General features: G+C 70.2%; 416 protein-coding genes, 5 tRNA genes, 2 pseudogenes and 1 riboswitch (1 of these 424 running past the window's edge). Of the genes and pseudogenes, 207 read left to right on the forward strand and 216 right to left on the reverse strand.

Annotation, left to right across the window (positions count from 1 at the left end):
* Positions 1-356 precede the first annotated feature (356 nt).
* Together DEFCA_RS0112530 and DEFCA_RS0112535 are read left to right on the forward strand one after the other, a co-directional pair.
* Positions 357-587, forward strand: coding sequence for an AbrB/MazE/SpoVT family DNA-binding domain-containing protein (locus tag DEFCA_RS0112530; RefSeq protein ID WP_025323367.1), 231 nt, complete (start codon positions 357-359; stop codon positions 585-587).
* Positions 575-1,069, forward strand: a complete 495-nt coding sequence (locus tag DEFCA_RS0112535) for a type II toxin-antitoxin system VapC family toxin (protein ID WP_025323368.1) — start codon at positions 575-577, stop codon at positions 1,067-1,069. The genes DEFCA_RS0112530 and DEFCA_RS0112535 overlap by 13 nt, the downstream gene beginning before the upstream one ends.
* Before the next feature lie 99 nt (positions 1,070-1,168).
* Here DEFCA_RS0112535 and DEFCA_RS0112540 read toward each other — a convergent pair whose 3' ends face one another.
* The 9 genes and pseudogenes from DEFCA_RS0112540 to DEFCA_RS0112585 form a co-directional block, all read right to left on the reverse strand.
* On the reverse strand, positions 1,169-1,588 hold the full coding sequence (locus DEFCA_RS0112540) for a type II toxin-antitoxin system VapC family toxin (protein ID WP_025323369.1): 420 nt from the start codon (positions 1,586-1,588) through the stop codon (positions 1,169-1,171).
* Positions 1,585-1,821 carry a type II toxin-antitoxin system Phd/YefM family antitoxin gene (locus DEFCA_RS0112545; RefSeq protein ID WP_025323370.1) on the reverse strand — a complete coding sequence of 79 codons (237 nt, stop codon included), beginning with the start codon at positions 1,819-1,821 and terminating at the stop codon, positions 1,585-1,587. Before DEFCA_RS0112545 ends, DEFCA_RS0112540 begins: the two co-directional genes overlap by 4 nt.
* 778 nt (positions 1,822-2,599) lie before the next feature.
* Positions 2,600-4,246: a hypothetical protein gene (locus DEFCA_RS0112555; protein ID WP_025323372.1), complete on the reverse strand. Its 1,647-nt coding sequence runs from the start codon at positions 4,244-4,246 to the stop codon at positions 2,600-2,602.
* A 91-nt stretch (positions 4,247-4,337) separates the two neighbouring features.
* A pseudogene (locus DEFCA_RS24550) lies at positions 4,338-4,550 on the reverse strand (serine dehydratase subunit alpha family protein); the annotation flags it as partial.
* A gap of 367 nt (positions 4,551-4,917) precedes the next feature.
* Complete coding sequence (locus tag DEFCA_RS0112565; RefSeq protein WP_025323373.1) at positions 4,918-5,334, reverse strand: DNA polymerase III subunit chi; 417 nt, start codon at positions 5,332-5,334, stop codon at positions 4,918-4,920.
* A 239-nt stretch (positions 5,335-5,573) separates the two neighbouring features.
* A complete protein-coding gene (locus DEFCA_RS0112570; protein ID WP_025323374.1) occupies positions 5,574-6,710 on the reverse strand; it encodes a radical SAM protein in 1,137 nt (378 codons plus the stop codon).
* Positions 6,707-7,486, reverse strand: coding sequence for an acyl-CoA dehydratase activase (locus DEFCA_RS0112575; protein ID WP_025323375.1), 780 nt, complete (start codon positions 7,484-7,486; stop codon positions 6,707-6,709). The genes DEFCA_RS0112570 and DEFCA_RS0112575 overlap by 4 nt, the downstream gene beginning before the upstream one ends.
* A gap of 4 nt (positions 7,487-7,490) precedes the next feature.
* Positions 7,491-8,735 (reverse strand): 2-hydroxyacyl-CoA dehydratase subunit D, encoded by a 1,245-nt coding sequence (locus DEFCA_RS0112580; protein WP_025323376.1) that lies wholly within the window; start codon positions 8,733-8,735, stop codon positions 7,491-7,493.
* Between the two features lie 108 nt (positions 8,736-8,843).
* The gene (locus tag DEFCA_RS0112585) at positions 8,844-9,788 is read right to left on the reverse strand and encodes an enoyl-CoA hydratase/isomerase family protein (RefSeq protein ID WP_025323377.1); all 945 of its coding nucleotides are present in this window, start codon (positions 9,786-9,788) and stop codon (positions 8,844-8,846) included.
* A gap of 145 nt (positions 9,789-9,933) precedes the next feature.
* Between DEFCA_RS0112585 and DEFCA_RS0112590 the strand changes: the two genes are divergently transcribed.
* Entirely contained in the window at positions 9,934-10,494 is a 561-nt protein-coding gene (locus tag DEFCA_RS0112590; protein WP_025323378.1) for a chalcone isomerase family protein, read from the forward strand.
* On the opposite strand, the gene DEFCA_RS0112595 is transcribed toward DEFCA_RS0112590, so the two are convergent.
* The 26 genes from DEFCA_RS0112595 to DEFCA_RS0112725 form a co-directional block, all read right to left on the reverse strand.
* Complete coding sequence (locus DEFCA_RS0112595; RefSeq protein WP_025323379.1) at positions 10,469-11,110, reverse strand: phosphoribosylanthranilate isomerase; 642 nt, start codon at positions 11,108-11,110, stop codon at positions 10,469-10,471. The two genes, DEFCA_RS0112590 and DEFCA_RS0112595, sit on opposite strands and share 26 nt — an antisense overlap.
* Positions 11,111-11,249: 139 nt before the next feature.
* Positions 11,250-12,038, reverse strand: coding sequence for an indole-3-glycerol phosphate synthase TrpC (trpC, locus tag DEFCA_RS0112600; RefSeq protein WP_025323380.1), 789 nt, complete (start codon positions 12,036-12,038; stop codon positions 11,250-11,252).
* Complete coding sequence (gene trpD, locus DEFCA_RS0112605; RefSeq protein ID WP_025323381.1) at positions 12,035-13,093, reverse strand: anthranilate phosphoribosyltransferase; 1,059 nt, start codon at positions 13,091-13,093, stop codon at positions 12,035-12,037. The genes trpC and trpD overlap by 4 nt, the downstream gene beginning before the upstream one ends.
* A 414-nt stretch (positions 13,094-13,507) precedes the next feature.
* Complete coding sequence (locus DEFCA_RS0112610) at positions 13,508-14,077, reverse strand: aminodeoxychorismate/anthranilate synthase component II (RefSeq protein WP_025323382.1); 570 nt, start codon at positions 14,075-14,077, stop codon at positions 13,508-13,510.
* 57 nt (positions 14,078-14,134) lie between these two features.
* Positions 14,135-15,610: an anthranilate synthase component I family protein gene (locus tag DEFCA_RS0112615; RefSeq protein WP_025323383.1), complete on the reverse strand. Its 1,476-nt coding sequence runs from the start codon at positions 15,608-15,610 to the stop codon at positions 14,135-14,137.
* A 706-nt stretch (positions 15,611-16,316) separates the two neighbouring features.
* Positions 16,317-17,771, reverse strand: a complete 1,455-nt coding sequence (locus DEFCA_RS0112620) for an NADH-quinone oxidoreductase subunit N (protein ID WP_025323384.1) — start codon at positions 17,769-17,771, stop codon at positions 16,317-16,319.
* 27 nt (positions 17,772-17,798) lie between these two features.
* Positions 17,799-19,373, reverse strand: a complete 1,575-nt coding sequence (locus DEFCA_RS0112625; protein ID WP_025323385.1) for an NADH-quinone oxidoreductase subunit M — start codon at positions 19,371-19,373, stop codon at positions 17,799-17,801.
* Positions 19,374-19,395: 22 nt separating this feature from the next.
* On the reverse strand, positions 19,396-21,399 hold the full coding sequence (gene nuoL / locus DEFCA_RS0112630) for an NADH-quinone oxidoreductase subunit L (protein WP_025323386.1): 2,004 nt from the start codon (positions 21,397-21,399) through the stop codon (positions 19,396-19,398).
* 25 nt (positions 21,400-21,424) lie between these two features.
* Positions 21,425-21,727: an NADH-quinone oxidoreductase subunit NuoK gene (nuoK, locus tag DEFCA_RS0112635; protein ID WP_025323387.1), complete on the reverse strand. Its 303-nt coding sequence runs from the start codon at positions 21,725-21,727 to the stop codon at positions 21,425-21,427.
* Positions 21,728-21,775: 48 nt separating this feature from the next.
* Entirely contained in the window at positions 21,776-22,282 is a 507-nt protein-coding gene (locus DEFCA_RS0112640; RefSeq protein WP_025323388.1) for an NADH-quinone oxidoreductase subunit J family protein, read from the reverse strand.
* 13 nt (positions 22,283-22,295) lie between these two features.
* A complete protein-coding gene (gene nuoI, locus DEFCA_RS0112645; RefSeq protein WP_025323389.1) occupies positions 22,296-22,697 on the reverse strand; it encodes an NADH-quinone oxidoreductase subunit NuoI in 402 nt (133 codons plus the stop codon).
* A 22-nt stretch (positions 22,698-22,719) separates the two neighbouring features.
* A complete protein-coding gene (nuoH, locus tag DEFCA_RS0112650) occupies positions 22,720-23,721 on the reverse strand; it encodes an NADH-quinone oxidoreductase subunit NuoH (protein ID WP_025323390.1) in 1,002 nt (333 codons plus the stop codon).
* Positions 23,722-23,772: 51 nt separating this feature from the next.
* Positions 23,773-26,445 carry a formate dehydrogenase subunit alpha gene (gene fdhF / locus DEFCA_RS21585; protein ID WP_084319174.1) on the reverse strand — a complete coding sequence of 891 codons (2,673 nt, stop codon included), beginning with the start codon at positions 26,443-26,445 and terminating at the stop codon, positions 23,773-23,775.
* 389 nt (positions 26,446-26,834) lie between these two features.
* Entirely contained in the window at positions 26,835-28,820 is a 1,986-nt protein-coding gene (locus DEFCA_RS0112665) for an FAD-dependent oxidoreductase (protein WP_025323393.1), read from the reverse strand.
* Positions 28,821-28,841: 21 nt separating this feature from the next.
* On the reverse strand, positions 28,842-30,020 hold the full coding sequence (gene nuoD / locus DEFCA_RS0112670) for an NADH dehydrogenase (quinone) subunit D (protein WP_025323394.1): 1,179 nt from the start codon (positions 30,018-30,020) through the stop codon (positions 28,842-28,844).
* A 46-nt stretch (positions 30,021-30,066) separates the two neighbouring features.
* On the reverse strand, positions 30,067-30,546 hold the full coding sequence (locus DEFCA_RS0112675) for an NADH-quinone oxidoreductase subunit C (RefSeq protein WP_029734028.1): 480 nt from the start codon (positions 30,544-30,546) through the stop codon (positions 30,067-30,069).
* A gap of 30 nt (positions 30,547-30,576) precedes the next feature.
* Positions 30,577-31,074 (reverse strand): NADH-quinone oxidoreductase subunit B, encoded by a 498-nt coding sequence (locus tag DEFCA_RS0112680; RefSeq protein ID WP_025323395.1) that lies wholly within the window; start codon positions 31,072-31,074, stop codon positions 30,577-30,579.
* Positions 31,065-31,421: an NADH-quinone oxidoreductase subunit A gene (locus DEFCA_RS0112685; protein ID WP_025323396.1), complete on the reverse strand. Its 357-nt coding sequence runs from the start codon at positions 31,419-31,421 to the stop codon at positions 31,065-31,067. The genes DEFCA_RS0112680 and DEFCA_RS0112685 overlap by 10 nt, the downstream gene beginning before the upstream one ends.
* A gap of 164 nt (positions 31,422-31,585) precedes the next feature.
* On the reverse strand, positions 31,586-32,206 hold the full coding sequence (rsxE, locus tag DEFCA_RS0112690) for an electron transport complex subunit RsxE (RefSeq protein WP_029734029.1): 621 nt from the start codon (positions 32,204-32,206) through the stop codon (positions 31,586-31,588).
* A 26-nt stretch (positions 32,207-32,232) separates the two neighbouring features.
* Positions 32,233-32,805, reverse strand: coding sequence for an RnfABCDGE type electron transport complex subunit G (locus DEFCA_RS0112695; RefSeq protein WP_025323398.1), 573 nt, complete (start codon positions 32,803-32,805; stop codon positions 32,233-32,235).
* The gene (locus DEFCA_RS0112700) at positions 32,802-33,812 is read right to left on the reverse strand and encodes an RnfABCDGE type electron transport complex subunit D (protein WP_245693477.1); all 1,011 of its coding nucleotides are present in this window, start codon (positions 33,810-33,812) and stop codon (positions 32,802-32,804) included. The genes DEFCA_RS0112695 and DEFCA_RS0112700 overlap by 4 nt, the downstream gene beginning before the upstream one ends.
* 149 nt (positions 33,813-33,961) lie before the next feature.
* The gene (gene rsxC, locus DEFCA_RS0112705; RefSeq protein ID WP_025323400.1) at positions 33,962-35,290 is read right to left on the reverse strand and encodes an electron transport complex subunit RsxC; all 1,329 of its coding nucleotides are present in this window, start codon (positions 35,288-35,290) and stop codon (positions 33,962-33,964) included.
* Positions 35,290-36,291: an RnfABCDGE type electron transport complex subunit B gene (locus DEFCA_RS0112710; protein WP_025323401.1), complete on the reverse strand. Its 1,002-nt coding sequence runs from the start codon at positions 36,289-36,291 to the stop codon at positions 35,290-35,292. Before DEFCA_RS0112710 ends, rsxC begins: the two co-directional genes overlap by 1 nt.
* A 7-nt stretch (positions 36,292-36,298) precedes the next feature.
* On the reverse strand, positions 36,299-36,880 hold the full coding sequence (gene rsxA, locus DEFCA_RS0112715) for an electron transport complex subunit RsxA (protein ID WP_025323402.1): 582 nt from the start codon (positions 36,878-36,880) through the stop codon (positions 36,299-36,301).
* Positions 36,881-36,990: 110 nt separating this feature from the next.
* A complete protein-coding gene (locus DEFCA_RS22310) occupies positions 36,991-37,668 on the reverse strand; it encodes a hypothetical protein (protein WP_025323403.1) in 678 nt (225 codons plus the stop codon).
* Complete coding sequence (locus DEFCA_RS0112725; protein WP_025323404.1) at positions 37,665-38,282, reverse strand: hypothetical protein; 618 nt, start codon at positions 38,280-38,282, stop codon at positions 37,665-37,667. The genes DEFCA_RS22310 and DEFCA_RS0112725 overlap by 4 nt, the downstream gene beginning before the upstream one ends.
* A 609-nt stretch (positions 38,283-38,891) precedes the next feature.
* Here DEFCA_RS0112725 and DEFCA_RS0112730 point away from each other — a divergent pair.
* The 21 genes from DEFCA_RS0112730 to oah all read left to right on the forward strand — a co-directional run bounded on the left by DEFCA_RS0112730 (position 38,892) and on the right by oah (position 61,217).
* On the forward strand, positions 38,892-39,266 hold the full coding sequence (locus tag DEFCA_RS0112730) for a metallopeptidase family protein (protein WP_025323405.1): 375 nt from the start codon (positions 38,892-38,894) through the stop codon (positions 39,264-39,266).
* Positions 39,267-39,284: 18 nt separating this feature from the next.
* Positions 39,285-40,058, forward strand: a complete 774-nt coding sequence (gene speD, locus DEFCA_RS0112735) for an adenosylmethionine decarboxylase (protein WP_025323406.1) — start codon at positions 39,285-39,287, stop codon at positions 40,056-40,058.
* A 245-nt stretch (positions 40,059-40,303) separates the two neighbouring features.
* A complete protein-coding gene (locus DEFCA_RS0112740; protein ID WP_025323407.1) occupies positions 40,304-41,101 on the forward strand; it encodes an acyl-CoA dehydratase activase in 798 nt (265 codons plus the stop codon).
* A complete protein-coding gene (gene bzdQ, locus DEFCA_RS0112745) occupies positions 41,098-41,991 on the forward strand; it encodes a benzoyl-CoA reductase, bzd-type, subunit Q (protein WP_025323408.1) in 894 nt (297 codons plus the stop codon). Before DEFCA_RS0112740 ends, bzdQ begins: the two co-directional genes overlap by 4 nt.
* Positions 41,992-42,019: 28 nt before the next feature.
* Positions 42,020-42,301, forward strand: a complete 282-nt coding sequence (locus DEFCA_RS0112750; RefSeq protein ID WP_025323409.1) for a 4Fe-4S dicluster domain-containing protein — start codon at positions 42,020-42,022, stop codon at positions 42,299-42,301.
* Between the two features lie 26 nt (positions 42,302-42,327).
* Positions 42,328-42,600, forward strand: coding sequence for a hypothetical protein (locus DEFCA_RS0112755; RefSeq protein ID WP_025323410.1), 273 nt, complete (start codon positions 42,328-42,330; stop codon positions 42,598-42,600).
* 307 nt (positions 42,601-42,907) lie between these two features.
* The gene (locus DEFCA_RS0112760; protein WP_025323411.1) at positions 42,908-43,360 is read left to right on the forward strand and encodes a GNAT family N-acetyltransferase; all 453 of its coding nucleotides are present in this window, start codon (positions 42,908-42,910) and stop codon (positions 43,358-43,360) included.
* Between the two features lie 34 nt (positions 43,361-43,394).
* Positions 43,395-44,222, forward strand: a complete 828-nt coding sequence (gene fdhD, locus DEFCA_RS0112765) for a formate dehydrogenase accessory sulfurtransferase FdhD (protein WP_025323412.1) — start codon at positions 43,395-43,397, stop codon at positions 44,220-44,222.
* 206 nt (positions 44,223-44,428) lie between these two features.
* Positions 44,429-44,881, forward strand: coding sequence for a GNAT family N-acetyltransferase (locus tag DEFCA_RS0112770; RefSeq protein WP_025323413.1), 453 nt, complete (start codon positions 44,429-44,431; stop codon positions 44,879-44,881).
* A 574-nt stretch (positions 44,882-45,455) separates the two neighbouring features.
* Positions 45,456-47,399: an aldehyde ferredoxin oxidoreductase N-terminal domain-containing protein gene (locus DEFCA_RS0112775; RefSeq protein ID WP_025323414.1), complete on the forward strand. Its 1,944-nt coding sequence runs from the start codon at positions 45,456-45,458 to the stop codon at positions 47,397-47,399.
* Positions 47,400-47,481: 82 nt separating this feature from the next.
* On the forward strand, positions 47,482-48,021 hold the full coding sequence (locus tag DEFCA_RS0112780; protein WP_025323415.1) for a 4Fe-4S binding protein: 540 nt from the start codon (positions 47,482-47,484) through the stop codon (positions 48,019-48,021).
* A 340-nt stretch (positions 48,022-48,361) separates the two neighbouring features.
* Entirely contained in the window at positions 48,362-49,513 is a 1,152-nt protein-coding gene (locus DEFCA_RS0112785) for a (Fe-S)-binding protein (RefSeq protein ID WP_025323416.1), read from the forward strand.
* 142 nt (positions 49,514-49,655) lie between these two features.
* A complete protein-coding gene (locus DEFCA_RS0112790; RefSeq protein ID WP_084319604.1) occupies positions 49,656-52,718 on the forward strand; it encodes an FAD-dependent oxidoreductase in 3,063 nt (1,020 codons plus the stop codon).
* A gap of 339 nt (positions 52,719-53,057) precedes the next feature.
* Positions 53,058-53,891: a hydrogenase iron-sulfur subunit gene (locus DEFCA_RS24555; protein ID WP_084319181.1), complete on the forward strand. Its 834-nt coding sequence runs from the start codon at positions 53,058-53,060 to the stop codon at positions 53,889-53,891.
* 385 nt (positions 53,892-54,276) lie between these two features.
* On the forward strand, positions 54,277-55,470 hold the full coding sequence (locus tag DEFCA_RS0112800) for a thiolase family protein (protein WP_025323419.1): 1,194 nt from the start codon (positions 54,277-54,279) through the stop codon (positions 55,468-55,470).
* A gap of 149 nt (positions 55,471-55,619) precedes the next feature.
* Positions 55,620-56,366 carry an SDR family NAD(P)-dependent oxidoreductase gene (locus DEFCA_RS0112805; protein WP_029734037.1) on the forward strand — a complete coding sequence of 249 codons (747 nt, stop codon included), beginning with the start codon at positions 55,620-55,622 and terminating at the stop codon, positions 56,364-56,366.
* A 99-nt stretch (positions 56,367-56,465) separates the two neighbouring features.
* Positions 56,466-57,242, forward strand: a complete 777-nt coding sequence (locus tag DEFCA_RS0112810; RefSeq protein ID WP_025323421.1) for an enoyl-CoA hydratase/isomerase family protein — start codon at positions 56,466-56,468, stop codon at positions 57,240-57,242.
* 152 nt (positions 57,243-57,394) lie between these two features.
* Complete coding sequence (locus DEFCA_RS0112815; protein ID WP_029734038.1) at positions 57,395-58,216, forward strand: amidohydrolase family protein; 822 nt, start codon at positions 57,395-57,397, stop codon at positions 58,214-58,216.
* Positions 58,213-58,794 (forward strand): cysteine hydrolase family protein, encoded by a 582-nt coding sequence (locus DEFCA_RS0112820; RefSeq protein ID WP_025323422.1) that lies wholly within the window; start codon positions 58,213-58,215, stop codon positions 58,792-58,794. The genes DEFCA_RS0112815 and DEFCA_RS0112820 overlap by 4 nt, the downstream gene beginning before the upstream one ends.
* Before the next feature lie 54 nt (positions 58,795-58,848).
* Positions 58,849-59,940 (forward strand): 6-hydroxycyclohex-1-ene-1-carbonyl-CoA dehydrogenase, encoded by a 1,092-nt coding sequence (had, locus tag DEFCA_RS0112825; protein WP_025323423.1) that lies wholly within the window; start codon positions 58,849-58,851, stop codon positions 59,938-59,940.
* Between the two features lie 143 nt (positions 59,941-60,083).
* Entirely contained in the window at positions 60,084-61,217 is a 1,134-nt protein-coding gene (oah, locus tag DEFCA_RS0112830) for a 6-oxocyclohex-1-ene-1-carbonyl-CoA hydratase (protein WP_025323424.1), read from the forward strand.
* A 526-nt stretch (positions 61,218-61,743) separates the two neighbouring features.
* On the opposite strand, the gene DEFCA_RS0112835 is transcribed toward oah, so the two are convergent.
* Together DEFCA_RS0112835 and DEFCA_RS0112840 are read right to left on the reverse strand one after the other, a co-directional pair.
* Positions 61,744-62,562, reverse strand: coding sequence for a menaquinone biosynthetic enzyme MqnA/MqnD family protein (locus tag DEFCA_RS0112835; RefSeq protein WP_029734040.1), 819 nt, complete (start codon positions 62,560-62,562; stop codon positions 61,744-61,746).
* On the reverse strand, positions 62,559-63,107 hold the full coding sequence (locus tag DEFCA_RS0112840) for an NUDIX hydrolase (protein ID WP_025323426.1): 549 nt from the start codon (positions 63,105-63,107) through the stop codon (positions 62,559-62,561). Before DEFCA_RS0112840 ends, DEFCA_RS0112835 begins: the two co-directional genes overlap by 4 nt.
* Positions 63,108-63,391: 284 nt before the next feature.
* On the opposite strand from DEFCA_RS0112840, the gene DEFCA_RS0112845 reads away from it, so the two are divergent.
* From DEFCA_RS0112845 to DEFCA_RS0112865, 5 genes are read left to right on the forward strand one after another with little or no spacing between them, the layout of a single operon-like run.
* A complete protein-coding gene (locus DEFCA_RS0112845) occupies positions 63,392-65,230 on the forward strand; it encodes a menaquinone biosynthesis decarboxylase (RefSeq protein WP_084319182.1) in 1,839 nt (612 codons plus the stop codon).
* A 13-nt stretch (positions 65,231-65,243) separates the two neighbouring features.
* On the forward strand, positions 65,244-66,242 hold the full coding sequence (gene epsC, locus DEFCA_RS0112850; RefSeq protein WP_025323428.1) for a serine O-acetyltransferase EpsC: 999 nt from the start codon (positions 65,244-65,246) through the stop codon (positions 66,240-66,242).
* A gap of 19 nt (positions 66,243-66,261) precedes the next feature.
* On the forward strand, positions 66,262-66,678 hold the full coding sequence (yidD, locus tag DEFCA_RS21595; RefSeq protein ID WP_025323429.1) for a membrane protein insertion efficiency factor YidD: 417 nt from the start codon (positions 66,262-66,264) through the stop codon (positions 66,676-66,678).
* Complete coding sequence (locus tag DEFCA_RS0112860; RefSeq protein WP_025323430.1) at positions 66,668-67,504, forward strand: tetratricopeptide repeat protein; 837 nt, start codon at positions 66,668-66,670, stop codon at positions 67,502-67,504. Before yidD (DEFCA_RS21595) ends, DEFCA_RS0112860 begins: the two co-directional genes overlap by 11 nt.
* A 56-nt stretch (positions 67,505-67,560) precedes the next feature.
* Entirely contained in the window at positions 67,561-68,043 is a 483-nt protein-coding gene (locus DEFCA_RS0112865; protein WP_025323431.1) for a single-stranded DNA-binding protein, read from the forward strand.
* 29 nt (positions 68,044-68,072) lie between these two features.
* On the opposite strand, the gene DEFCA_RS0112870 is transcribed toward DEFCA_RS0112865, so the two are convergent.
* From DEFCA_RS0112870 to DEFCA_RS0112930, 13 genes are all read right to left on the reverse strand, one after another.
* Positions 68,073-69,557: an aldehyde dehydrogenase family protein gene (locus DEFCA_RS0112870; RefSeq protein WP_025323432.1), complete on the reverse strand. Its 1,485-nt coding sequence runs from the start codon at positions 69,555-69,557 to the stop codon at positions 68,073-68,075.
* A 4-nt stretch (positions 69,558-69,561) separates the two neighbouring features.
* A complete protein-coding gene (locus tag DEFCA_RS0112875) occupies positions 69,562-70,140 on the reverse strand; it encodes an amino acid synthesis family protein (protein WP_025323433.1) in 579 nt (192 codons plus the stop codon).
* Between the two features lie 516 nt (positions 70,141-70,656).
* Positions 70,657-71,550 carry a hypothetical protein gene (locus DEFCA_RS0112880; RefSeq protein WP_025323434.1) on the reverse strand — a complete coding sequence of 298 codons (894 nt, stop codon included), beginning with the start codon at positions 71,548-71,550 and terminating at the stop codon, positions 70,657-70,659.
* Positions 71,543-73,096 carry an indolepyruvate ferredoxin oxidoreductase subunit alpha gene (locus DEFCA_RS0112885; RefSeq protein WP_245693478.1) on the reverse strand — a complete coding sequence of 518 codons (1,554 nt, stop codon included), beginning with the start codon at positions 73,094-73,096 and terminating at the stop codon, positions 71,543-71,545. Before DEFCA_RS0112885 ends, DEFCA_RS0112880 begins: the two co-directional genes overlap by 8 nt.
* A 10-nt stretch (positions 73,097-73,106) precedes the next feature.
* Positions 73,107-74,273, reverse strand: a complete 1,167-nt coding sequence (locus tag DEFCA_RS0112890) for an amidohydrolase family protein (RefSeq protein ID WP_025323436.1) — start codon at positions 74,271-74,273, stop codon at positions 73,107-73,109.
* Between the two features lie 4 nt (positions 74,274-74,277).
* On the reverse strand, positions 74,278-76,527 hold the full coding sequence (locus DEFCA_RS0112895; protein WP_025323437.1) for a xanthine dehydrogenase family protein molybdopterin-binding subunit: 2,250 nt from the start codon (positions 76,525-76,527) through the stop codon (positions 74,278-74,280).
* Positions 76,527-77,387: an FAD binding domain-containing protein gene (locus tag DEFCA_RS0112900; protein ID WP_025323438.1), complete on the reverse strand. Its 861-nt coding sequence runs from the start codon at positions 77,385-77,387 to the stop codon at positions 76,527-76,529. Before DEFCA_RS0112900 ends, DEFCA_RS0112895 begins: the two co-directional genes overlap by 1 nt.
* Positions 77,384-77,914, reverse strand: a complete 531-nt coding sequence (locus DEFCA_RS0112905; RefSeq protein ID WP_025323439.1) for a (2Fe-2S)-binding protein — start codon at positions 77,912-77,914, stop codon at positions 77,384-77,386. The genes DEFCA_RS0112900 and DEFCA_RS0112905 overlap by 4 nt, the downstream gene beginning before the upstream one ends.
* Before the next feature lie 18 nt (positions 77,915-77,932).
* A complete protein-coding gene (locus DEFCA_RS0112910; RefSeq protein WP_025323440.1) occupies positions 77,933-78,634 on the reverse strand; it encodes an ABC transporter ATP-binding protein in 702 nt (233 codons plus the stop codon).
* A complete protein-coding gene (locus DEFCA_RS0112915) occupies positions 78,634-79,419 on the reverse strand; it encodes an ABC transporter ATP-binding protein (RefSeq protein WP_025323441.1) in 786 nt (261 codons plus the stop codon). The genes DEFCA_RS0112910 and DEFCA_RS0112915 overlap by 1 nt, the downstream gene beginning before the upstream one ends.
* Entirely contained in the window at positions 79,388-81,274 is a 1,887-nt protein-coding gene (locus DEFCA_RS0112920) for an ABC transporter permease (RefSeq protein WP_025323442.1), read from the reverse strand. Before DEFCA_RS0112920 ends, DEFCA_RS0112915 begins: the two co-directional genes overlap by 32 nt.
* Positions 81,275-81,448: 174 nt before the next feature.
* Complete coding sequence (locus DEFCA_RS0112925; protein ID WP_025323443.1) at positions 81,449-82,651, reverse strand: ABC transporter substrate-binding protein; 1,203 nt, start codon at positions 82,649-82,651, stop codon at positions 81,449-81,451.
* 107 nt (positions 82,652-82,758) lie between these two features.
* Complete coding sequence (locus DEFCA_RS0112930) at positions 82,759-83,307, reverse strand: helix-turn-helix domain-containing protein (protein WP_025323444.1); 549 nt, start codon at positions 83,305-83,307, stop codon at positions 82,759-82,761.
* A gap of 727 nt (positions 83,308-84,034) precedes the next feature.
* Between DEFCA_RS0112930 and ispH the strand changes: the two genes are divergently transcribed.
* Complete coding sequence (ispH, locus tag DEFCA_RS0112935) at positions 84,035-84,877, forward strand: 4-hydroxy-3-methylbut-2-enyl diphosphate reductase (protein WP_025323445.1); 843 nt, start codon at positions 84,035-84,037, stop codon at positions 84,875-84,877.
* An 81-nt stretch (positions 84,878-84,958) separates the two neighbouring features.
* Here ispH and DEFCA_RS0112940 read toward each other — a convergent pair whose 3' ends face one another.
* The 13 genes from DEFCA_RS0112940 to DEFCA_RS0113000 all read right to left on the reverse strand — a co-directional run bounded on the left by DEFCA_RS0112940 (position 84,959) and on the right by DEFCA_RS0113000 (position 100,918).
* On the reverse strand, positions 84,959-85,798 hold the full coding sequence (locus DEFCA_RS0112940; protein ID WP_025323446.1) for a universal stress protein: 840 nt from the start codon (positions 85,796-85,798) through the stop codon (positions 84,959-84,961).
* Positions 85,799-85,943: 145 nt separating this feature from the next.
* Positions 85,944-87,224: an acetyl-CoA C-acetyltransferase gene (locus tag DEFCA_RS0112945; protein ID WP_025323447.1), complete on the reverse strand. Its 1,281-nt coding sequence runs from the start codon at positions 87,222-87,224 to the stop codon at positions 85,944-85,946.
* Positions 87,225-87,899: 675 nt separating this feature from the next.
* On the reverse strand, positions 87,900-88,850 hold the full coding sequence (gene hemH, locus DEFCA_RS0112950; protein ID WP_025323448.1) for a ferrochelatase: 951 nt from the start codon (positions 88,848-88,850) through the stop codon (positions 87,900-87,902).
* The gene (locus tag DEFCA_RS24285; protein WP_025323449.1) at positions 88,847-90,235 is read right to left on the reverse strand and encodes a sensor histidine kinase; all 1,389 of its coding nucleotides are present in this window, start codon (positions 90,233-90,235) and stop codon (positions 88,847-88,849) included. Before DEFCA_RS24285 ends, hemH begins: the two co-directional genes overlap by 4 nt.
* Before the next feature lie 40 nt (positions 90,236-90,275).
* Complete coding sequence (locus DEFCA_RS0112960; RefSeq protein ID WP_025323450.1) at positions 90,276-91,379, reverse strand: THUMP domain-containing class I SAM-dependent RNA methyltransferase; 1,104 nt, start codon at positions 91,377-91,379, stop codon at positions 90,276-90,278.
* Positions 91,376-91,873 carry a 3-isopropylmalate dehydratase small subunit gene (gene leuD, locus DEFCA_RS0112965; protein WP_025323451.1) on the reverse strand — a complete coding sequence of 166 codons (498 nt, stop codon included), beginning with the start codon at positions 91,871-91,873 and terminating at the stop codon, positions 91,376-91,378. The genes DEFCA_RS0112960 and leuD overlap by 4 nt, the downstream gene beginning before the upstream one ends.
* Complete coding sequence (leuC, locus tag DEFCA_RS0112970; RefSeq protein WP_025323452.1) at positions 91,870-93,129, reverse strand: 3-isopropylmalate dehydratase large subunit; 1,260 nt, start codon at positions 93,127-93,129, stop codon at positions 91,870-91,872. Before leuC ends, leuD begins: the two co-directional genes overlap by 4 nt.
* 71 nt (positions 93,130-93,200) lie before the next feature.
* Entirely contained in the window at positions 93,201-94,730 is a 1,530-nt protein-coding gene (locus DEFCA_RS0112975) for a 2-isopropylmalate synthase (RefSeq protein WP_025323453.1), read from the reverse strand.
* A 39-nt stretch (positions 94,731-94,769) separates the two neighbouring features.
* The gene (gene ilvC, locus DEFCA_RS0112980) at positions 94,770-95,786 is read right to left on the reverse strand and encodes a ketol-acid reductoisomerase (RefSeq protein WP_025323454.1); all 1,017 of its coding nucleotides are present in this window, start codon (positions 95,784-95,786) and stop codon (positions 94,770-94,772) included.
* A 474-nt stretch (positions 95,787-96,260) separates the two neighbouring features.
* The gene (gene ilvN, locus DEFCA_RS0112985) at positions 96,261-96,749 is read right to left on the reverse strand and encodes an acetolactate synthase small subunit (protein WP_025323455.1); all 489 of its coding nucleotides are present in this window, start codon (positions 96,747-96,749) and stop codon (positions 96,261-96,263) included.
* Positions 96,750-96,762: 13 nt separating this feature from the next.
* Positions 96,763-98,451: a biosynthetic-type acetolactate synthase large subunit gene (ilvB, locus tag DEFCA_RS0112990; protein ID WP_025323456.1), complete on the reverse strand. Its 1,689-nt coding sequence runs from the start codon at positions 98,449-98,451 to the stop codon at positions 96,763-96,765.
* Positions 98,452-99,011: 560 nt separating this feature from the next.
* Positions 99,012-100,667: a dihydroxy-acid dehydratase gene (gene ilvD, locus DEFCA_RS0112995; RefSeq protein ID WP_025323457.1), complete on the reverse strand. Its 1,656-nt coding sequence runs from the start codon at positions 100,665-100,667 to the stop codon at positions 99,012-99,014.
* Entirely contained in the window at positions 100,664-100,918 is a 255-nt protein-coding gene (locus DEFCA_RS0113000) for a DUF465 domain-containing protein (protein WP_025323458.1), read from the reverse strand. Before DEFCA_RS0113000 ends, ilvD begins: the two co-directional genes overlap by 4 nt.
* Before the next feature lie 265 nt (positions 100,919-101,183).
* On the opposite strand from DEFCA_RS0113000, the gene nadB reads away from it, so the two are divergent.
* The 3 genes from nadB to DEFCA_RS0113015 all read left to right on the forward strand — a co-directional run bounded on the left by nadB (position 101,184) and on the right by DEFCA_RS0113015 (position 105,007).
* The gene (gene nadB, locus DEFCA_RS0113005; protein ID WP_025323459.1) at positions 101,184-102,755 is read left to right on the forward strand and encodes an L-aspartate oxidase; all 1,572 of its coding nucleotides are present in this window, start codon (positions 101,184-101,186) and stop codon (positions 102,753-102,755) included.
* Positions 102,752-103,132 carry a response regulator gene (locus tag DEFCA_RS0113010; protein ID WP_025323460.1) on the forward strand — a complete coding sequence of 127 codons (381 nt, stop codon included), beginning with the start codon at positions 102,752-102,754 and terminating at the stop codon, positions 103,130-103,132. The genes nadB and DEFCA_RS0113010 overlap by 4 nt, the downstream gene beginning before the upstream one ends.
* 366 nt (positions 103,133-103,498) lie before the next feature.
* Complete coding sequence (locus tag DEFCA_RS0113015) at positions 103,499-105,007, forward strand: DUF342 domain-containing protein (protein WP_025323461.1); 1,509 nt, start codon at positions 103,499-103,501, stop codon at positions 105,005-105,007.
* A gap of 14 nt (positions 105,008-105,021) precedes the next feature.
* On the opposite strand, the gene DEFCA_RS0113020 is transcribed toward DEFCA_RS0113015, so the two are convergent.
* Positions 105,022-105,369, reverse strand: coding sequence for a hypothetical protein (locus DEFCA_RS0113020; protein ID WP_025323462.1), 348 nt, complete (start codon positions 105,367-105,369; stop codon positions 105,022-105,024).
* Positions 105,370-105,618: 249 nt separating this feature from the next.
* Between DEFCA_RS0113020 and DEFCA_RS22315 the strand changes: the two genes are divergently transcribed.
* Positions 105,619-105,783 (forward strand): hypothetical protein, encoded by a 165-nt coding sequence (locus tag DEFCA_RS22315; RefSeq protein WP_169709576.1) that lies wholly within the window; start codon positions 105,619-105,621, stop codon positions 105,781-105,783.
* Between the two features lie 75 nt (positions 105,784-105,858).
* Here the strand turns inward: DEFCA_RS22315 and DEFCA_RS0113035 are convergent, their stop codons facing one another.
* A complete protein-coding gene (locus tag DEFCA_RS0113035; RefSeq protein WP_025323463.1) occupies positions 105,859-106,854 on the reverse strand; it encodes a methyltransferase in 996 nt (331 codons plus the stop codon).
* A gap of 317 nt (positions 106,855-107,171) precedes the next feature.
* Between DEFCA_RS0113035 and DEFCA_RS0113040 the strand changes: the two genes are divergently transcribed.
* The gene (locus DEFCA_RS0113040) at positions 107,172-108,815 is read left to right on the forward strand and encodes a phosphoenolpyruvate carboxykinase (ATP) (protein ID WP_029734051.1); all 1,644 of its coding nucleotides are present in this window, start codon (positions 107,172-107,174) and stop codon (positions 108,813-108,815) included.
* 132 nt (positions 108,816-108,947) lie between these two features.
* Here the strand turns inward: DEFCA_RS0113040 and DEFCA_RS0113045 are convergent, their stop codons facing one another.
* Positions 108,948-110,780, reverse strand: a complete 1,833-nt coding sequence (locus tag DEFCA_RS0113045; RefSeq protein ID WP_025323465.1) for a cytochrome c3 family protein — start codon at positions 110,778-110,780, stop codon at positions 108,948-108,950.
* Between the two features lie 300 nt (positions 110,781-111,080).
* Between DEFCA_RS0113045 and cobT the strand changes: the two genes are divergently transcribed.
* From cobT to DEFCA_RS0113120, 15 genes are all read left to right on the forward strand, one after another.
* Entirely contained in the window at positions 111,081-112,190 is a 1,110-nt protein-coding gene (cobT, locus tag DEFCA_RS0113050; protein ID WP_029734054.1) for a nicotinate mononucleotide-dependent phosphoribosyltransferase CobT, read from the forward strand.
* Positions 112,171-113,262: a threonine-phosphate decarboxylase CobD gene (gene cobD / locus DEFCA_RS0113055; RefSeq protein ID WP_025323467.1), complete on the forward strand. Its 1,092-nt coding sequence runs from the start codon at positions 112,171-112,173 to the stop codon at positions 113,260-113,262. Before cobT ends, cobD begins: the two co-directional genes overlap by 20 nt.
* Positions 113,259-114,227: an adenosylcobinamide-phosphate synthase CbiB gene (cbiB, locus tag DEFCA_RS0113060; RefSeq protein ID WP_025323468.1), complete on the forward strand. Its 969-nt coding sequence runs from the start codon at positions 113,259-113,261 to the stop codon at positions 114,225-114,227. The genes cobD and cbiB overlap by 4 nt, the downstream gene beginning before the upstream one ends.
* Positions 114,228-114,281: 54 nt before the next feature.
* On the forward strand, positions 114,282-115,622 hold the full coding sequence (locus DEFCA_RS20800; RefSeq protein WP_025323469.1) for a GGDEF domain-containing protein: 1,341 nt from the start codon (positions 114,282-114,284) through the stop codon (positions 115,620-115,622).
* A 21-nt stretch (positions 115,623-115,643) separates the two neighbouring features.
* Positions 115,644-116,672, forward strand: coding sequence for a galactose-1-phosphate uridylyltransferase (galT, locus tag DEFCA_RS0113070; protein WP_025323470.1), 1,029 nt, complete (start codon positions 115,644-115,646; stop codon positions 116,670-116,672).
* 532 nt (positions 116,673-117,204) lie between these two features.
* Positions 117,205-118,389, forward strand: a complete 1,185-nt coding sequence (locus tag DEFCA_RS0113075; RefSeq protein ID WP_025323471.1) for a phosphoglycerate kinase — start codon at positions 117,205-117,207, stop codon at positions 118,387-118,389.
* Positions 118,390-118,410: 21 nt separating this feature from the next.
* Positions 118,411-119,166, forward strand: coding sequence for a triose-phosphate isomerase (gene tpiA / locus DEFCA_RS0113080; protein WP_025323472.1), 756 nt, complete (start codon positions 118,411-118,413; stop codon positions 119,164-119,166).
* A 35-nt stretch (positions 119,167-119,201) separates the two neighbouring features.
* On the forward strand, positions 119,202-119,537 hold the full coding sequence (secG, locus tag DEFCA_RS0113085; protein ID WP_025323473.1) for a preprotein translocase subunit SecG: 336 nt from the start codon (positions 119,202-119,204) through the stop codon (positions 119,535-119,537).
* Between the two features lie 16 nt (positions 119,538-119,553).
* Positions 119,554-119,639 (forward strand) — tRNA-Leu (locus DEFCA_RS0113090).
* A 361-nt stretch (positions 119,640-120,000) separates the two neighbouring features.
* A complete protein-coding gene (locus tag DEFCA_RS0113095; RefSeq protein ID WP_025323474.1) occupies positions 120,001-121,230 on the forward strand; it encodes a tyrosine-type recombinase/integrase in 1,230 nt (409 codons plus the stop codon).
* Positions 121,231-121,274: 44 nt separating this feature from the next.
* Positions 121,275-121,505: a hypothetical protein gene (locus tag DEFCA_RS0113100; RefSeq protein WP_025323475.1), complete on the forward strand. Its 231-nt coding sequence runs from the start codon at positions 121,275-121,277 to the stop codon at positions 121,503-121,505.
* A complete protein-coding gene (locus DEFCA_RS0113105) occupies positions 121,502-121,759 on the forward strand; it encodes a type II toxin-antitoxin system RelE family toxin (RefSeq protein ID WP_025323476.1) in 258 nt (85 codons plus the stop codon). The genes DEFCA_RS0113100 and DEFCA_RS0113105 overlap by 4 nt, the downstream gene beginning before the upstream one ends.
* 219 nt (positions 121,760-121,978) lie before the next feature.
* A complete protein-coding gene (locus DEFCA_RS0113110; protein WP_025323477.1) occupies positions 121,979-122,188 on the forward strand; it encodes a hypothetical protein in 210 nt (69 codons plus the stop codon).
* Complete coding sequence (locus DEFCA_RS0113115) at positions 122,172-122,438, forward strand: type II toxin-antitoxin system RelE family toxin (RefSeq protein ID WP_025323478.1); 267 nt, start codon at positions 122,172-122,174, stop codon at positions 122,436-122,438. The genes DEFCA_RS0113110 and DEFCA_RS0113115 overlap by 17 nt, the downstream gene beginning before the upstream one ends.
* Positions 122,439-122,630: 192 nt before the next feature.
* Positions 122,631-122,924, forward strand: a complete 294-nt coding sequence (locus DEFCA_RS0113120) for a hypothetical protein (protein ID WP_025323479.1) — start codon at positions 122,631-122,633, stop codon at positions 122,922-122,924.
* A 228-nt stretch (positions 122,925-123,152) separates the two neighbouring features.
* Here the strand turns inward: DEFCA_RS0113120 and DEFCA_RS0113125 are convergent, their stop codons facing one another.
* Complete coding sequence (locus DEFCA_RS0113125; RefSeq protein WP_025321572.1) at positions 123,153-124,352, reverse strand: IS4 family transposase; 1,200 nt, start codon at positions 124,350-124,352, stop codon at positions 123,153-123,155.
* A gap of 1,010 nt (positions 124,353-125,362) precedes the next feature.
* On the opposite strand from DEFCA_RS0113125, the gene DEFCA_RS0113130 reads away from it, so the two are divergent.
* The 4 genes from DEFCA_RS0113130 to DEFCA_RS0113145 all read left to right on the forward strand — a co-directional run bounded on the left by DEFCA_RS0113130 (position 125,363) and on the right by DEFCA_RS0113145 (position 128,700).
* Positions 125,363-125,611, forward strand: a complete 249-nt coding sequence (locus tag DEFCA_RS0113130) for a helix-turn-helix transcriptional regulator (protein ID WP_025323480.1) — start codon at positions 125,363-125,365, stop codon at positions 125,609-125,611.
* Positions 125,612-125,618: 7 nt separating this feature from the next.
* Complete coding sequence (locus DEFCA_RS0113135) at positions 125,619-126,767, forward strand: DUF7146 domain-containing protein (RefSeq protein WP_084319183.1); 1,149 nt, start codon at positions 125,619-125,621, stop codon at positions 126,765-126,767.
* On the forward strand, positions 126,764-128,287 hold the full coding sequence (locus tag DEFCA_RS0113140) for a YfjI family protein (protein WP_245693479.1): 1,524 nt from the start codon (positions 126,764-126,766) through the stop codon (positions 128,285-128,287). The genes DEFCA_RS0113135 and DEFCA_RS0113140 overlap by 4 nt, the downstream gene beginning before the upstream one ends.
* A 215-nt stretch (positions 128,288-128,502) precedes the next feature.
* Positions 128,503-128,700, forward strand: coding sequence for a hypothetical protein (locus DEFCA_RS0113145; protein ID WP_025323483.1), 198 nt, complete (start codon positions 128,503-128,505; stop codon positions 128,698-128,700).
* A 230-nt stretch (positions 128,701-128,930) separates the two neighbouring features.
* Here DEFCA_RS0113145 and DEFCA_RS0113150 read toward each other — a convergent pair.
* Positions 128,931-129,017: transfer RNA gene (locus DEFCA_RS0113150), tRNA-Leu, on the reverse strand.
* A gap of 158 nt (positions 129,018-129,175) precedes the next feature.
* On the opposite strand from DEFCA_RS0113150, the gene DEFCA_RS0113155 reads away from it, so the two are divergent.
* From DEFCA_RS0113155 to DEFCA_RS0113170, 4 genes are all read left to right on the forward strand, one after another.
* Entirely contained in the window at positions 129,176-129,580 is a 405-nt protein-coding gene (locus DEFCA_RS0113155) for a PaaI family thioesterase (RefSeq protein ID WP_025323484.1), read from the forward strand.
* A gap of 82 nt (positions 129,581-129,662) precedes the next feature.
* A complete protein-coding gene (rnr, locus tag DEFCA_RS0113160) occupies positions 129,663-131,792 on the forward strand; it encodes a ribonuclease R (protein ID WP_025323485.1) in 2,130 nt (709 codons plus the stop codon).
* Entirely contained in the window at positions 131,789-133,468 is a 1,680-nt protein-coding gene (locus DEFCA_RS0113165) for an ABC1 kinase family protein (protein WP_025323486.1), read from the forward strand. The genes rnr and DEFCA_RS0113165 overlap by 4 nt, the downstream gene beginning before the upstream one ends.
* Positions 133,469-133,856: 388 nt before the next feature.
* Positions 133,857-135,947: an HD domain-containing protein gene (locus DEFCA_RS0113170; protein ID WP_025323487.1), complete on the forward strand. Its 2,091-nt coding sequence runs from the start codon at positions 133,857-133,859 to the stop codon at positions 135,945-135,947.
* Between the two features lie 29 nt (positions 135,948-135,976).
* Here DEFCA_RS0113170 and DEFCA_RS0113175 read toward each other — a convergent pair whose 3' ends face one another.
* Genes DEFCA_RS0113175 through DEFCA_RS0113190 form a run of 4 tightly spaced genes read right to left on the reverse strand, consistent with a single transcriptional unit; the run spans position 135,977 to position 139,966 of the window.
* The gene (locus tag DEFCA_RS0113175) at positions 135,977-137,902 is read right to left on the reverse strand and encodes a chemotaxis protein CheA (protein WP_025323488.1); all 1,926 of its coding nucleotides are present in this window, start codon (positions 137,900-137,902) and stop codon (positions 135,977-135,979) included.
* On the reverse strand, positions 137,899-138,264 hold the full coding sequence (locus DEFCA_RS0113180) for a response regulator (protein WP_025323489.1): 366 nt from the start codon (positions 138,262-138,264) through the stop codon (positions 137,899-137,901). Before DEFCA_RS0113180 ends, DEFCA_RS0113175 begins: the two co-directional genes overlap by 4 nt.
* The gene (locus tag DEFCA_RS22610) at positions 138,261-138,695 is read right to left on the reverse strand and encodes a chemotaxis protein CheW (protein WP_025323490.1); all 435 of its coding nucleotides are present in this window, start codon (positions 138,693-138,695) and stop codon (positions 138,261-138,263) included. The genes DEFCA_RS0113180 and DEFCA_RS22610 overlap by 4 nt, the downstream gene beginning before the upstream one ends.
* A complete protein-coding gene (locus DEFCA_RS0113190; protein ID WP_025323491.1) occupies positions 138,692-139,966 on the reverse strand; it encodes a methyl-accepting chemotaxis protein in 1,275 nt (424 codons plus the stop codon). The genes DEFCA_RS22610 and DEFCA_RS0113190 overlap by 4 nt, the downstream gene beginning before the upstream one ends.
* Positions 139,967-140,539: 573 nt before the next feature.
* On the opposite strand from DEFCA_RS0113190, the gene rsmB reads away from it, so the two are divergent.
* The 8 genes from rsmB (at position 140,540) to DEFCA_RS0113230 (ending at position 149,998) form a co-directional block, all read left to right on the forward strand.
* A complete protein-coding gene (gene rsmB / locus DEFCA_RS0113195) occupies positions 140,540-141,901 on the forward strand; it encodes a 16S rRNA (cytosine(967)-C(5))-methyltransferase RsmB (protein ID WP_169709578.1) in 1,362 nt (453 codons plus the stop codon).
* Positions 141,898-142,851, forward strand: a complete 954-nt coding sequence (locus DEFCA_RS20805; RefSeq protein WP_025323493.1) for a PASTA domain-containing protein — start codon at positions 141,898-141,900, stop codon at positions 142,849-142,851. The genes rsmB and DEFCA_RS20805 overlap by 4 nt, the downstream gene beginning before the upstream one ends.
* 60 nt (positions 142,852-142,911) lie before the next feature.
* Entirely contained in the window at positions 142,912-143,565 is a 654-nt protein-coding gene (gene rpe, locus DEFCA_RS0113205; protein WP_025323494.1) for a ribulose-phosphate 3-epimerase, read from the forward strand.
* A 94-nt stretch (positions 143,566-143,659) separates the two neighbouring features.
* Positions 143,660-146,455 carry an isoleucine--tRNA ligase gene (gene ileS / locus DEFCA_RS0113210; RefSeq protein WP_025323495.1) on the forward strand — a complete coding sequence of 932 codons (2,796 nt, stop codon included), beginning with the start codon at positions 143,660-143,662 and terminating at the stop codon, positions 146,453-146,455.
* Positions 146,452-146,940, forward strand: coding sequence for a signal peptidase II (gene lspA / locus DEFCA_RS0113215; protein WP_025323496.1), 489 nt, complete (start codon positions 146,452-146,454; stop codon positions 146,938-146,940). The genes ileS and lspA overlap by 4 nt, the downstream gene beginning before the upstream one ends.
* A gap of 274 nt (positions 146,941-147,214) precedes the next feature.
* Complete coding sequence (gene lgt / locus DEFCA_RS0113220) at positions 147,215-147,973, forward strand: prolipoprotein diacylglyceryl transferase (RefSeq protein WP_025323497.1); 759 nt, start codon at positions 147,215-147,217, stop codon at positions 147,971-147,973.
* A gap of 18 nt (positions 147,974-147,991) precedes the next feature.
* Positions 147,992-149,227, forward strand: a complete 1,236-nt coding sequence (locus DEFCA_RS0113225) for a ChaN family lipoprotein (RefSeq protein ID WP_025323498.1) — start codon at positions 147,992-147,994, stop codon at positions 149,225-149,227.
* 210 nt (positions 149,228-149,437) lie between these two features.
* Positions 149,438-149,998, forward strand: coding sequence for a hypothetical protein (locus DEFCA_RS0113230; RefSeq protein WP_025323499.1), 561 nt, complete (start codon positions 149,438-149,440; stop codon positions 149,996-149,998).
* Here the strand turns inward: DEFCA_RS0113230 and DEFCA_RS0113235 are convergent.
* Positions 149,982-150,242, reverse strand: coding sequence for a PIN domain-containing protein (locus tag DEFCA_RS0113235; RefSeq protein WP_169709579.1), 261 nt, complete (start codon positions 150,240-150,242; stop codon positions 149,982-149,984). The genes DEFCA_RS0113230 and DEFCA_RS0113235 overlap by 17 nt on opposite strands.
* Before the next feature lie 160 nt (positions 150,243-150,402).
* The gene (locus DEFCA_RS0113240; protein ID WP_025323501.1) at positions 150,403-150,681 is read right to left on the reverse strand and encodes a type II toxin-antitoxin system Phd/YefM family antitoxin; all 279 of its coding nucleotides are present in this window, start codon (positions 150,679-150,681) and stop codon (positions 150,403-150,405) included.
* 415 nt (positions 150,682-151,096) lie between these two features.
* Between DEFCA_RS0113240 and DEFCA_RS24290 the strand changes: the two genes are divergently transcribed.
* The gene (locus DEFCA_RS24290) at positions 151,097-152,044 is read left to right on the forward strand and encodes a DUF523 and DUF1722 domain-containing protein (RefSeq protein ID WP_025323502.1); all 948 of its coding nucleotides are present in this window, start codon (positions 151,097-151,099) and stop codon (positions 152,042-152,044) included.
* Between the two features lie 119 nt (positions 152,045-152,163).
* On the opposite strand, the gene DEFCA_RS20810 is transcribed toward DEFCA_RS24290, so the two are convergent.
* The 9 genes from DEFCA_RS20810 to glnA form a co-directional block, all read right to left on the reverse strand.
* Entirely contained in the window at positions 152,164-154,446 is a 2,283-nt protein-coding gene (locus DEFCA_RS20810; RefSeq protein WP_025323503.1) for an ATP-binding protein, read from the reverse strand.
* Positions 154,443-155,258, reverse strand: a complete 816-nt coding sequence (locus DEFCA_RS0113255) for a substrate-binding periplasmic protein (RefSeq protein WP_169709580.1) — start codon at positions 155,256-155,258, stop codon at positions 154,443-154,445. Before DEFCA_RS0113255 ends, DEFCA_RS20810 begins: the two co-directional genes overlap by 4 nt.
* A gap of 549 nt (positions 155,259-155,807) precedes the next feature.
* Positions 155,808-157,100, reverse strand: a complete 1,293-nt coding sequence (bioA, locus tag DEFCA_RS0113260; protein WP_025323505.1) for an adenosylmethionine--8-amino-7-oxononanoate transaminase — start codon at positions 157,098-157,100, stop codon at positions 155,808-155,810.
* Between the two features lie 333 nt (positions 157,101-157,433).
* Positions 157,434-158,249: a TrmH family RNA methyltransferase gene (locus DEFCA_RS0113265; protein ID WP_025323506.1), complete on the reverse strand. Its 816-nt coding sequence runs from the start codon at positions 158,247-158,249 to the stop codon at positions 157,434-157,436.
* Between the two features lie 149 nt (positions 158,250-158,398).
* Positions 158,399-159,313, reverse strand: coding sequence for a class I SAM-dependent methyltransferase (locus DEFCA_RS0113270; protein ID WP_025323507.1), 915 nt, complete (start codon positions 159,311-159,313; stop codon positions 158,399-158,401).
* A gap of 322 nt (positions 159,314-159,635) precedes the next feature.
* The gene (locus DEFCA_RS0113275; RefSeq protein WP_025323508.1) at positions 159,636-160,124 is read right to left on the reverse strand and encodes a thermonuclease family protein; all 489 of its coding nucleotides are present in this window, start codon (positions 160,122-160,124) and stop codon (positions 159,636-159,638) included.
* 136 nt (positions 160,125-160,260) lie between these two features.
* A complete protein-coding gene (locus DEFCA_RS0113280) occupies positions 160,261-161,196 on the reverse strand; it encodes a DMT family transporter (RefSeq protein WP_025323509.1) in 936 nt (311 codons plus the stop codon).
* Positions 161,197-161,612: 416 nt separating this feature from the next.
* The gene (locus tag DEFCA_RS0113285) at positions 161,613-162,269 is read right to left on the reverse strand and encodes an HAD family hydrolase (RefSeq protein WP_025323510.1); all 657 of its coding nucleotides are present in this window, start codon (positions 162,267-162,269) and stop codon (positions 161,613-161,615) included.
* Between the two features lie 181 nt (positions 162,270-162,450).
* The gene (gene glnA / locus DEFCA_RS0113290; protein ID WP_025323511.1) at positions 162,451-163,779 is read right to left on the reverse strand and encodes a type I glutamate--ammonia ligase; all 1,329 of its coding nucleotides are present in this window, start codon (positions 163,777-163,779) and stop codon (positions 162,451-162,453) included.
* Positions 163,780-164,106: 327 nt separating this feature from the next.
* Between glnA and DEFCA_RS20815 the strand changes: the two genes are divergently transcribed.
* Positions 164,107-165,651 carry a PHP domain-containing protein gene (locus DEFCA_RS20815; protein WP_025323512.1) on the forward strand — a complete coding sequence of 515 codons (1,545 nt, stop codon included), beginning with the start codon at positions 164,107-164,109 and terminating at the stop codon, positions 165,649-165,651.
* Positions 165,652-165,706: 55 nt separating this feature from the next.
* On the opposite strand, the gene DEFCA_RS20820 is transcribed toward DEFCA_RS20815, so the two are convergent.
* The 3 genes from DEFCA_RS20820 to DEFCA_RS20825 form a co-directional block, all read right to left on the reverse strand.
* Complete coding sequence (locus DEFCA_RS20820) at positions 165,707-167,134, reverse strand: ATP-binding protein (protein WP_025323513.1); 1,428 nt, start codon at positions 167,132-167,134, stop codon at positions 165,707-165,709.
* On the reverse strand, positions 167,131-167,808 hold the full coding sequence (locus DEFCA_RS0113305; protein ID WP_025323514.1) for a response regulator transcription factor: 678 nt from the start codon (positions 167,806-167,808) through the stop codon (positions 167,131-167,133). The genes DEFCA_RS20820 and DEFCA_RS0113305 overlap by 4 nt, the downstream gene beginning before the upstream one ends.
* A 97-nt stretch (positions 167,809-167,905) precedes the next feature.
* A complete protein-coding gene (locus tag DEFCA_RS20825; RefSeq protein WP_025323515.1) occupies positions 167,906-169,333 on the reverse strand; it encodes a hypothetical protein in 1,428 nt (475 codons plus the stop codon).
* A gap of 435 nt (positions 169,334-169,768) precedes the next feature.
* Between DEFCA_RS20825 and DEFCA_RS0113320 the strand changes: the two genes are divergently transcribed.
* Complete coding sequence (locus DEFCA_RS0113320) at positions 169,769-171,172, forward strand: citrate/2-methylcitrate synthase (RefSeq protein ID WP_025323516.1); 1,404 nt, start codon at positions 169,769-169,771, stop codon at positions 171,170-171,172.
* A 250-nt stretch (positions 171,173-171,422) separates the two neighbouring features.
* On the opposite strand, the gene DEFCA_RS0113325 is transcribed toward DEFCA_RS0113320, so the two are convergent.
* The 10 genes from DEFCA_RS0113325 to DEFCA_RS0113370 form a co-directional block, all read right to left on the reverse strand.
* The gene (locus tag DEFCA_RS0113325; protein WP_025323517.1) at positions 171,423-172,304 is read right to left on the reverse strand and encodes a dihydropteroate synthase; all 882 of its coding nucleotides are present in this window, start codon (positions 172,302-172,304) and stop codon (positions 171,423-171,425) included.
* A 61-nt stretch (positions 172,305-172,365) separates the two neighbouring features.
* Complete coding sequence (gene acsC / locus DEFCA_RS0113330; RefSeq protein ID WP_025323518.1) at positions 172,366-173,718, reverse strand: acetyl-CoA decarbonylase/synthase complex subunit gamma; 1,353 nt, start codon at positions 173,716-173,718, stop codon at positions 172,366-172,368.
* A 92-nt stretch (positions 173,719-173,810) separates the two neighbouring features.
* The gene (gene acsB / locus DEFCA_RS0113335; protein ID WP_025323519.1) at positions 173,811-176,015 is read right to left on the reverse strand and encodes an acetyl-CoA decarbonylase/synthase complex subunit alpha/beta; all 2,205 of its coding nucleotides are present in this window, start codon (positions 176,013-176,015) and stop codon (positions 173,811-173,813) included.
* Between the two features lie 18 nt (positions 176,016-176,033).
* Complete coding sequence (gene cooS / locus DEFCA_RS0113340; RefSeq protein ID WP_025323520.1) at positions 176,034-177,989, reverse strand: anaerobic carbon-monoxide dehydrogenase catalytic subunit; 1,956 nt, start codon at positions 177,987-177,989, stop codon at positions 176,034-176,036.
* Between the two features lie 36 nt (positions 177,990-178,025).
* Positions 178,026-178,976, reverse strand: coding sequence for an acetyl-CoA decarbonylase/synthase complex subunit delta (locus DEFCA_RS0113345; protein WP_025323521.1), 951 nt, complete (start codon positions 178,974-178,976; stop codon positions 178,026-178,028).
* Between the two features lie 61 nt (positions 178,977-179,037).
* Entirely contained in the window at positions 179,038-179,793 is a 756-nt protein-coding gene (locus DEFCA_RS0113350; protein ID WP_025323522.1) for an ATP-binding protein, read from the reverse strand.
* A 22-nt stretch (positions 179,794-179,815) separates the two neighbouring features.
* Positions 179,816-181,762, reverse strand: a complete 1,947-nt coding sequence (locus DEFCA_RS0113355; protein WP_025323523.1) for an ASKHA domain-containing protein — start codon at positions 181,760-181,762, stop codon at positions 179,816-179,818.
* A 78-nt stretch (positions 181,763-181,840) separates the two neighbouring features.
* On the reverse strand, positions 181,841-183,571 hold the full coding sequence (locus tag DEFCA_RS0113360; protein ID WP_025323524.1) for a formate--tetrahydrofolate ligase: 1,731 nt from the start codon (positions 183,569-183,571) through the stop codon (positions 181,841-181,843).
* Between the two features lie 504 nt (positions 183,572-184,075).
* The gene (fsa, locus tag DEFCA_RS0113365; protein ID WP_025323525.1) at positions 184,076-184,726 is read right to left on the reverse strand and encodes a fructose-6-phosphate aldolase; all 651 of its coding nucleotides are present in this window, start codon (positions 184,724-184,726) and stop codon (positions 184,076-184,078) included.
* Between the two features lie 245 nt (positions 184,727-184,971).
* A complete protein-coding gene (locus DEFCA_RS0113370) occupies positions 184,972-185,634 on the reverse strand; it encodes a hypothetical protein (RefSeq protein WP_025323526.1) in 663 nt (220 codons plus the stop codon).
* Positions 185,635-186,590: 956 nt separating this feature from the next.
* Between DEFCA_RS0113370 and DEFCA_RS22320 the strand changes: the two genes are divergently transcribed.
* The gene (locus DEFCA_RS22320) at positions 186,591-186,755 is read left to right on the forward strand and encodes a hypothetical protein (protein ID WP_169709581.1); all 165 of its coding nucleotides are present in this window, start codon (positions 186,591-186,593) and stop codon (positions 186,753-186,755) included.
* Positions 186,756-186,836: 81 nt separating this feature from the next.
* Here DEFCA_RS22320 and DEFCA_RS0113380 read toward each other — a convergent pair whose 3' ends face one another.
* The 15 genes from DEFCA_RS0113380 to DEFCA_RS0113450 all read right to left on the reverse strand — a co-directional run bounded on the left by DEFCA_RS0113380 (position 186,837) and on the right by DEFCA_RS0113450 (position 199,497).
* Positions 186,837-189,155 carry a molybdopterin-containing oxidoreductase family protein gene (locus DEFCA_RS0113380; protein WP_025323527.1) on the reverse strand — a complete coding sequence of 773 codons (2,319 nt, stop codon included), beginning with the start codon at positions 189,153-189,155 and terminating at the stop codon, positions 186,837-186,839.
* A gap of 140 nt (positions 189,156-189,295) precedes the next feature.
* Positions 189,296-190,978: a Na(+)/H(+) antiporter subunit D gene (locus DEFCA_RS0113385; RefSeq protein WP_025323528.1), complete on the reverse strand. Its 1,683-nt coding sequence runs from the start codon at positions 190,976-190,978 to the stop codon at positions 189,296-189,298.
* On the reverse strand, positions 190,968-191,186 hold the full coding sequence (locus DEFCA_RS20830) for a hypothetical protein (RefSeq protein WP_025323529.1): 219 nt from the start codon (positions 191,184-191,186) through the stop codon (positions 190,968-190,970). Before DEFCA_RS20830 ends, DEFCA_RS0113385 begins: the two co-directional genes overlap by 11 nt.
* Positions 191,183-192,700: a monovalent cation/H+ antiporter subunit D family protein gene (locus DEFCA_RS0113395; RefSeq protein ID WP_245693481.1), complete on the reverse strand. Its 1,518-nt coding sequence runs from the start codon at positions 192,698-192,700 to the stop codon at positions 191,183-191,185. Before DEFCA_RS0113395 ends, DEFCA_RS20830 begins: the two co-directional genes overlap by 4 nt.
* A 16-nt stretch (positions 192,701-192,716) precedes the next feature.
* Positions 192,717-194,207 (reverse strand): complex I subunit 5 family protein, encoded by a 1,491-nt coding sequence (locus DEFCA_RS0113400; protein WP_025323531.1) that lies wholly within the window; start codon positions 194,205-194,207, stop codon positions 192,717-192,719.
* A complete protein-coding gene (locus tag DEFCA_RS0113405; RefSeq protein WP_025323532.1) occupies positions 194,204-194,572 on the reverse strand; it encodes a cation:proton antiporter subunit C in 369 nt (122 codons plus the stop codon). Before DEFCA_RS0113405 ends, DEFCA_RS0113400 begins: the two co-directional genes overlap by 4 nt.
* Entirely contained in the window at positions 194,565-195,005 is a 441-nt protein-coding gene (locus DEFCA_RS0113410) for an MnhB domain-containing protein (RefSeq protein WP_025323533.1), read from the reverse strand. Before DEFCA_RS0113410 ends, DEFCA_RS0113405 begins: the two co-directional genes overlap by 8 nt.
* Positions 195,002-195,295, reverse strand: coding sequence for a hydrogen gas-evolving membrane-bound hydrogenase subunit E (gene mbhE, locus DEFCA_RS0113415; RefSeq protein WP_025323534.1), 294 nt, complete (start codon positions 195,293-195,295; stop codon positions 195,002-195,004). Before mbhE ends, DEFCA_RS0113410 begins: the two co-directional genes overlap by 4 nt.
* On the reverse strand, positions 195,292-195,537 hold the full coding sequence (locus DEFCA_RS0113420; RefSeq protein WP_025323535.1) for a Na(+)/H(+) antiporter subunit B: 246 nt from the start codon (positions 195,535-195,537) through the stop codon (positions 195,292-195,294). Before DEFCA_RS0113420 ends, mbhE begins: the two co-directional genes overlap by 4 nt.
* Positions 195,534-195,860 (reverse strand): monovalent cation/H(+) antiporter subunit G, encoded by a 327-nt coding sequence (gene mnhG / locus DEFCA_RS0113425; RefSeq protein WP_025323536.1) that lies wholly within the window; start codon positions 195,858-195,860, stop codon positions 195,534-195,536. Before mnhG ends, DEFCA_RS0113420 begins: the two co-directional genes overlap by 4 nt.
* The gene (locus DEFCA_RS0113430) at positions 195,857-196,126 is read right to left on the reverse strand and encodes a monovalent cation/H+ antiporter complex subunit F (RefSeq protein ID WP_025323537.1); all 270 of its coding nucleotides are present in this window, start codon (positions 196,124-196,126) and stop codon (positions 195,857-195,859) included. The genes mnhG and DEFCA_RS0113430 overlap by 4 nt, the downstream gene beginning before the upstream one ends.
* Positions 196,127-196,130: 4 nt before the next feature.
* The gene (locus tag DEFCA_RS0113435) at positions 196,131-196,676 is read right to left on the reverse strand and encodes a Na+/H+ antiporter subunit E (RefSeq protein WP_025323538.1); all 546 of its coding nucleotides are present in this window, start codon (positions 196,674-196,676) and stop codon (positions 196,131-196,133) included.
* Between the two features lie 12 nt (positions 196,677-196,688).
* A complete protein-coding gene (locus tag DEFCA_RS20835; protein ID WP_169709582.1) occupies positions 196,689-197,867 on the reverse strand; it encodes a GTP pyrophosphokinase in 1,179 nt (392 codons plus the stop codon).
* A gap of 98 nt (positions 197,868-197,965) precedes the next feature.
* Positions 197,966-198,790, reverse strand: coding sequence for a universal stress protein (locus tag DEFCA_RS0113445; RefSeq protein ID WP_025323540.1), 825 nt, complete (start codon positions 198,788-198,790; stop codon positions 197,966-197,968).
* Between the two features lie 338 nt (positions 198,791-199,128).
* Positions 199,129-199,497, reverse strand: a complete 369-nt coding sequence (locus DEFCA_RS0113450; RefSeq protein WP_025323541.1) for a DUF2294 domain-containing protein — start codon at positions 199,495-199,497, stop codon at positions 199,129-199,131.
* A 184-nt stretch (positions 199,498-199,681) separates the two neighbouring features.
* On the opposite strand from DEFCA_RS0113450, the gene DEFCA_RS0113455 reads away from it, so the two are divergent.
* Entirely contained in the window at positions 199,682-201,577 is a 1,896-nt protein-coding gene (locus tag DEFCA_RS0113455; protein ID WP_025323542.1) for a SurA N-terminal domain-containing protein, read from the forward strand.
* Positions 201,578-201,727: 150 nt separating this feature from the next.
* Here DEFCA_RS0113455 and DEFCA_RS0113460 read toward each other — a convergent pair whose 3' ends face one another.
* The 3 genes from DEFCA_RS0113460 to DEFCA_RS0113470 form a co-directional block, all read right to left on the reverse strand.
* Positions 201,728-202,462 carry a hypothetical protein gene (locus DEFCA_RS0113460; RefSeq protein WP_025323543.1) on the reverse strand — a complete coding sequence of 245 codons (735 nt, stop codon included), beginning with the start codon at positions 202,460-202,462 and terminating at the stop codon, positions 201,728-201,730.
* Between the two features lie 22 nt (positions 202,463-202,484).
* On the reverse strand, positions 202,485-202,832 hold the full coding sequence (locus DEFCA_RS0113465; RefSeq protein ID WP_025323544.1) for a flagellar basal body rod C-terminal domain-containing protein: 348 nt from the start codon (positions 202,830-202,832) through the stop codon (positions 202,485-202,487).
* A gap of 93 nt (positions 202,833-202,925) precedes the next feature.
* Entirely contained in the window at positions 202,926-203,885 is a 960-nt protein-coding gene (locus DEFCA_RS0113470; protein ID WP_025323545.1) for a glycosyltransferase family 9 protein, read from the reverse strand.
* 165 nt (positions 203,886-204,050) lie between these two features.
* Here DEFCA_RS0113470 and DEFCA_RS0113475 point away from each other — a divergent pair, with 165 nt between their 5' ends.
* The 19 genes from DEFCA_RS0113475 (at position 204,051) to DEFCA_RS0113565 (ending at position 223,201) form a co-directional block, all read left to right on the forward strand.
* Complete coding sequence (locus DEFCA_RS0113475) at positions 204,051-204,233, forward strand: 2-hydroxymuconate tautomerase (RefSeq protein ID WP_025323546.1); 183 nt, start codon at positions 204,051-204,053, stop codon at positions 204,231-204,233.
* Positions 204,234-204,640: 407 nt separating this feature from the next.
* Entirely contained in the window at positions 204,641-205,756 is a 1,116-nt protein-coding gene (locus tag DEFCA_RS0113480; RefSeq protein ID WP_025323547.1) for a Na/Pi symporter, read from the forward strand.
* Positions 205,757-205,760: 4 nt separating this feature from the next.
* Entirely contained in the window at positions 205,761-206,450 is a 690-nt protein-coding gene (locus tag DEFCA_RS0113485) for a phosphate signaling complex PhoU family protein (protein ID WP_025323548.1), read from the forward strand.
* 592 nt (positions 206,451-207,042) lie between these two features.
* A complete protein-coding gene (locus DEFCA_RS0113490) occupies positions 207,043-208,167 on the forward strand; it encodes a metallophosphoesterase (protein WP_029734074.1) in 1,125 nt (374 codons plus the stop codon).
* Between the two features lie 272 nt (positions 208,168-208,439).
* Positions 208,440-209,237: a DUF362 domain-containing protein gene (locus tag DEFCA_RS0113495; RefSeq protein ID WP_025323550.1), complete on the forward strand. Its 798-nt coding sequence runs from the start codon at positions 208,440-208,442 to the stop codon at positions 209,235-209,237.
* The gene (locus tag DEFCA_RS0113500) at positions 209,234-209,656 is read left to right on the forward strand and encodes a nucleotidyltransferase domain-containing protein (protein ID WP_025323551.1); all 423 of its coding nucleotides are present in this window, start codon (positions 209,234-209,236) and stop codon (positions 209,654-209,656) included. The genes DEFCA_RS0113495 and DEFCA_RS0113500 overlap by 4 nt, the downstream gene beginning before the upstream one ends.
* Entirely contained in the window at positions 209,646-210,062 is a 417-nt protein-coding gene (gene hepT, locus DEFCA_RS0113505) for a type VII toxin-antitoxin system HepT family RNase toxin (RefSeq protein WP_025323552.1), read from the forward strand. The genes DEFCA_RS0113500 and hepT overlap by 11 nt, the downstream gene beginning before the upstream one ends.
* 94 nt (positions 210,063-210,156) lie before the next feature.
* Positions 210,157-211,113: a tyrosine recombinase XerC gene (xerC, locus tag DEFCA_RS0113510; protein WP_051463252.1), complete on the forward strand. Its 957-nt coding sequence runs from the start codon at positions 210,157-210,159 to the stop codon at positions 211,111-211,113.
* A gap of 44 nt (positions 211,114-211,157) precedes the next feature.
* Positions 211,158-211,700: an ATP-dependent protease subunit HslV gene (gene hslV / locus DEFCA_RS0113515; protein ID WP_025323554.1), complete on the forward strand. Its 543-nt coding sequence runs from the start codon at positions 211,158-211,160 to the stop codon at positions 211,698-211,700.
* Between the two features lie 6 nt (positions 211,701-211,706).
* The gene (gene hslU / locus DEFCA_RS0113520; protein ID WP_025323555.1) at positions 211,707-213,014 is read left to right on the forward strand and encodes an ATP-dependent protease ATPase subunit HslU; all 1,308 of its coding nucleotides are present in this window, start codon (positions 211,707-211,709) and stop codon (positions 213,012-213,014) included.
* Between the two features lie 269 nt (positions 213,015-213,283).
* On the forward strand, positions 213,284-214,186 hold the full coding sequence (gene argB, locus DEFCA_RS0113525) for an acetylglutamate kinase (RefSeq protein WP_029734077.1): 903 nt from the start codon (positions 213,284-213,286) through the stop codon (positions 214,184-214,186).
* Between the two features lie 3 nt (positions 214,187-214,189).
* The gene (locus tag DEFCA_RS0113530) at positions 214,190-215,377 is read left to right on the forward strand and encodes an acetylornithine transaminase (protein ID WP_029734078.1); all 1,188 of its coding nucleotides are present in this window, start codon (positions 214,190-214,192) and stop codon (positions 215,375-215,377) included.
* 67 nt (positions 215,378-215,444) lie between these two features.
* On the forward strand, positions 215,445-216,362 hold the full coding sequence (argF, locus tag DEFCA_RS0113535) for an ornithine carbamoyltransferase (protein WP_025323557.1): 918 nt from the start codon (positions 215,445-215,447) through the stop codon (positions 216,360-216,362).
* A 102-nt stretch (positions 216,363-216,464) separates the two neighbouring features.
* Entirely contained in the window at positions 216,465-217,670 is a 1,206-nt protein-coding gene (locus tag DEFCA_RS0113540; protein WP_029734079.1) for an argininosuccinate synthase, read from the forward strand.
* A gap of 370 nt (positions 217,671-218,040) precedes the next feature.
* Positions 218,041-219,438 carry an argininosuccinate lyase gene (gene argH / locus DEFCA_RS0113545; protein ID WP_025323559.1) on the forward strand — a complete coding sequence of 466 codons (1,398 nt, stop codon included), beginning with the start codon at positions 218,041-218,043 and terminating at the stop codon, positions 219,436-219,438.
* A 541-nt stretch (positions 219,439-219,979) separates the two neighbouring features.
* Entirely contained in the window at positions 219,980-220,981 is a 1,002-nt protein-coding gene (locus DEFCA_RS0113550; protein ID WP_169709583.1) for a fibronectin type III domain-containing protein, read from the forward strand.
* Positions 220,978-221,946 (forward strand): ketopantoate reductase family protein, encoded by a 969-nt coding sequence (locus DEFCA_RS0113555; RefSeq protein WP_025323561.1) that lies wholly within the window; start codon positions 220,978-220,980, stop codon positions 221,944-221,946. The genes DEFCA_RS0113550 and DEFCA_RS0113555 overlap by 4 nt, the downstream gene beginning before the upstream one ends.
* Positions 221,924-222,733 carry a 3-methyl-2-oxobutanoate hydroxymethyltransferase gene (gene panB / locus DEFCA_RS0113560; protein ID WP_029734083.1) on the forward strand — a complete coding sequence of 270 codons (810 nt, stop codon included), beginning with the start codon at positions 221,924-221,926 and terminating at the stop codon, positions 222,731-222,733. Before DEFCA_RS0113555 ends, panB begins: the two co-directional genes overlap by 23 nt.
* Positions 222,734-222,766: 33 nt before the next feature.
* The gene (locus tag DEFCA_RS0113565) at positions 222,767-223,201 is read left to right on the forward strand and encodes a DUF4352 domain-containing protein (RefSeq protein WP_025323562.1); all 435 of its coding nucleotides are present in this window, start codon (positions 222,767-222,769) and stop codon (positions 223,199-223,201) included.
* 404 nt (positions 223,202-223,605) lie between these two features.
* Here DEFCA_RS0113565 and trmB read toward each other — a convergent pair whose 3' ends face one another.
* Complete coding sequence (trmB, locus tag DEFCA_RS20840; RefSeq protein ID WP_025323563.1) at positions 223,606-224,583, reverse strand: tRNA (guanine(46)-N(7))-methyltransferase TrmB; 978 nt, start codon at positions 224,581-224,583, stop codon at positions 223,606-223,608.
* A gap of 395 nt (positions 224,584-224,978) precedes the next feature.
* On the opposite strand from trmB, the gene DEFCA_RS0113580 reads away from it, so the two are divergent.
* The 3 genes from DEFCA_RS0113580 to vapC all read left to right on the forward strand — a co-directional run bounded on the left by DEFCA_RS0113580 (position 224,979) and on the right by vapC (position 227,237).
* Positions 224,979-226,328 (forward strand): aspartate aminotransferase family protein, encoded by a 1,350-nt coding sequence (locus tag DEFCA_RS0113580; protein ID WP_029734085.1) that lies wholly within the window; start codon positions 224,979-224,981, stop codon positions 226,326-226,328.
* Between the two features lie 280 nt (positions 226,329-226,608).
* Complete coding sequence (gene vapB / locus DEFCA_RS0113585) at positions 226,609-226,836, forward strand: type II toxin-antitoxin system antitoxin VapB (protein WP_025323565.1); 228 nt, start codon at positions 226,609-226,611, stop codon at positions 226,834-226,836.
* Positions 226,836-227,237: a type II toxin-antitoxin system tRNA(fMet)-specific endonuclease VapC gene (vapC, locus tag DEFCA_RS0113590; protein WP_025323566.1), complete on the forward strand. Its 402-nt coding sequence runs from the start codon at positions 226,836-226,838 to the stop codon at positions 227,235-227,237. The genes vapB and vapC overlap by 1 nt, the downstream gene beginning before the upstream one ends.
* Here the strand turns inward: vapC and DEFCA_RS0113595 are convergent.
* Positions 227,234-228,190, reverse strand: coding sequence for an NGG1p interacting factor 3 protein, NIF3 (locus DEFCA_RS0113595; RefSeq protein ID WP_025323567.1), 957 nt, complete (start codon positions 228,188-228,190; stop codon positions 227,234-227,236). The genes vapC and DEFCA_RS0113595 overlap by 4 nt on opposite strands.
* A 324-nt stretch (positions 228,191-228,514) precedes the next feature.
* Between DEFCA_RS0113595 and DEFCA_RS19625 the strand changes: the two genes are divergently transcribed.
* The 9 genes from DEFCA_RS19625 (at position 228,515) to DEFCA_RS0113635 (ending at position 235,454) form a co-directional block, all read left to right on the forward strand.
* Complete coding sequence (locus DEFCA_RS19625; RefSeq protein WP_025323568.1) at positions 228,515-229,387, forward strand: metal ABC transporter substrate-binding protein; 873 nt, start codon at positions 228,515-228,517, stop codon at positions 229,385-229,387.
* On the forward strand, positions 229,384-230,187 hold the full coding sequence (locus DEFCA_RS24295) for a metal ABC transporter ATP-binding protein (protein WP_025323569.1): 804 nt from the start codon (positions 229,384-229,386) through the stop codon (positions 230,185-230,187). Before DEFCA_RS19625 ends, DEFCA_RS24295 begins: the two co-directional genes overlap by 4 nt.
* Complete coding sequence (locus DEFCA_RS0113610) at positions 230,180-230,995, forward strand: metal ABC transporter permease (protein ID WP_025323570.1); 816 nt, start codon at positions 230,180-230,182, stop codon at positions 230,993-230,995. The genes DEFCA_RS24295 and DEFCA_RS0113610 overlap by 8 nt, the downstream gene beginning before the upstream one ends.
* Complete coding sequence (locus DEFCA_RS0113615; protein ID WP_025323571.1) at positions 230,992-232,380, forward strand: FAD-binding oxidoreductase; 1,389 nt, start codon at positions 230,992-230,994, stop codon at positions 232,378-232,380. The genes DEFCA_RS0113610 and DEFCA_RS0113615 overlap by 4 nt, the downstream gene beginning before the upstream one ends.
* 102 nt (positions 232,381-232,482) lie before the next feature.
* Positions 232,483-233,886: a PAS domain S-box protein gene (locus DEFCA_RS0113620; protein WP_025323572.1), complete on the forward strand. Its 1,404-nt coding sequence runs from the start codon at positions 232,483-232,485 to the stop codon at positions 233,884-233,886.
* A gap of 100 nt (positions 233,887-233,986) precedes the next feature.
* Complete coding sequence (locus tag DEFCA_RS0113625) at positions 233,987-234,253, forward strand: hypothetical protein (protein WP_025323573.1); 267 nt, start codon at positions 233,987-233,989, stop codon at positions 234,251-234,253.
* Complete coding sequence (locus DEFCA_RS21600) at positions 234,241-234,690, forward strand: type II toxin-antitoxin system VapC family toxin (protein WP_084319201.1); 450 nt, start codon at positions 234,241-234,243, stop codon at positions 234,688-234,690. The genes DEFCA_RS0113625 and DEFCA_RS21600 overlap by 13 nt, the downstream gene beginning before the upstream one ends.
* Entirely contained in the window at positions 234,680-235,078 is a 399-nt protein-coding gene (locus tag DEFCA_RS0113630) for a carboxymuconolactone decarboxylase family protein (RefSeq protein ID WP_025323574.1), read from the forward strand. Before DEFCA_RS21600 ends, DEFCA_RS0113630 begins: the two co-directional genes overlap by 11 nt.
* A gap of 4 nt (positions 235,079-235,082) precedes the next feature.
* Positions 235,083-235,454, forward strand: a complete 372-nt coding sequence (locus tag DEFCA_RS0113635; protein WP_025323575.1) for a hypothetical protein — start codon at positions 235,083-235,085, stop codon at positions 235,452-235,454.
* A gap of 190 nt (positions 235,455-235,644) precedes the next feature.
* Here DEFCA_RS0113635 and DEFCA_RS0113640 read toward each other — a convergent pair whose 3' ends face one another.
* The 17 genes from DEFCA_RS0113640 to DEFCA_RS0113720 form a co-directional block, all read right to left on the reverse strand.
* On the reverse strand, positions 235,645-236,736 hold the full coding sequence (locus DEFCA_RS0113640) for an ABC transporter ATP-binding protein (RefSeq protein WP_025323576.1): 1,092 nt from the start codon (positions 236,734-236,736) through the stop codon (positions 235,645-235,647).
* Between the two features lie 516 nt (positions 236,737-237,252).
* On the reverse strand, positions 237,253-238,077 hold the full coding sequence (locus tag DEFCA_RS0113645) for a carbohydrate ABC transporter permease (RefSeq protein WP_029734087.1): 825 nt from the start codon (positions 238,075-238,077) through the stop codon (positions 237,253-237,255).
* Positions 238,074-238,976 carry a carbohydrate ABC transporter permease gene (locus DEFCA_RS0113650; RefSeq protein ID WP_051463253.1) on the reverse strand — a complete coding sequence of 301 codons (903 nt, stop codon included), beginning with the start codon at positions 238,974-238,976 and terminating at the stop codon, positions 238,074-238,076. Before DEFCA_RS0113650 ends, DEFCA_RS0113645 begins: the two co-directional genes overlap by 4 nt.
* The gene (locus tag DEFCA_RS19630; RefSeq protein WP_025323578.1) at positions 238,973-240,277 is read right to left on the reverse strand and encodes an ABC transporter substrate-binding protein; all 1,305 of its coding nucleotides are present in this window, start codon (positions 240,275-240,277) and stop codon (positions 238,973-238,975) included. Before DEFCA_RS19630 ends, DEFCA_RS0113650 begins: the two co-directional genes overlap by 4 nt.
* A 77-nt stretch (positions 240,278-240,354) precedes the next feature.
* A complete protein-coding gene (locus DEFCA_RS22615) occupies positions 240,355-242,226 on the reverse strand; it encodes a dynamin family protein (RefSeq protein WP_025323579.1) in 1,872 nt (623 codons plus the stop codon).
* Positions 242,223-242,843, reverse strand: a complete 621-nt coding sequence (locus DEFCA_RS20845; RefSeq protein ID WP_025323580.1) for an NUDIX domain-containing protein — start codon at positions 242,841-242,843, stop codon at positions 242,223-242,225. The genes DEFCA_RS22615 and DEFCA_RS20845 overlap by 4 nt, the downstream gene beginning before the upstream one ends.
* 178 nt (positions 242,844-243,021) lie before the next feature.
* The gene (locus DEFCA_RS0113670) at positions 243,022-244,032 is read right to left on the reverse strand and encodes a radical SAM/SPASM domain-containing protein (RefSeq protein ID WP_025323581.1); all 1,011 of its coding nucleotides are present in this window, start codon (positions 244,030-244,032) and stop codon (positions 243,022-243,024) included.
* Positions 244,033-244,034: 2 nt separating this feature from the next.
* On the reverse strand, positions 244,035-244,355 hold the full coding sequence (gene pqqD / locus DEFCA_RS0113675) for a pyrroloquinoline quinone biosynthesis peptide chaperone PqqD (RefSeq protein WP_025323582.1): 321 nt from the start codon (positions 244,353-244,355) through the stop codon (positions 244,035-244,037).
* A 5-nt stretch (positions 244,356-244,360) separates the two neighbouring features.
* The gene (locus DEFCA_RS0113680) at positions 244,361-245,233 is read right to left on the reverse strand and encodes a right-handed parallel beta-helix repeat-containing protein (RefSeq protein ID WP_025323583.1); all 873 of its coding nucleotides are present in this window, start codon (positions 245,231-245,233) and stop codon (positions 244,361-244,363) included.
* A 169-nt stretch (positions 245,234-245,402) separates the two neighbouring features.
* Positions 245,403-246,461, reverse strand: coding sequence for a YedE family putative selenium transporter (yedE, locus tag DEFCA_RS0113685; protein ID WP_025323584.1), 1,059 nt, complete (start codon positions 246,459-246,461; stop codon positions 245,403-245,405).
* A complete protein-coding gene (locus tag DEFCA_RS24300) occupies positions 246,458-246,943 on the reverse strand; it encodes a tetratricopeptide repeat protein (RefSeq protein ID WP_025323585.1) in 486 nt (161 codons plus the stop codon). Before DEFCA_RS24300 ends, yedE begins: the two co-directional genes overlap by 4 nt.
* Before the next feature lie 4 nt (positions 246,944-246,947).
* Positions 246,948-247,838, reverse strand: a complete 891-nt coding sequence (locus DEFCA_RS0113695) for a phosphate/phosphite/phosphonate ABC transporter substrate-binding protein (protein WP_025323586.1) — start codon at positions 247,836-247,838, stop codon at positions 246,948-246,950.
* Entirely contained in the window at positions 247,828-248,289 is a 462-nt protein-coding gene (locus DEFCA_RS20850) for a hypothetical protein (RefSeq protein WP_025323587.1), read from the reverse strand. Before DEFCA_RS20850 ends, DEFCA_RS0113695 begins: the two co-directional genes overlap by 11 nt.
* Positions 248,289-249,755, reverse strand: coding sequence for an FAD-binding oxidoreductase (locus tag DEFCA_RS0113705; RefSeq protein ID WP_035802934.1), 1,467 nt, complete (start codon positions 249,753-249,755; stop codon positions 248,289-248,291). The genes DEFCA_RS20850 and DEFCA_RS0113705 overlap by 1 nt, the downstream gene beginning before the upstream one ends.
* The gene (locus DEFCA_RS0113710; RefSeq protein WP_029734092.1) at positions 249,755-250,483 is read right to left on the reverse strand and encodes a hypothetical protein; all 729 of its coding nucleotides are present in this window, start codon (positions 250,481-250,483) and stop codon (positions 249,755-249,757) included. The genes DEFCA_RS0113705 and DEFCA_RS0113710 overlap by 1 nt, the downstream gene beginning before the upstream one ends.
* A 43-nt stretch (positions 250,484-250,526) precedes the next feature.
* Positions 250,527-250,724: a hypothetical protein gene (locus DEFCA_RS0113715; RefSeq protein WP_025323590.1), complete on the reverse strand. Its 198-nt coding sequence runs from the start codon at positions 250,722-250,724 to the stop codon at positions 250,527-250,529.
* A 19-nt stretch (positions 250,725-250,743) separates the two neighbouring features.
* Entirely contained in the window at positions 250,744-250,968 is a 225-nt protein-coding gene (locus DEFCA_RS0113720) for a NifU family protein (RefSeq protein ID WP_025323591.1), read from the reverse strand.
* Positions 250,969-251,186: 218 nt separating this feature from the next.
* Between DEFCA_RS0113720 and DEFCA_RS0113725 the strand changes: the two genes are divergently transcribed.
* The 3 genes from DEFCA_RS0113725 to DEFCA_RS20855 all read left to right on the forward strand — a co-directional run bounded on the left by DEFCA_RS0113725 (position 251,187) and on the right by DEFCA_RS20855 (position 254,260).
* Entirely contained in the window at positions 251,187-251,684 is a 498-nt protein-coding gene (locus tag DEFCA_RS0113725; RefSeq protein ID WP_025323592.1) for a rubrerythrin family protein, read from the forward strand.
* 135 nt (positions 251,685-251,819) lie between these two features.
* Positions 251,820-253,700, forward strand: coding sequence for a YgiQ family radical SAM protein (locus tag DEFCA_RS0113730; RefSeq protein WP_025323593.1), 1,881 nt, complete (start codon positions 251,820-251,822; stop codon positions 253,698-253,700).
* Entirely contained in the window at positions 253,697-254,260 is a 564-nt protein-coding gene (locus DEFCA_RS20855; protein ID WP_025323594.1) for a helix-turn-helix domain-containing protein, read from the forward strand. Before DEFCA_RS0113730 ends, DEFCA_RS20855 begins: the two co-directional genes overlap by 4 nt.
* A gap of 6 nt (positions 254,261-254,266) precedes the next feature.
* Here the strand turns inward: DEFCA_RS20855 and DEFCA_RS0113740 are convergent, their stop codons facing one another.
* Both DEFCA_RS0113740 and ald read right to left on the reverse strand, forming a co-directional pair.
* Positions 254,267-254,899 carry a GNAT family N-acetyltransferase gene (locus tag DEFCA_RS0113740; protein WP_025323595.1) on the reverse strand — a complete coding sequence of 211 codons (633 nt, stop codon included), beginning with the start codon at positions 254,897-254,899 and terminating at the stop codon, positions 254,267-254,269.
* 4 nt (positions 254,900-254,903) lie between these two features.
* A complete protein-coding gene (gene ald / locus DEFCA_RS0113745) occupies positions 254,904-256,016 on the reverse strand; it encodes an alanine dehydrogenase (RefSeq protein ID WP_025323596.1) in 1,113 nt (370 codons plus the stop codon).
* Positions 256,017-256,446: 430 nt separating this feature from the next.
* Between ald and msrP the strand changes: the two genes are divergently transcribed.
* The 7 genes from msrP (at position 256,447) to DEFCA_RS0113790 (ending at position 269,256) form a co-directional block, all read left to right on the forward strand.
* Positions 256,447-257,307, forward strand: coding sequence for a protein-methionine-sulfoxide reductase catalytic subunit MsrP (msrP, locus tag DEFCA_RS0113750; RefSeq protein WP_025323597.1), 861 nt, complete (start codon positions 256,447-256,449; stop codon positions 257,305-257,307).
* Positions 257,308-257,437: 130 nt separating this feature from the next.
* Positions 257,438-259,258: an ATP-binding protein gene (locus tag DEFCA_RS20860; protein WP_025323598.1), complete on the forward strand. Its 1,821-nt coding sequence runs from the start codon at positions 257,438-257,440 to the stop codon at positions 259,256-259,258.
* Positions 259,255-261,522 carry a hybrid sensor histidine kinase/response regulator gene (locus tag DEFCA_RS19645; RefSeq protein ID WP_025323599.1) on the forward strand — a complete coding sequence of 756 codons (2,268 nt, stop codon included), beginning with the start codon at positions 259,255-259,257 and terminating at the stop codon, positions 261,520-261,522. Before DEFCA_RS20860 ends, DEFCA_RS19645 begins: the two co-directional genes overlap by 4 nt.
* 20 nt (positions 261,523-261,542) lie before the next feature.
* Positions 261,543-263,741 carry an MGH1-like glycoside hydrolase domain-containing protein gene (locus DEFCA_RS22330; protein WP_051463255.1) on the forward strand — a complete coding sequence of 733 codons (2,199 nt, stop codon included), beginning with the start codon at positions 261,543-261,545 and terminating at the stop codon, positions 263,739-263,741.
* A gap of 63 nt (positions 263,742-263,804) precedes the next feature.
* Positions 263,805-265,595 carry a chloride channel protein gene (locus DEFCA_RS0113780; protein ID WP_029734096.1) on the forward strand — a complete coding sequence of 597 codons (1,791 nt, stop codon included), beginning with the start codon at positions 263,805-263,807 and terminating at the stop codon, positions 265,593-265,595.
* Positions 265,592-267,790 (forward strand): ATP-dependent helicase, encoded by a 2,199-nt coding sequence (locus DEFCA_RS0113785; protein ID WP_051463256.1) that lies wholly within the window; start codon positions 265,592-265,594, stop codon positions 267,788-267,790. The genes DEFCA_RS0113780 and DEFCA_RS0113785 overlap by 4 nt, the downstream gene beginning before the upstream one ends.
* Positions 267,791-268,107: 317 nt before the next feature.
* Positions 268,108-269,256: a KamA family radical SAM protein gene (locus tag DEFCA_RS0113790; RefSeq protein ID WP_025323603.1), complete on the forward strand. Its 1,149-nt coding sequence runs from the start codon at positions 268,108-268,110 to the stop codon at positions 269,254-269,256.
* A 475-nt stretch (positions 269,257-269,731) separates the two neighbouring features.
* Here the strand turns inward: DEFCA_RS0113790 and DEFCA_RS0113795 are convergent, their stop codons facing one another.
* Positions 269,732-270,379, reverse strand: coding sequence for a hypothetical protein (locus tag DEFCA_RS0113795; protein ID WP_025323604.1), 648 nt, complete (start codon positions 270,377-270,379; stop codon positions 269,732-269,734).
* Positions 270,380-270,728: 349 nt separating this feature from the next.
* Between DEFCA_RS0113795 and dnaA the strand changes: the two genes are divergently transcribed.
* The 4 genes from dnaA (at position 270,729) to gyrB (ending at position 276,929) form a co-directional block, all read left to right on the forward strand.
* Positions 270,729-272,060, forward strand: coding sequence for a chromosomal replication initiator protein DnaA (gene dnaA, locus DEFCA_RS0113800; protein WP_025323605.1), 1,332 nt, complete (start codon positions 270,729-270,731; stop codon positions 272,058-272,060).
* A 209-nt stretch (positions 272,061-272,269) separates the two neighbouring features.
* Positions 272,270-273,391 carry a DNA polymerase III subunit beta gene (dnaN, locus tag DEFCA_RS0113805; protein ID WP_025323606.1) on the forward strand — a complete coding sequence of 374 codons (1,122 nt, stop codon included), beginning with the start codon at positions 272,270-272,272 and terminating at the stop codon, positions 273,389-273,391.
* 2 nt (positions 273,392-273,393) lie between these two features.
* A complete protein-coding gene (gene recF, locus DEFCA_RS0113810) occupies positions 273,394-274,491 on the forward strand; it encodes a DNA replication/repair protein RecF (protein ID WP_025323607.1) in 1,098 nt (365 codons plus the stop codon).
* A 23-nt stretch (positions 274,492-274,514) separates the two neighbouring features.
* Positions 274,515-276,929: a DNA topoisomerase (ATP-hydrolyzing) subunit B gene (gyrB, locus tag DEFCA_RS0113815; RefSeq protein WP_025323608.1), complete on the forward strand. Its 2,415-nt coding sequence runs from the start codon at positions 274,515-274,517 to the stop codon at positions 276,927-276,929.
* A gap of 37 nt (positions 276,930-276,966) precedes the next feature.
* On the opposite strand, the gene DEFCA_RS0113820 is transcribed toward gyrB, so the two are convergent.
* Together DEFCA_RS0113820 and DEFCA_RS19650 are read right to left on the reverse strand one after the other, a co-directional pair.
* A complete protein-coding gene (locus tag DEFCA_RS0113820) occupies positions 276,967-278,031 on the reverse strand; it encodes a hypothetical protein (RefSeq protein WP_025323609.1) in 1,065 nt (354 codons plus the stop codon).
* Positions 278,028-278,444 (reverse strand): thioesterase family protein, encoded by a 417-nt coding sequence (locus tag DEFCA_RS19650; RefSeq protein WP_025323610.1) that lies wholly within the window; start codon positions 278,442-278,444, stop codon positions 278,028-278,030. The genes DEFCA_RS0113820 and DEFCA_RS19650 overlap by 4 nt, the downstream gene beginning before the upstream one ends.
* A gap of 658 nt (positions 278,445-279,102) precedes the next feature.
* Here DEFCA_RS19650 and feoB point away from each other — a divergent pair.
* From feoB to DEFCA_RS0113840, 3 genes are read left to right on the forward strand one after another with little or no spacing between them, the layout of a single operon-like run.
* Positions 279,103-281,085 (forward strand): ferrous iron transport protein B, encoded by a 1,983-nt coding sequence (feoB, locus tag DEFCA_RS0113830; protein WP_025323611.1) that lies wholly within the window; start codon positions 279,103-279,105, stop codon positions 281,083-281,085.
* Positions 281,082-281,258: a hypothetical protein gene (locus tag DEFCA_RS22335; RefSeq protein ID WP_169709586.1), complete on the forward strand. Its 177-nt coding sequence runs from the start codon at positions 281,082-281,084 to the stop codon at positions 281,256-281,258. Before feoB ends, DEFCA_RS22335 begins: the two co-directional genes overlap by 4 nt.
* On the forward strand, positions 281,255-281,935 hold the full coding sequence (locus tag DEFCA_RS0113840; RefSeq protein WP_025323612.1) for a metal-dependent transcriptional regulator: 681 nt from the start codon (positions 281,255-281,257) through the stop codon (positions 281,933-281,935). Before DEFCA_RS22335 ends, DEFCA_RS0113840 begins: the two co-directional genes overlap by 4 nt.
* Positions 281,936-281,943: 8 nt before the next feature.
* Here the strand turns inward: DEFCA_RS0113840 and DEFCA_RS0113845 are convergent, their stop codons facing one another.
* From DEFCA_RS0113845 to DEFCA_RS0113875, 7 genes are all read right to left on the reverse strand, one after another.
* Positions 281,944-282,537: a TMEM165/GDT1 family protein gene (locus DEFCA_RS0113845; RefSeq protein WP_245693484.1), complete on the reverse strand. Its 594-nt coding sequence runs from the start codon at positions 282,535-282,537 to the stop codon at positions 281,944-281,946.
* 337 nt (positions 282,538-282,874) lie between these two features.
* Entirely contained in the window at positions 282,875-283,771 is an 897-nt protein-coding gene (locus DEFCA_RS0113850; protein ID WP_169709587.1) for a carbohydrate kinase family protein, read from the reverse strand.
* A gap of 97 nt (positions 283,772-283,868) precedes the next feature.
* Positions 283,869-284,057, reverse strand: a complete 189-nt coding sequence (locus DEFCA_RS0113855; protein WP_025323615.1) for a hypothetical protein — start codon at positions 284,055-284,057, stop codon at positions 283,869-283,871.
* A 194-nt stretch (positions 284,058-284,251) separates the two neighbouring features.
* Complete coding sequence (locus DEFCA_RS0113860; protein WP_025323616.1) at positions 284,252-285,517, reverse strand: NAD(P)/FAD-dependent oxidoreductase; 1,266 nt, start codon at positions 285,515-285,517, stop codon at positions 284,252-284,254.
* 2 nt (positions 285,518-285,519) lie between these two features.
* On the reverse strand, positions 285,520-285,804 hold the full coding sequence (locus tag DEFCA_RS22340; protein ID WP_025323617.1) for a MoaD/ThiS family protein: 285 nt from the start codon (positions 285,802-285,804) through the stop codon (positions 285,520-285,522).
* A 363-nt stretch (positions 285,805-286,167) separates the two neighbouring features.
* Positions 286,168-286,638 carry a 4Fe-4S dicluster domain-containing protein gene (locus tag DEFCA_RS0113870; RefSeq protein ID WP_029734102.1) on the reverse strand — a complete coding sequence of 157 codons (471 nt, stop codon included), beginning with the start codon at positions 286,636-286,638 and terminating at the stop codon, positions 286,168-286,170.
* A gap of 20 nt (positions 286,639-286,658) precedes the next feature.
* Complete coding sequence (locus DEFCA_RS0113875; RefSeq protein ID WP_025323619.1) at positions 286,659-288,551, reverse strand: aldehyde ferredoxin oxidoreductase family protein; 1,893 nt, start codon at positions 288,549-288,551, stop codon at positions 286,659-286,661.
* A 152-nt stretch (positions 288,552-288,703) separates the two neighbouring features.
* Here DEFCA_RS0113875 and DEFCA_RS0113880 point away from each other — a divergent pair, with 152 nt between their 5' ends.
* The 10 genes from DEFCA_RS0113880 to DEFCA_RS21630 all read left to right on the forward strand — a co-directional run bounded on the left by DEFCA_RS0113880 (position 288,704) and on the right by DEFCA_RS21630 (position 297,675).
* Positions 288,704-289,471: an IclR family transcriptional regulator gene (locus DEFCA_RS0113880; RefSeq protein WP_025323620.1), complete on the forward strand. Its 768-nt coding sequence runs from the start codon at positions 288,704-288,706 to the stop codon at positions 289,469-289,471.
* Positions 289,472-289,737: 266 nt separating this feature from the next.
* The gene (locus tag DEFCA_RS24560; protein WP_084319215.1) at positions 289,738-289,977 is read left to right on the forward strand and encodes a DUF4160 domain-containing protein; all 240 of its coding nucleotides are present in this window, start codon (positions 289,738-289,740) and stop codon (positions 289,975-289,977) included.
* Positions 289,937-290,203 carry a DUF2442 domain-containing protein gene (locus DEFCA_RS21625; RefSeq protein WP_084319217.1) on the forward strand — a complete coding sequence of 89 codons (267 nt, stop codon included), beginning with the start codon at positions 289,937-289,939 and terminating at the stop codon, positions 290,201-290,203. The genes DEFCA_RS24560 and DEFCA_RS21625 overlap by 41 nt, the downstream gene beginning before the upstream one ends.
* 357 nt (positions 290,204-290,560) lie before the next feature.
* Complete coding sequence (istA, locus tag DEFCA_RS0113885; protein WP_084319498.1) at positions 290,561-292,129, forward strand: IS21 family transposase; 1,569 nt, start codon at positions 290,561-290,563, stop codon at positions 292,127-292,129.
* 59 nt (positions 292,130-292,188) lie between these two features.
* A complete protein-coding gene (gene istB / locus DEFCA_RS0113890; RefSeq protein WP_025321171.1) occupies positions 292,189-292,971 on the forward strand; it encodes an IS21-like element helper ATPase IstB in 783 nt (260 codons plus the stop codon).
* Between the two features lie 507 nt (positions 292,972-293,478).
* Positions 293,479-293,883, forward strand: a complete 405-nt coding sequence (locus tag DEFCA_RS22345; protein ID WP_169709588.1) for a hypothetical protein — start codon at positions 293,479-293,481, stop codon at positions 293,881-293,883.
* Positions 293,884-293,969: 86 nt separating this feature from the next.
* On the forward strand, positions 293,970-295,253 hold the full coding sequence (locus DEFCA_RS22350) for a hypothetical protein (protein ID WP_169709589.1): 1,284 nt from the start codon (positions 293,970-293,972) through the stop codon (positions 295,251-295,253).
* A 94-nt stretch (positions 295,254-295,347) separates the two neighbouring features.
* Positions 295,348-296,403 carry a hypothetical protein gene (locus DEFCA_RS22355; protein WP_169709590.1) on the forward strand — a complete coding sequence of 352 codons (1,056 nt, stop codon included), beginning with the start codon at positions 295,348-295,350 and terminating at the stop codon, positions 296,401-296,403.
* 83 nt (positions 296,404-296,486) lie between these two features.
* Positions 296,487-297,086, forward strand: coding sequence for a hypothetical protein (locus DEFCA_RS22360; RefSeq protein WP_169709591.1), 600 nt, complete (start codon positions 296,487-296,489; stop codon positions 297,084-297,086).
* Between the two features lie 370 nt (positions 297,087-297,456).
* Positions 297,457-297,675: a type II toxin-antitoxin system HicB family antitoxin gene (locus DEFCA_RS21630; protein ID WP_084319220.1), complete on the forward strand. Its 219-nt coding sequence runs from the start codon at positions 297,457-297,459 to the stop codon at positions 297,673-297,675.
* A 125-nt stretch (positions 297,676-297,800) separates the two neighbouring features.
* Here the strand turns inward: DEFCA_RS21630 and DEFCA_RS0113895 are convergent, their stop codons facing one another.
* The 10 genes from DEFCA_RS0113895 to DEFCA_RS0113940 form a co-directional block, all read right to left on the reverse strand.
* A complete protein-coding gene (locus tag DEFCA_RS0113895) occupies positions 297,801-299,861 on the reverse strand; it encodes a sensor domain-containing diguanylate cyclase (protein ID WP_025323621.1) in 2,061 nt (686 codons plus the stop codon).
* The gene (locus DEFCA_RS0113900) at positions 299,845-300,147 is read right to left on the reverse strand and encodes an FtsB family cell division protein (RefSeq protein WP_025323622.1); all 303 of its coding nucleotides are present in this window, start codon (positions 300,145-300,147) and stop codon (positions 299,845-299,847) included. The genes DEFCA_RS0113895 and DEFCA_RS0113900 overlap by 17 nt, the downstream gene beginning before the upstream one ends.
* Before the next feature lie 23 nt (positions 300,148-300,170).
* On the reverse strand, positions 300,171-300,956 hold the full coding sequence (locus DEFCA_RS22620) for a TonB family protein (RefSeq protein ID WP_025323623.1): 786 nt from the start codon (positions 300,954-300,956) through the stop codon (positions 300,171-300,173).
* A 4-nt stretch (positions 300,957-300,960) separates the two neighbouring features.
* On the reverse strand, positions 300,961-301,365 hold the full coding sequence (locus DEFCA_RS0113910; protein ID WP_025323624.1) for an ExbD/TolR family protein: 405 nt from the start codon (positions 301,363-301,365) through the stop codon (positions 300,961-300,963).
* Between the two features lie 2 nt (positions 301,366-301,367).
* Positions 301,368-302,009: a MotA/TolQ/ExbB proton channel family protein gene (locus tag DEFCA_RS0113915; RefSeq protein ID WP_025323625.1), complete on the reverse strand. Its 642-nt coding sequence runs from the start codon at positions 302,007-302,009 to the stop codon at positions 301,368-301,370.
* 21 nt (positions 302,010-302,030) lie between these two features.
* Positions 302,031-304,943, reverse strand: coding sequence for a tetratricopeptide repeat protein (locus tag DEFCA_RS24305; protein ID WP_025323626.1), 2,913 nt, complete (start codon positions 304,941-304,943; stop codon positions 302,031-302,033).
* Positions 304,944-304,949: 6 nt separating this feature from the next.
* Positions 304,950-305,225 (reverse strand): photosystem P840 reaction-center cytochrome c-551, encoded by a 276-nt coding sequence (locus tag DEFCA_RS0113925; protein WP_025323627.1) that lies wholly within the window; start codon positions 305,223-305,225, stop codon positions 304,950-304,952.
* 100 nt (positions 305,226-305,325) lie between these two features.
* Positions 305,326-306,462 carry a homoserine O-acetyltransferase MetX gene (gene metX, locus DEFCA_RS0113930; protein ID WP_025323628.1) on the reverse strand — a complete coding sequence of 379 codons (1,137 nt, stop codon included), beginning with the start codon at positions 306,460-306,462 and terminating at the stop codon, positions 305,326-305,328.
* A 108-nt stretch (positions 306,463-306,570) separates the two neighbouring features.
* Positions 306,571-306,661, reverse strand: a riboswitch (SAM riboswitch).
* Between the two features lie 110 nt (positions 306,662-306,771).
* A complete protein-coding gene (locus tag DEFCA_RS0113935; RefSeq protein ID WP_084319617.1) occupies positions 306,772-307,323 on the reverse strand; it encodes a Fur family transcriptional regulator in 552 nt (183 codons plus the stop codon).
* Positions 307,316-307,939 (reverse strand): flavodoxin family protein, encoded by a 624-nt coding sequence (locus DEFCA_RS0113940; RefSeq protein ID WP_169709592.1) that lies wholly within the window; start codon positions 307,937-307,939, stop codon positions 307,316-307,318. Before DEFCA_RS0113940 ends, DEFCA_RS0113935 begins: the two co-directional genes overlap by 8 nt.
* 75 nt (positions 307,940-308,014) lie before the next feature.
* Here DEFCA_RS0113940 and DEFCA_RS0113945 point away from each other — a divergent pair, with 75 nt between their 5' ends.
* From DEFCA_RS0113945 to DEFCA_RS0113970, 6 genes are all read left to right on the forward strand, one after another.
* Positions 308,015-308,491, forward strand: a complete 477-nt coding sequence (locus DEFCA_RS0113945; RefSeq protein WP_025323631.1) for a ferritin family protein — start codon at positions 308,015-308,017, stop codon at positions 308,489-308,491.
* 321 nt (positions 308,492-308,812) lie between these two features.
* Positions 308,813-309,652, forward strand: a complete 840-nt coding sequence (locus tag DEFCA_RS0113950; protein ID WP_025323632.1) for an MBL fold metallo-hydrolase — start codon at positions 308,813-308,815, stop codon at positions 309,650-309,652.
* Between the two features lie 34 nt (positions 309,653-309,686).
* Positions 309,687-310,745 (forward strand): TlpA disulfide reductase family protein, encoded by a 1,059-nt coding sequence (locus tag DEFCA_RS20875; RefSeq protein ID WP_025323633.1) that lies wholly within the window; start codon positions 309,687-309,689, stop codon positions 310,743-310,745.
* 94 nt (positions 310,746-310,839) lie between these two features.
* On the forward strand, positions 310,840-311,679 hold the full coding sequence (nifU, locus tag DEFCA_RS0113960; RefSeq protein WP_025323634.1) for a Fe-S cluster assembly protein NifU: 840 nt from the start codon (positions 310,840-310,842) through the stop codon (positions 311,677-311,679).
* A 4-nt stretch (positions 311,680-311,683) separates the two neighbouring features.
* Positions 311,684-312,865 carry a cysteine desulfurase NifS gene (nifS, locus tag DEFCA_RS0113965; protein ID WP_025323635.1) on the forward strand — a complete coding sequence of 394 codons (1,182 nt, stop codon included), beginning with the start codon at positions 311,684-311,686 and terminating at the stop codon, positions 312,863-312,865.
* A 17-nt stretch (positions 312,866-312,882) separates the two neighbouring features.
* Complete coding sequence (locus tag DEFCA_RS0113970; RefSeq protein WP_025323636.1) at positions 312,883-313,467, forward strand: hypothetical protein; 585 nt, start codon at positions 312,883-312,885, stop codon at positions 313,465-313,467.
* A gap of 12 nt (positions 313,468-313,479) precedes the next feature.
* On the opposite strand, the gene DEFCA_RS0113975 is transcribed toward DEFCA_RS0113970, so the two are convergent.
* From DEFCA_RS0113975 to rpmH, 22 genes are all read right to left on the reverse strand, one after another.
* Positions 313,480-313,932 carry a pentapeptide repeat-containing protein gene (locus DEFCA_RS0113975; RefSeq protein ID WP_025323637.1) on the reverse strand — a complete coding sequence of 151 codons (453 nt, stop codon included), beginning with the start codon at positions 313,930-313,932 and terminating at the stop codon, positions 313,480-313,482.
* A 347-nt stretch (positions 313,933-314,279) separates the two neighbouring features.
* On the reverse strand, positions 314,280-314,696 hold the full coding sequence (locus tag DEFCA_RS0113980) for a F0F1 ATP synthase subunit epsilon (RefSeq protein WP_025323638.1): 417 nt from the start codon (positions 314,694-314,696) through the stop codon (positions 314,280-314,282).
* 15 nt (positions 314,697-314,711) lie between these two features.
* The gene (atpD, locus tag DEFCA_RS0113985; protein ID WP_025323639.1) at positions 314,712-316,133 is read right to left on the reverse strand and encodes a F0F1 ATP synthase subunit beta; all 1,422 of its coding nucleotides are present in this window, start codon (positions 316,131-316,133) and stop codon (positions 314,712-314,714) included.
* A 36-nt stretch (positions 316,134-316,169) separates the two neighbouring features.
* Positions 316,170-317,033 carry an ATP synthase F1 subunit gamma gene (atpG, locus tag DEFCA_RS0113990; protein WP_025323640.1) on the reverse strand — a complete coding sequence of 288 codons (864 nt, stop codon included), beginning with the start codon at positions 317,031-317,033 and terminating at the stop codon, positions 316,170-316,172.
* A gap of 20 nt (positions 317,034-317,053) precedes the next feature.
* The gene (gene atpA / locus DEFCA_RS0113995) at positions 317,054-318,565 is read right to left on the reverse strand and encodes a F0F1 ATP synthase subunit alpha (protein WP_025323641.1); all 1,512 of its coding nucleotides are present in this window, start codon (positions 318,563-318,565) and stop codon (positions 317,054-317,056) included.
* A gap of 7 nt (positions 318,566-318,572) precedes the next feature.
* The gene (locus DEFCA_RS0114000; RefSeq protein ID WP_025323642.1) at positions 318,573-319,115 is read right to left on the reverse strand and encodes a F0F1 ATP synthase subunit delta; all 543 of its coding nucleotides are present in this window, start codon (positions 319,113-319,115) and stop codon (positions 318,573-318,575) included.
* Entirely contained in the window at positions 319,112-319,687 is a 576-nt protein-coding gene (locus DEFCA_RS0114005) for an ATP synthase F0 subunit B (protein WP_025323643.1), read from the reverse strand. Before DEFCA_RS0114005 ends, DEFCA_RS0114000 begins: the two co-directional genes overlap by 4 nt.
* Positions 319,687-320,115, reverse strand: a complete 429-nt coding sequence (locus DEFCA_RS0114010; protein ID WP_025323644.1) for an ATP synthase F0 subunit B — start codon at positions 320,113-320,115, stop codon at positions 319,687-319,689. The genes DEFCA_RS0114005 and DEFCA_RS0114010 overlap by 1 nt, the downstream gene beginning before the upstream one ends.
* A gap of 139 nt (positions 320,116-320,254) precedes the next feature.
* Complete coding sequence (gene atpE / locus DEFCA_RS0114015; protein WP_025323645.1) at positions 320,255-320,503, reverse strand: ATP synthase F0 subunit C; 249 nt, start codon at positions 320,501-320,503, stop codon at positions 320,255-320,257.
* Positions 320,504-320,535: 32 nt separating this feature from the next.
* Positions 320,536-321,246 carry an ATP synthase F0 subunit C gene (atpE, locus tag DEFCA_RS0114020; RefSeq protein WP_025323646.1) on the reverse strand — a complete coding sequence of 237 codons (711 nt, stop codon included), beginning with the start codon at positions 321,244-321,246 and terminating at the stop codon, positions 320,536-320,538.
* A gap of 9 nt (positions 321,247-321,255) precedes the next feature.
* A complete protein-coding gene (atpB, locus tag DEFCA_RS0114025) occupies positions 321,256-321,930 on the reverse strand; it encodes a F0F1 ATP synthase subunit A (RefSeq protein ID WP_025323647.1) in 675 nt (224 codons plus the stop codon).
* 342 nt (positions 321,931-322,272) lie between these two features.
* Positions 322,273-322,596, reverse strand: a complete 324-nt coding sequence (locus DEFCA_RS0114030) for a hypothetical protein (RefSeq protein WP_025323648.1) — start codon at positions 322,594-322,596, stop codon at positions 322,273-322,275.
* Positions 322,593-322,865 carry an AtpZ/AtpI family protein gene (locus DEFCA_RS0114035; RefSeq protein WP_025323649.1) on the reverse strand — a complete coding sequence of 91 codons (273 nt, stop codon included), beginning with the start codon at positions 322,863-322,865 and terminating at the stop codon, positions 322,593-322,595. The genes DEFCA_RS0114030 and DEFCA_RS0114035 overlap by 4 nt, the downstream gene beginning before the upstream one ends.
* A gap of 33 nt (positions 322,866-322,898) precedes the next feature.
* Positions 322,899-323,747 carry a ParB/RepB/Spo0J family partition protein gene (locus DEFCA_RS0114040; RefSeq protein ID WP_025323650.1) on the reverse strand — a complete coding sequence of 283 codons (849 nt, stop codon included), beginning with the start codon at positions 323,745-323,747 and terminating at the stop codon, positions 322,899-322,901.
* A gap of 19 nt (positions 323,748-323,766) precedes the next feature.
* Entirely contained in the window at positions 323,767-324,522 is a 756-nt protein-coding gene (locus DEFCA_RS0114045; RefSeq protein WP_029734110.1) for a ParA family protein, read from the reverse strand.
* Between the two features lie 813 nt (positions 324,523-325,335).
* Positions 325,336-325,971 (reverse strand): 16S rRNA (guanine(527)-N(7))-methyltransferase RsmG, encoded by a 636-nt coding sequence (locus tag DEFCA_RS20880; RefSeq protein WP_025323651.1) that lies wholly within the window; start codon positions 325,969-325,971, stop codon positions 325,336-325,338.
* A 3-nt stretch (positions 325,972-325,974) separates the two neighbouring features.
* Positions 325,975-327,846, reverse strand: coding sequence for a tRNA uridine-5-carboxymethylaminomethyl(34) synthesis enzyme MnmG (mnmG, locus tag DEFCA_RS0114055; RefSeq protein ID WP_025323652.1), 1,872 nt, complete (start codon positions 327,844-327,846; stop codon positions 325,975-325,977).
* Positions 327,847-328,274: 428 nt separating this feature from the next.
* Positions 328,275-329,642 (reverse strand): tRNA uridine-5-carboxymethylaminomethyl(34) synthesis GTPase MnmE, encoded by a 1,368-nt coding sequence (gene mnmE / locus DEFCA_RS0114060; protein ID WP_025323653.1) that lies wholly within the window; start codon positions 329,640-329,642, stop codon positions 328,275-328,277.
* A 4-nt stretch (positions 329,643-329,646) separates the two neighbouring features.
* Positions 329,647-331,266: a membrane protein insertase YidC gene (gene yidC, locus DEFCA_RS0114065; RefSeq protein ID WP_025323654.1), complete on the reverse strand. Its 1,620-nt coding sequence runs from the start codon at positions 331,264-331,266 to the stop codon at positions 329,647-329,649.
* A gap of 17 nt (positions 331,267-331,283) precedes the next feature.
* Positions 331,284-331,541, reverse strand: a complete 258-nt coding sequence (yidD, locus tag DEFCA_RS23550) for a membrane protein insertion efficiency factor YidD (RefSeq protein ID WP_245693486.1) — start codon at positions 331,539-331,541, stop codon at positions 331,284-331,286.
* Entirely contained in the window at positions 331,475-331,774 is a 300-nt protein-coding gene (gene rnpA, locus DEFCA_RS23555; RefSeq protein WP_051463257.1) for a ribonuclease P protein component, read from the reverse strand. The genes yidD (DEFCA_RS23550) and rnpA overlap by 67 nt, the downstream gene beginning before the upstream one ends.
* 65 nt (positions 331,775-331,839) lie before the next feature.
* Entirely contained in the window at positions 331,840-331,992 is a 153-nt protein-coding gene (gene rpmH, locus DEFCA_RS0114075; RefSeq protein WP_025323655.1) for a 50S ribosomal protein L34, read from the reverse strand.
* Between the two features lie 116 nt (positions 331,993-332,108).
* Between rpmH and DEFCA_RS0114080 the strand changes: the two genes are divergently transcribed.
* The 27 genes and pseudogenes from DEFCA_RS0114080 (at position 332,109) to DEFCA_RS0114205 (ending at position 364,260) form a co-directional block, all read left to right on the forward strand.
* Positions 332,109-333,233, forward strand: a complete 1,125-nt coding sequence (locus DEFCA_RS0114080; protein WP_051463258.1) for a coproporphyrinogen-III oxidase family protein — start codon at positions 332,109-332,111, stop codon at positions 333,231-333,233.
* 487 nt (positions 333,234-333,720) lie between these two features.
* Positions 333,721-334,764 carry a heat-inducible transcriptional repressor HrcA gene (gene hrcA, locus DEFCA_RS0114085; protein ID WP_025323657.1) on the forward strand — a complete coding sequence of 348 codons (1,044 nt, stop codon included), beginning with the start codon at positions 333,721-333,723 and terminating at the stop codon, positions 334,762-334,764.
* Positions 334,765-335,265: 501 nt separating this feature from the next.
* Positions 335,266-335,877 (forward strand): nucleotide exchange factor GrpE, encoded by a 612-nt coding sequence (locus tag DEFCA_RS0114090; protein ID WP_025323658.1) that lies wholly within the window; start codon positions 335,266-335,268, stop codon positions 335,875-335,877.
* Between the two features lie 66 nt (positions 335,878-335,943).
* Positions 335,944-337,854, forward strand: coding sequence for a molecular chaperone DnaK (gene dnaK / locus DEFCA_RS0114095; RefSeq protein WP_025323659.1), 1,911 nt, complete (start codon positions 335,944-335,946; stop codon positions 337,852-337,854).
* A gap of 161 nt (positions 337,855-338,015) precedes the next feature.
* Positions 338,016-339,122, forward strand: a complete 1,107-nt coding sequence (gene dnaJ, locus DEFCA_RS0114100) for a molecular chaperone DnaJ (RefSeq protein WP_025323660.1) — start codon at positions 338,016-338,018, stop codon at positions 339,120-339,122.
* Positions 339,119-341,026, forward strand: coding sequence for a penicillin-binding protein activator (locus DEFCA_RS0114105; RefSeq protein WP_025323661.1), 1,908 nt, complete (start codon positions 339,119-339,121; stop codon positions 341,024-341,026). Before dnaJ (DEFCA_RS0114100) ends, DEFCA_RS0114105 begins: the two co-directional genes overlap by 4 nt.
* A complete protein-coding gene (locus DEFCA_RS0114110) occupies positions 341,023-343,587 on the forward strand; it encodes a M16 family metallopeptidase (RefSeq protein WP_029734112.1) in 2,565 nt (854 codons plus the stop codon). The genes DEFCA_RS0114105 and DEFCA_RS0114110 overlap by 4 nt, the downstream gene beginning before the upstream one ends.
* Positions 343,584-344,000 (forward strand): YbaN family protein, encoded by a 417-nt coding sequence (locus tag DEFCA_RS0114115; protein ID WP_025323663.1) that lies wholly within the window; start codon positions 343,584-343,586, stop codon positions 343,998-344,000. The genes DEFCA_RS0114110 and DEFCA_RS0114115 overlap by 4 nt, the downstream gene beginning before the upstream one ends.
* 43 nt (positions 344,001-344,043) lie before the next feature.
* The gene (locus tag DEFCA_RS24310) at positions 344,044-345,072 is read left to right on the forward strand and encodes a two-component system sensor histidine kinase NtrB (RefSeq protein ID WP_169709593.1); all 1,029 of its coding nucleotides are present in this window, start codon (positions 344,044-344,046) and stop codon (positions 345,070-345,072) included.
* Entirely contained in the window at positions 345,069-347,396 is a 2,328-nt protein-coding gene (locus DEFCA_RS20885) for a response regulator (protein ID WP_025323665.1), read from the forward strand. Before DEFCA_RS24310 ends, DEFCA_RS20885 begins: the two co-directional genes overlap by 4 nt.
* A gap of 88 nt (positions 347,397-347,484) precedes the next feature.
* Entirely contained in the window at positions 347,485-348,234 is a 750-nt protein-coding gene (locus DEFCA_RS0114130) for an alpha/beta fold hydrolase (protein WP_025323666.1), read from the forward strand.
* On the forward strand, positions 348,231-348,902 hold the full coding sequence (locus DEFCA_RS0114135; protein WP_025323667.1) for a DUF1614 domain-containing protein: 672 nt from the start codon (positions 348,231-348,233) through the stop codon (positions 348,900-348,902). The genes DEFCA_RS0114130 and DEFCA_RS0114135 overlap by 4 nt, the downstream gene beginning before the upstream one ends.
* Before the next feature lie 764 nt (positions 348,903-349,666).
* Positions 349,667-350,929: a TetR/AcrR family transcriptional regulator gene (locus DEFCA_RS21640; protein ID WP_084319233.1), complete on the forward strand. Its 1,263-nt coding sequence runs from the start codon at positions 349,667-349,669 to the stop codon at positions 350,927-350,929.
* A gap of 310 nt (positions 350,930-351,239) precedes the next feature.
* Entirely contained in the window at positions 351,240-351,989 is a 750-nt protein-coding gene (locus DEFCA_RS0114145) for an SDR family NAD(P)-dependent oxidoreductase (protein ID WP_025323669.1), read from the forward strand.
* Position 351,990: 1 nt separating this feature from the next.
* The gene (locus DEFCA_RS0114150; protein WP_025323670.1) at positions 351,991-352,737 is read left to right on the forward strand and encodes an SDR family NAD(P)-dependent oxidoreductase; all 747 of its coding nucleotides are present in this window, start codon (positions 351,991-351,993) and stop codon (positions 352,735-352,737) included.
* 7 nt (positions 352,738-352,744) lie between these two features.
* Positions 352,745-353,557 carry an enoyl-CoA hydratase/isomerase family protein gene (locus DEFCA_RS0114155; protein WP_025323671.1) on the forward strand — a complete coding sequence of 271 codons (813 nt, stop codon included), beginning with the start codon at positions 352,745-352,747 and terminating at the stop codon, positions 353,555-353,557.
* Complete coding sequence (locus DEFCA_RS0114160) at positions 353,554-354,129, forward strand: flavodoxin family protein (protein WP_025323672.1); 576 nt, start codon at positions 353,554-353,556, stop codon at positions 354,127-354,129. The genes DEFCA_RS0114155 and DEFCA_RS0114160 overlap by 4 nt, the downstream gene beginning before the upstream one ends.
* A gap of 19 nt (positions 354,130-354,148) precedes the next feature.
* Positions 354,149-355,666, forward strand: a complete 1,518-nt coding sequence (menE, locus tag DEFCA_RS0114165; RefSeq protein WP_025323673.1) for an o-succinylbenzoate--CoA ligase — start codon at positions 354,149-354,151, stop codon at positions 355,664-355,666.
* A gap of 64 nt (positions 355,667-355,730) precedes the next feature.
* Positions 355,731-356,933, forward strand: coding sequence for a substrate-binding domain-containing protein (locus tag DEFCA_RS0114170; protein ID WP_025323674.1), 1,203 nt, complete (start codon positions 355,731-355,733; stop codon positions 356,931-356,933).
* Positions 356,934-357,005: 72 nt separating this feature from the next.
* On the forward strand, positions 357,006-357,770 hold the full coding sequence (locus tag DEFCA_RS0114175; RefSeq protein WP_025323675.1) for an ABC transporter ATP-binding protein: 765 nt from the start codon (positions 357,006-357,008) through the stop codon (positions 357,768-357,770).
* A complete protein-coding gene (locus DEFCA_RS0114180) occupies positions 357,763-358,473 on the forward strand; it encodes an ABC transporter ATP-binding protein (RefSeq protein ID WP_025323676.1) in 711 nt (236 codons plus the stop codon). The genes DEFCA_RS0114175 and DEFCA_RS0114180 overlap by 8 nt, the downstream gene beginning before the upstream one ends.
* A 13-nt stretch (positions 358,474-358,486) precedes the next feature.
* Positions 358,487-359,506: a branched-chain amino acid ABC transporter permease gene (locus DEFCA_RS0114185; protein WP_025323677.1), complete on the forward strand. Its 1,020-nt coding sequence runs from the start codon at positions 358,487-358,489 to the stop codon at positions 359,504-359,506.
* 13 nt (positions 359,507-359,519) lie between these two features.
* Positions 359,520-360,632, forward strand: a complete 1,113-nt coding sequence (locus tag DEFCA_RS0114190) for a branched-chain amino acid ABC transporter permease (RefSeq protein WP_051463261.1) — start codon at positions 359,520-359,522, stop codon at positions 360,630-360,632.
* 1 nt (position 360,633) lies between these two features.
* Entirely contained in the window at positions 360,634-361,713 is a 1,080-nt protein-coding gene (locus DEFCA_RS0114195; protein ID WP_025323679.1) for a 3-oxoacyl-ACP synthase, read from the forward strand.
* Complete coding sequence (locus tag DEFCA_RS0114200; protein ID WP_025323680.1) at positions 361,710-362,717, forward strand: 3-oxoacyl-[acyl-carrier-protein] synthase III C-terminal domain-containing protein; 1,008 nt, start codon at positions 361,710-361,712, stop codon at positions 362,715-362,717. The genes DEFCA_RS0114195 and DEFCA_RS0114200 overlap by 4 nt, the downstream gene beginning before the upstream one ends.
* Positions 362,718-362,748: 31 nt before the next feature.
* Positions 362,749-362,832, forward strand: a pseudogene (locus DEFCA_RS24565) (DUF1614 domain-containing protein); the annotation flags it as partial.
* Positions 362,833-362,979: 147 nt separating this feature from the next.
* The gene (locus DEFCA_RS0114205) at positions 362,980-364,260 is read left to right on the forward strand and encodes a double-cubane-cluster-containing anaerobic reductase (protein ID WP_025323681.1); all 1,281 of its coding nucleotides are present in this window, start codon (positions 362,980-362,982) and stop codon (positions 364,258-364,260) included.
* A 33-nt stretch (positions 364,261-364,293) separates the two neighbouring features.
* Here DEFCA_RS0114205 and DEFCA_RS0114210 read toward each other — a convergent pair whose 3' ends face one another.
* The gene (locus DEFCA_RS0114210) at positions 364,294-364,710 is read right to left on the reverse strand and encodes a bacteriohemerythrin (protein WP_025323682.1); all 417 of its coding nucleotides are present in this window, start codon (positions 364,708-364,710) and stop codon (positions 364,294-364,296) included.
* A gap of 186 nt (positions 364,711-364,896) precedes the next feature.
* Positions 364,897-365,607: a hypothetical protein gene (locus tag DEFCA_RS0114215; RefSeq protein WP_025323683.1), complete on the reverse strand. Its 711-nt coding sequence runs from the start codon at positions 365,605-365,607 to the stop codon at positions 364,897-364,899.
* Between the two features lie 444 nt (positions 365,608-366,051).
* Here DEFCA_RS0114215 and DEFCA_RS0114220 point away from each other — a divergent pair, with 444 nt between their 5' ends.
* The 3 genes from DEFCA_RS0114220 (at position 366,052) to DEFCA_RS0114235 (ending at position 369,610) form a co-directional block, all read left to right on the forward strand.
* The gene (locus DEFCA_RS0114220) at positions 366,052-366,843 is read left to right on the forward strand and encodes a C-GCAxxG-C-C family protein (protein WP_025323684.1); all 792 of its coding nucleotides are present in this window, start codon (positions 366,052-366,054) and stop codon (positions 366,841-366,843) included.
* Between the two features lie 1,173 nt (positions 366,844-368,016).
* Positions 368,017-368,160, forward strand: a complete 144-nt coding sequence (locus DEFCA_RS24710; protein WP_407919190.1) for a TOTE conflict system archaeo-eukaryotic primase domain-containing protein — start codon at positions 368,017-368,019, stop codon at positions 368,158-368,160.
* A 55-nt stretch (positions 368,161-368,215) separates the two neighbouring features.
* Positions 368,216-369,610, forward strand: coding sequence for a DEAD/DEAH box helicase (locus DEFCA_RS0114235; RefSeq protein ID WP_051463263.1), 1,395 nt, complete (start codon positions 368,216-368,218; stop codon positions 369,608-369,610).
* Positions 369,611-369,636: 26 nt separating this feature from the next.
* Here the strand turns inward: DEFCA_RS0114235 and DEFCA_RS0114240 are convergent, their stop codons facing one another.
* From DEFCA_RS0114240 to DEFCA_RS0114260, 5 genes are all read right to left on the reverse strand, one after another.
* The gene (locus DEFCA_RS0114240) at positions 369,637-371,217 is read right to left on the reverse strand and encodes a hypothetical protein (protein WP_169709594.1); all 1,581 of its coding nucleotides are present in this window, start codon (positions 371,215-371,217) and stop codon (positions 369,637-369,639) included.
* 168 nt (positions 371,218-371,385) lie between these two features.
* Positions 371,386-371,751 carry a hypothetical protein gene (locus DEFCA_RS19670; protein ID WP_025323687.1) on the reverse strand — a complete coding sequence of 122 codons (366 nt, stop codon included), beginning with the start codon at positions 371,749-371,751 and terminating at the stop codon, positions 371,386-371,388.
* A gap of 273 nt (positions 371,752-372,024) precedes the next feature.
* Positions 372,025-372,168, reverse strand: coding sequence for a hypothetical protein (locus tag DEFCA_RS22370; RefSeq protein WP_169709595.1), 144 nt, complete (start codon positions 372,166-372,168; stop codon positions 372,025-372,027).
* Positions 372,169-372,447: 279 nt separating this feature from the next.
* The gene (locus DEFCA_RS0114255; protein WP_025323688.1) at positions 372,448-372,819 is read right to left on the reverse strand and encodes a type II toxin-antitoxin system VapC family toxin; all 372 of its coding nucleotides are present in this window, start codon (positions 372,817-372,819) and stop codon (positions 372,448-372,450) included.
* Positions 372,816-373,025: an AbrB/MazE/SpoVT family DNA-binding domain-containing protein gene (locus tag DEFCA_RS0114260; RefSeq protein ID WP_025323689.1), complete on the reverse strand. Its 210-nt coding sequence runs from the start codon at positions 373,023-373,025 to the stop codon at positions 372,816-372,818. Before DEFCA_RS0114260 ends, DEFCA_RS0114255 begins: the two co-directional genes overlap by 4 nt.
* 494 nt (positions 373,026-373,519) lie before the next feature.
* Here DEFCA_RS0114260 and DEFCA_RS19680 point away from each other — a divergent pair, with 494 nt between their 5' ends.
* From DEFCA_RS19680 to DEFCA_RS0114290, 5 genes are all read left to right on the forward strand, one after another.
* A complete protein-coding gene (locus tag DEFCA_RS19680) occupies positions 373,520-375,385 on the forward strand; it encodes a class I SAM-dependent DNA methyltransferase (RefSeq protein ID WP_025323690.1) in 1,866 nt (621 codons plus the stop codon).
* On the forward strand, positions 375,382-377,082 hold the full coding sequence (locus tag DEFCA_RS0114270) for an ATP-binding protein (protein WP_025323691.1): 1,701 nt from the start codon (positions 375,382-375,384) through the stop codon (positions 377,080-377,082). The genes DEFCA_RS19680 and DEFCA_RS0114270 overlap by 4 nt, the downstream gene beginning before the upstream one ends.
* Positions 377,083-377,699: 617 nt before the next feature.
* Complete coding sequence (locus DEFCA_RS21655; protein ID WP_084319237.1) at positions 377,700-379,091, forward strand: restriction endonuclease subunit S; 1,392 nt, start codon at positions 377,700-377,702, stop codon at positions 379,089-379,091.
* Positions 379,088-379,840, forward strand: a complete 753-nt coding sequence (locus tag DEFCA_RS0114285; RefSeq protein WP_025323693.1) for a four helix bundle suffix domain-containing protein — start codon at positions 379,088-379,090, stop codon at positions 379,838-379,840. The genes DEFCA_RS21655 and DEFCA_RS0114285 overlap by 4 nt, the downstream gene beginning before the upstream one ends.
* Positions 379,837-383,052, forward strand: coding sequence for a type I restriction endonuclease subunit R (locus DEFCA_RS0114290; RefSeq protein WP_025323694.1), 3,216 nt, complete (start codon positions 379,837-379,839; stop codon positions 383,050-383,052). The genes DEFCA_RS0114285 and DEFCA_RS0114290 overlap by 4 nt, the downstream gene beginning before the upstream one ends.
* Positions 383,053-383,209: 157 nt before the next feature.
* On the opposite strand, the gene DEFCA_RS0114295 is transcribed toward DEFCA_RS0114290, so the two are convergent.
* From DEFCA_RS0114295 to DEFCA_RS24315, 8 genes are all read right to left on the reverse strand, one after another.
* Entirely contained in the window at positions 383,210-383,440 is a 231-nt protein-coding gene (locus tag DEFCA_RS0114295) for an AbrB/MazE/SpoVT family DNA-binding domain-containing protein (RefSeq protein WP_025323695.1), read from the reverse strand.
* 138 nt (positions 383,441-383,578) lie between these two features.
* Complete coding sequence (locus tag DEFCA_RS0114300; protein ID WP_025323696.1) at positions 383,579-383,995, reverse strand: type II toxin-antitoxin system VapC family toxin; 417 nt, start codon at positions 383,993-383,995, stop codon at positions 383,579-383,581.
* Positions 383,992-384,237 (reverse strand): type II toxin-antitoxin system Phd/YefM family antitoxin, encoded by a 246-nt coding sequence (locus tag DEFCA_RS0114305; RefSeq protein WP_211483267.1) that lies wholly within the window; start codon positions 384,235-384,237, stop codon positions 383,992-383,994. Before DEFCA_RS0114305 ends, DEFCA_RS0114300 begins: the two co-directional genes overlap by 4 nt.
* An 82-nt stretch (positions 384,238-384,319) precedes the next feature.
* Complete coding sequence (gene glmS, locus DEFCA_RS0114310) at positions 384,320-386,149, reverse strand: glutamine--fructose-6-phosphate transaminase (isomerizing) (RefSeq protein WP_025323698.1); 1,830 nt, start codon at positions 386,147-386,149, stop codon at positions 384,320-384,322.
* A 119-nt stretch (positions 386,150-386,268) separates the two neighbouring features.
* Positions 386,269-387,645 (reverse strand): bifunctional UDP-N-acetylglucosamine diphosphorylase/glucosamine-1-phosphate N-acetyltransferase GlmU, encoded by a 1,377-nt coding sequence (gene glmU, locus DEFCA_RS0114315; protein WP_025323699.1) that lies wholly within the window; start codon positions 387,643-387,645, stop codon positions 386,269-386,271.
* 89 nt (positions 387,646-387,734) lie between these two features.
* On the reverse strand, positions 387,735-388,268 hold the full coding sequence (locus DEFCA_RS20895) for a TIGR02281 family clan AA aspartic protease (RefSeq protein WP_025323700.1): 534 nt from the start codon (positions 388,266-388,268) through the stop codon (positions 387,735-387,737).
* A complete protein-coding gene (locus DEFCA_RS0114325) occupies positions 388,253-389,620 on the reverse strand; it encodes a cytochrome c3 family protein (RefSeq protein WP_025323701.1) in 1,368 nt (455 codons plus the stop codon). The genes DEFCA_RS20895 and DEFCA_RS0114325 overlap by 16 nt, the downstream gene beginning before the upstream one ends.
* Positions 389,617-390,567: a tetratricopeptide repeat protein gene (locus tag DEFCA_RS24315; protein ID WP_025323702.1), complete on the reverse strand. Its 951-nt coding sequence runs from the start codon at positions 390,565-390,567 to the stop codon at positions 389,617-389,619. Before DEFCA_RS24315 ends, DEFCA_RS0114325 begins: the two co-directional genes overlap by 4 nt.
* Positions 390,568-390,793: 226 nt before the next feature.
* Here DEFCA_RS24315 and rd point away from each other — a divergent pair, with 226 nt between their 5' ends.
* Complete coding sequence (gene rd, locus DEFCA_RS21660; RefSeq protein WP_084319243.1) at positions 390,794-390,952, forward strand: rubredoxin; 159 nt, start codon at positions 390,794-390,796, stop codon at positions 390,950-390,952.
* Complete coding sequence (locus tag DEFCA_RS0114340; protein WP_029734126.1) at positions 390,952-392,133, forward strand: FprA family A-type flavoprotein; 1,182 nt, start codon at positions 390,952-390,954, stop codon at positions 392,131-392,133. Before rd ends, DEFCA_RS0114340 begins: the two co-directional genes overlap by 1 nt.
* 658 nt (positions 392,134-392,791) lie before the next feature.
* On the opposite strand, the gene DEFCA_RS0114345 is transcribed toward DEFCA_RS0114340, so the two are convergent.
* Genes DEFCA_RS0114345 through DEFCA_RS0114355 form a run of 3 tightly spaced genes read right to left on the reverse strand, consistent with a single transcriptional unit; the run spans position 392,792 to position 396,375 of the window.
* The gene (locus DEFCA_RS0114345) at positions 392,792-393,280 is read right to left on the reverse strand and encodes a universal stress protein (RefSeq protein ID WP_029734128.1); all 489 of its coding nucleotides are present in this window, start codon (positions 393,278-393,280) and stop codon (positions 392,792-392,794) included.
* 52 nt (positions 393,281-393,332) lie between these two features.
* Positions 393,333-394,721 carry an FAD-binding oxidoreductase gene (locus DEFCA_RS0114350; protein ID WP_029734129.1) on the reverse strand — a complete coding sequence of 463 codons (1,389 nt, stop codon included), beginning with the start codon at positions 394,719-394,721 and terminating at the stop codon, positions 393,333-393,335.
* Positions 394,722-394,755: 34 nt separating this feature from the next.
* A complete protein-coding gene (locus DEFCA_RS0114355) occupies positions 394,756-396,375 on the reverse strand; it encodes an acyl-CoA synthetase (RefSeq protein ID WP_025323705.1) in 1,620 nt (539 codons plus the stop codon).
* Positions 396,376-396,788: 413 nt separating this feature from the next.
* On the opposite strand from DEFCA_RS0114355, the gene dnaJ (DEFCA_RS0114360) reads away from it, so the two are divergent.
* On the forward strand, positions 396,789-397,931 hold the full coding sequence (gene dnaJ, locus DEFCA_RS0114360) for a molecular chaperone DnaJ (RefSeq protein WP_025323706.1): 1,143 nt from the start codon (positions 396,789-396,791) through the stop codon (positions 397,929-397,931).
* Between the two features lie 4 nt (positions 397,932-397,935).
* Here dnaJ (DEFCA_RS0114360) and DEFCA_RS19690 read toward each other — a convergent pair whose 3' ends face one another.
* The 3 genes from DEFCA_RS19690 to DEFCA_RS0114375 are packed head-to-tail and all read right to left on the reverse strand — an operon-like array spanning position 397,936 to position 402,053.
* Complete coding sequence (locus DEFCA_RS19690) at positions 397,936-400,698, reverse strand: hybrid sensor histidine kinase/response regulator (RefSeq protein WP_025323707.1); 2,763 nt, start codon at positions 400,696-400,698, stop codon at positions 397,936-397,938.
* 15 nt (positions 400,699-400,713) lie between these two features.
* Positions 400,714-401,811, reverse strand: a complete 1,098-nt coding sequence (locus DEFCA_RS0114370; RefSeq protein WP_025323708.1) for a type IV pilus twitching motility protein PilT — start codon at positions 401,809-401,811, stop codon at positions 400,714-400,716.
* Positions 401,812-401,831: 20 nt separating this feature from the next.
* Positions 401,832-402,053 carry a hypothetical protein gene (locus tag DEFCA_RS0114375; protein WP_025323709.1) on the reverse strand — a complete coding sequence of 74 codons (222 nt, stop codon included), beginning with the start codon at positions 402,051-402,053 and terminating at the stop codon, positions 401,832-401,834.
* Between the two features lie 76 nt (positions 402,054-402,129).
* On the opposite strand from DEFCA_RS0114375, the gene DEFCA_RS22375 reads away from it, so the two are divergent.
* From DEFCA_RS22375 to DEFCA_RS0114385, 3 genes are read left to right on the forward strand one after another with little or no spacing between them, the layout of a single operon-like run.
* Positions 402,130-402,615, forward strand: coding sequence for a hypothetical protein (locus DEFCA_RS22375; RefSeq protein ID WP_025323710.1), 486 nt, complete (start codon positions 402,130-402,132; stop codon positions 402,613-402,615).
* On the forward strand, positions 402,612-402,734 hold the full coding sequence (locus DEFCA_RS24320) for a hypothetical protein (RefSeq protein ID WP_281173777.1): 123 nt from the start codon (positions 402,612-402,614) through the stop codon (positions 402,732-402,734). The genes DEFCA_RS22375 and DEFCA_RS24320 overlap by 4 nt, the downstream gene beginning before the upstream one ends.
* A 16-nt stretch (positions 402,735-402,750) precedes the next feature.
* The gene (locus DEFCA_RS0114385) at positions 402,751-403,662 is read left to right on the forward strand and encodes an RluA family pseudouridine synthase (protein ID WP_025323711.1); all 912 of its coding nucleotides are present in this window, start codon (positions 402,751-402,753) and stop codon (positions 403,660-403,662) included.
* Between the two features lie 17 nt (positions 403,663-403,679).
* Here DEFCA_RS0114385 and DEFCA_RS0114390 read toward each other — a convergent pair whose 3' ends face one another.
* The 3 genes from DEFCA_RS0114390 to hpt all read right to left on the reverse strand — a co-directional run bounded on the left by DEFCA_RS0114390 (position 403,680) and on the right by hpt (position 405,242).
* Complete coding sequence (locus tag DEFCA_RS0114390; protein ID WP_025323712.1) at positions 403,680-404,093, reverse strand: hypothetical protein; 414 nt, start codon at positions 404,091-404,093, stop codon at positions 403,680-403,682.
* Between the two features lie 415 nt (positions 404,094-404,508).
* Positions 404,509-404,622, reverse strand: a complete 114-nt coding sequence (locus DEFCA_RS24575; protein WP_342672960.1) for an RCKP-type rubredoxin-like domain-containing protein — start codon at positions 404,620-404,622, stop codon at positions 404,509-404,511.
* 98 nt (positions 404,623-404,720) lie between these two features.
* A complete protein-coding gene (hpt, locus tag DEFCA_RS0114400; RefSeq protein WP_025323713.1) occupies positions 404,721-405,242 on the reverse strand; it encodes a hypoxanthine phosphoribosyltransferase in 522 nt (173 codons plus the stop codon).
* A gap of 103 nt (positions 405,243-405,345) precedes the next feature.
* Between hpt and DEFCA_RS0114405 the strand changes: the two genes are divergently transcribed.
* Both DEFCA_RS0114405 and DEFCA_RS0114410 read left to right on the forward strand, forming a co-directional pair.
* Positions 405,346-405,798, forward strand: coding sequence for a universal stress protein (locus tag DEFCA_RS0114405; protein ID WP_025323714.1), 453 nt, complete (start codon positions 405,346-405,348; stop codon positions 405,796-405,798).
* A 124-nt stretch (positions 405,799-405,922) separates the two neighbouring features.
* Positions 405,923-407,005, forward strand: a complete 1,083-nt coding sequence (locus DEFCA_RS0114410) for a TlpA family protein disulfide reductase (protein WP_025323715.1) — start codon at positions 405,923-405,925, stop codon at positions 407,003-407,005.
* A 279-nt stretch (positions 407,006-407,284) separates the two neighbouring features.
* Here the strand turns inward: DEFCA_RS0114410 and DEFCA_RS0114415 are convergent, their stop codons facing one another.
* Entirely contained in the window at positions 407,285-408,373 is a 1,089-nt protein-coding gene (locus DEFCA_RS0114415; protein WP_051463264.1) for a cation-efflux pump, read from the reverse strand.
* A gap of 145 nt (positions 408,374-408,518) precedes the next feature.
* Between DEFCA_RS0114415 and DEFCA_RS0114420 the strand changes: the two genes are divergently transcribed.
* The 3 genes from DEFCA_RS0114420 to dapB all read left to right on the forward strand — a co-directional run bounded on the left by DEFCA_RS0114420 (position 408,519) and on the right by dapB (position 410,619).
* Positions 408,519-408,794 carry an FmdB family zinc ribbon protein gene (locus tag DEFCA_RS0114420; RefSeq protein WP_025323717.1) on the forward strand — a complete coding sequence of 92 codons (276 nt, stop codon included), beginning with the start codon at positions 408,519-408,521 and terminating at the stop codon, positions 408,792-408,794.
* 143 nt (positions 408,795-408,937) lie between these two features.
* Positions 408,938-409,819: a 4-hydroxy-tetrahydrodipicolinate synthase gene (gene dapA, locus DEFCA_RS0114425; RefSeq protein ID WP_025323718.1), complete on the forward strand. Its 882-nt coding sequence runs from the start codon at positions 408,938-408,940 to the stop codon at positions 409,817-409,819.
* Positions 409,819-410,619 (forward strand): 4-hydroxy-tetrahydrodipicolinate reductase, encoded by an 801-nt coding sequence (dapB, locus tag DEFCA_RS0114430; protein ID WP_025323719.1) that lies wholly within the window; start codon positions 409,819-409,821, stop codon positions 410,617-410,619. The genes dapA and dapB overlap by 1 nt, the downstream gene beginning before the upstream one ends.
* Positions 410,620-410,622: 3 nt before the next feature.
* Here dapB and DEFCA_RS0114435 read toward each other — a convergent pair whose 3' ends face one another.
* On the reverse strand, positions 410,623-410,868 hold the full coding sequence (locus DEFCA_RS0114435) for a DUF2267 domain-containing protein (protein ID WP_025323720.1): 246 nt from the start codon (positions 410,866-410,868) through the stop codon (positions 410,623-410,625).
* 432 nt (positions 410,869-411,300) lie between these two features.
* Here DEFCA_RS0114435 and folK point away from each other — a divergent pair, with 432 nt between their 5' ends.
* The 21 genes from folK (at position 411,301) to DEFCA_RS0114540 (ending at position 430,586) form a co-directional block, all read left to right on the forward strand.
* Positions 411,301-411,840 (forward strand): 2-amino-4-hydroxy-6-hydroxymethyldihydropteridine diphosphokinase, encoded by a 540-nt coding sequence (folK, locus tag DEFCA_RS0114440; RefSeq protein WP_169709596.1) that lies wholly within the window; start codon positions 411,301-411,303, stop codon positions 411,838-411,840.
* A 396-nt stretch (positions 411,841-412,236) separates the two neighbouring features.
* Positions 412,237-412,494 (forward strand): PP0621 family protein, encoded by a 258-nt coding sequence (locus tag DEFCA_RS0114445; protein ID WP_025323722.1) that lies wholly within the window; start codon positions 412,237-412,239, stop codon positions 412,492-412,494.
* Positions 412,491-414,281: an aldehyde ferredoxin oxidoreductase family protein gene (locus DEFCA_RS0114450; protein WP_025323723.1), complete on the forward strand. Its 1,791-nt coding sequence runs from the start codon at positions 412,491-412,493 to the stop codon at positions 414,279-414,281. Before DEFCA_RS0114445 ends, DEFCA_RS0114450 begins: the two co-directional genes overlap by 4 nt.
* Positions 414,274-414,873 carry an aldolase gene (locus tag DEFCA_RS0114455; RefSeq protein ID WP_025323724.1) on the forward strand — a complete coding sequence of 200 codons (600 nt, stop codon included), beginning with the start codon at positions 414,274-414,276 and terminating at the stop codon, positions 414,871-414,873. Before DEFCA_RS0114450 ends, DEFCA_RS0114455 begins: the two co-directional genes overlap by 8 nt.
* Before the next feature lie 11 nt (positions 414,874-414,884).
* Positions 414,885-415,025: a hypothetical protein gene (locus tag DEFCA_RS22380; protein ID WP_169709597.1), complete on the forward strand. Its 141-nt coding sequence runs from the start codon at positions 414,885-414,887 to the stop codon at positions 415,023-415,025.
* A gap of 117 nt (positions 415,026-415,142) precedes the next feature.
* Positions 415,143-416,759, forward strand: a complete 1,617-nt coding sequence (locus DEFCA_RS0114465; RefSeq protein ID WP_025323725.1) for a bifunctional aminoglycoside phosphotransferase/ATP-binding protein — start codon at positions 415,143-415,145, stop codon at positions 416,757-416,759.
* 42 nt (positions 416,760-416,801) lie between these two features.
* A tRNA-Phe gene (locus DEFCA_RS0114470) sits at positions 416,802-416,877 on the forward strand.
* 65 nt (positions 416,878-416,942) lie between these two features.
* Positions 416,943-417,821, forward strand: a complete 879-nt coding sequence (gene ispE / locus DEFCA_RS0114475; RefSeq protein WP_025323726.1) for a 4-(cytidine 5'-diphospho)-2-C-methyl-D-erythritol kinase — start codon at positions 416,943-416,945, stop codon at positions 417,819-417,821.
* An 11-nt stretch (positions 417,822-417,832) separates the two neighbouring features.
* Positions 417,833-417,907, forward strand: a tRNA-Gln gene (locus DEFCA_RS0114480).
* 54 nt (positions 417,908-417,961) lie between these two features.
* The gene (locus DEFCA_RS0114485; protein ID WP_025323727.1) at positions 417,962-418,903 is read left to right on the forward strand and encodes a ribose-phosphate pyrophosphokinase; all 942 of its coding nucleotides are present in this window, start codon (positions 417,962-417,964) and stop codon (positions 418,901-418,903) included.
* A gap of 35 nt (positions 418,904-418,938) precedes the next feature.
* Entirely contained in the window at positions 418,939-419,553 is a 615-nt protein-coding gene (locus DEFCA_RS0114490) for a 50S ribosomal protein L25 (RefSeq protein ID WP_025323728.1), read from the forward strand.
* A gap of 195 nt (positions 419,554-419,748) precedes the next feature.
* Entirely contained in the window at positions 419,749-420,315 is a 567-nt protein-coding gene (gene pth / locus DEFCA_RS0114495) for an aminoacyl-tRNA hydrolase (protein WP_025323729.1), read from the forward strand.
* Positions 420,316-420,339: 24 nt separating this feature from the next.
* On the forward strand, positions 420,340-422,337 hold the full coding sequence (locus DEFCA_RS0114500; RefSeq protein ID WP_029734137.1) for a sodium-translocating pyrophosphatase: 1,998 nt from the start codon (positions 420,340-420,342) through the stop codon (positions 422,335-422,337).
* Positions 422,338-422,682: 345 nt separating this feature from the next.
* Positions 422,683-423,477, forward strand: a complete 795-nt coding sequence (locus DEFCA_RS0114505; RefSeq protein WP_025323731.1) for an IclR family transcriptional regulator — start codon at positions 422,683-422,685, stop codon at positions 423,475-423,477.
* 308 nt (positions 423,478-423,785) lie between these two features.
* The gene (locus tag DEFCA_RS0114510; RefSeq protein ID WP_029734138.1) at positions 423,786-424,343 is read left to right on the forward strand and encodes a cupin domain-containing protein; all 558 of its coding nucleotides are present in this window, start codon (positions 423,786-423,788) and stop codon (positions 424,341-424,343) included.
* 240 nt (positions 424,344-424,583) lie between these two features.
* Positions 424,584-424,796: a hypothetical protein gene (locus DEFCA_RS22385; RefSeq protein ID WP_025323733.1), complete on the forward strand. Its 213-nt coding sequence runs from the start codon at positions 424,584-424,586 to the stop codon at positions 424,794-424,796.
* Between the two features lie 70 nt (positions 424,797-424,866).
* Positions 424,867-426,807: a pyruvate carboxylase subunit B gene (locus DEFCA_RS0114520; RefSeq protein ID WP_025323734.1), complete on the forward strand. Its 1,941-nt coding sequence runs from the start codon at positions 424,867-424,869 to the stop codon at positions 426,805-426,807.
* A 74-nt stretch (positions 426,808-426,881) separates the two neighbouring features.
* Complete coding sequence (locus DEFCA_RS0114525; RefSeq protein ID WP_025323735.1) at positions 426,882-428,426, forward strand: carboxyl transferase domain-containing protein; 1,545 nt, start codon at positions 426,882-426,884, stop codon at positions 428,424-428,426.
* Between the two features lie 10 nt (positions 428,427-428,436).
* Positions 428,437-428,889 (forward strand): OadG family protein, encoded by a 453-nt coding sequence (locus tag DEFCA_RS0114530; RefSeq protein WP_025323736.1) that lies wholly within the window; start codon positions 428,437-428,439, stop codon positions 428,887-428,889.
* Positions 428,890-428,949: 60 nt separating this feature from the next.
* The gene (locus DEFCA_RS0114535) at positions 428,950-429,423 is read left to right on the forward strand and encodes a biotin/lipoyl-containing protein (RefSeq protein ID WP_025323737.1); all 474 of its coding nucleotides are present in this window, start codon (positions 428,950-428,952) and stop codon (positions 429,421-429,423) included.
* 8 nt (positions 429,424-429,431) lie between these two features.
* Entirely contained in the window at positions 429,432-430,586 is a 1,155-nt protein-coding gene (locus tag DEFCA_RS0114540; protein WP_025323738.1) for a sodium ion-translocating decarboxylase subunit beta, read from the forward strand.
* A gap of 64 nt (positions 430,587-430,650) precedes the next feature.
* On the opposite strand, the gene DEFCA_RS0114545 is transcribed toward DEFCA_RS0114540, so the two are convergent.
* On the reverse strand, positions 430,651-431,004 hold the full coding sequence (locus DEFCA_RS0114545) for a DUF1622 domain-containing protein (RefSeq protein WP_025323739.1): 354 nt from the start codon (positions 431,002-431,004) through the stop codon (positions 430,651-430,653).
* A gap of 197 nt (positions 431,005-431,201) precedes the next feature.
* Here DEFCA_RS0114545 and DEFCA_RS0114550 point away from each other — a divergent pair, with 197 nt between their 5' ends.
* Entirely contained in the window at positions 431,202-431,408 is a 207-nt protein-coding gene (locus DEFCA_RS0114550) for a hypothetical protein (RefSeq protein ID WP_025323740.1), read from the forward strand.
* Positions 431,409-431,517: 109 nt separating this feature from the next.
* Here the strand turns inward: DEFCA_RS0114550 and DEFCA_RS0114555 are convergent, their stop codons facing one another.
* From DEFCA_RS0114555 to DEFCA_RS0114575, 5 genes are all read right to left on the reverse strand, one after another.
* Positions 431,518-432,405 (reverse strand): radical SAM protein, encoded by an 888-nt coding sequence (locus DEFCA_RS0114555; RefSeq protein ID WP_245693487.1) that lies wholly within the window; start codon positions 432,403-432,405, stop codon positions 431,518-431,520.
* A 517-nt stretch (positions 432,406-432,922) separates the two neighbouring features.
* On the reverse strand, positions 432,923-433,681 hold the full coding sequence (locus DEFCA_RS0114560) for a CoA-transferase subunit beta (protein ID WP_025323742.1): 759 nt from the start codon (positions 433,679-433,681) through the stop codon (positions 432,923-432,925).
* A 17-nt stretch (positions 433,682-433,698) separates the two neighbouring features.
* Positions 433,699-434,619, reverse strand: a complete 921-nt coding sequence (locus tag DEFCA_RS0114565; RefSeq protein WP_025323743.1) for a CoA transferase subunit A — start codon at positions 434,617-434,619, stop codon at positions 433,699-433,701.
* A 226-nt stretch (positions 434,620-434,845) separates the two neighbouring features.
* On the reverse strand, positions 434,846-435,298 hold the full coding sequence (locus DEFCA_RS20905; protein WP_025323744.1) for a DUF2889 domain-containing protein: 453 nt from the start codon (positions 435,296-435,298) through the stop codon (positions 434,846-434,848).
* A gap of 6 nt (positions 435,299-435,304) precedes the next feature.
* Positions 435,305-435,844, reverse strand: coding sequence for a cupin domain-containing protein (locus DEFCA_RS0114575; RefSeq protein WP_025323745.1), 540 nt, complete (start codon positions 435,842-435,844; stop codon positions 435,305-435,307).
* Between the two features lie 119 nt (positions 435,845-435,963).
* Here DEFCA_RS0114575 and DEFCA_RS0114580 point away from each other — a divergent pair.
* Together DEFCA_RS0114580 and DEFCA_RS21670 are read left to right on the forward strand one after the other, a co-directional pair.
* Positions 435,964-436,040 (forward strand) — tRNA-Arg (locus DEFCA_RS0114580).
* A gap of 679 nt (positions 436,041-436,719) precedes the next feature.
* Positions 436,720-437,685 carry an Abi family protein gene (locus DEFCA_RS21670; RefSeq protein ID WP_169709598.1) on the forward strand — a complete coding sequence of 322 codons (966 nt, stop codon included), beginning with the start codon at positions 436,720-436,722 and terminating at the stop codon, positions 437,683-437,685.
* 1,375 nt (positions 437,686-439,060) lie between these two features.
* Here the strand turns inward: DEFCA_RS21670 and mobB are convergent.
* A complete protein-coding gene (gene mobB, locus DEFCA_RS24325; RefSeq protein ID WP_025323746.1) occupies positions 439,061-440,167 on the reverse strand; it encodes a molybdopterin-guanine dinucleotide biosynthesis protein B in 1,107 nt (368 codons plus the stop codon).
* 166 nt (positions 440,168-440,333) lie between these two features.
* Here mobB and DEFCA_RS0114590 point away from each other — a divergent pair, with 166 nt between their 5' ends.
* Both DEFCA_RS0114590 and DEFCA_RS24330 read left to right on the forward strand, forming a co-directional pair.
* Positions 440,334-442,022 (forward strand): DUF255 domain-containing protein, encoded by a 1,689-nt coding sequence (locus tag DEFCA_RS0114590; RefSeq protein ID WP_025323747.1) that lies wholly within the window; start codon positions 440,334-440,336, stop codon positions 442,020-442,022.
* A 6-nt stretch (positions 442,023-442,028) separates the two neighbouring features.
* On the forward strand, positions 442,029-443,771 hold the full coding sequence (locus DEFCA_RS24330; RefSeq protein WP_025323748.1) for a cytochrome c biogenesis CcdA family protein: 1,743 nt from the start codon (positions 442,029-442,031) through the stop codon (positions 443,769-443,771).
* Positions 443,772-443,881: 110 nt separating this feature from the next.
* Here the strand turns inward: DEFCA_RS24330 and DEFCA_RS0114600 are convergent, their stop codons facing one another.
* From DEFCA_RS0114600 to DEFCA_RS0114625, 6 genes are all read right to left on the reverse strand, one after another.
* On the reverse strand, positions 443,882-445,867 hold the full coding sequence (locus tag DEFCA_RS0114600) for a YHS domain-containing protein (RefSeq protein WP_025323749.1): 1,986 nt from the start codon (positions 445,865-445,867) through the stop codon (positions 443,882-443,884).
* The gene (locus DEFCA_RS0114605) at positions 445,864-447,399 is read right to left on the reverse strand and encodes a 4Fe-4S binding protein (RefSeq protein ID WP_025323750.1); all 1,536 of its coding nucleotides are present in this window, start codon (positions 447,397-447,399) and stop codon (positions 445,864-445,866) included. The genes DEFCA_RS0114600 and DEFCA_RS0114605 overlap by 4 nt, the downstream gene beginning before the upstream one ends.
* A 7-nt stretch (positions 447,400-447,406) precedes the next feature.
* Complete coding sequence (locus DEFCA_RS0114610) at positions 447,407-448,135, reverse strand: 4Fe-4S dicluster domain-containing protein (protein ID WP_169709599.1); 729 nt, start codon at positions 448,133-448,135, stop codon at positions 447,407-447,409.
* On the reverse strand, positions 448,132-448,737 hold the full coding sequence (locus DEFCA_RS0114615) for a 4Fe-4S dicluster domain-containing protein (RefSeq protein WP_025323752.1): 606 nt from the start codon (positions 448,735-448,737) through the stop codon (positions 448,132-448,134). The genes DEFCA_RS0114610 and DEFCA_RS0114615 overlap by 4 nt, the downstream gene beginning before the upstream one ends.
* A 19-nt stretch (positions 448,738-448,756) precedes the next feature.
* Positions 448,757-451,489: a molybdopterin oxidoreductase family protein gene (locus DEFCA_RS0114620; RefSeq protein WP_051463265.1), complete on the reverse strand. Its 2,733-nt coding sequence runs from the start codon at positions 451,487-451,489 to the stop codon at positions 448,757-448,759.
* An 84-nt stretch (positions 451,490-451,573) separates the two neighbouring features.
* Positions 451,574-453,890 carry the 3' portion of a c-type cytochrome gene (locus DEFCA_RS0114625; RefSeq protein WP_025323754.1) on the reverse strand. The gene runs 494 nt beyond the window's last position, so the window shows 2,317 of its 2,811 coding nt (coding positions 495-2,811); its start codon lies off the right edge, out of view; the stop codon is at positions 451,574-451,576.

Raw genomic sequence — 453,890 nt, forward strand, 5'->3', positions numbered from 1 at the left:
GAGGAGTGGTGGACGCTGCGGTACCAGACAGGAGGGCCGCGGACGTCGGGTTGCCCGATAACGGTGAGGTTGCAGATCCGCCGAGGCAGAGACGTCGCCGACGTGATCCGATCGGGGGTGGGGTGTACCCGAAAACCATGGGTTCGCTCAACCACTTGTTATCACAGCATAAATTTTTTGCTTGACGGAGGGACTATAGAGTGTCCCCCACCCCCACACCGGGATCAGCTCGGCCGCCGGCCGTGCTTGGTGGATCACGAACCGCTCCGTAGACCGGCGCATGCACCCAGCAAGTCTTGACGCGGCTCCCCTGCGTTGCTTTACTGCAACGTAAAGCAAAAACGGGAGGCGCCCTCATGCCAGTGGCTCGTCTGAGCAGCAAGTCCCAGATCGTGATACCGGCCGCCATCCGCCGTCGCCTCGGCCTGAAGGCCGGCGACCTTCTGGAGATCCGGCAAGAGGGGAATTCCGTCGTCGTCCGGAAGGCCGAGCGGTCCGCTCTCGACGAACTCGAAAGAATCGGGGGCGATCTGTGGCGGGGCTCCGCGGAGGCCCTGAAGAAGGAGCGGGAGGAATGGGACGGGTGACTCCCGAAGACATCCCCCCGGGCTCGACCGTTGGCATCGACACGGTGGCGTGGATCTACCTCCTCGAGCGCCATCCTGTTCACTACCCGACGGCACGGCGGTTTTTCGCACGCCTGGAGGCCGGGGAACTCCAAGGCGTGGCTGCAAGCCTCGTGTTCACGGAACTCTTGGTCCCGGCCTATCGGGCAGGAGAACCCCGCCGCGCCCGGGAACTCGCAAGAATCCTAGAAAACTTCCCGCACCTTCGGATTCTGGACCTCACCCCGTCCATCGCGTTGCGCGCGGCAGACCTGCGCGCCCGGTACGGGCTCCGCACCCCGGACGCGATCCACTGCGCCACGGCGACGGCCGCCCGGTGCGACGCCGTGCTCACAAACGACGCGGCGTTCCTGCGCATATCCTCGGAACTCACCGTGTACCTCTTCGAGGCTCCCAGCCAAGATCCCTGGCTGGAGGCAGTGCCATCCTTCCCAACCGAATAACCGAACAACGTTCCCCCTCTGGGACGCAACTTATTAACCTTGCAGCGGCCATCCCCCATGGGCCTACGTCAAGCACGCCCTGCACGAACGCCCCCAAAGTCACCCCGGAACGAACAGCGGCACACCGGAGTTCTCGGCCGCCTTCTTCAGGTCCCGATCGAGCGTGGCCAGGGGCAGCCCCCTGCGGATGGCGAGGTCCAGGTAGGCCGCGTCGTAGGACGACAGGCCGTGGGTGCGCCCGAGCGCGTGCACCCGTGTCCAGGTCTCGTTGCCCGCAGGCGTCTCGATCTGGATCGGCAGTGCGAGGAGGCGGTCCAGGAACTGGGTCGCCTGCGCTTCAGAGATCCTCTTTCGGCGCTCGGCAACGAGGAGAACGTTTGCGGCCTCCAGCGGCCACAGGCAAGGGACAACCGCTCCTCCGGCCACCACAGCGTCCAAAACGGCCTCGGTGAACTCCGTGGTTTCGTCCTCGAAACACCACGCCAAGGCCACGGAGCAGTCGACAACCACAGTGCTCACCGCCGGCCTTCCTCGATCATCTCGCGGATCGTCAGGCCGTCGAGTCGGGCCCCCCGCCGCAGGCGCCTGAGGTCGGCCGCCGCAGAGGTTGCGTCCCGGACCCCGTCCGGGACCGGCGTCAGGACGGCGACGGGAACCCCTCTGCGCGTAATGGTGATGCGCTCGCCCGAGGCCACCCGGTCGAGCAGCGCCGAGAGGTGTGTCTTCGCCTCGTAGGCCCCGATCGTTTCCATTGCATCTCCCTCCTTCCGACTAGTTTGCAGACTAGTCTATCCGGGCCACGGCGGCTCCGCAAGCCCCGGGCCGGCAGAGGGGGCCGACACCGTGCGTGACGAGCCCAGGGGACTCTTTTTGGGGTCTGGTCGGGATGTGGGAACGCCGGTGATGAACCGACTGCGGACCGGCTACGCCGTGACCTTCGACTGCCGCCACCGCCGTGCCGGCCGGTTGTGTTCGTGGCGAGGAAGTAGGCCGAGGAGATCGTGATCTACGGCGAGATTCTGAAGACGCAGCCGAGCCGGCGCGGGAACCGAAGCCCAAGCCGAAGGCCCCCCTCTACGACCCCCAACAGGAGACCGGAGGGGACGTTGACAGGTTATAAAGTTGTTCTCACCCTCCCTCCGTCAACCGGACCATTTGCCACACCGACGCCTGCGTCCGCCCCGTTCGCCGGGCCAACGCGTCAAACGTCGTCCCCGCCTCCTGCCGCGCCCGCCGGGCGCAGGCCACCTTTCGCTCCCGGATCGGGCCCGTGATCGCCGCTACATCCACTCCGAGGTCCCTGGCCACCTCCCCAGCGACCACCCAACTCCGGTGCCCCCCTTACAATAACTAAATAACCTGTCCCCACCCCCCAGCGTAGGGCTTCCGGTTCCGAGGCATCCACCCGCACCTCCAGCTCGGCACCACCTGCCACCGGCATGCGGGCCACCGGCATGCGGGGTGGCCTCGGGCAGATCGACTCGCCCGAGTGCTACGCCGGCCGGATCATCCCTAGCACCACCGCCAACGTCAAAACTCCGGCTGGCAGGCAAGCTCCACGGTGTAGCTGCCGGTGGTGCCCAGCGACACGTCTTCGAGCCGTTCGCCGTCCCGGAGCGGGAGGGTGACGGACGCGCTGAACGAGAGGGGGAGCCAGGCGCCGCACCCCTCTTCCGAGGATACCTGGCCGGTCTGTTCGTGCGACACGGTGAGCGCTGCAGTGGGAGGGCTGTCGCCCGTCCCGGGCTGCACGGCGCCGGCCACCGTGACCCGGTCGGTACCGTCGATAGTCCAGGAGCATCCGGTTCCGTCCGCCGACAGGAACTGCCCCGCCCCGGTCAGGGGCAGGTCCGCCTGTCCGCTCACCGGGTGGGCCGGATCGTCGAGATCGATCTTCACCTCCACCTCGCCGTCCACCTCGACCCAGCTGGCGTATCCGCCCCCGCTCTGGTCCGTACGCCATTCGTAGCGCAGCACGAACGCGTCGCACGACTCGTGCCACGACACCACCACCGGCGCGGTGCCGGCGTAGATGCGCGGGGGCACGAACGCCAGGAGCTGGGGGCTGGTGATGCCGGCCGCCTGGAGGGCCGGCTTTACGTCCACCCAGGCCCCCACCGCGCCGACCTCTTCCACGTAGGTGCCGTTTCCGCCGGCCTCCTCCGCCACGGCCTGGAGCTGGAGTTCGGCCTTGCCGTCCGCGTCCGTCACCCCGTCCTGGCCGATCATCGTCGCGTGCTCGTCGAACACCACGGGCACGTCCCACGACACCAGGGCGTTCCAGAGCCCGCCCTGGAGGGGCTTCCAGGCGACGTCCGTCAGCACCCCGCACCCCACGTCGAACGTCGCGTCGGGGACGTAGTCGGCCTCCACGGTGACGCTGTAGGTGACGGTGTCGCCCGGTCCGTCGTGGCCCTCGTGGATCTCCGTGGTCGATGCCTCGATCCGCGCCGTGGCCGCCTGCGCGAGCACGGCCCCGTGGATCGCGAGATACGCCTGGTATCCGGACAGGACCAGGGTCGTCTCGCTGCCAGCCAGCCCCCAGAACGAGACCAGGTTCCCGCCGATGATCGTGCCCCCGCACCCCGTTTGCGCGACGGAACGCCCGCCGCGCCGGGAGGCGGCCTGGCCGTTGGGGGGCACGAAAGTGTCCAGAAGGAGGAGCCACTGCTGGAGCGGGGTGAGTCGGGGCGCGTCGTCGAAGTCCAGGCCCGTGGCGGCCAGCAGTTTCACGAAGGGGTGGTCCGGGTGGGCGGCGTAGACCGCCCGGTACACCGACTGCAGCTCCTCGGCCGTGCCGGTGTAGCCGTGTGCCTGCACCACCTCGGCGTACGCGTCGAACGGGGCCGCCGCTCCGCCGGCCATGGCCGCGAGCATCGGGACCTCGAAGTCGTACAGCCAGAAATCCTCCTCGCTCTGTTCGGAGCCGGCCAGCACCTGCTGGCCGTCCGGGGTGTACACCCCGATCCCCAGCAACGCGAGCATCTGCCAGACGCCCTGTTCGGCCCGGTCCGGGTCGGCCAGGCTCTCCGCGACGTTCTGAGCCGGATCGGTTTCGGCCGGGGGCGTGTCCCCTCCGGCCGAGCCGCCACCGCCCCCACACCCGGCGACCCAGCCGCCGGCGAGAGCAAAGACCGCGCACAGGGCGTAGATCCGAGTTCGCAACGGGCGACGCACGCGATTTCTCCCTTCTTTTGAGATGCACCGATGGAAAAGGCCTTTGCAAACTCCTTAATTTTAGAGACAAAAACCATACCCCATCCTCCCTCCCGCCGGCAACCGCCAGGGCCACGGCCAGGTCGAGCCCGGACGCGCCCCGGGCCCCGGGGATCGACACGGCCAGGCCGTTCTTGTACACGTTGGGGTCCACCCACACCTCGATCGCCTCGGCCGTCTCCCCCTCCAACAAAGAGGCCGCGGCGGCCGCCGCCAGGGCGATGGCCGAGGGCTCGGTGCACCCCAGGGCCGGGGCCACCTCCATGCGCAGCACGTCCTTTACGCCGGGGAGGGAGGGTTGACAGGTTATAAAGTTGTTCTCACCCTCCCTCCGTCAACCGGACCATTTGCCACACCGACGCCTGCGTCCGCCCCGTTCGCCGGGCCAACGCGTCAAACGTCGTCCCCGCCTCCTGCCGCGCCCGCCGGGCGCAGGCCACCCGCTCCCGGCTCGGGCCCGTGATCGCCAGAGACCACCCAACTCCGGTGGCCTCCTTACAATAACTAAATAACCTGTCAGCCCCACCCCCCGTAAATTTTTGCTTGACGGAGGGACTATAGAGTGTCCCCTCCCATGTCAGTTGGAAGGGGGGGTTGGAAGCCGGCCGCCCGGCGGGCCGAAGGCCCGAAGATCAGGCCTTGTGGAAGCGCACCGGCAGGCCGGCCGCGCGGAAGGCCTTGAACCGCTGCCGGGCCGGGCCGACCCGGTCGGGCAGGTCCACCGGGGCGAAGTCCACCACCCGGTCGAACCCCTGGATCTCGTCCGGACGGGCGTCCCGGGCCAGCACCAGGCACCGGGCGCCGTTGGGGTTGCCCGGCATCCAGCCCACGGCCACGGGGTCGTCGATGCCGTCCCCGCCCTGCCACAGGCCGTGGGGCACGAACGAGTCCTCCCGGAACTCCCACAGCAGGTCGTCCAGGTGCCGGGCGTCGGCCTGGGACTCGGCCCACACGTACACACGGAGCCCCGCGGCGTAGGCCTGCTCCACCCTCTCGCACAGGGCCAGGTCCCACCGGGGGCCTTTCACCTCGAAAAAGTCGATGCGCATGGGGTTTCACCTGCTAGGAGGCTGGAAGGCTAGGATGCTAGGATGCTAGGAGGCTGGAAAGCTAGAAAGCTGTAAGGCTCCCCCCCCTCACCCCGGCCCTCTCCCCCCGTTGGGGGGAGAGGGCGATCGTTTCACCTGCCCCTCGGGTTGGGCGAAAACCGCGACGTTACGGCGCGGCCACGGACGAGGGACGCCTCGTAGCCGCCCAGCCGCCAGGCTACCTCGCCGCCCAGCCTTCCTCACACAAACCGCAGCATCATGTCCCGGCAGGCCTCTTCGATGCGGTCCGGGCCGTAGGAGCGGGCCACCTCGGCCAGCAGGGACTCGGCCCGGGCCCGCACCTCGGGGATCTCCAGGTCGGAGAGCCCGTTCACCAGGCCGGCCCGCCGGGCCACCTGGTAGAGCCGCTGCTCCCCCGCATCCAGGGAGAGGAACGCGTCGCACCGGTCGAGCAGGGCCTGCTTCTCGTCGGGCAGCCGGCCCTCCAGGTCGCCCAGCAGGTTCATGATGTGGTCGCTCACCAGCCGGCTGTGGATGCCGTCGAGGGCCTCGATGAACCGCCGGATCTCGGCCACGATCTCGGCGTCGGTCTGGCGGGTGAGCCGGGCCTCGGGCCCGTGGAACTCGGACCAAAGGTCCACCTTGGGCCCCAGGGTCAGGGTGCGCAGCCGGATGAAGTCCGGGTCGATGGCGTTGAGCACCCGGGCCGAGTCCAGGGCATGGCCCTCACTCATCTCCCGGCCGCCCAGGCCTGGGATGATGTACTCGCTCAGCTCCAGGCCCGCCTCCTTGACCTTGCGGCCCGCCTTGATGTGGATCTCGGCCGTGGCCCCCTTCTTGATGAGCTCCAGAAGGGGGTCGTGGCCGGTCTCCATGCCGATGTGGATCCGGGTGAGGCCCAGCTCGCCGTAGGTCCGCAGCACCTCCACCGGCAGCCGGGCCACGGTGCGGGACCGGGCGTAGGTGGTGATCCGCTCCACCTCGGGGAACCGCTCCCGGAACCGGACGAGCACCCGTTTCAGGTTCTCGGGCTTCATGACCAGGGAGTCCGCGTCCTGGAGGAACGCGGTGCGGCCCCCATTGGCCAGGGCGTTGGCCACCATCCACTCGGCCTCGGTGGTCACCAGGCCCCGGGCCACCAGGGCGCGGGGCCCGTCGGAGCCCCCCTCGGCCCGCAGCCGGTCGCGGATGCGGGCCATCTCGTCGATCTGGGCCTCGATCTCCTCCACCGGCCTCAGGCTGAACCGGTGGCGCTTGTAGGTGCGGCAGAACCGGCACCGGTTCCAGGGGCAGTTGCGGGTCAGCCGCAGCAGGTAGCTACCCGCCTCGCTGGGGGGCCGAATCGGCCCGATCTCGAACTCCACCGCTTCGCTCATGGGTCTGCGCCCAACTCCTCCCGGGCCACCAGCGCGGCTCCGAACGCCCCCAGGAACTGGGGATCGGGGGGCACCTCCACGGCCGCGCCGGTGCGCTCGGCCATGATCTTGGCCACGATGGGAAACGCGGCCACCACGCCCCCGCTCATGACGATGAACTCGCCCAACGGGCCCATCTCCACCACCCGGGCGATCACCGAGTTGAAGATGCCCCGGCAGAGGTTCTCGGGCTCCTCGCCCTCGCGGATCAGCTTGATCACCTCGGTGGCCGAGAACACGGTGCAGAACGACGACAGGGTGATCTCGCGGGTGGCGCCCTCGGCCAGGGCCTCGATCCGCTCCAGGGGGATGTCGAGCCGGTGGGCGATCTCCTCCACGAACGCGCCGGTTCCGGCCGCACACTTGCGGTTCATCAGGAAGTTGGCCACCGTGCCGTCCCGGCGCACGTGGATGATCTTGTTGTCCTGGCCGCCGATGTCCACCACGTCCATCTCGCGGGGGAAAAAGTGGTAGGCGCCCTTGGCGTGGCACGAGATCTCGGTGCGCCGGGCGTCCGCGAACGGAACGTTGCGCCGGCCGTAGCCCGTGGCCACGGTGCACCCCACCCGGTCCACGCCGGCCGCGGACAGCACCTCGTCGCGCAGGTCGCGGGCCGCGTCCTCGAACCGGATGCCGGTGCGGCGCAGGGCCCGGCCGGCCACCCGGCCGTCCGGATCGAGCAGCACCGCCTTGGACCACGAGGAGCCCAGGTCGAGCCCCAGCACGTGGGCGGCCACGGCCCTACCCTCCGGCCGCGGCCCGGCCGGGCCCCAGCTGCTCGACGAAGGCCTCGATGTTGGTCTTGGCCTGCTCCTCCGAGAAGCACCGCAGATCGTTCAGGTCGCCGTAGATCACGATGAACGGCACCCCGGTCCTCTCCTTGAGCCGCTGGGGCAGGCCGTAGCGGGTGTTGGAGTTGTGGGGGCAGGTCTTGGCGTCGTGGTACACCACCCCGTCAACCTGGAACTCCTCGATCAGCCGGGCCATGATCCGCTCCTTGGCGTCGTCGGAGCGCACGATGAACAGCTCCAGGTACGCCCGGGCCATGCTCTCGAACGGCTCGGCCGGGTCGAAGGCGTCGAACACCCAGGAGTTGCAGTAGGTGCTCACCACCACCGCGGTCCGGAGCTCCTGGAAGAACAGGGCCAGGTCCCGGAGCTTGCCCCACACCGGCATGCCCTCCCAGTACACCCGGTGCCGCTCGCCCTCCACCGCGGCCACCCCGCCGTCCACCCGCTCCTTGAGCTCGGCCAGCAGCTCCTTGTAGAACGCCACGGCCTCGGGCGTTCCCCGCAGCACCACGGCCGGGCCCATCAGGATGCAGGCGTCGAAGAACGTGAGCGGGGCGGGCCGGTGGCTCGCCTGCCACAGGCACTCCTTCCACAGGTCCGAGGTTTCGGCCGAGAGCCCCATGACCTCCCGGAACCGGTCCGGGTCGAACCGGCGGCCCGACACCTCCTCCAGGGTGGGGATGAGGGCCTGGAACTGGGCCACCATGGCGTCCACGTGGGCCTGGGTCACCTCGGAGATGCCGGTGGGCGAGTTCACCCCGATCACCGGAACCCCGAACCTGCGGCCGTAGAACGAGAACCAGTCCTTCACGTCCCGGCACTGGTTGGTGTTGTACACGAGCACGTCGGGCCGGGGCACGCCCTCCAGGCCGTAGGCCCGCTGGAGCGGGGTCTCCCCGGCCAGGAACGCGCCGATGTCCGAGGTGAGGTAGCTGCAGATGTCGGGGCTGTACCCCAGGGCGTTGGCCAGGGGGATGTACTTCTCGGCCGACCGGGTGGCCCCCAGCATGGCCCCGTGGTTCTCGGGGTAGTACACCTCGAACCCGAAGCTGTGCAGGAGCTCGGCCGGACCCACGCTGGTGCACCACGCCACCTTCCGGTCGGGGTCCTTGGCGGCGGCGTCCACTCCGCGGAAGTGCGCCGCCATCAGTTCCTTCATGCGCTTCTGGGCGCGAAACGGCTTGATCTCGGGCATGGTTCTCTCGGCTCGAAAGCTAGAAGGCTAGAAAGCTGGAAAGCTGGAAGGCCGTGGGTCGTTCGTCGTGGGTGCTGCGAGCGGTCCACGGTGCGCGGCCGCCCCCTTTTACTCGCCCTTGAACGCGGGGCGGGACTTCTCGATCACGCTCTTCAGGCCCACCAGGGCGTCCTGGGTGGAGAAGATCTCGCCCAGGTTGGCGAGCTCCAGCTCCAGGGCGTCGTCGAGGCTCTTCTGGAACCCCTCGTCGATGATCCGGTTCGCCACCTTCAGGGCCAGCGGCGCCTTTCGGCCGACGGCCTTCACCGCGGCGGCCACCCGCGGGTCGTCGTTGGGCGCGGTGCCGGCCAGCACCTCCTGGACGTGGGCGTCGGAGAACGCCTCCACCACCGGCTCCCACCCGGCCGGGGTGGGCTTGGGCGCGTACTTGTCGCGGAACTCGCCCCGGGCCACCAGGTCGCGGATGAAGCCGTCCACGTCGTCGGCCGCCAGGTAGCCGGCCAGGCCGATCTCGTGGGCGGTCTTGCCGTCGAGGATCTGGCCGGTGAACACCAGGTACTTCCCGAGCTCCTTGCCCACCACCCGGGCCGTGCGCTGGGTACCGCCCAGGCCCGGAAAGATGCCGATGCCGGTCTCGGGCAGGCCCACGCCCGCCTTGTCGGTGACCACGATCGCGGTGCAGGCCAGGGCCAGCTCCAGCCCGCCGCCCAGGGCCAGCCCGTCCACCTTAGCGATCACGGGTTTGGGGCTCTTCTCGATCTTCCGGAGCACCTTCTGGCCCCGCCGGGCGAAGGCCACGATGTCGCCCACCCGGTCGGCCTCGATGTTGTCGATGAAGAACTTGATGTCCGCGCCGGCAACGAACGCCTTGTCGCCCGCCCCCTGGATCACCAGGGCCTTCACGTCGGGCCGGGCCACCGCTTCGTCGAAGGCGGCCTCCAGGTCGGCGACCACCGCCCCGTTCAGGGCGTTCAGGGCCTTGGGCCGGTCGATGGTCAGCGTGGCGATGCCATCGTTCACGTCCACCACGACCTTTCTCGCCTGGTCAGCCATTCCCGTTCCTCCCTTTTTCATTCCGTGGTTGAAACAGACCGCGTTATGGTGAACACTCACCGTTCAGGCACCGGAGATTCCGGGGCGAGCGTCCCGGGAGACGGTAGGATACAAGATGCGTGCCCTTTTTCCCAAGGAGGTTCCCATGAGACGCGCGCTTCCGTTGTTGGTGCTCTTCCTGTTCGTGGCCGCGGGCGCGGCCTCCGCGGCCGAGCTGGCCGGGGTGCGGGTGCCCGACACGGTCACCGTGGAGGGCCACACCCTGCGGCTCCAGGGGCTCGGGCTCCGCAAGAAGTTCTTCTTCAAGGTGTACGTGGGCGCCCTGTACCTCACCACCCCCACCTCGGACGGGGCCGCGGCCATCCGGGCCGACGAGCCCAAGCGGATCTCCATGTACTTCCTGCGCGACGTGGGCGGCGACAAGCTGCGCGACGCGTTCGAGGAGGGGTTCTTCAAGGCGGCCCAGGAGCGGCTCGACGCGCTTCGGGCCCGGATCGACCGGTTCCTGGCCCTGTTCCCCGACGAGGTGGAGGACGGCCAGGTGGTCACCCTCACCTACCTGCCCGGCCAGGGCACCGAGGTGGCCATCGCCGGCCAGGTGAAGGGCGTGATCGAGGGCAAGGACTTCATGGAGGCCCTGTGGGGCATCTGGCTCGGGGAGGTACCGGCCGACTCGCGGCTCAAGAAGGGGATGCTGGGGGGGTAGGGCAGCCGGCGTCCGCCGCCCGGACCGCCTCCAGGAACCGCCGGAGCCGGTCCGGGTCCTTCACGCCGGGCCGTGCTTCGGTGCCCGAGGCCGCGTCCACCGCCCAGGGCCGCACGGTGCGGATCGCCTCGGCCACGTTTTCCGGGGTGAGCCCTCCGGCCAGAACGATCCGGCCGTAGCGCCGGGCCTCCCGGGCCAGGCCCCAGTCGATGGTCCGGCCGGTCCCGCCGCCCGGCGCGTCGAGCAGGAACGCCGAGAGCCCCGGGTAGCGGCTCAACCGGTCCAGGTCGGCCGGGCCGGCGATGCCCACCGCCTTGAGCACCGGCAGGCCCAGGGCCCGGATGTAGGCGGGATCCTCGTCGCCGTGGAGCTGGGCCAGGTGGAGCCCGCAGCCGCGAACCAGCCGGCGCACCTCGTCCACGGGCTGGTTCCGGAACACCCCCACGGCCGCCACGAACGGCGGCAGCTCCTCCACCACCCGGGCCACCACCTCGGGGTCGGCCGGCCGCTTCGTGCCCGGCGCGAACACGAACCCCAGGGCGTCGACTCCCAGGTCGGCCGCCAGCAGGGCGTCGTCCCGCCGGGTGAGGCCGCACACCTTGACCCGGGTCCTCATGGTTCACGGCCCCCGTGGGGCCGCGGGCTAGAAGGCTGGAACGCTAGAACGCTGGAAAGCCGGACCCGCGCGTGCCCCAGCCTCTTCCGCCCTCCCGCCCGGGGGATGGGCCGGACTCTGACGGGATCCGGGGTCGGCCTCATGGCCCGCGCTCCACGAGCGCGCGCAGGGCCGCGCCCGGGTCGGGCGCGGTCACCAGGGCCTCGCCGATCAGGAACGCCCGCGCGCCCTCGGCTTCCAGCAGGTCCAGGTCCCGGGCCGAGCCGAGCCCGCTCTCGCTCACCACCACCCGGTCGGCCGGGATCCGGGGCAGGAGCCGTCGGGTCACCTCGATGCTCACCTCGAAGGTGGCCAGGTTCCGGTTGTTGATGCCCACGAACCGGGCCCCCGCGGCCAGGGCCGCGTCCAGCTCGTCGCCGTCGTGGACCTCCACCAGGGGCTCCACCCCCACCAGCCGGCACAGCTCCACGAACTCGCCCAGGCGCGGGCCCAGCACCGCCGCGATCAGGAGCACCAGGTCCGCGCCCCAGGCCCGGGCCTCCCACACCTGGTAGGGGTCGATCACGAAGTCCTTCCGGAGCACCGGAAGGTCCACGGCCCCGCGCACGGCGCGCAGGTCCTCGAGGCTGCCCCCGAAGAAGTCGGGCTCGGTCAGCACCGACACGGCGAACGCGCCGGCCTCGGCATAGGCCCGGGCCAGGCCGGCCGGGTCCAGGTCGGGGCGCAGGTCGCCCTTGGACGGGCTGCGGCGCTTCACCTCGGCGATCACGGCCCGGCGGTCGGGGGGCCAGGATGCCAGCCGCTCCAGGGGGTCGGCCCCCCGGCGGCGGGGCCCGCACCGGTCCCACAGGAACTCCAAGGGCACCTTCTCCTGGGCCTCGTCCACCCGCCGGCGGCGGGCCGCCACAATGCGGTCAAGGATCGTCATCGGTTCGTGATCTCCACGAGCTGCTCCAGCTTCTGGAGGGCCCGGCCCGAGTCGATGGCGTCCTGGGCCATGCGGATGCCCCACATCAGGTCCTTGGTGGCCCCGGCCACCAGCAGGGCCGCGCCCGCGTTCAGCAGCACCACGTCGCGGCGGGGCCCCTTCTCTCCCTCCAGGATCGACCGGACGATCCGGGCGTTCTCCTCGGCGTTGCCGCCGTGGATCGCCTCGGGGGGCGCGGTGCGAAGCCCCAGCTCCTCGGGGTGCAGGTCGAACTCCTCCACCGAGCCGTTGCGGAGTTCGGCCACGTGGGTGGGCCCGGTGATCGTGATCTCGTCGAGCCCGTCCGACCCGTGGACCACGAACGCCCGCTCGCTCCCCAGCCGCTGGAGCACCCGGGCCAGCTTGCCGGTGAGGTCCCTCCGGTAGACCCCGAGCACCTGGCGGCTGGCCCCGGCCGGGTTCGTGAGGGGGCCCAGCACGTTGAACACGGTGCGGATCCCCATCTCCCGGCGCACCGGGGCCACGTGACGCATGGCCGAGTGGAGGAGCGGCGCGTACAGGAACCCGATGCCGATCTCCCGGATGCAGGTCTCCACCACCTCGGGGGTCACGTCCAGGTTCACGCCCAGGGCCTCCAGCACGTCGGCGCTGCCGCACCGGCTCGACACGGCCCGGTTGCCGTGCTTGGCCACCCGAACCCCGGCCGCGGCCACCACCAGGGCCGTGGTGGTGGAGATGTTGAAGGTGTTGGTGTCGTCGCCGCCGGTGCCGCAGGTGTCCAGGATGGACTCGTACTCCACGTTGATCTCGTCCCGGTCGAGGGTCAGCACCTCCTTGCGGGGCTCCACCCGGATGGGGGTGGCGTGCTCCCGCATCACCCGGGCGGCACCGGTGATCTCCTCCACGGTCTCGCCCTTGATCCGCAGGGCGGTCAGGAACGCGGCCATCTGGGCGTGGGTGGCCTCGCCCCCCATGATGGCCTCCATGGCCTCGATCATCTCCCCCTCGGTCAGGTCGCGGCCCTCGACGAGCTTGTGGATCAGTTCCTTGAACATGAGATCTCTCCTGTGAAGGCTTGAAGGCTAGGAGGCTGGAAAGCTCCATCAGACCCCTGGGGGCCCTAAACGGGAAGGGCAACTTTCGTTGGTCCGGGCCCATTGCCGGCGGCGGGGCATGGGGCCTGCTTCCGGCCGGGCGCGAGTGCAGCATCCGATCGCCGCGCCTTCGCATGCCGTCGCCGAAGCGGCTTGTTCGGGCGACGACAGCGGAGGGCCCTGGAATTCGACAAAGCTACGGATGTTCGGGGGGCGCGGCGAGCCAAGGAGCCGCGCCCGGCGCTCCAGCAGGCCCCATGCCCCCCCGAGACCCTGAGGTGACGCTAAAGAGGTGTACCCATGCTTGGAACGCTGGGAGATCACGGAGGTTTTCAAGCGTCCTAGCGTCCCAGCCTTCCGGCCTCCCAGCCGATCTCACCGCAGCTCCAGGAAGTTCCGGAGCACGTTCATCCCCTCCTTCGTCAGGATGGACTCGGGGTGGTACTGCATGCCATAGAGCCGGGCCCCGTCGTCGGCGATGCCCATGATCTCGTCGTCGTCCTCGGTCCAGGCCGTGACCCGGAACCGCTCGGGCAGGGTGTCCTTCCGGATCACCAGGCTGTGGTACCGGGTGGCCTCGAACGGGTTCGGGATGCCCCGGTAGATGCCGGTGCCGTCGTGGTGCACCCAGGAGGTCTTGCCGTGCATCAGCCTCTTGGCCCGCACGATCCGGCCGCCGTAGGCGTAGCCCATGGACTGGTGGCCCAGGCACACCCCCAGGATCGGCACCCGGCCCGCGAACCGCCGGATCACCTCCACGCTGACGCCGGCGTCGGTGGGGTCGCCGGGCCCGGGCGAGATCACGATCCGGTCCGGGGCGAGCCGCTCCACCTCGTCGGGCGTGATCCGGTCGTTCCGGAACACCCGGACCTCCTCGCCCAGGATGCCGAAGTACTGGACCAGGTTGTAGGTGAACGAGTCGTAGTTGTCGATCATCAGCAGCATGGGAGGAATCCGGTTGTTGGTTGTTGGTCGTTAGTCGTCGGTCGTTGGTCGTAACCCTCACTCCGGCTCCAGGCCGCGGGCCGCGAGCTCCAGGGCCCGGCGGAGCGCGGCGGACTTGTGGAGCGTCTCCTCGTACTCGAACGCCGGGTCCGAGTCGGCCACGATGCCGGCCCCGGCCTGGGCCACCACCCGCCCGCCCCGGAACGCCAGGGTGCGGATCGTGATGCAGGTGTCCATGTTGCCGTCGAACCCCAGGTAGCCCACGGCCCCGGCGTACACCCCCCGCTCCCGGGGCTCGAGCCGGGCGATCCACTCCATGGCGCGCACCTTGGGCGCGCCCGACACCGTGCCGGCCGGGAACGTGGCGGCCAACACGTCCAGGGCGTCCACCCCGGCCCCCAGCTCGGCCGACACCGTGGACACGATGTGCATCACGTGGGAGTAGCGCTCCACCACGAACGACTCCTCCAACCGCACCCCTCCGGGCGCGGCCACCCGCCCCAGGTCGTTTCGGCCCAGGTCCACCAACATCAGGTGCTCGGCCCGCTCCTTCTCGTCGGCCAGCAGCTCCCGTTCCAGGGCCCGGTCCTCCTCGGGCGTGGCGCCCCGGGGCCGGGTGCCGGCGATGGGCCGTACCAGGGCCCGGTTCCCCTCCTTCCGAACCATCACCTCCGGGCTCGCCCCCACCAGGACCTCCTCGCCCAGGGCCAGGTGGAACAGGTACGGGCTGGGGTTCAGGGCCCGCAGGGCTCGGTAGGCCGTGAACGGATCGACCCCGCACGGCCCCTCGAACGGCTGGGACAGCACCACCTGGATCGCCTCGCCGGCGTGGATCGCCTCGCGAACCCGGACCACCATGGCCTCGAACCGCTCCCGGGGGATCACCGGTTCGAGCTCCGGCGGGGGCACCGCCTCCGGGTACACCCGGGCCTCGTCCAGGGGGATGCGCAGCCGGCCGAGCAGGTCCCCGATCCGGCCGAGGCCGTCGTCGTACCCCTCGCCCCGGCCGGGCCGCACCAGCACGATCACGTCCAGGGTCTTTCGCACGTTGTCGAAGGCCAGGAGGCTGCGGGGGGCGAACAGCCGCAGGTCCGGCAGGCCCATGGGCTCGGGCTCGCCGGCCGGGATCCGCTCGAACAGCCGGGCCGCGCCGTACCCCACGTACCCCACCAGCCCCCCGGCGAAGCGGGGGAGCCCCTCCACCCGGGGCATCCGGTGGTCCGCCAGCACCTGCCGGAGCAGGTCCAGCGTGGGCCCCTCGGTGCGGCCGTGGCAGCCGTCCTCCACCCACGAGCGTTCCCCCCTCGCCTCGAACCGCAGGAACGGGTCCAGGCCCACCAGGGAGTACCGGCCCCACCGGCTTCCGCCCTCCACGCTCTCCAGCAGGAACGACCAGGGCCCGTCCGCCACCTTCAGGTACGTGCTCACAGGGGTCTCGGTGTCGGCCGGAAGCCGCGCCGCCACCGGCACCACCGGGTGGCTGCGGGCCATGCGGTCGAACTGGGATCGCTCCACCAGAATTCGTGCGGCCATGGATCGTTTCTCCAGCGAGTTATACCAAGTTGCGTTCAAAGCCGTCAGGCCCCTTGCCCCGGCCGCCGGATGGATCTTGGTTTGAACGCAACTTGGCATTACCGCTTGACGGCGGGAAGGCCAGAAGGCTGGAAGGCCAGGAGGCTAGAAGGCTTGAAAGCCTCCCGGATTCCCGCACGTTCTAGGAACCACCATACCTCGTCGCCTCCACCTCACGGTCCGGGGGGCATGGGGATCAGGGGTCAGAGGACAGATGTCAGTGGACGGGTCGTGGTCCCACGACGCCGCTGTAGCCACAACGTCTTTGCCTTTCTTTTGGCTCCTGTCCCCTGAATTCTGGCTCCTGAAACCCATGCCCCGCCGCCGGCAATGAGCCCCGGACCCACGCAAGTTACCCTTCCCGTCGTTGTAGGGTCCCGCAGGGACCAGAAGGGGCTTCCCACCGGCAGGTTGGAAGGCTGCCGTCTCCGCTTCGGCCCAACGCAACGAGGGCCGCGGTCTCCCGCGGCCCTCGTCCGATACGAAAGCGCCGCGGGCAGCTCGGGCTGCCCGCGGCGCGCTCTACCCACTGGGGAAAACGGCGGCGGTCAGCCCCGGTTCACGGGCCACCACCACCAGCCGGTCGTCCGAATCGTCGTCACCTGCGCCATGCGTCTCTCTCCCCGTTGCCGGCCGACCCTACCAGCGAGCCGGGTCCCCGTCAAGGCTACACCAGGTAGCGCAGGGCCTGCTCGGCCAGGTCCACCAGGCCGCCCGGCACGATGCCGAAGTACAGCACCCCCAGGCCGGCCAGGATCGTGGCCACCGCCATGGACGGGCCGGCGCGCAGGGCCTCGACCACGGGCGTGTCCGGCTCGGGCTTGAAGTACATCGTCACGATCACCCGCAGGTAGTAGTACACGCTGGCCGCCGAGTTCAGCACACCGAAGATCGTGAGCCAGTAGTACCCCTGGTGCACGGCGGCCTTGAAGATCAGGAACTTGCCGATGAACCCGGCCGTGGGCGGGATGCCGGCCATGGAGAACATGAACAGGCTCATCGCGAGCCCCAGGGCCGGGAACTTGAAGCCCAGCCCGGCGAACGCGTCCAGCTCGGTGTTCTCGTGGCCCTTGCGGCCCACCATGACCAGGCAGGCGAACGCGCCGATGTTCATGAAGGCGTAGGCCAGCAGGTAGTACAGGATGCCGGCCCCGGCCTCGGGCGTGCCCGCCACCACGCCCACCAGGATGTACCCGGCGTGGGCGATGGACGAGTAGGCGAGCATGCGCTTCACGTCGGTCTGGGCGATGGCCGTCAGGTTGCCCAGGGTCATGGTCAGCAGCGCCAGCACCCACAGTACCCCGCTCCAGTCCACGTGCAGGGTCTGGAACGCCACGAAGAACACCCGCAGCACGGCGGCGAACGCAGCGGCCTTCACCCCGGTGGCCATGAACGCCGTCACCGAGGTGGGCGCGCCCTGGTACGCGTCGGGGGTCCACATGTGGAACGGCACCGCGGCCACCTTGAACGCGAACCCCACGGTCACCAGGCCCACCCCGGCCAGGGCCATGGGCGACCCGGCCAGGGCCCGGTTCGAGGCGAACGCGTCCAGGATGCCCTGGATCTCGGTGGTGCCGCAGGCACCGTACAGCAGCGCGATGCCGTACAGCAGGAACCCGCTCGAGAACGCCCCCAGGATGAAGTACTTGAAGCTGGCCTCGGCCGAGCGCTCGTCCCGGAAGAACCCGGCCAGGGCGTAGATGGCGATGCTCATGGTCTCCAGGGCCAGGAACACGCTCATCAGGTGGGTGGCCCCGGCCATCAGCATCATGCCCACCAAGGCCAGCAGCACCAGGGCGTAGTACTCGGCGTGGTCTCGCCCCTCGTCCCGCAGGTACGCGTCGCTCACCAGCAGGGTCAGGGCGCCGACCGCGTACAGGATGAAGTACACGAACGCGGCGAACGCGTCGCCCGCCAGCATGCCGGAGAACCCGCTGCGAGCCGGCCCGAACAGCCCCGGCGTGGTGAACGCGGCCACCACGATCCCCGCGATGCCCAGGTACGGCAGGTACCCCTTGCGCCGGCCCGGGCTCACCGCCTCGGCGAGCAGCACCAGCAGGGCCGCCGCCGTGATCACCAGGTGCGGCGTCAGCAGTCGCATGTCGGCCATGGAGAACGTCATCGGCTCACCTCTTCTCGGGCAGCGCGGTTAGTCCGCGTGGGATCCGGGGAACACCAGGTTCAGGCCGTCCTGAAGCCACGCCAGGGCGCCCGGGGACTCCAGGCTGCGGCAGGCCTCCTTCTTGGCCTCGAATCGCTCCAGCCACAGCTCCAGGGTGGCGTCGGTCTTGCGCAGGAACGTGCCCGGGTAGATCCCCATCCAGAAGGCCATCACGACCATGGGGATCAGGTAGCCCCACTCGAGGCCGGTCAGGTCCGCCAGGCCCTGGTTCTCCTCCTTGTCCAGGGGCCCGAAGAACACCCGCTTCACCATCCACAGCATGTAGCCCGCGGCCAGGATCACACCCGTGGCCGCGAACACGGCCGCGGTCTTGGACGTGAGGAACGCGCCGAGCATGATCAGGAACTCGCCCACGAACCCGTTGAGGCCGGGCAGCCCGATGGAGCTCATGGTGATGATTAGGAACACCACGGCGTAGTTGGGCATGGACTTGGCGAGGCCGCCGAAGTCCGCGATGGCCCGGGTGTGGCGCCGCTCGTAGATCACGCCCACCAGCAGGAACAGGGCGCCGGTGGAGATGCCGTGGTTCAGGCTCTGGTACAGGCCGCCCTGGACCCCCTGCATGTTCAGGGCGAACAGCCCCAGCATCACGAACCCCAGGTGGGACACGGACGAGTAGGCCACCAGCTTCTTCACGTCGTCCTGCACCATGGCCACCAGCGCGCCGTAGATGATGCCGATCACGGCCACCACCATCATGAACGGGGCCCAGGCCTCCACCGCGTTGGGAAACAGCGGCATGGCGAACCGCAGGAACCCGTAGGTGCCCATCTTCAGGAGCACCCCGGCCAGGATCACGGAGCCGGCCGTGGGCGCCTGGGTGTGGGCGTCGGGCAGCCAGGTGTGCAGGGGCCACATGGGCACCTTGATGGCGAACGCCAGGCAGAACGCCGCGAACATCCAGAACTGCACGTTGGGCGCCAGGTTCAGCTCGTAGAGCTTCAGCAGGTCGAAGGTGGGCGCGTTGCCGGCCCGGATGTTCAGGTAGTACAGGGCCAGGATCGCCACCAGCATGAGCAGCGACCCCACCATGGTGTAGATGAAGAACTTGATCGCCGCGTAGATCCGGTCGGTGCCGCCCCACACCCCGATCAGGAAGTACATGGGGATCAGCATGGCCTCCCAGAAGATGTAGAACAGCACCAGGTCCAGCGAGATCAGGGCGCCGAGCATGCCGGTCTCGAGCAGCAGGAAGAACAGCATGTACTCCTTGACCCGCTTGGCGATGCCCCAGCTCGACAGCACGCAGATCACGCTGAGGAACGTGGTCAGGAGCACCAGCCACAGGCTGATGCCGTCGATGCCCACGTAGTACGAGATGCCCAGGGACTCGATCCACGCCTTGCGCTCCACGAACTGCATGCCCCCCTGGGTCGGGTCGAACCGCACCCACAGGGCCAGGCTGATCACAAAGGTGACCGCCGTGACCGCCAGGGTCCAAGCCCGGATCCCTCCCTCGCTCCGGCGAGGGATCAAGAGGAGCACCAGGGCCCCCAGCAGGGGGAGGAACGTGATCGTGCTCAGGTACGGAAAGTGGCTCATCCCAACCTCTCCTCCACCCCTCTTAGAACGAGGCCACCACGGCGTAGTAGCCCACCAGGATCACCGCCCCCAGAAGGATCGTCAGGGCGTATGCCTGCACCTGGCCGGTCTGGAACCGCCGCAGGCCCGACCCCACCGACCGCACCAGCAAGCCGGTGCCGTTGACGATGCCGTCGATCACCACCACGTCGACGAACGCGTAGCAGAACGTGGCCAGGGCCAGGGTGCCCTCCACGAACACGGCCTGGTAGATCTCGTCCACGAAGTACTTGTTGTACAGCAGCTCGTACAGGCCCCGGCACTTGGCCGCCACCTTGCCCGGCAGGTCGGGCTTGGCGATGTAGCAGATGTACGCCACCAGGATGCCCAGGAGCGCGTAGGCCACGCTCAGGAACATCAGGGCGTACTCGGCCACCAGGTCCGCGTGGCCGCCCGCCTCGGCCGCGGCGCCCGCGGCCTCCGAGGCCCAGGCCGTGGACACCAGTCCCAGGCCGCTGGCGGCCTGCTTCACCCCTTCGGCCGCTTCGGACGCGCCGCCCAGCACCGGCGCCAACCAGTGGTGGAACTGGTTCGCCCCGCCCAGGGCCGCCGGGATCCCGACCCAGCCGCCCACGATGGACAGCCCGGCCAGGATCCACAGGGGCACGGTCATGGAGGCCGGCGACTCGTGCACGTGCACCTCGTGGGGATCGAACCGCTCCTTGCCGAAGAAGGTCATGAACACCAGCCGGAACATGTAGAAGGCGGTGATGCCGGCGGCGGCGAAGCCGAGGAACCATTGGAACTTGAACCCGTTGGCCCAGGCGTTCCACAGGATCTCGTCCTTGGAGAAGAACCCGGCCAGGGGCGGCACCCCCGCGATCGCGATGGTGGCGATCAGGAAGGTCCAGTAGGTGTGGGGCATGTGCTTTCGCAGGCCCCCCATCTTGCGCATGTCCTGCTCCTCGTGCATGCCGTGGATCACCGAGCCGGACCCGAGGAACAGGCAGGCCTTGAAGAAGGCGTGGGTCATCAGGTGGAAGATGCCCGCGGCGTAGGCGCCCACGCCCATGGCCGTGAACATGTAGCCGAGCTGGCTCACCGTGGAGTAGGCCAGCACCTTCTTGATGTCGTACTGGGTGATCGCGATGGTGCCCGCGAACAGGGCGGTGAGCGCGCCGATCGTGGCCACCACGGTCATGGAGGTGGGGGCCATGGAGTACAGCACGTTGCACCGGCCGATCATGTACACGCCGGCGGTGACCATGGTGGCGGCGTGGATCAGGGCCGACACCGGGGTGGGGCCGGCCATGGCGTCGGGCAGCCACACGTACAGGGGGATCTGGGCGCTCTTGCCCGTGGCGCCCACGAACAGCAGCAGGGTGATCGCGGTCACGATGGCGCCGCCGGCCACCAGCACCTCGGGCGCCTGCTTCATGATCGGAACGAAGTCCAGGGTGCCGAACTTCCAGAAGATCAGGAACATGCCGAGCAGGAACCCGAAGTCCCCGATCCGGTTGACGATGAACGCCTTCATGCCGGCCGCGGCCTTGGCCGCGTCCTCGAACCAGAACCCGATCAGCAGGTAGGAGCACAGGCCCACGCCCTCCCAGCCCACGAACAGCACCAGGAAGCTGTTGCCGAGCACCAGGGTGAGCATGGCGAAGCAGAACAGGTTGAGGTAGGTGAAGTAGCGCGAGAACCCGGGGTCGTGGGACATGTACCCCACCGAGTACACGTGGATCAGGAAGCCCACGCCCGTGACCACCAGGATCATCACGCAGCTGAGCGGGTCGAGCAGGTAGCCCAGGGTCACCTTGGTGGACCCGCTGGCGATCCACTCGAAGATCACCTGCTCGAACACCCGCTCGGCCGGCGGCAGGGCCTTCAGGCTGAAGAACGCCCCCACCGACACCAAGAACGACAGGAACACGCTGCCGCAGGCCACCGTGGCCACCAGCCCCTTGGGCATCCTCCGGCCGAACAGGCCGTTCACCAGGGCGCCCACCATGGGGAAGAACGGAATCAGCCAGATCATGTCGAGCATGGGAAGCCTCCCTCAGGCAACCGGTTCAGCCCTTGAGCAGGCTGATCTCGTCGGCGTGGACGGCCCGGCGGGCCCGGTACAGGGACACCACGATGGCCAGCCCCACCGCGGCCTCGGCCGCGGCCACGGTCATCACGAAGAACACGTACAGCAGCCCCTCGACGCTGTTGAGGTGGTCGGCCACCGTGACGAAGGCCAGGTTCACGGCGTTGAGCATGAGCTCCACGCACATGAGCAGCACGATCACGTTTCGCCGCACCAGCACCCCCACCACGCCGAGCCCGAACAGCACGGCCGAAAGCCCCATGGAATACTCGAACGGAATCATCCCTCGTCCTCCACCGCTTCGGGGCCGGGTCCGGCCCGCGGTCCGGAACTAGAGCCGCTTCTTCGCCAGCGCCACGGCCCCCACCAGCCCCACCAGCAGGAGCACCGAGGCGATCTCGAACGGCAGCAGGTAGGTCGTGAACAGCTTCTCCGACAGGAACTCCACGCTGCCCACCCGGGCCAACACCTCTTCCGTCATGCCGCCGGCCTTCCCGGTGAGCCCCGCCCCCAGGGGCACCAGCAGCACCACCACCATCAGGCCGGCCATCACCATGCCGAACACCTTTGCGAAGCCCAGGCGCTCGGTCTCGGCCTCCTCGTGGCGCACGTCGAGCAGCATGATCACGAACACGATCAGGGTCATGATCGCGCCGGCGTAGACCATGAGCTGGATCGCGAAGATGAACTCGGCGTGGTGCAGCAGGTAGATCCCGGCCAGGCTCACCATGGTGCCCACCAGGCTCAGGGCGCTGTGGATCGGGTTGCGGGCCAGGAGCACCCCGATCCCGCCCAGCACGGCAAAGGCGGCGAACACGAAGAAGATCGCTAGCGTCATCGGACGCCCTCCGTCAGTTGCGGGCCAGAACGTCCCGGGTCATGTGGAACTCCTCCCGGGTGTATCCGCAGAACTCGTAGTTGCGGGTCAGCTCGATCGCGTCCTTGGGACACGCCTCCTGGCAGTACCCGCAGAAGATGCACCGGGTCACCTCCACCACGAACCGGTTGGGGAACCGCCGGCCGTCCGGGGTCTCCTTGGCCTCGACCGTGATGACCTTGGCCGGGCACACGGCCTCGCACAGGCCGCAGGCCACGCACTTGAGCTGGCCGTTCTCGGTCTTGAGCCGGTGCAGGCCCCGCCAGCGCTCGGACGGTTCGCGCTTCTGCTCGGGGTACTGGTAGGTGATCGGCTTCGAGAAGAACCGCTTCAGGGTGAACGCGAGCCCCTTGAGGAGCGGGGTGATGACGGCCATGGGCTTGACTCCTTGTCCGAGCTTAGGCCACCGCCGTGACCACCACACCGGTCACGAAGATGTTGGCCAGGGCCAGGGGCATGAGCCACTTCCACCCCAGGCGCATGATCTGGTCGTACCGGAGCCGGGGAAACGTGCCCCGCTCCCAGATGAAGAAGAACACCAGCACGAACACCTTGGCCAGGAACACCGGGAACTTCAGCAGCCCCGGGGTGGGGATGCCGAACGGCAGGTACCAGCCGCCCAGGAACAGGCAGGTGATGATCATGGCCAGGGAGATCAGGTGGGCGTACTCGGCCATGAAGAACATGGCGAACTTCATGCTGGAGTACTCGATGTTGAACCCGCAGGCCAGCTCGGCCTCGGCCTCGGGCATGTCGAACGGGGTCCGGTTGATCTCGGCCAGCCCGCAGATGAGGAACAGGAAGAACGCCAGCGGCTGCTTGAAGGCGTTCCACCACACGGTCTGGGTGTTCACGATCTCCACCAGCGACAGGCTGCCGCTCACCATGATCACGCTGATCAGCGTGAGCCCCAGCGCCAGCTCGTAGCTGATCATCTGGGCCGCGGTGCGCAGCGACCCCAGGAGCCCGTAGCGGTTGTTCGAGGCCCACCCGCCCAGCATGACCCCGTACTCCCCGAGGCCGGCCAGCCCCAGGATGTACAGCAGGGCCACGTTCACGTCGGTGATCCGCATGGTGATCTCCCGGCCGAACAGCTGGAACGAGTCGCCGAACGGGATCACGGCCACGATCATCAGGGCCGGCACGATCGACAGGACCGGGGCCAGCACGTACACGATCTTGTCCGCGTTGGCCGGGACGATGTCCTCCTTGAAGAACCCCTTGAGGCCGTCGGCCAGGGGCTGCAGCAGCCCCTGGGGGCCGACCCGGTTGGGGCCGTGGCGGACCTGGATCCGTCCCAGCACCCGGCGCTCCAGCCACGTGGTGTAGGCCACCACGAACAGAAGCACCCCGAACACCACCAGCACCTTGAGGATGCTTTCGATCAGGAAGTCCAGCATGGTCGTCTCCCTGCGGAACCCGGGCCCTGGGGGCCCGCCGCTCCGCCGAACCTAGGCCTTCTCCACCCGAACCGCGGTCACCTTGTACTCGGGGATCTTGGCCACCGGGCAGGTGGCCGGGTTCGTGAGCACGTTCACCGGCGACTCGCTGTAGTGGAAACTCAGGAACACCGTGCCCGGCGCCGGCCGCTCCACCACCTTCACCTTGGTGGTGATCTCGCCCCGCCGGCTGGTCACCCGCACCGGGTCGCCGGTGCGCAGGCCCAGCCGCTCGGCGTCGGCCGGGTGCATCTCGAGGAACCCCTCGGGGAAGCAGTCGTTGATGCGTCCGCACCGCCGGGTCATGGAGCCGGAGTGATAGTGGGGGTGCTCGCGGCCGGTGGTCAGGACGAGCGGGTACTCGTCGTCCGCCTCCTCGGCCGATCCCTTGTACTCCACCACGTGGAACAGGCCCTTGCCCCGGGCGAACCTCTCCACGTGGAGCACCGGGGTGCCGGGGTGGTCCTTGTCGGGGCACGGCCAGGGGATGCCCTCGCGCTCGATCCGGTCGTAGTCGATGCCGGCGTAGCTGGGGGTGAGGGAGGCGATCTCCTCGAAGATCTCCCGGGGATGGGCGTAGCTCATGGGGTAGCCCATCTTGGTGGAGAGCTCCTGCACGATCTGCCAGTCGGGCTTGGACTCGCCCCGGGGCGCCAGCGCGGCCCGCACCCGCTGGACCTTGCGCTCGGTGTTGGTGAAGGTGCCGTCCTTCTCGGCGAACGAGCAGGCCGGCAGGACCACGTCGGCCTTGGCCGCGGTCTCGGTGAGGAAGATGTCCTGCACCACCAGGAAGTCCAGGTTGTCCAGGGCCTTCTCGATGTGATGCAGGTCCGGGTCGGTGATCATGGGGTTCTCGCCCATGACGTACAGGGCCCGGATCTTGCCCTCCAGCGCGGCATGACCCATCTCGGTGAGGGTGAGGCCCGGCTCCCGGGGCACCTTCCGGCCCCAGGCCTCGTCGAACTTGGCCATAGCCTCGTCGTCGCCCACCTTCTGGTACCCGGTGACCACGTTGGGCAGCCCACCCATGTCGCAGGCGCCCTGCACGTTGTTCTGGCCCCGCAGGGGGTTCACCCCGCCGCCCTCCACGCCCACGTTGCCCGTGAGCATGGCCAGGTTGGCCAGGCACTTGACCGCGTCGGTGCCCTGGGTGTGCTGGGTGACGCCCATGGCGTAGAGGATCGAGGCGGGCTTGGCCCCGGCATAGACCCGGGCCGCCTTGCGGATCAGGTCGGCGTCCACCCCGGTGATCTCCTGGACCTTCTCCGGGGAGTAGGCCTCCAGGGAGGCGGCGAACTCCTCGAACCCCTCGCACCGCTCGGCGATGTAATCCGGAGCGTGGAGATTCTCCTTCAGGATCACGTGCATCATGCCCAGGATCACCGGGATGTTGTGGCCCGGCTTCACCTGGAGGAACACGTTGGCGTACTCGGCCAGCTCGATGCGGCGGGGATCGATCACCACGAGCCCGGCGCCCCGCTGGGTCACGGCCCGCTTGACCCGGTCGCCGATGATCGGGTGGTTTTCGGTGGTGTTGGAGCCGATGACCAGGAAGGCCTGCGCCTTATCCACGCAGGCGATGGAGTTGGTCATGGCGCCGGAACCGAAGCTTGTGGCCAGACCGGCCACCGTGGCGCTGTGTCAGAGACGTGCGCAGTGATCGACGTTGTTGGTGCCGATCACCGCGCGCATGAACTTCTGGAAGAGGTAGTTCTCCTCGTTGGTGCACCGGGCGCTCGTGAACCCGCCGATGGCGTCGGCGCCGTGCTCGTCCTTGATCTGCTGGAGCCTCTGGGCCACCAGGCCCAGGGCCTCGTCCCAGGTCGCCTCCTTGAGCTCGCCGTCCTTGCGGACCAGCGGCTTCTCCAGCCGGTCGGGGTGGTTGACGAACTCCCAGCCGAACCGGCCCTTCACGCACAGGCTCCCGAAGTTGGGGGCCTTGTCGAAATCGGTGGTGGTGACCCGGATGACCTCGCCGTTCAGCACGTTCAGCTCGAGCTGGCAGCCCACGCCGCAGTAGCCGCAGGTGGTGGGCACCCGCTCGGCCTGCCAGATCCGGGCTTTGGTGGGGTGCACGCTGTCGGTGAGGGCCCCCACCGGGCACACGCTCAGGCACTCGCCGCAGGAGATGCACTCCACCCCGGGCACCGGCCCGATGTACGAGTAGAACCCGTTGTCCACGATCTGGATGCAGCCGACGCCCTTGACCTCCTTGCAGGCCCGGACGCACCGGCCGCACAGCACGCACCGGTCGGGCCACTGCCGGATGAACGGCGACACGTACCGGGGCACGTCCCGCTCGAACGGCTCGGTGCGGTACGACTCGGCCGTGACCCCGAACTCGTACACCAGGTCCTGCAGGTCGCACTCCCCGCCCTTGTCGCACACGGGGCAGTCCAGGGGGTGGCGCACCAGCAGGAGCCGCAGCACGTCGCGGCGCATCTCGCGCAGCTCCTCGGAGTCGGTGGTCACCACCATGCCGTCGCCCGCGGGGGTGTCGCAGGCGGTCACGGGTTTGGTGCAGCCCTCCACCTCCACCACGCACATCCGGCACGAGCCGATGGGGGAGAGCTTCTTGAGGTAGCACAGGGTGGGGATCCGGATCCCCGCCTCCTGCGCCGCCTCCAGGATCGTGGCCCCCTTGGGGACCTCGACCCGGACACCGTCGATCGTCACGTTGATCATGGGCTTCCCCTCTTCGAAACCAGCTGGGCCGCAGGGCGGCTTCCCAGTAACTTCGGGCCTTCGGCCCGCCAGGCGGCTGGGCGGCTAGGCGGCCGGGCAGCTTTTGAGCCCCGACCCCAAGGTCCGGGGGGCTAGGGGCCTGGTGGAGCGCCGGGCGTGGCGGTATCAGGGGCCAGAATTCAGAGGACAGTAGACAGGAGAACCACCGGATCGGTTTTCCCCTGTCTTCTGTCCACCGACTCCTGCTTCCTGAAACGCAGGCCCCTAGCCCTCCGCCGACAACGCTCTAGACCAGGGCGACCTTCCCCTTCCCTGTTGTGCGGCCCCGAAGGGGCCTGGTGGAGCCCCCACTAAAGGTCTGCCCCCCCGGTTTTTCTAGTTTCTAGTCTCTAGTTTCCAGTCTCTAGCCCCCGCCCTTCCGGCTCCGGGGCCACCAGGAGCAGCCGGTAGCACCGCAGGCACCGGCTCGCGTCGGCGATGGCCTCCTCGTGGGTGAACCCGATCTCGGCCTCCCGGAAGTCCTGGATCCGCTCCTCCACCGGCACGTGGTGGATGTGGGCCGGCTCGGTGGTGGCGGGCACGCCCACGTCCTCGGCCGGATCGTAGGGCTTGAGCTGGGCCACGTACTCGTTCATGACCCACTCCTCCAGGGGCTCGGTGCGCTCCTCCCGGAGGAACCGGTCGATCTGGAACGCGGCCTCCTTGCCGCCGGCCAGCCCCGCGATCAGGGTCAGGGGCCCGGTGACGCAGTCGCCGGCCGAGAACACCCCCACCCCGTCCACCACGGCGGCCAGCTTGTTCAGGCCCTGCACCTGGATCTGGTTGCGTCGGTCGGCCTTGACCGGGGCGTCCTCGGGCAGGAACCCCAGGTCGATGGCCTGGCCGATGGCCGGGATCACGGCGTCGGTCTCCAGCACGAACTCGCTGCCCTCGATGGGCACCGGCCGGCGCCGGCCCGACTCGTCGGGCTCGCCCAGCTCCATCTTGATCAGCTCCACCCCCTTCACCTTGCCGTTGTCGTCCAGCACGAGCCGGGTGGGGTTGTGGAGGAACAGGAACTCGATGCCCTCGGCTTTGGCGTCGGCGATCTCCACCTTGTCGGCCGGCATCTCGGCCTCGGTCCGGCGGTACACCAGGGTCACCTTCTCGTAGCCCACCCGCAGGCCCGTGCGCACGCAGTCGATGGCCACGTTGCCGCCGCCCACCACCACCAGCCGCTTGCCCACGAACACCGGCTTGCCCAGGGCCACGTCCCGCAGGAAGTCGGCGCCCCGCATGAACCCTTCCTTGGCGTCCTCCTCGCCCGGCGCCCGCAGGCCCGTGCCCAGCCGGGCCCCCACCGCCAGGAACACGGCCTTGAACCCGCCCTTGACCAGGTCGTCCCAGGTCACGTCGCGGCCCACCTCGGTGTTGTACCGGACGGTGACCCCCAGGTCGGCGATCAGGTCCGCCTCGCGCCGCAGGATCCAGCGGGGCAGCCGGTAGTCGGGGATGCCCACCGCGGCCATGCCGCCCGGCTCGGGCAGGGCCTCGAACACGGTCACGTCGTAGCCGAGCTGGGCCAGGTAGTAGGCGCAGGAGAGCCCCGCCGGACCGGCGCCCACGATCGCCACCTTCTCCTTGTCGGGCGTGGGCTTGGGCAGCCGGGGCGGGCGGTTGCGGTCGAGCTCGTAGTCGGCCACGAACCGCTTCAGGTACTTGATCTGGACGGGCCCGTCCACGTTCTGGCGGCGGCAGTTGAACTCGCAGGGCCGCACGCACACCCGGCCCACCGTGCCCGGCAGGCAGTTGTCCTGGCGGATCACCTCGAGGCTGTCCTCGAACCGGCCCTTCTTGATCAGCTCCACGTAGGTGGGGATGTCCAGGTGGGCCGGGCAGGCGCTCTTGCACGGCGCGGTCACCTTGAGCCGGTACTCGCCCCGGGGCACCTTGGCCTTCTTCCCGATCGCCTCGTCCAGCTCGGCCCGGAAGTGGGTCACGAAGTCCGTGAAGGCCTTGCCGCAGGACCGGCCCAGGTCGCACATGGCCTGGTTGCGCAGCCGCTCGGCCAGCCGCTCCACCGTGGCCACGTCGCCGGGCTCGCCCCGGCCGTCGCACACCCGGGCCAGGGCGTCGTGGATCACCTTGCTCCCCACCCGGCACGGCACGCACTGGCCGCAGGAGTACCGCACCAGCCCCTCGGCGTAGGCCCGGGCCATGTCGATGGGGTTCGCCCGGCCGTCCCACACGGCCAGGCCGTCCCATCCCATCAGGCCCAGCAGCGGCGTGCCCGAGGGAAGGGACCGGGGAACCGGGACGTCGTCGGCACCCTTGGCCGTGCCCTGGCGGCTGTCCACAACCTGGCCGCCCCAACTCGAAAAGATCCGATCACCCATGAACCCCTCTCCTCGCCCGGCTCAGCGGTCGATCTCGCCGAGCACGATGTCCAGGGAACCGATCACCGCGATCACGTCGGCCACCATCCGGCCCTTGATCATCTCCTCGAGGGCCTGGAGGTTGATGAAGCACGGCGGCCGGACCCGGAACCGGTAGGGTTTCTCGCTTCCGTCCGACACCAGGTAGTACCCGAGCTCGCCCTTGGTGGCCTCGACGCTCATGTACACGTCGCCCTCGGGCGCCTTGAACCCCCCGCTCATCAGCTTGAAGTGCCGGATCAGGCACCCGATGTCCTCGTACACGGTCTCCTTGGGCGGGGGCGTGATCTCGGGCACGTCGGCCATGACCGGCCCCTCGGGCATCCGGTCGAGGGCCTGCTCCACGATCCGGATCGACTGGCGCATCTCGGCCAGCCGCACCAGGTAGCGCTCGTACACGTCGCCCACCGTGCCGGTGGGGATCTCGAAGTCGTAGGTGTCGTACCCGCAGTAGGGCTGGACCTTGCGCAGGTCCCACTTGACGCCCGCGGCCCGGAGCACCGGCCCGGTGATGGAGTACTGGATGCACTCCTCCTGGCTGATGATCCCGATCCCTTCGGTGCGGTTGCGCCAGATCTTGTTCTTGGTGAGAAGGAGCTCGTACTCGTCCACCCGGGAGGGGAACTCCTTGACGAAGGCCCGGGCCTTCTCGAAGAACACCGGCGGGGCGTCGGCGGCGAGGCCCCCGATCCGGACGAAGCTGGGGGTGAGCCGGGCGCCGGTCACGTCCTCGAGCATGTCGATGACGGTCTCACGCTCGCGGAAGGTGTAGAAGAGGACCGTCATGGCGCCGATGTCGAGGGCGTGGGTGCCGAGCCACAGCAGGTGGCCCGCGATCCGCTGGAGCTCGGCCAGGCAGACCCGCAGCACGGTGGCCCGCTCGGGGATCTGGTCCTCGATGCCCAGGAGCTTCTCCACCGCCAGGCAGTACCCCAGGTTGTTGATCAGGGCCCCGGTGTAGTCCATCCGGTCCGTCAGGGTCAGGGCCTGGTGGTAGGTCTTGGTCTCGGCGAGCTTCTCGAGCCCCCGGTGCAGGTGCCCCAGATGGGGGATCGCCCGGACCACGGTCTCGCCGTCCAGCTCAAGGACCACCCGGAGCACGCCGTGGGTGGCCGGGTGCTGGGGGCCCATGTTCACGATCATATTCTTGGTTTCCGACATCTCGACCTCCGGGGGTGACGGGCGCCTCGGGTTCGGGCGGTCGGCCCTAGCGGTAGACCACCTTCTGGGGAATGCCCTCCAACGGGTAGTCCTTCCGGAGGGGATGCCCCACGTACCCGTCCCAGAGCAGGATGCGCCGCAGGTCGGAGTGGCCGTCGAACACGATGCCGAACAGGTCGTACACCTCGCGCTCCAGCCAGTTGGCGGCCTTCCAGACCCCCTCCACCGTGGGAATGGTGTCGTTCTCCTCCACCGGGGCCTTCAGGCGCAGCCGCCGGTTGTGGGGGAACGAGTAGAGGTTGTAGATCACCTCGAACCGCGGGGTGCGGGGGGTGCGGTCCACGGCGGTGAGGTCGGTGAGCATGTTGAACCCCAGCCGCCCGTCGTCGCGGCAGAACGTGGCCACGTCCGCGATCCGGTCCTTGGCCACCACCACGCTCGTCTGGCCCCGGAACTCGTGGTGGCCGAGGACGGCGTCGCCGAACTCACCTTTCAGGATGTCCACGATGGCGTTGAGGTCGCTCATGGCAGCCCCTCTCGATAGGGATTGCGCGCGCTAGCCGGCGGCCGCGGCGGTGTCGGGGCGGTCCGAGAACTTCTCCTGGGCGATCTTGTCCTGCAGCTTGATCAGCGCCGCCAGGAGCTGTTCCGGCCGGGGCGGGCACCCGGGCACGTACACGTCCACGGGCAGGAACTGGTCCACCCCCTGGACCGTGTTGTACACGTTGAAGATGCCGCCGGAGCAGGCGCAGGTGCCGTAGGCGATGACCCACTTGGGGTCGGGCATCTGGCGGTAGATCTTCTGGACCATGGCGGCCATCTTCTTGGTGACCGTGCCGGCCACGATCATCAGGTCGGACTGGCGGGGGGAGGGCCGGAACACCTCGGCGCCGAACCGGGCGATGTCGTAGGAGGCCGAGGAGGCCACCATCATCTCCAGGGCGCAGCAGGCCAGCCCGAAGGTGGCGGGCCAGATGGAGTTCTTCCGGGCCCAGCCCACCAGCTTCTCCAGGTTCGTCACCAGAACCGGGGGCAGCTTGGTCTCTACTCCCATTCCAGCACTCCTTTCCTCCAGATGTACGCGTACCCCACCAGGAGGATGAACAGGAACACGAGCATCTCGACGAACCCGAAGAGCCCCAGGGCCTTGAACTTCACGGCCCACGGGTACAGGAACACCACCTCGACGTCGAACACCAGGAACACCATGGCCACCAGGTAGTACTTGACGTCGAACGGCCGGCGGGCCCCCGGGTCCACGGTCATGCCGCACTCGTAGGTGGACAGCTTCTCCGAGTCGGGCCGCCGCGGCCCCAGCATGGCCGACATGAGCACCATGCCGAGCCCGAAGCCGGCCGCCAACAGGAACAGGATCAGGATCGGAACGTAGTTTTGGAGCATCCCATCCTCCCTGGGCCCCGGGAAGCCCCCGGGCTCGCCTCACTTTGTGAACGCCTGGAACAAGCCGCGCGGTATGCTACTCGGCCGGTTTTCGCGATGTCAAGGACAAACCGCCGTTGGTTCGGAACAAAGCGGCGTAACCGTGTAGAACCCCGACGATTTTGCTAGGCCTTCCGCCCCCGCAACTCCCCCCACCGGTTCATGCCGGCGAGCAGGAGACCCAGCGTGATGAACGCGCCCGGCGGCAGGATCATCACGATCACGGGCGAGAACCCGGGGCCCACCAGCGGCAGCCCGAACCAGGTGCCGTTGCCCAGGATCTCGCGCACGCTGCCGAGTAGGGTGAGGCTCAGGGTGAACCCCAGGCCCATGCCCAGGCCGTCGGCCACCGAAGCGGCCACCCCGTGCTTGGAGGCGAACGCCTCGGCCCGGCCCAGGATGATGCAGTTCACCACGATCAGGGGGATGAACACGCCCAGGGCCTTGTGGAGCTCGTGGGCGTAGGCGTTCATCACCAGGTCCACCACGGTCACGAACGAGGCGATCACCACGATGTAGGCCGGGATCCGCACCTTGGCCGGGATGACGGACCGGATCAGGCTGACCACCGCGTTCGAGCACAGGAGCACGAACGTGGTGGCGAGCCCCATGCCGATGCCGTTCACGGCCTCCGTGGTCACGGCCAGGGTCGGACACATGCCCAGCACCAGCCGGAACACCGGGTTCTCGCTGGCGATGCCCTTCCAGAACTCGAAGAACAGGGAGCCGGGCTTCTGTGCGCTCATGGGACGTTCCCGCTGGGAGCCCATCTTCATCCCTCTCCTCCGGGCGTGAAGATCTGGGACTTCGCGGCCTCGAACGCCTCCAGGGCCTCGCGGATGGCTTTGACCAGGGCCCGGGGCGTGATCGTGGCGCCGGTGATCTGGTCGAAGTCCCCCCCGTCCTTCTTCACGGCCCAGTTGGCGCTCCGGAGGCTCTTCCCCCGGAACTGGGCCAGGTACCCCGGGTCCGCGGCCTTGGCCCCCAGCCCGGGGGTCTCGGCGTGCTGCAGGATCACCACGCCGGTGACCCGGCCCTCCCGGTCCACCCCCACCAGGGCCCGGATCCATCCCCCGTACCCCTCGGGCGAGGCCGCCTCGAACGCGGCGCCCACGACCCGGCCGCCCTTGCGGCCCACGTAGTACGTGCGGCCGTTCACCACCCGGGCGTCCTGGTCCGGGGCGTTGTCGAAGGGGGGCAGCACGGCCCGCACGCCCCGGAGCAGCTCCTCGCGCAGGGCCTGGCGGATCGGCTCCTCGGTCAGGTCGTACACCTTGGCCAGGCCCAGGGCCGCCACCACGCACACCGTGGTGAGCACCAGCACCATCCGCGCCATGTCCCTCATGACGCCGCCCCTTTCGCGTCGGGCACCCAACCGAACTTCCGAGGCTTCGTGAACCGGTCGATCAGGGGCACCGTCGCGTTCATGAGGAGGATCGCGAAGCTCACCCCCTCGGGATAGCCTCCCCACAGCCGGATCACCGCGGTCAGGAGCCCGCATCCCACCCCGAACGCCCACCGTCCCCGGGCCGTCAGGGGGCTCGTGACCATGTCGGTGGCCATGTAGCACGCCCCCAGCACCGCCCCGCCGGTGACCAGGTGGAACCACGGGGGCACCACCTTGGCCGGGGCCCCGAGCCAGGCCGCGCCGGTGACGAGCACCAGGGTTCCCAGGAACGCCACCGGGATGTCCCAGGGGATGATCCGCTTCCAGAGCAGGTAGGCCGCGCCCACGAGGAGGAGCAGCTCCGACACCTCGCCGAGGCTCCCCGGCTGGAGCCCCACGAACAGCTTCCACCACGGGATGCCGGCCAAGGCATCGCCCAGGGCGCCGTGGGTGGCCACGGCGGTCTTGGCCGCGCCCAGGGGGGTCGCAGCGGTCACGGCGTCGGCCAGGGCGCCGCCCGGCACGGCCCAGTTGGTCATGGCCACCGGGAACGAGATCAGCAGGAACACCCGGGCCACCAGGGCCGGGTTGAACGGGTTCTGGCCCAGCCCCCCGAACACCTGCTTGCCGAGCCCGATCGCCACCACCCCCCCCAGGAGGGCCATCCACCAGGGGCTCGTGGCCGGCAGGTTCATGCCCAGCAGCAGCCCCGTGAGCACGGCGGAGCCGTCGGCCAGGGCGTTGGGTCGGCCGCGCAGCCGCAGGGCCCCCGACTCGGCGGCTGCGGCCCCGGCCACGCACCAACCGATCACCCAGGCGGCCCGCCACCCGAACGCGTACACCCCCCACACCACGGCCGGTGTCAGCGCCGCCACCACCTGCCACATGATCCGGGCGGTGGTGTCGCCCTGGAACACGTGGGGCGACGAGGACAGGATCCACTTGGGGTCGTTGGGGTTGGTCACGGTGTCAGCGTCCAATGCAAAGGTCGTACGTCGTGAGTCGGAAATCGTAAACCGTGAATGGTGAATCGTGAATGGTGAATGGTTTCGGATACATTCGGGAGGTTTTCTCGCCTCCCAGCCTTCCAGCTTTCTAGCTTTCTAGCCTCCCCCTACCCCCCCTTGCGGCGCCGGGCCATGACGCGGCCCTTGGCGTACCGGATCGCCTGCACGAGCGGGATCGCCGCCGGGCATACGAACGAGCACGACCCGCACTCGATGCAGTCCAGGGCGTTCCACTCGTCCGCCTCGGCCACCATCTCGTGGGCGATCAGGGTGCGCAGGGTGGTGGGCGCGAGCCCCATGGGGCAGGCGTCCACGCACCGGCCGCACCGGATGCACGGCCCCTCCGGGGCGGTACGCACCCGGTCCCGGGGCAGCAGGAGCACCCCCGAGGTGCCCTTGACCGCCGGCACGTCCGGGTCGTGGTGGGCGATGCCCATCATCGGCCCGCCCAGGATCAGCTTGCCCGGCTCGCCGCGCAGGCCGCCGGCCAGCTCGATCAGGTGCCGCACCGGCGTGCCGATGCGCACCCTCAGGTTCCGGGGCTCGGCCACGCCCTCACCGGTCACGGTGGTGATCCGCTCCACCAAGGGGCGGCCGACCGACACCGCGTCCCAGATGGCGGCCGCGGTGCCCACGTTCTGCACCACCGCGCCCACGGCCATGGGCAGCTGGCCCGAGGGCACCTCGCGGCCGGTGATCGCCTTGATGAGCTGCTTCTCCGCGCCCTGGGGGTACTTGACCGCCAGCGGCACCACCTCGGCGAACCCCTGCTCCCGGGCCTTCCGGCCGAGCAGCTCGATGGCGTCGGGCTTGTTCTCCTCGATGCCGATGTAGCCCTTGTCCAGCCCGAACACCGACAGGATGACCCTCAGCCCCGCCAGGATCCGGTCGGGCTCCTCCAGCATCAGCCGGTGGTCCGCCGTGAGGTAGGGCTCGCACTCCACCCCGTTGAGGATCACCGTGTCGATCTTGACCTCGGGCGGAGGCGAAAGCTTCACGTGGGTCGGGAACGTGGCCCCGCCCATGCCCACGATGCCGGCGGCCTGGATCCGCTGCCGGATCTCGTCGGGGTCGGCCCCGTGGGGATCGGTCAGGGGCTCCAGGTCGTCGGCCCACCGGTCGTCGCCGTCGGGCTCGATGATCACCGCAGGCTGGGGAGGCCCCAGGGGATGGGGTGCCGGCTCCACCCGGAGCACCTTGCCCGAGGTGGGCGCGTGCACCGGCACCGACACGAACCCCACGGCCTCGCCGATCGCCTGACCGGCCAGGACCCGGTCCCCTTTTTTCACCACCGGCCGGGCCGGCGCGCCGATGTGCTGGCTCAGGGGCACCACCAGCAGGTCCGGCAACGGGGCCGGCTCCACCGGCTTGGCCGCCGAGAGGTGCTTCTGGTCCGGCGGGTGCACGCCGCCCAGCGGGAACGTGCGGGCCGCCATCACGCCGCCTCCCCCTGCCCCCGCACCAGGGGCTCACCCTCATGGATCGCGTTCACCGGGCAGGACTCCATGCACTGGGAGCAGGCGATGCACTTCTCGGGGTCCACCCGGTGGGGCTGCTTACGCTCCCCCGCGATCGCGTCCACCGGGCAGACCTTGGCGCACTTGGTGCAGCCGATGCAGGCGTCCTCGTCGATCCGGGCCCGGTGGCGCACCTCCACCAGGTCGTCGATGGTGGAGGTGGGGCACACGGTGGCGCACAGCCCGCACGAGGTGCACTTCTCCGGATCGATCCGGGCCAGGTCCCGATCCATGGAGATGGCCCCGAAGGGGCAGGTCTTCTCGCACCGGCGGCACCCGATGCACCCCACCGAGCACACGGCCTTGACCGCCTTGCCCCGGTGGGGGTTCGTGCACCGGATGTACACGAGCCGGTCGGCCGGAACGAGATCGATGATCCGCTTCGGGCACGCCTCGACGCAGGCGCCGCACCCGGTGCACTTCTCGCGATCCACGTGGGCCAGCCGGTCGGGCCCCACGTGGATCGCGTCGAAGGGGCAGGCCCGCTCGCAGCTCCCCAGTCCCATGCAGCCGTAGTCGCACCGCTTGGGCCCCCCGCCCACCAGGGCGGCCGCCCGGCAGTCCGGGATGCCCGCGTACCGGCCCCGGTCGGGAGCCACGTCCGGGGACCCCTTGCAGTGGACCACGGCCACCCGCTGCACCGTCTCGCCCGCGTCCACCCCGAGGATCCCGGCCACGGCCTGGGCCACGTCGCCCCCCCCCGGGATGCAGGCCGTGGGCGCCGCCTCGCCCTCTACCAACGCCTGGGCCAGGGCCGAGCATCCCGCGTACCCGCAGGCCCCGCAGTTCACCCCGGGCAGAACGCCCTCGATCTGCTCCACCCGGGGATCCACCTCGACCCGGAACCGCAGGCTCGCCACCGCCAGCCCCAGGGCGGCCAGCAGCCCCAGCAGCCCCAGCACACCGACCGCGGGAATCACGGCACCCTCACTGCTTCACCAGGCCGGCGAACCCCAGGAACGCCAGGGAGAGAAGGCCCGCGGTCACCAGGGCCACGGCCGTGCCCTGGAACGCCTTGGGCACGTCGGCCACCGCGATCCGCTCGCGCATGCCGGAGAAGAGGACGAGGGCCAGGCCGAACCCAAGGGACGCGCCCACGCTGAACACCACGGTCTCCAGGAACCCGTGGCCCTTCTGCACGTTGAGCACGGCCAGGCCCAGCACGGCGCAGTTGGTGGTGATCAGGGGAAGGAAGATGCCCAAGGCCTGGTGGAGCGCCGGGCTCGCGTACTGGACCACCATCTCCACCAGCTGCACCAGGGCGGCGATGACCAGGATGAACGCGATGGTCTGGAGGTACTCGAGGCGCAGGGGCACCAGGACCAGGGTCTGGAGGAACCAGGTGACCACGCCGGCCACGGTCATGACGAACAGGACCGCCAGGCTCATGCCCACCGCGGTCTCGGTGCGCTTGGACACCCCCAGGAAGGGGCAGATCCCCAGGAACCGCGCCAAAACGAAATTGTTCACGAGCACGGCGCTGAGGAAGAGCAGTCCCAGTGCTGCCATCGGCCCACCTTTTTCAGCAAACCAAACAAAACAGTAACGAAATCGAACGAGACCGGCCCCTCCCCCGGAGGGCGGGCGGCCCGCAGCGTATGAAAACGATCACAAGCTTGTCAAGAACCCCGGCTCTCCCCCGCCCGCCACCAGCGGTACAGCCCCTCGCCGGTGCCGAACCTCCGCTCCAGGGCCGCGTGCCACCCCTGCAATCTTTGTTCCAGACCGGACACGGCCCCCTCGGCCTCCTGCGGATCGCCGAACACCACCGCGGCGAACACACCCCGAGCTCCCGCGAAGTCGTCCGTGTCGCCCGCGGGCTCGGGCAGGCCCAACGCCTCGGCCAGGGCCCGGGCCGGCCCCGAGCACAGGAACCCAAAGCACAAGGGGGCCCTCCAGGGCCCCAGCACACACCCGTTCGGGGAGAGGTATGCGCACCCCACCCCCGTGGCCACCCGGCCGGTCCGGCGCTCGCGGACCCGGAACCGGGGGGGCACGGGACGGCGCGCGCACAGATGCCGCCGGGCCCGTTCCAGGGCCTCGACCACCTCCGGGGGAAACCGGCCCTCGTCGCCGAGGCCCGGGATCCAGTACCCGTCGGCCACCCCCGCCTGGCAGCACCCCGCAAACACTCCCTCGAGCACCTCGACGTCCGCGGCCGGAAGGCGGGGGTGGGCCAGCCGGGTCACCTCGACGCACCGGGCGCAGAACGCCGAGGTCCACGCCGAGAAGAACCCCTGCAGGGCCCGGCCCGCCCGTTCGTAGGCCCGGACGCGCAGCCCGACCGGCGTCCTCATCCCCCGAGCCGGGCCACCACCTTTCGGAACTCCTCGCTCTGGGCCAGCGCCCGGAAGGTGTCCATCAGGGCCTCCCGAAAGGCGGCCTCCGCCCGGCGGGCCGTGTTGCCCGGGGACTTCACCTGGTTCTCGGCCTCCACCTTCACCTTGGAGAGCACGTTGCCGTCCCGGTCCACGAACGACACGGCGTAGGCCACCCGCACCCGGATCTCGTCCATCACCGTGCCGGGCACCTCTTCGAGGGAGAACTCCCGCAGCTCCAGGTCCAGGTAGATGCGGGCCTTGCCCTGGGACGAGGCCTCCAAACCCCGGTGGAGCAGGTATCGGCGCAGCTCCTGGGCCACGTAGGCCGCGGGGTCGGCTTCCAGAAAGGCGTCCTGGGGGGTCTTTTCGAACCGGGTGTACAGCACCCCCACCCGCTGCCCGGCCCGTTCCGGCGGCCGGGCGTCCCGCACCTGCCGGACCCAGAACGACCACGCGGCCGGGGTGTCGCTCCACCCCGGCTGGGCCTCCATCGGCACCGGCCCGGGATTGAGGATCACCGCCTTGGGGGCGCAGGCCCAAAGCGAGAAAAGGCCCAGGACCGCGACGATTCGAACCAGCGCTCGGCTCATGGGGGAACCTCCTTTTTGGGCCTTCGGCCCGCTGGAAAGCTGGAACGCTAGAAGGCTGGAACGCTAGGAAGCTGGGAGGCCAGGAGGCCGAAAACCTTCTCTGGCTCCCAGCGGTTTCGGGTAACTTCGGTTTTCGGTCGTTGGTCGTCGGTCGTTGGTCGTTGGCCGCAAAGCCGTGGCTATTTGGGTCGTCGGTTTCCGGTCGCCGGGCCGGGGCGACATGGTAGCCCAGGCTCGTGGGGAACGGAAGCGGGGGGCTAGCGTAGCGTTTCCTAAATCTCGTAGTACTCCAGGGGGTGGGGCTGGGGGCCCCTCCTTCGCTGAACGGCCTCGCAGGGGCCGCCTCGGCGCGGTCCGCTGCGGCGCGTGAGAGCACGCGCCGCGGCCGCTCCCCTGGCGCCGGGCGGCCCAGGCTGCTCGGCCGTCGCGCTTCGTCGGAGCCCCCAGCCCCACCGAAGCAATCCGCATACGTTTTCGCGAAACGGAACGCTAGAACGTGATGGAATCCTGGAGGTTTTCAAGCCTCCTAGCGTCCTAGCGTCCTAGCGGAAAAAACGTTTGACCCGAGCGAGCCGGCTCCATAAACTTCGCCGTTTCGCCGGACGAGCCATGGACCGCAGACGATTCGAACAGATCGCAGAAGATCAGCTGGCCGCCCTGCCCCGGGCCCTGCTGGACCGCATCGACAACGTGACGATCTGGGTGGAGGACTGGCCCGACCCCCAGACCCTCGCGGAGATGGGGATCCGTGAGCGGGACGGGCTGCTGGGACTGTACCAGGGCTGGCCCCTGTCGGAGCGGACCCACGACATCGTGGCCCGACTGCCGGACCGGATCGTCCTGTTCCAGGGCCCCATCGAACGCTACGCCGCCGCCTGGGGCGTGCCGGTGGAGGAGGTCGTCCGCGACACCCTCGTCCACGAGATCGGCCACTACCTGGGCCTGTCCGAGGCCCAACTCCGCCGCCTCGAAAGAGGAGGCTGACCCACGGGAGGGACGCCCGTGAAGCGAGCCGCGGGTCCCATCAGACTGCAAGGTTTCAACAACCTGACCAAGAGCCTGTCGTTCAACATCTACGACATCTCCTACGCCCGAAGCCCGGAGGCCCGGCGCGAGTACCTGGAGTACATCGACGAGGAGTACAACTCCGAGCGCCTCACCCGGATCCTCACCGAGGTGGCGGACATCATCGGCGCCAACATCCTGAACCTGGCCAGCCAGGACTACGACCCCATGGGCGCCTCGGTGACCGTGCTGGTGGCGGAGGAGCCGGTGCAGATCCCGGCGCCACAGGCCCAGGTGGCCCACCTGGACAAGAGCCACCTGGCGGCCCATACCTACCCCGAGTCCGACGGGTCCAGCGGCATCTCCACCTTCCGGGTGGACATCGATGTGAGCACCTGCGGCCAGATCTCGCCTTTGAAGGCCCTGAACCACCTGATCCGCAGCTTCGAGTCCGAGGTGGTGGTGATCGACTACCGGGTGCGGGGGTTCACCCGGGACGTGGACGGCCGGAAGCACTTTCTGGATCACGACATCCGCTCGATCCAGGAGTTCATCGACCCGGAGATCCTGGCCGAGTACCATACGGTGGACATCAACATCTACCAGGAGAACCTCTTCCACACGAAGATGATGCTCCGGGACCTGGAGCTCGACCGGTTCCTGTTCGGGGACGCGGCCGAGGACCGGCCCCCGGACGAGCGGCGCCACATCCGGGCCCTGCTGGAGCGGGAGATCACCGAGATCTTCTACGGCAAGAACATCTTCGGGTGATCCCGCACGGGGCCTCCAATCGGGCCGGAAACCGCTGATTTTTCACCGTTTCGTCGGTGGACATTCATCGACGGACGGCCCCACCCCGGACCCCCACGGAGGCCCTGCGGTTCCCCCGGGCCCCCAGCCCCTCCCCCCCCACCCCCCTGCCGGGGTTGGCACGCCCCTTGCGTTGCCGTCGGATCCGGGGAACCGCGGAGGCATCCGGGGACCCCCGACCATCGTACCCACACTCGGAGATCGCCATGATCACCGCCGGGATCGACGTGGGCAGCAAGAACATCAAAGCGGTCGTGCTGCGCGACGGCCGGATCGCCGGAGAAGCCGTGGGCAGCGGGGGGTTCGAGCAGCTGGCCCGGGCCACGGAGCTGCTGAAGCAGGCCGTCCGAGCCGCTGGATGCGCCACCGCGGACCTGACCCACATCACGGCCACCGGCGCCGGCCGCACCGCCGTGGCATTCGCCCACTCCACCGTGACGGGCGTCACCGCGGGCGCGCGCGCGGCCAATCACCTGTTTCCCGGAGCCAGGACGGTAGTGGAGGTGGGGGCCGAGGAGAGCCGGGCGGTCAAGACCGACGGCGCCGGCAGGGTGCTGGACTCGGCCGTGAACGAGAAGTGCGCCGCCGGGTCCGGGAGCTTCACCGAGTCGATGGCCCGGGCCCTGGGCATGACCCTGGAGGAGTTCGCGGTGAGGAGCACCCAGAGCACGGCCCGCATCCCGATGAACGCCCAGTGCACGGTGTTCGCCGAGAGCGAGGTGGTCAACCTCATCCACTCCGGGGTCGATCCGAAGGACATCGCCCGGGCCGTGCACGACGCCATCGCCTCGAGGGTGGCGGCCATGGTGCGGCGGGTGAAGCTGGAGGGCGAGGTGGTCCTGCTCGGCGGCATGGCCCGCAACCCCGGGTTCGTGAAATGCCTGAAGGAGAACCTTGAGGTGGAGACCCTCCTCATTCCCGACCGACCCGAGCTGGCGGACGCGCTGGGGGCGGCCCTGGTGGCGGCCGACCGGGCGGGCGCCGCGCCGGGAGGACGGCCATGATGATGGCTCTCCGGCAGGAGTACTGGCGCTGGGCAGAGGGCTCGTGGGCCGACCCGGACCGGCACTGGAAGGACGCCCGGGTCGTCACCCTGGGGATCGACGTGGGAAGCGTGAGCTCCGAGGCCGTGGTGTGCCTGGACGGGGAGCTCTACGCATTCAACACGGTGCGCACGGCGGCCGGATCGGTGGAGTCGGCCGAGAACGCCATGAAGGGGGTGTTCGAGCGCACGGGCCTTCGGTTCGACGACATCCACTACGTGGTCGGCACGGGCTACGGCCGGGTCAACCTGCCGTTCGCCCACAAGGCCATCACCGAGATCGCGTGCCACGGCCGGGGAGCCAACTACATGGGCGGGCCGTCGGTGCGGACCATCCTCGACATGGGGGGCCAGGACTGCAAGGCCATCCGGGTGGACGAGCGGGGCAAGGTGACCAACTTTCTCATGAACGACAAGTGCGCGGCCGGCACCGGTCGGGGCATGGAGGTGATCGCCGACCTGCTGGAGGTGCCGATCGAGGAGCTCGGGCCCCGCTCGTTCGACATCGACGAGGAGCCGGCGGCGGTCTCGGACGTGTGCGTGGTGTTCGCCAAGAGCGAGGCCATGGCGCGGCTCAAGGACGGGTGGAGCAAGAACAAGGTCATCGCGGCGTACTGCCGTGCCATGGCCGAGCGGGTGGCGGCGCTGCTGCAGCGGGTGGGGGTGGAGCCGGAGTTCTTCATCACCGGCGGCATCTCCAAGAACATCGGGGTGGTGCGCCGGATCGAGGAGATCATCGGCGTGAAGGCCCTGCCCACCTCCTACGACACCCAGATCGCCGGAGCCCTGGGAGCGGCCCTGTTCGCCCACGCCCTCTATCTGAAGGCACAGGGGAAGCCGCAGGCGGCGTAGCGCGCGGGCACCTTCCGGAGGAAAACACGTGATCGCCCACTACGGGTATCAGGACGCGGAAGGGGAGTTCTTCATCACCATCGACACGGACCGCTGCGCCCGGTGCGACGGCAAGCCCTGCGTGGCGGCCTGCCCGAGGGGGGTGTTCACGGTGGAGGAGGACCCCTACGGCGAGACCGTGGTGGCCGTGGACGACCGGCGGCGCAAGCGGCTCAAGTACGAATGCGCGGGGTGCAAGCCGGCCGGCGACCGCCCCCCCCTGCCCTGCGTGCGCGCCTGCCCGTGGGGCGCGATGACCCACAGCTGGTAGCTCCGGTAGGCCGCGAGGATTCCCCCATGACCGATCGAGACCCCGCCGGAGGCCGGCCTCCCCACCCCGACCCCGCAGAGCTCGAGCAGGCGGGGTGGGTGCGGCGCAGCGTGGCGTCCGAGCCCCGGCTCAGCGAGATCGTGGAGACCTACCGCTCCCTGGGGTACGAGGTGCGCCTGCTACCGGCCGCGGCCGTGTGCGGCAGCGGGAAGGAGGGGGCGGCGTGTACGGCGTGCTTCGACGGAGACCCGGACCCAAACCGCTACCAGGTGGTGCTCACCCGGGAGCTCGAGGAGTGACGGCCTCCCAGCGGGCCAAGGGCCCAGACCGACGACCGCGGACCGGAGACCGACGACCCTTCTAGCCTCCTAGCCCGCATTATTCATGAGCGTTCGTCGCGAAACCGTCGAGTGTGCGTCAGGTCGGGGCAAGCGCAGCAACGAGGGGCGCAGGCGTACTGGACGGTACGTCGAGCCCCGAGGCGCGAGCACGCCCCGAGATGGCGTGCAATCGGCGGTTGCAGCAGAAGGCTTCATGAATAATGCGGGCTAGCCTTCCAGCTTTCCAGCGGTCTTCCCGCGGGCCGAAGGCCCAAAAGGTGGTGCGATGAGCCTGAGCGTGATCGTACGGGTGATGAAGCCCGAGGACCTGGACGCGGTGGTCGCGATCGACGAGAAGATCACCGGGACGCTCCGGGAGGAGTACTACCGGTACCGCTTCAAGGTGGCCACTTTGAACGATACGCAGATCAACGCCTCGCTGGTGGCCGAGGCGGACGGCCGGGTGGTAGGGTTCCTCATGGGCACGCTCTTTTCGGGTGAGTTCGGGATCCCGGAGAGCTCGGCCGTGGTGGACACCCTGGGGGTGGACCCGGAGTTCCAGGACCGGGGGGTCGGCGGCGCGCTGTTCGATCAGTTCCGGACGAACATGAAGGCCGCCGGGGTCGAGCGGATCTACACCCTGGTGGACTGGAAGGACTTCGGGCTGCTGAAGTTCTTCGGAAACATGGGGTTCGTGCCCAGCCAGCGCCTGAGCCTCGAGCTGCCGGTCCTGTACTGACGCGACGTCATCGGCGAGAGCCAGGAGTACCGCCATGAACAAGACCGACGAACTGGGACCGGTGGTCGAGATGGAGGCCACCCGGTACTCGGCCGACGGCGTCTCACCCGTGGAGGTGAACGTTCCCACCGAGGTGCCGGTCACCATCGTGGCCAACGACACTGAGGTGGCGACCCTCATGTGCACCCCCACGGACCTCCCCCACCTCGTCCTCGGGTTCCTGTTCTCGGCAGGCGTGATCCGGTCGAAGGAGGAACTGGGGGCCTGCCGGGTGGACCCGGTGCGGTGGGTGGCCGAGTGTGAGCTGAGCCGGGACCCGGACGTGGAGCTCCTGAACAGGCGGGTCTATACCTCGGGGTGCGGCAAGGGGGTGATGTTCGCCAACGTGGCCGAGCTGGCCGCCCGGAGGCCGCTGACCACGGCCCTGACCGTGACCAGCCGCCAGATCGACCGGCTCGCGTCCGCGTTGCAGGGCGCCTCCCCCCTGTACCGCCGGACCCGGGGCATCCACACGGCCGCACTCAGCGAGGCGGGCTCCCTGCCCACGGCCTGGTTCGACGACGTGGGCCGGCACAACGCGGTGGACAAGGCCATCGGCCACGGGTTGGCCGAGGGCACCGACCTCGGCGCCTGCGTCCTGCTCAGCTCGGGCCGGACCTCCTCGGAGATCCTGCACAAGGCCCGCCGGGCCGGGATCCCGGTGGTCATGTCGCGCAGCGTCCCCACCCACCAGTCCGTGCTCCGGGCCCGGGACATGGGGGTCACCCTGATCGGCCGGGCCAAGGGCAAGGGGTTCGTCGTGTACGCCCATGCCGAGCGCGTGGTCCCCGCTACCCCTTCGAGCGGAAGCCCTGATAGGTAGGCCCCAGGCGCCCGGCGCTCCACCAGACCCCATGCCCCCCGACTCCGATGTCGAGACGAGCTTTCGACCGACGACCAACGACTAACGACCAACGACCGAAGTTACTGGCATCGGGGGCCCTTGCATTGTCTCGGCCTCGCGGCACACTGCCTTCATGCCCCCATCGTCTCGATCCACGGCAACCCAACGGGAGAACAGGAGGAGCCATGAGCGACGTTTCCTTTACGACCCGGTTCCTGCGGGAGGACGATCTGGACGCGGTGGTCGCGATCGACCAGAAGGTGCTCGGGAGCTCCCGACGGCAGTACTACGAGACCAAGTTCGAGAAGCTCTTCGGAACCCCCGACTATCTACCCGTCTCGTTTGCCGCCGAGACCGCGGAGGGGAAACTCATCGGATTCGTCATGGCGGAGCTGTACATCGGGCAGTACGGGATCTCCCAGGAGGGCGCCACCCTCGACACGATCGGCGTGGATCCCGACTACCAGAAGCTGGGGGTGGGCCAGACCCTGATCAACGAGCTGCTCGACCACCTCCGGCAGCTCGGCGTGCAGAAGATCAACACCCTGGTCAACTGGGACGACTACCAAATGATCCGGTTCTTCAGCACCAACCAGTTTGCGCCGTCGCGCACCATCAACCTGGAACGGGAGCTGTGAGCTCCCGGGCCGCCCCCTCTCCATGTAACTTCGGTCGTTGGTCGTCAGTCGTCGGTCAGGGGCCTTCGGCCCGCTGGGCGGCTCAAAGGCTAGAAGGCTAGAAGGCTGAAAACCTCTTTTATCTTCTGGCAGTTGTGCAGGCTTACGCCAAAGTCCGGGGGCATGAGTTTCAGGAACCAGAATTCAGCGGACCGAAGACAGGAAAAGTCCACGGGCACGCTCCTGCATCCGACATTGCAACCTGTCCTCTGAAGTCTGTCTTCTGGCTCCTGGCCCGCAGGGGCCTGAGGGAACTTCCCAGGCGCCGCCGCGTGCGGCGCCTTTTCTGTCCCGCGCCGCAGGGCCGGATTCGATCAGAGTTCACCCGGAAAACGGTTAACTTTTACCAGCTCCTCGGGCCTTGAGCGCCCTTCTGTGGAATCGGCATCAACCTTCCGGTTGGCATATGGATTGCAGCGGAGAAAGGGCCCGGAAAAAGCCGTTTTCGGCTTGACGGTTCCCGCCGGGGTGACAACATCACCGCACCGGCCGGGCCCCCAAAGAGCACGGCATCGAAAACCGAAGAGGGAGTGCCATGCGGTACGCGGAAACAGGCTTTCGTCTGGAGATCGACCTCACCCGGGGAAGCATCCAGAAGGTGCCCACCGACCCCTCTTGGACCGAGATGTTTCTCGGCGGCCAGGGCACGGCCGCCAAGATCCTGTGGGACCGGGTCGGGCCCGAGGTGCAGGCCTTCGACCCGGAGAACCTGCTCATCTTCACCGCCGGGCTGCTGGTGGGCACGCCGGTGCCGGGCGCCAACCGCACCGTGGTGAACACCATCTCCCCCCAGACGGGCCTCTACGCCCATTCGATCTTCGGCGCGTTCTTCGGCCCCGAGCTCAAGCACGCCGGCTACGACCAGATCGTGTTCCGGGGCAAGGCCCCCGACCTCGTGTACCTGTGGATCCACAACGACAAGGTGGAGCTCCGGGACGCCACCCACCTGCGGGGCAAGGGGGCGCAGGAGACCGCCCGGCTGATCCGCGAGGAGCTGGGTGTGCCCGAGGCCCAGGTGGCGGCCATCGGCCTGGCCGGGGAGAACCGGGTGTACATGGCCACCATCGAGCACTCGAGCGCCAGCGCCTCGCGGGGCGTGGGCGCGGTGATGGGGGACAAGCGGCTCAAGGCCATCGCGGTGCGGGGCACCCAGGACCTGCAGCTGGCCAAGCCCGAGAAGATCTTTCAGCTCTCCCTCGACATGTTCAAGGCGATCTCCGAGAACCCGTTCACGGGCGACATCATGGCCCACGAGGACGACGAAGAGTTCCACGTGGACAACTTCGCCTGGGGCAACGCCCGCAAGCGGATCAAGGGGTTCTGGAACAAGGAGCGCGAGGAGCGCTGGAAGAAGATCAGCGAGAGCGTCCGGCTGCGCTGGACCGGGTGCTACAACTGCCCCAAAGACTGCCACCAGGCCATCAAGGTGCCCGGCCACGAGACCTATTTCCAGAAGTGCTACAGCAAGCTGACCTACGCCATGGCGGCGTACAAGGAGATCGACTTCAACTACCAGATCCTGGCGAAGACCCAGGCCTACGGGCTCGACGGGTTCTCCACCCCCCAGGTGCTGGCGTTCGCGGTGGAGCTGTACGAGGCGGGCATCCTGACCGACGAGGACCTGCCGGGCTTCCCGGAGGACAACGGGGACCGGTTCTTCTACCTGCTGGAGAAGATCGTGCGGCGCGAGGGGGTGGGCGACGCCCTGGCGAACGGGGTGTACCACGCGGCCCGGCAGATCGGGCGGGGCGCGGAAAAGTACGACCACAACACGATGAAGAAGTTCGAGCAGGTGCCCCTGAAGCTGAAGATGATCAACTTCCCGTACTTCCTGATGTACGCGACGGGCGAGAAGATGAACATCACTCAGATCGAGGGCTCGTACCCGCAGGTGCCCATCGCGGACAAGAAGGAGCGGGAGGAGTTCGTGAAGCGGTGGGAGGCGGCGCCGGAGCGGTTCAAGAAGTGGTACCTGGAGTGGGAGCCCCGGACCCATCCCCCGCTGGAGGCGGCCGTACACATCTGCGACTGGAACGAGACCATGCACTACATCGACGACGCGATCGGGATGTGCGCGTTCCTCTCGTCGTTCCGGGGCCAGTTCGGGGGGCAGCCGCCGTACCACATCTACAACCTGCCCAAGTTCATCGCGGCGGCCGCCGGGATCGAGCTCACGCCCCAGGAGCTTTGGAACCTGGCCCGACGGAACCGAAACCTGATCCGGGCGATCAACGTGCGCCGGGGGCTGCGCCGCAAGGACGAGCGCCCGCCGGAGGACCACTGGCAGATCCGCGACCCGGAGAAGGAGCAGAAGGTCCTGAGCGACTACTACACGTTCAAGGGGTGGACCCAGGACGGCATCCCGACCATCGGAACCCTGGAGAAGCTGGGGCTGGCCGACGTGGCCCAGGACCTGGTGCGGCGGGGGATCCTGTCGGAGGACGACCGGGAGCCGGTGTTCCAGGATGTTTCGGCGTAGTGAAGGGGCGGCACCGACTTTTTCCTTCGTCGCCGCCTAGCGGCCTGGCCGCCAAGCCGCCCAGCTGGCAGCGGAGTCAGCCATGACGGAGAAACGCATCATCAAGACGATCAAGGTGGATCCGGACAAGTGCATCGGGTGCCGGGCGTGCGAGCTGGCGTGCTCGGCGTTCCACGCGAAGCCGCGCTACAGCAGCGCGAACCCGGCGCGCTCCCGGATCCGCGTGGTGTTCGACGAGCTGAACGACATCTACTTTCCCATCCGCTCGGTGGCCTACACCCCGGCGGAGTGTGCGGGCCGCCACGCCTACGTGCTGCAGGGGAAGGAGTACCCCGAGTGCGCCTTCTGCGGGAACATCTGTCCGTCGCGCGACTACTTCTACGAGCCGGACTCCAAGCTCCCCCTGAAGTGCGACATGTGCGAGTCCACGCCGGAGCTGGAGGAGCCGGTGTGCGTGGCGGTGTGCCGGGTGAACGCGCTGACCTACGAGGTGCGGGAGGAAGAGGTGGCCGCGGGCGAGGAGGGGCCGGACGAGCTGGAGATCGGCCTGGAGGCCCTGGCGGACGAGTACGGGCTGGACAAGGTGCTCGACGCGGTCGCCCGGATCGCGGGCAAGGGATGAGGTGGGGCCGCCTTTGACTCGACCACAAGGTAGGGACGCTTCATCGGGGGACGGGGACAAGGGACCTGCCTCCGGCCGGGCGCGAAGCCGGGCATCGAGATTCGCCGCGCAGGCACGGGTCAGGAGAGCTGGTTTCATGGCAACTCCGTGGGATCCGAACCATTTCGCGGTCCGAGCGTCAGAGGCGCTGCGCGGCGAGCTAAGGGGCCGCGCCCGGCTCTCCGGCAGGCCCCTTGCCCCTCCATGGGCTCGGCAGCAACCCGAGAGCCGCCCGGCCGCCTAGCTGCCCAGTGGGCCGAAGGCCCCGACCATTGACCGACCACCGACGACCGAAGTGACAATGGAAAACGTAGCCGACTACCGAGAGATCCGTGAGCTGATCCGCACGACCGGGGGCGAGGCGTTCCAGAACTGCTTCCAGTGCGGCATGTGCGACGTGGTGTGCCCCTGGAACCGGGTTCGGCGGTTCAGCATGCGAAAGATCGTGCGCCAGGCCGCGTTCGGCATGACCGAGATCGAGAACGAGGAGATCTGGCGGTGCACCACCTGCGGCCGGTGCCCCCAGCGGTGCCCCCGGGACGTCAGGCAGATCGACTCCGGCATGGCCCTGCGGCGGCTCGCCACGGAGTACGGCGTGTTCCCGGAGAACGTGCGGCCCGTGCGGGCGGTGAGCGGGAACCTGAGCACCCAGGGCAACCCGTTCGGGGAGCCCCGGGAGGACCGGGCCGCCTGGGCCGAGGGCCTGGGGGTGCCCGCGTACGAAGAGGGCATGGAGCTCCTGTACTTCACGGGGTGCTACTTCGCCTACGACCGCCGCCTGCGGAAGGTGGCGGTGGCCACGGCCAAGCTGCTGCAGAAGGCCGGAGTCCGGTTCGGCATCCTGGGCGAGGCCGAGACCTGCTGCGGGGAGAGCATCCGCAAGGCCGGGGACGAGGAGCTGTTCAAGAGGCTCGCCCGCCAGAACATCAAGGCGTTCATCGACCGCGGGGTGAAGCGGGTGCTGGTGAACTCACCCCACTGCTACCACACGTTCCGGAACGAGTACCCGGAGTTCATGGTGCACTTCGAGGTGGTGCACGTCAGCGAGTATCTCCTCGAGCTGGTGAGGGAGGGGCGGCTGGAGCTCGGGGGCGGGTACGCCGGACGGGTGACCTACCACGACCCGTGCTATCTGGGCCGCCACAACGGCATCTTCGACCCGCCCCGGGAGCTCCTTCGGCGGGTGCCGGGCCTGGAGCTCGTGGAGATGCCGGACACGGGCATCGACAGCCTGTGCTGCGGGGGCGGGGGCGGCCGGATCTGGATGGACACGCCCAAGGCGGAGCGGTTCTCGGAGCTGCGGGTGCGCCAGGCGCTGGACGCCGGGGCCCAGGTGCTGGTGACGGCGTGCCCCTACTGCATCGCCAACTTCGAGGACAGCCGGCTGGGGCTCGACGACGAGCAGTCCCTGGAGGTCAAGGACCTGACCGAGGTGCTGGCCGAGGCGCTGTGAGCCTCGCTTTTCCGCCTCCTGGCATTCCAGCTTTCCAGCGGCCCGCGAAGCGGGCCTTACGAGGGACATCGTGAGCAACGAAGCACTGGAGCGCGTTCAGCAGATCCAAAGGCTCCTGGGGAACCGGGAGTTCGGCGACGTGATGATCGTGGGGGGCGGCATCAGCGGGATCCAGGGCGCCCTGGACCTGGCCACGGCCGGGTTCAAGGTGTACCTGGTGGACAAGGCTCCGTCCATCGGCGGGCGCATGGCGCAGCTCGACAAAACCTTCCCCACCAACGACTGCTCCATGTGCATCGAGTCGCCCAAGTTCGTGGAGTGCCACCGGCACCCGAACATCGAGATCATCACCTACGCCGAGGTGGCCGAGGTGGAGGGCGAGGCAGGGGACTTCACCGTGACCCTGGTGAAGAAGCCCCGGTACGTGCGCGAGGACCGGTGCACCGGCTGCGGGGTGTGCGCCGAGTACTGCCCGGTGGAGTACCCGGACGAGTTCAACCAGGGCATCTCCCTGAGCAAGGCGGTGCACATCTACTTCGGCCAGGCGATCCCGCTGGTGCCGTACATCGACCAGAGCTGCCTGTACCTCAAAGAGAAGAAGTGCCGCATCTGCGTGGAGGTGTGCAAGGCCCGGGCGATCGACTTCAACCAGAAGCCCGAGAAGGTGACGATCAAGGTGGGCGCGGTGATCCTCGCGCCCGGGTTCAGCCCGTACGACCCGAAGCGTAAGCCGGAGTACCGGTACGGGGAGTACCCCAACGTGGTGACCAGCCTGGACTTCGAGCGGATCATGTGCGCCACCGGCCCGAACGAGGGTGAGATCCTGCGGCCCTCGGACGGCCGCCACCCACACAAGATCGCGTGGCTCCACTGCGTGGGCTCGCGGCAGGTCACCGAGGGGGCCAACAGCTACTGCTCGGCGGTGTGCTGCACCTACACCCAGAAGCAGGTCATCCTCACCAAGGACCACGACGCCGACGCCGAGTGCACGGTGTTCCACAACGACATCCGGTCCTACGGCAAGGACTTCGAGCGGTTCTACCAGCGGGCGGCCGCCCTGCCCGGGGTGCGGTTCATCCGCAGCTACGCCACGATCGTGCGCGAGGACCCCGAGACCCACAACGTGGTGGTGCGCTACACCACCCCGGAGGGGGTTCGGGAGGAGGAGTTCGACCTGGTGGTGCTCTCGATCGGCCTGAGCGCGCCCCAGGACGCCGAGCGCCTGGCCGAGACCTTCGGGATCGACCTCAACGAGCACGGGTTCTGCCGGATCTCCCCGGCCAACCCGATGAGGACCGCCCGGCCCGGGGTGTTCGTGAGCGGGGCGTTCCAGGGCCCCCTGGACATCCCCGAGGCCGTGGTGAGCGCGAGCGGCGCGGGGAGCCAGTGCGGCGAGCTCCTGGCCAAGCGCCGGGGCAAGCTCGTGAAGGAGAGGGTCTACCCGCTGGAGCGGGACGTCTCCGGCGAGGAGCCGCGGGTGGGCGTGTACGTGTGCCACTGCGGGGCGAACATCGGCCGGGTGGTGGACATCCCCGGCACGGTGGAGTTCGCCAAGACCCTTCCGAACGTGGTGCACGCCGAGGAGAGCATCTTCATCTGCTCGACCGACGCGGCCCAGCGCCTGGCCCAGTCGATCCAGGAGCACAAGCTCAACCGCGTGGTGGTGGCGGCCTGCACCCCCCGAACCCACGAGCCCCTGTTCCGCGACACCCTGCGGGAGGCGGGGATCAACCAGTACTACTTCGAGATGGCCAACATCCGGGAGCACTGCTCGTGGGTGCACTCCCGCGAGAAGGAGGAGGCCACCCGGAAGGCCCGGGAGATCATCCGGATGGCGGTGGCCCGGGCGGCGCGCCTGGAGCCCTTAGAGGAGTTCGAGCTTCCGGTGAACAAGACCGCCTTGGTGGTGGGGGGCGGGGTGTCGGGCATGACCACGGCGCTCAGCATCGCCCAGCAGGGCTACCGGGTGCACCTGGTGGAGAAGACCGACGAACTGGGCGGCGTGGCCCGGCGGCTTCACCACACCCTGGACGGCCTGGACGTGCAGGCGTTCGTCCAGGACCTGATCCGGAAGGTGTACCGCCACCCTTTGATCCAGGTGCACACCGGCGCCCGGATCGTGGAGGCCACGGGCTACGTGGGCAACTTCGTGACCCGGATCGAGACCGCCGGCGGCCGGACCGAGGAGATCGCCCACGGAGCGGCCGTGGTGGCGATCGGGGCCGAGGAGTACCGGCCCACCGAGTACCTCTACGGCGAGAGCGACCGGGTCCTGACGAACCTGGAGCTGGAGGGGGCGATCGCCCGGGCCGAGGACCGGGTGCGGCAGGCCGAGACCGTGGTGATGATCCAGTGCGTGGGGTGCCGCAACGAGGAGCGCAACTACTGCTCGCGCGTCTGCTGCAGCCACTCGGTGAAGAACGCCTTGAAGCTCAAGGAGGAGAACCCCGACCGGGACGTGTACATCCTGTTCCGGGACATGCGCACCTACGGGTTCCGGGAGGACCGGTACCGCGAGGCGTCCCAGAAGGGCGTGCGGTTCATCCGGTACGAGCCGGAGCGGGCCCCGCGGGTGGAGCGGATCGAGGAAGGCGGCCGGGAGCGGATCCGGGTGGTGGTGTGGGACCCGGTGCTGGAGACCGATCTGGCGATCGACGCGGATCTGCTCGCGCTCGCCGCGGCGGTGGTGCCTGCCGAGGACCGCGGCCACATCGCGAAGCTGTTCAAGGCGAACCTGAGCCCGGACAAATTCTTCCAGGAGGCCCACGTGAAGCTCCGGCCCGTGGACTTCGGGGCGGAGGGCGTGTACCTGTGCGGCATGGCCCACTACCCCAAGCACCTTCCGGAGGCGATCAACCAGGCCTACGGAGCCGCGGGCCGGGCGGTGGTGCTGCTGGCGAACGACACGGTGGTGGCCTCGGGCTCGGTGTGCGACGTGGAGGAGAAGCGGTGCATCGGGTGCGGCGCGTGCGCCGAGGTGTGCGAGTACGGTGCGATCGACCTGAGGACCACGCGGCAGGGGAAGAAGGCCGTGGTGAACCCGGTGCTGTGCAAGGGCGACGGCCTGTGCAACGCGGTGTGCCCCACCGGCGCGATCTACCTGAAGCATTACCGGAACGAGGCCCTGGAGGCGCAGGTGGACGCGCTGACCGGCACGGCCGAGGGCCAGGCCGGGGGCGAGGAGCAGCTGCCCGAGGTGGCGTGAGGTGCCGGCGCAGGGCTCGGAGATCAAAGGGGTCTCTGGCCTCCTGGCCTTCCAGCTTTCTAGTGTCATGGTTCGCAAGTTCGTGCATTCCCGAGGGGGTGGGGCTGGGGCTCCTCCTTCGCTGAACGGCCTCGCAGGGGCCGCCTCGGCGCAGTCCGCTGCGGCGCGTGAGAGCACGCGCCGCGGCCGCTCCCCTGGCGCCGGGCGGCCCGGTCTGCTCGGCCGTCGCGCTTCGTCGGAGCCCCCAGCCCCACCGCCGGAATGGATATACTTTTCGTGGAACGGAACACTAGCCTTCCAGCCTTCCAGCGGCCCGAAGGCCCAGAACGGAGGAGTTCCATGAGCGCGATGCGGTTCAAGCCCAAGCTGCTCGGCTTCGTGTGCAACTGGTGAGCGTACGGGTCTGCGGACCTGGCGGGAGTTTCCCGTCTCCAATACTCGACGGACATCAAGCTGATCCGGGTGATGTGCTCCGGAAGGGTGGACATGTCGTTCCTCTTCCGGGCGTTCCTCAACGGCACCGACGGCGTGTTCATCGGCGGGTGCTACCTGGGGGAGTGCCACTACATCACCCACGGCAACTTCTACGCCCTGAACATGGTTCACCTCACCCGGCGCCTGCTGGAGCACGTGGGGCTGAACCCGGCGCGGGTGCGGATGGAGGAACTCTCCTCGGGCGAGGGCACCCGGTTCGCCGAGCTGATGAACGAGTTCAGCCGCGAGATCCGCGAGCTGGGTCCCCTGGCCGAGGGCGAGGGCCTCGACCCGGGGGAGGTGCGGGTCAAGCTGGCCGAGGTGGCCCGGCTGGTGCCGTACCTGAAGCTGGCGGCCCGGGAGAAGCTGGCGCACAAGGGCACCCCGGAGGAGGCCAAGGAGAACCCCTTCACACCGGAGGAGGTGGCGGAGCTCCTGGCCCAGGCGCCCACCTACTACATCGATCCGGACAAGTGCCGGGCCTGCATGATGTGCGCCAAGCGCTGCCCGGTGGATGCGATCGCCGGCGGCAAGGGGCTGGTGCACGTGGTGGACCAGGAGGCGTGCATCAAGTGCGGCACCTGCCTGGAGGCGTGCCCCCCCCGGTTCGGAGCGGTGCAGAAGGTGATCGGTGCGCCTCCTCCGGACACGGTGCCCGACGAGCCCGTGCCCATCGTGAAGCAGAGGGCCTCTGCGTGACAACCCGGGGCAGAGAGTAGTGTAGCGTTTCCGAAATCTCGTGGTTTTCCCAGGTGGGGCTGGGGGCCCCTCCTTCGCTGAACGGCCTCACAGGGGCCGCCTCGGCGCGGTCCGCTGCGGCGCGTGAGAGCACGCGCCGCGGCCGCTCCCCTGGCGCCGGGCGGCCCGGGCTGCTCGGCCGTCGCGCTTCGTCGGAGCCCCCAGCCCCACCGAAGCAATCCGCACACGTTTTTGCGAAACGGAACAAGAAACTAGAGAAATCTTGGGGGGGCCTCGGCCCGGGAGCCGCCCGACCGCCGAGCCGCCTAGCCGCCCAGCGGGCCCAAGGCCCAAACCGCCGTCCGATAACCGGCACCCTCGGGTGCCCAACGAGGGAGAGAGAGCAATGCGCCAACTCAGCGACGTGGTTTTCGTGAGCGCCGTCCGCACGCCCATGGGCCGGTTCGGGGGCACCCTGAAGGACATGAAGGTGTACGACATGGCCTCGTTTCCCATCCGCGAGGCCCTCCGGCGCGCCAACGTGTCGGGCGACGAGGTGGACGACGCGATCATCGGTTCGTGCCGCCAGGCGGGCAACCATGTCAACCCGGCCCGCACCGCCGCCCTGAAGGGCGGGGTGGGCCAGAACGTGCCCGGGGTCACCATCAACAAGGCCTGCCCGGCCGGGATGAAGGCCATCAGCCTGGCCACCCAGCTCATCCAGGTGGGCCAGGCCGACGTGGTGCTGTGCGGCGGCATGGAGAGCATGTCCACGATCCCGCACCTGATCAAGGGCTACCGGTGGAAGGGCTTCCGCATGGGGCCGGTGACCATCGAGGACGGCTGGAGCGACTCCCACGATCCGATCGCGGACCTGTCCATGGGGCTCACGGCCGAGAACCTGGTGGAGAAGTACGGCCTCAGCCGCAGGGAGCTCGACGAGTTCGCGGCCGACAGCCACCGCAAGGCGGCCGAGGCCCAGAAAAACGGGTGGTTCGACGCGGAGATCACCCCGGTCACGGTGCCCGGCACCCGCAAGACCCCGGAGATCGTGTTCGACAAGGACGAGTCCATCCGCTACGAGGTCAGCGTCGAGCAGATGGCCAAGCTGCCCCCCGCGTTCAAGAAGGACGGCTCGGTGACCGCCGGCAACTCGTGTGGCCTGACCGACGGCGCCGCGTTCCTGGTGGCCATGACCCGGGAGAAGGCCGAGGAGAAGGGCCTGAAGCCCCTGTTCTCGGTGGTCGAGTACACCCAGACCGCGGTGGACGGCCGGTACATGGGCGAGGGGCCGGGCGTGGCGATCCCCCGGGCGCTGGAGCGCGCCGGCATGACCCTGGACGACATGGACCTGATCGAGGTGAACGAGGCGTTCGCAGCCCAGATCATCGCCAACGAGCGGATGCTAGGCTGGGACCGGTCCAAGCTCAACGTCCACGGCGGCGCCATCGCCCTGGGTCACCCCACCGGCTGCTCGGGCGCCCGGATCATCGTGACCCTGTACCATGCGCTCAAGCGCCTGGACAAGGAGCTGGGCATCGCCTCGATCTGCGGCGGCGGCGGGTCCACCATGGCCATGATCATCCGCCGGGAGTCGTAACGGCGGTCCACGGTCCTCGGTCCTCGGTCGTGGGGGGGGAGGAGTCTCCGTCGCCGGAGGGTCCGGGGAGGGCAACCGTGGACCGAAGACTGCAGACCAAAGACCGAAAACCGTCGACCGTCGACCGAAGTTTTCCAAAGGAGGAAACCATGATCGACCTGACCGGAAAGGTGGCCATCGTCACGGGCGGCACCCGGGGGATCGGCGCGGAGATCGTGCGCACCCTGGCACGCCAGGGGGCGGACGTGGCCCTGAACTACCGCAAGAGCGCCGAAGAGGCGGAGAAGATGGTCAAGGAGGTGGAGGCCCTGGGCCGCAGGGGCCTGGCCGTGCAGGCCGACGTGGCGAGCTTCTCGGACGCCCAGGCCATGGTGGACAAGGTGGTGGCCGAGCTGGGCGGGCTCCACATCCTGGTCACCAACGCCGGCATGAACTGGGACGGCGTCCTGTGGAAGATGAGCGAGGAGCAGTTCGACCGGGTGATCGACGTGGACCTGAAGGGCACCTGGAACTATCTGCGGGCCGCGGCCCCGATCTTCCGGGAGCAGAAGTGGGGCCGGTTCCTTTCGATCACCTCGATCAACGGGCTGCGGGGCAAGTTCGGCCAGACCAACTACTCGGCCGCCAAGGCCGGCGTGATCGGGCTCACCAAGGCCGCGGCCAAGGACCTGGGGAAGTACGGCATCACCTGCAACTCCATCGCCCCCGGGTTCATCCTGACCGAGATGGGCGAGAGCATGCCGGCCGAGTTCCGCGAGGCGGCCATCAACGAGTCGGCCGTGAAGCGGGCCGGCAAGCCCGAGGACGTGGCCTGGCTCGTGGCCTTCCTGGCCTCGGAGTGCGGCCGCCACATTACCGGCGAGGTGATCAAGGTGGACGGAGGGCAGTACATCTAAGCTGGAAGGCTAGAAGGCTGGGAGGCTGGGAGGCCGGGAACCCGGGCCGCCTAGCCGCCGGCCGCCGAGCCGACAGCGCCGACCGAAGGGAGGAAGGAAATGTCCGACTACAAGTTCATCAAGACCTGGGATGCCGATGGTGCCGCGTGGATCTCGATCAACCGGCCGCCGTACAACGTGCTGGACATCCCCACCATGGAGGAGCTCAACGACGCCCTGGCCGCGGTGAAGTCCCGCGAGCTGGAGGTGCGGGCCCTGGTGGTCACCGCCGAGGGGGACAAGGCGTTCTCCGCCGGGGTGGACGTGGCCGACCACACCCCCGACAAGGTGGAGAAGATGGTGGAGGTGTTCCACGAGATCTTCCACCACCTGGACGCCCTCGAGATCCCCACCCTCGCCGCGGTCAAGGGCGCGGCCCTGGGCGGCGGGTGCGAGCTGGCGATCTTCTGCGACATGATCGTGGCGGCCGACAACATGAAGATCGGCCAGCCCGAGGTGAAGGTGGGCGTGTTCCCGCCCCTGGCCGCGGTGGTGCTGCCCCGGCTGATCCCGGACAAGCGGGCCTTCGAGCTGATCGTGGGCGGCGAGACGATCCGGGCGGAGGAGGCCCTGCGCCTGGGCCTCGTGAACAAGGTGGTTCCGCTGGACGCGTTCGACGAGGAGTTCGGAAAGTTCCTGCGGGTGTTCACCACCCTGTCCGGCCCGGTGCTCCGGGCCACCAAGAAGGCCATCCGCACCGCAAAGGGCCTGCCGTTCGCCGACGCGCTGTCCCGGGTGGAGCAGGTATACCTCCACGACCTGATGACCACCGAGGACGCGAAAGAGGGCCTCCAAGCGTTCCTGGAGAAACGCCGGCCCGAGTGGAAGCACCGCTGACCGATTGCCGACGGCAGGGCATGGGTTTCATCTGTCTTCTGGCCCTTGATTCGCAGACCCCCTGCCCCCCGGACTGTGCATAGGCATGCTCGAAACGCTAGGAGAAGGAGGTTGCTAGCCTCCTGGCCTTCCAGCGGTGAACGGGAAACCCCATGATCATCGACTTCCACGTCCACCTGGCCGCCCGGGAGCACCTGGAGCCGATCGCGGCCGAGTTCTGCGACAGCTTCTGGGACGGCCGGGGGGACTGGGACGCCCTCCTGCGCCCCCAGGCGTTCGACGCGTACCTGGAGCGGGAGGGGGTGGACTACGCGGTGGGGCTGCCCGAGATCAGCCCCCGGGTCACCGGCGTCACCACGAACGAGTACGTGCGGGAGCGGTTCGGACGGTGTCGCCGCCTGATCCTGTTCGCGAACCTGAACCCCTGGGTCACCCCGCGGCCCGACCAGGAGGTGCGGCGGCTGGCGGACCAGGGGTTCCGAGGGCTGAAGCTCTACCCGACGTACCAGCACTTTTACCCCGACGCCCGGGAGCTCTACCCGCTGTACGCGGCGTGCCAGGAGCTGGGCTGGCCGGTCATGGTGCACACCGGCTCCAGCGTGTTCCGGGGGGCCAAGCTGAAGTTCGGAGACCCTCTGTTTCTGGACGAGGTGGCCGTGGACTTCCCCGACCTGACGCTTCTGATGGTCCACGGCGGCCGGGGGTTCTGGTACGACCGCGCGGCGTTCTTGGCGGGGCTGCACCCGAACCTGTACCTGGAGGTCTCGGGGCTGCCTCCCAAGAAGCTGCTGGAGTACTTTCCGGACCTGGAGCGAATCCACCATAAGGTGGTGTTCGGCTCCGACTGGCCGGGCAACCCCGGGATCCGGGCGAACGTGGAGGCGATCCGGCGGCTTCCCCTGTCCGAGCCGGCCAAACGGGCGATCCTGGGGGAGAACGCGGCCCGGATCCTCGGCCTGGAGGCCGCCCCGTGAAGCCGGCGCTGGTGGTGGTGGACATGCTGGTGGACAACCTCAAGACCCACCGGCACACGGCCGTCGCGGCCGAGGGCATGGCGATCGTGCCGGCGGTGCGGCGGGCGGCGGAGGCGTGCCGGGCGGCGGGAGCGCCCGTGGTGTTTGCCAACGACTCGTTCCTGCCCGGGGACTTCCTGTTCGGGGGGAGGATGCAGCCCCACGCCCTGCGGGGCACGCCGGGGGCCGAGGTGATCCCGGAACTGGACCCCCGGCCGTCGGACATCCGGCTGCCCAAGCGCCGGTTCAGCGCGTTCTACAAGACCGACCTGGACCAGACCCTGCGGCTCCTGGGGGTGGACACGGTAGTGGTGGCCGGCATCACCACCCCCTACTGCGTGCTGACCACCGCCCTGGACGCCCTGGCCCACGACTTCCGGGCCGTGATCCTGGAGGACGCCTCGGCCGCCCACAAACGCGAGGTTCATGAGGCCTGCCTCTCGCTCTACCGGAACAGCCCCCTGTGGCCCCTGTTCCGGGTGGAGACCGTGGACACCTTCGTGGAGACCCTGGCCGCCGGAGCGTGGCCGGGGCACTGAACCCGACAGACGGATTTCGGGGCCCACCCTTTTCCCGTAAGGAGGAGACGAGCCATGAGCGTTCCCGAAAAGATCCAAGCGTGGCAGATGACCAAGGCCGGCGACCCCAAGGCGGGCACCCCCGGGGTGCTGGAGCGGGTGGAGCTGGACGTGCCCGAGCTCGGCGAGGGCGAGGTGCTGGTGGAGGTGGCGGGCTGCGGCGTGTGCCACACCGACCTCTCCTACTTCTACCAGGGCGTTCCCACGGTGAACCCGCCCCCCCTGGTGCTGGGCCACGAAATCAGCGGCACCGTGGTGGCCGGCCCGTCCGACTGGGTGGGTAAGGAGGTGCTGATCCCGGCCGTGATGCCCTGCGGGGAGTGCGACATCTGCAAGGCCGGCCGGGGCAACCGTTGCCTGGCCCAGAAGATGCCCGGCAACAGCCTGGGCACCTACGGCGGATACGCCAGCCACATCGTGGTGCCGTACCGGGACCTGTGCGTGATCGAGAACCGGGACAAGCCCCTGTCCCACTACGCGGTCATCGCCGACGCGGTCACCACCCCCTACCAGGCGGCGGTGCGCGGCGACCTCAAGCCCGGCGACCGGGTGATCGTGATCGGGTGCGCCGGCGGGGTCGGGATCTACATGACCCAGATGGCCAAGGCGTTCGGCGCCTCGTTCGTGGTGGGCCTGGACATCGACGACGCCAAACTGGAGCGGGCCCGGCAGTACGGGGCCGACGCCACGATCAACCCCCTCAACAAGAGCCCCAAGGAGGTGGCCGGCGAGCTCAAGGCCATCGCCAAGCAGAACGGCCTGCCCCACAACTGGGGCTGGAAGATCTTCGAGGTGTCCGGCACCAAGCCGGGCCAGGAGCTGGGGCTCGCGCTCTTGTCGTTCGTGGGCCGGATGGTGGTGGTGGGGTACACCCCGGCCAAGGTGGAGTACATGCTCTCGCGGCTCATGGCCTTCGACGCCGAGATCGTGGGCACCTGGGGCTGCCTGCCCAAGCACTACCCCGAGGTCCTGAAGCTGGTGCAGGAGGGCAAGGTGCAGGTGGAGCCGTTCATCGAAACCCGGCCCATGAGCCAGATCCAGGAGGTGTTCGAGGCGGCCCACCACCGCAAGCTGGAGAAGCGCGTGATCCTGGAGCCGGACTTCTAGAGACTAGAAACTGGAGACTGGAGACTAGAAAAAACCTTTTCCGCGAGCATGGGAGCCGCCTGGCCGCCTAGCCGCCCAGCGGGCCGAAGGCCCCGGACCGTTGACCGTAGACCGACGACCGATCCTAACCAAAGGAGGGAAGTATGAGCCTCGATTGGCTGCCCCGCGACAACGAGATGAAGGACCACGGCCTGTTCAAGGGCGAGTACTGGGGCACGGAGCCGCCGTGCACCGTGTACGAGAAGAAGCCCCTGGTCGATCCCGACGGCAACGTGGTGCCCGACCTGTACGTGGCCTGGATCACGCTGAACAACCCCAAGCAGTACAACTCGTACACCACCGAGATGGTCAAGGGCGTGATCGCCGGGTTCAAGGCCGCCTCGGGCGACCGGTCGGTGGTGGCCGTGGTGTTCACCGGCGCGGGCGACAAGGCCTTCTGCACCGGCGGGAACACCGTGGAGTACTCCCAGTACTACTCCCGCCGACCCAACGAGTACGGCGAGTACATGGACCTGTTCAACCTGATGGTCGACTCGATCCTCGACTGCAAGAAGCCCGTGATCTGCCGGGTCAACGGCATGCGGGTGGCCGGAGGCCAGGAGATCGGCATGGCCTGCGACCTGGCGGTCAGCTCGGACCTGGCGGTGTACGGCCAGGCCGGCCCCAAGCACGGCTCGGCGCCCGTGGGCGGCTCCACCGACTTCCTCCCGTGGTTCCTGACCATGGAGGACGCCATGTGGAACTGCATCTCGTGCGAGCTGTGGTCGGCCTACAAGATGAAGGCCAAGGGCCTGATCTCCAAGGTGGTGCCGGTGCTCAAGACGGCTGACGGCAAGTTCATCCGCAACCCCCAGGTGGTCACCGAGGAGTACGTGCGCGACGGCGAGATCGTGTACGGCGAGTTCAAGACCGGCGACGAGGCCAAGAAGGCCAAGGAGCTCGTCAAGTCGTGCACCGTGGACTTCGAGCTCCTGGACAAGGAGGTGAATCAGATCATCTGGCGGTTCGCCAATCTGTTCCCGGGCTGCCTCCAGATGTCCATCGACATGATCCGGGCCAAGAAGAAGTTCTTCTGGGACCAGGCCAAGCTCGCGAACCGCCACTGGCTCGCGGCCAACATGATGTGCGAGGCCTTCCTGGGCTTCACCGCGTTCAGCACCCGGAAGATGACCGGCGAGGACGTGATCGACTTCCTCAAGTACCGTCAGCTGGTGGCCCAGGGGGCGCTCATGGACGAGGACGCCTTCGAGCAGGTGCTTCCCAAGCCCAAGGGCTGATCCCCTTACCTCTTTCTTCCTCCCCTCCCAACGGGGATGACCGGGGCCTTCGGGCCCCGGTCTTTTTTGGGGAACACTCCTCCGGGGGGCGCGGATTCCCACGCAGAGGGATTGCGCCAAATGCCACAGCCCTCCGCGCCCCCAAAAGCCAAACATCCTGATTCCAACAGGTTGAAAGATGGCACGGCGATTGCTTTCCATCTGCGGCAACGAACGGCCCCACACCCCACACGGACCGTTCGCCGAGCCTCCTATCGCGAGGCCTCTTCCCCCAGCCCCCGTTCCCCCGGGGGCTTCTTTTTGTCTAGTGTCATGGTTCGCAAGTTCGTGCATTCCCGAGGGGGTGGGGCTGGGGGCCCCTCCTTCGCTGAATGGCCTCGCAGGGGCCGTCGCGCTTCGTCGGAGCCCCCAGCCCCACCGCCGGAATGGATATACTTTTTTGTGGAAATGCCTGGCTTCGCGCCCGGCCGGAGGCAGGTCCCTTGCCCCGCCCCCGGATCCGTACACGATGGATGGCAACTTGGTATCAGACCGGCGTTTCCACCGGCAGGGGGGTGAGGTCCGGCACGCGGGGAAGAACGCCCAGGGCGACGACCGCTTCGGCGAACCGCCGCAGTCCTTCGCGGTGCCAGGCGGTGAGGTCGTAGGAGATGGTCTGCCAGTAGGAGAGGAGGGCGCCCTCGCCCATCCACGCGGCCTCCGGGGCCTGTCGGGCCAGGGAGGGAAAGTTCCGGTAGGCCCGCTGGCGGGCCTCGATCAGGGCCCGGTACACCCGGCGCACCTCGCGGGGGCACCGGGCGAACGCGTCGCGCCGGCAGATCCACAGGGCGAACACGAACGGGGTGCCGGTGGCACGGTACCACAGCTCGCCCAGATCGTAGAGGTGGGGCCACCCTCCGGACCGGGCCTCCCGGAGGGCCCGGTCCCCGATCCAGAGCACGGCCTCACAGTCCTCCGAGGGCTCGCAGTATCGGGGGGAGAGACCCAGGCGCCCCTCCAGCAGCACCCGCAGCAGCCAGACCGAGGTGGCCGAGGCCGGGGAGAGCCCGACCCGCCGATCCCCCAGGGCATCCAGGGGGACCCGGCTGAACAGGAGCACCGAGGCCACCGTGCCGATGGACGAGATGGAGAGGTCCGGCAGGAATCCGTAGAGCTCGGGCCGGGCCAGGTACTCGGCCGACGAGGACGGGGCCAGGTCCACATCCCCCTCCCGGAGGAGGCGGTTGAGCTCGGTGGGCACCCCCTCCACGAACTCCACCCCCGAAAGCCCCAGATCCTCCAGGGCCAGATACAGGGGCGTGCAGTTGGCGAACCCGATCCTCCCCACCCGCAGGGGCCGGCTCACGGCACCCCCCCTCGGGCTGCCGCCCGCAGCAGCGCGACCACCGTCTTGGCGTCCTTGAGCTCCCCCCGAGCCGCCCGGTCCACCGCCTCGGCGAACCCCCACCAGTGCACCTCGATCCACTCGTGGGGGCCGTGGGCGGTGGGCACCGGCTCCAGATCGCGGGCCAGGAACAGGTGCACCTCCTCGTCGCAAAACCCGGGGGTGGGCAGCACCGACCCCAGGCCCTCCCACCTTCCGGCCCGCAGGCCCGCCTCCTCGGCCAGCTCCCTCTCGGCCGTGCGGATCGGCTCCTCCCCAGGATCGAGCTTGCCGGCCGGCAGCTCCCACAGCCACCCCCCGGCCGCGTGCCGGAACTGGCGCAGCAGGCAGACCCGGCCGCGGTCGTCCAACGCCACCACCGCGGCCCCGCCGGGGTGGCGAACCACCTCCAGGAGCAGGGTCCGGTCGTCGGGCAGGCGCACCCGCTCGATCCCAAGATCCACCACCCGGCCCCGGTGCACGGTTCGCCGGGTGGACACCTTCTTCGGCGCTTTGTTAGAGTTCATCGGTTGTCCGTCCTCGGGGTGTTGGGAGCGCAAGCCTACCCACGCGCCCCGAAAACCGTCAAGCAAAGGCCCTGCCAGCAACTTCGGCTAGGACGCTAGGAGGCTGGGAGGCTAGGAAGCCTAAAAAACATCCATGATCTCCCAACGTTCCAAGCATGTCCACGCCTCTTTGGGCCACCTTACGGTCTCGGGGGGCATGGGGCCTGCTGGAGCGCCGGGCGCGGCTCTAACATCCAGTTTCTAGTCTCTAGTTTCTGGTCTCTAGACGGCCCCTCGGGGGTCTGATGGAGCTTCACACTCCGATGAGCGCGTTCTCCGACCTGCGCGGGTTCGCGGCCGCCTTGGAGGCGGCCGGCGAGCTCGTGAGGATCCCCGACCCCCTCTCCCCCCACCTGGAGATCCCGGCGGTGGCCGACCGGATGATGAAGACGCCGGGCGGCGGCAAGGCCCTCTGGTTCGAGCGGCCGCAGGGGCACGACATGCCGGTTCTGGTCAACGCGTTCGGAAGCCGGCGGCGGATGGCCCTGGCCCTGGGCGTGGACGACGTGGAGCAGGTGGCCGACCGGATCCGACGGTGGCTGTCGGTCGGGCCGCCCCGGGGCCTGGCAGAGACGCTGAGACTCGCGGCCAGACTGCCCGAGCTCCGGGGCCTGCGGCCCAAGCGGATCCGAAAGGGCACGGCCCCTTGCCAGGAGGTGGTGCACCGGGGAGAGGCCGTGGACCTCACCCGCCTGCCCGTTCTGACCTGCTGGCCCGACGACGGGGGGCCGTTCGTGACGTTCCCGTGCGTGTTCACCCGGGACCCCAAGACCGGTCGGCAGAACGTGGGCATGTACCGCCTGCAGGTGTTCGACCGCAACACCACCGGCATGCACTGGCACATCCACAAAGACGCGAGCCGGCTCTACCACGCCCACCGCAAGCAGGGCCGGCCCATGCCGGTGGCCGTGGCCATCGGCACCGATCCGGTGGTGACCTACTGCGCCACGGCCCCCCTGCCGCCGGGGATGGACGAGATCCTCCTGGCCGGCTTCATCCGGAAGCGGCCGGTGGAGATGGTGCCGTGCCTCACGGTGGACCTGGAGGTGCCGGCCACGGCGGAGATCGTGCTGGAGGGTTACGTGGCCCCCGACGAGACCCGGATCGAGGGGCCCTTCGGGGACCACACGGGGTACTACTCGCCGGCGGAGCCCTATCCCGTGTTCCACGTGACCGCCGTGACCCACCGCCGGAATCCCGTCTACTTCGCCACCGTGGTGGGGGTGCCCCCCATGGAGGACGCCTGGATGGGCTGGGCCACCGAGAGGGTGTTCGCCCCCCTGCTCTCCACCCAGTGGCCCGAGGTGCTCGACATGCACCTCCCGGCCGAGGGGGTGTTCCACAACCTCGCCCTGTTCCGGATCGAGAAGCACTTTCCCATGCAGGCCCGCCGGCTGTTCCAGGGCCTGTGGGGTGCCGGCCAGATGAGCTTCACGAAGGTTCTGGTGGCCCTCGACGCCGACGTGGACGTGACCGACCCGCAGGCCGCGACCCGGGCCGTGCTGGACCGGCTGAGGTTGCCGGAGGGCCTGGTGGTCACCGAGGGGGTGCTGGACGCCCTGGACCACTCCGGGATCCGGCCCCTCTGGGGAGGGAAGCTGGGCGTGGACGCCACCCGCCCCCTTCCCGGCGAGCCCGGCCACGGCGAGTCGCTCCCGACCACCGAACCCGCCCCCCCGGAGACCCAGCTCCTCGAGCGGCTCCGGCCCCGGTTCCCGGGCCTGGGGGCCTGCCGGATTCCTTTTTCTGACACCCGGGTTACCCTTGTGCTGCTGGTCCTGGACAAGGGCCGGCCGGGCGAGGGCAAGGAGCTGGCCGCCGCCGCGATCGAGCACCCCGGCGTGGACGTGGCGGTGGCGGTGGAGGGGACGCCCGCCGATCCGTTGAGCCGGCTCGCGTGGCGGGCCCTTGCGAGCATCGACCCCGTGCGGGACCTCGTGGTGCGGGGGACCAAGGTGGCCGTGGACGCCACCTCCAAGGCCCCCCAGGAGGGGTACGACCGGGAGTGGCCCGCCGAGGTGGCGCATCCCCCCGAACTCGTGGCCCGGGCCGAGGAGATCCTTCGGGCCCGCGGCCTGGTGTGACAAGGAGAGCCCCATGGACAGCGACACCCTGACCTGCGCCCGCCCCGACGCGGAAGAGGAAGCCTGCCACACGGAGCAGGAGCACCAGAAGGAGCACCGGAGCCGGCTTCCCGAGGCCGTGGAGCGGCTGGTGGAGAGCTGCCGCACCGTGCCCCACATCGCCCACGTGGACACCGCCCTGATCCCGTCGAAAGAGGAGGTCACCGATCTGGTCCGGTTGGCCATCCGGTTGGTGTTCCCCGGGTTCTTCGGGCACCAGGAGCTCGACTGGAACAGCCTGCCCTACCGGGTGGGCGAGGGGGCGGCCGAGCTGTTCGACCGGCTGAGCCTCCAGATCGCCCGCTCGATCCGCCACGAGTGTCGCAGGACCGAGAGCCTGTGCACCCACTGCCTGGACACCGGTCAGAAACAGGCGATCGATTTCCTCTACCGCCTGCCGAAGGTCCGGGAACTCGTGTCGGGGGACGTGGTGGCGGCCTACCGGGGCGACCCCGCGGCCAAGAGCTACGACGAGATCGTGTTCTGTTACCCCGGGCTCTACGCCATCGCGGTGTACCGCCTGGCCCACGAGCTATGGGACCTGGGGGTGCCCCTGCTGCCCCGGATGATGACCGAGCTGGCCCATAGCGAGACCGGCATCGACATCCATCCCGGCGCCCGGATCGGCCGGGAGTTCTTCATCGACCACGGCACCGGCGTGGTGATCGGCGAGACCACCGACATCGGCGACCGGGTCACCCTGTACCAGGGGGTCACCCTCGGGGCGCTCTCGTTCCCCCGGGACGAGCGCGGGGACCTGGTCCGGGGCCGGAAGCGGCACCCCACCATCGAGGACGACGTGATCATCTACTCCGGGGCCACCATCCTGGGCGGCGACACCGTGATCGGCCGGGGGTGCGTGATCGGCGGCAACGTGTGGCTCACCGAGAGCGTGCCCCCGGGCACCAAGGTCACCATGAAAGCGCCGGAGCTCGTGTACCGCCCCGCGCCTCCCAACGGCGGGGCCGGCTGAGGCGCGAGGGAGCGGATCCATGGGACCCGGCCTGAGGCTTGGGGCCGCCTTCGCGCTGGCCGCTGCCCTCGGCGCGGCCCCTGCGGCGGCCGGTCCGTGGGCCCCTCGGGGATGGATGCGGCAGCCCCCACAGCACCGCTCGCTCTCCACAAGCCCCGCGGCCGTAACCCTGGGATGGGCGCTTCATCTCTACCGCTCCACGGTGAGCCGGGTGGACGGCGACCGGTGTACCAGCTACCCCACCTGCTCGGCCTACGCGGCCGAGGCCGTCCGCACGCAGGGCCCCTGGATGGGGCTGCTGCTCACCTTCGGCCGGCTCGTGGCCGAGGCGGACGAGGCCGGGTTCGCGCCCCGGATCTGGGTGGGGGGAAAGTGGAGGGTCTACGACCCGGTGGAGCAGGACCTGGCCTTCTGGAGGGGAAGCCTTGCGCCGTAGGGCCGCCGCCCCCCTTCTCCTGGGGCTTCTTCTCGCCGCAACCCCGGCGTTCCCCTCTCCGCCGCCGCCGGGCACGGCCTCGGGCATCCTGTCGTTCGCCCAGGAACTCCTGCGGGCGGGCGACACCTTCCGGGCCGCCACCGAGTACCTGCGGTTTCTCCACCACTTCCCCCGGGACGAGCAGGCCCCGGCCGCCTGGGAGGGGCTGGGTCGGGCCTACGCCCTGGCGGGGCGCTGGGACGAGGCGGCCCAGGCCTTCCAGCGGCTCCACCAGATGCGGCCCACCCGCCGCACCCGACGCCTGTGGGCCGGGGCCCTGTACCGCGCCGGCCGGTACCGGCGGGCCGCGCGGGTGGCGTCGGAAGGGGAGCCGGGCGAGCCGGACCGGGTCCTGGCCACCCTGGCCCTGCTGCGGGCCGGCCGGCCCGGTGAGGCCCCCCTGAGGCGGGTGGTCGACGAGTACCAGGCCCTGCCCCGAAAGAGCCCTGCCACGGCAGGGCTCCTGTCGGCCGTGCTGCCGGGCGCGGGCCACCTCTACACCGGCCGCCCCCGGGACGCCGGGGTGGCCCTGGTGCTCAACGGCGTGTTCCTGTGGGGCACGTGGCAGGCGGCCCGGACCGACCAGTGGGCCCTGGCCGGGATCCTGGGGGCCTTGGAGCTCGGTTGGTACGGGGGCACGATCACCAGCTCCATGAACGCGGCCCACAAATGGAACCGCCGGGAGGACGAGCGGTTCTTCTCCCGGTGGGAGACCGGTGCCCTTCCCCAATGGGACCTGGTCCTGGGGCCGGGCGGCGCCGGCCTGACGGTCACCTGGACCTGGTAGCCCCCTCCCAGTAGAATGCCGGCCCAGTCCTAACAGAGCGAGACGGAGGAGATGCGATGGCTCGGGGCGTGAACAAGGTGATCCTGATCGGAAACTTGGGGCGAGATCCAGAAATCCGCTACACCCAGAGCGGCAGCGCGGTGGCAAACTTCAGCCTGGCGACCACCGAGCGCCGCAAGCAGGGCGAAGAGTGGGTGGATCACACTGAGTGGCACAACATCGTGGTATTTGGCCGCCGAGCTGAGTTGTGCGGCGAGTATCTCCAGAAAGGCAGCCAGGTGTATGTGGAGGGCCGCATACAGACCCGCAAGTGGGAAGACCGGGAGGGTAACACCCGATACACCACCGAGATCGTGGGATTAGACGTCCAGTTCCTCGGGCGCACTCGTGGGCAGGGACAAAACCAAGGCGGGTACGGTCCCCCGGCCGCCCGCCGAAGCCCCAGCCCGACCGCCCCGGCCGACGCCTTCTCCGGCCCCGCAGACTTCCCGGGCCCGGACGACCCCGGCTTCGACCCCAACGACGACGTGCCGTTCTGACCGTCTGGAACGCCCGCGCGAGGGAGTTCTCACGTCCACCGGGCGGTGACGGTCTTCTCGTCCAGGAACAGCCGCATGGAGGCCATGCGGGACTTGGCCATTCCCAGGAACGACTCCTTCTTGGAGCCCAGGGGAAAGAATGCGTAGGGCTGGGGGATGGCCACGTTGATCCCGATGTTGCCCACCTGGGCCTCCCGGGTGAAGCGCCGGGCGGTGCGGCCGCTCTCGGTGAACAGGCACGCCGAGTGGCCGTAGTTGGTCCTGGTGTTGATCCACTCCAGGGCCTCGTCCAGGTCCCGGGCCCGCATCAGCACGGCCACCGGGCCGAAGGCCTCCTCCCTTGCCGTGGCCATGTCGGGGTGGCCGTTCTCCAGGATCGTGGGCCCCAGGAAGTAACCGCCCTCGTACCCGGGCACGGCGGGGCTCCGGCCGTCGAGCACCATGGCGGCCCCCTCGCCCAGGGCCCTCTCGATCCATTGGAGCACCTTCTCCCTGCCCTGGGGGGTGCACATGGGGCCGAGGTCCGTGGAAGTGTCGAGACCGTACCCCAGCCTTAGCGACGAGGCCGCCGCCACGAACTTCTCCTTGAGCTCGTCGTACCGGTCCCCGATCACCACCACGTTGTCCGAGCCGAGGCACCGCTGCCCCCCCATGCCGAAGCACGAGCGCAGGAGCCACTGGGCCACCTGGTCGTAGTCGGCGTCGGGCATCACCACCACGTGGTTCTTGCCGTTCCCGTTCAGGGACGAGCGCTTGCCGAGCTGCCCGCACAGCCGGAACAGGTCCCACCCGGCCGCGGTGGACCCGATGAACCCCACCCCCTGGATCTCGGGCTGCTCCAGGATGTGGGTGTTGATGTGCCGGCCGCCGTGGATGAGGTTGATCACCCCGGGGGGGAACCCCACCTCGGCGGCCGCCCGGGTGATGGCGTCGGCCGCCACGGGGTCCTGGCGGCTCGGGCTGACCACCACCGTGCACCCGGCGGCCAGGGCGTAGGGCACGAACGACGACCACGCGTGCATGGGGATGTTCCCGGGGGTCACGATCAGGAACGGGCCCAGGGGCTCCCACACCAGCCACTGGTCGATCCCGGTGGCGAGCTGGTCCAGGTGCTCGTTCATCTTGACCAGCCCGTAGGCGGCCGAGCACGCGGACTCCACGTTCTCGATCACCCGGCGCACCGACCCCTCGGCCTCGCCGATGGTGCGGCCGTGGTCCTGGACCAGGATCCGGGTGAGCTCGCCGAAGCGCTCCTCCAGCTTGGCCCGCAGGTCGAACAGGAGCCGGGCCCGGTCCCGGAGGCACACGTCCTTCCAGTCCTCGAAGGCCCGGGCCGCGGCCTCCACGGCCGCCCGGGCCTCCTCCGGGGTGGCCTCGGGGAACTCCGCGATCACCTCCCCCGTGGCGGGGTTCGTGGTCTGCTGGATCTTCGGGGAGCGGGACTCCACCCACTCCCCCCCGATCAGGAGTCTGAGCCTTCCGTAGTGCTTCTTCACCTCGGGCAGCAGCGTCATCAGGTCACCTCAGTCCGTCTTCCTTTTTGGCCTCGTCCTTGGTGAGCCCGCCCACCCGGGGCAGCGGGCGGCCCGAGTCGGTCACCACCAGGGCCACCACGATCTCGTCCGGCCGGGGCGCGTCGTACACCCGAACGGGCATGGCGTCGAAGTGGCTCCGGACGAAGGCCGCGTCCTTGTAGTGGAGGGGCACGTCCAGCTCGGTGCCCGGGAAGCCCATCTTCTTGGCCGACGGGATGATGGCCTTGCCCCCGCCCACGGTCTCGCGGAAGGGCTTGCCGAGCTTGGGGTGCAGGATGGCGGCGGCGTGCTCCAGCTCGCCCTCGAACCCCACGATGGCCCCCTTGCCGTAGCTCTCCGCCCGCTCCGGCGCGATGCCCAGGGCGGCCACGGCCCTCTCCCCGAGCAGGGTTCCCAGCTCGGCCCCGGTGTCCACGAGCTCGGTCAGGTCCTCCACGTAGCGCCCTGCGAACGGGTTCCGGATCACGGCAAGGGCCGCGGCCCGCCGCGCCGGCGGCGTCACCTCCCGGCCGGCCTCCCGGCGGATCTCCTCCACGATGGTCACGATCTTCCGGATCTCCATGGCGACCTCCCTTTTCAGTAACTTCCGCTGGGACGCTAGGAGGCTGGGAGGATTGAAAACCTCTCTGCTTTCCAAGCGTTCCAAGCATGGCCACGCCTCTTTGGCGTCACCTCACGGTCTCGGGGGGCATGGGGCCTGCTGGAGCGCCGGGCGCGGCTCCTTGGCTCGCCGCGCCCCCCGAACGTTTACAGTCTTTCGAACTCCCCGGCCATCCGCTGTCTCCGCCCGAACAAGCTGCTCCTGCAACGGCATGCGAAGGCGCGGCGATCGGATGCTGCACTCGCGCCCGGCCGGAAGCAGGCCCCATGCCCTGCCGCCGGCAGTGGCCCCGGACCAACGAGAGTTACTCTTCCTTGTTGCCCGGCCCCGCAAGGGCCTGGGATGCTTCCCAGCAACCTGGGGCCTTCGGCCTGCTGGGAGGCTAGAAGGCAAGAAACATCTTTCATCTTCCAGCGGTTCGAGCAAGAAACAAGACCCCGGCCTCCCAACGTCCTAATGCCCTAACGTCCCAACGTCCTAACGTCCCAACCTCCCAACGTCCCAACGCCCGAACCCCTCAACCCCCTCCTCCCCCGGCCATCCCACGAACCGCCGCTCCCCCCGCAGCGACAGGATCGCCCCCCGGATGTGGCCGGCCTCCAGCATCTGCCGGGCCTCGGCCTCGCCCCGGTCCAGGGCCGCGGCCACCTCGTGGGGCTCCAGCCGGCCCACCCCCACGGTGACCTCGAGCCCCTTGAGGTCCGTGGCCGGGTCCACCTCCTCGGCCGAGGCCTTGCGCACGGCCGGTGAGTCCACGTTCACCTGGTTGGCCACCAGGGTGGCGCAGGCATCCGCCACGGACGCCGAGGAGGCGGCCACCACCACCGCGTCGGCCACCCCCAGGGTGAGGCTCCGGCCCCCCAGGCCGCTGGTGGCCACCCCGCCCACGCCGTCGCCCGACCCCACCTCGAACCGGGCCGCGGGCGCCGGGGCCGAGACCCGCTCGACCACCCCCACGGAGGCCCGCTCCCCCGGGGCCAGCCGCAGGGCCACGTCGCCGCCGTTGCTCACCACGGCCCAGGTCGCCCCCCGCCGCACCAGGAAGTCGGCCACGAAGTCCGCCACCGTGCCCGCCACGGCCACCAGGGGGGTCACGAACCGGTCCGGGAACCGGGCGGCAGCCTCCCACATGGCCCGGACCACCGGCGGAAGCGCCACGGGGTTGCGGATCCGCCGGGCGTCCACGCCGAGCAGCGCCCGGTGGGCCGCCAGCTCGTCCAGGATCTGGAGGGCGTACCTCCCGGCGAGCACCAGCTCCCCGGCCCGGGGCCGGCCCGCCCACCGGGCGGCGATCACCAGGCTCATGGGCCCCTTCTCCACCCGGAGCCGGCCGTCGTCCAGGTGCTCCAGGGCGGAGGGGTTCCTAGCCATCCCTCTGCGGCGCCCGCCTCAGCACCGCGTCCAGGGGCTCCATGGCCCCGGTGTGGCCCCCGATGGCCTCGAAGTCCGAGAGCCGCATGGTGTACTCCACCGGCACAACCAGGGCCGGGGTGGGCACCCAGGTGAAGGCGCCCGAGAGCACCCGGCCGGCGTCCACCATGAAGTTGATCCCGCCCCCGGGCAGCAGGAACGTGGGCGCCCCGCCCACGGTGAGCCGGGCCCGGCCCTCGTGCACCGCCCGGGTGAGGCGGATCGGGTGGCGGGTCACACCGGCCCGGGCGCTCCCCCCGGTGCCCCCGCAGTAGATCACCGACACCCGGCTCGGCTCGCAGGTCTCGGAGATGGCCCGGACGGCCCGCTCGGCCGCCGGGGTCGGCCGGATCACCTCGAGCCCGTGCTCGGGCGTGACCCGGAACAGCACCGCGTTCTGCCCGGTGGTCTCGGTCACCAGGATCGTGGACCCGGGCGCCACGTCCCTGAGGCCGTCCGGGGCGAACACGTCCCGGGGGTCCGTCACCGAGGTTCCGCCCCAGCCCTGCCCGTGGTCCCCGAAGTACCGGCCCGGGGTGCTGCGCCGGAACCGGATCCGCACCCCGGAGGGGCTCAGGCCCAGGTGGCGCCCGGCCGGGTGCTCGGTCAGCACGCCGGTGAGGTGGCTGTCGAGCACGATCACCTCGTCGGCCGCCTCCCGCAGGATGGGCGCGAACAGCCCCAGGGTGGCGCTGCCGCACCCCACCCGCATCTTGCCCACGGGCACGCCGTCGATCACCGGAGCCTCCCCGAGCCGCACCTCCAGGCGCCGCCCCCCCTCCACCCGGAGCTTCACACGCCCCCGGTTCACCAGGGCGATCATCACCCGGGCCGCCCGGAACCCGTGGGGCCCCGTGAGCACGTTCACCCCGCCGATGGCGAGCATCTTGGAGCCGTACTCCTCGGTGGTCACGTGGCCCACGGGCTCCCCGCCGGCCAGCACCCGGGCCCCCTCCCGCCCCAGGGTGAGGTCGGTGTCCACCTTGACCCGGACGCTGCTGTAGCTCAGGGGGGCCTCGGTCACCACGGTGACCACGTCCACCCCTCCCACGGTGCCGCGCACGATCACCGGGGCCGGCCTGCAGTCGGGGTAGGTGGTCCCCGCCCCGATGCCCGTGACCAGGGGCTCCCGGATGACGGGCTCCCACTCGGGGCCCACCAGGTCCCGGACGTCCTCGAAGGTGTGGAGCCGCAGGGTACGCACCAGGGTTCCGCCGCGGGCCTCGTACCGCCGGCACGCGCCGGTGCGGCCCTCGGGGATCCGGCACCCCACCGGGCACGAGCCGCACGGCACCCGGCCGTCCCGGGGCTCGGGCTCCGCCAGGACCGCGTCCTCGGGGCAGACCTTGGCGCACACCCCGCAGTCCACGCACCCGTCGGAGATCACGGCCACCCGGTCCCGGATGGCCACGACCTCCAGGGGGCAGTGGGTCACGCACCTGCCGCACGCGGTGCAGCGTTCCGGGTCGATTCGCACGGCGCTTCCCTTTTTTTGGTCGCGGGTCACCCGTGACTCGTCACAGATCCCGAACCACCGCCGCCCGCTTCGGGGGCGGGGTGTTGCGGCTCTTGGCCACCACCACCTCCCCGTCCACCAGGATCACGCTCACCCCCGGGGTGTCCCCGGCCCGGTAGGCCGAGAGCAGGTCGTCCCCCACCGAGCCCATGGGCGCGTCGCAGAACACGAGGTCCGCCGGGGCCCCCGCGGCGATCCGGCCCTGGGGCAGGCCGTGGCACCGGGCCGTGTTGCCGGTGGCCCACGCGATGGCCACGGCCGGGTCCACCTCCGCCAGGCTCGACAGGTGGGCGATGACCCGCTGGACCCCCAGGGGGATCACCCCGGTCCCCGACGGCGCGTCGTTGCCGATGATCACCCGGTGGAGGGCCCCGGCGTCCACCGCCTCCCGGGCCGCGTGCACGGCCATGCGGGGGTTGCCGCAGTGCACGATCTCCACGTAGATGTCGCTCTCCCGGATCACGGCCGAGATCTCCTCCGGGCTCACGGCCGTGGGCCCGCCGTTGGTGTGGCACGCCACGTCGGCGCCGGCCGCCAGCACCTGCTCGGCCGTGACCGTGGACGAGCCCGGGATCGAGGTCCCCCCCATGTGCATGAGCACCACCATGCCGTGCCCCTTGGCCCACTCCACCATGGGCCGGGCGTCCTCGGGCCGCTTCACCGCGCCCAGGCCGATCTCCCCCACCGTGCGCACCCCCTGGGCCGCCATCTCGGCGAAGTCCGCCTCGGTGAGCCCGGGCTCCAGGATCACCGCGCCCCCCTTCACCTTCATGCCCCCGGGCCGGAACGCCGCAAAGGACCGGGCGGCCAGGATCGCCAGGGCCTTGACCCCGGCCGGGTCCCTGGGCCGGCCGGGCAGGTGCACCTCGCCGGCGCTGACGGCCGTGGTCACCCCGCCGTGGAGCTCGCTCTCCAGGAACCCCACCTGCTTCTGCCGGGGGGTGAAGTCCCCCAGCACCGGGTGGACGTGGGAGTCGATCAACCCCGGGGTGAGCGCGCACCCGTTGGCGTCGATCACCCGGTCCACGTCGCTCTCGGCCACGTCGGCGTCGGGCCCGACGGCCGCGATGACGCCGTCGGCGATGAGCAGGGTGTCGGCCCCGATGAGGGGGCTCGACACGTCCCCGGAGACCACCGTTCCCAGGTTGATCACCTTGGTTCTCGCCATCGGATCACTCCTTCCCGCGGCCCAGGGCCTCGAGCACCTCCTCGAGGCCGGCGGGCAGCCGCCTGATGCGGGCTCCGCAAGCCCTGGCCAGGGCGTTCAGCACGGCCGGGGCGGTGGGGATCAGGGCGGGCTCCCCCACCCCCTTGGCGCCGAAGGGGCCCGTGGGCTCCGGAGCCTCCACGATCATGGGGTGCACCCGGGGCATGTCCGCGGCCGTGGGGATCAGGTAGGTGTCCAGGTTGCGGTCCCGCCCCGGGTCGAACGCCTCCATCAGGGCCATGCCCACCCCCATGGCCACGCCCCCGGTGATCTGGCCGCGGACCCCCGGGGGGTGCACCCCCCGGCCCACGTCGTGGGCCGCCGCGATCCGTTCCACCCGGACCCGGCCGGTGACCGGGTCCACCCGGACCCGGGCCACCTGGGCGGCGAACGCGTACGTGGCGTAGGGCACGCCCTGGCCGGTCTCCCGGTCCAGGGGCGTGGCCTCGGGGTCGAACCGGCCCTCCTCCCGGGGCATGCCCCCGGCCCTGGCGAACGACGAGGCCACCTCGGCCAGGGGAACCTCCCGGGAGGGGAGCGAGCGGCTCCGCACCCGGTCCCCCTCGATCACCAGGTCCTCCGCCGGGATCTCCAGCAGATCCTCGGCCCGGCGCAGGATCCGCTCCCCCAGGGCCTGGCCCGCCTCGAGCACCGCACCGCCCGAGATGTAGGTCTGGCGGCTCGCCGACGTGGCCCCGGCGTCGGCCGTGAGCGCGGTGTCGGCCCGGACCAGCCGCACCCGGTCGGGGTCCACCCCCAGGGCGTCGGCGCACACGGCCGTGAGCACCCGGTCGGAGCCCTGGCCGATCTCGGCCGCGCCCGTGAACAGGGTGAAGCCGCCGTCCTCGTCGAAGCGCACGTGGGCGGTGGAGGGGTTGGACATGCCCGTGTTGCCGATGCCGTAGTACATGGCCCCCACCCCCACGCCCACGGGGCCGTCGCCTCGCGGGCCCGGGGCACCGTCCCACCGGGCGCGCACGCGCCCTACCCGCTCCAGGCACTCCCGCAGGCCCACGCTCGGGCCCAGGCGCTGGCCCGTGATGGTGTGCTCGCCGGGGCCCAGGGCGTTCCGGCGCCGCACCTCCAGGGGGTCGAGCCCCAGGGCATCGGCCACCCGGTCCATCTGGCTCTCGTACCCGAAGGCCACCTGGGGGGCTCCGAACCCCCGCATGGCCCCGGAGAAGGGGTGGTTGGTGTACACCGCCCGGGACCGCACCCGCACGTTGGGAACCCGGTAGGGCCCGGCCGCGTGCACGGCCGCTCGGATCGCCACGGCCAGGCCGTAGGACGCGTAGGCGCCGGTGTCGGCCAGGAGGTCGGCCTCCACGGCCAGGAGCCTGCCCTCCCGGTCGGCGGCGGTTCGGTAGCGCATCCGGAAGGGGTGGCGCTTGGACGAGGCCGCGAACGACTCCTCCCGGGAGTAGACCAGCCGGCAGGGCCGGCCCGTGTGCCACGTGGCCAGGGCCACGAAGGGCTGCACCGAGAGGTCCAGCTTGCCCCCGAACCCGCCCCCGGTGGGGGCCTGGATCACCCGGACCCGCTCCTCGGGGAGCCCCAGGAGCCGGCACAGGTCCCGCCGGTCGTAGTGGGGATTCTGGGTGCAGCACACCACCACCAGGACCCCGTCCTCCAGGTAGGCCACCCCGGCCTCGGGCTCGATGTAGGCGTGCTCGATCCGGGAGGTCTCGTAGGTGCCCTCCACTACCACGGCCGCCTCGGACAGCGCCCTGTCCACGTCGCCCCCCACGACCCGCTGCTCGAAGCACAGGTTGCCCCGCTCGTGGATCCGCACGGCCGCCGCCTCCAGGGCCTCGGCCGGGTCCAGCACCGCCGGCAGGGGCTCGTACGCCACCCGCACCCTCCGGGCCCCCTCCGCCGCCGCCTCCGGGGTCTCGGCCGCCACCAGGGCCACCGGGTCCCCCACCATCCGGACCCTGTCCTCGGCAAGGAGGTGCTGGTCGGCCGTGGGCCGGATGATCCCGTAGCGGTTCTCCCCGGGCACGTCGGCCGCCGTGAACACCCGCACCACCCCGGGCACGGCCGCGGCCTCCCCCACATCGATGCCGGTGACCCGCGCATGGGCCTCGGTGGAGCGCACCACGGCCAGGTGGAGCATCCCGGGGACCTTGAGGTCGGCCGCGAACCGCACCCGGCCCAGGACCTTGTCCAGGAGGTCCCTCCGGGGGCTGCGGGAGCCCACGGCCCCGCGCGGCATCACGACCCGCCTCCCCGGGCCCGGGCCGCGGCCTCCAGGGCCGTGCGGGCCACCAGGCCGCGCACCACCGGGAGCTTGTAGGCCATGGAGGGCCTGCCGCCCGAGACCGCCCTCACCGCCTCCTCGGCCGCCCGGCCCGCCTCCTCGGCCGAAGCCGGGTCGAAGCCCCGGGCCAGGGCGGTCTCGGCACCGGGGATCCTCCGGGGGCTCGGGAACACCCCGCCCAGGGAGATCCGGGCCCACCCACGGGCCGGGTCCGCCGCCACGGCCACGGAAAGGCGCGCGATGGAAACGGCCCATCGCCGGCCCACCTTCTCGAAGGCGGCCCCGTGGGGCCCGGGGAGCGGCACGATCAGGGCCGTGAGGATCTCCGCCCCCCCAAGGGCCGTGCGGCCCGGGCCGGTCACCAGGTCCCCCAGGGGAACCCGCCGGACCCCGCCGGGGCCCGCGATCTCGGCCGCCGCGCCCAGGGCCGCGAGGGCCGGGGGCGTGTCGGCGGCCACCGAAGCGTTCACCACGTTTCCCCCAAGGGTGCCGAGGTTGCGGATCTGGGCCGAGCCCACCACCCGGGCCGCCAGCGCCAGGAGCGGGACCCGGCTCCCCACCACGGGGTCGGCGGCGAGCCGGGCGTGGGTCACGCACGCGCCCACCCGCACCGCACCGCCCTCCTCGGCCAGGGCCCGGAGCTCGGGGATCCCGGTCAGGTCCACCAGGGCCTCCGGGGCGGCCTCCCCCCGCCGGAGGGCGACGACCAGGTCGGTCCCCCCGGCCACGGGCCGGGCCGCGGGGCCCAGGTCCGCCAGCAGGCCCACGGCCTCGGCAACCGAGGTGGGGCGCAGGTACCGGCGCGGCCGGGTCATCGCCCCGCCATCTCCCGGGCGGCCGCGCGCACCGCCTCCACGATCTGGACGTAGCCCGTGCACCGGCACAGGTTCCCGGCCAGGGCCTCGCGGATCTCCTCCCGGGTGGGGTCGGGGTTGCGCCGCAGGAGGGCGGCGGCCGACAGAAGCATGCCCGGGGTGCAGTACCCGCACTGGACCGCGTGCTTGCGGATGAACCACTGTTGCAGGGGGTGGAGGGCCTCCGGCCCCCCCAGACCCTCCACGGTGGTCACCTCCCGGCCGTCCACCTTGCCGGCCAGCACCAGGCACGCGTTCACGGCCTCGCCGTCCAGGAGCACGGTGCACGCGCCGCACTCCCCCACCCCGCACCCCTCCTTGGCCCCCACGAGGTCGAACACCTCCCGCAGGACCCACAGGAGCGTGCGGTGGGGCTCGACCCGGGCCTCCACGGGCCTCCCGTTGAGGACGAACCGGATCGTGAGCCCCTCGGCCGGGGGCTCCCCGGACGGGCTGGAATCCCGGGATGCTGGAACGCTGGAAGGCACGGTCCCCTCTCCCCCGGCTCACACGCTCAGGTACTGCTCGAGCACCCGGGGCCGGGCCAGGAGCTCGTGCATGGGGCCCTCGTACCGGATGACCCCCTTCTCGATGATGTAGGCGCGGTCGCTCACGGCCGAGCAGAAGGGCAGGTTCTGCTCGGAGAGGAGCACCGTCAGGCCCTCGCGCTTGAGCTCGGAGATCGCCCGGGCCATCTGCTCCACGATCACCGGCGCGAGCCCCTCGGAGGGCTCGTCCAGGAGGATCACGGCCGGGTTCCCCATCAGGGTGCGGGCGATGGTGAGCATCTGCTGCTCGCCCCCGCTCATCTGGCCCCCCAGGCGGTCGCGCATCTCCGCCAGGGCGGGGAACAGCTCGAACACCCGGTCCTCGGTCCACACCGGGCACCCCTCCCGCGGGGGCTGGCGGCCCACCTCCAGGTTCTCCCTCACGGTGAGCTCGGTGAAGATCCGGCGGTCCTCGGGAACGTACCCCACGCCGGCCCGGGCGATCCGGTAGGGGGGGCGGCCCGTGATCTCCTCGTCCCCCAGGCGCACGGCCCCCGAGGTGGGGGTCACGAGCCCCATGACCGTCTTCAGGGTCGTGGTCTTGCCGGCGCCGTTACGGCCCAGGAGGGCCACCACCTCGCCCCGGTGCACCTCCATGGACACCCCGGACAGGATGTGGGCCAGGCCGTAGTGGGTGTGGACGTCCTGGAGGGCGAGCATCAGGTTCCCCCGGGGTGGCAGACCCGGCCCGGGTCCCGGAGCCCATCCCCGGCGCCCAGGTAGATCTCCTTCACGTGGGCGTTTTCCCGGATGGCCTCGGGGGGGCCCTCGGCCACCAGCCGGCCCCGGTTGAGCACCAGGATCCGGTCGGCGTTGCAGAACACCACGTCCATGTCGTGCTCGGTGAACAGCACCGCGATGTTGCGGTCCTTCACGATCTCGGCCGTGAGCCCCATCAGGGCCACCCGCTCCCCCGGGGCCATGCCTGCCGTGGGCTCGTCCATCAGGAGCAGGGCCGGCCGGTTGGCCAGGGCCACGGCCAGCTCCACCCGCTTCAGGTCCCCGTACGCCAGCACCCCGCAGGGCCGCTCCGCCTGGTCGGCCATGCCCACCAGGTCCAGGAGCTCCATGGCCTCGTCCCGGTGGAGCCGCACGGCCCGGCCCGTGAACCGGTACACCTTCCGGTGGTGGGAGATCAGGGGCATTTGCACGTTCTCCACCACGGTCATGCTCGGGAAGGTGGCGGTGATCTGGAAGGTGCGGCCCACCCCCTTGCGCCACACCTGGCGGGGGCTCAGGCCGGTGATGTCCTCGTCCTCCAGGAACACCCGGCCCCGGTCGGGGCGGAGCTGGCCGTTGAGCATGTTGAAGCAGGTGGTCTTGCCGGCCCCGTTGGGGCCGATCAGGGCCACGAGCTCCCCCCGGGAAACCCGGAAGTCCACCCCGTCGACGGCCACCACGCCGCCGAACGCCTTACGCAGCCCTTCCACCCGCAGGAGCGCCATCGACTCCCCTCCACTCCTCCCCGGAGCGGCCGAACCGGCCCACCAGGTACCCCAGGATCCCCTGGGGGAACAGGATCACCAGGCCCACCAGCACGCAGCCCAGGATGAGCTGCCAGTGCTCGGTGTGCCGGTTCACGAACACCTCGAGCACCTTGTACACCCCGGCCCCGACGATGGGGCCCGACAGGGTCTGGACCCCGCCCAGGAGCACCATCACCAGGGAGTCCACCGACACGGGGATGCTCGAGTAGTCGGGGAACACGCTGCCCTTGAGGAACGCGAACAGCCCGCCGGCGGCGGCGGCGAAGAACCCCGCGATCACGAAGCCCACCCACCGGACCCGGCGCACGTGGATGCCGATGGCCTCGGACCGAAGCGCCGAGTCCCGCCCCGCCCGCAGGGAGTACCCGAAGGGGGCGAAGGCGAGGCGCCGGAGCAGGAACAGGGACACCGCCACCACGGCCAGGGTGAGGTAGTAATAGGCCAAGGGGCTGCTCACCCAGTCGGAAGGCCAGATGCCCAGGAGCCCGTTGTCGCCGCCCGTGATCCCGTACCACTGGAACAGCACGGCGTACACGATCTGGGCGAAGGCCAGGGTGAGCATGGCCGAGTACACCCCGCTCAGGCGCACGCAGAAGTACCCGAACAGCACCGCACCCGCGAGCCCCAGGCCCAGGGCGGCGGCGAGCCCGAGCCCGGTGCCCACCTGGGCGTAGGTCACGGCCAGGGCCGCCCCGTAGGCCCCCAGGCCGAAGTAGGCCGCGTGGCCGAAGGAGGCCATGCCCCCCACGGTCATCATGAACCCGAGGCTCGCGGCGAACAGGGCCGAGATGAGCACCTCGCACGCGATCCGGATGTAGTAGGTGGGCAGCAGGTGGGGCAGAACGGCGGCCGCGGCCAGCACGGCCAGGCAGAAGTACAGGAACCCCCGCCCCAGGAGCCTCAGGGGCGGCTCGTGCTCCCCGGCCGGCGCGCGCGGGGGGCCCTCGGGCCGGCCCAGGAGGCCCCAGGGGCGGAAGATGAGCACGGCCGCCATGATCAGGAACACGAGCACCAGGGTGATCTCGGGGAAGATCAGGATCCCGAAGGCGTTGAGCTCGCTGATCAGGACGGCGGCCAGGAAGGCGCCCAGGATGCTCCCCATGCCCCCGACCACCACCACCACGAACACCTCGGCGATGATGTGGAGGTCCATGGTGTGGTTCACGGCCTCCCGGGGGAGCTGCACCGCGCCCCCGAGGCCCGCCAGGAACGATCCCAGGACGAACACCGAGGTGAACAGCCACGCCTCGTTCACCCCAAGGGCGCCCACCATCTCCCGGTCCTCGGTGGCCGCCCGCACCAGGGTGCCCCACCGGGTGCGGTGGAACAGCATCCAGAGCCCGGCGAGCACCAGGGGCCCCAGGGCGATCATGAAGAGCTCGTAGGTGGGGAACGGCTCCCCCAGGATCATCACCGAGCCCCGCAGCCCTGGGGCCCTGGGCCCCAGCAGATCCTCGGGGCCCCAGATCATCAGCACCAGGTCGGCCACCACGAGCACCAGCCCGAAGGTGGCCAGGAGCTGGAACAACTCCGGGGCCCGGTAGATCCGGCGCAGGAGCAGGAGCTCCACGGCCGCGCCGATCAGGCCCACCGCGAGGGCGGCGCCCAGGACCGCGGCCCAGTACCCTGCGGCGCCGGCCGGCAGGGCCTGCACCAGGGTGTAGGCGATGTAGGCCCCGAGCATGTAGAAGGAGCCGTGGGCGAAGTTCACGATGCGGGTGACCCCGAAGATGATCGACAGGCCCGAGGCCACCAGGAACAGGGACGAGGCCGAGGCCAGCCCGTTCAGGGCCTGTACCAGGTAGAACTCCATGGGTTCCTTCCATGTAACTTCCGCTGGGACGCTAGGACGCTTTAAAACCCCCGGGATTCCCATGCGCTCCAGGCATCACTCTTCCATGGGACCTCATTGCCTGGGCCCCTGCGACCCGGGCTGCGGAGCCGGTGAGGGGCCACGGGCGGGCCGCCCGGGGACCGCGGGCTGGCCCTACTCCTTGGGCCGGACCTTGGCGACCCACTCGGGCCCCGGGAGCACCTCGGAGCCGTCCACGTACTTCCAGTCCACCAGGATCCCACGGCCCATCTTGGGGTCGTACTTGATCTTCCCGACCCACGCACCCAGGGTGGACTGGTGGTCGATCTTGCGGAACTTGATCCGCCCCACCGGGGAGTCGAACTCCAGCCCCTCCATGGCGTCCACCAGGGCCTCGGTGCCCGTGGTCCCGGCCTTGGCGATGGCGGCCGCGATGGCCTTGAAGGTCAGGTAGCCCACCAGGGATCCCACCCGGGGGTAGTCGTTGTAGCGCTTCTCGTAGTCGGCCACGAACTTCTTGTGGGCCGGGTCCTGGATGGCGTACCAGGGGTAGCCGGTCACGATCCACCCCTCGGGGGCCTCGTCCTTGAGGGGGTCCAGGTACTCGGGCTCACCCGTGAGCAGGCTCACCACCGAGCGGTTCCGGAACAGCCCCCGGGTGGTGCCCTCCCGGACGAACTTGGCCAGGTCGGACCCGAAGGTCACGTTGAAGATGGCGTCGGGCCTGGCCCGGGCCAGGGCCTGCACGGTGGAGCCCGCGTCCAGCTTGAACAGGGCCGGCCACTGCTCCTCCACCCACTCCACGTCGGGCCGGAGCTTCGACAGCACCTCCTTGAAGGCCCGCACCGCGCTCTGGCCGTACTCGTAGTTGGGCGCGATGGTGGCCCAGCGCTTGGCCGGGAGCTTGGCCGCCTCCCGGGCCAGCATCACGCACTGCTCGTAGGTGTTGGGCCGGAGCCGGAAGGTGTACCGGTGGCCCTTGCTCCAGGTGATGGCGTCGCTCAGGGGCTCGGCCGCCACGAACAGCACCTTGTTGCGCTTGGCGAAGCTCGAGACCGCGAGACCGATGTGGGAGAGGAACGTGCCCGCGAGCAGGGACACCTTTTCGTTCTGCACGAGCTCGGTGGCGTGGCGCTCCGCCACGTCGGGCTTGCCCCCGTCGTCCCGGGAGATCACCACCAGCTTTCTCCCCAGGACCCCTCCGGCCGCGTTGATCTCGTCCACGGCCATCTCCCAGCCCTTCTTGTACGGGTCCAGGAACTGGGGCACGCGGCTGTAGCTGTTGATCTCGCCGATCTTGATCGGCTCCCCGGCGAGCGCCAGGGTGCCCGGCACCATCACCAGCAGGGCGAGCAGGAACGGTAGCCGTCGTCTCATGGTTCCCTCCTTTTCCAGGCCAGGGGTTGGGTGGGGCCAACGGCGCTTGCGGGAACGGCCCCGCGGGGGCATCCCCGGGGCCGGTTCGGGCGCTGCCGCCATGGGGACTACCAGGTGGGCGGGGACACCACCCACACCACCTCCACGTCCTGGTCCCCCTGGTTCACCCACTGGTGGGGGATGCGGGACGAGTAGTAGAAGCTCTCGCCGGGGCCGACACGGTAGGTCTTCTCCCCCACGGTGATGGTGAGGGTGCCCTTGAGCACGATCCCGAACTCCTCGCCGGCGTGGCTGTAGGGCTCGTGGGAGCCCCCGCCCGGAGCGACCACCGTGTAGAAGGGCTGCATCATCTTGCCCCGGGTGGACCGGACGAGCTGCTGGATCCGGGCGTTCCAGTTGCCCAGGGAGACCTCCCGGCGGGAGTCGACCCGGGTCACCACCGGCTCCTCGCTGTCATCGTCGGTGAAAAAGTCGACGATGTTCACACCGAGGGCCGCCGCGATCCTCTTTAGGGTGGCGATGGACGGGGAGGCGTGGCCGTTCTCGATCTGGGAGAGGTGGGCTCCCGTGCACCCCACCTGATCGGCCAGCTGGCGCAGGGTGAGGCGCCGGGCCTCCCGCAGCCTCCGAAGTTTGGGGCCGATCTCGTCCGGCACGTGGACCTCCTTGTTGGCTCCCCTGCGGGCTGCGGCTTCCCTCTCCGCTCCCGGTCAAACTTCTGCGAAACATCTTTCTGTCGTCGCCGCTGAGGACCGGCAAAGCTCGGTGGCCCCCACGCCCAAGAACGGCCCCGATCCCCCTCCTGGCCGGTTCAGCGCTGACCGCGATCCCACGCACCTCAAGGGCAAGCGGGCCGACCGCGGGTCCCCCTCCCTGCATGGAAGGCGCCCCTGGATCAATTTGTAAAACCACACTTAACCCAAATAAAGCAGTTCTTACAAATCAGTCAAGGGAAAAATAACGGTGTTCCAAACAAAAGCGTCGCCATCGCCTCAAACCCCCTTCGTGGGAGCGAGTCGAAACCCACGTGTCCTAACCGTGGTTGTTTGTGAGCGCGACTGGCGAAGCGCTCGACCGCTGGCAACCGCAGGGCCAAGCGCGCTCCGACAGGGTGTGCGATCGGAGACTGCAGGTGTGAAGCCCCTCCGCACCGTGCTACACTTCCCAGCAACTTCGGTCGTCGGTCAGGGGCTTTCGGCCCGCTAGGCGGCCAGGCGGCCCTGGAGCCACGCCAAAACTCGGGGGCAACGCCACGGACCGACGAGAGTCACCCTTCCCCGTGCCCGGGCCTGACGATGCTCCCAAGCATCGTGGCAGGGCAGCAGAACTGGAAACCAAGCCGGCGGCCTCCGCCCGAGCCGGCAGGAGAGAAGCAGGGTCTTCATGGAGATCGTGGTCGCCCGGTCCGCCGGGTTTTGCATGGGGGTGCGACGGGCCATCGACATGGCCCGGGAGGTGGCACAGAACGAGGGCCGCACCGTGTTCACCCACGGCCCCCTGATCCACAACCCCCAGGAGTTGGAGCGGCTCCGGTCGGAGCGGATCGTGCCGTTGGCGCCGGGGGATCCGGTTCCCCGGGCTCCGGTGATCGTGCGGGCCCACGGCATTCCGCCGGGGGAGCGCCGCCAGATCGAGGCCGCGGCCGAGCGGGTGGTGGACGCCACCTGCCCGAAGGTGAGCCGGATCCAGCAGACGATCGCCGAGTACAGCGCCAAAGGGTATGCGGTGGTGATCTGCGGGGACGCGGACCACCCCGAGGTGGTGGGGCTCCTGGGCCACGCCCGGGGGCCGGCCTACGTGGTGGGGAGCCCCGCCGAGGTGGACGCCCTGCCCGATCTGGCCGAGGTGCTGCTGGTGGCCCAGACCACCCAGGACGAGGGGGTGTTCGAGGCGGTTCGGCGGCGGATCCTGGAGCGGTATCCCGGCGCGGAGGCCATGAGCACGATCTGCAGCTCCACCCACCGCCGCCAGACCGAGGCCCGGGAGCTGGCCCGGGACGTGGACGCGGTGGTCGTGATCGGGGGGCGCAACTCGGCCAATACCCGCCGCCTGTACCAGATCTGCAGGGAGCTCTGCCCCCGCACCTACCACGTGGAGACCCCCGACGAGCTGCCCCTCGAGGAACTCAAACGGGTGCACCGGGTGGGGGTGACGGCCGGCGCTTCCACCCCCGCGTGGATCATCGAGCGGGTGGTCGAGAGCCTACGGGCGGCCGGGGGGGAATAGGCCCTCAGACCAAGTTGCGTTCAAAGCTATTGGCCCCTTGCCCCGCCCCCGGATGCGCATCAGAAGGACGGCAACTTGGTATCAGGCGTCCCCGCTCAGCACGGCGCCGGGGGGCTGGGAGTGGGGGCCCACCAGCACCAGGTTGTAGGGCACGCTCCGGAGCACCTCGTGGGCCCGGCTCCCCAGCACTCGCTCCCGCACCGGGTTCCGGCCGAACGCTCCCAGGACCACCAGCGCGGTGCGGGGGATCTCCTGCAGCACCCGCCGGAACCCCCCCTCGACCACCCTCCACACCGGCCGGATCTCATCGAGGAGATCCGCCCGTTCCAGCCGCTCGCGGCCCTCTGCCTCGGCACCGCCCTCGGCCTCGGTCATCACCTGGAGCGGCACCCCGGCCAGGCCGGCCAGGGCCCGGGCCCACAGGAGCGCCTTGAGCCCGAACGAGGATCCCCCGTACAGGGCCACCACCCGGTCCCACGGGATCCAGCAGGTGGACGGCAACATCACCGGCACGTCGGCCGCCCGGACCAGGGCCTGGACCTTGGGGCCCAACACGGCGGGGAGCAAGGGCTTGGCGAACGGGCTGGTCAGGGCACGGGGGCACGAGATCAGGCTGAACCGGTCCTGGATATCGGGCAGGGTGGACCCCGTGCGGCCCGTGGCTCGCTGTTCCTCCCACTCCACGCCCACCTCCTGAGCCAGGCGGTCCGCCCGCTTCCGGGCCAGGTCGGGCTCGTACACGTAGGACTCGTCCAGGTCCATCTGGATCGCACCGGAGCCCGCATAGAGCACCAGGTGGCGGGACGTGGGGAAGTGGACCCGCAGGGGCACGCCGGTCTGGCGACAGAACCACGCCGCCCCCCGGAACGTCTCGAACCCGCGGGGGTTGTTGCGGAACAGGTGAAGCACCGGCAACGCCATGGCGCCCTCCTACGGCTCCGGCCCGTAACGTTCGCGCGCGGGGATCGCCGTGCGCCCTCGGAACGAAGCCGGGGCCCCAACGGGGCCCCGGTCGGAAACACATCGAGATTTCCAAGCCTTCCAAACGCCGGCGGCCCGGCTCGTGCTACAGGGCCTCCACCACCAGGGCCATGCCCTGGCCGCCGCCGATGCACAGGGTGGCCAGGCCGTACCGTCCGCCCCGCCGCTTGAGCTCGTTCACCAGGGTCACCACGATCCGGGCGCCGCTACACCCGATGGGATGCCCCAGGGAGATGCCGCTCCCCACCACGTTCGTCTTCTCGATGTCGAGATCCAGCTCCCGCATGCACGCGATGGCCTGGGCGGCGAACGCCTCGTTGAGCTCCACCAGGTCCAGGTCGGCCACGGTGAGCCCCGCCTTGGCCAGGGCCTTCCGGGTGGCGGGCACCGGACCCACGCCCATGTAGGCCGGGTCCACCCCGCCCGAGGCCCACGACACGATCCGCGCCAGGGGCTCGACGCCGGCCGACTCGGCCGCGTCCGCACCCATCAGCAGCAGCGCGGCCGCGCCGTCGTTGATGCCCGAGGCGTTCCCCGCGGTCACCGTGCCGTCCTTCTTGAAGGCCGGCCGGAGCTTGGCCATCTTTTCGACGCTGGTGTCCATGGGCCGCTCGTCGGTGTCCACGACGACCGGGTCCCCCCGGCGCTGGGGCACGCTCACCGACACGATCTCGGCCGCAAACCGGCCGTCGGCCTGTGCCGCCCGGGCCCGTTGGTGGCTAAGCGCCCCCAGCTCGTCCTGCTCCTGGCGGCTGATCCCGTACAGGGCCGCGAGGTTCTCGGCGGTGTGACCCATGTGGTACCCGTAGAAGCACTCCCACAGGCCGTCGTGAACCATGAGGTCCACCAGGTCGGTGTTGTTCATCCGGGCTCCCCACCGGCCGGCGGGCAGGGCGTAAGGGATCTGGCTCATGTTCTCCATGCCGCCGGCCACCACGGCGTCGGCCTCGCCCTCCCGAATGGTCTGGGCGGCCAGGGCCACCGCCTTCATGCCCGAGGCGCACACCTTGTTCACGGTGAACGCCGGGGTCTCCTTGGCCACGCCCGCCCGGATCGAGGCCTGCCGGGCCACGTTCTGGCCCTGGCCCGCGCCCACCACGTTGCCCAGGATCACCTCGTCCACCTGCAGGGGCCGAAGGGCCTCGTCGTAGTCGTGGTACCGAGTTTCCAGCTCGATGGGGTCCTGGCCGAGCGCCTCGGGCGCCACCGCCCGCAGGGCCTCGCCGGCCACGGGCCGCACCCCGGCCCGGGTCAGGGCTCCCTTGATGGCGGCGGCCCCCAGGTCGGCCACCGGCACGTCCTTGAGCGCGCCGCCGAAGTTCCCCACGGCGGTGCGGGCCCCGGATACGATCACGACGTCTCGCATGCGCTGCTCCTCCCTCCAAAGAAAGTGGCGTCATGTAACTTCGGTCTACGGTCGCCGGTCTACGGTCTTCGGTCGGGGCCTTCGGCCCGCTGGAAGGCTAGGCTGCTAGGCGGCCGGGCGGCTTCCCCGAACCGCCGCCAAACGCTCGGTGGGGCATGGGGTCTGCTGGAGAGCCGCGTGCGGCTCCTTAGCTCGCCGCGCAGCGCCTCCCACGCTCGTACCGTGAATTCGTTCGTGCTCCACCGAACGGTCATGAAACCGCCGTTTATGCCCCGTGCCTGCGCGGCGAATCTCAATGCCCGGCTTCGCGCGCGGCCGGAAGCAGACCCCATGCCCCGCCGCCGGCGGGGCCCCCGGATCAGGCAACGTTACCCTCCCCGTTGCCGGGCCCCGCAGGGGGCTGACGAGACTCCCTTATAGACCGACCCCCGGTCGATGGCAAACCGGCGGCCTTCCATGTAACTTTGGTCCACGGTCTTCGGTCTTCGGTCTCCTGGCCCCCAGGCACGTGGCTCTCGCCAACCCGGCGGCGGGGGGCCTGTTGGAGCGCCCCCCTCAGGAGTCGAGGCCCCTAAGATTTTGCTAGTTTCTAGTTTCTAGTTTCTAGCTCGCCCCGCTCCACGAGAGCTCTCGGTTTGAACGCAACCTGGTATCCCCAGGGATTCCCGAGGAACCTCACTCCGGGCCCTGGGCCGCGTCCCGGGCGATCCGGGCCAGGGCTTGGATGAAGGAGGGCCGGGTGTTCAGGGCGGGGCACCGGCGGAACTCCCGGATGCCGAGGGTCCGGGCCAGGTCCACGTACTCCACGTCGATCTCGTACAGGGTCTCGATGTGGTCCGAGACAAAGCTCACCGGTACCACCAGTATGCGGCGGAGCCCTTCGGCCGCCAGGGCCGCGAGGGTCTCCTCCACGCCCGGGCCGAGCCAGCGCACCGGCCCGGTGCGGCTCTGGAAGGCCAGGCGGTGGGACGGGTTCCCCAGCCGTTCCACGACCCCGGCCACGGTGGCCCGCACCTGCTCCAGGTATGGGTCTCCCTGCTCGATCAGCTTCACCGGCAGGCTGTGGGCGCTGAACAGCACCGTGGCGCCGTCGAATCCGCGAAGGCCCTCGGCCACGGCCTCGGCCAGGGCGTCGAGGTAGGCCGGGTGGTCGTGCCAGGACCGCACCACCCTTCGGGGAAGGTCGTCCAGGCCCTCGGCGGAGAGGCCGGCCTCCAGGTCGGCCAGGCTCGATCCCGTGGTGGCCCGGCTGTACTGGGGGTACAGGGGCAGCACCACGATCCGGGTCGCCCCCCGGCAACGGAGCTCGGCCGCGGCCTCGCGGGCCCGCGGGTGCCAGTAGCGCATGGCCACGGTCACGGTCCAGTCCGGGCCCAGCGCCGAGGCGAGGGCGTCGGCCTGGGCCCGGGTGATCTCGCCGATGGGGCTCCTCCCCCCGATCCGGCGGTACCGCTCGGCCACCTTGGGCGCCCGCTTCCGGCTGATCCACCGGGCCAAGGGCCGCTGGAGGATCCCCGACAGGGGAAACCGCAGGATCTCGGGGTCGGAGAACAGGTTCTCCAAAAAGGGCCGGACCGCCTGAAGCGAGTCCGGCCCGCCCATGTTGCACAGCACGACCCCGGTCATGCCTCGGCCTCCGGCAGCTCCAGGTAGAACCGGCAGCCCTCGCCGGGCGCGGACCGGAGCCACACCCGCCCGCCCTCGGCCGTGACCACCCGGCGAACGATGGACAGGCCCACCCCGCTGCCCTTGCACTCCCGGCCGCCCCGGACGAACAGATGGAACACCCTCTCCTCCATATCCTTGGGGATGCCCCGGCCGTTGTCCTGCACCACCACGCACGCATACCCCGGCTTCGGATCCGCCTCACCCGGGGCCGCCCGGCGCACCCGGATCCGGGGCTCCACGTCCGGCCGGCGGTACCGCAGCGCGTTGCCGAACAGGTTGAGGAGCACCTGGTGAAGCCGCACGGGAGCCATGCGCACCCGGGGCAGCGGGTCGTCCAGCTCCAGCTCCGCCCCGGTCTCCTCCACCCGGAGCCCCAGATCGGTCCAGGCGCTTCGGCACGCCGCGGCCAGGTCCAGCTCCCGGACCGCGGGACGCTCCGCGCCGATGCGCGCAAAGGCCAAGAGGTCCTCCAACAGCCCCCCCAGGCGGTCCACCTGGCTCCGGAGCTGTCGGCACATGCCCTCGGCTCCGTCCGGCCGCCCACATCGCAACCGCTCCTCCAGGAGCGCCGCATACCCCCGGGCCGTGCCCAAGGGGCCGCGCAGGTCGTGGGCCACCGCGTACAGGAACCCCTCCAGCTCCCGATTCCGCTCGGCCAGGGCCTCCTTCTCCAGGCGCTCGGCCGTGACATCGCGCACCGTGACCACCACGAACTCCCCCTCCGGGTCCCGGTGGAGCACCCCGGCCACCCGGGCCAGGAACCGGCTGCCGTCCGGCCGGGACTGCCACGCCTCCAGCTCGAACCGGCCGTGGCGGGCCAGGTCCTCCCTCACCCCCGGCACCAGCTCCAGGGTCTCCGGCGGCAGCAGCTCGGCCACGGTTCGGCCCACCAGCTGGTCCCGGGGCAGGTCGAACAGGGTCTCGGCGGCCCGGTTCACGTCGAGGATCCGGCCGTTCAACTCCTCCACGAACATGGCCGTGTCCGCCACCTCGAACGCCCGGTGCAGGGTCTCCAGCACCCACTGCCGGGGCGACCGGGGCCCCATCCACTCCATCACCACGGCCCGCCCACCCCCAAAGGGCACCGCGGTGATCAGGGCCCGCCCCCCCGACAGGTCCACCTCGCGCACCGCCGGCCCCTCCCCACCCAGGGGGCACCCCGCGCAGGGCGCCGCCCGGCCCCACAGGAACTCGTGACACCGCCTGCCTTCGGCCGGCCCGAACGTCCTGCGGTGGGCCGGGTTCTGGTACAACACGGTGCGGTCCGGGCCGTGGAGGCTCACCGGGGTGGCCAGCCCCTCTACGACCGCCCTCCAGGGAATCCCCCCGTCTTCCCCTGCCATGCGCTCGCCCTTTCCGTCCCCGCGGGGACGCCCAACCCGCTTATTCCGCCGGGCCGCCCAGGGCCCAGGACAAAGCCCTTCCCCCGTGGCGTAGCCGCCGAACCCGCCGAGGGGCCAGTCCCATCCCCTCCAGTGCCGCCGGGTCCGGGGTCAGGATACCCCACCGCCACCGCCGGAACGGCCCTTTCAACGCGGCGGCGAGGGCCTCGAGGGCCTCGCGCCGGCCCCCCAGCCGAAACCCGTGGGGGGGATCGGCCACCAGCAGTCCCCGGGGGCACGGGGGAGTGAGGCATTCTAGCGCCACACAGGCGGCTCGCAACACCTCGGCCACCCCGGCCCTCCGGGCCGCCTGCCGGGTTCGGGCCACGGCGGCAGGGTCCCGGTCCGAGGCAAACACCGGCGCCGGCGCCGGCCGGCGGGCCTGGGCGAGGACCTCGGCCCGCACCGTCTCCCACCGGCTCGGATCGTGGGGCACCATCCGCTCGAACGCGAACGCCCGCTGCCACCCGGCGGGCATGCCGCAGCCCATCCGCGCCGCCTCCACGGCCAGGGTGCCCACGCCGGCCATGGGGTCGAGCAGAGGCTCCTGCCCCTCCCACCCGGCTGCCAGGAGAAGGGCCGCGGCCACGTTCTCCCGCAGCGGCGCCGTCCCGGGGGCCAGGCGGTAACCCCGCCGGTGAAGGTGGTCGCCCGAGGTGTCCAGGCTGACCACCACCTCCCCGGACACGGCGCGCACCTGCACCCGGAACGGGGGGCTCCCCGCCGGGGGGCCCACGGACCGCTCCACGGCCTCGCGCACGGCCTCGGTCAGGGCCCCGGAGTGGAGGCGGCTTCGCCGGCGGGCCACCCGCACCTCCACCCCGGACCCCCGAGGGAGCCAGGCATCCCAAGGGATCCGCCCGAGTTCCCGGGCCGCCTCTGCCTGCCGCTGCGCCCGGAACCGGGCCACTCGCACCAGCACCCGGCTCGCCACGGCCGAGCACAGGTTCACCCGCCCCAGGTCGTCCCAGGTGCCCCGGAACCGGGCGCCCCCGCCCTCGGCCGCGGCCTCCAGCAGGCCCAGGCCTCGGAGTTCCGCCAGCAGCACGTCCTCCAGGCCCGGGGGCGCAACCGCGTAGGCCTCCACCCGGGAGGGATCGGTCACCCCTTCGCGGCCCTCTTGGCGATGTGGGCCATCAGGCCGCCGTCGGCGATCAACTCCTGCATGAACGGCGGGATCGGGGCGGCCCGGAACTCGGTTCCGCGGGTGAGGTTCCGGATCCGGCCGGTTCCAGCGTCCACCTCCACCTCGTCGCCCTCCTCGATCCCGTCGAACGCCTCGGGGCACTCAAAGATCGGCAGCCCCATGTTGAACGCGTTCCGGTAGAAGATCCGGGCGAAGCTGCGGGCGATCACGCACGACACCCCGGCCGCCTTGATGGCGATCGGCGCGTGCTCCCGGCTCGAGCCGCACCCGAAGTTCTTGTCGGCCAGGATGATGTCGCCGGGCCTCATCTTGGCTACGAACTCCGGGTCCGCGTCCTCCATGCAGTGCTTGGCCAACTCGGCCGGGTCGCTGGTGTTCAGGTACCGTGCCGGGATGATCCGGTCCGTGTCGATGTCGGGGCCGAACTTCCACACCCGTCCGCGAAACTTCATGCCACCACCTCCTCGGGGCTCGCGATCCGCCCCTTCACCGCGCTGGCCGCGGCCACCGAGGGGCTCGCCAGGTACACCTCGCTCTCCGGATGGCCCATGCGGCCCACGAAGTTCCGGTTCGTGGTCGCCACCGCCCGCTCGCCCTTGGCCAGGATGCCCATGTGCCCCCCGAGGCACGGGCCGCAGGTGGGGGTGGACACCGCGCAGCCGGCGTCCAGGAACACCTCCAGCAGGCCCTCGCACATGGCCTGGCGGTAGATCTGCTGGGTGGCCGGGATCACGATGCACCGCACGTACTTGGCCACCCGCTGGCCCCGGAGCACCCGGGCGGCCCGCCGCAGGTCCTCGATGCGGCCGTTGGTGCACGAGCCGATCACCACCTGGTCGATGGGCACCTCGCCCACGTCGTCGATGGCCCGGGTGTTGGAGGGCAGATGGGGGAAGGCCACCTGGGGCCGGATCCGGCCCACGTCGATCTCGACCACCTCCGCGTACCGGGCGTCGGGGTCGCTCCGGTAGTACACGGGCGGCCGCTTGGCCCGGCCCTCCATGTAGGCCCGGGTCGTGGCGTCCGGGGCGATGATGCCGTTCTTGCCGCCGGCCTCGATCGCCATGTTGGCCATGGTCAGCCGGTCGTCCATGCCCAGGCGCTCGATCACCGGCCCGGTGAACTCCATGGCCCGGTACAGGGCCCCGTCCACGCCGATCCGGCCGATCGTGTAGAGGATCAGGTCCTTGCCCTCCACCCACGGCGGGAGCTCGCCGCGGTACACGAACTTGATGGACTCGGGCACCTTGAACCAGGCCTCACCCGTCACCATGGCCGCGGCCAGGTCCGTGGACCCGACCCCGGTGGAGAAGGCGCCCAGGGCCCCGTAGGTGCAGGTGTGACTGTCGGCGCCGATCACCACGTCGCCCGGCACCACGATGCCCTGCTCGGGCAGCAGCGCGTGCTCCACCCCCATCTCGCCGGTCTCGAAGTAGTGTTCGAGGTCCTGATCCCGGGCGAACTCCCGGAGGACCTTGCACTGCTCGGCGCTGGCGATGTCCTTGTTGGGGGCGAAGTGGTCGGGCACCAGCACCACCCGGGACCGGTCGAACACCCTCTCGGCGCCGACGCGGCGGAACTCGCGGATCGCGATGGGCGCGGTGATGTCGTTGCCCAGGGCCACGTCCACCTTGACGCTCACGATCTGGCCCGGCTCCACCCGGTCGAGACCGGCGTGGGCCGCGAGAATCTTTTCGGTGATGGTCATGGGGTCCTCACGGTCTGGAAAAGGGGAGGGGCGCCGGCCGGGCCGGCGCCCCCTTGGATCCTCCCGCGGCCTCAGAGGTGGGCCGCGAAGCTCTTCTGCTTGCGGTGCTCCAGCTTGTTCAGGGCGTGCACGAACGCCTTGGCCGAGGCCACCACGATGTCGGTGTCGGCGGCCTGGCCGTTGGCCAGCACCCCGTCCTCCTCGATGCGCACGCTCACCTCGGCCTGGGCGTCGGTGCCGCCGGTGATCGAGTTGATGGAGAAGTGCACCAGCCGGGGCTTACGGCCGGTGAGCTTCTTGATCACCGAGAAGGCCGCGTCCACCGGCCCGTCGCCAAACCCGGCCTCCTGGCGGGCCACCCCGTCCATGAGGAGCTGCACCGTGGCGGTGGGCACGGTGACCGTGCCCGAGTTCACGTTCAGGTACAGCAGGCGGTACCGGTCGGGCAGCCGCAGCACCCGCTCGGCGATCAGGGCGTCCACGTCCTCGTCGTAGACCGTCTTCTTCTTGTCGGCCAGGGCCTTGAACGCCTCGAAGGCGCTCTCCATCTGCTCGTCCGTGAGGTCGTAGCCCAGGGCCTTGACCTTCTCTCGGAATGCGTGCCGGCCGGAGTGCTTGCCCAGCACCAGGGCGTTGGTGGGGATCCCCACGCTCTCCGGGGTCATGATCTCGTAGGTGGTCTTCTCCTTGAGCACCCCGTCCTGGTGGATGCCCGACTCGTGGGCGAACGCGTTGGCGCCCACGACCGCCTTGTTGGGCTGGACCGGCAGGCCCGTGATCAGGCTGACCAACCGGCTGGTGGGGTAGATGTGCTGGGTGTCGATCCGGGTCGTGTAGGGCAGGCGGTCGGCCCGGGTGCGCAGGGCCATCACCAGCTCCTCCAGCGAGGCGTTCCCGGCCCGCTCGCCGATGCCGTTGATCGTGCACTCCACCTGCCGGGCCCCGGCCTCCACGGCCGCCAGCGAGTTGGCCACGGCCAGGCCCAGGTCGTTGTGGCAGTGCACCGACACCACGGCCCGATCGATGTTGGGCACCCGCTCCATGACCCGGCGGATCATCTCCCCGAACTCCTCCGGCACGGCGTAGCCCACCGTGTCGGGGATGTTCACGGTGGTGGCCCCGGCCTCGATCACGGCCTCCACCACCCGGCACAGGAACTCCAGGTCGCTGCGCACCGCGTCCTCGGCCGAGAACTCCACGTTCGAGGTGTACCGGCACGCGTGCTTCACGGCCTCCACGGCCTGCTCCAGCACCTGGTCCGGGGACTTGCGGAGCTTGTGCTCCATGTGGATCGGGCTGGTGGCGATGAACGTGTGGATGCGGGGGTTCTCGCCCCCCTTGAGGGCCTCCCAGGCCCGGTCGATGTCGGCCCGGTTGGCCCGGGCCAGCCCCGCCACCTCGCACCCCCGCACCTTGTCGGCGATCATCTTCACCGCGTCGAAGTCGCCCGGGGACGAGATCGGGAACCCGGCCTCGATCACGTCGACCCGCAGCCGCTCCAGGGCCTGGGCGACCCGCAGCTTTTCCTCGAGGTTCATGGACGCGCCGGGGCTCTGCTCCCCGTCGCGCAAGGTCGTGTCGAAGATCTTCACGGTCTCCATGGCAGTTCCCCTCGGGCGGCGCCCCGTTTGGCCGCCCCGCTAGTTCTTGGACCGGTCCACCAACCGCCCCTCCTGGAGCCAGGGCATCATGGACCGCAGCCGCTGGCCCACCTCCTCGATGGGGTGCTCGTCACCCCGGCGGGTCAGGGCGTTGAACACCGGCCGGCCGGCCCGGTTCTCCAGGATCCACTCCCGGGCGAACTGCCCGGTCTGGATCTCCTCCAGGATCCGCTTCATCTCGGCCTTGACCCGCGGGTCGATCACCCGGGGGCCCCGGGTCAGGTCACCGTACTGGGCCGTGTTCGACACCGAGTAGCGCATGTTGGCGATGCCGCCCTCGTAGATCAGGTCCACGATCAGCTTGAGCTCGTGCAGGCACTCGAAGTAGGCCATCTCCGGGGCGTACCCGGCCTCGACCAGCGTCTCGAACCCGGCCTGGATCAGGGCCGTCACCCCGCCGCACAGCACGGCCTGCTCCCCGAACAGGTCGGTCTCGGTCTCCTCCCGGAAGGTGGTCTCGATCACGCCGGCCCGGCCGCCGCCGATGGCCGAGGCGTAGGCCAGGGCCACGTCCCGGGTGTTGCCGGCCGGGTCCCGGTCCACGGCGATGAGGCACGGCACGCCCCGGCCCCGCTCGTACTCGGCCCGCACCAGGTGGCCGGGCCCCTTGGGGGCCACCATGAACACGTTGACCCCTTCGGCGGGCACGATCTGGCCGAAGTGGATGTTGAACCCGTGGGCAAAGGCCAGGTAGTCGCCCGGCTCCAGGGCCGAGGCGATCTGGCTGCGGAACACCTCGCCCTGGAGCTCGTCGGGCAGGAGGATCATGACCACCTGGGCCTTGCGGGCGGCCTCGTCCACGGGCAGCACCTCGAACCCGGCGGCCCGGGCCTTCTGGGCCGAGGCCCCGTCGGGCCGCAGCCCCACCACCACGTTCAGGCCCGAGTCGCGTAGGTTGTTCGCGTGGGCGTGGCCCTGGCTCCCGTACCCGATCACCGCGATCGTTTTGTCCTTGAGGAGCCCGAGGTCCGCGTCCTTGTCGTAGTAGATCTTCATCGCAACGCTCCTTTGTTGAAGGATGGAAGGCTAGAAAGCTGGAAGGCTAAAGGCTATGAAGCCCCCAACCAATGCTTCCGTGTAACTTTGGTCTACGGTCGTCGGTCGGGGGCCTTCGGCCCGCTGGGCGGCTCCTGAGCCCCGACGCCAAGGCTTCGGGGGGCATGGGGTCTGCTGGAGAGTCGCGTGCGGCTCCTTAGCTCGCCGCGCAGCGCCTCCAACGCTCGTACCGTGAGTTCGTTCGTGCCCCACCGAACTGTCATGAAACCACCGCCGGTGCCCCGTGCCTGCGCGGCGAATCTCAATGCCCGGCTTCGCGCGCGGCCGGAAGCAGGCCCCATGCCCCCCGCCGGCAATGGGCCCGGACCAACGAAAGTTACCCTTCCCGTTGTAGGGCCCCGCAGGGGCCTGACGATGCTCCCCTGCGTAGAAACGAGCCGATTCCCTCGCCGGGCTGACCGGCTTTTCCGCGGGTCACCCCCCGTTCTGCATGCCCCTGGGCATGGCCACCTTGCCCGTGCGCACCACCTCTTTGATGCCCAGGGGCCGCATCAGCTCCAGGACGGCGCGGATCTTGTCCTCGCCGCCCGTCACCTCCACCGTGTAGGTCTTGGGGCTCACGTCCACGATCTTGCCCCGGAAGATGTCCATGAGCCGGAGGATCTCCGGCTTGGTCTCGGCCGTGGCCGCCACCTTCACAAGGACCAGCTCCCGGTCCAGGTACTGGCCCTCGTGGAGATCCGTCACCTTGAGCACATTCACCAGTTTGTGCAGCTGCTTGATGATCTGCTCGATGATCTGGTCGTCGCCTCGGGTGACGATGGTCATCAGGCTCACCGTGGGATCCTGGGTCTCGGCCACCGACAGGCTGTCGATGTTGAACCCCCTGCCGCTGAACAGCCCCGCCACCCGGGCCAGGACCCCGAACTCGTTCTCCACCAGCACGTTGATCGTATGGCGCATGGGAAGCCCTCCGTTACAGCAGCAGCATCTTGGTCAGGGGAGCCCCGGCCGGCACCATGGGGTACACCCCCTCCTCCGGATCCACATGGAAGTCCATCAGCACCGGGCCCGGGTGGGCCAGGGCCTGCTCGATCACCGGCCGCACCTCGTCAGGCCGGGTGGCCCGGAGCCCCAAGGCACCGTACGCCTCGGCCAGCTTCACGAAATCGGGGGCCACGTCCATGCGGGTGTGGGAGTACCTGCGGTCGTAGAACAGCTCCTGCCACTGCCTCACCATGCCCAGGAACCCGTTGTTCAGGATGGCCACCTTCACCGGTAGCTCGTACTGCACGGCCGTGGCCAGCTCCTGGATGTTCATCTGGATCGAGCCGTCGCCGGCGATGTCGATCACCACCCGGTCGGGGAACGCGGCCTGGGCCCCGATGGCCGCCGGGAACCCGTAGCCCATGGTGCCCAGGCCACCGGAGGTCAGCCAGCACCGGGGCTCCTCCAGACGGAAGTACTGGGCGGCCCACATCTGGTTCTGGCCCACCTCGGTCGAGACGATGCAGCGGCCTGCCGTGGCCTCGTGGAGCTGCTCCACCACGTACTGGGGCTTGATCACGTCCTCGCCCTGGCCGTAGTCCATCCGGTGGGCCCGGCGCCACGCCTCGATCTCGGCGTGCCACTCCCGCAGGACCTCGTCCCGGGCTTCCCACTCGGGGCCGTGGACCAGCCCGAGCATCTTCTTCAGCACGTTCTTGGCGTCGCCCACGATGGGGATGTCCACCTGGACGTTCTTCGAGATGGAGGTGGGGTCGATGTCCACGTGGACGATCTTCGCGTTGGGCGCGAACTCGTCGATCTTGCCGGTCACCCGGTCGTCGAACCGGGCCCCCACCGCCACCAGCAGGTCGGCGTGGCTCACGGCCATGTTGGCCCGGTAGGTGCCGTGCATGCCCAGCATGCCCAGGAACAGGGGGTCGCTTCCCGGAAAGGCGCCCAGGCCCATCAGGGTGGTGGTCACCGGCAGCCTGAGTCGCCGGGCGAACTCGGTCAGCTCCCGGGACGCGTTCGACAGGATCACGCCGCCGCCCGCGTACACCACCGGCCGCCGGGACTCGTGGACGGCCTTCAGGGCCTTCTTGATCTGGCCCAGGTGCCCTTCGTACGTCGGGTTGTACCCCCGCAGCTTGGCGGCCTCGGGGTACACGTACTCGGCCCGGCCCACGATCACGTCCTTGGGCAGGTCCACCAGCACCGGGCCCGGCCGGCCCGAACGGGCCAGGTAGAACGCCTCCTTGATGACCCGGGCCAGGTCCCGGACGTCCTTGACCAGATAGTTGTGCTTGGTGCACGGCCGGGTGATCCCCACGATGTCGGCCTCTTGGAACGCGTCGTTGCCGATCAGGTGGGTGGGCACCTGGCCCGAGAACACCACGATCGGCACCGAGTCCATGTAGGCCGTGGCCAGTCCGGTGACGGTGTTGGTGGCGCCGGGGCCCGAGGTCACGAGGGCCACCCCCACCTCGCCGGTGGCCCGGGCGTACCCGTCGGCCGCGTGCACCGCCGCCTGCTCGTGCCGGACCAGGATGTGGCGGATGTCCGAGTCGTACAGCACGTCGTAGATGTTCAGCACCACCCCGCCGGGGTAGCCGAACAGGGTGTGCACCCCCTCCTTGCGCAAACTCTCCACGAAGATCTCGGCACCGGTTCGTTCCACGGGTACCTCCTTGAAACTTCGGTCGTTGGTCGTCAGTCGTTGGTCGTTGGTCTGGGCCTTCGGCCCGCTAGAAGGCTGGAAAGCTAGGATGCCAGAAGGCTTGAAACCCTCCGTAATCTCCCAGCATTCCAAGCATGACCACGCCTCTTTGGCGCCACCTCACGGTCTCGGGGGGCATGGGGTCTGCTGGAGAGCCGCGTGCGGCTCCTTGGCTCGCCGCGCAGCGCCTCCAACGCTCGCACCGTGAAACCGTTCGGTCCCCGGCCGGACTGCCATGAAACCACCGTCGGTGCCCCGTGCCTGCGCGGCGAATCTCATGCCCGGCTTCGCGCGCGGCCGGAAGCGGACCCCATGCCCCACCGCCGAAACTGTGCGGGGATCGGTTCGAGTTATTTCTTCGCAAACAGGCCGCCTCGCGGTCTACTGGAGCTGAATTCCGGTTCCTGAAACCCATGCCCCTGGCCGCAACGTCCCGGATCCGCTTTCGTCCGCGGGGCCCTGATGCGCCAACGGCCGGCCCATGGGGGCCGGCCGCCGGCGGAACCTATGAAGCGATCGGATCAGCCCTGCAGCACGGCCCCGGTGTTGGCCGAGGTAACAAGTCGAGCGTACCGAAGGAGCCAGCCGGCCGAGACCTTGGGCTCGGGCTCGACCCACCGGCCGCGGCGGGCCTCGAGCTCGGCCGGGTCCACCCGCAGCTCGAGCCGCCGGCCGGGGATGTCCAGCTCCACCTCGTCGCCGTCTTGCACCAGGGCGATGGGACCGCCGGCCGCGGCCTCGGGGCTCACGTGGCCCACGCACGGCCCGCGGGTGCCCCCGCTGAACCGGCCGTCGGTCACCAGGGCCACACTCTCCCCCAGGCCCATCCCCATGAGCGCGGCGGTGGGCGCCAGCATCTCCCGCATGCCCGGCCCGCCCCGCGGCCCTTCGTATCGGATCACCACCACGGTGCCCGGCCGGATCTCGCCTCCCATGATGGCGGCCATGGCCGCCTCTTCCGAGTCGAAGCACCGCGCCGTGCCCACGAACCGCATCATGCCCGGGCTCACCCCCGACTGCTTGACCACGGCCCCGTCCGGCGCGAGGCTCCCTCGCAGGATCGCGATGCCCCCCTCGGGCCGCACCGGCTCTTCCGCGGATCGGATCACCGCGTCGTCGAGCCACTCCACCGAGGCCGCCGCCTGGCGCACCGAGACCTCCGCCACCGACGGGGCCTCGACCAGCCGGTCCGCCAGCCGGTGGAGCACCGCCATCACCCCGCCGGCCGCGTCCAGGTCCTCCATGAAGTGGTCCCCCGCCGGGCGCAGGGAGCACAGCTGGGGGGTCTCGCGGCTCAGCTCGTCGAACCGCTCCAGGGGCAGGTCCACCCCGGCCTCCCGGGCGATGGCGCACAGGTGGAGCACGGAGTTGGTGCTGCCGCCCAGGGCCAGGTCCAGGCGGATCGCGTTGGCGAACGCGCCGGGGGTCATGACGTGCCGGGGCCGGACCCCCTGCCGCACCAGCTCCACCACCCGCTGGCCGCTGGCATAGGCCAGGTGGCGCTTCCGAGCGCTCACGGCGAGCGCCGTGCCGCAGCCGGGAAGGCTCATGCCCAGGGCCTCGGTCAGGCAGGCCATGGTGTTGGCCGTGTAGAGCCCCTGGCAGGAGCCGCATCCGGGGCAGGCCTCCTGCTCGCAGGCCTCCAGCTCCTCGGCCCCGATCTCGCCGGCCTGGTGCCGGGCCATGGCCTCGAAGGTGTCCCGCACGAAGCTGAGCCTCCGACCCCGGTACCGGCCGGCCATCATGGGCCCGGCCGTCACCACGATGGACGGCACGTCGAGCCGGGCCGCGGCCATCAGCATGCCGGGGGTGATCTTGTCGCAGTTGGTCAGGAGCACCAGGCCGTCGAGGCTGTGGGCCTCGACCACGCTCTCGATCATGTCCGCGATGAGCTCGCGGCTGGGCAGGCTGTAGCGCATGCCCCCGTGGCCCATGGCGATGCCGTCGCAGATGCCCGGCACCCCGAACAGGAACGGGTAGCCGCCCCCGGCGTGCACCCCCTTCTCGGCGAACCGCTCCAGGTCGCGCATGCCCACGTGGCCGGCGATCAGGTCGGTGAAACTGGAGGCGATCCCGATCAGGGGCTTGCCGAGCTCGTTCCTCGGCATGCCGGTGGCCGAGAGCAGGGCCCTGTGGGGGGCCCGTTCCAGTCCCTGGGTGATGCGGTCGCTTCTCACGGCGCGTCTCCCGATCCGGTCTCGGGGTGGGCTTTTCGGTACGCCAGGATCATCCGGGCCATCCGATCCTTGCCGGCCAGCTTGAGCTTCTGAATCTTCTTGCGCTCCATCTCCTCGTCCGGCGTCAGGTGGGGCCGGCGGTTGAGCTCCTCCAGGATGCGCTCGTAACGTTGGTGCGCCTCCATCTCCCGCCGGAACTCCTCGCTCTCCTTCATCAGGATCTTGGCGATGGCTTCGTCCCGTTTCTCCATCCTCCCTCCTTGCGGCTCCTCCCCCCGAGGCCGGCGCCTAAGCGGGCGGCGGTGGGACAGGGACCGCATCCTACGAGCAGGATCCGGCCGTGTCAACGCATCCACCCGTATTTTCAACGCTTTTACAGCGAGGCCAAAAACCGTTTCCGGCGGGAGAAACCCTCCCGGCGGTTCCTTGACCGTGGAACCGCCCCTGTACTACGTTCGGCGGCGGTTTGTGGGAGTTTCGGCCACGCCGGCCACCCGGGGCAAGGAGACCGGCTCGATGGAGCGTTTCGACTTTCTGGTGCTCGGCAGCGGGATCGGCGGGCTCACGTTCGCCCTGGAGGTGGCCGAGACCGGGACCGTGGGGGTGGTCACCAAGAAGGAGCGGGGGGAGTCCAACACCAACTACGCCCAGGGCGGCATCGCCGCCGTGTTGGACCCGGAGGACTCCTTCGAGTCCCACGTGGCCGACACCCTGGAGGCCGGGGCCGGGCTGTGCCACCGAGAGGTGGTGGAACGGGTGGTGCGGGAGGCGCCCGAGCACATCCGCCGGCTGGCCCGCTGGGGGGTCGAGTTCACCCCGGCGAAGCGAGCCGGGCTTGCCTTCGATCTGGGCCAGGAGGGCGGACACTCCCGCCGACGCATCGTGCACGCCCGGGACATGACCGGCCGCGAGGTGGAGCAGGCCCTGCTCCGCAGGGCCCGGGAGAGCGGGAGCATCCGGTTCTTCGAGAACCACTTCGCCGTCGACCTGATCCGGGACTCCGCAGGCCGGTGTGGGGGGGCCCACGTGCTCGCCGCCGACGGCCGGATCGTGCCGTTCCTGGCGCCGGTCACGTGCCTGGCCACCGGCGGCGCGGGCAAGGTGTACCTGTACACCTCCAACCCCGACATCGCCTCGGGCGACGGCCTGGCCATGGCCTACCGGGCCGGCGCAACCCTGGCGAACCTGGAGTTCATGCAGTTCCATCCCACCTGCCTGTACCACCCCCAGGCCAAGAACTTCCTGATCAGCGAGGCCGTGCGGGGCGAGGGCGGGGTGCTGAGGTTGCGCTCCGGCGAGACGTTCATGGAGCGATACCACCCCCGGGGCTGCCTGGCTCCCCGGGACGTGGTGGCCCGGGCCATCGACGCCGAGATGAAACGCACCGGCGACGAGCACGTGCTCCTGGACATCTCACACCGGGATCCCGAGTTCGTGCGCAGCCGGTTCCCGGGCATCCATGCGGCGTGCCTCCGGTACGGCATCGACATCACGCGGGACCCGATCCCGGTGGTGCCGGCGGCCCACTACCTGTGCGGCGGGGTCTGGGTGGACGCCCGCGGCCGGTCGGACGTGCCGGGGCTGTACGCGGTGGGCGAGGTGGCGTGCACCGGGCTCCACGGGGCCAACCGCCTCGCCAGCAACAGCCTGCTGGAGGCCCTGGTGTTCGCCACGGCGGCGGCCCGGGACGCGCGCGTCCGGGCCCGGCAGGCCGGGCCCATCGACCCGCCCCCGCCGTGGGAGGCAGGGGGCAGCCGGGAGCCCGACGAGGACGTGGTGGTCACCCAGAACTGGGACGAGATCCGCCGGACCATGTGGAACTACGTCGGGATCGTGCGCACCGACCGCCGCCTGTCCCGGGCCCGGCGCAGGGTCGATCTGATCCACGAGGAGGTCCGCGACCACCTGCGCAGGTACCGCCCCTCGGCCGACCTGCTGGAACTGCGGAACCTGGCCCAGGTGGCCGACCTGATGGTGCGGTGCGCCGCCCACCGCCGGGAGAGCCGGGGCCTCCACTACAACGCCGACCACCCCGCGCCCCGTGACGAGTGGCGACGCGACACCTTCGTGCGGAGGGAGGTGCCGTGAAGCCCCGGCCGTACACGGAGTCGGTGCTGGTGGTGGACGACACCGAGTTCATGGCCCGGGTGCTGGCCGACATGCTCACCGGCGCCGGGTACCGGGTGCTGGTGGCCCTGGGCGGCCCCGAGGCCCTGAAGGTGTACGAACGCGAGCTCCCCGACGTCGTGACCCTGGACGTGGTCATGCCCGGTATGGACGGCATCCAGGTGTTGCGGCTGCTGCGCGAGATCGATCCGGCCTGCCGGGTGATCATGGTCTCGGCGGTGGGCCACGAGGCCAGGGTGCTCGAGGCCGTGCAGCTGGGGGCCCGGAACTACGTGCTCAAGCCCGTGGACAAGGACAAGCTCCTCGGCGCGGTGCGAAGGGCGCTGGACGAGTACTGATACGTATCAACCAGGTGACAAAATAGGCACACTTCCCAGTAACTTCGGTCCACGGTCTTCGGTCTTCGGTCTCCTGGCCCCCTGAGCAGAGGGGCAAGGAACCTGCCTCCGGCCGGGCGCGGGTGCCGGGGGCAGAGACTATAGAGGAATTCCGGGCAGATCGGCCCGTTAGGCGGGCGGCCGCTCCAACAGACCCCATGCCCCCGAGGTCTTGGCGTCGGGATTTCAGGAGCCGCCCAGCCGCCCTGCGGGCCGAAAGCCCCAGACCGACGACCAACGACCGAAGATAGAGCCGGTCAGGGATGTGAGCGCACCCAACAACCCCACGGACGGGTTCTCGGTGGCAACCATCGAAACGAGAGGGCGATGGCGGAGAGCCTGACGATCGAGGCCAGGGCGGGGCGGGTGTATCTGCGGGTGCCGCACGACCCGGCCCCGTTGTCGGCGGTGGTGCGCAGGCTCCGGCAGGACCTGCCCGGGGTGGCCATCGACTGGGTGGCGGTGCGGGAGGCCTACCTGTACGGCCGGGGCCGGGCGTTTCCGGTGGCCCACCGTAGTGCCGAGGCGTTCCGCGGCGAGAAGGCCAAGATCCGGTTCTCCGACGACGGGCTGACCGCCTACCTGATCCTGTACCCGCCCAAGGGCCGGGGGGCCCGGCTCACGGAAGAGGAGCTGGGCGAACTCGTGCGCGCCTACGGCGTGCCCGACGAGCTCTTGGACGCCGACGCCCTGCGGCGGGCGTTCCTGCGGCGCAGCTACCTGGAGCCCGAGGGGATCGCCCGGGGCCGTCCGCCGGTGGACGGACACCCCTCTCGGGTGGAGTGGCGGGGCGGAGCCCCGGTGGATCCCGACGCGTTCCTGTCGGCCCTGGAGGCCGGCGCCGACATGGCAGAGCCCTCTCTGCTGGTGGTGGAGCCGGGGCAGGCCGCGGGCACCTTCGTGCCCCCGGGCCGGGGCACACCGGGGCTGACGGTGAGGGGGGAGCCGATCCCGCCCCGGCCGGGGGAGAACCGGGTGCGGCTGGGCGCGGGGCTGGGCTTGGCGCCCGACGGCCGCACGGTGGTGGCCCAGGCGGCAGGCCAGGTCCGATTCACCGACCCGGAGCGCTCGCAGGCGTACCTGATGCCGGTGGTGCGGGTGGCGTCGGCCCAGGACCTGCGGCGGTGGAGGGACGAGGTCATTCCCGCCACGGTGGTGGTGGAGGGGGACCTGGAGGCGCCGTTCCCGGTTCGGGTGCTGGGCGACCTGGAGGTCCGGGGCAGCCTGATCCGCTCCCCGGTGGAGGTGATGGGCTCCCTGTTCACGGCGGCCGGAGTGATCCAGACCCGTGCGGTGCCCCTCCGGGTGGGCGGCGTGGTGTCGGCCGAGTTCTTCGAACGGGCCCACGTGATCGCCTCGGTGATCCATGTCCGCCGATACTCCATGAAGGGCCGCCTCACCGCCCTTCGAGCGATCTGGGTGGCCGGCGGCGGGGCCTGCCGGGGCGGGCTCCTGGAGGCGGGCGAACGGATTCGGGCCGGGGAGCTCGGAAGCCCCAACAACCTGGCCACCGAGGTCTCGGTGGCACGGGTCCGGATCATCGACCCGTTCCGGTCCGCCTTCTCCGGCTGGGCCGCCTTGCTCTCCCAACAGGCCCGAACCGAGGGAGCCCCCGCCTCCCTGGAAGCGGCCGCGGACGAGTGGGAAGCCCGGGCCCAGGCCCTGCCCGAACCCGATCCGATCCGAGGCCGGGTCGAGGCGGAAAAGGTGTTCCCCGGGGTCACGGTGCGGGTGGGCACGGCCGTGCGGAAGATGGAGAACCCGGTGGGCCGGGTCGAGTTCACCTACGAGCGGTTCGGCCCCCACGGCCGGGTCGCCATGCAGCGCAAGGGCTGAGCCGGGGAGCCCGATCAACGGGCCCGGAGCGTGCGCCGGACCGCATCCACCACCGCCCCGATGGTGACCGGCTTCCGGAGCATCCGGGCCCCGGTCACCCGGTCCGCCAGCCGGTCCAGGTCCCACGGCCCGGCCACGAGCAGTACGGACAGTCCGGCCCGGCGGGCCATCCGGACGGCTCGGGCCACGTCGTCCGCCGGGAACCCCGCCGGATCCATGAGCACGGCCCCGAACCGGTCGGGCCACCGCCACAGGGCCTCGGCCAGATCGTCCACCGCGTCCACGCCGCACACGTCCAGCCCGGCCTCCTTCAGCTCGGCATACAGGAAGGCCCGGGCCGGCCAGATCCGCGAGACCAGCACCGTTCCCTGGCCTTTCCCTTCCGTAGGCGGTAACCTTTCGGTCCCTTTTGTCATCGAAACCGCCGATCCGATCAACCCCCTCCAAAGGAGCCGTCGATGATCGAGTTGACCGACAAAGCAAGGGAGAAGCTCAAGGAATCCCTTCAGGAGCACGGCGAGAACCCGGCCGTGCGCATCTACATCTCGGGCATGGGGTGAGGCGGGCCCTCCTGGGGCCTGGCTCTGGACGAGCCCAAAGACGACGACACCGTGCAGCCCGAGGACGGGTTCCGGCTGGTGATGAACCAGTCCCTGCTCGCCCAGGTGGGCGGGGTCCGGGTGGACTACCTGTCGGGTCCCCTGCGCCGGGGGTTCGTGGTGAAGGCCCGGTCCCAGACCGGGGACTGCGCCTCCGGCTGCTCGGGCGGCTGCTGACCCGGGGCCTTCGGCCCGCCCAGCGGGCCGAAGGCCCCAAACCGTTGACCAACGACTGACGGCCGCAGACCGAAGTTAGGCAGACCGGCGCCGGAGCAGCAAGATCCTGGGCCCCCGGCCGTACTCGATCCGGCCGTCCGGGTCGAATCCCGCCTCCCTACCCCAGGCCTCCACCTCGTCCAGCGCGTAGGTCCGACCCCGTTCGGTGGAGACCAGCATGTGCACCCCGAACAGGGCGGCGAAGGGCGGCCCCGTTCGGCCGGGGTCCAGGAAGTGGTCGTGGATCGCCAGCAGCCCTGCCGGGGCGAGCACCTCCCCGATCCGGGCGAGCAGCCGCCGGACCTCGTCCTCGCCCAGCATGTGAATGATCTGGCTGGCCCACACCACATCGTAGGGACCGCCCAGGGGATCCTCGAGAAAGCTCCCCTCCAAAAACGTGATCCGGTCGGCCCCGGGTTTGCCCTCCACGAACTCGCGAGCGATCCGGGAGGTGCCGGGCAGGTCGAAGTGGAACACCCGCAGCCCCGGCCACCGGGACGCGAACGCTAGGCAGTAGTTCCCCGGCCCGGCGCCCAGGTCCAGCAGGGACCTCGCCCCGTCCAGGGGAAGCAGCTCGGCGATCCGGGGCGCGACCTCCCGGGTGACGTTCTCCATGCCCAGGATGAAGTGGCGGCGGGCCGGCTCGTCCGCGTCGGTGGGGGACGAACTCTCCCGCCGGATCGCGGGGCGGCCCTCGCGCCAGGCGCTCTCCAACCCGGCCCACCTCTCCCAGGTGTTGTGGATGTGCCTGAGGATCTCCCCCCGATACTCGGGGGAGGTCCGCACCAGCCACCGGGCCGCGGCCGCGGCCAGCCCGTACCCGCGCTCACCGTGGATCAGCAGCCCCATCCCCACCAGGGCGTTCGCGCAGATCTCGGTGGCCCTGGGATCCGCCCCGATCCGGGCCGCCAGCTCCGACGGGCCCAGGGGCCCGTCGGCAAGGGCGTCGAACACCCCCAGGTCCAACGCCACCAGCAGAAGCTTGGCCGGCTGGAAACCGGCGGCAAGGTCGCGGAGCCGATCGAAGTCCATGGTGGGTTCTCCTTTCGCTCTGGGCCGTTGGCCCGCAGTTACTATTACGCCGGCGGCGAAATAGGGGCGTTCGGGGTGGGGTCTGGTGGAGAGCCAGGAGCGGCTCCTCGGCTCGCCGCATCCGACGCGCTCCCAGCGCCGCCGCAAGGGAAGGTCTGTTTCTCTAATCTCCGGTTTCTAGTCTCTGGAGGGCCCCGAAGCAACCCCTCCACCAACCGCCCGGTTGTTTTCCCCCAGCGATTCTCCTACACTCCGTGGCCAGTTCCGCTGGGGACCGATGGACCCGCGCCCGATACTTCGAACCCGAGGTGAGCACGATGGACCCGCGCGAGCGACTGGATCAAGCCCTGCACACAAACGACCGTCGGATCGACAACCCGGACCGTCGCCGGCTGATCGCCGACGCCCTGGAGCACCGCGAGGCCATTCCGCTGGCCACCGGCGCCCTGGCCACCTGGACCCGGCCCGAGTCCACGGGCCGGAGCCCGAAGGACACCTACATCGTGCGGCGGCCCGAGAGCGAGGCCACCATCGACTGGGACTCCCCCAACTGCATCCCCATGGATCCGGAGACCTTCGACATGCTGTGGGAGGACGCCTGCCGGGTACTGGGAACCAAGGACCGGGTGTACGTGACCGACCGGGTGGTGGGCGCGGACTCGGCCTACGCCCTGCCGGTGCGCACCGTGACCCCCCGGGCCCTGACGGCCCTGTTCAGCCACACCATGTTCCGGCCGGTGCCGGAGGACATCGGGCGCAGCGTGTTCGCCGACCGGCCGTTCGTCCTGCTGAGCCTGCCGGAGGACAAGGTGGAGGCCTCCCGGTACGAGGGGCGGCTGCGCAGGCTCCCGGACGGTCGGACCTCGGACATGGCCATCGTGATGGACTTCGACCGGCGCCTCGGGCTCGTGTACGGCTCGGCCTACTGCGGGACGAACAAGAAGCTGATGTTCACCGTGATGAACTACCTTCTGCCCGAGGCGGGCGTGCTGCCGCTCCACTGCTCGGCCAACGAGGGCAGGGCCGGCGACTGCGCCCTTCTGCTGGGGCTGTCGGGCACCGGCAAGACCACCCTGTCGGCCGACCCCTCCCGGGCCCTGCTGGGCGACGACGAGCACGGGTGGAGCGACCGGGGCATCGCCAACTTCGAGTTCGGGTGCTACGCGAAGCTGATCAACCTGCGCCAGGACAAGGAGCCGGAGATCTGGCACGCCACCTTCCACGAGGCAGACCCCCTGGACCACGGCGCCATCGTCGAGAACCTGATGGTGTACCCCGACGGCACCTTCGACGTGGACGACGATCGGCTCACCCCCAACTCCCGGGTGGCCTATCCCCTGTCGTTTCTGTCGAACATCAAGACCCCTCCGGTGAGCGGCCATCCCACCACCATCCTGTTTCTGGCCGCCGACGCCAACGGCGTGCTCCCCCCGGTGGCCCGGCTGGACAAGCATCGGGCCATGTTCTGGTTCCTCATGGGGTACACGAGCAAGCTGGCCGGCACCGAGACCGGCATCAAGGAGCCGGTGAGCACCTTCTCCCGGTTCTTCGGCGCCCCGTTCATGCCGCGCAACCCCGAGGATTACGCCCGGATGCTGGGCGAGAAGCTGGACCGGCACGGGACCCGGGTGTACCTGGTGAACACCGGCTGGAGCGGCGGGCCCTACGGCGTGGGCCAACGCATGGACATCGCCCTGACCCGGGCCGTGGTGAACGCGGCCCTCGCGGGCCAGCTCGAAGAGGTCCCCTACGAGGAGGACCCCCTGTTCCACCTGGCCGTGCCCCGCGAATGCCCCGGCGTTCCGTCGGAGGTGCTGATCCCCCGCAACACCTGGCCCGACCCGGCCGCCTACGACGAGCGGGCCCGCCGGCTCGCCGAGGAGTTCCGGAGCCACTTCGAGTCCGCCTACGGCGGGAAGGGGATCGCCCCCGCCGTGGCCGCCCAGTGCCCGGGCCGGTAACTTCCGCTGGAAAGCTAGAAAGCGAGAAGGCTGGGAAGCTAGGCGGCCTGGCGGCTCCCGAGCCGCCGAGAAAAAAAGACCCGGCCCCGAAACGCGGGGCCGGGTGAGGAAGGGGGCGAGGCGCCCCTTTTCTCAGTGGCCCATGAACCCCCAGGCGATCAGCGCGATCCCCACCAGCCCCACGCCCAGCGCGGTGAATCCGATCACCTGGCCCACCAGGTCCCACAGGGGCGGGGTGGGCTCCTCCTGCAGCGTCTCCAGCACCCCTTGGCGTTTCAGGCGCTCGTACCACGGGCGGCGCTCCTCCCACAGCTCGTGCTTGGGCAGCCGGCCCGTGAAGATCACCGGATCCATGGGGAACTTTCCGGGACGGAAGTGGGTGTTGAAGAAGTGCACCGTGAAGATGAAGCCCGACGCCAGCAGGGCCTCGTCGCTGTGCACGATCATGGCCACGTTGAAGACCCACCCCGGCAGGAACCTGCCGAAGAACTCGGGGAACCACAGGAGCAGCCCCGATCCGCCGATGGCGAACATCCCCCAGAACACGGCGAGGAAGTCGAACTTCTCCCAGTAGGTCCACCGGTCGAAGGTGGGCTCGGGGCCCAACCCGAAGAACCACCGGATCATGGCGCCGATGTCCTTCGCGTCCCGCCAGGTGGGCACCAGGGAGTCGGGACCCACCAGCTTCTGCCAGACCGTCTCACCGGTGTCCTTGAGGAACAGGTAGTACAGGATGTACCCGATGCAGGCGCCGAAGTAGGCGAAGGTGATCCCCGCGCAGATCCGGTGGATCCAGCCGGCCCGGTGGGGCCCGCCCAGCAGCCCCATCACGGCCGGGGCCCAGGGCGCGTCGTGGAACTTCAGGGGAAGCCCCGTGGCCACCAGGCCCAGGAAGCTCGCCATCATGGTCAGGTGCAGGATGCGGTCGAACCAGTTGAACCGGCGGTAGGGCCGGAGGGGCTCCTCCACCTCCGACAGCTGGTAGTGCCCCCTGCGCAGCCGCTCGCGCCGTTCCCAGTAGGCCGCCCGCCACCACAGCAGGGTGTGGAGCCAGAACACCGCAAACACCGCCACGAGCAGCCCCGTCATGAACAGCCAGGTGTAGTAGAGCACCGGGTAGTTCTCCTTGTCCCGGTGGTCGGCGTGGGGCAGGAACTGGGCGAACTGGATGGTGGAGCCCGGGTGGCACTTCCCGCAGGTCTTGGGCAGGTTGTCCGGGTAGGTGCTGGAGGCGGGGTCGGTGGAGGGCAGGATGCCGTGGGCCCCGTGGCAGTCGGCGCAGCCCGCAGCCAGGGCCGAGCCCAGGGCCTCCACCTTGCCGTGGTAGCTCTCCTCGTACGTCTTCACCGCGATGGTGGGCACACCGTTGCGGCGCATCATGGCCTCGTCGGCATGGCACCGGTGGCAGGTGTCGGTGTGGAACGCCCGGTACTCGTGGGTGTTGGGATCCCCCAGCTCCTCGATCCGGTGGAGCCCGTGGCAGTCGTTGCAGGCGGCCGAGTCGTTGTTGCCGGCGGCCACGGCCTTGCCGTGGACGCTGGCGGCGTACTCCTCGCTCTCGTGGCACACCGAGCACACCTCCACCACCCGAACCTTGGATCCGTCCCATTTTGTGATGGAGTGCACATCCGAGTGGCAGTCGGAGCAGCGCACGTCGTTCATCATGTGCACCGAGGCGAAGTGCTCCCGGCCCTCGTCCGGATGACACCGGTGGCAGGTCTCGACCTTGTCCTGGGTCCTCGATCCGCAGGCCTCGTGCTCCTCGATGTCCACCACGTCGTAGTGGCAGCTGTTGCACGCGTTTCGGCCGTGGACCGACGCGGAGTAGGCCTCGTAGTCGATCTCCTCGTGGCACTCCACGCACTGGCTGTCGTCCACGGAGGCGTCGGCGCCCCAGGGGGTGCCCACGACCACGACGAACACGGCGCCAGCCGCCCACATCGCTCGAACCGATCTCCACTTCATGACAACTCCCCTCTTCCCGAATAGAAAAGAATCCTCATGCCAAACCGCCTTCTCCACGCACCTCCTTTCTCCCCCCGGCCCATGTGCAGTCCTTCACGACCGACCGGATCAAAGCATCCAACCTATTTCCCGTCAAGATCGAAAGATTTATCCAAAGTTTTTCACGCCATGCACAGAAACAAAAAAGAGTGAAACAAAACCGAAACATCCCGCTCGGCCGCCCCCCCAAGGCCGGCCGGGTTGACCCGAGAGGCCGGCCGGGGCTAGGGTAGGCGGCCGCTCGTCTCCGGAGGAAACCCCATGCCCTGCCCGTCTCGCGCCGCCGCCCTGGACTCGCTCCGGTTCTGCTTCGAGCCGGAGGCGGGGCGCCGGTTCTGGTCCGGCCTTGCGGGCCCGCCGGCGTTCGCCTGCGTGATCGCCTCCACCGACACCGCCGAGATCCCGGGGATCTCGGCCGCGGGGGAGACGCCCGAGAAGCGCCGGTTCACGGCCGCCCTCGACAGCGAGTTCCTCGTGTTCGGCCGACCCCTCACCCTGCCCGAGATTCCCCGCAACCCCCTGGGCCCTCCGAGCCCGGTGGTGATCACCAAGGCCGCGTTGGACGGGCTGGGCGTGGTGCCCCTGATCGTGGACGCCGGCACGCGGGTGCCGCCGCTGACGCCCCGGCTGGACCTGGGGGGGGCGCCGGGCCGGTGCATCACCACCGGCAACGCCGTGGACCTGCCCCCGGGGTTCCGGGACCGATGCCGCGAGGCCGGCCGGTATCTGGCCTCCCGGGCCGCCTGGGCGGTGATCGCCGAGAGCGTGCCCGGCGGAACCACCACGGCCCAGGCCGTGCTCGAGGCCCTGGGCGTGCCGGCCGGGGGACGGGTGTCGTCCTCCATGCCCGGGGGCAACCACGAGCTCAAGGCCCAGGTGGTGGACCAGGCCCTGGCCGCCGCCGCCCTGTCCGACCGCCCTTCCGGAGAGGAGGTGGTCCGGGCCGTGGGCGACCCCATGCAGGCCGCCGTGGCCTGGATGGCCCTCGAGGCGAGCCGGTCGGTGCCGGTGGTGCTCGCGGGCGGCACCCAGATGGCCGCGGTGACGGCGCTGGCGCTCAGGCTGTGGCAGGAGGGGGAGCCCGGCGAGCCGGGCCGGATGTGCATCGCCACCACCCGGTGGGTGGCGGAGGACCCGGCCGCGGACCTGACGGGCATCCTCTCCCACCTGCCCCGGCGGATCCCGGCCGTGGCCTGCGGCCTGGACTTCACGGACAGCCGGGACCCGGGGCTGCGGCGGTACGAGGAGGGCCTGGTGAAGGAGGGGGTGGGCGCCGGCGGCGCGGCGTGCGCGGCCCTGGCCGCGGGCCGCCCCCCCCGGGACCTGGTTCACGCCATCGAGGAGGTGGTCCGTGCCCTCCCCCCCGCCTGACCGCTGGCCCCAGGACCACGGGGGCAACGTGTGGGAGGCGGTCGACGCCCCCCGGGTGGTGGACTTCAGCGCCTCCATCAACCCCTTCGGCCCGCCTCCGGGGTTGTGGGACGAGATCGAGGCCGCCTGGCCCCTGATCGTGCACTACCCCGACCGGTCGTGCCGGCGCCTGATCGAGGCGTTGGCCCGGCGGCTCGGAAGCCCGGCCCGGGCGCTCGCGGTGGGCAACGGCTCGGCCGAGCTGATCGACCTGGTGCTCCGGTGCCTGGCGCCGGAGCGGGTGGTGGTGTGCCCGCCGGACTTCGGCCTGTACACCAGCCTGGTTCCGCCCGGGGTGGCCGTGCACCGGGTGCCTCGGGCCGAGGCCCGGTCGTTCGGCCTGGACCTCCAGGGCCTGGAACGGGCCGTGCGGGCCGGCGACCTCGTGGTGTTCTCGAACCCCTCGAACCCGGCCGGGACCCTGCTGCCGGCCGAGCGGGTGCTGGCCCTGGCCGATCTGTGCCGGGAGCGGGGGGCCAGGCTGGTGGTGGACGAGGCGTTCATCGACTTCGTCCCCGATCAGAGCGTGGCGGGCCAGGCGCCGTTCCGGGAGGAGCTGGTGGTGCTCCGGTCGCTCACCAAGTTCTACGCCCTGCCGGGCCTGCGGATCGGGTTCCTGGTGGCGGCCCCCGGCGTGGCGGAACGGATCCGGAGCCGACAGGTCCCCTGGTCCGTGAACACCCTGGCCCAGGCGGCCGGCGCCTTCTGCCTGGCCCAGGAGGGCTGGGAGACCCGGGCCCGGTCGGCCCTGGAGGCGCAGCGCCGGCGGCTCGCAGCCGCCTTGGAGCGGCTGCCGGGCGTGCGCCCGCTTCCGTCGGCGGCCAACTACCTGCTGGTGGAGCTCTCCCGGCCCGCGCCCGACGCGGGCCGGGTGTACCGCGCCCTCGCCGACCAGGGCATCCTGGTCCGGCACTGCGGCAGCTTCGGCCTGGGCGAGCGGTTCGTGCGGGTGGCGGTCCGCCGGCCCGAGGAGAACGACCGGCTGGTGGCCGCCCTGGGCTCGCTGCTGCCCGCGAGGATGGCGGCGCCGTGACCGGGTTCGGGCCGCTCTCGGTCCTGGCGGCCTGGGGGCTGGACGCCGTGCTGGGGGATCCCCCCTGGATCCCCTGGCCCCACCCCGTGGTGGCCATGGGGCGGGCCGTGGCGGCGCTGGAGCGCCGGCTCTACCGGCCCGCCGGGCTCCTGTGGCGGGGGGCCGTTCTGTGGGGCGCGGTCGTGGCCGGAGCCGGCGGGGCCGCCTTGGCCCTGTGGCGGGCCGCCGGCTGGATCCACCCGGTCCTGGGAGCGGCCGTGGGCGTGTACCTGGCCTACGCCTGCCTGGCGACCCGGTGCCTGGACCAGGAGGCCCGGGAGGTGGGGCGGTTGGTGCGACGCGGCCGGATCCCCCAGGCCCGACGCCGCCTGTCCCGGATCGTGGGCCGCGACACCTCCGATCTCTCCCCCTCCGAGATCCTCCGGGCCGCGGTGGAGACCGTGGCGGAGAACGCGTCGGACGGCGTGGTGGCCCCCCTGTTCTACCTGGTGCTCGGCGCCGCCCTGGGCTGGGGCCCCGCCCTGGCCGTGGCCTACAAGGCCGTCAACACCCTGGACTCCATGGTGGGGTACCGAAACCCGCGGTACGAGACCTTCGGCCGGGTTAGCGCCCGGGCCGACGACGTGGCAAACTGGCTTCCGGCCCGCCTCACCGCCCTGCTGGCCGCGGTCGCTGCCCAGCTCCTGTGGCGCCGGGGCCGGCACACCCTGCGGGTGGCATGGAGGGACGGCCGGTACCACAAGTCGCCCAACGCCGGGTTTCCGGAGGCCGCGTTCGCGGCCGCCCTGGGGGTGGAGCTGGGCGGGCCCGCCCGGTACGGCGGCGTGGTGCGGCCCAGCCCGCGGCTCGGCGATCCGGGCCCCCGGCTGGGGCCCGCACACCTGGATCGGGCGCTCGGCCTCCTGTGGGCCACGTCGGCCCTGGCCGCAACCAGCGGCGCCCTGATCGTGGTCTTTTTCCCCTGAACCTGGCTCCGCCGCCCAGCCTCCCAGCGGGCCGAAGGCCCAAAGTGAACGACCATGGCCCGACCCGACGACCTGACCTACCGGGAGAAGTACCTCCGGCTCGTGGACGAGCTGGACGCCAAGGAGCGGGAGTGGTCCGCCCTGGGTGAGCGGCTCCGCCGGATCCTGACCCATCTGACCATCATCGCGGAGGGGCCGGCCACCCCCGAGATCTCGGCGGCCCTGGCCGAGCTGCGCGACGACCTGAAGGCCGGCCTCGACCTCGAGAAGCTGGAGAACCGCGTCGAGGAGCTGAAGGACCGGGTGCTCGCCGAGACCCGGTGGGCCGACCCCGACCAGCCCGCCCCCCCGGTGCACCACGTGCTGATCCATCTGGTGGAGCGGCTCCCCCTGCCGCCGGAGTGCGCGGAGGAGGCCCTGGCCCTCATCGAGACGTTCGAGGCCGGGATCGCCCCCGACGACCTGCCCGACGCCATCGAGGGGATCACCGGCCTCGTCTACCGGATGCGGTCCCTCGTGCAGGAGGAGAAAGCCCAGCTCGAAACCCTGCTCCAGGAGATGGCGCAGCGGCTCCGCCAGATCGACCAGGGTATCCACGGTGCATGGGAGCGCTCCCAGGAGGGGTTCCGGGCCTCCCGCCGGCTCGACACCGCCGTGCGCCAGGAGATGAGGGGGCTGACCGAGAGGAGCGCGGGGGCCGGCGACGTGGTCACCCTGCGGGACTGGATCCGGAGCAGCCTGGAGGCGATCGAGGCCCACCTGGAAGCCCACCGCAGGGCGGACGAGAACCGGGAAAAGGAGCTCCAGGCCGAGGTGGACCGCCTGCGCCAGACCGTGACCCAGCTCGAGGGCGAGGTGGAGGAGCAGCGGGACCGCGCCCGCACCGCTCGGGAACAGAGTCTCCGGGACCCGCTCACGGGGTGCTTCAACCGGCTGGCCTACGAGGAGCGGGTGCGGGCCGAGGAGGCCCGGTGGCGGCGCTACGGCAGCCCCCTGTCGATCATCGTGGTGGACGTGGACCGGTTCAAGTCCATCAACGACCGGTTCGGGCACCGGGCCGGGGACAAGGTGCTCAAGGCCATCGCCCGGATCGCGGACTCCCAGATCCGGGAGGTGGACTTCTTCGGCCGGTACGGGGGGGAGGAGTTCGTGGTGCTCCTGCCCGAGACCCCCCTGGCGGCCGCGGTGAAGGTGGCCGAGAAGATCCGACGCAGCGTGGAGGCGTTCCGGTTCCACACCCGGGGGAAACCGGTGCCCGTGACCGTGTCGTGCGGGGTGGCCCAGTTCCGACCGGGCGACACCGCCGCTTCGGCCTTCGAGCGGGCTGACCAGGCCCTGTACCGGGCCAAGGAGGCCGGACGGAACCGGGTCGAGACCGAGGCCCCGGGCTCGTAGCCCCCAACGCCGAGACGAACCATGCGCGACGCCCACTTCATCCGGCAGAACAAGCTCACGAAGCAGTGGGTGATCTTCGCTCCGAGCCGTCGGAGGCGGCCCACGGACCTGCGCGCCAAGCCCACCCCCGTGCCCGAGCAGATCCCGCCGTGCGACCCGAACTGCCCCTTCTGCCCGGGCAACGAGCCCGCCCTCGGCCGCGTGGTGCTCGAGCTCCCCGGCCCCCCTCCCCACGGGTGGCGCACCCGGGTGATCCCCAACCGGTACCCGGCCGTGTCGCCCGAGCTCGACCCCCGCCGGTACTCGGTGGGCATCCACCTGGCCCTCGAGGGCCACGGCCGCCACGAGGTCATCATCGAGTCCCCCCGCCACGACCGGGACCTGCCCGAGATGGACCCGGCCGAGGTGGAGGCCCTGATCGAGACCTACCACCGCCGCCACCGGGACCTCATGGCCCTGGACGACACGATCCTCACCCTGACCTTCCGGAACCGGGGCCCCCGGGCCGGGGCCTCGATGGCCCATCCCCACTCCCAGACCATCGCCCTGGCCGTGGCGCCCCCCCACGTGCGGTGGAGGGAGGAGGAGGCCCAACGCTACTTCGACGAGTGGGGCCGGTGCTGCATGTGCGACGTGCTGGCGTTCGAGACCCGCACCGGCGAGCGGATCGTGGCCGAGAACGACTCGTTCGTGGCCTTCGTGCCGTTCGCGGCCGAGGTGCCCTGCGAGGTGTGGATCGTGCCCCGGCGTCACCAGGCGGACTTCGGGGAGCTCGTCGATCCGGAGAAGGCTCCCCTGGCCCGGATCCTGCGGGACGTGCTGGGCCGCATCGCGGAGCGCCTGCGCCGACCCGACTACAACTACGTGATCCACTCGTCCACCCAGTACCGGGCCGGCGAGCCCCATCTCCACTGGTACATCCAGGTCCTTCCCCGCCTCACCACCCGGGCCGGGCTCGAGATCGGCACCGGCATCGCGATCAATCCCTCGATCCCCGAGGAGGATGCGGCCCTACTGCGGGCCGTTTCCAACCTCGGCGGCGCCCGGTGAGCCGCGCCCCATTGACCCGGGCCCGCTCCGCTCTTATCGTACGGCCACCCACACTCCTACGGCTCGCGCACGTCCAGGCCCCTGCGGGGCCAGCTAAAAACCAGAGACTAGAAACTGGAGACTAGTGCACCGTTTCGCAAAGACGTATGCAGGTTGCGTCGGTGGGGCTGGGGGCACCGACGAAGCGCGACGGCCGAGCAGTTCGGGCCGCCCGGCGCCAGGGGAGCGGCCGCGGCGCGTGCTCTCACGCGCCGCAGCGGACCGCGCCGAGGCGGCCCCTGCGAGGCCGTTCAGCGAAGGAGGGGCCCCCAGCCCCACCCCCTGGGAACACAACGAAATTTCGGAAACGATACACTAGACCCTGCTTCCCGGCCCCCGGGAGGTAAAGGCGAAGAGGTATGATGATTGCCCGAACGCGTGGGAATCCGGGAGGTTTTCAAGCCTTCTAGCCTCCTGGCCTTCCAGCCTCCCAGCGGGCCGAAGGCCCCAGACCGGCGACCAACGACCGAAGTTACATGGAAAGGGGTGTTCCATGGAGATCCGTTCGGTGGAGGAGATCCAGGTCGAAGGAAAACGGGTGTTCGTGCGGGCCGACCTGAACGTGCCGCTGAAGGACGGCCGCATCACCGACGACACCCGGATCCGGGCCGCCCTGCCCACCCTGCGCTATCTGCTGGACGGGGGCGCGGCGGTGGTCCTGGCGAGCCATCTGGGCCGGCCCAAGGGCCGGCCCGACCCGGCCTTCTCGCTCGCGCCGGTGGCCGAGCGGCTGGGGGAGCTGCTGGGCCTGAGCGTGTTCCTGGCCCCGGACGTGGTGGGCCCGAAGGTGGAGCCCCTGGCCCGGGACCTGGAGCCGGGGGAGGTCCTGGTGCTGGAAAACGTGAGGTTCCACCCCGGCGAGACCAAGAACGACCCGGAGCTGGCGCGCCAGCTGGCCGCCCTGGCCGACGCGTACGTGAACGACGCCTTCGGCACCTGCCACCGGGCCCACGCCTCCACGGCCGGCATGGCATCCCTTTTCCCTCCGGACCGCCGGGCGGCAGGCCTGCTGCTGCTCAAGGAGATCCGGGCGTTCGAACGGGTGCTGGACCGGCCCGATCACCCCTACGTGGCGGTGCTCGGGGGCGCCAAGGTGAGCGACAAGATCGGGGTGATCCGCAACCTACTGCCCCGGGTGGACCGGATCCTGGTGGGCGGGGCCATGGCGTACACGTTCCTGAAGGCCCAGGGAATCGAGGTGGGGGGCTCCTTCGTGGAGGAGGACAAGCTCGAGCTCGCCCGGGAGCTCCTCGCCCAGGCCCGGGAGGAGGGCAAGGAGATCGCCCTGCCCGCGGACCACGTGATCGCGCGGGACCTCAGCGCCGAGGCCGAGACCCGCGTGACCGACGGGGCCGAGGTGCCGGCCGGGTGGAAGGGGGTAGACATCGGCCCCCGGACCCGGGAGGCCTACGCCCGGGCCGTGGCCGGGGCGCGCACCGTGGTCTGGAACGGCCCCATGGGGGTGTTCGAGATCCCGGCGTTCGCCGAGGGCACCGTGGCCGTGGCCCGGGCCGCGGCCGACTCGCCGGCGTTCACCGTGGTCGGGGGCGGCGACAGCGTGGCCGCCGTGACCCAGGCCGGGCTGGCCGACCGGATCTCCCACATCTCCACCGGCGGAGGGGCGTCCCTGGAGCTTCTCGAAGGCAAGACCCTGCCGGGCATCGCCGCCCTGGGGTGAGGGCGGAGAAAGGATCCAACCATGCGCACACCGCTAGTCGCCGGCAACTGGAAGATGCACAAGACCGTGACCGAGGCCGTGGCCCTGGCCGAGGCGGTCGCCGCAGGGGTCCGGGACCTGGCCGGGGTGGAGGTGGCGGTCGCCCCGCCGTTCACCGCCCTGGCCCCGGTGGCCCGGGTGCTCACGAACACCCCCGTTCGCCTGGGGGCCCAGAACGTCCACTGGGAGCTCGAGGGCGCCTACACCGGTGAGGTGGCCGCGCCCATGCTCGCCGAGCTCGGCGTGCACTACGTGATCGTGGGGCACTCGGAGCGACGCCGGGACTTCGGGGAGACCGACGACCTGGTGGCCCGGAAGGCGGGCCGGGTGCTGGGCGCCGGCATGACCCCGATCGTGTGCGTGGGCGAGACCCTGGAGCAGCGGGACGCCGGCCGGGCCTTCGAGGTGGTGGAGACCCAGATCCGGGCGGGCATCGGCCCCCTGGGCCCCGACACCCTGGAGCGCCTGGTGGTGGCCTACGAGCCGGTGTGGGCCATCGGCACCGGCAGGTCGGCCACGGCCGAGCAGGCCCAGGAGATGCACGCCCACATCCGAGCGACCCTGGAGGCGATCGGAGGCGGCGACGCGGCCCGGGGGGTGCGCATCCTGTACGGGGGCAGCGTCAAACCGGACAACGCCGCGGAGCTCCTGGGCCAGCCCGACGTGGACGGCGCCCTGGTGGGCGGCGCCAGCCTTCAGGCGGAGGCGTTTGCATCCATTGCCCGAAGTGCGCTATAAAGTGCGTTTCGATCCTCATCCAGACGGACGGGACCATGTACACGCTGCTGATCGTCGTTCATGTGATCGTGAGCTTCATCCTGGTGGGCATCGTGCTCCTCCAGCAGGGCAAGGGCGCCGACATGGGCGCCGTGTTCGGCGGATCGAGCCAGACCCTGTTCGGCAGCTCCGGGGGCACCACGTTCCTCGGCAAGCTGACCGCGGTGGCGGCCGGGGTGTTCATGCTCACCTCCCTGGGCTTGACCTATATGGCGAGCCATCGGTATAAGGTCAGCGTGGTGCCGGACCAGCCGGCGGCCACCGCGCCCGCGCCCCAGCAGGCCCCGGCCCAGCAGCCGCCGGCCGATCAACCGGCCGGCGAGCAGAAGTAGAGCCAACCGGATTCGTGCCCAGGTGGTGGAACTGGTAGACACGCTATCTTGAGGGGGTAGTGGGGAAATCCCGTGCCGGTTCGAGTCCGGCCCTGGGCACCATCGGAAGCAGAAAGGGGAGCCGAGAGATCGGCTCCCCTTTTCGTTTGCGCCGTCCCCGACGCGCCGCAAAAAAAACGACCGGAACCCTCGAGGGACTCCGGTCGCTCGGTCGAGCGGGTTGGTGCCGAAGAGAGGACTCGAACCTCCACGGGCTTGCGCCCACCAGATCCTGAATCAGGTTGGCACCACAATACTCGACCCACGGTTGATAACTCTACCCCATTTTTTGCTATAAATTCGTTGACCTTCACCTCTCTTGTGTTATCCTGCCTCACGTCACTTCACCCCATCTTGTTAGCCCATAGATAGCCGGCTAACAAACCGGACTCCTGTTCCGCCCCCAACGGGAACGAGGGACGCCATGAAGCCCAGGGCTAGCAGCGGCGCGCGGACGACCCGCAAGACTCGTTTCACGAAGGCCGTGGTCAAGTCTCTTCAGTACGACGGGGACGGCAAGAACCGGGTGACCTGGTGGGACTCCGAAACGCCCGGGTTCGGTGTGCGGATCACGCCCAAGGGGAGCAAGTCGTACGTGGTGCTCTACCGCAACCCGGCCGGCACCCTGAAGTGGTACACCATCGGCCCCGTGGATCGGATCACCTTGACCTTGGCCCGACAGAAAGCCCGGGAGGTTCTGGCTTCTGCCGAGCTGGGGGGCGATCCGGCCCAAGAGAAGACCCGGAAGCGCGGGGAACTGCGGGTGCGGGACCTGGTGAACCTCTTCCTGGCCGACTACGTGGACGTGCACCTCCGGCCCTCCACGGCCAGCGAGTACCGGCGGCAACTGCTGACCCGTGTGGTGCCTGCCCTCGGCTCCAAGCGGGTGTCCGAGGTGACCCGCGCCGACGTGGCGAAGCTTCATCAGAAGCTCGGGAAGACCGCCCCCATCCAGGCGAACCGGACCCTGGCGGCCGTGGGCAAGATGTTCTCCTGGGCCTTGGAGCACGGTCACCTGCCCGAGGGCTCGCCGCACCCGGCCCGGGGGATCAAAAAGTTCCGGGAGACCAAGCGGGACCGATGGATCAAGCCCGAAGAGCTCCCACGCCTGGCCGAGGCGATCGCAGAGGAGCCCAACGTCTTCGTGCGCGGTGCCCTGTGGCTGATCCTGTTCACGGGGCTGCGCCGTGGGGAGGTGATGGGGCTCCGGTGGTCCGACGTTGACCTCGATCGCCACGAGCTCCACCTGCCCGACACGAAGGCCCACCGTGCTCACGTGGTGCCCCTGAGCGCGCCGGCCGTGGCGCTTCTCCAGGGGCTTCCGCGTGTCGCAGGGAACCCCTACGTCTTTCCAGGGATGCGGGAGGGGGACCACCTGCGGGACCTCAACGGCCCCTGGGCGCGGATCCGCAAGCGTGCCGGGCTGGAAGACGTGAGGCTCCACGACCTGCGCCGGACGGTGGGCTCGTGGCTGGCAACCCACGGGGCGAGCCTGCCCCTGATCGGGAAGATCCTGAACCACTCCACCCCGGCGACCACGGCCGTGTACGCGCGGCTGGCCGAGGATCCGGTACGGGCAGCCCTGGAAGAGCACGGCCGGCGGATCCTGGCAGCGGCCGAAGGGCTCAAGGTGCTGGAAGGCGGGAAGAGCTGACCGGCTCAGAACGAACCGACAACGGCAGAAAGGGAGGCACCCCGATGAACGTGGAGATTCCGAAGGCGCTCCACCATCGCCTGGCCCAGGCGGCGCGAGCCCTGGGCAAGACCGAGCCCGAGTGCGTGGCCGAAGCCCTGACCGAGTGGCTGGAGGACCTGGAAGACGCCCAGGCGTACCGTGACGCCCTGGAAGAGTGGGAGCGGGACGGGCGGGCGACCGTGCCCCTGGAAGCCCTCCGGCGGGAACTCCAGGGGGACAAGGCCGACCCGTGATCTACCGCGTCGAACTGACCCGGGCCGCGGCTCGCCAGGTGAAACGTCTCCCGGCCGAGACACGGGAGCGCATCCTGGCCCGGTTGGAAGCCTTGGCCGAAGCCCCCAGGCCGCCGGGGGTGCGGAAGCTCGCCGGCACGGAAGACGGCTACCGCATTCGGGTAGGAGCATACCGTATCCTCTACCGGATCGAGGACGACCGTCTGGTGGTCCTGGTGATGCGGGTGGGCCACAGGGGGGAGGTGTACCGCTGACGAGGCTCGAATCCGGCAAAGGCCCCTGTGCCGTACCGACAGAACCGACAAAAGCCCCCGTTGTGGATCACATGGCGGTGGTTCGTGACGCACAACCCCGGTTGCTGCTCACGGCAGAACGACAAAGCGCCCCCCCCGGGGCTCCACCACGTCGAGCCCCCCACGTGACGCCTGGCAACCCGCGCCCGGACGGCCGGCCCAAGAACAGGAGGCAACCCGATGAACGTCGAGATCCCCAAGCCCATCCACAGGAAGATAGCCCTGTTGGCAAGCCGGTTTGGCAAAACCGAAAGCGACTGTGTGGTGGAGGCACTGCAGGAGTGGATCGAAGACCGGGAGGACTACCTGGTTGCGGCAGAACGTCTGAAGACCCCTGGCCGGCGCTTGACCACCGAGGAAGTGGAGCGGGAACTTGAGCTGGCGGATTGAATGGGACGAGCGGGCCGTCAAGGATCTGAAGGGCCTCGACCGACAGGCCCAAAGACGGGTTGTCCGGTACATGGCCGACCGGGTGGGAGGTCGCTCGGATCCCCGGACACTCGGCCGAGCCCTGGAGGGGCCGCTCGGGGAGCTCTGGAGATACCGAGTCGGCCCCTACCGCGTGGTATGCCGCATCGAAGACGACCACCTGGTGGTCCTGGTGGTACGGGTGGGGCACAGGCGGGAGGTGTACCGCTGACGGCGTTTCCGTTGAAACCCCATGGCAAACCCCAAATCGTTGAGACCCCATGACGACGGGGGTGAGAAGCAAAGCCCCGGGGCTCGGCACCCCGGGGCTCCACAACGCCGAGCCGCCCAGGCAACGCCAGGTAAGAACTCCTGGACGGCCAGCCCAACAAGGAGTCTAGCACGGCGCCCAAGGAGGTGCACCATGCGGCACGATCCCGTCCTCGCGACACCCACACCACAGCAACCGGATCCGCTCGACTTCCCCCACGCCCGAGCCCTGGCTGGGAAGGTGCAACGGGACTGCCGTGCCTACGCCTGCCAGGGCGTGCCCTTCACCAGAGAGGACGTGATCCAGGACGTGGTGGACCTGGAACCCGAGGTGGATCGCCGCCGCTGGTTGGATGAGTTCGGCCGCGATCGGGACCGCGTGCCCACCATCGACGGAGGCGTGGTCTGGCTCACCGACACCGAGCCCTGGGCGATCCTGGAAGAGTAGCCCCCACGGACAACATGCCCCACGGCTAGGGTCAATACTGTTCACTTTAAGATACGAACGTGTTCGCAAATGGGCTGCAGTCGCATGGGCGAGACCGTTTGGCGATGCCGAGTCGGATACGGGGTCATCTTCCGCTTCACCGCTCGCGGGTTGCGTCGACCACGACTGGACACCACTCGCTCTTCCAAAATCTCCTCCAGCACCTGCGCATGGAACGCCGCCCTGTGCTCAGGGGGGAGTGGCGACGAAAGCGGGCAGTCTCCGACGCACCACCCGCACCGTGTGAACGAAGGAAAGTTCGTCAGGATCCACATCGCCCTTGCGGGCGGCTTCATGCATGAGTCCTCGTATCGCAAAATGCGCCATCAGGAACCCAAAGAACTCCTGTCGGACGAGCTCCGGGGTCTTGCTCCGGAGCACAATCCGAGCCCCTCGGAGGTGCGTTTTCAACTCGTCGAGTGCAGTCTCGATCTCCCAGCGTTCCTGGTACAGGGCGGCCAACTCCTCTGCCGGGGCATCTTCAGGGTCGAGGATCGTGGTCACCAACCGGTACACGTCCTCTGCGCCTGGGACTCCGTCCAGTGTGTACTCGATCACCCGGACCATGACACCGCCCCGATCCTTTTGGCGAGCATAGGCGTTGGGATAGATCTTGCTCAGATAGGAACCATCGGACAGACGGCGGATGCACGGCAGGCGTGCGCTTGCCTTCACTCGCCACAGCAGATCGGCTCCGGTTGCGCAGGCCTGGGTCCACAAGGGCCAGGAGAAGAAACACCGATCGGCCAGACACAGCATCCCGGGCCGCAAGGACTCCACCACGTGCCGAGCCAACGCGACCTCGCTCGTGTGGTATCCACCCATGCGGGAGCCGAACAGCACGTGGGTTCCGTTCTCCACCAAGGAGACGAACCGGATCTGCGGATAGGCGCTCCGTCCCCGGGCGGCCTTGGGGCGTCCGAAGGCTTGTTCGTTCTCCTGAGTATCGGCCACATCCAAGGTGCTGCCGTCCAGGCTGACCAGCCGCCAGCGCCGGTACCACGCCCCTCGGGTGGCCGTTTCGGCGATCGGCCGGACGAGTTCGTTGTGCAGCCGTTCGATCGGTTCCGCCCCCAGACGGGACCGCGCTTGGGAGATGGCCGATTTTCCGGCAACGCGAACGCGTTCACGGGGCCCCATGAGCCACTGGAGACCTTCGAGCAAACAGCGGAGCACCTCTCGTGTGGACACGCTCATGTACAACGCCAGTGCGATCACATAGTAGACCACGACATGGGCAGGTAAGGCGCGCTGTCGCTGGCTCGCCTTGCCTGTGGCTTGCAGCACCTCGTGCACCTTGGGCAGGGGGAACGTTTTTGCGATGACCCCCAGCGTGATGTAATCCGTGATCCGCGTGCCTTCGGGAAGCCCTGCTGGAGTTCGAGCCATCCTTCACCTCGCTTTCCATGAGTAAGGAAGACGAGAGAAGAATAGCACGAAGGCACACTAAGTGAACAGTATTGCGGCTAGGGTCGCTCCCGAAGTCGGGCTCCCGCACCCGGCACGCCGTGGGGCTCCTTTTCTCCTTGCGGGAGCACCAAGCGGGAGGTGCGGATGCGTCCCAAGAACCCTTACCGCGGAACCGTTGTTTTCTCCCCTGACACCCCCCCACGAAAAGAGGTCCGACTCCCGCTGTTGCCCGAGGGAGCTTTTGTTCCCGGGTCGTGGGACCCTCAAACGGACGTGTTCCCCGGGATTGGACGCGAACTTCTGACTCCTTCGTTGCCCGAGACGGACCCCAATCACCAGGTGGAAACGGTACTTGTTGGGTTTTTGGCTGAACTCTTGGAACTCACGACTCGAAGCACGCAGACCTACTCCGTGGGAGGGGGGGAAGAGATCAAAGACTCCCCTTACAAGGCTGCTCTGTACTCTGCAGCCGAGATGGTTCGAGCTTGCATGGCGGGTGACCCCTGGAAGGCAGCGGCGGCGGCCTTGGTGACGGCTGCGAATGCGGCGGAGAACAACATGAGCCTCTGCATGGCGCCGGTGTTCGAGGCGTTGGACAGACACCGATCCGGCGGAAGGCCCAGGGGAAGCAAAGGACGGGTCGTCGAGGCGGTGGAAGCGGCTGCAGACAGGGGGGTGCGAAGCGTCGGGGGCCTGGTTGCATGCCTTGGCAAAGGGGTTCAGGTCCGGGCGGGAGTCTTTCGCATCCGAAATCCCGGCGATCCCAACAACTACAGGTGGACCGTTGAGGCGGATGGACGGACCATTGAGTCGGGGACCTGCACAAGGAGCACCCTAAAAACATATCTTTCCCGCACTCGCACCAAAAAGAGTTGACAGAAAAGCTTTTCCATCAACCCTTTTGGCGTCTCTGGTGTTCCACACGGTGGGGTTCTTTTGTACTGTGTGTCTCCACATGCTTCACTCTTACGCAACGGAGGCACGCAACCATGATCAAACCCGCAACCGCATCGCACAACGAGACGCCCACCAGCGAAACTGCCACCAACAACCTTCTCGTGGATCAAGACCGCGCGGCGGAGATTCTCGGGCTGAAGAACTCGGGAACGCTGGCAAACTGGCGATCCATGCGGAAAGGCCCCCGGTACGTGCGCCTTGGCCGGCTGGTGCGCTATCGGGTCTCTGACTTGCTGGCTTGGTTGGACGAACAGACCGTAGACCCCGCCGAAGCGGATTGAGGCACCGATGGTGTCCCTCAAGAGGAACGCCCCGGGGGGCAACCCGGGGCGCCATGGGACCGGTACGGGAGCCGGTCGGATACCGGAAGCATATTCCACCGTTCGTCTTGCTTCAACCCGCATTGGAAAGGGCTCCCGCCTCGATGCCGTCCGGGTTCGGGAAGCCGCCCGCGGCCTGTGGCTTGAGATTCTGCCCGTCCTGGCCCCGGAACTCGCCGACGCCGTGGAGCACTGGCCCCGGCACGGACCGTGCCCACGGTGCGGGGGGAAGGACCGGTTCCGCTTGTTCAACGACGCGGACGAAACCGGAGGTGCGCTCTGCAACCAGGAGAGCACGTTCCCAGACGGGTTCGCAGTGCTCCGGTGGCTCAAGGGCTGGACCTTCCCCGAAGCCCTGGAGGCCGTGGCCGGGGCGCTTGGGCTGGCCCACGTCACGCCGCCCCCGGGCCGTGCACCTACCCCGACCACCACGGTCCCCCGGCCAAACCGCAACGGCCGGCGACTGGCCTTCCTGCGCCGCACCTGGGCCGAGGCCCCGCCCCTGGCCGACGTGTCGGCCGCTGTGGCGTACCTGGAGGCCCGGGGGGTGCTGCCTGCCGAGTTGACCCCCATTCGAGAACTGCGTGCCCATCCTGACCTCGTGTTCAAGGACCGGGAGGGCCATACCCACGGCCGCTGGCCCGCGCTGGTCGCCATGGTGAGGAGCCCCCAGGGGCGGCCGGTGGGACTCCACTGCACCTGGATCGACCCCGCCCGCCCGGGGAAGAAAGCGCCTGTGATGCCACCCCGGAAGCTGTACGCGGTGCACGCCGGGGCGACCCGGGGCGGGGCTGTGCGCCTGTTCGCCGCGGCCGACGGGCTTGCCGTGGCCGAGGGGATCGAAACGGCCCTGGCCGTGCACGTGCTGACGGGCTGCCCGGTATGGGCCGCGCTCTCGGCTGGTGGGATCGAGCGCCTGGTGGTGCCGCCTACGGTCCGGGATGTGATCGTGTGCGCCGACCACGACCGGCACGGGGTGGGGCAGCGGGCGGCCGAGCGCCTGGCCGGCAGGCTTGTCTCCCAGGGGCGGGTGGTCCGAGTGGCTGTGCCGCCAGAGCCGGGGACCGACTGGTGTGACGTGGCCGCACGGGAGGCCCGGGGGGAGGTGGCACCATGAGTGCGTCCGAAGCGGCCCGGAGCATCCTGGAGGCCCCCGTTCGGGCCTTGCCCGACCCAGAGCCTCTTCCACCCGAGCTGCCGCCGGTGCCCGCCCTGGAGCCGGTGATGCTCCCGGAGGGGCTGCGCCCCTGGCTCGAAGATAGCGCCGAGCGCACCCAGATTCCCCTCGACTTCTTGGGAGCTGGCGCGCTGGTGGTACTCGGAGCGACCGTAGGCCGAACTCTGGCGATCCGGCCGAAGGCCAGGGACGACTGGACCGTGGTTCCCAACCTGTGGGGGGCGGTGATCGGCCGCCCCGGGCTTCTCAAGAGCCCGGCCCTGGCCGAGGTGATGCGACCTCTTCATCGCTTGGAAGCCCAGGAGGCCGAGGAACACGCCAAGGCTCTGCACCGGTTCGAGGCGACGGTGATGGTGGCCGATGAGTCGAAGAAGGCCGCCCGGGAGAGGATCCGCAAGGCGGCGCGCCAGGGCGACCTTGCCGCGGCCGAGGCCCTGGCCCTCGATGCCGTCTCCGACCTGCCCGAACCTCCTGTCCGCCGACGCTTCGTCACCTCCGACCCAACGGTGGAGAAGCTGGGGGAACTCCTGGCATCGAATCCCCGGGGCGTCCTGATCTTCCGCGACGAACTCGTTGGTTTCCTCCGGAGCCTCGACCGGGAAGGCCGGGAGGGGGCGCGGGCGTTCTTCCTTGAGGCTTGGAACGGAACCGGCCGGTTCACGTTCGACCGGATCGGCCGGGGAACAGTGGAGATCGAAGCCGCATGCGTCTCGATTCTGGGGGGGATCCAACCGGGGCCGCTCTCGCAGTACCTCAGGGCGACCCTGGCAGGCGGCGCGGGGGACGACGGGCTGTTGCAGCGGTTCCAGGTGACCGTCTGGCCGGACCCACCGAAGAGCTGGCGAAACGTAGACCGGCTCCCCGACTCGCGGGCGAGGGACGCAGCCTTCGGCCTGTTCGAGCGCCTGGCGCACCTCGACCCGGCCCAGGTGGAAGCCGAGCCTGGCGAGCCTCCGTTCCTCCGGTTCGACGCTACCGCGCAAGAGGTGTTCGACGCCTGGCGAGCCGAGCTGGAACGCCGACTCCGAGTCGGGACCGAGGCGGACGCCTTCGAGGCGCACCTGGCGAAGTACCGTAGCCTTGTGCCGAGCCTGGCCCTATTGCTTCACCTGGCGGACGGGAACACAGGGCCGGTGGGGGAGGTGGCCGTGGTGGGGGCGGTAGCGTGGGCCGACTACCTGGAAGCCCACGCCCGGCGGCTGTACGGCGTTGCCCTCGATCCGGCTCTTGCCGCGGCCCGGGAACTCGACCGCAGGATCCGCAGGGGAGACCTGCCCGACGTGTTCACGGCGCGGGAGGTGTACAGGAAGTGCTGGCGGCTTCTCGACGTCGATGGAACCCGCGCGGCCCTGGACTACCTCGTGGATCTGGGTCGGGTATTCGAGGAACCGGTGGATACCGGAGGCCGCCCGAGCGTTCGATACCGAGCCCATCCGGCTCTCGTGGGGGGTGGCCGATGAACGCCCTGAAGCGGTTGCGAACCCTGAAAAGCGCCCCGTACCCCACTGACAAAACCGACAAAAGCCCCACGGGCACCCCTTCTGTCAGTTTTGTCAGCACCCCACAGGGGCGTTTCCAGAAAACGCGGGGAGGCTCGCACCTCACCTCAACGCGCCGGAACGCCCCACCCGCTCCCCTGCCCCGGCCCGACTTCACGGCCGCGGCTCCGGCCGACGTGGAACGGATCCGCGAGACGGTGAAGGGGTGGCCCCGATCCTTCGCCCAGGGGTGGGCCGAGCTCGTTGTGAGCGCCATGGTGGCCGGCCGGGACCAGCACGAAGCCGAGCGGCTGGCGTTCCGGCCCCTGGCCGAGGATGCCCCCCTGTACCAGGCCGAGACCGGGGAAGCCTCCGCGCCGTGGCCGCCGTCGTAAACCCTGTTGCTGTTACCCCCTCCCCTGGTAACTTCTCAACCATCGGGTCGCCTGGGCCGGGTGCTCGCGTACGCTCTTCCCCCCGGAGCTCTCACACCACGCGCGCCCGCCCTGGCGGTCCGTTCTTTGTCGAGCCGTGAAAGCCTTTCGTGTTAGCCCCATGTTAGCCCGCGCCTTTCGGGCACAAAAAAGCGGGTCACCGGTCTTTCGGTAACCCGCTGAAATCTTTATGGTGCCGAAGAGAGGACTCGAACCTCCACGGGCTTGCGCCCACCAGATCCTGAATCTGGCGCGTCTACCAGTTCCGCCACTTCGGCACGGAGCGCGTTTGATACCACAGCCCCGCCGTGAGCGTCAAGCCCCTACGGCGCCTTCGTTGCCGACCCCGCATGGCGCCGCTATAATGCCGGCCATCGTCTCCCGGGCGGCGACGAGCCGTTCCCCCTCTCTGTCCCTTCCGATCGGATGACCCGACATGAACCTTACCTGGCAGGACAACTGTTTCGTGTGCGGCCAGGACAACCCCGAGGGGTTGCGCCTGGCGTTTCGGTTCGACGAGGAGGCCCGGTCCATCGAGACGGTGTGGACCCCCCGGCCGGTGCACATCGGGTACGAGGGAATCGTCCACGGCGGCCTGGTGGCCACCCTGCTGGACGAGGCCCTGGGCAAGCTCACCACACTGCTGGGCACGCCCGCGGTCACCGCGGAGCTCACCGTGCGCTACCACAAGCCCGTGCCCGTGGGCCGGCCCTTGCGGGTGGAAGGAAGGATCACCCGGGACCGGGGCCGGCTGCTCCAGGGGGAGGCGCGGGCTCTCCTCGAGGACGGCACCGAGGCGGCCACCGCCACCGCCAAGCTTCTGCGCACCCCCCGGAGCTGATGCGGGCGGGGGGGGATGACCGGCCCCGTGCCCCTTCGCTCCTCCCGCGTCTGAGCGTTTCTCGCACGAAAGGAATCCCGGCATGCCCCTGAGACCCGAAACCCTGGTGTCGTTCCTGCGGGAGAAGGCGTCCCATCCGGTCACGGCCCGCGAGCTCGTCAAGCGGCTGCGCGTCCCCAAGGCGTCGGAGCCGGAGTTCCTGGCCCTGCTCCAGAGCCTCGCGGAGACGGGCGAGGTGGTGGAGATCAAGGGCGGCCGGTACGCCCACCCCTCCCGGGTGGGGCTGGTGGTGGGCCGCCTGCAGGTCCACCCGGACGGGTTCGGCTTCGTGGTGGCCGAGGATCCCGACCAGCCCGACGTGTTCGTCAAGCCCCGGTGGCTGAAGGCCGCCATGCACGGCGACCGGGTGGTGGCCCGAATCGAGCGGCGGCCGCCCAAGGGCCCCGAAGGCCGGATCATCCGGATCCTGCAGCGGGCGAACCCCAGGGTGATCGGGGTCGTCCGGGTGCGGCGCAAGGCGGCCGTGGTGGCGCCCCTGGAGGAACGGCTCCTCCACGAGATCTACGTGGCGCCCGACGACCTCGGCGGCGCGGCCGACGGCCAGATCGTGGAGGTGGAGATCACCGCCTTCCCCACCGACGAGGCCGGCCCCGAGGGCCGGGTCGTCCACGTGCTGGGCCACCGGGGCGACGCCTCGGCCGAGGCCAAGGCCGTCGCCCTGAAGCACGGCATCCCGGTGGCGTTCCCCCCCGAGGTCCTGGAGGCGGCCGAGGGCGTGCCCACCAAGGTGCGGGCGGCGGACCGCCGAGGGCGGGAGGACCTGCGGGAGCTGCCGTTCGTGACCATCGACGGCGAGACCGCCAAGGACTTCGACGACGCCTTGGTCCTGGAGGAGCTGGACCGGGGCCGGGTGCGGCTGCGGGTGGCCATCGCCGACGTGAGCCACTACGTCACCCCGGGCAGCCCCTTGGACGACGAGGCGTTCGCCCGGGGCACCTCCACCTACTTCCCGGACCGGGTGTTCCCCATGCTGCCCGAGCGGCTGTCCAACGGCATCTGCTCCCTGAACCCGGGGGTGGACCGCCTGGCCCTGGTGGCCGACCTGGTGTTCAGCCGGGGGGGCCGCCGCCAGGAGGCCCGGTTCTACCCGGCCGTGATCCGGAGCCGCCACCGCCTCACCTACACCACGGTGGCCCGCATCCTGGACGACCCGGACTGCGACGAGGCCCAGGAGCTGGCCGACGTAACCTCCATGCTCCTGCGGATGGGCGAGCTGGCCCGGGCCGTGCGGGCCCGGCGGCGGGAGCGGGGCAGCATCGACTTCGACCTGCCCGAGGCCGAGATCGTGCTCGACGTGCAGGGCCGGCCCGAGGACATTGTGCGCAGCCGCCGCAACGAGGCCCACTTCCTGGTGGAGGAGTTCATGATCGCCGCCAACGAGGCGGTGGCCGACTTCCTCACCAAGCGCCGGATCCCGTGCCCCTACCGGGTCCACGACGCCCCGGACCCCGAGAAGCTGGCCGAGTTCCGCAAGTTCGTCCACAACTTCGGCTACACCCTGAAGGGCCGCGCCCGGGTGCACTCGAAGGACTTCCAGCACCTGCTCGCCCAGGTGGAGGGGAAGCCCGAGGAGCGCATGATCCACAACATGATGCTCCGCACCATGGCCAAGGCCGTGTACTCGCCCGACAACGTCGGCCACTTCGGGCTGGCCTCGGAGCGGTACCTCCACTTCACCTCGCCGATCCGGCGGTACCCCGACCTCATCGTGCACCGGGAGCTCAAGAAGGCGCTCCAGAAACGCCCCGCCTCCAAGACCTGGCGCCAGAAGGAACGCCGGTATCTGGAGGAGGCCTGCCCCCACCTCTCGACCCGCGAGCGGGCGGCCGAGGCGGCCGAGCGGGAGGCCGTGCAGTGGAAGAAGTGCCAGTTCATGGCCGACAAGGTGGGCAGCGAGCACTGGGGGTTCGTGGTGGGCGTGGCGAGTTTCGGGTTCTTCGTGGAGCTCGAGACCTACTTCGTGGACGGCCTGGTGCATGTCTCCAGCCTGGAGGACGACTTCTACCACTTCTCAGAGGAGACCCAGGCCCTGATCGGTGAGCGCACCGGCCGCACCTTCCGCATCGGCGACCGGGTGCGGGTCCGGGTGGACCGGGTGAGCGTGGCCCGACGCCAGATCGACTTCGTGCTCGCGGAGAAGCCCCGACCGTGAACGTCCTGGCGCTGACCCGCACCTACCGGTCCCTGGGCCGGATCCGGGAGATCGCGCTCGTGCTCTCGAAGCACGGGTTCAACCAGCTCCTCGAGCGGGCCGGGCTGGGGCGGCTGCTGCCGTTCTCCCGGCGGATCCGGGGCCGAAGCGGGGTGGCCGGGGACGTGCCCGCCCCCGTGGAGTGGCGGCTGGCCCTGGAGGACCTGGGCCCCACCTTCGTGAAGCTGGGCCAGATGCTCGCCACCCGACCCGACCTGGTGCCCCCCGCCTACGTGGAGGAGTTCCGCAAGCTCCAGGACCAGGTGCCCCCGTTCCCGTTCCAGGAGGCCCTGCGCATCGTGACCGAGGAGCTGGGAGGCCCGGCGGAGGAGGTGTTCGAGCACATCTACCCCCAGCCCGTGGCCGCGGCCAGCATCGCCCAGGTGCACCGGGCCCGCCTGAAGGACGGCACGCCGGTGGTCCTGAAGGTCCAGAGACCCCGGGTGGACCGGACCATCTCCCAGGACCTGGCGACCCTGTTCCTGCTCGCGGGCCTGGTGGAGCGCTACATCCCCGAGGCTCGCATGTTCCGCCCCCGGGAGATCGTGGAGGAGTTCGCCCGAACCCTGAACCGGGAGCTCGACTTTTTCCTCGAGGCCTCGAACATCGAGCGGTTCCGCCAGAACTTCCAGGGGTTCGAGGGGGTGGTGATCCCCGCGGTGCAGTGGGACCTCACGTCCCGACGGCTTCTGGTCATGGAGGCCATCGAGGGGCTGCCGGCCGACCGGGCCGACGCCCTCCGGGATCAGGGGCTCGACACCTCCGCCCTGGCCCGCACCCTGGCCCGGGCGTTCCTGAAGCAGGTGTTCGACGACGGCCTGTTCCACGGCGACCTGCACCCCGGCAACGTGATGGTCACCCCCGACGGAAAGGTGGCGTTCCTGGACTTCGGGGCCGTGGGGTACCTGTCGGAGGAAGCCCAGGAGGGGCTGGGCGAGCTGTTCCTGGCTCTGGTGAGCCGGGACTACGCCCAGATGGCCGAAGGGTTCGTCCGGCTGGGCAGCACCGAGGACACCGTGGACCTACGGGCGTTCCAGCGGGACCTGAAGGAGCTGATCGAGCCCTACTTCGGCAGGCCGCTCAAGGACCTGCGGGTCGGCCACCTGCTCCACGAGTCCTCGGAGATCGCCCTGCGCCACCGGGTGCGGGTGCCCCCCGACCTGATGCTGCTGGCCCGCTCCATCCTGACCGTGGAGGGCCTGGCCCGCACCCTGGACCCGGACTTCGTGGTGCTCGACGAGGCGGTGCCGTTCGCCCGGCGGCTGCTGGTGCGCCGGCTCGACCCCCGGCGGCAGGCCCGGCTCGCCTACCGCACCATCCGGGATCTGCGCGAGCTGATCCGGTCGGTGCCCGGCCAGGTGACCCGGATCCTCCAGAAGCTCCTGGAGGGCAAACTGGCCGTGGACTTCGTGCACAAGGGCTACGAGCCGCTCCTCCACGAGATGGACCGGTCGTCCAACCGCCTGTCGTTCGCCATGATCGTGTCGGCCCTGATCATCGGGTCGAGCCTCATCGTGCTGGCCGGCCGGGGGCCCCTGCTGTGGGACTTCCCCGCGTTCGGGATCTTCGGGTTCCTCCTGGCGGGGGTCCTGGGCTTCGGGCTGGCCATCGCGATCCTCCGCTCCGGAAAGCTCTGAGACCGGGCCCCGTTCCCCCCCATCCGTTTCCCAGTAACTTCGGTCGACGGTCTACGGTTAACGGTCGTCGGTCTGGGGCTTTCGGCCCGCTGGAGAGCTGGGCGGCCGGGCGGCCCTCGAGCCGCGCCAAAGCTCGGAGGGCAGGGGGGCGGGTGGTGTGCCGGCCGCGGGGCCTCTTCCGTCCCCCTGCGATCTGTGGTACCCAGAAGTCTCGTCAGGTCCCTGCAGGGCCCTGCTGCGTCTCACGTAGCCGGGCAGGTCCCGCGCGCGGCTCTCACTAGGCCCCATGCCCGGAGAGCACCGGCGTGCCATTGGGCCCCTGACCGACGACCGTCGACCGTCGACCGAAGGCACCACGCATTCACCCCATCTCCCCGAGGAACCCGAAGTGACCCAACGCTTCACCCGAGAGAAGGAACAGATCCTCACCCAGTACATCCTCCACCACGAGCTGGAGGAGTCCCAGGTGGGGGAGCTGGCCGAGCGGCTGGACCGGGCCCTGGCCCGGGCCGAGCAGCTCCACGCGGGTCAGCGCCGCAAGACGGGGGAGGAGTACATCTGGCACCCGGTCCGGACGGCCATGGAGGTCAGCCGGTACGGCCGGATCGTGGACTGGGCGTCGGTGGAGGCGGCGCTGCTCCACGACACCCTGGAGGACACCGACTACCCCTACGAGGAGCTACGCCGGGAGTTCCCCGAGGCCGCCGACCTGGTGGCGGCCCTCACCAAGATCAAGGACAGCCGGGTGCTCACGTACCAGCGGCTGTTCAGCTACGTGCTCCAGGACATCCGGGTGCTCCTTGTCAAGCTGGCCGACCGGCTCGACAACCTGGAGAGCCTGGGGGTGTTCCGTCGAGAGAAGCAGGTCCGCATCGCCCGGGAGAGCGCCGAGATGTACGCCAACATCTGCCGGCGTCTGTGCATGACCGACCTGGCCGAGCGGCTCACCGAGAAGATCGGGCCCATCCTCTACCCCGAGGCGTTCGAGGCGTTCCAGGCGGCCCAGGAGGAGATGCGCAACGGCTGGGCCCGTCCCATGGAGGCCCTGCGGACCCGGCTGGCCGAAGCGTTCCCCGGCGACCTGCAGGCCCGGATCGAGTTCCGGTGGAACCGGTTCCGGCCCGACGTGACCCCCACCAGCGAGAACCTGTTCACGGTGCGGATCATCACGGCCGGCTCGGAGGACGCCTACCGGGCCCTGGGCCGGGTGCACACGGCCTTTCGGGCCCTGCCCGGAGGGTTCTCCGACACCCTGAGCGTGCCCCGCAAGAACGGGTTCCGGGCCCTGGAGACCCGGGTGTCGTACCAGGGCCGGATCCTGAGCTTCTACCTCGCCCCGGCCGCGGCCGACCGGTTCAACCGCCTCGGCCTCCTCTCGATGGACATCACCAGCCCCGAGTTCAACCTAGAGTATCTGGAGGAGCTTCGGGAGTTCCTGGAGAACGAGGACATGGACATCCAGGACTTCCTGCGGTTCCACAAACCGGACGCCATCCAGGTCACGAGCCCCCGGGGCGACGTGTTCAGCCTGGAGGAGGGGGCCACCGCCCTGGACTACGCCTTCGCCGTGCACGAGCAACTGGGCCTGCGGGCCCGGGGCGCCCGGATCAACGAGGAGGAGGTCCCCCTGGAGACCCAGCTTCGGCCGGGGGATCGGGTGGAGATCCTCACCTCGGACCAGCCCGTGGCCGACGACCGGTACCTGGCCTGGGCCCACTCCCGGAAGGCCCTGTCGAGCCTACGGCGGTACATGCGGCGCCGCGAGGCCGAGCGGGCCGCGGTCACGGGCCGGCAATGGGTGGTGGAGACGGCGCGCAGCCGGGGCCTGAGCGAGCGCCAGGCCGAGGAGCGGGCGGCCCAGCGCGCCCAGGAGCTCGGCGAGATCCCGGTCCAAGAGCTGTACCGCCGGGTGTGCCTCGGCGAGGAGGAGATCGACACGGTGCTCGGGCCCGCGCCGGGCGGAGGCCGCCTCTCCCTGTTCCGCCGGAAGCGCTCGGCCCCCACCCGCCGGGTGCGGCGGTACGTGTTCGACGACCCCCACATCCGGTTCTGCCCGGTGTGCGCCCCGGTGGAGGGCGACGAGATCGTGGGGGTGCCCGAGGAGGGGCGGCTCCGGGTCCACCGCACGGTATGCGACCGCCTGCCCAAGGGCGGGGGCGTGCCCCTGGCCTGGGACCGGGGCAGCCGGGGCGACCTGCGGGACCCCGGCATCGTGGAGCTGGAGGTGACGCTGGAGGACGGACCCGGGGTGCTCTACGGCGTGCTCTCGGCGTTCCGGGACCTGGGGCTCGACATCCAGCGGATCCGTCTGCCCCGGGGCAACGAGCTCCTGACCGCCCGGATCCAACCCGGCAGCGACCGCACCCTGAACCGCCTCATCCGGGCCCTCCGGCGCAAGCCGGCCGTCAAGGACATCCGGGTGTTCCCGGTGCTGGACCCGGCGGGGGACACCCCGCCGGGTCAGGGCGGGCCGGGGTGATCCCCGTTTGGGCCCTTCGGCCCGAAGCCTCACGCGGGGAGCAGGCTGGGGGGGTCGAGCAGGAACACCAGCCGGCCGTCGCCCAGCACCGAGTAGCCGCCGACCCCACGCAGGGCGCGCAGGGGCCCCTTCAGCGGCTTGATGAACAGATCCTGCTCGCCCAGGAAGGCGTCCACCGCCAGGGCCACCGTGCCGGCCTGGGACGCGGTCAGCACCAGGGGCATTCGCTCGAACCGGGTGCGACACGGGAACCCCACGATCTTCCCCAGCGCTGCGATGGGAACCTGGCCCTTCTCGGTGAGGAGCACGTGGCCGTCGGGGGTGCGGCGCACGTCCCGGGGCGATGCCTCCACCGTGCGGTGGATCGAGGCCGTGGGCAGGGCCAGCACCCGTCCGCCCACCTCGACCAGCAGCACCGGCACGATCGCCACGGACAGGGGCAGGCTCATCCTCACCTGGGTGCCCTCCCCGGGTGAGGACGTCAGCTCCACCGTGCCGCCCATGGCGTCCACCTGGGCCTTGACCACGTCGAGCCCCACCCCCCGGCCCGACAGCTCCGACACCTCCTCGCGGGTCGAGAACCCCGGTCGGAACAGGAATCCGAAGATCTCGGCCGGGCTCAGCGAGCGGCTGTCCGCGTCGGACACCAGGCCCAGCTCCACGGCCCGGCGCCGCACCGCCTCCACGTCGATGCCCTTGCCGTCGTCGCACACCCGCACCTCGACCCGGTTGCGCACCCTCTCGGCCTCGATCCGCAGCCGGGCCTGGACGGGCTTGCCCACCCTCTCCCTCACCTCGGGGGGCTCGATGCCGTGGTCCAGGGCGTTGCGCACCAGGTGGACCAGGGGGTCGGAGATCCGGCTGAGGATCGACTTGTCCAGCCCGATCTCCTCGCCCCGGACCTCCAGGGTCACCGACTTGCCGAGCCGGCCGGCCTGGTCCCGCACCAGGCGCCGCAGCCCCCCCACCACCAGCCCGAACGGGAGCATCCGCAGCTCCATCACCTTGCTGTGGAACCCTCGGACGATCCGCCCCAGCCGGTCCACCTCCTCGAGGAGCACCTCCGAGCCCAGCCGCCGGGCCGAGTTCTCGATGTGGCTCCGGGCGATCGTGAGCTCGCCCAGCAGGTCCACGAACGAGTCCAGGATCCCCACCGGCACCTGCACCGTCTCGGGCAGCCGCACCCGGGGGCCCTCGCCGCCGGACGGATCGGGGGGCGGGGCCTCGGTCCGGGGCGCCGCGGCCCCCCCGGCCGGAGCAGGGGCGGGCTCCACGGGACCGGGCTCCGGAGGGGGGGGCGGCTCCTCCTCGCCGGCCGGGTCCGGGAACTCGAGCCCCGCCACCTCCGTCAGGGTCTCGTACAGGGCCTCCACGTCGGCCCGGTCCAGGCCGTGGACCACCAGGTCCAGGGCCTCCAGGGGGCCGCCCTGAAGGATCTCGGCCTCCGGCGGGTCGCTCACCACGGCCGGGTCCGCCTCCCGGAACCGCAGCAGGATCAGGTACGCCCGGGCGGCCGGCGACCCGCAGTCCGGAGCCAGGCGGATCCGCACCCTCAGGCCGTCGGCCCCCTGCCCCCCCTCCGGTGCGGCCGCCCGGCCCAAGTGCCCGGCCAGGTCATCCCACGCCACGTCGCCCGCCCCGCCGGCGGCGATGTCGTCGCGCATCTCGGCGAGCCGGTCGCAGGCCCGCAGGGCCAACTCCCGCTCCTCCGGGCTGGGGGCCGTGCCCCGAACCCGCCAGGCGTCCAGCAGGTCCTCCAGCCGGTGGGCCAGCTCGGCCATGGCCGCGAACCCCATGGACCCGGCCATGCCCTTGAGGCTGTGGATCTCCCGAAACACCGCCTCCAGGTCCTGGGGGCCGGGGTCGTCCCGGCCCAGCACCTCCTCGGCCGCCTCCAGGTGACGCAGGCTCTCCTCCAGGAACAGCTTCCGGTACCGCTCCATGCCGCCGTTCACGAGCCCCTCCCGGCCTTTGCCACCGCCTCCCGCAGCTTCTCCGCGGAGACGGGCTTGAGCACGTAGTCCCGGGCCCCCAGCCGGATCGCCTCGAGGATCGAGGTCTCGTCGCTGACCGACGAGCACACCACCACCCGGGCCTCGGGGTGGCGCCGCCTCAGCTCCCGGAGCACCTCGATGCCCCCCATGCGGGGCATCACCAGGTCCAGGGTGACCACGTCGGGCCGAACGGTCTCGTACAGCTCCAAGGCCTCGTGTCCGTCCTGGGCCTCGGCCACCACCTCGTGGCCGGCCCCCTCCAGCACGTCCCGCAGGGTCCGGCGCATGAAGGCGGCGTCGTCCACCACCAGCACGCGGCTCACCGGATCCGCTCCGCCAAGGCCCCCAACATCGCTTCCAGGTCGAGCACGTGGACCCGGGAGCCCTCCACCTCCAGGGTCTGGTCCAGGAACGGGCCGTCCCAGCGGCCCAGCACCTGGGACACCCGCACCCGGGTCAGCGGGGTCAGCAGCCCGTGGGCCCGTTCGGCCAGCAACCCCAACAGGCCGTCCTCCCAGTCCACCACCGCCACCACCGAGCGCAACGGATCGAGCCGGGGCTTCAGGCCCAGGAGCGAGGCCAGGTGCGCCACCGGCAGCAGCTCGCCGTGGTGGTTCAGCGCACCCAGCAGGGGTTTAGGTCGGCCGGGGATCGGCACCGGCTCCTGATACCCCACCACCGTCTGGACCCGGTCGGCGAGAATCCCGAACCGTTCCCCGTCCACCTCGACCACCAGCACCGGAGCCGCGCTCATGCCTCGGCCTCTTCGGGCAGGTGGAACCGGGAGACCCGTCGGTTCAGGTCCTCGGCCATCTCGCTCAACCGCATGGCGGCGTGGGCCATGTCCTCCATGGCTGCCGTCTGGTGCTCGAGGGTGGTGGACACCTCGTGGGTAGCCGCGGCGTTCGCCTCGGCCACCGCTGCCACCCGGTCGGCGAACTTGGCGATCTCGCGGCCCCCTTCCACCTGCTCCTGGATCACGGCCAGCACGTCGCCCATGCGCCGGGCGTTGTCCCCCACGAACCCGGTGATCTCCCCCAGCGCCTGGGCGGCCGCCTCCAGCCCTTCCCGCCCCTCGGCCACCTTGCCCCGGGACGCTTCCAGGAGCCCCCGGACCCCCTGGCCGGCCTGGTCCAGGCGCCGCAGCAAGGCCGTGATCTGGTCGGCGCTCTTCTCGGCCGAGTCGGCCAGCTTGCGGATCTCGCTGGCCACCACCGCGAACCCCTTGCCCTCCTCGCCGGCCTTGGAGGCCTCGATGGCGGCGTTCAGGGCCAGCAGGGTGGTCTGGCGGCTCAGGTTGGTGATCACGTCCGCGAACCGCTGCACCTGCCGGATCTGCTCCGAGAACGCCACCGCCGCCTCGGCGGAGCGCTCCAGGTCGCTCAGCACCGACTCGAGCCGGGCGAATCCCTCCCGCGCGGTGCGGGTGCCGGCCTGGGCCTGGTCCTCGGCCGAGGCGGCCGCCTCGGCCGCCAGGCGGCAGGTGCCCTCGATTCGCTGGAGCCCGGCCTCCAGATCGTGGATCCGGTGGACCACCCGCTCCACCTCGCCCTTCTGCTCGGCCACGCCCCGGGCCACCTCCTCGGTGGTCACCGCGATCTCCTCGGTGGAGGCGTTCACCTCCTCGGCCGTGGCCGAGAGGTTCTGGGCGGCCGAGGCCACCTCGGTGGACGTGCGCAGGATGTGGGCCACCATCTGGCGCAGGTTCGTGAGCATGGCGTTCACGGCCCCGGCCAGGTCGTCCAGCTCGTCGGGGAACCACCGCTCGCCCAGGTTCACGGCGTGTCGAAGATCGCCCTCGGCGATCCGGACCGTGGCGCTTCGCAGCTCCCCCACGTGCCGGGTGAGCCCCTTGGTGAGGGCGCTGCCCATGGCCAGGCCCACGGCGATGGCGGCCAGGGGTGGGATCAGGCTCTGGGCCCAGGGCGGCAGATCCAGGAACCCAACCAGGTAGGGCACCAGCACCACCGCCGCGATGACCAGGATGAACCCCAGGATGAACTTGTACCCCATCTCGATGCGCATGGATCACCTTTTTGCTGGGCCGCGAGGCAGCGAGGCGGCCGGGCGGCGAGAACCGGATCCCGGCCCCACGTGCCGGGCGGCGGGCCGGCACCCCGCCGCCCGGCCGCCCGAGTCTATCACCGGCGCCGGACCTCCACAAACACCCGAAAACCGTTGCGGTTTCGCCCCTTTGACTTCCATGTAGCTTCGGTCGTTGGTCGTCGGTCTGGGGCCTTCGGGCCGCTGGGCGGCTGGGCTGCTAGGCCGCTGGGCGGCCGGGCGGCTCCTGAGCCCCGACGTCAAGGCTTCGGGGGGCGTGGGGTCTGCTGGAGAGCCGCGTGCGGCCGTATCATCTGACCTCTGGCCCCTGACACCTGAATCGCAGCCCCCCACCCCGTACCCTGGCAATACGTTTGGAGGTCTTAGTATAGTGCCGCCCCCAGAGCCGAATCGGCTCGCCGTCCGCTCCCCGCGCTGCACGGGGTGCGCTCCCCTCCCCGACCGGGGACCTGCCGGGGAGCCGGCCGCGGCCGCATCAGGGGGCAGAACTCAAACGCGAGCCGACTTTTCGCCGGGCTTATGAGTAATGATGCCGTGACCCGATCTCCGAACCCCCGATCCGTGGCCGTGGCGGTCCTCGAGCAGGTGGCCCGCCGGCAGGCCTACGCCGACGCCGCCCTCGACGCCCACCTGCGCCGCCACCCGTCCATGCCCCCCCGGGACCGGGCCCTGGCGGCCCACCTGGTCTACGGGGTGCTCCGGTGGCAGAATCGGATCGACGTCCATCTGGCCCGGGCCAGCAGCCGGCCCCTGGGGAAGATCCATCCCATGGTGCTCACGATCCTGCGCCTGGCCGCCTACCAGATTCTGTTCCTCGACCGCGTGCCCGACCGGGCCGCGGTGCACGAGGCCGTGGAGGAAACCCGGCGCCGGCGCCTGGGGCACGCGTCGGGGTTCGTGAACGCCGTGCTCCGGAACCTGTCCCGGCAGGGCCCGGACCTCCCCCTGCCCGACGAGCCCGCGGAGCGCCTGGCCTTACGTTTCGGTTGCCCGGCCTGGATCGTTGAGCGGTGGCTGGACGAGTGGGGCGAGGCCGGGGCCGAGCGCCTGTGCCGGGCCGCCTCCCGGGTGCCGGAGACCTGGCTCCGGGTCCGGGGCGACCGGGCCGAGGCCCTGGCCCGGCTCCGGGCCGAAGGCGTCGAGGCCGGGCCGGGTCGGTACGCACCGCAGGCCGTGTGGGTCCGGTTCCAGGGTCAGCCCCGGGACCTCCCTCTGGTTCGCGAGGGCCGGGCCGTGGTCCAGGACCAGGCGTCCCAGCTCGTGGCCGACGTGCTGGCTCCCCAGCCGGGGTGGCGCGTGCTCGACGCCTGCGCCGCGCCCGGCCTCAAGACCCTGCAGATCGCCGAACGGGTGGGGCAGGGCGGCTCCGTGCTGGCCCTGGACCTCCACCCCCACCGGGCCCGCGGGGTGGGGGAGCTGGTCCGCGGGCTCGGCCTCCCCAACGTGGGGGTGGTCGCGGCCGACGCGGCGAGCCCGCCCACGGCCCGGGAGTTCGACGCCGTGCTGGTGGACGCCCCCTGCTCGGGCCTGGGGGTGCTCTCGCGCACCCCCGAGGCCAAGTGGCGCCGCACGGCCGAAGAGGTCGAGGACCTGCCCGGGCTCCAGGCCCGGATCCTGCGGGGGGTCGCGGATCGGGTGCGGCCGGGGGGGATCCTGGTGTACGCCACCTGCACCACGCTCCGGGCCGAGAACGAAGAGGTGATCGCGGCGTTCTTGGCCGACCGGCCCGAGTTCCAGGTCGAGGCGCCGCCCGACGCGAACGCCCCCTGGGCCCGGTTCGTCACGGCCGAGGGGTTCCTGCGCACCTTCCCGGAGGGGGTGGGGGAGGCCGGCCCTACGGCCCTGGACGGCTTCTTCGCGGCCCGCCTCCGGCGCACCGGGGGAGAGCACCGGTGAAGCGGGCCCTGGTCGCGGCCCTCTATGGGGCGATGTTCCTGGCCTCCGCCGGGCTCGGCGCCTACCTGGCCGTGGCCTGGCTCGTGGAGAACACCCCCGAGGTGGAGGTGCCCGACCTGCGGGGCCTGGCCCTGGGCGAGGCCCTGGACCGGCTCCAGGGAACCGGCCTCGACCTGGAGGTGCGTGATTTCGACTACTCCGACACGGTGCCGGAGAACCACGTGATCCTCCAGCGCCCCCGGCCCGGCGCCCGGGTCAAGGCGGGGCGGGGCGTGGGGGTGATCCTGTCCCGGGGCCCTGAGCGACACCCCGTGCCCGACCTGCGGGGCCTGGCCCTGGAGGACGCCCGCATCCGGCTGGAGGAACTGGGGCTCAAGGCCGCGGTGGAGGTCCGGATCCGACGGGGCCCAGAGGGCACGGTGGTGGCCCAGGGGATCGAGCCCGGCCGGACCCTGCCCCGGGGGGCCCAGGTGCCCCTGGTCGTGAGCCGGGGCCCCCGGCCCGTTCGGTGGCGCATGCCCCGGCTGGCCGGCCTGCCCCTGGCCGAGGCCCTGGACCGCATCGACCGCATGGGGCTGCGGGTGGGCCGGATCGAGGAGGTGGAGCTGCTCGACCCCACCCAGGCGGGGCGGATCGTGGCCCAGGACCCCCTTCCGGGGTTTCCGGCCGAGGCCGGGGCCGCGGTGGCCCTCACCGTGGCCGGCACGGCCCCTGCCGTGGGGTTCAGTCGGGCCCTGTACCTGTTCCACGCCGTGCCCCCCGGGTTCGGGAAGGCCCGGGTCCAGCTGATCTGGCGATCGGGCGGCCGAACCTGGACCGTCTGGGACGACTGGGTGCCCCGGGGCCGGGTGGTCCGGGTGGCCGTGCCGGCCGGCCTGGCCGACCGGGCCGAGCTCCGGGTGGACGGCCGGGTGGTGCAGACCGCCTCGGCGGCCGACCTGGGGCCTTGACGACCGGCGCCCCCGCACTGCAATCTGACGATCGCCCCTTTCTTTCCGGAGTCCTCCCCCATGCCAATCATCGCTCCCAGCATCCTCTCCGCCGACTTCGGCCGGCTGGCCGACGAGGTCCGGGCCGTGGACCGGGCCGGGGCCGACTGGATCCACGTGGACGTGATGGACGGCCGGTTCGTGCCGAACCTGACCATCGGCCCGCCGGTGGTTCGGGCGGTTCGGGCGGCCACCGACAAGCCCTTGGACGTGCACCTGATGATCGTGGAGCCCGAGCGCTACGTGCCCGCGTTCGCCGAGGCCGGGGCCGACGTGCTCACGGTGCACGCCGAGGCATGCCCCCACCTGCACCGGAACCTCCAGCAGATCCGGGACCTGGGCCGGAAGGCCGGGGTGAGCCTGAACCCCTCGACCCCGGTGTGCGCGGTGGAGCACGTGCTCGACCTGGTGGACCTGGTGCTGGTGATGAGCGTGAACCCGGGGTTCGGGGGTCAGTCGTTCCTGGACCTGGCCGTTCCCAAGATCGAGCGGCTGCGCCGCATGGCCGACGAGCGGGGCCTTTCGTTCCACATCGAGGTGGACGGGGGCATCACCCACCGAACGATCGGGCCGTGCGCCCGGGCCGGGGCCGACGCGTTCGTGGCCGGGTCGTACGTGTTCGGGGCCGAGGACTACGCCGGCGCGATCGAGCGGCTGCGCCGGGGCGCCTCTTGACTCCCCGGGTCGGTTTGCTAAGGTAGGGCGTTCTTTTTGCCCGGGCTTCCGGGCGGTTGTCGGGGCTTGCCCCAGGCCTTCGGAGGACGCGCTGATGGACTACAAAGAGACCCTGAACCTCCCCAAGACCGCCTTTCCCATGCGGGCCAACCTGGCCAAGCGGGAGCCGGAGATCCTCACCCGGTGGGAGGAGCAGGGGCTGTACCGCCGCATACTCGACAACTCGTCCGGCCGGCCCCTGTTCGTGCTCCACGACGGGCCCCCGTACGCCAACGGCCACATCCACATGGGCCACGCGGTCAACAAGATCCTCAAGGACATCGTGGTCAAGAGCCGGTCCATGTTCGGGTTCCACAGCCCGTACGTGCCCGGGTGGGACTGCCACGGGCTGCCCATCGAGCACCAGGTGGACAAGGAGCTCGGGTCGGAGAAGGAGACCCTCTCCAAGGCCGACGTGCGGCGGCGGTGCCGGGCCTACGCCGATCGGTTCGTGGGGATCCAGCGCGAGGAGTTCCAGCGGCTCGGCGTGTTCGGGCTGTGGGATGAGCCCTACCTCACCATGAACTACGCCTATGAGGCCCAGATCGCCCGGGAGTTCGGCCGGTTCGTGGAGGCGGGGGCCGTGTACGTGGGCCAGAAGCCGGTGTACTGGTGCGCCTCGTGCCGCACCGCCCTGGCCGAGGCCGAGGTGGAGTACGCCGAGAAGAGGAGCCCCAGCATCTACGTGAAGTTCCCGTTCGGGGGCGACCCGGCCGAGATCGACCCGGCCCTGGCGGGCAAACGGGTGTCGGTGGTGATCTGGACCACCACCCCCTGGACCATCCCGGCCAACCTGGCCGTGGCCCTGAACCCCGAGTTCGAGTACGCGGCCTACGAGGCGCCCGCGGGTTCGGGCGAGGTGTGGATCCTGGCCCGGCGGCTGGCCCCGGTGGTTCTGGAGGCGGCCGGCGTCGACGAGGGCCGGGAGCTGGTGCGGGTGGACCCCGTGGCCCTGGAGGGCAAGGCGTTCCGCCACCCCCTGTACGACCGGGACAGCGTGGTGGTGCTGGGCGACCACGTCACCCTGGAGGCCGGCACCGGGTGCGTGCACACGGCCCCGGGCCACGGCCAGGAGGACTACGAGGTGGCCCTGCGCTACGGCCTGGAGCCCTACGCCCCGGTGGACGACCGGGGCCGGTTCACGGCCGAGGTGGGGGACCGGTTCGCGGGCCGGCACGTGTTCCAGGCCAACGCCGAGGTCAACGCGGCCCTGCGCGACGCCGGGGCACTCCTCCGAGAGGAGGAGATCGAGCACTCCTACCCCCACTGCTGGCGGTGCAAGCAGCCCATCATCTTCCGGGCCACCCGCCAGTGGTTCATCTCCATGGACAAGACCGGGCTGCGGCAGAAGGCCCTGTCCGAGATCGACCGGGTCCAGTGGGTGCCGCGGTGGGGGCGGGAGCGGATCTACAACATGGTGCGCGACCGGCCGGACTGGTGCATCTCGCGCCAGCGGGCCTGGGGCGTGCCGATCACGGCGGCCCGGTGCGCCGACTGCGGCGCCACCTACCTGGACCCCCGCCTGAGCTACCGGGCGGCCGAGGTGTTCGAGAGCGAGGGCGCGGACGCCTGGTTCGAGCGGCCCCTGGAGGACTTCCTGCCCGATGGCGCGGCCTGCCCCTCGTGTGGCTCGACCCGCCTCGAGAAGGAACAGGACATCCTGGACGTGTGGTTCGACTCGGGGGTGTCGTTCGCGGCCGTGTGCGAGAAGCGGCCCGAGCTCGACAGCCCGGCCGACCTGTACCTGGAGGGCTCGGACCAGCACCGGGGCTGGTTCCACTCGAGCCTCCTGGCCGCCGTGGGCACCCGGGGCCACGCTCCGTACCGGGCCGTGCTGACCCACGGGTTCGTGGTGGACGGGCAGGGCCGCAAGATGTCCAAGAGCCAGGGCAACGTGGTCAGCCCCGACGAGGTGATCCGGCGGTACGGGGCCGAGATCCTGCGGCTCTGGGTGGCGGCCGAGGACTACCGGGACGACATCCGGATCTCCGAGGAGATCCTGAAGCGCCTGGTCGAGGCCTACCGGCGCATCCGCAACACCTGCCGGTTCCTGCTGGGCAACCTGTCCGACTTCGCCCCCCGGTCCGACGGGGTGGACCGCTCCGACCTGTGGGAGATCGACCGGTACTGCCTGGACCGGCTGAACCGGCTGGTCGAGCGGTGCCGCCGGGCCTACGAGGAGTACGAGTTCCACGTCATCTTCCACCGGATCCACAACTTCTGCGCGGTGGACCTGTCGGCGTTCTACCTGGACATCCTCAAGGACCGGCTCTACACATTCCCCGCCCGGAGCCGGGGCCGGCGGGCGGCCCAGACCGTGCTGTACGAGGTGCTCCACAAGCTGTGCCGGCTCATGGCGCCGGTGCTCGCGTTCACGGCCGACGAGGTGTGGCAGCACCTACCGGCCGCGGGCGACAGCGTGCACCTGGAGCTGTTCCCCGAGGTGGAGGCCGACGCCGTGGACGACGAGCTGGCCGACCGGTGGGACCGGCTGCGCAGGCTCCGGACCCTGGTGACCCGGGCGGCCGAGACCGCCCGGGTGCGCAAGCTCATCGGCCACTCCCTGGACGCCAAGGTGGTGCTCCACGTGGACAACCGGTGGGAGGCGTTCCTCGGCCCCTACGCGTCGGAGCTGCCGTTCCTGTTCATCGTGAGCCAGGTGGACCTGGTGCCCGGTGAGGGAGGCGCGTTCACCGACCCGGACCTGCCCGGCGTGGGCGCGACCGTGGAGCGGGCCGAGGGCGAGAAGTGCCAGCGGTGCTGGAACTACTCCCCCACCGTCGGTCAGGACCCCGAGCACCCCGCGGCCTGCGCCCGGTGCGTGAAACACCTGGCCGAGGCAGCCGGGTGAGGGCCAAGCTCCTCTTCTTCGCTGCGCCGGCCGCCGCGGCCCTCGCCCTGGACCAGCTCACCAAGGCGTGGGTGCAGGCCTCGTTCCGGCTGTACGAGAGCCGCCCCGTGATCGAGGGGTGGTTCCATCTGACCTACGTGCGCAACCCCGGGGCCGCCTTCGGCCTGTTCGCGGACCACGGCGCGGGGTTCCGTACCCCGTTCTTCGTGATCGTGACCCTGGTGGCCCTGGCCGCCATCGGCGTGGCCGTGGCCCGCCTGGCCCCGGACCGGCGCTGGACGCTGGGGGCGCTGGGCCTGGTGGCCGGCGGGGCCCTGGGCAACCTGGTGGACCGGGTCCGGTGGGGCGAGGTGGTGGACTTCCTGGACGTGTTCTGGCGCTCGTACCACTGGCCCGCGTTCAACCTGGCCGACTCGGCCATCACCGTGGGCGTGGCCATGCTGCTCCTGGAGGAGTTCCGGGGCTCCCGAAAGCCTGAAAAATGAACCCAAGGCTTTCCAACGTTCCAGCTTTCTAGTATTTCGTGGTTCTCCCAGGGGGTGGGGCTGGGGGCCCCTCCTTCGCTGAACGGCCTCGCAGGGGCCGCCTCGGCGCGGTCCGCTGCGGCGCGTGAGAGCACGCGCCGCGGCCGCACCGCTCGCGCCGGGCGGCCCGGCCTGCTCGGCCGTCGCGCTTCGTCGGAGCCCCCAGCCCCACCCACGCAGTCCGCATACGTTTTTGCAAAACGGAACACTAGCCTTCGAGCCTTCTAACGGACCCATGCATCCGATTCTGTTTCAGTTCGGCAGACTCACCGTCTATACCTACGGCCTGTTCGTGGCCCTGGGGTTCTTCGTGGCCATCTGGGTCGCGGGCCGCGAGGCCGGCCGGCTCGGCATGGAGCCCCGCAAGGTCCAGGACCTGGGCCTGGTGGTGCTGATCTCGGCCCTGGTGGGCGCACGGCTGTTCTACGTGCTGGTCGAGTGGGAGTACTTCGTGGACCACCCCCTCCAGGTGTTCGAGATCTGGAAGGGGGGCCTGGTGTTCTACGGCGGGTTCGTGACGGCGGCCCTGGCCAGCCTGGCCTACGTGCGCCACGCGGGCCTGCCGGTGTGGCCCACGGCCGACGCGGTGGCGCCGGGGCTGGCCCTGGGCCAGGCCCTGGGCCGGATCGGGTGCTTCTTCGCAGGGTGCTGCTACGGCGCCGAGTGCCGGCTGCCGTGGGCGGTGACGTTCACCGATCCCCGGGGGCTGGCCCCTTTGAACCTGCCGCTGCACCCCACCCAGATCTACAGCGCCGTGGGGAACTTCGTGATCTTCCTGGTGCTGTACTTCGGGTTTCGGAAGCGCTGGGGCGGCACCGGACGGGTGTTCGGGCTGTACCTGGTGCTGTACCCGGCGTTCCGGTTCATGGTCGAGTTCTTCCGGAACGACCCCCGGGGCTCCCTGGGCCCCCTGAGCACCAGCCAGGCCCTGGGCATCCCCCTGTTCCTGTTCGGCCTGTGGCTCCTGTGGGTCCGGCGGGGGGAGGGGCAATAGCATGCGCGGGAGGCATCGATGCGAGCAACCGCTCTCTTCCTCGTCGCGGCATCCCTCCTCCTGGGAGGGTGCGCGCAGACCCTGCTCACCGTGGACCGCGTGGAGTCCCCCTACCGGGACCTGTCGAGCCTGGAAAAGGGCGACATCGTGCACCTGGCCACGGGCCGCAAGCTCTCCCAGGAGGAGCTGCTGGAGTACCTGAGCTCGTACCGGGTGGTGTACGTGGGCGAGACCCACGACAACGTCTACGACCACCAGGTGGAGCTCACCATCCTCAAGGGCCTGGCCGAACGGTTCCCCGGCCAGGTGGTGCTGGGGCTCGAGATGCTGCGGCGGCCGTACCAGGAGAAGGTGGACGCGTACCTCGCCGGCGAGCTCAGCGAGCGGGAGTTCGTGCGCACGGCCTGGTCCCCCTCGTGGGGCCCCAACTCCTGGCGCTACTACCGGGACATCCTGCGGTTCGTCCGGGACGAGGGGATCCCCGTGCTGGCCCTCAACGCCGGGCGTGACCTCACCCGGGCGGCCTCCCGGGCCCCGAATCTGGACGAGCTGGACGAGGATCTGCGCAACCGCCTTCCGAAGGACATGGACCTGGCCGACCCGTACCACCGGGCCTTCATCCGGGCCATCTTCGGCGGGCACTCCGAGGGCACCAACCAGAGCGAGGCCTTCTACCGGGTGCAGGTGATCTGGGACGAGACCATGGCCGAGACCGCGGCCCGGTTCCTCCGAAGCCCCGAGGGCCGGGGCAAACGCCTGGTGGTGTTCGCGGGTGGCAACCACGTGCGCTACGGGTTCGGCATGCCCCGTCGGCTGTTCCGGAGGGTGCCCGAGGCCTACGCGATCGTGGACCCCCTGACCATCGAGATCCCGGAGGAGAAGCAGGAAAAGGTCCTCATGGACGTGACCCCCCCCGACCTCCCCCTGCGCCCGGCCGACGTGTACTGGGCCGTGGGGTACGACGACCTGGAGGACGAGCGCGTGATGCTGGGGGTCCGGATCGAGAAGGCCGAGGGCGGCGGCGCCCGGGTGCTGGGGGTCATGCCCGACAGCCCGGCGGCGAAGGCCGGCATCCAGGAGGACGACGTGATCGTGTCGGTGGACGGCGAGCCGGTGGAGGAGCTGTTCGACCTCACCTTTCAGGTCGGCCAGCACAAGCCCGGCGACCGAGGGCCGGTGGTCGTGGTCCGGAACGGGGAGCGTCGGGAACTCCAGGTGGAGTACGACGTGGTGAAGCACGGGGGGGAACGCTAGCCCGCATTATTCATGAAGCCTTCTGCTGCAACCGCCGATTGCACGCCATCTCGGGGCGTGCTCGCGCCTCGGGGCTCGACGTACCGTCCAGTACGCCTGCGCCCCTCGTTGCTGCGCTTGCCCCGACCTGACGCACACTCGACGGTTTCGCGACGAACGCTCATGAATAATGCGGGCTAGGGCCGAAGGCCCAAAGCTACCGGAAGATCCATGCCCCATGCCGCCCCCCCAACCCCGCCGAACGCCCCCCCTAGGTACCGCCATCTGACCGGGTGGCGGGCCTGGGCCACCGTGGGGTGCGGCCTGGGGCTGGGGGCCCTGGCCGGCCGGACCGGGCTCCAGGCGGCACGGCTCGAGCCCGGCTGGGTGTTCTGGGCCCTCTCCACGCTCGTGCTCGCCGGGGCGTCCCTCGTGGTCACCACCCTGCCGTGGCGCCTCACCTCCCGGTTCGACGACCGGGGGATATGGATCGGCTGGGCCCTGGGCCGGCTGCGGGTGCCGTGGCCGGCCGTGCGGCGGGTGGTGATCGGCTCCCTGGGCTCGGGCGGTCAGCGCGATCCCTTCACCGTGACCCTGCTCCTTCGGGACGGCCGCGAGGTCCTCTACCTTCCCCTGGGCCGCCGCCGGCCCGAGGACGTGCCGGCCGCCGCGGCCCTCCTGGACGAGGCCGAGCGCCGGGGGCTGCGCATCGAAAACACCCTGGCCACCCCGGAGGAGATCGTGGAGCGCGAACGCCGCTGGCGCGAGGCCCGGCTCAAGGGGTGGCGGTAGGCTCCACCGCCAATCCCTCCTTTTTCGCTGCAGCCGACAGCACCCGGTCGAACGTGAGAATCCTCGCCTCGGGAAGGGTTGCCTGAAGGGTCTTGGTCGTGGCCAGGTGCCAAAGATCTGCACCCTTCAGCACGTGGCGCTCGGACAACTCCCCCAGAACCTTCCACGACGGCTGCAGATTGAGCTCACGCCACGGCCCGGCCTGGAAGGCCTCTACCGCGGCCCGATGGGCATCCGGGGACAAGGCCCCCTCGTGGCGCATCCGACGCAAGACGGCAAAGGTCTCCGCGGCGGCGAGGGTGGAGACGACGGAGTGCCCGCCCGCGCATACGAGAGGGCCTGCTCCGTGTGCACATCACGCACCAATACCGCCAACAGCGCAGAGGCGTCCCAGTAAAGAACCTTCAACCTTCCCGGTCCTCCCTGAGGTACTCTTGCGCACTCTTGCCGCCCGCCTGGACAGGGTGTGGCACTTTTGCCAACTTCTTGGGCGGCCCGATGATTCCCTCGGCTTGAAGCCGTTCGATCCGGTCGTCGACCGACAGGTCGGTGTCCCGGAAGGGAACGATCTTCCCAACCGGCCGACCCCGCTCGGTGACGATCACCTCGTCGCCCCCTTTGACCAACCGTAGGTATCGGCTGAGATGCGCCTTCGCTTCCCGTATTCCGACCCGTACCGGCATGATGTTCCCTCTTTCGGTGAACCAGAGCTAATACCGGGTCGCCATCCACCGGATACGTATCCGGGGGCGGGCAAGGGACCTGCCTCCGGCCGGGCGCGAAGCCAGGCATTGAGATTCGCCGCGCAGGCACGGAGCAGGGGAGCTGGCTTCATGGCAACCCGTTGAAATCCGCACCATTTCGCAGTCCAGACGCCGGAGGCTCTGCCCGGCGAGCCAAAGGGCCGCGCCCCGCTCTCCGGCAGGTCCCTTGCCCCTCTGAGCAGGGGGCCGATAGCTTTGAATGCAACTCGGCATAAGATGTAGTCACCGTAGTCTCTTTCCTCGCAGGCGTCAAACCCGGTGCGTCGAGCAGCAGCAACCGAGCCGGCCCGCGTGAAGCGGTGACCTTGTGGGAGACCCCGACGGAGGTGTTGCAATGGAAACCCACGCCCGCCTGCGCATCCTGGTGAGCGCGTGCCTGCTGGGGGATCCGGTGCGCTACGACGGGGGCCACAAGCTCGACCCGGCCGTGGCCGGGCTGGCGCCCTGGGCTGAGCTCGTGGCGGTGTGCCCCGAGGCGGAGGCAGGGCTCGGGGTGCCCCGGGAAGCCATGGACCTGGTGGGCGACCCCGCCGGACCCCGAGCCGTGACCGTGGAGACCGGCCGGGACCGAACGAAGGAGCTGGCTGCGGTGTTCCGCCGCCGGGCGGCCGATCTGGCCGCCTTGGAACCGGACGCCGCGATCCTGAAGGCCCGGTCCCCGTCCTGCGCGGTGGAGTCGGCCCGGGTGTACCCGCAGCGTCCCCGGCAGGGCGACCCGGTGCCGGGCCGAGGGCTGTTTGCGGCCGAGCTGGCCCGACGGGCACCCCTCCTACCCCTGGCCGAGGAGACCGATCTCCACCGCCCGGAGCCCCGGGCACACCTGTTCCGCCGGGTGTTCACGCTCCGGCGCTGGAGGGCGGCTCGGGCGACCGCGCCGGATCCGAGGGCCCTGCGGAAGTTCCACGAGCGGGAGCGGCTCGGGCTCCTCAGCCACGATCCGGACCGCTGCCGCGGCCTGGAGCGGCTCGCGGTCTCGGCCGCCGACCGTTCCGTGGACGAGGCCTGGGCACGGTACGAGGCGCTCCTTCTGGAGACACTCGCCCGCCGTCCCACCCGTCGGGCCCATGCCGTCGCGCTCCGGCACGGGGCCTCTGTGGTGGCCGAGGATCTCGACGCCGGGGACCGGGGGCGGCTGGCGGCCGCGATCCGGGCATACGAGGAGGGCGGGGGATCGCTCGCGGCCGTCGCGTCCCTCCTACGGGAGCTCGCCCGCAGGAAGGGGAGGAAGGATCTGGCAGACTCCCCGTACCTGGCCCCTCACCCCCTGGAGCTCGGGGAGTGAGCTCGGCAGGGGGACCTGCTTGCGTCCGCACGCGGCTCTCCAGCCGCCCCCATGTCCCCGAGATTTGGCGCGGTGCGAGAACCGCCTGGCCTCCTAGCATCCCAGCGTCCTAGCGGAAATCAGCCCGGGCTCCGGGAGGGGGTCGGGGCTTCGAGCGCCCGCTGCACGGCCCGGAGCAGATCGACGGAGCGGTAGGGCTTTTGGAGCACCTCGCACCCCCCGGTGCCGCACAGGTCGCCGGGGATCCCGGCGTCCAGGTAGCCGGTGGCCACGATCACCCGCACGCCCGGATCCAGCCGGAGCAACTCCTCCAGACACCGCTCTCCCCCCATCCCCGGCATGTTCAGGTCCAGAACCACCAGGTCGATCCGGTCCCCCTGTTCCCGGTACACCTCCAGCGCGGTCTCGCCGTCCGGCACGGCGATCACCCCGTACCCCGCCCGCTCCAGCACATCCCGGCAGACCTCCCTCACCGACTCGTCGTCGTCCACCACGAGCACGGTGCCCGCACCCGCCGGAGCGGGGCCACGGGTCCCGGCTCCGGGGCCGGCCTCCGTGGGGGCGGCGTCGGCGTCGGCAGCCGGAAAGAACACGTGGAAGCTGGCCCCCTTGCCGGGAACGCTCTCGCAGGTGACCGCTCCGCCGTGCCCCTTCACGATCCCGTACACCGACGAGAGCCCGAGGCCGGTGCCCTGTCCCACCTCCTTGGTGGTGAAGAACGGCTCGAACACGTGCTCCAGCACGTCGGCCGGCATGCCGTGGCCGGTGTCGGAGAGCGAGACGCGCACGTACCGGCCGGGGGGCAGTTCGGGCGGGGCGTCCGGGTCGGGCTGGGCCCCCAGCCGCACGTTCCGCGTCCGCACGGTCAGGGTGCCGCCGTCGGGCATGGCGTCCTTGGCGTTGAGGGCCAGGTTCATGAGCACCTGCTCCACCTGGACCGGGTCGGCCCGCACCTTCCACAGCGGCTCCTCCAGGTCCAGCTCCACCCGGATCATCCGGGGCAGGGTACGACCCAGCAGATCGAACACGGAACGGATCGAGCGGTTCAGGTCCAGGGGTTCCCGCTCCCCGCTCTCTTCCGGGGCCCTTCGGCTGAACGCCAGAAGCTGCTCCGTGAGGGAACGGCCCCGCAGGGCGGCCTTCCGGATCCCCTCGAGCCCCCGCACCAGGGCGGAATCGTCCGGACGGGCATCGAGCAGCAGCTCGGCGTAGCCCAGCACCGCCTGGAGCAGGTTGTTGAAGTCGTGGGCCACCCCGCCGGCCAGGGTGCCCACCGCCTCCATCTTCTGGGCGTGGAGCACCTGGGCCTCCATGATCCGCTGCTGGGTCACGTCCAGCACGAACCCCTGGATCGTCTCGATGCGGCCGTCGGGCCCCCGGCCGGCCCGGGCGCTCACCAACAGATCCAGCCCCTTGCCGTCGCGCCGACGGGCCTTCATCTCGAAGTTGCGCACCACGTCGTGCCGCTCCAGCAGAGCCAGGAACTCGTCCCGCTGTTCGGGCAACGCGCACACGTCGGTGCGGATGTCCCGGACCGACCGAAGCAGGTCCTCGGGCGAGTCGTACCCGTAGAGTTCGGCCAGGGCCGGGTTCACCGCCAGGTACCGCCCGTCGGGGGTGCTGACGAACATCCCCTCCACCGCGTTCTCGAACAGGGCCCGGTATCGTTCCTCGGCCCGGACCCGTTCCTCCACCTCGTGCTCGAGCCGCCGGTTCACCTCTGCGAGGGCCGCCTCCCGCTCCCGGATCCGGCGCGCCATGCGGCGGAACCGTTCGATCACGCTGCGGAACTCCCACGGCATCCGGTCGCCGGGGTCGAACTCGTAGTCCCCCTCGGCCAGGCGATCCAGGGCCTGGCCCAACGCCTCCAGCGGCCGCCGGATGTGACGCCCCACCAGCAGGAACGCCCCCCCGGCGATGGACAACGCCACCACCAGCATCACGAGCACGTTGGACCACAGGATCCGGCGACCGGCCGACACCATGAACCGGGGGCTCACGCCCACCTCCACGGTGCCCACCTCGGTCCCCTGGTGGCGGACCGTTCTGCGCCGCACCACCAGATCCGGCCCCTGTGGTGAGCCGCCCCAGTCCTCCAGCAGGGTTCCGTCGGTGTCCCACACCCGCACACGCGCCGCCGCCCCGCTCTCCACGTAGGCCCGCACCACGGAGCGGCGCCCCTCCTCGTCGATCTCCCACAGGGGGAGCTCCAGGCTCCGGGCCAAAGCCTCCACCATCTCGTCGGCGTGCTGCTGGAGCCGGCCGTTCCATTCGGAACGGGTGGTGAGGTACACGACCGGGATGGGAATGAGGCACGACACCACCACCACGAGCACCAGCTTCAGGGCCACCAGCGACGACACCGACCGCCGCAGCGGCCTTTTCGGCCGGAGCGGGCTCACGGTCGCCCTCCGCCCACATCCCGGAGCCTTCGCACGATGCCGCGGTACTCCGGGGAGTCCACCACCCCCCGGATCGCCCGGTTCACCGCCTCCACGACCTCCTGGGGCACGGCCCGGCTGAACATCAGGTACCGGCGGTTCCCCTCGGGGGCGTCCTCGAAGCGCCGGAACACCGAGCAGCTGCGAAGCCGGGGGCGAACCCGGAGTTGGTAACCCGCCTCCTCCGGGCAGATCAGCATCCAGTCGACCCTTCCCCGGCACAGCATGCGGAACAGGCTCTCCTGGGTCGTCTCGATCCGCTCCACGGCGAGGGACCGCCGGACCTCTCGGAAGCGCTCCTCCCACGGACCGTACCGGAACCCCTTCACCAGCCCCAGCACCAGCCCGCTCTCGAGGGCCTGGCGCATCGTGGGGGACTCCGGCCACAGGGGGGCCTTCTCCCGCCGGATCAGGGCGCCCATGGGAAGGTTCTGGTAGATCGGTTCACTGAACCGGGCGAACGCCTCCCGCTCCGGGGTGCGGAACCAGCCCACCGAGCACACGGGCTCCCCGTCTCGAACCATGCGAAGGATCCTGCGGGGGGGCATCTCGACGAACTCGTGGGGAACGCCCGCCCGTTCGAGCACCATGCGGGCGACCTCCACGAGGGCGCCGCCGGCCCGGCCGTCCGGCAGACGTTCGTAGTAGGGGGGGCGATGCAGGTAGAGAACCCGCAGCGGTTCGGCGGACGATTTCGGAAAGGCCCCCGGAGGGCAGAGCAGGGGGAGCAGGACCACCGCCGCGGCCCACAACCCCCGGCTCCCACGTGCCACGCGACTCAACCCGAGGGGCATCGCCGTTTCCCTTCCTCCCCCGCTTGCTTTCCGGCCGCGGCCCTGAGACGAACGATCCCGCCCAACCCTTCCCAGGAACTTCGGTCGTCGGTCGTCAGTCGTTGGTCGCCGGTCGGGGGCCTTCGGCCCGCTGGGCAGCTAGGCGGCTAGGCGGCTAAAACCTGCGTGATTCCATCTTCGTAGCTTGCACGAACCTGTGGGAGCGGCTCCCGATGGCGCCGCCGTCGACCCGCGGGCAGGGGGTCTGCTGGCGCGCTGGGCGCGGCCGGATTCAGGGGTCAGAATTCAGAGGACAGCGGACAGGAAAATCGCAGGAGCGGTTTTCCCCTGTCTTCTGTCCACCGGGTCCTGATTCCTGAAATGCAGGTCCCTTGCCCCCGAGGGGCCCCCGGTTCGAGCGCGACTCGGTATCAGTTCTATCCATTCGGCACGTGAGCGGGAGCACTTGACTCTCCCGCCGACACCCCGGCCGCCGGGTCTCCCCTGCCCAGGGGGGATCACGAGGCGATTCCCCGGCAAAGGCCCGGCTCACCCGCCGATCTCGGCGACCACCCGGCAGATGGCTGCGGTCAGGAAGGCAAGGTCCTGGGGGGAGATCACGTAGGGGGGCATCACGTACACGAGCCGGCCGAACGGCCGGACCCACACCCCCTCTTCTACGAACCGGGGCTGCACCCTCCCCATGTCCACCGGCTCTTCGAGCTCCACCACGCCGATCGCACCCAGCACCCGCACGTCGCGCACCCCGGGCAGGGCGGCGCAGGGGGCCAGGCCCTGGCGCAGCCCCTGCCCGATCCGGGCCACCCGCTCCTGCCAGGGGCCCTCCAGCAGCAGCCGCACGCTGGCCGCGGCCACGGCGCAGGCGAGCGGATTGGCCATGAACGTGGGGCCGTGCAGGAACACCCCCGGCTCGCCCGAGCAGATCCCCTGGGCCACCCGCGTGGTGGTCAGGGTGGCCGCAAGGGTCAGGTAGCCGCCGGTCAGGGCCTTGCCCACGCACAAGATGTCGGGCGCGACGTCGGCGTGCTCGCAGGCAAACAGCCGGCCGGTGCGGCCGAAACCGGTGGCGATCTCGTCGGCGATCAGCAGCACCTCGTGCTCGTCGCACAGCTCCCGCACCCGGCGTAGGTACTGGGGCGAGTAGAACCACATGCCCCCGGCGCCCTGGACCACGGGCTCCAGGATCACCGCAGCCACCTCGTGCCGGTGCTCCCGGATGAGCCGCCGGAACTCGGCGATGTCGCCCTCGTCCCATGGCTGGCCGAACCGGCACCGGGGGGCCGGGGCAAAGAGGTGCTGCGGCAGGATGCCCCGCCAGATCCGGTGCATGCCGGTGTCGGGGTCGCACACGGCCATGGCCCCGAAGGTGTCGCCGTGGTAGCCCTGGCGGATCGTGAGCAGCCGCCGCTTCTCGGGCCGACCCCGGGCCTGCCAGTACTGGAGCGCCATCTTGATGGCCACCTCCACCGCCACGGAGCCCGAGTCGCAGAAGAACACCCGGTCCAGGGGCTCGGGCGTGATCTCCACCAGGAGCCGGCCCAGCTCGGCGGCCGGGGGATGGGTGAGCCCCCCGAACATCACGTGGCTCATGCGCTCGAGCTGCTCGGCGGCAGCGCGGTTGAGCTCCGGCACGTTGTAGCCGTGGATGGCCGACCACCACGAGGCCATACCGTCGATCAGGGTCCGGCCGTCCGCCAGCTCGAGCCTCACTCCGCGCGCCCCCACCACGGGAAACACGGGCACCGGGCTCTCCACCGCCGTGTAGGGGTGCCACAGATGCTCACGGTCGAAGGCGATCCAGTCGAACGAAAGCTCGGGCATGGCTTGGTCCCATGGAACTTCGGTCTACGGTCGACGGTCTTCGGTCTCTTGGCCCCCAGGGCAAGTGGCTCTCGCCAACCCGGCGGCGGGGGGCGTCAGGGTACGCCGCACGTGTAGGGTCCTCCAGGGCCGATGGGGGCTTTCCAGTAACTTCGGTCGTCGGTCGTCAGTCGTTGGTCGTCGGTCGGGGGCCTTCGGCCCGCTGGGCACTAGGCGGCTAGGCGGCTCTCGAACCGCGCCAAAGCTCGGGGGGCGTGGGGCCTGCTGGAGCGCCCGCCTAACGGGCCGGGCTACCCGGAATTTCCCTAGTTCCTAGTCTCTAGTTTCTAGTCTCTAGTCTCTGGCCGGCCAGAAACAGGCCCCCCGCTGCCGCACCACCTCGTACAGCACCAGGGCCGTGGCCGTGGCCAGGTTGAGGCTGTCGGCCGCGCCGAACATCGGGATGCGCACCCTCAGCTCGGCGTCCCGCCGCCATGCCTCGGAGAGCCCGTGGGCCTCGCTGCCCGTGACCACGGCCACCGGGCCGGTGAGGTCCACCTCAGTGTACACCCGGTCGGCGTCCGGGGTGGCCACCACCGGCCGAACGCCCCTTCGCCGGAGCCAGGAGACCACCTCGTCGGTCGGGGCCTCGGCGCAGGGCACGGAGAACCGGGTGCCCAGGCTCGCCCGGATCACGTTGGGGTTGTGCAGGTCCGTTCCGAGGCCGCACAACACCAGGCCGTGGACCCCGGCCGCGTCGGCCGTTCGGAGGATGGCCCCCACGTTCCCGGGCTTTTCCGCGCCCTCGACGACGACGAGGAACGCCGGATCGGGCGGGTCGAGCCGGTCCAGGGCCGTGTCGTCGTAGGGAACCACCAGCACGATGCCGCCGCTCTCCTCCCGGTAGGCGATGCGGGCGAACGCCTCGACCGACACCGATGCGGGCTCGCACCCTGTCCGCCGGAGCCGCTCCGCCAGGGCGAGCCCCTCCGGGCCCAGCAGGGGCTCGCACACGAACGCCTCTGCGGGCCGCCATCCGGCGTCCAGGCACCGGCGGACCTCCCGCAGCCCCTCCACCACGGTGAGCCGCTCCCGGTCCCGGTGGCGCCGGCTCGAAAGGAGCCGGGCCACGGCCTTGATCCGGGGGTTCCGGGGGCTTTGGATGAACATCGGCTAGGCGGCCGGGCGGCGTGGCGCCTGGGCGGTAGGAAAGGGCTGGCAGGCCGGCCCTGGGGGCGATGCACGGGGGAACGTCCGATGCCGCACATCCCCCTTCCCCCCGGCTTCGCCCCCTGAAGCCGGGCGACACGCGATGCGGATCACGACCTGTCCTCTGACGTCTGTCCCCCGACCCCTACCCAGCGGGCGTACGCGCCGCTGGGCAGGGGTCGGCCCGTTTCGTCGCGCACGAGCATCTCGCCCGTCTCGATCCGGTCCGGCCGGCGGGGAACCGCGGCCTCGAGAAGGTTTCCCAGGGTCGTCGGCGTGAACCCCGGGGTGTGGCAGCTCAGGAGCACGAAGGCCGGGCCGTCGTCCAGGATCTGGGCGCAGGCTTCGAGGAGAGGCACCAGGTCGTTTTCGATCTTGAACACCTGGCCCTTGGGCCCCCGGCCGAACGTGGGGGGGTCGAGCACGATCCCCTGGTAGCGGTTGCCCCGCCGACCCTCCCGCCGCACGAACTTGAGGGCGTCGTCCACGATCCAGCGGATGGGGTGGTCGCCCAGGCCGTTCAGGCGCGCGTTCTCCCGGGCCCACTCCACCACCCCCCGGGCCGCGTCCAGGTGGACCACGGCCGCACCGGCCTGGCTCGCGGCCAGGGTGGAGCCGCCGGTGTAGGCGAACAGGTTCAGCACGCGGGGCCGCCCGTGGCGGGCGAGCCGCCTCAGGGTCTGCCGCAGCCAGGCCCAGTTCTCCGCCTGCTCCGGAAACAGCCCCAGGTGGCCGAAGTCGGTGAGCCGCACGTGGAACCGCAAGCCCCCATAGGCGATGGGGAACTCCCGGGGCGCGTTCCGGCGCCACTCCCACCGCCCTCCGCCCTTGTCGCTGCGGTGGTGAACGGCGTCGGCCCGCTCCCACTCGGCCGGCGCCAGCCGGCGAGGCCATACCGCTGCCAGCCCCTGGCGCACCAGTCGCAGCGGGCCCACCTGTTCGAGGCGCAGCTCTTCACCGGTGTCCAGGAGCCGGTAGGTTCCGTAACTTCGGTCGTTGGTCGTTGGTCGTTGGTCGTTGGTCATGGGTGGGGCTTCGGCCCGCGGGTAGGCAGGTTTCGGAATCATACCAAATTGCGTTCAAGGTGATCGGCCCCTGATCCGGCGGGGCAAGGGGCCTGGTGGATCGCCGGGCGTGGCTCCTACAGTCGCTGCATCCGGCACTCAGCCGATGCCTGCCTCGCGACGATCCCGAAAATACCTTGTCAACGTTCGCTGTCCCAACGTCCAAGGAGCACCAGGGCTGAGTGCCGGATGCAGCGTAAGTCGGATGCTGCACTCACGCACGGCCGGAACCAGGCCCCTTGTCCCGACCCCGGATGGATCTCTGTTTGAACGCAACTTGGAATCAGTCGTGATCCCGCCAGGTCTTCTTGCGGAGGTACTGCCAGGGGGGAACCGGGGCGTCGCTCCGCCACAGGCCCTTCCGGAACCGCCGGGCCCGGGCCTCCAGCTCCCGGAGCTTGGGGTCCTCGTCGTAGTCGGGAACGGCCCAGGCCAGGCCCTCCTCCACCAGCATCCGGTTCAGGTTCCGGCCCCCGGGCAGGATCACCACCCCCAGGATGTGGCCGTACCGGTTCCGGCCCTGCATCTTCACGACCACCCGCTGGCCCTCGGCCTTGGACATCGTGAACTTCCGGGCCTGCTTCTCGTACGGCTGGCCCTTTTCGGGGCTGTCCACCCCGGCCAGCACCACCCGCACGATCCGGCCGTTCTCCTTCTGGACCTTGAGCGTGTCGCCCCGGAGCACCCGCACCACCCTGCCCTCGAACTCCCCCCGCCACAGGCCGCAGGCGGCCAGGGACAGGACGGCTCCCAGCAGAATCCACCAGGGCATTCGTGTCCGATCGGGGCGCCGCACCGTGTTCTCACCTCCGGAGGCCTGGATTCCCCCCTTTCATCCCCTCCCCGAACCTCCGGCTCTGCCGAAAGGACGTGCCTCTTCCTTCCGCGGCGCGGTTCGGGGGCGCAGATTAAGGAACGGCACCGGTCGCGCCTTTCTTGAACCCCCGGGTCACGGTGGCGGCGTACACCCCGGCGAGGACCAAGGCCGCCCCCCACAGAGTGCGCGAGGTGAACGGCTCGCCCAGGAACACCACGCCCGAGGCCACCCCCGCCAGGGGGATGCCGTAGATCAGGTTGTTGACCGCCGTGACCCCCAGCGCCGGGATGGCCGCGTTCCACAGCAGGTACCCCAGGGCCGAGCACAGCACCGCGAGGTACAGAAACGCGGCCCAGGCACCCGGCGACGGAAGCCCGACCGCAGGGGCCACGAGCCATTCCACCGCGGCCAGGGGGGCCAGGAACGCGGCCCCGCTCACCATGGCCGCCTGGGTCACCCACAGGTTCGGGTACCGCCGACCGAGCCGGTCGGCCAGGAAGGTGTACGCCACCCAGGCGAACACCGCGCCGAACATGAGCCCGTCCCCCAGGAGGCTCGCCCCCGCCCCCTCGTCGGCGCCCACGATCAACCCCACCCCGGCCAGGGCCGTGCCCAACCCCAGCAGAACCCGCAGCCGGGGCCGGCGCCGGGACCGGGCCGCCTCGGCGAGCTGGGTGGCCAGGGGGATCGTCGCGATGATCAGGGCCCCGTGGCTCGCGGTGGTGCGGGCCAGCCCCAGGTTCTCGAACGCGAAGTAGAGGGTCACCCCCGTGAACCCAAGCCCGGCCGCGGCCCACCGGTCCTCCGGGGCAAGCCGCACGCCCCGGCACCGGGCCCGCACCAGGGGGACGAACAGGGCCGCCGCCAGCACGAAGCGCAGGAAGGCCAGGAGCAGGGGCGGAAACTCCTGCACCGCGGCCCGGGTCGCCGCATAGGAGCCTCCCCACAGCAGGATCACGAAGGTCGCCGACACCCAGTGGATCCATCGGGACGACGGCGGGGACAGGGTGACGGTGTGGGATGCCAAGGGGCCCCCTTCCAGTAGTAACGTCGGTCGTCGGTCGCTGGTCGCTGGTCGCTGGTCGCTGGTCGTCGGTCGGGGGCCTTCGGCCCGCTCGGCAGCTAGTGTTCTGTTACGCAAAAAGTATATCCATTCCGGCGGTGGAGCTGGGGGCTCCGACGAAGCGCGACGGCCGAGCAGCCCGGGCCGCCCGGCGCCAGGGGAGCGGCCGCGGCGCGTGCTCTCACGCGCCGCAGCGGACTGCGCCGAGGCGGCCCCTGCGAGGCCGTTCAGCGAAGGAGGGGCCCCCAGCCCCACCCCTTGGGAACAGCACGATCCGGTACACGACAGTAGTAACGTCGGTCGTCGGTCGGGGGCCTTCGGCCCGCTCGGCAGCTAGGCGGCCGGGCGGCTCTCGGCCCGCGACAAAGCCAACCTGCGGTTCAACCGGCGGGGGCCAAAAGGGCCAGCAGCTCCTCGGGCCGCCGGAGCAGATGCCGTGCCCCCGCCTCCCGGAGCTCTGCCTCGCCCCGGAACCCCCACAGCACGCCCACCGGCACCATGCCCGCGGCCCGGGCCGTGGCCACGTCGGTGGCGGTGTCGCCCACGTACAGGCAGGCCTCCGGCTCCACGCCCATCACGGCCGCGGCGCGCAGGGCGCCGGCCGGGTGGGGCTTCCGGGGCAGGTCGGGCATCGCCCCGATCACCGCGGAGAACCGCCACCGCCCCAGCAGGGCCCCGACCATCTCCACCGCCGGCTCGTGGGGCTTGTTCGTGACCACCGAGAACGGAATGCCCCGCGCCACGAGCCGGTCCAGAAGCTCCGGAACCCCCGGGTACGGCCGGGTGGTCTCCAGAGACCTCCGGGCGTACTCGGCCCGCAGGTCTGCCAGCACCCGGCCCACCTCGTCCTCCGACGATCCGGCGGGCACGATCCGGCGCACCAGCATCTCCATGCCGTCGCCCACGAACCGGCGGTAGGCGTCCTCCGGGTGCTCGGGGAGCCCCCGGCGCCGCAGCACCGCGTTGCCGGCCCGGGCGATGTCGGCCAGGCTGTCCACCAGGGTGCCGTCCAGATCGAACACAACCGCTCGCGTCATCCGATTGGCCTTCGGCCCGCTAGGCAGCCGCCCCTGCGAGGCCGTCCAGCGAAGGAGGGGCCCCCAGCCCCACCGTCGGCAACGAGCCCGAACCCAAGCACCCTTCCTCCGTTGTCCGGCGCCGAAACGAACCGGGGCGCCCGGAGTCGGGTCCGGGCGCCCCGGGCCGCCACCGGCCCGATCAGTAGATGCCCAGGTAGGTGTCGAGCTCCCAGTTCGTCACGGCCATGCGGAACTCGTCCCACTCCTTGCGTTTGGCCTCCAGGTACTTCTCGAAGATGTGGTCGCCCAGGGTGGCCCGGCTCAAGGGGTTCTTCTCGAACTCGTCCAGAGCCTCGGCCAACGACCCCGGCAGGCTCGCGATGCCGGCCTCCACCTTCTCCTGGCCGGTCATGGCGAAGATGTTGGCGTCGGTGGACGCCGGGCACTCCAGCTGGCTGCGCACGCCGTCGAGCCCGGCGTTGAGCATCATGGCGAACGCCAGGTAGGGGTTGCAGGTCGGGTCCGGGCAGCGCACCTCCACCCGGGTGGACATGCCCCGGGCGGCCGGGATCCGCACCAGGGCGCTCCGGTTCGAGGCCGACCACGCCACGTACACCGGCGCCTCGTACCCCGGCACCAGCCGCTTGTAGGAGTTGACCAGGGGGTTCGTGACCGCCACGAAGCTCCGGGCGTTCTTGAGGACGCCGGCGATGTACTGCCGGGCCGTGTCCGACAGCTGCAAGGGCGCCTCCGGGTCGAAAAACGCGTTGGAGCCGTCGAGCCGGAACAGCGACTGGTTGGTGTGCATGCCCGAGCCGTTGATCCCGAACACCGGCTTGGGCATGAAGGTGGCGTGGAGCCCGTACTTACGGGCGATGGTCTTCACCACCCACTTGAAGGTGACCACGTTGTCGGCGCACGACAGGGCGTCGGCGTACTTGAAGTTGATCTCGTGCTGGCCCTCGGCCACCTCGTGGTGGCTCGCCTCAATCTCGAACCCCATCTGCTCCAGGGTCTCGATGATCTCCCGGCGGCACGCGATGCCGTAGTCCTCCGGGTCCACGCTGAAGTAGCCGGCCTTGTCGTGGGTGATGGTGGTGGGCTCGTCGTCCTCCAGGCTGAACAGGAAGAACTCGCACTCCGGGCCCACGTTCATGGTGAACCCGTCCTTCTTGGCCTCGTCGAGCACCCGCCGCAGGTTGCCCCGGGGGCAGCCCTCGAACGGGGTCTCGCCGTCGGCCTTGTACACGTCGCAGATGATCCGGGCCGCGCCCCGGCCGTCCTTCTTCCGCCACGGCAGCACCCGGAACGTGGAGAAGTCGGGCTTCAGGTACATGTCGGACTCGTTGATCCGCACGAACCCGTCGATGGACGAGCCGTCGAACATCATCTTGCCGTCGAGGGCCTTCTCGATCTGGCTCCGGGGGATGGCCACGTTCTTCATGAACCCGAAGATGTCCACGAACTGCAACCGGAAGAAGTGGATGTTCTCGCGCTCGACGATCTCCAGGATCTCTTTCTTGGTCACGACGATTTCTCCTTCGGATGGGGAACACACCGACACAACGGCGCTGGAGCATACCCTGCCGGACTACTCGTCTCAACCCTTGCCGGCGGGAATCGCGCTTTCCATCCTTCCTTTGCCCCTCCCGCGTTCCGGGGGATCCGTCCCGGCAGGGTTCTCCGATAGGCCGCCACAGTGCCAAGGCCCTCGTGGGCCCCCTATCTTCACGCCTTCTTCAAAGTTCGTTCACGCCTCCTTCAGATTCCGTTCCTTACCCTTCCAGCCGAGCCATCCCCGGAGCACCCCAGCCCGCCTCTTTCTTCTGCGTGGGCCCAGACCAGGGACAGTGCCATGGCCTCGATCACCGTGCCCACCCGCCCGGCACGCCAGCGATGGATGTGGATCGGCCTGGGCGTCCTGACGATCGTTTCGTTTCTCCCGGCCTCCCCCCCCCAGGGCCCCTTCGACGCCCGCGACGGCGCCAGGATTCCAGGGGTTCACCTGGAGATGCCGCTGACCGCCGTGCTGCTGGAGCCCCTGGCCGCTCCGGTCTACGTGCTAGCCGGGGCCCCGGATTTCCGAAGGGCCGGCGTTGCGACCCTCGTGTGGGTGGCACTGGGCGCGGCCGGATGGTGGCTGGTGCGGCACCGGGGCACAAAGGGGAGGCGCAGAATCCTGGGGGCGGCCGGCGCGGGGGTCGCCGCCGCAGGGCTTCTGGCGGCTTGGCTCGGGTTCGGCGTGGCCGTGCGCCTGCCCGGATGGCGCCTGGTGTGCGACGACCCCGCATGGGTCGTCGCGGACCTTCACACGCACACCTACGGATCCCACGACGGCCTCGTATCGGCGGATGCCAACCTGGGAGCCCTCGCCGCCTCCGGGTACGACCTGGTGGCCGTTACCGAACACAAGCGTCCCGCGGGGGCTTTCGCGGCCGTCAGGGCGGCGCGCTCGCACGCCCCGGCCAAACCGGCCGTAATCCCGGGGGTGGAGGTCCGGAGCCCCCTGGGGCCGTACCTTCTGGGGATAGGACTTCGTCCCGGCATCGAGCTTCCAAGACGCAACGGCCGCGGAGACCCCTCGTTTGAGGCCAGATTCGTCCGGGCGGTACACCGGGATCACGAAGGGGCTGTGATCGCCCTCTCGTACCGGCTCTCCCCGTCCGACATTGATCGGCTGATCGACCTGGGGGTCGACGCTTTCGAGATCTCCAACTCGGGCCACCCAGCCCTGGAACCCGCCGTTCGGCGCGCCCTCCTGGCCGCCTCCCGGGAACAGGGTATCCCCCTGATCGCCTCTTCCGACTGGCATGGGTGGGGAGGCATCTTTCGGACCTGGACCCTAGTCCGACGCCCCCCATTCGGAACGAGCCAAGCCGGGGATGTTCTCTGGCTCCTACGGCATCGCCGCAGAAAGGCCTTCGTCCCCGTGATCGCCGGGACTTTCGTCCAGCCGGGATGGTTCCGGATCGTGACCGCGCCCTTTTTCGAAACGGTGCGCTACCTTTCGGAGCTCTCCCCTCTGCGGGTCCTCGTTTGGTGGGTCTGGACAGGCGCTCTATCCTTCCTATGGGCTGGCCTGAGGCGAAGAGGGGTCCCACGGCCCGGGCGCTTCCTGCTCGCGCCGAGCCTGTGGATTTTGTCCGCCGGACTGGGCTATCGCGGGTTCCAGTGGGTCGCCGTCTGGGCCTCCGGAGCAACCGTTTCTTCCTTCCCCGCCGAGATCGGTTTCGAGACGGTTGGCCTGGCGTTGGCGTGCGCAGCGGCTGGAGCGGTGTCGGCCCACAGGGAGCTACGAGCCCTTCGCGGAACCCGGGCAGCCCGCGGCGCAACCCAGGCGGCCTGCCCGGCTACCGATCTTCTCCCCCGCGTTGCGGAGGACGCTGGAGCATCCGGGTAACACGGCAAGCTGCCGGCGCCTGCGCCGGACGCGGTGGCCTGCAATCCGGGCCCCTTCAACTCTTCGGGAATTCGAGGCAAAAGGTGGATCCCCCGCCCGTCTCGCTCTCCACCCGGACCTCGGCCCCGTGGAACCGGGCGATCTCCCGCACGATGGCGAGGCCCAGCCCGGAGCCTCCGTCCTCCCGCGATCGGGAGGGATCCACCCGGTAGAACCGCTCGAAGATTCTGGGGAGATGCTCGGCGGGAATCCCTGGGCCGGTGTCGGTGACCTCCACAGCCGGGGGAGGTCCGGGCCGCACCCTCACCTCCACCCGGCCCCCCGGGGGCGTGTAGCGCACCGCGTTTTCCACCAGATTCGATACGGCCTCCTCTAGAAGTCCAGGGTCCCCCCTGACCCGAACCGGATCCTGCCGTCGCACCTCCAAAGCCACGCCCTTGGCCTGCGCCGTAGCCTGGTGGAGAGCCGCGGCCTCGGCAGCCACGAACGCCAGATCAATCTCCCCGCGATCCCCCGGGAGCACCCCGTTCTGGAGACGGGACAAGCGCAGCAGATCCTCCACCATGGCGGCGAGCTTTCGGACCCGGCACAGCACCCGCTCGAGCGCCCCCCGCAGGTCCTCCGCCGGACGGGGCCGGCGCAGCGCCACCTCGCACTCGGTCTGCACCGCGGCAAGGGGAGACCGCAGCTCGTGGGCGACGTCCGCGGAAAACCGTTTTTGGCGCTCGTACGCCGCTCCGAGGCGTTCGAGGGCGCGATTTAGCGCCTGAACCAGGCCACGGATCTCATCGGCTACGCCGGTCTCGGGCAATCTCACCGATGGATCGTTGGGCCTGATCCCGTCCGCCTGGCGGGACAAATCCTCGAGCGGGCTCAACGCCCGGGAGATGATCCAGGTGGGCAGGAGCGCCAACGCCACGAAAAGACCGCCGAATCCCCACATGAGGCGTCGACGAAGTCGGACAAGGGCCTTGTCCACCGGCTTTAGGGCCCGGCCAGTCACCACCCACAAGGTTTGGGGAACCGCTTCCGGAAGCGCCTCCCCGGGATGCGCAGCCTTCCATTCGTCCACATCCTCCGGATCCCGCTCCGGCTCCCGCACCACCGGCAAGAACGCCGTGCGAAAGCCGGGCGGCCCGGCGAGCACGCGCGCCCCGGCGCTCCCGCCGGGAGGCGGAATCTCCGGGGCTCCCGGGTGCCGCGCCACCACCTGCCCCCCTGGCCCCAAGATCACGTAGAAGAAGTCACCCCTACGCTCCGAGAGTTCCGGCACGGTCAGGTCCTCGGGGTCAAAGGCCGGTGTTCCATCGACCTCGACCTCGACCCCCGCGGCCAGGGCCTGGGCCGTGACCAAGAGCCCGTGGTCGAACGAGGCCATAAGGTCCCGGCGAAAGGATTCGTGGATGCCGGCCGCGGTCAGGAACAACGCCAGGGCGGTCAGCGGGAGGAGCGGAACGAGGACGCGCGACCGGATCGAGGTCATCCCGGCGTCTCCGGGATGCGAAACCCCACTCCTCTGACGGTCTCGATCACCCGTTCACCGCCCGCTGTTTTGAGCTTTCGTCGCAGGTTGGCCACGTGGGCGTCGATCACGTTGGATTCGGCGTCGAAGGCGTGATCGTACACCTGGAGGCTCAGACGGGTGCGGGAGAGGGTCTTTCCCTTGTGCAGTAGGAGAGCTTGGAGGATCTGGAACTCCTTCGGGGTAAGCGGCAGTTCCTCCTCGCCCCAGAACACCCGGTGGGCCTCCGCGTCCAGGCGAAGCGCCCCCCAGACCAGCACAGCTTGTCCCACGCCGTGGGTCCTCCGCAACACGGCGCGGACCCTCGCGAGCAGCTCTTCGAACCGAAACGGCTTGGGCAGGTAGTCGTCCCCGCCCAGGCGGAGCCCCCGGATCCTGTCTTCCACGTCGCCCCGGGCGGTGAGGAACACCACCGGAACCCCATTTCCCTCGGCTCGTAGGGTCTCGAGCAATCGGAAGCCGTCCATGCCGGGAAGCATGAGGTCGAGCACCACGAGGTCGTGCTCGCCCGTGCGGGCCAGGTAGAGTCCGTCCTCTCCGTCGAAAGCCTGATCCACGGCAAACCCCTCCTCGCGGAATCCACGGGTCAGGGCGTTGGAAAGGTCCACGTCGTCTTCGACGATCAGGAGTCGCACGGCCATCCTCCCGGATCTGCGCCATCCCTTACCGAACGGGAGCCTTCCCCCGTACGCTGGGGGAAGGCTCCCACAGGTTTCCCACGTCGGGCAATGGTCACGGTGCCGGTGTGACCTCGGTAAGCTCCACGACCTCGTCGGCCGTCAGGGCCTCTTCCTTCACCACCCCCACGCCGGGGGCGTACCATTTGTACTCCATCACATCCGGCTCCAGGGGGTTCCAGTCCAGGGTCTGCACGCAGTCCTCGTACACGGTGCCGTCCTCGAGCTCCACCGTCACCCCTGTGGCCACCACATAGGCCATGTCCTCGGCCTCATCTTCATAGTACTCCTGGTAATACGAGGTGCCCGCGGCAGGCGACGCCAGCATCAGGTACCCGGGCTCGGCACCGTCCACGCCGGCCTCCCACGATCCCTCGCTGTCCGCGCCCACCACGTTCCCCGCGTCGTCGTACTCGTAGTTCACCACGTCCTCGCCCATGTACCACACGTTCCCCGCGTCGTCCTGGGCGTACCAGTCGTGGGTGTCCTCGATGAGGAGGTCCTCCGTGTCCAGGGGGAGCCCGTCGCCCAGGTACACCCGGTCTCGCACCACCCGGCACTCCACCCCGTTGACCACCCGCGTCTCGTCGAGCACCTCCACCACCGTGGTCTCCACCCCGTCCTCGGTCTCGGCCGTGTAGGTCCAGGTGGTGCCCGGCTGGAGAGGAAAGTACGGGTTGTCCACGGTCGTCGGGTCCGTGAAGTCCGCCGCGCCAAAGTCCGGCACCCGGCCCGCTCCCTGCCGGAACACGGCCCGGAGCTCCACGAGTTCCTCGGCCTCTTCCTCCTTTACCACGCCCACGTCGGGGCAGTAATACTTGTAGGCGTCGGAGTTTTCCTCGAGGGGGTTCCACTCCACCGTCTGCACGCAGCCCTCGTACACGGTGCCGTCCTCAAGCTTCACCGTCACGTCCACGGCCTCGACCTTGCCCATGTCCTCAGCGACCCCTTTCAGGTACTCCTGGCGGTAAGAGTCGCCCACCGCGGGCTGCGCCTTGAACAGGATGCCCGGCTCGGCACCGTCCACGCCGGCCTCCCAGGCCCCGTCGTCGTTCGTGGCGACCACGTTCCCCTCGTCGTCGTACTCGTAGTTCGTCACCGCCTCGCCGAGGTACCAGACGTTTCCGTCCGCGTCCTGGGCGTACCAGTCGTGGGTGTCCTCCATCAGGAGGCCGTCCAGGAACACCCGGTCGTGGACCACCCGGCACTCCACCCCGGCCACCGTGCGGGTTTCATCCAGCACCTCGACCACGTCCGTTTCCACCCCGTCTTCGGTTTCGTTCGTGTAGGTCCAGGTGGTTCCGGGGTCCAACGGGAAGAACTCGTTCGTGATGTTCGCCGCGTCCGTTCCGAACCGAGCCGCGCTGAACGCGGGTTCCGGCGGGTCTGTCGGGCCCCCGCCGGACGAGCTGCTCCCGCAGCCTCCCAGCGCAAGCCCCAAAAGCACCGCAAAGCCGACTCCGATTCCGATCCGCCTCTTCATGCCGCACCTCCTTTCCCGATGGGGGAGCACCGAACAGGGCGCCGGGCCCGGAGGCCAGGAGGCAACCCCCGGCGTCCCGGCGGCAGGGGCCCTGACGCTAGGCCTCCTGCTTTTCTGCTTGCCAAGCCTAAAGGGGGCGCGTGAAGGAACTCTGAACGGAGTGTGAAGATTTCGTGAAAACAGGAACGCCAAAGGGTTTGGCGGGGTCAAACATTCGATATGTTTGCGTTTTTTGGCATAACCTGGTAGAGTCCGTCACCCTGCCGTATTTTGCGCCCCGTGCTCGCCGGTGCCCCGGGGCGATTTCCCGCTTCTTCCGCAAGAGACCGTGGGGGGTGCCCCGCTCCGGGGCATGGCTTACCTGCCGACGTCTGGGTGCGCCTCGAAACCGCGCGTCGGCACATGCGGGAGGAGCCTGCTCAAGGAGACTCGCGCATGGACCACCAAACCCAAACCATCACCGACATCATCCTGAAGGCGGCCGAGCGGGCCCGGGTCGAGACCTCCAACGAGCCGGAGCCGGGCCTCACCAAACGGGTGAAGTGGCCGGTCACCTGCACCGTGGGGCCGGGGCTGGAGGGCGCCATCGCCTGCGAGAGTCGGGTGGGGTACGTGAACGGCGCGAAGGGATGGCTGATCTACCGGGGGTACGACATCTTCGACCTGGCCGCCCACTCCAACTTCGAGGAGGTGTGCTATCTGCTGCTGCACGGCAGCCTGCCCACGGCCGACGAGTTCCGGGCCTTCCGGGACCGACTGGCCGAGTACCGGTGGGTGAACAAGACCCTCCGGATGCTCATGGGGTTTCCGATCGAAGAGATGCATCCCATGGCGGCCCTGCGGCTCGGCGTGAACCTCATGCGCCAGGAGTTCACCTACGCAGACTCCCGGGAGCGCCGCCCGGTCAAGGGCAACATCATCGGGTCCGACGAGGACTCCATCCCCATGGAGACCAAGCCCCGCGGCGAGACCCACGCGATCTACGAGTTCAAGCGCCGCAGCCGGGCCCGCCGGCTGCGGGCCAGCCAGCAGATGGACGACGCGGGCAGCATCCAGTCCGCCTACCACCTGATCGCGGGCATGGCCACCCTGGCCGCGGCGATCTCCCGGGTGCACCAGGGACTGATGCCCCTGGATCCCGATCCGGAGCTGAGTCACGCCGCCAACCTGCTGTACATGATGACCGGCCGCCGGCCCACCCCACTCGAGGAGCGGGTCATGGACGTGTGCCTGATCCTCCACGCCGACCACGGCATGAACGCGAGCACCTTCGCGTCGCTGGTGGTGGCCTCGACCCTGGCCGACATCTACCTGGCCGTGGGCTCGGGAGTGGCCGCGCTCCAGGGCCCCCTGCACGGCGGGGCCAACGAGCAGGTGATCTACATGCTCGAGGAGCTGGCCGAGACCGGGGACGTGACCGGCTGGATCGGAAAGAAGCTGGCCGCCAAGGACCGGATCATGGGGTTCGGCCACCGGGTGTACAAGGCCTATGACCCCCGGGCCCGGGTGCTGGGCCCGCTGGCCGAGGCCCTGGCCCGGGGCAAGCCGGACGTGGAGCCCCTGTTCCGGGTGGCCCAGCAGCTGGAGGCCGAGGTCCTCAACCGGTTCGGCAACGAGAAGAAGATCTTTCCCAACGTGGACTTCTACTCGGGCCTGGTGTACCGGAGCCTGGGGATCGAGCCGGAGATGTTCACCCCGCTCTTCGCCGTGAGCCGGGTGGCCGGGTGGACCGCGCGGGTCCTGGAGTACCTCCACAACAACCGGATCTTCCGGCCCCGGGCCATCTACGTGGGCGAGTTCCACAAGGAGTTCCCCTCCCCGGCCGAGCGGGGATTCTGATACCAAGTTGCGTTCAAACAGAGATCCATCGGGGGCCGGGGCAAGGGGTCCAATAGCTCTGAACGCAACTTGGTATGATTCGGGCCTTCGGCCTGGGGCGAGGGAACTCCAGGCTTTCGAGCTTCCCGGCCTCCCAGCTTTCCAGCCTTCTAGCTTTCCAGCTTTTCGGCCTTCCATCCGAAACAAAACGCCCCGGGCTGCGCAGGCGGCCCGGGGCGTTTCGTGTCTGGTGCGGTTCCGGCGGGGGGAGCTAGTCCTCCAGCCAGGAGTGGGAGTACAGCACGTCGCCGTTGAGCACCTTGAAGGTCTTGTAGAGCATCTTCTCGGTGTCGTTGGTGGGCTGCACGTCCTCGCCGTTCATCAGCTTGCCCACGTACTCCACCTGGTCCATCCGCTCGCCACGGCAGATGGCCATCATCTCGGCGTCGTACGAGTCCACGATCGCGGACTCCTGGCCCAGGTGGTACAGCATCATCAGGTACACCCGGTTCAGGATCGGCCGCAGCTCGTTGGGCGCGCCGTTCGACACGTTGGACAGGCCGCAGGTGTTCGTAGCGCCCGGAAGGATGTCCTTCACCATGGGCAGGAACTCCATGTAGGCCTTGACCTGGTTGATGTCCACGGACACCGGCAGCACGATCGGGTCCACCCAGTACCGGGCGTGGTCGATGCCGAGCTCGTCACCCATGGCCATGATGGTGGTCAGGGCCACGGCCCGCTCGCTCGAGTCCCGCGGGATGCCCTCTTCGCTCATGGTCAGGGCCACGAAGTCGGCGTCGTACTTCTTCACCAGCGGCAGCCGCTCCTGCATGCTCTGGGGCTGGGCCGAGATCGAGTTGATCAGCGCCCGCTCGTTGCACACCTGCAGGCCCGCCTCCACCGCGGCGGTGTTGGTGGTGTCCAGGGCCAGGCGCACGTCCTTCTTGACCTCCTGCACGGTCTCCACCAGCCACCGCATCATCTCGTCGCCGGCCTTCCGGGCCGGGCCGAGGTTCAGGTCGAGCATGTCGGCGCCGGCCGCCAGCTCCTCTTCGGCCATCTTCTGGATCGGACCCTTGTCCTTCTCGCGGATCGCGGGCCCGATGGTCTTGCTCATGATGTTGATGCTCTCGGCAATCGTGAAGATCTTCATCTCGTTCCTCCAGATGCGAAATCGGGGGGGCGCCGGCGGCGCCCCCCGAAACGGACCGGCTCTACTGGCCGACGTAGTCCTTCAGGAACTTCGGAATGTCGGCCGCCTCGCGGGTGCCGATCACCACCTCCCAGCCCTCACCGAGCTCCTCCTGGAGTTCGCCGGAGATCTGGGCCACGTACCCGGGGATGATCAGCTTGCGGTGGTTCACCTTCTCGGTGATGCCGCTCTTCTTCACGAACGGGGCGATGGCGTCGGCCACGAACTTGCCGGCGGACCAGGCGGTCAGCACGCTCATGCCCTCGGTGTCCATGATCAGCAGCCAGGTGGGCACCCGGCTCGCCTCCACCTCGGCGCTCACCACGAAGTAGGTCAGCGCGAAGTTGGTGGTCACGATCACCGGGCTGTCCGGACCGGGGTTGTTGATCTCGTAGATGCCCTGGTCCATGGTCATGGGCCGCTGCGGGTCGGTGTAGATGTTCAGCCGGTTCACCAGCAGCGGGTAGGTCACGGCCGGGTCCAGGGTGCTCAGCACGACCGCACCGGCGTACTTGTCGATCAGCAGGGCCGCGTAGGTGGCCTGCAGTTCGACCTCCTGGGTCATGGCGCAGGGGAACGCGATGGTGGGGAAGCCCAGGGGCCGGAACTTCTTGTCCAGGGCCGCCCGCCGGATCGCGATGTTGGCGGTCACGGTCTCGCGGATGCCCTTCCAGCCGGTGTCGAGCAGGGCCTCCTTCAGGCCGGCGGCCACGATCTTCTCGCCCACGGCCGCCAGGTCCTCGAGGGTGTCGCCCTGGGCCACCGGCACCGCGCCGACCTCCTTGGCGAAGGCGATCAGGTCGTCGGCGTTGTCCTTAGTGACCGGGTGGATCGCGAACTTCTTGCCCTTCAGGGCCTCGGCCGCGGCCTTGAGCGTCGCCACGTCCTCGGACGACACGATGATGCCCTTCTCGGTGGCGCCGCCCACCTTCTTCACCAGGTCCAGGAACGAGGCCTGGTCCTTCTTCTGGTCCCAAAGGAACGCCCAGTTGGGGGCCAGGATCTTGCCCACCCGCTCGAAGCTCTGCTCGTTGAGGTATTTGAGCTGGGTGTCCACGTCGTCGGCCGACTGCTCGTTCGACAGGGCCACCACGATGGCCGTGGGGTTCACGAAGGTCTTCTCGTGGCGGTACTTGACGGTCTCGCCGCCCACCTTCCAGGCCGCGTCGCCCTGGCCCAGGGTCACGTCCCGGATCGGGGGCGCGCTGGCCTCGGACAGCTTGGCCTTGGACTCCTCGCTCACGTAGGGGCACTTGTCCAGCTCGGCCTTGCCGGCCGCCAGCTTCATGGCGAACGCCAGGCAGGTGGGGTCCCCGCACTCCTTACAGTTGGTCTGGGGGAGCAGCTTGTAGATCTGAATTCCCGTGAGTCCCATGATCCCTAACTCCTTTCGTCAAAGCGCGTAGCGCGAATCTCGAAACATCCAACCGGCGGCGGGGGGCCCGGGGCTCCCCGCCGCCGTGGGCATTACATCATGGGATCCATCTCGAGGGCGGGATGGCCCACCTTCTGCATGAACTCCATCACCTCTTCCTCGGTGGTGGCGTCCTCCTCGGTGGCGATCTTGTCGTAGAGATCGGGCACGCCCTCCTCCTCGCCCCGCTTCTGGATCACCTCCTTGAGGGACTCCTTGAGGTGCTTGGGCATCCAGGCCACCCGCTTGATCCCCCCCTCGGCCGAGATGAACTTCTTCGAGCCGATGTAGAACTTCGAGATCCCCACGAAGCCCGGGGTCTGGGCGCCGCCGCCCACCGACCCGGCCAGAGTGGAGAACGGCATGCCGCAGGGGGTCATGCCCGGGAAGTCCCGGTCCACCACCATGACCGCGTTGGCCATGGGCAGCAGGACCACGATCGCCTCGAAGCACCCGCAGGAGGTCATCGGGTCGACCATGAGGGAGTAGGCGCTGAACGAGGTCACCGACTCGTGGGAGTTCTGGTACACGTACTCGTTCACGCCGCTCCACTGGCCCAGTTTCTCGTCGATCACGTCGCCCTTTTTCACCGGCTGGTTCGGGCCGGTGGGGTTGATCTCGTAGGCGGCCTTGCCGTCCAGCCAGTTGTAGGCGCCGCACAGGCCCGGCCGCTCGGGGCTGATCACGCACACGTGGTCGGGCGCAAACGACTGGCACAGCAGGCAGGAGTAGAACGTCTCCACGGTCTCGTCGGTCATGGCCCCGAGGCGCGACTCCCGCTCACGGTAGGTCTTGCGGGCCTCCTCGATCAGCTCCTTCACCTTCTCGGGCTCGGTGTAGATCCGCACCTGGACCTTGTCGAGGATCTTACCGAACTCGTTGTGGAACTTGGCGTGGAGGATGGTGCCGAAGTGGCTCAGGCGCAGCCCCGCCTCGTAGGCCTTCTTGGACACCCGCATCCACAGGATGTCACGTTGGCCGATGTGCAGGATGCCCTCGGCGCCGTTCAAGAGGTGGTGGATCTGGCGCTCCAGGATCGGCTCGAAGTCCGGCTGCATGTTCCGGCCGGCCACCTCGACCCAGATGCCGATCGGATAGGTCTTGCCCACCTCCATCTCGTCCAGGTCGGGACCGATCACCTCGAACTTGCCGTCCTCCACCTGGTCGAGCTCCAGCATGCGGCAGAACTCGAACCCGTCGGCCTTGGGCCCGCCCAGCTCCACGTGCATGGCGTCGCGACCGATCCGCTCGCCCTCGAACGCCGGGGAGTACGAGACCGGGATGTCGATCTTGGAGATCTGGATCTTGAGGCCCCGGACCTCGATGGCCTTCGAAACGATCTGGTCGTGGGGCACGTTTGACACCACGTGCTCGTAGGTGCAGACGCCGGTGACCAGGATCTCGGGGATGTCCGAGTCGGCGATGGTGGGGAAGCCGTAGTTGATGGCGCCCGCGGCCGCCGCGTACCACTCGTCGGTGACCTCGCCCAGGGCCAGCACGAACGCGAAGATCCGGTTCTTGTTGTACCGCAGGATGCCGGCGTAGTCGCCTGGCTTCACCCCGCCGAAGGCCATGGCGGCCCGGGTGGCGAACCCGACGGCGTGGATGGCCGCCGAGGTGTCCCGACCGAACGGCACGAGCCGGGTGGGCCAGCCCACCTGCACCCCGGCCTCCACGAGCTGCTCGGCAAAGGTCTTGCCGTTGTGCTCCGAGGCCATGAACACGTAGATGCCCTTCTCCTGGAGCTCCTTGGCGATCTTGACCGCGGTCTCGTTGTCGGGGGCCGCGCCCACGACCGCGGCGAACCCGGGGGCCGAGCCGTCCACGAACTCCACGCCCCGTTTGCGCATGATCACGTCGTCGGCCGCGCCGAGCCAGATGTTGTCCTCGGTGGGGTCCTCACCCGTCACGTACGGGATCGGGTCCTCCAGGTACTTCAGCGCCTCTTCCATGTCGTAGGCGAACAGGGTGGCCATGCCCGCGTCCAGGGCGTGGCCCAGATACGGCACCCAGAGCTGGTCCTCCACGTGGGGGGGCAGCAGCTCCCGGCACCGCTCGAGCACCGGCTTCATGTCGCCGAGCGTCTCGACCTTGTGGCCCAGGATGCCGTAGATCACCGGCAGGTAGTACCCGGTGTTCGGCAACTTGACCTCTTTGTCCTCGCCGAACTTGGCGATGGCGTCGTTGACCTTCTTCTCCACGCGGTCCACGATGGCGTGGGCCCCGCGGATCGCGGCAGCGCAGATAATCTTCGACATATCGTTGACCTCCCTCGGTTAGACTTCGAGCTGGCGGCGGGCTTCCATATCGAAGAGCACCCGCTCCTTCTTCTTGTGGATCCCCAGGGCCTCGCGCTTCTTGTTGATGTGGTCGATCATGAGCGCCGCCATCTTGTTGGGGTCGCTCTCGAACGCCCACTTGCCGCCCAGGTCCTCCTCGATCCCGCCGAAGAGGTACTCGGCCCACTTGGTGCCCTCGATGGCCGGGAAGGTCACGCCGAACACCGTGAACACGCCGCTGGCCACGAAGTAGTGGCCGATGGCGATGGCCTTCTCGCTCATGTACTCGGGTGCGGCGCCGGCCACCGGCAGGTCGGAGATGTCGTCCCCGAGGCCGCCCGTCTTCACCATCTCGGACAGGGCCACCAGGATCCGGCTGTTGTCCACGCAGGCGCCGGAGTGGAGCACCGGCGGCATGCCCACGGCCTCGCACACCTCCCTGAGGCCCGGGCCGCAGTACTTGGCCGCCGCCTCGGGCTGCATGAAGCCCATCTTGGCCATGGTGATGGCCGAGCACCCGGTCTGGACCACCAGCACGTCGTTGGCCAGCAGCTCCTTCACCAGCTCGTAGTGCACCCAGTCGTGCTTCACCCGGGGGTTGGTGCAGCCCACCACCCCGGCCACGCCGCGGATGCGGCCGTTGATGATGTTGTCGTTGAGCGGGGTGTAGCTGGCGCGGAACGTGCCGCCCAGCATGTAGTTGATGGTCTCGTGGCTGAACCCGCCGATCATCTGCTCGCGGGTGTCGGGGATGGTCACCTTGGAGGCGTCGCGGTTCTTGAAGTTCTCGATCGCCTTGGTCAGCAGCTCCACACCGGACTGCCGGGCGTTCTCGGTGCCGTGGAACTCGATGTGCTCCGCGCCTTCGATCTTGCACCGGTAGTTGGTGGTGAAGAACTTGGTGTGGAAGCACTGGGACAGGCTCACCAGGCCCTGCTGGATGCACTGCACGTCCACCATCATGCCGTCCACGGCGCCGGTGATGATCACCGCGTCACACTGCATGAAGTTTCCGGCGTGCTTGAGGCCCCGGCGGATCAGCTGCTCGTTGCCCGAGCAGCACATGCCCACCAGGTTGATGCCCTCGGCCCCAGCCTCCTTGGCCTTGGCCAGCATCTCCGGGTCCTCGGCCAGCTCACAGAGCATGTCGAGCATGTGCGGCTCGTGGCCGTGCACCACCACGTTGACCTTGTTGGCGTCGAGCACGCCCAGGTCCACCTCGCCCCGGATCGGCTTGGGGGTGCCGAACATGATGTCGGACAGCTCGGTGGACACCATGGACCCGCCCCAGCCGTCGGCCAGGGCGCACCGGGCGGCGCCCAGGGTCAGGTTCTTGTAGTCCTGGTCCACGCCCATGGCGGTGCGGTGCATCATCTCCACCACTTCCCGGTCCACGCCCCGGGGCAGAAGGCCCAGCTCCTGCCACTTCTTGAACCGGGCCTCGGGGGCCCGCTCCAGGAACTTCAGCGGGCCGTGCTGCTGACCAAACTGGCTCAGGCAGATCTCCGCCACCTCCACGGCCACGTCCTTGACCTCGCGGCCCTCGGTCTCCACGCCCAGGTCCTTGGCCACGGCCAGCAGCTTGGCCTCGTCCCGGATCTGGTAGTCGGGGTTCTCGCCCTTGGCGATGCTCAGAAACAGCTCGCTCATCTCCCGGCCGTGGTCCGAGTGGGCTGCCGTGCCCGCGGCCACCATCCGGGCGAAGTTCCGGGCCTGGATGGTGTCGATGGTGGCGCCGCACACGCCCACCTTGTCGTAGGGAGCCTTGGAGCTCAGCCGGCACGGCCCCATCACGCAGTGCTTGCAGCAGGCGCTCTTGGCGCCGATGGGGCAGGCAGACATCTCGTCGGCCCGGTCGAACGCCGTCGAAAGCCCGGCGTCGCGGGCCTTCTTCAGCATCTCGGCCGTGGTCTCACAGATCGTCACGTCCTGGATCTCTCGAAGTTTCGCCATAACCGGTTTCCTCCCTCGGTGGTTTCCCCAGGGCCCTTAGGCCATGAGTTCGTCGATGATCTTCTTCAGGATCCGCACGGAGTCGGGGTGGCGCAGGATCAAGACGTCGGCGCCGGCGGCCAGCACGTCCACGGCCGAAACGGTCTCCCACAGCACCCCGCGGACCTTGGCCTCGCCCCAGGCCGGCTCCTCGTCCACCGACACCGAGGCCTCCTTGGTCTTCCAGGTGTACTTGCCCACGTCCAGGATCAGGGGGGACTGCATCTTCTCGTCACCCTGCTTCAGGCCCGTGAGCCGGTCCCGCTCCATCACGGTGTAGCAGTACTCGATGCCGTACCCCAGGGCGCCCATCTGGGGGTCCATGAGAATCTTGGTCATGGGCACGCCGAGGTTGTTCAGCAGGATGTTGAGCTGTTTGGCCATGTTCACGTCGATGGGGGTCTGCTGCACCACCACGTGGTCGTACCCGATGGCCGCGCCGCCGATCTTCTTGTAGTTGCCCTCCTTGGCCGGCCCGATCACCAGGTTCATGCCGGCGCACACCTCGGCCACCTTGGACAGGGTCTCGGCGTCCTTCTCGTCGTTCTCGCAGCCCCACACGATCAGGGGCACCGGGATCGCCTCGGCCACCTTCTTGGCCAGCTCGGCCGCCTCGTCGGCGCTGGTGTTCATGCCGTTGGGGTCGGTGCTCGCCAGCTGCAGGCAGATGGCCTCGGCGCCGAACTCCTCCACGCACTTCTTGGCCCAGGCCACCGCGTCGCCCATCACGTCGGCGAACGGCTCCTTGCAGGCCGGCGCCCAGGTCTCGCACACCTCGGCCTTGTCGTACACCTCCATGGCAACCAGTGGGCGGTTGGGGAACTCACCCTCGAAGTTGCACAGGGGCATCGCGGTCTCGCCACCCACGGTCCGGGCCTTGTCGCCCGCGCCGATCGTGACCTCTACGATCTTGCCGTTGTACTTGTCTTTGGGGAACTCGAATGCCATGACTACCGCTCCTTTCGCCCAGTGGCCCGAAGGCCGTGGTCCAAAACGAAGGTCCCCAGGTTCATCCCGCCCCCTTGGGCAGGTACTTCTCCACGATCTCCGCCACGGCGCGCACCGCGGCCGAGTCCGCCGGGAGCTGGAAGGTGGGTTTGCCCTCCAGGTCGTAGGCGTACACGTTGGGGTCGTTGGGCACCACCCCGGCCAGCTCGAGGCCCAGCCGGTCCAGCTCCCGGGCCGTGGCCTCGGGCAGGCCGCCGTCCACCCGGTTCACGATCACCGCGATCTTCCCGATGTTGAGCTTGAGCTCGTCCACCAGGTCGCGGATCCGGCCGGCCGCCTGCACCCCGCGCACCGACGAGTCGGTCACCGCGAACATCAGGTCCATGTTGTGGGTGGTGCGCCGCGACAGGTGCTCCATGCCGGCCTCGTTGTCCAGCACCACGTACCGGTAGTTGTCCGCGATCTCGTCCATGTACTTCTTGCACAGGGTGTTGGCGTAGCAGTAGCACCCGGGCCCCTCGGGCCGGCCCATCACGATCAGGTCGAATCCGTCGGCCTCGATCAGGCACTCCTGGGTCTTGTAGTTGATGTAGGCGTCCTTGGTCATGCCGGCGGGCACGTTGGACAGCCCCTCGCGGATCTGGCCGATGGTCTGGTGCACCTCGAGGCCCAGCACCTCGTTCAGGTTCATGTTGGCGTCGGCGTCGATGGCCAGCACCCGGCCGGCCTGCCGCTCCACCAGGTGGCGCAGGATCAGGCCGGCCACCGTGGTCTTGCCGGTGCCGCCCTTCCCGGCCACTGCGATGTTGAAGCCCATGTCGCTCTCTTCTCCTCCCGGCTCACTGGGCCCGAAGCCGCTGGGCCAGCCGGATGCGTTCCGCCTCGCGCGGGAACTCCTCCATGCGGGTGTGGGGCAGGAACAGGGCCGCCACGTACTCCTCCATGTACATGTTGGAGGCGGACAGTTCGATGTTGGTGATCATGGTGGCGATCTGCTCGGCCTCGTCGATCCGGTCCCGGTGCAGCGCCGCCATCTGGCACCCGGCCAGGCTGGTGTTGCCGCCGTAGGCCACCCGCTCCGGGTCGGTCTCGGGCAGCAGCCCGATGGCCATGGCCTTCTCCACGTCGATGAACTGGCCGAACCCGCCGGCGATGATGATCCGCTCGATGTCCGAGAAATGAAGGCCCACGCTCTTCAGCAATACCGAGCAGGCCGAGTAGATCGAGCCCTTGGTGCGGATCAGGTTGTCGATGTCGGGCTCGATGATCGTGATGTCCTGGTCGAGCTGGGTCTGGTCCTTCCAGCACAGCACGTACTCCCAGCCGTTCTCGCCCTCTCGGATCCGGTCGGTCCGTCCCGCCAGCTCCCGGTTGAACTTGCCGTTCTGGGTGATGATGCCGGTCTCCACGAACTCGGCCAGGCAGTCGATCATGGCCGACCCGCAGATCCCCTTGGGCGGCACCTGGCCGATGGTGAGGATCATCGGCTCCAGGTTCTCCGGGTTGATCCGGACCTGCTCGATGGCCCCGTAGGTGGCCCGCATCCCGAACTTCACCCCGCCGCCCTCGAACGCCGGGCCGGCCGACGCCGAGGCCGAGACCATCCAGTCCTGGTTGCCGATCACGATCTCGCCGTTGGTGCCCACGTCCATGAACAGGGTGAGCCGGGGATCGGTGTGCATGCCGGTGGCCAGCACGCCGGCCGTGATGTCGCCCCCCACATAGGAGGCCACGCAAGGCATCACGTAGCCCATGACGTGGGGCGGCACCCGGATGCCCAGCTCGGCCAGCCGGAACGGGGGGAAGAAGTTGGCCGCCGGCACGTAGGGGGCCTCGCGGATGTACTTGGGGTTCACGCCCAGGAGGAGCTGGGTCATGGTGGTGTTGCCGGCGAACACCGCGTGGGAGATATCGGCCGCCTCGGCCTCGGCCTTGGCCAGCAGCTCCTTGAGCACCCCGTTGATCGTCTTGACCGCCCGCTTCTGCAGGGTCTCGAGCCCGCCGGGCTTCAGGGCGGCGATGATCCGGGTGATCACGTCCTCGCCCAGGGAGACCTGGGCGTTGTAGTCGGCGGCCCGGGCCACCTCGGCGCCGGTGTTCACGTCGAGCAGGGCGCCGTGGATCGTGGTGGTGCCCACGTCGATGGCTAGGGCAAAGGTTCGGCCCCGGGTGTCGCCGGGCTCCACCCGCACGATCCGGTGGCTGCGGTGGGTCCGCATCACCGTGGCCGTGACCTTCCACCCGCCGTCACGCAGCACCGTGGGCAGGTCGCGCAGCACCGTGTAGTCGGTGGAGACCTTGTCGAGCTCGTGCTCGCGCTTCAGGGCCTGGCCCAGCCGGCCCATGTCCGACATGTTGTTGTCGGCCGTGGGTTCGGGCAGCTCCACGTAATACTTGGCCACCGCCGGCTCGGGGGCGATGCCCTCGTACTCCTTCTCGAACCGGGCGGCCCGGAGCACGTGGTCGGGGCGGCGACTCAGGACGCCCTTCTCGTACCGGGACTCCACCGGCACCTCCACGACCAGATCGCCCACGATCTCGGTCTGGCAGGCCAGTCGGTAGCCCTTGTCCCACTCGTCCTGGGTCAGCTTCGAGGAGTGTTGGGAGCGGTGCTCGCCCTCGAGGATCCGGACCTTGCACTTGCCGCAGGTGCCGGCCCCGCCGCACGAGGCGTTGATGTGCACACCGGCGACCATCGCGACCCGCAGAAGATTCTCCGCCTCGCGATAGACGTCGATGGACACCCCATCGGGTTCGAACCGGACCGTGTAGCGGCGCTCGGGCAAAGCCGTCCCTCGAAACGGACGAACGGGGGAGGGGGGGAGGCCCCCTCCCCCGCGTCCCGCGAAAAACGAAGGAGAAGTTTAGAACAGACCCTTGATCTTGCCGTTCTCGTCCACGTCCACGTACCGGTAGGCCGGATCCGCGGACAGGCCCGGCATGGTGCGCATCTCGCCGAGCAGGGGGTACAGGAACCCGGCACCCAAGCTGGCCCGGATGTCCCGGATGGGCACCCGGAAGCCCTTCGGCCGGCCCTTCAGGGTCGGGTCGTGGCTCAGGCTCAGGTGGGTCTTGGCCATGCAGATGGGCAGCTTGTCGTAGCCCAACTCGGTGTACTGCTTGATCTTCGCCTCGGCGGCCGGCATGTAGTCCACCCCGTCGGCGCCGTACATCTCCTTGGCGATGACCTCGATCTTCTGCTTGATGGACCAGTCGTCCGGGTACAGGAACTTGAACTCGCTGGGCTCTTCGCAGGCCTTCACGACCTCGTGGGCCGCGTCCTCGGCGCCGGCACCGCCGTGCATCCACACCTCGATCGGCACCGAGGCCCGGGCGCCGGCCCCCTCGGCCCGCTTCTGGATCATCTTGACCTCGTCGTCCCGGTCGAACACGAACTTGTTGATCGTGTTCACCACCGGCACGCCGAACTTGCGCATGTTTTCGATGTGGGCCTCGAGGTTCTCGATACCCTTCTCCAGGTAGTCGTAGTGCTCGCCCTTCAGGAACTCGGCCAGCTGCTTCGGGGTCATGCTGGCGATCTTCTCGTAGGGCATGCCGTGCATCTTCAGGGCCCGCACGGTGCAGGTGATGACCACGCAGTTGGGCCGGAACCCGCCGTAACGGCAGGGGATGTCCATGAACTTCTCGGCGCCCATGTCCGAGGCGAACCCGGACTCGGTCACCACGTAGTCGCCCAGCTTCAGGGCCACCTTGTCGGCGATGATCGAGTTGTTGCCGTGGGCGATGTTGGCGAACGGGCCGGCGTGGATGAACGCCGGGTTGCCCTCGAGGCTCTGGATCAGGTTGGGCTTCAGGGCGTCCTTCATGAGGGCGGCCATGGCGCCGGCCACCCGGAGGTCCTCGGTGGTCACGGGCTTGCCGTCGTAGGTGTAGCCCAGCACGATGCGGCCCAGCCGCTCACGCAGGTCCTTCAGATCGGTGGCCAGGGCCAGGATCGCCATCACCTCGGAGGCCACGGCGATGTCGTACCCGCTCTCGCGCGGGATGCCGTTGAGCTTGCCGCCCAGGCCGATCACGATCTGCCGCAGGGCCCGGTCGTTCACGTCCACCACTCGGCGCCACTGGATGGTGAGGGGGTCGATGTTCAGGGGGTTGCCGTGCATCAGCGACGAGTCCAGGGCCGCCGCGCACAGGTTGTGGGCGATGGACACGGCGTGGATGTCGCCGGTGAAGTGGAGGTTCAGGTCCTCCATGGGCACCACCTGGGAGTACCCGCCGCCGGCCGCTCCGCCCTTGATGCCGAACACCGGGCCGAGGCTGGGCTCCCGCAGGCACAGCATGGAGCGCTTGCCGATGTAGTTCAGGCCCTCGTTGAGGCCGATGGAGGTCACGGTCTTGCCCTCGCCCAGGGGGGTGGGGGTGCAGGCCGTGACGTCGATCAGCTTGGCGTCGGGCTTGTCCTTGAGCCGCGCGAGGACCTTGGCGTAGTCCACCTTGGCCTTGTAGTTGCCGTAGTACTCCAGCTCGTCCTCCAGGAGCCCCGCCTTCTCGGCGATCTCCCGAATGTGCTTCATCTTGTGATTCTGCGCGATTTCCAGGTCGGAGGGGACGTGCCGGGGCTCGAGTTTTGCCATGGTTCTCCTCCCTCTGTGGCGGCCCGAACGGGCCTGGATGGGGTTAGTGGGCTGCCGTCTCGGCAAACCGCCGCCGGAACCCGGGGCTCCGGCGCGGAACGATCCCGCGTGGAAGAGACCTGAACCAACCGGTCCGTTCGGGGAGAGGAAACGAGCGGGATGCTGTGACGCAGCATCCGCGGGGCGCGATGACACGGCCTGGCGGTAACCCCTCGCCGAACCCCAAACACTTGGGAACTGCCGGGCCGAAACAGCGGCCCGAGCGAACAAAAACCGGCCCGGAAACGGCGGAGCCGGGGGCGGAGCATCCTCCCGGTCGCCCGGCGCGCGGACGAACCACCGTTTCCCGGTCCCAAAACCGGCGCAAGGATAACGGCCCCCTTTTCGGGGTGTCAAGCGGTTTTTGCCTCAAAGATATTGAGAAAATCGGCACATTCTCGCCGGAGACACCGCTCGAAACCGGGCCGCGACCCCGGAAGTGTTTGAGCCTGGTGAACAAATTTTCTACTTTTTGCCGGTGTACCGGTCCCAGTCCGCCAGGAACTGCTGGATCCCCAGGTCCGTCAGCGGGTGGCCCAGCATCTGGGTCAGCACCTTGTGGGGAATCGTGGCGATGTCCGCGCCGAGAAGGGCCGCCTCGACCACGTGCATGGGGTGGCGCACGCTCGCCACGATCACCTCGGTGTCCACGTCGTAGTTCCGAAACATGGTCACGATCTGCTCGATCAGGGCCATGCCCTCGTGGCCCCGATCGTCCAGCCGGCCCACGAACGGGCTGACGAAGCTCGCGCCGGCCTTGGCCGCCAGCAGGGCCTGGGTGGGGCTGAACACCAGGGTCACGTTGGTGCGGATTCCCTCGGCCGCCAGCCGCTTGACGGCCCGAAGCCCGTCGGCCGTGATCGGCACCTTCACCACGATCTGATCGTGGATCGCCGCCAACTCCCGGGCCTCGGCCACCATCTTGTCGGCCTCCAGGGCCACCACCTCGGCGCTGACCGGGCCGTCCACGATCCGGCAGATCTCGGCCAGCACCTCCCGGTAGGGCTGCCCCTCCTTGGCGATCAGGGTGGGGTTCGTGGTGACCCCGTCCACCACCCCCAGCGCCACGGCGCTGCGGATGTCCTCGATGTTCGCGGTGTCCAGGAACAGTTTCATCTTCGCCTCCGTTGGGGGGTCATACCAAGTCGCATTCGAAGCCAGCGATTTGGGGGGGCCGTTGGCCCGGAGCGCTACGGCCGAGCCGTTCCAGCGGCTCGGCGCAGGGGAGCGCCCGCGGCGCGTGCTCTCACGCGCCGCAGCAGACCGAGCCGTAGCGGCTTCGGCGAGGCCGTCTTTTCCGGCGGAGGACCGACGGCCCCCAAATCGCCCCTCTATGAGCTCACCTTGATCGCAAATTGGTGTCAGAACCGGTGCCCGACCCCGATGTAGATGCTGGTCTCGTCGAACAGGTGCACCTCACCCGTGAAGTACACGTTGGGGTTCACGAAATAGTCGGCCCCGCCGAACACCCCCAGGAACCCGTCCTGGCGGTAGTCGTCCAGGCCGCCGCCGTCGTAGCGGCTGGCCGTGAACCGCAGGCCCGCGTAGGGATACATGTACCCCACCGTGCCCGCGGCCCCGATCTCCCGGACCACGTAGCCGGCCAGGTGGTAGGCCTGGTGCCGGACCCTCCGGGACCCGTCCTCGGACCGGTCGAACTCGGCCTGCAGGTCCACCACCACCCGCACGTCGCCGGAACGAAGAACCCCGATCTTGGCGCCCACCCCCCCGAGCCCGCCCAGGGTGCCCTCGAAGTCCGCCTCCTGGAACTGGATGTCGGAGAACCCGAGGAACCCGTACAGATCGAGCCCGTCCACCACCCCCACCTGGACCCGGCCCAGCATGCGACGGGTGGAGACCTCGTCGGCCCGCCCGTCCTCCACGTCCTGCTCGCCGTAGGCCACGAACCCCGAAACCGTGAACTTGCCGGGCCCCACGGGCGCGGCCAGCCCGGCCACGTTGGCCGCCCCGGCCGGTGCCGCCACGAGGAGCGCCGCCACGAGAAAACCGATCCGTCTGCGCATGATCCGAGTCCCTCCGCTCGTCCGGACGTCTCCCGGGAGAGCCTGCCTGCCCGGGGCACCCCCGCCGGTCCCGTTTCCCACCTCGGTCGGGACCGCGATACCTACCACAACCCCACCCCCACTCCAAGCCCCCTTCCCGTAACTTCGGTCGACGGTCTACGGTCAACGGTCGTCGGTCTGGGGCCTTCGGCCCGCTGGGCGGCTCTCGAACCACGCCAAAGCTCGGGGGACATGGGGTCTGCTGGAGAGTCGCTGCGCGGCGGATCTCAATGCCCGGCTTCGCGCGCGGCCGGGGGCGGTCCCGCCCCCCGAGGGCTCTCGGTCCAAACGCAACTCGGTATGAGTGCCGGGGGCCCGGCAACAGGGAAAGGGCAACTTGTCACGCCCCATTACGTGTAGGTGCGACTCCTGGTCGCGATCCTGGGCCGTGAGGCCCGGCGGGGCCTTGTCGCGGTTTGGAAGGCCGCTTCCACGGGTGAGGGCGTACGGCTTCGTCCGCAGGCTAAGGCCTACCCGGCTACCCGCACCGTTCACGAGGCCTCTTGCCGCAGCCACCGATCGCACGCCTTCTGAAGGACAGACACGGGAAGTTTCATGCTGCCGGCACCCAACGTGGCAATCGGCCGATTGCCAAGACTACACCCGGCCGCCATGAAACCGAATCACGTCGTTCCCAGATGGATCGAGCGACGGCTGGAGGAAGCCGTCGGCGGCAGTCCGGTGGGATTGCTCCACGGCCCTCGCCAGAGCGGCAGGACCACACTGGCGCGCCGAATCGGCGAGAGGCTCGGCTTCGCCTACGTCAACCTGGACGACGACGTCTCCCGCGCCGGGGCCAAGGCCGACCGGGTGGGAGGCGTGGCCGGCCTGGGGGGCCGTTTCAGCTCAGTCGGCCGATCATCCGCGACTACGCCCCACAGGTCCCCTTCAACCGCAAACAGGTGCTGGACCGGTGGATGCTCGGGCTCTTCAGCGTCGAGCGGGTCGATCCGCTCGCCGAGCACCTGTGCGATGAGAGCCTGGAGGGGATGGGCGAGAACAATATCTTCCACCACGCCCATTGCCTGCACCTGCCGGAGGAGAACCGCCCCGAGTTGTCCCACGGGGTACTGCTCCGCTAAGCCATCGTTTTCGGTGACACAAAACTCAACGAGCGGCGAGTCACCCACGGTGGGCCACCGTCGCGTGGAAGAACTTCCCGCTCACGCCTTCGTGACCTCTACCCTCACCCCCCGGAAGGCCACCTGGCCGGAGACCGGGCAGCGCGCTTCTAGGTTGGTGACGTGGTTGATGGACCGCCAAGCCGTGAAGGGGCTCTTCTCGCCGTAGGAGTAGGGCACGAACACGGTGTCCCTGCGGATGCCCGGCGAGACCACGGCCCGGGCGTCGGCCTCGCCGAACGGGGACCGCACCCTGACGCGGTCCCCGTCCCGAATGCCCAGCCGAGCGGCCGTGTCCTCGTGGATCACGCACACCTGGTCCGGTGCCAGGTCGTTGAGCCGTCGGATCCAGTGCGACGTGTGGCCCATGATGGCCCGGCAGGGGCGGCCGGTTGCCAGGTAGAGGGAATAGCCGTCCGGCTCCTCTCGTTTCCGGGTGAGCCGCACCCTTCGGGTGTACGTCCGGCCCTTCTGGAAGGGGGAGGGTACGAGCGCCGGGTGGTCGTAGGCGATGGTGGGCTCGCCCGCCGGCGCCGCATCGGGATCCGTGTAGTAGTGGGGAACCGCGCTCAGGCCGTAGGCCGCGAACCTCTCCTCGAGCTCCTCCGTCCAGAGCTCGATCTTGCCGCTCTTCGTGGGAAACCTCTTGTCCAGGAACAGCGTGCCCCGCTCCTCCACGGCGTTGCCGTCGACCCGGATTGGCGCCCGCAGGGCGTGGTCCGGCCGGGCCGTGAACCGCTCCACGGTGTAGCCTCCGGCGGCGCCGGCCAGGTTCTGGAGCTTCACCGGGTCCTTCAGATCGTCGGTGAACACCTCGCCCCATCCCATGCGCTGACCCAGCTCGACCCACCACCACCGGTCCGGCCGGCACTCACCGGGGGCCCGGACGATCTGCGGCACCCAGACGAACCGGCTGTCGTCGCTCACCGGGGCCAGGCCCCCGGCCTCGATCCACGTGGCCGCGGGCAGGATGTAGTCGAAGTAGTACGCGTTCACGTTCTTCGTCAGGCCGTTGTAGACGCTGATCTCGAGGCGGTCCATGAGCCGGCGGAGCCGGGACTGGTCGGGCCACTGGGTCAGGGGGCTTCCCGTGGCGATAAGGCCGCGGAGCGCGTAGGGGTACGCAGGGTCTTCGATGGACTCGAGCCAGCCCACCGGGTTCTTGCTGAGCTCCATCTCCGGCGGGGGCAGCTTCTCTTCGGGCAGGGGGATCCGCCCCGTGGACCGCCCGCCGTTGTTCAGGCAGCCATAGCCCATGGCCTTCTCACCGAAGTGGCCGGTGATGGCCGCCAGCAGGTAGAACGCCCGGTGGGTCTGGACGGCGTTGGTGTGGTGGCTCAGGCCCGCGTTGCCGATCACGATCGCCTTGCGGGTTTGGGCGTAGACCTCGGCCAGGTCCTGGATCTGCCCCTCGCCCAGGCCCGTGACCCCGGCCCCCCAGGCGAGGGTGTATCCCCGTGCCAGGATCTCGGCCCGGAGGCGCTCGTAGCCCACCGTGTGGTTCCGGATGAACGCGTGATCCACCAACTCACGGCTGATCAGGTAGTGGATCAGCGTCAGGGCCAGGGCCAGGTCGGTGCCGGGCCGGATCGGGAGCCACGTGTCGGCGTGCCCGGCGATCTCGGAGCGGCGGGGATCGACGACCACCAGTCGGCACTTCCCCTGGGCCCTGCGCTCCCGGAGCCGGGAGTGGATCACGGGGCGGGTGGCGGCCATGTTGCTGCCCACGAAGACGTAGAGGTCAGCGGCGAAGAAATCGTCGTCGGTGTAGGTCCACGGGGTGTGCCGGGTTCCCACCACGGAGACACCGGCCGGCTTTGCGGAGTAATTGCAGAAGGGGCCGGTCTTCTCGTAGTTGGGGGTGCCGTAGAGCCGGGCGAAGGCCGCGTTGAGCTTGCGGCCGTCCGAGGCGCTTCGGCCCGAGGCCCAGATCCCCAGGGCCCGGCCCCCGTGCCGCTCGCGCAGGGACCGGAGCTTGGCCGCGATCTCGTCCAGCGCCTGATCCCATGAGATCCGTTGAAACCGGGCGCCGTCCCCGCGGGGGCCGACCCGCTTCAGGGGATGGGTGAGGCGAAGGGGGCTCTGAAGGAGCTCCAGGCTGCCCAGGGGCTTCACGCACATCCGGCCCCGGGTCACCGGATCCGCCGGGTTGCCGGTCACGTGCACGGCCTTGCCGTCCTTGACATACACGATCAGGCTGCACCCGTTCTGGCACCACATGCAGCCGGTGATGTGTCGCTCCGCGCCGTCCTCCCCAGGGGACAGGGCCCTCGCCTCGGCATGGGAGAGAACCGGGTAGGCCCCCGCAGCCAGGACCGCCTGCAGCGAGAGCCGGACGAACTCCCTTCGATCCATCCGCATCCCCTCGTCCTCCTCCCTCCCCCGGAGACCCGCACCATCGGATTTTCATAGCCTTACCATCCTGATATCCAATCGATAATCCGCATGGGGGGTGGAGGGAGGATCGGGACCGGCGATGGCGGAACGGGAGGGGCGGTCGGTTACACGGTCGCCATGGCGAGCACCGCCACGAGGATCAGGACGAGGAGGGTCAGGGCGAGGCTCGCGCCCACCGGGGCCCGGCGGATGCCCCGGGCCGTGAGGTCCCGCACCCGGTCCGCCAGGGCCCGGGCCGAGCGGTTGGCCAGGGCGTCGCAGGCCGAGAACACCCGGTTGACGCCCCCCACCACGAGCCGGTCGGCCACGGGGGCCCCCTTCCGGTAGAGCCAGTCGGTGTCCAGGGCGATCTTGTCCTCGCCGGCGAGCTTCTCCCGGAGGAGCCAGAACGCCACGAAGGTGAACACCAGGATCTGGGCGGTCTCGGCCAGGTGGGGCACGGTGTAGGGCCGGTACGCCATGGGGAACGGGAGGATCCCGTACAGGAGCCCGGGGGCCACCCCGTACAGGATGCACAGGGCCGCCACGGCGGCCATGGCCGCCAGCATGTTCCGGGGCGCGGGGGCCGGCACGATGCCCCGGTCCCGGCCGAACCAGGTGAAGTAGGGGAGCTTCAGCCCCGTGTGGAGGAACGTCCCCACCGAGGCCAGGATCAGGAGCACCATGGCGGCGGTGTGGCCGCTCTTGCCGGCGGCGCTCACGATCACGGCCTTGCTGATGAACCCGTTGAACAGGGGGAACCCCGAGATCGAGAACGCCCCAATCATGTACAGGGCCACGGCCAGGCGCTGGCGCTTGGCGAACCCGCCCAACTGGGTGAGCCTGCTCCGGCCGGTGGTCCGGATCACCACCCCGGCCCCCATGAACAGCAGCGCCTTGTACAGGATGTGGCTGAACGCGTGGGCCGCGGCGCCGTTCAGGGCGAGCTCGGTGCCGATGCCCACGGCGGCGACCATGTACCCCACCTGGCTGATGATGTGGTACGCGAGGATCTCGCGGATGTCGTTGGCCAGCACGGCGTAGACCACCCCGTACAGGGCCATGATCACCCCCAGGGGGATCAGCACGTCCCACCCGGCGAACAGGGTGGCCAGCACGTACACCGAGGTCTTGGTGGTGTAGGCGCTCAGGAACACCGCCCCGGTGACCGTGGCCCGGGGGTACGCGTCGGGGAGCCACGCGTGGAGCGGCGGCAGGGCCGCGTTGAGGGCCACCCCGGCCAGCACCAGCCAGGCGGCCGCCGACGCGCCCGGGCTGAACGGCGTGAGCGCCAGGGACCCGGTGGCGGCCACCTGGAGCGCGATCCCGGCCAGGAGCAGGCTCCCCCCGAACAGGTGCACCAGGATGTACCGGCGGCCCGCGGCCGACGCCTCGGGGGTGCGGGCGGCCCACACCAGGGCGGCCGAGGCCACGGCCATGACCTCCCAGCCCAAGAACAGGCTGAGGTAGTCCCCGGCAAAGGTCACGGCCAGGGCGCCCCCGCCGTACAGGAGAGCCGCCGCCTGCTGGCCGGTGTCCCGCACGTGCAGGGCGTACACGCCCCCCAGCACCCCGATCAGGGTGAAGATGGTGCCGAACAGCCGGCTCATCCGGTCCACCTCCAGGGGGACCAGCCGAAAACCCAGGTAGTCCACGCTCCACAGCACCCCCTCGGGCAGGGCCCACACCAGCGCCAGGGCGGCCAGGGGGAACAGGGGGAACACCGCCGGCCGCAGCCTGCGGGGCACCAGGGGAAGGGCGGCCGCGCCGAGCCACAGCACCAGGGCCGGGGGCAGCTCAGGAAGCATCGTAGTAGTCCTCCGGCCGCTGGAGCAGCGCCTTGCCGAGCCTCTTGGAGACGACCACGATGGCCACGCACCCCAGGAAGCCGAACAGGGCGTAGGAGCCCGGCACCAGGTCCCACCACCGGGCATAGGGCGGGTGGGGCCCGAACGCCTGGGCCAGCACGGACCCGGCGGCCACGAGCCCCAGGGCGATCCAGCGCGTTCGCGTCATGGCCCGATCCCCGCGGTCACGCCCCCGCCCGGACCGGCCAGCACGCTGGCGGTCACGGCCGTGGCGAGGTCGAAGAACTGGTTGGGAAACAGCCCCAGGGCCACCGAGAGCACGGCCACCACGGCGATGGGGATCACCATCGAGGCCGGGGCCTCCCGGCCCCGGTGCGGGTCCCTGGACGGCCGGAAGAAGGCCCGGTGGACGATGGGGAAGAAGTAGGCCGCGTTCAGGAGCCCGCTCAGGAGGAGCACCACGAGGGCGGCGATCTGGCCGGCCTCCAGGGTGCCCACGCACAGGAGGTACTTGCTCGCGAACCCGTTCACCGGGGGCACGCCGGCCAGCCCCAGGGCCGCCACGGTGAAGGCGCCCATGGTCCAGGGCATGTCCCGGCCCACGCCGTCGAGCTCGGAGACGTTCTTCTTGTGCAGGCTCACGTAGATGGCGCCGGCGCAGAAGAACAGGGTGATCTTCATGGTGGCGTGGTTGAGCAGGTGCAGGAGCGCACCGCTCAGGCCCGAGGGCGTGAGCAGGGCCGCCCCGAGCACGATGTAGGACAGGTGGCCCACTGTGGAGTAGGCCAGACGCTTCTTCAGCTCGTCCTGCCGCAGCGCCAGCACCGACGCCAGCACCACGGTGGCCCCGGCGAACACGGCCAGCACGGTGGCCAGGCCCAGGCCCCGCATCAGCTCGGGGCCGAACACGAACCCCACCAGGCGCAGCACCCCGAACACCCCCGACTTGACCACCGCCACCGCGTGGAGCAGGGCGCTCACCGGGGTGGGGGCCACCATGGCCGACGGGAGCCACCCGTGGAGCGGCATGATGCCGGCCTTCACCCCCACCCCGGCCAGGGCCAGGACGAAGATCGCCCGGATCGTGCCGGCCCCGGCCCCGGCCCCGGCCAGGATGCCCCCGGGCCGGAACTCCAGGGTGCCGGCCACCTGCCACGTCCACGCCGTGGCCACCAGCAGCAGCCCCCCGGCCGTGAGGGCGTAGGCCAGGTACTTGCGGCCCGCGGCCAGGGCCTCGGGGGTCTCCTTGTGGATCACCAGGGGGTAGGTGGCCAGGGACAGGATCTCGTAGAAGACGAGGAAGGTCAGGAGGTTGGCCGAGAAGGCGACCCCGATCGTGGCCGACAGGCACACGGCGAAGCTCGCGAAGTAGCGGGTCTGGTTGGCCTCGCCGCCGGCGCGCACGTACCCGATGGAGTACACCGAGGTCACCACCCACAGCCCCGACGCCACCAGGGCGAAGAACACCCCCAGGGGGTCGGCCCTGAGGGCCAGGGCGACGCCCGGGGAGATCTCGAACAGCGTGACCTCGGCGGCCCGGCCGGCCAGGGCCCCGGGCAGGAGGCCCAGCACCAGGGCGAACTTGAGGACGGCCGCGGCCAGGGTCCAGGTCTCCCGCAGGGCCGGCCTCCGGCCGCTCGCCACGATCAGCCCGGCCGCCGCCAGGGAGACCAGCACCGCGAGAAGGGGGACCGCCGAGGGGTAGGTCTCGTAAGGGATCACGCCGGGGCCCTCCCCTTCACAGCCCGGCCGGCAGCATGGGCCGGATCAGGTGGGTGACGAGCCAGGCGTTGCCGAGCCCCAGGACGAGCAGGCCCCCGGCCAGCGCCACGGTGGGCACGAGCATCGAGACCGGCACCTCCCCCTCCTCGATCGGCGCGGGCGCGGCCGCAGCCCCCTCGGAGGCCGGGACCAGGTACATCCGCTCCAGCACCCGGAAAAAGTACACCGCGTTGAGCAGGCTGCTCGCCACCAGGGCGGCCAGCAGGAGCCAGTTGGCCTGCTCCAGGGCCCCCAGGGCCAGGTACCACTTGCTGAAGAAGCCCGCGGTGGGGGGGATGCCGATCATCGAGAGGGCCGCCAGGGCGAACGCCGCCATGGACCAGGGCATGGCCCGCCCGAGGGACCGGTCGAACCACGGGATGTCGCTGTGCCCCCGCTGGGCCCGGAGGTTCCCGGCCACCAGGAACAGGCAGGCCTTCATGAAGGCGTGGTTCAGGATGTGGAGGACGGCGCCGATGAACCCCAGGGGCGAGGCCAGGCCGATGCCGGCGGCGATGTAGCCCACCTGGGACACGCTGCTGTAGGCGAGCATGCGCTTGAGCTCGGGCTGGAGGATCGCCATGACCGAGCCCCACACGACCCCTGCGGCGCCCAGGTAGCCCACCGCGGCGAGCAGCGGCAGGCCCCGGGCGTACTCGGGCTCGAGCACGTAGAAGAACAGCCGCAGCAGCACGTAGGCGGCCACTTTGGTGCCCAGGGGCGCCACCAGGGACGTGGCGGCGGACGAGGCGTCGGTGTAGGCGTCGGGCAGCCACCCGTGGAGGGGGAACAGGGCCATCTTCAGCGCCATGCCCACGCCCGTGAACGCGAGACCCACCATCACCGGTGAGAAGTCCTCCGCCAGGGGCAGCAGTCGGCCCATGTCGGCCATGTTCAGGGTGCCGGTCTCCAGGTACAGGAAGGCCAGTCCGAACAGGTAGAACGAGGCCCCTGCCGTGCCCATGACGAGGTAGCGGAAGGTGGACAGGGGGGCCTGCCGGCTCCCCACGGCCAGGAGCGCGTAGGCGGCGAGCGAGCTGATCTCCAGGAACACGTACAGGTTGAACAGGTCGCCGGTGAGCACCATGCCGGTGAGACCCGTGAGAAAGATCATGGACGCGCTCATGAAGGGCACGACCCGGCCGGGGATCTCGGCCGCGGTGGTGCGCCCGCCGTGGACCAGGGCGGCCAGGCCCACCACCGCCACCACCGCGACCATGAACGCCGAAAGCCCGTCGAGCACGAACTCGATCCCCACCGGCGGCGGCCACCCCCCCATCTCGTACGAGAGCGGGCCGGCCACGGCCACCCGCACCAGCCCCGCCAGGGCGAGCGCCGTCCCGGCGGACGCGCCGGCCAGGACCATGCCCGGGGCCAGGGAGGGCCGCCAGGCCCCGGCCAGGGGGATGAGCAGGGCCGTGACCAGGTAGGTGAGGGGAATCAGGGCGGGCAGGTTCGCGGCGATCATCGCATCCGCTCCAGCAGCTCCTCCTCGTCCAGGGTGCCGTAGGAGCGGTGGATCGCGATGATCAGGGCGAAGGCCACCCCCAGGGTGACCACGGCCACCACGATGGCCGTGAGCATCAGGGTGTGGGGCAGGGGGTTCACGTACCGGCTCGGGTCGGCCATGCCCAGACGCTCGTCGTAGATCGGCACGCTCCCCCCGGCCCGGTAGGCGCCCACGAGCCAGAACAGGATGATCGAGGTCTGGAGGATCGTCATCCCGATCAGTTTCTTCACGAGGTTTCGCTTCGCGAGCATCCCGTAGAACCCGATCACGGTCAGGGTCGCCAGGAAGTAGTAGGCGAAGTGTCCCTCAAGGTTCTCAAGCATCGTCTTCGTCCCCGAGGAGCTCGTCGTAGATGGCGGTCAGCACCGCCGCCACCGCGATCGCGACCCCCACCTCGATCACCAGGATCATCAGGGAGCGCAGCTCAACCGGGGTGAACCCCGGCAGGGGCACGCGGCCGTGGTCCAGGAAGCTGCCGCCGGTGAGGAACGCCGCGGCGCCCACGGCCGCGAACAGCAGCACCCCGACCGCCCCCAGCAGAAGCCCGGCCCGGCGGGGGACCTGTCGCTGGCCGGCGTCGCTGCCCGCGGCGAGGCGCACCAGGACGAAGCTCGCGGCCAGGAGCACGCCGCCCTGGAACCCTCCGCCGGGGCTGTAGTGGCCGTGGAACACCACGTACAGGGCGAACAGCTGGATCACCGGCGCCAGGCCCCGGGCGGCCAGCACCACCACCAGGCTGCGCGACGGCGTCCTCACGGCCGCCTCCGCAGGATCAGCACGCAGGCGACGCCCCCGGTGAACACCACCAGCGTCTCCCCCAGGGTGTCCATGCTCCGGTAGTCGGCCAGCACCGCGGTGACCACGTTGGGGGTGGCCGCGTCCTCCAGGGCGTGCTCCAGGTAGTAGGTTCCGGCGCCGGGGGTGCCGACCGGGCTGGTGCGCCGGTGGGCCGGCGCGGCCGGGTCCCCCCGGCTGGGCAGGTGCCCCACGGCGTACAGGAGCACCGCGGCCAGTCCGGCCAGCACGAAGAGGTCTCGGAGTCTCAATCCGTGCTCCTTCGGGCCGTGCGGAAGATGGCCACGATGTAGAGCACCCCCACCAGGCCCGCCCCCACCACCGCCTCGGTGAACGCCACGTCCACGGCCCCCACCGAGAGCATGAGCAGGGCGCACACGAAGCTGAACGCGGTCAGGATGACCGAGGCGGCCAGGAGGCTGTGGACCTCCAGGGCGGCCAGGGCGGTCACCACGAGCACCACGTACAGGATCAGCTCGATCGGCCAGGTCATCGGCGCGCCCCCCCTGCCCCGGGGGGCCGCCAGGGCCCCAGACCCGAGCGCACCGCGGCCCGGGCCAGGGCGTGGACGGCCACCGGGCTCGACACGGCCACGAAGGCGATCACCAACACCAGCTTGAGCCCGCTGACGGTGGGGCCCTCGTGAAGCGCCAGGCCCCCCAGGCACAGCATCATCCCCACGCTGTCCACCTTGCCCGAGGCGTGGGTGCGGGTGAAGAAGTCGGGCAGGCGCACGAGCCCCAGGCTCCCGACGAGCATGAACAGGACCCCCGAGCCGAACAGGATGATCGCGGCGGTCTCACGCAGGGCGTTCACCGGCTCACCTCCTCGGAGGAGAAGTACTTCTCGATGGCCACGGCGCCCACGAAGTTCAGGATGGCGTAGCCCAGGGCGATGTCGAGGAACATCTCGATGCGGCCGAAGGCGAACCCGAACAGGCACGAGATCACGATGGTCTTGCTGCCGATGACCGAGGCCCCCAGCAACCGGTCGAACACCGTGGGCCCCCGCAGCACCCGGTACAGGGGGGGTAGCAGGATCACCGCCAGAAACGCGGCCAAGGGCGTGTAGAGGGTTTCCACGGCGTCACTCCTCCCACCGCACGTCGTACACGGCCCGGCCGGGCTCGTCGCAGAACAGCCGCGCCACCTTGGCCTGCATGGTGCCGTCCAGCAGCCCCCGGGCCGTGGCCTCGGTCAGGGCGTGGACCGTGAACTCGTCTCCGTCCACCTCCACGGTGAGGGTGCCGGGGGTCAGGGTGATGGAGTTGGCCAGGAGCATCCGGGCCACGTCGTTGGGCTGATCCGACCGGAACCGCACCATCCTGGGGCTCACGGGCAGGCGGGGGTGGAGCACCACCGCGGCCACGTGGAGCGCGGACAGCAGGATCTGGCCCAGGAGCCAGCCGCAGTAGGCCGCGAACCGGAGCACGTGGACCTCGGTCCGCCCCCGCCCGGCGGGCCGGGGGAGCCTCCGGTTGAGCCACAGCACGACCGCCACCGACACCACCCCGAGCCCCAGGTGGAAGGGGTCGTAGAGACCGCTCAGCACGAGCCACAGGGCCATGAGGAGCCCCGCCTGGCCGACCAGACCCAGGGGCACCCGCCGCGCGGGCTGGCGAGGACCGGCCACGGACGGGTCCCCTCACCGGCCCCCGGCCGGGGCGGCCGCCATCTCGGCGAACCGCCGGGCGAGCCGGGCGATGCGGGGAAGCCGGCCCCTGGGCTTGTCCGACTGGTGGCGGCGAAGCACCTCGGGGGCCCTGCGGGCCAGCAGGAGCACCAGCAGATGGTCCGAGCTGCCGGGGTCGAGCACCACCCCCCAGTCGTGGGTGCGGAGCTGATGGGCCCGGAAGGCCTCGAACAGGTTCCACGACTCCCGCTGGTAGTCCCCGTGCATCAGCTGCTCCTCCACCGTCTCCGGCGTGGTCAGCCCGAAGGCCCGGAGCTCCTCGAGCAGGGCCAGGGCGTGCATCTCGAAGTTGTGGGCCATGGGGAAACGCTCCCGCATCCGGGCCACGAAGTCGAAGGTGTCCGCGAACTCGCCGGTCCGCCGGGCCAGCCGGCGCCGGGTGGCCGCGATCAGGGCGTTCAGGACCTCGTCCCCCTTCTTGGTCAGCGCCCCGAGGGCCGACAGGAGCTCCATCTCCTCGTCCGAGGGCTCGCCGTTGGCGGCCTTGTACACCAGGTTGTGCTCGATCTCGTTCCACACGTGGGCCAGCAGGCTGCACACCTGGATCTCGCAGCTGGTGCCCTGGAGGTTGGCCCCCCGGCCGGCGAGGTCCCGGGGGGGCAGGATCACCTGGCAGTGGATCGCGCGGTAGTGGCGTGAGGGGTCGGCCTTGACCTCCACGTCCACCTCGCCCCCCTCGCCGGGGCCGTCGAACGCCAGCCGGATGTCCTCCACCACCTTGTCCCGGTCGGCCTCCACGTAGGTCTTGACCCGCACCCCGGCCAGGTCGCTGACCATGTCCAGCAGATCCTCCGGGGCCCGGGCGGCCGGGGGCTCCCCGGCCAGGAGCTCCTCGAGCTTGCGCTCCAGGCTCTCGGGGCTCTTGGCCCGGGCGTCCACCGTCCCCAGGATGGCGTTGGCCTCCAGGAGCCGCCGGCACTTCTCGGCCACCATCTCCGCCAGCTTGGCGTAGCGGTCGTGCTCCCGCCGGTACCGGGTCACGGCGGCCGCGATCAGCCCCCGGGGCTCTGCCGCGGGCCCGGGCCCGGCCCGGCCCCCCGCCGAGCGGCGGGGCGGCCCACACCCGCGATCCAGAGGATAGCCGTGGTCCTCGACTCGGCAAATGCTTCCGTTCGGAGTACGGTATCTCACGTGGTGACCTCCCCTTGAATGGGAACGCCCGCCCGGGGGAAGCACATCCCCCGGCGGGCGGATGGAGGGGCGCCCCCGCGGGGGGGCCTGGGGGTTCGTCACGGACCCAGGAACAGCGGACGACCGCAGTGGCGCATGAGGTGCAGCGCGGTCTCCCCGATGTGCCGGCGCCGCAGGAGGCTCCTTGCGCCGTTTCCGGCCACCACCAGGTCCGCGTCCCAGCGGCCGGCCTCCAGGAGGAGCGCCCTGCCGGGAGCCCCCGACAGGCGCCGGGTCTCGGGCTCCCGCCCGTGGGCGCGGCAGTACTCGGCCGCGTCGGCCAGGAGGCGCGAGCCCTCCTCCTCGGAGGAGTGACACGTGACGACGCGGATCTGGACCTCAGGCCAGGGGTCGAGCTGGAGGAAGCACCGCATGGCCCTTGCCGACCCCACGGAGCCGCTGTAGGCGATCAGGGCCCGGCGGATCGGTCGGAGCTCCTCGGCCACGGCCAGGATCGGGTGCACCCCACCCCCGATGAGCCGGGCCAGGGCCGCCTCGGAGTGCTCCGCGGCGAGCGGGCCCTCCAGCAGGCTCCGCAGACCGAACACCGTCAGATCGTGGTAGCGGGAGCAGGAGGTGATGAGGTCGGTCACGTCCCCCTCCTCCACGTCGTGGGCCACCCCTGCCGCCTCGCACGCCCGCCGGAAGGTCCGAACGGCGGCTGCCACCTGCTCCTGGCGCACCCCGAAGCGGTGAGTCCGTAACCGCTCGGCATGGGCCGAGGCTCCGGCCGGCACCGGCCCCACCGAGTCCAGCTTCCGGCGGTCCAGAACTGCCAGCCCGGTCAGCTCCGCCCCGTGGCGCTCGGCCAGCTCCACGGCGATCCGGATCGCCGAGGGGGTGAAACGGGTCCCCGCGAGCACGACCAGTATGCGGCGGATCATGGGCTTCTCCTTGGGAACGGGGCTCCCGCCGGCCGGGGCGCCCGGCCAAAACGCGAAACGGCCGGGCCCGCCCCCCGCCGGGTGGGGAGGCAGGACCGGCCGTCGGGCGCCCGGGGCGTGGACCCCTTGCGCCGTTGGGCTGGACGCCGTGGCAACAAAAAAAGCCGGACGCGGGCCTCCTGCCCTCCATCCGGCCTATTCCTCGACCGACTCCCCCGTGGGAGGAGCCCTTCCAGGAATCTGCTCTGCCCTTACTTCTACCGGATCGCCTCCGGGCCGTCAAGGCGGCCGAGGCGAAGCCACCGGAGCCCCCCCCGGGCCCGATCCCCGATGGAGAATTACGGGGCACACCCCTGGGGCGGGCCGTCCAGGGTGAAAACGAAGATCCTCTCCCCGGTCTGGGTGCTCAGGTCCGTGTGCATGGCCACCACCCGCCTGCGGGTGACGTCCTCCACCACGGTGTACACGAGCTCCTTGGCCCCCTCGATCAGGTTGGTCCGCATCTTTTTGACGAGGTCGATCCCCTCGGGGTTCTTCGCCAGGTGCTGCTCCGCCGGGGTCAGCACCCCGTTGAGGCGCACCAGCACGAGGTCTCCGATCACGTGGCAGGTGGCCTCCTTGGGCCCCCGGCCCATGTACTCCTTCTCGAAGACCACGAACGCCTTGGCCAGCTCGTCCTCGATGCGACCGTAGGGGCTGCGCGGCATCCGGCCTCTCCTCCGTCCAGGGTGGCACCACCTCTCTTCATATGACACGGAGCCCGGGAAGTCCAGGGGGCGCAGCCGCTGGCATAACCGTGCGGCGCTTCTTGATTTTCCACGGGTCCGTGCGGTAGCGTTACCGGCTTCGTGCGAGGCATCGCTTTTCGAGCCGAACCGGGAGATCTCACCGATGCTCAACCAGATCCGGAAGAACGTTCGGAACCCCTACGTGCAGGCGGTTCTCGGCCTCATCATCCTGGTGTTCATCTTCTTCTTCGGATGGGGGGTGCGGTCCCAGAAGGCCACGTATGTGGCCAAGGTGAACGACACTGAGATCGACCTGGCCACCTACCAGCGGGCCTACGGCAACCTGACCGACCTGTACCGGAAGGCCTACGGCGACCGGTGGAACGCCCGCATGGCCAAGGAGCTGGGGCTGGCCCGGCGGGCCCTGGACCAGTTGATCGACCAGACCCTGCTGCTGCAGGAGGCCGACCGGCGCGACATCGAGGTCACGGACGAGGAGCTGGCGGCCGCCATCCAGGCGGTGGGCGCCTTCCAGGAAGGGGGCCGGTTCAGCAAACAGAGGTACCTGCAGATCCTCGACGCGAACCGGATCACCCCCCTGGAGTACGAGGAGTCCACCCGGCGCGAGCTGCTGCTGCGCAAGGTGGAGCAGGCGATCCGCTCCCAGGCCCAGGTCACCGACGCGGAGGTGGAGGCCGAGTACCGGGACCGCAACACCAAGGCCCGCATCGCGTTCGTGGCGTTCCGGCCCGAGGCGTTCGAGGCCGACGTGCAGGTGACCGACGAGGCCCTGGCCGACTTCTACGAGGCCCAGAAGGAGCAGTACCGAACCCCTGAGCGGCGGTCGGCCCGATACATCCTGTTCGGACCCGAGGCGTTCGAGAAGGACGTGGAGGTGACCGACGCGGAGATCGAGCAGGAGTACAACTGGCGGGCCGGCGAGTTCACCGTGGCCGAGGCGGTGCGGGCCCGGCACATCCTGCTGAAGGTGCCGCCCAACGCGGACGCGGCCAAGGAGAAAGAGATCCGCGAGAGGATCGAGAAGCTGCGCAAGCAGATCCAGGACGGCGCGGACTTTGCGGAGCTGGCCAAGAAGTACTCGGAGGATCCGGGCTCCAAGGACCGGGGCGGGGACCTGGGCTACTTCGAGCGGGGCAAGATGGTGCCCGAGTTCGAGAAGGTGGCCTTCGAGCTGGAGCCCGGGCAGGTGAGCGAGCCGGTGAAGACCGCCTTCGGGTACCACCTGATCCTGGTGGAGGACCACCGCCAGGCCCGGCAGCAGCCCCTGGAGGAGGTGCGAGACCGGATCGAACAGGACATCCGCCGGCGCAAGGCCCTGGAGCTCGCGTTCACGGCCGCGGACAACACCCTGATGGACCTGGAGGACGGCAAGGTCACCTGGGACGACCTGGCCAAGGAGCACGAGGTCAAGACCACCGGCCTGGTGACCAAGACCGACCGGATCCCAGGGGTGGCCAAGCCCGACGAGTTCCGGGACCTGCTGTTCTCCACCGATCCCGACGGCCCGGGCGAGATCCTGGAGACCCCCCAGGGCACTTACCTGATCGCCGTGGCCGAGGCCAAGCCGGCCGAGATCCCCCCGCTGGAGGCGATCCGGGACCGGGTGGAGGCCGCGTACCGCAAGGCCCAGGCCTCCCGGCTGGCCCGGGAGAAGGCCGCGCAGTTCCTCGCCGAGGCCCGGGAGAAGGGCTGGGACGAGGCCGTAAAGGAGCGCAGCCTCACCGCCGAGACCACCCAGCCGTTCGCCAAGAAGGGCGGCGCGGTGCCCAAGATCGGATGGTCCCCAGAGCTCAAGGAGGCGGTGTTCGGCCTGGAGCCCGGCCAGGTGGCCGGTGAGCCGTTCGAGGTGAACGGAGTGGTGTACGCGGTGCGGCTCGTGGAGCGGATCGAGCCCGACATGTCGGGGCTGGAGGAGGCCCGGGAGCGGATCCGCAAGGAGCTGCTGTCCAAGAAGCAGGGCGAGTACTTCGACGAGTACCTCAAGCGGCTCCGGGCCGAGGCGGAGATCGAGATCAACGAGGATCTACTGAGGCTGTGATACCAAGTTGCCATCCATAGGATACCCGGCCGGGGGCGGGGCAAGGGACCTGCCTCTGGGCAGGGGGGGCAATAGCTTTGAACGCGACTTGGTATGAGAGGCCGGAAAGCTGGAAGGCTGAACTCGGACACGAATGCGGCGGCCCGGCGGTCAGCGCCGGGCCGTCTTGCGTGCCGGCGCTGACCAGGACACCACGGCATCGAGCTCCCGGCCCGGCGGGAGCCCCGGCGGTAGGAGCGCCCGCAGCCGTGCCGTGAGGGCCTCGTAGCCCCCGCCTCCGGGGCCACCCCAGCGAGCCGAACCCTCCCCCGGCAACGTTCCCACCAGGAGGCACGCCACCCCAGCGGCCCGGAGCCGGCCCCCGAGCCGGTCCGCCGCGGCCAGGGCGTGCAGATTGCCCACCAGCACCACCGCCCGCGGGGCCCCCTCGGCCAACGCCCCGAGCACCCGCGAGGCCATGAAGGCGTCCCGATCCCCCCGCCGGCCCCAGGGTAGGTCCAGGGCCACCAGCCGAAGCCCGCCGCCCCGGGCCTGCCGGCCCAGGGCTAGCAGGAGGTCGCGGTACGACGGCGTGCCGATGACCCGGGGCAGGAGCGCCGGAGGGGCCGGCCCGACGCCCAGCCGGTCGAGGAGCGGTTGGCGGTCGGCCGGGATCTCGAGGCCCACCACCGTGCCAGGAAAGCGGCGGCCCGCCTCGGCCGCGATCCGGCCGAACAGGGCGTGGCCCGGCGCGAACCCGTGGCGCTCGCCCATCACCACCACCCGGTGGGTGGCAACCGCCGCCAGCACCTCGTCTTCGCCCTGGGCGGCCGCGCAGGGCCCGGCCAGACCGACCGCGGCCAACAGAAAGGCGGCCCCTGCGGCCGCCCGGATGCCTCCGTGCAACGAAACCTCCTTGCCGCGCCCTTCACCCCTTCCGGTCCAGGAGCGTCCCGAGCATCTCGTCCTGGGTGCGGAGCACCTGGAGGTTGGCCTCGAACCCCCGCTCCCCCTCGATCATCCGGACCGTCTCCTGGACCAGGTCCACGTTGGACCCCTCGGCCGGCTCGGTCTCCGGCGGCTCCGGGGGAACGGGCACGCCGGGGGCGTCCGACCGGACGGCCTCGGCCCGCACCCCGGACGGGGTCTCGGAGAACGTGACCTCCACCCGCTTGTACCCGCGGGTGGAGACGTTGGCCGTGTTTCGGGCGGCCGCGTCCACCTGGGCCTGGCGGGCCCGGACGCCGGAGAGGGCGGAGTACAGGGCAGAGACCATGGGAACCCTCCGGGGGACTCAACTTCGGTCAACGGTCCACGGTCATCGATCGGGACGCAGGAAAGGGCGTTGATAGCCCGCTCACTTATTCCATCATCGGCCCGGGCCGGTCTGACCTTGACCCTGGCCCGGGGCCTCGGCCACCAGGGACGTGGCGACCGCCACCACCTCGGCCACGTCCACTCCTCCCAGGCACCGGGGGTCTGCGCACCGGATCGGCCCGCCGGCCGTGCAGGGGGCGCACGGCTCCCGGGTGCGGATCCACCGCACCCGAGGCCCCAGCGGCCGCCACAGGGCCGGGTCCGTGGGCCCGAACACCACCACCGTGGGCACCCCCAAGGCCCCGGCCAGGTGGGCCGGACCCCCGTCGTTCCCCAGAAACAGGGCCGCGCCCGCCAGGAGCCCGATCAGATCCCGGAGGCCGGAGCAGGCCGTCGCCGGGCCCAGGGCCTCCCACCCCCCGCTCCCCCGCTCCACCTCGGCCGGCCCCAGGGCCACGCGCACCCCGAGCCCCAGGCTTTGGGACACCCGACCCGCCACCTCGCCCCAGAACTCCGGCGGGAAGTTCTTCTTGGGATCCCCGCTCCCGGGGTGCAGAAGGATCCACCGGGCCGAGCGCCGGGGCAGGACCCGGGCCCGCCATTCGGGCAGGAGCGGCCCCGGGGGCCGGGGCACGCCGGCCCGGTCCAGCTGGTCCGTCTGGAACGCCGGAACCCACGGCCCTCCGGCCGGCGGGAACGACCGAACCGACACCACCTGGCCGGGCGCGTGCCCCACCCAAGCCGGGGGCCGGCTCCCGCCGAACGCAGCCACCACCGAGAAAGCGGCCAGGGCGCCTACGGCCTCCGGGCCCGGGGCTTCTCCCCACAATTCGTGCCCGCGGCGCACCAGGTCCGCGGGCGGCGGCCCGAACCCGGGCAGTAGCTCCCGACGATCCGATGGTCCCCAGAACGACCACGCCACCCCCGGGTACGCCGCCGCCAAGCGGAGCACGGCCGGCATCGACAGCACGAAGTCCCCGAGTCCGCCGTTGTGGTACAGAAGGCCGTTCACGGTTGCGTCTCCCTGGGGCCCGTGGCAAGCTCCGGCCGGTACGCATTGCCGACCGCTCCGGCGAGAATGCCGGCTGGCCCGCCGCGAGTCGGCGGGTGGGCTCCGCCTCGAAAAGGGCCACTTCTCCATTCTATCCGGAACCCGCGTGCCGAAAGGAGGTTTGCCATGCCCATCGTCAACATCGACTGGCTCGAAGGCCGCACCCAGGATCAGAAGCGGGAGATCGTCCGGCGGGTCACCGACGTGATCGTGGAGGTGACCGGATGCCCCCCCGAGGCGGTGACCGTGATCTTCACGGACCACCCCCGCCACGACATCGGAAAGGCCGGGAAACTCCTGTCCGACTGAGAACGCTAGGAGGCTGGGAAGCTGGGAGGCTAGGAGGTTAGGAAGCTTGAAAACCTCCCGGATTCCCACGCCTTCTAGGAATCACCATGCCTTTTCGCCTCCACCTCACGGTCTGGGAGGAGCGCCGGGTACGGCCCCTTAGCTCGCCGCGCAGCGCCTTTGACGCTCAGACCACGAAACGGTTCGGATTCCACCGAAGTTGTCATGAAACCAGCTTTTCGGTCCCGTGCCTGCGCGGCGAATCTCAACGCCCGGCTTCGCGCCCGGCCGGAGGCAGGTCCCTTGCCCCTCCCTCCGGGGGCGCTCTCCTTGTTTGGCCGGCCCAAATCTCCCCTGGAATTTTCGAGTCCGATCCCCTATCCTCCGCGCGGACCCCGCCCCGACCCTCACACCCCTAGGGAGGAGCCGTGAGCGAACGCGCGAAACGCCTGCTCGGCGTCCTGGCGGTACTGGGCCTTCTCTACCTGTTCCTGGTCAGCATCGGCATGGTGGGGGCCGCCTTCAAGCTGGCGGGCAAGGGGCTGGCCAAGGAGATCTTCGGGTTCGCCTCGAACCCCCTGACCGGCCTGTTCATCGGGATCTTCGCCACCTCGCTGGTGCAGAGCTCCTCCACCACCACCTCGATCGTGGTGGGGCTGGTGGCCGGCGGCATGCCCGTGAACACGGCCATCCCCATCATCATGGGGGCCAACATCGGCACCAGCGTCACGAACACCCTGGTGAGCCTGGGCCACATCTCCCGAACCAACGAGTTCGAGCGGGCGTTCGCCGCCTCCACGGTGCACGACTTCTTCAACCTGCTGTCCGTGATCGTGCTGTTTCCCCTCCAGTACTTCACCGGGTTTCTGGGCCACCTGGCCCATGGCCTGGCCGGGGTGGTGACCGGCGGCTCCGACCTCCAGTTCCACAGCCCCCTCAAGGCCGTGGTGAAGCCCGCGGTCCACCTGCTGGTGAACCTGGTGGGGGGGCTGACCGGGGTCAAACTCCTCCACGCGGGCCTGGTGGTGCTGCTGGCGGGGGTCCTGCTGTTCATCTCCTTGAAATACATGACCGCGATCCTGCGCGGCCTGGTCATGGAGCGCGCCTCCGGGTTCTTCGAGCGCACGATCTTCCGCAACACCCTCACCGCCTTCGTGGTGGGCATCTTGCTGACCATCGGCGTCCAGAGCAGCTCCATCACCACCTCGGTGATCGTGCCCCTGGCCGGCGCCGGGCTGCTGACCCTGGAGCAGATCTACCCCTACACCCTGGGCGCCAACGTGGGGACCACGGTGACGGCGATCCTGGCCTCGCTGGCCGTGCCCGAGCACTTCACGGCGGCCGTGACCACCGCGTTCTCCCACCTGCTGTTCAATGTGTGCGGCATCATCGCGATCAACATCCTCCCGCCCGTGCGCCGGCTCCCCCTGCGCCTGGCCCGAACCCTGGCCAGCCAGGCCGCCCGGAGGAAATGGGTGCCCGTTTTGTACATTCTCGTGGTATTCTTTCTCATCCCCCTTTCCCTCATTTTCGCGACCCGGTGAGCCCATGTGGAAGGAACTGATCAAGATCTGGACGTCCCAGAGCCTGCTGGACCAGGCCTGGAAGGAGTCGTTCGACGCCCTGGAGATCGACCGGAAGATGTTCCTGGAGGCCGTGCGCATCCTCCGGGAGAGCGACGACCAGGAGCTGGCGTCCGAGATCCGGGAGATGGACCGGCAGGTCAACAAGTACGAGCGCGACGTCCGGCGCAAGGTGATGACCCACTGCGCGGTCACGGGCACCGGCACGGCCGACCTGCCCAGCGCCATGGTGCTGGTGTCGATCATCATCGACATCGAGCGCATCGGCGACTACTGCAAAAACATCGTGGACCTGGCCCGACACCACCCCCAGACCCTCTCCGCCGGACCCTACGAGACCGACCTGGGCGAGGTGGAGAAGGAGCTCAAGGAGCGGTTCGCCCGCACCATCGAGGTGCTGCGCCACCACGACGTGGAGGGCGCCCGGGAGCTGATGGCCACCTACCGCACCGAGGTGGGGTCGGTGTGCGACCGGATCGTGCACGGCGTGGTGGGCGGCGAGAACCCCGAGTTCTCCGCGGCCGACGCGGCCACCCTGGCCCTGTACGCCCGGTACCTCAAGCGGATCACCGCCCACCTGAAGAACGTGGCTTCCAGCGTGGTCAATCCGTTCCCCCGCATCGGGTTCAAGGAGAAGCAACCGAAGAGCCCGTAGAGGCCCTCCTGACTTACCACACGACGCGGGCCGCCCTCTGGGGCGGCCCGTTTGCGTGTCGGGCCTCGTCGACCCCTTCCGGCCGCCGCCCGGCGGGCTCGTGGTATGCTGGGGCCTCGATGCCGGGGGAAGCCCCATCAGGCCCTGTGCGGGGCCGTCCAGAGACTAGAAACTAGAGACTTAAAAACCCGGGAGTTCGGACCATTGGGCGGGGCTCTATCAGGCCCCTTTTGAAGCCGTACAACGGGAAGGTAACTTTTGTTGGTCCGGAGCCCATTGCCGGCGGCGGGTCATGGGGCCTGCTTCCGGCCGTGCGCGAGTGCAGCATCCGATCGCCGCGCCTTCGCATGCCGTTGCCGAAGTAGCCTGTTCGGGCGGCGACAGCGGAGGGCCCTGGAATTCGACAAAGCTACAGATGTTCGGGGGGCGCGGCGAGACAAGGAGCCGCGCCCGGCTCTCCAGCAGGCCCCATGCCCCCGAGCTTTGGCGCGGTTCGAGAGCCGCCGGGCTGCCTAGCCGCCCACCGGGCCGAAGGCCCCCGACCGACGACCAACGACCAACGACCAACGACCGAAGTTACATGGAAGGCGTCATGCGTCTGTTCGTGTTCCTGACCATCGCCCTGTCCGTGTACACGGCGATGCACGCGGTCGTGTACTGGGCCGTGCGGCCGATCTGGGCGGGGGCGCCCCGGGCCGGCGCCGCGGTGATCGCCTGGATGGCCGCCATGGTCGCGGCGCCGGTGGCCGTGCGGCTCCTGGACCGGGCGGGCCTGGAGGCCGTGGCCCGGCCCCTGGCCTGGGCCGCCTACACCTGGCTCGGGCTGGTGTTCCTCGCCTTCTGGCCGGCGGCGGCGCTGGGGGTGGGGCAGATGCTGGCCTCCGGCCTCGGCGCCCTCCTGCCCACCGAGCCCCTGCGGCTTCGGACCCCGGCCGTGGCCTGGGCCGTCCTGGCCGGGGTGGTCGCCCTGGGGGGGTACGGCGCGTGGGAGGCCACCCGCCTCCGGGTGGAGCGGGTCCGGATCGCATCGGCCAAGCTCTCCCGCCCCGTACGCATCGTTCAGGTGTCGGACCTCCACCTGGGGCTCCTGCTGCGGAGCCGGACCCTGGCCCGGGTGCTCCGGACGGTGGAGGCCCTCGGGCCCGACCTTCTGGTGGCCACGGGCGACCTGGTGGACGCCCAGATCGACCACCTGGACGATCTGAGCCGCTCGTGGGCCTCGTTCACCCCGCCCCTGGGCAAGCTCGCCGTGGTGGGCAACCACGAGGTGTACGCGGGGCTGGGCCAGAGCCTCGCGTTCCTGGAGAAGGGCGGCTTCCGGGTGCTTCGCAACGAGGCCGTGGCGGTGGGGTCCGACCTCGTCGTGGTGGGCGTGGACGACGAGCACGCCCCGGGTCCCCGGCCCGACCCGGAGCGGCTGTTCGCCCGGACCCCCGCGGGAAGGTTCGTGCTCCTCTTGAAGCACCGGCCCACGGTGGTTCCCGGTGCCGGGGGGCGGCTCGACCTTCAGCTCTCGGGCCACACCCACCTGGGCCAGATCTTTCCGTTCCGCCTGCTCACGAAAATGGCGTACCCTATGCAGCGCGGCCTGTACGCCCTGCCGGAGGGAGGCCGCCTGTACGCGAGCCGGGGCACCGGCACCTGGGGGCCGCCCATGCGGGTGCTCGCGCCCCCCGAGGTGACTCTGATCGAGCTCGTGCCGGAAAAGCAGGAGTAGCTCGGCAGTGAAACAGGCACTCTCTGCTCCCCGATGGGGGGCAAGGGGTCTGCCGGAGAGCCGGGCGCGGCCCCTTAGCTCGCCGCGCAGCGCCTCTGACGTGCGAACCACGAAATGGTATGCGTTCCACGAGTTGGAATCTTCCGTGTCCTGTGCCTGCGCGGCGAATCGCAACGCCCGGCTTCGCGCCCGGCCGGAGGTAGGCCCCTTGCCCCCTCTCCGGAAAAACGCGCCCATTTTGCCGCCGGAACAATAGCAATAGGAGCCGCACCGTGGTCTCGGTCCGTGTGGAACCGTTCCGGAGCTTCGAGGCGAGCGTGCCGGCCGCCCTGGAGGCGGTGGGGGCGGCTGCGGCGCTGGCCCGGCAGGAGCTCGTGGTGATCAAGCCCAACCTGGTCACCGCGAGCCCGCCCCCCGTGACCCTGCCGGTCGAGGCGGCCGCGGCCCTGGTGGGGTTCGTGCGGAGGAACTGCCGGGCCCGGGTGGTCATCGCCGAGGGATGCGGAGACGCCGGGCTCTCGACCCCGGAGGTGTTCGAGGCCCTGGGGTACCGGGGCCTCGCCCGGGAGCTCGGCGTGGACCTCGTGGACCTCAACACCGCGCCCACGGTTCGGCTGGAGAACCCCTCGTTCCGGGTGTTCCCCGAGGCCTGGGTGCCCGAGCTCCTCACGCGGGCGTTCGTGATCTCGGCCGCCGTGCTCAAGCGCCACAGCCTGGCCGAGGCGACCCTGTCGCTCAAGAACATGATGGGCGCGGCCCCGCCCAGGAGGTACGGGAACCCCGGCGGCTGGAAGAAGGGGCGGTTCCACGCCCGGATGCACCGGGCCGTGTTCGAGTGGGCGAGTCACCTCACGCCCGACCTGGCCCTGGTGGACGCGAGCGTGGGCCTGGCCGAGTTCCACCTGGGCGGCCCCCCGTGCGATCCGCCGGTGGGAAAGATCGTGGCCGGCTTCGATCCCGTGGCCGTGGACGCGGCCGGCTGCCGGCTCCTGGGGCTCCACTGGAGTCGGGTGGGGTACCTTCGGCTCGCCCACGGCGTGCTCGGACGGGCGACGGAGACGGACGGATGAGGGAGCCGATCACTCGGGAACGGGCGGAAGAGATCCTGGAAACCATCCGACGGGTGCTCGAGGACCGGCCGGAGATCGTATTCGCCTACGCCCACGGGTCGTTCCTCGATTCCCCCCGGCCACGGGACCTGGATCTTGCCGTTTTCGTAAACCCGGAGCCCGAGGGACTGCCTGCCCTCTGGGAGGGTGCCCTAGAGGTGGATCTGGAGGAGGCCATCGGACGAGCGCTTCCCGTGGACGTCCGGATCCTCAACCGCGCGCCGACCATCTTTCGGTTCCGTTGCCTGCAAGGGCGGCTCCTCCTGGACCGGGATCCGGATCTCCGCGCCGCGGTGACGGCCGACGCCGCTTGCCGGTACAACGACCTGGCCCCGTTTCTCGCCCACTACGCGAAAGAGGCCTACGGCCATGACGATTGATCCCCAGAAGGTCCGGGCGCGCCTGGACGACATTCACGCATCCGTGCGCAGGCTCCGCGAGCTGTTGGAACGAGGGCGCTCGGCCTTCGAGACCGACCCCGATGTGCAAGACATCGCGCGGGCTCGCCTTCTCGTGGCGCTGGAGGCAGCCATCGGGCTTTGCTTCCATGTGAGCGCGAAGCACCTCGGCCGCGTGCCCGAAGAATACGGTCAGTGCTTTCGCATCCTCGCGGCCGAGGGGTTCCTGCCCCCCGACCTGGCAGCACGCCTGGCCGCCATGGCCCGGTTCCGGAACCGCCTGGTCCACTTGTACTGGGAGGTGGACTTCGGACAGGTCTTCGAGTTCCTTCCGGCGGGCTTGGAGGACCTGGAAGCGTTTGCCGAGCGTGTGGGAGGGTTGCTCTAACCGCCTCGCGTCCGTTCGGGATCCTGATTCCAGTCCTCGGCATTCGCTGCGGCCCTGTGGTATGTTAGCGGCTTTCCTTTTGCCGGGGTGATCGATGGCCGCAAAATCCCAGGACCCTTGGGTGGAAGCGTTCCTGACCCACCTCCGGTACGAACGAAACGCCTCGGACCACACGGTGCGCAGCTACGCCGGGGATCTCCGGCGGTTCGCCGAGTGGGCCCGGGCTCGGATCGAAGGTCGGGGGCCGCACCTGTGGCAGGCCGTGGAGCCGGGGGACATCCGAGCCTACCTGGCGTCGCTCCACGGCCGCAGGGCCCGCACCACCATCGGCCGGGCCCTGTCGTCGCTCCGGGCGTTCTACCGATTCCTGGTGCGCGAGGGGCACCTGGACGCGAACCCGGCCGCCTCGGTGGCCGCGCCCAAGCAGCCCCGGCGGCTGCCGGGGGTGCTGTCGGTGGACGAGGCGTTCGCCCTGGTGGACGCGGTCTCCGGCGAGGGAGTCCTGGCCCTGCGCGACCGGGCGATCCTGGAGACGCTCTACGGCACGGGCGTGCGGGTGTCGGAGCTGGTGGGGCTGGACGGCCGGGACCTGCGCCTCGCCGCGGGGCTCGCCCGGATCCGGGGCAAGGGCCGGGTGGAGCGGGAGGTGCCCCTGACCGAGCCGTGCGTCCGGGCGCTGGAGGCGTACCTGGAGGCGCGGGCCCGGGCCGGTCGGCCCCTGGAGCCGGCCGGGCCCGTGTTCCTGAACGCCCGGGGAGGCCGCCTGACCGACCGGAGCGTCCGGCGGATCATCGATAAGTGGATCGAGCGGGCGGCCCTGGCCCGGCGGGTGCACCCGCACCTGCTGCGTCACAGCTTCGCCACCCACCTGCTGGCGGGTGGGGCGGACCTGCGGGCCATCCAGGAGCTGCTGGGCCACCGCAGCCTGTCCACGACCCAGAAGTACACCCACGTGGGCATCGAGCGGCTGATGCGGATCTACGACGATGCCCATCCCCGGGCGCGCGGGGCGGGAACCAGGCGAAAGACGACAACGGACAACCAAACCTGACGTCCGGACGTCCCCACGTCCGCACGTCCGAACGGAAGACCCAGATGACCGAGACGATCCGAGGCACCACCATCGTGTGCGTGCGCCGCGACGGCCGGGTGGCCATGGCCGGCGACGGCCAGGTCACCTTCGGCTCCACGGTGCTCAAGCGCACCGCCCGCAAGGTGCGAAAGCTCCGGGAGGGGAAGATCCTGGCGGGGTTCGCCGGCGCCACGGCCGACGCGTTCACCCTGCTGGAGCGGTTCGAGGGCAAGCTCGACGCCCACGGCGGCAGCCTGCACCGGGCCGCCGTGGAGCTGGCCAAGGACTGGCGCACCGACAAGTACCTGCGCCGCCTGGAGGCCATGCTGCTGGTGGCCGACCGGGAGGCGACCCTGCTCCTCTCGGGCACCGGCGACGTGGTGGAGCCGGAGGAGGGGGTGGTGGCCATCGGGTCGGGCGGGCCGTTCGCCCTGGCCGCGGGCCTGGCGCTGTACGAGCACACGACCCTGGGCGCGGCCGAGATCGCCCGCGAGGCGCTGCGGGCGGCGGCCCGGATCTGCATCTACACCAACGACTCCGTGGAGCTCGAAGAGCTGGGAGGTTAGCCCGTCATGGCCGTGTTCACCCCCAGGGAGGTGGTGTCGGAGCTCGACCGGTACATCGTGGGGCAGGACCGCGCCAAGAAGGCGGTGGCCATCGCCCTGCGCAACCGCTGGCGGCGGCGCCAGGTGCCGGACCCGCTCCGGGACGAGATCACCCCCAAGAACATTCTGATGATCGGGCCCACGGGCGTGGGCAAGACCGAGATCGCCCGGCGCCTGGCCCGGCTGGCCGGGGCCCCGTTCGTGAAGGTGGAGGCCAGCAAGTTCACCGAGGTGGGGTACGTGGGCCGCGACGTGGAGAGCATGGTGCGCGACCTCGTGCGGGTGTCCGTGGCCATGGTCCAGGAGGAGGAGCAGGCCCGGGTGGCCGCCCGGGCCGAGGAGCTGGCCGAGGAGAAGATCCTCGACCTGCTGCTGCCGGGCCACACCGGCGACACGGCGACCCGGGAGCGGCTGCGGCAGATGCTCCGGGCCGGGGCCCTGGACGACCGGGTGGTGGAGGTGGAGGTGGCGGCCCAAGGGCCGGCGCCGGCCATGGAGATCTTCACCGGCCAGGGCATGGAGGAGATGGGCATCCAGCTCCAGGACATGCTGGGCAACCTGTTCCCCAAGCGCCACAAGCGAAAGAGCATGAAGGTGCCCGAGGCCCGCGAGGTCCTGAAGGAGCAGGAGGCGGCCCGCCTGGTGGACCAGGAGCGGGTGACCGAGCTGGCCCTGGAGCGGGCCCAGAACGACGGCATCATCTTCATCGACGAGATCGACAAGGTCGCGTCCCGGGAGGGGGGGCGGGGACCGGACGTGTCGCGCGAGGGGGTGCAGCGCGACATCCTGCCCATCGTGGAGGGCTGCACCGTCCACACCAAGTACGGGGTGGTCAAGACCGACCACATCCTGTTCATCGCGGCCGGGGCGTTCCACATGTCGAAGCCCTCGGACCTCATCCCGGAGCTCCAGGGCCGGTTCCCGATCCGGGTGGAGCTGGACGCGCTGGGCCGGGACGACTTCGTCCGGATCCTGACCGAGCCCCAGAACGCCCTGACCCGGCAGTACCAGGCCCTGCTGGCCACCGAGGGGATCGAGCTCAGCTTCGCCCCGGACGGGATCGAGGAGGTGGCCGAGATGGCCGCCCGGGTCAACGAGAAGACCGAGAACATCGGGGCCCGACGGCTCCACACCATCATGGAGAAGGTGCTGGAGGAGCTGAGCTTCACCGCCCCGGACCTGCCGGACCGGGAGGTGGTGGTGGACCGGGAGTACGTGCGCGACCGGCTCCGGGACATCGTGGCCGACACGGACGTGTCGCGGTACATCCTGTGAGTCGGAGGTCGGAATTCAGAGGACAGAAGACAGAAGGCATAGACACGCGTCGTTTCGGCCCGTGGGGGTGCCATGGGGACGGAGCCGAGGGCCCGATCGTTGGGTGTCCCGTGCGTCCAGAGATTAGAATCTTGGGGATCTCGGCCCGTTAGGCGGACGGGCGCTCCAGCAGGCCCCACACCCCTCGAGCGCGTCTGTTTGGCCGCCGGAGCAATAGCTTCCCAGCCTTTTGACTTTCCAGCGGGCCGAAGGCCCCAGACCGGAGACCGATGACCGGAGACCGAAGTTATCGAGAAGAGCTGATCCAAAAGGCCCAGGTGCTCCACGAGGCCCTGCCGTACATCCGGGCCTTCTACGGCAAGGTGGTGGTCATCAAGTACGGCGGCCACGCCATGGTGGACGAGGCGCTCAAGGAGAGCTTCGCCCGGGACGTGGTGCTCCTCAAGTACATCGGGCTCAACCCGGTGGTGGTCCACGGCGGCGGGCCCCAGATCAACCGGATGCTGGAGCGCATGCAGATCCAGAGCACCTTCGTGGACGGCATGCGGGTGACCGACGGAGCCACCATGGACGTGGTGGAGATGGTCCTGGGGGGCAAGGTCAACAAGGAGATCGTGAACCTGATCCAGCTCCACGGCGGCCGGGCCGTGGGCCTCACCGGCAAGGACGGGGGGCTGATCCGGGCGAAGAAGCTCTACATGGAGCGCCGCCGGGGCGACGACCTGCCGCCGGAGATCGTGGACATCGGCGCGGTGGGCGAGGTGGAGGCCATCAACCCCCAGGTGATCGAGGCCCTCGACCGGGGGGGGTTCATCCCGGTGATCGCCCCGGTGGGCACCGGCGCCCAGGGCGAGACCTTCAACATCAACGCCGACCTGGTGGCCGGCCGGATCGCGGGCGCGCTCAAGGCCGAGAAGCTGGTGCTGCTGACCGACGTGGAAGGCATCCTGGACCCAGACGGCCGGCTCATCTCCACCCTGCGGGCGGCCGATGCCCCCGAGCTGATCGAGTCGGGCGTGATCCGGGGCGGCATGATCCCCAAGGTCCGCTGCGCCCTGGACGCCCTGGAGGACGGCGTGGGCAAGGTGCACATCGTGGACGGCCGGGCCCGTCACGCCGTGCTGCTGGAGATCTTCACCCGGGGCGGGGTGGGCACAGAGATCGTGAGGTGACGGATGGGAAACCAAGAGATCATGGATCTGGCCGCAACCTGCCTCATGCCCACCTACGCGCGGTTCCCCGTGGCCCTGGTGCGGGGCCAGGGCATGCGGGTGTGGGATGCGGACGGCCGCCAGTACCTGGACTTCCTGGCCGGGATCGCGGTGTGCAACCTGGGCCACTGCCACCCCCATGTGGTGGAGGCGATCCGGGAGCAGGCCGGCACCCTGCTGCACGTGTCGAACCTGTACCATATCGAGCCCCAGGTGCGGCTGGCCAGGCTGCTGACCGAGGTCACCTTTGCCGACCGGGTGTTCTTTTGCAACAGCGGGGCCGAAGCCAACGAGGGCGCGATCAAGCTGGCCCGCAAGGTCCAGAAGGACCGGGGCGAGCCCGAGCGCACCGAGATCGTGTCGGCCACCATGAGCTTCCATGGCCGGACCCTGGCCACCCTGACGGCCACGGGCCAGGACAAGGTGAAGGTGGGGTTCGACCCCCTGCCCCCGGGCTTCACCTACGTGCCCTACGACGACGTCGAGGCCCTGGAAGAAGCGGTGGGGCCCCGGACCGCGGCCGTGCTCCTGGAGCCGATCCAGGGCGAGGGCGGGGTGCGGGTGCCGTCGGAGGGGTACCTGCGGCGGGCCCGGGAGCTGTGCGACGTGCGCGGGGCGCTTCTCATCCTCGACGAGGTCCAGACCGGGGTGGGACGCACCGGCACGTTCCTGGCCTGCGAGCACGACGGCGTGAAACCGGACATCTGCACCCTGGCCAAGGGCCTGGGCGGGGGAGTGCCCATCGGCGCGGTGCTCGCCACCGAGGCCGTGGCCCGGAGCTTCGGCCCGGGCACCCACGCCTCCACCTTCGGCGGCAACCCCCTGGTGTGCGCGGCCGCGCTCGCCACGGTGCGCACGATCCTCCAGGAAGGCATCCTGGAGCATACCCAGCGGATGGGGACATACCTGTTGGAGCGCCTGACCGAGCTGGCTCGGGGCCGCCCATGCATCTCGGCCGTGAGGGGCCGCGGGCTCCTGATCGGTATCGAGCTGGCCGGCGATCGCAAGGCCAAGGACGTGGTGACCGCCATGATGGATCGGGGGTTCCTGGTGGGGTCGGCCGGTGAGCAGGTGGTCCGGCTCGCCCCACCGCTCATCGTGGAGCCGGAGGAGATCGACGCCCTGCTCTCGGCTCTGGAAGAGGTGGTGTGAGGGGGTGCAAGGTTTTAGGCTTTCCAGCTTTCCGGCTTTCTAGCCTTCCAGCCGCAAGGTATCCGCCATGCCCAAGCACTTCTTGAAGCTCACGGACTTCGGCCGGGACGAGCTCCTCGGCATCCTCGAGCTGGCCCAGGATCTCAAGGCCCGCCAGGCCCGGGGTGAGCCCCACCGCCTGCTGGAGGGCAAGACCCTGGCCATGCTGTTCGAGAAATCGAGCACCCGGACCCGGGTCTCGTTCGAGGTGGGCATGTTCCAACTGGGCGGCCACGCCCTCTTTCTCTCGCCCCGCGACACCCAGATCGGCCGGGGCGAGCCCGTGCGCGACACGGCCCGGGTGCTGTCGCGGTACGTGGACGCGATCATGGTGCGCACCTACGGCCAGGACGTGCTCGAGGAGCTGGCGCGCTGGTCGTCGGTGCCGGTGATCAACGGGCTCACGGACCTCGTGCACCCCTGCCAGGTCATGGCCGACCTCCTGACCGTGCTGGAGCGGAGGGAAAGCCTGGAAGGGCTTCGGGTCGCCTGGATCGGCGACGGGAACAACATGGCCCACTCGTGGATCCACGCGGCCCGGGTGCTGGGGTTCGGCCTGCGGCTGGCCTGCCCCGAGGGGTACGAGCCCGACGGGGCGATTCTGGCCGCGGCCCGGGACGCCGGAGCCGACGTGGAGGTGGGCCGCGACCCCGAGTGGGCCGCGAGGGGCGCCCACGTGGTCACCACGGACGTGTGGGCCTCGATGGGCCAGGAGGAGGAGCAGGAGGCCCGGCGCCGCGCGTTCGCGGGGTACACCGTGGACGCCCGGATCATGGCCGCGGCCGACCCCTCGGCCGTGTTCCTCCACTGCCTGCCCGCCCACCGGGGCGAGGAGGTGACCGACGAGGTCCTGGAGGGGCCCCGGTCCGCGGTGTGGGACGAGGCCGAGAACCGCCTGCACGTGCAAAAGGCGATTCTGGTGCACCTGGTGCGGGAGGAAAACTGACCCCGAAAGGGAGGTGCGGGTACCGCGGGGGAAGAAATCGACGAACGACCTCCGACCTCTCGGCTTTCCAGCATTCTAGCGCCTTCAAGGGAGTGAACAACCATGGCAAAGGGCAGCGTGAAGAAGGTGGTTCTGGCGTACTCCGGAGGCCTCGACACCTCGGTGATCCTGAGGTGGCTCGTGGAGACCTACGGGTGCGAGGTGATCGCGTTCTCGGCCGACCTGGGCCAGGCCGAGGAGCTCGAGGGGCTCGACGAGAAGGCCCGGCGCACCGGCGCGTCCAAGGTGTACATCGAAGACCTACGGGAGGAGTTCGTCCGGGACTTCGTGTTCCCCATGTTCCGGGCCGCGGCCGTGTACGAGGGCTCGTACCTCCTGGGCACCTCGATCGCCCGGCCCCTGATCGCCAAGCGCATGGTGGAGATCGCCGAGGCCGAGGGCGCCGACGCCGTGGCCCACGGCGCCACGGGCAAGGGCAACGACCAGGTCCGGTTCGAGCTCACGGCCTACGCCCTCAAGCCCGACATCCGGGTGATCGCCCCGTGGCGCGAGTGGGACCTGAACTCCCGGGAGAAGCTCATCGACTACGCCGAGCGCCACGGCATCCCGGTGCCGGTCACCAAGGCCAAGCCCTACTCCAGCGACCGGAACCTGCTGCACATCTCGTTCGAGGGCGGCATCCTCGAGGACCCCTGGCGGGAGCCGGACGAGGACATGTTCGTCCTGTCGGTGAGCCCGGAGAAGGCCCCGGACGAGCCCGAGTACGTGGAGGTGGAGTTCGAGGCCGGGGATCCCGTGGCCGTGAACGGCGAGCGGCTGTCGCCGGCGGCGCTCCTCCAGCGCCTAAACGAGATCGGAGGCCGGCACGGCGTGGGCCGGATCGACATCGTGGAGAACCGGTTCGTGGGCATGAAGAGCCGGGGGGTGTACGAGACCCCCGGCGGCACCATCTGGCGGGCGGCCCATCGGGCCGTGGAGAGCCTGACCCTGGACCGGGAGGTCATGCACCTGCGGGACTCGCTGGTGCCCAAGTACGCCGAGCTCGTGTACAACGGGTTCTGGTACGCGCCCGAGCGGGAGACCCTGCAGGCGTTCATGGACGAGGCCCAGAGGAACGTCACCGGCACCGCCCGGCTGAAGCTCTACAAGGGCAACTGCACCGTGGTGGGGCGCCAAAGCCCCCACAGCCTCTACGACCCCGAGACGGCCACGTTCGAGGAGGACACGGTGTACGACCAGGCCGACGCCACCGGCTTCATCAAGCTCAACGCCCTGCGGCTGAGGACATTGAAACGGCTCATGGGGTGAGCAAAGGCCCTCCGGCGGTGCCCTCAAAGGGCGCTGTGGGATTGCCCCAGAGGGGTGAAGCCGGGGCCTCCTCCTCCGCTGAACACCCTCGCAGGGGCCGCCACGGTTCGGTCCGCTGCGACGCGTGATAGCACGCGCCGCGGCCGCTCCCTTGCACCGGGCGGCCCTTGCTGCTTGGGCGTCGCGCTCCGTCGGAGACCCCGGCTTCACCTAAGTGATCCGTACTTTTCTTTCGAGGCATAAGGAAACGAGTCGCTCGGGTCTCGCGGGCGAAACCGACGGTACGACCGCCTAATGTCCGGCGCGCCCTAGGGGCCCTGTTCGACCGTAGGCCGGAGACCGACGACCGAACCGACAAGGAAGATTCCTCATGGCCGAAAAACCCTGGGGCGGACGGTTTCGCGAAGAGACCCTGAGGATCGTCGAGCGGTTCACCGCGTCGATCGGGTTCGACCGGCGGATGTACCGCCAGGACATCCGGGGGTCCATCGCCCACGCCCGCATGCTGGCCTCGGTGGGCATCCTGACCGAGGAGGAGGCCGACACCCTGGTCCGGGGCCTGGAGCAGGTGCTCGCCGAGATCGAGCGGGGCGAGCTGGAGCTCACCGAGAGCCTCGAGGACATCCACATGAACGTGGAGCACCGGCTCACCCAGATCGTGGGGCCGGTGGGCGGCAAGCTCCACACGGCCCGCAGCCGCAACGACCAGGTGGCCCTGGACCTGCGGCTGTACCTGGCGGACGAGGTGCCCGAGATCCTGGACCTGCTCCGGGGCCTGGGCGAGGTGCTGCTGGAGCGGGCCGAGGCCGAGGCCGACCTGCTCGTGCCCGGCTACACCCACCTCCAGCGGGCCCAGCCCGTGACCTTCGGCCACCACTGGCTCGCCTACTTCGAGATGTTCCTCCGGGACATGGAGCGGTACCGGGACGCCCTCGGGCGGATCCGGCGCTCGCCCCTGGGGGCGGGCGCGCTCGCCGGGTCGCCCTACCCCCTGGACCGGGAGCGGGTGGCCCGGGACCTGGGGCTCGAGGGGGTGTGCCGGAACAGCCTCGACGCCGTGTCCGACCGGGACTTCGCCCTGGAGTTCCTGTTCGCCGGCTCGGTGGTGATGATGCACCTGTCCCGGCTGTCGGAGGAGCTGGTGCTGTGGTCGAGCCAGGAGTTCGGGTTCATCGAGCTCTCCGACGGGTTCTGCACCGGCTCCTCCATCATGCCCCAGAAGAAGAACCCGGACGTGCCCGAGCTCCTGCGGGGCAAGACCGGGCGGGCCTACGGCAACCTGATCTCGCTCCTGACGACGCTCAAGGCCCTTCCGCTCGCCTACAACAAGGACATGCAGGAGGACAAGGAGCCGGTGTTCGACACCCTCGACACGGTGAAGGGGAGCCTCGCGATCACCGTGGAGATGCTCCGGAACCTCAAGGTGCGGCCCGACCGGGCCCGGGCCGCGCTGAAGGCCGGGTTCCTGCTGGCTACCGAGCTGGCGGACTACCTGGCGGCCAAGGGCGTGCCGTTCCGCCAGGCCCACGAGGCGGCCGGCCGGCTGGTGGCCCTGGCCGAGGCCCGGGGCTGCGGGCTCGAGGACCTGGACCTGGAGACCCTGCGGTCGGTGTCGCCGCTGTTCGAGGAGGACGTGTTCCAGGTGCTCGACCCCGAGGCGAGCGTGGCCCGACGCACGGTGCTGGGCGGCCCGGCGCCCGACAACGTGCGCCGCGAGGCCCGGCTGGGGTGGGAGCGGCTCGATGCGATCTGGCCCCGGCGGGACTGACCTTGCACAACCCGCCCCTTGGACCCTGCCATCAGCCTGGCGGGCGAATGGGTCCGCCGACGCGCGCCTCCCTATTATTCCGGCGGGTAAACAGGCGTTATCGCCCCCTGACCGGGGGGCGAGGGGCTTGGTGGAGCGCCGGGCGTGGCTCCGACAGTCGCTGCCCCCGGCACTCAGCCGATACCCGCTCCGCCGGTGACCCGAAAGGCATTGCCAACGTTCGCGTTCCTGGCGTTCGTGGGGCACTCGGGCTGAGTGCCGGGGGCAGCGTGAGTCGGATGCTGCACTCACGCATGGCCGGAACCAAGCCCCTCGCCCTCGTCGCCGATGAGTGCACCTATTTTGTCGCCGGGGTAACAGCGCCGCGCAGCACCTTTGGCGATCGGATCTTGAAAGGCCTCGGATTTCATCGAGTTGCCATGAAACCGCTCTCCTGTCTCGTGCCTGCGCGGCGAATCTCGACGCCCGGCTTCGCGCCCGGCCGGAGGTAGGTCCCTTGTCCCGCCCGCCGAGGCACCGTGCCTATTTTGCCGCCGGATTGATGATTGCGGGACTGATCATCGTCGCCGCTGCCTTGGGCTGCGGCCGCCGGGGCGATCCGGTGCCGTCGAGCCGCAGGCTGCCAGCCGCCCCCCCCGGCGTGCGCCTGTCGGCGCCCGCCGGGGTGCTCCGGGTCTCCTGGGACCGGCCCCGCCGCGACGCGGTGGGACGGCCCCTGTCGGGCGTGGGCGGGTACCTGGTGCTCCGGGCTGCCTGGCCGCCGGGCCAGGACGCCTGCGCCGGCTGCCCCGAGGACGCCAGGGTCGTGGCCCGGGTCGACCCGTTGGCCCGCCGGGCCCGGGGGCTCCCGACCGAGGCCTGGGAGGACCCAGACACCCGGGCCGGGTGGACCTACCGGTACCGGGTGCGGGCCCTGGACCCCGAGGGCCGGCCCGGCGCGGTGTCCGGCCCGGCCGACATCACCTGGGTTCCGCTGGCCCCCCCCGCCGCGGAGACCCGGCCCGGTGACGGCAGGGTGCTCGTGCGGCTCACGCCCGCTCCCTGGCCCGAGGGGATCGAACCCCTGGAGCTCAGGGTGTACGACCGAGCCGGCCGCCTCCTGGCCCGGGCGCCGGCCTCCGGGGCCGGGGTGACGGTGGAGGGGCTCGAGAACGGAACCGCGTACCCGGCCGAGGCCCGGGTGGCCGGCCGCACGGGCGAGGGGTGGGAGGTGGAGAGCCCGGGCACGCCGGTGACCCTGGCCCCGGTGGACACGACCCCGCCGGTGGTCCCGGCCACGGTGACCGCGTTCGCCGAGGACCGGGGGGTGCTCCTGGCGTGGGTTCCGGAGGGCCCAGAGCCCTACGCCCGGGTGTGGGTGTTCCGCCGGGCCCCGGGGGAGGAGCCCCGCCAGATCGCCGAGCTCCCGGGAAGCCGGCTGCGGTTTCGGGACGTCTCGGCCGTGCCGGGAACCCTTTACACCTATTGGATCGTGGTGGAGGATGCGGCAGGCAACCGGAGCCTCCCCTCCCGGGAGGTCGTCGTGCGGGTGAGGGAACCATGAAGACCGCCATCATCGGCGCCGGGGCCATGGGCTGCCTGTTCGGGGCGCACCTGGCCCGGGCCGGCGTGGACGTGACCCTGATCGACATCGACGCGGACGAGGTGGCCACCCTGCGCGCCCGGGGGGTGCGGCTGCACCAGGACGGCCGGGTCTCCGACGTGGCCGTGGCCGCCCTCACCGACCCTGCCGAGGCCGGCCCGGCCGACCTGGTGATCGTATTCGTGAAGGCCCACCAGACCCGGTCGGTGCTGCCGGGGCTGCCCCCCCTGCTGGGCCCGGAGACCCGGGTGCTGACCCTGCAGAACGGCCTGGGAGCGGCCGACGTGCTCGCCGAGGCCGTGCCCCCGGACCGGCTCTTGGTGGGGGTCACGGCCCAGGGCGCCACCCAGCTGGGCCGCGGCGAGGTCCGCCACGGCGGCCGGGGGGAGACGCTGCTCGGGCCCTACCGCCCGGGCCCGGACCGGTTCGCCCAGCGGGCGGCCGCCATGCTCACGGGCGCCGGGCTTCCGGCACGGGCCGTGGCCGACCCGTGGCCCCCGGTGTGGAAGAAGCTGGCCGTGAACTGCGCCATCAACCCGGTCACGGCGCTCACCGGCATCCGCAACGGGCCGGTGGCCGCGTGGGACCCGGCCCGGGAGCTCGCCGCCGACGCCGCCCGGGAGGCCGCGGCCGTGGCCCGGGCCGAGGGGGTGGACCTGGGCGACCCGGAGGACCTGGTGGGGTTCGTGACCGCCGTGGCCCGGGCCACGGCCGAGAACCGATCCAGCATGGGCCAGGACGTGGACCGCCGGGCCCCCACCGAGATCGAGTTCATCTGCGGGGCCGTGGTCCGCCGGGGTGAGGCCCGGGGGGTGCCCACCCCGGTGAACCGGACGCTTTGGCGGTTGATCCGAACCCTGGAACTCGGATACCGTACGGCCGCCCCGATTCCGGAGGACGCCCATGGCCAAGTTCACGATTCCTGAGATCCGGGACCGCAAGCGCCGGGGACCGCCCCTGGTGATGATCACGGCCTACGACTACCCCACGGCTCGCATCGTGGACCAGGCCGGCGTGGATCTGATCCTGGTGGGCGACAGCCTGGGCATGGTGTGCCTGGGCTACCCCGACACCGTGCCGGTGACCCTGGACGAGATGATCCACCACACCGCGGCCGTGGCCCGAGGGGCCGAGCGGGCCCTGGTGGTGGGCGACCTGCCGTTCCTGACCTACCAGGTGAGCCCCCAGCAGGCCGTGGAGAGCGCCGGCCGGCTGGTCAAGGAGGCCCGGGCCGACTGCGTGAAGCTGGAGGGGGGCCGGACCCAGGCCGACAAGATCGAGGCGATCGTCACGGCCGGCATCCCGGTCATGGCCCACATCGGGCTCACCCCCCAGACCGCCACCCAGCTCGGCGGCTTCAAGGTCCAGGGCCGGGACGCCGAGGCGGCCCGGGCCCTCATGGAGGACGCCAAGGCGGTGGAGGCGGCAGGGGCGTTCGCGGTGGTGCTGGAGTGCGTGCCCACCAAGCTGGCGACCCGCATCTCCCAGGGCCTCTCGATTCCCACCATCGGCATCGGCGCGGGCCCGCGGTGCGACGGCCAGGTGCTGGTTCTCCACGACCTGGTCGGCCTGTTCGACCGGTTCGTGCCGAAGTTCGTCAAACGCTACGCCGATCTGGGGGCCGAGATGCGCCGGGCGGTCGAGACCTACTGTACCGAGGTGCGCGAAGGCGCGTTCCCGGGGCCGGAGCACGGCTTCGGGGAGGAGTCGTAGAGAGTTTCCTGATCCCACGAGGAGGTGTGTGCCATGCGCAAGACGTTGCTGGGAACCGTTGCGATCGTGTCGCTCCTGCTGGCGGGGCTGGCGTTCGCCCAGAACATCGAGGTGTTCTCCATGGGCGAGTCGGTGACCGTGGGCAAGCTGGTCTACCAGGTGAACAAGGCCTGGTGGGAGAAGACCCCGGACGGCTCGGACCAGTACCTGGGCGTGGCCGTGACCGTCACCAACAAGGGGTCCACTCGGGTCCAGCTTCCGCCGTTCCAGCTCATCGACGCCAACGGTCGGCCCCACGAGGTGAACTTCTCCAAGATCGTGTGGCCGAAGATGGCGCTGAACGCGGGCGAGACCCTGAGCGGAAAGCTCTACTTCCACCTACCCGAGGGCGAGGGGTTCCGGATGGTGGTCTCGGGCGGCTACGACGAGGGGGAGTTCGCCTACGTGGAGATCAACGAGGTCAACTGATCCCCGGACGAACGCACGAAGCACCAAGCGGGGGATGCGCCGCAAGCGCGCCCCCCGCTTTTTCGTGCATCCGCCAAGCCTAGGCTTCCCGGTAACTTCGGTCGTTGGTCGTCATTCGTCATTCGTCGGTCGTCGGTCGTCGGTCTCCTGGCCCCCAGGGCAAGTGGCTCTCGCCAACCCGGCGGCGGGGGCCTGGTGGAGCACCCGCCTAACGGGCCGGGCCACCCGGAAGTTCCCTAGTTTCTAGTCTCTAGTTTCTAGTCTCTAGTCTCTGGCCGGCCGGAACCAGGCCCCATGCCCCGCCGCCGACAACGGCCCGGACCAACGCACGTTACCCTTCTCCGTTGTAGGGTCGCGCAGCGGCCCCGGGGGACCCCATCTTCGCCAATGCGCCGCCTCGCAGGCTACCGGCCCTGTCCTCCGTCCTCTGTCCTCCGACCCCCGGCCCCTGCCGAGCGGTCCGCGGCCCGGGCCACCTCGGCGAGGGCCTCCCGCAGCCCCGGGGTGGGCACGAAGGCGCACCCCTCGGCCGGGCTCACCCGCCAGCCCTTGCGTTCCCGCACGATCTCGATCCAGAGCTGCTGGTCCAGGTTCGGCTCCACGATCACCGCCCGCACCATGGCCCGCTGCCGCACGGGATCGTACACCACGTCCTTGAACGCCACCGTGGCCTCGCCCCGCACGGTCCGGGGCGCGAACCCCGCCGGGTCGAACCCGCTCACCGGATACCGGATCACCTCCACCTCCTCGGGCACCGGCACCTCGGGGTGCCGCACCTTCACCAGCCGGATCTCGTGGAACCGCTCCTGGCCGCCATCCACCCACTTCTCCTCGAACCGGGTCCCGAACCCCGGCCGGATCTCCCGCCGCTCGGCCCGCAGCGGACCGCCTCGGGCCTGCTCGCAGATCCAGTCCGCATAGGGCCCGTGGTCGGTGACCAGGTACACCTCGCCCCCGTCCCGGAGCCGGGACGCGACCAGGTCCTGGAAGGCCCTTCCGAAAAGACGCCGGCCCTCGTGCCGGTCCTTGGGCCAAGGGTCCAGGAACAGGGCCACCACCCGGTCCACCGACCGGGGCGCAGCCACCCGGTGGAGCACGAACCGGGCGTCGGCCAGCACGCCCCGCACGTTCGCACACCCCGCCCGGGCGGCCCGCTCCAGGGCCCGGGCCAGCCGACCCCACTGGAGCTCCAGGCCCAGGTAGTTCCGGTCCGGGTGGGCGGCCGCCTCCCGGACCAGGCGCTCCCCCGTGCCCGGGCCGATCTCGATCTCCACCGGGCCGGGCCGGCCGAACAGGGCCGCCCAGTCCTGGGGCCGGCCCAGCCGCCACCACGGCACGAACCCCTCGGGCACCGGGAAGAACGTGCGCCGGCTGCCTCCCACGTCAGCCGGCTCCCTTCAGGGCCTGGGGGGAGAAGGTCTCACCGGTGTCGCTCGGCAGCTCGAAGGGGGGCAGCGGGTCGCCGGGTTTCAGCATGGCGAGGCTCCTATGGATCGGCTCGGGAAGACGCGCATCATACCCCAGCCGGATCGTCCGGCCCAAGACGCTTGAGGAAGCCCGGGCGCTCGTGGTACAGGATGCGGCCTTTCGGGGGAACTTCGTCCCCGGCCTGCGGTCGACGGTCTTCGGTCCCTGGCAGGGCAAGAGGGTCTCCCCAGCCCGGGCCGCCCGGCGCCAAGGGAGCGGCTTCGGCGCGTGAGGGCACGCGCCGAAGCGGGCCGAAGGCCCCAGACCAACGACCGTAGACCGACGACCGAATTACATGAAGGACCTCTCCATGCGATCCTACGAGTCCCGATACCGCGACCTCACCCCCCGTTCCTCGGCCCTGGACGAGCGGGCCCGGGGCCTGCTGCCCGGGGGCATCAGCCACAACCTGCGGCGGTTCGACCCGTACCCCCTGTACGCGGCCCGGGCCGAGGGGGCCCGGGTGCTCGACCCCGACGGCAACTCGTACCTGGACCTGTGGATGGGCCACTACGCCCTCGTGTTCGGCCACGCCTTCCCCCCCGTGCGCCGGGCCGTGGAGCAGGTGCTGGCCGGGGGATGGCACTTCGGCATGCCGGTGGAGGCCGAGGTGGTGCTGGCCGAGCGGCTGCGCCGCGCCGTGCCGGCCATGGAGAAGATGCGGTTCTGCACCAGCGGCACCGAGGCCACCATGTACGCGGTGCGCCTGGCCCGGGGGTTCACCCGGAAGCCCTGGGTGCTCAAGGCGGCCGGGGGGTGGCACGGCGCCAGCACCGATCTGTCGTTCGCGGTGAAGCCACCGTTCCGGGGCGCCGAGGGCCCGGGCCTGCTGCCGCCCCGGGAGCAGGGGGTGGACCTGATCGCGTTCAACGACGTGGAGGCCACCGAGCGGGTCGTGGAGGCCCACCGGGGAGGGATCGCCGGCATCATCGTGGAGCCCATGCTGGGCTCGGGCGGGTTCCTGCCGGCCGACCCGGCTTACCTGCGATACCTGCGGGAGGTGTGCGACCGCGAAGGGGCGGTGCTCATCTTCGACGAGATCATCACCGGGTTCCGGTTCCGATACGGAACCCTGGCCGACGCCTACGGGGTCCGACCCGATCTGACTACCCTGGGGAAGATCGTGGGCGGGGGGTTCCCCCTGGGCGTGTACGGGGGCCGACGCGAGGTCATGGACGCGGCCGACCCCCTCCAGGCCAAGGCGCCGGACCGGCCGGTGTTGGTGGGCGGGGGCACGTTCAGCTGCCACCCGGTGACCCTGGCCGCGGCCCTGGCCACCCTGGAGGCCCTGGAGGCGTCCCGGGCCGAGCTGTACCCGGCTCTTGAGGCCCGGGGCGAACGCCTGCGCCGAGGGGTCGAGGAGCGGTTCGCGGCCGCGGGCGTGCCGGCCGCCTGCACCGGCCGGGCGAGCCTGTTCATGACCCATCTGCTGCGGGGCGGCGACCGGGACCTGCGCACGCCGGCCGACCTGGCGGCCAAGACCTTCTCGGCCGCCAAGGACCGGGAGCTTCGGCTAGCGCTCCTCGCCCACGGGGTGTTCGCCGTGCACGGCGGGGGGGCGCTCTCGGCCGCCCACGGCGAGCCCGAACTCCAAGTCCTGCTCGAAGCCTACGCCCGCGCCGCCGAGGACCTGGCCCGGGAGGGGTTCGAGCAGGGCTGAGATCCCCGGCCCGCGCGCCGCCGCACAAACGAAGGCCCCCGACGCCGGGGGCCTTCGTCGCTGTCACGGCCTACAGTCCCAGAGCCATAGAGCGCCCCGCGGGCGCAGGACTCTCCATCATCCGGGACGACCGATGGGGGTGGATCTTCGCAACACCGGTGGGCCAAACGCCCGGTGTTCGGCGCGCACGGCGCGCCCTATGGGGTTGCCCGGATTGACGGAAAGCGGAGAGGCTGGCATATATTTTGGTATATACCAGCTTCGGGCGCGGAGGATCCCCATGCAAACGGCAAAGCTGTTCCGAAACGGGCGGAGTCAGGCGGTTCGGCTGCCGAAGGCGTTCCGGTTCGCCGGGGAGGAGGTGTTCATCAAGAAGGTGGGGGGAGTGGTGTTGCTCATCCCCAAGGGCGATCCCTGGGGCGAGCTGGTGGGGAGCCTCGATGGGTTCACAGAGGACTTTATGGAGACCCGGCACCAGCCGGATCAGCCCGACCGGGAACCCCTGTGATCCGGTATCTGCTCGACACGAACATCTGCATCTACGTCATCCGGGAGAAGCCCGAGGGGGTCATACGGCGGTTTCGCCGGCTGCCCGTTTCGAGCGTGGCGATCTCCTCGATCACGTTGAGTGAACTCGAATACGGCGTCGAGAAGAGCTCCCGGCCGGTTCAAAACCGATTCGCCTTGCTCCGGTTCCTGGCCCCCCTGGAGATCCTGCCGTACGGCGCCGACGCGGCCCGCGTCTACGGCCGCATCCGGGCGCACTTGGAGCGGCAGGGCACGCCCATCGGCGCGCTCGACACCCTGATCGCGGCTCAGGCCCTCTCGGCTGGCTGCGCGCTGGTGACGAACAACGAACGGGAGTTCCGCCGGGTGCCGGGCCTCCGGGTGGAGAACTGGGCGGCTTAGCGCCGCTCCACCCGCCGGAACCCGCCGGCCTCGATCACCGCAACGCCCGGCTCCAGGGCGGCGTCCAGCAGAAGGTTCAGGCCCAGGTTGTCCGAGGCGATGTGGCCGGCCAGCACCACGTTGAGGTGGTGCTTCTTGGCCTCCTCCACGTGCTCCTTGGAGAGGTGCATGCCCACGATGGTGGACACCTCGGTGGCCTGGGCGAACTTCTGGTACATCTCCTTGGCCCCCTCGGTGCCCCCGGTCATGTCCACGAAGATCTTCCCGGCCCGCGCCTTCTTGTCACCGGCCACGATCACCGGGCCGGCCTGGTCCCGTCGGGCCTCCTGGTACTCGGGGATGGCATGGAGCAGGTCGAGCACGTCCCCCAGGGTGCGGGGCTGCTCCCGGTCGAAGAGCTCCGTCAGGAACGTGGCCACGCAGTTGTCGGCCGGGGTGTGCACGCACACCAGGGGCACGTCCAGGAGCCGGGCCGCGTCCACCGCGCGCTGGTGGTTCACGGGCTGGATCCGCTCCGACACCTCCCGCAGCCGGGGACCCAGGATCCCCTCGGCCTGGCCCACGGGCACCCCCAGCCCGGCGTGGATGCCGGCCTGGATCCGCATGACCTCCGGGAGCTGGGCCAGGGCGTGGCCCCGGGGATGGTGGGCCACCACGGCGTCCACCGGCCGGCCCTTCTCCCGGAGCCGGTCGGCCAGCAGGATCTCGTCGCCCTCCACGTCCACGGCCACCATCACGGCCCGGAGCTCGGCGGCCGGGTCGCCGTGGAGGATCCGGGTGTCGGCGTAGGGGTTTTCGAGGCGCTCCCGGTCGAAGAACTCCCGGTCCTTCTCCGGAAGCTCCTCCCACTCCTTGGCCGCGGCCCTGAGGTCGGCCTCGGCCTCGGCCCGGCCCCGGGGGTCCTGGTCCATCCCCTTCTCCACGGCCCTGCGGTACAGGTCTACGAGCGTCATGGGTTCGTCCCTCCGCGTAACGGGTTCGGCGAGAAGCTCGCCGCCAGTATGCCTGGTCCGGCACCTCGGACAAAAGGCCCCATTCGGGTGGGTTTCTTGACCGACCCCGGGGCGTCTCCTAGAATTTGGGCCCTCGGCCCGTTGGGCGGCCGGGCAGCTTGGCTGCCCCTGGCTCCCGGCCTTGCGCGGGCGCGGCGCCCCTGCCCGGGCCTTGCGGCCCGGGATCGCGACCGCATGGCCGGTCCTACACACAGGGGCTTGAGGGGGCTTTCGAGGGTTTCTCTGTCGGGCGCGGGGTTTCGCGCCCCTTCCGGGAACGGCTCCATGCGCATCGTGCTCGCCCTCCTTCTCTCGATCCTTCTCGCCGCTCCGGCCGGGGCGACGGACCGGATCCGGGTGGTCACCACCCTGCCCGACCTGGCCGACTGGGTGCGGGAGATCGGTGGCGACCGGGTGGAGGTCCGCTCCCTGCTCACGGGCCTCGAAACCCCCCACACCTACGAGCCCCGGGTGTCCGACGTGAAGGCCGTGGCCGGGAGCCGGGTGCTCGTGATGGTGGGCCTGGGGCTCGAGGAGTGGGTGAAGGGGCTGGTGCAGAACGCGAGGAACAGCGAGCTGATCCTGGTGGAGGCGGCCCGGGGGGTGCCGACGATCCAGGGGGACGACCACGACGGCGGGGCGGGCAACCCCCACGTCTGGCTCGACCCGGCCCGGGCCGAGACCATGTGCCGGAACATCGCCCGGGCCCTCGAGAGGGCCGACCCGTTCGCCGGCGACTACTACGAGGTCCGCTTCCAGGCCTACCGGGACCGGCTCCGGCAGACCGCCGAACGGATCCGGGCCCGGGTGGCGGGCCTTCCGGACCGGCGGTTCCTGGCCTACCACCCGGCCTGGCCCTACTTTGCCGAGGGGCTGGGGTTCGAGCTGGTGGGCACGGTGGTCGAGCAGCCGGGCCGTCAGCCCTCGGCCCGGGCCCTGGCACGGCTGATCGACCGGATCCGCTCCGAAGGCATCCGGGTGCTCGTGACCGAGCCGCAGCTTCCCTCCAAGCTCCCGGAACTCCTCCACCAGGAGACCGGGATCCGGGTGGTCACGCTGAGCCCGTTGCTGGGGGCCTCGCCCGCCCAAACCTACCTGGAGCTCCTGGAGCGCAACGCCCAGACCCTGATCGAGGCGCTCGCCGAGGAGCCGCCGTGACCTACCTGCCCTCGGCTCCGGACCCGGCCGTCCGGTTCGAGCGGGCCACCGTGGCCTACGACGGCACCCCCGCCCTGGAGGAGGTCACCCTGGAGATCCCCGCCGGCGCCCTGGTGGGCGTGATCGGGCCCAACGGGTCGGGCAAGACCACGTTCCTCAAGGCGATCCTCGGCCTCGTCCCCCCGGTCCAGGGACGGATCTTCGTGGGGGAGGAGTGCTGCCATCACCTCAAGCGGATCCGCCGGGAGATCGGGTACGTGCCCCAGGCCTCGCGGGTGGACCCCAACGCGCCGTTCCGGGTCCTGGACGTGGTGCTGATGGGCCTCTACCCGGGGCTCGGGCCCCTGCGCCGGCCGGGCCGGGAGGGGCGGCGCAAGGCCCTGGCCGCCCTGGAGGCGGTGGGCATGGAGGGGTTCGCCCTCCGGCCGGCCGGCCAGCTCTCGGGCGGGCAGCTCCAGCGGGTGGCCATCGCCCGGGCCCTGGTTCGCGACCCCCGCATCCTGCTGCTGGACGAGCCGTTCACGGGCCTCGACGTCCGGAGCCAGCACGCCGTGCTGGACCTGGTGGTGCGCACCCACCGGCAGCGCCGGCTGACCACCGTGCTCGTCACCCACGACGTGAACCTAGTGTACCCCCACCTGGACCGGGTGCTCGCCCTGAACCGGCGGGTGTACGCCTACGGCCCCCCGCAAGAGGCCCTGGTGCGGGAGACCCTGGAGCGAATGTACGGCGCCGAGGTGCAGGTGCACGAGGCCGGCGGCCGGCCGTTCGTGTTCGCCGGGGACCACCACCATGGGTGAGATGTTCTCCTACGCCTTCGTCCAGCGGGCCCTGCTGGCGAGCCTGCTGGTGGGCACGGCCTGCTCCCTGGTGGGGGTGTTCGTGGTGCTCCGGGGCCTGGCGTTCATCGGCGCGGGCATCGCCCACGCCGCGTTCGGGGGGGTGGCCCTGGGGTTTCTGCTGGGGTGGAACCCGCTCGTGACGGCCGTGGGGTTCTGCGTGGCCACGGCCGGCGCCATCCACGCCACCAGCCAGGCGGGCCGGATCCGCATGGACGCCTCGATCGGCATCTTCTACGCCCTGACCATGGCCCTGGGCATCCTGTTCGTGGGGCTCATGAAGACCTACGACGCCCGGCTCTACGGGTACCTGTTCGGCAACATCCTGTCGGTCACGGCCACGGACCTGCGGATCATCGCGGCCCTGACCCTGGCGGTGGCCGCCACCGTGATCGTGTTCTTCAAGGAGTTCCAGCTGCTGTCGTTCGACCCCGAGGTGGCCGAGGCCCTGGGGCTCCCGGCCGGGCGGTACTCGTTCGTGATGCTCGTGCTCGTGAGCCTGACCATCGTGCTCAGCCTGGACGCGGTGGGCATCCTGCTGGTGTTCGCGCTGATCGTCACCCCGGCCTCGGCCGCCTACCAGCTCACCTACGACTACCGGGCGCTGTTCGTGCTCTCGGTCCTGTTCGGAAACCTTTCGTGCTTCCTGGGGCTGGTGCTCTCGTACGGGCTCGACGTGCCCAGCGGGGCCACCATCGTGCTCACCGCCACGGGGCTCTTTTTCGTGTGCCTGGCCCTCTCGCCCAAACGCCGGGGAGGACGCCCATGACCCTCACCGACCGCGCCTGGTCCGAGCTCCAAAGGATCTTCCCCCCCGACCGGGTCAGCCGGGGCCCGTCGGTGCTGGACCTGCACAGCCGGGACGAGTCGTTCCACGAGCCCTGCCGGCCCGAGGCCGTGGCCTGGCCCACCACCACCGACGAGGTACGCCGGGCCGTGGCGTGGGCCGGGGAGCACGCCGTGCCGGTGACCCCCTGGGGCGCCGGCACCAGCATCGAGGGCAACCCCATCCCGGTCCGGGGCGGCCTGGTGCTCGACTTCGCCCAGATGAACCGGATCCTGGAGGTGCGGCCCGAGGACTTCCTGGTCACGGTGGAGCCGGGGGTGCTCTACACCGACCTGAACGTGGAGCTGAACCGCCGGCGCACCGGCCTGTTCTTCCCCCCGGACCCGGGGGCAGCGGCCAGCGTGGGCGGCATGGTGGCCAACAACGCCTCGGGCATCCGCACCGTGCGCTACGGGCCCACCCGCCGGTTCGTGAAGCGCCTGGAGGTGGTGCTGGCCGACGGCCGGGCGGTGGAGGTCGGGACGCTCGCGCCCAAGACCTCGTCGGGGCTCGACCTGGTGGGGCTGTGGGTGGGCAGCGAGGGGACCCTGGGGGTGTTCACCCGGATCGTGCTGGAGCTCGCGCCCCTGCCCCCCGAGGTGCTCACGGCCCTGGTGCCGTTCGCCGACGCCGAGCCGGCCACCCGGGCCGTGGCCCAGATCATGGGCTCGGGCCTGGGGGTGGCCGCCTGTGAGTTCCTGGACCGCCACACCGTGCGGGTGGTGGAGCGGGCCGCCCGGCTGGGGCTGCCGGACCGGCCGATCCTGTTCCTGGAGTTCCACGGCACGAGCCGCCCGGGGCTGGAGGCCGACGCCCGGCTCGTGGAGGAGATCTGCCGGGTCGAGGGGGCCGAGTCGTTCGAGGCCGGTGTGGGCGCCGACGAGCGCGCCCGGCTGTGGGAGGCCCGGCACCGGGCCTACCGGACGATCCGAGAGGCCCACGTGGGCGAAGGGATCCTGATCGTGGACGCGGCCGTGCCCCGGAGCCGGTACCCCGAGCTGGCGGCCCGGGCCCGGCAGATCCTGGACCGCCGGGGGCTCACCGGGTACATCTTCGGCCACGCCGGCGACGGGAACCTGCACTGCCTGATCCTGGGCCGCATGGGGGACGAGGCGCTGTGGGCCTCGATCCACGAGGCCAACGCCGAGATCGTGGAGACCGCCCTGACCCTAGGGGGCACGGCCACGGGCGAGCACGGGGTCGGCCTGGGCAAGCGTCGGTTCCAACGCCGGGAGCACGGGACCGGTCTCGACCTGATGGCCGAGGTGAAGCGGCTCCTGGATCCCCAGGGGATCCTGAACCCCGGCAAGATCTTCCCCGAGGACTGATACCGGGGTTCGTTCCCCCTGGGACGAATGCGCACGGCCGGGGCGGGTGGAGGCCCCTGACCGTGGACCCACGGCCCGTCGACCGCAGAGACAAGGACAACCATGGACCCGTTGAAGGCCCTGCTGGGCACCCACCTGTTCGACCTCGTGCCGGAGCCGGTGTTCGCCCTGAGCCCCGAGGCCCGGTTCCTCATGGTGAACCAGGCCGCCGCGCGCTACCTGGGCCGGCCGGCCGGGGAGATCGTGGGCCGGGAGGTGGGGGAGCTGTTCCCCCCCGAGCAGGCGGCCCGGCAGCGGGAGGTGATCGGACGGGTCCTGGCCACGGGCGAGCCCTTTCTCGAGGAACGGGAGACCCCCATCGGCTCGGAGACCTTCGTGTTCCAGTACGCCGTGTGCCGGGTCGACGACCCCGAGGGCGGCCCGCTGGGGGTGCTGGGCATGGTCCGGGACGTCACGGCCCTGGTGCGGCTGGAGCGCTGTTACGCCGAGCTCTATGAGCGGGCCACCGACGCCCTGTTCGGGGTCGACCGGGAGGGAAGGATCCGGGTGATCAACCGGGAGGCCGAGGCGCTCTCCGGGTACCGCCGGGACGAGGTGGAGAGCTTCCACTTCTCCAAGGTGGTCCCCCCGGACGAGGCCCGGCGGCTGCGACGGTACTTCGAGGCCCGCGTGCGGGGCGAGGACGCGCCCACCCAGTACGAGGTGCGGTTCGTCCGCAAGAACGGCGAGGAGCGGTGGGCCGAGGTGCGGATCTCCCGAGAGACCTCATCGGTCGGGGCGTTCCAGGCCTCGGTGCGCGACATCACGGAGCGCAAGAAGCTCGAGGCCCTCCGCCGGGAGTTCCTGCAGCTGGTCGGCCACGACATCAAGACCCCCCTGACGGTGATCCAGGGCTTCGCGGGGGCACTGCGCTCGGGCGTGTACGGAGAGCTGCCCGAGCCCCAGCGCCAGTGCATCGAGCAGATCCTCGACGCCAGCCGCCGGGTCGGCTCGATGGTGGAGCGGTTCCTCCTGGCCGAGCGGCTGGCCCAGGAAGGCGCGTGGGAGGCGAAGGCAGGTCCCGTGGCTCCCGTGTTCGAGGCCGTGGTCCGGGCGCTGGCCCCTGCGGCGCGGGACCGGGGCATCCGCCTGGAGATCGAGTCGCTCGTTCCGTCGGACGCCCGGGTGGCCGATGCCGAGGGGTTCCGCCATCTGGTCGAGAACCTGGTGTCCAACGCAGTCAAGTTCACCCCGGCCGGGGGCCGGGTGGAGGCGCGGCTGGAGGCCCGGGAGGGCGGCATCGATCTGGTGGTGAGCGACACGGGCCGAGGCATCCCGGCCCAGGACCGGGAGCGGCTGTTCGAGCGGTTCTTCCGGGCCTCGAACGCCGGCGGGACGGCCGGCTCCGGCCTGGGGCTCCACATCGTCAAGCTCCTGGTGGACCGGGCCGGCGGCCGGCTCGAGGTGGAGAGCGAGGAGGGAAGGGGAACCACGTTCCGGGTGTGGCTGCCGGGAGCGCCCCGTTGATCCGGTCTCCTTGGGGGGGTACCCTGAGAGCGACCTCAGAGGACGGGGGGGGACGGACGCCGTCTAGGATTCTCGAAGACGGGAAGGGCGGAGACAAGCCATGCCTACGGTTTCGATCGATGCGTTTGCGCGGGAATGCCGGCGCTATCTCCGGCAGCTCCGGGAGCGCGGCGAGGCTCTCGTGGTCGAGGACGGCGGGGTAGAGATCGCTCGCGTCATGCCGGCCATCGGCCCCTTGACGGCCAGCCAGGCCCTTGCAGACCTTTACGGGATCTTGTCACCTGACGAAGGGGAGGCGTGGCTTGCCGACGCACGCAGGGCGGCCGATCACCTGGACGATGAGATCCGTGACCCATGGGGGTACTGATTGACACCTGCGTCTGGATCGACGTGGAGCGGGGTGTCCTGCACCCGGAACAGGTCCAGCGGATCACGGGCGACCATCCCGTGTACCTCTCTCCGGTCACCGTTGCGGAACTTCGCTTGGGCGTAGAGATCGCGGATCGCGAAGACGTCCGTCAAAGGCGGCAACGGGCGTTGGAACGACTCCTCACCAAACCCGTGCTGCCGATCGACGCCATGACCGGCCAGGTGTTTGGGCGCCTCGCTGCGGCCCTTCGAAAAAGGGGCTCGGGGCATCGCCGGCGCGTTCGGGACTTGTGGCTCGCCAGCCAGGCCGTGCAACACGGCTACTTTCTATTGACGCGGAACCAAAAAGATTTCGAAGGGATCCCAGAGCTCCAGCTCCTCACGATTGAAGAGAAACGCCGTCGGAGAAAAGGAGAGAGACGAAGTGTCCGATGAGATCGTTCGAAAGACGGCCGAGACCGCGAAGCTCTACTTCGAGGGGGTGGAGGGGGAGCGGCCCTACGACCTGTGGAAGGCCTTCGACAAGGGCCTGGCCCGGGACCTGTCGCTGTTCATCACGGGTCAGATGTACGCCCGGGAACGGATTCCCCACACCGTGCGCCAGATGATCACCGTGGCCGCTCTCACGGTGCTGGAGAAGACCGAGGAGCTGGAGCTCCACCTCCAGGCCGCCCTCAACGTGGGGTGTAAGCCCCGGGAGCTCGCGGAGGTGATCTTCCAGACCGCGGTGTACGGCGGGGTGCCGGCCATGAACCAGGGGCTCAAGGCCCTGCGCCGGGTGCTCCAGGCCCGGGGCCAGTGGCCCATGCCCGACGAGGGCTGAGCCCGTGGCCCGGGCCCGCCGGAAGCCCGCGCAGGCCACGGCCGAGCCCCGGCCCGGATCGGCCGTGCTCAACAAGGTGAAGCTCGCCGTGGCCATGGGGCTCATCGGCCTGGTGGCCGTGTTCGGGGTGCGCAGCCTCGCCCCCCGGTTCGTGGGGCTGGCGCTGCTGGCCATGGCGGTGGGCGTGTTCTCGGCCCTGACCACGGCCGGCCCCACCTACGACGCCACCTGCCCCGCCTGCGGCCGAAGGTTCGCCTTCACCCGGGCCCTGGGCATGCGGACCCTGCGCTGCCGCCTGTGCGGCCGCCGGCTGCGGCTGGAGAGGGGGGACGGCGGCCTCCGCCTGTCCGCTTACGCGAAGAAGCTGGGAAGCTAGAAAGCTGGAAGGCTAGAAAGCTATTAACCCGGCGCTAACGCTCCCTGCTCGGAGGGGCAAGGGACCTGCCGGAGAGCCGGGCGCGGCCCCTTAGCTCGCCGCGCAGCGGCTATGCTTGTCCAAGGTCTTTTCGCCTTTCGCCTTCTAGCCTTCTGGCTTTCCAGCCTCCCAGCGGGCCGAAGGCCCAAGGTCACCCCGCCGGCCAGACTCGTTCGCCCGTGGCCACATCGAACCCCACGAGCTCCAGCGGGTTCAGGTACAGGAGAACGCCCTCCCCCGGCTGCTCCCGGGCCTCCGGCGGGCGCTCCACCGTGATCCGTTGCCCTCCGGCGTCCAGATGGAGCAGGACGGCCCCGCCCAGGTACTCGCGCTCCTCGACCCGACACCGCAGGGGACCCAGCCCCGGTCCGCTTCCGAGCCGGGCCGAGTGGGGCCGGAAGCCCAGCTCCAGGGGGCCGGGGGGCGCGGGCCCGCCCCCGCACCCCGCGGGCCACGGCAGGGCCTGGTCCCCCACGTGGAGCACGGCCCCGTCTCCGGTACGCTCCACTTGGATCCTCACCAGGTTCATCGGGGGCGAGCCCACGAACCCGGCCACGAACCGGTTAGCCGGAAGCTCGTAGACCTGGCGGGGTGTGCCCACCTGCTGGAGGCGCCCCCGCCGGAGCACGGCCACCCGGTCCCCCAGGGTCATGGCCTCCACCTGGTCGTGGGTCACGTACACCGTGGTCGTGCCGAGCCGCTGCTGGAGCCGGCGGATCTCGGAGCGCATCTCCACCCGGAGCCGTGCATCCAGGTTCGACAGGGGCTCGTCCATGAGGAACGCCCTGGGCCGGCGCACGATGGCCCGGCCCAGGGCCACCCGCTGGCGCTGCCCGCCCGAGAGCTCCCGGGGCCGGCGGCCGAGCAGATCCTCGATGCCCAGTAGGGCGGCGACCTCCCGGACCCTGGTCTCCACCTCCTCCCGGGGAACCTTGCGCACCCGCAGGGGGAACGCCAGGTTCTCGGCCACGGTCTTGTGGGGGTACAGGGCGTAGGTCTGGAACACGAAGGCCAGGTCCCGGTCGCCGGGCTCCACGCCGTCCACCCGCCGGCCGCCGATCCACACGCCCCCGGAGGTGGGCGCCTCCAGCCCGGCCACGATCCGCAGCGCCGTGGACTTGCCGCACCCCGAGGGCCCCAGGAGCACCAGCAGCTCCCCTTCACGCACCCGCAGCGTGAGCTCCCGCAGGGCCTCCACCCGGCCGAACCGCTTGGTCACCCGGTCCAGGAAGATCTCGGCCACGTCCTGTTTCCTTCCCGGTAACTTCGGTCGTTGGTCGTCAGTCGTTGGTCGGCGGTGTGGGGCCTTCGGCCCGCTAGGCAGCTAGGCGGCCAGGCGGCTCTTGAACCGCGTCATCGGGGGCATGGGGTCTGCTGGAGAGCCGCGTGCGGCTCCTTAGCTCGCCGCGCAGCGCCTCCAACGCTTGCACCGTGAAACCGTTCGCCCCCGGTCGGACCGTCATGAAGCCACCGTTGCTGCCTCCTGCCTGCGCGGCGAATCTCATGCCCGGCTTCGCGCGCGGCCGGAAGCAGACCCCATGCCCCTCGCTCCCGAAAAGCGCGGGGATTGAGGCAAGTTCCTTTTTCACAAACAGGCCGCCTCGCGGCCAACCGGAGTTTCCAACCTGCATTCGAGGTGAGTGCTTTCGGGCCGATCGTTCCTGCGCTTAGAGAGACGGCCTCGCCGAAGCCGCTACGGCTCCGGACCGGCCGGACCTAAAGCGGCGGGCATTCGTCTCCTGTTTGCGGCAGCTTGGTATCAGGCTCCCTTGACCCCGCCGGCCGTGAGCCCGGCCACGAGCCGGCGCTGGAACACCAGGAACAGCGCCAGCACGGGCACGGTCATGAGCACCGAGGCGGCCATGACCCGGTCCCAGGCCGTGTGGTAGGAGCTGAACAGGTGGTACAGCCCCTTGGCCAGGGTGAACTTTTCCGGCGAGTCCAGCAGGATGTAGGCCAGCAGGAACTCGTTCCACGCGATCAGAAAAGTGTACACGCCCACCCCGGTCAGGGCCGGAGCCGACAGCGGCAGCACCACCCGCATCAGCACCCCCGGCCGGGAGCAGCCGTCCACCCGGGCCGCCTCCTCCAGCTCGGGCGGCAGCGCCCGGAAGTAGTTGGCCAGCATATAGAGCGACACGGGCAGGGTCTGGGCCAGGTAGGCCACCACCAGCCCGGCCAGGGAGTCCCGGAGCCCAAGCCCGGTGAGCAGGGCGAACAGGGGCACCACCAGGAGGATCGGCGGGATCAGGTAGATCAGCCCCAGGGCCAGGCCACCCAGCCGGCGGAACCGGAACCGGAGCCGGGCCAGGGCATAGGCCCCCGGCGCCGCGATGGCCAGGTCCAGCGCCACCGTGGCCCCGGCCACCACGAGGCTGTTGGCCAGATACCGCAGGAACCCCTGGGTGAACAGCACGTCCCGGTACGCCGCCAGCGTGGGGTGCCGGGGCCAGAACCGGGGCGGCAGCGCGAAAAGCTCCGAAAACGTCTTGGTGGACGACAGGGCCATCCAGTAGAACGGGAACGCCACCGCGGCCGTCAGGAGCGCGAGCACGACCGCGGTGCCCAGGGCCGGGCGCCTCACGGGAGCCACCTCCGGCACAGGGGGATGCCGGCCGCCAGCAGCAGGGCGAGGAGCAGGGCGCTTCCGGCCGCGGCCGTGCCGAAGTCGTGGAGCCGGAACGCGGTGTCGTAGATCCACAGGGGCACCACCCGGGTGCCGGCCGCCCCCCCGGTCAGCAGGAACACGTCGTCGAACTTGTTGACGGTCCACAGGAACCGCACGGCGAACACCAGGGCCAGCACGCCCCGGAGCTCCGGCCAGGTCACGTGCCGGAACCGCTGCCACGGCCCCGCCCCGTCGACCCGGGCGGCCTCGTACAGCTCCGGGGGCACGGCCTGGAGCCGCGCCAGGACGAACAGCATGGCGAACGGAAAGTACCGCCACCCCTCGAACGCCACCACCGCCCCCAGGGCCAGGGGCTCGGTGGAGAGCCAGGCCACGGGGCCGTCCACGGCCCCGGCCCGCTGGAGCGCCCAGTTGACCGCCCCGTACACGGGGTCGAGGAGCCAGCGCCACACGAACGCCACCGACACGGCCGGCGCCACGTAGGGAAACAGGAACAGGGCCCGGAACACCCCCCGGCCCCGGAACGGCCGGTTCACGGCCAGGGCCGCGGCCAGCCCGAGGCCCACCGACAGGGTGACCCCGGCCAGGGCGTACACCACGGTCACGGCCACCGCCCGCCACAGCTCGGGGTCGGTGACGGCCCGCAGGTAGTTGGCCAGGCCGGCAAACGGGGCCGGCCCCCCCAGGGTGCCGAGCCGGACCTCGTGGAGGCTGGTCCACAGGTTGTAGACCAGGGGAAACGCCACCACCCCCACCACCGAGACCAGGGGCAGGGCCAGCAGGGCCCAGGCCAGCCGCTCCTCGGCCCGGCGAAGGGCCTCGGCCGGATGGGTGTCGGCGCCCGCCGGCCTCATCGCCGGGCCGCCAGGTCCGCCACCTTGGCCCGGAGCCAGTCCAGGGCCTGCTCCGGCGGCTCCCGGTCGTCGAGCAGGCGGCCGATCATCTCCGGCACCCGCTTCGAGGCGTACAGGTCGCCCACGAGCCGGGCGCCCCCGGGCCTGCCGAAGCCCCACCGCGCCAGCCGGGTGAACCCCTCGGCCAGGGCGTCGGGCAGCCCCGGGTCGTAGGGCGCGAACAGGGCCTGGTCGCGCCAGCGGGCCAGGGCCCGGCGCCGCACCGGCATCTTGCCGCCGGGGGCCATGGCGAGCCAGTCGGGGTAGCCGGGGCCCAGGAGGAAGGCCACCCACTCCCGGGCCTCCGGCCGGGCCCCGGCCAGGAGGCCCAGGGCGTACACCTCGCCGTAGGCGGTCGGCCGGCCCGTCGGCCCCTGGATGGCGGCCACGAACCCGGTGCGGCGGGCCAGGTCGGGCACGGCCGGCCGGTGCTCGGCCACCAGCCCGGCGATGTCGTCGAGGATGTAGGGGGAGTAGAAGATCATGGCGGCCCGGCCCGTCAGGTAGTACTGCCGGGCCTCCCGCCAGTAGGAGTGGCCGGGGGCCGCGAACGCCGCGAGCTCCCGGTAGAACCGGAGGGCCTCGAGGAACCGGGGCCCGAGGGCCGGCCGGCCGGCGTCGTCCAGGAGCCGCGCCCCGGCCGCCAGGGCCAGGTGCTCGAACACCTGCTGGGTGTAGATCTGCTGGGGGTGGGTGCCGAGCACGATCCCGAACCGGGGCACGGTGGGGTCGTGGAGGGCGCGGGCCGCGGCCAGGATCCGGTCCCAGGTGTCCGGCGGGGGAAGCCCCTTCTCGGCGAACCAGTCCTTGCGGTACCAGATCCCCTGGACCCACCCGTCCAGGGGCACGGCCGCGTACCCCGAGCCCTGGGGAGCGCGCACGAGCCCCAGGGGCCCCCGGTAGAACCCGTCCTCCCCCAGGTCCCGGATCACGGCGGTGGCGGCCGCGGCGTCCAGCAGGCCCTCCGCAGCGTACCGGGCCACCTGGGTCAGCCCCAGCTCCACCACGTCGGGCAGCCGGCCGGCCGCCCGGGCCGAGGCGAGCTTCTCGGGCAGCACGTTCTCGTCCACCGGCACGACCCGGACCTCCACCCCGGCACGGGTCTCCGAGAACCGGCGGGCCAGCGCCTGCTGCACCTCCATGCGGTCCTGCTCCACCTCGGCCGTCCAGAACACGACCTCGGTGGCCTCCGGAGGCCGGCGGCAGCCCCCGAACAGAGCCAGCACGGCGACACCGACGAGGCACACTCGCAGCGAGCCCATGGCAGGCACCTCCGGAAGGGGCGGGGAACCACCCGGCCGAATCTATCGCCGGCCGCGGGCGTGTCAAACCCGGGGGCTCACCCCCTTCGGCCCAGGGCCTCCAGGACCCACTCGGCGAGCCGGTCGTACACCTGGGCCGCGGCCTCGTCCACGTGGGGGCCGAGGCACTGCTCCTCGACCCGCTCCAGGTACCCGGCCCAGGCCCGCTCCAAGGCCACGGCCACCCCGGCCCGCCGGGCCGCCCCGCCCACCGCTCCGCCGGGCAGGAGCCGCTGCCACAGCCCCCCCGGCCGGCCCGGGCCCACCGTGCCCCGGAACAGGGGGATCTTCCGGGTGGCCGTGATCTCCCGGACCAGGGCCCGGCGATCGGGCGGAGGCGGAGGCCTCAGGCCGGCCCGGGCCAACGCCTCGGCCGCCTGCCGGGCCAGGTCCTCGCCCGCCCGGGCCAGGGCGGCCCGGGCCTCCAGGGCCAGGTTGCGCACCGCGTTCACCCGCAGGGGCTCGGTGGCCGCGAGCACGGCCTCGACCCGGTCGCGGTAGTCCGCCGCCGCAGGGTCGAGGGACGCCACCCGTCCGGCCCAGGCCCGGCGGTGGGGTGCCCGGCGGCGGCCGAACCCGGAGCGAAGCCCCGCGGAGATCCCCGCCTTGGCCTGCCGGGCCGCGGCCTCCATGCGCTCGGAGAGCCACCCCAGGAGCGCGTCGGCCGTGTCGGCCCGCCAGGGCCCCCGGCCCAGGCCGAGGGCCGTGCCGGCGCCCAAGGCCCGCCCCGCCTCCGCCACGACCCGCCGCAGGTCGGCCCGGCACCGGGCCAGGATCAGCCGGTCCCGCCGAGCGGCCACCTCGTCCCACAGCTCGTCCCGGAACGACCGGAACGCGTCCCGCAGGATCGGCGTGAGGGCCGAGGACTCCCACGCCTCCCGCAGCCGGGCCTCGCCGGCCGAGAGACCGGCCGGATTCGTCAGGGCCAGCCGGTCCAGGAGCCCGAGCAGGGCCGAGACCACGGCCGGCCGGCCGGCCACGCCCAGCCCCCGCAGGTGCCGAACCACCGACTCCTCCACCCGGCGCAGGTGCTCGGGCCGGCCCAGCTCGGACAGGTCGGCGTTCAGCACGAACCGGGTGACCCCCAGGAGCCCGTACCCCTGCAGGACCTCCAGGAACCGCAGGTCCGCCTCCCGGAGCCCCACCCGGCCCGAGATCACGTACACCACGGCGTGGGCGTCGAGGAGGGCCCGGTCCACCACGGCGCCGTGGGCCGCGTTCCAGGCGTCCACGCCGGGGCAGTCGGCCAGCACCACCCCCTCGGGCAGGTCGGGCGCGGGCACGTCCACCCACACCCGGCTCAGGAACGCGGCCACCTCGTCCCGGGCCACCCAGGCCCACAGATCGCCGTGCGCCCCCAGGTCCTCGACCCGGGGCTCCGGCCCCACCCGGTCGGCCGCGGCCTCGGCCCCCCGGACCAGGGCCCCCAACGCCTCCCGAAGGGGCGAGGGCGGCCCGTCCAGCAGGGCCCGGGCCGCGCGCCGGTGGTCGGGGTTCCACAGGTCCCAGTCCCCCGGCCGGCCCAACGCCTCCAGGTGCAGGCCGAACGCCCGGTTCACCTCGGCCCGGCTCCTCCAGGTGATGCGGACCGCCGCCCGGTCCGCCGGCACCACCTCGGTCACCTGGGCCGTGAGCACCCCCGAGCCCCGGGGCAGCAGGTCCCGGCCCACCAGGGCGTTGGCCAGGGTGGACTTGCCCGACTTCACGGCCCCCACCAGGGCCACCCGCACCCGGGCCTCGCAGGCCCGCCGGGCCGCGGCGTCCAGGTCCGCGAGCCATCCGGCCGCCCGGTCCGCCAGATCCGGCCGGGAGGCGGCGAGGGTCCGGAGCCTCTCCCGGGCCTCGGCCACGGCCCGCTCCACCTCGGCCCGCAGCCGCGCCTCCCGGGCCTGGCGCAGCGGCTCGGTCACCGGCCCTCCCGGTGGAGGGCCCAGGCCAGCTCGGACCACAGCTCGAACCCAGCCCCCTCGGGAAGGGCCCCGGCGGGGTCGCCCGGGGGGGCCCACCGGTGGCCCCGCAGCTCACCGTCCCCGTCCCGGGCCGTGGCCGGGTCCACCGTGAGCCGGCAGCACACCCCCACGTGCACCCGACCCACCTCGGACTCGTCCTCGCTGATCAGCCCCACCACCTCCAGGCCGCCCAGCCACCGCACGGGGTACTCCTCCTCCACCTCCCGCCGGGCGGCCCGGGCCAGGAGCTTCGGCCCGGGGGCCTCGTCGCCGGCCGCGTCGGCCCGGTCGATGTGCCCGCCGATCCCCAGGCTCCAGAAGGCGTGGAGCCGCGCCTCGGTGCCCTGACGGGGGTAGACCAGCACCCGCCCGTCCGGGTCGAACACCGTGACGTAGGGGATCACCTGCTTCCACTCCGGGTCGGTCTCGGCCTCGGGCCGGGGCATCCACCGGGCCCGATCCAGGCCCAGCAGCCCGGCCGCCTCGGTCCAGGACCCGGCCGCGACCCAGGCCCGGGGGGCCTGCAGCGCCGGGTGCAGGGCGGTTCGGGGAACGACGAGAATCCTCTGGCTCTTCATGGTTCCTCCGGTTCGGGGGGTGGCCGGAGTCTGGCACACCGGACGGTTTCGCCTCAACTCCGCCCGGCACCAGAAGGGCCGGCCCTGATTGAGGGCCGGCCCTTCTGGTGCCTCCAACGTCAGCAGGGATGGACGCTGGAGGTTCCCGCGATGCGGGGCTTTACGTAGGGGATCTTCTTCATGGCGGTCCTCCTTGGGGCCGGCCGTTCCCGGCCCAGCAGTGGGGATCGGGGGCGTTGAACGAGCCCGTGGCCGCGAACGCCCGGGCGGTGCACCCGCCCAGACACTCGCCGTACACCCCGCAGGAGCGGCACTTGCCCTCCGGGGTCTTCTCGCGCATCTTCCGCAGCACCGGTGAGGTGCGCCACAGCACGTCCAGGGGCTGATCGATCAGGTTTCCGGCCGACACCGGGATGAACCCGCACGGGGTCACCTCGCCGTCGGGCTCCAGGTGCAGCGAGAGCTTGCCGCAGGTGCTGCCCTTCACGGCCCCGGGATCGGCCCCGCCCAGCAGGGCCAGGATCGGGTCGTCGAACGACAGCTCGGCCGGCGCCCGGGGCCGCCAGGCCAGGGCGTCCTCGTAGAAGGCCCGCCACTCGCCGGGCGAGAGATCGAGCTCCGCCCGGTTCTCGGCGCCCCGGCCCGCGCACTTGAAGTTGTGCAGGTACACCGTGGTCGCCCCCCGCTCGGCCGCGAGCTCCACGATCCGGCGGTACGAGCCCACGTTGTTCCGGTGGATCACGGCCGACACCGTGGACGTCACCCCGGCGGCCCGCAGGTGCTCCAGGGCGGCCAGGGCCCGATCGAAGCTACCCGGCCGGGCCCGGAACGCGTCGTGCACCTCGGCCGTGGCCCCGTCGAGGCTCACCCCCACCGAGGCGAACCCCGCGGCCCGGGCCCGCCGGGCCGCCTCGGCGTCCAGGAGCCACCCGTTGGTGTTCATGCTGACCCGCAGGCCCCGGTCCGCCGCGGCCCGGGCCACCTCCCACAGGTGGGGGTAGCACAGCGGCTCGCCCCCCCCGAAGTTCACGAACAGCACCCGGCACCGGGCAAGCTCCTCCACCAGGCCCAGCACCCGCTCCAAGGGGAGCTCCGACCGCGCCTGGCCGCGGGAGTAGCAGTGCCGGCACGAGAAGTTGCAGGTGTAGGACAGGGTCCAGTTGACGGTGAGGGGTGCGGTGAGCTCCACGGTCAGGCGTCCTCGGCCACGAGCCAGCCCCGGCTCAGGCACTCGGCCACGAACGCCTCCACGTCCTCGCGGATCTCGTCGGCCGGGGCGTCGTACCGGCCCGCCAGCTCGGCCGCGATGGCGGCGGCGTCCCGGGTGCCGTCGGCCAGGAGCCAGATCTCCCCGGCCAGGAGGTTCAGCTGGTGCATCCGACCGGCGTGGACCAGGATCACCCAGCCCTCGTCGGCCACGTCCTCGCCCCGCTCCAGGGCGGCGAGGATCCGCTCCCGGGCCCCGGGCTCGTCGCGCCAGGCCAGCGAAGGGTTTCGGCGAAGCACGGTCACGGCGGCTACTTCTTCCTTTCCGGCGTGCCCCAGGGGACGGGCAGCCGGGGCTCCACGTTCACCCGGCCCACCCCTTCGGAGTCGGCGCCGTCGAAGATCCGGTCGGCGAGCCGGCCCTTCTCGTCGGCCTTCCACCAGTTGTTTCCGGCGTCCACGTCGTCGGTCTGGGCCTCGCCGAGCTTCAGATCGTACTCCCGATCGTCGAAGTTGTTTCGCCGCAGCACCGCGCCGGTCACGCCCTGCCGGAAGAAGATGCCGGTGAGGTTGCCCACGAACCAGTTCTCCTCGATCACCGGCGAGCTGTTGAGGCACCGGATCCCGATCCGGTTCTCCTCGAACCGGCACCCCCGGATCACCACCCGGCCCCCCTGGAACCGCACCCCGCCGTAGTTGTTGCGGAACGTGCAGTCCTCGAACTCCACCGGGGTGAAGTGGCTGTGCACGGCCCACGGGCCCCGCTCGAACACCACCCGCCGCAGGTGGGCCTCCTTGGCCTTTTCGAAGGAGATCACGTCCTCGAACTCGTTGTTGCGCAGGGGCACCGAGGTGATCTCGATCGGCGCCTCCGGCGTGCCCAGGGCCACCAGGCTCCCCAGCACCCGGATCCACGGCTCCGGGTCCTCGCCGGCCTTGGGCTCGGGCAGATCGAAGTACACGCGGGTGCCGGGCAGGAGGGTCAGGGTGGCGGTCTTGGTCACGATGAGGGGCCGAACCAGCCGGACCTCCCCGCGCCACACCGTGGGGGCGTAGAGGATGTGCCGGGTCTCGGTGCGGGCCGTGGCCGGGACCGAGATCGTCTTGGGCTGGGGCAGGGTCACGCACGCCGCGAGCCCCACCGCCGTCGCCGCCCCCAGGAGCCACCATCGCCGCAGACCCATCGCCCGCCTCCTTCCATGTAACTTCGGTCGTCAGTCGTCGGTCGAAAGCTCGCCCCGACATCGGAGCCGGGGGGCATGGGGCCTGGTGGAGCGGCAGACAACGGCACGCGAAGGCCCGGCGATCAGATGCGGCACTCGCGGCCTACCAAAGTGGAAGACCGGCTCCGGATCAATGGGACCGGGCCGAGGCGCCCAGACCCAGGAGCGCAGCCAGCCCGACCAGCACCGCCACCTTCCCGGCCGCCGGCACTCCGGCGGCCGACGCGCCCAAGCCCCAAACCTGCACGAGCACCGCGCCCGCGCCCATGCCCACCACCGTGGCGGCCGCGTCCAGGTCGCCCTCGCCGGCCCGCACGATCTGCCGGAACGGACACCCGCCCGCCACCACGGCGGCCGCGCCCACCAGCCCCATCCCCAAAAAGCTCCACAGCCACTCCAGGTGGGCGCCGGGCTGGTCATAATAGCCAAGCCGGAACTGACCCGTAAACCCGTCGGCCAACCCGGCCGCCGCGAGCAGCCCTCCCAGGGCCAGGACCGCCCCCGGGCTGCGCACGAGCAGGATGTCGCGCACCGACCCGGTGATGCAGAACCGCGATCGCTGACAGGCGACCCCGATCGCCAACCCCGCGGCCAGGCTGATCCAGACCGGGGCGTGGAGCGCCCCGGGCCCGCTCCGGCTCTCCAGCAGGATCCCCGGCCGGAACAGGAGAGCCGTGAGGACCAGGGCCCCCACGACCAGCCCTGCGGGCACCAGCCACGGCACCGGCCGGGCCCGGCCGCCGCCATCCAGGTCGCCCCGCCGAACCAGGCGGAGCCCCCCCCACACCCCGGCCACCAGGCCCACCGCCCCGGCCACGGCGGTCAGGTCCCCGGCGGCGAGCCGCAACATCATCTTGATCGGGCAGCCGATGAACACGGCCGAGCCCACGATCATCAGGAGCCCCAGGCCCAGCAGGTGGGCCCCGGCCGCTCGGGCCCGCGGCCGGAACTCCCGCGCGGCCAGGGCGGCGGCGGCACTGCCCAGGAAGAACCCCAGGAGCTCGGGCCGCAGGTACCGCATGCGGGGGTTGGGGTGCAGCCCCAGGGCGCCCACCGCGTTCTCCAGGAAGCACGAGATGCAGATCCCCGTGTTCGGCGGATTGCCCCAGTAGGCCAGGAGGCTGCCGAACAGCCCCATCAGGAGCCCGGCGGCCACGATCCACCCGTGCCGGGCCAGTCTCCCCCTCATTCGCACCCCCCCGCCAGCCGGCGCTGGAGGGCGTAGAGCTCTCGGATCTCCGGCGGCCGTCGGGTCGCCCACGGCCCCTTCCGGATCGAAGCCAGCCGCTCGGCCATGCGCTCGCCCGACCGGAACGGTCCGTTCCGGTCGGCCACGGCCGGGTTCTCGTCCACGGCCCGGCCGTAGGCCCGCACCGCCTCGGCCCACGCCCCCTGGCGGTAGGCCGCCTCGCCCAGCCAGAACCACGCCCACGCAGGGTACGGCCCGGAGCGGGCCCTCTGTCGAAGATCCAGCACCACCCCGGCCGCGTCCCCCCCCTGGATCCGGGCCTCCACGTCCCGGTAGCTGGCCTCCACCGCGGCCGGGTCCACCCGGGAGGCGCAGGGATCGGTCCGGGCCCGGCGGTCCCGGCTCAGGCCCCGGGCCTCCACCCCGGCCCACACGAGCAGCAGGGCCGCGGCCACCAGAAACCAGGTCCGCTCCCGGTCCACCGGCTCAGTACTCCTCGTAGGGAGGAAGCTTGGCCCGGCGGGCCCACTGCCGGATGCGGTCGTAGTCCGAGTCGGTCACGGCCTCGAACCCGCTCAGGCCGGCCCGGCCGAGCACCCGGAGCCGTTCCCCGGCCCACTCCACCGTGGTTTCGGGGGTGAGCCCCAGCAGGGCCTCGCGCACCCGGTCCACCCACTCCCTCGGCACCTCCGGCCGGGCCCCCACGGTGCAGTAGGGGGCCAGCTCGCTCTTGGCGAGGATCACGAAGTCGTCGGGGGAGACCTTGCCCTCGGCCGTCATCTCCTCCAGGTCGATCATGGGCGCGGCCCCCGCGTCGAAGGCGCCGTACAGCACCGCGTAGATCACCTTCTCGTGCTTCCACGACCCGTGGGGGATGGCGTAGTAGCCCAGGTCGGTCTCGGGGTCGATCCCGTTCTCCAGGAGCAGGGCGTACTGGGCCAGGAACCCGAACGGCGCCCACTGGGGGCCGAACACGAACCGCTTGCCCTTCAGGTCGGCCAGGGTGCGGATGCCCGAGTCCCTGCGGGCGATGATCGCGCCCAGGGTGCGGGCCCCGAACGCGCCCCGCCGGTCCGCGGCCACGACCCGCAGGCCGTGGCGTTCGCGCAGGGTGACGTACAGGGCCGAGTTGGTGTGGGTGAAGTCCAGGTCCCCGCGGACGTAGGCATCCTCCACGTCCACGGTGTCCAGGTACACCGGCACGAACCGGGCGCCGGTGGCCTCGGACAGGTAGGCGGTCAGCGGTCCGAACCGGGCCTCGGTCTCGGCCCGGGAGTTGCAGATCATGTACCCGATCCGGAACGTCCGGGGCTCGCGGCACGCCCCGGTCGCCAGGGCCAGGAGGGCGAGCCCGAGGACCCCGAGCCTACGGAGCATCGAGCACCACCTGCCGCGCCGCGGCCTTGGGGGGCCGGTCCCCTGCGGACCGAAACGAGCCCGAGGTCCACAGGGGGGGCACCTTGCCCAGGGCCCGCTCCACCAGGGTGAACCGCAGGTCGTCGAACACCTGGGGCCGCAGCCAGAACACCACCGGCCCGACCCCGGCCACGTCTCCTCCGGGCCGGGTCTCCACGCCCTCGGGCGGGGCTCGATCGGCCGGAACCACGGCCACGTCGGCCCGGTCCCCGAGCAGGGTGGCCCCCGGGTCGGCCGCGTCCACGAACTCCACCCCGGTTCCCGCCCGGTCCTCCACGTAGTACCCGAACACGTACGCCGCCAACGCCACCTCCGGCACCACCGCCACGCGCAGCCTCGGCCCGAAGCAGCCCCAGGCCGGGCCCGCGGACACCGCGGCGGCGACGATCGCCGCCCACACGAGTCGAGTCATCACATCACTTTGCCGGGGTTCAGGATGCCCAGGGGGTCGAAGGCCGTCTTGACCGAGGCCATCAGGGCCAAGGCCCGCGCCGGCAGGAACCGGTGGAGATAGGGCCGCTTCAGCACCCCGATCCCGTGCTCGCCCGAAGGAAGCCCGCCCAGGGCCTTCACCGCCTCCATGATCTCGGCCAGGGCCTGGGAGCGCCGCCGGTCCCACTCGCCGTCGGCCAGGTCGCCCCGGAGCAGGTTCACGTGCACGTTGCCGTCGCCCGCGTGGCCGAAGCTGGCGGCCACCAGGCCGTGGCGTTGGCCCGCCCCCCGCACGGCCTCCACCAGCTCGGGCACCCGGGCCCGGGGCACCACCACGTCGGCCTTGCCCAGCTGCCGGCCCCAGGCCCGCAGGGCCTCGCCCAGGCACCGGCGGCTCTCCCACAGCCGCTCCTGCTGGCCGGGGTCCTCGGCGGCCAGCACGTCCAGGGCCCCGTGAGCCTGCACCACCCCGGCCACCCGCTCCGTCTCGGCCTCCAGGGCGGCCGGGGTCTCACCGTCCAGCTCCAGAAAAACATACGCCCCGACGGCATCGCCGCCGGGGAGATCGCGGCCCAGGTACCTGCGGGCGGCCTCGATGGTTACGTCGTCCATGAACTCGGCCGCGGCCGGCAGCACCCGGGCCCCGAGCACCGCCGTGACCGCCCGGGCGGCGTGGTGGATCGATGGGAACGGCACCAGCAGCACCACCCGCCGGCCCGGCCGGGGCACGAGCCGCAGGGTGATCCGGGTGATCACCCCCAGGGTGCCCTCGCTCCCCACCAAGAGGTCCCGCAGGTGGTAGCCGGTGGCGTCCTTCACGTTCTTGCCGCCGAGCTCCAGGACCTCGCCGTCGGCCAGCACCACCTCGAGCCCCAGCACGTAGTCCCGGGTGGTGCCGTACTTCACGGCCCGCGCGCCCCCGGCGCCCACGGCCACGTTGCCCCCGATGGAGCAGCTCTCCAGGCTGGCCGGATCCGGGGGGTAGAACAGGCCGTGGCGCCGGGCCTCGTCGTCGATGCGGGCCGTGATCACCCCGGGCTCCACCGTCACGGCCAGGTTCTCGGGATCGAGCTCCACGATCCGGTCCATCCGCTCCAGGCTCAGCACCACCCCGCCCCCCACGGCCACCGCCCCGCCGGCCACCCCCGTGCCGGCGCCCCGGGGCACCACCGGAAACCGCCCCGCCGAGGCCCACCGCAGGGTCTCGGCCACCTCGGCGGTGGACCGGGGCCGCACCACTGCCCACGGTCGCGCCTCGACCACGGTGGACTCGTCCCGGGCGTACCGCTCAACCGACTCGGGCGAGGCGCTCACCCGGTCCCGACCGATCCGCCCGGCCAGGGCCGCCAGGTCTGCGTCGGTGGGCCGGCGCAGCCGGCCGGACGAACAAACGGCCCCGGGGGACGCCCCGGGGCCCTGGATCGGCGACCCTCGCTGCCCGGTCATCACAGCGGGAGCATGACCGTCTTGGCCTCGCCCGTGCGGGTGTCGCGGATGCGAAGCCGCAGCTGCCGGGGGTTCTTGGCCTCGGCCGGGAAGAACAGCACCCCGTGGGTCAGCACGCCCGGCTCGATCGGTTTGTTCGCCAGGGACCGGTTGCGCAGGTCCTGCCGGATCGAGCGGCCCACGTCCGGTTCCTGGGCGCCCTTGACCCCGCCCAGAACCGCGCCGCCCGCGCCACCCACCGCCGCCCCCTTGCCGGCGGCCTCGGGGATGCTCTTGCCGGTCACGATGCCGATGGCCGCCCCCACGATCGCGCCCGCGGCCGCCCCCAGCAGGGCGCCCTTGCCCGCCTCCGGCGCGATCTCACCCCACTCGGTCTTTTCCTGGATCCGCTTGTAGGCGAGCTTCCGCTCAAGGATGTTCCACAGCCGGCCCTGGGCGTCCACCAGGAAGGTCTGTTCGGGAACGATCTCCACCGGGTCCGAACCCTGATGATCGAACACCACCTGCACCGGCAGGACCCCGGCGCCCACGATGTCGAACCCGTAGAGCTCCTTGGCCCGGGCCGGATCGGCGTGGGCCTCGGCCGCCAGGGTCACCCCGAACACCGTGGTGGCGTTGGGATACGCGGCCGGAAGCCGCATGGGAAGGGGTTTCTGCTCGTAACGCGCGCAGGCGGCCGTCGCAAGGGCCGCCCCGACCAGCAGCACGGCCAGCCGGTTCCGGATCATGGCTCTCCTCCCTCCATGGCGGGGTCGAACCCGCCGAACGGGCCTACTCCTCGTAGGCCACCACCCGCAGCAGACCGATCGTGGTGCCCGAGTCGTCGGTGACCGGCATGTCGCTCACCCCGATCAGCCGGGCCTGGGGTCGGTCGGCGAAAAACCGGTTCACCTGGTCGTCCAGCCGCTCCAACTCCTCGTGCACGTGGAACACCTTCATGTCGGTGCCGAAGGTCTTCACCTTGTACATCGCTCGTCGCTCCCCGTGCCTAGTCCACGGCCACCACCTCTTTCACCTCGGGCACCTCGGCCTTGATGGCCCGCTCGATTCCCCGCTTGAGGGTCATCTGGCTCATGGGGCAGCCGTGGCACGCCCCCTTGAGCCGCACCCGCACCACCCCGTCGTCGCTCACGTCCACCAGCTCGGCGTCGCCCCCGTCGGCCTGCAGGTTCACCCGCACCTTGTCCAGCGCCGCCTGCACCTTTTCTTTCATGGCGAACTCCTTCCTTTGGCCGGAAATTATGTACCGAAGCGGTCAACGTCCCCAATCTAGCCCCCGTGCCCCGCACTGTCAAACCGGCCGGGCGGGCAGGCTTGCACCCGAAAAAAACCCTGGTAGCCTGCCAAACGAGCCCTTGACAATGCTAACCGTATTGGTTAGCATTCGGGTGCTCAAGACGTCCATCCCTTATTTGACCGAAGGAGGAACCCATGGGCAAGACGACCGAGAACCTGAAGGCCGCGTTCGCCGGCGAGTCCCAAGCCAACCGTTCGTACCTGGCCTTCGCCAAGAAGGCCGAGGAGGAAGGGTACCCCCAGGTGGCCAAGCTGTTCCGCGCGGCCGCGGCGGCCGAGACGGTGCACGCCCACAACCACTTCCGGGTCCTGGGCAACATCAAGAGCACCAAGGAGAACCTGCAGGCCGCGATCGAAGGCGAGAACCACGAGGTGGTCTCGATGTACCCCGAGTTCATCAAGGACGCCGAGGCCGAGGGCGAGAAGGCGGCCCTGCGGAGCTTCCAGTGGGCCTGGGAGGTGGAGAAGATCCACGAGTCCCTGTACCGCAAGGCCCTCGAGGCCCTGGACGAGAAGGGGGAGACCTTCGACTACTACGTGTGCCCGGTGTGCGGGTACACCCACGAGCGCCAGGCGCCGGACAAGTGTCCCGTGTGCGGCGCCCCGGGGAGCCGGTTCGAGAAGGTCGAGTAGCTCGGCCCCACCACCGCGCCCCGAAACGCGGCGTCCCCCGGGACGCCGCGTTTTTTTCGTGGTCCGGGTTCGCTTGCGGCCAATCCCTGTAGTACCCTGTTTCGCTTCCCCACCGCCCCGAGAGGTTCCGCTTTCATGTCCGACGAAGTCCGCTTCCTCCCCGAGGCCCCCGACGGCCCCGACGACCGGTTCGACGTGGTGCTCGTGACCGGCGACGCCTACGTGGACCACCCGGCCTTCGGTGCGGCCCTGGTGGGCCGGTACCTGGAGGGCCTGGGGTTCCGGGTGGGCATCCTGGCCCAGCCCGACTGGACCCGGCCCGACGACTTCCGCCGCTTCGGCCGGCCCCGGCTGTTCTTCGGGGTGACCGCCGGAAACCTGGACTCGGCCGTGGCCCACTTCACCCCGGACCGGAGGCGGCGCAAGCGCGACGCGTACTCCCCCGGGGGCCAGCCCGGCCGCCGGCCCGACCACGCCACGGTGGTGTACGCCCAGCGGTGCAAGGAGGCGTTTCCCGACGTGCCCGTGGTGCTGGGGGGCATCGAGGCGAGCCTCCGGCGGCTGGCCCACTACGACTACGTGGAGGACCGGGTGCGCCGCTCGGTCCTGGTGGACGCCAAGGCCGACTTCCTGGTCTACGGCATGGGGGAGCGGGCCGTGCGCGCCCTGGCCGAGGGCCTGGCGGCCGGGCAGCCCCCGGAGGCCCTCCGGCGGATCCCGGGGCTGGCGTACCGCACCGCGGAGCCGCCGACCGGAGAGGGCACGTTGGAGCTGCCCCCGTTCGAGGCCGCGGCCGAGAGCCCGGAGGGGTTCTTCCGCTACTTCCGGGAGCTCGACCGGGCCCTGCGGCAACCCAACCCGCCGGTGCTGGTGCAGCGCCACGGATCCCTGGCCGTGGTGGTGAACCCGCCGGCCGCCCCCCTGACCCCGGAGGAGCTGGACGGCCTGTATCAGCTGCCGTTCACCCGCCGGTATCCGCAGCGGTACGAGCGCGAGGGGGGGGTGCCGGCCCTGGAGCCGGTGCGGTTCTCGGTGGTGACCCACCGGGGGTGCTACGGCGGGTGCTCGTTCTGCGCCCTGGCCGCCCACCAGGGCAAGGGCATCGTGAGCCGGCCCGCCGAGGGCATCGTGCGGGAGATCCGGAGGCTGGCGAAGCATCCGGACTTCCGGGGCACCGTGACCGACCTGGGAGGCCCCACCGCCAACATGTACGGCACCGGCTGCACACGGGCCGGGCCCGGCCGGTTCGCCTGCGACCGGCCCAGCTGCCTGGTGCCCGAGGTGTGCCCCCACCTGGAGACCGGGGGCCAGCCCTACCTCCAGCTCCTGCGGACCGTACGCCGGATCCCGGGGGTGAAGCACGTGTTCGTGGCCTCGGGGCTCCGCCACGACCTGCTCCTCCGGCCCAACCAGCGCCGGCTGTTCCGGGAGATCGTGGCCCACCACGTGGGGGGGCAGATGAAGGTGGCCCCGGAGCACGTGGCCAACCGGGTGCTCCGGTTGATGGAGAAGCCGGGCCGCCGCACCTGGAAGGAGTTTCAGGAGGCCTTCGGCCGGATCCGCCGGGACCTGGACCGGCCCGTGTACCTGATCCCGTACCTCATGACCGGACACCCCGGGTGCGATCTGACCGACGGCCTGGACCTGGCCTGGTTCGTCCGGGACCTGGGCCGGTTCGCGGAGCAGGTGCAGGACTTCACGCCCACCCCCATGACCCGGTCCACCTGCATGTACTGGACCGGCCGGGATCCGCTGAGGGGCGAGGAGGTGCCGGTGCCCCGGGGCCGGGACAAGCGGGCCCACCGGGCCCTGGCCCAGTACCAGAACCCCCGGAACCGGGAGTTCCTGATCCGCTATTTCGAGGAGGCCGGCCGGCCCGAGGTGCTCCGCAGGCTGTACGGCCCCGGCTACAACAGCCGGCCCAAGGGACGAGGCCGGGGTTTTGACTCCCGTTCCAAACGCTGTGATACTAGGGGCCGTCGATCCCGGAAACCCAGGAGTGAGGAGTCCCCATGAACGTCGGAAAACGGATCCGGAGGATGCGGGAGGCCCAGGATCTGTCGCTGGCCCAGGTGGCCCAGATGACCGGGTTGAGCGAGGCGTATCTCCAGGCGGTGGAGGAGGGCACCGAGGTCCCGTCCATCGGCGCCGTGCTCAAGATCTCGCGGGCCCTGGGCTCGAAAATGGGCCAACTCCTCCACGAGGCCGGCACCCGCTCCGACATCTTCAGCATCGTGCCGGCGGGCAACGGCACCACGGTGGACCGGTCGGTCCAGCGCACCGGCCAGGGCTACACCTACCTGAGCCTGGTGGCCCCCGACCTCCGGGGCCAGGGCATGGAGCCGTTTCTGGTGACCTTCGACCCCAAGGCCGCCAGCTCGATCCAGCCCATGGTGCACGAGGGGGAGGAGTTCCTCTACATCCTGTCGGGCACGGTCGAGCTCCTGTACGACGGCGAGACCTACACCCTGAAGAAGGGCGACAGCCTCTACATCGACTCGTCCCGGCCCCACGCCCTGCGGGGCATCGGCAAGACCCCGCCCCAGGCCCTGGCCGTGATCTTCAGCCGGGACTGATCCGGCTCACCGCGCCACCCGGAACGTCGGGCCGCTCACGGCCGGGATGAACCGGCGGCCCACGGCCGTGAAAGGGGGGTACCACGCCAGGTCCGGCAATGGGACCCCCAGGTAGCGGGCTGCCTCGGTCAGGATCCTCCGGCCCAAACCCGTGCGGCGGTACCGGGGGGCCACCCAAAGGAAGTCCACGGACCAGGCCGTCCCCTCCCCCGGCTCCCGCACCCGCCACCCCTTGCGGGGGGCCACGCCGTCGGGCTCCTCGCCCTCCACCCACTCGGCCACGGCCTCCACCCGCCGGTGGGCCAGCAGGAACACCCCGGCCAGCCGCGCCCCCCGGTACCCCAGGAACCCGTGGGTCCTGAGCTCCGGGGGCTCCCGCAGCGAGTAGGGGGACCCGGTGTAGCCCATCTCCCGGGCCCCGATCCGGGCGATCTCCTCCACCCTGCGGCGCTGCGCCCGGGGCGCGGCCGGCACCACCACCGTGACCCGCAGCCCGTCGCCCTGCCACAGCACCCGCTCCCCCGCCAGGGGGCGGCGGGGGAGCCCCCGGGTGACCCGGTCGTGGAGCCTGCGATGCCGGGCCGCATCGGCCGGGTCGTCGGGGTCGTAGCGGGTGTGGCACACGCGGCACCGGGCCACGGCCCTACCCCAGCAACCGCTCCAGGGGGGTCCACTCCATGCCGAACGCCTCGGCCACGGGCCGGCAGGTGACGTGGCCGTCCCAGGTGTTCACGCCCTTGGCAAGGCTCGGGTCGGCCCGCAGGGCCTCCTCCACGCCGGACGCGAGCTTGCGGCAGTAGGGCAGGGTCACGTTGGTCAGGGCGTAGGTGCTGGTCATCGGCACCGAGCCCGGGATATTGGGCACGCAGTAGTGGATCACCCCCTCCTCCTCGTACACCGGGTCGGAGTGGGAGGTGGGCCGGCTCGTCTCGCTCACCCCCCCCTGGTCGATGGCCACGTCCACGAACACGCTGCCCGGCTTCATGCCCCGCAGGATCTCCCGGTCCACGAGGCGGGGGGCCTTGGCCCCGGGCACCAGAACCGCTCCCACCAGCATGTCGCAGCTGGCCGCGGCCTCGCGCACGTTCCGGCGGTTGGACATGAGGGTCACCACCTTGCCGTCGAACACGTCGTCGATGTAGGAGAGCCGGGCGTGGTTGATGTCGATGATGACCACCTCGGCCCCCAGCCCGTAGGCCACCTTGGCCGCGTTGATGCCCACCGCGCCGCCCCCGATGATCACGATGCGGCCGTGCTTGGTGCCCGGCACCCCGCCCAGCAGGATGCCCATGCCGCCCCTCTCCCGCTGGAGGAACGCCGCGCCCAGCTGCACCGCCATCTTCCCGGCCACCTGGCTCATGGGAGCCAGGAGCGGCAGGCTCCCGTCGCCGAGCTGAATCGTCTCGTAGGCCACGGCCCGGATCCGGCGCTCCAGCAGCACCCGCCCCAGCTCCGGCAGGGGCGCCAGGTGCAGGAACGTGAACAGGATCTGGCCCTCCTGGAGCAGGTCGTACTCCTCGGGCAGGGGCTCCTTGACCTTCATCACCAGGTCCGCGGCCTCCCACACCTCCCGGGCCGAGGAGGCGATGCGGGCGCCGGCCGAGACGAACTCGTCGTCGGAGATGCCGCTTCCCAGCCCCGCACCGGTCTCGATCAGCACGGTGTGGCCGTCGCGGGTGAGCTCCTCCACGCCCGACGGCACGATGCCCACCCGGTACTCGTTGTTCTTTCGCTCCTTGGGTATCCCGACGATCATGGCGCCTCCTTATACACCAGGTCGCGTTCGAAGCCGGCGATCGACCCCCAAATCGCCCTTCCATGAGCTCATCTTGATCGCAAATGGTAGGAAGCCCTCCAGGCCCGCCATCGGGCGGCCAACGGGAAAGGTATCAACCCGGCGGATAACCAGGCGCTACCGCTCCCTGCTCGGAGGGGCAAGGGACCCGTCGAAGAGCCGGGCGCGGCCGCCTACCATACCCCAACCACTCCCCCCAGCCAACTCTCGGACCGGCTTGCCCGGCCGGACCCCGGTGGTAGGGTGGGCAATACAAGTTGCGTTCAAAATCATTGATCGGAGAGCCGGGCGCGGCGTCTCTGGCGCGAGGCAGATCCCTTGCCCGCCCCACGACCGCTCCCGGTTTGAACACAACTTGGTATGAGGGCTCTTGGCTTCTTCGGAGGAAACCGTGCCGCTTCGCCTTCCGTCCCTTCCCATCACCCCCGAAGGGGTCTGGGCCGACCGCAGGCGCTTCCTGGCCCGGCTGGGGCTCCGGGGGCTCGGGGTTTGGGGCCTGCTGACCCGGCCGGGCTGGGGGCTCGACCTGCCTCCCCCGGCCGGCCCGATCACCCCCGAGGCCTCCGCCACCCGGTTCAACAACTACTACGAGTTCACCCCGGACAAGCGCCGGGTGTGGCGGGAGGTGGCGGCCCTGCGGACCCGTCCGTGGGCGGTGGAGATCGGGGGACTCGTGGCCAAGCCCCGCACCGTGGACGTCGGGGATCTGGCGCGGCGGCTGGGCACCGTGGACCGGGTGTACCGCCACCGGTGCGTGGAGGGGTGGTCGGCCGTGATCCCCTGGACCGGGATCCCCCTGCGCGCCCTGGTGGACTGGGCCCAGCCCCTGGGCTCGGCCCGGTACGTGGCGTTCACCGCGTTCCTCGACCCGAAGGTGGCCCCGGGTCAGGCCCGGCATCCGGACTGGCCCTGGCCCTACACCGAGGGCCTCACCCTGGCCGAGGCCCGAAACCCGCTCGCCCTCCTGGCCACCGGGGCCTACGGCAAGCCCCTGGCCAAATCGCTCGGCGCCCCCATCCGGCTGGTGGTGCCGTGGAAGTACGGGTTCAAGAGCATCAAGGGCATCGTCCGGATCCGGTTCACCGAGGCCCGGCCCGCCACCTTCTGGACCACCCTGGCACCCGGCGTGTACGGGTTCAGCTCGAACGTGGCCGGCGGAGACCGGGAGTGGCGCATCGACACGGGCGAACGCCAGCCCACCCCGCGGCTCAACGGGTACGGGCCCTGGGTCGCGTACCTGTACGGCGGCTGAGCACAACCATCGTGATTACGGGTAGATGTAATTCACTCCTTGCCGAAGGGGAAATCCCCGGCTACCCTGCCAAAGACCGCGTCCTCCCGATCGCTCGGCATGCGGAGCCGCGCCGGAAAGGGGGTGCACCATGGTCCCGAGTCCCCGAGACCCTGCCACCGCCTTGGTGGCCGACGACGACCGGACGACCCGGGCCATGGCGGTCCACGTGCTGGGCCGTCACGGGTGGCGGGTGGTGGAGGCCGAGAACGGCCGTGAGGCCGTGGACCGGTTCGTGGCCGATCCCCCCGACCTGGTGATCCTCGACGGCGTGATGCCCGAGATGGACGGGTTCGAGGCCTGCCGTCGGATCCGCGCCCTGCCCAAGGGCGAAACCCTCCCGATCCTGTTCGTGACCGCCCTGGACGACCCCGAGAGCGTGGATCGGGCCTTCGGGGTCGGGGCCACCGAGTACGTGAACAAGCCCATCCACTGGGCCGTGCTGGAGCGCCGGGCCCAGTACCTGGTGCGGCTCCACCGCTCGGAGCGGCTCCTTCAGATCGAACAGGCCCGTGCCGGGGCCCTGGTGCGGGCCGCTCCCGACGGGGTGCTCACCGTGGACGCCGCCGGTCGGATCACCTCGGCCAACCCCTCGGCCGGCCTGCTGTTCGGCGAGGCCCCCGAGAGCCTGACGGGCCGGCCGGTGACCGAGGTCTTGCCCGACCTGGCCCCCTCCACCGACCTCGCCTCCGGCTCCTGGGAGACCCGAGCCCTTGCCGCCGGAGCGGAGTTCCCGGTCGAGGTCTCGGCCGGCCGGTTCACCGTGGGCGGGGATACCGGCTGGGTTCTGGTGGTCCGGGACGTCACCGCCCGCAAGCGGGCCGAGGCGGCCCTGCAGGAGCGGGAGGAGCGGCTCCGGCGCCTGACCGAGACGCTCCAGCAGACCAACTCCGATCTCGAGGCCTTCGCCTACACCGTGTCCCACGATCTGCGGGCCCCGCTGCGGGCCATGGAGGGGTTCGCCGAGGCGTTGCTCGAGGACTGCGGCCAGGCCCTGGGACCCCGGGGCGCCGACTACGCGGGCCGCATCGTGCGGGCCGCCCGGTCCATGGACCGGCTCGTGAGGGACCTTCTGGACTACAGCCGCCTGAGCCGGGAGGACCTCGGCCTCCACCAGGTGGCCCTTGAGGAGGCCGTGGACGAGGCGCTGGCCGAGGTTGCGGCCGAGGGGTGCGAGATCCGGGTGGAGCGGCCCCTGCCCCGGGTGCGGGGCCACCGCCGGATGCTGGTGCGGGTGGTGGGGAACCTGATCTCGAACGCCGTCAAGTTCGTGCCCCCCGACCGAACCCCCCGGGTACGGGTGCGGGCCGAGGAGCGGGGCGGCCGGGTGAGGCTGTGGGTGGAGGACAACGGCATCGGCGTGCCGCCCCGACAGCGGGAGCGGATCTTCGGGTTGTTCGAGCGGCTCCACGGGCCCGAGGCCTACCCCGGCACCGGCCTGGGCCTGGCCATCGTGCGCAAGGCCGTGGAGCGCATGGGCGGAAGGGCGGGGGTGGAGTCCGACCCCGGCCGGGGCAGCCGGTTCTGGGTGGAGCTGTCCTCGCCGGAAGAACCGGCCGCAAACCGGGCTCCGGTGCTGGACCCGGACACGTTCCGCCGGTTCCAGGCGGAGATGGAGGGGGTGGCCGTGGGCTCGGCCCCGACCATGGTCGGGATCTTTCTCGAGGAGGCCGGACGCCAGATCACGGCCATGGGCGACGCGGCAGAGGCCGGGGACCGCGAGGCCCTGACCCGGGCCGCGCACACCCTCGGGTCCAACGCGCGGGCCCTGGGCGCCTCGGCCCTGGCCGACCGGTGCGAGGCCGTGGAGCAGGACCCCGGACCACCCGAGGCCTGGCAGGCCCGGATCCAGGAGATCGCCACGGAGCTGGGGCGGCTTCGCGGCCGTCTGGCCGAGGAGGAGAAACCATGAGTCCCCCGCGCCTGCGGGTCATCATCGCCGACGACAACCCCGACGACCGGACCCTGGCCCTTCGGGAGCTGCGCAAGGAGTTCCCGGCGGTGGACGCCACCGAGGTGGGCGACCAGGAGGCGTGGGAGGCCGCCCTGGCAGGGGAGGCGCCGGACCTGGTGGTGACCGACTACCACCTGCGCTGGTCCGACGGCCTGGTGGTCCTGCGGCAGGCCAGGACCCGGTGGCCGGGGGTGCCGGTGATCATGTTCACCGGCACCGGCACCCAGGAGGTGGCGGTCGAGGCCATGAAGCAGGGTCTGGCGGACTACGTGGTCAAGTCACCCCGGCACTTCGCCCGGCTGGCGGTCGCGGCCCGCAACTCCCTGGAGCGGGCGGCCAAGGAGCGGGCCCTGGCCGAGGCCGAGGCCCGGTACCAGGACCTGGTGGAGAACCTGCCGGTGGGCATCTACGTGTCCACCCCGTCGGGCCGCATCCTCACGGTGAACCGGGCCTTCGTGGAGATCCTGGGCTACCCCGACACCGAGTCCCTCATCCGCTTGGACGCCCGGGCCCTGTGGGCCGATCCTGCGCAGCGGGACCGGTGGATCCGGGCCCTGGAGACCCAGGGCCGGGTGGCGGGGTTCGTGGGGCAGCTCCTGCGGGCCGACGGAACCCCGGTCTGGGTGGAGGGCCGGGCCAGCGCCATCCGGGATCCCCGGGGCCGGCTGGTGGCCTGGCAGGGCTCGGCCGTGGACGTGACCGAGCGGGTTCTGGCCCAGAAGGAGCGGGAGCGGGCCCTGCGGGAGGTGGAGGCCGTGCTCGAGGCCGTGCCCGCTGGCATCGCCCTCCTGACACCCGGGGGCACGATCCGCCGGGCCAACGGCGAGGCCCGCGCCCTCATGGAGGCCCACGCGGACCTGGACGACCAGGGCCGGCTCCGGGCCGTGGCCGGCCGGCCGCTGCCCGACCTGCTGGCCCCGCCCGACGACGGCCGGCAGGTCCACGAGATGTTCACCCCGGGCCCCGCGCCCCGGGTCCTCCAGGTTCAGGCCCGGCCGGTGGGGGACCCGGACCGGCCCGAGGCGTGGGTGATGGTGATCCGGGACGCCACCGCCGAGCACCACCGGTTCGAGAAGATCGCCCTCCAGGAGAGGCTGGCGGCCCTGGGCCAGCTGGCCGCCGGCATCGCCCACGACTTCAACAACATCCTGAGCGCGATCGTCGGGTATGCCGAGATGCTCCGGGGCCGCGAGGACATCCCGTCCGACGTCAGGGAGCGGCTCGAGCAGATGCTGGTCCAGTCGTTTCGCGCCGCAGACCTGGTGCGGCAGGTGCTCGACTTCGGCCGCCGGGCCGAGAGCGAGCGCCAGCCCCTCGATCTTCTGAGCTTCGCCAAGGAGCTCACCCGCCTGTTCCAGACCACCTTCCCCGCGGGGATCCGGGTGCGCATGGCCTACGAGCCCGGCAGCTACTGGGTGCTGGCGGACCCGACCCAGATCCAGCAGATTCTGACGAACCTGGCCGTGAACGCCCGGGACGCCATGCCCGAGGGCGGCGAGCTCACGATCCGGCTGGCCTGTCGGCCCGTGGTGGCCGGGGAGGCCCCGCCGGTGCCGGGCATGAAACCCGGCGACTACGTGTGCTTGAGCGTCACCGACACCGGTTGCGGCATCGCCCCCGAGCACCTGGACCGCGTGTTCGAGCCGTTCTACACCACCAAACCCTCGGACGAGGGCACCGGCCTGGGCCTGAGCCAGGTCTACGGCCTGGTCCGGGAGCACGGCGGGTTCGTGGACCTGCACAGCACCCCGGGCGCGGGCACCGAGGTGAGCGTGTACCTGCCGGCTGCCGAGCGGGCCCACGGCCGTCGGTCCACGGTGATCGGGGCCGTGCCGGAGGGCGCGGGCCAGACCGTGCTCCTGGCCGAGGACGACGTCAATGTGCGCGAGATCCTGCGCGCCATCCTCGAGCGCCTCAACTACCGGGTGCTCGAGGCCCGCGACGGAGACCAGGCCCTGGCCCTGTGGGAGCGCCACGCCGACACCGTGGACGCGGTGGTGACCGACCTGGTGATGCCCGGGCTCGACGGCCGGGAGTTCGCCCGCCGGGTCAAGGCCCGAAAACCCGGGGTGCCGGTCATCGCGGTCTCGGGGTACCCGCTGCCCAGGAGGGCCGACCGCCGCCCCGACGACGGGTTCGACGAGTGGATGCCCAAGCCCATCCACATCCGGGAGCTGGCCAGGGCCCTGGCCCGGCTCCTGGCCGCCGGCCCGGGTCGCTGACCCGGGCCCGACAGACACCGATGTCCAGGGTGTTCGCCGATGCGGTGGGCCGGGCCCGAAGGATCCTCGACTCCAACTGGACCGGCCGGTTCACCAAGCCCGCGCCGACCCTCTACCCCCACCAGTGGAGCTGGGACTCGGGGTTCGCCGCCATCGGCCGGGCCCACTGGAGCCCCGTGCGGGCCATGCGCGAGATCGGGGCCCTGCTCGAAGGCCAGTGGGCCAACGGGCTCGTCCCCCAGATCGTGTTCGACCCCTCGGCCCTGGGCCACTACTTCCCGGAACCGGACTTCTGGCAGACCGAGGGGACCGGCCTCGCCCCGCCCCGCGTGCCGACCTCGGGCATCACCATGCCGCCGGTGGTCACCGTGGCCGCCGAGTGGATCCTGCGGCACGCCCGGCACCGGGACGTGCGGGGGTTCCTCCGGCGCATCTATCCCAGGCTGCTCGCGTTCCACGCCTACCTGCACCGGGAGCGCGATCCCGACGGCCGGGGCCTGGCGTACCTGCGGCACCCGTGGGAGTCGGGCATGGACAACTCCCCCACCTGGGACGAGCCGCTCTCCCGGATCCGGGTGGAGCCGGGAAAGCTTCCCCCCTATGGCCGCCGGGACCTGGGCCACGGCGTGGACCCGTCCATGCGGCCGTCCGACGCGGACTACGACCGATACGTCCTGCTGGTGGATCTGTTCCGCCGGGCCCGGTACGACGAGGCAGCCATCCGGGCCGAGTGTCCGTTCCTGGTGGAAGACCCCCTGTTCAACGCGGTGCTGGCCCGGGCCGACGAGAGCCTGGCCCGGCTGGCCGAGGCCGTGGGCGAAGACCCGGCCCTGCCCAGGGAGTGGGCCGAGGCCACGGCCCGGGCGATCCGGACCCGGCTGTGGCACGCCGACCACGCCATCTTCGACGCCTTCGACCGGGTGGCCGGCCGGCCCATCGAGGTGGACACGGCGGCCGGGTTCGTGCCCCTGTGGGCCGGCGCGGCCGACCGGCAGCAGGCCGAGGCCCTGTACCGCCACCTGGACTCGGCCGCGTTCTGCGCCCTGCACCAGGGCAACTGCTACACCGTGCCCAACTACGACACGGGCCGGGACGGGTTCGACCGGGCCCGGTACTGGCGCGGCCCGGTGTGGATCAACGTCAACTGGATGATCGCCGAGGGCCTGGCCCGGTACGGGTTCACCCAGAAGGCCGACAACCTGCGCAAGGACCTGCTGCAGCTTCCCATCCGGTTCGGGTTCCGGGAGTACTACGACTCCTTCGACGGCACGGGCTACGGCTCGGACCGGTTCACCTGGACCGCGGCCCTGTTCCTGGATCTGGTCCACCGGTTCTACCAGCCAGCCCCCCGGCGGCCCCTGGCCTCGCGGTGGGGCGCCGGGTCGGTCCGCCCCCTCGTGCTGAACGCCCCGGCTCCCGGCCGGCCGCCGCCGGCCCCGCCCGGGCTGTCGGGGCGGCTCCTGGAGACCCTGGGGGACCTGCGGGATCGGTTCTTCGACACGGCCCGGGGCGTGGTGGACTACGAGGGCATCTCCGCCTCACCGGAGTACGGGGCGTACCGGGCGTTGACCCGTTCCCTGGACTCCTTCGATCCGGCCGCCCTGGCCGCCCGGACCGAACGGCTCGCGTTCTGGATCAACCTGTACAACGCCCTGGTGATCGACGGTATCGTGGCCCGCCGCATCCGCGGATCGGTGCGGGAGGTTCCCGAGTTCTTCAGCCACACCGGCTACCGGATCGGCGGCCGGTTCTACTCGGCCGACGACATCGAGCACGGGGTCTTACGAGGAAACCAGCGGCCCTGGCGCCGGGCCCGGCGTCCCTTCGGCCGGGGGGACCCCCGCCGGGCCTTTGCCATCTCCCCCTTGGACCCCCGGATCCACTTCGCCCTGGTGTGCGGGTCGCGCTCCTGCGCGCCGGTGCGGTTCTACGACCCCGGCCGGATCGACGCCCAGCTCGACGAGGCCGCCCGGGGGTTCGTGAACTCCTCCGAGGTCCTGGTGCTGCCCGAGCGGGGGCGGATCCTCCTGTCGGAGATCTTCCGGTGGTACGCCCGCGACTTCGGGGGGCGGCCGGGCATCGTGGGGTTCCTGCTGCGTTACCTCACCGCCCACGACGCCGTGGCGTTCCTCCGGACCCGGGGCCACCGAGCCCCCCTCGGCTACATCGACTACGACTGGAACCTGAACCGGGGGATGCCCCGGGGCCCGGCGGGTTGAGGAACGCCCGGCGGCGGCGTATCATGGCGCGCCCCCGAAGCCGAACGCCGGGAGGGAACGCCGTTGAGCACCCCGCGCCCCTTGAAGTCCCTTTCGGACCGCCTGAACCGTTGGATCGACCGGATCCGTCCCTCGGAACACACGGCCACCCTCTACATGGCGGTGGCCGTGGGGCTGCTGGCCGGCGCGGGCAACGTGGGCTACCGCTACCTGATCCACCTGGTGCACCAGGGGGTGTTCGAAACCGGGTGGCAGGTGCTCGGGCTCGACTACGGGTTTCCCCTGCTTCTCCTTCTGCCGCTGCTCCCCATGACGGGAGCGGCCCTCCTGATCCCCCTGGACATGCTGTTCCCGGGCGAGGTGCGGGGCTACGGGCTGCCCCGGTTCCTGGAGACCGTGAACCTCAAGGGCGCGGTGTTCCGGGCCCGGACCCTGGTGGTCAAGTCCCTGGCCTCGGCCATCACCATCGGCACCGGGGGCTCAGCCGGGACCGAGGGCCCGATCGCCCAGATCGGGGGCACCCTGGGCTCGCTGGTGGGCCAGGTGCTGCGCGTGGGCCAGGAACGGATGCGCACCCTGGTGGCCTGCGGGGTGGCCGGCGGAATCGCGGGGACATTCAACGCCCCGATCGCCGGGGTGTTCTTCGCCCACGAGATCGTGCTGCTGCGCAACTTCGACGCCACCAGCTTCACCCCCATCGTCATCAGCTCGGGCCTGGGGGCTCTGGTCACCCGGATGACCGAGGGCAACCGGCCGGCCTTCGAGGTGCCCCGCCACTACGTGCTGCGCAGCCCCTGGGAGATCGTGTTCTACTTCCTGCTGGGGGTGGTGGTGGCCCTGGCCGCGGTGGCGTTCATCCGCAGCTTCTACGACCTCACCGACCGGTTCGGCCGGTGGAAGGCCCCCGACCGCCTCAAACCCCTGGTGGGCGCGGCCCTCACCGGCGTGATCGGCATCGCCCTGCCCCAGGTCCTGGGGGACGGCTACGAACACATCGAACAGGCCCTGGCCGGCCAGATCGGGGGATGGCTCCTCCTGAGCCTGGCCCTGGCCAAGATCCTGGCCACCGGCCTGACCCTGGGCAGCGGCAACGCCGGCGGGGTGTTCGCCCCGAGCCTGTTCATCGGGGCCGCCCTGGGGGGCGCCTTCGGCAGCCTCGTCCACACCCTGTTCCCCAACCTGGCGGCCGGCCCCGGCGCCTACGCCCTGGTGGGCATGGGAGGATTCCTGGCCGCGGCCACCCACGCACCCATGACCGCCATGTTCCTGATCTTCGAGATGACCGGCGAGTACTCGGTGATCCTGCCCATCATGTTCTCGTGCGTCATCGGGTACACGGTGTGCCGGTACTTCGAGCGGGAGTCCATCGACACGCTGGAGCTGGCCCGGCGGGGCATCCACCTGGAGGAGGGGCGCGAGGTGGGGCTGCTGGAGTCGATCCGGGCCGGCGACATCATGAACCCCGACGTGGAGGTGATCCACGAGGGCACGCCCCTGCGGCGGCTGCTCGCGGTGATCCCCTCGTCCCGCCACGTGACGTTTCCCCTGGTGGACAGCGAAAACCGGCTGACCGGGATCCTGAGCCTCCAGGATCTCCGGGAGGTGGCCTACGAGGAGGGGCTGGAGGACCTGATCGTGGCCAAGGAGCTCGGCACCCCCAACGTGATCACCATCTTCCCCGACGAGAACCTGCGCCACGCCCTGGCCAAGATCGGATACCGCAACATCGAGCACCTGCCCGTGGTCAGCCGGGACGACCCCCGCAGGGTGATCGGCATGCTGTCGCGGCGTGACATCCTGGCCGCCTACAACAAGGCCCTGATCGACCGCAGTTTCCGGGGGGATGCCGCGTGACCCGCGGCCCCGCCCTGGAGGACCTCCGGGCCCGCCTCAACCCGGCCCAGTGGGAGGCGGTCACCCACACCGACGGCCCCCTGCTGATCCTGGCCGGAGCCGGAAGCGGCAAGACCCGGGTCCTCACCTACCGCATCGCCTACCTGATCGGAGCGGCCGGGGTCTCCCCCCGGGAGATCCTGGCGGTCACCTTCACCAACAAGGCGGCCCGGGAGATGATCCGCCGGGTCGAGGCCCTGCTGGGCACGGACTCGGCCGGGGTCTGGATCGGCACGTTCCACGGCATCTGCCTGCGCATCCTGCGGGCCCACGGTCACCTTCTGGCGGTGGGCCCGGACTTCACCATCTACGACACCGACGACCAGCGCAGGCTGGCCAAGGCCGTGGTGGAGGAGATGGGGCTGGACCCCCGTCGGGTGTCCCCCGGCAAGCTCCTGCACCGGGTCGGACGATGGAAGGACGAGGGGGTCCCGGCCGATCGGGTGCCGGACGAGGTGGAGGAGGACGTCCGGGAGTTCTACCGGCGCTACCAGGACAGGCTCCGGGAGGCCCGGGCCATGGACTTCGGCGACCTGCTCCTGGAGACCCTGCTCCTGTTCGAGGCCCACCCGGACCTGGCCGATCACTACCGCCGCCGGTTCCGCCACGTGCTGATCGACGAGTTCCAGGACACCAACCGGGTCCAGTACCGGCTGGCGGTGCACCTGGCACGGCTCCACGGCAACCTGTGCGTGGTGGGGGACGACGACCAGTCGATCTACGCCTGGCGCGGGGCCGACGTGCGCAACATCCTCTCGTTCGAGGAGGACTTCCCCGGCGCCCGGGTCGTGAAGCTCGAGCAGAACTACCGCAGCACCCAGGCCATCCTGGACGCGGCGTGGTCCGTGGTGAGCCGCAACCGCCACCGCCACCCGAAACGCCTGTGGACCGACCGCAACGACGGGGACCCGGTGGTGGTCCACGAGGCCCGCACCGAGGAGGAGGAGGCGGCCTGGGTGGCCGACACCATCGCGGAGCTCCGGCGCCAGGGGATGCCCCTGGGCGAGATCGCCGTGCTCTACCGGGTCCACGCACTGTCGCGGCCCCTGGAGGAGGCCCTGCTGACCCGGGCGATCCCCTACGTGGTCTACGGCGGCTTGCGGTTCTACGACCGCAAGGAGGTCAAGGACGCGCTGGCGTACCTGCGGCTGGTGCTCAACCCCGACGATCCCATGGCGTTCCGCCGGGTGGTCAACGTGCCGCCCCGGGGCATCGGGGCGTCCACGGTCGCGGCCGTGGAGGAGCTGGCCCGCCGGGAGGGGCTCGGGCTCCACCGGGCCGCCCAGGAGGCCGTGACCGGGGGACGCCTGAGGACCCGGCAGGCCCGCTCCCTGGGGACCTTCCTGGGCCTTTTGGACGGGTGGCGCCGGCTCCTGGGCACCGTGCCCCTCCGGGAGCTCCTCCTTCGGATCCTGGAGGACTCGGGCTACCTCGAGAGCCTGCCGAGGCTCGACCCCCGCGAGGCCCGGGAACGCCGGGAGAACCTCCAGGAGCTCCTGAACGCGGCCGAAACCTTCGAGCGCGAGGAGGGGGGCGACCCCAAGGCGTTCCTCGACCGGGCCGCGCTGGTGTCCGACCAGGACCTGGGGCCGGACCGGGCCGAGGTGGTGACCCTGATGACCCTCCACGCCGCCAAGGGGCTGGAGTACCGGGTGGTGTTCCTCACCGGCCTCGAGGAGGGGGTGCTCCCCCACCAGTTCAGCATGTGGGAGGACGGGGAGGTGGAGGAGGAGCGCCGGCTCTGCTACGTGGGCATGACCCGGGCCAAGGACCGGCTGTTCCTCTCCCGGGCCCGGATCCGGACCCTGTACGGCCGCGACGGCGGCATCCGGGAGCCCAGCCGGTTCCTGGGCGACCTGCCGGCCGGCGTGTTCCGCAGGGTGGAACCCGAGCCGGCCTCCCCCTGGCCCCCCCAGCAGGCCCCTGCCCCGGCCGACGCCCCCCCGGCCGACGGCGGCCGCTACATCCAGCCCGAGCCCGGCGCGGTGGCGTTCCGGGCCGGCATGCGGGTCCGCCACCCCACCTACGGCCCCGGCCGGATCGTCCGGGTCCAGGGCCGCGGCCCCGCCACCAAGCTGGTGGTCCGGTTCGCCGGCGCCACCCGCAAGCTGCTCGCTTGGATGAGCGACATCGAGGTGGCGGCCGAGGACCTCTGACCGCTGGCCAGGAACTTCGGTCGTCGGTCTACGGTCAACGGTCGTCAGTCGGGGCCCTCGGCCCGCCAGGCGGCTCTCGAACCGCGCCGAAGCTAGGCGGCATGGAGGCTGGTGGGGCGCCGCGCACGGCCGGAAGCAGGCCCCATGCCCCGCCGCCGGCAATGGCCCCCGGACCAACGGGAGTTCCCCTTCCCCGGTGCCCGGCTCCGCTGGGGCCTGACGAGACTTCCGAAAAATCCAGCCCGGATTTGCAATACAACATCGTTTTGTGCAAGAAGTGGGGACTCCCCGAGTTCTGTTCCGGAAAGGAGGTCCCCATGACGCCACCCCAACCCGTCGAAACCATCCCCGCCCCCGCCACCCGTCTGGTGACCCGGTTGGACCGGGTTCCGGGTCTGTCGCCGGAGGACCGCCGGAGGATCGCGCCGGTGGCCAAGAGGTTCCGGTTCCAGGCCCCTTCCTACTACCTTTCCCGCATCCGGTGGGACGATCCGGCGGATCCGCTTCGCCGCATCGTCGTGCCCGATCCCGGCGAGGACGACGCGGCCGGGCGGCTCGATCCTTCCAACGAAAGGGCGAACACGGTGCTCCCCGGCCTCCAGCACAAGTACCGGGACACCGTGGTGGTGCTGCTCACCGACCGGTGCGCCGGCCTGTGCCGGTACTGCTTCCGGAAGCGGCTGTTCATGCAGGACGAGAGGGAGTGTCTGCAGGACGTCGGCGCCGCGGTGGCGTACGTGGCGCGCCACCCCGAGGTCACCGACGTGCTGCTGACCGGGGGGGACCCGCTGACCCTTCCCACCGAGCGCCTCGCGGCCGCGGCCCTGGCGTTCGCGTCGGTGCCCCACGTGCGCACGATCCGCCTGGGCTCCAAGACCCCCGCCTACAACCCCCCGCGGGTGCTCGAGGATCCGGCCGTTCCCGACCTGGTGCGGGCCCTGCGGGCCCGGGGCAAGGCCGTGGCCCTCATGAGCCATTTCGATCACCCGGCCGAGCTGGGCCCCGAGGCCCGGCGATGCATCGCGGCGTTTCAGGAGGCCGGGGCCCAGGTGTTCAACCAGTGCCCCCTGGTCCGCGGGGTCAACGACGACCCCTCGGTGCTGGCCGAGCTGTACCGGGAGCTGGTCGGCCTGGGGGTCACCCCGTACTACCTCTTCCAGATGCGACCCGCCGTGGGAAACCGGGTGTACGCCGTGCCGATCGTGGAGGGGTGGCAGATCCTGAGCCGGGCCCGGCGCCGGCTCTCGGGCCTGGCCCGCCGGGTCCGCTACGCCATGAGCCACTCCACCGGCAAGGTGGAGATCCTGGGGGTGGACGACCGGTCGATCTACGCCCGCTACCACCGGGCCCGGGCTCCGGAGGACGAGGACCGGGTGCTGGTGCTGCCCCGGGACGACCGGGCCCTGTGGCTGGACGAGCTGTGGCACCAGGAGGAGCCGCCCGAGGACGACGCCGCGGCCGCGTGACCGGCTTGGCCTTCGGCCCGCTGGAGGGCTAGGAGGCTAGCATTCAGGGGTCAGAATTCAGGCGACAGAAGACAGAACGCAAAGCCACCGTGGCCGAGGCGACGTCGCGGGACCACGCCCCGTCCACTGACCCCTGCCCTCTGACCCCTGATCTCCGACACCGTGAGGTGACGCCAACGAGGCGGGGCATGGGGCCTGCTTCCGGCCGGGCGCGAGTGCGGCATCCGATCGCCGCGCCTTCGCATGCCGTTGCCGGAGCAGCCTGTTCGGGCGGCGACAGCGGAGGGGCCTGGAATTCGACAAAGCTACAGATGTTCGGGGGGCGCGGCGAGCCAAGGAGCCGCGCCCGGCTCTCCAGCAGGCCCCATGCCCCCCGGACCGTGAGGTGACGCCAAAAAGGCGTGGCTATGCTTGAAACGCTGGGAGATCACGGAGGTTTTTTAAGCGTTCTAGCCTCCCAGCCTCCTAGCCGAAATTACTGGGAGGCGGGGCGGTCCTCGGGCTCCACCACCTCGAACCCACCGGCCGGCAGGGTCCGCTCCAGCCGGCGGCGGGCGCCCAGCAGGTTCTCGTGGGGCTTCATCACGAGGCACGGCTTTCCGTTCCGGCCGGTTTCCACCGGCTCGGCCGAGGGCTCGATGCCCGCGAACACCCGCACGGACTCGGCCCACCTCTTGTTGGGCCGGAACCCGAACCGTCGGGCGAACTCGATGGCCTGCTCCACGATCGCCCGGGCCAGGGAGGGGTCGCAGGGTTCGAACTCCACCTCGTCGTGGAAGATCTCGGGCTTGATGCTCTGCTGGTACTCGTCCGGGTCCAGGTCGGGGAGCACCGCCGTGTCCTTGAGCCCCATGCACCACAGGTCCACGTAGTACCCGCCCACAAGCAGGCGCCCGTTCTCGCGACGCCTCGCGAGAAGGATGTGGGCCGACCCCCTGTCGCGCCAACCCCGGCTGATCACGCACTCCTCCACGGGCAGCTCGCCGGCCTTGGCCAGGAGCCGCCCCAGGCTCGACTGGGATCGGGCGGCCTCCCTGCGCGCCCGCTCCCTGCGCTTTTTCTCCTCGCGTTCCTTCCGCTTCTTCTCCAAAGCCCTCTGGCGGCGTCGCTGCGCGGAACTCATGCCACTTCTCACTCCTTTTCTTGGGCCTTCGGCCCGCTGGGACGCTAGGAGGCTGGGAGGCCGAAAACAGACCCCCTGCCCCCGGGCACGGGCGCGTCACGCTATCGGGACCGGGCCGGCGGCGTCAAGCCCCAACCCCGGGGTCCGGGCCGGGCTCGGCCGATCAATTTCTCGCCCCCCCTTGCGGGGCCGGAGCCGCCTTTGCTAGTCTCGCTCCGTTCCGGGCCGGTTGTCCTCCGGCTCCTTCCCCCCTGCTTCCCCGTTTCCGCTGGGATCGTGTATCCGCCACCGTCGGATCGGGGTGAGCGTTATCCACACTTGTGGATAACCCTGTGGATACCAAGCCCCCATGGAACAGATCTGGCGATCCGTCCTGAGCGACCTGGAGTCCTCGCTGCCCACCCAGACGTTCCAGACCTGGATCCGCCCGATCCGTCCCCTGCGTCTGGACGGAAACGAGCTCCTGGTGGAGGTTCCCAGCAAGTTCTTCGCCGACTGGCTCCAGGACCACGACTACCTCAGCCTGATCGAGCGCTCCGCCACGGGCCACGCCGGCCGCCCGGTGCAGGTGCGCTGCGTCCCCTCGAAGCAGGAAAAGGCCTATGTGCGCCCGTCGAAGAAGGAGTCGACGGCCCCGCCGGGGTGGCAGGAACGGGCGCGGCGCATCGGCCTGAACCCCAAGTACACGTTCGAGGCCTTCGTGGTGGGCAGCTCCAACCAGTTCGCCCACGCGGCCAGCCTGGCCGTGGCCGAACGGTCCACGCGGACCTACAACCCCCTGTTCATCTACGGCGGCGTGGGGCTCGGAAAGACCCATCTTCTCAACGCCATCGGAAACTTTCGGCTCGCCAACGATCCCAACGCCAAGGTCTGCTACGTCCACAGCGAGAGCTTCGTCAACGAGATGATCCAGGCCCTCGCCCACAACCGGATGCCCGAGTTCCGGGAGAAGTACCGGAAGATGGACATCCTGCTGATGGACGACATCCAGTTCATCGCGGGCAAGGAACGCACCCAGGAGGAGTTCTTCCACACCTTCAACACGCTCTACGAGAACCACCGCAACATCGTGGTGACGAGCGACAAGTTCCCCAAGGAGATCCCCGGCCTGGCCGACCGGCTGCGCTCCCGGTTCGAGTGGGGCCTGATCGCCGACATCCAGCCCCCGGACGTGGAGACCAAGGTGGCCATTCTCCAGAAGAAGGCCGAGCTGGAGTCGATCTTCCTGCCCCTGGACGTGGCCCATTTCCTGGCGTCCCACTGCCCCTCGAACATCCGGGAGCTCGAGGGGTCGCTGATCACCATCATGGCGTTTGCGAGCCTCACCAAGGCCGAGCTCACGGTGGATCTGGCCAAGAGCGTGCTGCGGGGCATGATCCGCGAGAACTCGCAGAAGGTCACGGTCGACCGCATCGTCAAGGCGGTGGCCCAGCACTACCACCTGACCGCGGCCGATCTCCGGGGCAAGCGCCGAACCAAGGCCGTGGCCCTGCCCCGGCAGATCGCCATGTACCTGGCCCGGGAGCTCACCGACTGCTCGTTCCCCGAGATCGGCCAGAAGATCGGGGGCCGCGACCATTCCACCGTGATGTACGCCTGCGAGAAGATCTCGAAGGCCCTGGAGGCGGATGCGGATCTGCGAGCCGAGGTGGAATCGATCCGACGGAAGATCTCTGGATGACCTGGGGATCACCCGGGGGACAACCCTGGGGATAACCTGTGGGCGAAACCGATGACCTCGGGTCCTGTGGATAAACCCGGGGTTATCCACAAAGTCATCCACAGCGGAAACCCGCCGGACCGGCGCCTGGTTTTCACCTTATCCACAAAATCCACAGGCCCTATGACTTACGAATAAAGAAAAAAAAACCATCACCCCTAGGAGGAGCCATGATCGTCCACATCGACAAGGACGCCGCCGTTCCGGTGCTGGCCCAAGCGATCTCCGTGCTGGAGCGCAAGACCACCCGGGAGATCCTGGAACACATCCTCCTCGAGGCCCAGGGAGACGTGCTCGAGGTTCGGTCCACGGACCTCAAGATCAGCCTCGTCCAAAGCCTGCCCTGTCAGGTCCAGGTGCCTGGGTCGCTCGCGGCCCCCGGCCGAAAGCTCTACGAGATCGTCCGGGAGCTCCCCACGGGCACGGCCACCCTCGAGCTCGAGGAGAACGGCTGGCTCCACATCACGGCCGCGAAGACCAGCTTCCGGATCCCCACGGAGCGGCCCGACGAGTTCCCGGAGTTCCCGGTGGAGCCCGGCGAGTTCTCCCGGTTTCCCGCGCCGTCCTTCGTGACCATGCTGGAGAAGACGCTGTTCTCGGCCTCCAACGACGAGACCCGACCGACCCTGTGCGGCGTGTACCTCCATTCCCACGAGGACCCGGACACCGGCTCCCACACCCTGCGCATGGTGTCCACCGACGGCCACCGGCTGACCATCATGGACCAGCCGACCCCGGTGGGCCTGCACATGTTCCAAGACGGGCTGATCCTCCCGAAGAAAGGGCTCGCCAGCCTGAAGTCCCTGATCGAGGAGGCCGGGGAGGAGTTCGAGATCGCCCAGTCCGGCGGAAAGATCTTCTGCAGGATCCCCAACGCCCAGATGTGCCTGACACCGATCGACGGATCGTTCCCCCGCTACCAGGACGTCATCCCAGCCGACCCCAGGAACCGCGTCACCGTGGCCAAGGAGGCCTTCGCCGACGCCCTGCGGCGGGTCTCGCTGATGACCGACCCCGACACCCACAGCGTCATCCTCGACGCCGCCCAGGGCCGCGTGCTGCTGACCTCCATGAACACCCGCACCGGCGACAGCCGCGAGGAGATCGAGGCCACGCTCGAAGGCGAGCCGCTGCGCATCGCCTTCAACGCGTCGTACTTCCTGGACGCCCTGCGTCACCTCAGCGGCCCGGAGGTTCGCATCGAGATCGACCAGCCCCTGGCACCCTGTCTGATCCGCTCGGACGAGGACCCCGGCTACCTCTGCGTGGTGATGCCGATCCGCATCGACTGACGATGCGCATCCGCCGGCTGAGGGTCGCCGGGTTCCGGAACCTGGAGTCCCTCGACCTGGAACCCGAGGCCCGGGTGTGCGTGGTCCACGGCGCCAACGGACAGGGAAAGACGAACCTCCTCGAGGCCATCCGGTTCGCGTCGTGCCTCCAAAGTTTCCGTACCCGTCAGACCTCCGATCTGGTACAATTCGGCGGTTCTGGGTTCTTCGTCCAGGTGGGGGTCGAGGACCCGAACGGCCTGCGGGATCTGCGAGCGTCGTGGCGGGCGGGAACCCGGACGGTGGCCGTGGACGGTACCCGTCCCGCAACCATCCAGGAGTACCTGAGCGTCCTTCCCACCGTGGTGTTCTCTCCGGCCGACGCCGGGCTGGGCCACGGTGACCGGGAGGCCGGCCGCAGGTACGTGGACGGGGCCTCGTTCTTCCACGACCCCCTCCACGTCAGCCGGATCCGGCGGTACCGCCAGACCCTGCGCCAGCTCAACGCGGCGTTGCGGGGGAACACGGCCGACCTGCCCGCCTGGGAGCAGCGGATGGCCGAGGCGGCCGATCCCGTGCACCAGGCCCGCGCCCGCACGCTCCGGCAGATCGCCCCCACGGTGAAGTCTTTGTACCGGGCGATCTCCGGGGACCGGGAGGAGCTGGCGCTCAGCCTGGAGGCCCCGTACCTCGAGGAGGACGAGAGGGGCGCTCTCGGGTACCGGGAGGCCCTGCTCCGGGTCCTGCGGGCCCGAAGGGACGAGGACCGCCGCCGGGGGTTCACCGGCGCCGGCCCCCACCGGGATCGGCTGGTTCTGCGGCTCGACGGCAGGCCCCTGGAGCGCCACGGCTCCCAGGGGCAGCGGCGCACCGTCGGCCTGGCCTTGAAGCTGGCCCTCCTGGAGTGGGGGTGCACGAACCTGGGTCAGCCCCCCGTGTTGCTTCTGGACGACCCCGGCTCGGAGCTGGACCCCCAGCGGTTGGCGGCGCTGGGATCGTTCGTGGATCGATGGCACGGCCAGGTGTGGATCGCCACCACCGGGCCGGATGTGGTCCCGCTGGCCGGGGGGCGGGACGTCGCGTTCTACCGCATGGAGAAGGGAGCCGTTCACGCTCGGTGATCGGCCCGCAGCGCAGGGAAACCATGGAAGAGAACCTGAAGCGAATCGAAGACCTGTACACGGCCGACAGCATCAAGGTGCTCGAGGGGCTCGAGGCCGTTCGCAAGCGGCCGGCCATGTACATCGGGTCCACCGGGTCCATGGGGCTCCATCACCTGGTCTACGAGGTGGTGGACAACTCCATCGACGAGGCCCTGGCTGGTCACTGCGACCAGATCCGGGTGGTGATCCACGTGGACAACAGCATCCGGGTGGAGGACAACGGCCGCGGCATCCCGGTGGACGTGCACAAGGACACCGGAAAGGCGGCGGCCGAGCTGGTGCTCACCACCCTGCACGCCGGCGGCAAGTTCGACAACAAGACCTACCGGGTCTCGGGCGGGCTGCACGGGGTGGGGGTGTCGGTGGTGAACGCCCTGTCGGAGTTCCTCGAGGTGGAGATCCGGCGGGAAGGCAAGGTCTACCACCAGAGCTACGAACGGGGGGTGCCGAAGGAGCCGCTGACCGTCGTCGGGACCACGACCCGCCGCGGAACCACCGTCCACTTCAAGCCCGACCCCGAGATCTTCACCGAGACCGAGTACTCCTACGACATCCTCGCCACCCGGCTGCGGGAGCTCGCGTTCCTCAACCCGGGCATCCGGATCGTTCTAGAGGACGAGCGAACAGACAAAAAGCAGGAGTTCTGTTACGAAGGGGGCATCCGGTCGTTCGTGGAGCACCTGAACCGCTCGGTGACCCCCATCCACGAGGCGATCTTCTTCTCCGGCAGGAACGACGACGTCATCGTGGAGATCTCGATCCAGTACAACGACGGATACAAGGAGCGGCTGTTCAGCTTCGTGAACAACATCAACACCCGCGAGGGCGGCACCCACGTCACCGGGTTCCGGGCCGCCCTGACCCGCACCCTCAACCACTACGGCCGCACCAACAACCTGCTCAAGGACGTGAAGAGCGGGCTCACCGGCGACGACGTGAGGGCGGGGCTGACCGCGGTGATCTCCGTGAAGATCCCGGACCCCCAGTTCGAGGGCCAGACCAAGACCAAGCTGGGGAACTCCGAGGTCCGGGGCCTGGTGGAGAACGTCTGCAACGAGCAGCTTTCGCGGTTCTTCGAGGAGAACCCCTCGGTCGCCCGGAAGATCATCGACAAGTGCGTGCGCGAGGCCCTGGCCCGGGAGGCGGCGCGCAAGGCCAAGGAGCTGACCCGGCGGAAGAACGCGCTGGACTCGGCGAGCCTGCCGGGAAAGCTCGCCGACTGCCAGGAGAAGGACCCGTCGCGCAGCGAGCTCTACATCGTCGAGGGAGACAGCGCGGGCGGCTCGGCCAAGCAGGGACGGGACCGCAGGTTCCAGGCGATCCTTCCCTTGAAGGGGAAGATCCTGAACGTGGAGAAGGCCCGGCCCGAGAAGATGCTCTCCAACAAGGAGATCGCCGCCCTGGTCACCGCGATCGGTGCCGGCATCCACGACGACTTCGATCCGGAACGGGCCCGGTACCACAACATCATCATCATGACCGACGCCGACGTGGACGGCAGCCACATCCGCACGCTGCTCCTCACGTTTTTCTACCGAATGATGCCGGATCTGATCGAGAGGGGCTACCTGTACCTGGCCCAACCCCCCCTGTACCGGGTGGCCAAGGGCAAGCAGGAGCGCTACCTCCACGACGAGGAGGAGCTCCAGCGCTTCCTGGTGGAGGAGGCGGTGGGCGACCACGCCGTCCGGATCGAGAAGACCGGCCGGGTGTACTCGGGAAGCCACCTGCGGGATCTTCTGCTGCGGATCTTCGAGTTTCGGTTCTACCTGGAGCGGCTGGCCAAGAGGGGGTTCGAACGCGACGCCCTGCGGGTGCTGTTGAACGCGGGGCTCAGGAGCGAGGAGGCGTTGCGCTCGGAGGAGTCGTTCGAGCCCTATCGCCGGGCCCTGGAGGCCAAGGGGTACGAGGTCGCCTCCGACGGGTTCGACGAGGAGCACAGCCTCTGCCGGTTCCGGGCCGTGCGCAAGGTGAACGGCCGCCGCAGCGTGTGCCCGATCCACCGGGACCTGCTGGAGTCCGCGGACTACCGGGGGCTGTACCGCGTGAACGAGACCCTCGGCGACATGCGCGAGCCGCCGTTCGCGATCCTCCGGAAGAACGGCGAGGAGCAGGGGCGCGTGGTGGTCCGGTCAAAGCAGGACCTGCTGGACGTGCTGATCGAACGGGCCCGGCGGTCGTTCACCATCCAGCGCTACAAGGGCCTCGGCGAGATGAACCCCCAGCAGCTGTGGGAGACCACCATGGACCCGGCCCGACGCACCCTGCTTCAGGTCAAGCTGGAGGACGCCGTGGCCGCCGAGGAGATCTTCAGCGTGCTGATGGGAGACGCGGTGGACCCCCGCCGCGAGTTCATCCGCAGCCACGCCCTGGAGGTCCGGAACCTGGACGTGTGACGGGGGGAGCTTCGGTCGAGGGTCCTCCGGTCAACGGTCAACGGTCGTCGGTCTTGGGCCCTGGTGTCTCGAGGTTCTGCTCCGACCCCCGGAACGCGGCCCGCAGCTCCTCGGCCACCTCCTCGGGAGCCCGCAGCACCATGGGCTCGTGCTCGATCACGTCGAAGTGGATGTCGCTGCAGGCGGCCGGAGGAAAAACGGCCCGGGGAACCAGCCGGACCTGGCACCGGAACCGGCGGTCGCCCTCGGGCAGCCCCATCAGGGCCAGATTGAAGCTCCACAGCCCCTGGGACGCCAGGTATCGAAACAGGGTGAGTAACGGCCCGATCAACCCATCGTAGTCCTGCGCGTCCAGGTCGGCCAGGTCCGACTTGGCCCGGTGCACCCCCACCCACTCGAAGAACCGGCCCTGGGGCGCCGGGTCCACGAAGAACCGCCACGGGCCGTGCTCTCCCAGCCACCGCTTGCCGGCCTCGCGCTCCGCGCGCACGACCTCCTCCCATGGGTTGTCCCCCGGCGGGACCTGGAGCGAATCGGCCCCCTCCGCCAGGCGACGAAGCCGGGTGGGGGGGATGGCGGTGGCCATCAGCTGGTGGTGGGGGTGCAGGATGCTGGAGCCGGCCGGGGGCATGTAGTTCCAGTGGAGCAGCCGCACGGGAAGGTCCGGCCGGCTGCGGCGGGTCCGGTCGAAGAAGATCCGGGCCGCGGCAAAGGCGTCGGACAGCACCGCCGGAGAGAGCTGCTCGATCCCCACGAAGTGCTCCCGGGTGAGCACCGACACGGCGCACACCCCGGAGTAGGCGAGCAGGTTGGGGAACACCCGCACCTCCCCGACCCGGATCCGGGGCTCGCCCAGGTCCCCCGGCGAGAACGAGGGGGTCTGGGCCTCCACGGCCTCGGGGCAGAAGGGGCAGTGTTCCCGGGTGTGCCCGTACTCGGCCACCAGGTCCGGGATCCGAAGGGGCCGATGGGGCGGGGTCAGCACCCGAACCGTGTCGCCGGTGAGCGGGTGGATGCGCACCTGCACGGTTCGCTCCACCGACCTGCCGTCGGGAAGCACCATGCGGGCCCTCTCCTCGCGGATCTCCACCCGATAGCTCACGGCCGGCCCTCCTTGCGGGCGGCCTTCTTCTCCACGGCCCGCAGGAATGGCTCCTGGTCGATCACGAACCGCACGTGGCGGGCCGTGCCGATCTGCTCGAGCTCGTCGAAGCACTCCACCTCGAACACGTACTTGCGGCCCTCCTTCTCCACCAGCCGGGCCACCGCCCGCACCTTCCAGCCCAAGGGGGTGGGTTTCGTGTGCCGAAGCTCGACGAACCCGCCCACGCTCATCTGGCCGGGGCCCAGGTCCGGCTCCATCAGCCGGGCCGCGGCCGCCTCCACCGCGCCCACCAGGAACGGGGTGGCGAACACCGGGGGAGAGCTGTCCTGGAACCGATGGGCCCCCATGTCCGGGGTTGTGGTCATCTCGTAGGTGAAGGTGTCGCCGATGCTCACGTTCGCGCTCGCCATGGACGTCCTCCTGCAACCGGGGAACCGAGGGCAACTTGGTACCCATCCCAACGAAAGTATGGTGCGAGACTCGCGCCCGGCCGGAGCCAGACCCCCACCCCGCACTCCGGCAATACTTTTGGCATCCGCACCGCATCGAGATCGCGCGGATGCCGCAGTGTCGATCTTACCCATCGACGCGGCCGTTGACTACTCCACGGAGCCCCAACGCAGGGAAGCCCCTCCAGGCCCCTGCGGGGCCCTACAACGGAGAAGGGTAACGTGCGTTGGTCCGGGGCCATTGCCGGCGGCGGGGCATGGGGCCTGCTTCCGGCCGCGCGCGAAGCCGGGCATTGAGATTCGCCGCGCAGGCACGGGGCAGCGGCGGTGGTTTCATGACCGTTCGGTGGGGCCCGAACGAACTCACGGTGCGGAACGTTGGAGGCGCTGCGCGGCGAGCTAAGGAGCCGCGCGCGGCTCTCCGGCAGACCCCATGCCCTCCGAAGGCCTTGGCGTCGGGGCTCAGGAGCGGCCTGGCCGCCTAGCTGCCTAGCCGCCCGGCAGGCCGAAGGCCCGAGACCGACGACCGAAGTTAAACGAAGGCCTCGGCAGATTTTTGTTGCAAGTGAGTTGCAATAGTGTTAAAACCCCCAGGGTCGGATCCGTTCGAGGAGGAGCCATGCCTGGTCGTTGTCACTCGTCTGCCGCGCCCCAAGCCGATCCGTCCCTGCGGAAGATCGTGCTGGTGGGCAACCCCAATGTGGGTAAGAGCGCGCTGTTCAACCGGATCACCGGCACCTACGTGGTGGTGTCGAACTACCCGGGCACCACGGTGGAGGTGTCGCGGGGAAGGCTGCGTCTGGGGTCCACGGACGTGGAGGTGGAGGACACCCCGGGCATGTACAGCCTGCTGCCCATCACCGAGGAGGAGAGGGTGGCCCGGGACATCCTCCTGGAGTCCCACGCCGACGCGGTGCTCCACGTGGTGGACGCCAAGAACCTGAAGCGCATGCTGCCCATGACCCTCCAGCTGATCGAGGCCGGCCTGCCGGTGGTCCTGGTTCTCAACATGATCGACGAGGCCGAGCGGCTGGGGGTGCGGATCGACACGGATCGGCTCGCCCGGTCCCTGGGGGTGCCGGTGGCCACCACGGCCGCCCTCACCGGACGGGGGGTGAAGGAGCTGATCGCTCGTCTCGGCGAGGCGGGAAGGGGCCGGACCCTTCCGGAGATCTACTACGGCCCCGAGGTGGAGGCCGCCCTCGCCCGGGTGGAGCCCCTGGTCCCGGCCCGGGCCGGCCTCTGCCCCCGGGCCCTGGCCCTGCTGCTCCTCCAGGGTGACGAGCGGCTGGAGGAGACCCTGGGGCTGTCGGCCGCGGACGTGGAGCGGGTGGCCGAGGCCCGCAGTGAGGTGGAGCGCAGGGCCGGAGCCCCGGCGAGCCTGCTGATCCCCGAGCGCCTCCACGACGAGGCCGCCCGCCTCGCGGACGAGGTGTTCCGGGCGCCGGAGGCCGGGCGGGTGACCTGGGCGGAGCGGTTGAGCAAGTGGATGATGCACCCCGTGACCGGTCTGCCGATCCTGGCGGTGGTGCTCTACTACGGGCTGTACAAGTTCGTGGGGGGGTTCGGGGCGGGGACGGTGGTGGACTTCCTGGAAGGGCACGTGTTCGAGACCTATGTGAACCCCTGGGTCAACGACGCGGTGACCCGATGGATCCCGTGGCCGTGGCTCCAGGAGCTGATCGGGCTGGACTACGGGGTGGTGACCCTGGGGCTTCGCTACGCGGTGGCGATCATCCTTCCGATCGTGGGCACGTTCTTCATCGCCTTCTCGATCATCGAGGACTCCGGCTACCTGCCCCGGTTGGCCATGCTGGTGGATCGGCTGTTCAAGGCGATCGGGCTGAACGGCCGGGCGGTCATCCCCATGACCCTCGGGTTCGGGTGCGACACCATGGCTACCATGGTGACCCGTACCCTGGAGACCACCCGGGAGCGGATCATCGCCACGGTCCTGCTGGCCCTGGCCATTCCTTGCAGCGCCCAGCTGGGGGTGATCCTGGGCATGATGTCGGCCGAGCCCCGGGCCATGGCGGTGTGGGCGGCGTTCGTCATAGGGGTGTTCCTCCTGATCGGGTGGCTCACGGCCCGGATCCTCCCCGGGGAGCCTCCGATGTTCTACATGGAGATCCCTCCCCTTCGCCTGCCGCGGCCCGGAGCCGTGGCGGTGAAGACCCTGACCCGCATGCAGTGGTACTTTGCCGAGATCCTGCCCCTGTTCCTGCTGGCCAGCGTGCTGATCTGGCTCGGCAAGATCACCGGCCTGTTCGACGCGGCGGTGTCCGGCCTGGGCGTGGTGATGAGGTGGATCGGGCTGCCCAAGGAGGCGGCCGTGGCGTTCCTGTTCGGGTTCTTCCGGCGCGACTACGGGGCCGCCGGTCTGTACGACCTGCAGTCCCGGGGGCTGCTGACCGGAAACCAGCTGGCCGTGGCCGCGATCACCCTGACCCTGTTCGTGCCGTGCATCGCCCAGTTCCTGGTGATGCAGAAGGAGCGGGGCACCAAGACGGCGCTGGCCATCGCCGGGTTCGTGTTCACGTTCGCCTTCGGGGTGGGCGCCCTGGTGAACGTCGTCTTGACGGCCTTGGGGGTGAAGCTATGAAGTGTGATTTCTGTGGTAGGTGGTTCTCCGAGGACGAGGCGCGCAAGGAGTGTCGGGGCTGCGCGGTGTTCGGAGGCTGCAAGAACGTGAAATGCCCCTACTGCGGGTACGAGATGCCCCGGGAGGCGGGGTGGGTCCGTTGGCTCCGCACCCGCAAGGAGAAGCGGTCATGAAGTTGGACGAGCGGGCGGAGGAGGCTCTGGAGACCCTGTGGGAGACCTTGGAGGAGGGCAAGCCCCGGAGCACCATGCCGAGCGGCGAGGATCTCCAGGCCCTGGCGGACCTGGGGTTGGTCACCGGGCAGGGGGAGTCGGTGGGGTTCACCGACCGGGGTAGGGAGGAGGCCCGCCAGGTGATCCGGCGGCACCGGTTGGCCGAGCGGCTGATGAACGACGTGGTGGACACGGCCCGGGCCGACATGGAGGCAGCGGCGTGCCAGATGGAGCACGCCCTGAGGCCCGGGGTGGAGGAGAGGGTGTGCGAGCTCCTCGGTCACCCCGAGACCTGCCCCCACGGTCGGCCGATCCCTCCGGGGCCGTGCTGCGAGAGGGCGCGGGCCGAAGGCGAGCGCTACGTAGCACCCCTGGCCCACCTGCGGCCCGGCGAGGAGGGTACGGTCGCCTACCTGCGCACCCAAGACTCCAAGAAGCTCCAAAAGCTCATGGCCATGGGCGTACGGCCCGGCAGCCGGCTGCAGGTGGAGCAGGCGTACCCCGCCTACGTGTTCACGGTGGGGTTCAGCCGGTTCGCGGTGGACGCGGACATGGCCGGCCTGATCATGGTGCGCCGGGACGGGGAGCCGCCGCCCCGACGGCGCCGGAGGCGGTGGGGGTTCCGGTTCGGGGGGTGATGGGGAGATCAGGGACGGCCGACGACCAACGGCCACAAGGTGGCCAGGCCGAAGGCGAGGAACAGGAGCCCGGCGATCCTCCGGATCCGGCGGGCAGGGATCCAGCGGTGGATCCGGACACCCACCGCCAGGGCCAGGCCGCTCACGCCCCACAGCGCCAGGCAGGAGCCGGCGAACACCTCAAGGGGCGCGGCCCATCGGGCCGCGAGGCCTGCCGTGGCGAGCTGGGTCTTGTCGCCCAGCTCGGAGACGAGGATCAACAGGAACGAGGTGCCGAACGGCCCCAGGGATCGCGCCCCGGGGCCGCTTTCGTTTCCGGGCTCGTCCCGGCTCACGAAGGAGAGCCCGCCGAACAGGAGGAACAGGCCGCCTGCCCCGACCTGGATCCAGGCCGGGGGCACCGCGGCCGCAGCCACCCCTCCCACGGTCACCGCGGCGGCGTTGAGCAGGGCGAACGCGGCCACCACCCCCGCCAGCACCGGCCTCCACGGGTACCGCGCGGCCAGGGCCAGGGTGGCGAGCTGGGTTTTGTCCCCGAGCTCGGCCACGAACACGAGGCCCAGGGTCGATGCGAACGCCGAGAGGTCCATCGGTTCGGTCACCTCGGTAACTTCGGTCGTCAGTCGACGGTCATCGGTCTGGGGCCTTCGGCCCGCTAGGCGGCTCTCGAACCGCGCCAAAGCCCGGGGGCATGGGGTCTGCTGGAGAGCCGCGTGCGGCTCCTTGGCTCGCCGCGCAGCGCCTCCAACGCTCGTACCGTGAGTTCGTTCGTGCCCGACCGAACTGTTATGAAACCACCGCCGCTGCCCCGTGCCTGCGCGGCGGATCTCAATGCCCGGCTTCGCACGCGGCCGGAAGCAGGCCCCATGCCTTGCCGCCGAAACTCTGGGGTCGGGTCGGTGCTGTACTTACGGGTTCGCAAATAGGCCGCCTCTCGGCCTATCGGGGCTCCCAAGGGAACGGGCGGGCTTCGTCCAGCCCGGGAAAGCTCCGACCCCCCAGCCCGCGGCAGCACAGGCTGGCGACCCGCACGGCCCAGCCGATCGCCGCGGGCACGGCCACGCCCCGGGCCAACGCCAGGGCCAGGGCGCCGTGGAAGGCGTCGCCGGCTCCGGTGGTGTCGCGGACCTCCACCCGGGGCGCGGGGAACCGCCGGGGTTTCCCGTCGATCCAGGCCAGGGCCCCGTCCGGCCCCAGGGTGGCCAGGCAGAGGCCCCGGGCCGCCGTGCCGAGCCGCTCCAGGGCCGCGACGGGCGAAAGACCGGGAAACGCCTCGGCCAGGAACGAGCTGCCCGCCGCGAGCACGTCCACGAGACCCCAGGTGCGCTCCCAGCCCGGCCGGGCGTGCTCGGCGTCGGCCACCACCAGGGTTCCGGCCTGCCGGCACAGGGGTGCGAGGTAGGGGAGGAGGTGCTCGGCCTGGGGGTCCACCAGGATCACCGAGGCCTCTGGGATCAGGGAAGGGGGCACGTCCCGTTCGGTCAGCGGCTCGGCCGACGGCTCGTACACGATCGTGCGGCTGCCCGTGGCCCGGGAGGCCAGGCAGAACGCCACGGGGGTTCGACCCCGGGGTCGAGGGCAGGGGCCCAGGTCCACCCCGAAGCGGGCCATGCGCTGTCGAGCGAACCGCCCCGGGGCGTCTTCGCCCAGCACCCCCAGGAACGCCACCCTCCCCCCCAGGTGGGCCGCCAGGCATGCGGCGGTGGACGCCTGGCCCCCGCCCTCGGTGAGGCGCTCCCGCAAGGGCGCCTTGGTGTCCTCCGCGGGAAACGAGTCCACCACCAGGATCTCGTCCACGCACGCCCGGCCGATGCACACCACGTCGTACCGACGCACCACCCTATCTCCGCTCGCTTGGGGGAGAGGCAACGGGGCGGTAGGGTAGCGGAAAACGGGCCGGAAGGGATAGGGCGGCGGGCCTGCCCCGGCTGGGTCAGCGCGGAACCTTGTCCCAGACCGGGCCGCGCACCTTCACGGAGTGGGGCCCGGTCCAGGTGAGCCGCCACTCCATCGAGCAGCCGGGGCAGCGGGCCTGGGCCTGGCCCGGCTCCGGGAAGAACCGCTCGAAGCAGTTCAGGCACCGGACCTGGGCCTTTCGTTTCTCCGCATCAGCGTTCGGCATGGTCGAATCTCCCCAGGAGTCAGCTCGAGTGGGCCGCGGGGCGGCCTGTTTCTAGAAACTAGAGACTAGAAACTAGAGACTAGAGAAATTCCTGCTATCTCGGCTCGTTAGACGGGCGGCCGCTCCACTGGGCCCCATGTCCCCGAGTTGTGACGCCGGCGTAGCGCTCAGAGATGAAAGAGGTTTTTGGCCTCCTAGCCTTCCAGCTTTCTAGCCTTTGAGCCTTCCAGCGGGCCGAAGGCCCGAAGGGCGCGCAGGCGCACCGCCCAGGCCGGGGGGGTGCGAACCAAGGGCTCGGCCTGGACGTGGCGGAGCACCGCCCCGAGCAGGCCGCCGATCCGGGCGGTGTTTCCCAGGGCTTGGGCCCCCACCACCCGGCCGTTGCGGATCACCAGGCTCAGCTCCCCGTCCGGGGTGACCCGATGCACCAGGTCGGCCGATCCGTCCCGGTGCTCGGCCGCGGGCAGGCCCACGGACGCGGCCGCCCGGTCCCCGGCGTGCACCGTGGACACCCCCAGGCTGCCCGGGAACCGGGCCGGCGCGCCGGCGGCCGCCCGGCCGGCGACCCGGCCCTGGAGCCGGGCGTTGTTCCACAGCATGAACACCCCCCGCCGGCCGGTGAGCCGGTCCACGGTCTCGGCGCAGTCGCCGCAGGCGTACGCACCTTCGAGCCCCGTGGCCATGGTCGGGTCCGTGGCGATCCCCCCGGAGGGCCCCAGGGGGACCCCCCCTGCCGCGGCGAGCTCCGCCTGGGGTCGCTGGCCCGCCCCGAACACCACCAGGTCCGCGGGATAGGTGCTGCGGCTCGTGCGAAGCCCTTCGGACCGCCCGGTTCCCAGGACCTCCACGGGGCTCTCGCCCAACACCAGCCGGATACCCATCCGCTCCAGGGCCTCGGCCAGCCGCCCGGCGATGGGCTCGTCGAACAGCCGGGGCAGCACCCGGTGGCGGCGGCCCACCAGGGTCACGTCCCAGCCCCGCTCCCGCAGGGCCCAGGCCGCCTCCACCCCCACCAGGCCCGTGCCCACCACCACGGCCCGACCGGCCGGCGCCCGGCGCATCCGGTCGGCATCGCCCAGGGTGCGAAGGGACAGCACCCCGGGCAGATCCACCCCCGGAAGGTCGGGGAACGCGGCCCGGCTGCCCGTGGCGAACACCAGGCGGTCGAAGGCGAACCGGCCGGAGTCGGTGACCAGCTCCCGGCGGTCCGGGTCCCACTCCCGGACCGGATCGTTCAGGCGAAGCTCGATGCCGGCCCGGGCGTACTCCCCGGGTCGGCGCAGCACCGTGCGCTCCCGCGGAATCTCCCCGGCCACGTAGTCGGCCAGCACGCAGGGGCTGATCAGCGGGTCGGGCTCGGCCGTGAACACCACCACCCGGGCCGTGGGGTCGGCCCGTCGGGCGGCGAACGCGGCCTCGTCGCCGGCGATGCCGCACCCCACCACGGCGATGGTCGGCACGGTCAGCCCCCGGCCATCATGAACAGGAAGGTGATCTCGTCGTCCGGCCCCAGGGGGGTGTCGGGCCGGTCCCGGGGGATCCAGTCGTCCCCGTTGCGGATCACCTGGACCGTGGGCCGCACGTGCCCCTCCTCGGTCACCACGGCGTCGTCCACCGGCACGCCCTGCGCGCGCAGTGCCTCGAGCAGGCCGGCCAGGGTGGGGGGGTCGGCCTCCACCCGAAACTCGGTGCGGCCGAGGATTCGCTTGATCTCCGGAAAACCGAGAAATCGCACCACGATCGCCATGGCGGTTCTCCGATCTGGGCCTTCGGCCCGCGGGGCAGCTGGGAATCTCCGGCAGGCCACGAGGTGGCCTGTTTGCGAAAAAGGAACTTGCACGGATCCCCGAGCAGTTTCAGCGGCAGGGGCATGGGCTCTGCTTCCGGCCGCGCGCAAAGCCGGGCATGAGATTCGCCGCGCAGGCACGAGCACCAACGGTGGTTTCATGACAGTCCGGCCGCAGACGAACGGTCTCACGGTACAAGCGCGGGAGGCGCTGCGCGGCGAGCATAGGAGCCGCACGCGGCTCTCCAGCAGACCCCATGCCCCCCGAGGCGTTGGCAACGGCTCGGCAGCCGCCGGGCCGCCTAGCGGGCCGAAGGCCCATGCCTACTCTGCCACGGCCTGCCGGAACCGGGCTGCGGCAGCCCTGCGACGGCCGGCCACCACCCGATCGCCCTCCTCGTACCGCAGGGCCCGGGTCTCGCAGAACTTCACGCAGGTGGGGTCGCCGTGGCACAGGTCGCACCGGAAGGTCTTGCCCCGGTCCTCGTGGAACCCCAGCACCCCGAACGGGCAGGCGGACACGCACGCCCGGCACCCGATGCACAGGTCGTGGTCGGTCGTGACCCGGCCCAGCTCGGGATCCCGGCCGATGGCGTTCACCGGGCACACCGCCGCGCAGGGCGCGTCCTCGCACTGGCGACAGGCCATGGGCAGGTACACCCCCTCCTCCTCCCACTTCACGATCTGGATCCGGGCCCGGGCCGGGTCCGCGGCCCCCTCGTGGCGCACCGAGCACACCAGCTCACACAGGCGGCACCCCGTGCATCGTTTTTCGTCCACGGCCAGAATCTTCATTGCCATCGCCTCCTTTGGGATCACACCAGCCGGGTGGGCTCGGCGTCGAGGCCCAGACGGGCCAAGGTCTCGGGCGTGGGCCGACCCTCGCGGTCCCAGCCGTGGAGGTCGTAGTACTCGTCGAGCATGGCTTCGAACCGGTCCCGGTCGATGCACTTGCCCCGCACCGCCGGCAGCCCCTCGGGCGTGGGCTCGGTGAAGTAGCGCTCGGGCAGGTCGTCGTCGGCCCGGGTGGCGCCCTCGCGCAGGTTGAACAGCCGCTCCAGGGTGGTGACCCGCTCGCCGATCTCCATCAGCTCCTCGGGCGTGAACTCCAGGCCGGTCACGAGCCTCAGCACCCGGGCGTACTCCTCGGCCTTGGGCATGTTCGGCGACAGGAACACCGACTGGAACTTGCACACGCCCAGGGCGTCGACCAGGGCGTAGAGCCGCTCCTGCCACACCACCATCCAGGGCTTGCCCTCGTACACCCGGTAGTCGTCGCTCAGGCCGGGCTTGCCGTAGATGCGCTCCAGCACCTTGGGGGGCAGGTGGTAGAGGTCGATGGCCGGCCGGCTGCGCAGGTGGTCGGCACCCCGGGTCGAGGTGGCGATGTTCAGGGCCAGCGAGGGCGTGGGCCGCTCGTCCGAGTGGAGGTTGCTCATGCCCTTGACGTGGATGTTGTAGTAGGCGGTCTCGGGGCCCAGGCGCTCGATGGCCCCCTTCGGCCCCTCGGCGAGCACGTCGCCCAGCCCCCTGCGGTGGGCGATGTCGTCGATCAGCCGGATCACGGCGTCCAGGTTGCCCCACCGCAGGTCCAGGTCCCCCACCAGCTCGGCCGGCAGGAGCCCCTTCTCGTGGAGCTCCATGGCCCAGCCGATCATGCTTCCCACCTCCAGGGTGTCGAGCCCGTGGAGGTTCACGAGCTGATTGGCCTCGAGCACCCCGAGCATGCTGGCCGCGCCCACCTCGGTTCCGAACGCCCCCTGGCTGGTGTACTCGGGGCCCTCTCCGTACTGGCCCCGGAACCGGCCCTCGGGCAGCACGTACTTGTGGCGGCAGTGCATGGTGCAGCCGAAGCAGGCGGCCATGCCCATGGTGTAGCGGTCCATGGCCTCGCACTCCAGGTCCTCGGAGTGGGGCATCTGGTTCGACTGGAAGTTGCGGGTGCGGATCAGGCCGGTGGAGTTGGTGACGTCGAAGATGAACAGGGTGCCCCACTTTCCCATGATCTCGGCGTACTTGGAGGACTGGATGTAGTCCACCAGCTCCTCCAGGTACCCGAGCGCACCCTCGGGGTCGGCCAGCCGGATCGGAAGGGTGCCCCGCACCGCCACCGCCTTCAGGTTCTTGGACCCCATCACGGCCCCCATGCCGGTGCGGCCGGCCGCGTTCTTGATGCCGGTGCGCACGCAGGCGAACCGGACCTGGTTCTCCCCGGCCACGCCGATGCAGGCCACCTTCACGTCGGGATCGCCGAGCTCCTCGCGCAGCCGGGTCTGGGTCTGGACCGCGTCGCCGCCCCAGAGGTGGTCCGCGTCCCGGATCTCGACCGAGCCGTTGTGCACCCACAGGTACACCGGCTTCTCCGCCCGGCCCTGGATCACGATGTGGTCGAACCCGGCGTACCGGAGCTCGGGGCCGAAGAACCCCCCCATGTTGGCGCTTCCCAGCAGCCCGGTCAGGGGCGACTTGGCGCTGATCTGGCACCGGGCCCCGGCCGGGGCCGGGGTGCCCGAGAGCAGCCCGGCGCTCAGCACCAGGGCGTTGTCCGGGCCCAGGGGGTCGGTGCCCGGCTCGACGTGGTTGTACAGGAGGTAGGCGTCCATGCCCCTGCCGCCCAGGTACTTCCGCCGGAGCTCCAGGGGAACGTCCCGAACCTCCACCGAGCCGGCCGAGAGGTCCACGTAGGCGATCCTTCGGTTCAGGGCCATGGGGTCCCTCCGTTCGTTCAGTGTAGAAAACGACTGTTAGGGACTATGCCTCGGCCCCCGGCATATGTCAAGCGGTGATGAGGATATTTTTTGTTTGCCGGGAAGACGATTCCGGTGTAATGTGTTCACTATAATAAACAAAGGAGGCGGTCATGGCAGGAGAACCCGCGCGGTACCGCCCCCCGGCCGTGGCCCGGGCCCTGGAGGCGGTGGAACGGCTGGCCGAGGGCGGCCCGATGCGCCTGAGCGGGCTGGCCCGGGAGATGGGGGTGGGAAAGAGCAGCCTCCTGGGGGTGCTCGCGGCCCTGGAGGAGGCGGGGTGGGTGCGGAGGGAGGGGAACCTCTACCGCCTGGGCGAGGGCCTGCTGCGGGTGGCCCGCCGGGCCTACGGCCCCTGGGAGGTGGGGGCGGTGGCCCGGCCGTTCCTGGAGCGCCTGGCCGAGCGATGGGGTGTGACCTCCGTGTTGGGGGTCCCGCGGGCCGATGGGGTGCGCATCGAGGCGTGCGTGCCCGGCGGGCGGGGCATGCAGGTGTCGGTCCGGCCCGGGGCGGTTCTGCCCCTGCTGGCGCCGGCCACCGGAAAGGCCCTGCTGGCCGCCCTGCCTCCGGAGCGGGCCCGCGCCCTGGTGGGAGACGGGCCCCTGCCCCGGTTCACGGACCGGACGATCACCGAAGCCGCAAGGTTCTGGGCCGAGGTGGAGGGGGCTCGGAAGCAGGGGTACGCGGTGGACGACGGGGAGTACCTGGAAGGGGTGCGGGCCGTGGCCGCGGCCGTGACGACCGGCGGAGAGCCCGCGGCCCTGGTATGGGTGGTGGGGTTTGCCGCGGACCTGCCCAGAGATATGTGGGACCGGGTCGGCGGGGACCTTCGGGACGCGGCCGACCTGATCGGCAAGATGCTCCAACCCCGCCCCGCTTGACACGGAAGAGCGCGTGCCTGTATGGAAGGAGAATCCGATATAGAGGGAAATCGACCCGGGGGTGGCGATGTCCCGATACCGAACCGCGATCATCCCGTACGGCCGCAACGCCCAGCGAGGCGTTTGCGGCCGTTTTGCGTCAAGGGCACTAGCCAGCAGCGGCCTTGCCGCGTATCTTTTTTACGAATCCGCCCCTCGCGCGAGGGCGCCGTTCGTCAGGCCCCAGCGTATTATCCCAGCAAGCGGCCTTGATGCTGGAACAGTGAATGACTTCAACAGTATTTAAAGAACGGGGGTATAGGTTCTTCTTCTTTTCTAGGGAAGAAGAGCGAATGCATGTTCATGTAATTTCGAGCGACGGAGAAGCAAAATTTTGGCTGGATCCAGAAATTGAGCTTGCCAAAAACTATAGATTTACTCGCAAGCAATTAAAGGAAATAGAATCTATTATTGAGGATCACTACGATGAACTTAGCAATGCGTGGCAAAAACACTTCAGAAATTGAGGTGACGAATATTTCTTCTTTTGGAATTTGGATGCTGGTCCATGGAAGGGAATATTTTATGTCGTACGATGAATTTCCGTGGTTTAAGGATCAGCCGGTAAAGAAGATTATCAATGTAAAGGAAATTTCTCCTGGCCATTTTTATTGGCCCGATCTAGACGTGGATTTGAGCGAAGAAATTATCAAGAATCCGGAGCGCTTCCCCCTCAAAGCCAAGCATGCATAGCCGAATTAGGGAGTCAGGCGGATAAATATCTTTGTTGTCCAAAAAAGAATAACAGAACTCCGGAGGGTGCCCCGGATGGCCTACTGGCGCGGTTTGGGACGGTCATCCTGCGCGAGATACGGCCTGTTGCTGATCGCCAATATGGAGCCATTCGAGGATCGCCGTAATGGAGCCACCTCATGATCGCCTAATGGGGCCACCCGATGATCACCTAATGGAGCCACCCCAGGATCGGGGTAATCGAGCCACCTGATCTGCCTGCCCGAGGGTCTCGGACTTCCATCCACCGGGGTATCCTCCCCGCTCCCCTTTCCCAGGAGCCGAGAGGAGATCCCCATGGCCAACCGGAGGTTCGAGATGCACCAGTACCGACACGTCCTCGTTCGCATGCGGCTTGGAGACTCCAACCGCCAGATCGCCAAAGCCGGCCTCATGGGCCGCCGCAAGGCCTCTGCCTTCCGTGAGCTCGCCGCCCACAACGGCTGGCTCGACCCCGACTCCCCCGTGCCCGACGAGGCCGCCATCGCCCAGGCCCTCGGCTCCTCCCCTGCACGGGCCACCCCGCGGGCCGGTTCCTCCCTCGAGCGCTACCGCGACGAGATCACCCGCTGGGTCGAGCTCGGCATCCAGGGCACCACCATCCACGAGGCCCTGTGCCGAAAGCACGGCTACACCGGCCACTACTCTTCGGTACGGCGATTCCTCCAAGGCATCCGGAAGGCCAACCCCCAGGCCACCGTCATGCTGGAGTTCGCCCCCGGCGAGGCCGCCCAGGTCGACTTCGGCAAGGGCCCCACGATCCCCCATCCCCTCACCGGCGAGCCCCAACTCACCTGGGTCTTCGTGATGACGCTTGCCTGGAGCCGCCATCAGTACGCCGAGATCGTCCCCGACCAGAAGGTCTCCACATGGATCGCCTGCCACCGCCGGGCCTTCGAGTGGTTTGGCGGCGTTCCTGCCCGGATCATCATCGACAACGCCAAGTGCGCCATTGTCCGCGCCTGCTACCACGATCCCGAGGTCCAGCGCTCCTATGCCGAGCTGGCCGAGGGCTACGGGTTCCGCATCGCCCCTTGTCCCGTCCGGGACCCCAAGAAGAAGGGCCGGGTGGAGTCCGGGGTGAAGTACATCAAGCGCTCGTTTCTGCCCCTTCGCGAGTTCCGAGACCGGGTCGACGCCAACCGCCAGCTCCACGAGTGGATCCGCTCCACCGCCGGCAACCGCCTTCACGGCACCACCCACGAGCGACCCCTCACCCGGTTCGTCGAGGTGGAGCGCCACGTGCTCAGGCCCCTGCCCGACGTGCCCCCCATCCTCGGCGTGTGGACCCGCGTGAAGCTCCACGGCAACTGCCACGTCACCTTCGAGAAGGCCTACTACTCCGCCCCCTTTCGCCTCGTGCGCCAGCATCTGTGGCTGCGCGCCACCCCCTCGACCGTGGAGCTCTACCTCGACCACGAGCTCGTCGCCTCCCACCCCCGCCTGGCTCGCCCCGGCGAGCGCTCCACCGTCCAAGACCACCTCCCCCCGGAGGCGGTGGCCTACCAGATGCAAGACCCCCAGTGGTGCCTCAAGAAGGCCCGAGCCCTCGGGCCCTCCACCCATGAGCTCGTCGAGCGCCTCTTCGCCCACCGCGTCCTCGACAACCTCCGTGCCGCCCAGGGGGTGATCCGCCTGGCCCAGCGCTTCGGGCACGAGCGCCTGGAGGCCGCGTGCCGCCGGGCCCTTCGCTTCGATGATCCCCGCTACCGCACCGTGAAGACCATCCTCCAAAAGGGCCTCGATCAGGAGCCCGAACCGGCCGAGCCCTCCGCCCTCGCCGAGGCCTACACCGGCAAGGGCCGCTTCTGCCGCGATGCCGCCCAACTGCTCCTGTGGGATCCGCCCCCGGCCCCCCAGCGGCGGGGCCCCGGCGAAACCCTCTGAGTTCCCGCCGCGCTGCCGAGCCTGTGCCTTCCACCCCTTCACGCAACGGAGACCAGACCATGAACCCCATGCCCCAGCTCGCCCCCTTGCTCAAGCAGCTTCGCCTCTCTGGTATCCTCGACTCCCTCGAGGCCCGAAACCGTCAGGCCGTGGAGCATCAGCTCTCCTACACCGAGTTCCTCTCCCTGCTCATCCAGGACGAGATCGCCCGCCGCGAGCACAAAAAGCTCGCCCTCAGGTTCCGGCGCGCCGGCTTCCGCGGCGAAAAAACCATCGAGAACTTCGACTTCGCCTTCAACCCCGGCGTCAACAAGGCCCTCATCCTCGATGTCGCCACCTGCCGCTTCCTCCACGAAAAGGTCTGTGTCCTCATCGTCGGCCCCACCGGCACCGGCAAAAGCCATCTCGCCCAGGCCATCGGCCACTGCGCCATCCGCCAGGGCCACGATGTGCTGTTTACCTCCGCCTCCAAGCTCCTGGGCTCGCTCCATGCCGCCCGGGCCACCGATACCTACGAACGCCGCTTCGCCGCCCTGGCACGGGTCGATCTGCTCATCATCGACGACTTCGGCCTCAAACCCCTGCGCCCTCCCCAGGACGAGGACTTCCACGACCTCATGAACGAACGCTACGAGCGCGCCTCCACCATCCTCACCAGCAACCTCGATTTGGGCGAGTGGGGCCAGGCCTTCCCCAACCGCCTGCTGGGGGCCGCCACCATCGACCGGATCCGCCACGGCGCCTACCGGATCGTCCTGGAGGGCCAGAGCTACCGATCACCCCGACCCCTGCCGGACGACGCCCCCCAGGAGGTCGTTGCCTCGACGCGTCGAAAGGGGTAGGGTCAACACCGCCGGGACCCTCTGAGGTAGGTCGGTCCGAGTGGCTCCATTACGGCGATCATGACCCGGCTCCATTAGCCCGATCATGGCACCCCCAAACTGGCTCCATTAGGCCGATCATGGGTGGCTCCATTAGGGCGATCCGTGACACGGCCGACCTGATCGGCAAGATGCTCCACCTACGCCCCGCTTGACACAAAAGAGACTGTGCTCGTATAGAGGAAAATCCGTTTAGGGAAATCGACCCGGGGGAGGCGATGGCCCGCGACCACCGAACCGCGATCATCCCGTACGGCCGCAACGCCCAGCGAGGCGCTTGCGGCCGTTTTGCGTCAAGGGTACCACCCCGCGGCTTTCCCGCGTATCCCCTCGTTCCCGAGAACATCTCTCTGACCATCCACTCGCGCGAGTGCGCGGGTCGTCAGTCCACAGCGTATTATACCGACGCCAAAATAAATCCCTTATGCGGACGTCCGTATAAGGCCCTGTTATGTGGACGGATAATGAATGAATGAGCTTCTCAAAATTGTACCAACATCATGGCGGTGGTACCTTGGCTTTGCGCTTGTGATCCCTTTTGCCGTACGACTTTTTATCTGCTGGATCGAGTCAAAACGACTCAGTATCCCGTTCAAAAAAATCTTCAAGGGCTTTGGAGGCGAGGAAAACGATAAAGACGTCCCTGCGGACTATTGGCTGGCTTTCATCATCGGTATCTTGGAGATGCTGGCATATCCGCCCCTCATTGGTAGCAATACCCCAGAGATAATAGGTGGTTGGCTTGCTTTCAAGACCATTAACCGTTGGCAGTACGCGCCAAATTGGTCGCGTGGCCCGTTCAATAGGTATCTTGTCGCTAATGCTGTAGTACTTTTCGGCGCGTACCTCAGCGCAAGGTTTGCGTTCTCCTAATGATTCACAACATAACAACGGCATCCAGTCGGACGGCGCTACGCGCCGCCGCTGATGCCGAGCGTTAGCGCGGAAACAGTTACATCATGACTATTCAGCTCCCGAGAGACGCTCACGGTTACGATTATGAAAATCAAGTGTGTGCTCTGCTACTTGCGCGAGGCTATTACCTCGAAACACGTCTGATTCTCAAAAAAGGCACAGAGGAAGTATTAGAGTTTGACGCAATAGCCACACCAGTCACTGACTATGAAAATCGCTCAATCGTCGAGGTTAAAAGCGGCAACTGGGGTATATCCGATATATTCAAGCTTTACGGACAGGTTATGTATATGGGTGAGCAAGACGCCAAGCTCATCCATAAGAAGCCCGTTAGTGATACAAAAAAACAGGCAATAGATGAAGTCATTAAAAACGTTCCTGTAACTCCACTGCATGTCAATCTTGACTCAGATGATCCTCTTGGCGCTATACCATCTGGATTAGAAATCACTAATGATATCACGAAAGCTATTTTTCTAGGTTCTTGGTGGGCACGATCAGCTGAACGTGTTGCTCAGAAGCGTTTTCGAGATTATTTCAAATCCTTCCAAGAAAAACCTGAAGTTGTCGAATGCGCAAAGACATATGTAGATGCAATAGCTGAATGCCTTTTTAGGAAAACGCCGCTATCTCGAGTGGATGCGCTTTATGATGCGTACAAAGAAGCACCACAACTCACGTCAAGATTGATCGACTATATCGTCGAAAATTCTAATGAGAGCAAGCAAGCAGTTAGAGCATCCGTATTCAATAATCATGAGAGGCCTTATCTACAGCATGTAGCCGCCAAGGAGTTCAGTGCGCGGATATCTATAATAAAAAATGCGTATGACGCCGTACTGAAAGAACGAAATATACTGGAAAGTGGTGGAATTGGTTGGAGTTGGGATGGCCTAATAAAAAGCGTACTTCCAGTTGCCTTTCGCCGCGGAATGGAAGAATTGGCGGAATTTCCATTGCCCAACAATATTCCCTTCTTTTTCCAAGTGTTTATAGAAGTCTTTGGCGGTTTCTATTATCCAGAGAATGATAGAGAAAATAACGCTATTTCTGAAGCAACCGGTATTCCGGTTGATGTTATACCTAACGCCTTAGATCTTCTTGATATTTTCTTTCCTATTCCGAACGGCTGGCTTTTTAAGGGAGACGAAATTCATATGCTAAAAGGCGTACCCGCTTATCTTCGAGGTGCTGGCTGTTTTACAAGAGATAGTTTATATGGAGAAGATTGGAAATCAAATGTTTCCTCAAGGCAGAGGCAGTTTTTGGGGGAGTGGCACAATGCCCTGTACCACATACTTGAACCGTCGCTCAAAGTGGAGGAATGAGCGCTAACAAGCGCATACAGTCGACCGTAAAAAGCGCCGCTTGTTCCTCGCTCCGCTTTTTCCGTCGGCTGATGCTAGTCGTTAAGCCTAAAACATGGACTATAAGTACATCGTCATATACAGATTTGAAGGAATATCGCCTAGCAACTTAGACGAAGATAAGCCTGTTTATCAAGATGATGAGCGTGGGATTAATGTCATTTTAACAGCGGACATTAATCGGCACTGTCTGCTCATTGATACGGGTTTAGCTTGCGCAAGTCTCCTGTTACGCGGGATGTTTGGTGGAGAAAAAATCCAAGATTTGCCAATAGCGATTGATGCTGAAGTAACAAAAATCCAGGAAAAAAGAGTATCCACGAGTAAAACCGGCGCATATGTAGTAATAATTATTGATGGGCGGGCGGAACTAGATATAAAAGAGAATCTACATAGGGAAACGGAACATTTTCGCATTTGCTTTGCTGCCATTGATAAAGAATTAATACGCAAACAGCATAGAGAAACAATTAATGCAATAGTGGCTTCGTTGGCGATAGCGACAGGCCCTGAATACCATGCAGAAAAGGTTGCTAGTGGAATTCACTTTATAGATGAAAATGGTAAGCCATTATTTAGCTACACATTTCAAGGTGGGCGAGTTCGCGAAATTCTGTCAAAGCCAGTTAGTTCCGATAAGGAATGTGAAATTAATAAGGTAATCAGTCTATTCATTTCTAATCCAACACTTAAGACGCCTGTTCGGTTGGTGACGCAATCACTCGAAACCACGCAAGATAATTTAAGAGCCTTCATGTCCGCGTGGTCAGCACTAGAAATATTGGTCAATAAAATATTTCCTATTTACGAAGAAAAATTCATATCTGCAATATCAGATGACCACAACTCTCATGGAGTGGGCAATTTCCTAGAGCGCATCAAAGTTGTAATGAAAGACAAATATAGACTTACAGATAAGTTCTCGTTGATTGCGTCTTTCTTGAGTAGTGAGATAGCAGATGATATTGAATTGTTTAAGCGCATGAAGCAGTTACGAGACGACATTTATCATGGTAAGGAGTTTGATGAAGAGGATCTTCCTGTAGAAGATGTACGTAAAATGGCAGCGAAATATCTAAAGGATCATATGCTAACAAATAAAAATGGTTAACAAACGCATTAACTCGGACAATTTGCTACGCTGCGCTTCGCAAATTACCGGTTATGCGAGGCGTTAGCTGCTGAAGGAAGCTCATGGGTATAGAACATGCAAAGTCTGAATCCCCCATACACTGGCGCTATTTTTTGGCGCTGGAAGAGGATTTACGTCAGCTAGCTAGGTATATCGAATTTGCGGAAGATAATTTTTCAACATATTCTGTAGAGCTTGCCTCCTTGTTACTTAGCGCAGGTTCTGAAATAGATGTTGTTGCGAAACAAATATGTAAAAGGATAAAAAGGGATTCTAAAGCAAATAACATTGGGCATTACGCTAATCAAATAGGGGCGGCATTGCCAAGCGTGGGCAAATTCAAATTGTCTCTTCCAAAATACGGTTTGTGTTTGCACCCTTGGAAAAACTGGTCTTCTAATCCAAGAAAAAGTCCATATTGGTGGAAATCATATAACAACGTAAAACACCAAAGGCACACTCACTATAAGGAGGCCAATCTAAAGAATGTGTTGAATGCACTTGGGGGGCTGTATGTGTTGGTTCTGTACCTTTATCCCGAACTTGCTGAGCAGGGTAGGCTGTCCCCAAATCCGTCATTATTCCGGCCTGAAGCATCATTTTTTAATGGTATATCATGCTTGGATACAGAGCTTCTAATAAAGTATGAGTTACGCAGCTAACAAGGCGCTCGTTCGGACGCAAACTACGCTGCGCTTCGTTTGCGCCGCACAGCTTGGTCGTTATACCGATTGAAAATTTGGTAGTAGTGAAAGAGCATAAAGCATGAAATTCTGTAGATGACATTGAGGGTATGTATAGTCGCTATCATAAGAAAAGTGGCTTTGTTGGTGGTCTTGTTTTATATATGTACCAGAAAAAACTGCAAAATGGGTTCTTCCGGGTTTCTGGTGGGTAGAGATCGCGGTAGTTTGGTTCGCCGAAGGGAAAGTTGGCATCGGAGTGGATGGGAGAAGTTGGGAAGGCATATAATCACAACCGACAGGGTGATCCTGGTCCTTTTAGGCCAGACATGTAATAGTGAGGTGCCAAATGAAAGCTGAGTTTACAGCTATCATAGAAAAGGCCCCTGAAGGCGGGTATTGGGCAATATGTCCAGAAATACCGGGAGCCAACGGTCAAGGTGAAACAATTGAAGAGGCAAAAAATAGCTTAAGAGAGGCTATTGAGTTGATCTTGAAAGACAGAAGGGAAGACGTCCTGCGTGGTTTGCCGGAAGATGTGATACGTGACAAGGTGCAGGTAGCATGAAGCGTCGTGATCTAGAGCGAAAGCTCAGGATCGCGGGCTGCTATCCTCCGGCCGGGGGCGAAGCCAGGTGCCGCCCGGCCGCCCCGGCGGGCCGTGGCTGTTCGACCGACGACCGACGACCGAACTTACCCCCAGCCCGCGTACTCCCGGATGTCCGAGAACAGCACCACACGGTTCCGGCCGGTCTCCTTGGCCGCGTACAGGGCCTGGTCGGCCTGGGAGATCAAGTTGTCGGGGGGGTCTTGGCCGTCCTGGGTCACGCTGATGCCCAGGCTCGCCGTGACCCGGATCGTCGTGTCCTCCCAGGGGATCTCGGTCTCTTCCAGGGCGGAGCGGATCCGCTCGGCCAGGGCCCGGGCTCCGGCCTCGTCGGTGTTGGGCAGCAGCACCGCGAACTCCTCCCCGCCGTACCGGGCCACCAGGTCCGTCTCCCGGCCCATGCTCCGCAGCGTGGCGGCCACGACCCGCAGCACCTCGTCGCCGGCCGGATGGCCGTAGCGGTCGTTGATCCGCTTGAAGTGGTCCACGTCGGCCAGGATCAATGCAACCGAGGTCGGGTACCGGCGGGCCCGGGACAGCTCGGCGGTGAGACGGTCCAGGAACGCCCGGCGGTTCCACAGCCCGGTCAGGCCGTCGCGGGTGGCCAGCTCCCGAAGCTGGTCCAGGGTGCGTAGCTGCAGCAGGGCTTGGGCGGCCAGTTGGGCCAGCACGTCGCAGAACGCCACCGCGGCCGGGTCGAACGCCCCGGGCTGACGGTGTCCGGCACACAGCACCCCCAGGGGCTCGCCGTGGGCCTGTAGGGGGTACATGAGCAGGCTCGGGAACTCCGGCAGCCGGATGCCAGGACCGAGCAGGGGCCGCCGGGTGTTGGTGCGCCCCTCGTGGTAGTGGAGGTAGTTGCGGCTGGCCAGCACCCAGCCGGCCAGGCCGGAGTCCAGGCCGAACTCGGTGCCCCGAAGGTGGGCCCAGGGCTCCAGGGAGGCCTCGACCCGGAGGCGGCGGTCCTCGCCCACCAGGGCCACCAGGCCGAATGGGGGGGCGAGCCGCTGGGAGAGGGTGGTCAGCAGCAGGTCCAGTACCTCGCCGGGGGACGAGAATTCGGCCACCCGTCGGGAGAACTCGTGGAGGTGCTGGAAGTCGCGGGCCTCCCGCTTGACCGCCTCGAACGCCCGGATCTGGTCGAGGAACTCCCCCACCAGGTGCGCCGCCACCTCCAGGGCGGTGACGTGGGCCTCGCCGAACGCCTGGGGGCCCAGGCTGTCCACGGCCAGCACCCCTTGCACCCGGTCGTCCGACACCAGGGGAACCCCGGCGAACGATCGCACCGGCACCCGGGAGGCGTAGTAGCCCAGCCGCGCCGTGGGATCCTGAAGGTCGCCGATGCACAGGGGTTTGCCGTTGCGGACGATCCAATGGAACGCGGTGGCGTCTAAGCGGATCTGGGCGTCCTCGCGCAGCCCGCCCTCGCTGTCGGACACCAGCTCCCGGATGTACAGGCCGCCGTCCCCGGTTCGGAGCACCAGCAGGGCCGAGTGGGCGTGCACCCTCTCCTTGAGCTGGGTCAGGAACCGGAACAGGGTCTCGTCGATCCGCACCAGCCCCCCCCGGCCCCCCAGCTCCACCGGGGTGCGGGCGCCCAGGGTCTCGGTGTCGCGTCGGAGCTTCTCGTAAGCGATCCGGAGCTTCCCCCTGCGGCGGCGCTCGGCCCAGGCCACGGCCGCGGCCGACACGGTCACCAGCTCCAGCCGCAGGAACTCCCAAGGGATGTCGGGAAGGGGGCGAAGCCCGGCGGCCACCGCGGGCAGGGCCAGCAGGCCCCCCAGGGGCACCCACGCCGACAGCGCCACCAGCACCGCGGCCAGGGCCGCCGTGGGCCACGGCGGGGGGGCTCCGAGGGCCCGAACCACGGTGTGCACGGCCAGGATGGTGAGCACCCCCACCTCGACCCGATCCAGGTCCGCCGGGCGGTCGGCCACGGTGGCGGCGTGGAGGCGCCACACGTAGTGGAGGGTGAACACGGCCAGCAGGGCCAGGGAGCCGGGCCCCACCCCGGCCTCGGGCGAGAACGCCCCGGCCCACAGGGCTGCCGCGTAGCCCGCGGGAACGAGGGTGCGGACCGCCAGGGACCAGGCCGCGACCCGATCGGCGGGGAGCCGGGACCGGGAGCGCCTAGCGGCTGGGGGCATCGGCGTCGGGGAGGAGGAAGAGGGTTTCGCCCTTGCGGATCATGCCCAGGTCCGCCCGGGCCCGGCGCTCGATGATGCGGGGGTCGGCCGCCTGGAGGGCCCGGATCTCGCGGACGAGGTCGCGCTCCCTGCGGCCCATCTCCGCCAGGTCCCGGACCAGATCGGCCTTCTCCCCCTGGAGCCGTCGCACCTCCGGGATCCCGTCGGGCCCCCACAGGGCCACGCCCAGGAACCCCGCCGCGGCCAGCACCAGGGCTGCGCACAGGAACCGGTCTTTCCTGCTCATGGCGAACGCCCTCCCAGGGCGGGTCATTCCAGCACGAACCGAAGGGTGACTGTGCCCCACTGCTCCGTATCGTCCCCCGGCGGCAGGGGATTGAACCGCAGGCGGCTCACGTAGTCGCGGGCCACCCGGTCCAGCTCGGCGGAGCCCCGCTGCACGACCAGGGTTTGGGTCACCTCCCCCCGGGGCGACACCCAGAACCGGATCCGCACGGTCACCGGCTCCACCACCCGAACCCGGGGCACCGGCGGGGCCTCCACGAGCCGCCGCTCGGCCCCTTCCTGCCACTCGATCTCCAGGGGCGCGGGCGGGGCCTCGGGTTCGGGCTCCGGCCGTTCCCGGGCCAACCGGGCCAGCAGCTCCTGGGCCCGGGCCGGGGCCTCGGCCGGGCCCGGAACCTCGGGGGCCACCTCGGGCAGGGGCCCCGCCGGGGCGGGGGCCGGCGCCCGGGGTGCCGGCCGGACCCAGGGGATCTCGGTGGGCTCGGGCAGCCGGGGGGGCTGCCGGGCGGGCAGCCGAACCGGCGGAGGGGCCCGGCGGGGCGGGGGAGCCGTCAGGGCCGGGGTCAGGGCCTCCTCGAGCACCGCGGCCGCCTCCCGGGCCGCCAGGGGCTCGGGGGGCGGCGGCTCGGCCGGCTCCGGAGGCGGCTCCGGCTCCGCGGGTGGGGGCTCGGGCCGGACCAGCTCCACCTCCACCGGGACCCGGTCCCGCACGGGAACGAACCATCGGGCCTCCGGGTAGACCGCCACCAGGGCGATGTGCAGGCCCAGGCTCGCCGCCAGGGCGAAGGCGAGGTGGCCCCGTCGGGACACCGCGTCACCGCTTGGGGCGGGTCGCGATGGCCAGGCGGTGCAGACCCGCCCTCTTCGCCCGGTCCATCACGTCGACCACGTGGAGGTGCCGCGTGGCCTCGTCGGCCTCGATGATCACCATGGTGTCCGGGTTGGCCCGGGCCACCTCGGCGAACCGGGCGCCCAGATCCTCGGGGCTCACCCGCCGATCGCCCAGGTACAGGTTGCCGGCGGCGTCGATCTTGACCCGCAGGTCCCGAACCTCCTGGCGCACGGGCTCGGACCGGGCCTTGGGTAGGTCGATGCGGATGCCCGGCGACACCACGAACGTGGTGGACAGCATGAAGAAGATCAGCAGCAGGAACACCACGTCCACCAGGGGCGTGATCTCCAGGTTCACCAGCTCGCGGCGCTTCTTGCGGAACTCCATGCTCAGGCCCCTGCGGCCCGGGACGCCGGCGCGGCGCGGCGCTCCGGGCGTTTCACCAGGTCCACGAAATGGATGGCGTGCTGCTCGAGCTCCAGCACGATCCGGTCCACCTTACCGAGGAAGTAGCGGTAGGCCACGAACGCCGGGATCGCCACGGTCAGCCCCGCGGCGGTGGTGATCAGGGCCTCGCTGATCCCGCCGGCCAGGCTGGCGGGGTTGCCCACCCCTTCCACGCTGATCACGGTGAAGGCCTTGATCATCCCGGACACGGTTCCCAGCAGGCCCAGCAGGGGGGAGACGTTGGCCACGGTGCCCAGCACCCCCACGTACCGCTCCAGGTGGGCGGCCTCCCTGCGGCCCACCTCCTGCACGGCCTCCTTGACCGCTTCGCGTTCCAGGCCGGCGTTCTTGAGGGCGGCCGACAGGATGCGGGCCAGGGGGCTACGGTTTCGGCGGCACAGGGCCAGGGCCTCTTCCTCCTGGCCCCGTCGGTACAGGTCCTCGACCCGGCGCAGCAGGTCCCGGGGGATGTTCCGGCCCGCGCGCAGCATCCACGCCCGCTCCAGGAACACCGCGAGCCCGATCACGGAGCACGCCGCGATGGGGATCATCAGGATGCCGCCTTTGAGGAGGTAGTCGTACATGGGGTTCTCCATGCAAGGGGATCAGGGTTCGGCGTTCGATCCGGATCGGCCCCCCAGGCGCTCCCGGAGGGCCTGGGCCTGCTGGGTGCGGCCCTGGGCCTCGAGGAGGCCGGCGGCCCGCTCCAACGCCCCGGCCACCAGGGGGTCGTCCAGGGGATACAGATACCCGATTCGGAGGTAGGTTTCCAAGGCCTGGTCCTGGCGGCCCGCCGCCTCCAGGGCCCGGCCCCTGAGGGTCATGGCCCTCAGGCCCAGGGGGCTCGTTCCCAGATCGGCGGCGGCCCGGAGGACCGAGGCCGCCTCGGCCGGACGGCCCGCCAGAAGAAGCACCCGGCCCCGCTCGGTCTCCACGGTCTGCAGCAGGTCCTTGCGGTCGTCGGGGCAGGCCGATGCCGCCCGGTCGAGCCGTTTCAAGGCGCCGGCCCAGTCGAGCACTGCCAGGCGGTTCCGGGCCGCTGCCAGCAGGGCCTCGACCCGGTCGGCGCCCTGGGAGCGGTCGGCGACCTGGTCCCACCTTCGCGCAGCCCGCCCGTAGGCCTGCCGGGCCTCGGCCAGCCGGGCCAGCTCCCGCAGGGCGGCCAGGCCCACCAGGTCGTCCCGGCCGGCCAGGCTCTCCAGGATCTGCCGGGCCTGCTCGGTCTCACCGGCCTCCAGCCGCCGCCGGGCGGCCTCGAGCCGGGCCTCGGCGGCCCGGGCCGTGGGCCCGGCCGCCCGCGCAGCCCGCTCGTAGGCCCGGGCCGCCTCCGGATGGCGGCCCTCGTCCTCCAGGAGCCGAGCCAGGGCCAGGGTCAGGTCCACCCCCCGCGGGTCGTCGGGAAAGTCCCGGAGGAACCCGTCCACCGCCGCGGCCAGGTCGTCGCTGCGGCCCAGGCGAACCAGGCACAGCGCCTGCCCGTACCGGCTCTCCGGGCCCGGGGGCAGCGACCGGTAGGCCGCGAGGGCCTCCTCGAACCGGCCCAGGTTGTACAGGCAGTCGGCCACCTTGAGCCGGGCCTCCTGCGCGACGTCGGCCTGGGGGACCTTGGCCAGCAGCCGGAACGCCGCGAGGGCGTCCTCGAACCGGCCGGCCCGGTAATGGAGCCAGGCCAGGGTCCGGCGGGCCTGTACGGTGTAAGGGCCCTGGGGCTCCTCCCGGAGGAGGGTCTCCAGCACGTCCCGGGCCTCGTCCTCCCGGCCGGACCGGGCCAGCATCCACCCCCGGAAGAACCGGGCGGCCGATCGGTACGCCGGGTCCGCCGCGGTGGCCTCGAGCCGGCCCAGCGCCGACAGGGCGGCCGGCAGGTCCTGGCGGTTGAAATGGGCCCGGGCCAGGGTCAGCAGGGCCTCGTCGTGGTTCGGGTCGTCCGGGAACCGCGACAGAAACGCGGCGAACCGCCGGGCCGCCTCGTCCCACCGCTTCTGGTCGAACGCGACCCAGGCCTCGCCGTACCGGGCCAGGGCCTCGGCCGGGCTGCCCGCGGGCACCTCGGCGAACGTCTCGGCAGCGGCCTCCAGGTCCCCGAGCCGGTACCGGGCCTCCCCCAGCCAGACCCGGACCCAGTCCCGGCGGTCGTAGGTGGGGTACCGGGTCAGGGCCTGGGCCAGCACCTCGGCGGCCCGGGCCGGGTCTCCGGCGAGCAGCAGGCACAGGCCCTGCCGGTGGCGGGCCGCCGCGGCCAGCGGGGTCTCGGGCGGCACCCGGCCGAACGCCTCGGCCGCCTCGGAGAACCGGCCCATCAGGTACAGGGCCTCACCCCGGAGGTACGCCGCCTCGGCGGCCACGGGGGGGGGCGCACCTTCCGTGGCCGTGGCCAGCTCCAGGGCCCGGTCGGGCTCGTCGGAGGCGAGGTGGGCCCGGGCCAGGGCCACCCGGGCCCGGTCGGCCCACGGGCCGGGGGCCATCGAGTCGAGCACCCGGCCGGCTGCCCCGCGCTCCCCCAGGGCGGCCAGGGCCCGCACCAGCCCGTACCGGGCCGGCTCCGACACCTCGGGCGGGCCGTCCGCCTGCACCAGGGAGAGAAACTGCTGCCGGGCCTCCTCCGGCTTGGCCCGGCGGAGGAGGACCCACCCCAGCACCAGGCGGGCCCGGTCCCGGGCCGGGTGGTCGGGGTGGCGGAGCAGGAACGACAGCAGGGCCTTTTCCGCGGCCGGCAGGTCGCCGGCCCGGAACCCGGCCACCCCGAGACCGAGCAGGGCCGGGGCCTCCGCCGGCCCCCAGCCGGCCGCAAGGGCCTTGGAGAACGCCTCGGCCGCTTCCTGGGGGCTCCCCTGGTCCAGGCGGGCCGCGCCCAGCCGGTACCACGCCCGGGCCCGCACCGAGGGGTCGTCGGCCGCGGTGAGGTCCTCCCATACCGGCAGGGCCTCCCGGGGGCGTCCCAGTTGATCCAGCACCCAGGCCTGGCGGAACCGGGCCTGGGTGCGGCGGGCCCCCCGGACCTGGGCGTAGAACCCGGCCGCGTCCTGGAGCCGGCCCTGCTCCCGCCGGATCTCACCGAGCCAGAAGGCCGCGTCGTCGGCCTGGGGCGACGAGGGGTACTCGTGGCGGACCTGCAGGAAGAACCGCTCGGCCTCCCTCAGGTTGCCCCGGCTGAGCCGGTCCAGACCGGTCTTGTACACGCCCTCGGCCCCTTTGGTGGCCCGGGCCAGGGCGGAGAGCAGCGCCCCCCGGTAGGCGCAGCCGGGGGAGCGCACGGCCGGGGCCTGGGGGGCCTGGGGAGCGGGAAGCTGGGGTGGCGGCAGGCGGGGCAGGGCCACCGGCACGGGAATCTCGCCCGGCTCCAGGGGCAGCACCGCCCGCCGTACCGCCTCCAGGCGCACCGGGTCCCGGGCCCGGACCACCACCTCGGGCAGGCGCAGCTCGTCCGGGCCGGTCTCGATTCCCAGGCTGAGGGACGACAGCCACAACGCGGCCGCAGCGGCCAGGAGGCCGCGGGCCCAACGGGGGGCGGGGGTCACCGGCGCCTACTGGGCCGGGCCGCGCACCCGGGACAGGTACTCCACGATCACGGCCGCCTCGTCCTCCGAGATCGCGCCCGAGGCGTAGCGGACCATGCGCGAGACGGTCTTCTCCCACCCCGCCCGGTCCTTGTTCTTTTTGAGGGGCCGGTCGACGGTGTGGCACTTGGAACAGCGTTTCTCGAAGGTGGACTTGGCGGCTTCCAGGTCGAATTCGCCGGCCCAGGCCGTGCCGGCCGCGAGCACGGCCGCGGCCACCAGGAACGGGAGCGTTCTGCGCATTGGGGGTCCCTCCTTCGGAGAACGGGTGGAGGACGTCGGGACGGGCCAGTATAGCACCCCGACCTGCGGCCTCAAACCGCCGTCGTCCGAGGCGAAAGGGTCATCCCCCCCCGGAGCGCACCTCGGACAAAACGGTGTCCAGGAACTCGGCCACGTGGTGGGTGTAGAGGGGGTACTCCACCAGGAAGGCGTCGTGGCCGTAATCGCTCTCGATGCGCAGGTGCTCCACCCGCTTGCCCTGGCGCCGGAGGCTCTGCTCCATGATCTCCGTGTCCAGGGGGGGGTACAGCCAGTCCCCCGTGAACGTGATGAACCGCACGGGGCATCGGATCTGGGCCATGGCCTCGTCCATGCCCCCTGGGAACCCGTCGCCCAGGTCGAAGATGTCGAGGGCCTTGGTGAGATACAGGTAGCTGTTGGCGTCGAACCGCTCGGCGAACTTGTACCCGTTGTAGTGGAGGTAGCGCTCCACGTCGTACTGGGCGGAGAACGCGAAGATACCCTCCCGGCCCGAGAGGCGGCGGTCGAACTTCTTGCGCATGGAGGCGTCGCTCAGGAAGGTGATGTGGCCGATCATGCGCGCCACCGCCAGGCCGTCCCGCGGCGGCTCGTGTCCGTAGTAGTTGCCGCCCCTCCAGTTCGGGTCGCTCATGATGGCCCGCCGGCCGATCTTGTTGAACCCGATGCTCAGGGGCGACGAGGCCCCAGTCGTGGAGATGGGCACGATGGACCGGACCCGATCCGGGAACCGCACGGCCCACTCCAGGGCCTGCATGCCCCCCATGGAGCCGCCGATCACGCACAGGACCTGGGGGATGCCCAGATGGTCGAGCAGCATCGCCTGGACCCGCACCATGTCCCGGACCGTGACCACCGGAAAGGCCATGCCGAAGGGCCGGCCGGTGCGGGGGTTGGTGCTGGCCGGGCCGGTGGTGCCCCGGCAGCTCCCCAGCACGTTGGAGCAGATCACGAAGTATCGGTCCGTGTCGATGGGCCGGCCCGGGCCGATCATGGGGTCCCACCACCCCGGCTTGGGGTCGTTGGGCGAGTGGTACCCGGCGGCGTGGGCGTCGCCCGATAGGGCGTGGCACACCAGCACCACGTTGTCCCGGTCGGGGGACAGGGTGCCGTAAGTCTCGTACACCACCTGGATGGGGCCGAGGATCCGGCCGCTCTCGAGGTAGAACTCGTTGGGGGGGGAGCACAGAACGGCCTTCTGGGGGGACACCAGCCCCACCCCGGCCAGGGCGGACTGAGTTGTCAACCGGGTTCCTCCTCTCGCAGGGAAGGGGAGCGGAACGCGGCCGGGGTCGGGAAGGGGTTGGGCCGCGAGTCCGAACCTGTCTTCTCATCTGTCCAGGATGGAGCACCGGACCCCGAGGGGTTGGTTGCTGTGGCTTCGCAGGGCCTGGTCCCTCCGCCACTCTCGATAAGAAGTCGCCGGCCTCGCGGCGGGGGGTCCGGGACGCCGGACCCCAAAAATAGAAGAACAGGGGTAGAGCGATTGCTCGCTGCTAACTCCCTGCTCTTCCGGGGGGGCTCTATGTCACCGGCGGCGCCGGTTGATGTCGGCGTTACGGTGCCCTTTATACGGATCCGGAAGGTCGGTGTCAACCCCCTGGGACGATTTTTTTTTGGGATCGGCCCGGCACCGGCCGCAGAGGCCGTAGAGCTCGAGCCGGTGGAACCGCACGACGAACCCCCGGCTGCGGGCGATCTCTTGCTGGAGCCGCTCGATGGTGGGGTCCTCGAACTCCTCGATGCGGCCGCAGTCCAGGCACACCAGATGGTCGTGGTGGTCCACTCCGATGCCGGGCTCGTAGCGGACCCGTTCCCCGTGGAACCGGCGCTCCTTGGCGATGCCGGCGTTCACGAAGAGGGCCATGGACCGGTACACGGTCGACGGGCTGAGGTTGGGGTGGGTGGGCCGGAGGCGGTCGTAGAGCTCGTCCACGCTGACGTGGGCGTCCTCCGCGAGAAACGCCTCGAGCACCGCCTCCCGCTGTCGGGAGGCCCGCAAGCCCCGGTCCCTCAGGTAGGCCCGCAGGCGGGCCTTGGCCTCTCGGAGGCGGTCGAAGCGGGACGGGGGCTCAGGCATGGGGCTGCTGGGCATGGGGCGGTTGGAGGAGGCGGGCGAGCTCGGTGCCCAGGCGGTGGGCCCGGTCGAGGGCGTCGGGGTGCTGGAGGATCTCGCCGGCGTGGTCCACGCCGGGAACGGTGACGCTCTGCCAGGGTTGGGCCTCTACGGCGTCGCACACGTACCGGAAGGTACGAAGGGCCCCTTCGAACAGCCGTTGGCCTCGGGTGGCGCCCACCGATAGGAACACGGCCGGTTTCGGACCGCCGGGGGCCCGGTTGACCGGCTCCCGGCGCAGGTACCGAAGGCTCCAGAGGGCCTGGCAGCGGTCGATGAACGCCTTGGCAAGGGCGCTCACGCCGTAGAACATGATCGGGCTGGCCAGGGCCAGGGCCCGGGCGTCCCGGATGCGGTCGTACAGGGGGGTCATGTCGTCCTGCAGGGCGCAGGCGCCGTGGTCCCGGCAGGCGTAGATCTCCCGGCAGGGGCTGAAGGCGAGCTGCCGCAGGTACACCCGCTCCGCGGCCAGCCCGCCGTCCTCGAGGCCCTCGACGAACCGATCCATCAAAACGTCGGTGTTGCCCCGGATGCGGGGGCTCCCGTACACGCACAGCACGAACGGCTGTGCGATTGACACCCCGTTGACCGCCTGACTAGAATCCATGTGCCAATTTTCTCGAGTTTGCGATCCACCCTTGTAAGGAGTTGCCCCATGAGCACGCCCGAAGCCGCCGTCCTTGCCCTTTCCGAGGCCGTGAAGTTCGAGTCGGACGGCCGGGACTTCTACCTCCAGGCCGTGGAGCGGGTGGCGAACCCGTTGGCCAAGGCGGTGTTTCAGGCCCTGGCCGAGGACGAGCTCGACCACATCCGAAGGGTACGGGAGATCTATGAGGAACTCAAGTCCCAGGCCGGTTGGCCGGACTCCACGGCCATGGTGGCCCGGGCCTCGGGCGTGGAGGACGCGTTCGCCCGGGCGGCCCGAGATCTGGACCGGCACGTGGCCCCGGACGCCGACGCGCTCGAGGCTTTGGAGAAGGCCGCGGAGATGGAGCGCAAGGGCCTGGGGTTCTACCGGGACCGCCTGGCCCAGGCCACGTGCGACGCAGAGGCGGAGTTCTACCGCCGGCTGGTGGCCGAGGAGGAGGTCCACCTGCGCACCATCGAGAAGGCGTTGGAGGACCTGCGGTAGGGCATGGGGTCTGTTTCCGGCCGCGCGCGAAGCCGGGCATCAGATTCGCCGCGCAGGCACGGGGCAGCAACAATGGTTTCATGGGGCCGGCCGGGGACGGACGGTTTCACGGTACGAGCGTTGGAGGCGCTGCGCGGCGAGCTAAGGAGCCGCACGCGGCTTTCCAACAGACCCCATGCCCTCCGGACCGTGAGGTGATGCCAAAGAGGGGTGGTCGTGATTAAAGCGCCTGGAAAGCAGGGAGGTTTTCAAGCCTCCAAGCCTCCCAGCGTCCCAGCATCCCAGCGGGCCGAAGGCCCGAGGTTACACGGAGGCCGCATCTTGAACGGCCCGGGCCCCTCGGTGGGTCCGGGCCTTCATCGTCTGGGGCCTGGGGTCTGGATCACCTCGGGCCGGGCCGCCGTGGTGGAGGGGCGGGATCGCTTGGCGGTGGTGGACCCGGGGGACGAGCCGTGGGACATCGTGGGCGAGGAGGTCCGGCGGCTGGAACGCGACACCGGCAAGCCCGTGGGATGGGTGCTGGTCACCCACTCCCACCCGGACCACGTGGCGAACCTGGCGGTGGCCCGGCGGATGCGGCCCGACGTGCGGGTGGTGGCCCATCCTGCGGGGGGGCTGGGGCCCGACCTGGCGGTGACGGAGGACCGGGCCTTGGACGAGGTGGGCCCCGGGGTGCGGGCCCTGGCGACCCCAGGCCACTCGGACCGGGGGGACGACCTGTCGTTTTGGGTGCCGCCGGGGATCCTGTTCTCCGGCGACCTGGTCCAGCCCAAGGGCGAGACCTGGGAGCGGGCGTTCTACCCCAGCCCGTACCCCTACTTCCGGGACGGCGACGCGTACCTGGACAGCCTAGCGCGGCTGGAGGCCCTGCCCCTGGAGGTGCTGGTCACGGGCCACCGGGAGATCCGAGTAGGAGACCGGGGCCGGGCCTGGATCCGGTTGACCCGGCGGGCCATCGAGCGGCTGTTCGAGGAGGCGGCCCGGTGGGAGGGACCTCCCGACCCCGTGGCTGCGGGGCGGGAGGTGTTCCGCCGGCTGTGCCGGGAACGGGGCATCCCCTCCGAGGCGGTGGAGCGGCGGCTCGCTGGCGCTCCGGGGGAGAGCCCGTTCGAGCGGTTCGATCTGCCCGGGTTCCTGTGGGCGTGGCGGCGGCGCCTTTGACCGGGCCGACCCGCGGCCGTATCCTGGGGCCGCCATGGAAATCGTGCGAGCCGTTGCCACGGGCCTGATCGGGGCCGCGGTCCTGGTGCTGGGGGGGTGTTCGGCCCCGCCCCACGAGGGCCCCCAGGAGAAGACCGGCGGAGAGAGCGTCACCGTCGAGGTGAACGCGCTGGCGCCGGCGTTCGCCGGCAAGACCCTCGATGGGGGCGTGGTGCGGCTGGCGGACTACATGGGCTCTCGGGTGGTGCTCCTGGAGTTCTGGAGCGTGTTCTGCAAGTCGTGCCTCGACGAGATGCCCCACATCGAGGACCTGTACCGCCGGTACGAAGATAAGGGCCTGGCGGTGATCAGCGTGAACACCGACGTGTTCTCGGCCCAGCGCATCCGCCGGTTCCTCAAGAAGACCGGCATCCGGCCGCCGTACCCGGTGGTGCTGGACGCCCGGCAGGAGGTGGTGAAGGCCTACGGGGTGGAGGTGCTGCCGGTCACCGTGATCGTGGACCGGTCGGGATGGATCCGGCTGTACCAGGAGGGCTACCGGCCGGGCGACGAGGATCGGTTCGAGCGGGTCGTGCGGCGGTACCTGGGCCGCAGGGGGGAGACCGACGTGACCCTGGCGCCCCGGGGGGGGATGACGGCGTTCGCGCCGGCCGGAAGCCGGCTGGTGGAGGTGGGGACCCGGCTGGAGCCGCTCCGGGGCACGGCCCTGGAGGGCGGCGAGGTCACGATCGGGCCCGGGTCGGCCCACTTCCTGTTTTTCTGGAGCCTGTACTGCCGGCCGTGCCGGAGCGAGTTCGGGCCGTTGTGGGCGCTGGCCCGGCGCTACCAGCAGAGGGGGGTGCGGTTCTACTCGGTGAACGTGGACACGCCCGCCCTGGGCCACCGGATCCGGCGGTTCCTAGAGGGCCGGGGCAGCCCGCCGTGCCTGGCCGACTGGGAGGGCAAGGGGGTGGCCCGGGCCCTGGGGGTGCGGGCCACCCCCACGGTCGTGGTGATCGACCGGGAGGGGAGGGTGGTGCACGCGTCGGCCGGGAAGGTGGACCTGGAGGCCCTGGAGGCCTCGTTGAAGGGGGTGGCCGCCCCGGCGCGTTGACACGGCCGGGGCCGGTGGTATTGATGAATCGATTCGGTTGGAAAAAGAGGGCCGGCCCTTCGGGCCGGAGGGCCGAACACGGAGAGAGAACGCGATGTGGGACTACAGCGACAAGGTGAAGGACCATTTCCTCCACCCGCGCAACGTGGGCAAGATGGAGGATGCGGACGCGGTGGGCGAGGTGGGGAGCCTCGCGTGCGGGGACGCGCTGCGGCTGTACCTGAAGATCGAGGACGAGCGGATCGTGGACGCCAAGTTCCAGACCTTCGGGTGCGGCAGCGCCATCGCCTCGGCCTCGGCCCTGACCGAGATGGTCAAGGGCAAGACCCTGGACGAGGCGCTCCGGATCACCAACCGGGACATCGCCGACTACCTGGGCGGGCTTCCCAAGGAGAAGATGCACTGCTCGGTGATGGGGCGGGAGGCCCTGGAGGCGGCGATCAACAACTACCGGGGCATCGAGACCCCGAAGGCCGAGCTCGAGGGCGAGGTGGTGTGCGAGTGCTTTGGGGTCACGGACCGGCAGATCCGTCGGGCCATCGAGGAGAACGACCTCCAGACCGTGGAGGACGTGACCCACTACACCAAGGCCGGGGGCGGGTGCGAGCGGTGCCTGCCGGACATCGAGCGGATCCTGCGGGAGGTCCGGGGGGAGATGCGTCGGGCCAAGGCTCAGCCCGAGGCCAAGCCCCGGCGGCTCACGAACCTGCAGCGGATCCAGTTGATCCAGAAGGTGATCGACGAGGAGATCCGGCCGGGGCTCCAGGCCGACGGCGGGGACCTGGAGCTGGTGGACGTGGACGGAACCACGGTGTACGTGCGGTTCCGGGGGATGTGCGTGAACTGCCCGTCGAGCCAGGTGACGCTGCAGGACGGGATCGAGGCGAGGCTGCGGGAGATGGTGGACCCCGAGATCCGGGTGGTGGAGGCGTAGGACCATGCGAACGATCTATCTCGACAACAACGCGACGACCCGGGTGGATCCGGCCGTGTTCGAGGAGATGCGGCCGTACTTCTGCGAGCTGTACGGCAACCCCTCGAGCATGCACACGTTCGGAGGACAGGTGGCGCGGAAGCTGGCCGAGGCCCGGGAGCGGGTGGCCGAGCTGCTGGGCGCCGACCCCTCCGAGATCGTGTTCACGAGCTGCGGCACCGAGGGGGACAACACCGCGATCCGCTCGGCCCTCGAGGCCCAGCCCGAGAAGCGCCACGTGGTGACCACCCGGGTGGAGCACCCGGCCGTGCTGAACCTGGTGAACCATCTGATCAAGAAGGGCTACCACGTGACCCTGCTGGGGGTGGACGAGCACGGCATGATCGACCTGCAGGAGCTGGAGGACAGCCTGCGCGAGGACACGGCCGTGGTGTCGATCATGTGGGCCAACAACGAGACCGGCACCGTGTTCCCCGTGGAGCGGGCGGCCGAGATCGTGAAGAGCCGGGGGATCCTGTTCCACACCGACGCCGTGCAGGCCGTGGGCAAGGTGCCCATCGACCTGCGGTCGCTGCCGATCGACTTCCTGGTGCTGTCGGGGCACAAGCTCCACGCGCCCAAGGGCGTGGGGGCCCTGTACGTGCGCAAGGGCACCCCCTACCGGCCGTTCCTGATCGGGGGCCACCAGGAGCGGGGCCGCCGGGGCGGCACCGAGAACGTGCCGGGGATCATCGCGCTGGGCAAGGCGTGCGAGCTGGCCCGGCAGCACATGGCCGAGGAGAACACCCGGGTGCGGGCCCTGCGGGACCGGCTGGAGAAGGGGCTGCTGGCCGCCGTGCCGGACACCCGTCTCAACGGCCACCCCACCGAGCGGCTGCCCAACACGGTGAACCTGTCGTTCAAGTACGTGGAGGGGGAGGCGATCCTGCTGCTGCTCGACCAGATCGGGGTGTGCGCCAGCTCGGGGTCGGCCTGCACCTCGGGCAGCCTGGAGCCGTCCCACGTGCTGCGGGCCATGGGGGTGCCGTTCACCTTCGCCCACGGCTCCGTGCGGTTCAGCCTGAGCCGGTTCAACACCGGGGAGGAGGTGGACTTCGTGGTGGCCGAGATGCCCAAGATCATCGAGCGGCTCCGGTCGATCTCGCCGTTTTCCGAGGAGCACGAGCCTTCGGTGGGCGCGTGCTGAGCCGCTCGTAGGGACCCATGAGCGGCGGACCGCCGGCGTCGTCGGAGGTGAGGGACCTGGAGCAACGGGTGGAGGAGCTGCGGAGGGAGTACGATCACTTCCTGGCCGGGGTGCGCCGCACCGAGCCCGAGAAGTTGCGGCGGGACCTGGAGCGGGAGCTGCGGCGGCTGGTGGGGTCGCCCCTGCTGACCACGGCGGAGCGGTTTCGGGTCACGACGCTGGCCCACCGGTTCCGGGCCCTGGAGTCCCGTGTCCGCAAGCTGATGGAGCGGCGGGAGGCCCGCAAGGCGCGGGTAGGGGCCGAGGCGCAGGGGGGGGCGGAGATCGTGGTGGATCGGCTGCTGCTCGGCAACCCGGCGGCCCTCGAGCGCTACGTGGGCCGGCTGCACCGGGAGATCTCCCGGGCGTCCGGGGGGCGGGCGCCGGTGTCCCTGGAGACCCTGCGGGACCGGATCGTGGCCGCGGCCGGGGCGCACCTGGACCGGGAGGGGGTGGCGGGGGTTCGGTTCCGGGTGGAGGTGAGCGACGGCCGGCCCCGGGTGAAGGGGGACGTGTTGGTGCGTCGGGGCGGGGAGGGCAAGGGTGGCCCCACCCAGGGTTGAGGGTCGGGGTCTTCAGCGGCCCAGGCGGCGCAGCAGGGCGACCAGGGGGTCGTGGCGGAGCCGGGTGCCCCGGTCCACGGCCAGGCGGATCTCTTCGGCGCGCACGTCCGAGGGAAACACCGCGGCCGTGATGTCCGCGCCCAACAGGCAGGCCCCTTCGAGCCGGGCCTCGGCCAGGTAGGCGTTGTAGAGGTTGGCCCGGGAGAGGTTGGCGCCCTCGAGGTCGGCCCCCTCCAGGTTGGCGAACCGCAGGGACGCCCCCTCCAGGTCGGCCGCGGCCAGGTGGGCCCGGACGAGCCGGGCCCGGTCGAGGCGCACGCCCGAGAGGTCCACACCCTCGAGCCGGGCCGCGGTGAGGTCGGCGCCCGAGAGGTCCACGATCTGACGGCGCTTGCGGGCCACCTCGTTGAACGCCTCCACGTCGCCGCGCTCGAGCAGGGTCAGCAGTTCGGTGCGCAGGTCCACGGGGCCTCTCCGGGATCAACGGGGGTCACATGAACCCGGCGACAAGATAGTCGCGTCACCTCGGAGCGCGGGGCAAGGGACCTGCCTCCGGCCGGGCGCGAAGCCGGGCATGAGATTCGCCGCGCAGGCATGGGACCGAAGAGCTGGTTTCATGACAACTCGGTGGAATCCGAACCATTTCGCGGTCCGAGCGTCAGAGGCGCTGCGCGGCGAGCTAAGGGGCCGCACCCGGCTCTCCGGCAGGTCCCTTGCCCCTCCGAGCAGGGAGCGATAGCGCCTGTTTATCCGCCGGGCTAATGAAAAGGGGCACCCACGGGGCGCCCCTTTCGCTGTGTCTGGGGCCTGGGTCAGCGCAGGTGGCGGCTGGCCACCTGGATGCGGTTCACGGCCCGCTCCAGTTTGGCCTGGGCCTCGGCGTACTCCCGGGACTCGTGGCTGAGCCGCTGGAGCTCGGCCTCGGCCTCGGCCTTCTCGGCCTCGGCCAGGGACAGGTCGATCTCCGAGGGGAACTCGGCCTCCTCGGCGAGCACCGTGACCTTTTCGTGCTGCACCTCGGCGAACCCGTGCCGCAGGGCCAGGAAGTGCTCCTCCCCGCCGATGCGGTACATGAGCTCGCCCACGCCCAGGGCCGTGAGGAACGGGGTGTGCCCCGGAAGCACGCCGAACTCGCCCTCGATGCCGGGCGCCGTGACCTCGTCGACCTCGTCGCTGACCAGGAGGCGCTGGGGGGTGACCACCTCCAGCCGAAACCGCTGCTGTGCCATGGGGTCCTCCCCGGGTTAGGCCGCTTCCGTTTCCATGAGGCGCTTGCCCTTCTCCACGGCCTCCTCGATGGTGCCCACCATGTAGAAGGCCTGCTCGGGCAGGTCGTCGTGCTTGCCCTCCACGATCTCCTGGAAGCCCCGGATCGTGTCGGCCAGCTTCACGTACTTGCCGGGGGTGCCGGTGAAGGCCTCGGCCACGTGGAAGGGCTGGGAGAGGAACCGCTGGATCTTCCGGGCCCGGGCCACGGTGAGCTTGTCGTCCTCGGACAGCTCGTCCATGCCGAGGATCGCGATGATGTCCTGGAGGTCCTTGTACCGCTGGAGGATCTCCTGGACCTCCCGGGCCACCGCGTAGTGCTCGTCGCCCACCACCCGCGGGTCCAGGATCCGGCTGGTGGAGTCCAGCGGGTCCACGGCGGGGTAGATGCCGAGCTCGGCGATCTGCCGGGACAGCACCGTGGTGGCGTCCAGGTGGGCGAAGGTGGTGGCCGGGGCCGGGTCGGTGAGGTCGTCGGCCGGCACGTAGATGGCCTGCACCGAGGTGATCGAGCCCTTGGAGGTGGTGGTGATCCGCTCCTGGAGCTCGCCCATCTCGGTGGCCAGGGTGGGCTGGTACCCCACGGCGGACGGGATCCGGCCGAGCAGGGCCGACACCTCGGAGCCCGCCTGGGTGAACCGGAAGATGTTGTCGATGAACAGGAGCACGTCCTGGCCCTCTTCGTCCCGGAAGTACTCGGCCACCGTGAGCGCCGTCAGGGCCACCCGGGCCCGGGCGCCGGGGGGCTCGTTCATCTGGCCGTAGATGAGGGCGGTCTTGTCGATGACCCCGGACTCCTTCATCTCGAGCCACAGGTCGTTGCCCTCACGGGTGCGCTCGCCCACGCCGCCGAACACCGAGAACCCGCCGTGCTGCCGGGCCACGTTGTTGATCAGCTCCATGATCAGCACGGTCTTGCCCACGCCCGCGCCGCCGAACAGGCCGATCTTTCCGCCCCGGAGATACGGTGCCAGCAGGTCCACCACCTTGATGCCGGTCTCCAACACCTGCATCTCGGTGCTCATCTCGGTGAACGGAGGGGCCGGCTTGTGGATGGGGCTGCGCATCTTGGTCTCGACCGGGCCGGCCTCGTCCACGGGCTCCCCGACCACGTTGAGGATGCGGCCGAGCACCTCGCGACCCACCGGCACGCTGATCATCTCACCGGTGTTCAGGACCGGCTGGCCGCGCACCAGGCCCTCGGTGGAGTCCATGGCGATGCATCGGACGGTGTGCTCGCCCAGGTGCTGGGCCACCTCCACCATCAGGTTCCACTCCCGGTCGTCGATGGAGGGGTTGGTGATCTTGAGCGCCGTGTAGATCTCGGGGAGCTCCCCCTCGAAGGCCACGTCCACGACGGGTCCGATGACCTGGCTGATCTTTCCGTATTCGTTGCTCATGGGCTTCAGGCCTCCTTCCGGTGAGCGGCCGCCAGGCTAACGCATGGCCTCGACGCCGTTTACGATATCCATCAGTTCGGTGGTGATCGCCTCCTGCCGGGCCCGGTTGTACTTCAGGGTGAGGCGGGCGATCATCTCGGTCGCGTTGTTGGTGGCCGAGTCCATGGCCGTCATGCGGGCTCCGTGCTCGCTGGCCGTGCTCTCGAGCAGGGCCCGGAACATGCGGACCTCCACGTAGCGGGGCAGCACCCAGTTGAGCATGTACTCCTCGCTGGGCTCGTAGATGTACTCGGTGGTGGAGGTCTCCGGGTCCACCGGCATCGGCTCCACCGGCAGGAGGCGGTCGAACACCACCTGCTGGGACAGGGCCGACCGGAACTCGTTGTACACCATGTAGACCAGGTCGATCTCCCGGTTCGTGTACCGCTCGATCACGTCCCGGGCGATGGTCTGGGCCTCGCCGTAGGCGACCTTGCCGAACAGCTCGGTCTTCTGTCCGATGATCTCGGCGTTGCGGCGGCGGAAGTAGTCCACCGCCTTCTTGCCCACCAGGTACAGGGGCACGGCCTCGTACTCGCCGCCCTTCTCCCGCAGGAACCGCTCGGCGGCCCGCAGGATGCTGGCGTTGAACGAGCCGCACAGACCCCGATCGCTGGTGAACACGATCAGGCACACCCGGCGGGGATCCCGGCGCTCCAGAAGGGGATGGGCCTCCTCCTCGGTGCGCAGCGCCAGGCTGGAGAGCACCTCCAACATCTTGTCGGAGTACGGCCGGTTCTGGAGGATGGCCTCCTCGGCACGCCGGAACTTGGCCGCCGAGACCATCTTCATGGCCTTGGTGATCTGCTGGGTGCTCCGGACGCTGGCGATCCGGTTTCGGATGTCCTTCAGGTTGGCCATGGGCTAACGCTCCCTAGGGATCACTCGGCCACGAACACCTTGTCGAACTCGGCCAGGGCCTCGTCGATCTTCTTCTTGAGGTCGTCGTCCAGGGCCTTCTTGGTGCGCAGGTCCTCGAGCACGTCGGGACGCTTGGTGTCGAGGAAGGAGTAGAGCTGCTCCTCGTAGCGGTGGAGCTGGCTCACCTCGTACTTGTCCACCCAGCCGTTGGTGGCCGCGTAGATGATGAGCACCTGCTTCTCCACCGGCAGGGGCGAGTACTGGCCCTGCTTGAGGATCTCCACGAGCCGGGCGCCCCGGGCGAGCTGGCGCTGGGTGGCCTTGTCCAGGTCGGAGCCGAACTGGGCGAACGCCTCCAGCTCGCGGTACTGGGCCAGGTCGAGCCGGAGCGACCCGGCCACGCTCTTCATGGCCTTGATCTGGGCGGCGCCGCCCACCCGGGACACCGACAGGCCCACGTTGATGGCGGGCCGGACGCCCGAGTAGAACAGGTCGGCCTCCAGGTAGATCTGGCCGTCGGTGATGGAGATCACGTTGGTCGGGATGTAGGCCGACACGTCGCCCGCCTGGGTCTCGATGATCGGAAGGGCCGTGAGGCTGCCCCCGCCCTTTTCGTCCGAGAGCTTGGCGGCCCGCTCCAGCAGGCGGGAGTGGAGGTAGAACACGTCACCCGGGTAGGCCTCGCGGCCCGGCGGACGGCGCAGCAGCAGGGAGAGCTGCCGGTAGGCCACGGCCTGCTTGGACAGGTCGTCGTAGATGATGACGGCGTGCTTGCCGTTGTCGCGGAAGTACTCGCCCATGGCGCAGCCGGCGAACGGGGCGATGTACTGCAGCGGCGCGGGCTCGGAGGCCGTGGCTGCCACCACGATGGTGTAGTCCATGGCGTTGTGCTCTTTGAGCCGGGCCACCACCTGGGCCACGGTGGAGCGCTTCTGGCCGATCGCGACGTAGATGCAGATCACGTCGGTGTCGCGCTGGTTGATGATGGTGTCGATGGCCACGGCGGTCTTGCCGGTCTGGCGGTCGCCGATGATCAGCTCACGCTGACCCCGGCCGATCGGAACCATGGAGTCGATGGCCTTCAGGCCGGTCTGAATCGGCTCGTTCACCGGCTGGCGAAGCACGATGCCAGGGGCCTTCACGTCGATGACCCGGGTCTCCGAGGACTCGACGTCGCCCAGGCCGTCCACCGGGTTGCCCAGGGGGTCCACCACCCGGCCCAGCAGGCCCTCGCCCACCGGCACCGACACGATGCGGCCGGTGCGCTTGACGATGTCGCCCTCCTTGATGTGGATGTCCTCGCCGAAGATGGCGGCACCCACGTTGTCCTCTTCCAGGTTCAGGGCCATGCCCATGATGCCGCCGGGGAACTCCACGAGCTCTCCGGCCATGCACTTCTCCAGGCCGTGGAGCCGGGCGATGCCGTCTCCCACGGTCAGGACGACCCCGGTCTCGGCCACGTCCACGTCGGCCTGGAAGTTCTGGATCTTGGACTTGATGATCTGGCTGATCTCTTCGGCGCGGATCTGCATGGCTCTCTCACCCCTTCATCAAGCTGTCGCGCAGCCGCTGGAGTTGGGTGCGCAAGCTGGCATCGAAAACGAGGTTGCCGACCCGCGCCATGACCCCCCCGAGGATCTCGGGGGACTGGCGGGTCGAAAGGACGATCTCCTTCTGGAGCCGCTTGGCCAGGGCCTGGCGGATGGCCTCGAGCTCGGCCTCGTCCAGCGGCAGGGCGGTGACCACCTCGCCCCGCACCCGGCCGGCGGCCTCGTCGGCCAGGGTGTCGTAGGCCTCGAGGATGTCGGGCAGGGCGGGGAGCTTGCGGGCCTCGAGGAGCACCCGGAGGAAGTTGGCCACCAGATCCGAGGGCCCCAGCCTCTCGAGGAGGGCCCCGAGCACCTCGGCCTTGACCCGGCGGGGAAGCACGGGCGTCAGGAGGGTGGTGCGCAGCTCGGGGTTGGAGGCCAGCAGATCGTAGAGCTCCCGAAGCTCCTGTCCCACGGGTTCGATCCGGCCCTGCTCGCGGGCCAGCTCGAACAAGGCCTTGGCGTAACGGCGGGCGATGCGCTTCCGGTTCAATGGAGTCCCTCGACGCGCTCAACGGTGAAAGCGACGGCCTTCTTCTGGTCCTCGGGGCCGTAGGCCTTGCGGAGGATCTCCTCGGCCAGGCTGACGGCCAGTTGGGCGGCCTCGGCCCGGAGCTGGTCCCGGGCCCGCTTGACCTCGCTCTGGGCCGAGGCCTCGGCCTGGCGGCGGATGGACTCGGCCGCCTTGTCGGCCTCGGCCAGGATGCGCTCCTGCTGGCGCTTGCCCTCGGCCTCGAAGTCGGCCCGGAGCCGGGCGATCTCGTCCTCCAGGTGGGCGACCCGGTCCTTGTACTCCCGGAGCTTGGCCTGGGCCGCCTCCAGGGCCTTGCGCGACTCCTCCAGGGCCCGGCGGATGTTCTCGCGGCGGTCCTGCAGGGCCTGGGGCACGGTCTTGCGCAGGGCGAAGTAGAGGATGCCCACCAGGATACCGAAGTTCACGAACTTCATGCCCAGGGCGAACCAGGGGTTGCCGCCCCCCTCGCCGCCGCTGGCGAAGGCGACCGCCGGGAGCAGCAGGGCGGCGGCCGAGAGCGCCACCGCACGGGCGCGGACCAGCGAACGCATCAGGCAACCCTCCTTTCGAGAAGGCGCTCGGCCAGATCCTGGGCCAAGGTGCGGGCGTCGGCCTCCAGCACCTTGCGGGCCTCGTCGGCCTCGGCGCGGACCTGGGCCCGGATCTTGGCCAGCTGGGTCTCCGCCTCGGCCGCGGCGTCGGCCAGGAGCTTCTGGCGCCGGGCCTCGGCCTCGTGGACGAGCCGGGTGCGGACCCGGTCGGCCTCGGCCTTGGCCTCGCGGATCTTGGCCTGGTAGTCGGCCCAGATGGACTCCGCCTCGGCCTCCAGGGTCTCGGCCTGGCGGCGTCGGCCCTCGGTGCGCTCCTGGCGTTCCTGGAGGACCCGGAGCATGGGCCGGAACAGGATCCGATCCAGCAGGACCATCAGGACGAGAAAGTTGACGAGTTGGATGATCAGGGTGGCGTTCAGATCGATCACGGGAACACTCCTCCCAAGGGCCCGGCGGAAAGCGGCCGCGATGATACACGAACCCCCCCCGGGAATCAAACACCCGAAAGGTGAAAAGAAACGGGCGGGTTTCGGCGGTTATGGGGCCCCGGGAGGGGGCCGGTCGGCCCTACACGACGAAGATCAGGAGCAGCGCGACGACCAGGGCGTAGATGCCGGTGGACTCGGACACGGCCTGGCCCACCAGCATGGTGCGGGTCAGGAGGTTGGCGTGCTCCGGGGCCCGGGCGATGCCCTCGCAGGCCTTGCCGGCAGCGAACCCCTCGCCGATGCCGGGGCCGATGGCGCCGAACCCCATGGCGATGCCGGCGCCGAGGAGGGCTGCGGCTCGGACCAGGTCTGCTCCGGTGATGTCCATGGGACGACTCCTTTCCTGGGTGAGGGTCCAGATCATACGACGTACAGGAGCACGAGGGCCACCACGAGCCCGTACACGCTGGTGGACTGGCTGACGGCCTGGCCCACCAGCATGGTACGCAGGATCAACGGCGCCCGGTCGGGCCGGCGGGCCGTGCCGTCGCAGGCGGCCGCGCCGGCGAACCCGGCTCCGATGCCCGGCCCGGTGGCCGAGACCCCGGCCGCGATGGCGGCGCCCAGGAGGGCCGCCGCCCCGGACAGGGTGAACTCCGGGGGCTGGGACCGGAACATGAGCAGGAACGCCACGAGCAGGGCGAAGATCGACGGGGTCTGGGCCACGGCCTGGGACACGAGCATGGTGGTGGTGATCCGGGCCGCCCGGGCGGGGTTGCGGCCGACCGCGGTGCAGGCTGCGGCCGAGGGCAGGCCCGAGCCGTACCCGGGGCCGAACGCGCCGGCGCCCATGCACAGGCCGGCGGAGAAAAGGGCCACGCCCCGGAGCAGGGGCCCGGAGTCCGGGCCGAACAGGAGGAGCAGGGCCACCACCAGGGCGAAGATGCTGGCCGACTCGGCCACGGCCTGGCCCACCAGCATGGTGCGCAGGATCGTGGGGGCGGCCTGGGGTTGGCGGGCGATGGCCTCGGCGGCCCGGCCGGCGGTGAGGCCTTCGCCCAGGGCGGAGCCGACCGCGCCGAGCCCGATGCACAGGGCAGCGCCCGCGAAAGCGGCGAGGGAGAGGTCCATGGGCAGCGACTACTCCTGGATGGCCACGGAGATGTAGGTGAGCGTGAGCATGGCGAACACGAACGCCTGGACCGTTCCCACGAACAGCCCGAAAAAGGCGTACAGGAACGGGGGGATCAGGACGTAGTGAACCAGCCGGGACACCACCGCGATGATGATGGCCCCGCCCATGATGTTTCCGTACAGGCGGAACGAGATGGACACGACTTTGGCGAGTTCTCCGATCACATTGAGCGGGAACATGAAGAAGAACGGCTGGAAGTACTCCTTGACGTAGGCCTTCCACCCCTTGACCCGCAGGGCCGTGACGTGGGCCACCACGAAGCCGATGAGGCCGAGGCCGAGGGTGGTGTTCAGGTCCCGGGTAGGCTCCTGGAGAAGGGGCACCACCCCGATCCAGTTGGACACGAGGATGAACAGGAACAAGGTGGCGATGAAGGCGAAGTAACCGGGCCCGAGCTTCCCCAGGCTCTCGTCGACCAGGTCGCGGAAGGCCTCGATCACGGACTCGACGGCGGCCTGGAACGGAGAGGGCACCAGGCCGGGCCGCCGGGCGGTCCAGACGCCCAGGGCCAGGAGCAGGATCATCACCAGCCAGGACATGGCCAGGGTGACGGCGTTCAAGGTCACGGTCCGGCCGTTGACCGTGAACACCCAGTGGGGGATGGAGAGGATCTCTTCCATGTGACCTCGGTCGTTGGTCGTCAGTCGTTGGTCGTCGGTCGGGGGCCTTCGGCCCGCTGGGCGGCTAGGCAGCTAGGCGGCCGGGCGGCTCTCGAACCGCGCCAGAGCTCGGGGCATGGGGACCAGGGACCAGAATTCAGCGGACCGGAGACAGGAAAAACCACGGGCGTGCTCCTGCATCCGACGCTGGAACCTGTCCTCTGAATTCCGTTTTCTGGTTCCTGAACCGCAGGCCCCATGCCTCCGGCGTGAAGGCCCCGGACCAGCGGAAGTTACCCTTCCCCGTTGTACGGCCCCCCAGGGGCCTGATGGGGTTTCCACGGGATTCGTGCCCCCGCTGCATCAGGTCCGGGTGGCGTCGAGGGCCAGGAGCGCGGTCGGGACCAGCAGGCCCACAGCGGCCGCGGCCAGCGCGGTCCGGGAAAAGGTAACCGCGACGGCGAGAAAGGCAAGCCGCAGGGCCGTGCGGGCGAGGGCACCGAGGGCCGCCCGCCGGCTCGCCGTTCGGGGATCGGGCGGCAGGCGCCGGGCCACGGCCGCATGGAGCAGCAGGGCCAGGGACCCGCCGAGCAGGCCCCAGGCCGCGCCGAGGGCCGCGTGGCCGCCGCCCAGGGCCCCCGCCGCGGCCACCGTGGCGAGACCGACCAGGGGCAGGCGACCGGTCACGGCTTGTTCCTGCGACGGCCGGGCTTGTCGAAGGCGTCCATGGCGATCCGGTACACGGTCCAGATCCCGGAGAGGGCGCCGAGGGGGATGAACACGGCCTTCCACAGCCCGCCGGTGCCCATCCACCGGTCGAGCCCGTGGCCGATGGCCAGGCCGATGCCCACGGCCGCGGCCATGGTGAGGCCCAGGTGGGTCACGAGGCCCAGGTTCTCACTGAGGTCCTTGAGCTCCTTGGGGTCGATGCCCCAGCGCTTCTTGGATCGGGCCACCGCCCACCTCCCGACCGCCGAAGGCCCCAGGGCTCAGGCCGGCGACGATTCGAGCAGTTCTAAGATGCGATCCAGGTCGTCGAGGTTTCGGTACTCGATGGTCAGCCGGCCGGAGCCCTTCTTGCGGCCCGGCACCACGCGGACCCGGGTTCCGAACCGGCGGGAAAGGCGCTCCTCGAGCGAGCGCACGTTGGGGTCAGGGGCCGGAGCCGCCGGCCTGCGGGGCCGGGGTCGCCGGGCGAGCTCCTCGGCCTGGCGGACGGACAGGTTCTTTCGGAGGATCTCCTCCAACAGCCCCAAGCGGTCGGCCTCGTCCTCCAGGCTGAGGATCGCGCGGGCGTGGCCGGCCGTGATCCGGCCGGAGCGAAGGGCGGTCAGGGCCCGGTCGGGCAGGGTGAGGAGCCGCAGGGCGTTGGCCACGGCCGGCCGGGACCGGCCGATCCGCCGGGCGAGCTCGTCCTGGGTCAGGCCGATGCGCTCGATCAGCACCCGGTAGGCGAGGGCCTCCTCCACCGGGTTGAGGTCCTGGCGCTGGAGGTTTTCGACCAGCGCGAGCTCCAGCACCTCTTCGTCGTCCGCATGGCGGAGAATTGCTGGAACCTCAGTGATCCCGGCAAGTTGCGCCGCTCGCCAGCGCCGCTCTCCGGCGATCAGCTCGTACCCGCCGGCGGGGTCCTGGCGCACGATCACGGGCTGGACCAGGCCCTTTTCCCGGATGCTCTGGGCGAGCTCGTCCAGGGCCTCGGGGTCGAAGTCCTGCCGGGGCTGGTGGGGGCTGGGGTGGATCTCCTCCACGGGGCAGAGGAAGTACTCCCCTTCGAGCCGGTCGGGCAGGAGGGCGTCCAGGCCGGTTCCGAGGGCCGGTCGTCTCTTCTTCGTCATGGGCGGGCTCCCGAGGGCATCAGGCGAGGAGCTCCCGGGCCATGCGCAGGTAGCTCTGGGCGCCGGTGGACCGGACGTCGTAGAGCAGGGCGGGCTTGCCGTGGCTGGGGGCCTCGCTGAGGCGCACGTTCCGGGGAATCACGGACCGGAACACCTTGTCGCGGAAGTGGCGGCGGACCTCCTCGGCCACCTGGTGGCTGAGGTTGTTGCGGGCGTCGAACATGGTCAGGAGGATTCCCTCGACCTGGAGCCGGGGGTTGAAGCTCCGGCGCACGGTGCGGATGGTGGTGAGGAGCTGGCCCAGGCCTTCGAGGGCGTAGTACTCGCACTGCAGCGGGATGATCACCGCGTCGGCGGCCACCAGGGCGTTCACCGTGAGGAGCCCCAGGCTGGGGGGGCAGTCGATGAACACGAAGTCGTAGCGGTCGCGGATCTCGGCCAGGGCGGTGCGCAGGCGGTACTCCCGGCGGTCGGCGGCCACGAGTTCGACCTCGGCGCCGGCCAGGTCTCGGGACGCGGGGATCAGGCTCAGGTGGGGCACCTGGGTGGGGCGGACCAGGTCGGCCGCCGGGGCATGCCCCAGGAGAAGGGGGTAGGCCGACGGTTCCCCTGGAGCGAGGCGCACGCCGAGGCCGCTGGACGCGTTGGCCTGGGGGTCCAGGTCGACCAAGAGGACCCGTTTCTCCGCGGCCGCGAGCGAGGCGGCCAGGTTCACGGCGGTGGTGGTCTTGCCCACCCCGCCCTTCTGGTTCGCGGTGCAAAGGATCCTACCCATGGCGTCCTCCCGAGGCGCGGTATGGTAGCACAGGGGGGCGGAGGGGGGAACGTTTTTGGGGGGGCGGGAAGGCTGGAAAGCTGGGAGGCTAGAAGGCTGCGAGACCCCAGGCGTTGCAGGACATGGCATGGGGCCTGCTCGAAGTGGGGCGCCGCTTTGCCGGGGGCATGGCCGTTTTTCTGAGTAACCACTCTAGGCGGCGAGACCGTTGGGCAGCGGGCCGCGGTCCCAGGCCCGTGCGGGCCGGATGTTTCACGTGAAACATTCCGGTGGAAGCGCTCTTCAAGACAGGAGTCCGACAGAGAGCCTCTCGGGTAGGCAGGGGGGCTGTATGCTGGGTACGCCCATGCGGAGAGTCTCGGTCCGAGCTTTGGCGCGGTTCGAGAGCCGCCTAGCGGACCGAAGGCCCCCGACCGACGACCGTTGACCGTAGACCGACGACCGAAGTTACTGGGAACCCCTTCGGCCGCTGCGCGACCCTACAACGGAGAAGGGTGACGTGCGTTGGTCCGGGCCATTGCCGGCGGCGGGCATGGGGCCTGCTTCCGGCCGCGCGCGAAGCCGGACATTGAGATTCGCCGCGCAGGCAAGGGGCACCGGCGGTGGCCCCATGACCGTTCGACGGGACCCGAACGAACTCACGGTGCGAGCGTTGGAGGCGCTGCGCGGCGAGCCAAGGAGCCGCGCGCGGCTCTCCAGCAGCCCCCTTGCCCCCGACCGTGATAGTGATAACAAAGAGGCGTGCTGGCACTTAGAACGCTGGGAAACCATAGGGGTTTTTTAAGCCTCCTGGCATCCCAGCCTCCTAGCGTCCTAGCGGGCCGAAGGCCCCAGACCACCCCGGTACACGAGCAGCGATCGGGGACCCAGGCCGGGCAGGCGGGGGAGGTCCCGGCGGGCCACCAGGACCCAGCCGGGCGGCTGGATCGCCGGCTCGCCGGCGCGGGGCAGCACCACCGCGCCGCCCGGGGCGAGGAACGGGGCGGCCAGAAGAAGGGCGGCCTCGATGTCGGCCACGGCGCGGGCCGTTACGGTGCGGAAGGCCGCTGCGAGCTCCGGGTGCGGCTCGAGGATCTCGGGGGCCCGACCCTGGAACACGGTGACGTTCGGCAGGCGGAGGACGCGGGCGGCGTGGCGGGCGAAGGCGACCCGCTTCGATCGGGGTTCGAGCCCGGTGCAGGCGAGTTGGGGGTGCACCAGGGAAACCGGCAGCAGGGGAAGACCGGGGCCGGTGCCGATGTCGAGAAAGGGGCCTTCCGGCGGCTCTGGGAGAAACGGGAGCAGGGCGTCCGCGATCTGCAACCGGACCCCCTCGAGGGTTCGGGGGCCCACGAGCCGGATGCGCCGGTTCCAGCGGTGGAGCTCGGCCGCTAGGGCCTCGAGCTTCTCCCACGGGAGGTCGGGGCGGACCGCCCGAAGGGGGGCCCAGGGGTCAGGGGCCGCCGGCATGGCTCACAGGGCCCCGATGCGCTTGAGGTGGACCAGGAGTACGGGTCCGGCCGAGGGCCGGACCCCCGGGATCCGGAGGGCCTGGGCCAGGGTGAGGGGACGGGCCTCCTGAAGGATTTGGCGAACCTCGGTGGCGAGGCCTTCGATCCGGGTGTAGTCCAGATCCGGGGGCAGGGGGGTGGCCTCGAGGCGGCGCACCTGCTCGATGCCCTCCAGGTCGCGGCGCACATAGCCCTCGTACTTCACCTCCACCTCCGCGGTCACGGCGTCCCGGGGGTCAAACGGAGGCCAGCCCTCGGCGAGGGGGCGGAGGGCCTGAAGGGTCACCCCGGGCCTGCGGAGCAGGTCCTCTAGGGCGGCCGGCTCTCGCAGGGGCGAGGAGCCGGCCGCGGCCAGCACCCCGTTCACGGCCGGCCCCGGCCGCACCCGCGTGGCACGCAGGAACGCACGGAGCTCGGCCAGGCGGTCCTTGCGGCGGCGGAACCGGGCCTCGCGTTCTGGGGGTACGGCGCCGACCCGCAGGCCCAGGGGGGTGAGGCGCAGATCGGCGTTGTCCTCCCGGAGGAGCAGACGGAATTCGGCCCGGCTAGTGAACATGCGGTAGGGCTCCTTCGTGCCCTTGGTGACCAGGTCGTCCACCAGCACGCCCAAGTAGCCCTCGTGGCGGGCCACGGTGACCGGGTCGGAGCCGCCGGCCCGGAGGGCCGCGTTGATCCCGGCCAGGATCCCCTGGGCCGCGGCCTCCTCGTACCCGGAGGTGCCGTTGATCTGGCCGGCCAGAAACAGCCCGGGGATCCGCTTGGACTCCAGGGTGGGGAACAGGTCCCTGGGGTCCACGAAATCGTACTCGATGGCGTACCCCGGCCGGAGGATCTCGACCTCCTCCAGGCCCGGGATGGATCGGAGGATCGCGACCTGCACGTCCAGGGGGAGGCTGGTGGACACGCCGTTGGGGTAGACCTCTGTGGTGTCCAGGCCCTCGGGCTCCAGGAACACCTGGTGCCGCTCGCGGTCGGCGAACCGGACCACCTTGTCCTCGATGCTGGGGCAGTACCGGGGCCCGATCCCCTCGATCACGCCGGTGTACAGGGGGGAGCGGTCCAGGGACGCGCGGATGATCTCGTGGGTGCGGGGGGTGGTGTAGGTGATGTGGCAGGGCACCTGGGGTCGATCGATGGCCGGGGTGTCCGCGCTGAACGGGAGGGGGTGGGGGTCGCCCGCCTGCACCTCGAGGGCGTCCCAGCGGATCGTGCGGCCGTTGAGCCGGGGCGGGGTGCCGGTCTTGAGCCGGCCCATGGGGAACCCGAGCTCCCGCAGGTTCTCGGCGAGCGCCCGGGACGGGGGCTCGCCGGCCCGGCCAGCCGGGAACCGGTTCAGCCCCACATGGGCCAGGCCGTTCAGGAAGGTGCCGGGGCACAGCACCACCGTGCGGCCCGGGTACCGGACGCCCTCCCGGGAGACCACCCCCCGCAGCTCCCGGCCCTGGACCCACAGGGCCACCACCTCGGCCTGGTGGACGGTCAGGCCCGGCTGGGTCTCCACGGCCCGCTTCATGTGGGCGCCGTAGGCCGTGCGGTCGGCCTGGGCGCGCGACGCCCACACGGCCGGGCCCTTGCGGGTGTTGAGCCTGCGGAACTGGATGCCGGTCGCATCGATGGCCCGGCCCATCTCGCCCCCCAGGGCATCCACCTCGCGCACCAGGTGGCCCTTGGCCAGGCCTCCGATGGCCGGGTTGCACGACATCTTGCCCACGGTGTCCAGGTTGAGGGTGAGGAGCAGGGTTCGGGCCCCGATGCGGGCCGCGGCCAGGGCCGCCTCGATCCCCGCGTGGCCCGCGCCCACCACGATCACGTCGTGGCTCTGGTGCCAGTCCATGCCGTTCCTCCGGCCTGGCCGGAATGTTTCACGTGAAACATCGGTCTTCGGTCGACGGTCGAAAAGTGATGTCTCGCCGGTACGGCCGAGCCCGCTATACCATCCAACGGAAAGCCCCATCAGGCCCCTACGGGGCCGGGCAACGGGGAAGGGTGACTTTCGTTGGTCCGGGGTTTTCTCGCCGGAGGCATGGGGCCTACGGTTCAGGAGTCAGAAGACGGAATTCAGAGGACAGGTTCCAGCGTCGGATGCAGGAGCACACCTGTGGTTTTTCCTGCCTCCGGTCCGCTGAATTCTGGTCCCTGAAACCATGCCCCGAGCTCTGGCGCGGTTCGAGAGCCGTCCGGCCGCCTAGCTGCCTAGCCGTCCAGCGGGCCGAAGGCCCCCGACCGACGACCAACGACCGAAGTTACAGGAAGGAGCCGCCGCTACTTCCCGATGCAGAACCGGGAGAAGATCCGGTCCAGCACATCCTCGGGTGCGCCCCAGCCCAGGAGCTCGGCCAGGTGCCGGCGGGCCCCGTGCACCTCGCTGGCGGCCACCTCGGGGAACTCCCCCCGTCCCAACAGCTCGGCCGCCCGGCGCACGCACGCGAGGGCCTGGGCGACCAGGGTGCGGTGGCGCTCCCGGGTCAGCGGAGCCTCCCCGGACGGACCCCCGCCCCGGAGGGCCAGCCGACCCAGCTCCTCCACGAGCCGGGGGATCCCCTCCCCGGTGCGCGCCGACACCAAAAGGGTCTGGACCCCGTGGTCCTTGCGGATCCTCTCGGCCGGGCCCGGGCCCCGGTCGGCCTTGTTGACCACGGCCAGAAAGCCGGGCCGAGGGGACAGGCGGTCCAGCTCCCGGGCCTCCTCGGGCAGCAGGGGCCGGCCGGCCTCGCACACGAACACCACGGCGTCGGCCTCGTCCAGCACCCGGCGCGCCCGGCGGACGCCCTCCTCCTCCACCGGGTCGGCGGCCTGGCGGAGCCCGGCCGTGTCCACGAGCCGCACCGGAACGCCCGCGGCCTGGGTCCACCCCTCCACCAGGTCCCGGGTGGTCCCGGGCACCTCGGTCACGATGGCGCGGTCCTCTCCCACCAGGCGGTTGAGCAGGCTCGACTTGCCCACGTTGGGCAGGCCCACCAGGGCCACGGTGAACCCCTCACGGGCCGTGCGCCCCCAGGCGAAGGTGGAGAGCTTTCTCTCTATTTCTTCTTCGATATCGGATAGTTGGGATGAGATCGCCCCCCACTCGGGGGTGCCCACGTCCTCCTCCTCCGGAAAGTCCAGATGGGCCTCCAGCAGGGCCAGGGCCCGGGCGAGCCGGTCCTGCCAGCCCCCCACCTCTTGGGACAGAGCCCCGGCCAGGATCCGCTCGTGGGTGCGCAGGGCCTCGGTGGTGCGGGCCTGGATCACGTCGAGGACCGCCTCGGCCTGGACGAGGTCGATGCGGCCGTTGAGGAAGGCTCGGAGGGTGAACTCCCCGGGCCGGGCCAGCCGGGCCCCGGCCGCGAGGCACGCCTCCAGCACCGCCCGGGCCGCGGCCAGGCCGCCGTGGCAGTGGATCTCGAGAACGTCCTCCCGGGTGTAGGACCGGGGCCCGGGCATCCACAGGGCCAGCACCTCGTCGACGGGCCCGCCCCGGGCGTCGAGGGCCACGGCCAAGGTGGCGGAACGGGGGGCCAACGCATCCAGCGGCTCCCCGCTCTTCCTGCGGAGCACGGCCCGGGCCACCGAGCCGGCGGCCGGCCCGCTCACGCGGACGATGGCCACCCCGCCGACCCCGGGAGGAGTGGCCAAGGCGGCGATGGTCATGACGTCACGCCGGTGCGGTCTTCCGGGTCTCCCGCATCATCCAGGCTTGCTGGGCCACGCTCAGGACGTTGTTCACCAGCCAGTACAGCACCAGACCCGAGGGGAAGTTGAGGAACAGGAAGGTGAACACCACCGGCATGCCGTACATCATCATCTTCATCTGCCCCTCGTTGGCCCCGGTGGCCGGGGTCAGCTTCTGCTGCAGGAACATGGTGGCCCCCATCAGCAGCGGGGTGATGTAGTACGGGTCCTTGGCGGAGAGGTCCTGGATCCACCAGAAGAACGGGGCGTGCCGAAGCTCGATGGAGCCGAGGAGCACCTTGTACAGGGCGAAGAACACCGGGATCTGCACCAGCATGGGCAGGCACCCGCCCATGGGATTGACCTTGTGGGTCTTGTAGAGCTGCATCATCTCCCGGTTGAGCCGCTCCTTGTCGTCCCCGCACTTCTCCTTGATCCGCTGGAGCTTGGGCTGGATCTCCTTCATTTTTTGCATGGACCGGTAGCTCTTGGCGCTCAGGGGCCAGAAGATGAGCTTCACCAGCACCGTGAGCACGATGATCGCCACGCCGTAGTTGCCGGTGACCCGGTAGATGGCCTTCAGGAACCACAGCAGGGGCACGGCCACCGGATGGAAGAACCCGTAGTGCACCACCTCGGTCAGGTTCGACCCCAGCGGGGCCAGGGCCTCGCGGAGCTTCGGGCCGGCGAACACCCGCAGCTCCTGGCGCACCGATCCGCCGGGGGGGATGTCGGCCGCCGGAAACCGCAGCTCGGCCACGGCAACGTTCTCCCGGCCCTGGAACCGGCCCACCCGCAGCTCCTGCACCTGACCCTCCCGGGGCAGGGCGGCCACCAGGAAGTACCCGTCCACGAAGGCGGCCCATCCGATGCGGCCGGCCTCGGTGACCCCCTCTTCCAACTTCTTGAGCTTGACCTCTTCGTACTCCCCGTCCTTGAGGTACGCCGGCCCGTGGAAGTTGTACCGGCTCATCTTGTCCTTGGTGGCGGCGGTGAAGTCTCGGATCATGGTCCAGGCGATCCGGTCCGACACGGGCGCGGTGCCCAGGTTCTCCACGTCGACCCGCACGTTCAGGGCGAACCCCTCCGGAGGGAGCTCGTAGGTCTGGACCACCCGAAGGCCGTCCGGCCCCTCCCAGGCGAGCACCACCCGGCGGTCGGTGGCGTCCACGATCCGAAACACCGCCTTCCCGGGCTGGTTCCGGCCGAGCAGCCGGACCAGGCCCACCCGATCCAGGCCCGAGGGCGAGGCCAGGAGCGACACGGGCCGGTCCCCGTCCTCCCCCTTGTCGAGGTAGCCCTTGAGCTCCACCCGCCGAATCGCGGCCCCCAGGGAGCTGACCTCCACCCTCAGGTCCCGGTTCTCCAGCACCCGGGTCTCCACCTTGGCCGGGGCGGCCGGCGGAGGAGCGGGCGCAGGCGCGGGAGCCGCCGGGGCCGGGGTCCGGACCTCGGGCGCCGGCGTCGCCTGGGGGGCCTCCTTGGCGGCGGGCTGGGCCGGCGGTTCCCCCTTCTTGGGCGGAGGCGGGGCGAAGAAGTACTGGAACAGGACCAACACGGCCATGGACAGCACCACGGCCAGGAGCGTACGCTTGGTTTCCATCGTTTCTATTCCCTGGTTCAGGAGTCGGGCACGGGGTCGATGCCCCCGGGGTGCCCAGGGTGGCAGCGCGCCAGCCGCCAGAGGGTGAGCCGGGTCGCCCGCCAGAACGGCAGCCGGCCGTAGGCTTCGAGGGCGTAACGGCTACAGGAGGGGTAGAACCGGCACCTGGGGGGGAACAGGGGGGAGACGAACCGACGGTATGCGAGGATCAGTCCGGCCGCGAGTCGGCAAGCCAGGGCGCCAGGGCCCGGTCGAGTTCCCGTTCCACGTCCCACAGGGTCAGATCGGCCGCCCCCTTGCGGGCCACCACCACGCAGTCCACGGGGTGGTCGAACCGGTGGCGGTGAGTTCGGAAGTATTCGCGGATCAGCCGCTTGACGCGGTTGCGGTCGTGGGCCTTGCCCACCTTGCGCGACACCACAAGCCCCAGGCGACTCGGCGCCTGGGGCCGCGAGAGGATCACCACCGTGAAGTGGGGGCAGTGGGCTCGGCGTCCCCCCTGAAACACCCGGTCGAACTCTGCCCGCTTCCGGATACGGCATGCCCGGGGGAACCGGTACCTGGGGCGCGCGTCTACTTCCGGGGGATCTCCACCGCCAGGCGCTTGCGCCCCTTCTTCCGGCGCCGGGCCAGCACCTTGCGGCCGTTGCGGGTGGCCATGCGCGCCCGGAACCCGTGGGTGCGCTTTCGGCGGATGCGGCTGGGGTTGTAGGTCAGCTGCTGCATATGAAAACCTCCTCGGCGGTTCGCTCATGGCCGATCTCGAAACGGTTTCGGAAATGCGGAACCCTACGGCAGATTCCGTCCCGGCGTCAAGCCCCTTTTCCGCCCGGTCCGCGTACGTGCACGTGCCGTTCTGCCGGAGCCGATGTCGCTACTGCGCCTTCTACTCAGGCGAGTCCCCCGACCTGCGCGACGCGTACCTGCGCGGGGTGGAGGCCGAGGTGCACGCCTGGGGCGCCGGCGGCGGCGCCCTGGACACGGTGTACGTGGGGGGCGGCACGCCCCCCACCCTGGGCGCGGCCGGCCTGGGCCGGATCGTGGATGCTCTGGCCCGGGTCCGGGGCCTCGCCCGGGGCGCGGAGCTCACCGTGGAGGTGAACCCGGCGCAGGGGCTCCGGCTGGCCGACCTGCGGGCGATCGGGTTCACCCGGGTCTCGGTGGGGGTCCAGGCCCTGGACGAGGGATGGCTGGCCCGCCTCGGCCGGCGGCACGGCCCGGGTGGGGCCCTGGCCTGCCTGGAGGCGTGCCGGCGGGCCGGGTTCGCCTCGGTGTCGGCCGACCTCATCCTGGGCCTGCCGGGGTTGGACCCGGCGGCCGCGGCCGACTGGGCCGGAGAGTGCGTGGCGGCCGGGGCCGACCATCTCTCGGTGTACCTCCTGGAGATCCACCCCGGCACCCCCCTTGCCCGCGACGCGGCCGCCGGTCGGTTCCGGCCGGCCTCGGCCGAAGAGACCGTGGCCCAGTGGGAGGCGGTGGCCGAGCGGCTCGAACTCCTGGGTCTCTCTGCCTACGAGGTGTCGAACTTCGCCCGCCCGGAGGCCCGGTGCCGCCACAACCAACGCTACTGGGCCCAGGAAGCCTACCGCGGCCTCGGGCCCGGGGCCCACAGCTTCGACCCCGGCGCCGGGCCGTGGGGGACGCGGTGGGAGAACCGGCCGGACCTGAGGGCGTGGGCCCGGGCCGTGGGGGCCGGCCGGGTTCCGCCCCAGAGGGTGGATCGCCGCACCCGGGACGGCGCGCTCCTGGAGACCCTGTTCCTGTGGGCCCGGCGCCCCGCTCCCTGGCCCGGGGAGGCCCTGGCAGCTCTGGGGGTGGAAGCCTTGCGGGCCGAGCCCCTGCTCGCCGACCTGGAGGCGGCCGGCGACCTGGCCCCCTCGGGCCGGCCCACGCGCCAGGGCATGCTGCGGGCCGACGGCATCGCCCGGTGGCTGTGGGAGCGGCTCAAGAGCCGCCCGGCCGCCTAGCGGGCCGAAGGCCCCCGACCAACGACCAACGACCGAAGTCACCGGGAGGCCTCGTCAGGCCCCTGCGGGGCCGTACAACGGGCAAGGGTAACTTCCGTTGGTCCGGGGCCTTTACGCCGGAGGCATGGGGCCTGCTTCCGGCCGTGCGCGAGTGCAGCATCCGATCGCCGCGCCTTCGCATGCCGTTGCCGGAGCAGGCTGTTCGGGCGGCGACAGCGGAGGGCCCTGGAATTCGACGAAGCTACAGATGTTCGGGGGGCGCGGCGAGCCAAGGAGCCGCGCCCGGCTCTCCAGCAGACCCCATGCCCCACCGAGCGTTTGGCGGCGGTTCGGGGAAGCGGCCCGGCCGCCTAGCAGCCCAGCTGCCTAGCGGGCCGAAGGCCCCCGACCAACGACCGCAGGTTCCCCGTTCCTTGACTACCCCCGGACTCGTTGCTACGGTACGCCGCTAGCACTCCCAAGGGCGGAGTGCTAAGGCGGGAGAGCCATGACGGAAACGACGCTCAAGGATCGGGACGCGAGGATTCTCGGCGCGGTGGTGGAGGAGTTCGTCCACACCGCCGAGCCGGTGGGGTCGCGCAACCTGGTCAAAAAGTACCGGCTCGAGATCTCCCCGGCCACGGTGCGCAACGTGATGGCCGACCTGGAGGAGATGGGGTTCCTGTACCAGCCCCACACCTCGGCCGGCCGTCAGCCCACGGACCGGGGCTACCGCTACTACGTGGATCATCTCCTGCCGGGGCCCTCCCTGCCCTCGGGCCAGCGCCGGCGCCTGCGGCAGGGCATCCGGGACGCCGACCTGGATGCCTTGGAGAGCCTGCTCGAGGCCACCTCCCGGGTGCTCTCGCGGGTGGCCCACCAGGTGGGTCTGGTCGTGGCCCCCCGGATCGAGGTCCGGGTGTTCCGCCACGTGGACCTGGTGCTGCTCCGGCCGGGCCGGGTCCTGGTGATCCTGGTGACCCGGTCGGGGGTGGTCCACCACCGGGTGGTGGAGGCGCCCGAGGTCCGCAGCCAGGCCGAGCTGGAGAAGATGACCAACTACCTGAACGGCCTCCTGGAGGGGGTGCCCCTGGTGGCGGTTCGGGAGCGGATCCTGGCGGAGATGGAGAACGAGCGAGTCCAGTACGACCGGCTGCTGCGCCAGGCTCTGGAGCTGGGCTCGCGGGCCGTGGGCGCCGACGAGGACACCGGCCAGGTGTACGTGGGGGAGCCCCTGCGGATCTTGGAGCAGCCGGAGTTCCAGGACCTGGGCAAGATGCGCCAGCTGTTCGAGGCGTTCGAGCGCAAGGGGATCCTGCTGCGGATCCTGGACCGGGCCGTGGAGACTCCGGGCGTGCAGGTGTCCATCGGCTCCGAGAACCCGGTGGCCGACCTGCAGGGGTGCTCGGTGGTGGCCACGGCCTACGGCCGCGACGACCGGCCCATGGGGGCCCTCGGGGTGATCGGGCCCACCCGGATGCCCTACGGTGAGGTGATCGCCCTGGTGGAGTACGCGGCCCGGCTGCTGGGCCAGGCCCTGGAGCGGCTGTAGGTTCGAGAGCCGCCCGGCCGCCTAGCCCGCATTATTCATGAGCGTTCGTCGCGAAACCGTCGAGTGTGCGTCAGATCGGGGCAAGCGCAGCGCCGAGGGGCGCAGGCGTACTGGACGGTACGTCGAGCCCCGAGGCGCGAGCACGCCCCGAGATGGCGTGCAATCGGCGGTTGCAGCAGAAGGCTTCATGAATAATGCGGGCTAGCAGCCTAGTATCATGGTTCGCAAGTTCGTGCATTCCCGAGGGGGTGGGGCTGGGGGCCCCTCCTTCGCTGAACGGCCTCGCAGGGGCCGCCTCGGCGCGGTCCGCTGCGGCGCGTGAGGGCACGCGCCGCGGCCGCTCCCCTGGCGCCGGGCGGCCCGGGCTGCTCGGCCGTCGCGCTTCGTCGGGGCCCCCGGCCCCACCGCCGGGATGGATATACTTCTTTGTGGAACGGAAACACTAGCCGCCCAGCGGACCGGAGGCCCTGGCCGCCCAAACGAGAATCGGAGAGACCGGACATGACCGACACGAAGGACGAGGTGCGGACCGACACGGAAGAGCGGGCTGCCGCCCCTGACACCCCCCCGGGGGAGGGGGAGGCGCCCGAGGCCGCCGAGACCCAGGCCGGCCCGGACGAGGCCCGCGAGCCGTCGGCCGAGGAGCTGCTGGCCCGGCGCACGGCCGAGCTGGAGGAGGCCCAGAAGCGGGTCCTCTACCTGGCGGCCGAGCTGGAGAACTACAAGAAGAGGACGGAGAAGCGGCTCAAGGAGGCCGTGGAGTACGGCGCGGAAGGGCTGCTCAAGGATCTGCTGCCCGTGCTCGACAACCTGGAGCGGGCCGTGGATCACGCCCGCCAGACGGGGTCCGAGGGGTTCGAGGCCCTCCTGGAGGGCCTGGGGCACGTGCTCCAGCAGTTCCGGGACGCCTTGTCCCGGCACGGGGTGGAGCCGGTCCCGGGTGAGGGGGAGCCGTTCGATCCCTACGTGCACGAGGCCATGGCCCAGGTGCCCGGCGAGGAGAACGGCAAGGTCCACCAGGTCTTCGAGAAGGGCTACCGGCTGAAGGGGCGGCTGCTCCGACCCGCAAAGGTTGTGGTGACCAAGGTTGCCCCGCCCCAGGGCGATGGTTAAGGTACGCGCGCCCCGATCCGGGGCGGCGACCGACCGAACGAGAATCCTGATAGAGGAGGCAAACCCATGGGAAAGATCATCGGCATTGACCTGGGGACCACCAACAGCGTGGTGGCGGCGGTTCTGAACGGGGAGCCCACGGTCATCCCCAACGCGGAGGGCAGCCGGACCACCCCGAGCATGGCGGCCATCACCGAGGACGGCCAGCGGCTGGTGGGGCAGGCGGCCAAGCGACAGGCCGTGACCAACCCGGAGAACACGCTGTTCGCGATCAAGCGGCTGATCGGCCGCAAGTACACGGACCCCGAGGTGGAGAAGGACAAGAAGATGGTTCCCTACCAGATCGTGGAGGGGACCAACGGCGACGCCTGGGTGGAGGTGCGGGGCAAGAAGTACAGCCCGGCCGAGGTCTCGGCCTGGATCCTCCAGAAGATGAAGCAGACCGCCGAGGACTACCTGGGCGAGCCCGTGACCGAGGCGGTGATCACGGTGCCGGCCTACTTCAACGACAGCCAGCGCCAGGCCACCAAGGACGCCGGCCGGATCGCGGGGCTCGAGGTCAAGCGGATCATCAACGAGCCCACGGCCGCGGCCCTGGCCTACGGCCTGGACAAGGAGGGCGAGAAGAAGATCGCGGTGTTCGACCTGGGCGGCGGCACCTTCGACATCTCGATCCTCGAGCTCGGCGAAGGGGTGTTCGAGGTCAAGGCCACCAACGGCGACACCTTCCTGGGCGGCGAGGACTTCGACAAGCGGATCATCGACTACCTGGCCGACGAGTTCAAAAAGGAGCAGGGGGTGGACCTCCGCAACGATCCCATGGCCCTCCAGCGGCTCAAGGAGGCCGCCGAGAAGGCCAAGATGGAGCTGTCCACCATGACCGAGACCACGGTCAACCTGCCGTTCATCACGGCGGACCAGAGCGGGCCCAAGCACCTGAACATGCGGCTGACCCGGGCCAAGGTGGAGCAGCTGTGCGCCGACCTCCTGGACAAGCTGGAGCCCCCCTGCCGCCAGGCGCTCAAGGACGCGGGGCTGAGCTCCTCCCAGATCGACGACGTGATCCTGGTGGGCGGCATGACCCGGATGCCGGCCGTGCAGGAGCGGGTGGAGAAGATCTTCGGCAAGAAGCCCCACAAGGGCGTGAACCCCGACGAGGTGGTGGCCATCGGCGCCGCGATCCAGGCGGCGGTGCTGGCCGGCGAGATGAAGGACGTGCTGCTTCTGGACGTGACGCCCCTGAGCCTGGGCATCGAGACCCTGGGCGGGGTGTTCACCAAGATCATCGAGCGCAACACCACCATCCCGTGCCGGAAGAGCCAGATCTTCTCCACGGCCGAGGACAACCAGTCGGCCGTGTCGATCCACGTGCTCCAGGGCGAGCGGGAGATGGCCCGGGACAACAAGACCATCGGCCGGTTCGAGCTGGTGGGCATCCCGCCGGCCCCCCGGGGCGTGCCCCAGATCGAGGTCACCTTCGACATCGACGCCAACGGCATTCTGCACGTGTCGGCCAAGGACCTGGCCACCGGCAAGGAGCAGTCGATCGAGATCAAGGCCTCGTCCGGCCTGTCGGAGGAGGAGATCCAGCGAATGGTGCGGGAGGCCGAGGCCCACGCCGAGGAGGACCGGCGGCAGCGGGAGCTGGCCGAGGAGCGCAACCGGCTGGACGGCCTGGTGTACTCCACCGAGAAGAGCCTCAACGAGTTCGGCGACCAGCTCGACGCGGCCAACCGCGCGGACGTGGAGTCGGCCCTCGGCGAGGCCAAGGAGGCCCTGAAGGCGGACGACGTGGGCCGGATCAAGGCCGCGTTCGAGCGCCTGACCCAGGCCTCCCACAAGCTGGCCGAGGAGATGTACAAGCGCACCTCCGCGTCCCAGGCCGGCGCCGGGGCCGAGGCCCAGGCCGGTGGCTCGGAATCCTCGGGCGGCGGCGACGAGGGCGTGGTGGATGCCGACTTCGAAGAGGTGAAGTAACCGCACCGGCCGCGTAACGGTTGCCAGGGGACCCCTGCGGGGGTCCCCTGTTTCGTTCGCGGCGCGAGGCCCCCTCTTCCCCCTACCCCCCGGGGCGCCGGGGCGGCTACAATGTGTCCCTTGGTTTCCCCGTCCCCTACCCCCGTCCTGCCGAGAGGGCCGTGGCACGAGTGAACTACTACGAGATCCTGGGCATCCACCGCAACGCCAGCGCGGCCGAGATCAAGCAGGCCTTCCGCCAGCTGGCGCTGCGCTTCCACCCGGACCGCAATCCCGAGGACCCCGAGGCCGAGGCCCGGTTCAAGGAGATCGCCGAGGCCTACGAGGTGCTGTCCGATCCGGCCCGGCGGGCCGAGTACGACCGGGGCGGCCGGCCCTCGCCCGGGGCGTTCCGGACCCGGGAGACCGATCTGCGGGCCCAGGTGGACGAGCTGTTCCGCGAGATCTTCGGCGACGTGTTCGGCGGCCGGGGTCCCCGGGGCCCCCGGCCCCAGAGGGGCGCCGACCTGCGGTACCGCATCCAGCTGGACCTGGCCGAGGCGGTGGAGGGCGGGGTTCGCGACCTGGAGATCCCGGCCCGCAGCCTTTGCCGGTCGTGCGGGGGCACCGGCGCCCGGCCGGGCACCCCCCGGGTGGCCTGCCCCGAGTGCCGGGGCCACGGCACGGTCCGGTTCCAGCAGGGGTTCTTCCACGTGGAGCGCGAGTGCCCGGTGTGCGGCGGCGACGGCCGGGTTCCCGAGTCCCCGTGCGCGGCGTGCGAGGGCCGGGGCCAGCAGGAGGTGGTCCGGCGGCTCCAGGTCCGCATCCCGCCCGGGGTGCAGACCGGCGACCGGCTCCGGCTGGCCGGGGAGGGGGAGGCCGGACAGCACGGCGGCCCTCCCGGCGACCTGTACGTGGTGGTGGAGGTTCGGGAGCACCCGGTGTTCCGCCGGGAGGGCCGGGACCTGGTGTGCGAGGTTCCGGTCTCCTACGCCCAGGCCGCCTTGGGCGCGGACCTGGAGGTGCCCACCCTCGGCGGGGAGCGGGTTCGGGTGCGGATCCCCCCGGGCACCCAGCCGGGCGCCGAGTTCACGGTGCCGGGGCACGGGGTGCCCGCCCGGGGCGGGGGCCGGGGGAACCTCCGGGTGCGGATCCGGCTCGAGGTGCCCAAGGCCGTGCACGGCCGGGTTCGGGAGCTGGTGGAGCAGCTGGCCCGGCTCGAGGCCCAGGACCCCGACTCTCCCCAGGCCCGGTTCTGGCGCAGGGTGTCCGAGGGGGAATCCGGGTGAGGCCCCGGCGGTTCGTCTGGGTGGCCGTTGCCGCGGTCCTGACGGCCTGCGGCCGGCCCGCGGTGAGGCCCGAGCCTCCGGTTCCGCCGGTGCAGGTGCACCGGCGGGTGTTCGGTCCGCCCGCCCGCCCGGAGTCGCCGCCCTCGCCCCCTTCTTCGCCCGCCCGGCCCGAGGCGCGGGCCCCGTCCGTCCCTCCCCCGTCTCCTCCCCCGCCGGCCGAGGCTCCCCCTCCGGCCCCGGACCCCCTTGCCGAGGCCGAGGCCCGCATCTCCCAGGGGGAGTTCGATGCCGCCCTGGCCGCGTTGGAGGCTGCCGAGCCCACCCCCGAGGTCCTGCGGAGAAAGGGCGACGTGCTGGTCGCCCTGGGCCGCTACCCCGACGCGGTGGCGGCGTACGCGGCCGCGCTGCCCGAGGACGACGACGTGGCGGCCGAGCCCCTCAGGGCGCTGATCCGCAGCGTGCTCGACGCCATGGGCGCGGCCGACCTGGAGGCGGTGGCCCGGCGGTGCCCGTTCTGCCCCGAGGGCGGCTACGCCCGTCTGCGGCTGGCCCGCCTGGCCCTGGCCCAGGGGCAGACGGACCGGGCCCTGGAGCTCCTGTCGGACCTGGAGGCCGACTTCGCGGGCGAGCCGGTGGGCCGGGCGGCGGCCGCGCTGCGAGGCCGCATCGAGGCCCGCAAGGCCGTGTCGCCCGGCACCTACGGCCTACTGGTGCCCCTCACGGGCCCCTTGGCGCCGTTCGGCCGGCGGGTGCTCAGGGGGGCCGTTTTGGGCGCGGGGCTGTTCGGGCCGGAGGATCCGGGCGTTCGGCTGCTGGTGCGGGACACCCGGGCCGACCCCGAGACCGCTGCCGCGGCCGCAGAGGAGCTGGCCCGGGCCGGAGCCGTGGGCCTGGTGGGGCCGCTCAAGGGCGAGGCCGCCCGGCGGGCGGCCTCGGCGGCCCGTTCGGCGGGGGTGCCCCTGGTGGCCCTCACCCCGGCGGCCGGGGTGGCCGGCGACGGGTCCTACCGGTTGTACCTGCCCGAGGCCGAGGAGATGGCCGTGCTGGTGCGGTACGCGGTGCAGGGGCTGGGGCTGCGCACCTTCGCGATCCTCTACCCCGACACAAACACGGGGCGGTTGTACCGGGACCGGTTCTGGGACCGGGTGGTGGCCGAGGGCGGCGAGATCACCGGTGTGGAGGCGTTCGGCGGGGACCTGGCGTCGGCCAGCGAGGCCGTGGAGCGGCTCACGGGGGTGTACGGGCTCACCCCGGAGGAGCTCCGGGCCCGGTTCCTGGAGGAGGAACGGCTCCGCCTGGCCCGCGAGCGGGAGCTGTGGGAGGCCCTGGGCGTCACCCCGGCCGAGGCGGGCGAGCCGGACGCCGCCATCCAGGTGGACGAGCAGCGCCTGGCCGAGTACAAACCCCGGCCCATCGTGGACTTCGACGCGGTGTTCCTGCCGGCTCCGGCCCTGACCGCGGCCCAGGTGGCGCCGCTGCTGGCGTTCCACGACGTGGAGGACGTGGTCCTGCTGGGGATCCGGGCCTGGAACTTCCCCGGGTTCGTGGAGGTGGGCGGCGACGCCGTGGAGGGGGCGGTGTTCGCGGCCGAGTTCCATCCGGACCGGCCGGCGAGCCGGGCCTTTGCCGAGGCCTACCGGCGGGCCTACGGCGAGACGCCGGGGGTGCTCGAGGCCTACGCCCACGACGCCCTGGCCCTGGTGGTGGCCGGCGGGGCCGAGGAGACCCGCCCCGCCCTGGCCGCCCGGCTGGCCGGGGCGGCCGCGTTCCCCGGGGTGCTGGGGCCGATCACCGCCACCGGTGGGGACCTGTGGGCCCCCCCCGCTCTTCTGACCGTCCGTCGGGGCCGCATCGTGCCGGTGGAGGAGCCCCCCACGGACCTTTCGTTGCCGAGGAATCCATGACCGAGCTGCCCCGTTTCCACCGCCTGAGCAACGGGTTCGAGGTGCTCGTGCTCCCCAACCGGGCCGCGCCGGTGGTGGCCATGGACCTGTGGATCCGGGCCGGAAGCGCGTGCGAGGAGCCCGGCCAGGGGGGGCTGGCCCACCTGGTGGAGCACATGCTGTTCAAGGGCACCGAGCGGCGGGGCCCCGGCGCGATCGCGGCCGAGGTCGAGGGCGTGGGAGGCGAGATCAACGCCTTCACCAGTTTCGACCACACGGTGTACACCCTGGTGCTTGCGAGCCGGTTCACGGAGCTGGGGCTCGACATCCTGGCCGACGCCGTGTTCCGGTCGCGGTTCGACTCCGAGGAGCTGGAGCGGGAGAAACGGGTGGTGCTCGAGGAGATCAAACGGGGCCGCGACCACCCGCAGCTCCGGCTGTCCCGGCTTCTGTTCCAGGAGGCCTACCGGGTGCACCCCTACGGCCGGCCGGTGATCGGCACGGAGCAGACCGTGCGGTCCTTCGGGCCCGACCACTGCCGGGCCTTCGTGGCCCGGTGGTACCGGCCGGCCAACATGACCCTGGTGGTGGCCGGCGACGTGGACGAGGGGGCCCTGCTGGTCTGGGTGGAGCGGTGGTTCGGGGGAGGCCGGCGGGGCCGGCCCCGGCCCCCGGCCCGGCCCCGCGAGCCCCGGCCCGACGGGCTGCGGGTGCGGTTCGAGGACCGGGAGCTGACCGAGGTCTACCTGAGCGCGGCCTTCCCCGGCCCCTCGGCCCGGGCCCGGGACGTGGCGGCGGTGGACCTGCTCGCCGCCGTGCTGGGCCAGGGGGAGGCCTCCCGCCTCCAGCACCGGGTCAAGCTCGAGCGCAACCTGGTCCGGGTGGTGGGCGCCGGGGCGTACACCCCCCGCGACCCGGGCTTGGTGTACCTGTCGGCCGTGGCCGACCCCGAGCGGGTGGCCGAGGCGTTCGAGGCCGTGCTCCACGAGACCTTCCGTCTGCGCCACGAGCCGGTGGGGGCCCGGGAGCTGGATCGGGCCCGGCTCAACCTGGAGGCCGAGTTCGTGTACCAGCGCGAGACCGTGCAGGGCCAGGCGGAGAAGGCGGGGTTCTTCCACCTGGTGCTGGGCGACGCCGCGGCCGAGCAGGCCTACCTGGAGCAGCTCCGGGCCGTGGGCCCGGCCGAGGTGCAGGCCGCGGCCCGCCGGTACCTGCGGCCCGAGCGGGCCGTGGTGGTGGCCCTGGGGCCGTCCGGGGTTCCCGGATGGGACGGGGCTGCCGCGGCCCGGATCGTCCGGGGGGCGGCCGAGGCCAGCCGGCGGATCCACCGCCGCAGCACGGCGGTGCGGCGCCAGTGGGTGTGCCACACCCTGGCCAACGGCGCCCGGGTGATCGTGAAGGTGAACCCCCAGGTCCCCCTGGTGGCCCTGCGGGCCGGATTCCTGGGGGGCCTGCGGCAGGAGCCGGCGTCCCAGGCCGGGGCGTTCCACCTGCTGGCCCGGTCCTGGACCCGCGGAACGGCGTCGCGCAACGTGTTTGACATCGCCCACGCCGTGGACGCCCTAGGCGGGGACGTGGAGGGGTTCTCGGGCCGCAACTCGTTCGGCCTGCGGGCCGAGTTCCTGTCGCGCTACCTGGAGGACGGCCTGGAGCTGGTGGCCGAGATCCTGACCCACCCCACCTTCCCGGAGGAGGAGGTGGCCAAGGCCCGGGAGGACGCGGTGGCCGGCCTGCGGGCCCGGCGGGACAACCCCTCGGGGTTTGCCTTCCGGCGGTTCGAAGCGGCCCTGTACGGGGGGCACCCGTTCGGCCGGGACGTGCTGGGCACCGAGGAGGCCCTGGCCGGGCTCACGGCGGCAGACCTCCGGGCCCTGTACCGGGCCGCGGTGCGGCCCGAGAACCTGGCCGTGGCCGTGGTGGGCCGGGTGTCGCCCGACCGGGTGATCGAGTTCTGGGAGCGGGCCCTGGAGGACCTGGCGCCCAAGGGCGAACTGCCCCCCTCGCCCGGTTCACCGGCCCCGCCCGCCGGAGCCCAGGTCCGGCGGGAGCCGTCGCCGTTCGAGCAGGCCCACGTGGTGGTGGGGTTCCTGGGGGCCCGGATCACCGACGCGGACCGCTACGCCCTGCGGGTGGTGGACTCGATCCTGAGCGGCCAGGGCGGGCGGCTGTTCCGGAGGCTCCGGGACGAACGGGGCCTGGCTTACGCGGTCACCAGCGTGTGCGTGGAGGGCCTCGACCCCGGCTACATCGCGGGGTACATCGCCACCGCGCCCGAGCACGCCGAGGAGGCCCGGCAGGGGCTGCTGGAGGAGATGGCCCGGTTGGCCCACACCCCGCCCGACCCGGACGAGCTGGACCGGGCCCGGCGAAAGCTGGTGGGCGCGTTCGAGATCGCGCTCCAGTCCAACCAGGTCCAGGCCACCCAGATGGCCCTGGACGAGGTCTACGGGCTGGGCTACCGCTCCCTGGAGACCTTCGCCCAGCGGGTCATGGCCGTGGACGCCGAGGCCGTGCAGCGGGTCGCCGCCCGGTACCTGCGTCCCGAGGCGTCGGTCAGCGTGGTGCTCGGAGGCGGTGGTTGAGGCGCGGTGCGCGGCCGGTACGCTGGGTTTTCGTGGTCGTCGGGGCCGTCGCGGTGGGGTTGGGGATCGTGGGGATCTTCGTCCCGCTGCTTCCCACCGTTCCGCTGTTCCTTCTGGCCGCTGCGTGCTTCGCTCGAGGTTCGGAGCGCCTGCATCGGTGGCTCGTGGAGCACCGTCACCTGGGGCCGGTGATCCGGGCTTACGGCCGCGGCCGGGTGCCCCGGCGGGCCCGGAACCGGGCGCTTATGCTGATCTGGCTCACGATCCCCTTGACCGCCTTCCTGGCGGTCCGGGCTCCTTGGCTGCGCGCGGGGCTCCTGGGGGTGGGGGCCGCGGTGTCCGTCTACCTCCTGCGGCTTCCGCTGGAGGAGGCCTCAACTCCTGGGGAGGACGGGCCGATTCAGGAGGGGTGACCCGCCGGGTCGTTCTTTCCTACGGGGAGGGGGCATGGGGTCCGTGACCGAACCGATTTCCGTCCAAGACCTGATCCGTTCCATTCACGCGGTCCTCGTGGTGTTCGACCCGGAGGGCCGGGTCCGGCTGTGGAACCCCGCGGCGGAGCAGTCCCTGGCGTTGGAGGAAGGGGCCGGGCCCGAGCGGGTGGCCGAGCGGCTGGGGCCCGAGGTGGCCGCGGCCGTGCGCACCGCCCTGGCCCGCGGCGCCTCGGTGCGGGTGGACGAGGTCTCCCTCGAGGTGGGGGGCCGGCCGCGCACCTTCGGGTTCACGGTGTCGCCGATCCGGGCCGACGACGGCCCGGCCGGGGCGGTGCTCACGGGCCGCGACATCACCAGCCGGGTCCGGCTGGCGTCCACCCTGGAGGACCTGACCCGCCGGGCCGACCGGGAGTCGGCCCTGCGCCGGCTCGTGCACGAGCTGCGCACCCCCCTCAACTCGATCCTGGGAACCGCCCAGTACCTGGAGCTGATCACCGAGCCGCAGGCGCCCCCCCGCCGGTACGCCCGGCTGATCGCGGACGAGGCCTCCCGGCTCTCCCGGCTGCTCGACGGGGTGGACGAGCTCCGCCAGGCCCGGGCCGTTCGACTGCGGGCGGCCGATCCCCTGCCGGCCGTGCGGCGGGCCGTGGAGGTCATGGCGCCCCTGGCCGACGAGGCCGGGGTGCGGCTGGAGACCGACCTGCCCCCTTCGTTGCCCCCGGTGTCCCACGACCCCGACCGGCTGGAGGAGGTCGTTCTGAACCTGGCGCAGAACGCGGTGGAGGCGGCCGGGGCGGGCGGTACGGTACGGGTCGCGGCCGGGGCCGATCCCGAGGAGGTGTGGATCGCGGTGGAGGACGACGGGCCCGGGGTGCCCGACGAGATCCGGCCCCGCCTGTTCCAGCCGTTCGTGTCGGGCAAGCCCGGCCGGGGCCGGGGGCTCGGCCTGGCCCTGTGTCGGGAGATCGTCGAGGAGCACGGGGGCGAGATCGTGTATGAGCCGCCCCCGGGCCGAGGGGCCCGCTTCCGGGTCCGCCTGCCACGGCCATGACCGCGGCCCGTTCCGAGGCCCTGCGTCGGCTCGAAGACCTGCTGGCCGGCCGGGTCCGGGTGCCGGCCGAGGCCCTGGACCGCCTGCTGGCCGCCCTGATCCAGCGGGCCGGCCCGGAGGGCCTGCAGGCCGTCGGGCTGCACCTGGTGCGGGAGCCCGATCCCCGCAGGGCGGCGCTCCTGATCGACAGCCTTCCCCCTTCCCTGGTGGAGCCCCTGATCCCCTACCTGGTCGAGGGGGTGGTGAAGAGCCCCACCCTGCCCCGGGGGCTCGCGACCGTCCGGGCCCTCGGGGGCCTGGGCAGTCCCGCGGCCCACCGGGCCCTGACCGACATCGAGGCCAAGGTGCCCCACCCCGCCCTTCGGGCCGCGGCCGCGGCCCGAAGGGCGGAGATCGAGACCGCCCACCCGGCCCGGTACGTGTGGCTGCCCCGGTTGGCCGCGGGGGGCGAGGTCGAGGCCGCCGAGGAGATCCGACGGGGCCTGCGGGAGGCCCCCGATCCCGACCTGGAGACCCTGCTCCTGGCCGTGTGGCCCCAGCTGGAGGGGCCGGCCCGGCAGGTGGCCCTCGACGTCCTGGCCGAGAGGGGCACCGAGGTCTCGTACCGGGCCCTGCGGGAGGCCTGGAGGCCGGAGGCGCGGGACGGCGGGGCGATCCTGGGGGCCCTGGCCGGCATCGTGGGGAGACACCCTGCCCTGGCCCAGGCCGACCGGGCGTTCTGGGCCAGGGCCCTGGAGGGGGCCCTGGACGACCCGGCCGTGGGGGGGGCCCTGGCGGCCTTGGCCTGTGCCGGCACCCAGCCGCCGGACGCCCGGCTGCTGGGCCGGATGCTGGCGTCGTCGGTGGAGGCGGTGCGCCGCCGGGCCGAGGAGTGCCTGGTGCGGTGGCCGGTGGCGGAGCTGGCGGAGCCCCTGCGGGCCCTGCTCCCCCGGGTGGGCGAGGCCGAGGCGGTCCGGGTGCTCCAGGCCCTGGAGAAACAGGACGCCGGCCGCACCCTGGAGGCCTGGGCCTCCGATCCCGATCCCGGCCGGCGCACCGCGGCGGCCCGGGCGGCCCTGGCCTGCGGCCGGGACGACCTGTGGGGCCGGCTTTTGGCCGACCCCGACCCCCGGGTGGCGCTGGCCTCGGCCTCGGCCCTGGGGGAGGCCGAGCCCCGGACCCTGCTGGCCATCGAGGGCGCGCTCGCCGCGTCCCCCGTGCCGCTGGTGGTGAAGACCCTGTGCGAGTACCTGGCGGAGCACGGCGACGCCAGCTCCGGGGACGCCCTGGCCGGGTGTCTGGTGCGGGAGCCCTGGCGGGCGGCCCCTGCGGCCCGGGCCCTGGCCCGGCTGCGGCAGCGGGGCGTGCTCTCCTGGGAGTTTCTGTCCGACGGGGCGCGGGAGGCGGTGGGCCGTGCGGCCGCCGACCTGCCCCTCGAGGGGCCGGCCCTGGCCCTGTGGGGGGCCCTGATCGAAGACCTGCCGGTGGAGGTGCTCCAGACCCTCCGGGACCGGCTCCAGGCGGCGACCCAGGGCGAGACGCGGGCCCGGCCCAAGGCCACCCTGCTCCAGGCGGTGTACCTGGCGGTGGTGGGCCGGCTCCAGGTGCTGCGCACGGCGGAGCGGTGCCGCGAGGAGGCCGAGGCGCTGCTGGCCAAGCTCGAGACCGGCCGGATCCGGTCCGACCAGGTGGGGGCGCTGGCCCGGTGCTGGGTCCGGCCCGACGTCACGTTTCCCGAGGACCTGTCGGCCCGGGTGGAGGCGTTCCTGCTGGGGGTGGCCGAGGACCGGCACGCCCACGTGGGGGCCCGGGTGGAGGCGGTGCGGGCCCTGGGCTGCCGGGGGTCGGCCCGCTGCATTCCGGCGCTGGTGCGGCTGCGGCGCAACCCCCTCACGGCCCTGGCCGACACCGCGCGGGAGGCCCTGGCCGAGGTGGCCCGCCGCAACCCGGCCGCCGAGGTGGTGTCGCCGGCCGGGGACGAAGGGGGGCCGACCGTGCTGCTGGTGGAGGACGAGGCTTCGGTGCGCGACGTGTACGCCCGATACCTGCTGGAGAAGGGGTTCTCGCCCCTGCCCGCCGGCGACGGTCTCCAGGCCCTGGACCTGATCGAGAAGCTCCCGGTCGATCTGGTGGTGCTCGACCTGGAGCTGCCCCGGCTGGACGGGTTCGGGGTGCTCGAGGCCCTGGCGCGCCGCCGCCGTCGGCCGCCCGTGGTGGTGGTCACGGCCCACGGCGACCGGGCCACGGTGCTGCGGGCCGTGCGCCTGGGGGCCGACGACGTGGTGGTGAAGCCGGTGGACCTGGAGGCCCTGGTGGAGCGGATCGGCCGGCTCCTGGCCCGATGAGCACCGCGCGGCCGGTTGTGTTTTCGGCCCCGCCCGCTAGAATGCGGACGGTTTCACTCTCGCTGGACCCCATCGACCGGAGGTTCCCATGCCCCGAGTTCACTGGATCGGCGAACCGGACCCGGACGGCCGGGCCCTGGTGCTCCTCCACGGCGCCGGCGGCGTCCACCGCCTGTGGCTGCCGGTGTGGCAGCGGCTCCGGGCCCGGGGCATTCCGGCCGTGGCCGCGGACCTGCCCGGCCACGGCCGGTCCGCGCCGCCGGACGAGTGGTCGGTGGAGGGGCTCGCCGCGGCCGTGGCCGCAGGGCTTCGCCAGGGGGGCGTGGCCGCCTATGCCGTGGCCGGCCACTCCCTGGGCGGTGCCGTGGCCCTGACCCTCGCGGCCCAGGGGGCGGAAACGGTCCTGGGCCTGGCCGCGGTGGCCACGGGCGCCCGGCTGGCCGTGAACCCGGCGATCCTCGAGGGGCTGCGGACCGCGTTCGGCCCCACGGTCGAACGGATCGCCCGCTGGTGCTACCCCCGGGGAACCCCGGAGGAGGTGTGGCGCGAGGCGGTCCCGACCCTGTCCGAGGCCGGCCCCGACGTGCTCCTGGCCGACCTCCAGGCCTGCCAGCGCTACGGGCTACCCCCCGACGTCCTGGCCCGGATCCGGGTGCCCGCGGCCGTGGTGTGCGGTGACCAGGACGCCATGACCCCCCCTGAGCTGTCCCGGGAGCTGGCTGGTGCCGTGGCCGGCGCCCGGCTCTGCCTGGTGCCCGGTGCCGGGCACATGGTGATCCTCCAGGCCCCGGACGAGGTGGCCGACGCCCTGGCCGAGCTGTGGGAGGCGGCGGCGTGATCTTCTTCCCCTTGGCCCTGGTGTTCGCCCTGGTGCTGTTCCTCCTGGGCCTGTTCGTGCTGGCCTTGGTCCAGGTGGGGCTGATCGGGGCGGCGTTCGCCAAGCTGGGGCTCCCGCCCCAGGCCGTGCCCCTGGTGCTCTTGGGCAGCCTGTTGGGCAGCGGGATCAACATCCCGGTGCGGCGGATCCAGGCCCCGGCCCGGCCGGTCCAGCTGGACCTGCTGGCCCTGGGGTTCCGGTTCCGGTTCCCGGGGCTGCCCCTGCGCCAGGAGACCGTGCTGGCCGTCAACCTGGGCGGGGCCGTGATCCCCACCCTGGTGTCCCTGTACCTCCTGGGCCGGGCCGGGTCGCCCTGGGGGTACCTGGCGGCCACGGCCGCCGTGACCTGGGTGGTCCACCGGTTCGCCCGGCCGGTGCCGGGGTTCGGCATCGCGGTGCCCCTGCTCGTGCCCCCGGCCGCGGCCGCGATCGCGGCCCTCTTGTTCAGCCCGGCCGAGGCCGGCCCGGCGGCCTACGTGGCCGGCACCCTGGGGTGCCTGCTCGGCGCGGATCTGCTGAACCTCCCCAAGATCGCCCGCCTGGGCGCGCCGGTGGCCTCCATCGGCGGCGCCGGCACCTTCGACGGGGTGTTCCTCTCGGGCGTGATCGCCGTGTTCCTGGCGGGCTGACGGCCCGGCCGGCTCCTCCCCCCCACGGCTGCCTCTCGGATCGTGGGGCCTGCTGGAGAGCCGGCCGCCGGCGTTTCAGGGATCAGCAACAGAATCCAGCTTCCATAGGCCGCGAGGCGGCCTGTTTGCGAAGAAATAACTCGACCCGACCCCCGCACAGTTTCGGCGGTGGGGCATGGGGTCCGCTTCCGGCCGCGCGCGAAGCCGGGCATGAGATTCGCCGCGCAGGCACGGGGCACCAACGGTGGTTTCATGGCAGTCCGGCCGGGGACCGAACGGTTCACGGTGCGAGCGTTGGAGGCGCTGCGCGGCGAGCCAAGGAGCCGCACGCGGCTCTCCAGCAGACCCCATGCCCCCGAGACCGTGAGGCGGCGCCAAAGGGGCTGGGGCGTGCTTGGAACACTCTGGAATCAAGTAGGTTTTCATGCGTCCTAGCCTCCCAGCCTCCTAGCGGAAGTTACTTGGAAGACAGGACTCTCCTCGGCACGGTCGAATCGGACCGTGCCGAGGGAGGGGCCCTCTCCCACATTTCCCGGACCTTTGTCTCCTTGACGACCTTTGGTCTCCGAACCAGAAGCAGGCCCCATCCCCTATGCCCTCGGAGCCCCAAGAGTTCGCCCGCTTGGCCGCCGTTCCATGGGCTGGGAGGCGGGCCTGGTCGCCTCCGGGGAAAAAGGTCTCCGTGATTCTGGACACCCGAAAGAAGGCGCTGTATAAGCAAACTGACGAGTGAATCATGCAAAACACAAAGGAGCGCGTTGCGCATGAAGAAGAGCGTTCGCACCAGGCCCCGGGCCCTATCCTCAAAAGGGCGCAAAACACGGGCGGCCCTCTTGGAGGCCGCCCACGAGGTGTTCAAAGAGGTGGGGTACTACGCCGCCTCGGTGGCCCAGATCGCCCGCAGGTGCGGAGTTTCTCCGGGAACTTTTTATCAATATTTCGACAACAAGGAACAGGTTTTTCTAGAGTTGAATGATTTGGTTGTGAGTGGCTTTCTGGAAAGATCTGCCTGTATAGCTTGCAATGCGTCGGACTTTGATGGGCTGTTAAGGTCTGAGGTGGCTCTGTTGTTAGAGCATACACGGGAGAACTTTGCTTTTCATAGAATTCTTGGGGAGTCCGACCTGGTTGACAAAGTCACCATATCATATTATGAGGCCATCGCGAGGCACTACCGAGATTTTTTCCGACAACAACACCACCTCGGGAATATCGCCGGGTTCGACCCCAACCTTTTGGCCTACGCGTTGATCGGAATTTGCTACTTCAATAACCTGAACTGGGAACACAGTCCCCCGGCTTTCTCTTTTGGGGAGGCCGTCGGGTGGATCGTAGATCTTCTGAAAAAGGGAGTCGCCGGCCCTGCTCCGTGGAACGATCCCCCCGATCTCGCTCAAATCCCTTTTCGGACCCCACCGCCCAGCTCCTTCCGGACGGACGAGCCGATGAGCAAGGGAGAGCGCACCCGCCAGGCCATTTTTCGCGCCGCAGAAGCAGTTTTCGGCCGCAGCGGGTTCAGCAGGGCGAACATCGCCGACATCACCCGCGAGGCCAATGTTGCCCAGGGTACGTTTTACGTTCACTTTGAGAGCAAGAGCGACCTGATCGAGGGGTTCATCAAGCACATCAACCGAGAGGCTCGCCGGGAGATCCAACAGGCCATTGCCGGGATTGAGGACCGGAGGGAGGCCGAGCTCGTCGGTATCTGGGCGTTTTTCGACTTTCTGCGCAGGCACCGGGCCATATACAGGCTGATCCCGGAGTTCGAGATGATCGCCCAGGACGTGGGGATGTGGTACTACAACAAGATCGCCCAGGGATATCTCAAAGGGGTCAAAAAGGGCATCGAAAGGGGTCAACTCCGTGATCTCCCCCCCACCTTCCTCGTGCGTTCCATCATGGGGCTCACCCACTTTATCGGGTTGAAGTGGATCGTCTGGGCTCCGGACGATGCCGCGGAGTTTCCGTCCCCGTTGTTTGCAGACCTCGCTGAGTTCCTCCTTTATGGATTGGATCCCCGAAGGTGAGTCTTTGCTGGCCGTTGCCGGCGTGAGGCAGGGGCCCGCCGAGGGGTTCCTGGATATCTGAGGCTCTTCTGTCGTAAAGGGGCCGGCCTCGGACCTGTGGGACCCGGCCGCCCCCTCTCCCGTTTTCCCCCCCCCTCTTGAGCGACCGAGCGGGTGGCCGTGGGCTGCACCCCTCTCGCACCTCCCGCCGTTTTGCCGACCCGCAAGCCAAAACAACACCGTTTCATTTTTTTCTTGACACCCGGGAGGAAGGCCGGATAGTTTTCTGACACATGGTTCATGTCTCAGCTTTTGGGGAGTGTCTACCTTGATGCGGGATCTCGGGTCTGAAGACGTCGTCGTGGTGACAGGGGCCAGCTCCGGGATCGGTGCGGCCTTGGCCCAGGAGTTCTCCCGTCAGGGCGCGCGGGTGGCCCTGGCGGCTCGCCGGGAGGAGCGACTTAGGGAGGTTGTGGACGGATGCCCGGGCCCCACCCTCATCGTGAAAGCCGATGTGACGACGTCGCGGGGCCGGGCCGATCTGCTCGAACGGGTCGTAGGGCGCTGGGGGCGGATCGACGTTTTGGTCAACAACGCCGGCAGGGGAGCTTATGGGCCGTTCTTGAAGGCTTCCGAGCCGGTGTGGAGGGCCCTGTTTGAGGTGAACCTGTTTGCCACGGTGTTCCTGACGCAGGCGGTTCTCCCCGACATGCTGGGGCGGGGGAGGGGACTCATCGTGAACATGGCCTCCATCGCAGGGCTCGTGGCCCACGCGAACAACGTGGCGGCATACGTGGCCAGCAAGCACGCGGTGGTCGGCTTCTCGCGGGGCCTTGCCCGCGACCTCCAGGGCACCGGAGTTCGGGTCAAGGCGGTTTGTCCCCATCTCACCGACACCGAGTTTTTCGAGACGTCATGCGGGGCGGACGAGATGAGGCCCCTCGTCGCCGAGCACAGGAGTCTTATGGATTCCACAGAGGCCGTGGCCCACGGAGTCATCGAGCAGCTGGATTCGCCGGGCCTGATTCTCTTCCCCACGCCGAAGCCGGCGCAGGCCTTCGACAGGCTGCGGGACCTCTGACATGCGCACGCGACCGGTGGAAACGGCGCTGATTACCGGGGCCGGCTCGGGAATGGGGCGGGCCGCGGCCCTTCGGCTGGCCCGCGCCGGCCGGACCGTGTTCATGGCTGACATCGACCTGACCGCGGCGCGGGCCGTGGCCCAGGAGGTCGCCTGCCGTGGGGGCCGGGCCGAGGCCTTGGTCGTGGACGTGGCGAGCAGCTCTTCCGTGGCAGGGCTGTTCGAGGCGGTTCTCGAGCGGGCTCCCCGACTGGACCTCGTGGTTCACGCCGCCGGGATCCTGGGCCAGACCGCCTGGCTCGACGAGCTGTCCGATGAGGGGTGGCGCCGCCTGATGGCCGTCAACCTGGACGGCACCTTCTTCTGCTGTCGTGAGGCGGTGCGACACATGAAGGAAAGGGGCGGGGGACGGATCGTCCTGTTCTCGTCGGTCGCCTCGCTCACGCCCACCCCCGGGGCCGTGGCGTACTCGGCCGCAAAAGGGGCGGTGAACATGCTGGCCAGGTCCCTTGCCGCCGAAGCTGCCCGCCACAACGTACGCGTCAACGTGATCGCTCCGGGCTATGTCGACACCCCGATGCTGGAAGGCCTGCCCCCCGGTTTCTGCGATCACATCTTGAAAAGGACGCCCCTGAAGAGATTGGGAACCCCTGAGGAGATAGCGGCCCTGGTGGGGTTCCTCGCCTCTCCCGAGGCGGACTTCTTCACGGGACAGGTCTTCAGCCCCAACGGCGGTTTGGTGATGTGAGGCGGCGATGACGGGATTCGAGCACGTGGACGTGAGGGACGAGGGCGCAATCCGCTGGGTGGCCGTGAGAAGACCTCGGGACCGCAATTCCATCCACTCGGCCCTGATGGCAGAGCTCGGGCGCCTTCTGGACGAGTCCGAAAGGGCAAACGTCCGAGCGCTCGTCTTCACCGGAACGGGTCCCACCTACTTCATCGGCGGCGCCGACGGGGTCGAGATGATGCGGTTGGACCCGGAGCGGGGGGAGGCGTTCTCGGAGCGGTTCCAGCGCCTGCTCAGCCGGATGGAGGCGAGCCCGCTCATCCTGGTTGCAGCGATCAACGGCCTGTGCTTCGGCGGCGGATTCGAGCTCGCCCTGGCCTGCGACTTCCGGGTGGCCAGCACGACCGCCCGCATCGGGTTGCCCGAGGTCAAGGTGGGGCTCATCCCGGGGGGGGGAGGGACCCAACGCCTCCCCCTGCTGGTCGGGAGGGGCCTGGCCACGGAGATGATCCTGAGCGGAAGGCTCTACCCAGGCGACGAAGCGGCCCGCCTCGGGCTGGTCCACCGCGTGGTCGCCCCCGAGGCCCTGGAGGAAGAGACACGGAGGCTGCTCGAATCGGTGCTCCGCCACCCCGCGTACGCGCTCTCCCTGGCCAAGCAGGCGGTGCGCGCCGCCGGAGAAAGCGCGCTGGAGGATGGCTTTCGAACCGAAAGGGCCCTGTTCGGCAGGTGCTTCGAACAGACGTTCTTCTCGGATCTGATGACCGAGCAGTTGCGAAACGGATCTCTCCAAACGTCCATGGACGTCCGGGACATTCTAGGAAAGGACGAGACATGAGAGTCGTGTGCATCGGCGGCAGCCTGCGGCCCCAGAGCAACACCTTGGAGTACCTCAACCGGTGCGCCGGGATCCTGGAGCAGGAGGGGATCGAGACCGAGGTGATCTCCCTTCGCGGAAAGGAGATCCAGCCCTGCCGGGGGTGCTACGAGTGTGTGGAGACGGCCCGATGCGCCATCCAGGACGACGACTTCGCCGAGATCCTCGACAAGATGTGCGCGGCGGACGGCATCGTGTTGGGGTCGCCGGTCTACATGTCCTCGGTCGTGCCCCCCATGATGGCCCTGCTTTCCCGAGCGACCTTCGTGGCCCACTGGAACGGCAAGTTCCTGGCAGGGAAGGTGGGCGGTCCGATCACGGTCGCCCGACGGGCCGGCCACAACCTCGCCTTCTCCCAGCTCCTGCTGTGGTTCTTCATCAACGGCATCACCGTTCCCGGGTCGACCTACTGGACCGTGGGGATGGCCGGGACCGGGGGGGCCCGGGATGCGCTCGAGGACCAGGAGGGCATGGGCCACGTGGAGAACTTCGCCCGAAATCTGGCGGATGTGTTGAGGAAGATCCGTGCCTGAGCCCGGAGGAGGGAGTGCCGTGGACGGAATCGGCTGGTGGCTTCGCAAGCGCGAGGAGCTGAGCGCGGACCGGGAAGCGGTGGTGGACGGAGACCGGCGCCTGACGTACCGGGATCTCAACCGCCGGGTCAACCGGGCGGCAAGGGCGCTGCAGGCCCTGGGGGTCAAGCCGGGCGACCGGGTGGGGCTGCTGGCCTACAACCGTGTCGAGTTCGTGGAGGTGATCTTTGCCACGGCCAAGCTGGGCGCGATCCTGGTGCCGCTGAACTGGCGTCTGACCGCCCCGGAGCTGGACTACATCCTCACGGACAGCGGCACCGAGACCCTGTTGTTCGATCCCGGGCTGGAGGACCTCGCCCGAGAGCTCCGCGCCGCTGCCTGCGTGCGCCGGGCCGTGTGCCTGGGTGCGGACGCTGTCCTGGGGGCCCACGCGTACGAGGCGTGCTTGGCCGCGCAACCGGATGCCGAGCCCGAGGTCTCCCCGCTTCCGGACGGGGACACGCCCCACATCCTCATGTACACCTCGGGCACCACCGGGCGGCCGAAGGGTGCCGTGCTCAGCCAGGGCGCCAGTTTCTGGAACGCCCTCAACCTCCAGCTGGCTCTGGACTTCACGTCGGCCGACCGAAATCTCCTCGCCCTGCCCATGTTCCACATCGGGGGGATCGGGCTGTTCACCCTGCCCATGCTCTATGTGGGCGGCACGGTCGTGCTCCAGCGGACCTTCGACGCCTCCGAGGCCCTTCGGCTCCTGAGGGAGGAGAGGATCAGCCTCTTCTTCGGAGTTCCGGCGATGTTCCTGTTCCTCCTTCAGCACCCGGAGTTCGATCCCTCCGCGTTCGCCGGCGTCCGGTGTGCGATGAGCGGGGGCGCGTCCCTTCCTCCGAGCCTGGTGCAGCAGTACCACGAGGCCGGCATCGCCCTGCAGCAGGGGTTCGGCATGAGCGAGGCGGCCCCGGGCATCACCACCCTGCCCAAGAGCCTCGCCCTGCTCAAGGCCGGCTCGGTGGGCCGGGCCCTGTTCCACGTGGAGGTGCGGGTGGTGGACGAGCGGGGCGACGAGGTGCCCCGGGGCCAGGTGGGGGAGCTGGTCCTCCGGGGCCCCAACCTGATGCAGGGGTACTGGAACCGGCCGGAGGCCACCCGGCAGGCCTTCTCCGGCGGGTGGTTCCACTCGGGGGACCTCGCCCGGATGGACGAGGACGGGGACCTCTACATCGTGGATCGCAAGAAGGACATGTTCATCTCGGGCGGGGAGAACGTCTACCCCGCCGAGGTGGAGAACCTGATCTACGAGCTGCCCCAGGTCTCCGAGGCCGCGGTGGTCGGCGTGCCGGACGACACCTGGGGGGAGGTCGGGTGCGCGGTGGTGGCCGTCAAGCACGGCCACACGCTGACGGTGCAGCAGGTGCTGGAGCATCTGCGCCCCCGTCTGGCCAAGTACAAGGTCCCGAAACGCGTGGTGTTTGTGGATGCCCTGCCGCGCAACGCCGCCGGCAAGGTGCTGAAGAACGTCCTTCGGCAACAGGCCCGCTGAGGTTGCCTCTCCGGCTCGCGGCCCTGCGCGGGTCGGTTTCCCGCACCCCACGAGGAGGAAGACGATGACGGGAAAGCACGGGTTCACACTCATGTCCTTCGCTCTCGCGGTGGCCCTGTTCTCCGCTCCCCCTGCGAGGGCGACGGAGAAGCCCATCAAGATCGCCCAGGTGGTGGGGGTCACGGGCCCGTTCGAGGTCTACGCCAAGCAGTCCATCACCGGGTTCAAGATGGGGCTGGAGTACGCCACCCGCGGCACGATGCGGGTGCTGGGCCGGCCCATCGAGGTCATCGTCAAGGACACCCAGCTCAAGCCCGACCTGGGCAAGCAGCGACTGACCGAGGCCTATAAGGACGACGGGGTAGACCTGGCCGTGGGGGGCGTCTCGTCGGCCGTTGCCCTCGCGATGCTGCCCGTGGCCGCGGAGTTCAAGAAGGTGCTGGTGGTAGAGCCGGCCGTGGCCGACAGCATCACCGGCAAGGCGTGGAACCGCTACGTTTTCCGTACCGGCCGGAACTCGTCCCAGGAAGCCATCGCCAACGCGGTGGCCCTGGCCCGGCCCGGGGTGTTCATCGCAACCCTGGCCCAGGACTACGCGTACGGCCGCGACGGCGTGGCAGCCTACAAGGAGGCTGCCGAGGCCAAGGGGGCCAAGGTCGTGCACGAGGAGTATGTCCCCCTCAAGACCGCGGACTTCACGGCTCCGGCCCAGCGGATCATCAAGGCCCTCAGCCGCGTGAAGGGCGACAAGTACCTGTTCGTGATCTGGGCGGGAAAGGGAAACCCACTGGGCAAGTTGCGGGCGATGAAGCTGGAGGAGAAGCACGGGATCAAGCTCACGGCGGGCGGCAACATCCTCGCCGCGCTGAAGCTCTACAAGCCCCTGGAGGGCATGGAGGGCGCCACCTACTACTACTACGACATCCCCAAGAACGAGGCGAACCGGTGGCTCGTGGAAGAACACCGGAAGCGCTTCAACCGGCCCCCCGACTTCTTCACATGCGGGGGCATGAGCGCCGCGATCGCGGTGGTGAAGGCCATCGAGACGGCCGGATCCACGGACACCGAAGCGCTCATCACCGCCATGGAGGGCATGCACTTCCACACCCCCAAGGGGGAGATGGTGTTCCGCAAGGAGGACCATCAGGCGCTGCAGTCCATGTACCACTTCCGGATCAAGAACGATCCCGGCCTGCCGTGGGCGGTACCCGTGCTCGTGCGGGAGCTCACCTGGCAGGACCTGGACGTTCCCATCCGCAACCGGTAGCCCGGCGGGCGGGCCCCCGCGGAGGGGGCCCTGCCGCCCTCCCTTGCCCGCACCTCCCGAGGAGACAGCACCGTGGCCGAGGCCGTCCTCGAGACCCGGAACCTGACGATCCGGTTCGGTGGCAACACCGCCATCGACAACGTGAGCCTCCGGGTGGAGCCGTACACCCTCAAGTCGATCATCGGGCCCAACGGGGCGGGGAAGACCACCCTGTTCAACCTGCTGAGCGGCCAGTACCGGCCCAGCTCCGGACGGGTGCTGTTCCACGGCCGGGATGTCACCCCCCTCGGGCCGGCGGACCGGGCCCGGATCGGGATCGGCCGGTCGTTCCAGCTCACCAACCTCTTTCCCTCCCTGACGGTCCTCGAGAACGTGCGCCTCGCGCTCCAGGCCCGGGAGCGGGTGGGTCTGGTGTTCTGGCGCCGTTGCGAGGCCTACCCGGAGCTGGAGGAGCGGGCCTACGGGATCCTGGAGGAGGTGTCGCTCGAGCACCGGTGGGCCGACAGGGCCGAGGCCCTGCCCCACGGGCAGCAGCGCCAGCTGGAGATCGCGATTCTGCTCGGCCTGGACCCGGAGGTGTTGCTCCTCGACGAGCCCACGGCCGGCATGAGCATGGAGGAGGTTCCCGCCGTCCTGGACCTCATCCGCCGGATCAAGGCGACCCGGACCCGCACGATCCTTCTCGTGGAGCACAAGTTCGACATGATCATGGCCCTTTCCGACAGCATCGCCGTGCTCAAGGACGGCCGGCTCCTGTGCGACGACTCCCCCGAAGCGGTCTCGTGCAACCCGGAGGTCCTGGAGGCCTACCTCGGCGGAGGCGTGCGAGATGTCTGACCCGATCCTGGCCCTGGAGGGGGTGCACGCGCACATCGGAGGCCACCACATCCTCCAGGGGGTGTCCCTGGAGGCCCGGCCCGGGCGGGCCACGGTGCTGCTGGGCCGGAACGGGGCGGGAAAGACCACCACCCTGCGCACCATCATGGGGCTGGTCCGGGCCAGCAAGGGGACGATCCGGCTGGCGGGGGAGAGGATCGAGCGCCGGAGAACCTTCGAGATCGCCCGGCTCGGCGTGGGGTACGTGCCGGAGGACCAGGCGGTGCTGTCCCACCTGACCGTGGAAGAGAACTTCCGCCTGGCCATGCCCCGCGAGACCGAGGAGTCGGCCCGGCGGCTCGACACGGTTTTCCGGCTCTTCCCCGCCCTCAAAAAGTACTGGCGGGCCAAGGCGGGCGTGCTCTCCGGAGGCCAGAAGCAGATGGTGGCCATCGGTCGGGCCTTCGTCACGGATCACCGGCTGCTCCTGATCGACGAGCCGTCCAAGGGGCTGGCGCCCGTGGTCGTGGACCACCTGATCGAGTCGCTCCGGCACATGCGCGAGGAGACGACCGTGATCCTGGTGGAGCAGAACTTCCACATGGCCCGACACGTGGGGACCGACTACTTCATCCTGGACGACGGACGGGTCGTTCATGGGGGCCGGATGGAGGACCTGGTGAACGATCACACGGTGAAAAAAAGGTACCTGGGAATCGGGTGAGGAGCACGAAGGGATGAACGCGCTGGACGTGGCAGTCGGACAGCCCTCGGGCCGGCCGGTCAATGGTCGGCAGCTGGCCGTGGGGGCGGGGGCAGCGGCATTGGTTCTGCTGCCGCTCATCTGGATCGATCCCACCACCTACCTGGTCCTCACGGTGGCCGGCCTGGCCATGGGGATGTTGCTGTTCCTCACGGCGGTGGGCCTCACCCTGATCTTCGGCCTGATGGACGTGCTCAACCTGGCTCACGGCGCGTTCTTCGCGTGGGGCGGGTACGTGGGGTTCAGCGTGCTGCGGCGCCTCGACGTTTTGGGCTGGGTCGAGACGGGCTCGCTCGGGCAGAGCCTGGGTTCCACCCTGCTCGCCTTGGCGGCCGCCGCCGGGGTGGGCGCCGTGCTGGGGGTGGTGGTGGAACGGGTGGTGGTCCGCCGGGTGTACGGCGATCACCTGAAGCAGATCCTCATCACGGTGGGCCTCTCCCTGGTGATGGCCGAGGTGATCAAGATCGTGTGGGGGCCCAACGACGAGATGGTGCTCGTGCCCCAGGCCCTCCAGGGGAGCTACGACCTGTTCGACGTGGTGATCAACCGGTTCCGGGTGCTGGCCGTCGTGGTGGGCGTGGCGGTGTTCGGGGGGCTCCACCTCCTCCTCCGGCGCACGAGGCTGGGCCTCGTCGTCCGGGCGGGAGTGGAGAACCGGGAGATCGTGGAGGTCATGGGGTACGACATCGGCCGCATCTTCACCGCGGTATTCGCAGGCGGGGCGGCCCTGGCGGCCGTGGGCGGGGCCATGTGGGCCGTCTTCCGGGAGCAGATCCACCCCGGCATGGGCGACGAGAACCTCATCCTGGCCCTGATCGTCGTGATCATCGGGGGAATGGGCTCCGTCACGGGCTCGTTCGTGGGAGCCGTGGTCGTGGGGTTGGCGTTCAACTACGTCTCGTTCCTCGTGCCCAAGCTCGCCCTCGGCGTGAACATCCTGATCATGGTGATCGTTCTCCTCCTCAGGCCCCAGGGTCTGATGGGGCAGGAATAGGGAGGGGGAGAGCATGGCTTCCAGGGCCGTTCCTTTGAACCCGGCTGCCCGCGGCACGGGGTGGAGCCGGGACCGAACCCGCCTCCTCGCCGCGGGGGTACGCGGGCTTCTCCTGCTGGGCTTCGTCCTGGGCCCCTGGATCTTCCCGTCGTTCCGGGCCATGGACGTCCTGGCCAAAATCATGATCTTCGCGGTGGTGGTCGCGTCCTACGACCTGATCATCGGCTACACCGGGATCGTGTCCTTTGCCCACGGCATGTTCTTCGGCCTGGGCGCCTATTGCCTGGCCCTGGTGATCCACCACGGCGGTGAGCCCCGGGGATACCACCTGGTCGTGGCCCTGGTGTTGGCCGTGGGGTTGAGCTCGGTGTTGGCCTCGGCCGTGGCGTTCTTCTCCCTCCGGGTCAAGGCGATCTTCTTCGCAATGGTCACGCTGGCCCTCGCGGAGTTCGCCCACATCCTGGGGGGGCAATGGACCAGCCTCACCTTGGGAGAGGACGGGGTGTCGTTCCGTCTGCCCGGGGTGCTGGGGGTGGGTTGGACCGGAGGAGAGGTCCTGGGGGTGAGCGTGGACGGACGGCTGATCACCTACTACGCCATCCTGGGGGTATCGGTGGCGGTGTTCGCCGGCCTGCTGCGGTTCGTGGAGTCGCCGGTGGGCCGCGTGATCGAGTCGATACGGGAGAACGAGCAACGCGCCACGGCCCTGGGCTACCGGACCTTCCTTTACCAGCTCCTGGCCACCGTGGTGGGCTCGGCCGGTGCCTCGATCGCAGGGGTGTTGTTCGCCGCGTGGGTGCGCTACGTCAACCCCGAGTCCGTGCTGGGGATCCCCATCATGCTCAACATCCTCCTCATGGTGATCATCGGCGGGCTGGGCACCCTGTACGGCAGCATCGTGGGCGCCGCCTTCATCATGGTGGCCGAGACCTGGCTGCCCGAGCTCCAGACGGCTGCCTCGACCCTGCTCCCCGGGGTGGAGATCGCCCAGCGGCTGGCCGAGCGATGGGTCCTCCACTTCGGGATCCTGTTCATGCTGGTGGTGTTCCTCTTCCCCAAGGGGATCATGGGCGCGGTGCACCAGGTCTTGGCCCGGCGGGAGCCGACCCGGACAGGGGGGCAGTGACGTGACCGAAAGGAACCGCGCAGGCATCCGGAGCCTGGCCACGTACATCCCCCGAGCCTACCACCAGGCGGAGTACATCGCCGCCCAGAGCGGGACGCCGGCCGAGATCATCCGCACCAAGCTGGGGTGGTACCAGAAAAACGTCCCGGGCCCGGGCGACGGAACGGTGGCCATGGGTCTGAAGGCCGCACGCAAGGCTCTGTACTACTCCGGGCTCCAGCCCTCCGAGATCGACCTGGTGGTTTGGAGCGGGGAGGAGGTCAAGGAGTACCGCAACTGGCCCGTGGGGCCGAAGATCCAAAAGGAGCTCGGCCTGCGGCGCGCGTGGTCGTTCGACATGCAGCAGCGTTGCGGCACCACCGTGGTGGCGCTGAAGCTCGCCCGCGACATGATCCGGGCGGACCCGGGGCTTCGCAACGTCCTGGTCGTGTCCGGCTACCGCAACTCCGACCTCATCCACTACGCGAACCCGCGGGTGCGGTGGATGTACTTCCTGGCGGCCGGCGGCGCAGCCTGCGTGGTCCAGCGGGATTGCCCCGTCAACGAGATCCTCGACGGACATTTCATGAGCGACGGGTCGTTTGCGTGGGACGTCTACGTTCCCCAGGGGGGATCGGTCGCGCCGGTCACGCCCGAGGGGCTCCGCGAGGGCAAGCAGTACCTGGACGTGCTGGACCCGCAGGGCATGAAGGAGCGGCTCGAGCGGCTGTCCCTGAAGAACTGGCTGACCTGCATCGATCGCGCCCTGGAGAAGAGCGGCCTGTCGCGGGGCGACGTCGGCTACCTGGCCACCCTGCTCGTCAAGCGGAGCGCCCACGAGTGGCTCCTGGCCCAGCTGGGGCTCCGGCCGGAACAGAGCCGGTACCTGGCCGAGTTCGGTCACCACGGGCAGAACGACCAGCTCCTGTCCCTCGAGCTCGCCGTTGAGGAGGGACGGCTTCGGGACGGCGACATCGTGCTCATGCTCTCTGCAGGGATCGGCTACGCTTGGGACGCCCTGGTCCTCCGGTGGGGACCCGTAACCACGGCGCGGCATCAAGGGGGCCGGGTGCTGTTGGCCCACTCGGAGGGGAATCCATGAGTCCGTCCGAGGCCTCCATCGGGATCGTCAGCCACGGCGTGTACCTTCCCCTGCGCCGCGAGACGGCCGCCCGGGTGGCCTCCCGGGCGGGGCTCGGGAAGGAGGAGGTCGAGGCGCTGGGGATCCGCTGCAGACCCGTGCCCGGCCCTGGGGACCATCCCGTGCCGATGGCCGTGCAGGCGGCGCGCCAGGCGCTGGCTCGGGGTGGGGTCGAGCCGGAGCAGGTGGACGTGGTGATCTGGACCGGGGAGGAGTACAAGGACTACGTCGCCCAGACCGCGGCCATCCGGCTCCAGGAGGAGGTGGGCTGCCGGAACGCCTGGGCGTTCGACCTCGTGGGTCAGGGGGTCACGAGCCTTGTCGGCCTCCGGGTGGCCCGGGACCTCATGATGGGGGACGACACGATCCGGACGGTGCTCCTGGCCGGGGGCACCCGGAACGTCGACCTGGTGGACCCCCGAAACCCGCAAACCCGGTTTCTTCTTGCCTACTCGGCCTCGGGCGGGGCTCTCCTCCTCAGAAAGGACCATCCCCGGAACCGGTTGCTCGGCCTAGCGTTTCACGTGGACCCGGACATGGCCGACGCGGTGTACGTGCCGGGCGGGGGGACCGAGCAGCCCTTCTGTGAGGAGAACCTGGGCACCCCCGCGATGTTCTTCCAGACGGCGGCCCCGGCAGCCCTGGCCGAGTACCTGGCGACCCGGTTCCCCACGGGCCTGGTCGCGGTGGCCCGGGTGGCCCTCCAAGGAAGACGCCCCGACTACCTGGCCCTGCGCCACCTCCCTCCTGCCGTGCGCGAACAGATCCTCTCGACCCTGGGAATCCGCGACCGCCGGAGTGCATCGCTCGCCGAATGGGGCCATCACGGCACCAACGACGTGATCCTCTCCCTGGAGCTAGGGGTCCGGAGCGGTGCCCTCCGCAACGGCGATCTGACGGTGTTGGTGTCCGCTGGGATCGGTTTCACCTACGCCGCCGCCACCGTCCAGTGGGGCCCGGGCTGATCGGGAGAAAGGGCTTTCGCGGAACTCGGATGCACCGGTGGCCTCCATCGGCGGCGCCGGCACCTTCGACGGGGTGTTCCTCTCGGGCGTGATCGCGGTGTTCCTGGCGGGCTGACGGCCCGGCCGGCTCCTCCCCCCCCATCGGCAGCACCGATTCCCCCGCGGCCTCGGATCCCCATTTCCGATTTCCGGTGGGCGGGCCGGCCTCCTAGAATCGGAGCGCACTGCGTGCTTCCCGTTTCCGTTTCCAGGAGGAGATCCCATGGTTCCCACGGACGACCGCCAGATGTGGCAGGAGCTCGGCCTCGACCTGGAGGCCCACGACGGCCTTCTCACGGTGCTGGGGCAGGCGTACGAGGACGTGTACCTACGCCAGCCCAACCGACCCCGGGCCATGGAGTACTTCGACTTCGTGGTAAGCCAGATCCACGGGCTGCGGGTGCGCGAGCTGCTGCAGGCCAAGGAGGGGGGCCGCAAGGTGGTCGCGGCCTTCTGCGTATTCGTGCCCGAGGAGGTGGTGCTGGCCGCGGGCGGGGTGCTGATCGGGCTGTGCGGAGGGGCCGAGGTGGGGTTCGACCTGGCCGAGCAGTACCTGCCCCAGGCCACCTGCCCCCTGATCAAGAGCTTCTTCGGGTTCAAGCTGGCCCGGCTGTGCCCCTACATCGAGCTGGCCGACCTGGTGGTGGGCGAGACCACCTGCGACGGCAAGAAGAAGGCCTACGAGTCGTTCCACGCCCTGGCCCCGGTGCACGTGATGGAGCTGCCCCAGATGAAGAACCCGGCCGACCGGGTCCTGTGGCGGACCGAGCTCGCCCGGTTCGTGGACCGGATCGAGGCCCTGACGGGCAACCGCGTCACCGACCACGCTCTGCGGGAGGCCGTGGGCGTGGTCAACGCCAAGCGCCGGGCCCTGGCCAGGCTGGCGGCCCTGCGGTCCGCCGACCCGGCCCCCATCTCCGGCCTGGACGCCCTGCTGGTGAACCAGATCTCGTTCTACGACGACCCCGAGCGGTTCACGGCCAAGGTCCACGAGCTGTGCGACGAGCTGGAGGAGCGGGTGGCCCGGGGGCAGGGCGTGGCGCCGCAGGGAGCCCCCCGGATCCTCGTGTCGGGCTCGCCCATGGCGATCCCCAACTGGAAGGTACCCCGGGTGATCGAGTCGTGCGGGGCGGTGGTGGTGGGCGAGGAGTCGTGCGTGGGCTCCCGGAACTTCCGGGACCTGGTGGACGAGGGACCGGCCGATCGAGAGGAGCTGTTGGACGCCATTGCCGAGCGTCAGCTCCGGATCGAGTGCGCCTGCTTCACCCCCAACGCCGAGCGGGTCGACACCGTGGCGCGGATGGCCCGGGAGCTGGGGGCCCACGGCGTGGTGCACTACAACCTGTCGTTCTGCACCCCCTACGCGGCCGAGGCCCTGCGGCTCGACCGGGAGCTCCGGGGCCGGGGTGTCCGGATGCTGCGCCTCGAGACCGACTACTCCCAGGACGAGGCCCAGGTTCGCACCCGCGTCGAGGCGTTCCTCGAGATGCTCGCCATGGGGTGAGCCCGGGCCGGATGCGGGAGCGCGCCGGGCGGCTCAGACCGCCCCGTGCTCCCGCAGGTACTCGGCCGCCTTCTTGTCCGTCTTCAGGATGTGCTGCCGGAGCCACTCCATCACCCGCTTCTGCACCTCGATGGTCAGGGCGAGCTTGGCGGTGGACTGCTTCTCGTACTCGGCCGCGAGCTTGGCGAAGTCGCGCTTGAACGCCTCGTGCACGGCCCGGTGCCGCTCGTACTCCGGGTACCCCCCCTTGCGCATGATCTCCTCTTCGGTCTGGAAGTGCTCGACCGCGTAGCGTCCCAGGAACGCCAGCAGATCCCCCACCACCTTTCGGCCCTTGCCGGCCCGCATGGCCTGGAGGAGCCGGTTCACCTGCTCCACGAGCTCCCGGTGCTGGCGGTCCACCACCTCGATGCCGGTCTCCATGTCGGGCGTCCACTGCAGTTGAAGCATCGCTCTCCTCCGAGCACACACGGGTCGCCGGGCCCGCGGGATGGGAACTGCCGTCACGGGTCCACTTGTCGTCCCCGCGCGGCCAAAACTTGAGGGAACCCGCGGCCCCCGGCGGTGGGGCCGGCCCCTATCGACCGGTGCTCTCGGGGCGGTCTTGCCCGCGTGAACAGGGCGGCCGGCAACGGCTCACCTCCTGCCCTCGCCGTCTTCCTCCCTTTCCAGGTGCTTCAGGGGCACGTAGAACTTGAGGTACCGCTTGCCGTCGGAGTAGGGGGCGCCTGAGGGGTCCTCCACCAGCACCGTGGCCCGTTTGGTGATCCGGTTGATCCGGCCCTTGCGCCGGATCCCCTGGAACACGAACGAGACCCGGTCGCCCACCCGCAGGCCGTGGGTACGGGCCGCCCGCCGGGCCGGGGTCTCCAGCCGGTGGGTCACCTCCGTGTGGCCGAACAGGCCCCGGGCGAGCCGGCGGAACGCATCGGTCCGACAGCTCGACGTCCCGGCCGCGAGGAACTCGATCAGGTGCACCAGCTCGTGCTCGAAGATCCGCAGCAGGGCGTCGAGCCGGTCCCGGCACCCGAGGCCGTTCACCGCCACCGGTCCGCCGGGCCCGTGGAAGTTCGAGAACAGCAGGTGCGAGGAGATCACGATCTCGTACCTGGGCCGGTCCGGCCCGGGGGCCGGGCGGAAGGAGGTCTTGCCACCGGCGTGGGTCATGCGGCGCGAGAGCCGAAAACCCAGGATCTGGCCGTCGGCTCCCCCCAGGGCCCGGGTCAGGGCCCCGGCGAACATCCGCCGGTCGTAGAGCTCGAACAGGAGCCGCAGGTCCGAGGTGGCGATCCGGGTGAAGTTCCCCTCCCGCACGTGGGGCGAGCGGGCCAGGAGTTCCTGGCGCACGACCCCGGCCCTTCGGGCCGCGTCAGCCGGGGGAAGGCAAAACCTCTCGATCCACCCGTTTGGGGTGAGCGTTCTGTTGCGGGGCATGCCGCCAGCCTACGAAAACCGCCCGCCCGACACAACGACCCGGGTTCGAGGCGGTGTCCCCGGCCGCTACCAACCCGAACGAAAGCACTGCCAGACTCCATCCCCTTCGGGCGTGCGGGGTGGAGGCCTGGTTCCGGCCGGGCGCGAGCTCAACACCCGATCGCCGCGCCTTCCCATGCCGTGGTCCGCCGCACGAGCCGATCCCCTAAGGCCGGAGGGGTAAGCGGACGATGCGTCGGCCGGAGGCCGACCTCTTCGGTTTCCACGGTGTGGGGAAGAGGCGCTGTCGCGCCACGGCTGCCCCCGGGGCTTGCGGGGGTCGCCGAGATTCACTCCCAATCCACAAGGAGGTGCGACATGGAAAAGGTGACTCGCAGGCAGGTGATCGGGTCGGTCGGTCTGGTCCTGGGCGCCGGCTTGGTGGGCGGCGCGGTGGCCGGTGGTGTTCGACCGGCGTTCGCGAAAACCGAGGGCTCGGCCCAGGAGGTTCCCTGGCCCTACCGGGAGCTGGACCCGGAAACGGTCGCGGAGAGGGGTTACCAGGGGTACTACAAGAAGCACTGCATGTACGGCGTGTTCAGCGCCGTTGTGGGAGAGCTGGCCGACCGGTTCGGTGCGCCGTACAAGAACTTTCCCATGGACATGATGGAGTACGGGGCGGGCGGGGTCGCCGGCTGGGCGACCTTGTGCGGCGCCCTGAACGGCGCCGCCGCCGCGATCTACCTGCTCTCGCCCACCCCGAAGCCGGTGATCGACGAGCTGTTCTCCTGGTACACCGTGACCGAGTTGCCCGAGTACCGACCCAAGAACGCCAAGTTCGACATCGCCACCTCGGTGGCGGGCTCGCCCCTGTGCCACGTGTCCGTGGGGCGGTGGTGTGAGGCGTCGGGGTTCTCGTCGTTCTCGAAACAGCGCTCCGAGCGGTGTGCGTGGCTGACCGCCAACGTGGCCAAGAAGACGGTGGAGCTCCTCAACGCCCAGGTCCAGGGCAAGTTCACCCCGGTTCACCCGATCCCCAAGGAGATCCAGGAGTGCCGGGGCTGCCACGGCAAAGGCGGCGAGGTGGAGAACACCCGCGGCAAGATGTCGTGCACCCAGTGCCACCAGCAGGAGCCCGAGGACCATCCCGTTCCGTTCAAGAAGACCTGACCCTCCCAACGGGCGAAACGCCCCGCGGCCCGGCCCCCGCGGTGCCCCTGGCACTGCCCGGGGCGCCGGGCCGGATTTCTGCATCCCTGCCCACGCGGCCGTGGCGGGGTTCACCCTCGTCACCCGCGCCCCCCGCCGGTACCGCACCTACTTCCCCAAGCTGCGGCTCATCAGCCCCGAGGCGTGAGTGCTTGCCCGGGTGGGCCTGCAAGCGCCGGTTCAGGGCTCCGGTAGTTCCAGCAGGAACCGCCACGCGGGGACCACATCCACCCGACCGGCGTCGGTGCCCACGCGCTCCTCCTGGGTGCGGGTCACCACCAGACCCCGGGAGATTCCTTGCTCCTTCCTCTGAAATCGAGGAACTCCCGGAACGAGAAGGGAAAAAGAGCTCCCAGCCCATCACGGGAGCCCCAGGTGTCGCGCGAACTCGCTCTGGAGGGCCGGGAAGCGCCGGCATCCGGACGGAAGGGCGGCGACCCACGAAGGAAACGCCCGCTCCCATGGGCCCTCTCAAACCTCAACTGCGATGGGTTTACAAATGCGTCGCGTGAAGCCACGCTGTAAACCCTCGGGGCCGAGGATCTCGGAGTCATCTCGGATTCCGTGGCCCGGCGTCTCTTCGCGGAGTTCCGAAAGAGGGGGTGGCACCGGACGGAGCCGGGAGATGCGGTTCCCCCTGAAGAACCCCAGCGCTTGAAACGGATGGTGGTTCGGGCCTTGACGGAGGATCTGATCTCCGAAGCTCGGGCCGAGGAGTTGTTGGGCATGCCTCTTTCTGAGTTCTGGCGCCGCGAAGCCGAGCAACACGATGGGTTCCCCGCCGGTGTGGGTGGTTGACGCCAATATTCTGATCGATCTGCACCGGGGTGTGGCTCGCTCTTCTCGATCCGGCTACCTTGGGATCTTGACGCAGCCGGAGGGTGAGCCTCGCAGGGGTGATTCTTGGCGGATGGGAAGCTTCGGATCTCGTCTCCGGTCGCGTTTTTCCCGGAAAAGCACGAGGCCGGAGAGGGGGAGCCGACGGGCGTGGATGGAAGTGAGCAGATCCGATTTCTGAAGGCGCGGCTGTCGGCGGCCCTTGCGGAGTGCGAGCGGCTCCGGGAGGAGAACGCGCGGCTCCGCTCCCGCCTGGGGGCGGATCATCCGGGGGGCTCACGAGAGCCGGCTTGCGTCGTGCCGGGTGCCCCTGTCCACCGGCTGTCGCCCGCCGCGGAAAAGGTCGCCTTGTTTCGGTCCTTGTTCCGGGGCCGGGACGATGTGTACGCCCTTCGGTGGGAATCGAAAAAGGGTCGATCCGGGCCCGTCCGGGCCCCCTGATGACCGGCCGGTCCCCGGACCTTTCCCCGACTCCGTCCGAGTAGTCCAGGGGAATTTGGTCTACATCGAAAAAAAGGGCCTGCCCGCCGGGCTCCTGAACCGCCTGGTCCGGATCGCTGCGTTCCAGAACCCGGAGTTCTACCGGGCCCAAGCCATGCGGCTCTCCACGTTCGGAAAACCCCGGGTGATCCACTGCGCCGAAGACTTCCCGGAGCACGTGGGCCTGCCGAGGGGATGCCTGGACGAGGCGCTCCGGCTGCTGGAGGGCCACGGCATCGGGGTGGACCTCGTGGACGAGCGCCATGGGGGCGTGCCCTTGGACGTCACGTTCCAAGGGGAGCTCCAGGAGCTCCAGCAAGAGGCGACCAAGGCCCTGCTCCCCCACGACGCGGGGCTCCTTTGCGCCACCACCGCCTTCGGGAAGACCGTGGTGGCGGCGTGGCTCATCGCCGCTCGGGCGGTGAACACCCTGGTCCTCGTGCACCGGACGCAGCTCTTGGAGCAGTGGAGGGAACGGCTCAGCGCCTTCCTGGGGGTGCCCGTGGAGGCCATCGGCCAGATAGGCGGTGCCAAGAACCGGCCCACGGGCCTTCTGGATGTCGCGACCTTCCAGAGCCTGCACCGTAAGGGAAGGGTCAAGGACCTTGTGGCCGACTACGGCCACGTGGTAGTGGACGAGTGCCACCACGTACCCGCGTTCGGTTTCGAACAGGTCCTGCGGCAGGTAAAGGCCAGGTACGTCCTGGGTCTCACCGCTACACCCATCCGAAAGGACGGCCACCACCCGATCATCACCATGCAATGCGGCCCCATACGGTTCAACGTCGGGCCCAAGAAGGCGGCCGTGGACCGGCCCTTTTCCCACGAGGTCATCCCGCGGTGGACCTCGTTCGTGGCCGACCCGAAGGCGGCCGATGCCGGGATCCACGCCCTCTACTCTGCCCTCGCCCGGGACCCCATGCGGAACGAACTGATCCTGAGCGACGTGCGAAAAGCCCTGGGCGATGGCCGTTCTCCCCTCGTTCTGACCGAGCGACTCGGCCACCTGGACGAACTCGTAGCCCGGCTCGAGGGGGCCGGGGTCCGCCTTCTGGTGTTTCGTGGGGGGCTGGGGCGGAGGCAGCGGCGCCAGTTGGCCGAGGAGATGCGCTCTATTCCCGACAGCGAGCCCAGGGTGATCGTTGCCACGGGCCGCTCCATCGGGGAGGGGTTCGACGACGCCAGGCTGGACACGCTGTTCCTGGCGCTACCCATCGCCTGGCGCGGTACCTTGCAGCAGTACGCGGGGCGCTTGCACCGGGCCCACGCCGGGAAACGGGTGGTGCGGATCTACGACTACGTGGACGCCGGAGTCCCGGTGCTCCTTCGCATGTACCAGAAACGCGTCCGAGGCTACCGGGCCATGGGCTACGAGATCCGGGAGGGAGGGTCGAGCGGACCGGCGTCGTAAGCGGAGCCCTCCCGGAGAACCGCCCGTCACCTGTCCCCGAGGTGCTGGTCGAGCTCGCGCTGGAGGGCGGAGAAGCGCCGGTACCTGGAGCGGAGCCCCGCCACCCACCCGGGCGCCGGGGCGATGGCCTCGCAGACCGCGACCAGGTGCGCGGCGTGGCCGTAATACCGGCGCCGCGTCTTGCTGGTGACCCCGGCCATGCGCTTCTCCGCGGCCCCGCGCATGGCCCGGAACACCGTTCGGACCTCCCCGGCCTCTGTTATGCGGCGGACGCCGGCTGCCGCGAGAATCTCCTCGGGTGCCGGCGCGGCGAGCCGGGGGCCGTCTTCCGGTTCCTCCTCCTCGGGGCCCCACCCATGGGGCAACGAAGAGGAGGGATCCGGGCCCACGGCCAACAGAGTCCCGAACAGCGCAAACAGCAGGTGACCGGGATGCTCGCTTCCGGACCACCCAAGGCCCGGCGCCTCGGCGAGAAACCCGGCGGCGGCCCCGTGCTCGCCCAGCACCAGGTGGAGGAACGCCCGCTGGCACCGGGCCTCCTCCGGGCAGGCGTCCAGGGCGCGAGCCGCCCGTTCCCGGATCTCGGCCCGGCTGGTGGCCGCGCCCAGCCAGCGGCGCAACCGCAGAGGGGTTGGCGCTTCGCGCCACGCCCGCTCCAGACGGGCGGGCAGGTCCTCGCGCCCCAGTTCCTGGGCGGCCAGTGCGGCCCCGTCCAGGAACTCGGCGCGGCACAGGGCCTGCTCTGTCACGGTCTCGGCCGCTTCCTCGCAGGCCGCCAGGGCGTCCTCCCAGCGCCTCGCCTCCACGAGCGCCCTGCACCAGGCCCGCAGGTCCGAGACCCGCCCGGTGGACCGGGCGAGCCTGCCGAGCCCCTCTGCACCATCCATGCGGCGGACCGCCTCCCGGAGCCAGCCATCCTCCTCGGTATCCCAACCGTCCCGGCGGTCGGCCGCGGTGTTCGCCTCGAGGAGCGCCCGCCATTGCGGCAGGAACTCTTCCATCCCGGGCAGAGGCTCCACAGCCACGCGCTCCATCTCGCGCAGGGGCTCCAAGAACGGACCCAGGACGCCGACCTCGTCCATGGCATCCCATACGGCCCCGGCACGCCGGTCCGGCGCGGTGGTCATGTACGTGGCCACCACGTACTGGGCCGCGCACGTGCCCACGTCCACCCCCAGCACCTCGTCCACCATCTCGTGCTGCCCGAGGTCGATCTCGGCCTCTCCGAGGGGAACCAGCCAGGCCCGAAAGATCCGGACCGCGGTGCCGTAGTCCCTGGCGAGGAACGCGTTGGAGCCCTCGAGGAGGCACGCGTCCACGTCCGCCGGGTGGGCCCACCCTGCGTGCGCCGCCCTCTCGCCGCGGGAGACGATCTCCGCGACCCGCGGGGTCGGAGGAGGGGCTGGGGCCCACTCGCCGCCGGCCGTCGCGGCCCGCTCGACCAGTTCGTGAACGATCTGGGAGTGGGTACGCTTGTCGAGGAGCCCGAGCAGCTCGCGGACGAGTTTTCGCAGCTCGTCGGCGCCCATTGCGTCGATCGCTCCGTCCACGGCGGACGGGCCCGGTCGCGCCGTGGGCCCTCCTTCTGGGATGTCAGAGCCGGCCACCTGACACTCTCCTGTCCGGGTGCAGCACGCAGACCGCGTGCAGGGAAACCGTTGGGATCACCCCGGGGTCCCCAAGCCAGGGCAGGACCCGGGAGCAAAAAGTCGCGCTTCTTCAGCGAATCGAGGGCGCGTCCGCCGAGAATCCGCCGGAAGCGTCTGCAAGGGGTGCTACGGTTCCGTCGTTTCCTTGTCTCCCGCGAGGAACTCCTCCCACTCCTCCCAGGTCACGCCGTAAGGTGCGCCCCCTGAGGTGTGGCCGGCGATGAAGGCGAACGACGCGTCCGGCTCGGTCTGGAACCCCTGGCCTTCCGGCGGGTTCCCCCTGGAGCGAAGCCCGGCACCGGCCGACAGGGTCGTGCGGATCGCAGCCTCCTGTTCCGCTGGCACCTCCACCCCGAGGAGCCGAAGCTCCCGGATCGCGCACTGCGCGTCCACGCCGAACCGTCGCCGGTATCCCTCCACGATGTTTTTGCCTCGGTACCTGGAGCCCCATCCCGTCGATCGGGCGTGGGCGAGCCGGGCCTTCCGCCCCATCCGTTTCCGGCGGGGAGTCGACGACGGTCTTCTCTTTCGGGTCATGCCAGGCCTCTCGGAAAGGGGGTCCGCGGTGGGGGACATGGGGTGCCCACGCCCTGTTTCCCCGCAGACGAAGGCCGCGCCGCGCGGCCCCAGGGTACCCCACCTGCACGGCTCACCGCCACGGACTCGGACTCATCAGCCGTTCCCCTCGGCCCGGGCAGGTAGCTGAAGCACGGCGCCTGGATCTTGCGGGAGCGGGTGTTGGTGCCTTGGGTGGAGCGAGACGGTTCAGGACTCCGGCGGTTCCAGCAGGAACCGCCACGCGGGGATCACATCCACCCGACCGGCGTCGGGGTCCACGCGTTCCTCCTGGGTGCGGGTCACCACCGGACCCCGGGAGATTCCTTGTTCCTTCGACCGGAGCGACGACACCGGAGTGGTCCTGGTGCTTCCAGGCGGCGAAGCAAACCTGGAGTTCGTGCGTCCCGTCACGGAAGGACGCCGCCGCATCCGGCGGCGAAGGTCGTGGCGCAGTGGATCGCGTCCGGGGTGCGCAGGCCGTACGGCCCCGGATCGCACCGTTTGTCTGGCGTAGGTCCGCGCCACGGTGCCGAAGCCCGGCGCGGAGTCAGGGGGACCCTCTCCCCCGGGCGCCCTTGTTGCCGCGGCTGCGGTGCGGCGGTACGGAGTGCGCGTCGAGACAACGGGGCGTCACTTGGCGACGAAGCGCACACCTGGAAGTCCCCGGAGGTCGGCATCCGACGTCACCAGTTCCGCCCCGTGCCGCCGGGCTGTCGCGTACACCATCGCGCCGGCCATCGCCAATCCGTGCCGGAGGGCGTGGTCTGCGGCTTCCAGGGTCAGGGCTGCATCGAGGGATACCACGGTGCTTTGTTGCATGAAGCCGCTACACCGCAGGGCCACCTCTTCCCCCGCCTTTGCGGCGAGCACCTTGTACACCTCGTACAACACCACGGCCGGAACCAAGACGGCCTCGGAGGGTGTGAGGAGCTCTGCATAGGCGTCGGCGGCGGGCCCGTCGGTGAACACCTCGAGCCACCCGCAGGAGTCAACCACCCTCATCCGAGTCTGTCCGTTTTGTCCCGATAGCCGGAAACGTCGCAGCCCTTCGCAACTCCCCGAAGTTCCTCGAGGGTCTGCAAGGGCACCATGTACACGATGCCCCCCTTCTCGAAGACCTGGAGTTTTTGGCGGGGCTTGAGGCCGGCCGCCTTCCGGATCGGAGCCGGTATCACCACCTGAAATTTCGAAGAGATCGTGGTCTCCATTGGCCGCCCTCCGAGGAGACGTACATCGAGAAGTCGATCGTTGGCAAGAACGTAAAACAGGGCATCCCATCCGTCAACCGGTGGGGGCTATACCGAGTCGGGCCGCTCCCCCCACGCCCGCGCCCTTGGGGGGCCGCTCTGCGAAGCACAACTGGCAACTTTTCTTTCCGGTTTGTCCGGAAGCCGGAAAGAACCCTTTCCAGCTTCCCGTCGACGGCCTCGTCGGCCGGCGTTTACCGGCCTTTGGCGTCCGACTCGCCGGACAGGATCTGTCCGGCATGCTTGGTACTCTCGCCCATTCCCCCAGGGGCAACGTTGCCGCTGCGCGGCCTGGCGGGGTACGATGGAGCGGCGACCTACCAGGAGGGGGTTGGGGTGAACGCGATCTCGACCATGTAGCCAACTCGACGGCCTCGCTCGGCGGAACCATCCGCCGGCGGGGCCGTTGTTGTTTGGATCGCCGGGCCGTTGGCGAGAAGGAGCGGAAGGACACGATGGCCATGGAAGCGCAGGAGAACCGGTTTCTGGAGGTGTTGCGCGAGCTCGGCGGAAGGGCCGGGAACGAGGCCTTGCGGGCTCGGCTGGGCTGGAGCTCGGGGCAGTACGAGGCCGTACGCCAGATGCTCTTGGACGAGGGAGCGATCCAGAAGGGCCGTGGTCGGGGCGGATCGGTGCGGCTGGCCGGAGGGGAGGCCGCGGAGAAAAAGCCTGACGCTTCCGGCGAGGGGAGCAAGAAGGCCGGAACCCGCGGCTCGGGGGCCCGCGGGGGGCGTTCGGCGGGCCGGGCAAAGCGGTCCGGCACGAAGAACGGCGCGAACAACGGCGCCAACCTCGGCTTCGAGAACAAGCTCTGGGAGATGGCCGACAAGCTGCGCGGCCACATGGACGCCTCGGAGTACAAGCACGTGGTGCTGGGTCTCATCTTTCTCAAGTACATCTCCGACGCGTTCCAGGAGAAGTACCAGGAGCTCGAGGCCAAGCGGGAGACCGAGTACACCGATCCGGAGGACCGCGACGAGTACCTGGCCGAGAACATCTTCTGGGTGCCGCCCGAGGCCCGCTGGGAGAAGATCCAGGCCGCGGCGCCCCAGCCCACCATCGGCCAGACGATCGACGGGGCCATGGCCGCGATCGAGCGGGAGAACCCGAGCCTCAAAGGCGTGCTGCCCAAGGACTACTCCCGCCCCACCCTGGACAAGACCCGCCTGGGCGAGCTCGTGAAGCTCGTCGGCGACATCGACCTCAAGGCCCGGGAGTCGGGCGTCAAGGACCCGCTGGGCCGGGTGTACGAGTACTTCCTGGGCCGGTTCGCCGCGGCCGAGGGCAAGGGCGGGGGCGAGTTCTACACGCCCCAGTGCGTGGTGCAGCTCCTCGTCGAGATGATCCAGCCCTACCAGGGCCGGGTGTACGACCCATGCTGCGGCTCCGGCGGCATGTTCGTGCAGTCCGAGAAGTTCGTGGAGGAGCACGGCGGCCGGCGCGGCGACATCGCCATCTACGGCCAGGAGTCCAACCCCACCACCTGGCGCCTGGCCAAGATGAACCTGGCCATCCGCCGCATCGACGCCGACCTGGGGCCGCACCACGCCGACACCTTTCACAACGACCTGCACAAGGACCGCAAGGCCGACTACCTGCTGGCCAACCCGCCATTCAACATGAGCGACTGGGGCGGCGAGCGGCTCCGGGAAGACCCCCGCTGGCGGTACGGCGTGCCGCCGGCCAACAACGCCAACTACGCCTGGATCCAGCACTTCATCCACCACCTGGCCCCGAACGGGATCGCCGGCTTCGTCATGGCCAACGGCTCCCTGTCCACCTCGACCAACGCGGAGTTCGCCATCCGCAAAGGAATCATCGAGGACGACCTGGTGGACTGTATCGTGGCCCTGCCGGGCCAGCTCTTCTACACCACCCAGATCCCCGTGAGCCTCTGGTTCGTCACCCGCAGCAAGAAGGCCGACCCCAAGCGCGGCTTTCGCGACCGCGCAGGCGAGACCCTCTTCATCGACGCCCGCCGCATGGGCCGGCTGGTGGACCGCGTCCACCGGGAGCTCACACCCGACGAGATCCGGCAGATCGCCGAGGTCTACCACGCCTGGAAAAGGGGTGAAGGCTACGAGGACAAGCCCGGCTGGTGGAAGTCGGCCACCCTTGAGGAGATCCGCGACCACGGCTACGTGCTCACCCCCGGCCGCTACGTGGGCGCCGAGGAGCAGGAAGACGACGGCGTGCCGTTCGAGCAGAAGATGGCCGAGCTGACGAAGAAGCTCTCCGAGCAGTTCAACGAGGCGCACCGGTTGGAGAAAACGATCGTGAAGAACCTGACGACCCTCGGCTTCTGGGAGGGGGAACCGTGACGCCAGAAGGGTTGGAACGGCTGATCTCCGGCGGCGAGAAGCTGAACGTGGAGTTCAAGGGCGAGGCGAGGGGGACGCTCAGCGATCGGGACCTGGTCGAGACCGTCGTCTGCTTGGCGAACCGAAGGAGCAGCGAGCCGGCCTGGTTGCTCATCGGGGTGGAGGACGACGGCCGCGTCACGGGTGCAAGGCCCCGGCACGGGTCCCGGGGAACCGATCCGGCACGCTTGGCCTCGCTGATCGCGGGCCGGACGCGGCCTTCCCTCGCCGTATCGGTGCGTCTGGTTCCGGTCCAGGGGCGAGACGTGCTGGTCATCGAGATTCCGCCCTGCCGGACGCCGGTGGGCACCGCGGACGGTCGTTATCTGCGCCGCGCCCTGGGCGGCGACGGCCGCCCCGCCTGTGTTCCGATGCAACCCCACGAGTTCCATTCTCTTTTGTCCGACCGGGGCTTGGAGGACTACTCCGCCGCCGTGGTCGCCGGGGCTCGCTGGGAGGATCTGGACCCGCTGGAGTTCGAGCGGTTCCGCCGCACCATCCGGGAACGACGCGGCCGGGGCGACGAAACCCTGCTGGACCTCTCGGATCTCGAACTGGCCCGGGCCCTGGGGGCGCTGTGGGCCGACGGCGACGGGGAGGCGATCCGTGTTCTGGGCTTGCTCCTGTTCGGCAAGGAAGAGGCGTTGCGGCGCCACCTCCCCACCCACGAGGTGGCGTTCCAGGTGCTGCGGCAGCAGGCGGTGGAGGTCAACGACTTCTTTCGGTGGCCGGTGCTTCGCGTGATGGAAGAGCTGGAAACCCGATTCCGCGCCAAGGTCGGGGAGAAGGAGGTCCTCGTCGGCATGCTGCGGGTGGGCGTGCCCGACTACCCCCCCGCGGCCTTTCGGGAGGCGGTGGCAAATGCGCTGATCCACCGCGACTACACGCGCCTCGGAGCCGTGCACGTCCAGTGGCACGAAGACCGGATCGAGATCTCCAACCCCGGCGGGTTCCCGGAGGGGGTTCGCCTCGACAACCTGCTCGTCACGGCGCCCCGGCCGCGCAACCCCCTGCTGGCCGACGCCTTCAAGCGCGCCGGGATCGTGGAGCGCACCGCGCGCGGGATCGATACCATCTTCCACGAGCAGCTCCGGAACGGCCGTCCGGCGCCCTCCTACGACCGGAGCGACGACACCGGAGTGATCCTGGTGCTTCCGGGCGGCGAAGCGAACCTGGACTTCGTGCGCCTCGTCACGGAAGAAAGCCAGTCAGGGCGGATCCTGGGGCTGGACCAACTGCTCGTGCTCAATGCCTTGTGGCAGGAGCGCTCCCTGACCACGGGCAGGGCGGCCGCCCTCATCCAAAAACCGGAAGCCGAAGCCCGAGCGGTCCTCCATCGGTTGGTGGAGGCGGGGCTCGCAGAGAGCCGCGGACAGCGTAAGGGGAGAACCTGGCACCTGTCCGCCGCCACCTATCGCCGCCTCGGCCAGGAGGCCGCCTACGTCCGGCAGCGCGGTTTCGAGCCCTTTCAGCAGGAGCAGATGGTTTTGCAGTACGTGGAAAAGCACGGGCGCATTACCCGACGGGAGGCGGCGGAGTTGTGCCGGATTAGCGGCCCCCAGGCTTACCGGCTTCTCAATCGCCTTGTAAGACAGGGCCGAATCGCTCGCGAGGGCCGTCGCGGGCGAGGTGTCCGTTATCGGAAAATCACGGATTGAACGAAACAAATGAACGAACCGCGGACATGAATGCACGCGTGCATTTATTTGCACGGCGCGCATTTTCGGTCGCACGCGGTCTCCCTAACGGAGCCGCGTCTTCACTCGAGCTGCACTGCGGGTGCGGAAGAGGTTGAAGACGACGGCGTGCCGTTTGAGCAGAAGATGGCCGGGCTGACAAAGAAGCTCCCGAGCAGTTCAGCTAGGCGCGCCGGCTGGAGAAAGCGATCGTGAAGAACCTTACGACCCTCGGCTTCTGGAAGGGGGAACCGCGAGTCGAATGAACGGCCGCATCACCCGCCGCCGCGAGGTGGCGGAGGTGTGTAGGATCGCTTCCCACCAGGCCCGGGCCTACTGGCGCGGCGGGCTTGAGATGCGCGGAGCCAAGAAATGGACGTCTTATGCGCTGCCTCCAAAGAAAATGGAGGACTCCAAATCAATATGGATGGCTCCCAAATGATCGCCGACCAACGGCCACGGGCTCACCTCCAGGAGTTCAACGTTTTGAGATCACAAAATGTGACCTCAAGGGGGGTCGACGCCATCCGCGAGCTGATGACCCAGCACGAGCCGGAACCCAAGCGGCGAATCGGGTTCGGGGCGGGTGAGGAAAGGTGATGAGGATCGAGAAGAAGTTGGGGGGGTGCGGCATGGGGGGTGAGTGGCGCTGCCTTGAGGTGAGCGAACTCCTCAAGGCGAAAAAGCTTGTTATCGGTGACGGCTATCGAGCCAAGAACAGCGAACTCGGCGCTCACGGCCTCCCGTTTGCCCGTGCGGGTAACATCAATAATGGCTTTAGATTCGAGGGTGCCGATTGCTTTCCAGAAGAAGGCATCGCGAAAGTTGGGCACAAGATCAGCCAGATCGGGGACGTGGTGTTCACCTCGAAAGGCACTGTTGGCAGATTCGCGTTCGTGCGCCAGGATACGCCCCGATTTGTGTATTCTCCGCAGCTATGCTTTTGGAGGTCCATGGACTGGAATTTGATTTACCCTAGGTATCTATATTATTGGATGCAAGGCCGCGAGTTCTTTGTACAACTTATGGGCGTCGCAAGTCAGACCGACATGGCCGAATATGTTAGTTTGAGAGATCAGCGGCGGATGCGTATCACTTTGCCCCCATTACCCGAACAACGCGCCATCGCCCACATCCTGGGCACGCTGGACGACAAGATCGAGCTGAACCGGCGGATGAACGAGACGCTGGAGGCCATGGCGCAGGCGCTGTTCAAGAGCTGGTTCGTGGACTTCGACCCGGTGGTGGTCAACGCCCTGCGCGCCGGCAACCCCATCCCCGAGAAGTTCGGCGCCAAGGCCGCCCACTACCGCGACAACCCCGGCGTCCTCAGGCTACCGGAAGAGATCCTGCGCCTCTTCCCCGACCGCTTCCGGGACTCCGAGTTGGGGCCGATTCCGGAGGGGTGGGGAGCAACAACCATCGGGGCTGAATTTGATTTAACGATGGGGCAATCCCCTCCGGGCTCAACTTATAATGAAAAAGGCGAAGGCCTTCCCTTCTTTCAGGGCCGCCGTGACTTTGGTTTTCGATATCCCTCAAACCGGATCTATTGTGCTGTCCCGACACGAATAGCGCGCTCTGGTGACACGCTGGTAAGTGTTCGCGCGCCCGTCGGTGATATCAATATGGCATATGAGACGTGTTGCATTGGCCGAGGCGTTGCTTCGGTCCGTCACAAATCAGGAAGTCGATCCTATACATATTGTGTAATGCGTGTACTCGGTGAACGCTTTAAGAGCTATGATGCTGAAGGCACCATATTCGGCGCCATAAACAAGAAGCAGTTGCAGAATCTGCCAATCGTTATGCCTCGACCTGATATCATTTCATTGTTTGAAGAGTTGGTGTATCCGCTTGACGAGAGTATTCGCTCTTTTGTTGAAGAAATGCGTGCTCTATCCCAAATCCGCGACACGCTCCTCCCCAAACTCATCTCCGGCGAGTTACGCGTGCCGGATGCGGAAAGGGTCCTGGAGGCCGTCGGATGAACCAGCGCGGGAATGTCCGCGGAGGCCGGCGCGGGGAGGCAACGCGCCCGGGTGCCGCGGGCGATCCCCTGATCCCGAAGCACGGCGGCTACCGGAAGCTGAAGAGCTTTCAGGTGGCGCAGCTCATCTACGACGTGACCGTCCGGTTCTGCGATCTTTACATCGAACGCCGGAGCCGCACGCGCGACCAGATGGTGCAGGCGGCGCGGTCGGGAACCCAGAACATCGCCGAGGGCTCGGTGGCCTCGGGCACCTCGAAGAAGATGGAGCTGAAGCTCACACAGGTTGCCCGTGCGAGCTTGGAGGAACTGCGGCTCGACTACGAGGACTTTTTGCGCCAGCGGGAGCTGCCCAAGCTGGAGCCGAACCATCCGGCGCTGGTGCGGTTCAAGGCGTCGAGGCCCCGCACGTTGGACGAGGTGCGGGCGTGGGTGGCGGAGGAGCGGCGAAGGGCGATTCAGGCCGACAAAAGCGACACGGACGAGCACGGACGCTCAAGGACCCGCGCCGGCGCGACGACAAGCGGCGAAGGTCCCGGCGGAGCGTCCGTGTCCGTCCATGAGGGTCCGTGCGGGCCCCTGCCTTCGGCTTGTCTGGTGGCCAATGCCGCGCTGTCGCTGCTGAACCTGGCTTGCCATCTCCTGGACCGGCAGGTCGAGCGGCTGGCGCGGGATTTCGAGCGGGAGGGCGGTTTTACGGAGCGTCTCTACCGGCACAGGAAGCGGGCGCAACGGCGGAGCAGGCCATGACCCAACTCTCTGAAGACGCCATCGAGCAGATGGCCCTCGCCGAACTCCAGGCGCTGGGCTGGCAAACCGCCTACGGCCCGGACCTCGCTCCGGACGGTGACCGGCCGGAGAGGGAGAGTTATGGCGACGTGGTGCTCGTGGGGCGGCTTCGGGATGCGCTGGTGCGGATCAACCCCGAGCTGCCGGGTGCGGCCGTCGAGGAGGCGCTGCGCAAGGTGCTGACGCCGGAGAGCCCGGCGCTCATCGAGAACAACCGGCGCTTCCACCGGATGCTCACCGACGGGGTGGACGTATCGTGGATGGGGCCCGAGGGGGAGCGGCACGGCAAGGCGTGGCTGCTCGACGTGGAGCACCCCGAGCGGAACGACTGGCTCGCGGTCAACCAGTTCACGGTGGTGGAGGGCAAGCGCACGCGGCGGCCGGACCTCGTGCTGTTCGTGAACGGCCTGCCCCTGGCCGTGATCGAACTCAAGAACCCGGGTGACGAGCAGGCCACGCTGCGCCAGGCCTTTCGGCAGCTCCAGACGTACAAGCGGGAGATCCCGGCGCTGTTCACCTACAACGGGATCGGCGTCATCTCCGACGGCATGCGGGCCCGGTTCGGCACCCTCGCCTCGGGCTGGGACCGGTTCATGCCCTGGCGCACGATCGACGGCACCGACCTCTACCGGGAGCCGGGGAACGACAAGCAGACCGACGGTACGGTGCAGCCGGGGCTCGTGACCCTGATCCGGGGCATGCTGGAGCCGCGGCGGTTCCAGGACTACGTGCTCAACTTCATCACGTTCGAGGAGGGCGGCGGGGGAACCGACGGCATCGCCAAGAAGGCGGCCGGGTACCACCAGTACCACGCCGTGAACCAGGCGCTGGCGTCCACCCTCACCGCCTGCGGCATCGCAGCCGACCCCGGAGCCCTCTACGCCCGGTTCGAGGAGGCGGAGCAGGCCGACCCGTTCGGGGCGTCCCGTGTCCGCGAGGAAGAGGATCCCCCGGGAAGGTTCGGGGACCGCCGGGCCGGGGTGATCTGGCACACCCAGGGCTCGGGCAAAAGCCTCTCCATGGTGTTCTACGCGAGCAAGGTGATCCGCCACCCGGCCATGGAGAACCCCACCATCGTGGTGCTGACCGACCGCAACGACCTGGACAACCAGCTCTTCGCCACGTTCGCGGCCAACCGGCAGATCCTGCGCCAGACGCCGGTGCAGGCGGAGAGCCGGGCCCATCTTCGGGATCTCCTCCAGGTGGCGTCGGGCGGGGTGATCTTCACGACGATCCAGAAGTTCTTCCCCGAGAACCGGGGCGAGGGCCACCCTCTGCTCTCGGCGCGGCGCAACGTCGTGGTGATCGCCGACGAGGCCCACCGCAGCCAGTACGACTTCATCGACGGGTTCGCCCGGCACATGCGCGATGCTCTGCCCAACGCCTCGTTCATCGGGTTCACCGGCACCCCCCTCGAGAAGGACGATCGGAGCACCCGGGCGGTGTTCGGCGACTACATCTCGATCTACGACGTGCAGCGGGCCGTGGAGGACGGCGCCACGGTGCCCATCTACTACGAGTGCCGGCTGGCCCGGATCGAGCTGGACGAGGACGAGAAGCCCCGGCTCGACGAGGCGTTCGAGGAGATCACGGAGGACGAGGAGAACGAGGTCCGAAAGCAGCGGCTCCGCACCAGGTGGGCCTCGCTCGAAGCCCTGGTGGGGGCCGAAAAGCGGCTGCGCCTGGTGGCCGAGGACCTGGTGGCCCACTTCGAGCGGCGGCAGGAGGCCCTGTTCGGCAAGGGCATGATCGTGTGCATGAGCCGCCGGATCTGCGTGGCGATGTACGAGGCCATCGCCCGGCTCTGGCCGGAGTGGCACAGCGACGACGACACCAAGGGCAGGATCAAGGTGGTGATGACGGGCTTGGCCTTGGACCCGGCCTCCTGGCAGCCCCACATCCGCAACAGGGCCGGCCGGGACCTGCTGGCGCGGCGGTTCAAGGACCCGGACGACGAGCTCCAGCTCGTGATCGTGCGCGACATGTGGCTCACCGGGTTCGACGTGCCGTGCCTGCACACAATGTACGTGGACAAGCCCATGGGCGGCCACAACCTGATGCAGGCCATCGCGCGGGTGAACCGGGTGTTTCGCGACAAGCCCGGCGGGCTGGTGGTGGACTACCTGGGCATCGCCGACTCGCTCAAGAGGGCGCTCGCCGTGTACGCGGAGAGCGGGGGCCGGGGCAGGGCCACGGTGGACCAGGCCGAGGCCGTGGCGGTGATGCGCGAGAAGTACGAGATCGTCCGAGGCATCCTGCACGGGTTCGACTGCTCCGCCCTGGTGGGGGCGCCCCCTGCCGAGCGGCTCCAGGGCATCGCGGACGCCATGGATTTCGTGCTCGCCCAGGAGGACGGCAAGCGGCGGTTCCTGACGGCGGTGGCCGCGCTCTCCAAGGCCTTCGCCCTGGCCGTGCCCCACGAGGAGGCGCTGGCCATCCGCGACGAGGTGGGCCTGTTCCAGGACATCCGGGCCGCCATGGTGAAGGCCACGGCAGGCCCGGGCGGGCGGCCGCCCGAGGAGGTGGAGGCCGCGGTGCGCCAGCTCGTGTCGCGGGCGGTGTCGGGCGCCGACGTGGTGGACATCTTCGCCGCGGCAGGCTTGCGGAAACCGGACATCTCGATCCTCTCCGACGAGTTCCTGGCCGAGGTCCGGAACCTGCCCCAGAAGAACCTGGCCGTGGAGGCGCTCCAAAAGCTCCTGAGGGACGAGATCCGGGTGGGACTGCGGAAGAACGTGGTGCAGGAGCGGGCGTTCTCGGAGCTCCTGGAGGAGGCGCTCCGGAAGTACCACAACCGGGTCGTCACGGCGGCCCAGGTGATCGAGGAGCTGATCGCCATCGCGAAGCGGTTCCAGGACGCTAGGAAGCGGGGCGAGAAGCTCGGCCTGACGGAGGACGAGGCGGCCTTCTACGACGCCCTGGCCGCCAACGAGAGCGCGGTGGAGGTGCTCGGGGACGAGACGCTCAAGCAGATCGCCCACGAGCTGGTGGACAAGGTGCGGCGTAGCGTCACCGTGGACTGGACCCGGCGCGAGAGCGCCCGGGCGCAGCTTCGCATCCTGGTGAAACGGATCCTGCGCCGGTACGGGTACCCGCCCGACAAGCAGGAGCGGGCGACCGAGCTGGTGCTGGAGCAGACCGAGGTGCTGTGCGAGGACTGGGTGGCGGCGTGAGGCGATTGGCGCGACCGAGTTCGTCGGCCCCCCCGTGCCGTATCTTCGTTACCCAATCCGGAGAAGTCTTCGTAGATTCGCCAAAACCTCTTCCCCGTCAGCGGGCGAAAGCGTTCCCAGTTGGCCCCGGACCAGGCGGTGGTCAAGGGTGGAAAGATCAAAGGTCACCGTAGGCCTCCTCGTCCGCCTCGCTGGCCCACTCGGACAGGGTTCCCTCCACGGCCCGGAGGTACTCGATGTCCACGGGCCCCACGCGGCGCACCCGGGCCGTACCGTCGGGCTCGACCTCCCAAAGAATGAGATCCCCCGGCGATAACCCTAGGGCCGTGCGCACCTCCTTTGGGACGGTGGCTTGACCCTTTGCCGTGATTTTCGCGATCGCCCCCATGGCATTCCTCCGTAAGGACGCATTACGTTCTTACGGTACAGCGACGGCTTCTGCTAGCAACCCCCTGCTCGACGTTGACGCTTTTCGCGAGGTTCCGGGGCGGGTCCACATCGGTCTCTTTGAGCACGGAGTACCCGGCTACGCTTCGCTCGCGAGCGGCACCCCTGCCCGTCGGGCAGCCTCGGCGAGCTCTTCGTCAAAGGTGGCCAGTTCAAGACCCTCTCGAAAGGCTAGATCCAGGTAGCTCGCGTCGTACGCGGTGAGGCCGTATTCCCGAGCCACGGCCCGGCACCGGCTGAGGGTCCCCCCGTGGGGAGAGTCGATGCGGATGGGGAGTCGTTCGAGGAGCTCCACGGCCCGTTCGGTGTCCGCAGGCGTGATCCGCCCCCGCCGCTCGGCCGTCACGAGCACGTTGGCCATCTCGGACGGCCAGATCGCTGGCACGAGGGCTCCTTGCCGGATCACCCGTTCCAGGAGGCGCTCGGCAGCCGGGCTGGCCTCGTCCTGGAGGCACCAGGCCGCCGACACGGAACAGTCCACGACAATGGAGTTCATCGGTCTCGCCCGTGATCCCGGAGGTCCCGGATCGACTCGGGGCCCGGGCGCGTGCGCGCACGCAGCGCCGCGAACTCCTGAACCAGTTCCTCCCCGCCCATTTCCCCCGCCGCTTCCGGCGGCACCAGCACGGCCACCGGTTTGCCGCGCCGGGTGATCGTCACTCTCTCGCCCCGCTCCACCGCGGCAAGCAGCCGGGAAAGATGGGTCTTGGCCTCGAACGCTCCCACTTGCATCGCCATTCCGCTACCCTGTGAACTGGTTTAGATAACTGGTTCACAGGGTAGGGCGGGCGCGACAAGAGGTCAAGCGGCCGGTCGGCGGTCACTCGACGGTTACGCTCTTGGCCAGATTTCGGGGCTGGTCCACGTCGGTGCCCTTGAGGACGGCCGTGTGGTAGGCCAGGAGCTGCAGGGGCACGACGCTGACGATGGGCAGGAGCTCGGGGTCGAAGTCGGGGACCCGGAGCACGGACTCGGCGTGGTCGGCGATCTCGGCGTCCGACTCGCTGGCCACGGCGATGACCCGCCCCCGCCGGGCCCGGACCTCCTGGATGTTGGAGCGCATCTTCTCGTAGGTGGCCCCCTGGGGCGACAGGGCCACCACGGGCAGGTCCTCGTCCACCAGGGCGATGGGGCCGTGCTTCATCTCGCCGGCCGCGTACCCCTCGGCGTGGATGTAGCTGATCTCCTTGAGCTTCAAGGCCCCCTCCAGGGCGATGGGGAACTGGAGGCCCCGGCCCAGGAATAGGGAGCTCGTGGCGTCCATGATGGACCGGGCCACGGTCTCGATGTGGGGGTCGGACTCCAGCGACCGCTCCACCGCGCCGGGCACGGCCCGGACCGCCTCGATCCGCTCGGCCAGGTCCTCGGCGCTCAGGCGGCCCCGGGCCGCGCCCATGTGGAGCGCCAGCAGGTACAGGGTGGCGAGCTGGGTGGTGAATGCCTTGGTGGAGGCCACCCCGATCTCGGGGCCGGCGTGGGTGTACAGGACGGCGTCCGAGGCCCGGGGGATGCTGGAGCCCACCACGTTGCAGATGGAGAGGATCGGCGCGCCCTTCTCCCGGCCCTCGGCCAGGGCCGCCAGGGTGTCGGCGGTCTCGCCGGACTGGCTGATGAGCAGCAGCCCGGTCTCCGGGCCCAGGATCGGGTCCTGGTACCGGAACTCGCTCGCCAGGCTCACCTCCACCGGCACCCGGGCGATGCCCTCGATCCAGTACTTGCCCACCAGGCCGGCGTGATAGCTGGTGCCGCAGGCCACGATGTGGAGCCGGCCGATCCGCCGGGCGATCTCGTCGGCCTGGTCGCCGCCGTCCAGGTGCACGGCGGCCCGACCCGCGCCGAGCCGGCCCGACAGGGTGTCGGCCAGGGCCCGGGGCTGCTCGAAGATCTCCTTCTGCATGAAGTGCTTGTACCCACCCTTCTCCGCCATGGCCGGGGTCCACTGGACCACGTGGACCTCCCGATCCACCGGGCCCTGGTCCGCGTGGGTGATGCGCACGCCCTCCCGGGTGCACACGGCCAGGTCCCCGTCCTCCAGGAAGATGAACCGGCGGGTGTGGCCCAAGACGGCCGGGATGTCGCTGGCCACGAAGGTCTCGCCCTCGCCCAGGCCCACCACCAGGGGGCTCGCCCGCCGGGCCGCCAGGAGCCGGTCGGGGTCGGCCGCGCTCACCACGGCCACGGCGTAGGAGCCGTCGAGCCGGGCGATGGTCTGGCGCAGGGCCTCCTCCAGGTCGGCGCCGTCCCGGAGGAACCGCTGGATCAGGTGGGGGATGACCTCGGTGTCGGTCTCGCTCAGGAACTCGTGGCCGGCCGCCGAGAGCTCGCCCCGCAGCTCCAGGTAGTTCTCGATGATGCCGTTGTGGACCACCACCACCTCGCCCGCGGCGTGGGGGTGGGCGTTCTCCTCGCTGGGCCGGCCGTGGGTGGCCCAGCGGGTGTGGCCCACGCCCACGGTGCCCTTGAGCTCGGTGCCCCGGAGCTTCTCCTCCAAAGCGGCCAGCTTGCCCACGCTGCGCACCACCCGAACCCCGCCGGCCTCGACCACGGCCACGCCGGCCGAGTCGTAGCCCCGGTACTCCAGGCGCTTAAGCCCCTCCACGAGGATGGGGGTGCACGGCTGACGACCGATGTATCCGACGATTCCGCACATTGGGGAAACTCCCTTGGGATCCGTGACGGGTGACTGGAAACCGGTGACGCGTAACGGGTGACGGGTGACTGGAAACCGGTGACGAGTGATCCGTGACGGGTGACCGTGGACCGCCCTGCCTACCCCTTGCCCGGCTTCCTATCCGACCAGCCCTCCACGTTGCGCTGCTTGCCCCGGGCCACGCCCAGGGCGCCGGAGGGCACGTCCTTGGTGATGGTGGAGCCCGCGCCCACCACGGCGCCGTCGCCCACCCGCACCGGCGCCACGAGGCTGGTGTTCGAGCCGATGAACGCCCCGTCGCCGATCACGGTGGGGTGCTTGTTCACGCCGTCGTAGTTGCAGGTGATCGTGCCCGCTCCGATGTTGGCGCCCTGGCCCACGGTGGCGTCGCCCAGGTAGGTGAGGTGGTTGGCCTTGCTGCCCCGGCCCAGCACGGCCTTTTTCATCTCCACGAAGTTGCCCACCCGGGCCTGGGGGCCCACCACCGCGCCCGGCCGCAGGTGGGCGAACGGGCCCACCTGGGCCCCGGCCTCGAGCCGGGCCTCGGTGAGCACGCAGTAGGGCTTTAGGTGACAGTCTGGACCCACCTCGGTGTCCACCAGCACGCACCCGGTGTCGATGCGGGTGCCCGCGGCCACCCGGGTGGCGCCGGCGAGCCTCACCCCAGGGCCCAGGGTCACGTCGGGCTCGAGCTCCACGCCGGGCTCGATCCAGGCGGTGGCCGGGTCCTCCAGGGTCACGCCGGCCTCCATCCAGGCCCGGTTGATCCGGTGGCGCAGCTCCCGGCTGGCCTCGGCCAGGTGGACCCGGGAGTTCACGCCCAGGGCCTCCATGGGGTCGGGCAGGGCCACGGCCGCGGCCGCCCCCTCCCCGGCGGCCAGGGCCACGGCGTCGGTCAGGTACACCTCGCCCTGGGCGTTGTCCGAGCCCACCCGGGCCAGGGCCTGCCACAGCCAGGGCAGCTCCACCGCGTAGGTGCCGGTGTTCACCTCGCGGATGGCCTTCTCCTCGTCGGTGGCGTCGGCCTCCTCCACGATCCGCTCCACCCACCCGTCCGCGTCGCGCACCAGCCGGCCGTAGCCGGTGGGGTCGTCCGGCTCCATGGTGAGCACGGTGATCCGGGCGCCGGCGTCCCGGTGGGTGGCCACGAGCCGGCGCAGGGTCTCGGGCCGGATCAGGGGCACGTCGCCGCACAGGATCAGGGCGGTGCCGGCAAACCCCTCCAGGGCCTCCCGGGCGCACAGCACGGCGTGGCCCGTGCCCCGCTGCTCGGCCTGCAGGGCGAACTCGATCCCCTCGGCCCCCAGGCTCCGGCGCACCTCGTCGGCCTGGTGCCCCACCACGGCCACGACCCGGTCCACGCCGGCCCGGCGGCAGGCGTCCAGGGGGTAGGCCAGGAGGGGGCGGCCGAGCAGGGGGTGGAGCACCTTGGCCGTGCTCGATCGCATCCGGGTGCCCTTGCCGGCGGCAAGGACGATGGCAGCCACGTCGTGCATGGGGTCTCCACTCCTCGAAGGGGTCTGCCCGCTCGGGCGCGCATTATCCGCGGGCCGGCCCGCCCGCGGCAACCCGGGCCGGCCCGCGCTCATCGCGGTCGCAAAAGGAGGTACGGGCCGTCGGCCTGGAGCTCCACCCGGAACGCCCCCAAAAAGTCCATGCCCAGGAGCCCGTCGGCGCCGGCCACGGCGTCGTGCACCACGACCTTGAGCGGGCCGCGGCGCCGGCCGCCCACCTCCAGGGTCTGCACCTCGGCCCACCCGGCCCGGACCTTCCCCCCGGCCGTGTGGAGCTCCACCGGCGGGTCCCGACGCACCCTCAGGCCCACCCGCCGGGCCGCGTCGGGGCTCAGCACGGTCGTGGTGGCGCCGGTGTCGAGCACCAGCCGCAGTGGGCCTCGGCCGTTCACCCGGACCTCGGCCAGGTACCCGGCCCCGGCGTTGGACAACGGGATCCGGTCGGGGGGGCGGGCGGGGGGCAGTCGGTCGTCCAGGGTGCGGACCCGGGACCGGAACTCGGGGGGCACCTGCCCCAGGTTGTCGGTGTAGTGGACCGTGCCGTCCGGGCCGGTCCACCGGTAGATCTCGGTCCGGCCGGCGCCGGCGGCTAGCGCCAGTGACAAAGCGAGCACAGCGCCTGTGCGTCGGCACGCAGCCGCGCGGCGCGGTGCTCGGGGTCCGCGTGGGGGTTGTGGCAGGTGGCGCATGTGACCTCACCCTGGGGGCCGAGGGGCAGGCTCGGGTCGGGTCGGATCTTGCCCGACGGCACCTTCAGATGATCGGCATTCGCGGGGTGCAAGTTTACGCTGTGGCACCGCAGGCACACCATCTTCGGCGAGGCCACCAGCTCGTGGCCCTCGGCCGAGCCGGGCACGGGCACGGCCACGTGGCAGGTAGGGCAGGTCTTGGGGTCGTCCACGTGGGGGCTGGCCTGGGTCAGCACCGACCGGTCGTGGCAGGCCCCGCACAGGTCGCTGGCCCCGCGGCTCCGGTCGTAGTACCGCTCGCCCATGCGCTGCTCACCCGAGGCGCAGTGGTTGTCGTGGCAGGTGGTGCACACGATCTCGCCGTCGGGGCCCAAGGGGAGGTCGAGCCCCGAGGCGGCCAGGCGGGCGGCGGCCGGGGCCGACGGCGGGAACCCGGTGGGGTGGTGGCTGCGGTCGGTCACGTGGCAGCTGATGCACAGCACGTTCACGTCGCCCCGATACCGCAGGGCGTACCCCGGCGGCCGGATCGCGTCGGGGTCGGAGGTGGTGTGGCAGGCCCGGCAGGCGAAGTACTCGGGCACATGGGGGTTCGCCTCCCGGCCCCGTTCCAGGTGCCGGGCCACCTCCGTGCGCAGCAGGTGGGTGGTCTGGGTGGTGCCGTGGGGGTCGTGGCAGGTGAAGCAGGTCCAGGCTCCGCCTGGCCCCATGGGCACGTCCTTGGGCAGGCTCAGGTCCGGGTCCACGTTGCGGGGGTGGCCTTTGGCGAGCACGTCGTGGCAGAAGTTGCACAGCCGCTTGATCTCCAGCCGGGCCGAGCCCCGGCCGGTCAGGAGCCGGCCGCCCCTGCGCACGTGGCAGAACCCGCACCGGCCCTCGCCCCGGCGGGCCCGGTGGGGGTTGGCGTGGTCCAGGGACGAGCCGTGGCACTGGATGCAGAACCCCATGCGGGTCATGCCGGGCTCGGCCCGCAGGAACTCCCGGTCGGGGTCCCCGCCGTGGAGGCGGTGGCAGGTGCGGCACAGCAGGGCGCCGTCGGCGGCCAGGGGGAACCCCTCCGGGATCCGGACGTCCCGGGCCGCGATGCCCACGGGGTGTGGGTTCTCGGTCGCCTCGTGGCAGTTCCAGCAGTCCGCGATCCGCGGGCCGGAGTGGCAGTCGTCGCAGGCCAGCTCGGCGTGGCTGCCCGCCAGGGGTGCTGGCGCATCCGGGGTTGCCCCGGACGCCGCGCCCCACAGAACGAGAAGCAGGACCCCGGCGAGCCGCCTCACGGCACACCCCCCAGCCGGATCAGCAGCTTCCGGGTCGCCTCCTTGGCCCGTTCGTCCGCGATGCGGGGGAACCGGTCCAGGTTCTCCCGGAGCAGGGCGAGGGCCTCGACGGTCTGCCCCCGACCGGCCAGCATCCGGGCCAGGTCGAGGCGCACCCCGTAGGTGAGGGGGTCGTCCGGATCGGTGGCCAGGATCTCCCGAAACACCCGCTCGGCCTCGGCCGTGCGGCCCAGGCGGGCCAGGGTCTGGGCCTCGAGCCGCCGGCCGGGCAGGTACCGGGGCGCGAACTCCCGCAGCCGCGCCAGCCGCCGCAGGGCGGCCTCGGGTTGGCCGGACCGGGCCAGGGCCACGGCCTCGTTGTAGGTGGAGAGCCGCGTGTACACGCTGCGGAGGTTGAACCGGGCCTCGGCAAAGTCGGGATCCGCCTCCAGGGCCTTGCGAAACGCGGCCACGGCCGCGTCGAACCGGTCCAGGGAGTACAGGGCCACCCCCCGGGCGTTGTGCACCCGCTCCACCGCGTAGAAGTCGGGGGCCACCTCCAGGAACCGGTCGAGAACCCGGAGGGCCTTCTCGTACTCGCCCCCCTTGAGCAGGAGAAGCCCTTGAAAGTAGTAGGCCTGGTACAGGGCCTGCTCGGTGGGGCCGGGCGGGGTGATCCGCAGGAGCAGCCCCACCCGGTCGTAGGCCAGGGCCGCATCCCGGTAGTGGGTCATGCCCTGCTCGAACAGCTGGTGGTAGATGCGGGCCAGGGGCGGGTAGGGGTAGGTGGGGTCGGCGTCCTCCGAGCGCTCGAACCCCTCCAGCGCCTGCTGGATCCGGCCGGCCCGGTAGGCCCGCATGGCTTTCTTGTACAGCTCGGACGCCTGCTTCCGGTCGGCCTGCGCGGACACCGTGCCCAGGGCGAGCCACACGGCCGCCGCCAGCGCGGCCCAGGCGAAACGGCCCATCCTCTCTGCCTCCCGCCCCGCCCCGCCCCTCGAAGTCACACCCCACGGGCCCCAAGGATACCCGCCGGACCCGGCCGGCGCATCCCCCTTTGGGATGAGACCGGGGGATTCCCGCAGATTTTGTGCCGGTTCTGCCGATTTGTTACTTGCGCAGTCCTCGAACGGGTGTAATTCTTGGTCGCTCTCGGGTATCCGTCTCACCCCGACGACCGAAAGGAGGACCGACATGAAGAAGTACCAGTGCACCGTGTGCGGCTACGTCTACGACCCCGCCAAGGGCGACCCGGACCACGGGGTCCAGCCGGGCACGGCGTTCGAGGACCTGCCCGACGACTGGACCTGCCCGGACTGCGGCGCCGAGAAGGACATGTTCGAGGAGATGTGATGCATCCGGTGGAGATCGCCGACGGCATCCACTGGGTGGGGGTGCTCGACCCGCAGCTTCGCATCTTCGATGTGATCATGCGGGCCGAGCAGGGCACCACGTACAACGCGTACCTGGTGCAAGGTCGGGACAAGACCGCCCTGATCGAGACGTCCAAGGGCCGGTTCACCGACACCTTCCTGGAGACCCTGGGCCGGGTCGTGGACCCGGCCCGGATCGACTACGTGGTGCTGAACCACCTGGAGCCGGACCATTCCGGGGCCTTGGGGGCGCTTCTGGAGGTGGCGCCCCGGGCCCGGGTGGTGGTGACCAAGCCGGGCAGCGTGTTCCTGCGCCAGATCCTCAACCGCGACGTGGATCCGCTGGTGGTCACGGATGGCCAGGAGATCGACCTGGGGGGCAAGACCCTCCGGTTCCTCCTGGCCCCGTTCCTCCACTGGCCCGACACCATGTTCACCTACGCGGTGGAGGACCAGGTCCTGTTCCCGTGCGACTTCCTGGGGGCCCACTACTGCGACGACCGGCTGTTCAACGATCTGGTGGACAACTACGAGTACGCGTTCCGGTACTACTTCCACGTCATCATGCGGCCGTTCAAGGAGCACGTGCGCAAGGGCCTGGAGAAGATCCAGGACCTGCCGCTGCGGGCGGTGTGCCCGAGCCACGGGCCGATCCTGCGGACCCGGATCGGGGCGTACCTGGAGAAGTACCGGCGGTGGGCCGCCGAGCCCGACAAGGGGCCGGCCAAGCGGCTGCTGGTGTTCTACGCCAGCTCCTACGGGAACACGGAGAAGATGGCCCGGGCCATCGCGGCCGGCGCCCGGCGGGCCGGGGCCGACGTGGCCCTGTTCGACCTGGTGGGCGTGGACTTCGAGGCCGTGCTGGACGAGCTGGAGGCGGCCGACGGGGTGGCCGTGGGGTCGTGCACCATCAACGGCGACGCCCTGGAGCACGCGTGGCTGCTGCTCGCGTCCATGGCCACGGTGCGGGTCAAGGGGAAGGTGGGCGCGGCGTTCGGTTCCTACGGCTGGAGCGGCGAGGGGCCCAAGATGCTCGCGGAGCGGATGCGGGGCCTCAGGTTCCGGGTGCCCGAGGAACCGCTGCGGGTGCAGCTCGTTCCCTCGGACGAGGACCTGGCGGCCTGCGAGGACTACGGCCGGAGGCTGGCCGAGGCCCTGTAGCTCGCTGGCCCCCGCGCACCCGAGCGGCCCGGCGAAGCGCCGGGCCGTTTTTTTACCGAACTTTAATGCGGCGCTAAGGATGCTTTCATATTGACCGGGTAGGATGTCCACCGTAGGCGAAGCAAACGGAACGAACCCGGCGGGTGGCAGCGCCGGGGCGCCGCGAGCCTCTCCTCATCTTCCTCCTCCTGCCCGAAGGGGGCCGCCGGAATCGGTGGCCCCCTTCGGGTTTTTGTTGACCTGGCGACAAAATAGGCGCGTTACCTTGGAGGGAAGCCCCGTCAGGCCCCTGTGAAGCCCTACAACGGGAAGGGTAACTTTCTTGGTCCGGGGCTCATTGCCGGCGGCGGGGCATGGGATTCAGGAACCAGATTTCAGCGGACAGAAGACAGGAACTCCCGAAAAGCAGTTTGGGTTCCTGCGGGGATCGTCTCGGGGCACCGAAGAGCCTTCTCCCTGTCCACTGACTTCTGAATTCTGGTCCCTGGTCCCCATGCCCCCCGGACCGTGAGGTGGAGGCAAAGAGGCATGGTGATTCCTAGAACGCATGGGAATCCGAGAGGTTTTCAAGCCTCCTAGCCTCCTAGCCTCCCAGCATCCTAGCGTCCTAGCGGAAGTTACTGGGAAGGGCAGGTCCCTTGCCCTTCCGGTCAGGGGTCTACTCCGTGTGCCTCACGATCAGCACCGGCACCCTGGCGCGCTGGGTCACCCGGTGGGCCACCGAGCCCAGCAGCACCTCGCCCATGGCCGAGTGGCCGTGGGAGCCCATCACGATCACGTCGGCCCCGCACCGCTGGGCCTCGTCCAGGATGGCCTGGTAGGGCCGGCCCTCCACCACCCGCACCTCCCGGACCCGGTCCCGGCCGGCCGGGTCGGTGCAGGTCTCCTCCTGGCAGAACAGCTCCAGGCGCTCGCGGATTTTCTCCACAATGCGCTCGCGTCCCTCGGCGTCGAGCCTCTGCCGGGTCTCCTTGGGCAGGTACAGGTCCACCATGCTCCGGGCCGTGGGGTTCAGCGGCTCCAAGGCGTGGACCACCACGATCCGGGCGTCGTATCGCTGGGCCAGGCTCATGGCCCACCGGAACGCCCGGGGGGCGTGGGGGGAGAGGTCCGTGGCGAACAGGATCGTGCGAATCTCGGGCAGCATGGGAAGCTCCTTTCGCTGCGGTGGGAACGGGTCGGTCGGGGATCCCCAGGGATCAGCCCGGCAGCATCTTGCCGGGGTTCAGGATGTTCTTGGGGTCCAGGGCCTGCTTGATCCGGCGCATGTATTCCAGGGCCGGGCCGTGCTCGGCCTCCACGAAGGGGAGCTTGCCGATGCCCACCCCGTGCTCGCCGGTGCAGGTGCCGCCCTTCGCGATGGAGTGCTCCACCACGGCCCGGTTCACCCGCTGGACCCGTTGCTTCTCGTCCTCGTCGGCCGGGTCGAACAGGAGCCCCAGGTGCAGGTTGCCGTCGCCGGCGTGGCCCCAGAAGAATCCGGTGACCCCTTCCCGCTCCACGGCCGTCTTGGCCGCGTCCACCATCTCGGCGTACCGGCTGATCGGCACGCAGGTGTCCACCAGCAGCACCGACCGGCCGGGGTGGTTGCGCTTGATGGACTCCAGGGCCCCGTGGCGGGCCTCCCACAGCCGGACCCGCTCGTCCGCGCCGACGCCCCGGTCGATGCGGCCGGCGCCGTGCTCGCTGAGCACCCCTTCCACCATCTCGTACTGGCTCTCTAGGGCGGCGGCGTTCACGTTGTGGAACTCGAGGAACAGCATGGGCCGCTCTTCGAGATCCATCTTGCGGTCTCGGTTGATCTCGACCACCACGGCCTCGTCCATGAGCTCGAGGGCCGCCGGGTTTAGCCCGTAGCGGATGGTGTCGCTCACCGCTTCGCACGCCGCGTGCACCGAGGGGAACGTGGCCACCACGGTGAGGTATTCGGGCGGAAGCCCCCGGAGCCGCAGGGTGGCCTTGGTCACGATGCCCAGGGTGCCCTCGCTGCCGATCAGGAGGCGCAGCAGGTCGTACCCCGACGAGCTCTTGATGGCCCGGCTGCCCAGATGGATCACCTGGCCGTCGGCCATGACCACCTCCATGGCCAGCACCGAGTCCCGGGTGGCGCCGTAGGCCACGGTGCGCACCCCCGAGGCGTTGTTGCCGATCATGCCGCCGATGGAGGCCCAGGCCCCCGGATCCGGAGGGAAGAACAGGCCGTAGTGGCGAAGCTGGTCGTTCAGGTCGCGGTACTGGATGCCCACCTCCACGTCCACCTGAAGGTCCTTCTCCCGGATCTCCAGGATCCGGTTCATCTCGCTGAAGTCCAGGACGATGCCGCCGTGGACGGGGATGGGGTTCCCCTCGAGGCTGGTGCCGGCGCACCAGGGGGTCACGGCGTACCCCTTCTCGCCGGCGAGCCTCACCACGGCCACCACGTCCTCGGTCTTCTGGGGCCACACCACCACGTCGGGCCGGTAGGGCTCGTGGTAGGACTCGTCCTTGGAGTGGAGGTCCAGGTTGGAGGGGCCGGTGGACACGTGGGACTCGCCGATGACCCGCTTGAGCAGGGCCACGTTTTCGGGGGTCACCCGGGGGTGGGCCATGGGACGCCTCCTTGGGGGGGTGGGAAGCTTGCGCTCAGCGCCCCTCCCGATCCCACCGGCGCAGCACGTCGCGCTTGATCTTCCCGGTGGCGGTCAGGGGGAGCTCTTCCACGAACGAGATGCGCCGGGGGTACTCGTGGGCGGCCAGCCGCGAGCGCACGTGCTCCTGGATCTGCCGCTCCAGCTCTGCCGTGGCCTCCCACCCCGGCGCCAGCACCAGGTAGGCCTTGACCACCTCGCCCCGCACCGGGTCGGGGCTGCCGATCACGGCCGCCCGGGCCACGGCCGGGTGCTGCATCAGGGAGTCCTCGATCTCGGTGGGGCCGATGCGGTACCCCGCGCTCAGGATCAGGTCGTCGGCCCGGCCCTGGAACCAAAGATACCCGTCCTCGTCGGCCCGGGCCAGGTCCCCGGTGCGGCACCACTCGCCCGCGAACTTTCGGCGGGTGGCCTCGGGGTTGCGCCAGTAGCCCAGGAACATGACCGGGTCCGGCCGGCGCACCGCCACCTCGCCCATCTCGCCCGGGGGCAGGGGGTTGCCGGCGTCGTCGATCACGGCCACGGTGTGCCCCGGTACCGGCCGGCCCATGGAGCCGGGCCGCACCTCCATCACCCCGGCGCAGTTGGACACCACCAGGTTCACCTCGGTCTGGCCGTAGAACTCGTTGATGGTGACCCCCAGGGCCTCGCGGCCCCAGGCCAGGGTGTCCTCGCCCAGGGACTCGCCGCCGCTGCCCACGGTGCGCAGCCGCGCCCCGAACCGGCCGGGATCGCCCACCTGGCGCATCATCCGCAGGGCCGTGGGGGGCAGGAAGGCGTTGCGCACGGCGTGGCGGCCCATGCGGAAGAACGCCTCCTCCGGGTCGAACTTCCGGGCCCGGTAGGCGAGCACCGGCACCCCGTGGTGCCAGCTGGGCAGGAGCACGTCGATCAGGCCCCCGATCCAGGCCCAGTCGGCCGGGGTCCAGAACCGGTCGCCGGGCTGGGGGAAGAACTCGTGGGGAAACTCCACCCCGGGCAGGTGGCCCAGCAGGGTCCGGTGGGCGTGCAGGGCCCCCTTGGGCGGGCCGGTGGTGCCCGAGGTGTAGATGATGAGGGCGGGATCGTCGGCACCGGTGTCGGCCGGCTGCCGATCCGGGGCCCCGGCCCGGAGCTCGTCCCAGAACGGCAGGACCCGGCCCGGCGCGTCGGACCCGGTGGTCAGCACGAGCTCCAGCTCGGGCAGCCGGTCCCGGATCTCCAGCACCTTGGCCAGGCCCGGCCCGTCGGTGACCACCGCCCGGGCGCCGCTGTGGGACAGCCGGTACTCCAGGGCGTCGGGGCCGAACAGGGAGAACAGGGGCACGGCCACGGCGCCCAGCTTGTACACGGCCAGGTGGGTCAGCGCGGTCTCCGGGCACTGGCCGAGCAGGATGCCCACCCGGTCACCCCGCCCGACCCCCCGGTGGGCCAGGGCGTTGGCCAGCCGGTTGGACAGCTCGGCCAGGGTGCCGAAGGTGTACCGGGTTTCGGCACCGGCCTCGTCCACGTAGATCAGGGCCACGGCCTCGGGATCCTGCCGGTCGCACACGTCCACGGCGATGTTGTACCGGTCCGGGATCTTCCATCGGAACCGGGAGACCACCTCGTCGTAGGTGCGGCCGGGTGCGAGCATGGGAGACCCTCCGGAGCGGGAAACGTCGGCCCGCCAAAAAGTACCCGTTTCGCTAGGTTTTGCAACCCCTGCGCTTGACTCGCCCGGCCCGCGCCCTTATGTAGGGGCGGCCCAGCCGCCTAGCGGGCCGAAGGCCCAAACCGGGGCCATTGCCGGCGGCGGGGCAGGGGGTTCAGGAACCGGAATTCAGCGGACAGGAGACAGGGAAGGAACGACAGGCTTGATCCGGCGTCCGACGGCATGCGGTCACAACCTGTCCACTGAAATTCTGTCTTCTGCCCCCTGATTCGCAGACCCCATGCCCCCGAGCTTTGGTGGGGCCCGGGAGCCGCCTAGCCGCCTAGCTGCCTAGCGGGCCGAAGGCCCCAGACCAACGACCAGCGACCAGCGACCGAAGTTACAAGGACCGATCCATGGGCAAGGACTACTACGAGATCCTCGGGGTCGCCCGGGGGGCCAGCACCGACGAGATCAAGAAGGCCTACCGGAAGATGGCCCTCAAGTACCACCCCGACCGGAACCCGGGGGACAAGGAGGCCGAGGAGCGGTTCAAGCTGTGCGCCGAGGCCTACGAGGTCCTGTCCGATCCCGAGAAGCGGCGGCTCTACGACGCCTACGGCGAGGAGGGCCTGAGCTCCCGGGGCGTGCACCACGGGTTCCGGGGGTTCGAGGACATCTTCTCGGCCTTCCAGGACATCTTCGGCGACCTGGGGTTCGACCTGGGGTTCGGCGGCGGCCGGGGCCGGACGCGGGTGCGTCGGGGCCGGGACCTGCGCCACGAGATGACCGTGAGCCTGGCCGAGGTGATCCGGGGCGGCACCCGCAAGATCAAGGTGCGCAAGCCCGCCCCCTGCGGGGAGTGCGGGGGCACCGGAGCGGCCGCGCCCGAGGACGTGCGGCCGTGTCCCACCTGTCAGGGCCGGGGCATGGTGCTCCAGGTGGTGCGCCAGGGGTTCACCACGATCCAGTCCACCACGCCGTGCCCCGACTGCCGGGGCGCCGGCCGGCGGGTGGAGCGGCCCTGCCCCGCGTGCGACGGCGCGGGCACGGCCCAGGTGGAGCGGGTGGTGGAGGTGCGGATCCCGCCCGGGGTGGAGGACGGGCAGCAGATCCGGGTGGAGGGCGCGGGCGAGGAGGTTCCCGGCGGGGTGCCCGGCGACCTCTACATCCGGCTGCGCGAGGAGGAGCACCCCCTGTACGAGCGCCGGGGCGCGGACCTGTTCGCCCCCCTGCGCGTGGACCTGCTGACCGCGATCGAGGGGGGCGAAGTGGAGGTGGAGGGGCCCGACGGCGAGCCGCTTCGGGTACGGATCGACAAGGAGGTGCAGTCCGGCACGGTGAAGGTGCTCCGGGGCGGGGGGGTGCCGGTGCTCGGCCACCCGGGCATGCGGGGAAACCTGTACTTCCAGGTGTGGGTGGCCACCCCCACCGGGCTCACGAGGGAGCAGAAGGAGGCTCTGCGGGCGGCCCTGTCCGGCACGGGGTCCGCGGCCGGGCCCGAGCACCACGGTGGGTGGAAGGACTGGGTCCGGGCCTTCTTCGGCGGCGAGAGGTGAGGGCTCAGGCCGGCTCGGCCACGACCCGGTCGAGGGCGTCGACCAGACGCTGGAGCCGGTAGGGCTTGGGCAGGAACTCGGCCGCGCCCTGTTCGATCAGCCGCCGGATCCGGGCCCGGTCGGCATAGCCCGACACCACCACGATGCGGGGCGTCGGGGTCCGGGTGAGCAGCTCCGCCATGCACCGCTCCCCTCCCATGCCGGGCATGCCCAGGTCGAGCACCACGGCCTTGACCCCGGGATGCCACCGCTCGATGCATTCCTCCCCCGTGGACGCGGCGATCACGTCCCACCCGCGCTCGCTCAGGAAGTCCACCACCATCTCCCGGATGGGCTCCTCGTCGTCCACCACCATCACGGTGCCCCGTCGGGCCGGGGCGGGGGCTGCCGCCTCCCGGGGGGGCTCGGGTTCGGGCTCGTCGGCGTGGTGCCGGCACCGGGGCAGCAGCACCGTGAACGAGGTGCCCTCGCCGGGGCTGCTCCGGCAGGAGATGTGGCCGCCGTGGGCCTGGACGATGCCGTAGACCGTGGCCAGGCCCAAGCCGGTACCGGCGCCCACCTCCTTGGTGGTGAAGAACGGGTCGAAGATCTGGGCCAGGGTCTCGTCGTCCATGCCCCGGCCCGTGTCCGACACGGTCAGACGCACCCAGTCCTCCGGCGGCTCTTCGCCGGGGGCGTGTTCGGCCACGTCCTCCGGCCGGGCCGGGCCGGTCTCGATGGTGAGGACCCCCCCTCCGGGCATGGCGTCGCTCGCGTTCAGGGCCAGGTTCACGAGCACCTGCTCGATCTGGGCCGGATCGGCGCGCACCGGCGGCAGATCGCCCCCCAGCATCGTGCGGATCTCGATCATCCGGGGCAGGGTGCCCCGGAGCACCTCCACGATCTGCCGGACCTCGTGGTTCAGGTCCACCGGCCGCAGGCGGGACTCCACCTCACGGCTGAACGTGAGCAACTGGGAGGTGAGCCGGGTGCCCCGCCGGCAGGCCTGGACGATCCGGGCCACGCGGCGGCCCAGGGCCGGGTCGGCCCCAAGGGCCGCGTCCAGCAGGTCGGCCTGGCCCTGCACGATCTGGAGCAGGTTGCGGAACTCGTGGGCGATGCCCCCCGCCAGGGTGCCCACCGCCTCGAGCCGCTGGGCGTGACGGAGCCGCTCCTCCAGCCGGTGGCGCTCGGTGAGATCGTGGAGCACCAGGAGCACGGCGGGCCGTTGGCCCAGCAGGAGGCGCTGCCCTGCCACCTCCACCGGCACCTCGGCGCCGTCCGGGCGGAGGATGCGGGTCTCGGCAGGGCCGAAACGGGCGGCCCCCTGGAGGGCCTGGGCCCACAGGGCCTTGCCCTCGGCGTCGGCCCACAGGGGGGCCACCGTGCCGCCGGTGAGGCGGACCTCCGGCCACCCGGTCAGGCGGCTGGCCGCCGGGTTGGCCTCGCGGATGGTGCCGGTCTCGGCGTCCACCACCAAGATCGCGTCGGGCGCGGCCGCGAACAGGGCCCGGTACCGGGCCTCGCTCTCCCGGAGGGCCGCCTCGACCCGGCGCCGCTCCTCGATCTCCCTCGACAGCCGCTCGTTGGTCCGCTCCAGCTCTTTGGTGCGCTCCTGCACCAGCTCCTCGAGCCGGGTGCGGTACCGGGCCAGCTCGGCGTCCCTGCGGCGGTGCTCGGTCACGTCCCGGTAGATCACGATGTCGCCCGCGATGTTGCCGTCCTCGTCCCGCACCAGGGCGGTGTGGAGCTCGATGTCCAGGACCCGGCCGTCCTTGGTGAACCGGCGGGTGTCCAGGAGCACGCTCTCCCCGGCCAGGGTGCGTGCGACGGCGTCGCGGGTGCGCTCGGCCTCCTCCGGGGGCACGAAGTCGATGCCCTTGCCCTGGAGCTCCTCCAGGGTCCAGCCGAAGGTCCGGGTGAACGCCGGGTTCACGTACACCACCTTGCCGTCGGCCGAGTACACGCTGATGGCGTCGGGCGAGGCGTCCATCAGCAGCCGGTACCGGGCGCGGGTCTCCCTCAGCTCGGCCAGGGCCCGGCGCTTGGCCGTGAGGTCGCGGTAGATGACGATGTCGGCCGTGATGTTGCCGTCCGGGTCCCGGATCACGGCCGTGCGCAGCTGGATGTCCAGGACCCGGCCGTCCTTGGTGAGGCGGCGGGTGTCCAGGAGAACGCTCGCGCCGGCCAGGGTGCGCGCGACGGCGTCGCGGGTGCGCTCGGCCTCCTCCGGGGGCACGAAGTCGATGCCCCGGCCCCGGAGCTCCTCCAAGGTCCAGCCGAAGGTCTGGGTGAAGGCGGGGTTCACGTACAGCACCCGGCCCTCGGGGGAGTACACGCTGATGGGGTCGGGCGAGGCCTCGAGGAGCTGCTGGTAGCGGTGCTCGCTGCGGGCCGCCTCGCGTTCCCGCTCCCGCAGCTCGCTCAGGTCGCGGTGGATGACGTAGATGCCCTCCACCCGGCCGTCGGGGGCCCGGGCCGTGACGGCCCGGATCTCCACCTCGAGCACCCTGCCGTCCTTGGTGAGGCGGCGGGTGGGGAAGGTGACCTCGCCCTCGAGCAGGGTGCGCTGGATGGCCCGCCGGGTCGGGCCCTTTTCCTCGGGCGGCACGAAGTCCACCCGCCTTCCCATCCACTCCTCCCGGGACCACCCGTACACCTGCTCGAACGCCCGGTTCAGGAACCGGACCCGGCCCTTGGGGTCGTAGAACACGAACGGGTCCGGGTACCCCTCGATCAGGCGGAGCACGTCCGGGTCGTCCGGTTGGAAGGGGCCGGGCGGGGGCATGGCGAAACCTCTGGGTCAGTCGGGTAGGGCTCCCCCGGAGTTCAAGAGGACCGCCCGTTCGAAGTCCGAGGGGTTGGTGGCGGCCGACCGGGCCGTCTCGAACGAGATCACCCCCCGGGCGTACAGGTCCATCAGGTGCTGGTCGAAGCTCTGGGTGCCGTAGGTGTCGCGGCCGGCCTCGAGCACGTCCTTGATCTCGTGGGTCTTCAACGGATCCTTGATGCACTCTTCGATGTGCTTGGTCATCCGCAGGATCTCCAGGGCGGCCACCCGGCCCCGGCCGTCCTTGCGGGGCAGGAGCCGCTGGCTCACCGTGGCCTTGAGGTTTTCGGCCAGCCGGATCCGCACCATGTTCTGCTCGGCCGAGGGGAACACGCTGATCAGGCGGCCCACGGTCTTGGCGGCGTCGGTGGTGTGGACCGTGCTGAACACCAGGTGCCCCGTCTCGGCCGCCCTCAGGGCGATGTCGATCGTCTCGGTGTCGCGCATCTCGCCGACCAGGATGATGTCCGGGTCCTGGCGCAGCGCCGCCCGGAGGGCCTTGTTGAAGTTGGGGGTGTCGAGCCCGATCTCCCGCTGGCTCACCGAGCTCCTCTTGTTCTTGTGGATGAACTCGATGGGATCCTCGATGGTGAGGATGTGGCACCGCTTGTGCTCGTTGATGTGGTCGATGAGCGCGGCCAGGGTGGAGCTCTTCCCGCTGCCCGTGACCCCGGTGATCAGCACCAGCCCCCGCTCCTCCAGGGCGATCTGCTTGAGCACCGGGGGGAGCCCCAGCCCCTCGAGGGTGGGGACCTCGAACGGGATCACCCGCAGGATCACGGCGAAGGTGTTGCGCTGGCGGTACACGTTGACCCGGAACCGACCTACGCCGTTCACCGAGTACGATCCGTCCCACTCCCGGATCTTCTCCACGTCCACCGGGGGGTGGGCCCCCCCCACGATGGCCTCCACCACGGCCCGGGTGTCCTGGGGCGTGAGCAGGGGGCTCTTCACCTCCTGGAGCACCCCGTTCACCCGGAACAGCACCGGGGTGTTCACCTTGAGATGGATGTCGCTGGCCCCGGCCTTCATGGCCGCGGCCAACACTTTGTGAAAGGTGTCTCGCTCCATAGGGAATGCCGCTCCTCGGCTCAGTGGTCTCCAGTCAAGGGCCGGATCGGCGCCGGCAGGCCCCGCACGAACCACTCCGGAATCGCGGCCTGGTGCTGCAGGGTCCGGCAGGCCGGGCACAGGGTGACCCAGAGCCGCTCGGTTCCGGAGGGCTGCACGAAGGTGATAAGCTCTCCGTGGCCGCATCGGGGGCAGGAGTTGGGCTGGGGGCTGACGCGGATCCGGGGGGTCAGAGTGGACAACGGTATCCTCCGCTGGCGTGGGCACCGGGTGCCCGATCGGCCGGCGGGACGGAAACCTTGAGCGAGGAGGCGGTGGATGGGGCAGACTCCTTGGCCCGAGGGGCTGGAGGCATGGCTCGGGGCGTTGGCGAACGACCGGCCCACGCCGGCCGGCGGGGCGCTGGCCTGGGTCACCCTGGCTGGAGCCGCGGCGCTCGCGGCCAAGCTGGCGGAGCTGGACGGCCGGCACGGTGTCGGCCTGCTGGGCGCTGCCCGGAGCTTCGCCGACGCCGCCCGTCACGACGCCGAAGGGTTCGCCGCGGCCCGCACCCCGGGGGAGCGGGCCGCCTTTCTGGAGAGGTGCGTGGAGGATCTGGAGGGGGTGGACCGGTTCCTGGCCGAGGTGCGGCGGGCCCGGCAGGCGTGCGGCCGGCCCGGGCTCCGGGCCGACTGGGACGCGGTGGAGCGGCTGGCCGAGGCGGCCTGGGAGGTGCTGTGGGAGAACGCGAGGGCCAACGAAGAGGCGTGGGGAACCGGCCTGGGAGGCCGGCTCCGGACGGTGCGGCCCCCGGGGGCGGGGTGAGCGGGGGATGGGGCTGCTGCCCCCACGAGGACCGGGGCTCGTGCCTCCGGAGGAACGCGCCGTGCGAGCCGGGCGCAGAGGGGTGCGTGCTGGAAGAGGCGTTCCGCCGGCGCCGATGAGCGCGGGAGGACGGCCGTGAAGAAGCGCCTGACCCTCACCGGCTGCTCCGGGGAGCGGCTGGACCGGTTCCTGGCCGGGGCGGTGCCGGGCACCAGCCGCCGCCGGGCCAAGCGGTGGGTGGATGGCCGTCGGGTGTGGGTGGACGGCCGCATCGAACTCATGGCCTCGCGGGTGCTGCGGGGGGGCGAGCGGATCGAGGTGGAGCCGGAGCCCGAGCCGGACGCCGGAGAACCGCCCGAGATCCCGGTGGTGTGGGAGGACGAGCACCTCCTGGCCGTGGACAAGCCCGCCGGCATCCCCTCGGGTCCCACCCGAGACCCCCGCCGGGCCCACGTGCAGAGCGTGCTGGAGACCCGCCTGGGCCGGTCCCTGATGCTGGTGCATCGGCTGGACCTCGACACCACCGGGGTGCTTCTTCTCGCCAAGGACCCCGAGACCGGGGCGGCGCTGGCCCGGATGTTCCGGGAGCGCACCGTGACCAAGACCTACCTGGCCCTGGTCCGGGGCCGGCCCCCCAAGGCGTTCCGGGTGATCTCCCACCTCAGGGAGGGCCACGGACGGGTTCACGTGGTCCGGGCGGGGGGCATGCGGTCCGAGACCCGGTTCGAGACCCTGGCCTGGGCCCGGGGGATGGCCCTGGTGAAGGCCGTGCCCCGCACGGGACGGATGCACCAGATCCGGGTCCACCTGGCCGGCGAGGGGTTCCCGATCCTGGGCGACCCGGTCTACGGCGGCCCGTCGCGTCTGGGCTCCCGGGTGGTGGCCCGCCAGATGCTTCACGCGTTCGGGCTGGGGTTCCGCCACCCCGTGTCGGGCGAGGCGGTTCGGGTGGTGGCCCCGGTTCCTCCGGACTTCCGGGGGCTCGCTCGGTCGCTGCTGGGGCCGGATCGGTGGCGCCTGGCCGTGGCAGGGGTGAGGCCGGGCTGATAAGGGGGCCCGGGGCCTCAGCCCTCGTCCTCGGGCCCGAACACCCGGGCCTCCTCGGCCCGGAACTCCCGGGCCCGGCGATCCCACCCCGCCCACCCCTCCATGAGCCGGACCATACGGGGGTAGGCGGTCACGAACCCCACCCCCCGCACCCGGTGGGGCAGCCGGCAGTGGTGGCACCGCACCAGGACCAGCAGGTCGTTGCCCCGGCGGCAGCACCTGCCGAACACGCAGTCCATCTCCTCCAGCACCCAGGCCGTGCCGCAGGCCGGGCACCGGATCTCGGCGCCCAGCGTCCGTACCCGGAACTCCACCCGGGGCCAGAACCCCCGGGCGTCGGGTCGCCAGTCGGCCGGACCGATCCGGTCCACGCCGTCACGGCTCTCCACGACGTACCACCGCCCTTCCGGGGTCTGGCGGGCCTTTCGCATGATGGACCTGCCTGTCAGGGGCCCACTTCGGCTAGGCTGCTAGGCCGCTAGGCAGCCGGGCGGCTTCCCCGAACCGCCGCCAAACGCCCGGTGGGGCAGGGGGGCTGCTGGAGAGCCGCGTGCGGCTCCTCAGTTCGCCGCGCAGCGCCTCCAACGCTCGTACCGTGAGTTCTGTTCGTGCCGCACCGAACGGTCATGAAACCACCGCCCGTGCCCCGTGCCTGGCGGCGAATCTCAATGCCCGGCTTCGCGCGCGGCCGGAAGCAGGCCCCCTGCCCCACCGCCGGCAACGGCTCCGGACCAACGAAAGTTACCCTTCTCCGTTGTAGGGCCCCGCAGGGGCTTGATGGGGCTTCCCCGCGAAACGTCGGCCCGACAGGCGCTTCGGGGCGGCCTGGATAGGCCGCCCCGGGGCTCACTTCTGCTCTTTCTTCGTGAACTGCACCGGCTTATCGCAGGTGGGGCACTTCTTGGGCTTGCAGCGGGAGTCGCGCTCGTAACCGCAGTCGGGGCATACCCAGGTCGCCATGGTGCACCTCCTTCATGGGTCGGGTTGTCGGAAGGGGCCAGCAGGAACTTCGGTCGTTGGTCGCCGGTCGTCGGTCTGGGGCCCTCGGCCCCGAGCCTTCACAGGGCCTCGCCCTCCTCCATCACGTAGATCCCGGGCAGGTTGCGGTAGCGCTCGTCCAGGTCCAGCCCGTAGCCGATCAGGAACCCGTCCTTCAGGCGGAACCCCCGGTAGTGGACCGGAATCTCCGCCTCGCGCCGGCCGGTCTTGTCCACCAGGGTGCACACCCGCAGGCTCGCCGGCCCCCGGGCCTCCAGGTCTGCGAGGAGCTTCGCCAGGGTGGTGCCCGAGTCCACGATCTCCTCCACCACGATCACGTGGCGGCCCCCGATGGGGTCCTGCAGGGGGATCTTCTCCTCCACCCGGCCGGTCGACCGGGTGGAGGCACCGTAGCTCGACAACCGCACGAAGTCCACCGAGCACGGCACCTCGAGGTGGCGGACCAGGTCCGCCAGAAAAATGAAGGCCCCCTTCAGGACGCCGATCAGGTGGATTTGCTGACCTTTATAGTCCTTGTTAATCTGTTTCGCAAGGTTCATGGTGGCCTGTTCGATGGCCTCGGGGGAGTACACGAGTCGCACGGTTCACCTCGGGTTGACACGAAGGGGGGAAGGGATACGTTCTCGGGCGGCGCCCGGGACGCCGGCGACGGGTTTCTACCACAGCCGAAGGGAGGACTCCACCATGGATGCGTTCGGCCGGATCGTGGTTCCCGTGGATTTTTCCCCGTTCTCCAAGCGGGCCCTGCGGGCGGCGCTGCGGCTGGGGCGGACCTGCGGGGCCGAGGTACACCTGGTGCACGTGGTGCCCGAGTACGACCTGCCCAGCGCGTTCCACATCCGTCCGCCCGACCGGGAGGAGCTGGAGGCCCGGGTGTCCCGGTGGGCCGGCCGGGCGTTCGACGACTACCTGCGCAGCGAGGGCACGAAAGGGGTCCGGCTGATTCGGGTCGTGCGCTACGGCAAGCCGGCCCGGAACATCTGCGGGTACGCCACCGAGGTGGGGGCCGACCTGATCCTGATCGCGAGCCACGGCCGTTCCGGGTTCCAGCGGGCCGTGTTCGGGAGCGTGGCCGAGAAGGTGCTCCGGCTGGCCGAACAGCCGGTGATGATCGTGAAGGGGCCGCCCGAGGAGTGATGCCAAGTCGCGTTCCAAGCCGTTGGCCCCGTGAGCAGCGGGGCAAGGGACCCGCCCTAGGGGGGCTCTCGGTTTGAACGCAACTCGGGATGCGCCGGCAGCCGGGGGCGAGCAGGAGGGTCCGATGAGACGGTGGGTATCCCTGATGGCGGTGATGGTCGCCTGCCTGGTCGGCGGGCCGGCGGCGGCCATGGTGGGCGAGCCGCACCTGGAGCACGAGATCGGCGAGGCGTTTCCGGACCTCACCTTCCCAGGGCTCCTGGAGCCCGGGGACTACCGTGCCCTGGGGCTCGACCGAGACTCGGGGCCGCTGCGGCTCTCCGAGATCCCCGGGGACCTGCTGATCCTGGAGTTCTTCAACCGGTACTGCATCACCTGCCAGCGGCAGGTGCCGTACCTCGTCGAGGTGTTTCGCCGGGGCCAACGGGGCGACCTGGCGGGCCGCGTGAGGGTGCTGGCGGTGGGCGTGGGCAACCGGCCGGTGGATCTCCGGCGGTTCCGGCAGGAGACGGGGGCGGTGTACCCCATGACCTCCGACCCCCTGTTCGAGCGGTGGATGGAGCTGGGCGACCCCGGCGGCACCCCGTTCACCCTGTTCCTGCTCCGACGGGACGGCCGGTGGATCCTGGCCGACTTCCACCTGGGCCTCCAGGGCGACACCGAGATTCTGGCTCGGGCCCGGGTGATGCTGGAGGGACGGGTCGACCTGTCCCGACGGGCCGGCACCGACTCCCGTCCCGAGCACCATCCGCCCCTGGGCCTGACGTCCGACGAGAGGGCGGCCCGGGCCCGATCGTTCCTGAGCCGGGTGGCGGGCCGGCCCGTGGAGGTGGAGCGGCTCGTGGTGGAGGGGATCGAGGTGTACCGGGCCCGGGAGCCGGGCGGCCCGGCCCTGGACCTGTACGCCCGGATCTCGAGCCGGGACCCGGTGTGCGACGTCTGTCACGCCGTACACTTCCTGCTCGCGTTCGACCGCCGGGGCCGGGTGCGGGGGTTCGAGCCGATCCACGTGACCAAGTTCGGAAACGAGCCCTGGAGCCGGGAGGATGCGGAGCGCATGGACCGCATCCTGGCGGGCCGGCCCATGGCGGGGCTGCGGTTCGACCCCGAGACCGACGCCGTGACCAGCGCCACCATGAGCTCGGCCCTCATCTTCGACGAGGCCCGCCGCACCGCCGCCCTGGTGGCCAAGCTCCCGGGGTCGTGAGGGGGGCTTTATGGAACCGGCGGACAAACAGGCACATCGCTCCCTGCTCGGAGGGACAAGGGACCTGCCGGAGAGCCGGGCGCGGCCCCTTAGCTCGCCGCGCAGCGCCTCTGACGCTCGGACTGCGAAAGGGTGCGGATTCCAACGAGTTGCCATGAAGCCAGCTCCCCCGCCCCGTGCCTGCGCGGCGAATCTCATGCCCGGCTTCGCGCCCGGCCGGAGGCAGGTCCCTTGCCCCGCCTTCCGGGGTGAGGCGGCCATCTTGTCGCCGGGCTGAGCCTACTCCCCGTGCACGTCCACGTGGATCACGGCGTCGGCCACGCCGGGAAGGGCCCGCACCGCCTCTTTGATCCGGTGGGCGATGGCGTGGGCCTCGCGAACCGTGAGATCGGGGTGGACCTCGATGTCCAGGTTCAGCAGGTACCCCGACTCCAGGGGCACCACCCGGGTGCCGTGGAGGCCGAGCACGCCAGCCTCGTCCCGGGCCAGGGCCTCGCTCTCCGTCACCACCCGGGACCGGGTGGTGGGATGGAACAGCCCGCCCTCCCGGGCCCCCACCGGCTCCACGTGGACCATGGCGTCGCGAACCCCCTTGCCGCCGGCCAGCAGGGCCCGGCGCACGGCCCGGGCCACCTCGTGCCCCTGGACCACGTTGAGCTCGGGGTCCACCTCGATCTCCACGTCCACGAGCACGTCCCGGCCCAGCCGGCGGGCCCGCAGGCCGTGGAGGCCCCGCACCCCCTCCACCGCCAGCACGGTGTTTCGGAGCCGCTCCAGGGTCGAGACCTCCACGCTGGTGTCCACCAGGTCGCGCAGGGCCTGCCAGGTGAGGTCCCATCCCACCTTGGCCACGAGCAGGCTCACCACGCCGGCCGCGGCCGGGTCGGCCCAGCGCCAGCCCCACCGGGCCCCGGCCACGCCGGCCACGGCGGCCACCGACGACAGGGCGTCGGAGCGGTGGTGCCAGGCGTTGGCCAGCAGCAGCCGGCTCTCCGTCTCCCGGGCCACCCGGGCGGTCCACCGGTACAGCCCCTCCTTGACCACGATGGACACCGCCGCGGCCGCGAGGGCCAGCAGGCCCGGCGGGCCGCCGGCGGCGGGCTCCCACAGGGACTGGGCCGCGTTGCCCGCCATGGACAGCCCGGCCGCCATCAGGATGACGCCCACCACGCCCGTGGCCAGGGTCTCCACCTTGCCGTGGCCGTAGGGGTGGGAGTCGTCCTCGGGCAGCCGGCCGAACCGGTAGCCCACCAGCACCACCAGGTCGCTGGCGAGGTCCGACAGGCTGTGGAGCGCATCGGCCACCAGGGCGGAGCTGCGGCCCATGATGCCGGCCGCCATCTTCACCAGCACCAGCACCAGGTTCACCAGGCTGCCGCCCAGGGTGACCCCCTCGCCGGTCTGCAGCAGCGACGGCAGGAGGGACGGTTGCCTCGGGCCGGACCCGGTGTTATAAGATGACGCTCGCCGGGATCCAGGGGATTCCGTATCTTTGTGTGTCGGAGGTGTCGTCATGCCCATCTACGAGTACCGCTGCGACCGGTGCAACGACGAGTTCGAGGTGACCCAGAAGATCAGCGATCCGCCCCTGTCCGAGTGCCCCCGCTGCCAGGGGCCGGTGCACAAGCTGATCTCCCAGAGCTCGTTCGTGCTCAAGGGCTCGGGGTGGTATCTTACCGACTACGCCCGGAAGAAGGAAAAGTCCGGGTCGAAGAGGTCCGACTCGCCCTCGTGCAGCCAGGCCGGGTCCAAGTCCTCGTGTTCGTCCTGCGCCGCCTCGGGCGACTGAGCGGCGCCCCGAGCCGGAAACGAGAGGGAGCCTGCGGGCTCCTTTTCTTTTTGCTCTCGGCCCCCGGTTTTTTTGACTTGCCCCAGGCCGGTTGGTAGCATTCGCGGCCATCGTCGGACGCCACGCGATCAGGAGGTTTTCCCATGTTCCGCGGGACCATTACCGCCCTCGTGACCCCGTTCCGAAACGGCCAGGTGGACGAAGAGGCCTACCGGAGGCTGATCGACTGGCAGATCTCCCAGGGGGTGGACGCCATCGTGCCCTGCGGCACCACCGGCGAGTCGGCCACCCTGAGCCACGACGAGCACAACCGGGTGATCGACATCGCCGTGGACGAGGCCCGGGGGCGGGTACCGGTGATCGCGGGCACCGGCTCCAACAGCACGGCCGAGGCGGTGCGGCTGACCCGCCACGCCAAGGACGCCGGCGCCGACGCGGCGCTCCTGATCACGCCCTACTACAACAAGCCAACCCAGGAAGGCCTGTACGAGCACTACAAGAAGGTGTCCGAGGAGGCCAAGTTCCCGATCATCGTGTACAACGTGCCGAGCCGCACCGGGGTGAACCTGCTCCCCGACACGGTGGCCCGGCTGGCCGGCCTGCCCGACATCGTGGGCATCAAGGAGGCCACGGGCGACCTGCGGCAGGTGAGCGAGGTACTCGAGAAGTGCGGGGACCGGATCACCGTGCTCTCCGGAGACGACTTCACCGTGCTGCCGCTGCTGGCCCTGGGAGGCCGGGGGGTGATCTCGGTGGTGTCCAACGTGGCTCCGGCCGACATGGCCGAGATGGTCCGGGCGTTCGAGGCCGGTGACCTGGCCCGGGCCCGGGAGCTGCACTTCAAGATGATGCCCCTCGTCCGGGCCCTGTTCCTCGAGACGAACCCGGTGCCGGTCAAGACCGCCCTGGCCTGGATGGGCCGCATCGGTCCAGACATCCGGCTTCCGCTGTGCCCCCTGCGGCCCGAGAACCGGGAGAGGCTGGTGGCCACCCTGCGGGCCTACGGGCTGCGGGAGGGCGCGTGATGGTGAGGGCGCTGGTCACCGGCGCGGCCGGCCGGATGGGGACCACCCTGGTGCGGCTGATCGGTGAGACCGAGGGGATCGAGGTGGCCGGCGCGGTGGAGCGGCCGGGCCATCCGGCCGTGGGCCGGGACGCCGGCGAGGTGGCCGGGGTGGGAGCCCTGGGCGTGGCCATCGGCGACGACCTGGAGGCCGTGCTGCCCCAGGCCGACGTGGTGGTGGACTTCACCAGCGCCACGGCCTCCATGGGGCACGTGGACGCGGTGTGCCGGGCAGGGAAGGCGATCGTGGTGGGATCCACCGGGTTCAGCCCGGAGGACCGGGCCCGCATCGAGGCCCGGGCGGCCGAGGCCCGGATCTTCCTCGCGCCCAACATGAGCATCGGCGTGAACGTGCTCCTGCGGGTCGTGGCCGACGTGGCCCGGGCCCTGGGGGACGCCTACGACGTGGAGATCGTAGAGACCCACCACCGGTTCAAGAAGGACGCCCCGAGCGGCACGGCCCTGGCCCTGGCCGAGGCGGTGGCCCAGGCCCTGGGGCGGCGCCTGGAGACCGATGCGGTGTACGGCCGCCGCGGCCTGGGCGGAGGCCGGCCGGCCGGGCAGATCGGCATCCACGCGGTGCGGGCCGGGGACGTGGTGGGGGACCACACCGTGGTCTTCGGCGGCCTGGGCGAGCGGGTGGAGGTCACCCACCGGGCCACCAGCCGCGAGACCTTCGCCCGCGGCGCGATCCGGGCGGCCCTGTGGGTGGTGGGGCGGCCCAACGGGTTCTACGGCATGGCCGACCTGTTGGGCGGCTGACCCCTAACGGGTGACCGCGGCCTCGAAGATCATCTCTTCCTTCTCGAGGATGCCGGAGGGGTGGCCCATCTCGGAGGCCCAGTCCCCCCGCAGCTCGGCCGGGAGCATCGAGGCCACCTCCCGGACCTCGTCCGGGGTCATGTCGGCCTTCAGCCCGTCCATGACGGTGTGGAGGATCATCTCGGCCCGCTCGACCGAGGCGATCCCTCCGAGGTGACAGATCCTCTGCAGCAGCTCGGCACGGGTCATGGTGCACCTCCTTTCCCCCCGGGCTCGGTGGGGTCCTGCCCCTTCAACCTAGCGCGGCGGCAGGGGGTTCGGAAGGTGGGGGCATGGGTTTTTCCGGCTTCGCACCCGGCGCTCCAGCAGCCCCCCATGCCGCACCGAGCGTTTGGCGGCGGGGCATGGGGCCTGCTTCCGGCCGCGCGCGAAGCCGGACATTGAGATTCGCCGCGCAGGCACGGAGCACCGGCGGTGGTTTCATGGCCGGTCGGTGGGGCACGAACGAGCTCACGGTACGAGCGTTGGAGGCGCTGCGCGGCGAGCCAAGGAGCCGCACGCGGCGCTCCAGCAGACCCCATGCCCCCCGGGGGGTGGCGCGGCTCGAGAGCCGCCTGGCCGCCCGGCGGGCCGAAGGCCCCCGACCAACGACCGACGACCGAGGTTACCTGGAGACGTTCCATGGCTAAAGGCCCGGTGCGGGCCCTGGTGGCGTTCGGGGGCAACCTGGGGCCGGTTGAGGAGAACCTGAGGGCCGCCCTGGAGGCCCTGGCCCGGCTGCCCGGCACCCGGATCCTGCGGATCTCCTCCCTGTACCGGACCGCGCCGGTGGGCGTCACGGACCAGCCGCCGTTCCTGAACGGGGTCGCGCTGGTGGAGACCGGGCTGGACGCCCCGTCCCTGCTGGACGCCCTGCTGGGCATCGAGGCCGACCTGGGCCGGGTGCGGCGCCAGCGGTGGGGCCCCCGGACCGTGGACCTGGACCTGATCCTGTACGGAACGGGCGTGGTGGATCGGCCGAACCTGCGGGTGCCCCACCCCCGGATGCACGAAAGGGGGTTCGTGCTCGTGCCGGCGGCCGAGGTGGCCCCGGACATGGTCCATCCGGAGTTGGGCCGCACCGTGGCGGAGCTGCGCGACGCGTTGGGCCCCACCCCCGACGTGGCCGACCTGGGCCGGCCCCCGTGGGCTGGGGCCCTGGAGGCCGACCCCCCGGGGTAGGCGGGACCTCCCGGCCGCGACCCCGGGCCGAAAGACCCGGAGGCCGCTCCCAGAGGGAAGCCCCCTTCGGCCCCTGCGGGGCCCTACAACGGGGAGGGTAACGTTCCATGATCCGGGGGCCACGGCTGGCGGCGGGGCAGGGGTTTCAGGAACCGGAATTCAGCGGACAGGAGACAGGGAAGGAACGACAGGCTTGATCCGGCGTCCGACGGCATGCGGTCACAACCTGTCCACTGAAATTCTGTCTTCTGCCCCCTGATTCGCAGACCCCATGCCCCCGAGCTTTGGTGGGGCCCGGGAGCCGCCTAGCCGCCTAGCTGCCTAGCTGCCTAGCGGGCCGAAGACCCCCGACCGACGACCAACGACCAACGACCGAAGTTACCGGAGGTTCCTCCGTTGCTCATCCGTCTCCTGTTCTACGGCGTCCTGATCTGGCTCGTGGTGAGGCTCGTGAAGGGCCTGAAGCCCAAGCCGCGGGTCCGACCCCGGCCCCGACCCGCTCCGGGCCGGGCGATCCAGGGCGGCGAGCTGGTCCAGGACCCCCACTGCGGGGTGTACGTGCCCAAGGAGTCGGCGGTCCGGGGGCCCGACGGCACCTACTTCTGCAGCGAGGCCTGCCGGGACGCCCACGCCAAGGGGGGCGGCCCGGCATGAAGGGGTGGACCGGCCGGCTCCTGCGGGTGGACCTGTCGGCGCGGCGCGCCAGGGCCGAGGAGATTCCGGCCGGGGTGCTCCGGGACTACCTGGGCGGCCGGGGCCTGGGCGCCCATCTCCTCTACGCCTCGGGCCGGCACCGGCTCGACCCGCTGGCGGCCGAGGCGGCGTTCGTGGTGGCCACCGGGCCCCTCACCGGCACCCGGGCGCCCACCGCCTCCCGGACCAGCTGCACCGCCCTGTCACCCCTGACCGGCACCCTGTTCGACGCTAACTCCGGGGGGTTCTTCGGCATCCGCCTGAAGCGCGCCGGCTACGACGCCCTGTGGGTCGAGGGCGCGGCCGACGCCCCCGTGGTCGTGGTGGTGGACCCGGACGGGGTCCGGTTCGACCCTGCATCGGATCTCTGGGGCATGGGCAACCGGGCCGTGCGGGCCGCCCTGCGGGACCGGTACGGGCCGAAGGCCGCCGTGCTCACCGTGGGGCCGGCGGGCGAGACCGGCTCCCGGCTCGCCAACGTGGCCCACGGCGAGCGGTTCTTCGGACGGGGCGGGCTGGGAGCGGTGCTCGGCGCCAAGCGGGTGAAGGCCCTGGTGGTCCGGGGCGACGGCCCGGTGGAGGTGGCCGACCCCGAGGGGTTCGGGTTCGTGGTGGGGGAGTGCCGCAAGTGGCTGGCGGCCCACCCGATCACCAGCCGGGGGCTGCCCGGGTTCGGGACCGCGGTGCTGATGAACGTGGTCAACGCCGTCGGTGCCCTGCCGGCCCGCAACTTCCGGCAGAGCCGGTTCGAGCGGGCCGAGGCGGTGTCCGGCGAGGCCCTGCGGGAGGTGACCACGGGCCGCAAGGCCTGCCCCGGCTGCCCCATCGCCTGCGGCCGGAGGGTGAGCCTGGACGGCCGGGAGGTGCAGGGGCCGGAGTTCGAGACCCTGTGGTCCTTCGGGGCCGACCTGGGGCTGGCCGACCTCGAGGCCGTGATCCGGCTCAACCTGCTGTGCAACGACCTGGGGCTCGACACGATCTCGGCCGGGGCCACCCTGGCCGCGGCCCGGGAGCTGTGGGAGGAGGGAGTCCTGGACTTCGACCCCCTGGAGGGCGGGCCCGCGGACGTGGCCGGGCTCCTCGAGGAGATGGCCCGGGCCGAGGGGCCGGGGGAGCTGCTGCGCCACGGAAGCGACCACCTGGCCCGCACCCTGGGCCGGCCCGGGGCGGCCATGACCGTGAAGGGCATGGAGCTGCCGGCCTACGACCCCCGGGGGTGCCAGGGCCAGGGCCTGGCCTACGCCACCTCCAACCGCGGGGGCTGCCACCTGCGCTCCTACATGGTGGCGCCCGAGATCCTGGCCACCCCCAAGCGGGTGGACCGGTTCGCCTGGTCGGGCAAGGCCGGGCTGGTGATCGTGCAGCAGAACCTGAACGCCGCGGTGGACAGCCTGGTGCTGTGCCGGTTCACGGGGTTCGCCCTGTCCGAGGGGTACTACGCCCGGCTGGTGCGGGCCGCCACGGGGTGGGACCTGGACGGCCAGGAGCTGCTCACCGTGGGGGAGCGGATCTACACGGTGGAGCGGCTCGCCAACCTGGACCGGGGGCTCGGCCGGGACCACGACACCCTGCCCCGCCGGCTCCTGGACGAGCCGGTGCCCGACGGGCCCAGCGCCGGCCACACGGTGCGGCTGGAGCCGATGCTCGACGAGTACTACCGGTTCCGGGGTTGGGACGAGGGGGGCCGGCCCACGGCCCGGAAGCTGGCTCGGCTGGGCCTGGCCGAGCCGGAGGCGGCCGATGTTTGAGCAGTTCCGGGAGATCGGGCGGGACCTGTTCGTGGCGGGGCTCATCACCTCCCACGGCGGCAACATGAGCGTGCGGCTGGGCGACCGGATCGTGATCACCCGCCGGGGCGCCATGCTGGGGCGCCTGCGGCCCGAGGACCTGGTGGAGACCGGGCTGGAGGCGGACGACGCCATGGTCACCCTGGCCAGCACCGAGCTGGTGGTCCACCGGGCCATCTACCGGGCCACCAGCGCCCTGGCCATCGTCCACACCCACCCCTTGCACGCCACGGCCCTGTCGCTGGTGGAGGACGCTATCGTGCCCGTGGACTCGGAGGGGTCGTACCTGCTGCACCGGGTGCCGGTGGTGGCGGCCGCCAAAACCGTGGGCAGCTCGGAGGTGGCCCGGATCCTGCCCTCGGCCCTGCGCGACCACCCCATCGCCGTGCTCCGGGGCCACGGCGCGTTCGCCGTGGGCGCGCTGCTGGAGGAGGCCTACATGGTCTCCACCACCCTGGAGGCCTCGGCCCGAATCCTGTGCATCCTGCGTTCGCTGGGAACCGACCGCATCCGCGAGTACCGGGAGGGCGCCGACCGGTACGACCGGTGGTAGGAGGAGATCCGATGGCAAAGACCCCCAAGCCCCGCCGCCCAGAACCCCCGTCCCTGGAGGAGAAGCTGGGCCAGGTTTGGGGCGGGCTGTTCGTGCTGCTGGTGCTCACATTGGTGGTGGTGCTGGTCGGAAAGGCCTGTCTCTTCGAGTGATCCGAGCCCCTGGGAGCCCCCCTGGGGCCCCTGCGGGACGGAAGAGGGGAGGAGGTCTCTTCCTGACCCCGAGCCTCCCAGCCTCGCTAGCTTTCCAGCTTCCCAGCCGTGAAGGCCATGGACTTCGAAGCCGTGACCGCGGCCCTGTGCCGCCCCGATGCGTACCCCCATCCGTGCCGCGACGTGGTGATGCGGCAGACCCACATTTCGGCCGTGTTCCTGGCCGGCCCCTACGTCTACAAGATCAAGAAACCCCGGGACCTGGGGTTCCTGGACTTCACCACCCTGGAGCGGCGGCGGCACTTCTGCGAGGAGGAGGTCCGGCTGAACCGGCGCCTGGCGCCGGGGGTGTACCTGGGCGTGGTCCCGGTCACCGTGCGGGCCGGCCGGGTGCGGGTGGACGGGGAGGGCGAGGTGGTGGAGTGGGCCGTGTGGATGCGGCGCCTGCCCGAGCGGGCCACCCTTTTGCGGCGGCTGGAGGCCGGGGCCGAGGGGCCCGAGGACCTGGAGGCCTTGGCGGCGTTCCTGGCACGGTTCCACGCCGGGGCCGATCGGGGTCCCCACACGGCCCGGTACGGCCGAAGCGCGGTGGTGGCCCGCAACGCCCTGGAGAACTTCGAGCAGACCGGGGGGCACCGGGGCACCACGGTGTCGGACGAGGTGTACGACCGCGTCCTCCGGCGGACCCGGGAGGCGCTGGAGGCCCTGGGGCCGCGGATCGACGACCGGGCCCGGCGGGGCGTTCCCTGCGACACCCACGGCGACCTGCACCTGGACCACGTGTACGACTTTCCGCGCCGGCCGCCCGACCGGCGGTGGGTGGTGGTGGACTGCATCGAGTTCAACGAGCGGTTCCGGTACGCCGACCCCGTGGCGGACGCGGCGTTCCTGGCCATGGACCTGGCGTTCCGGGGCCGCAGGGACCTGGCCGGCCGGTTCCGACGGGCCTACGCGGCCGCCGCGGCAGACCCGGAGGGCGAGGCCCTGTTCCCGTTCTACGCCGCCTACCGGGCGTGCGTGCGGGCCAAGGTGGAGGGGTTCGCGGCGCTGGAGCCCGAGGTGCCCGCCGACCAGCGGGCCCAGGCCCTGGCCTCGGCCCGGGCCCACTGGCTGGTGGCCTTGGACGAGCTGGAGCCGCCGGAGCGGCGGCCCGCCCTGCTGGGGGTGGCCGGCCTGCCGGGGAGCGGGAAGTCCACCCTAGCCCGGGGCCTGGCCGAGCGGGCGGGGTTCTGGGTCATCGACACGGACCGGGTTCGCAAGGAGCTGGCCGGCCTCGATCCGGAGGAGTCGGCCGCGGCCCCGTTCGGCCGGGGCATCTACACGGCCGAGTGGACCGAGCGCACCTACCGGGAGGTGTTCCGGCGGGCCCGCGAGGGCCTGTTTCGGGGCCGGCGGGTGCTGGTGGACGCGTCGTTCCGCGAGGCCCGGTGGCGCCGGGAGCTGGCGGCCGTGGCCCGGTCGGGGGGGGTGCGGTGCGGCCTGATCGGGTGCCGGGCCTCCGAGGCGGAGATCCGGCGGCGGCTGTCGAAGCCCCGCAAGGGGCCGTCGGACGCGGGATGGGAGGTGTTCCGCCGGACCCGCCGGGCGTGGGAGCCCCGGGCCGAGGGCGAGCCGGTCCAGACCTGGGTGTCCACCGACGGCCCCAAGGGCCGGGCCCTGGAGGAGGCCCTGGGGTTCCTGCGAACCTTGGGGCTCGCAGGGGGGGCCGGGGATCCCCCGGCTGGAGCGTCTTGACAGGGGGGAAACGGCCGGGGTAATCTCCGCAGCCTCGGAAGGGCCCAGGTAGCTCAGTCGGTAGAGCAGGGGACTGAAAATCCCCGTGTCGGTGGTTCGATTCCGCCCCTGGGCACCATGCGCCGCGAGAAGGGCTTGGGTCGCGAACCCAGGCCCTTTTCCTTTGACGGAGCCGCGAGAGCCATGCCCCAGCTGCCCCTGTGGGCGCCCGCCAAGGTGAACCTCTACCTCGAGGTGCTCGGCCGACGGCCCGACGGGTACCACGACCTGCGCATGCTCATGGCGCCGGTGTCGTGGTTCGACCGGCTCGTGCTCGAGCCCCTGGCCGAGCCCGGCCGGGTCCAGGTGGAGGGCGGGGGGCCGGAGGGCGACGAGAACCTCTGCGCCCGGGCCGCGCGGTACTACCTGCGGGCTGCCGGGGTGAGGGCCGGGATCCGGATCTCCCTGGACAAGCGCATCCCGGCCGGGGCGGGGCTGGGGGGCGGGTCGAGCGATGCGGCGGCCGTCGTGCTGGGCATGGAGCGGTTGTTCGGCCGCACCCTGTCCGAAGCGGCCCGGAGGGAGGCCGCCTTCCGGGTGGGCGCGGACGTGCCGTTCTTCTTCGCGGCCGGCCCGGCCTGGGTCGAGGGGGTGGGCGAGCGGGTCCGGCCCGTGGCTCAGGCCGAGCCCCTGTGGCTGGTGGTGGTGTGGCCCGGCGTAAATCTTTCGACGGCCCGCGTGTTTTCGCGCTTTGCCAGGGGCTTGACTTCCCCGGGGCCGGCCCCTAGGATAGCGCAGTTCAATTTCCGGGGGGTCCGGGCACAGGTGCGCAACGACCTGGAGCCGCCCGCTCGGGCCGAGTGCCCGGAGGTGGCCGAGGCCGTGGAGGCCCTCCGCGGAGCCGGAGCGGCAGCGGCCGCCATGACCGGGTCCGGGTCCGCGGCTTTCGGCCTGTACCCTGACCGGGGGGCTGCGGAGGCCGGCCTCGCCCGGCTCGGGCCCCGGGCCCGGGAGCGGGGGTGGACGGCACGGGTGGTGCGAACCCTGGGCCCGGGGGAGTTCCCGTTCCAGGACAGAAGCTAACCGGTTCGTGTTGGGGCGTCGCCAAGAGGTAAGGCACCGGATTTTGATTCCGGCATTCGCAGGTTCGAATCCTGCCGCCCCAGCCAGACCCCAGACTCCCGGCGGCTCCCCGGCCGACCGGGTCTTTCGTCGATATCCCAATGCATAACGTTCGAGTGTTCACAGGCAATGCCAACCGCCCGTTGGCCGAGGCGATCTGCCGCCGGCTGGGCCTGCCCCTGGGCCGGGCCGTGGTGCGCCGGTTCAGCGACGGCGAGGTGGCGGTGGAGGTGGAGGAGAGCGTCCGGGGGTGGGACGTGTTCGTGGTGCAGCCCACCTGCCCGCCGGTCAACGACCACCTGATGGAGCTCCTGGTGATGATGGACGCCCTCAAACGGGCGAGCGCCAACTCCATCTCGGTGGTGATGCCCTACTACGGGTACGCCCGCCAGGACCGGAAGGTGAACCCCCGGGTGCCGATCACGGCCAAGCTGGTGGCCGACCTGGTCACCGTGGCCGGGGCCGACCGGATCCTCACCGTGGACCTCCACGCCGGCCAGATCCAGGGCTTCTTTGACATCCCCGTGGACAACCTCTACGCCACGCCGGTGCTGCTCGAGGAGTTCCGGCGCCGGCTCCCCGGCGACGACTTGGTGGTGGTCAGCCCCGACGCCGGCGGGGTGGAGCGGGCTCGGGCGTTCGCCAAGCGGCTGGATGCGGGCCTGGCCATCATCGACAAACGTCGGGAGAAGGCCAACGTGAGCGAGGTCATGCACATCATCGGCGACGTGCAGGACCGCGACGCCCTGCTGCTGGACGACATGATCGACACCGCCGGCACCCTGACCAACGCGGCCCGGGCCCTGAAGAAGAACGGGGCCCGCCGGGTGTTCGCGGCCGCGACCCATCCGGTGCTGTCGGGCCCGGCGGTGGACCGCATCGTGGACTCCCCCCTGGAGCAGGTGGTGGTGACCGACACGATCCCCTTGAGCGCCAAGGCCCGGGAGAGCGGCAAGATCCACGCCGTGACCGTGGCCGGCCTGCTGGCCGAGGCGATCCGGCGGATCACCGAGTGCGGGTCGGTCAGCTCCCTTTTCGTCTGATCCCGAAGACGTTCCCCTGGAAAGGAAGAAGAGCCATGCATGCCGAATTCGAGTTCTCCGTGGAGATCAAGGAAGGGGTGGGCAAGGGCGCGGCCCGCAAGGCCCGTGCCGCCGGCCGGACCCCCGGGGTGGTGTACGGCCCGGAGTTCGCCCCCCGGCCGGTGACGTTTCGCGAGCAGGACCTGGTGCGGGCCCTGAACACCCCGGCCCAGCGCAACGTGTTCCTCCGGCTGAAGAGCCCCGACCCCGATCTGGACGGGATCCGGGTGATCGTGAAGGACCTGCAGGTGGACCCGGTGAAGCGGCGGTTCATCCACGCCGACTTCTACAAGCTGGACCCGAATCGGACCATGCACGCCACCCTCCCGATCCACGTCCAGGGCACGGCCATCGGCGTGAAGCTGGGCGGCATCCTCCAGATCGTGCGGCGGGAGGTGCGGGTGGCCTGCAAGCCCGACGACCTGCCCGATGCCATCGTGGTGGACGTCACCGAGCTGAAGCCCGGCGAGTCGGTGCACGTGGGTGATCTCGAGCCCCCCGAGGGCGTGCGCATCCTCACCAGCCCCGAGCTCGCGGTGTGCGTGGTGGTGGCGCCCACCGGGTACGAGGAGGGCGGCGAGGAGGCCGAGGAGGAAGAGGCCGAGGCCTAGACGGCACCCAGAGTGGGCGCGTTCTTTTGGAGGCGGGGCAAGGGACCCGCCTCCGGCCGAGCGCGAAGCCGGAAACTGAGATTCGCCGCGCGGCGAGCGAAGGGGCCGCGCCCGGCTCTCCGGCGGGTGCCTTGCCTCCCGATCCCGGAGGGGCGCGCGCCCGTCCGGTCGCCGGGCTGACGGTACGGGGCGGATATGGCGCCGTTTCTGGTGGTGGGGCTCGGCAACCCCGGGCCCGAGTACGAGGCCACCCGGCACAACATCGGGTTCCAGGTGGTGGACGAGGTGGCCGGCCGTGTCCGGGTCGGCCGCTGGCGCGACGCGTGCCGGGCCCGGGTGGCCGAGGGGCGGTGGGCCGGCACCCCGGTGTGGCTGGCCAAGCCCCAGACCTACATGAACCGAAGCGGGGAGGCGGTGGGCCGGCTCCTGGACAAGCTGGGGGTGGAGCCCGACCGTCTCGTGGTGGTGCACGACGACCTGGATCTGCCGTTCGGCACGATCCGGATCCGGGTGAAGGGGGGCCACGGGGGCCACAACGGCATCCGGTCGATCTTGACCGTGCTGGGCACCGGCGAGTTCATCCGGGTGAAGGTGGGGATCGGTCGGCCGGAGGGGAAGGGGGGGGTGGTCGACTACGTGTTGAGCCCCTTTACGGCCGACGAGGCCGTGGAGATTCCGGCGATTCGGGAGCGCGCCGCCGACGCCGTTTGCCATATCGTTGGGGAAGGGCCTGTTCGGGCCATGAACCGGTTTCACACCTAACTCTTTTTCGGAAGGGAGGGAAACATGGAGAACCTGACCAGCTGGACCGTGTACGCGCCCCTTGTGGGCATCGGCGGGCTGATCGTGGCCGCCTTGATCTACTCGTGGATCAAGAACCAACCCGCCGGAAACGAGCGCATGCGGGAGATCGCCGACCTGATCCACGAAGGCGCCATGGCGTTCCTGCAGAGCGAGTACAAGATCCTCGTCATCTTCATCGCTGTCGTGTTCCTGCTGCTGTTCTGGAAGATCGCCCCCATGACCGCCTGGGCGTTCCTGGGCGGCGCCCTGTGCTCCATGGCCGCCGGGTTCTTCGGCATGAAGGCGGCCACCCGGGCCAACGTGCGCACCTCGGAGGCCGCCCGGGACACCGGCATGGGCAAGGCCCTGTACATGGCGTTCTCCGGCGGGGCCGTGATGGGGCTTTCGGTGGCCAGCCTGGGCCTGCTGGGCCTGGGGGTGGCCTTCTACGTGTTCGGTACCCCCGAGAGCGCCCAGTACATCAACGGGTTCGCCATGGGCGCCTCGTCCATCGCCCTGTTCGCCCGCGTGGGCGGCGGCATCTACACCAAGGCGGCCGACGTGGGCGCCGACCTAGTGGGCAAGGTGGAGGCCGGCATCCCCGAGGACGATCCCCGCAACCCGGCCACCATCGCCGACAACGTGGGCGACAACGTGGGCGACACCGCCGGCATGGGTGCGGACATCTTCGAGTCGTACGTGGGCTCGGTGGTGGCCACCATTGCCATCGCGGCCACCAGCAGCGTGATCCCGGCCACCGAGAAGCTGGCCTACATGGCCTACCCGCTGCTGGTGATCATGGCGGGCCTGGTGGCTAGCGTGATCGGCGTGGTCTCGATGAAGGTCCTGGAGAACCAGGGTCCGGCCAAGGCCCTGCGCAACGTGACCTTCGTGTCGGCCATTCTGCTGGTGATCGGCGCCTACCTGATCGGCAACAAGCTCGGCCTGCCCGTGGGCGTGTTCTACGCGGTGCTGTTCGGCCTGGTGGCCGGCATCGCCATCGGGCTCGTCACCGAGTACTACACCTCGGCCAAGCCGATCGTGCGGATCGCCGAGGCCTCCCAGACCGGGCCGGCCACCAACATCATCACCGGCCTGGCGGTGGGCATGGAGAGCTGCGCGATCCCCGTGCTGCTCATCTGCGCCGCGATCTTCGGCGCCTACCAGTTGGCGGGCCTTTACGGCATCGGCGTGGCCGCGGTGGGCATGCTGTCCACCGTGGGGGTGACCATGAGCGTGGACGCCTACGGGCCCATCGCCGACAACGCCGGCGGCATCTCCGAGATGGCCGAGCTGGGCCCCGAGGTCCGCGAGGTCACCGACACCCTGGACGCCCAGGGCAACACCACCGCCGCCATCGGCAAGGGCTTCGCCATCGGCTCGGCCGCGCTGACCGCCCTGGCCCTGTTCGCGGCCTACGCCTCGGCCGCCGGCCTGTCCCAGATCGACCTGACCGACCCCAACACCGTGATCGGCATGCTGATCGGCGGCATCATCCCGTTCCTGGTGGGCGCCATGACCATGACCGCCGTGGGTGACGCGGCCTTCGACATGGTCAACGAGGTGCGCCGCCAGTTCCGGGAGATCCCGGGCCTCATGGAGGGCACGGCCAAGCCCGACACCGCGACCTGCGTGTCGATCTCGACCCAGGCGGCCCTGCGGAAGATGATCGTGCCGGGGCTCACCGCGGTGATCGTGCCGGTGGTGGTCGGGTTCGTGCTGGGCGCCGAGGCCCTGGGCGGCCTGCTGGCCGGCGCCACCGTGACCGGCGTGCTGCTGGCCCTGTTCATGGCGAACGCGGGCGGCGCCTGGGACAACGCCAAGAAGTACATCGAGAAGGGCGCCCTGGGCGGCAAGGGCTCCGACGCCCACAAGGCCGCCGTGGTGGGCGACACCGTGGGCGACCCGTTCAAGGACACCTCGGGCCCCTCCATGAACATCCTGATCAAGCTGATGAGCGTGGTGAGCCTGGTGGTGGCGCCGCTGCTGCCCCACCTCTAGGGCGGCCGGGACCCGGTCGAACGACCGACGAGAGCCGGCCCCGCGAGGGGCCGGCTTTTTTTGCCCCGGCCCGGGAAAAAGTGGCCGAAATCGGTTGACGGCTGCATAACACGATTTTATTATTGGGCCCTCCCGTGCCGAACGGAAGACGTGGCCCGGGGCTCGGTTCCGGGCGTCCGGAGGACGCCGCAGGAAAACCGCGGAGAGAAGCCGATCGAAGTGTTTTGGAAAAGCCGGGGCGTGTTTTGCTCTTGACCCTCTGGGGGGTCGTGGGTAGAATGAACGGCCTTTCACAAGCGAGAAACCCTTTCACGGCCCCTGCGGGGGGCAGGCACAGGGATTCCGGTGGCTAGGAGAAAAAAGTCCAGTTACATCATCCAGTCGGTGACCAACGCCCTCGATCTGCTGGAGGAGTTCCGGGGCGAGGAGACGGAGCTCGGGGTGACCGAGCTGTCCAAGCGGCTCGGCCTCCACAAGAACAACGTGTTTCGGCTGCTCGCCACCCTGGAGAGCCGGGGGTATATCGAGCAGAACAAGGTCACGGGCAACTACCGCCTGGGTCTGAAGGTTCTCGAGCTGGGGCAGGTGTTCATCAAGCACATGGGGCTGCTGAAGATGGCCCGGCCCATCCTCGAGGAGATCGTGGAGAAGTGCAACGAGACCTCGTACCTGGGCCTGATCCGGGACGACCGCGTGGTGTACGTGGACGTGGTGGAGGCCCGGCAGCCGGTGCGGGTGGTCAGCCGGGTGGGGGTGGGGCTTCCCGTGTACTGCTCGGCCGTGGGCAAGGCCCAGATCGCGTTCGAGTCGGCCGACGAGGTGGAGCGGATCCTGAGCGAGACGCCGATGAAGCGCTACACCCGCAACACCATCACCGACAAGGACGAGCTCCTGCGGCAGCTGGAGGAGATCCGGGAGCAGGGCTACGCCATCGACGACGAGGAGTTCGACGAGGGCATCCGGTGCGTGGGCGTGCCGGTGCGGGACTACACCCGCCGGGTCGTGGCCGGCATCTCGATCTCGGGCCCGGCGTACCGGTTCACGGACGAGCGGCTCCAGGAGGAGTTGATCCCCTTGGCGGTGGACGCCGGCAAGAAGCTCTCGGCCCGCCTGGGCTTCGACGTGGGCCAGGGCGCGTAGCGCGCCCCGGTTTCGGTTCGGATCGGACCCGCCCTGCTCGGGCGGGTTTTTTGTGGCCCCCCTGTTTATCCGCGCTAAAATTTTTTGAGCGGCGCTAAAGACGCTTGACCCGCCTGGGGTCGCCCCATAGAATGCGGCGACCCTTTGGCCCCCATCCCGTGTCCTGTGGCAGGAGTCGAACCGCATTGGCCGACGAGACCGCCGACCCCCGACGCACCTCGACCTCGGGTCGGGCTCCCGCTCGGGGCCGGGGCCGGCGGTCCCGCCGCCGGCCGGCCGGGTCCGACACCGGGGCCGAAGAGTTCAACATCGGCAACAAGATCAAGGCGCTGCGCCTCAGCCGCCGGAAGACCTTGCAGGAGGTGGCCGACGAGACGGGGTTCAGCCCGGCCCTGATCTCCCAGATCGAGAACAACAACGTCTCGCCTCCCATCGCCACGCTGTCGCGGATCGCCAAGGTGTTGGGCGTGTCGATGGGGTACTTCTTCCGGGACGAGGGGCCCGAGCACGCCTACGAGGTCCTGCGGCGGGAGGAGCGGCCGGTGGTCACGCGGGTCATTTCCCGCACCGGCGGGAGCCACGGGTACGTGTACCAGGCGCTGACCCACCGCAAGCGCGACAAGATCATGGAGCCGTTTCTGCTGTACGTGGACCCGGGGACCCGCGAGGACGAGACCCAGTACAGCCACGAGGGGGAGGAGTTCCTGCTCATGCTCGAAGGGGAGGCGGAGCTCCTGCTGGAGGACCAGCGGATCGTGCTGCGGGAGGGGGACTGCGTGTACTTCGAGTCCCACCTGCGCCACCGCCTGCTGGCTAAGGGCGACCAGGGCGCCCGGGTGCTGGCGGTGCTCGCGAAGCGCCATTGACGCGGTCGGGGAGACGCCTTCAGCCCCGATCTAGAGACTAGAAACTAGAGACCAGAACCTAGAGAAATTCCTGGGATCTCGGCCCGTTAGGGGACGGGCGCTCCACCAGGCCCCATGCCCCCGAGCTTTGGCGCGGTTCGAGAGCCGCCTAGCTGCCCAGCCGCCCAGGGGGCCGAAGGCCCCGGACCAACGACCGTAGACCGACGACCGTAGACCGAAGTTACTGGGAAGGGGTTTGCGATGGATCCGGCCCGACGGAAACGAATCGCCGCCGCGGTGGCGGGACTGTTTGCGTTTTTCGAGGAGGCGGCCGCGGCGCAGGCGGCGGCCGCGGTCCCTGCTGAGCCGGCCCCGCCGCTCTCACCGGGCCCGTCCGCCTGGGCGTTGACCGGACGCCACGACGCGATGCTCCTTCGCACCCTGTGGCAGCGCCGCATCGCCCGGCCCGCCTGACCCGCCCGATTCCGTCCGCAGCGAAAACCCAACGACGAACGACTTGGCTTTCGAGGGGAAGGAGTGCGTCATGGCAAAGAAACCGAACCCGCTGAGGATCACGGACCTGACCTTCCGGGACGGCCACCAGAGCCTGCTGGCCACCCGGATGCGCACCGAGGACATCGAGGCCATCGCTGAGGCGGCCGGCAAGGTGGGTTACCATGCCATGGAGGTCTGGGGAGGGGCCACCTTCGACACCATGCACCGGTTCCTCGGCGAGGATCCCTGGGAGCGGCCGCGGCGCCTGCGGCGCTACGTGCCCAAGGAGGTGAAGTTCCAGATGCTCCTGCGGGGCCAGAACTTGGTGGGGTACCGGAACTACGCCGACGACGTGGTCGAGGCGTTCGTAGACGAGGCCTGTGACGCGGGCATCGAGATCTTCCGAGTGTTCGACGCCCTCAATGACGAGCGCAACTTCGAGACCGCGGCCCGGGCGATCAAGCGCAACGGCATGCACTTCCAGGCGGCCCTGAGCTACACCGTGACCGAGCGCAAGATGGGCGGCACCATCTTCACCCTGGAGTACTGGGTGGAGAAGGCCAAGACCTTCGCCTCGATGGGCGCCGACTCGATCTGCATCAAGGACATGGCCGGGCTGCTGGCCCCGGACGACGCCTACGCCCTGATCAAGGCCATCAAGAAGGCCACCAAGCTGCCGGTGGAGCTTCACTGCCACACCACCTCGGGCCTGGCCGAGTACACCTTCCAGCGGGCCATCGACGCGGGCGTGGACATCATCGACACCTGCTCGTCGCCGTTCGCGAACCGGTCGAGCCACCCGGCCGTGGAGCCGATCGTGGTGATGCTCCAGGGCACCGAGCGCGACACCGGGCTGGACCTGGAGCGGCTGAACGAGGTGGCCGAGTACCTGGAGCGGATCGGGCCCAAGTACCGGCACCTGCTCGACACCACCCGCATGGCCGTGGTGGACATCGGGGTGCTGATGCACCAGGTGCCCGGCGGCATGCTGTCGAACCTGGTCAACCAGCTGCGCCAGGCCGGGGCCGAGGACCGGCTGGGCGACGTGTTCCGGGAGCTGCCCCGGGTGCGCAAGGACCTGGGGTACCCGCCGCTCGTGACCCCCACCAGCCAGATCGTGGGCGTGCAGGCGGTACAGAACGTGCTGTTCGGCAACCCCGACGGCTCCCTGGAGGAGCGCTACAAGATGATCTCGGGCCAGGTGAAGGACTACTGCTACGGGCTGTACGGCTGCCCGCCGGCCGAGATCAACCCCGAGCTGCGAAAGCTCGCCCTCAAGGGCTACCCCCGGGGCGAGGAGCCGATCTCGTGCCGGCCGGCCGACATCCTGGAGCCCGAGCTCGAGAAAGCCAAGGCCGAGGTGGGCGACCTGGCCAAGGACCGCAAGGACCTGCTCCTGTACACCCTGTTCCCCACCACGGGCAAGCGGTTCCTGCGGGTGAAGTACGGCCTCGAGGCCCCGCCCGAGGAGTGGAAGCCCCGCACCCTGGAGGACGCCGAGCGCGAGGCCGAGCTGTGCCGCAAGGCCCTGGCCGGCGAGCTGGTGGAGAGGCCCAAGGCCGAGCCCCCGGCCGGCGCCCGCACCTACAAGGTATACGTGGACGGCGAGGCGTTCGAGGTGGCGGTGGAGGCGCCCGAGGGCGCCCCGCCGGTGGTGACCTCGGTGGCGCCGGCCGCCCCGGCCGCGCCCGCGGCCCCGGCGGCGCCGGCCCCTAAGCCGGCCGAGCCCGCCCCAGCGCCGACGGCGGAGGCCGCCGCCCCTGCTGCCGCGGCGGCCAAGGCGGCCCTCGAGGCCCCCATGCCGGGCATGGTGGTGGACGTGCTGGTGAGCCCGGGCGACCCGGTCAAGGCCGGGGACGTGGTGGTGATCCTCGAGGCCATGAAGATGGAGAACGCCCTGGAGGCCCCGGCCGACGGGGTGGTCGGCGAGGTGCGCTGCGCCAAGGGCGACAACGTGGCCAAGGGCGACGTGTTGGTGACCATCAACTGAGGGGCACCGGGAGACGGGATCCAGGGCCGGGCCTGCCCGGCCCTCTGTTCGATTGAGGAGGACCTTCGATGAGCCTGCAAGAGAAGTTCGAACTCCTGGCCCGCATGAACCGCGAGGCCGAGGCCGGCGGCGGTGAGGAGCGGGTGGCCAAGCACCACGCCCAGGGCAAGCTCACGGCCCGGGAGCGGCTGGACCTGCTCTTCGACCCCGGCACGTTCGTGGAGGTGGACAAGTTCGTGACCCACCAGTGCACGAACTTCGGCATGGAGAAGACCAAGATCCCGGGCGACGGGGTGGTCACGGGCTACGGCAAGGTGGACGGCCGGCTGGTCTACGCCTACGCCCAGGACTTCACCGTGTTCGGCGGGAGCCTGTCGCTGACCATGTCCAACAAGATCTGCAAGGTCATGGACATGGCCCTGAAGAACGGGGCGCCCATGGTGGGGTTGAACGACTCGGGCGGCGCCCGGATCCAGGAGGGGGTCCAGAGCCTGGCCGGCTACGCCAACATCTTCCACCGCAACGTGATGAGCTCCGGGGTGATCCCCCAGCTGTCGGCCATCATGGGCACCTGCGCCGGCGGGGCCGTGTACAGCCCGGCCCTGACCGACTTCATCTTCATGGTGAACGGCACCAGCCACATGTTCATCACCGGGCCGCGGGTGATCAAGTCCGTGACCAACGAGGATGTGACCATGGACGCCCTGGGCGGCGCCATGACCCACAACCAGCGCTCGGGGGTGGCCCACTTCGCGGCCGAGGACGACCGGGAGTGCATCGCCCAGATCAAGCGGCTCCTGTCGTTCCTGCCCTCCAACAACCTGGAGGACCCGCCGTTCGCGCCCACCGACGACCCGGTGGACCGCAAGATCCCCGAGCTCAACGAGGTGGTGCCCGACAACCCGAACAAGGGCTACGACATCAAGACGATCATCACCGCCATGGTGGACAACGGGGACTTCCTGGAGGTCCACGCCCACTACGCCCCGAACATCGTGGTGGGGTTCGCCCGCATGGGCGGCGCGGTGGTGGGCATCGTGGCCAACCAGCCGGCCCACCTGGCCGGGTGCCTGGACTGCGACGCCTCCATGAAGGGCGCCCGGTTCGTGCGGTTCTGCGACGCGTTCAACATCCCCCTGGTCACCCTGGAGGACGTGCCCGGGTATCTGCCCGGCACCGACCAGGAGTACCGGGGCATCATCAAGCACGGGGCCAAGCTGATCTACGCCTACTCCGAGGCCACGGTGCCCAAGATCACGGTGATCACTCGCAAAGCCTACGGCGGCGCCTACTGCGTGATGAGCTCCAAGCACCTCCGGGGCGACGTGAACCTGGCGTTCCCCACGGCCGAGATCGCGGTCATGGGGCCCCAAGGGGCCGTGGACATCATCTTCCGCAAGGAGATCAAGGCCGCCGACGACCCGAAGAAGGCCCGCGAGGAGAAGATCGCCGAGTACACCGAGCGGTTCGCCAACCCGTATCGGGCCGCCGAGCTGGGGTACATCGACGAGGTGATCCTGCCCGAGGATATCCGCATCCGGGTCATTCAGGCCTTGGATGCGTGCCGGAACAAGCGCGACACCAACCCCCCGCGCAAGCACGGCAACATCCCCCTGTGAGGAGCCGGCCGTGACCGACGTTTGGACGTTCGCCGCCCAGACCACGATGGTGGGAATGGGGGTCGTGTTCGTGGCCCTGTTCCTGCTGTCGGTGTACATGCACTTCTTCAAAGAGCTGACGGCCCGGATCGAGGGCCGGAGCCGAAAGCCGGAAAAGACCCCCGAGCCATCGGCCCCCGCCCCCCGGGTGGCGCCCGTGCCCGACGAGGCCCCGGCCCCCGGGGACGACGAAGGGGCCCGCACCGCGGCCGCCGTGGCCGTGGCCCTGGCCCTCGAGGGCGTGGCCGCCGGGCCCCCGGCGGAGGTGGCCGCCGCCATCGCGGCGGCCCTGGCCCTGCACCGTTCGTCCGCCGCCCCGTCGGCCCCACCGGCCGGCCCGGCGGCCGTCCGGTCGTGGGGGCTGGCCGGCCGGCTCGAGGCCATGGCCGGCCGGACCGCACGACAGGAACGGATTCACCGGTGACCGCCCGGCCGAACGAGGCCGCGCAACCCTGCTGATCCTATTGTTTCGGAGGATTTGCCCATGAGCCGATACGATCTGGTCATCAACGGCCAACCCTACGCGGTGGAGATCCAGAGCCTGGCCGGCGGCCGGGCCAAGGTGGTGGTGAACGGGGTGGCCTACGACGTGGAGATCCCGTCCGGGGCCGCGGCCCCGGCGCCCGCCGCCGCCGCTCCGGCCGCCCCCGCCGCGCCCAGCCCCGAGCCGGCGCCGGCCCCTGCCGCCCCGGCCCCCAAGCCGGCCCCGGAGCCGGCTCCGGCCGCTCCCGCAGGGGACGGCGAGGTGATCACGGCCCCCATGCCCGGCCACATCCTGAACATCCTGGTGGACGCCGGAGACACCGTGGACGTGGGGGACACGGTGGTGGTCATGGAGGCCATGAAGATGGAGAACGAGATCAAGGCCCACGTGTCCGGCAAGGTGGCCGAGGTCAAGGTGACCAAGGGCCAGGACGTGGGCGTGGGTGAGGTGCTGGTGGTGATCGGAGCCGGCTGATGGAAGGGATGGACGGGTTCCTGTACAAGTTCCTGGGCGGCACGGGGTTCGTGAACGCCACCCCGGGGCATCTGGTGATGCTCCTGGTGGGGTGCACGTTCATCTACCTGGCGATCCGGAAGCACTACGAGCCGCTTCTGCTCATCCCCATCGGGTTCGGCATCCTGATCGCCAACATCCCGCTGCCGCCGGGTTTCCAGCTGATCTCCAAGGAGTTTATGGCGGGCACGGCCGGGCCGACCACGGTGATGGACTACCTCTACATGGGGGTGCTCAAGGGGTTCTACCCGCCGCTCATCTTCCTGGGCATCGGGGCCCTGACCGACTTCTCGTCGCTCATCGCCAACCCGCGGCTGGTCCTGCTGGGCGCGGCCGCCCAGTTCGGCATCTTCGCCACCCTGGCCGGCGCCCTGTGGCTGGGGTTCAGCCCGGCCGAGGCGGCTTCGATCGGGATCATCGGCGGGGCCGACGGGCCCACCTCGATCTTCCTGGCCTCCCGGCTGGCGCCCCACCTGATCGCGCCGGTGGCCATCGCGGCCTACTCGTACATGGCCCTGGTGCCGGTGATCCAGCCCCCGGTCATGTACCTGCTGACCACCAAGAAGGAGCGGCAGATCAAGATGCCGCCGGCCAAGAGCGCCTCGCGGCTGGAGCGGATCCTGTTCCCCATCGCGTCGTTCCTGATCTGCACCCTGATCGCGCCGGGCGCCGTGATCCTGCTGGGCATGCTGTTCTTCGGCAACCTCCTCAAGGAGAGCGGGGTCACCGACCGGCTGTCCAACACGGCCAAGTCGGCGTTCATCGACACCGTGACCATCCTGCTGGGGGTGAGCGTGGGGGCGAGCGCCTCGGCCGAGACGTTCCTGAACCCCCAGAGCCTCAAGATCTTCGCCCTGGGTGCGGCCAGCTTCGCCGTGGCCACGGCGGCCGGGGTGCTGTTCGCCAAGGCCATGAACCTGTTCACCAGGAACAAGATCAACCCCCTGATCGGGGCGGCAGGGGTGAGCGCGGTGCCCGACTCGGCCCGGGTGGCCCAGATGGTGGGCGCCCGGGAGGACCCCACCAACTTCCTGCTGATGCACGCCATGGGGCCCAACGTGGCCGGGGTGATCGGCTCGGCCATCGCCGCCGGTGTGCTCTGGTCCCTGCTGGGCGGGGGCTGACCTCTCCCACCGCACACACGTGCACGAACAAAAGCCCCGGACGGCCCGGCCGTCCGGGGCTTTGTCACGTCTGGGGCCCCCCTTCCCCGCCCGCGGTTCCGCCCAGCTCGTGGTGCAGGAAAAAGTTCAGCACCGTGCGGATGCCCACGATCGCGGCCAGCTGCCCGATGTCCTGCCACGAGGGGGAGATGGCGGTGTTCATGACGTCGGCCCCGATCAGGAACTCCAGGCTCAGAGACAGGTTGTGGCCCAGCTCCCGGCGCATGGCCAGCAGCACCCGGTGGCCCCCGCCGGGGCGCAGTCCTTGGCGCACGTACAGCCACAGGGCCTGGACGATGCCCGCCAGGATGAAGTAGACCGCCATGGCCTCGGAGGCCAGGGCCACGTAGTGGGCCACGATCTTGATCCAAGCTTCCATGGGGACCTCGCGTACGCCGCGGCAAGGGGGTTGTGTTCCGGGCCGAACGGGCTAGCCTTGTATCGTGCGTGAGCGCCCGGCGCTCCAGCAGGCCCCATCCCCCCCGACTCCGAAGTCGAGACGGGCTTTCGACCGACGACCAACGACCGAAGTTACTGGGAAGGCGGGGGCCTCGGGCCCCGCCGGGAGGAAGCGCCATGGGATTCTGGGAGTCGAAACCGTGCCGCGTGTTCTCCGGCCTGGCCCTCCTCGTGGCCGTGGCCATGGTGGTGTCGGGGTGGGCGTTCGGTTACACCCCGGACCGGTGGACCCCCCTGACCTGGGTGGCCCTGGGGGTCACGGCCGCGTGCCTGGCCGTGTGCTGCTGCGTGGGCGGCCGCCGGCACGAGGCGCGCCGGGCGTGAGCCCGGCGCCTCATACCAAGTTGCATTCAGAGCTATCGGACCCCTGAAGCGGGGGGCAAGGGGCCTGGTTCCGGCCCTCGATGGATCTTTGTTTGAACGCAACTTGGTATCAGCGGTCGAGGCGCGTGATCCCGGCAGTCCGGGCGATGCGGACCGCCTCGGCCACCTCGTCCCGGGTGACCCGGCGGTCCAGGGGCGGCAGGGCGTGGGCCTCGCCCACCGGCCGGTACTGGCCCATCACGTTCACATAGGTGCGGGGCGAGATCCTGTCGGCCAGAAAGGTCATCACCTCCTGGGTGCCGGCCAGCCCGCCGGGCAGGACCAAGTGCCGCACCAAAAGGCCCCGCACGGCCAGGCCCCGGTCGTCGATCTCCAGGTCCCCCACCTGCCGGTGCATCTCGGCCACGGCCTCCCGGGCCACCTCCCAGTAGTCGGGCGCGTCGGCCAGGCGGGCCCCCACCTCCGGGTCGGTCCACTTCAGGTCGGGCATGTACACGTCCACCACCCCGTCCAGGAGCTCCAGGGTGGCCCTGGCGTCGTAGGCCCCGGTGTTGTACACCACGGGGATCCGGAGCCCCCGGGCCGCGGCCAGGCTCAGGGCGGCGAGGATCTGGGGCACCACGTGGGAGGGGGTGACCAGATTCAGGTTGTGGCACCCGCGGCCCTGGATCCACAGGAAGATCCGGGCCAAGCGGTGGACCGGGGTCTCCGAGCCCTCGCCCTGCTGGGAGATGTCCCAGTTCTGGCAAAACCGGCAGCGCAGGTTGCACTCGGCGAAGAACACCGTGCCGGAGCCGCCGTGGCCCACCAAGGGCCGTTCCTCCCCGAAGTGGGGCCCTGCCGAGGCCACCTTGGCGTGGAGCCCGGTTCGGCAGGCGCCCCGCTCGTTGCGCAGCCGGTTCACCCCGCACCGGCGGGGGCACAGGTCGCAGGCCGCGAGCCGGCGGTACGCGGCCCGGACCGCGGCCTTCAGCCTGCCGGTCCTCCATGCGGTCACATAGGAGGCTTCCATATAACTTCGGTCGTCGGTCAACGGTCGACGGTCTTCGGTCTCCTGGCCCCTAGGCCAAGTGGCTCTCACCACAGCCTGGGGGGCAGGGGTTTCAGGGGCCAGAATTCAGAAGTCGGTGGACAGAAAAAAGGCTCTCCGGTGCCCCGAGAGGATCCCCCCGGGAACTCACACTGCTTTTCGGGATTTCCCGTCTTCCGTCCCGTGCCCCTTCCCCTTGGGGAGTGCGGGGTGGGGGTCTGGTGGAGCGCCGGGTGCGGCCCCTTAGCTCGCCGCGCCCCCCGAACGCCCGGATCCCCTCCGGATTCCGAGAGTTCCGCTATCGTGGCCTGGATCGACGCGTAAGCGGCGGCATGAGAAGGCGCGGCGATCGGATGCCGCACTCGCGCCCGGCCGGAACCAGGCCCCCACCCCGCACCCCGCACCCTGGCAATACGTTTGCAGGTCTTAGTACCTTCCCCGTTGTAGGGCCCCGCAGGGGCCTGATGGAGCTTCCCGGCCGCTGTCACCGGCTCCAGAACCCCTCGGGGTCGTAGCGCCGGATCACGGCCAGGTCCTCCGCGGTGGGCTCGGGGGTCCGGGGCACGGGGCTCGGGATCACCACGGGCCACCCCGTGAGGGCGCGGACCTCGTCCGGGTCCACCCCTGGGTGGACCGAGGCCACCACCATCTCCCGGGTGCGGGGGTGGAATGTGAACACGCATTTGTCCGTGATCACGGCCGCCGGGCCGCCCCCGGGCAGCCCGTTCTCCTCCCGCCAGGTTCGGCCGGTGCCGTGGCCCGGGCTCGTCACGTAGCGCACCCGCTCCACGAACCGCCGGCGCTCGTGCTTCATCACGATCACGAGCCGGCCGGCCATGCACGCGATGTCGCACGCCCCGCCGCTGCCGGGCAGCCGGATTCCGGCGCCGTCGGGCCCAACCTCGGTGGTGTTCAGGTTTCCGTACCGGTCGATCTCGGCCCCACCGATGAACCCCAGGTCCACCCGGCCGGCCTGCAGCAGGCCCATGGCCAGCTCCATGCCCATGCACATGCGCGCGCCCCTGAGGTTGGGGGGGTCGCTCATGGTGATCAGGGGGTCCGGGGTGGGCGAGTCCCGCAGCACCCCGTTCTCGAACAGCCCCACGGCCTGGGGCGCGTGGGTGGACCGGGCCAGCAGGAACGCCAGAAGGGGCAGGCGCATCCCCACGAACACGAGCTCCCGGTCGCCGATCTCCCGGGCGGCCCGGGCGATCATCAGCTCCCCGGGGGTGTAGGCGGCCATGGTTCGTCCTCCCCGGCTCAGTACCCGAAGTCCGCGGCCACGGTGTACGCGTGGTCCCGCACGGCCAGGGCCTCGAGCCGTCCCGCGGCCCGCAGCCGCTCCACGTACTCGGTGTGGTCGGCCAGGCCGGTGACCCACTCGTCCAGCCAGGCCTCAAACCCCTCCCGGGTCCGGCTGGCCCGGTGGTACTCCCGGTAGAACCCGTGGTCCCGGTTGGTGTACCCCTGGCAGGGGGAGGGGTGGCTGCCCCACCGGGCCTCCACCACGGCGCTCACCCGGAACCCCGGGATCAGGGTGCGGTTGGGGTCGCTGGCGATCACCCAGGGCGGCACGATCTCCTCGGCCACCACGAGCACCCGGTCGGCCGCGAACGCGGCCTCCTGGGTCACCCCCAGGTTGCCCCAGGCGTGGGCGTTGCCCCGGGCGTCGGCCCGCTGCACGTGGAGTACGGCCACGTCGGGCTCGATGGCCCGCACCGCCACCAGGGGCTCGCCCGTGAACGGGCAGCGGGTCGGGACGAGACCTGGGTTGCGCTCGAGCAGGCTGCTCCCCAGGGCCGTGCGGGTGGGCAGGTACGGCAGGCCCTGACTGGCGGCCTTGAGCCCGGTCTGGATCGTGAAGTTGGTGTGATCCACCACCTCCAGGGGCCGGGGCTCCCCCCGCTCCACGGCCCGCCGGAAGTTGTACCCCGACCCCATCATCACGTTGCCCACCCAGGCCGCCTCCACCCGGGCCACGGCCCCGGCCCCGATCAGCACGTCGAACAGCATGTCCGAGATGGGGCCGATCAGGGTGAGATCTCCGATGCCCTGGCGCACCATCTCGTAGCCCACCGCGAACGGGATCAGGGACTCCAGGGCCGCGCCCATGACCACCCGGTCCCCCGGGTGGACGAACAGCCCCACCGCTTCCTTCAGGGTGTAGATCTTCGTCTCCATGCTCATACCAGGTCGCATTCGAAGCCAGCGATTTGGGGGCCGTTGGACCGGAGCGCTACGGCCGAGCCGTTCAAGCCGCTCGGCGCAGGGGGGCGCCCGCGGCGCGTGCTCTCACGCGCCGCAGCGGACCGAGCCGTAGCGGCTTCGGCGAGGCCGTCTTTTCCGGCGGAGGACCGACGGCCCCCAAATCGCCCCTCTATGAGCTCATCTTGATCGCAAATTGGTATCAGTCCTCGGCGAACACCAGACAGGTGTTCTTGAGGCGCTTCTTGCCGTGGGCCACGATCTCGTCCTCGGTCATGGTCTTCTTGAGCTCGTCCCAGTAGTTGACCGAGGCCCCGATCCGGATCATCGACACCAGGCGCACGGCATCGGTGATCAGCTCCACCATGTGGGCGCAGCCCCGGGGCCCGCCGAGCCGGCGGCTGATCTCCTTGACGATGCCCCGGCCGATCGTGAGCCCCTCCAGCCGCCGCACCCCCTCGGCGCCGGCGTGGCACCGGTTCAGGGGGGCCTTGGTCATGTTGGCCCGGGCCTCCTCGATCAGCCCGTCGGACAGCCGGACCCGCAGCTCCAGGTGGAACGAGTGCTCCAGGTCCAGCAGGGTGCTGGTGACCAGCAGGTGGTCCTCGTCCACCTGCTTCACGTTGGAGTGGATCGAACGCTGGAAGATGTCCATGGCTACCTAGAAGCTCGGCGGGGTCACGACCCAGATGGCCCGCATCACGTCCGGGCCGGGGTTTCGCCACCGGTGGGGGATCGACGAGGTGAAGTAGATCGAGTCGCCGGGCTCCATGCGGTACTCCCGGCCCCCCAGCTCGAACACCAGGGTGCCCTCGAGCACCGTGCCGAACTCCTCGCCCTCGTGGGTGTACTCGCCCTCGCTCTCGCCTCCCGGCAGCAGGGTGAAGAAGATCACCTCCATCTTCCGGTTCGGCACCTTGGATGCCCCGAACTCGAAGATGACCTTGTCCTTTACCACCTCGTAGGGCACCCGGTCGGCCTTCTTGAGAAAGTAGACCTGCTCGTCCCGGTTGTCGGCGAACATCTCGCCGATGCTTACCCCGAGGGCCTGGGTGATCTTCTTCAGGCTGGCGATCGAGGGGGAGTTCTTGTCGTTCTCGATCTGGGAGAGGAAGCTTTTGGAGAACCCCGTTCGTCTAGCGAGCTCCTCCAGGCTGAATCCTCGGGCCCTGCGGGCCTGCTTGAGTCGTTTCCCGAGCATGGGCGTCGTCTCCAACCGCGGTTTTGCAGCCCCAACCCAGTTCTTGTAAACGAAAGTGCGCTACAGGTCAACCACGCCTTGACTCGCCCCCCCGCCCGTGGGAGCATAAACCCCCTTGCGCGCCCGTAGCTCAGCCGGATAGAGCGCCGGACTTCGAATCCGTAGGTCGGGGGTTCGAATCCCTCCGGGCGTGCCATTCGAAAGGAATCGCCGCTTCCGCAGGGGAGCGGCGTCGTCGTTTGGGCGGGCAGCGAAGCCGGGGGGAAGGGGCACGCTCGGAGGATGAGACCCCCCGATGGGGTTCGACGATTCCGCAGGAGAGCGGAATCGGACGATCCCGAAGGGATCGCCCGAAGGGCGAGGCTCAGGGAGGGGCCGAGTCCATCCCGGAGGGCGTGCCATTCGAAAGGAATCGCCGTTTCCGCAGGGGAGCGGCGTCGTCGTTTGGGCGGGCAGCGAAGCCGGGGGGAAGGGGCACGCTCGGAGGGTGAGAACCCCCGATGGGGTTCGACGATTCCGCAGGAGAGCGGAATCGGACGCGCCGAAGGCGCGCCCGAAGGGTGAGGCCCAAGGAGGGGCCGAGTCCATCCCGAAGGGCGGAGCCTCGGGAGGCTCGTAGCCAACTAACCTTTTTGAGGCGGGTGGGAAACTCTTGCGGACCCGGGGGAGGGGTTGTCCTCTGCAGGGAGGCGGATGCAAAGATTTTTGGTGGACATGAAAGGCGGGATGCGTATATTTTAGATAATCATCGCATTGGCCGAAAAGGAATATGGAGAGCATACCCGCCAAGCCTCTGCCCCTTCAGGGGATACGCTCACTTTTGGCGGGTTTTTGCTTTATGGGAGGCGAGTTGCCAGCAATCTGGGGGGCGACCCATGAGGTACGAGAAACCCTTTCTTACCTATGAGGCCCAAGCGCAGAGACTCCTCGAACGGGGGATGCAGGCCGACCCCGAGCAGCTCGTCCAGACCCTCCAGCAGGTGAACTACTACCGCCTCAGCGCCTACTGGTATTCCTTCCGCGAAGCCGATCCGGACGACCCTACTGGAAAGATCCGTCTTAACCGGTTCCGAGAAGGGACCCGCTTCCAGGACGTGTGGTCCCGCTACACCTTCGATCGCCAACTTCGCGTTCTCGTGATGGACGCTATCGAACGCGCAGAGATCGCCATCCGAACCCGAGCCGTCCATCTCTTCTGCGAAGCCCATGGACCTTTCGGATATCTGGATCTTTCCAACTTTCACCGCCAGTGGAAAACGAGTGATCACACCTCCTGGCTCTTGGGGATGCAGAAACGAGTCGAACATGCAAGAGAGGAATTCGTACGTCACTATCGCACACGATATACGGAAGAGCGGCACCTCCCTTTCTGGATGCTCTCGAGCCTTATGACGTTTGGAGATCTTTTCACGTTTTGCAGGAATCTTCAGAAGCCCATGCTTCGAAAACTGGCAGAAGAATTCGGGCTGGTGGACGATATCCTGAAGTCTTGGCTACAGGTGTTGAACTTTGTCCGAAATGTCTGTGCCCATCATGGAAGGCTTTGGAACCGGGAAATGCCTATCAAACCGAAGATTCCAAGGGGCCGGAAACACCCTGAGTGGCATAACCCTGTAAAGGTGCCTGACAATCGGATCTTCGGCGTATTGACTGTGCTCCGGTACTTGATGAACCAAGTAGCCCCACAGTCCCGGTGGTCATGCCGGCTGGTGCGCTTGTTGAAAAATTACCCTGAGTTGTCGCGAGAGGCCATGGGCTTTCCAGAAAACTGGGCTCAGTGTCCCATCTGGCACAACTGTCGAGCCACCCACCTGCTGCGGGAGGTGAACCTCACCAACTGACAAGAGGGTGGGACGGGCTTGCCCCCCTTCGGGAAGGGGGCCATGGATGGGCCACGGGGTGGGCGGCACGGGTTGAACGAGACGGCCACTGTGGTGCTGCTGTGCACCCGGTGGCCGTTTTGCCGCCCGAGAAGACCCGCCCTCAACAAAACAGGAATGCTGGTAGGGCGGCCTCGTACGGTGTCGGATACTCGTGGATCGGCAACATTTCCGACATGTGGAAAGAATGGATAGCCGCCTCCGAACCCTTATTGGAGTACCCAGACCCTCGGTATCCGACTGGTGGCCGAGATTGGAAGGAAACGTGCAGAGGACGAGTGCCAAAGGGCACTCTCTCGAGAGAGGATAGAGAAGGTGCGGGGACTTTGGTAACGGACACGATGCTACAAGAGGGAGGACTTGGGGAAGTCCGCCGAGAGCGAAGCTTTCGTCGGGGGCCATGAGACAGCTGGACGGCGGCCCGGGGTGAAGGACTCCGTGGGTGCGCTGGAGCTCGGCGGATCATCCGGCCGCGCTCTTCCACGAGGGCGTTTGTCAGGGGGCTCCCTCGGGGAGCAACGACCGGCGCCTGGATGAAGAAAGGGGAAAGGCGGCCAGGCGGCTTGCGAGGTCATCGGCGAAAAAGGCAGCCATGCGTGAGACCGTGTCCGCAACGGAAGAAAAGGTCCACCTGGGTGCGACGCGCGAGTAGGCGGCTAACCACCTGGAAGGGGTGGTGATCGAGTCCCGGGGTCGGCCCCGGGCGGTTCTGTTGTCGTTCGAAGAGCATCAGAGCTCAAACAGGCCTAGCAGGTGACGTGGCGACAGGAGGTACTGGCCCGGTCTGGCCGTGTGAGGTTCGGGGGGCGGTGAGCCCGTGAGAGTTCTGCTCGACGCGAATCTGTTTGTCAGCTACCTGCTCGGCCCTGGCCGGAAAGGTCCGGTGGATGCTGTTGTGAGGGCGGAGAGCCTCGGGCGGCTTGCCCTGCTTGTGCCCGCGGGGCTGTTCGAGGAGATCAGTCCGAGGAGGGTAAGGCGTATCTTGCGGAGCGGATCCGGTAGGGTACGGAGGAGCTCCTCGAGGCCCTCCGAAAAGTCGGGGAGGTACTTCCGGCGATTTCCGAGCCGGCTCGTCCTCTCCCCCACGGGGGCGGGGTCGGCAAGGGGGGCAGAAGACCCCGGCCCGGGGGCAGGTCCAGGACGGAGATGTTGGGGAGCACCTTCTCGCCCTCCAGATCCCGGCCCACCCGGGGGGACGTGCCGAACGGAACGGCCGAGACGTTGTCGGGGTGCTGGGTCCCCATGACCGGGGGGATCCGGGTCGGAGGGGCGTGCGGGGAGCGGCCTCGAACTCCCAGCATGGCGGGCCCTCCCGGACGGATCGTCCGGATCGGAGTCAGGAGCCGGTCAGGAATCGGGCCTCCAGGAAGTCGCAGACCGGGCCGGGGTCGTCCAGGGGGAGCACCGGCACGGGAAGGTCGAGGGCTGCGTCGCTGACCACGGCGATCAGGCGGTGGTCCAGAAGGCGGCCGTCCGGGGCGGCGCACAGCAGCTCGGGGCTGCGGGCCGCCCGGTGGACCTCGATCTTGGGCAGGGTGCCCGTCTTGTATCCCTCGGTCAGCACGATGTCGGTCTCGGTCATGAACCGGTAGATGATCTCTTCCAGGGTCATCTCGCCCCGGCCGTTGGGGTGCACCATGGCGAGCTTCTCGGCCGAGGAGATCACCATGGGGCTCGCCCCGGCCCGGGTAAGCCGCCAGGAGTCCTTGCCTTCGTGGTCGATCTCGAACCGGTGAGCATCGTGCTTGATGGTTCCTACCCGGTACCCCCGCCGGGTGAGCTCACGGATCACCTTCTCGAGCAGGGTGGTCTTGCCTGTGCCCGATTTGGCCACGAACGAGACGGCCGGGGGCCCGAAGCCCCGGAGCCGGGCCAGGTGCAGCCGGCACGCGTCCAGGTCGGCCGGGGTGTGGACGTTCCGAAACGCCAGGCCCGCCGGGTCCAGCACCTCCAGATCGTCCCGGCCCACGATCCGGGTCCGGACCTCCGAGATCAGGTCCAGCACCTTCAGGTTCCCCCGTCGGATGCGCTCCTCCATCGCGGCCACGCAGGTCTTGGCGTACACCGCGCACAGCGGCTCGAACCCCTCCTTCCCCCGGGGCACCACCACGTCCCAGCCCCGGCGGAGCCCGTACAGGTGGCGGATCACCCTGCGGTTCAGGAACGGCATGTCTGCGCCCACGACCACCGCGTGAAGGCTCTGCACGTGCTGGAGCCCGGTGGTGATCGCGCCCAGCAGCCGGGCCTCGGGGTACTCGTCCGCCACGGCCTCCAGCCCCAGAGCCCGGAAAGGGGCCGGGTCCGGGGCGACCACCAGCACCCGGTCGAAAAATCCCTCCAGGATGCGCCGGACCCGCTGGAGCAGCATCTCGCCTTGAAGCTCCCACCGCCATCGCTTTTCGTGGCTGTTCGCCAGAATCACGGCCGTTCGGGTGTCTCGCATGGGCGGCTCCGGTTCCTGCGGTATGTGTCCAGCTCCGGCTCCCGTGGGGCGGAGCGAGAACGAGCGCTCGAGATTCTACGACGAGGGCACTACACAAACAAAACGTATCGGGTAAGTTTTCAGAAGTAAAGCCGTATGAAAGGACCCCACGAGCCGGAGGCGAGCCATGCGGGTTTTTTCGTGGATCGGTGCCCTGCTCCTCGTCGTGGCTGCGGTGCCCGCCCAGGCGTACACCCACCACAAGGGCCCGGTGCGGTGGCAGGAGTACGCCCAGACGGCCTTCGAGCGGGCCCGGTCCGAGGGCAAGCCCGTGTTCATGGTGGTGAGCGCGGTGTGGTGCTTCAACTGCAAGATCTACGAGGAGACCTCGCTGGCCGACCCGCGGGTGGCCCGGCTCCTGAACGAGAGCTACGTGCCCGTGTTCGTGGACTACGACCGGAGGCCCGACATCGCCCGCAGGTACCCCGGCCCGGGCATTCCCGTGACCGTGGTGTTTGCGCCCGACGGCACGCCGCTGGTGTCGGTTCCCGGGGTGATCCCGGCCGACCAGCTCCTGGCCAACCTGCGGCGCACCCTGGCCTACCTCGAGGAAGGGTACCGGCCCGAGACCCGGGCCCGGGAGGCCGAGCCCACCGGGCCTGCCGCCCCGCCAGCCCCCGAGGTGCTGGAGCGGTACCGGCAGGGCTTCGGCGACACCCTCTGGCGGGCCCGGGACCCGGCGTTCGGCGGGTTCGGCCTGGCCCAGAAGGAGCCCCGGGCCGAGGTGCTGCGCCGCCTGGTGGAGCGGTTTCGGGGGGGCGAGACCCGCTGGGACGAGTGGCTCCGGACCACCCTGGACCACGTGCTGGGTCGGGCCCAGAGGCCGGCCCGGCGCACCAGGCCGCCGTTCCAGCTGCTCTTGGAGCTTAGACGCCAGGACACCCGGCGGCTCGACGGGGTGGACGCCCTCCAGACCGACCACCTGCTGGCCGGCTTGCTGGACCCGGTGGAGGGCGGGTTCTTCCGGTACGCCACCCGGCGGGACTGGACCGTGCCCCACTTCGAGAAGATGCTCTTCGACAACGCGGCCCTGATCGACCTCTTGCTCGCAGCCCACCGGGCCTGGCCGGACCGGGGCTACCGGTCGCCGGCCGTGGCCACGGCCCGGTACGTGGGCCGGCGGCTGTTCGACCCAACGGAGGGCCGGTTCCTGGGAAGCCAGGTGGCCGACGAGGTGTACTACCACCTGACCGGGGAGGAGCGGTCCCGGGTGGCCCCGCCGGCCGTGGATCCCACCACCTACGCCGCGCCCAGCGCCCGCGCCGCGATCGCGCTCCTGAACGCGGCCCGGGCCGGGGGCGACCCCGGCCTCCGCCGCACCGCCCTGGCCGGCCTGGGCTTTCTGGTGGACCGAATGCTCGGGCCCAACGGGGTCTGGAGCTACTACGATCCCCGGGACGGCCGGGCCCGGCTGGACGGCCAGCTTCGGGACAACGCCTGGGTGGCCGCGGCCCTGGTGCGGGCCCTGGAGGAAGAGCCCGGCGGGCCCTACCGCAAGGCCCTGGACCGGGTGCTCGCGATCCTGGAGGAGCGCCTGTTCGACCCGGCCGAGGGCGGCTTCTTCGCCCGGCGCAGCACGAGCCAGGACCTGTACCGGGCCGACGAGCTGTTCTCGCCGGACAAGCCCTTCGAGGAGAACGCCCTGGCCGCCTGGGTGTTCCTGCGGGCCCACCGCATCACCCGGAACGACCGGCACCTGGAGCTCGCCCGGCTCACGGCCGGCCACCTGCTCCGGCGGGTCGAGGCGGGCCGGGCCGAGCCGGTGTCGCCCTACCTGGACCGGGTGGCGGCCCGGCTCCTGGGATCCGGCCGGTAAGGGGCCATGGGCCGGCTGGCCGGTCTCGCGATCCTGCTCGTCCTGGCGGCAGGGCCGGCAGCCGGCCAGGAGGGCCGTGGCCTCGCCTGGGTCGCGGCCGGGAACGGGCCGGCCGGCCTGCTCACCCGGCGATTCCCTCCCGACGCGTTCCGCCGGGCCGAGGCGGAGGTGCTTCGGCGGTGGGCCGGAGCGCCCGAGGTGGTGGCCTATGCCCTCCTCCACGGCCCGGACCGCTCGGAGCGGGCGCTCCGGGCCTGGGCGGCCCGGCTCGATGCTCCCCAGGCCCCCCGGAATCTGAGAGGGCACGGCCTGCGGGCCCTGGCGCTGGCCGCGGCGGCCCGGGCGCTGGAGGATCCCTCCCTCCGGGAGCGCGCGGCCATCGAGGCCCGGGAGGCGGCCCGGCTGTGGGAGGTGGATCTCGCCGCAGGCCGGATCACCGCGATCCGGGCAGCCTGGACCGCCCGGGCCCTCACGGCCGCGGGGCTTCACGGCCGGGCTCGGGAGGTGCTCGGGCTCGCCCGGCGATACCTGGTGGGCCCGGAGGGCGCGTTCGACCGTTACGACCCGGCCGCCGGGAACGGCCAGGGCGACGGCGGGCTCGAAGCGAATGCGTTCCTGGGCCTGGCGTTCCTGGAGGCGGCCGAGGCCGCGGACGATCCCGGGCTGGCCCGGGCCGGCCAGGAGCTCGGCCGGTTCGTGTGGTCCCGGCTCCGGGACCCCAAGCTGGGGGGATTCTTCGCCAGAAACGTGGCCCTTCCCGCGCCGGGCGAGCCTCCCTTCGTGGCCGAGAAACCCTTGGGGCCCAACGCCGCGGCCGCCCTCCTCATGGTGGCCGCCGGCCGCTGGAGCGGGCAACAGCGCTACCTGGAGGCCGCGGCCCGGGCGGTGACAGCCCTCAAGGGCCGGATCACCGAGGGGCCGGAGGGGGCGGACCTTCTGGCTGCGTACCGGGAGCTCGTCGGCCCCCGCCCCGGCCGGGCCCGGCCTGCGTTCCTGCCCCTGCTGGTGCTCTCGTTCCTGGCCGGGGTGCTGGGGTTCCTGTCGCCCTGCTCGCTACCGGTGCTGCCCGCCTACTTCGCCTTTGCGGCCGGCAGCACCCGGCGGACGGTGCTGGGCCGGACCGTGGCGTTCTTCCTAGGGCTCGCCCTCAGCTTCTCGGCCATGGGCGCCTCGGCCGGCCTCGTGGGCGCGGCCCTCCGGGGACCCATGCCCTGGATCCAGCGCGCGGCCGGGGCCCTCATCGCGGCCTTCGGGGTGGCCTCGTTCCTGGGCAAGGGGTTTGAAGGCCTTCGGCTCCGGGGCCGTCCGGCCACGGGCCATGGGGGCGCGTTCTGGTTCGGGCTCGCGTTCTCCGTGGGCTGGACCGCGTGCGTGGGCCCGATCCTGGCAGGGGTGCTGGTGCTCGCGTCCACCCGCGAAGGGGCCCTGGCCGGGGGAGCGCTGCTTTTCGCGTTTGCCCTGGGCCTGGGGCTGCCCCTGATGGGGGTCTCGGCGGCCCTGGGGCGCCTGGACCGGCGGGGGAGGGTATGGCGCCTGCTTCGCGGCCGGGCCTGGGAGGTGCGCGTGGGCCGCAGGACCCTGTACCTCCACACCGCGGGCATGGTGTCGGGCGTGCTCCTGCTGGCCCTGGGCCTTCTCGTGGCCACCGGCCAGCTCGCCGTGCTCAACCGGCTCGTGCCGGCCGGGGCTGCGGCCTGGGTGGCCGGTTTGGAGGAACGGCTGCTGGGATGGCTCGGCAGCACCCCGTGACCTCCGCCCCTGCCGGGGAGGACGGGATGGTCCGGGGCAGCGCATCACCCCTCTCCCCCCCGAGTCCTCTCTGTTCGGACGGAACCCGGTATCAACCGGGGCAAAAAGACCTACATCGCCGAGGTTCGCATCTCCATGGGCTGCTTCAGCAGCCACAGGCTGAACACGCTGAAGGCGATCATGCCGACCAGGATGGGGATCTGGCCCCGCCGGGCCCGGGCCGGGTCCGGGAACAACCCCCGGCTGATCTTCTGGGCGGCCCACAGGCTGTACACGTGCCCCACCCCCACCAGGACCACCTGGAGGAGCCACAGCACGTCCAGGGAGACCAGCGGGGGCACCTTCCACGCGGCCGTGCCCAGAAGGTTCCAGCCCCGGCCCAGGGGGTCGCTGAGCAAGCGCACCACCTTGGGTCCCTCCATGAGCAGGTGCTCCAGGTTGTGGGACAGGTGGTAGAAAAGGGCGATGGGCAGCACGCAGTAGGCGTACCGCACGAAGTAGCTGCCGTAGGAGACCGGGTTCGGGTCGCCCCGGGTGGCGATCCGATGGGACCAGGCCACGAGCACGGCGTACACGAGCACCGGCAGCCCCATGATCAGGGCCATGCCCGCAGTGAACGCCCCCATCTCGCCCATGCCCGCCCCGGCCTGGAGCCACTCCAGAAGCTGGGGCCACGCCGGGGTCATGGTCAAGCCGTGGAACCCGGTGATGGCGAGCATCAGCAGGGCCAGGTACGCCTCGTCCACCGCGGGTTTGCCGAGGGCGGCGAGATCCGCGCCCCAGGGCCTCAGGTTCACGGTCATGTTGTCGTGGGGGCAGGCCTGGATGCACTCGGTGCACTGGATGCAGTAGGTGTTCACGGACATCCGGGCCGGGTTCTCGAAGGTGGGGCAGGGGTAGGCCGCGGCGCTGCCCCGGACGCACTCCTTGCTCGCGCACGAACGGCAGACCTTCCGGTCGCGGGCCCGGATCTCCACTCCGGCGAACAGGGCGTACAGCCCGCTCACCCGGCCCACCAGGCACCCGTACCGGCAAAAGCTTTTGCGCTCGAACAGGAACACGGCCACGATGGTCATCACCAGCATCCCGAGGCCCAGGTAGGCCGTGGCCCGGGGGCTCAGGGTCACCCCGAACCCCAGCTCGATCCAGGTGAGCCCCACGAACAGGGCGGTGGCGAGCCAGATGTTCCGCAGCCTCCGGGGCCAGGGCAGGCCCAGGCCCAGGCCCTGGTCGGTCTTCCTCCACAGCCGCAGCCGCTCCATCCAGGTGGCGATGGCGTCCCAGGGGCACACGTAGCACCAGGCCTTGCCCGCGAACAGGAGCACGATCACCAGCCCGCACCACCAGATCGTCCAGGTGAGCAGCGGCGCGATGTTCAGCCCCGGCGTCTGGTCGCCGAACAGACCGGCCACCAGGATCAGCGCGAACGCGGCCACGAACGCGAGCTGGCAGGCCGCCCGGAAGGCCCGGGACCGCACGGCCCGGCGGATCACGCCGAACCGCAGCAGGTCCACCCGATCGGGGTGGTCTGACGAGGGGCCGGGGGGGGTGGGGCGTCGCGGCCGGGCCGGCCGGCCCTCGAAGCACACGAACGAGACCAGGAGCACCGCCGCGATGGACACGTAGTACATCCACTGGGGGATGCCCCACATGGTGTGCATGAAGTACCGGGCCGGATCGAGCTGGAACGCCTGGCGGTGCTCGGCCGAGCACAGGTAGTAGGTCTTGCCCAGGTACGTGGAGGGAAGGGCCGTGGAGGGATCCACCGCCGCCTCGCACACCATGCACCGCTCGCGCACGTACCGCTCGGGGTCTGCACGGAAGAGCTTCCTGCACCGCTCGGTGCAGAAGTGGAACGTGGTGCCTTCGAAGGTCTCGGCGTAACCCCAGCCGGGGTTTACCTGCATGCGGCACACCGGGTCGGTGACCGCGCCGGCCATCCCCCCTTGCATCCCCCCATGGCCCTCCATGCCCTCCATGCCCTCCATGGAGCGCATGGCCATGGCCGGCTTCATGGCGCTCCAGTTGGACCAGGCCACCAGAAGGACCATGGCCCCGAAGAAGAGGTACGGAAACGCAACGCCCAGCCGCCTCATGCCCCCGCCTCCTGGGCCTGGCGCCGACGGCGCTTGATCCGCACCGCCCGCACCCCGATCAGGAACACCGCCAGCCCCCCTCCCACCGCGGCCAAAACCGATGCGGCGGACGACGGATCCCCCACCACCATCCGAAACGGGATCACCTCGGACCGGCCCTCCACCTCCATGGCAAGCTCCACCACGTACTCCCCCTCCCTGTCGAAGGTGACGGTGAGCTTGTGCACCCGGTCGAACGGCTCGATCCGGATGGGCGGCTGGAGCTCCCGGTTGCGGCCGAAGGTGAAGGTCTGGAGCACCCGTACCGTGACGGGCTGGCCGTAGGGTTCGCCGGTGGCGCGGTTCTTGATGTAGAAGGCCAGGTTGGCCGGCTCGCCGGGCGGGGGCTTGCCCGGGTAGCTGGTGAGCAGGACGTCGTAGGGGCCGGCGCTCGCCGGGTACTCCAGGGTGGGCACCTGGGGGTAGTTCTCCTTATACGAGTAATGGGGCAGCCCCAGGATATGGTGGGCCCGGGCCGGGGTCGGCGCCAAAACCGCCAGGGCGAGGGCTCCCCAGAACAGCGCCGCGGCCAGAGACCCGGCTCGTCCGGGCCCGTCGGACGACCGCATCCGTTGGATGCCCACCCGATAGGCCAGCGCGTCCTCCGGGCACGCCCGCACGCACCGGCCGCAGTTGTCGCACTCCATCCCCGAGCTCTCGGTCACGGGGTTCAGGCCCTGCTCGCACACCGGCTCGCACCTGCGGCAGTGGGTACACCGGTGCGGTTCGAGCCGCACGCGCACCGGCCGGCCCCGTCCCAGAACTCCCAGCAGTGCCCCCCCGGGGCACAGGCTCCGGCAGAACCACCGGGGCGACACGAACACCTCAAAGGCCAGGATCAGCCCCAGCACCACGAGCATGCCGGTCAGCGCCGTGCCGAACACCCAGGCGTGCACGAGCCGGCTCACCACGGCAGGCGGGTAGATCAGGGCGAACAGGGGCCGGGCCGTGATCGCGGCCACCACCAGCCCCACCGCCAGAAAGAGGTACTTGTTTCGGTACGAGAACCGGACCTCTGCCGGCGGGAGCTCCACCCAACGTAGGAGCCTCCGAAGCTTTCCGCCCGCCTCGAACAGCAGGTACCCGGGGCAGACCCAGCTGCAGAACACCCGGCCCAGCAGAAGGGCAAGGAGCACCGGCACGGCCGCTGCCAGGAGCAGCGGGGGGTGCAACACCTTGGAGGTGGCGATCACCTCGAGGGCGGCCAGGGGGTCGGTCACGTCCCAGCCAGCGAGCCGCATGGACCACAGGCTTCCCTTGAACCCATCCAGGAACGCCCGGGGATCGTCCAGGCCGGAGACCAGCCGGTCCACGACCCGGAGCCCCGAGCCCACCGGGCCCTCCACCGCCCGCATCTCGTCCAGGGCCCGGGCCGCCCGGTAGTGGGCGTACAGGCTGGCCAGGGCAAGGCCCACCACCAGGCACACCGTGCCGATCTGGACCAGGCGCCGGAGCGCCTGGATCCACCCGTGTCGTCTCTGTCGGGCTGTCACGGCTCCCTCACACCATTCCCCGGGTGGCGACCACCCGGATGGCCGGCCGTCCCCGGGTGACCACCCGGCAGATCTCCTCGCACATGCCGCATCCCACGCACTCCTTCTTCACCAGGATCGGCGCCAGGAACGCCCCCGGCTCCAGCCGGATGGCCCGCTCCCGGAGAGGGCAGAACATGTAGCACTCGCCGCACGGCCCCCGCCGCTCCGCCATGGCCGTGGCCTCGGTGGGCTCCCGGCCCAGGGCCATGAGCATGGCCTGCTCGTCCCGGATGCGCTTGGCCTTGTACGAGAGGCACAGGTCCTCGCGCAGCTCGGCCGACGCCATGCGCACCCGGCCGCGCTCCCTGGGCTCCAGGGGACGGAGCACGTGGGTGGGGCAGACCTGGGTGCACCGCATGCACAGGGTGCAGCCCTTCACCGCCGGGTCGATGTGCGGGGTGTGAAAGAGCGCACCGTCGCCCGCGGTGAAGAACCGGATCGCGCCCACGTCGCAGGCGTCCTGACACCGGTAGCATCGGATGCAGCCCGCCAGAAAGGCCGGCTCCCCCACGGCGCCCGGCGGCCGGACGAGCCGGCGGCCCGGGTCCTTTCGCGCCACCGGAAGCGCCGACGCCGCTCCGCGGGGTTTTCGGAGCAGCATCTGGGCTGCCACGGCCGCCGCACCGAATGCAGCGGCTCCGGCCCCGAGGCGCAGCATCGTTCGGAGGGCGCCCCGACGTCCCCTGCGGATCACGCCGCCCTCGGCCGCACCCGGATCGCCTGGGGGTACCGGATGCAGGCTCGCTCGCACGCGCCGCAGCCCACGCAGCCCTCGGCCTTCACTTCGGGCCGCTCCCACAGCCCCAGGGTCATGGCCCTGCCCGGAAACGGGCAGGCCCGGTAGCAGGCGCCGCAGGTCCAGCTGTTGTAGGAGTAGCACAGGCCCTTGTCGAGTACGGCCTTACCCATGGCCACCTTTTGTTGGATCTCCTCGGGGTCCTTGCGCACGGGCTGGAGCGCCCCGCTGGGGCACGCCTCGGTGCACCGCAGGTACTGGCCTTTGACCCGGTTGCACAACATGCAGGCCTGGCGGCGGGGCTGGATCGCAGGGGTTCCCTCCATGCCGCCGCCGGCCGAAACGCCCAGGGCCACGATGGCCCGGTTGGGGCAGGCGTCCGCGCACCGCTGACACCGGATGCACCGGGCCAGGAACTCCGCCTCGAGCAGCGCCCCGGGGGGCCTCACCCAGGCGGCCCGGGCCGCCCGGGGCGAGCCGGGCCGCAGGGACAACCAGGTTACGCCCACGCCCGGCACCAGCACCGACAGGGCGTTCTTGAGGAACTGCCTGCGCTCCATCCGAGACCGCTTTCCGGGCTCACACCCTCTCGATGCGGGCCGCGAGCTTCTTGTAGTCCACCTGGCCGCTCACCGGGTCCCACGCCCGGTGACTCACGGCGTTCACCAGCCACCGGTTTTTCCGGGGATCGGCGCTGTCGGCCACGGAAAGGTTCCACGGGCTGAACACGAGCCCCGGCGGCACCTCGGTTCGGGCCGGCCGCACCAGGCTCTCCACCCCCACCGACACCCGGGCCTCGTAGGAGCCCCGACGGGTCACCACCCGCACCCGGTCGCCGTCCTCCAGCCCGAACCGCTCGGCGTCCTCGGGGCTGAGCTCCACGTACTGCTCGGGCACCAGCTTCAGGGTCGTCGGCCCCCGGATCGTCTTCGCCGTGTGGAAGTGCTCGTACACGATGCCGAGCGAGAGCCAGAAGGGGTACAGGTCCTTCTTCTTGTGGTCCTCCAGGGCCAGGGTCCGGTCGTGATACGCGTCCAGATCGGGCAGTTCCGGGGTGAGGCCCGCGTCCCGAGCCTGGACCAGCAGGTTCTTGATCCCCTTCTTCTTGGCCTCGGCCAGGTTGTCGATCAGGAACGGTCCGGCGCCGGGCAGGTCCCGATAGCCGTAGCGCATGAGCTGCCCGGTGATCTCCTTGAGACGGGAGTAGTCCTGCTCGCACAGCTTCATCCGGGCCTTGCCGTCCTTGTGGCGGAAGGCGCCGTAAGGCTTGCCGGCCCAGCCCTCCTGGCCCAGGTACCGGCGGGGTACCCCGCCCTTGCGGGCCAGCTCCACGGTGGGTGCCGGCCACTGCACGCCCCGGAGCCTCCGGAGCTGATCGTAGAGGCTGACCCCGTCCTGCCGCTCTACCTCGAGCATGCCGCTGACATCGGCGTCGGAGCCCTTGCTCGCGGCCACGATGTCCCGGAACACGTCCTCGGGATCGTAGGCCATGAGCCCGTTGCCCAAGGGGATCTTCTTCTCGTAGGGGAAGATCCGGTCCGCGTCGAGACCCAGCTTCCGGGCCAGGGCCTTGCCCTTGTCGATGGCCATGTCCATGTCGGGCCGGCAGTTGGGCGGCGGGTTGGACGTGCCGTCGCAGACGTAGATGCGCCGCTCCGACTGGATGTAGGTGCCACCGGCCCACTCGCCCCAGGTGGCGGCCGGGAACACCACGTCGGCGTAAAGCAGGTTGGGTGCGTGGCGGTAGATGTCCTGGACCACGCAGAACATCTTGGTCATGGCGGGCCGAACCAGGGTCTCCACGTCGGGAAGGTGGACGTGGGTGGTGTACATCCAGAACATGGCCAGCAGATCACCCTTCAGCGCCCGCTCCATCATGCCGATGACCATGCCCGGGTTCTGGAGAAGCGCGGTCTGGGCCAGCCGCTCCCGGGGCACGCGCCAGGCGTCGGCGATGTGGTTTCGCCACTGCTCGTTCTTCAGCGGCTGGTTGAACGGCAGCCGCCCGGTGAGCCCGCCCATGAGCCGCTCGCTCATGGCGTTGGGCTGGCCGGTCTGGGAGTGGGTGCCGCATCCGGGCCGGCCGACGTTGCCCGTGAGCAGGTGCAGGTTGATGATGCTGATCGTGTTGTGCTGGCCGTGGAGCATCTGGTTGTACCCGATGCCCCAGAACGAGAGCACCCCGCCCCGGCCCCGCTGCCGGCCCTTGACGGTGGCCGCGGCCCACTCCTTGGCCACCTGCTCGATGAACCCCACGGTGACCCGGCCGTTCTCGAACACCCGCTGCCGCTCCACCACCTGCTGGGGCGAGTAGCGCTCCTTCACGCCCGTGACGTACTCGCGCCAGCCGTTCACGTTCTCGTCGAGCCACTTCTCGGGCATGAGGGCCTGGGGGTAGCGGGTGAGCAGCACGTGGGCGATGGCGTTCTGGTAGCTGATGTCGCCGTTGAGGGTCTGGAGGTGGTAGCTGTTCCTGGGGTCGATGGACTCCAGCCCGATCACCGTTCCGGTCTTCCTCGGATCGGCCACCAGCGTGGGGATGCCCGTGCGCTTCTTGTAGTCGGCCACCCGCCAGAACAGGATCGGGTGGGCCTCCCGGGCGTTGTGGCCCCAGAAGCAGATGAAGTCCGCGTGCTCGATGTCTTCGTAGCTCGTGGGCGGGGCGTCCGAGCCGTAGGAGTGGAAGTACCCGGTCACGGCCGAGGTCATGCACATGCGGGCGTTGGCCTCGATGGAGTTGGACCCGATCACCCCCTTCATCAGGACGTTCTCGATCCACTGGGCCTCCATGGTGAGCTGGCCCGAGCCGTTGAGGCCCACGGCATTTCCGCCCTTGGCCTTGACGATCTCGGCGATCTTCTCGGCCACCAGCTCCTCGGCCTCCTCGTAGGGCATCTCCGTGAACACGCTGTCGTCGAACCGGCCCTTGGTGCTGGACACGTGATCCCGCAGGGGATCGGTCATGTCCTTTCGCACCAGCACCTTGGTGAGCCGGTCCCGGTAGATGGGCTCGTGGGCGTTCAGGCCCTTGATGCACTGGATCCCCCGGTTGGTCGGGTGCTTCTTGTCGGGCACCATGCCCACCACCTTGCCGTCCTGGACCTTGATCAGGGTGCCGCAGCCCACCCCGCAGTAGGGGCAGGCCGACTGGAGCAGCCTCACCCCGGCCGGGGGCTTCGCAGGGGCTGCGTGGGCCGCCTCGATCAGCTCCAACGGGGCCAGCTTGGACGCGGCGCACACGACGCCGGCTCCGGCGGCCATCTTGAGGAACTCCCTTCGGTCGAAGTGCACGGGTCCGCGACGGCGTTGCATGGGTCTTCTCCTTACGAGGCTGGAAGGCTGGAACGCTGGAACGCTCGAAGGCCGTTCATTCGTTCGATCTCCGGGTTCCCCCGCTCACCGGGCCGGGGCCGCGGCCAGCACGCTGCGCTCGGCCGGAAGGGTCATGGGCGAGGGTGCCGCCCGGGACCAGTGGCGGATGTAGGCCACGAGGTCGTCGATCTCGTCCATGGTCAGGTCCACCAGGCCGTTGAACCCGCGGCCGAAGGGGCGCATGGCCGTGCCTGCGCGGCCCTTCACGATGGTGGCCTGGAGGAACCCGTCCGTGGCCGCGGCCAGGAAGCCTTCGTTGTTGAGCGCGGGCGCCCACGAGGAGAGCTTGGGCTCGTCGATCTCGGCCTTTCCGTTGATCCCGTGGCAGCCCGCGCAGTTGGCCTCGTAGAGCCTTTGGCCCCGGGCCAGGTCCCAGGGGATCACGAACCGGTGGGGGGTGTCCCCCGGGGGCCGGGCGTGCTCCAGGGAGCGCAGGTAGGCCACGATGTCGTTGATCTGGTCGCTGGTGAGATCCAGGATGGACTGGGGCCCCTTCTTGACCGGCCGCATCTCGGTGCCGTCGCGGCCCATGGCCATGGTGGCCATGAGAAACCCGTCGGACGCGCTCCGGAGGAACGAGAGGTTGGCCAGGGCCGGGCCGCTCGCCCCCTCCCCGGCCTCGCCGTGGCACTGGGAGCACGACTGCCGGTACCAGATCTCCCCCAGCTGGGGCACGCCGTGGGGGGAGTGCTTCACCGAGACCCGCGGCCGGTCCTGGAACGTGCGCAGGTAGGCCACGATGTCACGCATCTGCCGGTCCGTGAGCTCGCCGATCCCCTGCTCGGCCCGGGCGAACCCCAGCATCTGGGTACCCACCTTGCCGTTGCGGATCCACTCGAGAATCATGCCGTCTGTGGCCGAGGCCAGGAACACCGGGTTGTTGAGCTGGGGGCCCACCCCCCCCTCGGCCGCCTCGCCGTGGCACTTGCTGCAGTTGTCCCGGTAGAGGGCCCGGCCCACCCATGGGTCGCCACGCCCGGCCCCCGCGGGCACGCTTCGGCTGGGCTCGGTCTGCCACGAGCGGATGAAGCGGATGATCGACGCCACGTCCTCGCTCGACAGATGGCGCCAGGCGGGCATGCCGGTACCGGGCCGGCCGGACACGATGGTGGTGTACAGGTAGTCGTTCCCCACCAGGGCAAGGAACTCCTGGGTGGCCAGGGACACCGCCAGATCCCCCATGCCGTCGAGGCCGTGGCAGGTGCGGCAGTTGGTCCGGTACAGGATCCGGCCGATGCGCTCGGAGGCCCGGGGGTCACCGGCCTCCAGGAGCGAGAGCACCGCAGCCCGGTCGCTGCGCCTCGGCTGCCAGGTGCGCAGGAACGCCAGCAGGTCCGAGACCTCCTGCTCGGTGAGCCGCCGCCAGCCCGGCATGGCCGTGTTCTCCCGGCCGTCCAGGATGGTGGCGGCCAGGAACGCGTCCGAGGCCGCGGCCAGGAACCCCGGGGAGTTGAGGGATGCGCCGATCCCCCCCTCGCCCCGGCGGCCGTGGCATGCCGCGCAGTTGCGACGGAACAGGATCCGCCCGGACCGGGGGTCCCCCTTGGCCGCTGCGATGCGGGCCCGGTCGGGTCCGGGGATCTGCCACGAGCGGATGTAGGCCACCACCCGGTCCACCTCCTCGGGCAGCAGCCCCCCGCCCTCCGCATCGCCCCAGGCGAGCATGGTGGTGCCGGGCCGGCCGTTTTTCACGATGGTGGCCAGGTAGTGGTCGCTGGCCACGGCCAGGGTGTCCGGGTTGTTCAGCGAAGGCACCATCAGGTCCAGCGGGCGGTCCGCGGCCTGGGCCAGGAGGGGGTCCCGCACGGTGCTGCCCTGCCCGTCCCGGCCGTGGCAGGCCGAGCAGAACATGCGGTACAGCCGCTTGCCGTCCAGGGGTTCGCCGTCTCCCCGGGGCGGCGGCGGGGTGTACGAGGCCGGGGCAGCCTTCTCCCGCAGGCTCAGCATGTAGTTGGTGAGGTCCTCGGCCTGGCGGTCGGTGAGGCCCAGGTCGGGCATCAGGGTGTTGGGGCTCACGGCGGCCGGCCGCTTGAAGTGCTCGAACAGCCATTGGCGGACCGTGCGCTCCCCCTGGACGTGCGAGAAGTCGAACCCCTCGGGCCCCTTGTCGCCCACATGGGTGATGTCGGGCCCCAGCGACCCGCCTCGGTTCCGGTACTTGTGGCAGCCCAGGCAGCCGTACTCCACCACCAGACGCTTTCCGCGGGCGACCGAGGCGCTTCCGGGGAGGGCCGCGTCCAGCTCATCGGTCGTGATCGGCCGGGGCGGCACGCCCGCCACGTACTGGATCGCCTCGACGCCGTAGAGGTCGTTCTCGTGGTGGCACCGGCCGCAGTTGGTG

Source organism: Deferrisoma camini S3R1 (assembly GCF_000526155.1).
GTDB classification, from domain to species: domain Bacteria; phylum Desulfobacterota; class Deferrisomatia; order Deferrisomatales; family Deferrisomataceae; genus Deferrisoma; species Deferrisoma camini.

Excerpts from the sequence above, each read along its gene's own strand:
- DEFCA_RS22320 (WP_169709581.1), top strand. The coding sequence starts at position 186,591 with ATGCTCGGGCTCTTCAGCGTCGAGCGGGTCGATCCGCTCGCCGAGCAC.
- DEFCA_RS0112610 (WP_025323382.1), bottom strand. The coding sequence starts at position 14,077 with ATGCTGCTGATGATCGACAACTACGACTCGTTCACCTACAACCTGGTC.
- DEFCA_RS20850 (WP_025323587.1), bottom strand. The coding sequence starts at position 248,289 with ATGACTCGACTCGTGTGGGCGGCGATCGTCGCCGCCGCGGTGTCCGCG.
- DEFCA_RS0114535 (WP_025323737.1), top strand. The coding sequence starts at position 428,950 with ATGAGCCGATACGATCTGGTCATCAACGGCCAACCCTACGCGGTGGAG.
- DEFCA_RS0112895 (WP_025323437.1), bottom strand. The coding sequence starts at position 76,527 with ATGCCGCGCGGGGCCGTGGGCTCCCGCAGCCCCCGGAGGGACCTCCTG.
- DEFCA_RS22355 (WP_169709590.1), top strand. The coding sequence starts at position 295,348 with ATGGACTATAAGTACATCGTCATATACAGATTTGAAGGAATATCGCCT.
- trpD (WP_025323381.1), bottom strand. The coding sequence starts at position 13,093 with ATGTTCAAGGAACTGATCCACAAGCTCGTCGAGGGCCGCGACCTGACC.
- DEFCA_RS0112940 (WP_025323446.1), bottom strand. The coding sequence starts at position 85,798 with ATGGCGTTGCCGGTGCTTCACCTGTTCCGCAACAACCCCCGCGGGTTC.
- DEFCA_RS0113455 (WP_025323542.1), top strand. The coding sequence starts at position 199,682 with ATGCTCAACCAGATCCGGAAGAACGTTCGGAACCCCTACGTGCAGGCG.
- secG (WP_025323473.1), top strand. The coding sequence starts at position 119,202 with ATGTACACGCTGCTGATCGTCGTTCATGTGATCGTGAGCTTCATCCTG.
- DEFCA_RS0114155 (WP_025323671.1), top strand. The coding sequence starts at position 352,745 with ATGACGGGATTCGAGCACGTGGACGTGAGGGACGAGGGCGCAATCCGC.
- DEFCA_RS0112915 (WP_025323441.1), bottom strand. The coding sequence starts at position 79,419 with ATGGCGCTCCTGCGGGTGGAAGGGCTGCGTAAGGCGTTCGGCGGCGTG.
- recF (WP_025323607.1), top strand. The coding sequence starts at position 273,394 with ATGCGCATCCGCCGGCTGAGGGTCGCCGGGTTCCGGAACCTGGAGTCC.
- DEFCA_RS0112755 (WP_025323410.1), top strand. The coding sequence starts at position 42,328 with ATGACCGATCGAGACCCCGCCGGAGGCCGGCCTCCCCACCCCGACCCC.
- nuoD (WP_025323394.1), bottom strand. The coding sequence starts at position 30,020 with ATGTCGGAAACCAAGAATATGATCGTGAACATGGGCCCCCAGCACCCG.
- DEFCA_RS0114390 (WP_025323712.1), bottom strand. The coding sequence starts at position 404,093 with ATGCGAAAGGCCCGCCAGACCCCGGAAGGGCGGTGGTACGTCGTGGAG.
- DEFCA_RS0113910 (WP_025323624.1), bottom strand. The coding sequence starts at position 301,365 with ATGGAGTTCCGCAAGAAGCGCCGCGAGCTGGTGAACCTGGAGATCACG.
- DEFCA_RS0114205 (WP_025323681.1), top strand. The coding sequence starts at position 362,980 with ATGGTTCCCACGGACGACCGCCAGATGTGGCAGGAGCTCGGCCTCGAC.
- DEFCA_RS19680 (WP_025323690.1), top strand. The coding sequence starts at position 373,520 with ATGGCCATGGAAGCGCAGGAGAACCGGTTTCTGGAGGTGTTGCGCGAG.
- DEFCA_RS0114620 (WP_051463265.1), bottom strand. The coding sequence starts at position 451,489 with ATGCAACGCCGTCGCGGACCCGTGCACTTCGACCGAAGGGAGTTCCTC.
- dnaN (WP_025323606.1), top strand. The coding sequence starts at position 272,270 with ATGATCGTCCACATCGACAAGGACGCCGCCGTTCCGGTGCTGGCCCAA.
- DEFCA_RS0113980 (WP_025323638.1), bottom strand. The coding sequence starts at position 314,696 with ATGGCACAGCAGCGGTTTCGGCTGGAGGTGGTCACCCCCCAGCGCCTC.
- DEFCA_RS22380 (WP_169709597.1), top strand. The coding sequence starts at position 414,885 with ATGGCAAAGACCCCCAAGCCCCGCCGCCCAGAACCCCCGTCCCTGGAG.
- DEFCA_RS0112800 (WP_025323419.1), top strand. The coding sequence starts at position 54,277 with ATGCGCCAACTCAGCGACGTGGTTTTCGTGAGCGCCGTCCGCACGCCC.
- DEFCA_RS0113190 (WP_025323491.1), bottom strand. The coding sequence starts at position 139,966 with ATGCGCATCGAGATGGGGTACAAGTTCATCCTGGGGTTCATCCTGGTC.
- DEFCA_RS24285 (WP_025323449.1), bottom strand. The coding sequence starts at position 90,235 with ATGGCAGGGGAAGACGGGGGGATTCCCTGGAGGGCGGTCGTAGAGGGG.
- DEFCA_RS20815 (WP_025323512.1), top strand. The coding sequence starts at position 164,107 with ATGGCCTCGATCACCGTGCCCACCCGCCCGGCACGCCAGCGATGGATG.
- DEFCA_RS0113565 (WP_025323562.1), top strand. The coding sequence starts at position 222,767 with ATGCGCAAGACGTTGCTGGGAACCGTTGCGATCGTGTCGCTCCTGCTG.
- DEFCA_RS0113620 (WP_025323572.1), top strand. The coding sequence starts at position 232,483 with ATGGACCCGTTGAAGGCCCTGCTGGGCACCCACCTGTTCGACCTCGTG.
- DEFCA_RS22335 (WP_169709586.1), top strand. The coding sequence starts at position 281,082 with ATGAAGTGTGATTTCTGTGGTAGGTGGTTCTCCGAGGACGAGGCGCGC.
- DEFCA_RS0113120 (WP_025323479.1), top strand. The coding sequence starts at position 122,631 with ATGCGGCACGATCCCGTCCTCGCGACACCCACACCACAGCAACCGGAT.
- DEFCA_RS19645 (WP_025323599.1), top strand. The coding sequence starts at position 259,255 with ATGAGTCCCCCGCGCCTGCGGGTCATCATCGCCGACGACAACCCCGAC.
- DEFCA_RS0112625 (WP_025323385.1), bottom strand. The coding sequence starts at position 19,373 with ATGAGCCACTTTCCGTACCTGAGCACGATCACGTTCCTCCCCCTGCTG.
- DEFCA_RS0113270 (WP_025323507.1), bottom strand. The coding sequence starts at position 159,313 with ATGACCAACGACCAACGACCAACGACCAACGACCGAAGTTACGGAACC.
- DEFCA_RS0112890 (WP_025323436.1), bottom strand. The coding sequence starts at position 74,273 with ATGGCGAGAACCAAGGTGATCAACCTGGGAACGGTGGTCTCCGGGGAC.
- DEFCA_RS0112620 (WP_025323384.1), bottom strand. The coding sequence starts at position 17,771 with ATGACGTTCTCCATGGCCGACATGCGACTGCTGACGCCGCACCTGGTG.
- argB (WP_029734077.1), top strand. The coding sequence starts at position 213,284 with ATGACCGGAGACCGAAGTTATCGAGAAGAGCTGATCCAAAAGGCCCAG.
- DEFCA_RS0113610 (WP_025323570.1), top strand. The coding sequence starts at position 230,180 with ATGGGTGAGATGTTCTCCTACGCCTTCGTCCAGCGGGCCCTGCTGGCG.
- DEFCA_RS0112585 (WP_025323377.1), bottom strand. The coding sequence starts at position 9,788 with ATGGCTGACCAGGCGAGAAAGGTCGTGGTGGACGTGAACGATGGCATC.
- DEFCA_RS0113725 (WP_025323592.1), top strand. The coding sequence starts at position 251,187 with ATGGGCAAGACGACCGAGAACCTGAAGGCCGCGTTCGCCGGCGAGTCC.
- DEFCA_RS0113035 (WP_025323463.1), bottom strand. The coding sequence starts at position 106,854 with ATGGACTTCGATCGGCTCCGCGACCTTGCCGCCGGTTTCCAGCCGGCC.
- DEFCA_RS0113475 (WP_025323546.1), top strand. The coding sequence starts at position 204,051 with ATGCCCATCGTCAACATCGACTGGCTCGAAGGCCGCACCCAGGATCAG.
- DEFCA_RS20905 (WP_025323744.1), bottom strand. The coding sequence starts at position 435,298 with ATGGACATCTTCCAGCGTTCGATCCACTCCAACGTGAAGCAGGTGGAC.
- DEFCA_RS0114185 (WP_025323677.1), top strand. The coding sequence starts at position 358,487 with ATGAACGCGCTGGACGTGGCAGTCGGACAGCCCTCGGGCCGGCCGGTC.
- DEFCA_RS0113880 (WP_025323620.1), top strand. The coding sequence starts at position 288,704 with ATGGCAGGAGAACCCGCGCGGTACCGCCCCCCGGCCGTGGCCCGGGCC.
- atpA (WP_025323641.1), bottom strand. The coding sequence starts at position 318,565 with ATGCAGATCCGCGCCGAAGAGATCAGCCAGATCATCAAGTCCAAGATC.
- DEFCA_RS0112665 (WP_025323393.1), bottom strand. The coding sequence starts at position 28,820 with ATGGGTGATCGGATCTTTTCGAGTTGGGGCGGCCAGGTTGTGGACAGC.
- DEFCA_RS0113345 (WP_025323521.1), bottom strand. The coding sequence starts at position 178,976 with ATGGCATTCGAGTTCCCCAAAGACAAGTACAACGGCAAGATCGTAGAG.
- had (WP_025323423.1), top strand. The coding sequence starts at position 58,849 with ATGAGCGTTCCCGAAAAGATCCAAGCGTGGCAGATGACCAAGGCCGGC.
- DEFCA_RS0113580 (WP_029734085.1), top strand. The coding sequence starts at position 224,979 with ATGCGATCCTACGAGTCCCGATACCGCGACCTCACCCCCCGTTCCTCG.
- DEFCA_RS0114180 (WP_025323676.1), top strand. The coding sequence starts at position 357,763 with ATGTCTGACCCGATCCTGGCCCTGGAGGGGGTGCACGCGCACATCGGA.
- DEFCA_RS0113015 (WP_025323461.1), top strand. The coding sequence starts at position 103,499 with ATGGCGGAGAGCCTGACGATCGAGGCCAGGGCGGGGCGGGTGTATCTG.
- rsxA (WP_025323402.1), bottom strand. The coding sequence starts at position 36,880 with ATGGCAGCACTGGGACTGCTCTTCCTCAGCGCCGTGCTCGTGAACAAT.
- oah (WP_025323424.1), top strand. The coding sequence starts at position 60,084 with ATGAGCCTCGATTGGCTGCCCCGCGACAACGAGATGAAGGACCACGGC.
- DEFCA_RS0113040 (WP_029734051.1), top strand. The coding sequence starts at position 107,172 with ATGGACCCGCGCGAGCGACTGGATCAAGCCCTGCACACAAACGACCGT.
- DEFCA_RS0113380 (WP_025323527.1), bottom strand. The coding sequence starts at position 189,155 with ATGCGGATGGATCGAAGGGAGTTCGTCCGGCTCTCGCTGCAGGCGGTC.
- DEFCA_RS0114260 (WP_025323689.1), bottom strand. The coding sequence starts at position 373,025 with ATGGAGACCACGATCTCTTCGAAATTTCAGGTGGTGATACCGGCTCCG.
- DEFCA_RS24290 (WP_025323502.1), top strand. The coding sequence starts at position 151,097 with ATGGAAACCCACGCCCGCCTGCGCATCCTGGTGAGCGCGTGCCTGCTG.
- DEFCA_RS0114490 (WP_025323728.1), top strand. The coding sequence starts at position 418,939 with ATGCATGCCGAATTCGAGTTCTCCGTGGAGATCAAGGAAGGGGTGGGC.
- DEFCA_RS0114550 (WP_025323740.1), top strand. The coding sequence starts at position 431,202 with ATGGGATTCTGGGAGTCGAAACCGTGCCGCGTGTTCTCCGGCCTGGCC.
- DEFCA_RS0114220 (WP_025323684.1), top strand. The coding sequence starts at position 366,052 with ATGGAAAAGGTGACTCGCAGGCAGGTGATCGGGTCGGTCGGTCTGGTC.
- cobT (WP_029734054.1), top strand. The coding sequence starts at position 111,081 with ATGCCCTGCCCGTCTCGCGCCGCCGCCCTGGACTCGCTCCGGTTCTGC.
- feoB (WP_025323611.1), top strand. The coding sequence starts at position 279,103 with ATGCCTGGTCGTTGTCACTCGTCTGCCGCGCCCCAAGCCGATCCGTCC.
- DEFCA_RS0112615 (WP_025323383.1), bottom strand. The coding sequence starts at position 15,610 with ATGGCCGCACGAATTCTGGTGGAGCGATCCCAGTTCGACCGCATGGCC.
- DEFCA_RS0114420 (WP_025323717.1), top strand. The coding sequence starts at position 408,519 with ATGCCCATCTACGAGTACCGCTGCGACCGGTGCAACGACGAGTTCGAG.
- DEFCA_RS0114305 (WP_211483267.1), bottom strand. The coding sequence starts at position 384,237 with ATGGCGATGCAAGTGGGAGCGTTCGAGGCCAAGACCCATCTTTCCCGG.
- xerC (WP_051463252.1), top strand. The coding sequence starts at position 210,157 with ATGGCCGCAAAATCCCAGGACCCTTGGGTGGAAGCGTTCCTGACCCAC.
- DEFCA_RS0113325 (WP_025323517.1), bottom strand. The coding sequence starts at position 172,304 with ATGAAGATCTTCACGATTGCCGAGAGCATCAACATCATGAGCAAGACC.
- DEFCA_RS0112590 (WP_025323378.1), top strand. The coding sequence starts at position 9,934 with ATGAGACGCGCGCTTCCGTTGTTGGTGCTCTTCCTGTTCGTGGCCGCG.
- DEFCA_RS0113790 (WP_025323603.1), top strand. The coding sequence starts at position 268,108 with ATGACGCCACCCCAACCCGTCGAAACCATCCCCGCCCCCGCCACCCGT.
- DEFCA_RS0114130 (WP_025323666.1), top strand. The coding sequence starts at position 347,485 with ATGCCCCGAGTTCACTGGATCGGCGAACCGGACCCGGACGGCCGGGCC.
- DEFCA_RS0112910 (WP_025323440.1), bottom strand. The coding sequence starts at position 78,634 with ATGCTCGCCCTCCAGGACGTCCACACCCACTACGGCCTGGCCCACATC.
- DEFCA_RS0114300 (WP_025323696.1), bottom strand. The coding sequence starts at position 383,995 with ATGAACTCCATTGTCGTGGACTGTTCCGTGTCGGCGGCCTGGTGCCTC.
- rpe (WP_025323494.1), top strand. The coding sequence starts at position 142,912 with ATGCCAATCATCGCTCCCAGCATCCTCTCCGCCGACTTCGGCCGGCTG.
- ispE (WP_025323726.1), top strand. The coding sequence starts at position 416,943 with ATGCCCCAGCTGCCCCTGTGGGCGCCCGCCAAGGTGAACCTCTACCTC.
- DEFCA_RS0113540 (WP_029734079.1), top strand. The coding sequence starts at position 216,465 with ATGGCAAAGGGCAGCGTGAAGAAGGTGGTTCTGGCGTACTCCGGAGGC.
- DEFCA_RS0112570 (WP_025323374.1), bottom strand. The coding sequence starts at position 6,710 with ATGAGCGAAGCGGTGGAGTTCGAGATCGGGCCGATTCGGCCCCCCAGC.
- DEFCA_RS0114170 (WP_025323674.1), top strand. The coding sequence starts at position 355,731 with ATGACGGGAAAGCACGGGTTCACACTCATGTCCTTCGCTCTCGCGGTG.
- DEFCA_RS0113275 (WP_025323508.1), bottom strand. The coding sequence starts at position 160,124 with ATGCCCTGGTGGATTCTGCTGGGAGCCGTCCTGTCCCTGGCCGCCTGC.
- DEFCA_RS21670 (WP_169709598.1), top strand. The coding sequence starts at position 436,720 with ATGAGGTACGAGAAACCCTTTCTTACCTATGAGGCCCAAGCGCAGAGA.
- hslV (WP_025323554.1), top strand. The coding sequence starts at position 211,158 with ATGACCGAGACGATCCGAGGCACCACCATCGTGTGCGTGCGCCGCGAC.
- atpG (WP_025323640.1), bottom strand. The coding sequence starts at position 317,033 with ATGGCCAACCTGAAGGACATCCGAAACCGGATCGCCAGCGTCCGGAGC.
- DEFCA_RS0112760 (WP_025323411.1), top strand. The coding sequence starts at position 42,908 with ATGAGCCTGAGCGTGATCGTACGGGTGATGAAGCCCGAGGACCTGGAC.
- DEFCA_RS19630 (WP_025323578.1), bottom strand. The coding sequence starts at position 240,277 with ATGGGCTCGCTGCGAGTGTGCCTCGTCGGTGTCGCCGTGCTGGCTCTG.
- mnmG (WP_025323652.1), bottom strand. The coding sequence starts at position 327,846 with ATGGACTGGCACCAGAGCCACGACGTGATCGTGGTGGGCGCGGGCCAC.
- DEFCA_RS0113695 (WP_025323586.1), bottom strand. The coding sequence starts at position 247,838 with ATGCTCCGTAGGCTCGGGGTCCTCGGGCTCGCCCTCCTGGCCCTGGCG.
- trpC (WP_025323380.1), bottom strand. The coding sequence starts at position 12,038 with ATGACGATCCTTGACCGCATTGTGGCGGCCCGCCGCCGGCGGGTGGAC.
- DEFCA_RS0112810 (WP_025323421.1), top strand. The coding sequence starts at position 56,466 with ATGTCCGACTACAAGTTCATCAAGACCTGGGATGCCGATGGTGCCGCG.
- DEFCA_RS0113500 (WP_025323551.1), top strand. The coding sequence starts at position 209,234 with ATGAGGGAGCCGATCACTCGGGAACGGGCGGAAGAGATCCTGGAAACC.
- DEFCA_RS0113550 (WP_169709583.1), top strand. The coding sequence starts at position 219,980 with ATGATTGCGGGACTGATCATCGTCGCCGCTGCCTTGGGCTGCGGCCGC.
- DEFCA_RS0113155 (WP_025323484.1), top strand. The coding sequence starts at position 129,176 with ATGAACCTTACCTGGCAGGACAACTGTTTCGTGTGCGGCCAGGACAAC.
- DEFCA_RS0112780 (WP_025323415.1), top strand. The coding sequence starts at position 47,482 with ATGACGGAGAAACGCATCATCAAGACGATCAAGGTGGATCCGGACAAG.
- DEFCA_RS0113705 (WP_035802934.1), bottom strand. The coding sequence starts at position 249,755 with ATGACCGGGCAGCGAGGGTCGCCGATCCAGGGCCCCGGGGCGTCCCCC.
- yidD (WP_025323429.1), top strand. The coding sequence starts at position 66,262 with ATGGGACCCGGCCTGAGGCTTGGGGCCGCCTTCGCGCTGGCCGCTGCC.
- nifU (WP_025323634.1), top strand. The coding sequence starts at position 310,840 with ATGTGGGACTACAGCGACAAGGTGAAGGACCATTTCCTCCACCCGCGC.
- DEFCA_RS0112925 (WP_025323443.1), bottom strand. The coding sequence starts at position 82,651 with ATGAGACGACGGCTACCGTTCCTGCTCGCCCTGCTGGTGATGGTGCCG.
- DEFCA_RS0113615 (WP_025323571.1), top strand. The coding sequence starts at position 230,992 with ATGACCCTCACCGACCGCGCCTGGTCCGAGCTCCAAAGGATCTTCCCC.
- DEFCA_RS0112740 (WP_025323407.1), top strand. The coding sequence starts at position 40,304 with ATGATCACCGCCGGGATCGACGTGGGCAGCAAGAACATCAAAGCGGTC.
- DEFCA_RS22350 (WP_169709589.1), top strand. The coding sequence starts at position 293,970 with ATGACTATTCAGCTCCCGAGAGACGCTCACGGTTACGATTATGAAAAT.
- DEFCA_RS0114290 (WP_025323694.1), top strand. The coding sequence starts at position 379,837 with ATGACCCAACTCTCTGAAGACGCCATCGAGCAGATGGCCCTCGCCGAA.
- DEFCA_RS0113450 (WP_025323541.1), bottom strand. The coding sequence starts at position 199,497 with ATGCCGCGCAGCCCCTACGGTCGCATCGAGGACGAGCTGGCCAAGGCG.
- DEFCA_RS0112805 (WP_029734037.1), top strand. The coding sequence starts at position 55,620 with ATGATCGACCTGACCGGAAAGGTGGCCATCGTCACGGGCGGCACCCGG.
- fdhD (WP_025323412.1), top strand. The coding sequence starts at position 43,395 with ATGAACAAGACCGACGAACTGGGACCGGTGGTCGAGATGGAGGCCACC.
- rnr (WP_025323485.1), top strand. The coding sequence starts at position 129,663 with ATGCCCCTGAGACCCGAAACCCTGGTGTCGTTCCTGCGGGAGAAGGCG.
- pth (WP_025323729.1), top strand. The coding sequence starts at position 419,749 with ATGGCGCCGTTTCTGGTGGTGGGGCTCGGCAACCCCGGGCCCGAGTAC.
- DEFCA_RS0114615 (WP_025323752.1), bottom strand. The coding sequence starts at position 448,737 with ATGGAGCGCAGGCAGTTCCTCAAGAACGCCCTGTCGGTGCTGGTGCCG.
- DEFCA_RS22610 (WP_025323490.1), bottom strand. The coding sequence starts at position 138,695 with ATGAGCGCGGCTCCGGTGCTGGTGGTCGAGGTGGACGGGGAACGGTTC.
- DEFCA_RS19690 (WP_025323707.1), bottom strand. The coding sequence starts at position 400,698 with ATGCCCCCGCCCGGCCCCTTCCAACCGGACGACCCGGACGTGCTCCGC.
- DEFCA_RS0114500 (WP_029734137.1), top strand. The coding sequence starts at position 420,340 with ATGGAGAACCTGACCAGCTGGACCGTGTACGCGCCCCTTGTGGGCATC.
- DEFCA_RS0112725 (WP_025323404.1), bottom strand. The coding sequence starts at position 38,282 with ATGAGCCGAGCGCTGGTTCGAATCGTCGCGGTCCTGGGCCTTTTCTCG.
- DEFCA_RS0112845 (WP_084319182.1), top strand. The coding sequence starts at position 63,392 with ATGGAGCTTCACACTCCGATGAGCGCGTTCTCCGACCTGCGCGGGTTC.
- DEFCA_RS0113045 (WP_025323465.1), bottom strand. The coding sequence starts at position 110,780 with ATGAAGTGGAGATCGGTTCGAGCGATGTGGGCGGCTGGCGCCGTGTTC.
- DEFCA_RS0114340 (WP_029734126.1), top strand. The coding sequence starts at position 390,952 with ATGCATCCGGTGGAGATCGCCGACGGCATCCACTGGGTGGGGGTGCTC.
- tpiA (WP_025323472.1), top strand. The coding sequence starts at position 118,411 with ATGCGCACACCGCTAGTCGCCGGCAACTGGAAGATGCACAAGACCGTG.
- DEFCA_RS19670 (WP_025323687.1), bottom strand. The coding sequence starts at position 371,751 with ATGGGGCGGAAGGCCCGGCTCGCCCACGCCCGATCGACGGGATGGGGC.
- DEFCA_RS0112730 (WP_025323405.1), top strand. The coding sequence starts at position 38,892 with ATGGACCGCAGACGATTCGAACAGATCGCAGAAGATCAGCTGGCCGCC.
- DEFCA_RS0114455 (WP_025323724.1), top strand. The coding sequence starts at position 414,274 with ATGTTTGAGCAGTTCCGGGAGATCGGGCGGGACCTGTTCGTGGCGGGG.
- DEFCA_RS0114450 (WP_025323723.1), top strand. The coding sequence starts at position 412,491 with ATGAAGGGGTGGACCGGCCGGCTCCTGCGGGTGGACCTGTCGGCGCGG.
- DEFCA_RS0113240 (WP_025323501.1), bottom strand. The coding sequence starts at position 150,681 with ATGCCGGTACGGGTCGGAATACGGGAAGCGAAGGCGCATCTCAGCCGA.
- DEFCA_RS20855 (WP_025323594.1), top strand. The coding sequence starts at position 253,697 with ATGAACGTCGGAAAACGGATCCGGAGGATGCGGGAGGCCCAGGATCTG.
- DEFCA_RS0112640 (WP_025323388.1), bottom strand. The coding sequence starts at position 22,282 with ATGACGCTAGCGATCTTCTTCGTGTTCGCCGCCTTTGCCGTGCTGGGC.
- istB (WP_025321171.1), top strand. The coding sequence starts at position 292,189 with ATGAACCCCATGCCCCAGCTCGCCCCCTTGCTCAAGCAGCTTCGCCTC.
- DEFCA_RS0113360 (WP_025323524.1), bottom strand. The coding sequence starts at position 183,571 with ATGGCAAAACTCGAGCCCCGGCACGTCCCCTCCGACCTGGAAATCGCG.
- DEFCA_RS0113795 (WP_025323604.1), bottom strand. The coding sequence starts at position 270,379 with ATGAGTTCCGCGCAGCGACGCCGCCAGAGGGCTTTGGAGAAGAAGCGG.
- DEFCA_RS0112580 (WP_025323376.1), bottom strand. The coding sequence starts at position 8,735 with ATGCCCGAGATCAAGCCGTTTCGCGCCCAGAAGCGCATGAAGGAACTG.
- gyrB (WP_025323608.1), top strand. The coding sequence starts at position 274,515 with ATGGAAGAGAACCTGAAGCGAATCGAAGACCTGTACACGGCCGACAGC.
- DEFCA_RS20800 (WP_025323469.1), top strand. The coding sequence starts at position 114,282 with ATGGCCCGACCCGACGACCTGACCTACCGGGAGAAGTACCTCCGGCTC.
- DEFCA_RS0113855 (WP_025323615.1), bottom strand. The coding sequence starts at position 284,057 with ATGCCGAACGCTGATGCGGAGAAACGAAAGGCCCAGGTCCGGTGCCTG.
- DEFCA_RS0114210 (WP_025323682.1), bottom strand. The coding sequence starts at position 364,710 with ATGCTTCAACTGCAGTGGACGCCCGACATGGAGACCGGCATCGAGGTG.
- DEFCA_RS0113970 (WP_025323636.1), top strand. The coding sequence starts at position 312,883 with ATGAGCGGCGGACCGCCGGCGTCGTCGGAGGTGAGGGACCTGGAGCAA.
- bioA (WP_025323505.1), bottom strand. The coding sequence starts at position 157,100 with ATGCCCGAGCTTTCGTTCGACTGGATCGCCTTCGACCGTGAGCATCTG.
- DEFCA_RS0113100 (WP_025323475.1), top strand. The coding sequence starts at position 121,275 with ATGAACGTGGAGATTCCGAAGGCGCTCCACCATCGCCTGGCCCAGGCG.
- DEFCA_RS0112975 (WP_025323453.1), bottom strand. The coding sequence starts at position 94,730 with ATGGAGACCGTGAAGATCTTCGACACGACCTTGCGCGACGGGGAGCAG.
- DEFCA_RS0113230 (WP_025323499.1), top strand. The coding sequence starts at position 149,438 with ATGCCCCATGCCGCCCCCCCAACCCCGCCGAACGCCCCCCCTAGGTAC.
- DEFCA_RS22375 (WP_025323710.1), top strand. The coding sequence starts at position 402,130 with ATGGGGCAGACTCCTTGGCCCGAGGGGCTGGAGGCATGGCTCGGGGCG.
- DEFCA_RS22360 (WP_169709591.1), top strand. The coding sequence starts at position 296,487 with ATGGGTATAGAACATGCAAAGTCTGAATCCCCCATACACTGGCGCTAT.
- DEFCA_RS0114150 (WP_025323670.1), top strand. The coding sequence starts at position 351,991 with ATGCGCACGCGACCGGTGGAAACGGCGCTGATTACCGGGGCCGGCTCG.
- DEFCA_RS0114160 (WP_025323672.1), top strand. The coding sequence starts at position 353,554 with ATGAGAGTCGTGTGCATCGGCGGCAGCCTGCGGCCCCAGAGCAACACC.
- DEFCA_RS24330 (WP_025323748.1), top strand. The coding sequence starts at position 442,029 with ATGGGCCGGCTGGCCGGTCTCGCGATCCTGCTCGTCCTGGCGGCAGGG.
- DEFCA_RS0114540 (WP_025323738.1), top strand. The coding sequence starts at position 429,432 with ATGGACGGGTTCCTGTACAAGTTCCTGGGCGGCACGGGGTTCGTGAAC.
- dnaA (WP_025323605.1), top strand. The coding sequence starts at position 270,729 with ATGGAACAGATCTGGCGATCCGTCCTGAGCGACCTGGAGTCCTCGCTG.
- DEFCA_RS0114565 (WP_025323743.1), bottom strand. The coding sequence starts at position 434,619 with ATGGAGACGAAGATCTACACCCTGAAGGAAGCGGTGGGGCTGTTCGTC.
- nuoL (WP_025323386.1), bottom strand. The coding sequence starts at position 21,399 with ATGCTCGACATGATCTGGCTGATTCCGTTCTTCCCCATGGTGGGCGCC.
- DEFCA_RS0112875 (WP_025323433.1), bottom strand. The coding sequence starts at position 70,140 with ATGGAGATCCGGAAGATCGTGACCATCGTGGAGGAGATCCGCCGGGAG.
- DEFCA_RS0113945 (WP_025323631.1), top strand. The coding sequence starts at position 308,015 with ATGAGCACGCCCGAAGCCGCCGTCCTTGCCCTTTCCGAGGCCGTGAAG.
- DEFCA_RS0114345 (WP_029734128.1), bottom strand. The coding sequence starts at position 393,280 with ATGCTGCCCGAGATTCGCACGATCCTGTTCGCCACGGACCTCTCCCCC.
- DEFCA_RS0112675 (WP_029734028.1), bottom strand. The coding sequence starts at position 30,546 with ATGAGCGACCTCAACGCCATCGTGGACATCCTGAAAGGTGAGTTCGGC.
- DEFCA_RS0113490 (WP_029734074.1), top strand. The coding sequence starts at position 207,043 with ATGCGTCTGTTCGTGTTCCTGACCATCGCCCTGTCCGTGTACACGGCG.
- DEFCA_RS0113465 (WP_025323544.1), bottom strand. The coding sequence starts at position 202,832 with ATGGTCTCTGCCCTGTACTCCGCCCTCTCCGGCGTCCGGGCCCGCCAG.
- atpB (WP_025323647.1), bottom strand. The coding sequence starts at position 321,930 with ATGGAAGAGATCCTCTCCATCCCCCACTGGGTGTTCACGGTCAACGGC.
- DEFCA_RS0114600 (WP_025323749.1), bottom strand. The coding sequence starts at position 445,867 with ATGAGGCGGCTGGGCGTTGCGTTTCCGTACCTCTTCTTCGGGGCCATG.
- DEFCA_RS0114590 (WP_025323747.1), top strand. The coding sequence starts at position 440,334 with ATGCGGGTTTTTTCGTGGATCGGTGCCCTGCTCCTCGTCGTGGCTGCG.
- DEFCA_RS0114405 (WP_025323714.1), top strand. The coding sequence starts at position 405,346 with ATGGATGCGTTCGGCCGGATCGTGGTTCCCGTGGATTTTTCCCCGTTC.
- galT (WP_025323470.1), top strand. The coding sequence starts at position 115,644 with ATGCGCGACGCCCACTTCATCCGGCAGAACAAGCTCACGAAGCAGTGG.
- DEFCA_RS0113530 (WP_029734078.1), top strand. The coding sequence starts at position 214,190 with ATGGGAAACCAAGAGATCATGGATCTGGCCGCAACCTGCCTCATGCCC.
- DEFCA_RS20830 (WP_025323529.1), bottom strand. The coding sequence starts at position 191,186 with ATGACGCGAACGCGCTGGATCGCCCTGGGGCTCGTGGCCGCCGGGTCC.
- DEFCA_RS20860 (WP_025323598.1), top strand. The coding sequence starts at position 257,438 with ATGGTCCCGAGTCCCCGAGACCCTGCCACCGCCTTGGTGGCCGACGAC.
- DEFCA_RS0114520 (WP_025323734.1), top strand. The coding sequence starts at position 424,867 with ATGGCAAAGAAACCGAACCCGCTGAGGATCACGGACCTGACCTTCCGG.
- DEFCA_RS0112595 (WP_025323379.1), bottom strand. The coding sequence starts at position 11,110 with ATGAGGACCCGGGTCAAGGTGTGCGGCCTCACCCGGCGGGACGACGCC.
- acsC (WP_025323518.1), bottom strand. The coding sequence starts at position 173,718 with ATGGGACTCACGGGAATTCAGATCTACAAGCTGCTCCCCCAGACCAAC.
- DEFCA_RS0112695 (WP_025323398.1), bottom strand. The coding sequence starts at position 32,805 with ATGAGGGACATGGCGCGGATGGTGCTGGTGCTCACCACGGTGTGCGTG.
- DEFCA_RS0113320 (WP_025323516.1), top strand. The coding sequence starts at position 169,769 with ATGGACCACCAAACCCAAACCATCACCGACATCATCCTGAAGGCGGCC.
- ispH (WP_025323445.1), top strand. The coding sequence starts at position 84,035 with ATGGAGATCGTGGTCGCCCGGTCCGCCGGGTTTTGCATGGGGGTGCGA.
- DEFCA_RS0113650 (WP_051463253.1), bottom strand. The coding sequence starts at position 238,976 with ATGAGGCCGGCGGGCGCCGACACCCATCCGGCCGAGGCCCTTCGCCGG.
- DEFCA_RS20825 (WP_025323515.1), bottom strand. The coding sequence starts at position 169,333 with ATGAAGAGGCGGATCGGAATCGGAGTCGGCTTTGCGGTGCTTTTGGGG.
- DEFCA_RS0112685 (WP_025323396.1), bottom strand. The coding sequence starts at position 31,421 with ATGCTCCAAAACTACGTTCCGATCCTGATCCTGTTCCTGTTGGCGGCC.
- rd (WP_084319243.1), top strand. The coding sequence starts at position 390,794 with ATGAAGAAGTACCAGTGCACCGTGTGCGGCTACGTCTACGACCCCGCC.
- DEFCA_RS20885 (WP_025323665.1), top strand. The coding sequence starts at position 345,069 with ATGACCGCGGCCCGTTCCGAGGCCCTGCGTCGGCTCGAAGACCTGCTG.
- atpD (WP_025323639.1), bottom strand. The coding sequence starts at position 316,133 with ATGAGCAACGAATACGGAAAGATCAGCCAGGTCATCGGACCCGTCGTG.
- DEFCA_RS0113095 (WP_025323474.1), top strand. The coding sequence starts at position 120,001 with ATGAAGCCCAGGGCTAGCAGCGGCGCGCGGACGACCCGCAAGACTCGT.
- bzdQ (WP_025323408.1), top strand. The coding sequence starts at position 41,098 with ATGATGATGGCTCTCCGGCAGGAGTACTGGCGCTGGGCAGAGGGCTCG.
- DEFCA_RS0114435 (WP_025323720.1), bottom strand. The coding sequence starts at position 410,868 with ATGACCCGTGCCGAGCTGCTGCAGAGGATCTGTCACCTCGGAGGGATC.
- atpE (WP_025323646.1), bottom strand. The coding sequence starts at position 321,246 with ATGGACCTCTCCCTCGCCGCTTTCGCGGGCGCTGCCCTGTGCATCGGG.
- DEFCA_RS0113445 (WP_025323540.1), bottom strand. The coding sequence starts at position 198,790 with ATGATCCGCCGCATACTGGTCGTGCTCGCGGGGACCCGTTTCACCCCC.
- DEFCA_RS0112785 (WP_025323416.1), top strand. The coding sequence starts at position 48,362 with ATGGAAAACGTAGCCGACTACCGAGAGATCCGTGAGCTGATCCGCACG.
- DEFCA_RS0112900 (WP_025323438.1), bottom strand. The coding sequence starts at position 77,387 with ATGACCCGGCCGCGCCGGTACCTGCGCCCCACCTCGGTTGCCGAGGCC.
- nadB (WP_025323459.1), top strand. The coding sequence starts at position 101,184 with ATGGAGCGTTTCGACTTTCTGGTGCTCGGCAGCGGGATCGGCGGGCTC.
- DEFCA_RS0113125 (WP_025321572.1), bottom strand. The coding sequence starts at position 124,352 with ATGGCTCGAACTCCAGCAGGGCTTCCCGAAGGCACGCGGATCACGGAT.
- ald (WP_025323596.1), bottom strand. The coding sequence starts at position 256,016 with ATGATCGTCGGGATACCCAAGGAGCGAAAGAACAACGAGTACCGGGTG.
- DEFCA_RS19625 (WP_025323568.1), top strand. The coding sequence starts at position 228,515 with ATGCGCATCGTGCTCGCCCTCCTTCTCTCGATCCTTCTCGCCGCTCCG.
- DEFCA_RS24560 (WP_084319215.1), top strand. The coding sequence starts at position 289,738 with ATGACTTCAACAGTATTTAAAGAACGGGGGTATAGGTTCTTCTTCTTT.
- DEFCA_RS21625 (WP_084319217.1), top strand. The coding sequence starts at position 289,937 with ATGAACTTAGCAATGCGTGGCAAAAACACTTCAGAAATTGAGGTGACG.
- ilvC (WP_025323454.1), bottom strand. The coding sequence starts at position 95,786 with ATGAAGATCTACTACGACAAGGACGCGGACCTCGGGCTCCTCAAGGAC.
- DEFCA_RS24315 (WP_025323702.1), bottom strand. The coding sequence starts at position 390,567 with ATGGGCCGTTTCGCCTGGGCCGCGCTGGCGGCGGCCGTGTGGCTCGCC.
- DEFCA_RS0113595 (WP_025323567.1), bottom strand. The coding sequence starts at position 228,190 with ATGACGCTCGTAGACCTGTACCGCAGGGCCGTGGAGAAGGGGATGGAC.
- DEFCA_RS0113710 (WP_029734092.1), bottom strand. The coding sequence starts at position 250,483 with ATGATCCGGAACCGGCTGGCCGTGCTGCTGGTCGGGGCGGCCCTTGCG.
- DEFCA_RS0113875 (WP_025323619.1), bottom strand. The coding sequence starts at position 288,551 with ATGGCCCTGAACCGAAGGATCGCCTACGTGGACCTCTCGGCCGGCTCG.
- dnaK (WP_025323659.1), top strand. The coding sequence starts at position 335,944 with ATGGGAAAGATCATCGGCATTGACCTGGGGACCACCAACAGCGTGGTG.
- DEFCA_RS0112790 (WP_084319604.1), top strand. The coding sequence starts at position 49,656 with ATGATCGTGGGGGGCGGCATCAGCGGGATCCAGGGCGCCCTGGACCTG.
- DEFCA_RS0113110 (WP_025323477.1), top strand. The coding sequence starts at position 121,979 with ATGAACGTCGAGATCCCCAAGCCCATCCACAGGAAGATAGCCCTGTTG.
- DEFCA_RS0112815 (WP_029734038.1), top strand. The coding sequence starts at position 57,395 with ATGATCATCGACTTCCACGTCCACCTGGCCGCCCGGGAGCACCTGGAG.
- dapB (WP_025323719.1), top strand. The coding sequence starts at position 409,819 with ATGGTGAGGGCGCTGGTCACCGGCGCGGCCGGCCGGATGGGGACCACC.
- mobB (WP_025323746.1), bottom strand. The coding sequence starts at position 440,167 with ATGCGAGACACCCGAACGGCCGTGATTCTGGCGAACAGCCACGAAAAG.
- DEFCA_RS0113915 (WP_025323625.1), bottom strand. The coding sequence starts at position 302,009 with ATGTACGACTACCTCCTCAAAGGCGGCATCCTGATGATCCCCATCGCG.
- epsC (WP_025323428.1), top strand. The coding sequence starts at position 65,244 with ATGGACAGCGACACCCTGACCTGCGCCCGCCCCGACGCGGAAGAGGAA.
- dapA (WP_025323718.1), top strand. The coding sequence starts at position 408,938 with ATGTTCCGCGGGACCATTACCGCCCTCGTGACCCCGTTCCGAAACGGC.
- DEFCA_RS0113555 (WP_025323561.1), top strand. The coding sequence starts at position 220,978 with ATGAAGACCGCCATCATCGGCGCCGGGGCCATGGGCTGCCTGTTCGGG.
- cooS (WP_025323520.1), bottom strand. The coding sequence starts at position 177,989 with ATGGCGAAACTTCGAGAGATCCAGGACGTGACGATCTGTGAGACCACG.
- DEFCA_RS21640 (WP_084319233.1), top strand. The coding sequence starts at position 349,667 with ATGAAGAAGAGCGTTCGCACCAGGCCCCGGGCCCTATCCTCAAAAGGG.
- argF (WP_025323557.1), top strand. The coding sequence starts at position 215,445 with ATGCCCAAGCACTTCTTGAAGCTCACGGACTTCGGCCGGGACGAGCTC.
- DEFCA_RS0114545 (WP_025323739.1), bottom strand. The coding sequence starts at position 431,004 with ATGGAAGCTTGGATCAAGATCGTGGCCCACTACGTGGCCCTGGCCTCC.
- DEFCA_RS0113900 (WP_025323622.1), bottom strand. The coding sequence starts at position 300,147 with ATGAGCAGGAAAGACCGGTTCCTGTGCGCAGCCCTGGTGCTGGCCGCG.
- DEFCA_RS0114410 (WP_025323715.1), top strand. The coding sequence starts at position 405,923 with ATGAGACGGTGGGTATCCCTGATGGCGGTGATGGTCGCCTGCCTGGTC.
- DEFCA_RS0114255 (WP_025323688.1), bottom strand. The coding sequence starts at position 372,819 with ATGAGGGTGGTTGACTCCTGCGGGTGGCTCGAGGTGTTCACCGACGGG.
- rsxC (WP_025323400.1), bottom strand. The coding sequence starts at position 35,290 with ATGGCGGCCCGCACGTTCCCGCTGGGCGGCGTGCACCCGCCGGACCAG.
- DEFCA_RS0114295 (WP_025323695.1), bottom strand. The coding sequence starts at position 383,440 with ATGGGGGCGATCGCGAAAATCACGGCAAAGGGTCAAGCCACCGTCCCA.
- DEFCA_RS0114145 (WP_025323669.1), top strand. The coding sequence starts at position 351,240 with ATGCGGGATCTCGGGTCTGAAGACGTCGTCGTGGTGACAGGGGCCAGC.
- DEFCA_RS0114005 (WP_025323643.1), bottom strand. The coding sequence starts at position 319,687 with ATGCGTTCGCTGGTCCGCGCCCGTGCGGTGGCGCTCTCGGCCGCCGCC.
- DEFCA_RS0113925 (WP_025323627.1), bottom strand. The coding sequence starts at position 305,225 with ATGCGCAGAACGCTCCCGTTCCTGGTGGCCGCGGCCGTGCTCGCGGCC.
- DEFCA_RS0114040 (WP_025323650.1), bottom strand. The coding sequence starts at position 323,747 with ATGACGAAGAAGAGACGACCGGCCCTCGGAACCGGCCTGGACGCCCTC.
- DEFCA_RS0114350 (WP_029734129.1), bottom strand. The coding sequence starts at position 394,721 with ATGGCCCACCCCCGGGTGACCCCCGAAAACGTGGCCCTGCTCAAGCGG.
- DEFCA_RS0113265 (WP_025323506.1), bottom strand. The coding sequence starts at position 158,249 with ATGTTCATCCAAAGCCCCCGGAACCCCCGGATCAAGGCCGTGGCCCGG.
- yedE (WP_025323584.1), bottom strand. The coding sequence starts at position 246,461 with ATGAGGGGGAGACTGGCCCGGCACGGGTGGATCGTGGCCGCCGGGCTC.
- DEFCA_RS22330 (WP_051463255.1), top strand. The coding sequence starts at position 261,543 with ATGTCCAGGGTGTTCGCCGATGCGGTGGGCCGGGCCCGAAGGATCCTC.
- argH (WP_025323559.1), top strand. The coding sequence starts at position 218,041 with ATGGCCGAAAAACCCTGGGGCGGACGGTTTCGCGAAGAGACCCTGAGG.
- hslU (WP_025323555.1), top strand. The coding sequence starts at position 211,707 with ATGGCCGTGTTCACCCCCAGGGAGGTGGTGTCGGAGCTCGACCGGTAC.
- DEFCA_RS0114110 (WP_029734112.1), top strand. The coding sequence starts at position 341,023 with ATGACCGAGCTGCCCCGTTTCCACCGCCTGAGCAACGGGTTCGAGGTG.
- DEFCA_RS0113000 (WP_025323458.1), bottom strand. The coding sequence starts at position 100,918 with ATGGAGAAACGGGACGAAGCCATCGCCAAGATCCTGATGAAGGAGAGC.
- DEFCA_RS0113840 (WP_025323612.1), top strand. The coding sequence starts at position 281,255 with ATGAAGTTGGACGAGCGGGCGGAGGAGGCTCTGGAGACCCTGTGGGAG.
- DEFCA_RS0113680 (WP_025323583.1), bottom strand. The coding sequence starts at position 245,233 with ATGGGTCTGCGGCGATGGTGGCTCCTGGGGGCGGCGACGGCGGTGGGG.
- DEFCA_RS0114575 (WP_025323745.1), bottom strand. The coding sequence starts at position 435,844 with ATGCTCGGGAAACGACTCAAGCAGGCCCGCAGGGCCCGAGGATTCAGC.
- DEFCA_RS0112865 (WP_025323431.1), top strand. The coding sequence starts at position 67,561 with ATGGCTCGGGGCGTGAACAAGGTGATCCTGATCGGAAACTTGGGGCGA.
- DEFCA_RS0112565 (WP_025323373.1), bottom strand. The coding sequence starts at position 5,334 with ATGCGCATCGACTTTTTCGAGGTGAAAGGCCCCCGGTGGGACCTGGCC.
- DEFCA_RS0114465 (WP_025323725.1), top strand. The coding sequence starts at position 415,143 with ATGGACTTCGAAGCCGTGACCGCGGCCCTGTGCCGCCCCGATGCGTAC.
- DEFCA_RS0113130 (WP_025323480.1), top strand. The coding sequence starts at position 125,363 with ATGATCAAACCCGCAACCGCATCGCACAACGAGACGCCCACCAGCGAA.
- dnaJ (WP_025323706.1), top strand. The coding sequence starts at position 396,789 with ATGGGCAAGGACTACTACGAGATCCTCGGGGTCGCCCGGGGGGCCAGC.
- DEFCA_RS0113405 (WP_025323532.1), bottom strand. The coding sequence starts at position 194,572 with ATGCTTGAGAACCTTGAGGGACACTTCGCCTACTACTTCCTGGCGACC.
- nuoK (WP_025323387.1), bottom strand. The coding sequence starts at position 21,727 with ATGATTCCGTTCGAGTATTCCATGGGGCTTTCGGCCGTGCTGTTCGGG.
- rpmH (WP_025323655.1), bottom strand. The coding sequence starts at position 331,992 with ATGCAGCAGCTGACCTACAACCCCAGCCGCATCCGCCGAAAGCGCACC.
- ilvN (WP_025323455.1), bottom strand. The coding sequence starts at position 96,749 with ATGCGCCATACGATCAACGTGCTGGTGGAGAACGAGTTCGGGGTCCTG.
- DEFCA_RS0113420 (WP_025323535.1), bottom strand. The coding sequence starts at position 195,537 with ATGACCTGGCCGATCGAGCTGATCCTGTACGTGGTGCTCGTGGTGACC.
- DEFCA_RS0112530 (WP_025323367.1), top strand. The coding sequence starts at position 357 with ATGCCAGTGGCTCGTCTGAGCAGCAAGTCCCAGATCGTGATACCGGCC.
- DEFCA_RS0112870 (WP_025323432.1), bottom strand. The coding sequence starts at position 69,557 with ATGACGCTGCTGCCCGAGGTGAAGAAGCACTACGGAAGGCTCAGACTC.
- DEFCA_RS0114355 (WP_025323705.1), bottom strand. The coding sequence starts at position 396,375 with ATGCTCGCACCCGGCCGCACCTACGACGAGGTGGTCTCCCGGTTCCGA.
- rsxE (WP_029734029.1), bottom strand. The coding sequence starts at position 32,206 with ATGAGCGCACAGAAGCCCGGCTCCCTGTTCTTCGAGTTCTGGAAGGGC.
- DEFCA_RS0113715 (WP_025323590.1), bottom strand. The coding sequence starts at position 250,724 with ATGTACAAGGTGAAGACCTTCGGCACCGACATGAAGGTGTTCCACGTG.
- DEFCA_RS0113935 (WP_084319617.1), bottom strand. The coding sequence starts at position 307,323 with ATGCCTGAGCCCCCGTCCCGCTTCGACCGCCTCCGAGAGGCCAAGGCC.
- DEFCA_RS21655 (WP_084319237.1), top strand. The coding sequence starts at position 377,700 with ATGAGGATCGAGAAGAAGTTGGGGGGGTGCGGCATGGGGGGTGAGTGG.
- DEFCA_RS22340 (WP_025323617.1), bottom strand. The coding sequence starts at position 285,804 with ATGGCGATCGTGGTGCGATTTCTCGGTTTTCCGGAGATCAAGCGAATC.
- DEFCA_RS0114370 (WP_025323708.1), bottom strand. The coding sequence starts at position 401,811 with ATGGAGCGAGACACCTTTCACAAAGTGTTGGCCGCGGCCATGAAGGCC.
- DEFCA_RS0113135 (WP_084319183.1), top strand. The coding sequence starts at position 125,619 with ATGGTGTCCCTCAAGAGGAACGCCCCGGGGGGCAACCCGGGGCGCCAT.
- leuC (WP_025323452.1), bottom strand. The coding sequence starts at position 93,129 with ATGACCATCACCGAAAAGATTCTCGCGGCCCACGCCGGTCTCGACCGG.
- DEFCA_RS0113730 (WP_025323593.1), top strand. The coding sequence starts at position 251,820 with ATGTCCGACGAAGTCCGCTTCCTCCCCGAGGCCCCCGACGGCCCCGAC.
- DEFCA_RS0113140 (WP_245693479.1), top strand. The coding sequence starts at position 126,764 with ATGAGTGCGTCCGAAGCGGCCCGGAGCATCCTGGAGGCCCCCGTTCGG.
- DEFCA_RS0112770 (WP_025323413.1), top strand. The coding sequence starts at position 44,429 with ATGAGCGACGTTTCCTTTACGACCCGGTTCCTGCGGGAGGACGATCTG.
- DEFCA_RS0112945 (WP_025323447.1), bottom strand. The coding sequence starts at position 87,224 with ATGCGAGACGTCGTGATCGTATCCGGGGCCCGCACCGCCGTGGGGAAC.
- DEFCA_RS0113720 (WP_025323591.1), bottom strand. The coding sequence starts at position 250,968 with ATGAAAGAAAAGGTGCAGGCGGCGCTGGACAAGGTGCGGGTGAACCTG.
- DEFCA_RS0113485 (WP_025323548.1), top strand. The coding sequence starts at position 205,761 with ATGTGGAAGGAACTGATCAAGATCTGGACGTCCCAGAGCCTGCTGGAC.
- DEFCA_RS0113385 (WP_025323528.1), bottom strand. The coding sequence starts at position 190,978 with ATGCTTCCTGAGCTGCCCCCGGCCCTGGTGCTGTGGCTCGGCGCGGCC.
- ileS (WP_025323495.1), top strand. The coding sequence starts at position 143,660 with ATGGACTACAAAGAGACCCTGAACCTCCCCAAGACCGCCTTTCCCATG.
- nuoH (WP_025323390.1), bottom strand. The coding sequence starts at position 23,721 with ATGCTGGACTTCCTGATCGAAAGCATCCTCAAGGTGCTGGTGGTGTTC.
- yidC (WP_025323654.1), bottom strand. The coding sequence starts at position 331,266 with ATGGAAACCAAGCGTACGCTCCTGGCCGTGGTGCTGTCCATGGCCGTG.
- DEFCA_RS20820 (WP_025323513.1), bottom strand. The coding sequence starts at position 167,134 with ATGACCTCGATCCGGTCGCGCGTCCTCGTTCCGCTCCTCCCGCTGACC.
- DEFCA_RS0114485 (WP_025323727.1), top strand. The coding sequence starts at position 417,962 with ATGCATAACGTTCGAGTGTTCACAGGCAATGCCAACCGCCCGTTGGCC.
- folK (WP_169709596.1), top strand. The coding sequence starts at position 411,301 with ATGGCTAAAGGCCCGGTGCGGGCCCTGGTGGCGTTCGGGGGCAACCTG.
- DEFCA_RS0113225 (WP_025323498.1), top strand. The coding sequence starts at position 147,992 with ATGCGAGCAACCGCTCTCTTCCTCGTCGCGGCATCCCTCCTCCTGGGA.
- DEFCA_RS20845 (WP_025323580.1), bottom strand. The coding sequence starts at position 242,843 with ATGAAGAGCCAGAGGATTCTCGTCGTTCCCCGAACCGCCCTGCACCCG.
- DEFCA_RS0112880 (WP_025323434.1), bottom strand. The coding sequence starts at position 71,550 with ATGGCTAGGAACCCCTCCGCCCTGGAGCACCTGGACGACGGCCGGCTC.
- lgt (WP_025323497.1), top strand. The coding sequence starts at position 147,215 with ATGCATCCGATTCTGTTTCAGTTCGGCAGACTCACCGTCTATACCTAC.
- DEFCA_RS22310 (WP_025323403.1), bottom strand. The coding sequence starts at position 37,668 with ATGAGGACGCCGGTCGGGCTGCGCGTCCGGGCCTACGAACGGGCGGGC.
- hemH (WP_025323448.1), bottom strand. The coding sequence starts at position 88,850 with ATGACCGGGGTCGTGCTGTGCAACATGGGCGGGCCGGACTCGCTTCAG.
- glmS (WP_025323698.1), bottom strand. The coding sequence starts at position 386,149 with ATGTGCGGAATCGTCGGATACATCGGTCGTCAGCCGTGCACCCCCATC.
- mnmE (WP_025323653.1), bottom strand. The coding sequence starts at position 329,642 with ATGACCATCGCCGCCTTGGCCACTCCTCCCGGGGTCGGCGGGGTGGCC.
- DEFCA_RS0113625 (WP_025323573.1), top strand. The coding sequence starts at position 233,987 with ATGCCTACGGTTTCGATCGATGCGTTTGCGCGGGAATGCCGGCGCTAT.
- DEFCA_RS0112545 (WP_025323370.1), bottom strand. The coding sequence starts at position 1,821 with ATGGAAACGATCGGGGCCTACGAGGCGAAGACACACCTCTCGGCGCTG.
- DEFCA_RS0112840 (WP_025323426.1), bottom strand. The coding sequence starts at position 63,107 with ATGAACTCTAACAAAGCGCCGAAGAAGGTGTCCACCCGGCGAACCGTG.
- hrcA (WP_025323657.1), top strand. The coding sequence starts at position 333,721 with ATGACGGAAACGACGCTCAAGGATCGGGACGCGAGGATTCTCGGCGCG.
- DEFCA_RS0113075 (WP_025323471.1), top strand. The coding sequence starts at position 117,205 with ATGGAGATCCGTTCGGTGGAGGAGATCCAGGTCGAAGGAAAACGGGTG.
- DEFCA_RS0112920 (WP_025323442.1), bottom strand. The coding sequence starts at position 81,274 with ATGGAGTTCTACCTGGTACAGGCCCTGAACGGGCTGGCCTCGGCCTCG.
- DEFCA_RS0113350 (WP_025323522.1), bottom strand. The coding sequence starts at position 179,793 with ATGGGCTTCAACATCGCAGTGGCCGGGAAGGGCGGCACCGGCAAGACC.
- DEFCA_RS0114560 (WP_025323742.1), bottom strand. The coding sequence starts at position 433,681 with ATGGCCGCCTACACCCCCGGGGAGCTGATGATCGCCCGGGCCGCCCGG.
- DEFCA_RS20880 (WP_025323651.1), bottom strand. The coding sequence starts at position 325,971 with ATGCCGGCGGCCCCTGACCCCTGGGCCCCCCTTCGGGCGGTCCGCCCC.
- DEFCA_RS21600 (WP_084319201.1), top strand. The coding sequence starts at position 234,241 with ATGGGGGTACTGATTGACACCTGCGTCTGGATCGACGTGGAGCGGGGT.
- DEFCA_RS22345 (WP_169709588.1), top strand. The coding sequence starts at position 293,479 with ATGAATGAGCTTCTCAAAATTGTACCAACATCATGGCGGTGGTACCTT.
- DEFCA_RS0114090 (WP_025323658.1), top strand. The coding sequence starts at position 335,266 with ATGACCGACACGAAGGACGAGGTGCGGACCGACACGGAAGAGCGGGCT.
- nuoI (WP_025323389.1), bottom strand. The coding sequence starts at position 22,697 with ATGGCCGTCATCACCCCGCTCCTCAAGGGGCTCGCGTTCACCCTGAAG.
- atpE (WP_025323645.1), bottom strand. The coding sequence starts at position 320,503 with ATGGACATCACCGGAGCAGACCTGGTCCGAGCCGCAGCCCTCCTCGGC.
- DEFCA_RS20875 (WP_025323633.1), top strand. The coding sequence starts at position 309,687 with ATGGAAATCGTGCGAGCCGTTGCCACGGGCCTGATCGGGGCCGCGGTC.
- hepT (WP_025323552.1), top strand. The coding sequence starts at position 209,646 with ATGACGATTGATCCCCAGAAGGTCCGGGCGCGCCTGGACGACATTCAC.
- DEFCA_RS0113870 (WP_029734102.1), bottom strand. The coding sequence starts at position 286,638 with ATGAAGATTCTGGCCGTGGACGAAAAACGATGCACGGGGTGCCGCCTG.
- nifS (WP_025323635.1), top strand. The coding sequence starts at position 311,684 with ATGCGAACGATCTATCTCGACAACAACGCGACGACCCGGGTGGATCCG.
- leuD (WP_025323451.1), bottom strand. The coding sequence starts at position 91,873 with ATGAAGTTTCGCGGACGGGTGTGGAAGTTCGGCCCCGACATCGACACG.
- DEFCA_RS0112535 (WP_025323368.1), top strand. The coding sequence starts at position 575 with ATGGGACGGGTGACTCCCGAAGACATCCCCCCGGGCTCGACCGTTGGC.
- istA (WP_084319498.1), top strand. The coding sequence starts at position 290,561 with ATGCACCAGTACCGACACGTCCTCGTTCGCATGCGGCTTGGAGACTCC.
- DEFCA_RS0113370 (WP_025323526.1), bottom strand. The coding sequence starts at position 185,634 with ATGCGCAGACGGATCGGTTTTCTCGTGGCGGCGCTCCTCGTGGCGGCA.
- glmU (WP_025323699.1), bottom strand. The coding sequence starts at position 387,645 with ATGCACGACGTGGCTGCCATCGTCCTTGCCGCCGGCAAGGGCACCCGG.
- DEFCA_RS0114045 (WP_029734110.1), bottom strand. The coding sequence starts at position 324,522 with ATGGGTAGGATCCTTTGCACCGCGAACCAGAAGGGCGGGGTGGGCAAG.
- DEFCA_RS0113285 (WP_025323510.1), bottom strand. The coding sequence starts at position 162,269 with ATGACGCGAGCGGTTGTGTTCGATCTGGACGGCACCCTGGTGGACAGC.
- DEFCA_RS19650 (WP_025323610.1), bottom strand. The coding sequence starts at position 278,444 with ATGGCGAGCGCGAACGTGAGCATCGGCGACACCTTCACCTACGAGATG.
- DEFCA_RS0112680 (WP_025323395.1), bottom strand. The coding sequence starts at position 31,074 with ATGGGAGTAGAGACCAAGCTGCCCCCGGTTCTGGTGACGAACCTGGAG.
- DEFCA_RS0112775 (WP_025323414.1), top strand. The coding sequence starts at position 45,456 with ATGCGGTACGCGGAAACAGGCTTTCGTCTGGAGATCGACCTCACCCGG.
- fsa (WP_025323525.1), bottom strand. The coding sequence starts at position 184,726 with ATGAAACTGTTCCTGGACACCGCGAACATCGAGGACATCCGCAGCGCC.
- DEFCA_RS0114200 (WP_025323680.1), top strand. The coding sequence starts at position 361,710 with ATGAGTCCGTCCGAGGCCTCCATCGGGATCGTCAGCCACGGCGTGTAC.
- vapB (WP_025323565.1), top strand. The coding sequence starts at position 226,609 with ATGCAAACGGCAAAGCTGTTCCGAAACGGGCGGAGTCAGGCGGTTCGG.
- DEFCA_RS0114285 (WP_025323693.1), top strand. The coding sequence starts at position 379,088 with ATGAACCAGCGCGGGAATGTCCGCGGAGGCCGGCGCGGGGAGGCAACG.
- DEFCA_RS0114190 (WP_051463261.1), top strand. The coding sequence starts at position 359,520 with ATGGCTTCCAGGGCCGTTCCTTTGAACCCGGCTGCCCGCGGCACGGGG.
- DEFCA_RS24575 (WP_342672960.1), bottom strand. The coding sequence starts at position 404,622 with ATGGCGACCTGGGTATGCCCCGACTGCGGTTACGAGCGCGACTCCCGC.
- acsB (WP_025323519.1), bottom strand. The coding sequence starts at position 176,015 with ATGTCGAAGATTATCTGCGCTGCCGCGATCCGCGGGGCCCACGCCATC.
- DEFCA_RS22385 (WP_025323733.1), top strand. The coding sequence starts at position 424,584 with ATGGATCCGGCCCGACGGAAACGAATCGCCGCCGCGGTGGCGGGACTG.
- DEFCA_RS21630 (WP_084319220.1), top strand. The coding sequence starts at position 297,457 with ATGAAAGCTGAGTTTACAGCTATCATAGAAAAGGCCCCTGAAGGCGGG.
- DEFCA_RS0113400 (WP_025323531.1), bottom strand. The coding sequence starts at position 194,207 with ATGATCGCCGCGAACCTGCCCGCCCTGATTCCCCTCACCTACCTGGTC.
- panB (WP_029734083.1), top strand. The coding sequence starts at position 221,924 with ATGGCCAAGTTCACGATTCCTGAGATCCGGGACCGCAAGCGCCGGGGA.
- DEFCA_RS0113895 (WP_025323621.1), bottom strand. The coding sequence starts at position 299,861 with ATGCCCCCAGCCGCTAGGCGCTCCCGGTCCCGGCTCCCCGCCGATCGG.